At 60.5% G+C, this 456,882-nt stretch carries 432 protein-coding genes, 11 tRNA genes, 3 rRNA genes, 1 other RNA gene and 1 riboswitch (2 of these 448 only partly in view); of the genes, 171 read left to right on the forward strand and 276 right to left on the reverse strand.

Going from position 1 to position 456,882, the window contains the following annotated elements; translation table 11 throughout:
• From V6607_RS27665 to rsmI, 15 genes are all read right to left on the reverse strand, one after another.
• Positions 1–572, reverse strand: the 5' portion of a protein-coding gene (locus V6607_RS27665; RefSeq protein WP_023659197.1) for a cell division protein FtsQ/DivIB. 295 nt of this gene lie to the left of the window's left edge; the window shows 572 of its 867 coding nt (coding positions 1–572); the start codon lies at positions 570–572; the stop codon falls past the left edge of the window.
• A gap of 4 nt (positions 573–576) precedes the next feature.
• The gene (locus tag V6607_RS27670) at positions 577–1,533 is read right to left on the reverse strand and encodes a D-alanine--D-alanine ligase (RefSeq protein ID WP_003216220.1); all 957 of its coding nucleotides are present in this window, start codon (positions 1,531–1,533) and stop codon (positions 577–579) included.
• The gene (gene murC, locus V6607_RS27675; RefSeq protein ID WP_003216219.1) at positions 1,530–2,975 is read right to left on the reverse strand and encodes a UDP-N-acetylmuramate--L-alanine ligase; all 1,446 of its coding nucleotides are present in this window, start codon (positions 2,973–2,975) and stop codon (positions 1,530–1,532) included. The genes V6607_RS27670 and murC overlap by 4 nt, the downstream gene beginning before the upstream one ends.
• Positions 2,968–4,038: an undecaprenyldiphospho-muramoylpentapeptide beta-N-acetylglucosaminyltransferase gene (gene murG, locus V6607_RS27680; RefSeq protein ID WP_134327307.1), complete on the reverse strand. Its 1,071-nt coding sequence runs from the start codon at positions 4,036–4,038 to the stop codon at positions 2,968–2,970. Before murG ends, murC begins: the two co-directional genes overlap by 8 nt.
• Entirely contained in the window at positions 4,028–5,251 is a 1,224-nt protein-coding gene (gene ftsW / locus V6607_RS27685) for a putative lipid II flippase FtsW (protein ID WP_003216215.1), read from the reverse strand. The genes murG and ftsW overlap by 11 nt, the downstream gene beginning before the upstream one ends.
• The gene (gene murD / locus V6607_RS27690; protein WP_076014386.1) at positions 5,248–6,594 is read right to left on the reverse strand and encodes a UDP-N-acetylmuramoyl-L-alanine--D-glutamate ligase; all 1,347 of its coding nucleotides are present in this window, start codon (positions 6,592–6,594) and stop codon (positions 5,248–5,250) included. The genes ftsW and murD overlap by 4 nt, the downstream gene beginning before the upstream one ends.
• A gap of 6 nt (positions 6,595–6,600) precedes the next feature.
• Positions 6,601–7,683: a phospho-N-acetylmuramoyl-pentapeptide-transferase gene (gene mraY, locus V6607_RS27695; RefSeq protein ID WP_008434230.1), complete on the reverse strand. Its 1,083-nt coding sequence runs from the start codon at positions 7,681–7,683 to the stop codon at positions 6,601–6,603.
• Positions 7,683–9,053: a UDP-N-acetylmuramoyl-tripeptide--D-alanyl-D-alanine ligase gene (murF, locus tag V6607_RS27700; protein ID WP_134327308.1), complete on the reverse strand. Its 1,371-nt coding sequence runs from the start codon at positions 9,051–9,053 to the stop codon at positions 7,683–7,685. The genes mraY and murF overlap by 1 nt, the downstream gene beginning before the upstream one ends.
• A complete protein-coding gene (locus tag V6607_RS27705) occupies positions 9,046–10,509 on the reverse strand; it encodes a UDP-N-acetylmuramoyl-L-alanyl-D-glutamate--2,6-diaminopimelate ligase (protein WP_003216207.1) in 1,464 nt (487 codons plus the stop codon). The genes murF and V6607_RS27705 overlap by 8 nt, the downstream gene beginning before the upstream one ends.
• The gene (locus V6607_RS27710; protein WP_166742205.1) at positions 10,509–12,251 is read right to left on the reverse strand and encodes a penicillin-binding protein 2; all 1,743 of its coding nucleotides are present in this window, start codon (positions 12,249–12,251) and stop codon (positions 10,509–10,511) included. Before V6607_RS27710 ends, V6607_RS27705 begins: the two co-directional genes overlap by 1 nt.
• Complete coding sequence (ftsL, locus tag V6607_RS27715; RefSeq protein WP_003216203.1) at positions 12,251–12,544, reverse strand: cell division protein FtsL; 294 nt, start codon at positions 12,542–12,544, stop codon at positions 12,251–12,253. The genes V6607_RS27710 and ftsL overlap by 1 nt, the downstream gene beginning before the upstream one ends.
• A complete protein-coding gene (rsmH, locus tag V6607_RS27720) occupies positions 12,541–13,482 on the reverse strand; it encodes a 16S rRNA (cytosine(1402)-N(4))-methyltransferase RsmH (RefSeq protein WP_085984641.1) in 942 nt (313 codons plus the stop codon). The genes ftsL and rsmH overlap by 4 nt, the downstream gene beginning before the upstream one ends.
• Positions 13,483–13,484: 2 nt before the next feature.
• Positions 13,485–13,940 carry a division/cell wall cluster transcriptional repressor MraZ gene (mraZ, locus tag V6607_RS27725; RefSeq protein WP_003171868.1) on the reverse strand — a complete coding sequence of 152 codons (456 nt, stop codon included), beginning with the start codon at positions 13,938–13,940 and terminating at the stop codon, positions 13,485–13,487.
• A 355-nt stretch (positions 13,941–14,295) separates the two neighbouring features.
• An RNA gene (gene rnpB / locus V6607_RS27730) (RNase P RNA component class A) lies at positions 14,296–14,649 on the reverse strand.
• 95 nt (positions 14,650–14,744) lie between these two features.
• Positions 14,745–15,650: a 16S rRNA (cytidine(1402)-2'-O)-methyltransferase gene (gene rsmI / locus V6607_RS27735; RefSeq protein ID WP_161635740.1), complete on the reverse strand. Its 906-nt coding sequence runs from the start codon at positions 15,648–15,650 to the stop codon at positions 14,745–14,747.
• A gap of 176 nt (positions 15,651–15,826) precedes the next feature.
• On the opposite strand from rsmI, the gene V6607_RS27740 reads away from it, so the two are divergent.
• The 4 genes from V6607_RS27740 (at position 15,827) to V6607_RS27755 (ending at position 19,273) form a co-directional block, all read left to right on the forward strand.
• Positions 15,827–17,638 (forward strand): penicillin-binding protein activator, encoded by a 1,812-nt coding sequence (locus V6607_RS27740; RefSeq protein ID WP_017477693.1) that lies wholly within the window; start codon positions 15,827–15,829, stop codon positions 17,636–17,638.
• On the forward strand, positions 17,638–18,009 hold the full coding sequence (locus V6607_RS27745; RefSeq protein ID WP_076014393.1) for a YraN family protein: 372 nt from the start codon (positions 17,638–17,640) through the stop codon (positions 18,007–18,009). Before V6607_RS27740 ends, V6607_RS27745 begins: the two co-directional genes overlap by 1 nt.
• Positions 18,010–18,101: 92 nt before the next feature.
• Entirely contained in the window at positions 18,102–18,695 is a 594-nt protein-coding gene (locus tag V6607_RS27750) for a phosphoheptose isomerase (RefSeq protein ID WP_003216190.1), read from the forward strand.
• On the forward strand, positions 18,692–19,273 hold the full coding sequence (locus tag V6607_RS27755) for a BON domain-containing protein (RefSeq protein ID WP_087692852.1): 582 nt from the start codon (positions 18,692–18,694) through the stop codon (positions 19,271–19,273). The genes V6607_RS27750 and V6607_RS27755 overlap by 4 nt, the downstream gene beginning before the upstream one ends.
• Before the next feature lie 67 nt (positions 19,274–19,340).
• Here the strand turns inward: V6607_RS27755 and V6607_RS27760 are convergent, their stop codons facing one another.
• The gene (locus V6607_RS27760; protein ID WP_032899265.1) at positions 19,341–20,111 is read right to left on the reverse strand and encodes an OmpA family protein; all 771 of its coding nucleotides are present in this window, start codon (positions 20,109–20,111) and stop codon (positions 19,341–19,343) included.
• Positions 20,112–20,329: 218 nt separating this feature from the next.
• Positions 20,330–20,974, reverse strand: coding sequence for an MBL fold metallo-hydrolase (locus tag V6607_RS27765; RefSeq protein WP_003216184.1), 645 nt, complete (start codon positions 20,972–20,974; stop codon positions 20,330–20,332).
• Between the two features lie 179 nt (positions 20,975–21,153).
• On the opposite strand from V6607_RS27765, the gene V6607_RS27770 reads away from it, so the two are divergent.
• From V6607_RS27770 to V6607_RS27785, 4 genes are read left to right on the forward strand one after another with little or no spacing between them, the layout of a single operon-like run.
• On the forward strand, positions 21,154–21,750 hold the full coding sequence (locus tag V6607_RS27770) for a paraquat-inducible protein A (RefSeq protein ID WP_008434242.1): 597 nt from the start codon (positions 21,154–21,156) through the stop codon (positions 21,748–21,750).
• Complete coding sequence (locus V6607_RS27775; protein WP_003216181.1) at positions 21,747–22,391, forward strand: paraquat-inducible protein A; 645 nt, start codon at positions 21,747–21,749, stop codon at positions 22,389–22,391. The genes V6607_RS27770 and V6607_RS27775 overlap by 4 nt, the downstream gene beginning before the upstream one ends.
• A complete protein-coding gene (locus V6607_RS27780) occupies positions 22,372–24,027 on the forward strand; it encodes an MlaD family protein (RefSeq protein WP_003216179.1) in 1,656 nt (551 codons plus the stop codon). Before V6607_RS27775 ends, V6607_RS27780 begins: the two co-directional genes overlap by 20 nt.
• Before the next feature lie 17 nt (positions 24,028–24,044).
• The gene (locus tag V6607_RS27785) at positions 24,045–24,605 is read left to right on the forward strand and encodes a PqiC family protein (RefSeq protein ID WP_134327309.1); all 561 of its coding nucleotides are present in this window, start codon (positions 24,045–24,047) and stop codon (positions 24,603–24,605) included.
• Here V6607_RS27785 and V6607_RS27790 read toward each other — a convergent pair.
• From V6607_RS27790 to V6607_RS27810, 5 genes are all read right to left on the reverse strand, one after another.
• Positions 24,597–27,326 carry a LuxR C-terminal-related transcriptional regulator gene (locus tag V6607_RS27790; RefSeq protein WP_134327310.1) on the reverse strand — a complete coding sequence of 910 codons (2,730 nt, stop codon included), beginning with the start codon at positions 27,324–27,326 and terminating at the stop codon, positions 24,597–24,599. The genes V6607_RS27785 and V6607_RS27790 overlap by 9 nt on opposite strands.
• Positions 27,327–27,635: 309 nt before the next feature.
• Positions 27,636–29,000 (reverse strand): DUF1329 domain-containing protein, encoded by a 1,365-nt coding sequence (locus V6607_RS27795; protein ID WP_008434250.1) that lies wholly within the window; start codon positions 28,998–29,000, stop codon positions 27,636–27,638.
• Positions 29,001–29,043: 43 nt separating this feature from the next.
• The gene (locus tag V6607_RS27800; protein WP_008434252.1) at positions 29,044–30,903 is read right to left on the reverse strand and encodes a DUF1302 domain-containing protein; all 1,860 of its coding nucleotides are present in this window, start codon (positions 30,901–30,903) and stop codon (positions 29,044–29,046) included.
• A gap of 331 nt (positions 30,904–31,234) precedes the next feature.
• Positions 31,235–32,917, reverse strand: a complete 1,683-nt coding sequence (locus tag V6607_RS27805; protein WP_338742036.1) for a fatty acid--CoA ligase — start codon at positions 32,915–32,917, stop codon at positions 31,235–31,237.
• 131 nt (positions 32,918–33,048) lie between these two features.
• The gene (locus V6607_RS27810; protein ID WP_003216169.1) at positions 33,049–33,681 is read right to left on the reverse strand and encodes a LysE family transporter; all 633 of its coding nucleotides are present in this window, start codon (positions 33,679–33,681) and stop codon (positions 33,049–33,051) included.
• Positions 33,682–33,765: 84 nt separating this feature from the next.
• Here V6607_RS27810 and V6607_RS27815 point away from each other — a divergent pair, with 84 nt between their 5' ends.
• The 3 genes from V6607_RS27815 (at position 33,766) to V6607_RS27825 (ending at position 36,604) form a co-directional block, all read left to right on the forward strand.
• The gene (locus V6607_RS27815; protein ID WP_102604708.1) at positions 33,766–34,731 is read left to right on the forward strand and encodes a 2-hydroxyacid dehydrogenase; all 966 of its coding nucleotides are present in this window, start codon (positions 33,766–33,768) and stop codon (positions 34,729–34,731) included.
• Between the two features lie 30 nt (positions 34,732–34,761).
• A complete protein-coding gene (locus V6607_RS27820; RefSeq protein WP_008434258.1) occupies positions 34,762–35,760 on the forward strand; it encodes a class I SAM-dependent methyltransferase in 999 nt (332 codons plus the stop codon).
• Positions 35,761–35,811: 51 nt separating this feature from the next.
• Positions 35,812–35,931: riboswitch (yybP-ykoY riboswitch) on the forward strand.
• An 88-nt stretch (positions 35,932–36,019) separates the two neighbouring features.
• A complete protein-coding gene (locus V6607_RS27825) occupies positions 36,020–36,604 on the forward strand; it encodes a TMEM165/GDT1 family protein (protein ID WP_003216166.1) in 585 nt (194 codons plus the stop codon).
• Positions 36,605–36,764: 160 nt separating this feature from the next.
• Here the strand turns inward: V6607_RS27825 and V6607_RS27830 are convergent, their stop codons facing one another.
• On the reverse strand, positions 36,765–37,583 hold the full coding sequence (locus V6607_RS27830; RefSeq protein ID WP_003216165.1) for a M48 family metallopeptidase: 819 nt from the start codon (positions 37,581–37,583) through the stop codon (positions 36,765–36,767).
• Between the two features lie 252 nt (positions 37,584–37,835).
• On the opposite strand from V6607_RS27830, the gene V6607_RS27835 reads away from it, so the two are divergent.
• Positions 37,836–39,974 (forward strand): methyl-accepting chemotaxis protein, encoded by a 2,139-nt coding sequence (locus V6607_RS27835; RefSeq protein WP_008434262.1) that lies wholly within the window; start codon positions 37,836–37,838, stop codon positions 39,972–39,974.
• Between the two features lie 133 nt (positions 39,975–40,107).
• Here V6607_RS27835 and V6607_RS27840 read toward each other — a convergent pair whose 3' ends face one another.
• From V6607_RS27840 to V6607_RS27850, 3 genes are read right to left on the reverse strand one after another with little or no spacing between them, the layout of a single operon-like run.
• Complete coding sequence (locus V6607_RS27840) at positions 40,108–40,728, reverse strand: SOS response-associated peptidase (RefSeq protein ID WP_010170537.1); 621 nt, start codon at positions 40,726–40,728, stop codon at positions 40,108–40,110.
• Between the two features lie 36 nt (positions 40,729–40,764).
• Positions 40,765–41,025: a DUF2007 domain-containing protein gene (locus tag V6607_RS27845; RefSeq protein WP_017477710.1), complete on the reverse strand. Its 261-nt coding sequence runs from the start codon at positions 41,023–41,025 to the stop codon at positions 40,765–40,767.
• A 10-nt stretch (positions 41,026–41,035) separates the two neighbouring features.
• Positions 41,036–41,215: a CPXCG motif-containing cysteine-rich protein gene (locus V6607_RS27850; protein WP_102369897.1), complete on the reverse strand. Its 180-nt coding sequence runs from the start codon at positions 41,213–41,215 to the stop codon at positions 41,036–41,038.
• A gap of 144 nt (positions 41,216–41,359) precedes the next feature.
• Here V6607_RS27850 and V6607_RS27855 point away from each other — a divergent pair, with 144 nt between their 5' ends.
• On the forward strand, positions 41,360–42,523 hold the full coding sequence (locus V6607_RS27855) for a 1-acyl-sn-glycerol-3-phosphate acyltransferase (protein WP_029615884.1): 1,164 nt from the start codon (positions 41,360–41,362) through the stop codon (positions 42,521–42,523).
• Between the two features lie 135 nt (positions 42,524–42,658).
• On the opposite strand, the gene V6607_RS27860 is transcribed toward V6607_RS27855, so the two are convergent.
• Positions 42,659–42,916 (reverse strand): hypothetical protein, encoded by a 258-nt coding sequence (locus V6607_RS27860; protein ID WP_003216159.1) that lies wholly within the window; start codon positions 42,914–42,916, stop codon positions 42,659–42,661.
• Between the two features lie 181 nt (positions 42,917–43,097).
• On the opposite strand from V6607_RS27860, the gene V6607_RS27865 reads away from it, so the two are divergent.
• The gene (locus V6607_RS27865; RefSeq protein ID WP_008434269.1) at positions 43,098–43,307 is read left to right on the forward strand and encodes a hypothetical protein; all 210 of its coding nucleotides are present in this window, start codon (positions 43,098–43,100) and stop codon (positions 43,305–43,307) included.
• A gap of 107 nt (positions 43,308–43,414) precedes the next feature.
• Here V6607_RS27865 and V6607_RS27870 read toward each other — a convergent pair whose 3' ends face one another.
• Positions 43,415–43,999, reverse strand: coding sequence for a YajG family lipoprotein (locus V6607_RS27870; RefSeq protein ID WP_003216157.1), 585 nt, complete (start codon positions 43,997–43,999; stop codon positions 43,415–43,417).
• Between the two features lie 184 nt (positions 44,000–44,183).
• Between V6607_RS27870 and V6607_RS27875 the strand changes: the two genes are divergently transcribed.
• A complete protein-coding gene (locus tag V6607_RS27875) occupies positions 44,184–44,417 on the forward strand; it encodes a hypothetical protein (protein WP_003216156.1) in 234 nt (77 codons plus the stop codon).
• 727 nt (positions 44,418–45,144) lie between these two features.
• Positions 45,145–46,653 carry a malate dehydrogenase (quinone) gene (gene mqo, locus V6607_RS27880; protein ID WP_003216154.1) on the forward strand — a complete coding sequence of 503 codons (1,509 nt, stop codon included), beginning with the start codon at positions 45,145–45,147 and terminating at the stop codon, positions 46,651–46,653.
• 93 nt (positions 46,654–46,746) lie between these two features.
• Here mqo and V6607_RS27885 read toward each other — a convergent pair whose 3' ends face one another.
• The 4 genes from V6607_RS27885 to V6607_RS27900 all read right to left on the reverse strand — a co-directional run bounded on the left by V6607_RS27885 (position 46,747) and on the right by V6607_RS27900 (position 48,792).
• Entirely contained in the window at positions 46,747–47,034 is a 288-nt protein-coding gene (locus tag V6607_RS27885; protein ID WP_003216153.1) for a PA4642 family protein, read from the reverse strand.
• Positions 47,035–47,242: 208 nt separating this feature from the next.
• Entirely contained in the window at positions 47,243–47,728 is a 486-nt protein-coding gene (locus V6607_RS27890) for a hypothetical protein (RefSeq protein ID WP_134327312.1), read from the reverse strand.
• A gap of 35 nt (positions 47,729–47,763) precedes the next feature.
• Entirely contained in the window at positions 47,764–48,231 is a 468-nt protein-coding gene (locus V6607_RS27895; RefSeq protein WP_102604701.1) for a WbuC family cupin fold metalloprotein, read from the reverse strand.
• A 3-nt stretch (positions 48,232–48,234) separates the two neighbouring features.
• Positions 48,235–48,792, reverse strand: a complete 558-nt coding sequence (locus tag V6607_RS27900; RefSeq protein ID WP_003216150.1) for a hypoxanthine-guanine phosphoribosyltransferase — start codon at positions 48,790–48,792, stop codon at positions 48,235–48,237.
• A gap of 165 nt (positions 48,793–48,957) precedes the next feature.
• Between V6607_RS27900 and upp the strand changes: the two genes are divergently transcribed.
• The gene (upp, locus tag V6607_RS27905; RefSeq protein ID WP_003216149.1) at positions 48,958–49,596 is read left to right on the forward strand and encodes a uracil phosphoribosyltransferase; all 639 of its coding nucleotides are present in this window, start codon (positions 48,958–48,960) and stop codon (positions 49,594–49,596) included.
• A gap of 2 nt (positions 49,597–49,598) precedes the next feature.
• Positions 49,599–50,873, forward strand: coding sequence for a uracil-xanthine permease family protein (locus tag V6607_RS27910; protein WP_087692860.1), 1,275 nt, complete (start codon positions 49,599–49,601; stop codon positions 50,871–50,873).
• A gap of 128 nt (positions 50,874–51,001) precedes the next feature.
• On the opposite strand, the gene hisC is transcribed toward V6607_RS27910, so the two are convergent.
• From hisC to V6607_RS27960, 10 genes are all read right to left on the reverse strand, one after another.
• Positions 51,002–52,054 carry a histidinol-phosphate transaminase gene (hisC, locus tag V6607_RS27915; RefSeq protein ID WP_134327313.1) on the reverse strand — a complete coding sequence of 351 codons (1,053 nt, stop codon included), beginning with the start codon at positions 52,052–52,054 and terminating at the stop codon, positions 51,002–51,004.
• 3 nt (positions 52,055–52,057) lie between these two features.
• Complete coding sequence (gene hisD, locus V6607_RS27920; protein WP_008434283.1) at positions 52,058–53,383, reverse strand: histidinol dehydrogenase; 1,326 nt, start codon at positions 53,381–53,383, stop codon at positions 52,058–52,060.
• 127 nt (positions 53,384–53,510) lie between these two features.
• Entirely contained in the window at positions 53,511–54,146 is a 636-nt protein-coding gene (gene hisG, locus V6607_RS27925; protein ID WP_003188599.1) for an ATP phosphoribosyltransferase, read from the reverse strand.
• 247 nt (positions 54,147–54,393) lie between these two features.
• The gene (gene murA / locus V6607_RS27930; RefSeq protein WP_003216140.1) at positions 54,394–55,659 is read right to left on the reverse strand and encodes a UDP-N-acetylglucosamine 1-carboxyvinyltransferase; all 1,266 of its coding nucleotides are present in this window, start codon (positions 55,657–55,659) and stop codon (positions 54,394–54,396) included.
• Positions 55,660–55,682: 23 nt separating this feature from the next.
• Positions 55,683–55,922 carry a BolA family protein gene (locus tag V6607_RS27935; RefSeq protein WP_008434291.1) on the reverse strand — a complete coding sequence of 80 codons (240 nt, stop codon included), beginning with the start codon at positions 55,920–55,922 and terminating at the stop codon, positions 55,683–55,685.
• Positions 55,923–56,036: 114 nt separating this feature from the next.
• Positions 56,037–56,342 (reverse strand): STAS domain-containing protein, encoded by a 306-nt coding sequence (locus V6607_RS27940; protein ID WP_003216137.1) that lies wholly within the window; start codon positions 56,340–56,342, stop codon positions 56,037–56,039.
• Positions 56,339–56,992, reverse strand: coding sequence for an ABC transporter substrate-binding protein (locus V6607_RS27945; protein ID WP_003216135.1), 654 nt, complete (start codon positions 56,990–56,992; stop codon positions 56,339–56,341). The genes V6607_RS27940 and V6607_RS27945 overlap by 4 nt, the downstream gene beginning before the upstream one ends.
• 11 nt (positions 56,993–57,003) lie before the next feature.
• Positions 57,004–57,471, reverse strand: a complete 468-nt coding sequence (gene mlaD, locus V6607_RS27950) for an outer membrane lipid asymmetry maintenance protein MlaD (RefSeq protein ID WP_003216133.1) — start codon at positions 57,469–57,471, stop codon at positions 57,004–57,006.
• Complete coding sequence (gene mlaE, locus V6607_RS27955; protein ID WP_003216131.1) at positions 57,471–58,268, reverse strand: lipid asymmetry maintenance ABC transporter permease subunit MlaE; 798 nt, start codon at positions 58,266–58,268, stop codon at positions 57,471–57,473. The genes mlaD and mlaE overlap by 1 nt, the downstream gene beginning before the upstream one ends.
• Complete coding sequence (locus tag V6607_RS27960) at positions 58,268–59,077, reverse strand: ATP-binding cassette domain-containing protein (protein ID WP_003216128.1); 810 nt, start codon at positions 59,075–59,077, stop codon at positions 58,268–58,270. Before V6607_RS27960 ends, mlaE begins: the two co-directional genes overlap by 1 nt.
• Positions 59,078–59,369: 292 nt before the next feature.
• Here V6607_RS27960 and V6607_RS27965 point away from each other — a divergent pair, with 292 nt between their 5' ends.
• From V6607_RS27965 to V6607_RS28010, 10 genes are all read left to right on the forward strand, one after another.
• Complete coding sequence (locus V6607_RS27965; RefSeq protein WP_003216126.1) at positions 59,370–60,344, forward strand: KpsF/GutQ family sugar-phosphate isomerase; 975 nt, start codon at positions 59,370–59,372, stop codon at positions 60,342–60,344.
• Positions 60,345–60,869 (forward strand): HAD family hydrolase, encoded by a 525-nt coding sequence (locus V6607_RS27970; RefSeq protein ID WP_087692862.1) that lies wholly within the window; start codon positions 60,345–60,347, stop codon positions 60,867–60,869.
• Between the two features lie 8 nt (positions 60,870–60,877).
• On the forward strand, positions 60,878–61,450 hold the full coding sequence (gene lptC / locus V6607_RS27975) for an LPS export ABC transporter periplasmic protein LptC (protein ID WP_003216122.1): 573 nt from the start codon (positions 60,878–60,880) through the stop codon (positions 61,448–61,450).
• Entirely contained in the window at positions 61,437–62,009 is a 573-nt protein-coding gene (gene lptA / locus V6607_RS27980; RefSeq protein WP_134327314.1) for a lipopolysaccharide transport periplasmic protein LptA, read from the forward strand. Before lptC ends, lptA begins: the two co-directional genes overlap by 14 nt.
• Complete coding sequence (gene lptB, locus V6607_RS27985; protein WP_003216119.1) at positions 62,009–62,734, forward strand: LPS export ABC transporter ATP-binding protein; 726 nt, start codon at positions 62,009–62,011, stop codon at positions 62,732–62,734. The genes lptA and lptB overlap by 1 nt, the downstream gene beginning before the upstream one ends.
• A gap of 184 nt (positions 62,735–62,918) precedes the next feature.
• Positions 62,919–64,412, forward strand: coding sequence for an RNA polymerase factor sigma-54 (locus V6607_RS27990; protein ID WP_003216117.1), 1,494 nt, complete (start codon positions 62,919–62,921; stop codon positions 64,410–64,412).
• 75 nt (positions 64,413–64,487) lie between these two features.
• On the forward strand, positions 64,488–64,793 hold the full coding sequence (gene raiA / locus V6607_RS27995) for a ribosome-associated translation inhibitor RaiA (RefSeq protein ID WP_003216115.1): 306 nt from the start codon (positions 64,488–64,490) through the stop codon (positions 64,791–64,793).
• Between the two features lie 12 nt (positions 64,794–64,805).
• Positions 64,806–65,270, forward strand: a complete 465-nt coding sequence (gene ptsN / locus V6607_RS28000) for a PTS IIA-like nitrogen regulatory protein PtsN (RefSeq protein WP_003216114.1) — start codon at positions 64,806–64,808, stop codon at positions 65,268–65,270.
• Positions 65,271–65,272: 2 nt separating this feature from the next.
• Positions 65,273–66,130, forward strand: coding sequence for an RNase adapter RapZ (gene rapZ / locus V6607_RS28005; RefSeq protein WP_003216111.1), 858 nt, complete (start codon positions 65,273–65,275; stop codon positions 66,128–66,130).
• Between the two features lie 16 nt (positions 66,131–66,146).
• The gene (locus tag V6607_RS28010) at positions 66,147–66,419 is read left to right on the forward strand and encodes an HPr family phosphocarrier protein (RefSeq protein WP_003216108.1); all 273 of its coding nucleotides are present in this window, start codon (positions 66,147–66,149) and stop codon (positions 66,417–66,419) included.
• A 20-nt stretch (positions 66,420–66,439) separates the two neighbouring features.
• Here V6607_RS28010 and V6607_RS28015 read toward each other — a convergent pair whose 3' ends face one another.
• Positions 66,440–67,441, reverse strand: a complete 1,002-nt coding sequence (locus V6607_RS28015) for an SLAC1 anion channel family protein (protein WP_087692864.1) — start codon at positions 67,439–67,441, stop codon at positions 66,440–66,442.
• 114 nt (positions 67,442–67,555) lie between these two features.
• On the opposite strand from V6607_RS28015, the gene V6607_RS28020 reads away from it, so the two are divergent.
• A complete protein-coding gene (locus tag V6607_RS28020) occupies positions 67,556–68,506 on the forward strand; it encodes a DJ-1/PfpI family protein (protein WP_087692865.1) in 951 nt (316 codons plus the stop codon).
• Between the two features lie 13 nt (positions 68,507–68,519).
• On the opposite strand, the gene V6607_RS28025 is transcribed toward V6607_RS28020, so the two are convergent.
• The 6 genes from V6607_RS28025 to pmbA form a co-directional block, all read right to left on the reverse strand.
• Positions 68,520–69,413, reverse strand: coding sequence for a ZIP family metal transporter (locus V6607_RS28025; protein ID WP_134327315.1), 894 nt, complete (start codon positions 69,411–69,413; stop codon positions 68,520–68,522).
• Between the two features lie 31 nt (positions 69,414–69,444).
• Positions 69,445–70,056, reverse strand: a complete 612-nt coding sequence (locus V6607_RS28030; protein WP_008434313.1) for a superoxide dismutase — start codon at positions 70,054–70,056, stop codon at positions 69,445–69,447.
• A gap of 1 nt (position 70,057) precedes the next feature.
• Positions 70,058–70,501: a hypothetical protein gene (locus tag V6607_RS28035; RefSeq protein ID WP_003216099.1), complete on the reverse strand. Its 444-nt coding sequence runs from the start codon at positions 70,499–70,501 to the stop codon at positions 70,058–70,060.
• A 27-nt stretch (positions 70,502–70,528) separates the two neighbouring features.
• Positions 70,529–71,905, reverse strand: a complete 1,377-nt coding sequence (locus V6607_RS28040; RefSeq protein ID WP_008434316.1) for a class II fumarate hydratase — start codon at positions 71,903–71,905, stop codon at positions 70,529–70,531.
• Positions 71,898–72,293 (reverse strand): hypothetical protein, encoded by a 396-nt coding sequence (locus tag V6607_RS28045; RefSeq protein WP_008434319.1) that lies wholly within the window; start codon positions 72,291–72,293, stop codon positions 71,898–71,900. The genes V6607_RS28040 and V6607_RS28045 overlap by 8 nt, the downstream gene beginning before the upstream one ends.
• 149 nt (positions 72,294–72,442) lie before the next feature.
• Positions 72,443–73,789: a metalloprotease PmbA gene (gene pmbA / locus V6607_RS28050; RefSeq protein WP_003216094.1), complete on the reverse strand. Its 1,347-nt coding sequence runs from the start codon at positions 73,787–73,789 to the stop codon at positions 72,443–72,445.
• A 108-nt stretch (positions 73,790–73,897) separates the two neighbouring features.
• On the opposite strand from pmbA, the gene yjgA reads away from it, so the two are divergent.
• Complete coding sequence (yjgA, locus tag V6607_RS28055) at positions 73,898–74,419, forward strand: ribosome biogenesis factor YjgA (protein ID WP_003216092.1); 522 nt, start codon at positions 73,898–73,900, stop codon at positions 74,417–74,419.
• 45 nt (positions 74,420–74,464) lie between these two features.
• Here the strand turns inward: yjgA and tldD are convergent, their stop codons facing one another.
• From tldD to mreB, 8 genes are all read right to left on the reverse strand, one after another.
• Positions 74,465–75,907 carry a metalloprotease TldD gene (tldD, locus tag V6607_RS28060; protein ID WP_010170608.1) on the reverse strand — a complete coding sequence of 481 codons (1,443 nt, stop codon included), beginning with the start codon at positions 75,905–75,907 and terminating at the stop codon, positions 74,465–74,467.
• Between the two features lie 16 nt (positions 75,908–75,923).
• On the reverse strand, positions 75,924–76,772 hold the full coding sequence (locus V6607_RS28065; RefSeq protein ID WP_008437218.1) for a carbon-nitrogen hydrolase family protein: 849 nt from the start codon (positions 76,770–76,772) through the stop codon (positions 75,924–75,926).
• Positions 76,773–76,820: 48 nt separating this feature from the next.
• Complete coding sequence (locus V6607_RS28070) at positions 76,821–80,636, reverse strand: YhdP family protein (protein WP_134327316.1); 3,816 nt, start codon at positions 80,634–80,636, stop codon at positions 76,821–76,823.
• Between the two features lie 76 nt (positions 80,637–80,712).
• Positions 80,713–82,170: a ribonuclease G gene (gene rng / locus V6607_RS28075; RefSeq protein WP_003216085.1), complete on the reverse strand. Its 1,458-nt coding sequence runs from the start codon at positions 82,168–82,170 to the stop codon at positions 80,713–80,715.
• Between the two features lie 70 nt (positions 82,171–82,240).
• Positions 82,241–82,837: a nucleoside triphosphate pyrophosphatase gene (locus tag V6607_RS28080; protein WP_338742105.1), complete on the reverse strand. Its 597-nt coding sequence runs from the start codon at positions 82,835–82,837 to the stop codon at positions 82,241–82,243.
• Between the two features lie 50 nt (positions 82,838–82,887).
• Positions 82,888–83,376, reverse strand: a complete 489-nt coding sequence (gene mreD, locus V6607_RS28085; RefSeq protein ID WP_003216081.1) for a rod shape-determining protein MreD — start codon at positions 83,374–83,376, stop codon at positions 82,888–82,890.
• Positions 83,376–84,485 (reverse strand): rod shape-determining protein MreC, encoded by a 1,110-nt coding sequence (gene mreC / locus V6607_RS28090; RefSeq protein WP_080673268.1) that lies wholly within the window; start codon positions 84,483–84,485, stop codon positions 83,376–83,378. The genes mreD and mreC overlap by 1 nt, the downstream gene beginning before the upstream one ends.
• Before the next feature lie 140 nt (positions 84,486–84,625).
• Positions 84,626–85,663, reverse strand: coding sequence for a rod shape-determining protein MreB (mreB, locus tag V6607_RS28095; protein WP_002555108.1), 1,038 nt, complete (start codon positions 85,661–85,663; stop codon positions 84,626–84,628).
• 210 nt (positions 85,664–85,873) lie between these two features.
• Here mreB and gatC point away from each other — a divergent pair, with 210 nt between their 5' ends.
• The 6 genes from gatC to V6607_RS28125 all read left to right on the forward strand — a co-directional run bounded on the left by gatC (position 85,874) and on the right by V6607_RS28125 (position 91,133).
• A complete protein-coding gene (gene gatC, locus V6607_RS28100; RefSeq protein WP_003216077.1) occupies positions 85,874–86,161 on the forward strand; it encodes an Asp-tRNA(Asn)/Glu-tRNA(Gln) amidotransferase subunit GatC in 288 nt (95 codons plus the stop codon).
• Between the two features lie 16 nt (positions 86,162–86,177).
• The gene (gene gatA, locus V6607_RS28105) at positions 86,178–87,629 is read left to right on the forward strand and encodes an Asp-tRNA(Asn)/Glu-tRNA(Gln) amidotransferase subunit GatA (RefSeq protein WP_008437245.1); all 1,452 of its coding nucleotides are present in this window, start codon (positions 86,178–86,180) and stop codon (positions 87,627–87,629) included.
• A gap of 10 nt (positions 87,630–87,639) precedes the next feature.
• Complete coding sequence (gatB, locus tag V6607_RS28110) at positions 87,640–89,085, forward strand: Asp-tRNA(Asn)/Glu-tRNA(Gln) amidotransferase subunit GatB (RefSeq protein ID WP_003216073.1); 1,446 nt, start codon at positions 87,640–87,642, stop codon at positions 89,083–89,085.
• Between the two features lie 193 nt (positions 89,086–89,278).
• Positions 89,279–89,650 (forward strand): septal ring lytic transglycosylase RlpA family protein, encoded by a 372-nt coding sequence (locus tag V6607_RS28115; protein WP_003216071.1) that lies wholly within the window; start codon positions 89,279–89,281, stop codon positions 89,648–89,650.
• A gap of 59 nt (positions 89,651–89,709) precedes the next feature.
• A complete protein-coding gene (locus tag V6607_RS28120) occupies positions 89,710–90,756 on the forward strand; it encodes a calcium/sodium antiporter (protein WP_256662433.1) in 1,047 nt (348 codons plus the stop codon).
• Positions 90,753–91,133, forward strand: a complete 381-nt coding sequence (locus V6607_RS28125) for a carboxymuconolactone decarboxylase family protein (RefSeq protein ID WP_003216068.1) — start codon at positions 90,753–90,755, stop codon at positions 91,131–91,133. The genes V6607_RS28120 and V6607_RS28125 overlap by 4 nt, the downstream gene beginning before the upstream one ends.
• Here V6607_RS28125 and V6607_RS28130 read toward each other — a convergent pair.
• The 5 genes from V6607_RS28130 to kdgD form a co-directional block, all read right to left on the reverse strand.
• Complete coding sequence (locus tag V6607_RS28130) at positions 91,130–92,071, reverse strand: AEC family transporter (protein ID WP_134327319.1); 942 nt, start codon at positions 92,069–92,071, stop codon at positions 91,130–91,132. The two genes, V6607_RS28125 and V6607_RS28130, sit on opposite strands and share 4 nt — an antisense overlap.
• Before the next feature lie 189 nt (positions 92,072–92,260).
• Entirely contained in the window at positions 92,261–93,814 is a 1,554-nt protein-coding gene (gene garD / locus V6607_RS28135) for a galactarate dehydratase (RefSeq protein ID WP_088422717.1), read from the reverse strand.
• Positions 93,815–93,827: 13 nt separating this feature from the next.
• Positions 93,828–95,192 (reverse strand): MFS transporter, encoded by a 1,365-nt coding sequence (locus V6607_RS28140; protein WP_008437249.1) that lies wholly within the window; start codon positions 95,190–95,192, stop codon positions 93,828–93,830.
• An 87-nt stretch (positions 95,193–95,279) separates the two neighbouring features.
• Complete coding sequence (locus tag V6607_RS28145) at positions 95,280–96,725, reverse strand: aldehyde dehydrogenase family protein (protein ID WP_003216060.1); 1,446 nt, start codon at positions 96,723–96,725, stop codon at positions 95,280–95,282.
• A 54-nt stretch (positions 96,726–96,779) separates the two neighbouring features.
• Positions 96,780–97,691 carry a 5-dehydro-4-deoxyglucarate dehydratase gene (gene kdgD / locus V6607_RS28150; protein WP_003216058.1) on the reverse strand — a complete coding sequence of 304 codons (912 nt, stop codon included), beginning with the start codon at positions 97,689–97,691 and terminating at the stop codon, positions 96,780–96,782.
• A 224-nt stretch (positions 97,692–97,915) separates the two neighbouring features.
• On the opposite strand from kdgD, the gene V6607_RS28155 reads away from it, so the two are divergent.
• Positions 97,916–99,070, forward strand: a complete 1,155-nt coding sequence (locus tag V6607_RS28155) for a hypothetical protein (protein WP_003216055.1) — start codon at positions 97,916–97,918, stop codon at positions 99,068–99,070.
• A gap of 202 nt (positions 99,071–99,272) precedes the next feature.
• Here V6607_RS28155 and V6607_RS28160 read toward each other — a convergent pair whose 3' ends face one another.
• The 8 genes from V6607_RS28160 to rplM form a co-directional block, all read right to left on the reverse strand.
• The gene (locus V6607_RS28160) at positions 99,273–100,022 is read right to left on the reverse strand and encodes a FadR/GntR family transcriptional regulator (protein ID WP_008437251.1); all 750 of its coding nucleotides are present in this window, start codon (positions 100,020–100,022) and stop codon (positions 99,273–99,275) included.
• 170 nt (positions 100,023–100,192) lie between these two features.
• Positions 100,193–100,612: a ClpXP protease specificity-enhancing factor gene (locus tag V6607_RS28165; protein WP_003216051.1), complete on the reverse strand. Its 420-nt coding sequence runs from the start codon at positions 100,610–100,612 to the stop codon at positions 100,193–100,195.
• A gap of 17 nt (positions 100,613–100,629) precedes the next feature.
• Positions 100,630–101,247 (reverse strand): glutathione S-transferase N-terminal domain-containing protein, encoded by a 618-nt coding sequence (locus tag V6607_RS28170; protein WP_003216049.1) that lies wholly within the window; start codon positions 101,245–101,247, stop codon positions 100,630–100,632.
• Positions 101,248–101,392: 145 nt separating this feature from the next.
• Positions 101,393–102,172, reverse strand: a complete 780-nt coding sequence (locus tag V6607_RS28175) for a cytochrome c1 (RefSeq protein WP_003216044.1) — start codon at positions 102,170–102,172, stop codon at positions 101,393–101,395.
• A complete protein-coding gene (locus V6607_RS28180; RefSeq protein WP_003216042.1) occupies positions 102,172–103,383 on the reverse strand; it encodes a cytochrome bc complex cytochrome b subunit in 1,212 nt (403 codons plus the stop codon). Before V6607_RS28180 ends, V6607_RS28175 begins: the two co-directional genes overlap by 1 nt.
• Positions 103,383–103,979 (reverse strand): ubiquinol-cytochrome c reductase iron-sulfur subunit, encoded by a 597-nt coding sequence (gene petA, locus V6607_RS28185; protein WP_003216040.1) that lies wholly within the window; start codon positions 103,977–103,979, stop codon positions 103,383–103,385. Before petA ends, V6607_RS28180 begins: the two co-directional genes overlap by 1 nt.
• Positions 103,980–104,245: 266 nt before the next feature.
• Positions 104,246–104,638 (reverse strand): 30S ribosomal protein S9, encoded by a 393-nt coding sequence (gene rpsI / locus V6607_RS28190; RefSeq protein WP_003216038.1) that lies wholly within the window; start codon positions 104,636–104,638, stop codon positions 104,246–104,248.
• Between the two features lie 14 nt (positions 104,639–104,652).
• Positions 104,653–105,081 carry a 50S ribosomal protein L13 gene (rplM, locus tag V6607_RS28195; protein ID WP_003216032.1) on the reverse strand — a complete coding sequence of 143 codons (429 nt, stop codon included), beginning with the start codon at positions 105,079–105,081 and terminating at the stop codon, positions 104,653–104,655.
• 248 nt (positions 105,082–105,329) lie between these two features.
• Between rplM and V6607_RS28200 the strand changes: the two genes are divergently transcribed.
• Positions 105,330–106,370: an NADP(H)-dependent aldo-keto reductase gene (locus V6607_RS28200; RefSeq protein ID WP_008437253.1), complete on the forward strand. Its 1,041-nt coding sequence runs from the start codon at positions 105,330–105,332 to the stop codon at positions 106,368–106,370.
• 123 nt (positions 106,371–106,493) lie between these two features.
• Here the strand turns inward: V6607_RS28200 and V6607_RS28205 are convergent, their stop codons facing one another.
• Positions 106,494–107,630 (reverse strand): acyl-CoA dehydrogenase family protein, encoded by a 1,137-nt coding sequence (locus V6607_RS28205; protein ID WP_063027116.1) that lies wholly within the window; start codon positions 107,628–107,630, stop codon positions 106,494–106,496.
• 220 nt (positions 107,631–107,850) lie between these two features.
• Between V6607_RS28205 and V6607_RS28210 the strand changes: the two genes are divergently transcribed.
• A complete protein-coding gene (locus V6607_RS28210; RefSeq protein WP_173406101.1) occupies positions 107,851–108,771 on the forward strand; it encodes a GlxA family transcriptional regulator in 921 nt (306 codons plus the stop codon).
• Positions 108,772–108,964: 193 nt separating this feature from the next.
• On the opposite strand, the gene zapE is transcribed toward V6607_RS28210, so the two are convergent.
• The 3 genes from zapE to V6607_RS28225 all read right to left on the reverse strand — a co-directional run bounded on the left by zapE (position 108,965) and on the right by V6607_RS28225 (position 112,139).
• The gene (zapE, locus tag V6607_RS28215; protein WP_003216025.1) at positions 108,965–110,059 is read right to left on the reverse strand and encodes a cell division protein ZapE; all 1,095 of its coding nucleotides are present in this window, start codon (positions 110,057–110,059) and stop codon (positions 108,965–108,967) included.
• Positions 110,060–110,137: 78 nt separating this feature from the next.
• Positions 110,138–111,493, reverse strand: a complete 1,356-nt coding sequence (locus tag V6607_RS28220) for a tryptophan--tRNA ligase (protein ID WP_102604564.1) — start codon at positions 111,491–111,493, stop codon at positions 110,138–110,140.
• A gap of 16 nt (positions 111,494–111,509) precedes the next feature.
• Complete coding sequence (locus V6607_RS28225) at positions 111,510–112,139, reverse strand: alpha/beta fold hydrolase (protein ID WP_023659190.1); 630 nt, start codon at positions 112,137–112,139, stop codon at positions 111,510–111,512.
• A gap of 147 nt (positions 112,140–112,286) precedes the next feature.
• Between V6607_RS28225 and V6607_RS28230 the strand changes: the two genes are divergently transcribed.
• The gene (locus tag V6607_RS28230) at positions 112,287–112,724 is read left to right on the forward strand and encodes a DUF1043 family protein (protein WP_003216019.1); all 438 of its coding nucleotides are present in this window, start codon (positions 112,287–112,289) and stop codon (positions 112,722–112,724) included.
• A 198-nt stretch (positions 112,725–112,922) separates the two neighbouring features.
• On the opposite strand, the gene V6607_RS28235 is transcribed toward V6607_RS28230, so the two are convergent.
• The 3 genes from V6607_RS28235 to V6607_RS28245 all read right to left on the reverse strand — a co-directional run bounded on the left by V6607_RS28235 (position 112,923) and on the right by V6607_RS28245 (position 116,563).
• Positions 112,923–114,647, reverse strand: coding sequence for an ABC transporter ATP-binding protein/permease (locus tag V6607_RS28235; protein WP_338742155.1), 1,725 nt, complete (start codon positions 114,645–114,647; stop codon positions 112,923–112,925).
• 100 nt (positions 114,648–114,747) lie between these two features.
• Positions 114,748–115,308: a response regulator transcription factor gene (locus tag V6607_RS28240; RefSeq protein WP_003216016.1), complete on the reverse strand. Its 561-nt coding sequence runs from the start codon at positions 115,306–115,308 to the stop codon at positions 114,748–114,750.
• On the reverse strand, positions 115,301–116,563 hold the full coding sequence (locus tag V6607_RS28245) for an ATP-binding protein (RefSeq protein ID WP_003216013.1): 1,263 nt from the start codon (positions 116,561–116,563) through the stop codon (positions 115,301–115,303). Before V6607_RS28245 ends, V6607_RS28240 begins: the two co-directional genes overlap by 8 nt.
• 206 nt (positions 116,564–116,769) lie before the next feature.
• On the opposite strand from V6607_RS28245, the gene V6607_RS28250 reads away from it, so the two are divergent.
• The 13 genes from V6607_RS28250 (at position 116,770) to V6607_RS28310 (ending at position 136,670) form a co-directional block, all read left to right on the forward strand.
• A complete protein-coding gene (locus tag V6607_RS28250; RefSeq protein WP_003216012.1) occupies positions 116,770–117,483 on the forward strand; it encodes an SIMPL domain-containing protein in 714 nt (237 codons plus the stop codon).
• A 300-nt stretch (positions 117,484–117,783) separates the two neighbouring features.
• Complete coding sequence (locus V6607_RS28255; RefSeq protein ID WP_023659189.1) at positions 117,784–121,131, forward strand: DUF6543 domain-containing protein; 3,348 nt, start codon at positions 117,784–117,786, stop codon at positions 121,129–121,131.
• 119 nt (positions 121,132–121,250) lie between these two features.
• Positions 121,251–121,562 carry a hypothetical protein gene (locus V6607_RS28260; protein WP_134327322.1) on the forward strand — a complete coding sequence of 104 codons (312 nt, stop codon included), beginning with the start codon at positions 121,251–121,253 and terminating at the stop codon, positions 121,560–121,562.
• Positions 121,559–123,931, forward strand: coding sequence for a hypothetical protein (locus V6607_RS28265; RefSeq protein ID WP_256662374.1), 2,373 nt, complete (start codon positions 121,559–121,561; stop codon positions 123,929–123,931). Before V6607_RS28260 ends, V6607_RS28265 begins: the two co-directional genes overlap by 4 nt.
• A 135-nt stretch (positions 123,932–124,066) precedes the next feature.
• Positions 124,067–125,668, forward strand: a complete 1,602-nt coding sequence (locus V6607_RS28270) for an ABC transporter substrate-binding protein (RefSeq protein WP_134327323.1) — start codon at positions 124,067–124,069, stop codon at positions 125,666–125,668.
• Between the two features lie 258 nt (positions 125,669–125,926).
• Positions 125,927–127,555: an ABC transporter substrate-binding protein gene (locus V6607_RS28275; protein ID WP_003216000.1), complete on the forward strand. Its 1,629-nt coding sequence runs from the start codon at positions 125,927–125,929 to the stop codon at positions 127,553–127,555.
• Positions 127,556–127,859: 304 nt separating this feature from the next.
• Positions 127,860–129,464 (forward strand): ABC transporter substrate-binding protein, encoded by a 1,605-nt coding sequence (locus V6607_RS28280; protein ID WP_087694611.1) that lies wholly within the window; start codon positions 127,860–127,862, stop codon positions 129,462–129,464.
• Between the two features lie 171 nt (positions 129,465–129,635).
• Complete coding sequence (locus V6607_RS28285) at positions 129,636–131,033, forward strand: OprD family porin (protein WP_003215995.1); 1,398 nt, start codon at positions 129,636–129,638, stop codon at positions 131,031–131,033.
• An 81-nt stretch (positions 131,034–131,114) separates the two neighbouring features.
• A complete protein-coding gene (locus tag V6607_RS28290; RefSeq protein WP_087694613.1) occupies positions 131,115–132,713 on the forward strand; it encodes an ABC transporter substrate-binding protein in 1,599 nt (532 codons plus the stop codon).
• A gap of 74 nt (positions 132,714–132,787) precedes the next feature.
• The gene (locus V6607_RS28295) at positions 132,788–133,798 is read left to right on the forward strand and encodes an ABC transporter permease subunit (protein WP_003215992.1); all 1,011 of its coding nucleotides are present in this window, start codon (positions 132,788–132,790) and stop codon (positions 133,796–133,798) included.
• A gap of 10 nt (positions 133,799–133,808) precedes the next feature.
• Positions 133,809–134,720, forward strand: a complete 912-nt coding sequence (locus V6607_RS28300; RefSeq protein ID WP_003215991.1) for an ABC transporter permease subunit — start codon at positions 133,809–133,811, stop codon at positions 134,718–134,720.
• Between the two features lie 10 nt (positions 134,721–134,730).
• Complete coding sequence (locus tag V6607_RS28305; RefSeq protein WP_008437263.1) at positions 134,731–135,699, forward strand: ABC transporter ATP-binding protein; 969 nt, start codon at positions 134,731–134,733, stop codon at positions 135,697–135,699.
• A complete protein-coding gene (locus V6607_RS28310; RefSeq protein ID WP_003215987.1) occupies positions 135,699–136,670 on the forward strand; it encodes a peptide ABC transporter ATP-binding protein in 972 nt (323 codons plus the stop codon). Before V6607_RS28305 ends, V6607_RS28310 begins: the two co-directional genes overlap by 1 nt.
• A 113-nt stretch (positions 136,671–136,783) precedes the next feature.
• On the opposite strand, the gene V6607_RS28315 is transcribed toward V6607_RS28310, so the two are convergent.
• Together V6607_RS28315 and V6607_RS28320 are read right to left on the reverse strand one after the other, a co-directional pair.
• Positions 136,784–137,059, reverse strand: a complete 276-nt coding sequence (locus tag V6607_RS28315; RefSeq protein WP_003215984.1) for a hypothetical protein — start codon at positions 137,057–137,059, stop codon at positions 136,784–136,786.
• A 168-nt stretch (positions 137,060–137,227) separates the two neighbouring features.
• Complete coding sequence (locus V6607_RS28320) at positions 137,228–138,811, reverse strand: peptide chain release factor 3 (RefSeq protein ID WP_003215978.1); 1,584 nt, start codon at positions 138,809–138,811, stop codon at positions 137,228–137,230.
• Between the two features lie 331 nt (positions 138,812–139,142).
• Between V6607_RS28320 and V6607_RS28325 the strand changes: the two genes are divergently transcribed.
• The 5 genes from V6607_RS28325 to V6607_RS28345 all read left to right on the forward strand — a co-directional run bounded on the left by V6607_RS28325 (position 139,143) and on the right by V6607_RS28345 (position 144,248).
• On the forward strand, positions 139,143–139,859 hold the full coding sequence (locus V6607_RS28325) for an ABC transporter permease (protein ID WP_003215977.1): 717 nt from the start codon (positions 139,143–139,145) through the stop codon (positions 139,857–139,859).
• Positions 139,860–139,897: 38 nt separating this feature from the next.
• Positions 139,898–140,791, forward strand: a complete 894-nt coding sequence (locus V6607_RS28330) for a glycine betaine ABC transporter substrate-binding protein (protein ID WP_003215975.1) — start codon at positions 139,898–139,900, stop codon at positions 140,789–140,791.
• Positions 140,792–140,802: 11 nt separating this feature from the next.
• Positions 140,803–141,456: an ABC transporter permease gene (locus V6607_RS28335; RefSeq protein ID WP_003215973.1), complete on the forward strand. Its 654-nt coding sequence runs from the start codon at positions 140,803–140,805 to the stop codon at positions 141,454–141,456.
• A complete protein-coding gene (locus tag V6607_RS28340; RefSeq protein WP_008437274.1) occupies positions 141,453–142,610 on the forward strand; it encodes an ABC transporter ATP-binding protein in 1,158 nt (385 codons plus the stop codon). The genes V6607_RS28335 and V6607_RS28340 overlap by 4 nt, the downstream gene beginning before the upstream one ends.
• Positions 142,611–143,084: 474 nt before the next feature.
• The gene (locus V6607_RS28345; RefSeq protein ID WP_003215969.1) at positions 143,085–144,248 is read left to right on the forward strand and encodes a type III PLP-dependent enzyme; all 1,164 of its coding nucleotides are present in this window, start codon (positions 143,085–143,087) and stop codon (positions 144,246–144,248) included.
• 66 nt (positions 144,249–144,314) lie between these two features.
• On the opposite strand, the gene V6607_RS28350 is transcribed toward V6607_RS28345, so the two are convergent.
• Positions 144,315–145,115, reverse strand: a complete 801-nt coding sequence (locus V6607_RS28350) for a tetratricopeptide repeat protein (protein ID WP_134327324.1) — start codon at positions 145,113–145,115, stop codon at positions 144,315–144,317.
• Between the two features lie 2 nt (positions 145,116–145,117).
• Positions 145,118–145,798, reverse strand: coding sequence for a Fe2+-dependent dioxygenase (locus V6607_RS28355; protein ID WP_003215964.1), 681 nt, complete (start codon positions 145,796–145,798; stop codon positions 145,118–145,120).
• Between the two features lie 219 nt (positions 145,799–146,017).
• Between V6607_RS28355 and V6607_RS28360 the strand changes: the two genes are divergently transcribed.
• Positions 146,018–148,312 carry a TonB-dependent siderophore receptor gene (locus V6607_RS28360; RefSeq protein WP_134327325.1) on the forward strand — a complete coding sequence of 765 codons (2,295 nt, stop codon included), beginning with the start codon at positions 146,018–146,020 and terminating at the stop codon, positions 148,310–148,312.
• Positions 148,313–148,447: 135 nt separating this feature from the next.
• The gene (locus V6607_RS28365) at positions 148,448–150,973 is read left to right on the forward strand and encodes a sulfite reductase flavoprotein subunit alpha (RefSeq protein ID WP_134327702.1); all 2,526 of its coding nucleotides are present in this window, start codon (positions 148,448–148,450) and stop codon (positions 150,971–150,973) included.
• A 149-nt stretch (positions 150,974–151,122) separates the two neighbouring features.
• Here V6607_RS28365 and V6607_RS28370 read toward each other — a convergent pair whose 3' ends face one another.
• The 4 genes from V6607_RS28370 to ptsP form a co-directional block, all read right to left on the reverse strand.
• A complete protein-coding gene (locus V6607_RS28370; protein WP_008437279.1) occupies positions 151,123–152,664 on the reverse strand; it encodes an alkaline phosphatase D family protein in 1,542 nt (513 codons plus the stop codon).
• A gap of 186 nt (positions 152,665–152,850) precedes the next feature.
• Entirely contained in the window at positions 152,851–154,563 is a 1,713-nt protein-coding gene (locus tag V6607_RS28375) for a PTS fructose-like transporter subunit IIB (protein ID WP_008437280.1), read from the reverse strand.
• A gap of 11 nt (positions 154,564–154,574) precedes the next feature.
• Positions 154,575–155,495, reverse strand: coding sequence for a 1-phosphofructokinase (gene pfkB, locus V6607_RS28380; RefSeq protein ID WP_003215949.1), 921 nt, complete (start codon positions 155,493–155,495; stop codon positions 154,575–154,577).
• Complete coding sequence (ptsP, locus tag V6607_RS28385; protein ID WP_134327327.1) at positions 155,496–158,354, reverse strand: phosphoenolpyruvate--protein phosphotransferase; 2,859 nt, start codon at positions 158,352–158,354, stop codon at positions 155,496–155,498.
• A 294-nt stretch (positions 158,355–158,648) separates the two neighbouring features.
• Here ptsP and cra point away from each other — a divergent pair, with 294 nt between their 5' ends.
• Positions 158,649–159,644, forward strand: coding sequence for a catabolite repressor/activator (gene cra / locus V6607_RS28390; protein ID WP_003215943.1), 996 nt, complete (start codon positions 158,649–158,651; stop codon positions 159,642–159,644).
• Positions 159,645–159,649: 5 nt separating this feature from the next.
• The gene (locus V6607_RS28395) at positions 159,650–160,426 is read left to right on the forward strand and encodes a TatD family hydrolase (RefSeq protein ID WP_134327328.1); all 777 of its coding nucleotides are present in this window, start codon (positions 159,650–159,652) and stop codon (positions 160,424–160,426) included.
• Positions 160,427–160,458: 32 nt separating this feature from the next.
• Here the strand turns inward: V6607_RS28395 and V6607_RS28400 are convergent, their stop codons facing one another.
• From V6607_RS28400 to V6607_RS28415, 4 genes are all read right to left on the reverse strand, one after another.
• A complete protein-coding gene (locus tag V6607_RS28400; RefSeq protein ID WP_134327329.1) occupies positions 160,459–162,489 on the reverse strand; it encodes a methyl-accepting chemotaxis protein in 2,031 nt (676 codons plus the stop codon).
• 160 nt (positions 162,490–162,649) lie between these two features.
• A complete protein-coding gene (gene ampE / locus V6607_RS28405) occupies positions 162,650–163,486 on the reverse strand; it encodes a regulatory signaling modulator protein AmpE (protein WP_003215936.1) in 837 nt (278 codons plus the stop codon).
• Positions 163,483–164,046 (reverse strand): 1,6-anhydro-N-acetylmuramyl-L-alanine amidase AmpD, encoded by a 564-nt coding sequence (gene ampD / locus V6607_RS28410; RefSeq protein ID WP_003215934.1) that lies wholly within the window; start codon positions 164,044–164,046, stop codon positions 163,483–163,485. The genes ampE and ampD overlap by 4 nt, the downstream gene beginning before the upstream one ends.
• Positions 164,047–164,107: 61 nt before the next feature.
• Positions 164,108–166,267: a DUF1631 domain-containing protein gene (locus tag V6607_RS28415; protein WP_134327330.1), complete on the reverse strand. Its 2,160-nt coding sequence runs from the start codon at positions 166,265–166,267 to the stop codon at positions 164,108–164,110.
• A gap of 282 nt (positions 166,268–166,549) precedes the next feature.
• On the opposite strand from V6607_RS28415, the gene nadC reads away from it, so the two are divergent.
• On the forward strand, positions 166,550–167,398 hold the full coding sequence (gene nadC / locus V6607_RS28420; RefSeq protein WP_008437288.1) for a carboxylating nicotinate-nucleotide diphosphorylase: 849 nt from the start codon (positions 166,550–166,552) through the stop codon (positions 167,396–167,398).
• 134 nt (positions 167,399–167,532) lie between these two features.
• Here the strand turns inward: nadC and V6607_RS28425 are convergent, their stop codons facing one another.
• The 4 genes from V6607_RS28425 to V6607_RS28440 all read right to left on the reverse strand — a co-directional run bounded on the left by V6607_RS28425 (position 167,533) and on the right by V6607_RS28440 (position 169,996).
• Positions 167,533–167,838 (reverse strand): DUF6388 family protein, encoded by a 306-nt coding sequence (locus V6607_RS28425; protein ID WP_008437299.1) that lies wholly within the window; start codon positions 167,836–167,838, stop codon positions 167,533–167,535.
• 136 nt (positions 167,839–167,974) lie between these two features.
• Positions 167,975–168,047 (reverse strand) — tRNA-Thr (locus V6607_RS28430).
• A gap of 39 nt (positions 168,048–168,086) precedes the next feature.
• The gene (locus V6607_RS28435; protein WP_134327331.1) at positions 168,087–169,496 is read right to left on the reverse strand and encodes an O-antigen ligase family protein; all 1,410 of its coding nucleotides are present in this window, start codon (positions 169,494–169,496) and stop codon (positions 168,087–168,089) included.
• Between the two features lie 86 nt (positions 169,497–169,582).
• Positions 169,583–169,996, reverse strand: a complete 414-nt coding sequence (locus V6607_RS28440) for a pilin (protein WP_087694624.1) — start codon at positions 169,994–169,996, stop codon at positions 169,583–169,585.
• Between the two features lie 201 nt (positions 169,997–170,197).
• Between V6607_RS28440 and V6607_RS28445 the strand changes: the two genes are divergently transcribed.
• The 4 genes from V6607_RS28445 to yacG are packed head-to-tail and all read left to right on the forward strand — an operon-like array spanning position 170,198 to position 173,098.
• Positions 170,198–171,406, forward strand: coding sequence for a type II secretion system F family protein (locus V6607_RS28445; RefSeq protein WP_134327332.1), 1,209 nt, complete (start codon positions 170,198–170,200; stop codon positions 171,404–171,406).
• Between the two features lie 8 nt (positions 171,407–171,414).
• Entirely contained in the window at positions 171,415–172,281 is an 867-nt protein-coding gene (locus tag V6607_RS28450; RefSeq protein WP_134327703.1) for an A24 family peptidase, read from the forward strand.
• Positions 172,278–172,901: a dephospho-CoA kinase gene (gene coaE / locus V6607_RS28455; protein WP_008437307.1), complete on the forward strand. Its 624-nt coding sequence runs from the start codon at positions 172,278–172,280 to the stop codon at positions 172,899–172,901. The genes V6607_RS28450 and coaE overlap by 4 nt, the downstream gene beginning before the upstream one ends.
• A complete protein-coding gene (gene yacG, locus V6607_RS28460) occupies positions 172,898–173,098 on the forward strand; it encodes a DNA gyrase inhibitor YacG (RefSeq protein ID WP_003215918.1) in 201 nt (66 codons plus the stop codon). The genes coaE and yacG overlap by 4 nt, the downstream gene beginning before the upstream one ends.
• Here the strand turns inward: yacG and V6607_RS28465 are convergent.
• The 3 genes from V6607_RS28465 to V6607_RS28475 all read right to left on the reverse strand — a co-directional run bounded on the left by V6607_RS28465 (position 173,095) and on the right by V6607_RS28475 (position 174,529).
• Positions 173,095–173,310 carry a hypothetical protein gene (locus V6607_RS28465; RefSeq protein WP_003215917.1) on the reverse strand — a complete coding sequence of 72 codons (216 nt, stop codon included), beginning with the start codon at positions 173,308–173,310 and terminating at the stop codon, positions 173,095–173,097. The two genes, yacG and V6607_RS28465, sit on opposite strands and share 4 nt — an antisense overlap.
• A 65-nt stretch (positions 173,311–173,375) precedes the next feature.
• Positions 173,376–174,065 carry an energy-coupling factor ABC transporter permease gene (locus tag V6607_RS28470; RefSeq protein ID WP_003215915.1) on the reverse strand — a complete coding sequence of 230 codons (690 nt, stop codon included), beginning with the start codon at positions 174,063–174,065 and terminating at the stop codon, positions 173,376–173,378.
• Positions 174,062–174,529 (reverse strand): FAD/FMN-containing dehydrogenase, encoded by a 468-nt coding sequence (locus tag V6607_RS28475; RefSeq protein WP_134327333.1) that lies wholly within the window; start codon positions 174,527–174,529, stop codon positions 174,062–174,064. Before V6607_RS28475 ends, V6607_RS28470 begins: the two co-directional genes overlap by 4 nt.
• 102 nt (positions 174,530–174,631) lie before the next feature.
• Here V6607_RS28475 and V6607_RS28480 point away from each other — a divergent pair, with 102 nt between their 5' ends.
• The 3 genes from V6607_RS28480 to V6607_RS28490 all read left to right on the forward strand — a co-directional run bounded on the left by V6607_RS28480 (position 174,632) and on the right by V6607_RS28490 (position 176,883).
• A complete protein-coding gene (locus tag V6607_RS28480; protein WP_008437312.1) occupies positions 174,632–175,261 on the forward strand; it encodes a DUF1780 domain-containing protein in 630 nt (209 codons plus the stop codon).
• An 89-nt stretch (positions 175,262–175,350) separates the two neighbouring features.
• On the forward strand, positions 175,351–175,524 hold the full coding sequence (locus V6607_RS28485; protein WP_010174986.1) for a DUF3094 family protein: 174 nt from the start codon (positions 175,351–175,353) through the stop codon (positions 175,522–175,524).
• Between the two features lie 60 nt (positions 175,525–175,584).
• A complete protein-coding gene (locus V6607_RS28490; protein ID WP_134327334.1) occupies positions 175,585–176,883 on the forward strand; it encodes an NAD(P)/FAD-dependent oxidoreductase in 1,299 nt (432 codons plus the stop codon).
• A 192-nt stretch (positions 176,884–177,075) separates the two neighbouring features.
• Here the strand turns inward: V6607_RS28490 and V6607_RS28495 are convergent.
• The 7 genes from V6607_RS28495 to rluD all read right to left on the reverse strand — a co-directional run bounded on the left by V6607_RS28495 (position 177,076) and on the right by rluD (position 182,191).
• Positions 177,076–177,152: transfer RNA gene (locus V6607_RS28495), tRNA-Pro, on the reverse strand.
• A gap of 94 nt (positions 177,153–177,246) precedes the next feature.
• Positions 177,247–177,322 (reverse strand) — tRNA-Lys (locus V6607_RS28500).
• 5 nt (positions 177,323–177,327) lie between these two features.
• Positions 177,328–177,404 (reverse strand) — tRNA-Pro (locus V6607_RS28505).
• 10 nt (positions 177,405–177,414) lie between these two features.
• A tRNA-Asn gene (locus V6607_RS28510) sits at positions 177,415–177,490 on the reverse strand.
• A gap of 300 nt (positions 177,491–177,790) precedes the next feature.
• Entirely contained in the window at positions 177,791–180,355 is a 2,565-nt protein-coding gene (gene clpB / locus V6607_RS28515; protein WP_003215904.1) for an ATP-dependent chaperone ClpB, read from the reverse strand.
• Between the two features lie 151 nt (positions 180,356–180,506).
• Positions 180,507–181,232 carry a peptidoglycan editing factor PgeF gene (gene pgeF, locus V6607_RS28520; protein WP_134327335.1) on the reverse strand — a complete coding sequence of 242 codons (726 nt, stop codon included), beginning with the start codon at positions 181,230–181,232 and terminating at the stop codon, positions 180,507–180,509.
• Positions 181,229–182,191 carry a 23S rRNA pseudouridine(1911/1915/1917) synthase RluD gene (rluD, locus tag V6607_RS28525; RefSeq protein WP_003215899.1) on the reverse strand — a complete coding sequence of 321 codons (963 nt, stop codon included), beginning with the start codon at positions 182,189–182,191 and terminating at the stop codon, positions 181,229–181,231. Before rluD ends, pgeF begins: the two co-directional genes overlap by 4 nt.
• Before the next feature lie 149 nt (positions 182,192–182,340).
• Here rluD and V6607_RS28530 point away from each other — a divergent pair, with 149 nt between their 5' ends.
• Together V6607_RS28530 and V6607_RS28535 are read left to right on the forward strand one after the other, a co-directional pair.
• On the forward strand, positions 182,341–183,366 hold the full coding sequence (locus V6607_RS28530; protein WP_008432851.1) for an outer membrane protein assembly factor BamD: 1,026 nt from the start codon (positions 182,341–182,343) through the stop codon (positions 183,364–183,366).
• 126 nt (positions 183,367–183,492) lie between these two features.
• Positions 183,493–183,726: a PP0621 family protein gene (locus tag V6607_RS28535; RefSeq protein ID WP_026078011.1), complete on the forward strand. Its 234-nt coding sequence runs from the start codon at positions 183,493–183,495 to the stop codon at positions 183,724–183,726.
• Here the strand turns inward: V6607_RS28535 and thiO are convergent.
• From thiO to pilV, 5 genes are all read right to left on the reverse strand, one after another.
• A complete protein-coding gene (gene thiO / locus V6607_RS28540; RefSeq protein WP_134327336.1) occupies positions 183,713–184,822 on the reverse strand; it encodes a glycine oxidase ThiO in 1,110 nt (369 codons plus the stop codon). The genes V6607_RS28535 and thiO overlap by 14 nt on opposite strands.
• Positions 184,823–184,884: 62 nt before the next feature.
• The gene (locus V6607_RS28545) at positions 184,885–185,286 is read right to left on the reverse strand and encodes a type IV pilin protein (protein ID WP_003215892.1); all 402 of its coding nucleotides are present in this window, start codon (positions 185,284–185,286) and stop codon (positions 184,885–184,887) included.
• 12 nt (positions 185,287–185,298) lie between these two features.
• Positions 185,299–185,826 carry a PilX N-terminal domain-containing pilus assembly protein gene (locus V6607_RS28550; protein WP_134327337.1) on the reverse strand — a complete coding sequence of 176 codons (528 nt, stop codon included), beginning with the start codon at positions 185,824–185,826 and terminating at the stop codon, positions 185,299–185,301.
• 7 nt (positions 185,827–185,833) lie between these two features.
• Complete coding sequence (locus V6607_RS28555) at positions 185,834–186,541, reverse strand: prepilin-type N-terminal cleavage/methylation domain-containing protein (protein ID WP_134327338.1); 708 nt, start codon at positions 186,539–186,541, stop codon at positions 185,834–185,836.
• Entirely contained in the window at positions 186,538–187,014 is a 477-nt protein-coding gene (gene pilV, locus V6607_RS28560; RefSeq protein ID WP_003215885.1) for a type IV pilus modification protein PilV, read from the reverse strand. The genes V6607_RS28555 and pilV overlap by 4 nt, the downstream gene beginning before the upstream one ends.
• Before the next feature lie 217 nt (positions 187,015–187,231).
• On the opposite strand from pilV, the gene V6607_RS28565 reads away from it, so the two are divergent.
• Positions 187,232–187,813 carry a GspH/FimT family pseudopilin gene (locus V6607_RS28565; RefSeq protein ID WP_134327339.1) on the forward strand — a complete coding sequence of 194 codons (582 nt, stop codon included), beginning with the start codon at positions 187,232–187,234 and terminating at the stop codon, positions 187,811–187,813.
• On the opposite strand, the gene ispH is transcribed toward V6607_RS28565, so the two are convergent.
• The 6 genes from ispH to murJ all read right to left on the reverse strand — a co-directional run bounded on the left by ispH (position 187,767) and on the right by murJ (position 195,218).
• Positions 187,767–188,714 (reverse strand): 4-hydroxy-3-methylbut-2-enyl diphosphate reductase, encoded by a 948-nt coding sequence (gene ispH / locus V6607_RS28570; RefSeq protein WP_003215881.1) that lies wholly within the window; start codon positions 188,712–188,714, stop codon positions 187,767–187,769. The genes V6607_RS28565 and ispH overlap by 47 nt on opposite strands.
• Positions 188,715–188,830: 116 nt before the next feature.
• Positions 188,831–189,268 (reverse strand): FKBP-type peptidyl-prolyl cis-trans isomerase, encoded by a 438-nt coding sequence (gene fkpB, locus V6607_RS28575; RefSeq protein WP_003215879.1) that lies wholly within the window; start codon positions 189,266–189,268, stop codon positions 188,831–188,833.
• A 7-nt stretch (positions 189,269–189,275) separates the two neighbouring features.
• Positions 189,276–189,785 carry a signal peptidase II gene (lspA, locus tag V6607_RS28580; protein WP_003215877.1) on the reverse strand — a complete coding sequence of 170 codons (510 nt, stop codon included), beginning with the start codon at positions 189,783–189,785 and terminating at the stop codon, positions 189,276–189,278.
• On the reverse strand, positions 189,778–192,609 hold the full coding sequence (gene ileS, locus V6607_RS28585; RefSeq protein ID WP_008432838.1) for an isoleucine--tRNA ligase: 2,832 nt from the start codon (positions 192,607–192,609) through the stop codon (positions 189,778–189,780). The genes lspA and ileS overlap by 8 nt, the downstream gene beginning before the upstream one ends.
• A 13-nt stretch (positions 192,610–192,622) precedes the next feature.
• Entirely contained in the window at positions 192,623–193,561 is a 939-nt protein-coding gene (gene ribF / locus V6607_RS28590) for a bifunctional riboflavin kinase/FAD synthetase (RefSeq protein WP_003215874.1), read from the reverse strand.
• 118 nt (positions 193,562–193,679) lie between these two features.
• Positions 193,680–195,218, reverse strand: a complete 1,539-nt coding sequence (gene murJ / locus V6607_RS28595; protein WP_008432837.1) for a murein biosynthesis integral membrane protein MurJ — start codon at positions 195,216–195,218, stop codon at positions 193,680–193,682.
• 254 nt (positions 195,219–195,472) lie between these two features.
• Here murJ and rpsT point away from each other — a divergent pair, with 254 nt between their 5' ends.
• Positions 195,473–195,751, forward strand: a complete 279-nt coding sequence (gene rpsT, locus V6607_RS28600) for a 30S ribosomal protein S20 (RefSeq protein WP_003215870.1) — start codon at positions 195,473–195,475, stop codon at positions 195,749–195,751.
• 100 nt (positions 195,752–195,851) lie between these two features.
• Here rpsT and V6607_RS28605 read toward each other — a convergent pair whose 3' ends face one another.
• The 5 genes from V6607_RS28605 to rplU all read right to left on the reverse strand — a co-directional run bounded on the left by V6607_RS28605 (position 195,852) and on the right by rplU (position 199,618).
• On the reverse strand, positions 195,852–196,316 hold the full coding sequence (locus V6607_RS28605) for a CreA family protein (RefSeq protein ID WP_008432835.1): 465 nt from the start codon (positions 196,314–196,316) through the stop codon (positions 195,852–195,854).
• Between the two features lie 18 nt (positions 196,317–196,334).
• Positions 196,335–197,453 (reverse strand): glutamate 5-kinase, encoded by a 1,119-nt coding sequence (gene proB / locus V6607_RS28610; protein WP_003215866.1) that lies wholly within the window; start codon positions 197,451–197,453, stop codon positions 196,335–196,337.
• Positions 197,454–197,576: 123 nt separating this feature from the next.
• Complete coding sequence (gene cgtA, locus V6607_RS28615; RefSeq protein ID WP_003215864.1) at positions 197,577–198,800, reverse strand: Obg family GTPase CgtA; 1,224 nt, start codon at positions 198,798–198,800, stop codon at positions 197,577–197,579.
• Between the two features lie 193 nt (positions 198,801–198,993).
• Entirely contained in the window at positions 198,994–199,269 is a 276-nt protein-coding gene (rpmA, locus tag V6607_RS28620) for a 50S ribosomal protein L27 (RefSeq protein WP_003215862.1), read from the reverse strand.
• A gap of 34 nt (positions 199,270–199,303) precedes the next feature.
• Positions 199,304–199,618 carry a 50S ribosomal protein L21 gene (gene rplU, locus V6607_RS28625; RefSeq protein ID WP_003176051.1) on the reverse strand — a complete coding sequence of 105 codons (315 nt, stop codon included), beginning with the start codon at positions 199,616–199,618 and terminating at the stop codon, positions 199,304–199,306.
• Between the two features lie 239 nt (positions 199,619–199,857).
• Between rplU and V6607_RS28630 the strand changes: the two genes are divergently transcribed.
• The 3 genes from V6607_RS28630 (at position 199,858) to V6607_RS28640 (ending at position 201,810) form a co-directional block, all read left to right on the forward strand.
• On the forward strand, positions 199,858–200,826 hold the full coding sequence (locus V6607_RS28630; protein WP_003215860.1) for a polyprenyl synthetase family protein: 969 nt from the start codon (positions 199,858–199,860) through the stop codon (positions 200,824–200,826).
• Positions 200,827–201,013: 187 nt separating this feature from the next.
• Positions 201,014–201,355: a zinc ribbon domain-containing protein YjdM gene (locus V6607_RS28635; RefSeq protein WP_003215858.1), complete on the forward strand. Its 342-nt coding sequence runs from the start codon at positions 201,014–201,016 to the stop codon at positions 201,353–201,355.
• A 197-nt stretch (positions 201,356–201,552) separates the two neighbouring features.
• The gene (locus V6607_RS28640) at positions 201,553–201,810 is read left to right on the forward strand and encodes a hypothetical protein (RefSeq protein ID WP_003215856.1); all 258 of its coding nucleotides are present in this window, start codon (positions 201,553–201,555) and stop codon (positions 201,808–201,810) included.
• A gap of 54 nt (positions 201,811–201,864) precedes the next feature.
• Here V6607_RS28640 and V6607_RS28645 read toward each other — a convergent pair whose 3' ends face one another.
• On the reverse strand, positions 201,865–202,482 hold the full coding sequence (locus tag V6607_RS28645) for an FKBP-type peptidyl-prolyl cis-trans isomerase (RefSeq protein WP_003215854.1): 618 nt from the start codon (positions 202,480–202,482) through the stop codon (positions 201,865–201,867).
• A gap of 113 nt (positions 202,483–202,595) precedes the next feature.
• Entirely contained in the window at positions 202,596–203,084 is a 489-nt protein-coding gene (locus V6607_RS28650) for a TIGR00645 family protein (RefSeq protein ID WP_003215853.1), read from the reverse strand.
• Between the two features lie 166 nt (positions 203,085–203,250).
• On the opposite strand from V6607_RS28650, the gene V6607_RS28655 reads away from it, so the two are divergent.
• Positions 203,251–205,086 (forward strand): hypothetical protein, encoded by a 1,836-nt coding sequence (locus V6607_RS28655; protein ID WP_134327340.1) that lies wholly within the window; start codon positions 203,251–203,253, stop codon positions 205,084–205,086.
• A 57-nt stretch (positions 205,087–205,143) separates the two neighbouring features.
• On the opposite strand, the gene V6607_RS28660 is transcribed toward V6607_RS28655, so the two are convergent.
• Both V6607_RS28660 and V6607_RS28665 read right to left on the reverse strand, forming a co-directional pair.
• Complete coding sequence (locus V6607_RS28660; RefSeq protein WP_003215849.1) at positions 205,144–205,470, reverse strand: hypothetical protein; 327 nt, start codon at positions 205,468–205,470, stop codon at positions 205,144–205,146.
• Between the two features lie 200 nt (positions 205,471–205,670).
• The gene (locus tag V6607_RS28665; RefSeq protein WP_003215847.1) at positions 205,671–208,109 is read right to left on the reverse strand and encodes an AAA family ATPase; all 2,439 of its coding nucleotides are present in this window, start codon (positions 208,107–208,109) and stop codon (positions 205,671–205,673) included.
• Between the two features lie 267 nt (positions 208,110–208,376).
• Here V6607_RS28665 and V6607_RS28670 point away from each other — a divergent pair, with 267 nt between their 5' ends.
• From V6607_RS28670 to V6607_RS28685, 4 genes are all read left to right on the forward strand, one after another.
• Entirely contained in the window at positions 208,377–208,865 is a 489-nt protein-coding gene (locus tag V6607_RS28670; RefSeq protein ID WP_003215845.1) for a DUF3015 domain-containing protein, read from the forward strand.
• 93 nt (positions 208,866–208,958) lie between these two features.
• Positions 208,959–210,812 carry a DUF4105 domain-containing protein gene (locus V6607_RS28675; RefSeq protein WP_134327341.1) on the forward strand — a complete coding sequence of 618 codons (1,854 nt, stop codon included), beginning with the start codon at positions 208,959–208,961 and terminating at the stop codon, positions 210,810–210,812.
• Between the two features lie 389 nt (positions 210,813–211,201).
• Positions 211,202–211,558: a hypothetical protein gene (locus tag V6607_RS28680; RefSeq protein ID WP_003215838.1), complete on the forward strand. Its 357-nt coding sequence runs from the start codon at positions 211,202–211,204 to the stop codon at positions 211,556–211,558.
• A gap of 70 nt (positions 211,559–211,628) precedes the next feature.
• Positions 211,629–212,126 (forward strand): GreA/GreB family elongation factor, encoded by a 498-nt coding sequence (locus tag V6607_RS28685; RefSeq protein WP_102606010.1) that lies wholly within the window; start codon positions 211,629–211,631, stop codon positions 212,124–212,126.
• Here V6607_RS28685 and gdhA read toward each other — a convergent pair.
• Positions 212,123–213,460 carry an NADP-specific glutamate dehydrogenase gene (gene gdhA / locus V6607_RS28690; protein WP_338742248.1) on the reverse strand — a complete coding sequence of 446 codons (1,338 nt, stop codon included), beginning with the start codon at positions 213,458–213,460 and terminating at the stop codon, positions 212,123–212,125. The genes V6607_RS28685 and gdhA overlap by 4 nt on opposite strands.
• A 350-nt stretch (positions 213,461–213,810) precedes the next feature.
• Positions 213,811–215,475 (reverse strand): energy-dependent translational throttle protein EttA, encoded by a 1,665-nt coding sequence (ettA, locus tag V6607_RS28695; protein ID WP_003215833.1) that lies wholly within the window; start codon positions 215,473–215,475, stop codon positions 213,811–213,813.
• A 285-nt stretch (positions 215,476–215,760) separates the two neighbouring features.
• Between ettA and V6607_RS28700 the strand changes: the two genes are divergently transcribed.
• A complete protein-coding gene (locus V6607_RS28700) occupies positions 215,761–219,612 on the forward strand; it encodes a bifunctional diguanylate cyclase/phosphodiesterase (RefSeq protein WP_023659180.1) in 3,852 nt (1,283 codons plus the stop codon).
• Between the two features lie 241 nt (positions 219,613–219,853).
• The gene (gene glyA, locus V6607_RS28705) at positions 219,854–221,107 is read left to right on the forward strand and encodes a serine hydroxymethyltransferase (protein ID WP_134327344.1); all 1,254 of its coding nucleotides are present in this window, start codon (positions 219,854–219,856) and stop codon (positions 221,105–221,107) included.
• 197 nt (positions 221,108–221,304) lie between these two features.
• Here the strand turns inward: glyA and yjiA are convergent, their stop codons facing one another.
• The 3 genes from yjiA to V6607_RS28720 all read right to left on the reverse strand — a co-directional run bounded on the left by yjiA (position 221,305) and on the right by V6607_RS28720 (position 224,691).
• A complete protein-coding gene (yjiA, locus tag V6607_RS28710; RefSeq protein ID WP_003215828.1) occupies positions 221,305–222,264 on the reverse strand; it encodes a GTPase in 960 nt (319 codons plus the stop codon).
• A gap of 147 nt (positions 222,265–222,411) precedes the next feature.
• Positions 222,412–222,609 carry a YbdD/YjiX family protein gene (locus tag V6607_RS28715; RefSeq protein WP_003176208.1) on the reverse strand — a complete coding sequence of 66 codons (198 nt, stop codon included), beginning with the start codon at positions 222,607–222,609 and terminating at the stop codon, positions 222,412–222,414.
• A 15-nt stretch (positions 222,610–222,624) separates the two neighbouring features.
• A complete protein-coding gene (locus tag V6607_RS28720; RefSeq protein WP_003215826.1) occupies positions 222,625–224,691 on the reverse strand; it encodes a carbon starvation CstA family protein in 2,067 nt (688 codons plus the stop codon).
• A gap of 173 nt (positions 224,692–224,864) precedes the next feature.
• On the opposite strand from V6607_RS28720, the gene V6607_RS28725 reads away from it, so the two are divergent.
• Positions 224,865–225,233 carry a PilZ domain-containing protein gene (locus V6607_RS28725; protein WP_087695251.1) on the forward strand — a complete coding sequence of 123 codons (369 nt, stop codon included), beginning with the start codon at positions 224,865–224,867 and terminating at the stop codon, positions 225,231–225,233.
• A 115-nt stretch (positions 225,234–225,348) separates the two neighbouring features.
• Here the strand turns inward: V6607_RS28725 and radA are convergent, their stop codons facing one another.
• From radA to katB, 3 genes are all read right to left on the reverse strand, one after another.
• Positions 225,349–226,716: a DNA repair protein RadA gene (gene radA, locus V6607_RS28730; protein ID WP_003215821.1), complete on the reverse strand. Its 1,368-nt coding sequence runs from the start codon at positions 226,714–226,716 to the stop codon at positions 225,349–225,351.
• A 35-nt stretch (positions 226,717–226,751) separates the two neighbouring features.
• Positions 226,752–227,291, reverse strand: a complete 540-nt coding sequence (locus tag V6607_RS28735; RefSeq protein WP_023659179.1) for an ankyrin repeat domain-containing protein — start codon at positions 227,289–227,291, stop codon at positions 226,752–226,754.
• A gap of 105 nt (positions 227,292–227,396) precedes the next feature.
• Positions 227,397–228,938, reverse strand: a complete 1,542-nt coding sequence (gene katB / locus V6607_RS28740) for a catalase KatB (protein ID WP_003215817.1) — start codon at positions 228,936–228,938, stop codon at positions 227,397–227,399.
• Between the two features lie 286 nt (positions 228,939–229,224).
• Between katB and mscL the strand changes: the two genes are divergently transcribed.
• Complete coding sequence (gene mscL / locus V6607_RS28745) at positions 229,225–229,641, forward strand: large-conductance mechanosensitive channel protein MscL (protein ID WP_003215816.1); 417 nt, start codon at positions 229,225–229,227, stop codon at positions 229,639–229,641.
• A 40-nt stretch (positions 229,642–229,681) separates the two neighbouring features.
• Here the strand turns inward: mscL and V6607_RS28750 are convergent, their stop codons facing one another.
• A complete protein-coding gene (locus V6607_RS28750; protein ID WP_087695254.1) occupies positions 229,682–230,458 on the reverse strand; it encodes a ferredoxin--NADP reductase in 777 nt (258 codons plus the stop codon).
• 405 nt (positions 230,459–230,863) lie between these two features.
• Between V6607_RS28750 and V6607_RS28755 the strand changes: the two genes are divergently transcribed.
• Both V6607_RS28755 and V6607_RS28760 read left to right on the forward strand, forming a co-directional pair.
• Positions 230,864–231,574 (forward strand): LuxR family transcriptional regulator, encoded by a 711-nt coding sequence (locus tag V6607_RS28755; RefSeq protein WP_003215813.1) that lies wholly within the window; start codon positions 230,864–230,866, stop codon positions 231,572–231,574.
• A 128-nt stretch (positions 231,575–231,702) separates the two neighbouring features.
• Positions 231,703–232,827 carry a methyltransferase gene (locus tag V6607_RS28760; RefSeq protein ID WP_338742267.1) on the forward strand — a complete coding sequence of 375 codons (1,125 nt, stop codon included), beginning with the start codon at positions 231,703–231,705 and terminating at the stop codon, positions 232,825–232,827.
• A 41-nt stretch (positions 232,828–232,868) separates the two neighbouring features.
• Here the strand turns inward: V6607_RS28760 and V6607_RS28765 are convergent, their stop codons facing one another.
• From V6607_RS28765 to V6607_RS28775, 3 genes are read right to left on the reverse strand one after another with little or no spacing between them, the layout of a single operon-like run.
• Positions 232,869–233,036, reverse strand: a complete 168-nt coding sequence (locus tag V6607_RS28765; RefSeq protein ID WP_003215809.1) for a DUF2474 domain-containing protein — start codon at positions 233,034–233,036, stop codon at positions 232,869–232,871.
• 12 nt (positions 233,037–233,048) lie between these two features.
• Positions 233,049–234,056 (reverse strand): cytochrome d ubiquinol oxidase subunit II, encoded by a 1,008-nt coding sequence (cydB, locus tag V6607_RS28770; RefSeq protein WP_008432810.1) that lies wholly within the window; start codon positions 234,054–234,056, stop codon positions 233,049–233,051.
• A 3-nt stretch (positions 234,057–234,059) separates the two neighbouring features.
• Positions 234,060–235,499, reverse strand: a complete 1,440-nt coding sequence (locus tag V6607_RS28775; RefSeq protein ID WP_008432808.1) for a cytochrome ubiquinol oxidase subunit I — start codon at positions 235,497–235,499, stop codon at positions 234,060–234,062.
• A 1,217-nt stretch (positions 235,500–236,716) separates the two neighbouring features.
• Between V6607_RS28775 and V6607_RS28780 the strand changes: the two genes are divergently transcribed.
• Positions 236,717–237,958: an MFS transporter gene (locus tag V6607_RS28780; protein ID WP_063026986.1), complete on the forward strand. Its 1,242-nt coding sequence runs from the start codon at positions 236,717–236,719 to the stop codon at positions 237,956–237,958.
• Here V6607_RS28780 and V6607_RS28785 read toward each other — a convergent pair.
• The 4 genes from V6607_RS28785 to V6607_RS28800 form a co-directional block, all read right to left on the reverse strand.
• Complete coding sequence (locus V6607_RS28785) at positions 237,955–240,138, reverse strand: xanthine dehydrogenase family protein molybdopterin-binding subunit (protein ID WP_008436635.1); 2,184 nt, start codon at positions 240,136–240,138, stop codon at positions 237,955–237,957. The genes V6607_RS28780 and V6607_RS28785 overlap by 4 nt on opposite strands.
• Positions 240,135–241,124 (reverse strand): xanthine dehydrogenase family protein subunit M, encoded by a 990-nt coding sequence (locus V6607_RS28790; RefSeq protein WP_003215563.1) that lies wholly within the window; start codon positions 241,122–241,124, stop codon positions 240,135–240,137. The genes V6607_RS28785 and V6607_RS28790 overlap by 4 nt, the downstream gene beginning before the upstream one ends.
• On the reverse strand, positions 241,121–241,645 hold the full coding sequence (locus V6607_RS28795; RefSeq protein WP_003215562.1) for a (2Fe-2S)-binding protein: 525 nt from the start codon (positions 241,643–241,645) through the stop codon (positions 241,121–241,123). Before V6607_RS28795 ends, V6607_RS28790 begins: the two co-directional genes overlap by 4 nt.
• 106 nt (positions 241,646–241,751) lie before the next feature.
• Positions 241,752–242,198, reverse strand: coding sequence for a DUF4879 domain-containing protein (locus V6607_RS28800; RefSeq protein WP_003215559.1), 447 nt, complete (start codon positions 242,196–242,198; stop codon positions 241,752–241,754).
• Between the two features lie 200 nt (positions 242,199–242,398).
• Here V6607_RS28800 and V6607_RS28805 point away from each other — a divergent pair, with 200 nt between their 5' ends.
• Together V6607_RS28805 and trmA are read left to right on the forward strand one after the other, a co-directional pair.
• Entirely contained in the window at positions 242,399–243,694 is a 1,296-nt protein-coding gene (locus V6607_RS28805) for an NCS2 family permease (protein ID WP_003215557.1), read from the forward strand.
• Positions 243,691–244,770, forward strand: coding sequence for a tRNA (uridine(54)-C5)-methyltransferase TrmA (gene trmA, locus V6607_RS28810; protein WP_102605483.1), 1,080 nt, complete (start codon positions 243,691–243,693; stop codon positions 244,768–244,770). Before V6607_RS28805 ends, trmA begins: the two co-directional genes overlap by 4 nt.
• 163 nt (positions 244,771–244,933) lie before the next feature.
• Here trmA and V6607_RS28815 read toward each other — a convergent pair whose 3' ends face one another.
• The 7 genes from V6607_RS28815 to V6607_RS28845 all read right to left on the reverse strand — a co-directional run bounded on the left by V6607_RS28815 (position 244,934) and on the right by V6607_RS28845 (position 254,694).
• Complete coding sequence (locus V6607_RS28815) at positions 244,934–246,262, reverse strand: TolC family outer membrane protein (RefSeq protein WP_214499390.1); 1,329 nt, start codon at positions 246,260–246,262, stop codon at positions 244,934–244,936.
• Positions 246,259–247,590, reverse strand: a complete 1,332-nt coding sequence (locus V6607_RS28820; RefSeq protein ID WP_338742281.1) for an HlyD family type I secretion periplasmic adaptor subunit — start codon at positions 247,588–247,590, stop codon at positions 246,259–246,261. Before V6607_RS28820 ends, V6607_RS28815 begins: the two co-directional genes overlap by 4 nt.
• On the reverse strand, positions 247,587–249,329 hold the full coding sequence (locus V6607_RS28825) for a type I secretion system permease/ATPase (RefSeq protein WP_102369947.1): 1,743 nt from the start codon (positions 249,327–249,329) through the stop codon (positions 247,587–247,589). Before V6607_RS28825 ends, V6607_RS28820 begins: the two co-directional genes overlap by 4 nt.
• A 176-nt stretch (positions 249,330–249,505) precedes the next feature.
• Entirely contained in the window at positions 249,506–250,126 is a 621-nt protein-coding gene (locus V6607_RS28830; protein ID WP_134327347.1) for a heme acquisition protein HasA, read from the reverse strand.
• 108 nt (positions 250,127–250,234) lie between these two features.
• Positions 250,235–252,985 carry a TonB-dependent receptor gene (locus V6607_RS28835; protein ID WP_134327348.1) on the reverse strand — a complete coding sequence of 917 codons (2,751 nt, stop codon included), beginning with the start codon at positions 252,983–252,985 and terminating at the stop codon, positions 250,235–250,237.
• A gap of 134 nt (positions 252,986–253,119) precedes the next feature.
• Positions 253,120–254,109 (reverse strand): FecR family protein, encoded by a 990-nt coding sequence (locus V6607_RS28840; RefSeq protein WP_134327349.1) that lies wholly within the window; start codon positions 254,107–254,109, stop codon positions 253,120–253,122.
• Positions 254,110–254,172: 63 nt separating this feature from the next.
• Positions 254,173–254,694, reverse strand: a complete 522-nt coding sequence (locus V6607_RS28845) for an RNA polymerase sigma factor (protein ID WP_003215543.1) — start codon at positions 254,692–254,694, stop codon at positions 254,173–254,175.
• A 205-nt stretch (positions 254,695–254,899) separates the two neighbouring features.
• On the opposite strand from V6607_RS28845, the gene aroQ reads away from it, so the two are divergent.
• A complete protein-coding gene (aroQ, locus tag V6607_RS28850) occupies positions 254,900–255,340 on the forward strand; it encodes a type II 3-dehydroquinate dehydratase (RefSeq protein WP_087693554.1) in 441 nt (146 codons plus the stop codon).
• Positions 255,337–256,203 (forward strand): shikimate dehydrogenase, encoded by an 867-nt coding sequence (locus V6607_RS28855; RefSeq protein WP_166742179.1) that lies wholly within the window; start codon positions 255,337–255,339, stop codon positions 256,201–256,203. The genes aroQ and V6607_RS28855 overlap by 4 nt, the downstream gene beginning before the upstream one ends.
• A gap of 122 nt (positions 256,204–256,325) precedes the next feature.
• Here the strand turns inward: V6607_RS28855 and V6607_RS28860 are convergent, their stop codons facing one another.
• Both V6607_RS28860 and quiC read right to left on the reverse strand, forming a co-directional pair.
• Entirely contained in the window at positions 256,326–256,991 is a 666-nt protein-coding gene (locus V6607_RS28860) for a TetR/AcrR family transcriptional regulator (RefSeq protein WP_134327351.1), read from the reverse strand.
• Positions 256,992–257,062: 71 nt separating this feature from the next.
• Entirely contained in the window at positions 257,063–258,961 is a 1,899-nt protein-coding gene (quiC, locus tag V6607_RS28865) for a 3-dehydroshikimate dehydratase QuiC (RefSeq protein WP_003215536.1), read from the reverse strand.
• A 254-nt stretch (positions 258,962–259,215) separates the two neighbouring features.
• Here quiC and V6607_RS28870 point away from each other — a divergent pair, with 254 nt between their 5' ends.
• Complete coding sequence (locus tag V6607_RS28870; protein ID WP_134327352.1) at positions 259,216–260,550, forward strand: MFS transporter; 1,335 nt, start codon at positions 259,216–259,218, stop codon at positions 260,548–260,550.
• 5 nt (positions 260,551–260,555) lie between these two features.
• Here V6607_RS28870 and V6607_RS28875 read toward each other — a convergent pair whose 3' ends face one another.
• A complete protein-coding gene (locus V6607_RS28875) occupies positions 260,556–261,434 on the reverse strand; it encodes a DMT family transporter (protein WP_003215531.1) in 879 nt (292 codons plus the stop codon).
• A gap of 186 nt (positions 261,435–261,620) precedes the next feature.
• Between V6607_RS28875 and V6607_RS28880 the strand changes: the two genes are divergently transcribed.
• The 3 genes from V6607_RS28880 to V6607_RS28890 all read left to right on the forward strand — a co-directional run bounded on the left by V6607_RS28880 (position 261,621) and on the right by V6607_RS28890 (position 264,015).
• Positions 261,621–262,037 carry a hypothetical protein gene (locus tag V6607_RS28880; protein WP_008436613.1) on the forward strand — a complete coding sequence of 139 codons (417 nt, stop codon included), beginning with the start codon at positions 261,621–261,623 and terminating at the stop codon, positions 262,035–262,037.
• A gap of 115 nt (positions 262,038–262,152) precedes the next feature.
• Positions 262,153–263,037, forward strand: a complete 885-nt coding sequence (locus V6607_RS28885; protein ID WP_102369952.1) for a neutral zinc metallopeptidase — start codon at positions 262,153–262,155, stop codon at positions 263,035–263,037.
• Positions 263,038–264,015, forward strand: a complete 978-nt coding sequence (locus V6607_RS28890) for a hypothetical protein (protein ID WP_003215523.1) — start codon at positions 263,038–263,040, stop codon at positions 264,013–264,015.
• Between the two features lie 134 nt (positions 264,016–264,149).
• Here the strand turns inward: V6607_RS28890 and V6607_RS28895 are convergent, their stop codons facing one another.
• From V6607_RS28895 to V6607_RS28905, 3 genes are read right to left on the reverse strand one after another with little or no spacing between them, the layout of a single operon-like run.
• Positions 264,150–264,737, reverse strand: coding sequence for an HAD family hydrolase (locus tag V6607_RS28895; protein WP_087693557.1), 588 nt, complete (start codon positions 264,735–264,737; stop codon positions 264,150–264,152).
• Positions 264,734–265,603 (reverse strand): acyl-CoA thioesterase II, encoded by an 870-nt coding sequence (gene tesB / locus V6607_RS28900; RefSeq protein ID WP_010174840.1) that lies wholly within the window; start codon positions 265,601–265,603, stop codon positions 264,734–264,736. Before tesB ends, V6607_RS28895 begins: the two co-directional genes overlap by 4 nt.
• A 41-nt stretch (positions 265,604–265,644) precedes the next feature.
• A complete protein-coding gene (locus tag V6607_RS28905) occupies positions 265,645–266,214 on the reverse strand; it encodes a GNAT family N-acetyltransferase (RefSeq protein ID WP_134327353.1) in 570 nt (189 codons plus the stop codon).
• A 76-nt stretch (positions 266,215–266,290) separates the two neighbouring features.
• Here V6607_RS28905 and V6607_RS28910 point away from each other — a divergent pair, with 76 nt between their 5' ends.
• The gene (locus tag V6607_RS28910) at positions 266,291–267,211 is read left to right on the forward strand and encodes a histone deacetylase (protein WP_134327354.1); all 921 of its coding nucleotides are present in this window, start codon (positions 266,291–266,293) and stop codon (positions 267,209–267,211) included.
• Positions 267,212–267,383: 172 nt separating this feature from the next.
• Positions 267,384–268,631 carry a TIGR03862 family flavoprotein gene (locus tag V6607_RS28915; protein ID WP_338742308.1) on the forward strand — a complete coding sequence of 416 codons (1,248 nt, stop codon included), beginning with the start codon at positions 267,384–267,386 and terminating at the stop codon, positions 268,629–268,631.
• Between the two features lie 43 nt (positions 268,632–268,674).
• Here V6607_RS28915 and V6607_RS28920 read toward each other — a convergent pair whose 3' ends face one another.
• From V6607_RS28920 to yedA, 3 genes are all read right to left on the reverse strand, one after another.
• Complete coding sequence (locus V6607_RS28920) at positions 268,675–269,202, reverse strand: hypothetical protein (RefSeq protein WP_256662375.1); 528 nt, start codon at positions 269,200–269,202, stop codon at positions 268,675–268,677.
• Between the two features lie 195 nt (positions 269,203–269,397).
• Complete coding sequence (locus tag V6607_RS28925; RefSeq protein WP_003215511.1) at positions 269,398–270,735, reverse strand: DEAD/DEAH box helicase; 1,338 nt, start codon at positions 270,733–270,735, stop codon at positions 269,398–269,400.
• Positions 270,736–270,783: 48 nt separating this feature from the next.
• Positions 270,784–271,680, reverse strand: coding sequence for a drug/metabolite exporter YedA (yedA, locus tag V6607_RS28930; protein WP_087693559.1), 897 nt, complete (start codon positions 271,678–271,680; stop codon positions 270,784–270,786).
• 160 nt (positions 271,681–271,840) lie between these two features.
• Here yedA and V6607_RS28935 point away from each other — a divergent pair, with 160 nt between their 5' ends.
• Together V6607_RS28935 and V6607_RS28940 are read left to right on the forward strand one after the other, a co-directional pair.
• Positions 271,841–272,302, forward strand: a complete 462-nt coding sequence (locus V6607_RS28935) for an Lrp/AsnC family transcriptional regulator (RefSeq protein ID WP_003215506.1) — start codon at positions 271,841–271,843, stop codon at positions 272,300–272,302.
• Positions 272,303–272,766: 464 nt separating this feature from the next.
• Positions 272,767–273,060, forward strand: coding sequence for a DUF3077 domain-containing protein (locus tag V6607_RS28940; RefSeq protein ID WP_134327356.1), 294 nt, complete (start codon positions 272,767–272,769; stop codon positions 273,058–273,060).
• Positions 273,061–273,190: 130 nt separating this feature from the next.
• Here V6607_RS28940 and V6607_RS28945 read toward each other — a convergent pair whose 3' ends face one another.
• The 3 genes from V6607_RS28945 to V6607_RS28955 all read right to left on the reverse strand — a co-directional run bounded on the left by V6607_RS28945 (position 273,191) and on the right by V6607_RS28955 (position 275,203).
• Complete coding sequence (locus tag V6607_RS28945; protein ID WP_003215504.1) at positions 273,191–273,802, reverse strand: 3'-5' exonuclease; 612 nt, start codon at positions 273,800–273,802, stop codon at positions 273,191–273,193.
• A 24-nt stretch (positions 273,803–273,826) separates the two neighbouring features.
• The gene (locus tag V6607_RS28950) at positions 273,827–274,303 is read right to left on the reverse strand and encodes an NYN domain-containing protein (RefSeq protein ID WP_003215502.1); all 477 of its coding nucleotides are present in this window, start codon (positions 274,301–274,303) and stop codon (positions 273,827–273,829) included.
• A 129-nt stretch (positions 274,304–274,432) separates the two neighbouring features.
• On the reverse strand, positions 274,433–275,203 hold the full coding sequence (locus tag V6607_RS28955; protein WP_008436594.1) for a DUF2076 domain-containing protein: 771 nt from the start codon (positions 275,201–275,203) through the stop codon (positions 274,433–274,435).
• Positions 275,204–275,382: 179 nt separating this feature from the next.
• On the opposite strand from V6607_RS28955, the gene V6607_RS28960 reads away from it, so the two are divergent.
• Together V6607_RS28960 and V6607_RS28965 are read left to right on the forward strand one after the other, a co-directional pair.
• Entirely contained in the window at positions 275,383–276,042 is a 660-nt protein-coding gene (locus V6607_RS28960) for a YciC family protein (protein WP_003215498.1), read from the forward strand.
• Positions 276,043–276,082: 40 nt separating this feature from the next.
• Positions 276,083–277,171, forward strand: coding sequence for an endonuclease/exonuclease/phosphatase family protein (locus V6607_RS28965; protein ID WP_134327357.1), 1,089 nt, complete (start codon positions 276,083–276,085; stop codon positions 277,169–277,171).
• 138 nt (positions 277,172–277,309) lie between these two features.
• Here V6607_RS28965 and hrpB read toward each other — a convergent pair whose 3' ends face one another.
• Positions 277,310–279,817, reverse strand: coding sequence for an ATP-dependent helicase HrpB (gene hrpB / locus V6607_RS28970; RefSeq protein ID WP_134327358.1), 2,508 nt, complete (start codon positions 279,815–279,817; stop codon positions 277,310–277,312).
• A gap of 250 nt (positions 279,818–280,067) precedes the next feature.
• On the opposite strand from hrpB, the gene V6607_RS28975 reads away from it, so the two are divergent.
• Together V6607_RS28975 and V6607_RS28980 are read left to right on the forward strand one after the other, a co-directional pair.
• Positions 280,068–280,487 carry a hypothetical protein gene (locus tag V6607_RS28975; RefSeq protein ID WP_017476229.1) on the forward strand — a complete coding sequence of 140 codons (420 nt, stop codon included), beginning with the start codon at positions 280,068–280,070 and terminating at the stop codon, positions 280,485–280,487.
• Positions 280,488–280,502: 15 nt separating this feature from the next.
• Positions 280,503–281,396: a cation diffusion facilitator family transporter gene (locus V6607_RS28980; protein ID WP_087693591.1), complete on the forward strand. Its 894-nt coding sequence runs from the start codon at positions 280,503–280,505 to the stop codon at positions 281,394–281,396.
• Here V6607_RS28980 and V6607_RS28985 read toward each other — a convergent pair.
• Positions 281,393–282,520: a DUF6515 family protein gene (locus V6607_RS28985; protein ID WP_102604764.1), complete on the reverse strand. Its 1,128-nt coding sequence runs from the start codon at positions 282,518–282,520 to the stop codon at positions 281,393–281,395. The two genes, V6607_RS28980 and V6607_RS28985, sit on opposite strands and share 4 nt — an antisense overlap.
• Positions 282,521–282,934: 414 nt before the next feature.
• Here V6607_RS28985 and V6607_RS28990 point away from each other — a divergent pair, with 414 nt between their 5' ends.
• Together V6607_RS28990 and V6607_RS28995 are read left to right on the forward strand one after the other, a co-directional pair.
• A complete protein-coding gene (locus tag V6607_RS28990; protein WP_003194418.1) occupies positions 282,935–283,414 on the forward strand; it encodes an Lrp/AsnC family transcriptional regulator in 480 nt (159 codons plus the stop codon).
• A gap of 228 nt (positions 283,415–283,642) precedes the next feature.
• Positions 283,643–283,852 (forward strand): DUF2788 domain-containing protein, encoded by a 210-nt coding sequence (locus V6607_RS28995; RefSeq protein ID WP_026077819.1) that lies wholly within the window; start codon positions 283,643–283,645, stop codon positions 283,850–283,852.
• Here the strand turns inward: V6607_RS28995 and V6607_RS29000 are convergent.
• The 4 genes from V6607_RS29000 to V6607_RS29015 form a co-directional block, all read right to left on the reverse strand.
• A complete protein-coding gene (locus V6607_RS29000; protein ID WP_029616066.1) occupies positions 283,847–284,488 on the reverse strand; it encodes a pseudouridine synthase in 642 nt (213 codons plus the stop codon). The two genes, V6607_RS28995 and V6607_RS29000, sit on opposite strands and share 6 nt — an antisense overlap.
• A gap of 71 nt (positions 284,489–284,559) precedes the next feature.
• On the reverse strand, positions 284,560–286,059 hold the full coding sequence (amn, locus tag V6607_RS29005; RefSeq protein ID WP_172834544.1) for an AMP nucleosidase: 1,500 nt from the start codon (positions 286,057–286,059) through the stop codon (positions 284,560–284,562).
• Between the two features lie 174 nt (positions 286,060–286,233).
• Positions 286,234–287,886: an acyl-CoA dehydrogenase family protein gene (locus V6607_RS29010; RefSeq protein ID WP_087693593.1), complete on the reverse strand. Its 1,653-nt coding sequence runs from the start codon at positions 287,884–287,886 to the stop codon at positions 286,234–286,236.
• 88 nt (positions 287,887–287,974) lie between these two features.
• The gene (locus tag V6607_RS29015; RefSeq protein ID WP_134327359.1) at positions 287,975–290,353 is read right to left on the reverse strand and encodes a hybrid sensor histidine kinase/response regulator; all 2,379 of its coding nucleotides are present in this window, start codon (positions 290,351–290,353) and stop codon (positions 287,975–287,977) included.
• A 286-nt stretch (positions 290,354–290,639) separates the two neighbouring features.
• Between V6607_RS29015 and V6607_RS29020 the strand changes: the two genes are divergently transcribed.
• The 4 genes from V6607_RS29020 to V6607_RS29035 all read left to right on the forward strand — a co-directional run bounded on the left by V6607_RS29020 (position 290,640) and on the right by V6607_RS29035 (position 294,160).
• Complete coding sequence (locus V6607_RS29020) at positions 290,640–291,437, forward strand: hydroxymethylpyrimidine/phosphomethylpyrimidine kinase (protein ID WP_003215474.1); 798 nt, start codon at positions 290,640–290,642, stop codon at positions 291,435–291,437.
• Positions 291,438–291,455: 18 nt separating this feature from the next.
• Entirely contained in the window at positions 291,456–292,079 is a 624-nt protein-coding gene (gene thiE / locus V6607_RS29025) for a thiamine phosphate synthase (RefSeq protein ID WP_134327360.1), read from the forward strand.
• A gap of 17 nt (positions 292,080–292,096) precedes the next feature.
• Positions 292,097–293,380: a glutamate-1-semialdehyde 2,1-aminomutase gene (gene hemL, locus V6607_RS29030; RefSeq protein WP_003215470.1), complete on the forward strand. Its 1,284-nt coding sequence runs from the start codon at positions 292,097–292,099 to the stop codon at positions 293,378–293,380.
• Positions 293,381–293,605: 225 nt separating this feature from the next.
• Positions 293,606–294,160: a tetratricopeptide repeat protein gene (locus V6607_RS29035; protein WP_134327361.1), complete on the forward strand. Its 555-nt coding sequence runs from the start codon at positions 293,606–293,608 to the stop codon at positions 294,158–294,160.
• A gap of 129 nt (positions 294,161–294,289) precedes the next feature.
• Here the strand turns inward: V6607_RS29035 and V6607_RS29040 are convergent, their stop codons facing one another.
• Entirely contained in the window at positions 294,290–294,616 is a 327-nt protein-coding gene (locus tag V6607_RS29040; protein WP_003215457.1) for a DUF1820 family protein, read from the reverse strand.
• Positions 294,617–294,748: 132 nt separating this feature from the next.
• Here V6607_RS29040 and miaB point away from each other — a divergent pair, with 132 nt between their 5' ends.
• The 5 genes from miaB (at position 294,749) to lnt (ending at position 300,159) form a co-directional block, all read left to right on the forward strand.
• Complete coding sequence (miaB, locus tag V6607_RS29045) at positions 294,749–296,074, forward strand: tRNA (N6-isopentenyl adenosine(37)-C2)-methylthiotransferase MiaB (RefSeq protein ID WP_008436584.1); 1,326 nt, start codon at positions 294,749–294,751, stop codon at positions 296,072–296,074.
• A 218-nt stretch (positions 296,075–296,292) separates the two neighbouring features.
• Entirely contained in the window at positions 296,293–297,294 is a 1,002-nt protein-coding gene (locus tag V6607_RS29050) for a PhoH family protein (protein ID WP_003215453.1), read from the forward strand.
• Positions 297,287–297,760: an rRNA maturation RNase YbeY gene (gene ybeY / locus V6607_RS29055; RefSeq protein ID WP_003215452.1), complete on the forward strand. Its 474-nt coding sequence runs from the start codon at positions 297,287–297,289 to the stop codon at positions 297,758–297,760. Before V6607_RS29050 ends, ybeY begins: the two co-directional genes overlap by 8 nt.
• 27 nt (positions 297,761–297,787) lie before the next feature.
• Positions 297,788–298,627 carry an HlyC/CorC family transporter gene (locus tag V6607_RS29060; RefSeq protein WP_003215451.1) on the forward strand — a complete coding sequence of 280 codons (840 nt, stop codon included), beginning with the start codon at positions 297,788–297,790 and terminating at the stop codon, positions 298,625–298,627.
• 8 nt (positions 298,628–298,635) lie between these two features.
• On the forward strand, positions 298,636–300,159 hold the full coding sequence (gene lnt, locus V6607_RS29065) for an apolipoprotein N-acyltransferase (RefSeq protein WP_008436579.1): 1,524 nt from the start codon (positions 298,636–298,638) through the stop codon (positions 300,157–300,159).
• A 123-nt stretch (positions 300,160–300,282) separates the two neighbouring features.
• On the opposite strand, the gene V6607_RS29070 is transcribed toward lnt, so the two are convergent.
• Positions 300,283–301,044, reverse strand: coding sequence for a YdcF family protein (locus tag V6607_RS29070; protein WP_134327362.1), 762 nt, complete (start codon positions 301,042–301,044; stop codon positions 300,283–300,285).
• A gap of 103 nt (positions 301,045–301,147) precedes the next feature.
• Positions 301,148–301,465 carry a hypothetical protein gene (locus V6607_RS29075; protein ID WP_008436575.1) on the reverse strand — a complete coding sequence of 106 codons (318 nt, stop codon included), beginning with the start codon at positions 301,463–301,465 and terminating at the stop codon, positions 301,148–301,150.
• 261 nt (positions 301,466–301,726) lie between these two features.
• Between V6607_RS29075 and leuS the strand changes: the two genes are divergently transcribed.
• From leuS to V6607_RS29100, 5 genes are all read left to right on the forward strand, one after another.
• Positions 301,727–304,333, forward strand: a complete 2,607-nt coding sequence (gene leuS, locus V6607_RS29080) for a leucine--tRNA ligase (RefSeq protein ID WP_008436573.1) — start codon at positions 301,727–301,729, stop codon at positions 304,331–304,333.
• Between the two features lie 90 nt (positions 304,334–304,423).
• The gene (gene lptE, locus V6607_RS29085) at positions 304,424–305,029 is read left to right on the forward strand and encodes an LPS assembly lipoprotein LptE (protein WP_008436571.1); all 606 of its coding nucleotides are present in this window, start codon (positions 304,424–304,426) and stop codon (positions 305,027–305,029) included.
• A gap of 39 nt (positions 305,030–305,068) precedes the next feature.
• Complete coding sequence (gene holA / locus V6607_RS29090) at positions 305,069–306,106, forward strand: DNA polymerase III subunit delta (protein WP_008436560.1); 1,038 nt, start codon at positions 305,069–305,071, stop codon at positions 306,104–306,106.
• 84 nt (positions 306,107–306,190) lie between these two features.
• Positions 306,191–306,355 (forward strand): alternative ribosome rescue factor ArfA, encoded by a 165-nt coding sequence (gene arfA / locus V6607_RS29095; RefSeq protein ID WP_003176285.1) that lies wholly within the window; start codon positions 306,191–306,193, stop codon positions 306,353–306,355.
• A 61-nt stretch (positions 306,356–306,416) separates the two neighbouring features.
• Positions 306,417–307,742, forward strand: coding sequence for a lytic murein transglycosylase (locus tag V6607_RS29100; protein WP_003215443.1), 1,326 nt, complete (start codon positions 306,417–306,419; stop codon positions 307,740–307,742).
• Positions 307,743–307,875: 133 nt separating this feature from the next.
• Here the strand turns inward: V6607_RS29100 and V6607_RS29105 are convergent, their stop codons facing one another.
• The 13 genes from V6607_RS29105 to V6607_RS29165 all read right to left on the reverse strand — a co-directional run bounded on the left by V6607_RS29105 (position 307,876) and on the right by V6607_RS29165 (position 320,445).
• Positions 307,876–308,811 (reverse strand): LD-carboxypeptidase, encoded by a 936-nt coding sequence (locus V6607_RS29105; protein ID WP_134327363.1) that lies wholly within the window; start codon positions 308,809–308,811, stop codon positions 307,876–307,878.
• Positions 308,812–309,044: 233 nt separating this feature from the next.
• Positions 309,045–310,040, reverse strand: a complete 996-nt coding sequence (gene lipA, locus V6607_RS29110) for a lipoyl synthase (RefSeq protein ID WP_017476250.1) — start codon at positions 310,038–310,040, stop codon at positions 309,045–309,047.
• A 26-nt stretch (positions 310,041–310,066) separates the two neighbouring features.
• The gene (gene lipB / locus V6607_RS29115) at positions 310,067–310,714 is read right to left on the reverse strand and encodes a lipoyl(octanoyl) transferase LipB (protein WP_003215439.1); all 648 of its coding nucleotides are present in this window, start codon (positions 310,712–310,714) and stop codon (positions 310,067–310,069) included.
• A complete protein-coding gene (locus tag V6607_RS29120) occupies positions 310,714–310,989 on the reverse strand; it encodes a DUF493 domain-containing protein (protein WP_003215438.1) in 276 nt (91 codons plus the stop codon). The genes lipB and V6607_RS29120 overlap by 1 nt, the downstream gene beginning before the upstream one ends.
• A gap of 84 nt (positions 310,990–311,073) precedes the next feature.
• The gene (locus V6607_RS29125; protein ID WP_003215437.1) at positions 311,074–312,231 is read right to left on the reverse strand and encodes a D-alanyl-D-alanine carboxypeptidase family protein; all 1,158 of its coding nucleotides are present in this window, start codon (positions 312,229–312,231) and stop codon (positions 311,074–311,076) included.
• A 185-nt stretch (positions 312,232–312,416) separates the two neighbouring features.
• Positions 312,417–313,415: a septal ring lytic transglycosylase RlpA family protein gene (locus V6607_RS29130; protein ID WP_003215436.1), complete on the reverse strand. Its 999-nt coding sequence runs from the start codon at positions 313,413–313,415 to the stop codon at positions 312,417–312,419.
• Positions 313,415–314,428 carry a lytic murein transglycosylase B gene (gene mltB, locus V6607_RS29135; RefSeq protein ID WP_003215435.1) on the reverse strand — a complete coding sequence of 338 codons (1,014 nt, stop codon included), beginning with the start codon at positions 314,426–314,428 and terminating at the stop codon, positions 313,415–313,417. Before mltB ends, V6607_RS29130 begins: the two co-directional genes overlap by 1 nt.
• A gap of 17 nt (positions 314,429–314,445) precedes the next feature.
• The gene (gene rodA / locus V6607_RS29140; protein ID WP_050442794.1) at positions 314,446–315,549 is read right to left on the reverse strand and encodes a rod shape-determining protein RodA; all 1,104 of its coding nucleotides are present in this window, start codon (positions 315,547–315,549) and stop codon (positions 314,446–314,448) included.
• Between the two features lie 31 nt (positions 315,550–315,580).
• A complete protein-coding gene (mrdA, locus tag V6607_RS29145) occupies positions 315,581–317,479 on the reverse strand; it encodes a penicillin-binding protein 2 (RefSeq protein WP_134327364.1) in 1,899 nt (632 codons plus the stop codon).
• Positions 317,480–317,494: 15 nt separating this feature from the next.
• Entirely contained in the window at positions 317,495–317,962 is a 468-nt protein-coding gene (rlmH, locus tag V6607_RS29150; RefSeq protein ID WP_003185785.1) for a 23S rRNA (pseudouridine(1915)-N(3))-methyltransferase RlmH, read from the reverse strand.
• 9 nt (positions 317,963–317,971) lie between these two features.
• Positions 317,972–318,466 carry a ribosome silencing factor gene (gene rsfS, locus V6607_RS29155; RefSeq protein WP_003215432.1) on the reverse strand — a complete coding sequence of 165 codons (495 nt, stop codon included), beginning with the start codon at positions 318,464–318,466 and terminating at the stop codon, positions 317,972–317,974.
• A 69-nt stretch (positions 318,467–318,535) separates the two neighbouring features.
• A complete protein-coding gene (gene nadD, locus V6607_RS29160) occupies positions 318,536–319,180 on the reverse strand; it encodes a nicotinate-nucleotide adenylyltransferase (RefSeq protein ID WP_003215431.1) in 645 nt (214 codons plus the stop codon).
• Positions 319,180–320,445 (reverse strand): glutamate-5-semialdehyde dehydrogenase, encoded by a 1,266-nt coding sequence (locus tag V6607_RS29165; protein WP_134327365.1) that lies wholly within the window; start codon positions 320,443–320,445, stop codon positions 319,180–319,182. The genes nadD and V6607_RS29165 overlap by 1 nt, the downstream gene beginning before the upstream one ends.
• Before the next feature lie 176 nt (positions 320,446–320,621).
• On the opposite strand from V6607_RS29165, the gene V6607_RS29170 reads away from it, so the two are divergent.
• Together V6607_RS29170 and V6607_RS29175 are read left to right on the forward strand one after the other, a co-directional pair.
• Positions 320,622–321,305, forward strand: a complete 684-nt coding sequence (locus V6607_RS29170; RefSeq protein WP_134327366.1) for a DNA-3-methyladenine glycosylase — start codon at positions 320,622–320,624, stop codon at positions 321,303–321,305.
• Positions 321,306–321,418: 113 nt separating this feature from the next.
• Positions 321,419–322,735 (forward strand): bifunctional DedA family/phosphatase PAP2 family protein, encoded by a 1,317-nt coding sequence (locus tag V6607_RS29175; protein ID WP_003215428.1) that lies wholly within the window; start codon positions 321,419–321,421, stop codon positions 322,733–322,735.
• Here V6607_RS29175 and V6607_RS29180 read toward each other — a convergent pair.
• The 4 genes from V6607_RS29180 to V6607_RS29195 all read right to left on the reverse strand — a co-directional run bounded on the left by V6607_RS29180 (position 322,732) and on the right by V6607_RS29195 (position 324,738).
• The gene (locus V6607_RS29180) at positions 322,732–322,938 is read right to left on the reverse strand and encodes a hypothetical protein (protein ID WP_087694439.1); all 207 of its coding nucleotides are present in this window, start codon (positions 322,936–322,938) and stop codon (positions 322,732–322,734) included. The two genes, V6607_RS29175 and V6607_RS29180, sit on opposite strands and share 4 nt — an antisense overlap.
• A 112-nt stretch (positions 322,939–323,050) precedes the next feature.
• Positions 323,051–323,641 carry an LON peptidase substrate-binding domain-containing protein gene (locus V6607_RS29185; RefSeq protein WP_003215426.1) on the reverse strand — a complete coding sequence of 197 codons (591 nt, stop codon included), beginning with the start codon at positions 323,639–323,641 and terminating at the stop codon, positions 323,051–323,053.
• A 21-nt stretch (positions 323,642–323,662) separates the two neighbouring features.
• A complete protein-coding gene (locus V6607_RS29190) occupies positions 323,663–324,379 on the reverse strand; it encodes an LrgB family protein (RefSeq protein ID WP_242295450.1) in 717 nt (238 codons plus the stop codon).
• Positions 324,376–324,738, reverse strand: a complete 363-nt coding sequence (locus V6607_RS29195; protein ID WP_003215424.1) for a CidA/LrgA family protein — start codon at positions 324,736–324,738, stop codon at positions 324,376–324,378. The genes V6607_RS29190 and V6607_RS29195 overlap by 4 nt, the downstream gene beginning before the upstream one ends.
• Before the next feature lie 179 nt (positions 324,739–324,917).
• On the opposite strand from V6607_RS29195, the gene V6607_RS29200 reads away from it, so the two are divergent.
• From V6607_RS29200 to V6607_RS29210, 3 genes are all read left to right on the forward strand, one after another.
• Positions 324,918–325,373, forward strand: a complete 456-nt coding sequence (locus V6607_RS29200) for a MaoC family dehydratase (protein WP_003215423.1) — start codon at positions 324,918–324,920, stop codon at positions 325,371–325,373.
• A gap of 103 nt (positions 325,374–325,476) precedes the next feature.
• Positions 325,477–327,195 carry a C13 family peptidase gene (locus tag V6607_RS29205; RefSeq protein ID WP_008436527.1) on the forward strand — a complete coding sequence of 573 codons (1,719 nt, stop codon included), beginning with the start codon at positions 325,477–325,479 and terminating at the stop codon, positions 327,193–327,195.
• A gap of 28 nt (positions 327,196–327,223) precedes the next feature.
• Entirely contained in the window at positions 327,224–327,865 is a 642-nt protein-coding gene (locus tag V6607_RS29210) for an oxidoreductase (RefSeq protein WP_003215421.1), read from the forward strand.
• Positions 327,866–328,013: 148 nt separating this feature from the next.
• On the opposite strand, the gene V6607_RS29215 is transcribed toward V6607_RS29210, so the two are convergent.
• The 5 genes from V6607_RS29215 to V6607_RS29235 all read right to left on the reverse strand — a co-directional run bounded on the left by V6607_RS29215 (position 328,014) and on the right by V6607_RS29235 (position 333,615).
• Positions 328,014–328,298 carry a YceK/YidQ family lipoprotein gene (locus V6607_RS29215; RefSeq protein ID WP_023659172.1) on the reverse strand — a complete coding sequence of 95 codons (285 nt, stop codon included), beginning with the start codon at positions 328,296–328,298 and terminating at the stop codon, positions 328,014–328,016.
• The gene (gene ubiX / locus V6607_RS29220) at positions 328,291–328,920 is read right to left on the reverse strand and encodes a flavin prenyltransferase UbiX (RefSeq protein WP_003219402.1); all 630 of its coding nucleotides are present in this window, start codon (positions 328,918–328,920) and stop codon (positions 328,291–328,293) included. The genes V6607_RS29215 and ubiX overlap by 8 nt, the downstream gene beginning before the upstream one ends.
• Positions 328,917–330,266, reverse strand: coding sequence for a UDP-N-acetylmuramate:L-alanyl-gamma-D-glutamyl-meso-diaminopimelate ligase (mpl, locus tag V6607_RS29225; RefSeq protein WP_003219401.1), 1,350 nt, complete (start codon positions 330,264–330,266; stop codon positions 328,917–328,919). The genes ubiX and mpl overlap by 4 nt, the downstream gene beginning before the upstream one ends.
• Before the next feature lie 218 nt (positions 330,267–330,484).
• On the reverse strand, positions 330,485–331,471 hold the full coding sequence (locus V6607_RS29230; protein ID WP_256349582.1) for a hypothetical protein: 987 nt from the start codon (positions 331,469–331,471) through the stop codon (positions 330,485–330,487).
• Positions 331,472–331,704: 233 nt separating this feature from the next.
• Positions 331,705–333,615: a sigma-54-dependent Fis family transcriptional regulator gene (locus V6607_RS29235; RefSeq protein WP_134327367.1), complete on the reverse strand. Its 1,911-nt coding sequence runs from the start codon at positions 333,613–333,615 to the stop codon at positions 331,705–331,707.
• A gap of 286 nt (positions 333,616–333,901) precedes the next feature.
• Here V6607_RS29235 and V6607_RS29240 point away from each other — a divergent pair, with 286 nt between their 5' ends.
• From V6607_RS29240 to V6607_RS29285, 10 genes are all read left to right on the forward strand, one after another.
• Entirely contained in the window at positions 333,902–335,422 is a 1,521-nt protein-coding gene (locus V6607_RS29240) for an aldehyde dehydrogenase family protein (protein WP_003219398.1), read from the forward strand.
• Between the two features lie 204 nt (positions 335,423–335,626).
• Complete coding sequence (eat, locus tag V6607_RS29245; protein WP_008436523.1) at positions 335,627–337,075, forward strand: ethanolamine permease; 1,449 nt, start codon at positions 335,627–335,629, stop codon at positions 337,073–337,075.
• 64 nt (positions 337,076–337,139) lie between these two features.
• Complete coding sequence (locus V6607_RS29250) at positions 337,140–338,534, forward strand: ethanolamine ammonia-lyase subunit EutB (RefSeq protein ID WP_003219393.1); 1,395 nt, start codon at positions 337,140–337,142, stop codon at positions 338,532–338,534.
• Positions 338,531–339,379, forward strand: coding sequence for an ethanolamine ammonia-lyase subunit EutC (gene eutC, locus V6607_RS29255; RefSeq protein WP_134327368.1), 849 nt, complete (start codon positions 338,531–338,533; stop codon positions 339,377–339,379). Before V6607_RS29250 ends, eutC begins: the two co-directional genes overlap by 4 nt.
• A gap of 92 nt (positions 339,380–339,471) precedes the next feature.
• Positions 339,472–339,930, forward strand: a complete 459-nt coding sequence (locus tag V6607_RS29260) for a GNAT family N-acetyltransferase (protein ID WP_003219389.1) — start codon at positions 339,472–339,474, stop codon at positions 339,928–339,930.
• Between the two features lie 240 nt (positions 339,931–340,170).
• Positions 340,171–340,827: a DedA family protein gene (locus V6607_RS29265; protein WP_008436520.1), complete on the forward strand. Its 657-nt coding sequence runs from the start codon at positions 340,171–340,173 to the stop codon at positions 340,825–340,827.
• Between the two features lie 6 nt (positions 340,828–340,833).
• Entirely contained in the window at positions 340,834–341,664 is an 831-nt protein-coding gene (locus V6607_RS29270; protein ID WP_134327369.1) for a zinc-dependent peptidase, read from the forward strand.
• Positions 341,665–341,757: 93 nt separating this feature from the next.
• Positions 341,758–342,285 (forward strand): inorganic diphosphatase, encoded by a 528-nt coding sequence (ppa, locus tag V6607_RS29275; protein ID WP_003219382.1) that lies wholly within the window; start codon positions 341,758–341,760, stop codon positions 342,283–342,285.
• Between the two features lie 214 nt (positions 342,286–342,499).
• The gene (locus tag V6607_RS29280; RefSeq protein ID WP_087692357.1) at positions 342,500–343,276 is read left to right on the forward strand and encodes an XRE family transcriptional regulator; all 777 of its coding nucleotides are present in this window, start codon (positions 342,500–342,502) and stop codon (positions 343,274–343,276) included.
• A 506-nt stretch (positions 343,277–343,782) separates the two neighbouring features.
• On the forward strand, positions 343,783–344,904 hold the full coding sequence (locus V6607_RS29285) for a Fic family protein (protein WP_134327384.1): 1,122 nt from the start codon (positions 343,783–343,785) through the stop codon (positions 344,902–344,904).
• Between the two features lie 123 nt (positions 344,905–345,027).
• On the opposite strand, the gene V6607_RS29290 is transcribed toward V6607_RS29285, so the two are convergent.
• Entirely contained in the window at positions 345,028–345,339 is a 312-nt protein-coding gene (locus V6607_RS29290) for a DUF3077 domain-containing protein (RefSeq protein WP_003219377.1), read from the reverse strand.
• 399 nt (positions 345,340–345,738) lie between these two features.
• On the opposite strand from V6607_RS29290, the gene V6607_RS29295 reads away from it, so the two are divergent.
• From V6607_RS29295 to V6607_RS29325, 7 genes are all read left to right on the forward strand, one after another.
• Complete coding sequence (locus V6607_RS29295) at positions 345,739–346,383, forward strand: NAD(P)H-dependent oxidoreductase (protein WP_134327385.1); 645 nt, start codon at positions 345,739–345,741, stop codon at positions 346,381–346,383.
• Positions 346,322–346,714: a MerR family transcriptional regulator gene (locus V6607_RS29300; protein WP_087692355.1), complete on the forward strand. Its 393-nt coding sequence runs from the start codon at positions 346,322–346,324 to the stop codon at positions 346,712–346,714. The genes V6607_RS29295 and V6607_RS29300 overlap by 62 nt, the downstream gene beginning before the upstream one ends.
• A 415-nt stretch (positions 346,715–347,129) precedes the next feature.
• On the forward strand, positions 347,130–348,269 hold the full coding sequence (locus V6607_RS29305) for a Fic family protein (RefSeq protein WP_134327386.1): 1,140 nt from the start codon (positions 347,130–347,132) through the stop codon (positions 348,267–348,269).
• An 88-nt stretch (positions 348,270–348,357) separates the two neighbouring features.
• Positions 348,358–348,600 (forward strand): exodeoxyribonuclease VII small subunit, encoded by a 243-nt coding sequence (locus V6607_RS29310; protein ID WP_003209964.1) that lies wholly within the window; start codon positions 348,358–348,360, stop codon positions 348,598–348,600.
• A complete protein-coding gene (gene ispA / locus V6607_RS29315; protein WP_003209966.1) occupies positions 348,597–349,484 on the forward strand; it encodes a (2E,6E)-farnesyl diphosphate synthase in 888 nt (295 codons plus the stop codon). The genes V6607_RS29310 and ispA overlap by 4 nt, the downstream gene beginning before the upstream one ends.
• Before the next feature lie 110 nt (positions 349,485–349,594).
• Positions 349,595–351,493 (forward strand): 1-deoxy-D-xylulose-5-phosphate synthase, encoded by a 1,899-nt coding sequence (gene dxs, locus V6607_RS29320; RefSeq protein ID WP_008436502.1) that lies wholly within the window; start codon positions 349,595–349,597, stop codon positions 351,491–351,493.
• Positions 351,494–351,635: 142 nt separating this feature from the next.
• On the forward strand, positions 351,636–353,531 hold the full coding sequence (locus V6607_RS29325) for a TonB-dependent receptor (RefSeq protein ID WP_134327387.1): 1,896 nt from the start codon (positions 351,636–351,638) through the stop codon (positions 353,529–353,531).
• Positions 353,532–353,638: 107 nt separating this feature from the next.
• Here the strand turns inward: V6607_RS29325 and V6607_RS29330 are convergent, their stop codons facing one another.
• The 10 genes from V6607_RS29330 to nrdR form a co-directional block, all read right to left on the reverse strand.
• Positions 353,639–354,436, reverse strand: a complete 798-nt coding sequence (locus tag V6607_RS29330; protein WP_134327388.1) for a cobalamin-binding protein — start codon at positions 354,434–354,436, stop codon at positions 353,639–353,641.
• Positions 354,436–354,855 (reverse strand): nuclear FMR1 interacting 1 family protein, encoded by a 420-nt coding sequence (locus tag V6607_RS29335; RefSeq protein WP_003209980.1) that lies wholly within the window; start codon positions 354,853–354,855, stop codon positions 354,436–354,438. Before V6607_RS29335 ends, V6607_RS29330 begins: the two co-directional genes overlap by 1 nt.
• Entirely contained in the window at positions 354,852–355,469 is a 618-nt protein-coding gene (ribA, locus tag V6607_RS29340) for a GTP cyclohydrolase II (RefSeq protein ID WP_003209983.1), read from the reverse strand. The genes V6607_RS29335 and ribA overlap by 4 nt, the downstream gene beginning before the upstream one ends.
• A gap of 128 nt (positions 355,470–355,597) precedes the next feature.
• Positions 355,598–356,551: a thiamine-phosphate kinase gene (thiL, locus tag V6607_RS29345; RefSeq protein ID WP_087692351.1), complete on the reverse strand. Its 954-nt coding sequence runs from the start codon at positions 356,549–356,551 to the stop codon at positions 355,598–355,600.
• Between the two features lie 18 nt (positions 356,552–356,569).
• A complete protein-coding gene (gene nusB / locus V6607_RS29350) occupies positions 356,570–357,070 on the reverse strand; it encodes a transcription antitermination factor NusB (RefSeq protein ID WP_003209985.1) in 501 nt (166 codons plus the stop codon).
• Positions 357,067–357,543 (reverse strand): 6,7-dimethyl-8-ribityllumazine synthase, encoded by a 477-nt coding sequence (gene ribE / locus V6607_RS29355; RefSeq protein WP_003209986.1) that lies wholly within the window; start codon positions 357,541–357,543, stop codon positions 357,067–357,069. Before ribE ends, nusB begins: the two co-directional genes overlap by 4 nt.
• A 90-nt stretch (positions 357,544–357,633) precedes the next feature.
• Positions 357,634–358,725 (reverse strand): bifunctional 3,4-dihydroxy-2-butanone-4-phosphate synthase/GTP cyclohydrolase II, encoded by a 1,092-nt coding sequence (gene ribBA / locus V6607_RS29360; protein WP_338742413.1) that lies wholly within the window; start codon positions 358,723–358,725, stop codon positions 357,634–357,636.
• A 16-nt stretch (positions 358,726–358,741) separates the two neighbouring features.
• A complete protein-coding gene (locus tag V6607_RS29365) occupies positions 358,742–359,419 on the reverse strand; it encodes a riboflavin synthase (RefSeq protein WP_003209988.1) in 678 nt (225 codons plus the stop codon).
• A gap of 34 nt (positions 359,420–359,453) precedes the next feature.
• On the reverse strand, positions 359,454–360,590 hold the full coding sequence (gene ribD / locus V6607_RS29370) for a bifunctional diaminohydroxyphosphoribosylaminopyrimidine deaminase/5-amino-6-(5-phosphoribosylamino)uracil reductase RibD (protein ID WP_003209989.1): 1,137 nt from the start codon (positions 360,588–360,590) through the stop codon (positions 359,454–359,456).
• A complete protein-coding gene (gene nrdR, locus V6607_RS29375) occupies positions 360,587–361,057 on the reverse strand; it encodes a transcriptional regulator NrdR (protein ID WP_003209990.1) in 471 nt (156 codons plus the stop codon). The genes ribD and nrdR overlap by 4 nt, the downstream gene beginning before the upstream one ends.
• Before the next feature lie 139 nt (positions 361,058–361,196).
• Here nrdR and V6607_RS29380 point away from each other — a divergent pair, with 139 nt between their 5' ends.
• The 4 genes from V6607_RS29380 (at position 361,197) to trxA (ending at position 364,521) form a co-directional block, all read left to right on the forward strand.
• Positions 361,197–361,655 (forward strand): YbaY family lipoprotein, encoded by a 459-nt coding sequence (locus V6607_RS29380; RefSeq protein ID WP_003209991.1) that lies wholly within the window; start codon positions 361,197–361,199, stop codon positions 361,653–361,655.
• The gene (locus V6607_RS29385) at positions 361,652–362,305 is read left to right on the forward strand and encodes a 50S ribosomal protein L11 methyltransferase (RefSeq protein WP_134327389.1); all 654 of its coding nucleotides are present in this window, start codon (positions 361,652–361,654) and stop codon (positions 362,303–362,305) included. The genes V6607_RS29380 and V6607_RS29385 overlap by 4 nt, the downstream gene beginning before the upstream one ends.
• Before the next feature lie 269 nt (positions 362,306–362,574).
• Positions 362,575–363,576: an Abi family protein gene (locus V6607_RS29390; protein WP_102369988.1), complete on the forward strand. Its 1,002-nt coding sequence runs from the start codon at positions 362,575–362,577 to the stop codon at positions 363,574–363,576.
• A 72-nt stretch (positions 363,577–363,648) separates the two neighbouring features.
• Entirely contained in the window at positions 363,649–364,521 is an 873-nt protein-coding gene (gene trxA, locus V6607_RS29395; protein ID WP_003209995.1) for a thioredoxin, read from the forward strand.
• 3 nt (positions 364,522–364,524) lie between these two features.
• On the opposite strand, the gene V6607_RS29400 is transcribed toward trxA, so the two are convergent.
• Positions 364,525–364,872, reverse strand: a complete 348-nt coding sequence (locus tag V6607_RS29400; RefSeq protein WP_008436481.1) for a hypothetical protein — start codon at positions 364,870–364,872, stop codon at positions 364,525–364,527.
• Between the two features lie 135 nt (positions 364,873–365,007).
• On the opposite strand from V6607_RS29400, the gene V6607_RS29405 reads away from it, so the two are divergent.
• From V6607_RS29405 to V6607_RS29425, 5 genes are all read left to right on the forward strand, one after another.
• Positions 365,008–365,619, forward strand: a complete 612-nt coding sequence (locus V6607_RS29405) for a DUF2796 domain-containing protein (protein WP_102369990.1) — start codon at positions 365,008–365,010, stop codon at positions 365,617–365,619.
• Between the two features lie 148 nt (positions 365,620–365,767).
• Entirely contained in the window at positions 365,768–366,478 is a 711-nt protein-coding gene (locus V6607_RS29410; RefSeq protein WP_003210001.1) for an ABC transporter ATP-binding protein, read from the forward strand.
• Between the two features lies 1 nt (position 366,479).
• On the forward strand, positions 366,480–367,745 hold the full coding sequence (locus V6607_RS29415) for an ABC transporter permease (protein ID WP_003210004.1): 1,266 nt from the start codon (positions 366,480–366,482) through the stop codon (positions 367,743–367,745).
• A gap of 11 nt (positions 367,746–367,756) precedes the next feature.
• The gene (locus V6607_RS29420; RefSeq protein ID WP_102369991.1) at positions 367,757–368,278 is read left to right on the forward strand and encodes a DUF3299 domain-containing protein; all 522 of its coding nucleotides are present in this window, start codon (positions 367,757–367,759) and stop codon (positions 368,276–368,278) included.
• A gap of 96 nt (positions 368,279–368,374) precedes the next feature.
• Entirely contained in the window at positions 368,375–369,073 is a 699-nt protein-coding gene (locus tag V6607_RS29425; protein ID WP_102369992.1) for an OmpW family outer membrane protein, read from the forward strand.
• A gap of 98 nt (positions 369,074–369,171) precedes the next feature.
• Here V6607_RS29425 and V6607_RS29430 read toward each other — a convergent pair whose 3' ends face one another.
• The 4 genes from V6607_RS29430 to V6607_RS29445 all read right to left on the reverse strand — a co-directional run bounded on the left by V6607_RS29430 (position 369,172) and on the right by V6607_RS29445 (position 373,350).
• Entirely contained in the window at positions 369,172–369,534 is a 363-nt protein-coding gene (locus V6607_RS29430; RefSeq protein ID WP_102605740.1) for a response regulator, read from the reverse strand.
• A gap of 24 nt (positions 369,535–369,558) precedes the next feature.
• Complete coding sequence (locus tag V6607_RS29435) at positions 369,559–371,001, reverse strand: ATPase domain-containing protein (RefSeq protein ID WP_102605741.1); 1,443 nt, start codon at positions 370,999–371,001, stop codon at positions 369,559–369,561.
• Positions 371,002–371,091: 90 nt separating this feature from the next.
• Positions 371,092–372,216, reverse strand: coding sequence for an ATP-binding protein (locus V6607_RS29440; RefSeq protein ID WP_134327390.1), 1,125 nt, complete (start codon positions 372,214–372,216; stop codon positions 371,092–371,094).
• Between the two features lie 243 nt (positions 372,217–372,459).
• Positions 372,460–373,350 carry a sugar nucleotide-binding protein gene (locus V6607_RS29445; protein WP_008436463.1) on the reverse strand — a complete coding sequence of 297 codons (891 nt, stop codon included), beginning with the start codon at positions 373,348–373,350 and terminating at the stop codon, positions 372,460–372,462.
• Positions 373,351–373,796: 446 nt separating this feature from the next.
• On the opposite strand from V6607_RS29445, the gene V6607_RS29450 reads away from it, so the two are divergent.
• Entirely contained in the window at positions 373,797–378,077 is a 4,281-nt protein-coding gene (locus V6607_RS29450; RefSeq protein WP_134327392.1) for a DEAD/DEAH box helicase, read from the forward strand.
• 131 nt (positions 378,078–378,208) lie between these two features.
• Here V6607_RS29450 and V6607_RS29455 read toward each other — a convergent pair whose 3' ends face one another.
• On the reverse strand, positions 378,209–380,323 hold the full coding sequence (locus V6607_RS29455; protein WP_134327393.1) for a mechanosensitive ion channel domain-containing protein: 2,115 nt from the start codon (positions 380,321–380,323) through the stop codon (positions 378,209–378,211).
• Positions 380,324–380,500: 177 nt separating this feature from the next.
• Here V6607_RS29455 and V6607_RS29460 point away from each other — a divergent pair, with 177 nt between their 5' ends.
• The 5 genes from V6607_RS29460 to V6607_RS29480 all read left to right on the forward strand — a co-directional run bounded on the left by V6607_RS29460 (position 380,501) and on the right by V6607_RS29480 (position 385,869).
• Positions 380,501–381,703, forward strand: a complete 1,203-nt coding sequence (locus tag V6607_RS29460) for an MFS transporter (RefSeq protein WP_008436460.1) — start codon at positions 380,501–380,503, stop codon at positions 381,701–381,703.
• Positions 381,704–381,916: 213 nt separating this feature from the next.
• Complete coding sequence (locus V6607_RS29465) at positions 381,917–382,843, forward strand: DUF72 domain-containing protein (protein WP_134327394.1); 927 nt, start codon at positions 381,917–381,919, stop codon at positions 382,841–382,843.
• A complete protein-coding gene (locus V6607_RS29470) occupies positions 382,840–383,616 on the forward strand; it encodes an endonuclease/exonuclease/phosphatase family protein (RefSeq protein ID WP_003210026.1) in 777 nt (258 codons plus the stop codon). Before V6607_RS29465 ends, V6607_RS29470 begins: the two co-directional genes overlap by 4 nt.
• Positions 383,613–384,911 carry a cardiolipin synthase ClsB gene (clsB, locus tag V6607_RS29475; RefSeq protein WP_134327395.1) on the forward strand — a complete coding sequence of 433 codons (1,299 nt, stop codon included), beginning with the start codon at positions 383,613–383,615 and terminating at the stop codon, positions 384,909–384,911. The genes V6607_RS29470 and clsB overlap by 4 nt, the downstream gene beginning before the upstream one ends.
• Entirely contained in the window at positions 384,889–385,869 is a 981-nt protein-coding gene (locus V6607_RS29480) for a lysylphosphatidylglycerol synthase domain-containing protein (protein WP_134327396.1), read from the forward strand. The genes clsB and V6607_RS29480 overlap by 23 nt, the downstream gene beginning before the upstream one ends.
• Here the strand turns inward: V6607_RS29480 and V6607_RS29485 are convergent.
• The 3 genes from V6607_RS29485 to V6607_RS29495 all read right to left on the reverse strand — a co-directional run bounded on the left by V6607_RS29485 (position 385,856) and on the right by V6607_RS29495 (position 388,859).
• Entirely contained in the window at positions 385,856–386,608 is a 753-nt protein-coding gene (locus V6607_RS29485; RefSeq protein WP_003210032.1) for an alpha/beta fold hydrolase, read from the reverse strand. The two genes, V6607_RS29480 and V6607_RS29485, sit on opposite strands and share 14 nt — an antisense overlap.
• The gene (locus tag V6607_RS29490; RefSeq protein WP_134327397.1) at positions 386,598–387,707 is read right to left on the reverse strand and encodes a DUF3182 family protein; all 1,110 of its coding nucleotides are present in this window, start codon (positions 387,705–387,707) and stop codon (positions 386,598–386,600) included. The genes V6607_RS29485 and V6607_RS29490 overlap by 11 nt, the downstream gene beginning before the upstream one ends.
• A gap of 171 nt (positions 387,708–387,878) precedes the next feature.
• Entirely contained in the window at positions 387,879–388,859 is a 981-nt protein-coding gene (locus V6607_RS29495; RefSeq protein ID WP_134327398.1) for a GlxA family transcriptional regulator, read from the reverse strand.
• Positions 388,860–388,954: 95 nt separating this feature from the next.
• Here V6607_RS29495 and V6607_RS29500 point away from each other — a divergent pair, with 95 nt between their 5' ends.
• On the forward strand, positions 388,955–389,506 hold the full coding sequence (locus V6607_RS29500) for a cysteine hydrolase family protein (protein ID WP_008436449.1): 552 nt from the start codon (positions 388,955–388,957) through the stop codon (positions 389,504–389,506).
• Positions 389,507–389,518: 12 nt separating this feature from the next.
• Here the strand turns inward: V6607_RS29500 and tam are convergent, their stop codons facing one another.
• Positions 389,519–390,280, reverse strand: a complete 762-nt coding sequence (tam, locus tag V6607_RS29505; protein WP_134327399.1) for a trans-aconitate 2-methyltransferase — start codon at positions 390,278–390,280, stop codon at positions 389,519–389,521.
• 103 nt (positions 390,281–390,383) lie between these two features.
• Between tam and V6607_RS29510 the strand changes: the two genes are divergently transcribed.
• Positions 390,384–391,292, forward strand: coding sequence for a LysR family transcriptional regulator (locus tag V6607_RS29510; RefSeq protein ID WP_177008886.1), 909 nt, complete (start codon positions 390,384–390,386; stop codon positions 391,290–391,292).
• 91 nt (positions 391,293–391,383) lie between these two features.
• On the opposite strand, the gene V6607_RS29515 is transcribed toward V6607_RS29510, so the two are convergent.
• Together V6607_RS29515 and V6607_RS29520 are read right to left on the reverse strand one after the other, a co-directional pair.
• Positions 391,384–391,902 carry a single-stranded DNA-binding protein gene (locus V6607_RS29515; RefSeq protein WP_003210042.1) on the reverse strand — a complete coding sequence of 173 codons (519 nt, stop codon included), beginning with the start codon at positions 391,900–391,902 and terminating at the stop codon, positions 391,384–391,386.
• Positions 391,903–391,911: 9 nt separating this feature from the next.
• Positions 391,912–393,306, reverse strand: a complete 1,395-nt coding sequence (locus V6607_RS29520) for an MFS transporter (RefSeq protein ID WP_003210044.1) — start codon at positions 393,304–393,306, stop codon at positions 391,912–391,914.
• Positions 393,307–393,484: 178 nt separating this feature from the next.
• Between V6607_RS29520 and uvrA the strand changes: the two genes are divergently transcribed.
• Complete coding sequence (uvrA, locus tag V6607_RS29525; RefSeq protein ID WP_003210046.1) at positions 393,485–396,319, forward strand: excinuclease ABC subunit UvrA; 2,835 nt, start codon at positions 393,485–393,487, stop codon at positions 396,317–396,319.
• A gap of 68 nt (positions 396,320–396,387) precedes the next feature.
• On the opposite strand, the gene bfr is transcribed toward uvrA, so the two are convergent.
• From bfr to tyrS, 55 genes are all read right to left on the reverse strand, one after another.
• Positions 396,388–396,852: a bacterioferritin gene (gene bfr / locus V6607_RS29530; RefSeq protein WP_003210048.1), complete on the reverse strand. Its 465-nt coding sequence runs from the start codon at positions 396,850–396,852 to the stop codon at positions 396,388–396,390.
• A gap of 155 nt (positions 396,853–397,007) precedes the next feature.
• Complete coding sequence (locus V6607_RS29535) at positions 397,008–398,456, reverse strand: catalase (protein WP_008436430.1); 1,449 nt, start codon at positions 398,454–398,456, stop codon at positions 397,008–397,010.
• A gap of 247 nt (positions 398,457–398,703) precedes the next feature.
• Positions 398,704–399,090, reverse strand: coding sequence for a 50S ribosomal protein L17 (gene rplQ / locus V6607_RS29540; RefSeq protein ID WP_003210053.1), 387 nt, complete (start codon positions 399,088–399,090; stop codon positions 398,704–398,706).
• Positions 399,091–399,131: 41 nt separating this feature from the next.
• Positions 399,132–400,133, reverse strand: coding sequence for a DNA-directed RNA polymerase subunit alpha (rpoA, locus tag V6607_RS29545; RefSeq protein WP_003176403.1), 1,002 nt, complete (start codon positions 400,131–400,133; stop codon positions 399,132–399,134).
• Between the two features lie 22 nt (positions 400,134–400,155).
• Positions 400,156–400,776 (reverse strand): 30S ribosomal protein S4, encoded by a 621-nt coding sequence (gene rpsD / locus V6607_RS29550; RefSeq protein ID WP_003210056.1) that lies wholly within the window; start codon positions 400,774–400,776, stop codon positions 400,156–400,158.
• Between the two features lie 18 nt (positions 400,777–400,794).
• Positions 400,795–401,184 carry a 30S ribosomal protein S11 gene (rpsK, locus tag V6607_RS29555; protein WP_002555466.1) on the reverse strand — a complete coding sequence of 130 codons (390 nt, stop codon included), beginning with the start codon at positions 401,182–401,184 and terminating at the stop codon, positions 400,795–400,797.
• Positions 401,185–401,214: 30 nt separating this feature from the next.
• Complete coding sequence (gene rpsM, locus V6607_RS29560) at positions 401,215–401,571, reverse strand: 30S ribosomal protein S13 (RefSeq protein WP_003210063.1); 357 nt, start codon at positions 401,569–401,571, stop codon at positions 401,215–401,217.
• Between the two features lie 129 nt (positions 401,572–401,700).
• The gene (gene rpmJ, locus V6607_RS29565; protein ID WP_002555468.1) at positions 401,701–401,817 is read right to left on the reverse strand and encodes a 50S ribosomal protein L36; all 117 of its coding nucleotides are present in this window, start codon (positions 401,815–401,817) and stop codon (positions 401,701–401,703) included.
• A 27-nt stretch (positions 401,818–401,844) separates the two neighbouring features.
• Positions 401,845–403,173: a preprotein translocase subunit SecY gene (gene secY / locus V6607_RS29570; protein ID WP_003210064.1), complete on the reverse strand. Its 1,329-nt coding sequence runs from the start codon at positions 403,171–403,173 to the stop codon at positions 401,845–401,847.
• Positions 403,174–403,611: a 50S ribosomal protein L15 gene (gene rplO / locus V6607_RS29575; RefSeq protein WP_003210066.1), complete on the reverse strand. Its 438-nt coding sequence runs from the start codon at positions 403,609–403,611 to the stop codon at positions 403,174–403,176.
• 4 nt (positions 403,612–403,615) lie between these two features.
• Positions 403,616–403,792, reverse strand: a complete 177-nt coding sequence (gene rpmD / locus V6607_RS29580) for a 50S ribosomal protein L30 (RefSeq protein ID WP_003186033.1) — start codon at positions 403,790–403,792, stop codon at positions 403,616–403,618.
• Positions 403,793–403,794: 2 nt separating this feature from the next.
• Positions 403,795–404,295: a 30S ribosomal protein S5 gene (gene rpsE, locus V6607_RS29585; protein WP_003186035.1), complete on the reverse strand. Its 501-nt coding sequence runs from the start codon at positions 404,293–404,295 to the stop codon at positions 403,795–403,797.
• 3 nt (positions 404,296–404,298) lie between these two features.
• Positions 404,299–404,649 (reverse strand): 50S ribosomal protein L18, encoded by a 351-nt coding sequence (gene rplR / locus V6607_RS29590; RefSeq protein ID WP_003186037.1) that lies wholly within the window; start codon positions 404,647–404,649, stop codon positions 404,299–404,301.
• A gap of 10 nt (positions 404,650–404,659) precedes the next feature.
• Positions 404,660–405,193 (reverse strand): 50S ribosomal protein L6, encoded by a 534-nt coding sequence (rplF, locus tag V6607_RS29595; RefSeq protein ID WP_003176412.1) that lies wholly within the window; start codon positions 405,191–405,193, stop codon positions 404,660–404,662.
• Positions 405,194–405,205: 12 nt separating this feature from the next.
• Positions 405,206–405,598: a 30S ribosomal protein S8 gene (rpsH, locus tag V6607_RS29600; protein WP_003186040.1), complete on the reverse strand. Its 393-nt coding sequence runs from the start codon at positions 405,596–405,598 to the stop codon at positions 405,206–405,208.
• A 208-nt stretch (positions 405,599–405,806) separates the two neighbouring features.
• Entirely contained in the window at positions 405,807–406,112 is a 306-nt protein-coding gene (rpsN, locus tag V6607_RS29605) for a 30S ribosomal protein S14 (RefSeq protein WP_003176414.1), read from the reverse strand.
• Between the two features lie 13 nt (positions 406,113–406,125).
• On the reverse strand, positions 406,126–406,665 hold the full coding sequence (gene rplE, locus V6607_RS29610) for a 50S ribosomal protein L5 (protein ID WP_003210069.1): 540 nt from the start codon (positions 406,663–406,665) through the stop codon (positions 406,126–406,128).
• 20 nt (positions 406,666–406,685) lie between these two features.
• Complete coding sequence (rplX, locus tag V6607_RS29615; RefSeq protein ID WP_003210072.1) at positions 406,686–407,000, reverse strand: 50S ribosomal protein L24; 315 nt, start codon at positions 406,998–407,000, stop codon at positions 406,686–406,688.
• Positions 407,001–407,011: 11 nt separating this feature from the next.
• Entirely contained in the window at positions 407,012–407,380 is a 369-nt protein-coding gene (gene rplN / locus V6607_RS29620; protein WP_002555479.1) for a 50S ribosomal protein L14, read from the reverse strand.
• A gap of 23 nt (positions 407,381–407,403) precedes the next feature.
• Complete coding sequence (rpsQ, locus tag V6607_RS29625) at positions 407,404–407,670, reverse strand: 30S ribosomal protein S17 (RefSeq protein WP_003176419.1); 267 nt, start codon at positions 407,668–407,670, stop codon at positions 407,404–407,406.
• Positions 407,671–407,672: 2 nt separating this feature from the next.
• On the reverse strand, positions 407,673–407,864 hold the full coding sequence (gene rpmC, locus V6607_RS29630) for a 50S ribosomal protein L29 (protein ID WP_002555481.1): 192 nt from the start codon (positions 407,862–407,864) through the stop codon (positions 407,673–407,675).
• Complete coding sequence (rplP, locus tag V6607_RS29635) at positions 407,864–408,277, reverse strand: 50S ribosomal protein L16 (RefSeq protein WP_003210075.1); 414 nt, start codon at positions 408,275–408,277, stop codon at positions 407,864–407,866. The genes rpmC and rplP overlap by 1 nt, the downstream gene beginning before the upstream one ends.
• 12 nt (positions 408,278–408,289) lie before the next feature.
• On the reverse strand, positions 408,290–408,976 hold the full coding sequence (rpsC, locus tag V6607_RS29640; protein WP_003176422.1) for a 30S ribosomal protein S3: 687 nt from the start codon (positions 408,974–408,976) through the stop codon (positions 408,290–408,292).
• A 13-nt stretch (positions 408,977–408,989) separates the two neighbouring features.
• Positions 408,990–409,322 carry a 50S ribosomal protein L22 gene (gene rplV / locus V6607_RS29645; RefSeq protein WP_003210077.1) on the reverse strand — a complete coding sequence of 111 codons (333 nt, stop codon included), beginning with the start codon at positions 409,320–409,322 and terminating at the stop codon, positions 408,990–408,992.
• A gap of 13 nt (positions 409,323–409,335) precedes the next feature.
• A complete protein-coding gene (gene rpsS / locus V6607_RS29650) occupies positions 409,336–409,611 on the reverse strand; it encodes a 30S ribosomal protein S19 (protein ID WP_002555486.1) in 276 nt (91 codons plus the stop codon).
• Between the two features lie 16 nt (positions 409,612–409,627).
• A complete protein-coding gene (rplB, locus tag V6607_RS29655; RefSeq protein ID WP_003210080.1) occupies positions 409,628–410,452 on the reverse strand; it encodes a 50S ribosomal protein L2 in 825 nt (274 codons plus the stop codon).
• A gap of 14 nt (positions 410,453–410,466) precedes the next feature.
• Complete coding sequence (rplW, locus tag V6607_RS29660) at positions 410,467–410,766, reverse strand: 50S ribosomal protein L23 (RefSeq protein WP_002555488.1); 300 nt, start codon at positions 410,764–410,766, stop codon at positions 410,467–410,469.
• Entirely contained in the window at positions 410,763–411,365 is a 603-nt protein-coding gene (gene rplD, locus V6607_RS29665; RefSeq protein WP_003210082.1) for a 50S ribosomal protein L4, read from the reverse strand. Before rplD ends, rplW begins: the two co-directional genes overlap by 4 nt.
• A 12-nt stretch (positions 411,366–411,377) precedes the next feature.
• Complete coding sequence (gene rplC / locus V6607_RS29670) at positions 411,378–412,013, reverse strand: 50S ribosomal protein L3 (RefSeq protein ID WP_003194649.1); 636 nt, start codon at positions 412,011–412,013, stop codon at positions 411,378–411,380.
• Positions 412,014–412,094: 81 nt separating this feature from the next.
• Entirely contained in the window at positions 412,095–412,406 is a 312-nt protein-coding gene (gene rpsJ, locus V6607_RS29675) for a 30S ribosomal protein S10 (RefSeq protein ID WP_003210084.1), read from the reverse strand.
• Between the two features lie 141 nt (positions 412,407–412,547).
• Complete coding sequence (tuf, locus tag V6607_RS29680) at positions 412,548–413,741, reverse strand: elongation factor Tu (RefSeq protein ID WP_003210085.1); 1,194 nt, start codon at positions 413,739–413,741, stop codon at positions 412,548–412,550.
• A gap of 30 nt (positions 413,742–413,771) precedes the next feature.
• The gene (gene fusA, locus V6607_RS29685) at positions 413,772–415,877 is read right to left on the reverse strand and encodes an elongation factor G (RefSeq protein WP_003210087.1); all 2,106 of its coding nucleotides are present in this window, start codon (positions 415,875–415,877) and stop codon (positions 413,772–413,774) included.
• A 30-nt stretch (positions 415,878–415,907) separates the two neighbouring features.
• Positions 415,908–416,378, reverse strand: a complete 471-nt coding sequence (gene rpsG, locus V6607_RS29690; protein ID WP_002555493.1) for a 30S ribosomal protein S7 — start codon at positions 416,376–416,378, stop codon at positions 415,908–415,910.
• 118 nt (positions 416,379–416,496) lie between these two features.
• Positions 416,497–416,868: a 30S ribosomal protein S12 gene (rpsL, locus tag V6607_RS29695; RefSeq protein WP_002555494.1), complete on the reverse strand. Its 372-nt coding sequence runs from the start codon at positions 416,866–416,868 to the stop codon at positions 416,497–416,499.
• Positions 416,869–417,084: 216 nt separating this feature from the next.
• The gene (rpoC, locus tag V6607_RS29700; protein WP_003210090.1) at positions 417,085–421,284 is read right to left on the reverse strand and encodes a DNA-directed RNA polymerase subunit beta'; all 4,200 of its coding nucleotides are present in this window, start codon (positions 421,282–421,284) and stop codon (positions 417,085–417,087) included.
• 64 nt (positions 421,285–421,348) lie between these two features.
• Positions 421,349–425,422: a DNA-directed RNA polymerase subunit beta gene (gene rpoB / locus V6607_RS29705; protein WP_008436421.1), complete on the reverse strand. Its 4,074-nt coding sequence runs from the start codon at positions 425,420–425,422 to the stop codon at positions 421,349–421,351.
• Between the two features lie 220 nt (positions 425,423–425,642).
• Positions 425,643–426,008 carry a 50S ribosomal protein L7/L12 gene (rplL, locus tag V6607_RS29710; protein ID WP_003210093.1) on the reverse strand — a complete coding sequence of 122 codons (366 nt, stop codon included), beginning with the start codon at positions 426,006–426,008 and terminating at the stop codon, positions 425,643–425,645.
• Between the two features lie 78 nt (positions 426,009–426,086).
• Positions 426,087–426,587, reverse strand: a complete 501-nt coding sequence (gene rplJ / locus V6607_RS29715) for a 50S ribosomal protein L10 (protein ID WP_003210095.1) — start codon at positions 426,585–426,587, stop codon at positions 426,087–426,089.
• A gap of 198 nt (positions 426,588–426,785) precedes the next feature.
• Entirely contained in the window at positions 426,786–427,481 is a 696-nt protein-coding gene (gene rplA, locus V6607_RS29720; protein WP_003176434.1) for a 50S ribosomal protein L1, read from the reverse strand.
• Positions 427,481–427,912 (reverse strand): 50S ribosomal protein L11, encoded by a 432-nt coding sequence (rplK, locus tag V6607_RS29725; RefSeq protein WP_003210097.1) that lies wholly within the window; start codon positions 427,910–427,912, stop codon positions 427,481–427,483. The genes rplA and rplK overlap by 1 nt, the downstream gene beginning before the upstream one ends.
• A 117-nt stretch (positions 427,913–428,029) precedes the next feature.
• Positions 428,030–428,563 carry a transcription termination/antitermination protein NusG gene (gene nusG, locus V6607_RS29730; protein ID WP_003176436.1) on the reverse strand — a complete coding sequence of 178 codons (534 nt, stop codon included), beginning with the start codon at positions 428,561–428,563 and terminating at the stop codon, positions 428,030–428,032.
• Between the two features lie 9 nt (positions 428,564–428,572).
• Complete coding sequence (gene secE / locus V6607_RS29735) at positions 428,573–428,941, reverse strand: preprotein translocase subunit SecE (RefSeq protein WP_003210099.1); 369 nt, start codon at positions 428,939–428,941, stop codon at positions 428,573–428,575.
• A gap of 45 nt (positions 428,942–428,986) precedes the next feature.
• A tRNA-Trp gene (locus V6607_RS29740) sits at positions 428,987–429,062 on the reverse strand.
• A gap of 163 nt (positions 429,063–429,225) precedes the next feature.
• Positions 429,226–429,301, reverse strand: a tRNA-Thr gene (locus V6607_RS29745).
• Between the two features lie 26 nt (positions 429,302–429,327).
• Positions 429,328–429,401 (reverse strand) — tRNA-Gly (locus tag V6607_RS29750).
• 23 nt (positions 429,402–429,424) lie between these two features.
• Positions 429,425–429,509 (reverse strand) — tRNA-Tyr (locus V6607_RS29755).
• A 143-nt stretch (positions 429,510–429,652) separates the two neighbouring features.
• Positions 429,653–430,099 (reverse strand): hypothetical protein, encoded by a 447-nt coding sequence (locus tag V6607_RS29760; protein ID WP_087692334.1) that lies wholly within the window; start codon positions 430,097–430,099, stop codon positions 429,653–429,655.
• 7 nt (positions 430,100–430,106) lie between these two features.
• The gene (locus tag V6607_RS29765) at positions 430,107–430,856 is read right to left on the reverse strand and encodes a pantothenate kinase (RefSeq protein ID WP_338742488.1); all 750 of its coding nucleotides are present in this window, start codon (positions 430,854–430,856) and stop codon (positions 430,107–430,109) included.
• Positions 430,846–431,805, reverse strand: a complete 960-nt coding sequence (gene birA / locus V6607_RS29770; RefSeq protein ID WP_177055545.1) for a bifunctional biotin--[acetyl-CoA-carboxylase] ligase/biotin operon repressor BirA — start codon at positions 431,803–431,805, stop codon at positions 430,846–430,848. The genes V6607_RS29765 and birA overlap by 11 nt, the downstream gene beginning before the upstream one ends.
• Before the next feature lie 168 nt (positions 431,806–431,973).
• Positions 431,974–432,089: ribosomal RNA gene (gene rrf / locus V6607_RS29775) — 5S ribosomal RNA — on the reverse strand.
• Between the two features lie 150 nt (positions 432,090–432,239).
• Positions 432,240–435,133, reverse strand: a 23S ribosomal RNA gene (locus V6607_RS29780).
• Positions 435,134–435,357: 224 nt separating this feature from the next.
• Positions 435,358–435,433 (reverse strand) — tRNA-Ala (locus V6607_RS29785).
• A gap of 30 nt (positions 435,434–435,463) precedes the next feature.
• A tRNA-Ile gene (locus V6607_RS29790) sits at positions 435,464–435,540 on the reverse strand.
• Positions 435,541–435,623: 83 nt separating this feature from the next.
• Positions 435,624–437,160 (reverse strand): 16S ribosomal RNA (locus V6607_RS29795).
• Together the 16S, 23S and 5S rRNA genes with 2 tRNA genes alongside form the textbook arrangement of a ribosomal RNA operon.
• Positions 437,161–437,711: 551 nt before the next feature.
• A complete protein-coding gene (gene tyrS, locus V6607_RS29800) occupies positions 437,712–438,911 on the reverse strand; it encodes a tyrosine--tRNA ligase (protein ID WP_003210928.1) in 1,200 nt (399 codons plus the stop codon).
• Between the two features lie 211 nt (positions 438,912–439,122).
• Here tyrS and V6607_RS29805 point away from each other — a divergent pair, with 211 nt between their 5' ends.
• Positions 439,123–440,538 carry a peptidoglycan DD-metalloendopeptidase family protein gene (locus V6607_RS29805; RefSeq protein ID WP_003210931.1) on the forward strand — a complete coding sequence of 472 codons (1,416 nt, stop codon included), beginning with the start codon at positions 439,123–439,125 and terminating at the stop codon, positions 440,536–440,538.
• 3 nt (positions 440,539–440,541) lie between these two features.
• Positions 440,542–441,633: an anhydro-N-acetylmuramic acid kinase gene (locus V6607_RS29810; protein ID WP_134327402.1), complete on the forward strand. Its 1,092-nt coding sequence runs from the start codon at positions 440,542–440,544 to the stop codon at positions 441,631–441,633.
• A gap of 66 nt (positions 441,634–441,699) precedes the next feature.
• On the opposite strand, the gene erpA is transcribed toward V6607_RS29810, so the two are convergent.
• On the reverse strand, positions 441,700–442,050 hold the full coding sequence (gene erpA / locus V6607_RS29815) for an iron-sulfur cluster insertion protein ErpA (protein ID WP_003176443.1): 351 nt from the start codon (positions 442,048–442,050) through the stop codon (positions 441,700–441,702).
• Between the two features lie 162 nt (positions 442,051–442,212).
• Complete coding sequence (gene argC / locus V6607_RS29820) at positions 442,213–443,247, reverse strand: N-acetyl-gamma-glutamyl-phosphate reductase (protein WP_003210935.1); 1,035 nt, start codon at positions 443,245–443,247, stop codon at positions 442,213–442,215.
• 136 nt (positions 443,248–443,383) lie between these two features.
• Between argC and hemJ the strand changes: the two genes are divergently transcribed.
• From hemJ to coq7, 6 genes are all read left to right on the forward strand, one after another.
• The gene (hemJ, locus tag V6607_RS29825) at positions 443,384–443,812 is read left to right on the forward strand and encodes a protoporphyrinogen oxidase HemJ (RefSeq protein ID WP_003210937.1); all 429 of its coding nucleotides are present in this window, start codon (positions 443,384–443,386) and stop codon (positions 443,810–443,812) included.
• 24 nt (positions 443,813–443,836) lie between these two features.
• Positions 443,837–444,805 carry a nitronate monooxygenase family protein gene (locus V6607_RS29830; RefSeq protein ID WP_008434459.1) on the forward strand — a complete coding sequence of 323 codons (969 nt, stop codon included), beginning with the start codon at positions 443,837–443,839 and terminating at the stop codon, positions 444,803–444,805.
• 63 nt (positions 444,806–444,868) lie between these two features.
• Positions 444,869–445,834 (forward strand): DUF805 domain-containing protein, encoded by a 966-nt coding sequence (locus tag V6607_RS29835; protein WP_003210940.1) that lies wholly within the window; start codon positions 444,869–444,871, stop codon positions 445,832–445,834.
• A 62-nt stretch (positions 445,835–445,896) separates the two neighbouring features.
• On the forward strand, positions 445,897–446,685 hold the full coding sequence (locus V6607_RS29840) for an SDR family oxidoreductase (protein WP_003210941.1): 789 nt from the start codon (positions 445,897–445,899) through the stop codon (positions 446,683–446,685).
• Positions 446,686–446,731: 46 nt separating this feature from the next.
• Positions 446,732–447,070 (forward strand): histidine triad nucleotide-binding protein, encoded by a 339-nt coding sequence (locus V6607_RS29845; protein ID WP_003210943.1) that lies wholly within the window; start codon positions 446,732–446,734, stop codon positions 447,068–447,070.
• A gap of 196 nt (positions 447,071–447,266) precedes the next feature.
• Positions 447,267–447,914: a 2-polyprenyl-3-methyl-6-methoxy-1,4-benzoquinone monooxygenase gene (gene coq7 / locus V6607_RS29850; protein WP_003210945.1), complete on the forward strand. Its 648-nt coding sequence runs from the start codon at positions 447,267–447,269 to the stop codon at positions 447,912–447,914.
• 64 nt (positions 447,915–447,978) lie between these two features.
• Here the strand turns inward: coq7 and V6607_RS29855 are convergent, their stop codons facing one another.
• Positions 447,979–448,401, reverse strand: coding sequence for an OsmC family protein (locus tag V6607_RS29855; protein ID WP_003210947.1), 423 nt, complete (start codon positions 448,399–448,401; stop codon positions 447,979–447,981).
• A gap of 250 nt (positions 448,402–448,651) precedes the next feature.
• On the opposite strand from V6607_RS29855, the gene crp reads away from it, so the two are divergent.
• A complete protein-coding gene (gene crp, locus V6607_RS29860) occupies positions 448,652–449,296 on the forward strand; it encodes a cAMP-activated global transcriptional regulator CRP (protein ID WP_003210949.1) in 645 nt (214 codons plus the stop codon).
• Here the strand turns inward: crp and V6607_RS29865 are convergent.
• The 4 genes from V6607_RS29865 to V6607_RS29880 are packed head-to-tail and all read right to left on the reverse strand — an operon-like array spanning position 449,293 to position 452,476.
• Positions 449,293–449,988: a lipoate--protein ligase family protein gene (locus V6607_RS29865; RefSeq protein WP_043226257.1), complete on the reverse strand. Its 696-nt coding sequence runs from the start codon at positions 449,986–449,988 to the stop codon at positions 449,293–449,295. The two genes, crp and V6607_RS29865, sit on opposite strands and share 4 nt — an antisense overlap.
• Before the next feature lie 2 nt (positions 449,989–449,990).
• The gene (gene trpC, locus V6607_RS29870) at positions 449,991–450,827 is read right to left on the reverse strand and encodes an indole-3-glycerol phosphate synthase TrpC (RefSeq protein WP_003210953.1); all 837 of its coding nucleotides are present in this window, start codon (positions 450,825–450,827) and stop codon (positions 449,991–449,993) included.
• A complete protein-coding gene (gene trpD / locus V6607_RS29875) occupies positions 450,824–451,873 on the reverse strand; it encodes an anthranilate phosphoribosyltransferase (protein WP_003210955.1) in 1,050 nt (349 codons plus the stop codon). Before trpD ends, trpC begins: the two co-directional genes overlap by 4 nt.
• A 9-nt stretch (positions 451,874–451,882) precedes the next feature.
• Positions 451,883–452,476: an aminodeoxychorismate/anthranilate synthase component II gene (locus V6607_RS29880; protein ID WP_134327403.1), complete on the reverse strand. Its 594-nt coding sequence runs from the start codon at positions 452,474–452,476 to the stop codon at positions 451,883–451,885.
• Between the two features lie 412 nt (positions 452,477–452,888).
• On the opposite strand from V6607_RS29880, the gene estP reads away from it, so the two are divergent.
• A complete protein-coding gene (gene estP / locus V6607_RS29885; protein WP_102606386.1) occupies positions 452,889–454,811 on the forward strand; it encodes an esterase EstP in 1,923 nt (640 codons plus the stop codon).
• 138 nt (positions 454,812–454,949) lie between these two features.
• On the opposite strand, the gene trpE is transcribed toward estP, so the two are convergent.
• On the reverse strand, positions 454,950–456,431 hold the full coding sequence (trpE, locus tag V6607_RS29890; protein ID WP_003210962.1) for an anthranilate synthase component I: 1,482 nt from the start codon (positions 456,429–456,431) through the stop codon (positions 454,950–454,952).
• A 68-nt stretch (positions 456,432–456,499) separates the two neighbouring features.
• Positions 456,500–456,882, reverse strand: partial view of a phosphoglycolate phosphatase gene (locus tag V6607_RS29895; RefSeq protein WP_003210964.1) — the final stretch only. 436 nt of this gene lie beyond the right edge of the window; the window shows 383 of its 819 coding nt (coding positions 437–819); its start codon lies beyond the right edge, outside the window; the stop codon is at positions 456,500–456,502.

Genomic DNA, 456,882 nt, shown 5'->3' on the forward strand with positions numbered 1-456,882 from the left:
AACGCCTGGTACTGCTGCATCACTTGCTGCTGCGCCCGCTGCGGCCCGAACAACTGCGGCAGGTGCTCGTAATTCGCCACTTCGCGAGGTGCAAACGCCTGGCCCTGGTTGTTCAACAGCGCACCATCACCCCAACGGGCCACGGGCAGTTGTTCTTCCAGGCGGATCGTCACTTGATCCGGCCACACGCGACGTACTTCGGCGTGGGCAATCCATGGCATCTGTTCCAGCTCGGAGCGCATGCCTGCCAGGTCGATGGTGAAGAAGCTCGACGCCACAAACGGGGCGATTCGCTGCTGCACGGCTTGCTGGCTGATGTAGCTCAAGTCACCCTGCACGCTGATCTTGGTGATCGGCCGGTCGGCATACGGCAGCAGGCGCTGGGCGCCTTCATACGTACCAAACCCCAGGGCCACCAGGATCACCGGCCAGAACAGCGCCTTGAGAAAACCAAAGTTGGCTTTCGGCATGCGCGCCGACATCGGCTCTTTAGCCACCATTCGGCTGGCACCACGCGGCACCGGCTTGCGGCCGGGAGCGGGTTGCTGATGACGAAGCGATGCGCCGTTCATGGTCTTAGCCTCGTGGCTCTATGCTTGCTGCCAGGATCGCCAGCACCAACTGCTGGAAATCCAGGCCGGCGGCACGAGCGGCCATGGGTACCAGGCTGTGGTCGGTCATCCCGGGTGCAGTGTTGACTTCCAGGAACCAGAAGTTCCCCTGGTCATCCTGCATCACGTCTGCCCGCGCCCAACCGGCGATACCCAGCGCCTCACAGGCTTTCGCCGTGAGGTCCATCAATTCCTGTTCCTTGGCTGCGTCGAGGCCGCACGGGATCCGGTACTGGGTATCGGAGGCCACATACTTGGCGTCGTAGTCGTAAAAGGTGTGGGGCGTGCCCAATGCGATGGGCGGCAATACCTGGCCACGCAGAGTAGCGATGGTGAACTCGGGACCTTGAATCCACTGTTCCACCAACACTTGCGAATCGTAGGTACTGGCCGCTTTCCATGCGTCAATCAATTCGGCGGCTGAGTTCACTTTAGCCATGCCGATACTGGAGCCTTCATGGGCTGGTTTGACGATCAAAGGCAGGCCCAGTTCCTTGGCTGCAGAAATACAATCGTCTTCGCTGCACAGCACGCTGTGACGCGGGGTCGGAATACCCAGGCTGTGCCACACCTGCTTGGTCCGCAACTTGTCCATGGCCAGGGCCGAAGCGAGGATGCCGCTGCCGGTATACGGAATGCCCAGGCACTCCAGCAGGCCCTGCATGCTGCCGTCTTCACCGCCACGGCCGTGAAGAATGATGAAGGCGCGGTCGATCTTCTCGGCCTGCAGGCGCGACAGGAAGTCATCACCCACGTCGATGCCGAACGCATTCACACCGGCACTTTGCAGCGCTTCCAGCACGGCATTGCCGGACTTCAGCGACACTTCACGCTCAGCGCTCTTGCCACCGAACAGCACCGCAACCCGGCCGAAGTCGGCAGGTTGAATGGTCGAGAACAGGGAGCCGTAGTCAGTGGTCATTTCGACTTCCCCTGTGCGGCGGCAAACAGCGGGCTTGCCAGCAATTTAGGGGCGAGGCCACCGATGTCACCGGCACCCTGGCACAGCAGGATGTCGCCGGCACGCAGCAGCGGCTTGACGATCGGCGCCAGGTCCACACCACGCTCGATGTAGATCGGGTCCAACTGGCCGCGTTGACGGATGCTGTTGCACAGCTTGCGGCTGTCGGCACCCGGGATCGGTTCTTCACCGGCCGGGTAGACTTCCATCAGCAGCAACACGTTGGCATCCGCCAGTACATTGACGAAATCGTCGTACAGGTCGCGGGTACGGCTGTAGCGGTGCGGCTGGTACACCATCACCAGGCGGCGTTCCGGCCAGCCACCGCGTACGGCCTTGATCACCGCTGCCACTTCGGTCGGGTGGTGACCGTAGTCGTCCACCAGCATCACGTTGCCGCCGTCCACCGGCAGTTCGCCGTAGACCTGGAAGCGACGACCCACGCCGGCAAAACCCGACAGGCCTTCGACGATGGCTTCATCGCTGACGCCTTCGTCGGAGGCGATGCAGATGGTCGCCAGGGAGTTGAGTACGTTGTGGTTGCCCGGCATGTTCACCGAGACATCCAGCGGCTCGCGGTCAGGACGCAGCACGGTGAAGAAAGTCTGCATGCCTTGCTGGCGCACATTGATCGCGCGCACGTCGCAGTCTTCGCTGAAGCCGTAGGTCACGGTCGGACGCTTCACCAGCGGCAGGATTTCGCGCACCACCGGATCGTCCAGGCACACCACGGCCAGACCGTAGAACGGCAGGTTGTGCAGGAACTCGACGAAGGTTTTCTTCAGTTTGTTGAAGTCACCGTCGTAGGTCGCCATGTGGTCGGCGTCGATGTTGGTCACCACGGCCACCAGCGGTTGCAGGTGCAGGAAGCTGGCGTCGCTTTCATCGGCTTCGGCGATCAGGTAACGGCTGGTCCCCAGTTGTGCATTGGTGCCGGCTGCATTCAGGCGGCCACCGATGACGAACGTCGGGTCCAGGCCACCGGCGGCGAACACCGAGGCGATCAGGCTGGTGGTGGTGGTCTTGCCGTGGGTACCGGCGACGGCGATGCCGTGGCGGTAGCGCATCAGCTCAGCCAGCATTTCGGCACGCGGCACTACGGGAATGCGGCGTTCAAGGGCGGTGGCCACTTCCGGGTTGGAGGTGTTCACGGCACTGGAGACCACCAGCACATCGGCTTCGGCGGCGTTCTCGGCGCGGTGGCCGATAAAGATTTTTGCGCCAAACGATTCCAGGCGCTCGGTGACCGGCGACATTTTCAGGTCGGAGCCGGACACCTGATAACCCAGGTTCAGCAACACTTCGGCGATCCCGCACATGCCCACGCCGCCGATACCGACGAAGTGGATGCGACGGATGCGGCGCATTTCCGGTTGCGGCATGGCTTTCTGATTCTCAACCATGGGCCACCTCCAGGCAGATATCGACCACGGTGCGGGTTGCGTCAGGTTTGGCCAGGCGGCTTGCGGTGCTCGCCATGCTGTTCAGTCGTTCCGGTTGCATCAAAACCTCGGTCAGGCGTGCGGCCAAATCGGCGGCGCCAGTCGTTCTTTGCGGCAGCAGGAAGGCAGCGCCCTCCCCAGCCAAATATTCGGCGTTGCGGGTCTGGTGATCGTCGATCGCGTGGGGCAAAGGCACCAGCAAGGACGGCAGACCGGCGGCAGCCAGTTCACTGACGGTCAACGCACCTGCGCGACAGACCACCAGGTCGGCCCAGCCATAGGCTTGGGCCATGTCTTTGATGAAGGGCTGCACATTCGCCTCCACACCCGCATCGCGATAACGCGTGGCGGTCACTTCATCGTGGTTCTTGCCGGCCTGATGGAAGATCTCCGGGCGCAGCTCCACGGGGAGTTGCGACACCGCTTCAGGCAGCAATTTGTTCAACGGTTCGGCGCCCAGGCTTCCGCCCAGGATCAACAGGTGCGCCTTGCGACCGGCCAATGGCTGGCGGGCGATGTCCATGAACAGTTCGGTACGCACCGGGTTGCCGGTGGTACGCAACTTGTCCGCGGCACCAAAGGTCTTCGGAAACGCCTCGCATACCCGTGCAGCCAAGGGCACCAGCAAGCGGTTGGCAGTGCCGGCCACGGCATTCTGCTCGTGGACGATCACTGGCACGCCGGCGAGTCTTGCCGCAACACCGCCCGGGCCGGTCACGTAGCCACCAAAGCCCAGCACGCATACCGGCTTCACTTCACGGATCACCTTGCGCGCCTGCCACACGGCCTTGAGCAACACGAACGGCGCCTTCAGCAGGGACAATTTGCCCTTGCCACGCAAGCCGGTGACGTTGATCAAATGCAGCGGCAAGCCGGCATTCGGTACCAGATCATTTTCGATGCCGCGCGGCGTACCGAGCCAATGCACGCTGTAGCCGCGGTTCTGGAATTCGCGGGCACAGGCCAGCGCCGGGAACACGTGGCCACCGGTGCCGCCTGCCATGATCAGCACGTTAGCGCCCATGGTTCGGCTCCTCGGCGAAGTCGCTTTCGCTGAACTCCATCTCTTCGCTGCCCAGGTGGGTCCGACTCTCCCACTCGATACGCAGCAACAACCCGAGACAGGCGCAGCAAATCACCAACGAACTGCCGCCGTAACTGAGGAACGGCAAGGTCAGGCCCTTGGTCGGCAGCAGGCCGACGTTCACCCCGATGTTGATCAGGAACTGGCCGATCCACAGGAACGACAAGCCGTACGCCACGTAGGCGGCGAAATATTGCTTGGCCTTTTCGGCCCACAAGCCGATGTACATGCCGCGAACACACACGAACACGAACAGCGCGACGGTGCACAGCGAACCGACCACGCCCAGCTCTTCGGCGAGTACCGAGAACACGAAGTCGGTGTGGGCTTCCGGCAGGTAGAACTGCTTCTGCACGCTATTGCCCAGGCCCACGCCCAGCCACTCACCGCGACCGAAGGCGATCAACGCCTGGGTCAACTGGTAGCCGGAACCGAACTGATCGGACCACGGGTCGGTAAAGGTAATCAGACGGGCCATCCGGTAGGGTTGCGCCTGCACCAGAATGGTCACGGCGGCCACCGCCAGCACCACCATCAAGGTGAAGCGGAACAGGCCGACGCCGCCGAGGAACAGCATCGCCGCCGCCGCCCCCATCATTACGACGGTGGCACCGAAGTCCGGCTCCATCAGCAACAGGCCGGCCATGGGCAGCAGCACGATGAATGGCTTGAAGAAGCCCATCCAGCTTTCGCGTACTTCTTTCTGGCGCCGCACCAGGTAGCCGGCGAGGTAGATCACCACGAACACCTTGGCGATTTCCGAGGGCTGCACGTTGAACGCACCGAAGCCGATCCAGCGCATCGAACCGTTCACCTCACGCCCGATGCCGGGCAGGATCACCATCACCAACAGGCCGAAGGCGCCCACCAGCATCAGCCAACCCAGGCGCTGCCAGGTGGCGATCGGGATCATCATGGTGACGATGCATGCGCCAAGGCCAATCACCAGGTACACCAGGTGACGGATCATCATGTACAGGGTGTTGCCCGATTGCACCGCAGCCACTTCCGAGGAGGCCGAGGTGATCATCACCAGGCCCAGGCCCAGCAGCGCGAGGCAACCGGCAAGCATCGGGAAGTCCAGGTCGATACCGCGCCCGGTAATGATCGGCGACGGGTACGGCTTGATGATGTTACGGAAATTGATACTCATGCCAAGGCCTCCACGGCGCGGGCGAACAGCTGGCCGCGCTCTTCGTAGTTCTTGAACATGTCGAAACTGGCGCAGGCAGGCGACAGCAGCACCACGTCGCCCGGCTGAGCCAAGGCTTTGGATTGGGCGATGGCATCGTCCAGGGACTGCGCGCGCACCTGCGGTACGGCGTCGCCTAGGGCATCGGCGATCAGGCCGGAATCACGGCCCATCAGCACCACGGCGCGGCAGTTGGCGGCGACCGGGCCTTTAAGGTCCTTGAAGTCGGCACCCTTGCCGTCGCCACCGGCAATCAGCACGACCTTGCCTTGAATGTCGGCACCCAAGCCTTCGATGGCAGCGAGTGCCGCACCGACGTTGGTGGCCTTGGAATCGTTGTAATAGCCAACGCCATCCAGCTCGCGAACCCATTGGCAGCGATGCTCAAGGCCGGCAAAGCTGCGCAGGGCAGAGAGCATGGCGTCGAACGGCAAGCCAACTGCGTGACCGAGCGCCAGCGCCGCCAGGGCGTTGGCCTGGTTGTGGGCACCACGGATTTTCAGTTCGCGCACCGGCATCAGGTTCTGGAATTCGAAGGCCAGGTATTTCTCGCCGTTCTCTTCCCGAAGGCCGAAGGCCTTGAAGTCAGGCTTGTTCAGGCCGAAGGTCCAGCACGGCAGACCTTCGCCGATCAGCGGACGGCTCAGGGCATCCTGACGGTTCACCACCACTTGCCGCGCGCCACGGAAGATCCGGTGCTTGGCCAGGTGATACGCCGGCAGGCCGCTGTAGCGGTCCATGTGGTCTTCGCTGACGTTGAGCACGGTGGCCACTTCGGCGTTGAGCTGGTCAGTGGTTTCCAGCTGGAAGCTCGACAGCTCCATCACGTACAGCTCGACGTCGTCGTTGAGCAGGTCCAGCGCCGGCGTGCCGAGGTTGCCGCCCACGGCCACGCGCTTGCCGGCCGCAGCCGCCATCTCGCCCACCAGGGTGGTGACGGTGCTTTTGGCGTTGGAACCACTGATAGCCACGATCGGCGCCTTCGCGTTACGCGCGAACAGCTCGATATCGCCGGACAACTTCACGCCACGGGCCGCCGCCGCTTGCAGGGCCGGTGTCGCCAGGGCCAGGCCGGGGCTCACGTAGAGCTCATCGGCACGGCACAGAAACTCGACATCCAGCTCGCCACAACGCACTTCCACGTGCGGGTAGTCACGGCGCAGCGTGACCAGCTCCGGTGGATTTTCCCGCGTATCGGCCACGGCAAACGACGTGCCCCGGTTCGCCAGGAAGCGAACCAGGGACATGCCGCTCTTGCCGAGGCCGACAACGATGCGGAAGTGGTCTGAAGCGATCAGGGACACTCGTTTCTACCTCAGTTTCAGGGTGGCAAGGCCGAACAGAACCAGAATCACGGTGATAATCCAGAAACGGACAATCACCCGCGGCTCAGGCCAGCCCTTGAGTTCAAAGTGGTGGTGAATCGGCGCCATGCGGAACACGCGGCGCCCGGTCAATTTGAAGGAGGCAACCTGGATCACCACCGACAGGGTTTCCATCACGAACACACCGCCCATGATGAACAGGACGATTTCCTGGCGGACGATCACCGCGATGGTGCCCAGGGCGGCGCCCAGCGCCAGTGCGCCGACGTCGCCCATGAAGACTTGTGCGGGGTAGGTGTTGAACCACAGGAAGCCCAGGCCCGCACCGATCAACGCGCCGCAGAACACGATCAGTTCACCCGCGCCCGGTACATACGGGATCAGCAGGTATTCAGCGAATTTCACGTTACCCGACAGGTAGCAGAAGATGCCGAGGGCGCCGCCCACCATCACCGTCGGCATGATCGCCAGGCCGTCGAGGCCGTCAGTCAGGTTGACCGCGTTGCTCGAGCCGACGATCACGAAGTAAGTCAGTACCACGAAGCCGACACCCAGCGGGATGCTGGCGTCCTTGAGCATCGGGATGATCAGGGTGGTCTCGACCGCGCTTGGCGCAGTCATGAACAGGAAGATCGCCGCGCCGAGGCCGAACACCGACTGCCAGAAATACTTCCAGCGGCTAGGCAGCCCCTTGGAGTTCTTCTCGATCACCTTGCGGTAGTCATCTACCCAACCGATGGCGCCGAACAGCAGGGTCACCAGCAGCACGGTCCAGACATAACGGTTATGCAGGTCAGCCCACAGCAGCGTACTGATGCCGATGGACGACAGGATCAACGCACCGCCCATGGTCGGGGTGCCGGATTTGGACAGGTGCGACTGCGGGCCGTCGTTGCGTACCGACTGGCCAATCTGCAGGTTTTGCAGGGTACGGATCATCCATGGCCCGAGGAACAGCGACAACGACAGCGCGGTCAGCACACCCAGGATCCCGCGCAGGGTCAGGTACTGAAAGACCGCGAAGCCTTTGTGGAACTGTTGCAGATACTCAGCCAGCAGCAGCAGCATTAATGTTTCTCCGTACTTGAGCCACACAAGGCCGCGACGACGTTTTCCATCACCGCGCTGCGCGATCCCTTGATCAAAATAGTGGTGTGTTTGTCTTGTTCAGCCGCACTCAGTGCCTGGATCAGTTCGGCCTGGCTGGCGAAATGCCTGGCGCCCGGCCCGAAGGTGTCCACGGCGTGCAGCATGTTCGGGCCAACGGCGTAAAGGGCATCGACCTTGCCGGCGGCGTACGCGCCGACTTCACGGTGAGACTGTTCGGCCCACTCGCCCAGCTCGGCGATATCTCCCAGCACCAGCACCTTGCGACCGTCGAAGCTGGTCAGCAGGTCGATGGCGGCACAGATCGAGGACTGGTTGGCGTTGTAGGTGTCATCAATCACGCGCATGCCGTTGCTGGCCAGTTGCGCGACGGTGCGGCCCTTGACCGGTTGCACGGCGCCAAGGCCGGTGGCGATGCCAAACAACGACACGCCCAGCACGTGGGCGGCGGCGGCGGCAGCCAGGGCATTGGCGACGTTGTGGTTGCCCAGCAGGTTCAGTTGTACGTGCTCGTCACCTTGCGGGGTATGCAGGGTGAAGGACGGGCAGCCACGGGCGTCGGCCTTGATATTCGAGGCATGGAAATCGGCAGCGGCGTTGTGCACCGCGAAGCTCAACACCTTGCGACCGGCGGCACGTACACGCCAGGTTTCGAAGGCCTTGTCATCGAGGTTCAGCACGGCAGTGCCGGATGCGTCGAGGCCTTCGATGATTTCGCCCTTGGCTTCAACGATCTTTTCAGGGCCGCCAAACTCGCCGACGTGGGCAGTACCGGCGTTGCTGATCACCGCGACATGAGGCTTGGTCATGGCCACGGTGTAGGCGATTTCGCCGATGCGCGAAGCACCCAGCTCAATGACGGCCGCCGTGTGTTCCGGGGCCAGTTCGAGCAGGGTCAGCGGAGCGCCGAAGTCATTGTTCAGGTTGCCACGGGTCGCCAGGACCGGGCCGCGCGTGCGCAGGATGCCGGCCAGCAGCTCCTTGACCGTGGTCTTGCCGCTGGAACCGGTGATCGCCGCAACAGGCTTGGTGAAGGCGGCACGGTTCAGCGCCCCCAGTTGGCCGAGGGCCAGGCGGGTGTCGGCGACCAGCAATTGTGGCAGCGTAGAGTCAGAGACTTCGCGCTGCACCAGAGCGCCGACAGCGCCTTTGGCAGCGACGTCATTCAGGTAGTCATGGCCATCGAAGCTCGGGCCGGCCAAGGCGACAAACAGTTGCCCGGGCTTGATCGTCCGGCTGTCGATGCTGACGCCATCAAAGCTGCAATCAGCCGACAGCACGCGGGCCGACAAGGCCTGGGTCAGTTCGCTGAATGTGAGCGCCTTAAGCATGGGCCACCTCCCATGCGGTCAAGGCATGATCGGCCTCGACCAGATCAGAGAAGGCGTGACGTTCGCCGTTGATTTCCTGATAGTCCTCGTGGCCTTTACCGGCCAGCACCACCACATCGTCAGCACTTGCGCCGGCGATCAATTGGGCGATGGCTGCACCGCGACCGGCAACGAATGTCGCCTTGGACGCATCTTTAAAGCCGACACGAATATCATCGAAAATCTGGCTTGGGTCTTCGCTGCGCGGGTTGTCGTCAGTGACGAGCACACCGTCGGCCAGTCGCTCGACGATTTCCGCCATCAGCGGGCGCTTGCCGCGATCGCGGTCACCGCCACAGCCGAACAGGCACAGCAATTTACCCTTGGCATGGGGGCGCAGGGCCTGCAGGATTTTTTCCAGGGCGTCCGGCGTGTGGGCGTAATCGACCACCACCAGCGGCTGGGTGCCGCCGCCGAGGCGCTGCATGCGACCGGCCGGGCCTTCGAGCTTCGGCAGCACCCGCAGGATTTCGTCGAGGGCGTAATCCAGGCCGAGCAAGGCACCCACAGCGGCCAACACGTTGCTCAGGTTGAAACGCCCGAGCAAGGTGCTGCGCAAATGGTGCTCGCCCTGTGGCGTAACCAGCGTGGCGCGCACGCCTTCGTCATCAAAGGTGGCTTCACGGCAATACAGGTAGGCGCTGGAGTCTTCCAGGCTGTAGCTGATCAGGCGACCGTCGCCTTGGGCGGCGGCCAGTTGGCGACCGAATTCGTCGTCCAGGTTGACCACCCGGCACTTCAGGTCATTCCAGGCAAACAGCCGGGCCTTGGTGGCGGCGTAGGCCTCCATGGTCCCGTGGTAATCCAGGTGATCGCGGGACAGGTTGGTCATCACCGCCACGTCGAACGCCAGGGCAGTCACGCGCCCCTGGTCCAGACCGTGGGACGAGACTTCCATGGCAACCGCCTTGGCACCGGCCTTTTTCAGGTCGGCCAGGGTCGCTTGCACGGCAATCGGGTTAGGCGTGGTGTGCAGCCCGCTTTGCAGCGCGCCGTAGAAACCGGTGCCCAGGGTGCCGACGATGCCGCAATGCTGACCCAGCAGGTCAAGCGCCTGGGCAACCAATTGGGTCACGCTGGTCTTGCCGTTGGTACCGGTCACGCCCACCAGGTTCAGGGTGCGGCTCGGGTCGCCATAAAAGCGCCCGGCGATGTCCGACAATTGCGCAGCCAGGCCCTTGACCGGAATCAAAGGCACGTCGGTGATCGGCAGCACGGTGGCGCCTTCCACTTCATAGGCTACTGCCGCAGCGCCGCGTTGCAGCGCGTCGGCGATATGGTCACGGCCGTCGAACTTGCCACCCGGCACTGCCAGGAACAGGTCGCCGGCACGCACATTACGGCTGTCCAGGGTCAACTCGCGAATCAGCAGATCGCGGCCGGCGTGGGCAAAAATCTTGTTCAGGCTCAGAGACATCAGCCGCGCCCTCCATTGGCTTTTACAGCAGCGGCCGGCGGGCCGGCGTTCGCTTGTTGGGTAGCCGGCAGGTTGTCCGGCGTGATGTTCATCAGGCGCAACGTCCCGGACATCACCTTGCTGAACACCGGCGCCGATACCAGGCCACCGAAGTAACCGGCTTTGCTCGGCTCATCGATCACCACGACGATGGCGTAGCGCGGATCGCTCATCGGGCCGAAGCCTGCGAACAGCGAGCGGTAGGAGTTTTCGGCGTAGCCCTTGGTACCCACGGCGGTTTTACGCGCGGTACCGGACTTGCCTGCCACGTGATACGCCGGCACCTGGGCACGGAACACGCCACGTGGTGCTTCGATCACTTGTTGCAGCATGCCTTGCATGGTCTTCGCGACGTTTTCCGGGATCACCTGGGTCGCAGGCGGCGCCTCGTCCAGGTGGATCAGGCTCAGCGGCACCATGCGGCCGTTGTTGGCCAGCACCGAGAAGGCGTGGGCCAGTTGGATGGCTGTTACCGACAGGCCATAACCGTAGGAAAGCGTGGCGGTCTCGGCTTTTTTCCAGTCACGGTAGTTCGGCAGGTTGCCCACACGTTCGCCCGGGAAGTCCAGGCCGGTGGGTTGCCCCAGGCCGACTTTCTGCGCGAGGTGGTAGATGGCTTCGCCGCCGATATCGAAGGCGACTTTACTCATGCCCACGTTACTGGAGTTGATCAGGATACCTGTCAAATCCAGCACCGGACCTTCGGTGCGCGACACGTCACGAATGGTGTATTTGCCCAGCTGCAATGTGCCCGGGTAAACCTCGACCTTATCGGCCGGTTTCCAGCGCCCGGTTTCCAGGGCGGCACTCATGGAAATGGCTTTCATGGTCGAACCCGGCTCGAACACGTCGATCATGGCGCGGTTGCGCATCATCGCCGGCTGCAGGTTGCGACGGTTATTCGGGTTGTAGGTCGGCTGGTTGACCATGGCGAGAATCTCGCCGGTCTTCACGTCCATGATCACCAGGCTGCCGGCTTTCGCACCGTTCTCGATGATCGCGTTACGCAGCTCACGGTTGGCCAGGTATTGCAGGCGCAGGTCAATCGACAACGCCAAGGGCTTACCGGCCTTGGCGTTTTTGGTGACCTGGACATCCTTGATCAGTCTGCCGCGCCGATCCTTGATGACCTGTCGTTTGCCGGGAACCCCGGCCAGCCATTCGTCGTAGGCGAGTTCCACGCCTTCGCGACCGTGATCATCAATGTCGGTGAAACCCACCATATGGGCAGTGGTTTCGCCGGCCGGGTAGAAACGCCGAAATTCCTCGATGCCATAGACACCGGGGACTTTAAGGTCGAGTACTTGCTGGCCTTGTTCGGGGGTGAGCCCGCGAACCAGGTAGATGAATTCTTTATTGGCCTGGGCTTCGAGGCGTTCGCTCAGGGCTTTCGGGTCCTGGCCCAGGGCGGCAGCCAGTTCCGGCCATTTGTCCTTGGCGGTCTGCATTTCCTTGGCGTTGGCCCACAGGGTGGTCACCGGGGTACTGACGGCCAGGGGCTCGCCGTTACGGTCGGTGATCAGGCCGCGGTGTGCAGGAATCGGGATATGCCGCAGGCTACGGGCATCGCCCTGGCCGATCAGGAAGTCACGGTCCACCACTTGCAGGTCGATAATCCGCCAGGCAATCGCGCCCACCATCAGTGCCAGCAACCCCAGCACTACGCGGAAACGCCACGGGTAGAGTGCGCCCTCGAGTTTCATCATGGCGCCACCATGCGAACTTCTGCAGCGCCCGGGATGTGCATCTTCAGTTGTTCAGTGGCCAGCACTTCGATGCGGCTGTGGGCCGTCCAGGTACTTTGCTCGAGGATCAATCGGCCCCACTCCGCCTGCGCCTTGTCGCGCACGCTCAATTCCCCGTACAGGGTATTGAGCAGTTGACGGTTGTAGTGGGCGCTGTAGGACACCGCAATCGCGGACACCAGCACGCCAACAAATAGCAGCAACATAAAGAAGCTGCCGCCCGGAAGGGGCTTGGCGAAAAGCTTGCTCACCGCAACTTCTCCGCAACGCGCATGACAGCGCTACGGGCACGTGGGTTGGCCTTGAGTTCGGCTTCGGAAGCGAACTGCGCTTTGCCATGGATTTTGATTTTCGGCACAAAAGCTTCGTAACGCACCGGCAGGTTGCGCGGCAGGTTGTCGGACTCGCCCTTGACCAGGCGACGCATGAACAATTTGACGATACGGTCTTCCAGGGAGTGGAAGCTGATCACCACCAGGCGACCGCCCACTTCCAGGGCTTCCAGGGCGGCTTCGAGGCCGGCTTCCAGGTCGCCCAATTCGTTGTTGACGTGAATACGCAGACCCTGGAACGCACGGGTTGCCGGGTTCTTGCCCTTTTCCCATGCAGGGTTGGCGACTTTCAGCACCTCAGCCAGGTCGGCCGTGCGCTCGAACGGCTGGATTTCCCGGCGTTCGACCACGGCACGCGCCATGCGGCCAGCGAAGCGCTCTTCGCCGTATTCCTTGAACACACGGGTGATTTCTTCGTGGGGAGCGGTAGCGATGAACTGCGCGGCGCTGATGCCACGGCTTGGGTCCATGCGCATGTCCAGCGGGCCGTCGTTCATGAAACTGAAGCCGCGCTCAGGGTCGTCCAGCTGTGGGGAAGACACGCCCAGGTCCAGCAGAACCCCGGCCACCTTGCCCGCCATGCCACGTTCGGCGACTTCTGCACCGAGCTCGGCAAAGCTGCGCTGCACAACGACAAAGCGGCCGTCTTCGGCCGCTAGCGCTTGCCCGGTGGCAATCGCTTGAGGGTCTTTGTCGAACCCGAGGAGCTTACCGTCCGGACCCAGCTGGCTGAGGATCAGCCGACTGTGCCCGCCCCTGCCGAAGGTGCCATCCAAATAGCAGCCATCCGCGCGTACGGCGAGAGCCTCAACGGCTTCGTCAAGCAGTACGGTGATGTGGTTAAAGCCGCTATCAATAGTCACAGGATCAAATCACGCAGTTCATCAGGCATGGCGCCCGGTTGTTGAATAGCAGCCAGGTCAGCTGCAGAAACAGCATCCCAGGCATCTTCGTCCCACAATTGGAACTTGTTCAGTTGGCCTACCAGCATCGCGCGCTTGTCCAATTTGGCGTATTCGCGCAGACGCGGTGGAACCAGGAAACGACCACTGCCATCGAGTTCGAGGTCGACGGCATTACCAATCAGCAAGCGTTGCAGGCGGCGGTTCTCTTCACGCAGTGAAGGCAGTGCACGCAACTTGGTTTCAATCAGCTCCCACTCATCGAGCGGGTACACACATAAACAGGGATCAACGGCATCGATGGTGATGATTAATTGCCCGGAACTTCGCGAAATGAGCTCGTCACGATACCGGCTCGGCATGGCGAGACGGCCTTTTGCATCGAGACTGATAGCGTTAGCTCCGCGAAACACAGATGCGTTTCTCCAAATTTTAGCGTTTTACGTTCAAAAAACCCACTTTGTGCCACTTTCCGCCACTTGCGCACACTATAGGAATGCGCCCACCACACCGTCAAGGCGCGGATTCAAGGAAAAGCCTTACAGAACGGAGATTTAGGAAGGTAAAGGGAGGAGAAACGAGAGTTTGACGGCGATTTTGACTCAACAACACCAAATAGCTCAAAGAGCTAAGGCTTAAAGTTAAAGTAATTTATTAAGAGTAAGATTTTTTCGGTATTACGAAGACGCATCTGCTGACGATTCAGCAGGGAGGGATTCTCGCGTTACTACCAGGTTCCTGCCCGAGATTCGGACAGAAGGAAAAAAGGTGGAGAGTCGATCTGTAAGCCGGGTTCTGTCTTGAACAGTCATTCGTCTACGATGGCCATCACTGGACATCTTTAGCAACCTACCCGGTCCCAGCGCGGGCCACGCCTTGGGACCCTATTTGGTCTTGCTCCAAGTGGGGTTTACCTAGCCACGAACTGTTGCCAGTCGTGCGGTGCGCTCTTACCGCACCTTTTCACCCTTACCGGTACCGAAGTACTTAGGCGGTTATTTTCTGTGGCACTTTCCGTAGGCTCACGCCTCCCAGGCATTACCTGGCACTTCGCCCTATGGAGCCCGGACTTTCCTCCCCCCTCTAATTTTCATAGAAGGCAGCGACTGTCCAATCGACTCTCCGCCGCGCAGGTTAACGGCACGGCGGCGTTAGAACAAGTATTAAAAGACACTAATGCCATCATGTTCAGACGGAGTGCAGGTTAGAACCCGGAACTATTCGCCCTTTTGTTTATCCAGCGCCACTTGATACAGGACGTTCTTGCGTACGCCGGTTATTTCCGCGGCCAATGCAGCGGCGCGCTTCAATGGCATCTCCTTGAGCAGCAGGTCAAGAATGCGCATTGCCTCGCTGCCCACGGCATCTTCGCTTTCCGGCGCCGACCAGCCGGCTACCAGCACTACGCACTCTCCGCGCTGCTGATTGCTGTCGCCCTCGACAAATTCGCGCAGTTCCTGCAGCGGCAAGCCCTTGAGGGTTTCGAAGGTCTTGGTGATTTCCCGCGCCAGCAGTGCCAGGCGATCGCCGCCGAACACCAGCTCCATATCTTGCAGGCACTCAAGGATGCGGTGCGGGGCTTCGTAGAAGATCAGCGTGCGTGGCTCTTCCTTTACCAGTTCCAGGCGCGCCCGGCGCCCGACGGCCTTGGCGGGCAGGAAGCCTTCGAAGATAAACCGGTCCGACGGCAAGCCGGCAGCAGACAATGCAGCAATCAGCGCGCACGCTCCCGGAACAGGCACTACATTGATACCAGCCGCCCGCGCCTGGCGAACCAGATGATAGCCAGGGTCGGAAATCAGCGGCGTACCCGCATCCGAGATCAACGCCACGTCATCACCCGCCAGCAAACGAGTGATAAAACGACTGCCTTCTTCACGTTCGTTGTGTTCGTGACAGGCGGCCAAGGGGGTCGGAATACCGAAATGTTGCATCAACCGCTGGGAGTGCCGAGTGTCTTCAGCCGCGATCAGTTTTACGTCGCGCAACACTTTCAGCGCACGGGCACTGATGTCGTCCAGGTTGCCAATGGGCGTCGCCACGACAAAAAGCGAGCCTGCAGTGGAATTCAAAGGACCTGGAGCAGTCAAAACGCACACCTCGATGGTTGGCAAAAGCCACATTGTAGCGCGTAGACGCCTTGAATATATGCCCTCGGGGCGGGTTCGATTTCAGCCGCCTATTGGGTCCTGCAACATTTACACGACCTAAATAGACGGTTTCACGCCAGTAACATCGCGCCCCGGCCAGTGCTTGGGTACAATTCCACGCTAATTTGATCGGTATCAGGAACACTTACATGATCGCTTGCCTGCGGCTGTTCTCTGCCCTCTGCCTCGCTGCCCTGTTGGCGGCTTGCGCCAGCTCGCCCTCGTCCAGCCTTGGCGACCTCCCCCGGACTCCGGATGCCAGCATCGAGCAACTGCTCGAACAGGCGACTTCGGCCAAGACTCCGGAAAAAGCCGCGCTGTTGCGCTTGAGTGCGGCTGACCTGGCGTTCCACCAAAACAATCCGGGACGCTCGGCGCAGATTCTTGCCCAGGTGCCACTGGACGTCCTGAAACCGGCGGCGCAGGTATTTGCCAGCACCCTGTCGGCGGAACTGGCGATGGCCCGCAACCAGCCCAAGGCAGCGTTGACGGCCTTGAATCACCCGAGCCTGCAAAGCCTCAAGGAACTGCCGCCTGAACAGCAGATCCGCACGGGCACCGTGCATGCCCGCGCCTATGAGGCCGACGGCCAGACCCTGGCCGCCGCCCGCGAGCGCGTCGCCATGGCCCCGCTGCTGACGGGCGATGCCTACAACAGCAACCACGAAGCCATCTGGGCACTGATTGCCGCCTTGCCTGCCGATCAACTGCAAGCCAGCGGCAACCCGACGCTGGACGGCTGGATCAGCCTGGCCCAGGCAGTCAAGGGCGCCGGTACTCTGGAGCAACAGCAGGCGGCCATCGACACCTGGCGCGCCCAGAACCCTGGCCACCCGGCAGCCTCGCAATTGCCGCAGCCGCTGACCAAGCTCAAGGAACTGGCCAGCCAGCCGCTGAACAAGATCGCCCTGCTGCTGCCGCAGGAAGGTCCGCTGGCCGGCGTTGCCAAGGCGCTGCGCGAAGGCTTCATGGCCGCGCACTACCAGGCTGAACAAGCCGGGCAGAAGCCGCCGGTGATCGAGTTCTACGACAGCTCGCGCCTGACCTCCATCGACGACTTCTACGCCAAGGCCCAGGCCGCCGGCGTACAACTGGTGGTCGGCCCGCTGGAGAAACCGCTGGTCAAGCAACTCAGCGCACGCCCGCAATTGCCGATCACCACCCTGGCCCTGAACTACAGCGAAGCCGACCAGAACCCGGCGCAACTGTTCCAGTTTGGCCTGGCCGCTGAAGACGAAGCCCGTGAAGTGTCCCGTCGTGCTCGCGCCGATGGCCTGCACCGCGCCGCCGCCATGGTGCCGAAAGGCGAATGGGGCGAGCGCGTCTACAAGGCATTCCGTCAGGATTGGGAAGCCAATGGCGGCACCGTGGTGGGCGTCGAGTACGTTGACCAGCCGGTAGCCCTGGCCCAGCAGATTGCCGACCTGTTCCAGCTGCGCAAGAGCGAAGGCCGCGCCAAGAGCCTGCAAAGCACGGTAGGTTCGGATGTTTCCGCCCAGCCATCGCGCCGCCAGGACATCGAGTTCATCTTCCTGGCCGTGACTCCGCAACTGGCCCAGCAGATCAAGCCGACCCTGAACTTCCAATACGCTGGCGACGTGCCGGTGTATGCGACGTCCCACGTGTTCAGCGCCAGTGGCGACAAGAACCAGTACCTGGACATGACCAACGTGATGTTCTGCGAAACCCCTTGGCTGCTGAACACCACCGACCCGCTGCGCAACCAGGTCGCTGCCCAATGGCCACAAGCCAACGGCAGCCTTGGCCGCCTGTACGCGATGGGTGTGGATGCCTACCGCCTGGCGCCGCGCCTGGGGCAGCTCAAGGCACTGCCGGACACTCGTGTCGACGGCCTGTCGGGCAACCTGGGTGTCAGCGCCAATCAGCGTGTCGACCGCCAGATGCCATGGGCGAAGTTCGTCGGTGGCGAGATCCAGCGCCTGCCTGATACCCCGCGCTGATGCCCGAGCGGTCAAGCGCACAAAGCGGCAAGGACGCCGAACTTCAAGCTCTCGAGTACCTGCAACAACAAGGTCTGCGCCTTCTGGCGCAGAACTGGTTATGCAAACGCGGCGAGCTTGATCTGGTCATGCTTGACGGCGATACAGTAGTATTTGTCGAAGTCCGCTACAGAAAACACGCACAATGGGGTGGCGCGCTCGCCAGTATCGACGGGCGCAAGCGCCAGAAGTTGATACTCGCCGCGCAGTTTTTCCTGCTCAAGGAGCGTCGCTGGGCCGATCATCCCTGCCGTTTCGATGTGGTTGCCATAGAAAGCACTCCCCGGGGAACAGCCGATCTGAACTGGCTGCAAGATGCCTTTGACAGCTGATTCGCCGGACATCTACACCGCACACTTTTGCTCTTTGCTTTGCGGGCTGCACATTCCTGTGCCAAACAGCCGCGCTACTTAAGGTCACACAGATGGACATGCAATCCCGAATTCGCCAGCTTTTCCAGGCCAGTATCGATACCAAGCAACAGGCGATGGACGTACTTGCACCGCACATCGAGCAAGCCAGTCAGGTCATGGTCAACGCCTTGCTCAACGAGGGCAAAATGCTTTCGTGCGGCAACGGCGGTTCGGCCGGCGATGCCCAGCATTTCTCCTCCGAGCTGCTCAACCGCTTCGAGCGTGAGCGCCCGAGCCTGCCGGCCATCGCCCTGACCACCGACACCTCGACGATCACCTCGATCGCCAACGACTACAGCTACAACGAAATCTTCTCCAAACAGATCCGCGCCCTTGGTCAGCCGGGGGACGTCCTGCTGGCGATCTCCACCAGCGGTAACTCGGCGAATATTATTCAAGCGATCCAGGCCGCACATGATCGTGAAATGATTGTCGTAGCATTGACCGGACGCGACGGCGGCGGCATGGCCTCGCTGCTGTTGCCCGAAGACGTGGAAATCCGCGTCCCGGCCAATGTCACCGCACGTATCCAGGAAGTCCACCTGCTGGCGATCCACTGCCTGTGCGATCTGATCGACAGCCAACTGTTCGGGAGTGAAGAATGACCGTTAAACGCCTTAGCCTATTGGCAATCACGCTGTGCCTAGGCATCAGCGGCTGCAGCTCGGTAATCGAAGCGAGCCGCGACACGCCCATCCAGGACGATAAAGGCACCCGCACTTTCGGCAGCAAAATCGATGACTCACTGATCGAGACCAAGGTTTCCGTCAACGTATCCAAGGCCGCTCCAGACCTGGGCAACGGCGCATCGCGCATCGTGGTCGTCAGCTTCAACGGCGTGGTGCTGCTCACCGGCCAAACCCCGCGCGCCGACTTGAAGGCCCAGGCTGAACAAGCTGCCGCCACTGTGCAGCGGGTCAAGAAGGTTCACAACGAACTGCAGGTGATGGAGCCGATCACCCTGCTGGCAATCAGCAACGACGCCCTGCTGACCACCAAGATCAAGACCCAGATGCTGACCGACAGCGCCATTCCCGGCTCTCGGATCAAGATCGTCACCGACAACGGCATCGTCTACATGATGGGCCTGCTGACCCAGGCAGAAGCCACCCGCGCCGCCAACCTGGTACAAAGTGTGTCCGGCGTACAGAAGATCGTGAAGCTGTTCGAATACATCGACTGATCTATCGTCAGCCACAAAAAAGGGCGCCGTGCATTGATTGCACGGCGCCCTTTTTATTGACTACAGGTTACTGGTACTGCTGGTACGGGTTGCCCTGGAACTGGTTGTTCTGTTGTGGCGCCTGTTGCTGCTGGGCGGCCGGCTGACCGTACTGCTGGCCTGGGATCGGACCCAGGTTGACCTCTACACGACGGTTCTGGGCACGACCATTGACGTCGGCGTTGCTGGCGATCGGGTTATCCGGGCCGGCACCGCGGGCACTCAGGTTGGTCGGGCTGACACCTTGGGAGGTCAGGTAATTGGCCACGCTCTGCGCACGACGCTGGGACAGGTCCATGTTGAGCTGACGGCTGCCGGTGCTGTCGGTGTAGCCAACGATCTGGATGGTGTTCTGGTTGAACTGCTTCAGCGAGTTCGCCAGGTTGTTCAGCGGCGTGTAGAAGCTGCTGGAAATCGCATCCGAGTTGGTGGCGAAGGTGATGTTACCCGGCATGATCAGCTTGATCTGGTCGCCCTGGCGCTGCACTTCGACACCGGTGTTGGCCATGCTGGCACGCAGTTTCTTTTCCTGCTGGTCGGCGTAGTAGCCGTAGCCCGCACCACCGATACCGGCGACGGCAGCGCCGATCAACGCACCCTTGCCGCGGTTGTTGTGGTCGATGGCTGCACCCGCCAACGCACCAGCCAGGGCGCCCAGGCCACCATACTTGGCGGTGTTGCTCACACCGGAAGAGCCACCACCCTGTGCCTGGCTGCCGTCATAAGGATTAGGTGAAGCGCAGCCCGACAACAGGGCTACGGCAGTAGCAACAACAAGCAGACGACGAGAAGTGAACATGAAGGAAGCTCCTACTTTTGCATTCGGTGATGCAGAGGACATTGGCATTGGACCTGTGCCGAGCTTGGAACACGACAAACGGTAAAAATTCCATCTCCACACAAGCCCGGCCACACTCAAACCCTAGCAGAGACTTCCTGAACGGTGATTGTCATTTTCTCTATATGTTTCGTCTGATAGTTGCCACTTGGTATCCGAAAAACTACCCACATTTTGCTTCACGCGCGGACAAACGGATTCTCACGCATTTCATCTCCCAGGCGCGTGTCCGGACCGTGCCCTGTCACCACCACCGCCGCCTCATCCAGGGTGTAGAGCCGTTGCTTGATCGAGCGCACGATGGTCGCCTGGTCACCGCCCCACAAATCCGTACGGCCCACGCCGCGCCGAAACAGGGTGTCGCCGGCAATCAGCAACTTCGCATCGGCGAACCAGAAACTCATCGAGCCGGGTGTGTGTCCAGGTGTATGCAAGGCAACCCCGCAACCACAGGCCAGCTCTTCTTCATCCTCCAGCCAACGATCCGGCGACGGCACTGGCGTGTAAGGCACGCGGAACATCTGGCACTGCATTTCCAGGTTGTCCCACAGAAACTGGTCTTCCTTGTGCAGGTGCAGGGTAGCGCCGGTTTTTTCCTTCAACTGCCCGGAGGCCAGGAAGTGATCGAGATGGGCGTGGGTGTGAATAATGCTGACCACTTTCAGGCCCAGCGCATCGAGGCGCGCCAGGATCAGCTCATGGTTGCCGCCCGGGTCGACGACGATGGCTTTTTTGGTGACGGGGTCGCCGATGATCGTGCAGTTGCACTGCAACGGGCCTACCGGGAACGTTTCGCGGATCAGCGCGGGAGACTGAATATTCATGGGTATTCCTGCAAATTCAAAGGCAAACTCTTTTGTACTGCATTCCGGCGCACAGTATGTTCGACCCTGCACCCGATCCGAAAGCGCTCGCGAGCGCACGGCTGTCAAACCCGGCAACTGCTAAGCTACTCTGGCGCCAGTCATACAACGCGCAACGTATAGCGCATGGAGTGGGACTTATGGCGACCCTCAGCCCATTGATCATCTGCGAACACTGCGATTGCGTGTACGAAAAAGTCGCGCTCGCCAAACATCAGAAGACCCTTTGCACCCGCTGCGCAGGCGTACTCCAGCGTTATAACGGGCTGTCGGTGGAACAACGCCTGGCCCTGACCCTGACCGCCACCGTGCTGTGGATTTTCGCCAACTTCTACCCGGTGATGAGCATCAGCCTGCAAGGCCTGAAAAGCAGCGCCACGTTATGGGATTCGGTGGTCGCACTGGCCCAGGGCCCGATCACCTTCATCGCGCTGGTGGCGGCGATTTCCATCATCATCGCGCCGGTGTTCCAGTTGCTGCTGTTGATCTGGGTGCTGGGCTTTGCGATGAAGGGCCAACGCTCGCCGGCGTTCAAGCTGTGCATGCGCTGGCTCGAAGCGCTTCGGCCCTGGAGCATGCTCGAAGTCTGCCTGCTGGGCGCCATGGTGGCGGTGTTCAAACTCGCCGGCATGCTGGATGTGTTGCCCGGCACCGGCCTGTTTGCCCTGGCCGCTCTCAGCCTGTTGCTGATCCGCATTGCCGGGCGTGATATTCGCGACCTGTGGGACATTTTATGAGCCGTCCACCGACCGCCAGCGAACTGAACCTGTGCCTGTGCCACAGCTGCGGCCAGGCTTGCGACGTCAGCACCGCGCCCGACGAATGCGAGCGTTGCGGCGCGCCGCTGCACCGGCGCAAGGTCCATTCGCTGACCCGTACCTGGGCCTATATGCTGACGGCGCTGGCGTTTTACGTGCCCGCCAACTTACTGCCGGTGATGAACACCTCGATGCTCGGCTCGGGCGCCGACAGCACCATCATGAGCGGCGTGCTGGAGTTCTGGCAGCACGGCGCCTGGGACATCGCCCTGATCATTTTCATCGCCAGCATCGCGGTGCCGGGTATCAAGTTCGTCGCATTGACGTTGCTGCTGGTCACCGTGCAGCGCAATAACCAGTGGGCGCGCAAGGAGCGCTCGAAGCTGTTTCGCTTCGTCGAAGTGATTGGCTACTGGTCGATGCTGGATGTGATCGTGGTGGCCTTGGTGGCCGCCCTGGTGCGGTTCCAGGCCCTGGGCACCATCGAGCCGCGCCTGGGCATTCTGTTCTTTGGCCTGGTGGTGGTTTTCACCATGCTCTCGGCAATGAGTTTCGACCCGCGCCTGATCTGGGAAAACCCACACAACGAGGAGATGCCGGATGGCGTCGCAAACCACTGACAAACCGCAGCCTGCGGGCTCGCCTGCGATCAAGACGCGGCGCTTCAGCGTCTCGCTGGTGTGGATCGTGCCGATTGTCGCGGTGCTGGTGGGCATTTCGCTGGTGGTGCACAGCATCCTTCAGCAAGGGCCGAGCATTACCATTACCTTCAAGACCGGCAGCGGCCTGACCGCCAACAAGACCGACGTGAAATACCGCAACGTGGTGATCGGCCAGGTGACTGATGTGGAGTTGAGCGACGATCAGAAAAGCGTCAACGCCACGATCAAACTGTCCAAACAGGCTGAAAGCTTCACCCGTGAAGACTCGCAGTTCTGGGTGGTGCGCCCACGTATCGGCGCCGGTGGCGTTTCCGGTATCGACACGCTGCTCTCCGGGGATTACATCGGCGCCGATATCGGCCAGTCCGATACCCGCGCCAACCGGTTCACCGGCCTGGAAAACCCGCCGCCCATTACCTATGGCGAACCGGGCAAGCGCTTCACGCTGCACACCCAGGATCTGGGTTCGCTGGATATCGGCTCCCCCGTGTACTACCGCAAGATTCCCGTTGGCCAGGTGGTGGCCTATGCCCTGGACGCTGATGGCAAGGGCGTGAACATCGACGTGTTCGTGCATGCACCCAATGACGCCTACGTCACCGAGAACACCCGGTTCTGGAACGCCAGCGGGATTGATGTGAGTGTCGGCGCCAACGGGTTTGCGCTGAAAACCGAATCCTTGTCGTCCATGCTGGTGGGCGGCATCGCCTTCCTCGCCCCGCCCTACAGCCCCAACGACAAGCCGGCCGACGAAGAACACTCCTATGAACTGTTCGCCGACCAGCAAACCGCGCTGGCCCCGCCCAATGGCAAGGCGCAATACCTGAACCTGCGGTTCGACCAGGCCTTGCGCGGGCTTACGGTGGGTGCGCCAGTGGAGTTCCTGGGTATCGAATTCGGCAAAGTGGTGTCGATCAACCTGGATTTCGACGAGAAAAAACGCAGCTTCCCGGTCAACGTCGGCATCGTGATCTACCCGCAGCGTCTCGGCGAAGCCAACACCAAAATGCTCACGGTCTTGAAGCATGACCCCAACGACGAAGCTGGCGGTGTGCGCCTGATAGGCAGCTTCATCGAACACGGCCTGCGCGCCCAGGCCCGCAGCGGCAACCTGCTCACTGGCCAGCTCTATATCGCCCTGGACTTCTTCCCCAAGGCCGACAAAGTCGTGTTTGACCCGAACCTGCGCCCCGTCAGTATTCCGACCATCCCCGGCAACCTGGAACAACTGCAGGAAAAACTCGAAGGCATCGTCAACAAGATCAACCAGCTGCCGATCGAGCGAATTGCCGGCAACCTCGACGGCAGCCTGGTGGAACTGCGCAAGGGTCTCGGCCAGTTCAACGCCAAGACACTGCCGGGGGTGCAAAACACGCTGGCCGACGTGAGTAAAACCCTGCAATCCGCCAGTTCGACCCTGGCCGAGGATTCGCCGCAACGGGAACAGTTGACCCAGACCCTGGACGAACTGAGCCGCATGTCGCGCTCCCTGCGAGAGCTGTCGGACTACCTGGCACGCCATCCCGAATCGCTGATTCGCGGTCGCCCCGACAACGCCGCGCCCTCCGACCTGCAAGGGCCACCGCGCAAATGACCACAGGAGCAACCACCATGGCTTTGCCGCTGAAGATCACGCTGCTCACCGGGTTGCTGCTGCTGACGGCGTGCCGCAGTGAGCCCATTCAATTTCATACCCTGACGCCGGTGCAGCGCAGCAATGCGTCATTGGCCGCGGGGGGCGAGATCCGGATTGAAAGCATCACGGTCCCGCCACAGGTCGACCGGCCGCAGATTGTCATCCGCCAGGGTGACAGCGGCGTGGCCATTCTCGAGACGCAATGGTGGGCTGCCAGCCTGGTGGATGAGTTGCGCAGCGCGCTGGTGGATCAACTCGCCAGCAGCCGGAAAAACCTGGCGGTGCGCATTGAGGTCCAGCGCTTTGACTCGATCCCCGGGCAGTACGCCCTGCTCGACGTCAAATGGCGGCTTCGCCAGACGGGCACGGACGAACGCACGCCGCTGACGTGTCGCACGGTGGTGCAGTCGCCATCCGGCCCGACCATTGATGACCTGGTGATCGCGCAGCAAAACAACGTCAAGCGGTTTGCCGCGCTGCTCAGCCAGGCCGCCGACAAGTCACCGAGTGAATGCCCGCCCGCGAATCTACCCTAACAACCCCATCTCCTGAGCGCGCGCCACCGCCTGGGTGCGTCGCTCCACTCCCAACTTGCTGTTGATATGGCTGGCGTGGGTTTTCACGGTGTGCAGGGAGATAAACAGCTGATTGCTGATTTCCTGGTTCGAGCAACCCTGGGCGATCAAGTGCAGCACTGCCAGCTCGCGGGTGCTCAGGGTTTCAAGGGTGTGTGGGGCTTCCACCACCGCAACATTCGGCAAGCGTGCCAGCAGGCTTTGGTTCAGCAGGCCATGGGGATCCCGCGACAGCTGCTCCCGCGTCCAGTCGGGGTAACGCTCCAGCAAGCGCTGGAAAGGTTGCATCGCGCCACCGGCAGCCGCTTCGAGTGCGCGGGCAAACACCGGGCGGGCCTGGGCTTCCTGGCCACCGTCCAGCAGTAACAGTGCCTGCTGGGTCAGCGCCATCAGGCTGATCATCTGCCGGCCGCTGTTATGGGCCTGGCGTGCCAGTTCATCGAGCCGTTGCAGTGAAGCCGCCGGCTGATGACGGATGGCGTCGAGTGCCGCCTGTTGCAACTCGATATGTTGCGGCAGGTGCGGGTGGAACTCCGGTGCGGCAGCGGCCTGCTCACCGTTGTAGGTTTGCCCCAGCCGCGTCAGCCAGGCATCGGCCAGGTCGGTGCGGCCCTGAGCCAGCCAAAGCTCGCATTTGACCAGGGTGATCATCGCCAGATAGAAAATCGGCGGCACGTCCCAGATATGCATCAAGCGCTCGGCCTCGGCCAGTTCGGCAAAGGCCACGGAGAAGTCGCCACGGCGACCTTCGAAGCTGGCGATCACACAGTGGCCGATCAACACGCTGATATCCCGACAGGCTCGCGCCTCCGTCAATCCGGCACGCAGCCGAGCGAGCCCGGCTTCAGGCTGGCAGCGCATCAGCAGCAAATAGCCTTCGTACAACGCCAGGCGCGCGCGCACTGCGTACAGGCGTTGCGGCGCCAGGCCTTGCAAACGTTGCAGGCCCTGGCGCACCTCATCCAGCGACCGCAGGATCTCGCCACGGGCCTGCAGTACACGGGCTCGGTCGTAATGGGCCAGCGCTTCAAACAATGGATTGCCGACCCGCTGCGCCAACTCCAGGGATTCGCGGTTCAGGCCGCGGGCGCGCCACAGGTCGGCGTCGACAATGGCCAGGTTGGACAGGGTCGACAGGCACATCAACCGCTGGCCATAGCGTTTGTGCGGCAGGCTTTCCAGGGCCTCGCTGCAATACGACTGGGTCAGCTCACGATCACCACGGCCCCGGGCAATAATCCCGCTGAGGGCCAGCCATTGCGCCAGCATCGACTTTTGCGCGGTGGCCGACGGGGCCGGTAAAAAACGGCTGAGGTGGCTGGCCAGTTCCTGCGCCGCATCCAGCTGGCAGGCCAGGCCCAACGCCCAGCTGTAGAGCACGATCAGGCGTGGCGTACTCATCAGCAAACTGTCGGGCAAGTCCATTTTCCAGCGCAGCAGCATGCCGACATTCTGCTCCGCCAGCAGTTGCTCTTCGGACAGGTTCTGCACCAGGTTTGCCGCCACATCCAGGTGGCCCGCACGCAGCGCCTGCTCCACTGCCTCGTCGATCAAGCCCTGGGCATTGAACCAGCGGCAGGCCCGCAGGTGCAGGCTGGCTGCCGGCAACACGGCATTGCTCGCGCGCCGGGTGCGCAGCAGGTCGGAAAACAGATGGTGATAACGGTACCAGTGGCCCTGTTCGTCCAGCGGCACCAGGAATACCTGGTGGGCTTGCAGGTAGCGCAGGATTTCCGTGCTGTCGTGGGCCTCGCGCACGGCGTCGCACAGCTCGCTGCAAAAGCGCTCCTGGGACGCGGTGTCGTAGAGGAACGCCTGGACTTCCGAGGGCAGGCAGTCGATGACCTCTTCGAGCAGGTAATCGCGGATCAGCCCTTCCCCGCCGTGCAAACCCTGGGGCAGCGTACCTTCGCTGCCGGCCTCGGAAGCCGCCAGCAGCCAGAAACGCAGGCCGGCCACCCAGCCTTCGCTGCGCCGGATCAGGTTATCCAGGGCTTCACCACGCAATGAACTGCTGTGGCGATCCAGCAGCGCCAGGGATTCGCCGTGAGTCAGGCGCAGGTCCTGCTCGTGCAGTTCCAGCAAATGCCGGGACAGGCGCAGTCGGGCCAGGTGCCAGTCGGGACGCTGGCGGCTGGTGACCAGCACCAGCAGGCCGTCGGGCAGGTGATTGAGGAAAAATTGCAGGCAGCGGTCGAGTACCGGGCCCTGGGCCAGATGGTAGTCATCCAGCACCAGCAACAGCGGCGCCTGGGTCGACAGGTGCACCGTCAGTTCATCCAGCAGGCCGTCGAGCCATTCTTCAAAGGCGAAGGGTTGGTGACGCTGGCGCATTTTCAGCAGGCCCAGGGATTGGGCGCCCAACTGCGGGAAGTATTGCTGCAAGCCATCGAGCAGGCGTTCAAGAAAACGTCCCGGGTCGTTGTCCCGGGGACTTAGCCCCAACCACAAGCTTTGCCAGTGGGCCGGCAGGCTCTGGCAGAACTCCACCGCCAGCGAACTCTTGCCGAACCCGGCCGGGGCGCTGACCAGCAACAGACGCCCGGCCAACCCTTCGCTCAGCCGTTCGCACAGGCGCGGTCGCAACACATAGCCGTCAGGCAGTGGGGGTCGATAGAAGCGCCCTTCCAGGGTCGGAATCACCGCACTGGCAGGCCCTTGAATTCGGGACAGATCAGTCATCGCCGGGCTCTTGTAGAAGGCTGTTGTCGGCATTGCAGATGTCCGCAGACTAGCGGTAAAAGCGGCAGCTTTGTAGATCTTTGCAACATTTGTCTGAAAAAGACTACAACAAAAAATATCCGGACTTCTTCTGTAACGACCGACACTCTGTGGCGAGGGAGCTTGCTCCCGCCGGAGTGCGCAGCGCTCCCGTTTTTGGGGCTGCTACGCATCCCTGCGGGAGCAAGCTCCCTCGCCACAGTGGTCGCGCAAAAAAAAGCCCCGAACCAGTCGGGGCTTCTTCGAGGATGCGGCCTCGTTTACAGCAAGTTAGCGAACACCATCCTGGCGCAGGGCCGCCGGGGTGAAGTCGCTGGTGGTGGCGGTGAAGCCGAAGTCATAGGCCTGTTTCTCTTCGTTCTTCATGCCCAGGGCCAGGTAGCGGCCGGACTGCAGGTCGTAGAGGGTTTCGAGGGCGTACCACGGCACTTGCTTGTCGTAGTAGTTCTCGGCATGGGCTTCAGCCACGCGCCACAGCTGGCCACGACCGTCGTAGTGGTCGATGACCGCGGCTTGCCAGGTGTCTTCGTCGATGAAGAAATCACGCTTGGCGTAAATGTGGCGCTGGCCTTCCTTCAGGGTTGCAACCACATGCCACACACGGCGCAGCTCGTAGCGCGCCAGGTCCTGATTGATGTGGCCGGCCTTGATGATGTCGACATACTTGAGCTTCGGATCGTCAAGCTTGTAGCTGTTTTCGGCGATGTACAGTTCCTTCTTGCCTTCCAGTTTCCAGTCGTAGCGGTCCGGTGCACCGTTGAACATGTCGAGGTTGTCGGAGGTACGCAGGCCGTCCGCGGCGGTACCCGGGCCGTCATACGACACTTGCGGTGCCCGGCGCACACGACGCTGGCCGGCGTTGTAGACCCACGCCGAACGCGGCTCTTTCACCTGGTCGAGGGTTTCGTGCACCAGCAGCACACCACCGGCCAGACGTGCCGGCGCAGTCACTTGCTGCTTGAAGTAGAACAGGATGTTGCCCGGGTTTTTCGGGTCGTAGTCCTTCATCTTGTCGCGGAACACGAACTGATCACGGAAATACACCAGGCTGAACGAGCCGTTGGTTTGCGGCGTGGCCTGGGTCACCAGGCGGGTCACGCTGCCGCCGCGATAGCGGGTGATGTGGTTCCAGATCACTTCAACGCCGCTTTTCGGAATCGGGAACGGTACGGCGGTTTCAAAGTTTTCCAGGCCGTTGCCGCCGGACACCAGGTTGGTGCTGGTGGCGTTTTTCTTGATGGCGGCGAACACATCAGCCGGCACCGTGGCGCCGCGATGGGTCGGGTAGACCGGCATCTTGAAGGTGTCGGGGTAGCGCTTGAACATCGCGTACTGCCCCGGCGCCAGCTTGTCCTTGTACTGCTCGACGTTCTGCGCGGTGATGGTGAATTGCGGTTGTTCGCTGGCGTACGGGTTGGCCAGGAAGCCACGGGCATCCACGGCACCGGCGTTGGTGGGCAGCGGCGACCATTTAGGGATGGTGCCGGCCGCGTTACCGGCCATTTCAGCGCCCATCGGGGTCAGGGTCGTGCCGAGCTTGGCGGCTTCATCCGCCGAGACCGCCGCCATGACGCTACCCGCCATGATCGACAGCCCCAGCACACCCACCTGCAACAGATTTTTAGTTATTTTCATGTTCTGGTTCTTCCTTAAAACATACTGCTTAAAGAGAGTGTGCTTAGAAGTTCACGCCAGCGCTCAAGGCGATAAAGTCACGGTCATCCACCGTGGTGAATTTGCCGCCAAAGAAGTTGGTGTAGTTGAGGCTGACGGTGTAGGTGTTCTGGTACTCGGCATCGACACCCAGGCTGACGGCCTTGCGCCCCTCTTCAAAGTTGCCGCCAGGACCTGGCGAGTAGCCTTTGACGTCATGGGACCACGCCACGTTGGGCTTGAGGTTTACACCGGCGAAGACGTCCGGGTACTCCCAGATGGCACGAGCGCGATAGCCCCAGGAGGTGGCCGTGGTGTAGCCGTCGTTGTTGCAGTTGGTGTTCAGGCCAGCGGCGTTCGGCAGACCGGCGCCGTTGGCCGTCGAGTTGTTAAGGGCGTTACAGAACCCGCCTGGCAGCGTGCCAGGACCGAAGACCGGATCTCGGCCATAACGTGCGTCGGATTTGCTTTCCAGGCCACCGACGTGGGTCACGCCAATTTCACCGACCGTGGTCAAACGACTGGCGCCCATGACCTGATCAAAGAAGTGCGTAAAGGTGGTCTGGAACTGCGTCACTTCCTTGCGATTGTAGCCATGCAGATCCTGGCCTGGCGTGCCCTTCAGCACCGAGGCATTCCCGTAGCCCGGAATCGGCGTGACACCCGCATAAAGAATGTCGGTGGTGCTGAGCTGTACTGGGGCATTTGGCCGATAGCTCAACTCACCGCTCCAGGCAGTACCGGTAGGCAGCGTGGTGGAGAAGCTCAAGCCGTAAAGACGAATGTCTTCAGGGTATTCGATGAAGTAATTGGAACTGCCCGCAACAATCAACGGCCGCAGTGCACCCAAAGGCCCCAGAGGCCGCGTGTAGGCCGAGGCTGGAGCGCCTTGAGCACTGAAGATCGGCGCACGGCTGTGGTAGTTCATGAAGTAGGCGCCGAATTCGGTATCCAGCGGCTCGAAGTTGTAGTGCATCGCCACGCCGAACTGGCCGCTGTCGCGGGCGTCACGGTCCGGCCCACGGCGCACCAGCACACCTTCGTTGTTCACATCCACGCCCAGGGCGTTGAGGGTAGGCAGTGCAGCGCCTGGAATGGTCGAGCGCTTGTTCAGCACCCGCAGGTTGTTGTTACAACCATCGGAAACCACATCCGGCTGCGAGAAGAACGTCCCGCAGTTGTCGGTCACCGTCTGGTCCCACTCCAACTGATAGAACGCTTCTGCCGACAAGTTATCGGTCAGCGTCTGCGACACATAGAACATGTTGACCGGGATCAGGCCTTCCTTGATCTCGGCCCCGGGACGACGGAATGCGGACACGTCGATCGGGTTGATGGAGTTGATACCGCCACCAATAAAGGTACTTTCACCCCAACTCACCACCTGCTTGCCGAACCGCACGTTACCTGGCAGATCAGCAATGGTGTAGTTGTGATAGATGAATGCATCGAGAATCTGCCCGCCAGAAGACTTGGCGCCCTCTTTGCGGTTGTTGTTGCTGACATTCTTGAAGTCCAGGTCTTCGTTTTGCAGCGCGAAGTCATACCAGTACTTGCCCCGGACAAACACGCCGGTGTCGCCGTATTTCAACTCAAGGTCATGAATGCCTTTGAAGATCTTCGAGAAGGAATCACCTTTGTCGAAGTTCAGGTGACCGTCATCCGAGGTTTGCGACAACCCCCTGCCACCGTTGTTGGCACCGATCAGGTCTTTATTGCGACCCGCCGTCGACCAACTGGCCCCGACCGACAGGGACGAGTCAAAGCTGCCTTCGATTTCACCGATGTTGAAACTGACGCCGAATGCAGGCCCGGCGAGCGTAGAGGCGAGGCTGACGGCCAAGGGCAGTTTTGCCCGGCGCCAGAACTGGTGTGCTGAGATCATCGACGCTACTCCATGTGCATTATTGTTATGGCAGTGAGTCGTTTCCAAGGGCTTGTAACGGCCGGAATACAACGATTCCAATGCCGGGCGAACACATGAACCCGCCGGGCTCACAGCACCGCACCTTGAAAAACTCTGGGATGAACTATAGCCAGCAGGGGGTACCGCTTGATCCCTCTAAAGTGTGATTTGCATCACCAACCCGTCTGCCACAGTCCTTTTCGCCATGCTGACGAAGGTCAGCGACGGAAGGATGGCTGAAAATTGGCAAATCACAAGTGAAGGCTTGGACTAGAGCGCTGCCGTGCCCGCGAGGGCACGGCAAGCAGCGTCAGAGGGTAGAGAGGAAGGTGCTGTTGTTGGCCTGCCATTCGATGATGTCGATACGGATACGTTTTTTGTCGAGCTTGCCGACACTGGTCTTGGGAATTTCCGTAACAACGGCGATCTGGCTTGGAATCGCCCACTTGCTCAGGTGGCCCAATTCCACGAATGGCTTGAGATGTTCCTTGAGCTCCTTGGCCCCTATCACATGGCCATCACGCACCACCAGCAACGCAAACGGGCGCTCACCCCACTGCGGGTCGGCAATCCCCACCACCGCTACTTCGCGTACCGCCGGGTGGCGGCTGACCAGGTCCTCAAGGGCCAGCGAGGAGATCCACTCGCCGCCGGTCTTGATCACGTCCTTGATGCGGTCGCGAATATCGATCACGCCGAAGGCATCGAGGGTGGCCACATCGCCGGTGTGCATCCAGCCGCCGGCCCACAGCTCGGCGCCCGTCTGCGGCTCGTTGAAATAGCCTTCGCTGAGCCATGGCGCGCGCAGCACCAGCTCGCCCTGGGATTCACCGTCGGCGGGCAGGAAGTTGCCCTCGCCATCGATGATCGCCGCTTCCACCAATGGCCCGGGCACGCCGGCCTTGATGCGGTAGGTGGTGCGCTCGTCTTCGGTGCCGGCCATCAGTTCTTCATTGAGATGGGCGCAGGACACCAGCGGCCCGGTCTCGGACATGCCGTACGCCGCTGTCAGTTGGATCCCGCGGGCCTTGGAGGCTTCATACAGTGAGCGATTGAGGGCGCTGCCACCGATGACGATTTTCCAGCCGCCGAAATCCACGCCCTGGCCGGCCTTGGCGTTGAGCACCATTTGCAGGATGGTCGGCACACAATGGGAGAAGGTGACCTTCTCCTTGCGCCACAGCTCCACCAGGTATTCGGGGTCGTAGCGGCCTGGATAAACCTGCTTCAGGCCGAGCATGGTCGCCACATACGGCAGGCCCCAGGCGTGCACGTGGAACATCGGAGTGATCGGCATGTAGACGTCGTTGGTGCCCAACAGACGCACGCTGTCGACGCTGCCCATGATGGTCGCCACGCCCATGGTGTGCAGCACCAGTTGACGGTGGGTGAAGTACACGCCCTTGGGATTGCCCGTGGTGCCCGTGGTGTAGAAGGTGGTGGCGACGGAGTTTTCGTCGAAATCCTCGAAGTCGTAGCGGGGGCTCGCCGCCGCCAGTAATGTTTCGTACTCACCCACGAGGTTGGGCAGCTCGGCGGTTTTGTCCGCGCCGTCGGTGAGCAGCAGGGTTTTGTCGACGGTGGTGAGGTGGCCGGCGATGGCCTGGTAGAGCCCCACGAACTCGCTGTTGACCAGCACAAAGCGGTCCTCGGCGTGGTTCATGGTGTACAGAATCTGTTCCGGGGACAGGCGCACGTTGATGGTGTGGATCACCGCACCAATCATCGGAATGGCAAACATGCATTCCAGGTAGCGGTGGCTGTCCCAGTCCATCACGGCCACGGTATCACCGGCCTTGACCCCGGCCTCGGTCAGCACATTGGCCAGGCGGGCGACGCGCTCGATCAGCGTCGGATAGGTGTAGCGCAACTGGTCGCGGTAGACGATTTCCCGGGTCTTCTCGTAGCGTGTCCCGGACATCAACAGGCGTTTGATCAACAGCGGGTATTGGTAGGCGCCTTCGGCGGGCGGGATAACACGAGTCTGCAACATACGAATCCCTTATCTGACTGCACGGTCTTGGCTGAAACATCTGCACTTTAGAGCGCTTATGTTTCAGCCAAATCAGCCAAAGGAATGATTTGCAGAACCCAATGAATGCTAGCTTTGAGCCAGCATCCGGCTTATTTCATGCTGGTAAAGGCCAGCTTCACACCGATGGCAATCAGCACCGCGCCCATGGTGCGGTCGAACCAGTGGCCCATGCGTGCAAAACCGGCGCGTACGCGTTGCTGGCTGAACAGCATGGCCACCAGGCAAAACCAGATCGCGGTCGCCACGGCCAGGTACACGCCGTAACCGGCCTGGACCGCCAACGGCGTGTGGGGATTGATCACCACGGTGAACAGCGACAGGAAGAACAGCGTGGCCTTGGGGTTCAAGCCATTGGTGACAAAACCCGAGGTAAACGCACCACGGGCAGTGCGCTCGCCCGCTTCCAGGTGCAGGTCTTCTTCACTGGCAGGCTTGGCCGGCTGGGCGCGCAGGGCCTTGAAGCCGATGTACAGCAGGTAGGCCGCCGCCGCCCATTTCAGCGCATTGAACAGCACGATGGACTGGGACACGATCAAGCCGATGCCCAGCAGCGAATACCCCACGTGCAGGAAAATCGCCGAACCGACGCCCAACGCCGTCCAGGTGCCGGCCCGTCGGCCATGGGTCACGCTTTCACGTACCACCACGGCGAAATCCGGGCCAGGGCTGGCCACCGCCAACAGGTGAATCAGTGCCACGGTCAAGAACTCGGTGAGGTACATGCACACTCCAGGAAGTAACTGATTATTTCATCTGATAGGCTCGGCAGATTACGCCTTCGAATCCCGCCGCAAAAGGTACAGTTGATGACGAACAATCGCCGCGCCGTCTTCCTTGATCACCCTTCCCTGGACCTCGGGGACCTGGACCTCAGCGGGTTGCAGGCACTCTTCAGCGAACTGAGCCTGCACCAGCAGACCACACCCGAAAACATTATCGAACGCCTGCAAGGCGCGCAGGTGGCCATCAGCAACAAGATCGCGCTGAATGCCGAGACCCTGGCGGCCTGCCCCGAGCTGAAGCTGATCCTGGTGACCGCCACCGGCACCAACAACGTCGACCTCGCCGCCGCCCGCGCCCACGGCGTTACCGTGAGCAATTGCCAGGGTTACGGCACGCCATCGGTGGCGCAGCATACGATCATGCTGCTGCTGAACCTGGCGACGCGCCTGAACGACTATCAACGGGATGTGCAGGCGGGGCACTGGCAACAAGCCAAGCAGTTCTGCCTGCTGGACTACCCGATCGTCGAACTGGAAGGCAAAACCCTCGGGCTGCTGGGCCATGGTGAATTGGGCGGTGCCGTTGCGCGCCTGGCTGAAGCCTTTGGCATGCGCGTGATCCTGGGCGCCATTCCAGGCCGCCCGGCCCGTGCCGATCGCGTGCCGCTGGACGAGTTGCTGGCGCAGGTCGACGCACTGACCCTGCACTGCCCGCTCAACGAACACACCCGCGACTTTATCGGTGCCCGCGAACTGGCGCTGCTCAAGCCCGGCGCATTTATCGTCAACACGGCCCGTGGTGGCTTGATCAACGAACAGGCCCTGGCCGATGCCTTGCGCAGTGGGCACCTGGGCGGCGCGGCGACCGATGTATTGAGCGTGGAACCGCCGGTGAACGGCAACCCATTGCTGGCCGGCGACATCCCGCGCTTGATCGTCACCCCGCACAACGCCTGGGGCAGCCGCGAAGCCCGGCAGCGGATCGTCGGCCAATTGATCGAAAACACTCAGGGCTTTTTCAGCGGCGCCCCGCTGCGTGTCGTCAGTTGATAAACTGCGCCCCTTTTCAAGGAGCAGACCATGGATCCGCGCAGTGAAGTACTGCTTCGCCAGGCCGAACTTTTTCAAGGCGACGTGCTGCTGGTGGGCTTGCCCGCCGACGACCTGCTGGGCCGCCTGCCCAATGCCCATGGCTGGAGCTGGCACGCCGGCGACCAGGCCGCACTGGACGCACGTTTTGCCGAGCGCAGCCAGTTCGGTGTGAACGTGCCCGAGCGTTCGTTCGAGACCGCGGTGGTGTTCCTGCCCAAGTCCAAGGACCTCACCGACTACCTGCTCAATGCCGTGGCGGCGCGTTTGCCCGGCAAGGAGTTGTACCTGGTGGGGGAGAAGAAAGGCGGCATCGAAAGCGCGGCCAAGCAACTGAATCCGTTCGGCAAGCCGCGCAAGCTCGACAACGCGCGGCACTGCCAGTTGTGGCTGGTGACGGTGGCCAACGCCCCCGAGCCGGTAGAACTGGAGAGCCTGGCGCAGGTGTTCGAGGTGCCGCTGGCTGAGGGCCCGCTCAAGGTGGTGAGCCTGCCGGGCGTGTTCAGCCACGGTCGGCTGGATCGCGGTACCGCATTGCTGCTGGAGCATCTGGACAAGTTGCCGAGCGGTCACTTGCTGGATTTCGGTTGTGGCGCGGGTGTGCTCGGGGCAGCGGTCAAGCGTCGCTACCCGCATAACACGGTGACAATGCTCGACGTGGATGCCTTTGCCGCTGCCAGCAGTCGCCTGACATTGGCGGCCAATGGCCTGGAAGCCGAGGTGTTGACCGGTGATGGCATCGACGCTGCTCCGATGAATCTGAACGCGATTCTGAGCAACCCGCCGTTCCACGTCGGGGTGCACACCGATTATTTCGCCACCGAGAACCTGCTGCGAAAAGCGGCCAAACATCTGGCAAAAGGCGGCGAACTTCGCTTGGTCGCGAACAGCTTCCTGAAGTATCAGCCGCTGATTGAAGAGCATCTTGGGGTGTGCGCAATCAAGGCAGAAGGCCAGGGTTTTCGCATTTACCGTGCCAAGCGCGGCTGAGGTCTTTTTCCAAAAGAAGGCTTGCCGAATGGATTTTGCCTAGGCAGAATCCGCTCCGTCCTAGGGGAGTAGTCTCCCACGAGCGCCACGCTCGTCCGGCATACGTCAACATACTTGGTCAACAGGCCATGGCGTATGCGACCCAGGAGTCCGCACAGACGGACCGGGGTTTGACAAGACCTATGACACGAACACCTTACCCGGGGCGGGAAGGCTGTACGTGTCATAGCCGTGTCGACCCGCCCCTGGAACTTACCTGATGCTGGATTCTCTGCTCGTCCCTACCGCAATCGTTGCCTTGGCCGAAATTGGCGACAAGACGCAACTGCTCGCGCTCATTCTCGCTGCACGCTTTCGCAAACCCTGGCCGATCATCGCCGGCATCGTTGCCGCGACCCTGGCCAACCATGCGGCCGCCGGTGCCGTGGGGGCCTGGTTCGGGAGTTTCTTCTCGGATGCGGTGCTGCACTGGATCCTCGCGGCGAGCTTCTGCGCCACGGCGCTGTGGACCCTCGTGCCCGACAAGCTCGACGATGACGAAGCCAGCACTTCCCGCAAGTTCGGGCCCTTCCTGACCACGCTGATCGCGTTCTTCCTCGCGGAAATCGGCGACAAGACCCAGATCGCTACCGTGATGCTCGCGGCGCAATACCCGGAACTGTGGCTGGTAATTATCGGCACCACCCTGGGCATGTTGATTGCCAACGTGCCGGTGGTGCTGGCGGGTAATTTTGCCGCGGACAAATTGCCGCTGACGCTGATTCGTCGACTGGCGGCTACGGCATTCTTCATCCTGGCCATTGTTGCGGTGTACAAGGCCATGCAGAGCAGTGGCTGGATCTAAACGTAACCCCATATGGGAGCTGGGCTTTTTTGGGAGCTGGCTTGCCTGCGATAGCATCACCTCGGTGCAACTGACACACCGAGGTGCCTGCATCGCGGGCAAGCCCGACTCCCACACAAGCCGGGCCCCCACATTCAGATTTGCATTTCAGCCTTATAAATCAGGATTTTTTCGCCTGCTGATACAACGGCATCACCTTCGGAATCGCCGCCTGCAACGAGGCGATCCGGCTGTCGGAGGCAGGGTGGGTGCTCATGAATTCAGGTGGCGAGCCTTCCGAAGCCTTGGCCATTTTGTTCCACAGGGTAATCGCCGCGTTCGGGTTGTAACCGGCACGCGCCGACAACTCCAGGCCGATCAGGTCCGCTTCGTTTTCATTGCTGCGGCTGTTGGGCAAGGTCATGCCGTAGTTGGCCACGGTATCGGCCAGCGCCAAGCTGTCCTGACCGAGGCCGAACAACGCACCGGCCCCCTGCTTCGCCATTTCGATACCGTAGGCCTTGGACATGGCTTCGCGGCCGTGTTCACGCAAGGCGTGGGCAATTTCATGGCCCATCACGGCGGCGAGTTCGTCGTCGGTCAACTTGAGATTGTCGATCAACGCGCTGTAGACAAAGATCTTGCCGCCAGGCCCGCAGTTGGCGTTCATCTCGTCACTTTTGATCAGGTTCACTTCCCACTTCCACTGCGCCGCATCCGGGCGGAAGGTGGGCGCCTGGGCGATCAGGCGGTTGGCAATCGCCTGCACGCGCTTGGCGTTGGCGCTGGTCTTGTCCACCAGGCCCTTGCCGCTGGCTTCACCCAGGGTCTGCTGGTAGGACTGCGCATACATCTGGTCGACTTCCTGGCTCGACAACATGCTGAACATGTACTGCTTGCGCTCAACGCCCACGGCGCCGCCGCTGGTGGTGTTGACCGACTGACAACCGGCGAGCAACAAAGCCGCGCCCAACGCACATACCGCCACTGTCTTTTTCATCAACCTGCTCCCTGAAAACATGGCGCGTATCGTAGTCGGCCAATTGTATCGACGCCAGATACAACAGACGTATAGCCACCTGATTTCAGATACATCCCACACTGCCGCAAAAAATTCACAAACGCTGGCAACCATTCCATTTACGACATTCGCCCATCCGGCACAGCCATTTTGAGGTAATGGCCCTCATGTCTCCCCCGCCCGCGGCCGATATACACAAGCAGCCAATCTCCCCCTGCGTTCGGAGCCGTCATGAAGTTCAAGTCGATTCAATTTTCTGTCGCGGCACTGGCCGGGGCCATTGTCCTGAGCGTGGTGGCGGTGTTGGTGCTGTATGCCTTGTTCGCCGGGGCGCGCACCCAGGAGATGGTGCAGGAACGCACCCAGGGTCAATTCGAACAAATCATCGAGCAGCGCCTGACCGCCCTGGCGCAAACCCAGGCGACGCTGATCCAGCGCGAACTCGAAGCGCCGCTGGTGACGGCCAAGGGCCTGGCCACCGCCAACGCCCTGATGGGCATGAAAGACGCCAACGGCAACCCGCAACTGGCGGTCTCCCGCGAACAGCTGATCAACCTGATCCACGAAACCGTGGTGCGTAACCCGAAGATTCTCGGCGCCTATATAGGCTGGGAAGCCAACGCCATCGACCACAACGATGCTGCCTACGTCAACAGCCCGGTGGTCGGCATCGAAACCAACGGCCGCTTCCTGCCGTGGTGGTTCCGCAATGCCGACGGCAGCCTGGGCCTGGATAAACTGGCTGACGTGGCCGACCAGACCATCCTGTCCACCGGCGTGCGCGCCAGTGAGTACTACCTGTGTTCCAAGGAAAGCAAAAAGCCCTGCGCCATCGATCCGGCCCCTTATAAAGTCGGGAATGCGATGGTGATGCTCGCCTCGTTTATCGAACCAATCATGATCGACGGCACCTTCCAGGGCATCGTCGGCGCCGACCTGTCGGTGAACTTCATCCAGGAAATGCTCACCAAGGCTGATCAGAATTTGTACAACGGTGCTGGCGAACTGGCGCTGATTTCCAGCAACGGTCGCCTGGTGGCCTATACCAAGGACGCCAGCAAGCTCGGGGAAAAAGCCAGCGACCTGCTGGACAGCAACGAACTGGCCAACCTCGGCCAACTGAAAATCGGCGAGGTGCGCTATGACGTGGACAAGCAACACGGGCATATCGAGCTGTTCCTGCCGTTCAACATCGGCCAGACCGACGCCCGCTGGACCCTGCTCCTGCAACTGCCCCTGAGTGCGGTAATGGCCGACCTGCAGGCGATGCAGCACGACCTCGACGCCCAGCGCAAAACCGATATTTTCGGCATGGCCGTGGCCGGGCTGCTGATCGCCGGCATCGGCTTGCTGGTGATCTGGCTGGTGGGCCACGGCATTGCCCGGCCGCTCAAGCAAATGGTGGCGATGCTCAATGACATCGCCCAGGGCGAAGGCGACCTGACCCGGCGCCTGACCAGTGATCGCGCCGACGAACTGGGGGCGATTGCCAGCGGCTTCAATACATTCCTGGCCAAGTTGCAGGGGATGATTACCCAGGTGGTGAGTTCGGTGCAGAAGGTCAGCGACTCGTCGGAGCACACCGCCGACATCGCGATTCGCACCAACCAGGGCGTGCACAAGCAAATGGTCGAGATCGACCAGGTGGCTACCGCCGTGCACGAGATGACCGCGACCGCACAGGACGTGGCGCGCAACGCCACCCAGGCCGCACAGGCCGCCAGCCACGCTGATCAAGCGGCGAGCCAGGGCATGCAGATTGTGCGCGACACCTCCACCTCCATCGGCGCCCTCGCCGAGGAAATCGGCAAGGCGGTCGGTGTGGTGCAGGCGCTGGCCAAGGACAGCGAGAACATCAATGCCATCCTCACGGCGATTCGCGGGATTGCCGAGCAGACCAACCTGCTGGCGCTCAACGCGGCAATCGAAGCCGCACGGGCCGGTGAGCAAGGGCGCGGGTTTGCGGTGGTGGCCGACGAGGTGCGCAACCTGGCGCAGAAGACCCAGAAGGCTACCGAAGAAATCCAGGCCATGATCCAGCAACTGCAGCAGGGCACCCGCGACGTGGTGCGAGTGATGGAAGACAGCCAGAACCGCACCGATGAAAGCGTGCAGCACGCGGCCAAGGCGGCCCAGGCGCTGGAGACCATTACCCGGGCGGTGTCGGTGATCAACGACATGAACACCCAGATCGCCAGCGCCGCCGAGGAACAGAGCGCGGTGGCCGAGGACATTAACCGTAACGTGATCAATATCGGACAGGTGGCCAATGAAGTGGCCGGCGGAGCGGATGAGTCGAGCGCGGCCAGCGCAGACCTGACCAAGCTGGCGGAGCAGCAGCGGCGGTTGATCAATCAGTTCAAGGTTTGAGTCAAGCGGCGCCCTTTCGGGCGCCTTCGCGAGCAAGCCCGCTCCCACATTCGATCGCATTCCTTCAGTTGAAATGCAATCAAATGTGGGAGCGGGCTTGCTCGCGAAGAGGCCGGCCGATTCAACACAACGCTCAACCCGGCGTCAGGCACTCCGGTCCATTCAGCTTCGGATCGTTGACCATATTGGCCAGCACCCGCTCGCGCAACGCGGTGGGTTCACTGGCCAACAAGGCCTGCAAGGTGTGCAGCGGGGTCTCGGGGTTCAGCCAGGCTGCCTGCCCCGCCGCATCCAGAATCAACGGTCGGCGTTGACTCTGCGCCGCCTGGGTCACCACCGCCGTACTCAACCAAACCTGCTCCTGCACCGGATACGCCTCCCAGATCGCGGCAAAGAACAGTGTGCTGCCCTCCCCCGGCGTCAGCCAGTACGGGCGCTTGCGCTGGGTGCCGCGCCATTCGTAGAAACCATTGGCCGGCAGCAGGCAGCGGCGCTGGCGAAACGCTTCGCGAAACATCGGCTGTTCGGCAAGGGTTTCCGCCCGGGCATGGGCTGGTGTACGAGAGAGATCGGTCAGCCAGGGCGGCGTCAGGCCCCAGCGCGCCCGCGCCAGGGTGTGCTGGCCGTCGCTCAGGCGCTGGATCAGCACCGAGTCATTGGGAGAGATGTTCCACTGGGCCTGCTGGTCGGCCGGGAAGCCCGGCAAGGCAGCAAACGTGGGGTTCCAGCGAAACAGGGCATAACGTCCACACATGGGGCAACACGACTCTTGGAGAAACTGGCCGACAGCCTAACAGACCAGCACGTCGGGAAAGCTGTCGGGTTCATCACCGGGCAGTGGTTGCGCACCGTTGTAGGCGGTGATCAGCTCGCGGGCGTAGGCGGCCTGGTCGTTCTCCACCGCCAGCGCCAGCAGGCCATAGATCGGCAGTTCGCCGGTACCCCCGAGCAAATCGCGCCCCACCAGGTGCGCGGTGATGCCCTCGCTTTCGAGCATGCCTTGCAGCAGCTCGCCTTCCATCAGGTTTTCCGGCTCGTAGATTCGCTGCATGGGCGTACCTTTATTCGTTCTCGCTGCGCACGTTGAGCATCCATTCGTCGTCATGAACCTGCAGCTCGAAAACAATGGGCCGGCAGCACACCGGGCAGTCCTCAATATATTCCTGATCGCCCGCCGACAGGTCCAGTAGCGCCGTGACTACCTCTCCACAATAAGGACATTCGTACGACTCCTCTTCCATCGCGGTCTCCAAGGTGACTTGTGCGTATAATCGCCGGTCTATTTACAGGGCTATTTTTCGTCCCGGCCAATTGCCCGGACCACGCCCTGATATTTATTGTTCCAAACCTTTACTTACCCTAGCCGTTTCTAACAAGAGAGCATGATGGGCGAATTCGATACCATCCGACCTTACAACGACAGCGAAGTCCCGGCAGTGCTGGCCCGACTGTTCAGTGACAAGGCCTTTCTGGACATCCTGACCCACTTTCGCTTCCCGCGCTTTGCCGGCGCCTTCGGCTGGCTGCTCAAGCCGATGATCGCTCATAAACTGCGCCGTGAGTTCGCCGGCGTCACTACCGTGGCCACGCTGCAGGACAAAGTCGAGTTTTACGTCGACCACACCATCGAGCGGGCAACCGACGGCGTGACCTATACCGGCGTGGAGCAGTTCAAGTCCGGCAGCGCCTACCTGTTCCTGGCCAACCACCGCGACATCGTGATGGACCCGGCCTTCGTCAACTACGCCGTGTATCACGCCGGCCTGCCGACGCCACGCATCGCCATCGGCGACAACCTGCTGCAAAAGCCGTTTGTCAGCGACCTGATGCGCCTGAACAAGAGTTTCATCGTGCACCGCTCGATCACCGGGCGCAAAGAGAAGATGGCGGCCTACCAGTTGCTGTCGGCCTACATCAACCATTCGATTCGCAACGACTGCCAGTCGATCTGGATCGCCCAGGCCGAAGGCCGCGCCAAGGATGGGGATGATCGCACCGAGTCGGCGATCCTCAAGATGTTCCACATGAGCCGCAAGGACGAGCCGTTCGCCGAAGTCATCCAGTCACTGAACCTGACGCCGGTGTCCATCAGCTACGAATACGACCCGTGCGACGCAGCCAAGGCCCGCGAGCTGTACATCCGCGCCACCACCGGCACCTACAGCAAGGCGCCGGGGGAAGATGACGTGAGCATTGCCCTGGGCATCACCGGCTACAAGGGCCGGGTACACGTCAACTTCGCGCCGCCGATCACCGAGGCGTTCGAAGACACCAAGCTGTTGGCGATCGAAATGGACCGGCAGATCCTGGGTGGGTATCGGTTGTTCCCGGTGCATTACCTGGCGTACGCCCAATGGAGCGATGCCGATCCGCAATTGCAGGTACCGACCGCAGCCGAGGTATTCCCGGCGGACGAGTTGGCCAAGGCAAAGGCAGAGTGGGAGCGGCGCTTGAATGCGTGCCCGGCCGAGCATCGGCCGTATCTGGTATTGCAATACGCGACGCCGGTGAGGAATCAGTACCGGGTCAAGGCCGGGATTGCCCTGTAACCCGGTACCAGCAACAGCGCAAACCCAATGTGGGAGCGGGCTTGCTCGCGAAGGCGGTGGATCAGCCAATCATGTATTGACTGACACCGCGCTTTCGCGAGCGAGCCCGCTCCCACAGTTGTTTTTAGGGTGTTCCTACAATCGGGTACTAAGAAAGGACACCAGCAACGCCAGCCCCAGACAGGCAAACCCCAACCGGTAGAACAGGCGATAGGTACGCTGCGTCAACACGTCCAGATACAGCATCGGCTGATCAATGGCACGCAGTTCGCTTTGCGCGGCAAGGCGGGCCATCGCGCGCTGTTCATGCAGGCGCGTGACAAACAGCAGCCATGCCGCCGGGCAGGCCAGTAACAGGGCAAGGGAATTGAGCAGTAGTGCGGTCAGCGACATCGCAAACCTCGATGTATCAGTGTCTTGGTATCAATCCAGATACAAACCTGAATGATATGCGCCGCCTGCGCGTCATTACTCCTTCCCCATTGACGGCTAATGTATCCAGTAATTTACAGCGTCACCTGAACGTCACCTTAACAAGCCACTCTGTTGCCCTTCGAAAGCCCGGGAGCTTGTCATGTTGCACGCGCAGAACCAGGATCGGCTGTATCTGATTGCCCCAAGTGATGAGCAAGAGGCCCTGGTGGGCGGCCTCGCGTTCAATGTGCAGGACCGCCACTGGCTGGTGTATTGCGCCCTCGGCGGGCATCAACATGCCGACCTGCCGGAGCTGGACTTGCTCACTGGCGTGAGTGTGCTGGACTTTTATGTCGAAACGGCTGCATGAAAACGGCAGGCGTAAAAAAACCGGGCTCAGTGATGAGCCCGGTTTTTTGATCGTTCCCACGCGCCGCAAAGGAATGCCGACTGGGGCGCTCCGCGCCCGCCTGACGGTTACTGCGAGCTGAGCAGCGAACCGATGCTCGGGTCCTTGAACAGGCGCGTCAGGGCATCGCTCAACACGTCGCTGACCAGCTTGGTGTTGGTTTCCTGGTTCGGCGCCATGCCGAAGCGCTGGTCCAGGGATGCGCCGTAACGGCCGCTGTAGCGACGGGTACCGGCAGTCACGTCGGACTTGAAGGTCGCGCCGATGGTGGCTTCAGTCACGTACAGGCCTTCCTTGGGCGACTGATACTTCAGCTCGGCCAGGGTGATGGTCAGTTGTGGCGCACCTGGCGAGTTGGAAGGGGTGAAGCCCAACAGGCGCACGGCCGCTTCGGCCTGGGCTTGCAGCTTGGGCAGCACGTCCGCACCGGTCACCGTAATGGCGCTGGTTTCCGGGTACAGGCCGCCACGGGTGCCGAGGGTCGGCGACGGACGACCGTCAACCACACGCACCGACACCGGCTGGCCATGGCCGACAGGCGCCAGCTGGGTGGTGATTTTCGGTTGCGGGCTGAGTTGTTGCGGGCTGTGGGCGCAGCCAACCAGGGTCAAACTGGTCACAGTGATCAAACCGAACAACAGGCGTTGCAACATACTCATTTCTCCAGGACTAGATGCAAACAGGGCGCCAGTATAACGGTGAGCGCGCGCCACTCACCAGAATTCCTGAACGGCGCCTGAACTGTCGGCGAAATTACAATTTTCACACAGAACCGTCACCTCAATGTCATGCCAGACTGCCAACCTTCGCAGCATGTAACGAACCGGGTACACAGCCATGCGCCTTCTCAAATCTTTGTTCTTTTCCCACGCCAGCCATCGCCACTTCGCCCTGCTCGACGCCCAAGGCTGCTGCCAGGCTTTCAAGCAGTGCAGCCTGCCGCCCGTCGGTGAAGGCTGGGTCGAAGTCGAAGAGACCCGCCTGAGCTGGATGCACCGTCCGCTGCCCGCCAGCGCGCGCGTCAGCCCCCGGGTTTCGCAGCCACAGGCACGGCACGCGTTGGCCTCCTGACCAGACTGCTAATAAAAGTCATTAAACACGTCCATTTGCGCGCATTTCTTCGCTACAATCTCCCCCCGATTATAAGGACGTCTCCTGATCGGGCCTCGCAGCATCGCTAATGCACTTGTATTAGCTCCCCCGCACCGCCCACAGAGAGCCGCCCACACAGATCGTGTGAAGCTGGCGAGCTTGCTGTTTTCTCTGCAAACCATCGTCTTTACCCGAATCTGCCAGAGCTGCCATGCGCTCGGCCACTTGAGTTGTTTGCCCGTTTTGCCGCTTGCCGGCAGTGATTTCGGGCCAGGTGCCAGGCTGGGGCAGCCCTTTTTTGAGGTTCACGTCTTCAAAAGAGCGTGAAAAAAACGGGTTTTCACAACTTCACAAGAGTGTGGCGAGCAAATGAATAGTTTTGCGTTTGTACAAGCACCATCAGCGTCTGGAACAGCCCCACCACACAGGACCGAGCACTCCTCAAGAACCGGAGCTTGAAGCCTGTCCGCTACGGATTTGGTTGCACGATCGGACGAGCTTGACCATAAGTCGAATTGCCACAGGCGCCCTTAAATGCGTTCATACGCAGATCAGGCCCGGTCGGCAGCGTCCGCTTGCGATAAATTGCGAAGAATCGGACATGGCGATCCTGGCCATGGGTAACCTGGGGCATCACGTGAACCGCCCCGTCACTCCTGGCAGCCATGCCGTCAATTTGGTGCTGCAGATTTTGGAGACGCGTTAAATGGCGCATAACGAAGCAGTCGACGTAGTACTGGTAGGTGCGGGCATCATGAGTGCCACCCTCGCCGTACTGCTCAAAGAGCTCGACCCCGGCCTCAAGCTGGAAGTCGTTGAGCTGATGGATTCGGGTGCCGCGGAAAGTTCCAACCCGTGGAACAACGCCGGTACCGGCCACGCCGGGCTGTGTGAGCTGAACTACACACCGCAGGCCGCCGACGGCTCCATCGACATCAAGAAAGCCGTGCACATCAACACCCAATTCGAGGTGTCGAAGCAGTTCTGGGCCTACCTGACCAAGAAAGGCACCTTTGGCTCGTCCAAATCCTTTATCAGCCCCGTGCCGCACCTGAGCTTCGTACAGGGCGAGAAAGGCGTGTCGTTCCTCAAGAAGCGCTTTGAAACCCTCAGCCAGCACCACGCGTTCTCGGACATGCACTACACCGAAGACCGCAGCGAGATGGCCGAGTGGATGCCGCTGATGATGCCCGGCCGCCCACTGGACGAAAAAATCGCCGCCACCCGCGTGATGAACGGCACCGACGTCAACTTCGGCGCCCTGACCAACCAGTTGCTCTCGCACCTGACCAGCGCCCCGGATGCCCAGGTCAAGTACAGCAAGCGCGTCACCGGCCTCAAGCGCAACGGCGCCGGCTGGACCGTGAGCATCAAGGACGTCAACAGCGGCAATTCCCGTGATGTGGACGCCAAGTTCGTGTTCCTCGGCGCCGGTGGCGCGGCCCTACCGCTGTTGCAAGCCTCGGGCATCGAGGAAAGCAAGGGCTTCGGCGGCTTCCCGGTCAGCGGCCAGTGGCTGCGTTGCGACAACCCGGAAGTGGTCAAGCACCACCAGGCCAAGGTCTACAGCCAGGCAGCCGTGGGTTCGCCACCGATGTCGGTGCCGCACCTCGACACCCGCGTGGTCGACGGCAAGAAATCCCTGCTGTTCGGGCCATACGCCGGTTTCACCACCAAGTTCCTCAAGCACGGCTCGTTCCTTGACCTGCCCATGTCGATTCGTGCCGGCAACATCGGCCCGATGCTGGCCGTGGCCCGGGACAACATGGACCTGACCAAGTACCTGGTCAGCGAGGTGCGCCAGTCCATGGAGCAGCGCCTGGAATCCCTGCGTCGCTTCTACCCTGAGGCAAAAGCCGAAGACTGGCGCCTGGAAGTGGCCGGCCAACGGGTGCAGATCATCAAGAAAGACCCGAAGAAAGGCGGCGTGCTGCAATTCGGTACCGAACTGGTTGCGGCCAAGGACGGTTCGCTGGCCGCCCTGCTCGGCGCGTCTCCAGGTGCTTCGGTGACCGTGTCGATCATGCTGGAACTGATCGAACGCTGCTTCCCGACGAAAGCGGCCGGTGAGTGGGCGGCCAAACTGCACGAGATCTTCCCGGCTCGGGAAAAGGTCCTGGAGACCGATGCCGAGCTGTATCGCAAGATCAACACGCAGAACAACATCAGCCTGGAACTGGTTGAGCAGAGCAGCGAGACCGAAAGCTACGCTTGAGCGTCGTGACGCAGAGTGTCAGTTGATGCATTCCCACGCAGAGCGTGGGAACGAAAAACGCCCCAATGGGGCGTTTTTTTTCGTCCGCAACAATCAGCCGCGGGCTTGTTCGATCAGCTCGATGTACTCGGCGGCGTTGCGCTGGTCCTTGATCACTTCAACGAAGGTCAGGCCATGCTCGTCCTTGCCATCGAGGTCCAGGCCGGCTTCCTTGAAGAAAACCAGGAAGCGTTCGAAGTCGTCGATACGCAGGCCGCGGTAGGCCTTGATCAGTTTGTGCAGGGACGGCGAAGTGGCGTCTACCGGCTCGAAATCCAGGAACAGCTTGATTTGCTCGTCGCCGATTTCATCACCAATCACCTGTTTCTTATCTTTACGCATTACCGACTCCAGCCTGCAGACATTTACACGGGAAAAGCAGTTTACCTGCGGCACCGCGGCTTCGAAAGCTACGCGAACCAATGTGGGAGCCGGCTTGCCTGCGATAGCGGTGCATCAGTGCCAGATGGGCCAACGGACCCACCGCTATCGCAGGCAAGCCAGCTCCCACATTGACTGTATTTACACCGCCGAATGCGCGTCGGCTGGATTATTTGGCGCGCACCGCCCCGGTGTGCAAATCGGCCCAGATATGGCCGTTGGCGTAAGTGAGGAATTGCACATAGACCGTGTCATTGCGCAACAAGTCGACGATCACCCGATACTGGGTCATCGGGTACGACAAGGTCAGGGTTTTGCTTTTGTCGTCGAACACCGGCTTTTTCAGGCTTTTGCTTTCAGCATCAAAGTTGAGGATCACCTGGGCGATGGTCGCGCCTTTGTTCAGGGACTTGCCCTTGAGGCGGATCATCAACGGCGAGGTCACCGGGATCGGCTGCTGGGTGGATTGGCGCTGGTTACCCACCACCACCGAATACTCGGTGACTTGCAGCAATTGCTGCTGGTCCGGGGTTTCGGCGCGCAGGGTCAGGTCGTCGGGCGGCAGGAATTGGCTGTGCAGCGGCGCCGGAGCAGCCGCCAGGGGCAAACTGAGGGTCAGCGCCAGGGCGGCGCAACTGCGGATCAAAAGGCGCATGGGCCGCTCCGTGGAAGATGGCCCAGCACTTTAGCTCAATCGAACTGGGCAAGCATCCAGCGCTGATACTCAGCCACTTCAGCGTCGCCTTCACGGGGAGCCCAACTGGCCAGCTCACCCTCTCCCACCGGTCGATACGGTCCGGCTTTGCATTCGAACATCAAAGTATCTGGCTCCAGCACCACCAGGCCGTGAAACACCCCGGGCGGCAAATCGACGCCCTGGCACTCACCGCCCGCCTGCATCACGCGCTTGGCCAGCACCTCGCCGGTCTCGCTGAAGATCAACAAGCCCAGGCTGCCCTTCAGCACCAGCAAGGTTTCCGCCTTATCGGCACTCAAATGACAATGAGGCGGCACATAGGTGCTGGGCTGCATGCCGACAGCCATGCGATGGCATGGCTCTTCCATCTGATGAAAGTTGTGGTGATGCCGGCCACGAGGGCTGCCAGCCGCTTTCTCGGCCAGCTCCGCAAACAGCGTTTGATCAAGAAAGCTGGCCATTGATTACATCCCCTTAACGGCGTAAATCCCATTGGCGTTGCGCCAGTAGCCTTTGTAGTCCATGCCGTAACCGAAGATGTAACGGTCAATGCACGGCAGGCCCACGTAATCGGCTTTCAGGTCCGGACGGGCCTTGCGGTCGTGGTCCTTGTCGATCAGCACGGCAGTGTGCACCTTGCGCGCGCCGGCGTGTTTGCAGAAGTCGATGATCGCGCCCAGGGTGTGACCTTCGTCGAGGATGTCGTCGATGATCAGCACGTCGCGGTCGATGAACGAGACTTCCGGCTTGGCTTTCCAGAACAGGTCGCCGCCACTGGTTTCATTGCGATAGCGAGTGGCGTGCAGGTAGGACGCTTCCAGCGGGAATTGCAGGTGGGTGAGCAATTTACCGGCGAAAATCAGGCCACCGTTCATCACGCAAAAGACCACCGGGTTGGTGTCGGCCATTTCACGGGAGATGTGCGCGCCGACCTTGGCGATGGCCTCTTCGACTTGCGCTTCGGTGTACAGGCAGTCAGCCTCGCGCATGATTTGACGGATATGCTCGAGATCAGCGGACATGGCGCTCTCCAAGGGGGTGCTGTGGCAAGAAAAGCGGGCAAAGGTACGCATGTGAGGCCCAACGTTCAAGCCTTAATGGACTAACGTACTAGATGTCTATAGGACAACACCCTCGGATAGATTAATCTAGGCCGGTTTTTTTGCCCGCCGCCGGAGCCTTTCCCCATGCCCATCCGTGAGATCCGCCATCCGCTGATCCGACATAAACTCGGCCTTATGCGCCGCGCCGACATTAGCACGAAGAACTTCCGTGAGCTTGCTCAGGAAGTCGGAGCGCTGCTCACCTACGAGGCGACCAAAGACCTGCCCCTGGAAAACTACGAGATCGCCGGTTGGTGTGGTCCCGTCCAGGTCGAGAAAATCGCCGGCAAGAAGATTACCGTGGTGCCGATCCTGCGTGCCGGTATCGGCATGCTCGAAGGCGTGCTCAGCCTGATCCCGGGTGCCAAGGTCAGCGCCGTAGGCGTGGCCCGCAACGAAGAGACGCTGCAGGCCCACACCTACTTGGAAAAACTGGTACCGGAAATCGACGAGCGCCTGGCGATGATCATCGACCCGATGCTCGCCACCGGCAGCTCCATGGTTGCCACCATCGACCTGCTGAAAAAAGCCGGTTGCAAGGACATCCGCGCCATGGTGCTGGTGGCCGCTCCCGAAGGCATCGCCGCCGTCGAGAAAGCCCACCCGGACGTGTTGATCTACACCGCATCCATCGATGAACGCCTGAATGAACATGGCTACATCATCCCGGGCCTGGGCGATGCCGGCGACAAGATCTTCGGTACCAAGCAGAAGGACGCGTGACCATGCAGGATGAGTTCAACGACCCGCTTTGGCGCCAGATCCTGTCTGGCGCACAGATGCTCTTCGTAGCATTTGGCGCGCTGGTGTTGATGCCGCTGATCACCGGTCTCGATCCAAACGTCGCCCTGTTTACCGCAGGCTTGGGCACATTGTTGTTCCAGGTGGTTACCGGGCGCCAGGTACCGGTGTTCCTGGCGTCGAGCTTTGCGTTTATCACCCCGATCATTCTCGCCAAGGGCCAGTTCGGCCTCGCGGCGACCATGGGTGGCGTGATGGCGGCCGGCTTCGTTTACACCTTCCTGGGCCTGGCCGTGAAGATCAAGGGCACCGGTTTCATCGACCGGCTGCTGCCGCCGGTGGTGATCGGGCCGGTGATCATTTCCATTGGCCTGGCCATGGCGCCGATTGCGGCCAATATGGCGATGGGCAAGGCCGGTGACGGCAGCGAGTTGATCCACTACCAGACCGCCATGCTGATCTCGATGCCGGCGCTGCTGACCACGTTGATCGTGGCGGTGTTCGGCAAAGGCATTTTCCGCCTGGTGCCGATCATCTCCGGCGTGCTGGTGGGTTTCGCTATGTCGTTCTACTTCGGCGTAGTCGACACCGCGAAGATCGCCGCCGCACCGTGGTTCGCCCTGCCCCACTTCACCGCGCCGGAATTCAACTGGCAGGCGATCCTGTTTATCGTCCCGGTGGCCCTGGCCCCGGCGATCGAACACATCGGTGGTGTGATTGCGGTGGGCAGCGTGACCGGTCGCGACTACCTGAAGAAGCCTGGCCTGCACCGCACCCTGCTGGGTGACGGGATCGCCACCACCGCTGCCGGCCTGTTCGGCGGCCCGCCCAACACGACCTACGCGGAAGTGACGGGCGCGGTGATGCTGACCAAGAACTACAACCCGAAGATCATGACCTGGGCGGCGGTATTTGCCATCAGCCTGGCGTTTATCGGCAAGTTCGGCGCGCTGCTGCAAAGCATTCCAGTCCCGGTGATGGGCGGTATTCTGTGCCTGCTGTTCGGCTCGATTGCCGCAGTGGGGATGAACACCCTGATCCGCCACAAGATCGACCTTGGCGAAGCGCGCAACCTGGTGATTGTGTCGGTGACCCTGGTGTTCGGGATTGGCGGTGTGTTGGTAGGCACCGGCACTGGCCCGGATGACTTTGGCCTGAAGGGCATCGCCCTGTGTGCGGTGGTAGCGATTGCGTTGAATCTGCTGCTGCCGGGCAATGACGGCTGGAAGAACAGGAAGCCGGATGAGCCGCTGATCTAACTGCCAACGCAAAACCAGTGTGGGAGCGGGCTTGCTCGCGAATGCAGTGTGTCATTCAGCACATCAGTGACTGAACCACCGCATTCGCGAGCAAGCCCGCTCCCACATTTTTTGAGTTTCAGTGTGGCTTACAGCTCACCCAACGCATCGATCAGCGCCTGGTTCTGCTCAGGCGTGCCAATACTGATCCGCAGGAACTGGGCAATCCGCTCCTGCTTGAAGTGCCGCACAATCACCCCCTGCTCCCGCACCTTGGCCGCCAGCCCGGCAGCGTCGTGCCCTGGATGCCGGGCAAAGATGAAGTTGGCCGCCGACGGCAGTACTTCAAACCCCTTGGCCTGCAGTTGCGCCACCAGCTTTTCACGGCTATCGATCACCAACTTGCAGGTGTTCCGGAAGTATTCGCGGTCTTCAAAAGCGGCGGCCGCGCCGACAATCGCCAGACGGTCCAGCGGGTAGGAGTTGAAGCTGTTCTTGACCCGCTCCAGCGCCTCGATCAGGTCCGGGTGGCCCACGGCCAGGCCCACCCGCAAACCGGCCAGGGAGCGCGACTTGGAGAGGGTCTGGGTCACCAGCAGGTTCGGGTAACGGTCCACCAGGCTGATGGCGGTCTCGCCGCCGAAGTCGATATAGGCTTCATCGACCACCACCACCGAGTCCGGGCTGGCCTTGAGGATTTGCTCCACGGCGTCCAGCGCCATCAAGCAACCGGTCGGCGCGTTCGGGTTCGGGAAGATGATCCCGCCGTTGGGCCTGGCGTAGTCCGACACGCGGATCTGGAACTGTTCATCCAGCGGCACTGCGTCGAAGGCAATGCGGTACAGGCCGCAGTACACCGGGTAGAAGCTGTAGCTGATGTCCGGGAACAGCAGCGGCAGGTCGTGCTGGAACAAACCGTGGAAGATGTGCGCCAGGACTTCATCGGAGCCGTTGCCGAGGAACACCTTGCCCGCGTCGATCCCGTAGTACTTGGCCACCGCCTGCTTGAGCAGGTCGCTGTTGGGGTCCGGGTACAAACGCAGATTGTCGTTCAGCTCGGCCTGCATGGCAGCCAGCGCCTTGGGCGATGGGCCGTAGGGGTTTTCATTGGTGTTGAGTTTTACCAGCTTGGTCAGCTTCGGTTGCTCACCGGGCACGTAAGGCACGAGATCCTTGACGAGCGGGCTCCAGAATTTGCTCATGTTTCAGTTCCCCTGCTTATCGTCAACGATGCGGTATTCGGCGCTGCGGGCGTGGGCGGTCAGCGACTCGCCACGGGCCAGCACGGAAGCGGTCTTGCCCAACTCCGACGCGCCCTCTGGCGAGCAGAAGATGATCGACGAGCGCTTCTGGAAGTCATATACGCCCAGCGGCGAGGAGAACCGCGCAGTGCCCGACGTGGGCAGCACGTGATTGGGACCTGCGCAGTAGTCGCCCAGGGCTTCGCTGGTGTGGCGGCCCATGAAGATCGCGCCGGCGTGGCGAATCAGCGGCAGCCAGGCTTGTGGGTCGGCGACGGACAACTCCAGGTGTTCCGGGGCGATACGGTTGGCCACTTCGATGGCCTGCTCCATGTCGCGGACCAGGATCAGGGCGCCACGGCCATTGATCGACTTCTCGATGATCTCGGCGCGCTCCATGGTCGGCAGCAGCTTGGCGATGCTGGCGGCGACCTTGTCCAGGAATTCGGCATCCGGGCTGACGAGGATCGCCTGGGCGTCTTCGTCGTGCTCGGCCTGGGAGAACAGGTCCATGGCGATCCAGTCCGGGTCGGTCTGGCCGTCACACACCACGAGGATTTCCGAAGGGCCGGCGATCATGTCGATGCCGACCTGGCCAAATACATGGCGCTTGGCCGTGGCCACGTAGATGTTGCCCGGGCCAACCACCTTGTCGACCTTCGGCACGCTTTCGGTGCCGTAGGCCAGGGCCGCTACCGCTTGGGCGCCACCGATGGTGAACACGCGATCAACGCCCGCGATGCAGGCCGCTGCCAGCACCAGTTCGTTGATTTCGCCGCGCGGGGTAGGCACCACCATGACCACTTCGGTCACGCCGGCCACCTTGGCCGGAATCGCGTTCATCAGTACCGAGGACGGGTACGACGCTTTGCCGCCCGGCACGTACAGGCCGGCACGGTCCAGCGGCGTGACCTTCTGGCCCAGTACGGTGCCGTCGGCCTCGGTGTAGCTCCAGGAATCCTGTTTCTGTTTCTCGTGGTAGCTGCGCACCCGCGCGGCCGCCACTTCCAGGGCTTCGCGCTGGGGCGCGGTGATGCGGGTCAAGGCCAGTTCCAGGCGTTCGCGGGGCAGGATCAGGTCGGCCATGGAGGCGACATCCAGGCCATCGAACTGCCGGGTAAAATCAACCAGCGCCGCGTCACCGCGCTCGCGCACGGCCTTGATGATGTCGAGCACCCGCTGGTTGACCGAATCGTCGGACACGCTTTCCCAGCTCAGCAGATGATCCAGATGATGGGCGAAATCCGGGTCGGCAGCGTTGAGTCGGGCAATTGCAGTGGACGTGGTCATAGCGAGGGCCTCATAGGAATGGCAAAAATGCTCAGGCGCCGAAAGTTAGCAGTCGATCCGCTTGGGCACCTGAGAATTCTGGCTATGAGGCGGATAGACGGGCGCGGCTTGAGGCCGCGCGGGTGAGTCAACCGCGGTGTCGAGACTCCACTGCCTTGCGCAGGGTGTCGATCAACGCCTGGATACGGGCGTGCTGCATTTTCATCGAAGCTTTGTTGACGATCAGCCGGGAGCTGATGTCGGCGATAAAGTCCTGGGGCTCCAGGCCGTTGGCGCGCAGGGTGTTGCCGGTGTCGACCACGTCGATGATCTTGTCGGCCAGGCCGATCAGCGGTGCCAGCTCCATCGAGCCGTAAAGCTTGATGATGTCGACCTGGCGGCCTTGCTCGGCGTAGTAACGCTTGGCAACGTTGACGAACTTGGTCGCCACCCGCAGGCGGCCTTTAGGCTCGACGTCACCGACACGGCCGGCGGTCATCAGCTTGCACAGGGCGATACGCAGGTCCAGCGGCTCGTACAGGCCCTGGCCACCGTATTCCATCAACACGTCTTTGCCCGCGACGCCGAGGTCTGCCGCGCCATGTTCAACGTAAGTTGGCACATCGGTGGCACGCACGATCAGCAGGCGAACGTCGTCCTGGGTCGTGGGGATGATCAGCTTGCGGCTCTTGTCCGGATTCTCGGTCGGCACGATGCCCGCTTCAGCCAGAAGCGGCAAAGTGTCGTCAAGGATGCGGCCCTTGGACAGTGCGATGGTCAACATGGGAAACGTCAGTCCTTCATCAGGCTATTGCTGTCCGGTCGCAATCGGCGCCAGACACAGATCGAGGCCATTACAGCCTCGACTTGAAACAAATCAGCTAACAGCATACATCGTCATGTGGCGAGGGAGCTTGCTCCGGCTGGGGCGCGAAGCGGCCCTGATCTTTGTTTAAAAAGACTGGGACTGCTGCGCAGTCCAGCAGGAGCAAGCTCCCTCGCCACAATGAACGTGTTTGCAGTTCCTGGAACTAGCCCGGTACGCGGCGGATTTTCGCGCCGAGCATCTGCAGCTTCTCTTCGATGCACTCGTAACCACGGTCTATGTGGTAGATGCGGTCGATGAGGGTGTCGCCGTCAGCGCACAACGCCGAGATCACCAGGCTGGCGGAGGCACGCAGGTCGGTAGCCATCACTGGCGCGCCCTTGAGCTTCTCGATGCCGGTCACGATGGCGGTGTTGCCTTCGACCTGGATCTTGGCGCCCATGCGGTGCAGCTCGTACACGTGCATGAAGCGGTTTTCGAAGATGGTCTCGATCACGGCACCGGTGCCTTCGGCAATCGCGTTCAGGGAAATGAACTGCGCCTGCATGTCGGTCGGGAACGCCGGGTACGGAGCGGTACGCACGTTAACGGCTTTTGGCCGCTTGCCATGCATGTTCAGCTCGATCCAGTCTTCACCGGTGGTGATCTCGGCGCCGGCTTCCTTGAGTTTTTCCAGGACGGCTTCGAGGATGGTCGGATCAGTGTCCTTGACCTTGACACGGCCACCGGTGACGGCAGCCGCGACCAGGTAGGTACCGGTCTCGATGCGGTCCGGCATCACCTTGTAGGTAGCCGAATGCAGGCGTTTCACGCCATCAATGGTGATGGTGTCGGTGCCGGCGCCGGTGATGTTGGCACCCATGGCGATCAGGAAGTTGGCCAGGTCGACCACTTCCGGCTCGCGCGCGGCGTTTTGCAGCACGCTGCGGCCATTGGCCAGGGCAGCGGCCATCATGATGTTCTCGGTACCGGTCACACTGACGGTATCAAAGAAGAAGTTTGCGCCACGCAGGCCGCCTTCCGGCGCCTTGGCCTTGATGTAGCCGCCTTCGACGTCAATGGTTGCACCCATGGCTTCGAGGCCACGGATGTGCAGGTCCACCGGACGCGAACCGATGGCGCAACCGCCAGGCAGTGCGACTTCGGCTTCGCCGAACCGGGCAACCATCGGGCCCAGTACCAGGATCGAGGCGCGCATGGTTTTCACCAGCTCGTACGGTGCGATCAGGGTCTTGATGGTGCGCGGGTCGATTTCGACGCTGAGTTTCTCGTCGATCACCGGCTCGATGCCCATGCGACCGAACAACTCGATCATGGTGGTGATGTCATGCAGGTGCGGCAGGTTGGCCACGGTAACCGGGCCATCGCACAGCAAGGTCGCTGCCAGGATCGGCAGGGCGGAGTTCTTCGCCCCGGAAATACGGATCTCGCCATCAAGACGAGCACCGCCGGTAATAATCAATTTATCCATAAGAATCTCGACGCCTTGGGGGCTCAGGTGCGCTCGGCCCAGGCCGCGCGGCTGAAAAATTTCATAGTGACCGCATGGATGCTGCCATCGGTGATCCACGGGTTCAAATGGGCATAGATCTGCTGCTGACGCTTGACCGGGCTCAATGCCGCCAGTTCATCGCTAATCACGTTCAGCTGGAAATTGCAGCCTTCGCCCTCAACTTCAACATTAGTTTCGGGCAGCTTTCCTTCAAGGAAGCTTTTAACTTCTAGGGCCTGCATGATCAACCTCTATGGGCGCCCAGTGCGCGCGGGTCGCACATCATACAAAAAAGCCCCGCGCCTGCGAACCCCGCATAGCAGGACTCTGACGGGGGGCTTCTTTAATAATGTGTATTAAGGATGCGCCAACAGCTCGGTCAGACCGGAAACCTCAGCGATTTCACGCATGTCTTCGGGCAATGCACGAATGCTCACCGGCTTTTTGACGGCCTGCGCATCGCGCATGAAACACAGCAGCAACGACAAGCCGACGCTGCTGGACTTCACCACCGCCGAGCAATCCAGCACCAGCGCAGGAGCGGTACTGGCATTGATCAGCGCCTGGCCCTGCTTGCGCAGGGCGGGCCCAGTGCTGTAATCCAGCACGCCGCTGAGCAACAGCTCACCGGACTCGCCAAGGCGAATGGCCGACTCGGTCATTGGGCAGGCTTCCCGGCAGCTTTGTCGGTTTCTTCCTTGGCCTTGGCCACTTCACCGGCCCAACCGTTGATGGTTTTGTCCAGGTCGTTGCCATTGCGCTGCATGGCATCCGCGAACTGGTCACGGAACAGCTTGCCAATGTTGATGCCGTTGATGATCACGTTACGCAGTTTCCACTCGCCATTGACCTTCTCGAGCGTGTACTGCACAGGGTAGACCGCGCCGTTGTTGCCCTTGACGCTCATGTTGACGCTGGTGCGGTCACCCGACTCATCCCCGGCAGGGGCGACGGTAATCCCCTGGTTGTTGTACTCCAGCAGGGCGTTGCCGTAGAACTGGAACAAGCCCTTCTTGAAGTTTTCCTGGAATGTCTGCATCTGCGCAGGCGTAGCCTTGCGCGAATACTTGACAGTCATGATGCTTTTGGAAATACCTTCAGCATCAACAACAGGCCCGACAATCGTATTCAGCGCGTTATAGAACTGACTCGGGTCCTGCTTGTACTTTTCCTTGTTGGCACTCAGGTCAGCCAACATCTTGTTGGTGGTGTCCTGCACCAGGTCATGCGCAGAACCGCCGGCAGCGGCGTTAGCCATCAACGGCAGTGCCGCGAGCAGTACCAACAGGCCACGTCGCAAAGTAGAGATCATGAACACATTCCTCATTTGGCGTCTTTATTGACGGTATTGAGCAGGAATTTACCGATCAAGTCCTCCAGCACCAACGACGACTGTGTGTCATGAATGGTCGAACCATCCTTGAGCAGGGCAGATTCCCCGCCGACGCTGATGCCGATGTACTTCTCGCCCAGCAGGCCAGCGGTGAGGATAGACGCAGTGGAGTCAGTCGGCAGGTTATCTACCTTCTTGTCCACCTGCATGGTCACACGGCCGGTGAAGCTGTCGCGGTCCAGATCGATTGCCGTGACCTTGCCGATGGTTACACCCGCCATGGTCACTTTAGCTCTGACAGTCAAACCGGCGATATTGTCGAAGTAGGCGTAAAGTTTATAAGTATCGGCGGTGGGGCTGGCCGATAGGCCGCTGACTCGCAGGGCGAGCAACAGTAAAGCCAGGATGCCAGCCAGCAAGAAAAGGCCGACACCGATTTCCACAGTGCGGTTTTGCATCAGAAATCTCCAAACATCAAGGCGGTCAAAATGAAGTCAAGGCCCAGTACCGCCAGCGAGGCGTACACAACGGTCTTGGTGGTGGCGCGACTGATCCCTTCTGAGGTGGGCTCACAGTCATAGCCTTGGAATACGGCGATCCAGGTCACTACAAAGGCGAAGACGATGCTTTTAATGATGCCGTTGAGCACGTCGCCGCTGAAGGTCACGCTGTTTTGCATGTTGCCCCAGTAGGAGCCGTCGTAGACCCCCAGCCAGTCAACCGCGACCCAGGAACCGCCCCAGATTCCCACCACGCTGAACACCATCGCCAGCAGTGGCAGGGAAATGAAGCCGGCCCACAGGCGCGGGGCAACAATGTACTTGAGCGGATCGACACCGATCATTTCCAGGCTGGACAGCTGTTCGGTGGCCTTCATGTTGCCGATTTCGGCCGTCAGCGCCGAACCGGCACGCCCGGCAAACAGGAGAGCGGTCACCACCGGGCCCAACTCACGCAACAGCGTCAGGGCAACCATCTGCCCAACAGCCTGCTCGGACCCGTAGCTGGAGAGGATATTGAAGCCTTGCAGCGCCAGCACCATGCCGATGAACACCCCGGAGACCACGATGATCACCAGGGACATCACGCCCACGGAGTGCAGTTGCTTGATCAGCAGGCCGAAACCGCCGCCAATACCGCCGCGGCCGAGCAAGGCATGAAACAGGAAAATCGTCGAACGCCCCAGCACACCGATGATATCGATGCCGGAGCGACCGAAAAGGCGAACCTTTTCGAGTAATGATGTCTTGCGCATCAGCGCTTCCCCAGAAGATCTGAGCGGTAGTCCGCTGCCGGAAAGTGAAAAGGCACCGGGCCATCGGGATCGCCGGTCATGAATTGGCGAATGCGCGGGTTGTCTGCGTTCATCAGTTCTTCAGGCGTGCCCTGCCCCAGCACCTGGCCATCGCCCACTACATATAGGTAGTCGGCAATGCTCGCGGTCTCGGCCAGGTCGTGGGAAACCACGATACTGGTGATACCCAACGCATCATTGAGCAGGCGGATCAGGCGTACCAGCACCCCCATGGCAATCGGGTCCTGGCCAACGAAAGGCTCGTCGTACATGAGAATCTGCGGGTCGAGGGCGATGGCACGCGCCAGGGCGACACGACGCTTCATGCCTCCGGACAACTCGTCGGGCATCAAATCGATAGCACCGCGCAGCCCGACGGCCTGCAATTTCAGCAACACAATGTCACGAATCATTTCATCGGACAGCTGTGTATGCACCCGCAGCGGGAACGCCACGTTTTCGAAAACATCGAGATCGGTAAACAACGCGCCGCTCTGGAACAGGACGCCCATGTGTTTGCGGGCATCGAACAGGTCACTGCGCGAAAGGGTCGGCAGGTTCTGGCCATTGACCCAGACTTCACCGGCGGAGGGGCGCAATTGCATGCCCATCAGGCGCAGCAGCGTAGTCTTGCCGCAGCCGGAAGGCCCCATGATGCCCGTGACTTTGCCGCGGGGAATGCGAATATCCACATTATTGAAGATGCTGCGCGTACCGCGCTTGAAGGAAAGGCCCTTCAGCTCGACCGCGTAGGCGTTATCGGCACTCATCTAAACTCCTTGGGATGCAGCCTTTCACTCAGACACTTTGTTTTCGACAAATGCTTGCGCCGAATAGACAAAAAGGCCGTGCGGACCGAACTGGCCGCGAACTATATCACTGCTGGTACAGCGCCCCCAAGGCCGGAACAGAGCTTGTTCAGAAACAGGACAGCTAAAAAATCCTGGCTGAGGTTCAATCTCAACCACAGGTGGATTGAATAAAGCCTGACGAACTTGTGTGAGGGAATTGATCATTACCGTTATAATCGCCGACTTTTCGTCAGGCTATACGATTTCAGACATGAGCCAATCCAGCGACCTTATTCAATCCGCACAACGCACCATCCGCCTCGAGCTTGAAGCCGTAGAAGGCTTGCTGGCCCATATCGACGCGGATTTCGTACGCGCCTGCGAGATGATTCTGGCCAGCAAGGGCCGCGTAGTGGTGGTCGGCATGGGCAAATCCGGGCATGTCGGCAACAAGATCGCCGCCACCCTGGCGAGCACCGGGACCACCGCGTTCTTCGTGCATCCGGCCGAAGCCAGCCACGGCGACATGGGCATGATCACCCGGGACGACATCATCCTGGCACTGTCCAACTCCGGCACCACCAACGAAATCGTGACCCTGCTGCCGCTGATCAAGCGCCTGGGTATCCAGCTGATCAGCGTGACCGGCAACCCGGACTCGACGCTGGCTAAAGCCGCCGAAGTGAATTTGAACGTGCACGTTGCCCACGAGGCCTGCCCGCTGAACCTGGCACCGACCTCCTCCACCACCGCCGCCCTGGTCATGGGCGATGCGCTGGCCGTGGCATTGCTGGAAGCCCGCGGGTTTACCGCCGAAGACTTCGCGTTTTCCCACCCGGGCGGCGCCCTTGGCCGTCGCCTGCTGCTGAAAGTGGAAAACGTCATGCACGCCGGCGACGAGCTGCCACAGGTGCCACGCGGCACCTTGCTGAAAGATGCCTTGATGGAAATGACCCTCAAGCGCCTGGGCATGACCGTAATCCTGGAGTCCGACGGGCGGCTGGCCGGGGTCTTCACCGACGGCGACCTGCGCCGCACCCTGGACCGCAACCTCGACATCCAGACCGCCACCATCGACGAAGTCATGACGCCTCACGGCAAGACCGCACGCCCTGACATGCTCGCGGCCGAAGCACTGAAGATCATGGAAGACCACAAGATCCTGGCGCTGGTGGTGGTCGACAGCGACGACCGTCCGGTTGGCGCCCTGAACATGCACGACTTGCTGCGTGCGGGAGTGATGTAAATGACCACCGACCTGTTGCAACGGGGCAAGCACATCAAGCTGGCGATTTTCGACGTCGACGGCGTGCTGACGGATGGCCGCCTGTACTTTCTGGAAGACGGCAGCGAATTCAAGACGTTCAACACCCTCGACGGCCAGGGCATCAAGATGCTGATGGCGGCGGGCGTGCAAACCGGCATCATCAGCGGTCGCAAGACCCCGGTTGTGGAACGCCGCGCACAAAACCTGGGTATTCCTCACCTGTATCAGGGCCGCGAGGATAAACTGGTGGTTCTGGACGAGCTTCTTGGCCAACTCAACCTAAGCTATGAGCAGGTTGCGTACCTGGGTGACGATTTACCCGACCTGCCGGTGATTCGCCGGGTCGGCCTGGGCATGGCCGTGGCCAATGCGGCGGCGTTCGTTCGCGAACACGCCCATGGTGTAACCACCGCCCGCGGCGGCGAAGGCGCCGCCCGCGAGTTCTGCGAGTTGATTCTGCGCGCCCAAGGCAGCCTTGAAGCGGCCCACGCCGCCTACCTATAGAGCGTTTTATGCTGAGTAAAAAGATTCGCAATTTCCTGATACTTGCAGTCATCGCCGCGGTTTTCCTCGCGGTCGGCTACTGGAATATCAGCCCGGAGCGCTTCCTCGACAAGCCGGTTGCACAGGTTGACGAGAGTGCTATCGACTATTACGCCATCAACGCCCACAGCATCCAGTACCTGCCCGATGGCAAGGTCCAGTATGAAATGACCTCCGACAAGGTCGAACACTTGAAGGCATCCGAGGTCACTTTGCTGACCAAGCCGGACATGAACCTGTACCGCGGCGCCGAATTTCCGTGGCACGTCACCAGCGAGCGTGGCGAGGTCAACCCGGACGGCACCCAAGTGGAACTGATTGACTCGGTGCGGGTAGCCCGCACTGACGCCAAGAACCGCGACACCATTATTACCAGCAGTCGCATGACCGTATTCCCACAGAAGCAATATGCGCAGACCGAGCAAGACGTTAGAATTGACGGCGCTGGCGGTGTATCGACTGGCAAGGGAATGAAAGCGTATTTGAAAGAAAGCAGGATACACCTGCTATCGAACGTAAGAGGACAGTATGAGGCTCGTTAAAACCCTCCCTATTTTGCTCGGCCTGGGCGCAGCACTGGGAAGCGTGAGCGCCTGGGCTCTGCCGAACGATAGCCAGCAACCGATCCACATTCAGGCTGACGATGCGCAGCTGGATGACAAGCAAGGTATCGCGACCTACACGGGCAGCGTGATCATCACCCAGGGCTCGATGAAAGTGACGGGTAACACCGTGACACTGACTCGTACCCCGGCGGGCGATATCGACGTGGTCACTTCGGTGGGCAACCTGGCGTATTTCGAACAACTGCAGAAAGTGGGCGACCCTACGCCGGTCAAAGGCTATGGCAAGACGATCCAGTACCACGCCCAGCAAAACCGCATCGTGCTGATCGACCAGGCCCGGGTCATCAATGACGGCAACACCACCGACGGCGAAAAAATCGTCTACGACACGGTGAAGCAGATCGCCCAGGCCGGCCGTGCTACCGGCTCGAAAATCAGCACGCCGAAGCCGCGTATCGACATGGTTATCCAGCCGAAGCAGAAACCGGGCGCAGCCCAGTCGGCGCCGAAACCCGACGCGAAGAAGGCGAATTAATGGCAACCCTGAAAGCCCAGCATCTGGCCAAGGCTTATAAAAGCCGTCAGGTCGTGCGTGACGTCAGCCTGTCGATCGACAGCGGCCAGATCGTCGGTTTGCTCGGCCCCAACGGTGCCGGCAAGACCACCTGCTTCTACATGATCGTCGGCCTGGTGCAGGCCGATCAAGGCCGCGTCCTGATCGACGACCTGGACGTGAGCCACCAGCCTATGCACGGCCGTGCGCAAGCGGGTATCGGCTATCTTCCCCAGGAAGCATCGATCTTCCGCAAACTGTCGGTTTCCGACAACATCATGGCCATCCTCGAGACCCGCAAGGAACTCGACCGCGCCGGGCGCAAGAAAGAGCTGGAAAGCCTGCTGCAGGAATTCCACATCAACCACATTCGCGACAACCTCGGCATGAGCCTTTCCGGCGGCGAGCGTCGTCGTGTGGAAATCGCCCGTGCGCTGGCCACGGCGCCCAAGTTCATCCTGCTGGACGAACCTTTCGCCGGTGTCGACCCGATCTCGGTCGGCGACATCAAGCAGATCATCCATCATCTCAAGGCCAAGGGCATCGGTGTGTTGATCACCGACCACAACGTCCGTGAGACACTCGATATCTGCGAAACCGCCTACATCGTCAACGATGGACAGCTGATTGCCGAAGGTGACTCTGCCACTATCCTGGCCAACGAACTGGTCAAGGAAGTGTATCTGGGTCACGAGTTCCGCCTGTAAACACGGTGGTATCAGGCCATTCGCCATGGAGCGCGGTAGTCAATAAAAACCTCAGTATTTTTATTGTTACCGCGCTCTAGGCAAAGCCCCCGATATCAGGCATATAATTTGCTTATGTTTGGCGCTCACGCGCCCTGTCGTGGATGGCGCATTGCGCCGGCGAATAAGGTGTTAAGCCCCTGCCATGAAACCATCGCTAGTCCTGAGAATGGGCCAGCAGCTGACGATGACACCGCAGCTGCAACAGGCCATCCGCCTGCTCCAATTGTCGACCCTGGACCTGCAACAGGAAATCCAGGAGGCCCTGGAGTCCAATCCGATGCTCGAACGCCAGGAAGAAGGCGACGACTTCGATAATGCAGACCCGCTGGCCGACAACATCGAGCAAAAGCCCAACCCCGACGTACAGGAACCCTCCTACCAGGAAACCGCCCCCACGGTGGATAACCTTGAGGAAGGCGAATGGAACGAACGCATTCCCAACGAACTTCCCGTGGATACCGCCTGGGAAGACGTCTACCAGACCAGCGCCAGCAGCCTGCCCAGCAACGATGACGACGAGTGGGACTTCACCACCCGCACATCAGCCGGCGAGAGCCTGCAAAGCCATTTGCTCTGGCAGCTGAACCTGGCACCGATGTCCGATACCGATCGCCTGATCGCCGTGACCCTGATCGATTGCATCAACAACCAGGGCTACCTGGACGAGACCCTTGAAGAGATCCTCGAGGCGTTCGACCCGGAACTGGACATCGAACTGGACGAAATCGAAGCCGTCCTGCACCGCATCCAGCAATTCGAGCCGGCCGGCATCGGCGCCCGCAACCTCAGCGAGTGCCTGCTGCTGCAACTGCGCCAATTGCCGGCCAAGACGCCTTGGCTGAGCGAAGCGCAGCGCCTGGTCACCGACTACATCGACCTGCTGGGCAGCCGCGACTACAGCCAGCTGATGCGCCGCATGAAGCTCAAGGAAGATGACCTGCGCCAGATCATCGAGCTGGTGCAGAGCCTCAACCCGCGCCCGGGCTCGCAGATCGAGTCCAGCGAAGCCGAATATGTCGTGCCCGACGTGATTGTGCGCAAGGACAACGAACGCTGGCTGGTGGAGCTGAACCAGGAATCGGTGCCGCGCCTGCGGGTCAATCCGCAATACGCAGGTTTTGTGCGCCGCGCCGACACCAGCGCCGATAACACCTTCATGCGTAACCAACTGCAGGAAGCCCGCTGGTTCATCAAGAGCCTGCAGAGCCGCAACGAAACCCTGATGAAAGTCGCCACCCAGATCGTCGAGCACCAGCGCGGCTTCCTGGAATACGGCGATGAAGCAATGAAGCCGCTGGTACTGCACGACATCGCCGAGGCGGTGGGCATGCACGAATCAACGATTTCCCGGGTGACCACGCAAAAATTCATGCATACCCCACGGGGTATATATGAGCTGAAATACTTTTTCTCCAGCCACGTCAGCACCTCCGAAGGCGGTGAATGCTCGTCCACGGCGATCCGCGCGATCATCAAAAAACTGGTTGCCGCGGAAAATCAGAAAAAGCCGTTGAGTGACAGCAAGATCGCTGGTTTACTGGAGGCACAAGGCATTCAGGTCGCCCGTCGAACCGTCGCCAAGTACCGCGAGTCCCTAGGGATCGCGCCTTCCAGCGAGCGTAAGCGTTTGATGTGACGGGCGGGCCATAGCGTTCCAGTGGCGGGTATTCCTACCCGCCGCTTTATGCACTGGCAACGAAGGAGAAGCTGTATGCAAGTCAACATCAGTGGACACCATGTAGAAGTCACCCCTCCATTGCGCGAATACGTCGAGCTGAAGCTGAAGAAGCTTGAGGGCCATTTCGACAAGATCACCAACGTTCAGGTCATCATGAAGGTCGACAAGCTTCAGCAGAAAATCGAAGCGACACTTCAGATACCCGGTGGCGAAGTGGTCGCCAATGCCGAACATGAAGACATGTATGCATCAATCGACTTGCTCACAGACAAGCTTGACCGCCAACTTAAAAAGCATAAGGAAAAGCAGCAGAGCCTTCTTCAAGGCACTGGCCGCTAACACTCCCCACCCATGATCCGACTTGAAACCATCCTGACCCCCGGCCGTTCCCTCGTGAACGTGCCGGGCGGCAGTAAAAAGCGCGCCCTCGAACAAATTGCCAACCTGATCGGCCGCGAAGTGCCCGAACTGGATACGCAAGCTGTGTACGAGGCCCTGATCGCCCGTGAAAAGCTCGGCTCCACCGGCTTTGGCAACGGCATCGCCATTCCTCACTGCCGCCTGCAAGGCTGTGAGTCTCCAGTCAGCGCCCTGCTGCACCTGGACGCCCCTATCGATTTCGACGCCATCGACGGCGCGCCGGTCGACCTGCTGTTCGTGCTGCTGGTCCCGCAAGCTGCCACCGATGCGCACCTGGAACTGCTTCGGCAGATCGCCAGCATGCTCGACCGCAAGGACGTACGCGACAAACTGCGTAGTGCCTCAAGCAATGAGGCGCTCTACCAGGTTGTCCTGGATGAACAAAACGGGCATTAATCATGCGTTTGATCATCGTCAGCGGCCGTTCCGGCTCAGGTAAAAGCACGGCCCTCAATGTTCTTGAGGACAACGGCTTCTATTGCATCGACAACCTGCCCGCCGGCCTGCTACCGGAACTGGCGGAACGCGCGTTGATTCATACCGAGCTGGCGCAACCGCTGGTCGCCGTGTCGATCGACGCCCGCAACCTGCCCAGCCACCTCACACGCTTTCCTGAACTGCTCGAAGAAGTGCGGGCCAAGCATATCCATTGCGATGTGCTGTACCTGGACGCCGACGAAGAGACCCTGCTCAAGCGCTTCTCCGAAACCCGTCGCCGCCACCCGTTGAGCAGCCCTCATCGCTCCCTGGCCGAAGCCATCGAGGACGAGACCAAACTGCTGGGGCCGATCATTGACCTGGCCGACCTCAAGATCAACACCACCAGCCTGAACCTGTATCAACTGCGGGATGCGATCAAGCTGCGTCTGCTGAACCAGCCGGAGCCAGGCACGGCGTTCCTTGTCGAGTCGTTCGGTTTCAAGCGCGGCATGCCGGTGGATGCCGACCTGGTGTTCGATGTGCGCTGCCTGCCCAACCCGTACTGGAAGCCGGAACTGCGCGATCAGTCGGGGCTGGACCAACCTGTGGCCGAGTACCTGGCGGCGCAACCGGATGTCGAGGAAATGTACCAGGACATCTCCAGCTACCTGCTCAAATGGCTGCCGCGTTTTGCGGCCAGCAATCGGGCTTATGTCACCATCGCCATTGGCTGCACCGGCGGCCACCACCGATCCGTCTACCTGACCGAACGCCTGGGCAAGGTGCTGCAACAAACCCTCAAGAACGTCCAGGTTCGCCACCGCGACCTCAGCTGAAAGGAACACCCCCGCGATGCCCGCTCTGGAAATTGAAATCATCAACAAGCTGGGCCTGCACGCCCGGGCCTCGGCCAAGTTCGTCGGCGTCGCCGGGCAGTTCCCTTGCCAGATCCGCGCCGGGCGCACCCCGGAATCCATGGTCGACGGCAAAAGCATCATGGCCATGATGATGCTGGCTGCGGGCAAGGGCACGAAGATTCATTTGAAGACCGAAGGCGAGCAAGAGCAGGAAGCGATGGATGCCCTGGTAGCGTTGATCAATAATTTCTTTGATGAGGGCGAGTAGGTAATCACCCCTCCCCTGCGTCAGTTGGACAGCAGTTTGCCGTTGAACAGAATCTTCAACGTCTTGACCGTCAGTACGGCCAGGGCGATCGTCAGGAAAGCCAGGATCAGATAGGCAATCACCTCCAGGATCACGCCTCCTTTGGCATCGGCATATTTCAACGCAGCGTTGCTCAATGCCGCAATCGGAAAGCTGATTGCCCACCAGGCAGGAGAAAAAGGCGCGGCCTGACGGAATACTTTGAATGCCAGCACCCCAAACAGGAACAGGCCAAAGTAGAAGAGCACGCTGGCAAAATAGTCGACGCTGCCAAAGAAGTTGGTGTAAGCCAGAAAGCCGACTTCAAAGGGGGCGATAAGTATCATCAGCGAAGGTGTCATACCTTTGGCCATCACCGGCTCGTGAACCAGACGTGAAAAAATTCGCGTGAAGAACACCAGCGCAATCACACTCCCTACCGCCATCGCGAACAGATTGAACTCGTATGCCCACGCCATGGGCATGTGGGCACCTGTCACCGCGATGTCGAGCGCCGCCACCCCCGGGATCAGCCAGGCAGGCACCGCATATTGCGACTCCTGATTACCGGACAACAGTCGCGAGAGCACAATTGCCGCCAGGATCATGGTCAGCAGGCTACCCAACATCCAAAGCCCCTGGCTGATCAGGGTGCTAGCTGAACCTACGACTGCCGACAGCAGCAGCAACGCGATCGTCACCGTGCCAAAGAAATTTCCTGATATCGGGTGATTGAACTCGGCTTTGACCGCCGCAGGGTATTTAACCCATTTGGTGAGATACCCCGCCACCAGTGCGATAAACACCAGAATGGCAAACCCACCAATGACCGCTCCGATCATTTGCGCGTAAGCCACATATTCACTGGCGGACTGCCAGGCCAGGCTCAGGCCGGCCAACCCCATCACGGCGCCAAACAAATTGATGGGAAGGTTCTTGATGGACCCCGACCGCTCGCTCGATTCGACAGCGAAGGGGGGAAGTGGCGCGTTACAGATGCTCATGCGGGTCTCCGGTTGACGATAAAGCACGTGACGGACAGTGTCGCCTACCTCCCCTCTGTCCTATAGTGTCGTTTAACGACGATTTCAGCCATTTCCACTACGGAGACCGACACCATGCGAATTGCCCTCCTGGCATTTCCCCGCGTGCAAATGCTGGATGTCGTCGGCCCTGCCGATGTGTTCGCTGAAGCGGCCAGGCAATTGGGTAATTCCCGTGCATACCGGATCTCGGTCATCGGTACCGTCGCCGGGCAGATCAAGGGAACCAATGGGCTTCGCCTGGCCACGGATGACTCCATCGAGACGTTCAAGGGGGCTATCGATACGCTGCTGATCGCTGGAAGCCCCAGCGTGAATGACGTGGCACACGACGCCCACCTGCGGGACTGGGTACGCTACCAGGCCACGCGCGTGCGGCGGATAGGCTCGGTTTGCAGTGGCGCTTTTGTGCTGGGGGCTGCTGGTTTGCTGGTCGGGCGACGCGTCACCACGCACTGGAATTCCAGTGCATTGCTGGCCAGGCAATACCCCGATGCCGTGGTCGAACCGGACAGCATTTTTATCCGCGACGGTAACCTGTACACCTCCGCCGGTGTGACGGCCGGTATGGATCTGGCGCTCGCGTTAGTCGAGGAGGACCACGGCCGTGATTTGGCGCTCAGTGTGGCCAGGGAAATGGTGATGTACTTCAAACGGCCGGGCGGCCAGTCACAGTTCAGCGCCCAACTGGCGGCACAGACCGCAGAGCGCACGAACATTCGCCAGATACAGACCTATATCGTCGACAACCTGGCCGCAGACCTGAGCGTGGCATTGCTGGCCCAGCGCGCTGACATGAGCGAACGCAACTTTGCCCGGGTATTCAAGGCCGAGGGTGGATTCACCCCTGCCGAGTTCGTGGAGCTGGCACGTATCGACCAGGCACGGCGGCTGATCGAAGGCTCGAATGTCTCGCTCAAACGCCTGGCCGATCAGGTCGGCTATGCCAATGTTGATGGGTTCCGGCGCGCCTTCGTTCGCCGCCTGGGCGTTACCCCCAGCGACTACCGCAAGCGCTTCTTGTAGAAGCGCGACAGCCTCAGCCCAACGCCGTATCCATCACCATCATCAAGCAAAACCCGATACACAGCCCCAGGCTGGCGAGCTTGTCATGGCCATTGCGCCGCGACTCGGGAATGACTTCGTGAGTCACCACCAGCAGCATTGCCCCGGCCGCCAGCGCCAGCCCCAGCGGCAACAGCACCTGAGCCAGGCTCACCAGCCAGGCACACAGCACCGCAAACACCGGCTCCACCAGCCCTGACGCCGCGCCGATCAGGAACGCCTTGACCCGCGACATCCCTGCCCCGGCCAGCACCAACGCAATCACCAGTCCCTCCGGCACATCCTGCAAGGCAATACCCATGGCGAGGCTGTCGGCATCCGGCATGCCGCCGCCTGCCGAGACACCCACGGCCATGCCTTCGGGAATGTTGTGGGCAATGATGGCGAACACAAACAGCCAGATACGCGGCGGTATCACCGGATGATCCGGACTGCCCACCAGCATTTCCGGGCTCGCGCCGGAGACCTTGCGATCCACCAGATACAGCCCGAACGCGCCCAGCATGATGCCGAAACTGATCAATCCACTGGCAGCCCATGGCGTCAGCCCCAGGCTTTGGGCAGCCGCAATACCCGGCACGATCAGCGAAAACGCCGTAGCGGCCAACATCACCCCGGCACCGAAGCCGAGCAGCGTGTCGCTCACCGCCAATGGCATCCGGCGGATCACCAGTACCGGCACGGCACCCAGGGCGGTGCCGAGCGCGCAGATGGCCCCGCCCTGCAAGGCACGCAGGATGCGCGGTTCCAGGTCAAGCCAGGCCAGCCCTTGGGCCACCAGCAATGCAGTTCCTGCCAATAGCAGCAGCGAGCCAAACGCATAACGAAACATTCGCACGCTGCTGATCGCCAGTGTTTCAGTGCCCATAGTCGGCCTTAGATCTTGTTATAGAGGAGTTTCAGCCCAGCGCAGCCTGGTAGCGGCCGGCAACTTCCGGCCAGTTGATGACGCTGTAGAACGCATTGATGTATTCCGGACGACGGTTCTGGTACAGCAGGTAATAAGCGTGTTCCCAGACGTCCAGGCCGAGGATTGGCGTATTGCCGTTCATCAACGGGCTGTCCTGGTTGCCGCTGCTTTCCACCACCAGGGTCTTTTGCGGCGTCACGCTCAACCACGCCCAGCCGCTGCCGAAACGGGTCAAGGCAGCTTTGGTGAAGGCCTCCTTGAAGGCGTCGAAACCGCCCAACTGCTCGTCGATGGCGTCACCCAGCGCGCCGTCTGGCTTGCCGCCGCCCTTGGGCGACATGACAGCCCAGAACAACGAGTGGTTGGCGTGGCCGCCGCCCTGGTTGATCACCGCCGCCCGGAGTTTTTCCGGCAGTTGCTGGACGCTGGACACCAGTTTCTCCACCGGCCAAGCGGCAAACTCGGTGCCTTCGACGGCTGCGTTGAGGTTGTTGATGTAGGTCTGGTGGTGCTTGGTGTAGTGGATCTCCATGGTTTGCGCGTCGATATGCGGTTCAAGGGCATCGTAGGCGTAAGGCAAGGCCGGCAAGGTGTAGGACATATCAATGAGCTCCATAAAAAGGGCTGTTGCGGGTCGACGCATCCGATGGCGCCACGTTGCTGCCCAGCAGGCGGTGGGTACGTGGGTACTCACCGTGATCGCTGATGAAATTCAGCAGTTCGACGTAGGTCTTGCTGCTCTGGCGCAGGGCCGCTTCCCGCAATAGCGGGTTAAGACGGGTGTCTTGCATGGTCTGCAACAGGCGCTGGTGAATGGCGCAGAGGTATTCCGCGCTTTCTTCCGGCTGGTTCAGGCGCAAGTGCAGGTCGGCCAGGTTGTGATGGGAAATGACGCAAGCCGCCACCGCTTCGTCGGCATCCGCCCAGCGCTCAAACAACACTTGAGCCAGGGCCAGGGCTTGCAGGTAGGCCTCGCGGGCATCTACCAGCTCGCCCGCCATAAAGCAGCGATTGGCCCGTTCGATCGTGCGTTTCCAGTGCTCCATGGTGAGCCTCCAAAGCAGGGTCGGTGATTACACGCCGCCAGCCGTGAGCTTTTCCGGATCCAGCAGGATTTCCAGTTGGCTGCGGGGCAAGTCGGTATGTTCGAGCGCCACATCAATCACCGGACGGCCTTGTTGATAGGCCTTCTTGGCGATTTCGGCGGCCTTTTGGTAACCGATGATCGGGTTGAGTGCGGTCACCAGGATCGGATTGCGCGACAGCGCTTCCTTGAGCTTGGCTTCGTTGACCTTGAAGCTGGCGATGGCCTTGTCGGCCAGCAGGCGGCTGGAGTTGGCCAGCAACTCCAGGCTGCCGAGCAGGTTCTGGGCAATGATCGGCAGCATCACGTTGAGTTCGAAGTTGCCGGACTGGCCGGCGATGGTAATCACCGTGTCGTTGCCGATGACTTGTGCGGCAACCATGGCGGTGGCTTCCGGGATCACCGGGTTGACCTTGCCGGGCATGATCGAAGAGCCCGGCTGCAGGCCTTCCAGCTCGATTTCACCAAGGCCCGCCAATGGGCCGGAGTTCATCCAGCGCAGGTCGTTGGCGATTTTCATCAGGGACACGGCGGTGGTCTTGAGCTGCCCGGAGACCGCGACGGCCGTGTCCTGGGAGCCGATCAGCGCGAACAGGTTCTTGCCTGGGGTGAACTGGACGTGGGTCAGGCTGCTCAGTTGCTGGCTGAAGCGCGCTGCAAACTCCGGATGCGCATTGATCCCGGTGCCGACTGCAGTGCCACCCTGGGCCAGCGCCTGCAAGCTCGGCAGCAGGTCTTGCAGATGGCCGATATTGGCCTTGAGCTGCTGCGCCCAGCCATTGAGCACCTGGCTCATGCGCACCGGCATGGCGTCCATCAGATGCGTCCGACCGGTCTTGACGAAACGGTGCACCTCCTCGGCCTTGTGCTCGATCACCTGGACCAGGTGCAGCAGCGCCGGCAGGGTTTGCTCATGCAGCACCAGCGCCGCGCTGACGTGAATGGTGGTCGGGATGATGTCGTTGCTGCTCTGGCCGCAGTTGACGTGATCGTTAGGGTTGACCGGCTCGCCCAGCAAGCGGCTGGCGAGGGTCGCAATCACTTCGTTGGCGTTCATGTTGGAGCTGGTGCCGGAACCGGTCTGGAAGATATCCACCGGAAAATGCTGCATGAAATCGCCTTCCAGCAAGCCTTGGGCGGCATCAACGATGGCCTTGCCCTGGGCTTCGCTCAGTTGTTTCAGCTCGACGTTGGCTTTAGCGGCGGCAGCCTTGGCCAGGATCAACGCACGAATGAACTGCGCCGGCATGCGCTGGTGGCTGATGGGAAAGTTGTTCACCGCACGCTGGGTTTGCGCGCCATACAAGGCTTCGGCGGGCACTTGCAGTTCGCCCATGCTGTCGCGTTCGATACGGGTGTTACTCATCGGAAGATCCTTGCACCAGGTCGGAGTGAGAAATCGATGGCAGCAATTCGCAGGTCGCCAATTGCCAGGCAAAGGTCTGCCAGCGCTTGAGGCGGCAGGCACAGTGGGAAAGTTTTTCCAGGTCGCGCAACGGGCGCCAGGCCTGGTCCAGGCACATGGACCGCCAGTGCCAGGGCAAGGCGATGTCGGAGGCGGTGTCCAGCAGCAGGCGGAATGAGGTTTCGCCGATGGTCCACGGGTGGGTCGCAGTGCAACAGGCGAGGTACCGGCCTTCGGCCAGATAATGTTCGATCAGGCGGGGCTCGTCGGGAGCAAGGCCGCAACGAATCTGACGACTCATCCAACGCCAGCTTTCCAGGTAGGGATCCTCATGCAGGACAGAACTCATGATCCACACTCATTCGGTAATGATATTTATTATTAAATGATATTGAGAATCAAAACAAGAGCCTGAGGGAGTCACTCGGAATTCCAGGCACAAAAAAAGGCGCGCCACCCAATGGGTGGCGCGCCTTCTTTATGGCGCCTGTCGGCGGATTAGCTGCCGGCGACGGTCATCTTTTCGATCAACACCGAACCGGTGCGGATGTTGCTGCGCAGTTCCAGGTCATTACCCACCGCGACAATCTGCTTGAACATGTCACGCATGTTGCCCGCGATGGTCACTTCCTGCACGGCGAACTGGATTTCGCCGTTTTCCACCCAGAAACCCGCCGCACCACGGGAGTAATCACCCGTGACCATATTCAGGCCATGGCCCATCAACTCGGTGACCAGCAAGCCACGGCCCATGCGCCGCAACAGCGCCGCCTGGTCTTCATCGCCATGGGTGATGAACAGGTTGTGTACGCCACCGGAGTTGGCGGTGCTTGGCAGGCCGAGTTTGCGACCGGCGTAGGTGCCCAGCACATAGGACACCAGCTCACCGTTCTCGACGAACGGCTTGGCATAGGTGGCCAGGCCATCACCGTCAAACGACGAACTGCCCATGGCGCGCATCAGGTGCGGGCGCTCATCGATGGTCAGCCATTCCGGGAACAGCTTCTGGCCAATCGCACCTTCCAGGAACGACGACTTGCGGTACAGGTTGCCACCGGAAATCGCCCCAAGGAAACTGCCGAACAAACCACCGGCCAGTTCCGCCGAGAACAACACCGGCACTTCACAGGTCGGCACCGGGCGGGCGCCCAGGCGGCTGGCAGCACGCTGCGCGGCACGCTGGCCGATGAGTACCGGGTCCATCAGCAATTCGCCCTGGCGGTTCACGTCGTACCAGTAATCACGCTGCATCTGGCCGTTGGCTTCGGCGATCATCACGCAGCTCAGGCTGTGACGCGTCGAGGCATAACCGCCGATAAAACCGTGGCTGTTGCCGTATACGCGGCAACCCTGATGAGTACTCAAGGTGGTGCCATCGGCGTTCTTGATCCGGCTGTCGGCATCGAATGCCGCCGCTTCACAGGTCAAAGCCTGTTCAATAGCCTGTTCCGGGGTGATGTCCCAGGCATGGAACAGGTCAAAATCCTTCAAGTCCCGAGCCATCAGGGCTGCATCAGCCAGGCCGGAGCTTTCATCTTCGGAGGTGTGCTTGGCAATCGCCAGTGCTGCTGCAACGGTTTCGCGAATCGCTTCCGGGCCGCTGGCAGAAGTGCTGGCCGAGCCCTTGCGCTGGCCCACGTACAAGGTGATGCCAAACCCCTGGTCGCGGTTGAATTCGACGGTTTCCACTTCCCGCTGGCGCACCGAAGTCGACAACCCCTGCTCCAGGGACACCGCCACTTCACAGGCACTGGCCCCCTGGCGCTTGGCCTCGGCAATGATCTGCTCGACTTGTTCCTGCAGTGCCGGTAACGCTTGCGGACCGACGCTTTGGGCTGCACTCATGGTTTTCTCCACTCAAATTCTGCTTTCGGTTAAGGCCTTCTAGCGACCGGGCCGGACAAGCGGCCCCCGACTGGTTATCATGGCGGCGTTTCTTTGCGGACTGCCACCATGGTTGATTCTTACGACGACTCCCTCGATGGGGAGAAAAGCAAATCTCAGGTCAAACGCGAGCTGCATGCTCTGGTTGACCTCGGCGAGCGCCTTACAACACTCAAGCCTGACTTGTGTGCAAAACTGCCATTGACCGACGCCCTGCGCCGGGCTCTGAACGATGCGCCCAAGCACACCGCGAATATCGCGCGTAAACGGCACCTCATGTTCATCGGCAAACTGATGCGCGACCAGGACACTGACGCCATTCTGACGTTGCTCGATCAACTCGATGCCTCCACTCGCCAGTACAACGAGCGCTTCCATAACCTGGAACGCTGGCGTGATCGCCTGATCGCTGGCGATGACGCGGTACTGGAGAAGTTCGTCATCGAGTACCCGGATGCCGATCGCCAACAATTGCGCTCCCTGATCCGTCAGGCCCAGCACGAACTGGCGCAAAGCAAGCCACCGGCCTCCAGCCGAAAAATCTTCAAATACATCCGTGAGCTGGACGATAGTCAACGCGGCCTGCGCTGACCCTCTTCCCCGGGTGGCGGCCTTCGCCACCCGAAGCTCCCGTTCTTACGACCCCGTGCCACCCACGGTGATCGCATCGATTTTCAAGGTTGGCTGGCCGACACCCACCGGCACCGACTGACCATCCTTGCCGCACGTCCCCACACCGCTGTCCAGCGACAGGTCGTTACCGACCATCGACACCTTGCTCATGGCTTCCGGGCCGTTGCCAATCAACGTTGCACCCTTGACCGGCGCGGTGATCTTGCCGTCTTCGATCAAATACGCCTCGCTGGTGGAGAACACGAACTTGCCGCTGGTGATGTCCACCTGCCCACCACCGAGGTTGGCGCAGTAGATGCCGCGTTTCACCGAGGCGATGATTTCGGCCGGATCGCTTTCGCCGCCGAGCATGTAGGTGTTGGTCATGCGCGGCATCGGCAGGTGCGCGTAGGACTCGCGACGACCGTTACCGGTGCGGGCCACGCCCATCAGGCGTGCGTTGAGCTTGTCTTGCATGTAGCCCTTGAGCACACCGTTTTCGATCAGCGTGGTGCACTCGGTCGGGGTGCCTTCGTCATCGACGCTCAACGAACCGCGACGCCCGGCCAGGGTACCGTCATCGACGATGGTGCAGAGCTTGGACGCAACCATCTCGCCCATGCGCCCGCTGTAGGCGGAACTGCCCTTGCGGTTGAAATCACCTTCCAGGCCGTGGCCCACCGCTTCATGCAGCAGCACGCCGGACCAGCCAGAGCCCAATACCACCGGCAACGTACCCGCCGGGGCCGGAATTGCTTCCAGATTGACCAGGGCCTGGCGCAACGCTTCACGGGCATACCCCATGGCGCGGTCTTCGGTGAGGAAATAACGGTAGTCGGTACGCCCGCCGCCGCCGTGGCCACCGCGCTCGCGACGGCCATTCTGTTCGACGATCACGCTGACATTGAAGCGCACCAGCGGCCGCACATCCGCCGCCAGGCCGCCATCGGTGGAGGCCACGAGGATGCGTTCCCACACCCCGGCCATGCTTACGGTGACTTGCTGGATACGCGGATCCAGGGCGCGGGTCGCCGCGTCCACACGCTTGAGCAGCTCGACCTTTTCGGCGCGGCTGATCACTTCCAATGGGTTATCCGGGGCATACAGCTGGGCCACGTCCTGGGTGCTGAACGCCTGCACCGTGCCGTTTTGCCCGGCACGGGAGATCGAACGCGCTGCACGAGCCGCCAGCCCCAGGGCTTCCAGGGTGATGGCGTTGCTGTAGGCAAAGCCGGTTTTTTCACCGGACTGCGCACGCACACCCACGCCTTGGTCGAGATTGAAGCTGCCTTCCTTGACGATCCCGTCTTCCAGGGCCCAGGACTCGGAAATCTGCCCCTGGAAATACAGGTCGGCCGCGTCGATGCCTGGCCCGGCCAGATCGCCGAGGACCGTTTGCAAGCTTTCGATGGTCACGCCACCAGGCGCCAGGAGGTGTTCACTGACTGAGGACAACAACTCGCTCATAGGTTTGGCCTTAAATTCATCGTTCTGAAGCAGGTCGCTGTGCGCCCTGCGAGAAAAAGCGCCGGTGGCCCGCCACCGGCATGCGCGTCCGTATCGACGCCTGTTCGCTGCTATCGCGTTCGGCCAACAACACCGCCTCGCCTTGATCCTGTTGTGCCAGCACGCGCCCCCATGGGTCGATGATCGCTGCATGCCCGAAGGTTTCCCTGGGCCCCGGATGCACGCCACCCTGGGCGGCCGCCAGCAGGTAGCACTGGGTCTCGATGGCACGCGCACGGATCAGCACATCCCAGTGCGCGGCGCCGGTTACCGCTGTAAAGGCCGAGGGCGCGGTGATCAACTCGGCACCCGCAGCGCGCAATTCGCTGTATAGCTCCGGGAAGCGCAAGTCGTAACACACCGTCAGCCCCAGGCGGCCGACCGGCGTATCCGCCACGACCACCTGGCTACCATGAGCATAGTCATCGGATTCACGATAACGACCCCGGGCATCGGCCACATCGACATCGAACAGGTGCAGCTTGTCGTAGCGGGCAACGATTTCGCCCTGATCATCGATCAGCAGCGAGCAGGCATTGGACTTGGCGTTCGGCTGATCCTTTGGGGGCAGCGGCAAAGTGCCGGCCACTATCCATAAGGTGAGGTCGCGGGCGGTCTGTTTCAACCATGGCAGGATCGGACCTTCGCCCAAGGCCTCGGCGCGACCGATATCGGCCACATCGCGACGGCCCATGGCGGCGAAGTTTTCCGGGAGTACCGCAAGCCTTGCACCGCCCGCCGCCGCTTGCTCCAGCAGGCGCCGGGCCTGAGCCAGGTTGGCCAGCACATCGCTTTGGCTGACCATTTGAATTACCGCAAAGGACATGGGCCCACACTCCAGAAAAGGCATGCGGCCATGCTACTCCACAGGTACTCAGTTTGGCTTTTCAAATGGCTTGTCGAAGGTGATTTTCGGGTCCTTCCACGGGCCTTCTACCTTGTACTGTACGCTGGCGAAACGCGAAACACGGTCGCCAATCAGCTTGTCGATCAGGAACAGCGCCCCGCCAATGGCCGGCGCGCCGACGATCAATGCAGCAATCGGCAGGTTGTTGGTGACCGGCAGCGTCACCAGCAACTTGGCATCGACGCGATCAGCCACCAGGTCCAGGGTGCCGTTGATCTCCAGGTTACTCGACGGGCCGGTCATGGTGATCGGCTCACGGGTTACAAACACGCCGTCACTGGCGGCCAGCAAGCCCTTGACCCGGTCATAACTCAAGCCCTTGCCAAGCAAGTCCGAGAAGTCCAGGCGCAGCCGGCGACCGATGGAGTTGAAGTTCAGCAAGCCAAACACCCGCAGGGCCTGCGCACCGCCGTCCACTTCAACAAACTGGCCTTTGCGGAAACTGGCGTCCAGGCTGCCGGAGAAACGCTTGGGACCTACCCAGGCCGGCGAACCCGGCCAGCGGCCGTCCACGTCCACGTGAAAATCTTCGCTGGTCACGCTCGGCGCAAATCCCCAGCCCTTGAGCACGTCGCCAATGTTCTTGCCATCGAGGCGGCCCTTGTACCAACTGCTGCTGGCACCGGGTGCACCTTCCCAACCGCCGGCGCCCTGGAGCACCATGCCCTTGAGCCCCAGGTTCAGGCTGTTGAACGCCATGCCCCTGGTGGTCGGGCGAACTTTCAGAGACCAGGCACCTACCAGGTCCGGGCCCTGGAACAACTGGGCAATCGAGATATCCAGCGCGGGAATATCCTTGGGATCAACATCAGCCAATGGGTCCGGCGCATTTTCATCCGCCTGCACGGTCGGATCCACCGCAGGCAGCTTCACGTACTGCAGGTTGACTGCAATCGGCGCGCCCTTGGCGTCCGGCAACCCCACGGTACCCTTGGCCTGCTGGCTGTCGAACTGCAAGCCCCAGGCAGCGGGTTTGCGGTCCAGCTGCAAGCTGACCTGGTCAAACTGGGTGCCGAAACCGGTCAGCTTGCCGACCTTGAAATCGGCCCCGCTCAACAACTGCTTGGCACTGCCACCCGGGTCGTTGCCGGCGTAGCGGTCTACGAGCTTTTTCCAGGGGTCGATATCCAGCTCCGACAACACGCCGCGGATTCGCAAGCCCTTGCCGGCCGGCAACACCGCATCGCCATCTCCCAGGAACAGCTCACCCCGGCCGTCGGCGAAATTGTCCGCCGGGGCGGCGAAGGTGAAGCTGCCCAACTCGCCATAATCGAACCAGTAACGGCGCTCCTTACCCTGCAAGGTCATGCGGAACACACTGTCGCGGCCCTGGCTCGCCGGCATGCCGAACGGCGCCGGCAGGTCCACGGCCACGCCCTTGAGGTTGGAGCTGACCATCAACTGGCTGTCGGCGCCATCGAGGTTGAGCTGCAATTGGTAGGGGATATCGCCGGACACCGGCAACGGCTGGCTGACCTTCAGCCAGTCAGTCAGCCGCTTGACGGTCACCTGCCCTTTCGCGGTGACGCGGGTGTTGAGGTCGCCTGGCTTGCCATCGGCGAAAATCTGCGCGGTGATCGGTCGGTCGAAGGCCTGGGCGCTGATGTTCTGGCCACTCAGGCCCTTGGCGCTGTCGAAGCGGAAATCACCCTTGAGCTGGCTCAGGTCCAGCGTAGGCTCGGCCAGTTGCAGGCGGGACTTGTCGGTCTTGAAATCCACCACGATCTTGGGATCGGCGCCCTTGGCCAGGGGAATATCCAGGTCCAGCTTGCCTTGCAGGTCGCCCTCGCCTTTCCAGCCGGCGAAGGTCGAGGCGGTGCCGATCGGCGCTTCCTGAAGGATTTTCAGGCCATCGCCCAGGCCACCGGCAAAGTTGCCGGTGAGCAGCAGGTGGCTGTCCTTGCCTTCGGGAGCGTGGGGAATGTTGACGTAGATATCATTGACCTTGGTGTCGAGCAACTGGCCCTTGCTGGCCAGGATGCGCACGCCGCTTTCCTCGACAAACACTTCACCCTTGACCTTGCTCACGTGCGGCCAGCCCGGCTGGAATGCCAGCTCGGCATCATGCACCTTGAAGAACAGGCTGATATTGCGCGAGGCAGGCAGTGCGTCGTGGTTCAGCGAGCCTTGGTACTGGAAGAAGCCCTCGTCCACTGCACCCTTGAGAATCGCAGTGCGCAGCCACTCATCGAGTGCCGGGCTCAACACCGCCGGCAGGTATTTGGGGGTGAAGCGGCCATCGCCGTCGACCATACCGACCCGCAGGTCCATGTAGTCTTCCTGGCTATGGTCGAAATGCAGGCGAATCAGGAAGTCGGCGGCGACCTTGCCCTCCTCACCCAGCACCTTGATATACGGCGCGATCAGGGTGAAGCCTTCCTTGTCGAGCTTCCACGTCAGGCGAGCGTTGGCCTGGATGTACTGCCAGGGCTTGGCGAAGATCGGAAACAGGTGCAAGGAGAAATCCTTGCTGTCCATGCGCAGCTCACCCTTGCCCAGGTCACCGCTGATGCTGCCGCTGACATTGCGGGCTGCCGGTGCGCCGAAGTAAGCGTCGAAACCAATACGGTCGAGGTTGGCCGCGAAGCTCACGCGCTGGTCGGTGGTGTCTTGAGGCCGATAATCCAGCAACACGTTCCGCAGCGTGCCGGTGGCCTTCAGATGATCCAGGGTGGTGGCCACGGCTTCCGGCAAGGGTGCCAAGGCGTGCAGCAATGGCGTGATCGGCGTCAGGTCGAGGTGATCGGCCTGCAGGTTCCAGACTTCCTGGGCCTTGTCGGTGGCCAGGGTTTGCTGCAGTTGCAGGCGCGATTCCCAGCGGGTGTCGCCGAGGTTCATTGCGAGCGAGTCAAACAGCACCTTGAGGCCGCTGTCACTGCGTTGCAGGTACGCAGTGAGGGCCAGGTTCTCAATATGAGTCGGCTTGCGATCGGCATAGCTGCCCTTGAGCTGCGGGGCGTTGAGGCGCACGGCGGCGCTTTGCACGGTGCCCTTGGCCCAGGTCAGCCAGAATTCGCCGCCAGCCTTGAGTTCGGTAAGTTTCCATTGCTGGGTCAGTTTTGCCGGGATCCATTTTGCCCAGTCACTCTGGGGCAAGCTCAGGTAAGCCTCGGCTTCGCCGTCTTTCCACTGGCTGGCGCGGATTCGGGTGCGCAGGTTCAACGCCAGGGGCTGGCCGTCGGGCAGGGTCAGGCGCGCGTCCAGGCGCTGGCGGTTGGCGCCGGTCTGCAGGCTCACGCCGACATAGGTCAAGGTCAGCGGAGCCTGGTCGAACGGCTGCAGCGTCACCTGGCTGTCGAGCAATGAAACCTGCCCGACCATTTGCATGCGCGTCAGCAGTTGTTCGGGATCCAGCGGCTGGTCATCCTGCACCGGCAGGCCTTGCAGCGCCCAGTGGCCGTCCTGGTCTTCCTTCACGCTGACTTGCAGGCCGCTGACTTCCAGGTGGGCAATGCGCACTTCACGCGCCAGCAGGCTGGCCCAGATATCCGGCACCACTTGCACCTGGTCCAGGCGCAGGGCGCTGCTGCCCTCGCCGACCATCACGTCGTGAGCCAACAATACCGGCGCGAAGCCACTCCAGCGCCCTTCCAGGCTGCCGATGTTCACGGGCATATCCAGCGCAGTACGCGCCTTGGCCTCGATTTCGCCACGGTATTCCGCCACCAACGGCGTCAATTCACGGCCCAGGCTCACGTACACCGCCGCCAATACCAGCAGCAAGGCGCACAGGCCGAGGCCCCAGCGGGTCAATGCGGCAAAAAAGCGTATCAGACGCTCCATGTCAGGCGACCCTCAAAGGCAATAGTCGGACGGCAGATCAAGGCCTGCCCGTCTCGTTGATAAGAACTAACGCGAATCAGAGCAGCACCACGTCATATTGTTCCTGGGAATACATGGTTTCGACCTGGAAGCGAATGGTGCGCCCGATAAAACCCTCCAGCTCGGCTACGTTGCCGGATTCTTCATCCAGCAAACGGTCGACCACCTTCTGGTTAGCCAGGACTCTATAGCCCTCGGCCTGGTAGGCGCGTGCCTCCCGTAAGATTTCCCGGAAAATCTCGTAGCAAACCGTTTCCGGGGTCTTCAACTTACCGCGCCCCTGGCAACTGCTGCACGGCTCGCACAGCACTTGCTCGAGGCTTTCGCGGGTGCGCTTGCGGGTCATCTGCACCAGGCCCAGCTCGGTGATGCCGATGATGTTGGTCTTGGCGTGATCGCGCTCCAGTTGCTTCTCCAGGGTACGCAGCACCTGGCGCTGGTGCTCTTCGTCTTCCATGTCGATGAAGTCGATGATGATGATCCCGCCCAGGTTGCGCAGGCGCAGCTGGCGGGCGATCGCGGTGGCCGCTTCGAGGTTGGTCTTGAAGATGGTTTCTTCGAGATTGCGATGGCCCACAAAGGCACCGGTATTCACGTCGATAGTGCTCATGGCTTCCGCCGGGTCCACTACCAGGTAACCGCCGGACTTGAGCGGCACTTTGCGCTCAAGGGCTTTCTGGATTTCGTCTTCGACGCCATACAGGTCGAAAATCGGCCGCTCGCCCGGGTAATGCTCCAGGCGATCGGCGATTTCCGGCATCAGCTCGGCAACAAATTGCGTAGTGCGCTGGAAGGTTTCCCGCGAGTCGATGCGAATTTTCTCGATCTTCGGGCTGACCAGGTCGCGCAAGGTGCGCAGGGCCAGGCCGAGATCTTCGTAGATCACGCTGGGGGCGCCAATGGTCTTGATCTGCGCGCCGATCTGGTCCCAGAGGCGGCGCAGGTAGCGGATGTCCATGAGGATTTCATCGGCACCGGCACCTTCTGCGGCAGTACGCAGGATAAAGCCGCCGGCCTCCTTGATACCTTCCAGCGCCACGCAGTCACTGACCACCTTTTTCAGGCGCTCGCGCTCGGCTTCGTCTTCGATTTTCAGGGAAATACCGACGTGGGCCGTGCGCGGCATGTACACCAGGTAGCGCGAAGGAATCGACAGTTGCGTGGTCAGGCGTGCGCCCTTTGAGCCAATCGGATCCTTGGTGACTTGCACCACCAGGCTCTGCCCTTCGTGCACCAGGGCGCTGATGCTTTCGACCGCCGGGCCTTCGCGCAGGGAGATTTCCGAAGCATGGATAAACGCAGCGCGGTCCAGGCCGATGTCGACGAACGCCGCTTGCATCCCCGGTAACACACGCACGACCTTGCCTTTATAAATATTGCCGACGATCCCGCGCTTTTGGGTGCGCTCGACGTGCACTTCTTGCAGAACACCGTTCTCTACCACCGCCACGCGCGATTCCATCGGCGTGATATTGATCAGAATCTCTTCACTCATGGCTGGGTCTCGTTCAGGCGTTTTCACAATAGTGACCGATCGCTTAAGGCTTGGCGCTGGAATACGGCGTTTAGCGCACGGTAAGGTTTTGCCAACAGGGTATGCCGAATTGGCCCAGCAGTTCTGCGGTTTCGCAGACCGGCAGGCCAACGACGGCAGAGTAGCTGCCATTGAGTCCGGCGACGAACACTGCCGCCAAGCCTTGGATAGCATAGCCGCCCGCCTTGTCCTGGGGCTCGCCGCTGTGCCAATAAGTGGTGGCTTCGTCCGCTGAAATCCTGCGAAAGCGCACACGACTGCTGACCAGCTGCGTTTCGCAACGCTGGCCGTCAATCAGGGCAATGGCCGTCAAGACTTCGTGTTCACGCTCGGAAAGGGCCAGCAACATGGCCAGGGCGTCGGCTTGATCCACGGGTTTACCGAGGATCCGGCCGTCGAGGATCACGGCTGTGTCCGCGCCCAGCACACAGGCGCCGGTGGCATCGGCCAAGGTCGCTCGACCGGCCGCAGCCTTGCCGCGCGCCAGGCGTTCTACGTAGGACGCGGGCGATTCATTTGTAAGGGGAGTTTCATCAATGGAGGCGCTGACGACGGTGAACGGCACGCCGATCTGTGTCAGCAGCTCACGCCGCCTCGGGGAGCCCGAGGCCAGATAAAGCGAATTCATGCAGACTCTCCCTGTAGGGTTCGATAACCAGGCAGAGCCTCGCGATCCATTCAATTGATTTTATAGCGACGACGCAATCCACGCAGGCCAAAACTGACCCAGGGCCACAACAGCGCGCTGACCAGCGCGGGCAACACCAGCGCCAGGGTCGGTTGGCGGTTGCCGGTCAAGGCGCTAAGCCACAGCTGTACCAACTGCGCCAGGCCGAAGATCACCAGGATCACCAGGCACTGTTGCCACATCGGGAACATCCGCAGGCGCTGCTGCAATGACAGCACCAGGAAGGTAATCAGGGTCAGGATCAACGCGTTCTGCCCGAGCAGGGTGCCGTAGAGCACATCCTCCATCAGCCCCAGGCACATGGCCGTGACCATCCCGACCTTGTGCGGCAGCGCCAGGGCCCAGAACGCCAGCAGCAAGGCGAGCCACAGCGGGCGCAGGATCTCCATGAATTGCGGCAGCGGCGAAACGCTGAGCAGCAAGCCGATGGCAAAGGTCAGCCAGACGATCCAGCCGTTACGCGAATGAGTACCGGCCATTATTCTTCCCTCTGCCGAGTGGTTGCCGGGGCCGCGGCCGGTGGTTTGGCGGCGGCGGGCGGTTTGGCAGCGGCAGGTGTTGCAGCCGCAGGCTTGGCCGGACGCGCGCTATGGGCCACAGGCTTGACCGGTGTCGCAACCGGCGCGGCTGGCGTTGCCGGAGCGGCTGCCGGGGCAGCAGGTGCCGCCGGTTTTGGCACGGTGGCCGGAATGATCGGCGCGGTGCCGTTTTGCTTGTCTTCCGCTTCCTGGGCCTGGGCGGCTTCGTTGGCACGCTCTTCCGGGGTGCGGTTGTCACTGAACACCAGCAAGAGGTAACGGCTGCGGTTCAATGCGGCGGTCGGCACGGCACGCACAATGGCGAACGGCTGGCCGGAATCGTGGATCACTTCCTTGACCGTCGCGACCGGGTAGCCTGCCGGGAACCGCTGACCCAGGCCGGAGCTGACCAGCAGGTCGCCTTCCTTGATGTCGGCGGTGTCTGCGACGTGACGCAACTCCAGGCGTTCCGGGTTACCGGTACCGCTGGCAATCGCCCGCAGGCCGTTGCGGTTTACTTGCACCGGGATGCTGTGGGTGGTGTCGGTCAGCAACAGCACGCGGGAGGTATAAGGCATCAACTCCACCACCTGGCCCATCAAGCCACGGGCATCGAGCACCGGTTGGCCAAGGACTACGCCGTCACGCTCACCCTTGTTGATGATGATGCGATGGGTGAAGGGGTTCGGATCCATACCGATCAACTCGGCCACTTCGACCTTCTCATTGACCAGCGCAGAGGAATTGAGCAACTCGCGCAGCCGAACGTTCTGCTCGGTGAGGGCCGCGAGCTTTTGCATGCGCCCCTGCAGCAGCAGGTTTTCGGTCTTGAGTTTTTCGTTCTCCGCCACCAGTTCGGTGCGGCTGCCAAATTGACTGGCGACACCCTGATAGAGACGCTGCGGCAGGTCAGTGATCCAGTACGTCTGCATCAGGACCAGCGACATCTGGCTACGCACTGGCTTGAGCAGTGTGAAGCGGGCATCGACCACCATCAGCGCAACCGATAGCACGACCAGCACCAACAGGCGCACGCCCAATGAGGGGCCTTTGGAAAAAAGCGGTTTAATAAGCCGCTCCTCCCAGGCAAATGTTTTCTTTATTCATACGGCATCAAACCGGCCTGGATGCAGATTGAAGAAGATAAACGCCAACAGGCAGCACTGCAAAGTGCTGCCTGTGAGCGAAACATGGGCAAACCAGCAAATTCTTATTCGCTGGAGAGCAGGTCCATGGTGTGTTTATCCATCATTTCCAGTGCACGGCCACCGCCGCGGGCGACGCAGGTCAACGGGTCTTCAGCGACGATCACTGGCAAACCGGTTTCCTGGGCCAGCAACTTGTCGAGGTCGCGCAGCAAGGCGCCACCACCGGTCAGTACCAGGCCACGCTCGGCGATATCGGAAGCCAGTTCCGGAGGCGATTGCTCCAGGGCGCTCTTCACCGCCTGAACGATGGTGGCCAGGGACTCTTGCAGAGCTTCCAGCACTTCATTGGAGTTCAGGGTGAAGGCACGTGGAACGCCTTCGGCCAGGTTGCGACCGCGAACATCGACTTCGCGAACTTCGCCGCCCGGGTAAGCGGTACCGATTTCCTGCTTGATGCGCTCGGCGGTGGATTCGCCGATCAGGCTGCCGTAGTTGCGACGCACGTAGGTGATGATCGCTTCGTCGAAGCGGTCGCCGCCAACCCGTACGGATTCGGCATACACCACACCATTGAGGGAGATCAGGGCGATTTCAGTGGTACCACCACCGATATCCACCACCATCGAACCGCGCGCTTCTTCAACCGGCAGGCCGGCACCGATCGCAGCGGCCATTGGCTCTTCAATCAGGAACACTTCACGGGCACCGGCGCCAAGGGCCGACTCACGGATGGCACGACGTTCCACCTGGGTGGACTTGCACGGAACGCAGATCAGCACACGAGGGCTGGGCTGCAGGAAACTGTTTTCGTGAACCTTGTTGATGAAGTACTGCAGCATCTTTTCGCAGACACTGAAGTCAGCAATCACGCCATCCTTCATCGGACGAATGGCAGCAATGTTGCCCGGTGTTCGGCCCAACATGCGCTTGGCCTCGGTGCCAACGGCAACGACACTTTTCTGATTACCATGGGTCCGAATGGCCACAACCGATGGCTCATTCAGGACGATACCGCGCTCGCGCACGTAAATAAGGGTGTTGGCAGTGCCCAGGTCGATGGAAAGATCGCTGGAAAACATGCCACGCAGTTTCTTGAACATGGGAAAGGGACCCTAGGCAACGCGTGGGTAAAAAAGTGCGGCAAACTCTAACAACGACAGGGATTTTGGGCAAGGCGCCAATGTGCTAAATTGGCCGACTTTCTGTGCACCAACCCCCACAATCGCGGCCATATGACCGTAGAAATGCGGTAGTGTTCCTACAATCTAACACACGGATAGCTTCCGTTCTGTTTTCCACTGGAGAATCCCATGGCGCTTGAACGCTCCGACGTGGAAAAAATCGCTCATTTGGCCTGCCTGGGCCTCAATGAAGCCGATCTTCCACAGACCACCGCAGCCCTGAACAGCATTCTCGGGCTGGTCGACCAAATGCAAGCCGTGAATACCGACGGCATCGAGCCCCTGGCTCACCCGCTGGAAGCCAGCCAGCGCCTGCGCGCCGACGTCGTGACCGAGCGCAATAATCGCGAGGCTTACCAGTCCATCGCGCCAGCGGTCGAAAACGGCCTGTACCTGGTTCCGAAAGTCATCGACTAAAGGGAAAGAGCCTGCAATGCATCAATTGACTCTGGCCGAGATCGCCCGCGGTCTCGCCGACAAAAAGTTTTCTTCCGAAGAGCTGACCACGACCCTGCTGGCGCGTATCGCCGAGCTGGACCCTAAGGTCAACAGCTTCATCAGCATCACCGAAGAGCTGGCCCTGAGCCAGGCCAAGGCCGCCGACACACGTCGCGCCAACGGTGAGAACGGCGCCCTGTTGGGTGCGCCGATTGCCCACAAGGACCTGTTCTGCACCCAGGGCATTCGCACCAGTTGCGGCTCGAAGATGCTCGACAATTTCAAGGCGCCCTACGACGCCACTGTGGTCGCCAAGCTGGCCGCTGCCGGGGCCGTGACCCTGGGCAAGACCAACATGGACGAATTCGCCATGGGCTCGGCCAACGAGTCGAGCCACTACGGCGCGGTGAAAAACCCGTGGAACCTCGAGCACGTGCCCGGCGGTTCGTCCGGTGGTTCGGCGGCCGCGGTTGCCGCTCGTCTGTTACCTGCCGCCACGGCCACCGACACTGGCGGCTCGATCCGCCAACCGGCCGCTTTCACCAACCTCACCGGTCTGAAACCGACCTACGGTCGCGTTTCCCGCTGGGGCATGATTGCCTACGCCTCCAGTCTCGACCAGGGCGGCCCCCTGGCACGCACCGCTGAAGACTGCGCAATTTTGTTACAAGGCATGGCAGGCTTCGATCCGCAGGACTCCACCAGCATTGATGAACCCGTGCCGGACTACAGCGCCAGCCTGAATACCTCGATCAAAGGCCTGCGCATCGGCGTGCCGAAAGAGTATTTCAGCGCCGGCCTCGACCCGCGCATCGCCGAACTGGTGCACAACAGCGTCAAGGAGCTGGAAAAGCTCGGCGCCGTGATCAAGGAAATCAGCCTGCCGAACAACCAGCACGCGATTCCGGCCTACTACGTGATCGCCCCGGCAGAAGCGTCCTCCAACCTGTCGCGGTTCGACGGCGTGCGCTTCGGCTACCGCTGCGAAAACCCGAAAGACCTCACCGACCTGTACAAGCGCTCCCGTGGCGAAGGTTTCGGCGCGGAAGTACAACGCCGGATCATGGTCGGTGCCTACGCCCTGTCGGCCGGCTACTACGACGCGTACTACCTCAAGGCGCAAAAGATCCGTCGCCTGATCAAGAACGACTTCATGGCTGCCTTTAATGAAGTCGACGTGATCCTCGGCCCAACCACGCCGAACCCGGCCTGGAAGATCGGCGCCAAGACCGGCGACCCGATCGCCGAGTACCTGGAAGACCTGTACACCATCACCGCCAACCTCGCCGGTCTGCCGGGCTTGTCCATGCCTGCAGGTTTCGTCGATGGCTTGCCGGTGGGCGTGCAACTGCTCGCCCCGTATTTCCAGGAAGGCCGCCTGCTCAATGTGGCGCACCAGTACCAGTTGAACACTGACTGGCACACTCGCACCCCTACCGGCTTCTGAGGAGAACACTATGCAATGGGAAGTCGTGATCGGGCTGGAGATTCATACCCAGCTCGCCACCCAATCGAAGATTTTCTCCGGTAGCGCCACCACGTTCGGCGCAGAACCCAACACCCAGGCCAGCCTGGTAGACCTGGGCATGCCCGGCGTGCTGCCGGTGCTGAACCAGGAAGCGGTGCGCATGGCGGTGATGTTCGGCCTCGCCATCGATGCCGAGATCGGCCAGCACAACGTGTTCGCCCGCAAGAACTACTTCTACCCGGACCTGCCCAAGGGCTACCAGATCAGCCAGATGGAATTGCCGATCGTCGGCAAGGGCTACCTGGACATCCCGCTGGAAGACGGCACCATCAAACGTGTCGGCGTGACCCGTGCGCACCTGGAAGAAGATGCCGGCAAGAGCCTGCATGAAGAATTCAACGGCGCCACCGGCATCGACCTGAACCGCGCCGGCACCCCGCTGCTGGAGATCGTTTCCGAGCCGGACATGCGCAGCGCCAAGGAAGCCGTGGCCTACGTCAAGACGATCCACGCGCTGGTGCGTTACCTCGGGATCTGCGACGGCAACATGGCCGAAGGCTCCCTGCGTTGCGACTGCAACGTGTCGGTGCGGCCAAAAGGCCAGGCCGAGTACGGCACCCGCTGCGAGATCAAGAACGTCAACTCGTTCCGTTTCATCGAGAAGGCGATCAACACCGAAGTACGTCGCCAGATCGAGCTGATCGAAGACGGCGGCAAGGTGATCCAGCAGACCCGCCTGTACGACCCGAACAAAGACGAAACCCGCGCCATGCGCAGCAAGGAGGAAGCCAACGACTACCGTTACTTCCCCGATCCGGACCTGCTGCCGGTGGTCATCGAGGACTCGTTCCTGGCTGACGTGCGCGCCACGCTGCCGGAACTGCCACCGCAGAAACGCGAGCGTTTCCAGGCGCAGTTCGGGCTTTCGGTGTATGACGCAAGCGTGCTGGCGTCGAGCCGCGAGCAAGCCAACTACTTCGAAAAAGTCGTGAGCATTGCCGGCGACGCCAAACTGGCGGCCAACTGGGTGATGGTTGAGCTGGGCAGCCTGTTGAACAAACAGGGCCTGGAAATCGACGAAGCACCGGTGTCGGCAGAACAGTTGGGCGGCATGTTGCTGCGGATCAAGGACAACACCATCTCCGGCAAAATCGCCAAGACCGTGTTTGAAGCCATGGCCGCCGGCGAAGGCAACGCTGACGAGATCATCGAAAAGCGCGGCCTGAAGCAAGTCACCGACAGCGGCGCGATTTCGGCCGTGCTCGACGAGATGCTGGCAGCCAATGCCGAGCAGGTTGAACAATACCGTGCGGCGGATGAAGCCAAGCGGGGCAAGATGTTCGGCTTCTTTGTCGGCCAGGCGATGAAAGCCTCCAAAGGCAAGGCCAACCCGCAACAGGTCAACGAACTGCTGAAAAGCAAACTCGAAGGCTAAACGCGGTGAAATGGTCGGAGCAGGACCTCACGTCCAACTCTGACCCCTTGTGGGAGCGGGCTTGTGTGGGAGCGGGCTTGCTCGCGAAAGCGGTGGATCAGTCAGCCTATTCGTTGCCTGACACACTGCATTCGCGAGCAAGCCCGCTCCCACCCAAGCCCGCTCCCACATCTGTAAGGGGGAAACCTTGAAAATGAAGCGTCTACTCGGCCTGTTAGCCCTGTTCTCTCTGCTCGCCGGCTGCGCCAGCGGCCTCATCGACCCCAACGGCTATGACGAAACCGGCTCCGCGTCCTACTACGGCGCCAAACACCACGGCAACCGCACTGCCAGCGGTGAACCGTTCAACCAGAATGCCCTGACCGCCGCCCATCGTCGCCTGCCCTTCGGCACGCAGGTGAAGGTCACCAATCTCGACAACAACAAAAGCGTCGTTGTCCGCATCAATGATCGCGGCCCGCATACCCGTGGGCGCCTGATCGACCTTTCACGCAAGGCCGCCGAACAGATCGGTATGATCGGCAGCGGCACCGCGCGCGTTCGCGTGCAAGCCCTCAGCAACTGACCGACGGAGCCCAGGCCATTTCCGCATTAACCGCCCTCTCGCCCTTTAGCCTGATCGAACTGATCAGCGGCCTGCTGCTGTTGATCTTCGGCGCAGAAGTATTAGTACGCGCCGCCGTGCGCCTGGCGGCCAGCCTCAAGGTGCGCCCGCTGATCATCGGCCTGAGCATCGTCGCCTTCGGCAGCAGCGCGCCGCAGATAGCGATCAGCTTGCAAGCGACCCTGGCGGACAACACCGACATCGCCGTGGGCAGTGTGATCGGCAGCAGCATCTTCAACACCCTCGTGACCCTTGGCCTGGCAGCCCTGATCATTCCGCTGCGGGTCTCCCGGCAACTGGTACGCCTGGATATCCCGATGATGATCATCGCCAGCCTGCTGGTGTTTGTGCTAGCCGCCAATGAAGAACTCACGCCGATCGATGGCCTGTTACTGCTGGTGGCCCTGGTGGCCTACCTCGGCGTGCTGCTCTACCAGACCCGCCACTCCCGCCGCCCGCGCACCCGGGACACTGTGGTGCAGGCGCCGTGGCTGAGCAGCGTGCTGCTGATGCTCGGTGGACTGTTGATCCTCGTACTGGCCGGGCACCTGCTGCTGGGCGCGGCGGTGGACGTGGCCTCTGACCTGGGCCTGTCGGAACGCATCATCGGCCTGACGCTGATTGGCGTCGGCACTTCCCTGCCCTGCCTGGCCACCTCGCTGATCGCCGCCCTGCGCGGCCAGCGGGAAATTGCCGTGGGCAACGTGATCGGCAGCAACCTGTTCAACCTGCTTGGGGTGCTGGGCTTTACCGCCCTCGTGGCGCCCTCGCCGTTGTCGGTGTCGCCCAATGCCCTGGATTTCGACCTGCCGGTAATGCTCGGCGTGGTCGCCCTGTGCCTGCCGGTGTTTTATTCGGGCTACCGCGTCACCCGGGCCGAAGGCCTGGTGTTCCTGGGCCTGTACCTGGTGTACGGGCTGCACGTGGTGTCGTTCACCTTCGGCATGCCGCTGGCCAACAAGCTTGAACAACTGATGCTGTATTACGTCCTGCCAGCGCTGGTGGCTTTCCTGTTGTTCACCTCGCTGCAAGCCTGGCGCCGCCAACACAAGAGGGAATCGCAATGACCGAACAGAAAAAGCCCGGCGTTGAAATGCGCCGCCAGGTGATGGGTGATGTGTTTGTCGATCGGGCGCTGGGCAATGCCACGGAGTTCAGCCAGCCGCTGCAGGATTTCGTCAACGAGCATGCCTGGGGCAGCGTGTGGAATCGCGAAGGGTTGCCGCTGAAAACCCGCAGCCTGATCACCCTCGCCGCGTTGACCGCCCTCAAGTGCCCGCAGGAACTCAAGGGCCACGTGCGCGGCGCGCTGAACAACGGTTGCACCGTGGAGGAGATTCGCGAGGCGCTGCTGCATTGTGCGGTGTATGCCGGTGTGCCGGCGGCGATTGACGCCTTCCGCGCCGCGCAGGAAGTGATCGACAGCTACCAGAAAGACGCCTAGATCCAGCCACCCGCCTGCAACACGAAAATCCCGATATTCGTGGTCACCGCCGCCATCAGGGTGGTGATCACGATAATCGCGGCCGCCAGTTCATGATTGCCCTGCGCCGCCCGCGCCATGACAAAACTGGCCGCCGCCGTGGGCGCGCCGAAGTACAGGAACAGAATCCCCAACTCCGGCCCGCGAAACCCCAGCAGCCACGCCCCCAGGGTCGCGATCACCGGCAGCCAGACCATCTTCATCAGGCTGGCACTCAGGGCCATGTCGCCGCTTTTACGCAGCGCCGCCAACGACAACGTGCCACCGATACAGATCAACGCCAATGGCAAGGTCATGTCCGCCAGGTACTGCCCGGAGGATTCCAGCCAGCCAGGCAAGCCGATCTGGAAATACGCGAAGGGCGCCGCCGCGATCACGCTGATGATCAACGGGTTGGCCAGCACGCTTTTGAAAATGCTCCACGGGTCGGACTTGATCACCGGGCTGTACACCGCCAGCACAATGGTCGACAGGGTGTTGTAGAACAGGATCACCAGCGCCGCGAGCACCGCGCCAAGGGAAATCCCGTAGTCACCGTACATACTGGCGGCCAGGGCCAGGCCGATCACCCCGTTGTTACCGCGAAACGCGCCTTGGGCATAGATGCCGCGATCTTCCCGCGGGCACCGAAAGATCGCCCAGCCCCAGGCCAGGGCGAAGCTCAGCAGCGTAGCGACGGCGAAGTAGATCAGCAGGCCGGGCTTGAGGGCTGAATGCAGGTCGGCATGGAGAATCCCGAGGAACAGCAACGCTGGCATGGTGACGTTGAACACCAGGGCCGAAGCGATGTGGATAAAGTTGTCGTTGATCCAGTTGATGCGCTTGAGCAGGACGCCCAGGAACAGCATGGCAAACACCGGCGCGGTGATGTTCAGGGTTTGTAGGAAGATAGCCAGCATGCCGGGGAGAACCTTGGGTGGGCGTCGGTAGGTGGCTAATGATAAGCCACCTGGCGCGGGTTCGTCTGGAGCACACCGATCAAATGTGGGAGCTGGCTTGCCTGCGATGGCGTCGGTACAGCAAACATCATTGTTGACTGGCCCACCGCTATCGCAGGCAAGCCAGCTCCCACACAGTGCACATCTGTCTCAGGTAATAGGCGCCGGATTGAACAACGTGATGTCATTGTGCAGCTTGTGCTGCTCCGCCCATGTCTGCTTCTTGCCGCTGGCCACGTCCAGATAGAAGTGGAACAACTCCCAACCCAACTCCTCGATCGTTGCCCGGCCGGTGGCGATCCGCCCGGCGTCGATGTCAATCAGGTCAGGCCAACGCTGCGCCAGCTCCGTCCGGGTCGAGACCTTCACCACCGGCGCCATCGCCAGCCCATAGGGCGTGCCACGCCCGGTGGTGAACACATGCAAATTCATCCCCGCCGCCAACTGCAACGTGCCGCACACAAAATCACTCGCCGGCGTGGCGCAAAAGATCAGGCCCTTGCGATTGAACCGCTCGCCCGGGCCAAGCACGCCATTGATCGCACTACTGCCCGACTTGACGATGGAACCCAACGACTTCTCGACAATATTCGACAACCCACCCTTCTTGTTCCCCGGCGTAGTGTTGGCGCTGCGATCCGCCTCGCCCTTGGCCAGGTAGCGGTCGTACCAGTCCATTTCCCGCACCAGTTCCCGGGCCACGTCCTGGTTCTCGGCACGGGAAGTCAGCAGGTAGATCGCATCGCGCACTTCGGTCACTTCGGAAAACATCACCGTCGCGCCCGCCCGCAGCAGCAAATCCGAGGCATAACCCAGCGCCGGGTTCGCGGTAATCCCCGAGAACGCATCACTGCCGCCACACTGCATACCGAGGATCAACTCCGACGCCGGTACGGTTTCCCGCCGGCGCAGGTCGAGTTTCTTCAGGCGGGTTTCGGCCAGTTCCATGATCTGTTCGATCATTTCGGTAAAGCCGTGGCTGGAGTCCTGCAACCGATACAGCCATGGCTCGCTCAGGTCTACCGAGCTGTCGTTTTCATGCATCACCTGCCCGGCCTGCAACTTCTCGCAACCCAGGCTGATCACCAGGGCTTCACCGCCCAGGTTCGGATTGCGCGCCAGGTTACGCACGGTGCGGATCGGGATGTAGGCGTCGGTGGCCGTGATCGCCACGCCGCAGCCGTAGCTGTGGGTCAGCGCCACCACGTCATCGACGTTCGGGTACTTGGGCAGCAACTCGTCCTTGATGCGCTTCACCGCATGGTCCAGCACGCCCGTGACGCACTGCACCGTGGTGGTAATCCCGAGGATATTGCGCGTGCCCACGGTGCCGTCGGCATTGCGATAACCCTCGAAGGTAAAGCCTTCCAGCGGCGCCTGGGCCTCGGGCACTTCAGTGGACAGCGGCAAGCTGTCCAGCGGCGGCGCCGTGGGCATGCGCAGTTGATCTTCCTGCACCCAACTGCCGCGGGGAATCGGGCGCAGGGCATAACCGATGGTCTGGCCGTAGCGAATGATGCGGCCGCCTTCGGGGATGTCTTCCAGCGTCACCTTGTGGCTTTGGGGAATGAAATCCACCGTCACCAGGCCGTCGGGAAACTCGGTCCCCGCCGGTACGCCCTGGTCGTTGACCACAATCACCACGTTATCCAGCGCGTGCAAACGGATGGAGCGTGGCGAATCGGCATGTTCAATCAACTGCATGACGCGGGCCCCTTCAGGAATGCGCTTGGGAAAGTTTAGTCATCTCGGGGCCTTTGGCCGGCGGCTCTTTGAGCACTACACGCTTGATCGGGCCAACGATTACCAGGTAGCTGAACACCGCCAGCAATGCGTTGGCACCGACAAACACCAGCGCCCACTTGAAGGAGCCTGTGGTGCTGATGATGTAGCCGATCACGATCGGGGTGCTGATGGAGGCCAGGTTGCCGAACATGTTGAACAAACCGCCACTCAAGCCAGCGATTTGTTTCGGCGAGGTGTCGGACACAACCGCCCAGCCCAGTGCGCCAACGCCTTTACCGAAGAAGGCCAGGGCCATGAAGCCCACCACCATCCATTCGATGTCCACGTAGTTGCACGCGACAATGCTGCTGGAAATCAGCAAGCCACCAATGATCGGCGCCTTGCGGGCGAAGGTCAGCGAATGGCCCTTGCGCAGCAGGTAGTCGGAAATCACCCCGCCCAACACGCCGCCGATAAAGCCGCAGATCGCCGGCAAGGACGCGATGAAGCCGGCCTTGAGAATCGTCATGCCGCGTTCTTGAACCAGGTACACCGGGAACCACGTCAGGAAGAAATAGGTGATGCCATTGATGCAGTACTGGCCCAGGTACACGCCGAGCATCATGCGGTTGGTCAGCAACTGACGGATGTAATCCCACTTCGGGCCGTCGGTTTTCTTGCCTCTGCCCTTGTCCTGGTCCATGTCGACCATGGCCCCGTTGGCAGCGATGTGCTGGAACTCGGCCTCGTTGATCATCGGGTGCTGGCGCGGGCTGTGGATAACTTTCAGCCAGATCAGCGAGAACACGATACCGATGCCGCCCATCACCACGAACACATGCTGCCAGCCGAAGGTGTAGACGATCCAACCCATCAGCGGTGCGAACAACACAGTCGCGAAGTACTGCGCCGAGTTGAAGATCGCCGAGGCAGTCCCGCGTTCAGCCGTAGGAAACCATGCCGCCACGATGCGCGCATTTCCGGGGAAGGATGGCGCTTCAGCCAGGCCCACCAGGAAGCGCAACATGAACAGCGCAACGATGGCCGTGGAAACACCGAACTCACCGACATAGCCTTGCAGCACGGTGAACAGTGACCAGGTGAAGATACTCAGGGCGTAGACTTTTTTCGAACCGAAGCGGTCCAGCAGCCAGCCGCCGGGAATTTGCCCGGCCACGTAGGCCCAACCGAATGCGGAGAAGATATAGCCAAGGGTGACCGCGTCGATGCCGAGGTCTTTTTGCAGGCTGGAGCCGGCAATGGCGATGGTGGCCCGGTCGGCGTAGTTGATCGTGGTCACCAGGAACAGCATGAGCAGGATCAAATAGCGGACATGGGTCGGCTTGGTCGCTTGCATGAAGATGTACTCCCACTAATTATTTTTTTTGCGGGTAATCAAATTGTAAGCCTGTGGCGGGCACGGACCCGCCACAGGGTGCAGCCGTTACGAACCGATGTAGCTGGTTTTCACCACGGTGTAGAACTCTTGCGCATAGCGACCCTGCTCACGCGAACCGTAGGATGAACCCTTACGGCCGCCGAATGGAACGTGGTAATCCACACCGGCAGTCGGCAGATTGACCATCACCATCCCGGCCTGGGAATGACGCTTGAAGTGGTTGGCGTATTTCAGCGAGGTGGTGGCGATACCGGCCGAGAGGCCGAACTCGGTGTCGTTGGCCATCGCCAGCGCCGCCTCGTAATCCGCCACGCGCACCACGTTGGCCACCGGCCCGAAGATCTCTTCACGGCTGATGCGCATCGCGGCTTCGCTGTCGGCAAACAGCGTCGGCGCGAGGAAGTAGCCTTCGGTGTCGCAGGTCACCAGCTCACCGCCGCTGACCAGCCGGGCGCCTTCGCTCTGGCCGATGTCGATGTACTTCAAGTCCTGGTCCAGCTGGGCCTGGGAAACCACCGGGCCGATGTCGGTGCCGGTTTTCAGGGCGTGGCCGACCTTGATCGACTTCATCCGCTCGGCCATGGCCGCGACGAACTGGTCGTGAATCCCGGCGGTGACGATAAAGCGGCTGGACGCGGTGCAACGCTGGCCGGTGGAGTAGAACGCGCTCTGTACCGACAGCTCGACGGCTTGCTTGAGGTCGGCGTCGTCGAGAATGATCTGCGGGTTCTTGCCGCCCATTTCCAACTGCACCTTGGCCTGGCGCGACACGCAGCTGACGGCGATCTGACGACCCACGCCCACCGAGCCGGTGAAGCTGATGCCGTCGACTTTCGGGCTGTTGACCATGGCATCGCCGACCACACGGCCGCTGCCCATCACCAGGTTGAACACACCGGCAGGGAAGCCGGCGCGGGAGATGATTTCGGCCAGGGCCCAGGCGCAGCCCGGCACCAGCTCAGCCGGCTTGAGCACCACGCAGTTGCCATAGGCCAGGGCCGGGGCGATCTTCCAGGCCGGGATGGCAATCGGGAAGTTCCACGGCGTGATCAGGCCAACCACGCCCAACGCCTCACGGGTCACTTCAACGTTGACGCCCGGACGCACCGACGGCAGGTAGTCGCCGGACAGGCGCAGGCATTCACCGGCGAAGAATTTGAAGATGTTACCGGCGCGGGTCACTTCGCCGATGGCTTCCGGCAGGGTCTTGCCCTCTTCCCGGGCCAGCAGGGTGCCGAGTTCTTCGCGACGGGCGAGGATTTCGGTGCCGACTTTATCCAGCGAATCATGACGCGCCTGGATCCCGGAAGTGGACCACGCCGGAAAAGCAGCGCGCGCAGCGTCGATGGCCGCGTGGACCTGGGCGAGGTCAGCCTTGGCGTATTCGCCAATGACATCAGACAACTCCGACGGATTGATGTTGGCCGAGTAGTCGGCGCCGGCAACCCACTGGCCACCGATGTAGTTTTCAAAACGCTTGGCTTGGGACACGAATTCTCTCCTGACGCAAAAAGCCGCTGATTACTCAGCGGCCTTGGTGATGGGTTATTGCGCGCCTTGCTTGTCGATCAACGCGGCCAGGGCTTCGTATTCTTCCGGCAGCAGATCGGTCAGCGGCGTACGCACGGGGCCTGCGTCGTAACCGACGATTTTCGCCCCGGCCTTGACGATGCTCACCGCGTAACCGGCCTTGCGGTTACGGATGTCGAGGTACGGCAGGAAGAAGTCGTCGATGATCTTGCCGACGGTGGCGTGATCTTCCCGGGCAATGGCGTGGTAGAAGTCCATCGCGGTTTTTGGAATGAAGTTGAACACCGCCGAGGAGTACACCGGCACGCCCAGGGCCTTGTAGGCAGCGGCGTAAACCTCTGCAGTCGGCAAGCCGCCCAGGTAGCTGAAACGGTCACCGAGGCGACGACGGATCGACACCATCAATTCAATGTCACCCAGGCCGTCCTTGTAACCGATCAGGTTCGGGCAGCGCTCGGCCAGGCGTTCCAGCAGCGGCGCGGTCAGGCGGCAGACGTTGCGGTTGTAGACCACTACACCGATCTTGACCGACTTGCACACCGCTTCAACGTGGGCGGCAACCCCGTCCTGGCTGGCTTCGGTCAGGTAGTGCGGCAGCAGCAACAGGCCTTTGGCGCCCAGACGCTCGGCTTCCTGGGCGTACTCGATGGCCTGGCGGGTGGCACCGCCGACACCGGCAAGAATCGGCACGCTGGTGGCGCAGGTATCAACGGCGGTTTTCACCACTTGCGAATATTCGCTGGCCGCCAGGGAGAAAAACTCACCGGTGCCGCCAGCGGCGAACAAGGCGGTAGCGCCATAAGGGGCCAGCCATTCCAGACGCTTGATGTAGCCCGCCTGGTGGAAATCACCCTGGGCATTGAAATCGGTCACCGGGAAAGACAGCAGACCGTGAGAGAGGATGGACTTCAGTTCTTGTGGATTCATTATTCGAACACCCTGGGCGAAGACTTTCTGTTGTGAGATTACGGATGGTTATCTTGATGTCGTACGTCATCGTACAACTATAAAAATATTCGTCAACTGCAATTCATCGCCGCCCTTCTCGATTGCTGCTTTCTTGACGTAGGAAGTTTTTCCTCTATGCTCTGAATAACTGTATATACGTACAGTTATTACGGAAGATTCCTACGACATAGCAAGGAGCTAACATGTCAGATCTTGAACTCGCCACACCCGTGAAAACCCCGCCAACCCTGCGTTTTGAAGGCGGCGAACACACCGCCATCGGCGACGACACCCTGTTGCGTTTCGTCAAGGACGCCCCGCCGATTCCCGCCCGGCAGGTCGAATTGCACCTGCCCAATGGCCTGGCGCTGAGCTACGGCCAGATCATCGCCCTGGGCGGTGATTTCTATGGCATCCCCGGGCGCCCCATCAACGAAGGTACATCGCCCGCTGATCGTGTGCAGCGCTTTACCGATGCATTCAACTCGCTGGCGGTATTGCCAGCATCACGGGAAGAAGCGGGCAAGATCCTCGCGGTGATGCAAAAGGAGATCAATGCGGTCAACCAGGCGATCAAGGATGGCAAGCAACCCCATGAAGCCTATGACGCGCTGGGTGACACCTTGTCCGAGGAATGGAACCGCATCACCGGCGGCGGCAGTGCCGTCTCGGCGCTGATTCCACTGGGGCGCTACCTGAAACTGGCGGCAGACAATGCCGACCACTTTGGCGAATGGGCTTTGGCGGCCTATCTGGCGGGGCATACGGCAGCCTTGCAACAAGCCGTCGTGGCGCATCAGACCGGCACCGACCAGGCGCTGGAACTGGCCTATGCCATGAACAGCTTTGCTGATCACTTTTTGACCGATCTATTTTCCGCCGGGCACCTGCGGGTACCGCGCAAGCAACTGGCGGCAGTGGTGACACCGGGCGAACTGGGATCGCTGATCAGCCGCTTCATGCACGATGAAGACAGCAAGTTCGGGCTCAATGTGCGCAACGCCCTGGGCGAGCAGTGGCATGCCTACGGTGATAAACGCTATTTCGACAGCAACGATGCGGCCAACCGCGCCATGGTCAAACGCGCCGTGCAGGCCTCGGCCGATGAGATCTTCGAAACGTTTATCAGCGGCATGGCGCCCTCCCCGGCCAACTTCAAGGCACCGCTGTATGTGCCGGACCTGAACGCCGCGCAGAACCCGGCGAACAACTTCTCACCGCTGTTCAAGGCTGAAGGCGACAAGGTGCTGCGACGCAAGGACGTCAACAACCTGAACGACAAGCAGTGGACCAATGACTGGTGGGGTTGGAGCACGTATCTGCTGCTCAAGGACTACAAGCCGAATCAGCCGGCCTGAAAGACGTGAGTTAAGCCTCGCGCATTAACCTGTGGCGAGGGAGCTTGCTCCCGTTGGGCTGCGAAGCAGCCCCGGCAAGAACACGGGGTTCTTTCAGACAGAACTCGGGGCAATGGATTTTGGGGCCGCTGCGCGGCCCAACGGGAGCAAGCTCCCTCGCCACAATGAGCTTTCAAGCCACACGCTTACGTCCAGCCTGGAATCAACCGCGCTGCGCTTCCGCCTCTTCATGGGCATGGCGCAGCCGCTCACGGCTGTTGGTCAGGTGCAACCGCATGGCCGCCCGCGCCGCATCCGAATCCTGGCGCGCGATCGCCTCATAGATCTCTTCGTGTTCGCGGCTCAGGCGGCTCATGTAGTGCTGCTGGTCATCATGGGCCAGGCGTGCCGAGTTCAGCCGCGTGCGCGGAATGATGCTGGTGCCCAGGTGGGTCATGATGTCGGTGAAGTAGCGGTTGCCGGTGGACAGGGCAATCTGCAGGTGGAACTGGAAGTCCGACGCCACCGCATCACCGGCGTGGGCCGCACTTTCGTTCAGCGCATCGAGGGCAGCGCGCATGCCGGCCAATTGCTCGTCGCTACGGCGCTGGGCGGCGAGCCCGGCAGACTCCACTTCCAGGCTGATCCGCAGTTCAAGGATGGCCAGCACATCACGCAGGGTGACGACAGTGGCCGGATCAATCCGGAAACCGCTGGGGCTTGGCGTATCCAGTACAAAAGTGCCGATGCCATGGCGGGTTTCTACCTGCCCGGCGGCCTGCAATCGCGAGATGGCTTCACGCACCACGGTGCGGCTGACCCCATGGGCGTCCATGATCGCCGACTCGGTGGGCAGTTTGTCGCCACGTTTGAGTTGGCCGTCGCGGATCTGCTCGGACAACACCGTGACCAATTCCTGGGCAAGGCTGCGGCGCTTGCGGGGAAGACGAGGGGCGGCGCTGGAGTTTTCCATGATGAATCATCTATCTCGGCGATCTGAAGCACGCATGATAGCCCATGGCGGTTGTACGATCACCGTCCTGTCATGACTTTCATCTATAACCGCCGGGGTTTTCGCCAGGCAAAAAAATGCCCCGGCATCACCGAGGCATTTTCAACGCTGGCCCGAGGGCCCGCGCCTTGTTACTTCACCACTTTCAGACTCGGCCGACCGCTTGGACGCGGTGGCTCGGAATCCGGCGGCGGCACATCATCTTCGCCTTCGAGTTCGATCGCTTCGTCATCCTCAAGGGAAGACTCCAGATCAAACACCATGCCCTGGCCATTTTCCCGGGCGTAGATCCCGAGGATGGCACCGATGGGCACGAACAGCGTATGCGGCACACCGCCGAAACGCCCTTCAAAGCTGACCGCTTCATTGTCCATGTGCAGGTGTCGCACGGCACTGGGTGAAACGTTCAGGACGATTTGTCCGTCACTGGCAAAACCTTGCGGTACCTGAACCGCGGGAAACTCGGAATTGACCAGCATGTGCGGGGTGCAATCGTTGTCCACTATCCACTCATAGAGCGCGCGGACCAGGTAAGGTCGACTGGAGTTCATCAACGGCTCCTTAAGCCTTAGCGCATATCGCGTTCGACACCAGACAGACTCGCCTGGAAAGCCTCACGCGCAAACTGGCGCTCCATGTAGTCAAGCAGCGGCTTGGCAGGCCGCGGCAGTTCTATGCCCAAAATCGGCAAGCGCCAGAGTATGGGTAATAGGCAGCAATCCACCAGACTTTGTTCCTCGCTGAGGAAAAAAGGTTTGTCGGCAAACAACGGCGAAACACCGGTCAGGCTCTCGCGCAATTCCTTGCGCGCCTGAACCCGGGCCGCTTCCTTGCTGCGTGAATCCAGAATCAGGTCCACCAGGCCACACCAGTCACGCTGGATCCGATGGATCAGCAGGCGGCTGTTGGCACGCGCCACCGGATACACCGGCAGCAACGGTGGATGGGGATAACGCTCATCCAGGTATTCCATCACCACGGTTGACTCCCACAACGCCAGGTCACGATCGACCAGGGTGGGCAAGCTGCCGTAAGGGTTCACTTCGATCAGTTTCGGCGGGTGACGTCCCACCTCCACACTGATGATCTCTGCGCTGACACCCTTCTCTGCGAGCACGATGCGTACTCGGTGGGAATAGTGGTCGGCGGGGTCGGAGTAACAGGCCAACCGATTGGTCACGCCCATGGCGGTCCTCCTCGCTTGTTGAAATTATCGGAAGCTCAAAAACGAGCGCGCCCAGTGAGCATCTCCGTGACGCCTGGATAAACCAGACTTACCTTCAGAGATGCCGCTGGGCGCGCAAGATTAACAGCAATTACTTACGGTTGGATCAATGCACATCCTTCCAGTATTCGCGTTTCAGCAGATAGGCGAACACGAAGAAGAAGGCCAGGTACAGCAACACATAGGTACCAATGCGCTGATGCTGCAGCTTCACTGGGTTGGCCGAGTAGGCCAGGAAGGTCACCAGATTCTTGACCTTCTCGTCGAACTGCTCTTCGTTCAGCGTGCCGGTCTTCGGCACTATGGTCAGCTGATCGCACGCTTCATGAGTCAAAGGCGTACCGGTGAGCGGATCATACTGCTTCTTGCCGTCTTCGACGATTTGTACTTGCTTGCATCCTACCACTTGGCGACCTTGCAGGCCGACCAGAACGTTAGGCATACCGACGTTCGGGAACACTTTGTTGTTCACGCCGTAGGGACGCGTCGGGTCTTCATAGAAGGATTTCAGGTAGCCATAGAGCCAATCGGTGCCACGCACACGGGCCACCAGGGTCAGGTCGGGCGGTGCAGCCCCGAACCAGGTCTTGGCGTCGGCCGGTTGCATGCCGATGGTCATGTGGTCGCCGATCTTCGCCCCGGTGAACACCGAGTGGCTCAGCATCACGTCATGGGGAATGCCCAGGTCGTCGGCCACTCGCTCGTAACGCTGGAACTTGGCGCTGTGGCAGCCCATGCAGTAGTTGGTGAACGTACGCAGCCCGTCCTGCATTGCGGCTTTGTCCGACACGTCGATGTCGACTTTTTCCAGCTCTGGGCCGTGTTCAGCGGCGAAAGACAGCAGCGGCAGGGCCGCAAGAATGAATGCAACGAATAATTTTTTCATCAGCCAGTCACCCTTTCCGGTACCGGTTTGGTCTTCTCGAGCCGGGTATAGAACGGCATCAGAATGAAGTAGGCGAAGTACAGGAAGGTGCAGACCTGCGACAGCAACGTACGCTCCGGGGTCGGCGCCAGTACGCCCAGTACACCCAGGATCACGAACGCAATGCAGAACACCCACAGCCAGATCTTGCTCAGCCAGCCCTTGTAGCGCATGGACTTGACCGGGCTACGGTCGAGCCACGGCAGCACGAACAGCACTGCAATCGCTGCGCCCATGGCGATAACGCCCATGAGTTTGTCGGGAATCGCCCGCAAGATCGCGTAGAACGGAGTGAAGTACCAGACCGGGGCAATGTGTTCCGGGGTCTTGAAGGCGTTCGCCTGTTCGAAGTTCGGTTTCTCGAGGAAATAACCGCCCATCTCCGGGAAAAAGAACACGATCGAGCAGAAGATGAACAGGAACACCACCACACCGACGATATCTTTCACGGTGTAGTACGGGTGGAACGGAATGCCGTCCAGCGGTACGCCGTTTTCGTCCTTGTGCTTCTTGATATCCACGCCGTCGGGGTTGTTCGAACCCACTTCGTGCAACGCCAGGATGTGCAGCACTACCAGACCCAGGATCACGATCGGCAAGGCCACCACGTGCAAGGCGAAGAAGCGGTTCAGGGTGATCCCGGAGATCAGGTAGTCACCGCGAATCCACTGGGTCAGGTCGTTGCCGATGACCGGGATCGCACCGAACAGCGAGATGATCACCTGGGCGCCCCAATAGGACATCTGGCCCCACGGCAGCAGGTAGCCCATGAAGGCCTCGGCCATCAGTGCCAGGTAGATCAGCATGCCAAACACCCACACCAGCTCGCGGGGCTTCTGGTACGAACCGTAGAGCAGGCCACGGAACATGTGCATGTAGACGACGATGAAGAACGCCGAGGCGCCGGTGGAGTGCAGCAGACGCAGGATCGAGCCGTACTCGACGTCGCGCATGATGTATTCGACGGAGGCGAAGGCTTCTTCGGCCGACGGGGTGTAGCTCATCGTCAGCCAGACACCGGTAACGATCTGATTGACCAGTACCAGAAGTGCCAGGGAGCCAAAGAAATAGAAGAAGTTGAAATTCTTCGGTGCGTAGTACTTGCTGAGGTGGTCTTCCCACATCTTGGTCGCGGGGAAGCGCGCATCCACCCAATCCATGAACTTGCTCATCAGGCTTTCTCCCCCTCGTCGACGCCAATGACAATGACACTGTCAGTCTCGTAGTGATGTGGCGGAACTGGCAGGTTCAGTGGTGCGGGTTGTGACTTGTAGACGCGGCCAGCGAGGTCGTAGTGAGAACCGTGGCACGGGCAGAAATAGCCCCCGACCCAGTCCTTGCCCAGGTCCGCGGGCGCCACTTCCGGGCGGAAGGTGGGAGAGCAACCCAAGTGGGTGCAGATACCGATCAGCAGCAGAATTTCCGGCTTGATCGAGCGAATTTCCTTATCGACGTAAGCGGGTTGGTCGGAATTCTTCGAGTCGGGGTCGGACAGCTGGCCCTCGATCTTCTTCAGATTTCCCAGGATTTCCTCGGTACGACGAACGATGAACACTGGCTGACCGCGCCATTCAGCAATCATTTGCTGGCCTGGATCGATCTTGCTGACATTCACCTTCACCGGTGCACCTGCGGCTTTCGCCTTGGCACTGGGAAACCATGACCCCACGAACGGGACCGCAGCCCCCACCGCTCCTGCAGCACCCACCACGGATGTGGCTGCTACCAAGAAGCGACGCCGGCCTGCATTCACGCCGTCATTGCTCATTCAGTCCTCTCCCATCAGCTTTGTGGCCTGTTAAATCAGGCGTCTACTAAGTGTTAAATCTGAACTTATAAAAATTTTGCCGAATGGTAATGAAAAGCCCCACGTCTGACAAGGTAATTACCCCCGGCACTGGCTCCAAGCCTTTGAGTATAGGGGCTCTACGGATGTGGCAAGTTGTCACACAGATTTTTTTACATAAATAGCAGGCAATAAAAAACGCCCAGCTCCGTGAGGAGGCTGGGCGTTTTCTGGAACGTAAAAGCGAATTAACGCTTCGAGTACTGCGGACGCTTACGCGCTTTACGCAGACCAACTTTCTTACGTTCAACTTCACGAGCATCGCGAGTCACGAAGCCAGCTTTGCGCAGAGCGCCACGCAGGGTTTCGTCGTACTGCATCAGAGCGCGAGTGATACCGTGGCGGATTGCGCCAGCTTGACCACTTACACCGCCACCGATAACGGTGACGTAGATGTCGAACTTTTCAACGGTCTCGGTCAATTCCAGCGGCTGACGAACTACCATGCGGGCAGTTTCGCGACCGAAGAAATTTTCCAGAGTGCGGTTGTTGATCGAGATGTTACCAGTACCCGGACGCAGGAAAACGCGAGCGGTAGCGGTTTTGCGACGGCCAGTGCCGTAATTTTGAGTCGCCGACATAATGAACTATTCCGTTAAAACTTCAGTTCTTGGGGCTGCTGAGCAGCATGAGGGTGAGCAGCGCCCGCATAGACTTTCAGCTTGCGATACATGTCGCGACCCAGTGGGCCCTTCGGCAGCATACCTTTGACCGCGATTTCAATCGGGGCTTCAGGCTTTTTGGAGATCAGGCCTTCGAAGTTCGAAGACTTGATACCGCCTGGGAAACCGGAGTGACGGTAGTACATTTTGTCTTGCGCTTTGTTGCCGGTAACACGTACCTGCTCGGCGTTGATGATGACAATGTAGTCACCGGTATCAACGTGAGGGGTGTACTCAGGCTTGTGCTTGCCACGCAGACGGCTGGCGACTTCAGTGGCCAGACGACCCAGGGTCTGACCAGCGGCGTCGACGACAAACCAGTCGCGCTGAACTGTTTCTGGTTTTGCAGTAAAAGTTGTCATTCTTTAATAGCCTCAGGGGCCGCCCTGTAAATTAGACGGCGGATCTTACTGAATAGTGCGTACTTTGACAAGTCAAAGGCAGCCGGATACAGACGCTATCGGGGGCTCGGGTCGGCGCGTCCGTTCAACGGCAAGATTCTTCGGCAGGCGGCGCATCACTTCCACTGCAGAAAGAGGTGGGCAATTATGCAGATTGCCAAAAAAATTTCAACCTGCTTTTATGATTGTTTTCCCTGAAGGAGTACCCGATGGACTATCGACAGCTGGGCCGAACCGATCTGAACGTGAGCGCGATAGCCTTGGGCACCATGACCTGGGGCGAGCAGAACAGCGAGGCAGAGGCCTTCGCACAGATCGAACGGGCCAAGGCCGCGGGGATCAACTTCCTCGACACCGCGGAAATGTACCCGGTGCCGCCCAAGGCCGACACCTACGCCACCACCGAGCGCTACATCGGTAATTACTTCAAAAGCCGCGGCGACCGTGCCGACTGGATCCTCGCCAGCAAGATCGCCGGCCCCGGCAACACCATCGACTACATCCGCGATGGCAGCCTCAAGCACAACCGCAAGCACATCGCCGAAGCCCTGGACGCGAGCCTCAAGCGCCTGCAAACCGACTGGATCGACCTCTACCAGCTGCACTGGCCGGAACGCAGCACCAACTTTTTCGGCCAACTGGGCTACAAGCACAAGGCCGAAGAAGACCTGACGCCGCTGGAAGAAACCCTCGAAGCCCTGGATGAGCAGGTCAAGGCCGGCAAGATCCGCCACATCGGCCTGTCCAACGAAACCCCGTGGGGCACCATGAAGTTCCTGGCCCTGGCCGAAGCCCGTGGCTGGACCCGCGCGGTGTCGATCCAGAACCCCTACAACCTGCTCAACCGCAGCTTTGAAGTGGGCCTGGCGGAAATCGCCATCCGTGAACAGTGCGGTTTGCTGGCGTATTCACCGCTGGCGTTCGGCATGCTCAGCGGCAAGTACGAAGGTGGCGCACGCCCGGCCAAGGGCCGCCTGAGCCTCTATAGCCGCTTCAGCCGCTACTTCAACCCGCAGTCGGAAGCTGCATGCAGCCGTTACGTGGCACTGGCCCGTGAGCACGGCCTGGACCCGGCGCAGATGGCATTGGCGTTTGTAACCCAACAACCGTTCGTGACCAGCAACATCATTGGCGCCACGACCCTGGAGCAGCTGGACAGCAACATCGCCAGCGCTGATTTGAAACTGTCGGATGAGGTGCTGGCAGGGATTGAGGCGATTCAGAAGGATCATCCGAATCCTGCACCTTGATTGATCTCTAGACCGCCTTCGCGAGCAAGCCCGCTCCCACATTCGACCGAGTTCCACCTTTGGAATGCAGTCGAATGTGGGAGCGGGCTTGCTCGCGAAGCGGCCCTCAAAAACACCAAGAATTCAAAGCGCCCGCGCAATAATCTCCTTCATGATCTCATTCGTCCCCGCATAAATCCGCTGCACCCGCGCATCTGCCCACGCCCGCGCAATCGGGTATTCCCACATAAACCCATACCCGCCGTGCAGTTGCACACACTCATCCAGCACCTTGCACTGCAGGTCCGTGGCCCAGTATTTGGCCATCGCGGCCGTGGGCACATCGAGCTTGCCTTGCAGGTGCAGTTCCATGCACTTGTCGACAAACACCCGGCCGATCTGGGTTTCAGTGGCAATCTCCGCCAGTTTGAATCGGGTGTTCTGGAAGTCGATGATCGCCTTGCCGAACGCCTTGCGGTCCCGGGTGTATTCCAGCGTCCATTGCAACGCCGCCTCAGCTGACGACAACGCGCCAATCGCCACCGTCAAACGCTCCTGCGGCAACTCCTGCATCAGGTAGGCAAAGCCCATCCCCGCCTGGCCCAGCAGATTCTCCTTGGGCACCCGCACATCCTGGAAGAACAGCTCCGATGTATCCTGGGCCTTCATCCCGACCTTCTCCAGGCGCTTGCCCTTGTCGAAACCCGGCGTGTTGGCCTCCACCAGGAACAGGCTGGTGCCCTTGGCGCCGGCCTTGGGATCGGTCTTGGCCACGACGATCACCAGATCAGCCAGGAAGCCATTGGTGATGAACGTCTTGGAGCCGTTGATCACGTATTCATCGCCATCCAGCACCGCCGTGGTCTTGACCCCTTGCAGGTCGGACCCGGCACCCGGCTCGGTCATGGCAATCGCCGTGACCATTTCCCCGGAGATCAGCTTGGGCAGGTACTTGTGCTTCAGCGCCTCACTGCCGTAATGCAGGATGTAGGGCGCAACAATGTCCGAATGCAGGGAGAAACCAATCCCGGTCAATCCCAGCCGGCTGATCTCCTCGATCACCACCGCGCTGTAGAGAAAGTCCGCCCCGAGGCCGCCGTACTCTTCCGGCAAATGCGAGCAGAGCATCCCCGCCTCCCCCGCCTTGTTCCACAGGTTGCGGTCGATGTAGCCCTGCTTTTCCCATTGCCCGTGGAACGGCGCCGCGTCTTTTTCGAGGAAGGTGCGCACGCTCTGGCGGAAGAGTTCGTGCTCCGAGCTGAACAAGGTTCTGGGAATCATGGGTCACCTGTGTGAATTGTCGGACAAGACCGGGATCACAGAGCCTAAGCCGCGAAGGCGTCACGGGACACTGGACACATGCGACAAAAAATAAGACGATCCAGCCGTCTGGTGACCACTTTCCCCTATAAGAATAAATGAAATTATGTCTAACCAAATCTCCACGCCCTTGCGGCGCGTCAGCATTTTGGCCATTGATCGGGTATTCGCTTCAACCCTCATGCAAGCCAAGGATTTCTTCCACCTCGCGAGCCTGCGCTACGGCAAACAGCTGGGCCAGGGCCTCACCCCCGCCTTCGAAACCCGCCTGGTCAGCCCCGACGGGCAGTCGGTGCGCAGCTTCAGCGATGTGATCATGCCGGTGGACGGCGGCCTCGAAAACGCCGACATCATCGTGCTCCCGGCCTTCTGGGACGATTTCGACTCGTTGTGCCAACGCTACCCCCAAGTGCTGCCCTGGCTGCGTGAACAACACGCCCGTGGCGCGGTGCTGTGCGGCGAAGCCACCGGGGTGTTCTGGCTCGCCGAAGCCGGCCTGCTGGATGGCAAGGAAGCGACCACCTATTGGCGCTTCTTCAACGCTTTCACCGAACGCTTTCCCAAGGTGCAGCTGAACCAGGACAAGCACCTGACCGACGCCGACAACCTCTACTGCGCCGGCGGCACCACTTCAGCCTGCGACCTCTACATCTACCTGATCGAACGCTTCTGCGGCGCCAACATCGCCCAGGCCGTAGCCCGCGACATCCTCTACGAAGTGCAACGCAGCTACGCCCCCGGGCGCATCGGTTTTGGCGGGCAGAAGCTGCACCAGGACGTGATCATCCTGCAGATCCAGCATTGGCTCGAAGAGCACTTCGCCGACAAGTTCCGCTTCGAAGACGTGGCCCGGGAACACGGCATGAGCATCCGCAACTTCATGCGCCGCTTCCAGACCGCCACCGGTGACAAGCCGCTGCACTACCTGCAACGGTTGCGCATCGAGACAGCCAAGGGCCTGCTGTCCGGCAGCCGCAAAAGCATCAAGACCATCAGTTACGAGGTGGGCTACGACGACGCGAGCTTCTTTGCGAGGCTGTTCCGCCAGCATACCGAGCTGTCGCCCAACCAGTATCGCCAGCAGTTCCAGCAGGCCGCGTAACCAAAGGGTATACGCAGTAAAAATGTGGGAGCTGGCTTGCCTGCGATGGCGGCGTGCCAGGCACCAGCGGCATCAACCGACAGACCGCTATCGCGGGCAAGCCCGGCTCCCACAGTTGCTTTCTGTTGACCTGGAAATTTGCATAAAAAAAGGCCCGCATCGCTGCGGGCCTTTTTCATTTCAAGCACATCGCTTACGGCTTGTGCGCCCGCGACAGAAACTCGTGGGACTGCATTTCCAGCAAGCGGCTCAAGGTGCGCTGGAATTCGAAGTTCAAGCGGCCGCCGGTGTAGAGGTCCTTGAGCTCGACTTCCGCCGAGATGATCAGCTTGACGTTGCGGTCGTAGAATTCGTCGACCATGTTGATAAAGCGCCGCGCGATGTCGTCGGTGGTGACGCTCATCTGCTCGACACCGCTCAGGATCACCGCGTGGAAGATCTTGCCCAGTTCGATGTAGTCGTTCTGGCTGCGAGGGCCGTCGCACAGTTCTCGGAATTCGAACCAGGCCACGTCATCGCAGGTGCGCAGCGCGATAATTTCGCGGTTTTCGATGATCAGCTTGTCGTTTTCAATCGCCTGGGTGCATTCCGGCGTCAGCGCGCGGAAACTCTTGCGCAGGCTTTCCTGGGCCACTTCGTTGAGCGGGTAGTGGAACAGTTCGGCTTGTTCAAGGTGACGCAGGCGGTAGTCGACGCCGCTGTCGACGTTGACGATGTCGGTGTTCTGCTTGATCAGGGCGATGGCCGGCAGGAAACGCGCGCGTTGCAGGCCGTCCTTGTACAGGCCGTCGGGCACGATGTTCGAGGTGGCGACCAGGGTCACGCCGTTCTTGAACAGCTCTTCCATCAGGGTGCCGAGGATCATCGCGTCGGTGATGTCGGAGACGAAGAACTCATCGAAACAGATCACCCGGGCTTCTTCCGAGAAGCGCTTGGCGATGATGGTCAGCGGGTTCTTCTCGCCCGGCAGGGTCTTCATCTCTTCATGCACGCGCTTCATGAAGCGGTGGAAGTGGGTGCGGACCTTTTCCTTGAACGGCAGCGCTTCGAAGAAGGTGTCCACCAGGTAAGTCTTGCCCCGGCCAACACCACCCCAGAAATACAGGCCCTTGACCGGCGTGTGGTCTTTCTTGCCAAACAGCTTGCTGAACATGCCCGGCTTGTTCTGCGAGGCCTGGACCAGGTCGTCGTACAGGCGCTGCAAATGGCGCACCGCAGTTTCCTGGGCAGCGTCATGGAAGAATTCAGGGCGTTTCAGATCAGCTTGATATCGTTCTAGGGGCGTCATAATTCGTTAGCAAGGCAACAAAAACGGGCCGCCACTGTAACGACGGCCCTGAAGAATGGCAATCAACCCTTGGTCGGGTCAATCCTCGATTGGGGTCAACGCAACGCGCAAGGCTTCGATCGCCGCATCCCGCGAGGCGCTGTCGGCGAACGCCGGGCTATCGGCGACGACTTCACCGTCCAGCCACACGCTGAAGCTCGAGGCTTCACTGCGTACATCCAGCGCCTGACCCGATTGCAGCTGCTTGGTTACGGCGCCTGCGGTTTTACCGTCGGCAAAGTTGCGCGACAGCAGCAGTTGCTCGCCTTCGGCCGCCAGCAAACGGAAGCGGAAGCTGCCGTCGTCTTCGCGGAAGCTGACAAAGCGTGCGGCTTTCGCAGCTTTCTTCTTGGTGGTGGCAGCCACGGCGACCGGATTGACGAACGAGCGCAGGCCCACCGCTTCACGCAGTTCGGCCAGGAACGGTGCAGCCACGGCGCGGGCTTTGCGGGCGCCGACCAGCAGCAGGTCTTCCATGTCCGACGGGCGCGACATCAGTTGGTGATAACGCTCGCGCGCTTCACCCAACTGGCCGTCCAGCAGTTGGAACAGACGGTTCTTCGCCTCGCCCCAGCCCAGGCCTTGCAGCAGTTCACCGCGGAACTCTTCTTCCTGGGTCTGGGTGGCAAATGCCTGGTACAGGGTGAACAGGTGCGAGTTGTCCGGATCCTTGGCTTCGCCCGGCGCGCGGGAGTCGGTGACGATCCGCGAGATCGCGTCCTTCATGTCCTTGGCGCTGGTGAACAACGGGATGGTGTTGTCGTAGCTCTTCGACATCTTGCGGCCATCCAGGCCCGGCAAGGTGGCGACGCTTTCTTCGATCAGCGCTTCGGGCATGGTGAAGAATTCTTTACCCTTGCCGAACAGGTGGTTGAAGCGCTGGCCGATGTCGCGAGCCATTTCCACGTGCTGGATCTGGTCACGACCGACCGGCACCTTGTGGGCGTTGAACATCAGGATGTCCGCGGCCATCAGCACCGGGTAGCTGTACAGGCCCATGGTGATCCCCGCATCCGGGTCTTCGCCGTTCTCCAGGTTCTTGTCCACCGAGGCCTTGTAGGCGTGCGCACGGTTGAGCAAGCCCTTGGCCGCCACGCAGGTCAGCAGCCAGGTCAGCTCGGGGATTTCCGGGATGTCGGACTGGCGGTAGAAGGTTACCCGGTTCACATCCAGGCCACCGGCCAGCCAGGTCGCGGCGATTTCCATGCGCGAGCGCTGGATGCGCTGCGGGTCATCGCACTTGATCAGGGCGTGGTAGTCGGCCAGGAAGTAGAAGGAGTCGGCGTTGGCGTCCTGGCTGGCAAGGATCGCCGGGCGAATCGCGCCGGCGTAGTTGCCCAGGTGCGGCGTGCCGGTGGTGGTGATGCCGGTGAGGATGCGGGTACGGGTCGTCATGGGTGATCGCTTGTCATCAATTCGAAAGACGTGGCAGCACAAGATCCTTGAGATCGGTCAGCTTGCCATGAAAAAAGTGTCCGCATTCTGCCACTTTCAGCAGCTCATGGGGGCGATTCAGGGCCGCGGACCAGTCGTAGACGAGTTGCGGGTCGACCACTTCGTCGGTTTCCGGCTGGATCACGGTCAATGGGCAGCCTTGTGGCAACACGTCGTTATCCCGCAGGCGCATCACGGCCGCGGCCACCATGAACAGGTGCGCGAGTTTTTCGCCCTTGGCTTCCAGGCGGCCGCCGAGGGTGGCCGCGACAAACCCGCCGAAGGAAAAACCCAGCAGGGTGATCGGCAGGTCGGGATGCTTTTCACGCAGCCAGGTGGCTGCCGCTTCGGCGTCGTCGACTTCACCGGTGCCCATATCGTGCGTACCGGCACTGGTGCCGACACCGCGATAATTGAAACGTAACGTGATCAAGCCGGCATCGCGCGCGGTGCGTTGCAGGGTCGATACGACTTTGTTGAGCATGGTGCCGCCCTGCACCGGGTTCGGGTGACAGATCAGCGCCAGGCCACGTGGCTCGGGGTGATCCAGATACAGGGCTTCCAGTTGGCCTACCGGGCCATCGATCAAAACGGGGGTTTCACGCATCAGCAAGGAAGGAACTCCGTGACCTCTCAAGGGGTCGACTCGTCTAGCTAAAAGTCTGTGCATGGCATCATTGCGAGCTTAATCGCGGTATACAGCGCAGGTCCGAGCCGTTAACGTAAAGCAAAGCCGTTTATAGAGGAAGGACTCGTGGAACACTCGCTCTTAGTTTGGTTGTTGCCGACTCTCGCCTTGGTTGCCGGTGTCGCCATTGGATTCCTGGTTGCCCGCCTGCTGCCGAATGCCGCGCCTAACCGCACGCAGCGTCAGCTGGATGACATTCAGGAACGTTTTGACAGTTATCAGAACGAGGTTGTTACCCACTTCAACAGCACCGCGACCCTGGTGAAAAAGCTCACTCAGAGCTATCAGGAAGTACAGGATCATCTCGCCGAGGGTGCCAACCGCCTGGCCCTGGACGACATCACCCGCCAGCGCCTGCTGGCCGCGCTGCATTCCGATGCACCGCACGCTCCACGGGAACGCCTGACCCCTCCGCGGGAAAATCAGGAACCGCCACGGGATTACGCGCCAAAAACGCCAAATGCCCCGGGGATGCTGGATGAGCATTACGGCTTGAAGAAGTAATAGCTTTTCAAGCGGCATAAAAAAGCCCGGCTGATCGATGATCAGCCGGGCTTTTTTGTTGGCACCAGGTCGACCAGACGACACTGATCCAATGTGCGAGCGGGCTTGCTCGCGAATGCGGTCTATCAGTCACCCGATGTATTAACTGACCCACCGTATTCGCGAGCAAGCCCGCTCCCACATTGACCGAGTCCGACTTCAGGACACTGGCTGTTCTTGTAGCTGCCCGTCCTGTATCCGCACATGCCGCCCATGGAAACGCTTGAGGCTGCTGCGGTGCCCGACGCTGACGATGCTCAACCCCGGCAACTCATCGATCAACGCCTGATACAGCGCCGCCTCATCTTCCTCGTCCATCGCCGAGGTGGCCTCGTCCATGTACAGCCATTGCGGTTCAAACAACAACGCCCGCGCAAACGCCAGGCGCTGTTGCTCACCCGGCGACAGCATGCGCTGCCAGTGATTGGCCTCGTCCAAGCGTGGAATCAGGTGCGCCAGGCGGCAGGTTTCCAGGACCTGTGCATAACGTTGCGGCGGGTACGCGCCCTCCTCCTGTGGATAACTCAACACACCCCGCAAGGTACCAATCGACAGGTACGGCTTTTGCGGCAGGAACAGATAACGCTCGGCCGGCAAGCGGATGTTGCCGTGGCCGTTTGGCCAGAGATTGCCCATGGCCCGCAGCAAGGTTGACTTGCCGCTGCCGGAACGCCCGCTGAGCATCAATCGCTCACCCTCGGCAACCGTCAGGTTGGCGCCATCGAGCAGGTGACGACCATCCGCCAGATCGAGGCTGAGGTTGCTCATCTGCAAATTGCCGCCCTGGCGTTGCAACTCGATGCCCGTGTTGCGGCCTTCGTTTTCTTCCATCGCCTCGCCAAAGCTCAGCAGACGATCACAGGTCGCACGCCAGCTGGCCAACACGGTGTACGCGTCGACAAACCAGCTCAGGCTGCCCTGCACGCTGCCAAACGCACTGGCCACTTGCATCAGCACGCCCAGCTCTATCTGGCCGGAAAAGTAACGCGGCGCTGCCACCACAAACGGGAAGATGATCGCGATCTGCGAGTAACCACTGGTGAAAAAGTTCAGGCGCTTCTTGAGCTGCATGATGCTCCAGAAGTTGCTCCACACCCGCCCGAAACGTGCACTCAGTTGCTGGTGTTCATTCGGCTCGCCATTGAACAGCGCGATGCTTTCCGCGTTCTCGCGCACCCGCACCAGGCTGAAACGCAAGTCGGCCTCGAAGCGTTGCTGGCGGTTGCTCAAGCCGATCAGTTTTCGACCAATCAAGTGGGTCAACCAACTGCCCAGCACGGCATATACCAGTGCCGCCCAGAACATATAGCCGGGAATCGTGATGCCCCAAACCTCGATACTGCCGGACACGCCCCACAGGATCACCGAGAACGACACCAGGCTCACCAGGTTACTGATAAACCCCAGGCCCAGGCTCAGGGTGCTGCTGGTAAAGGCGTTGAGGTCTTCGGAGATACGTTGGTCGGGGTTATCGGTGTAGCCGCCATATTCCAGGTGGTAGTAGTTCTTCTCGCTCAGCCACTTGGCGAAGTAGGTTTCAGTCAGCCAGCGCCGCCAGCGGATGGTGAGCATTTGCTGCAAATAGGAAGTGAACACCCCGGTGACGATCGCCACCACGGCGATCACGCTGAAATACATCAGCAGGTGGGTGAAGGCGTCGTAGTCCTTCTTTTCCAGGGCGTTATAGAAGTCGCGGTTCCAGCTGTTGAACCACACCGACACGGCCACACTGAACAGCGAAAGCCCCAGCACCACCAGCAACAACAGCCAGGCCTTGAACTTCTCCTCACTGCGCCAGTAGGGGGTGATCAGCGCCCAGACTTTCCTTAAAAATTGCCCACGCACCGCGTCATTGACCGCGGAATACTCAGCGTTCTGATTCATTGTTCAGGCTCGGTAGGAAAAAAATAACAGGCGTTTGAACCGATCATAAACGATCGGTTCAGGGCTCCGTGCGGCCTGAAGCAGATTGTTCAGTCGCCGTTCAACGTCGAACCGGGCGTTTCTGCAACTTGCGCTGCAACGTTCGACGATGCATGCCCAGGGCGCGGGCCGTGGCGGAGATGTTGCCTTCGTGCTCGGTCAACACCCGCTGGATGTGTTCCCACTGCAGGCGGTCCACCGACATCGGGTTTTCCGGCACCAGGGTGTCGAGGTCGGCGTGCTCGGAGAGCAAGGCGGCCAGCACGTCGTCGGCATCTGCCGGCTTGCACAGGTAGTTGCAGGCGCCACGCTTGATCGCCTCGACGGCGGTGGCAATGCTGGAATAGCCGGTGAGGATCACCACGCGCATTTCCGGGTCCAGCTCCAGCAGCTTGGGCAGCAGCACCAGGCCGGAGTCGCCGTCCATTTTCAGGTCCAGGGCCGCGTATTCCGGCAGGTCGGCCGTGGCGATGGCCAGGCCTTCCTCGGCGGAACCTGCGGTGCTGACGCGAAAGCCACGACGGCTCATGGCGCGGGCCATCACGCGGGTAAAGGTGGCGTCGTCATCTACCAGCAGCAGGTGCGGCAGTTCTTCGCCTTCGACTTGGATCTCGTCACTCATCGATGTCTCCTCGTGCGACACGGGGCAGGCGCAGCTCGGTGAGCGTGCCGCCTTCCTCATGACTATAGAGTTTCACTGAGCCGCCCGCGCGGGTCACGCTGGCCTTGCTCAAAAACAGGCCCAGGCCGAAGCCTTTGCCCTTGGTGGTAAAGAAGGGCTTGCCGATCTGCTCGGCAATCGCCAGCGGCACACCGGCGCCGTGGTCGCGAATGCTGATGGTGAAATCTTCCGCATCCCAGTCCAGGGTCACTTCCAACCCTTCCGGGCAGGCATCGGCGGCGTTGTTCAGCAGGTTCAGCAGCGCCTGGGTCAGGTCCGGCGGCGGTGCCATGCGCGGCACCGTGCCCTGGCCCAGCAGGTGAAACCGGTAACTGGCTTCGGGACGCATCAGGTGCCAGCGGTTCAGGGCTTCGTCCAGCCACTGGGTGACGTCTTGCATCTCCACCGCCAGGCGGCGATTGGCCTCGGCGGCGCGCACCAGCTGCTGCAAGGTCAGCTTGCACTGCTTGACCTGTTCCTGCAGCACGCTCAGGTCGTCTTGCAGGGCCGGGTCGTGATGGTCCTGGGTCATTTCCTTGAGCAGTACGCTCATGGTCGCCAGCGGCGTCCCCAATTCGTGGGCCGCGCCGGCGGCCTGGGTGGCGACGGCCAGCAACTGCTGGTCCCGCAGGCCTTCTTCACGGCGAATGGCGCGCAGCTCTTCCTGGCGGCGCAGCTCTTCCGCCATTCGTGCGGCAAAAAAGGTGATGACCGCCGCCGACAGGGCAAAGCTCAGCCACATGCCGTAGATCTGCAGGTTTTCCCGGGCGATGGGGAAGGTCTGCAACGGGTAGAACTGTGCCAGCAGCAGGGTGTACAGGGTCAGGGCAATACCCGACAGCACCACCGAATAACGCCACGGCAAGGTCACCGCCGCGATGGTCAGTGGCACCAGGTAATAGGACACGAACGGGTTGGTGGAGCCGCCGGAGAAGTACAGCAACACGCTGTGGATAAACAGGTCGCAGGCCAGTTGCAGGGCGTATTCCAGCTCGGTCACAGGCCACGTGGTGCGCAGCCGGATGACGGTAAATACACACAGCACCGTGGAGAAGCCGAGGGTCACGGCCAACTGCAACCAGGGCAGCGGCAGCAGTTTGAACCAATAGGCGAGCCCCACCGAACCGGCCTGTGCGGCCAGCACCAGGGTGCGGATGAACGTCAGGCGCCAAAGGTTCTGGCGGGTGGCGGAAGTCAGTTTTACGGCGGCGAGCATGAGCTCTCCCGATGAGCGCTGCAGGCGGATCGCACGGAGTATAAACGAAGCGACAGCGCTGGCACGGCGTGTGTGGCTCTTTGACGCAGGGGTCAGGATCATGACCGTTCGTCGGCATCCGCCAACTTGTAGCGAATGTGTAAACCCGAAGAACTGAAACCTTGCGTCTACAGTCTTACCGAACACGAACATCTCAAGGAGCTTACATGTCTCGTTTCATTCGCAGTGCAGCCACCCTCACCCTCGGCGCCGCTACCCTCGCCAGCCTGCCGGCCATGGCCGCTGACGAACTGCATTACAACCAGATTTCCCTGCGTGCCGAAGTCAGCCAGGAAGTGGCGCGCGACCAGATGATCGTCACCCTGTACACCGAGTCGCAGAACACCGACCCGGCCAAGCTTGCCGCCGAAATCACCACCACCATGAACAAGGCGCTGGCCCAGGCCCGCGAAGTCAAAGGCGTGACCCTGCGCCAGGGTAGCCGCAACAGCTACCCGATCTACGACAACAAGAACCAGAAAATCACCGGCTGGCGTGAACGCGCTGAGCTGCGCATGGAAAGTGCCGACTTCGCCGCCCTGTCCAAGCTCACCGGCGACATGCTGACCAACCTGAAAATGGACAGCATGGACTTCGCCATCGCCAACCCGACCCGCAAGGCCAGCGAAGATGCCCTGCTTAAAGAAGCGGTCACCGCATTCAAGGCCCGTGCCCAACTGGCCACCGATGCGCTGGGCGGCAAGGGCTACAAGATCGTCAACCTGAACTTCAACACCAACGGTTATCCACAGCCGTATGCACGTGGCGGGATGATGATGAAAGCCGCAGCGATGGATTCGGCACCGACGCCGGAAGTCGAAGCCGGCACCAGCCAGGTCAACATGACCGCAGATGGCGTGATCGAAGTCCAGATGCCTTGATCGAGCGGTACCCCAGTTGCAATGACGCTGCCCACGGGCAGCGTTTTTTTTTGCCTGCGCACTTCATTCAAGAAGTATCAGCGGTAATAACCGGATATCAGCTTAAGAAAATACTCAATGGCTGAGAGTGTTCTGGTCCACACACCTTGAAGCGCACCGGCGATAAATCTTTTCAGCTTATAACCCGCGTAATGGCGAACTACATCTTCCCCATCAAAGAACGGAACACGCCTACACGCTGAACCACCTATGGCGGACATCACATCATTCCTGCACACCATGCACATCAGGATTTGTCATATGACCACCATAGGTTCCATCGCGGCAAACAACGGCTTCTTCCTTGATACCCCCTCCTCGGCAGGTATTGCCGAAGAACAGGGAAAACCCCGCCAAGGTACGGATACTTCACGGCAGACATATTCGCCAGGGCAGCCCGTAAAGGCAGCCGATCGGGCCACCGACACTCCCGCATCACGACCCCGCCGTCACACTCACGACGTGTTGATCCCGGGATTGCCATACAACAAGACAGTCGAAAACTACATTCGCAGTGCAACGACAGGGTTCGAGACGCCCCTGGAAAGCACCGCCAACCTTATCAAGGCCGAAATCAAGAAAAAGTGGGGCGAGGACGTTGATCCGGACAACACGTTTATTACTACCTTCAACTACGACCCGACACGGGGAAGGCCTCCTCGCAATGCAAAGGTACTGAACCGGATAACCTTGACCCAGGCGGCCCTGCAAGATGTGCAGAAAAAAAACAACACCGATGAACACCAGACGCCCGAGGAAAAAACACGCACGACCCTGCATACCTGGCTGGAACGGCTACTGACGTTTTCGCCGCTGGGCCAGGCGGGGCTTGCCATTGACTCTGCCGTCAATGCCCAGCAGACCTATGAGTTTATATACCGCGCCTCCCCGCCCGGCCAGCGCCAGCAATACAACGAGTCGATGCGGATCAAAAAGACCCCGGAGCAATTCAGGGAATTGGTGTGGAACACCGAACGCGCCGCGCCGTATAAAACATTCCTGGATACGTTCTGGCCCAGCCACGAAAGCAAATACACGGCATTGACCAAGGCCTCCTTCGTTGCCGCCATCCTGCTCCAGGAAAAGACCGGCAGCCTGAGCCCAAGCGACAAGGAACTGGCGCTACGCGCAGCGAACTTGACCACCGATAAAGACTGGTCGAACCTCCGCGTCGAGGACCTGAAAGCCTCTGCCGCCCAGGACCCAGGCCTGGAAATGGGTCTGCTCAGCATCAACGGTTTTCAATCTTCGGACCTGCTGTACATCACCGACAAAAACCCCAAGGTCACCGATGACGGCAAGATCATCAGCCCCACGCTTTTGTATATTCCCGGCAACTCGTCGCCTATTCATCGCTTTGACAGCCAGGCCCAGATGAAAAACTGGCTGGCTGAGCAAGCTGCCGACCCCACCAAGCGCGAAGCCCTTTCAACCCATTTCACGCTGCGTGACCAGGCCGACCGGACGTTCTCCGACGGCGTGAACCAGACACTGACCGGGCTGGGTGGCTGGCACCGCAAAGACGCGCCGGATGCCGATGTGTTGGAGCGCCTGAATGAATTCAACCCGCAGACTTTCATCACCACCGAACCCCTCGCCCAGGACCCATTCGAGGCCATTACTGCCCGCCAGAAAGATCGCTCGTACAAGGATGCCGAGACCCAAATCGTCACCGACAGCGACGTGACCAAAGCCAACATCCTCAAAGGCCTGGAAACCGCCACCAAGGTCGCGATGCTGATGACGCCGCTGGCACTGGTGATGCCCGAAGTCGCCGTGGCCCTCGAGGTGTTCTACGTCGCCTCCGGCGTAGCGGAGGCCGGTATCGGCATCGATGACGTCAAGCACGGCAAGAAAGGCGGGGCCGACCATATCGTGTTCGGAGTGCTCAATGCGCTGCCGACGGTGGCTTCGGGCGCAACTTCACTGGTGGAGAAAGGGATAGAGAGGGCCTCGAAAGCCCTTGAGTCCTCCACCCGCATCGCCCTCACGCGCGAAGTCGAGCCGGGAGCTGCAGGGGCAAGCGTGCTGGTACCTGAGGGCCTGTCCGCAGACCAGACCTTCCTGATCAAGCGTGCAACCCATACCGATGTAGTGGTCGGGGATGACGTTTACCGCTACGACCCCGCACAACCGGACGCCTTGACCAAGATGGGGCCTACCGAGCATGCCGAGCCGCTGGAGGATTTTGAAGCCGTTTGTGCGCCGGTTGGGCGCCGCGTAAAGCGCAACATTGACAGCTTGTGCTACACAAAAATGATCGAGGACGCCGATACATCGGTCGCTCAAGACGCCCAGGCACTTGAGCATCGGCGTCTCTTGCCGGGCGCCCCAACGCAGGAAGGCGCGCGGACCGTGGTGCATGAGCACAGGCTGTATAGAGTGAGCGACACATCCAGCCAGGAGCTGATGTCGGTGCCCGGGCACACGCCGGTTACCTACCGCAACCAAACCAGCGGGGTGGTGCTCAATGAGCCGGACTTCGGCTATGAAGATATCGGTCAACCACGGGCGCTCAACCAGGAAACCGTGGTTGTAAAGCTGGACCAGATCAGTGATCTCAGTGATGACCAGCGCGTCCTGAGGGGCATAAAAATACCCTACGCAGGAATAGATTATGTGGTGGTCGAGGGCGATACCGGCATTTACTACGTGGCCGAATACGACGGTTCGAACCCTGCGCTCAACTTTCAACGCATCGCCGCAAACACCGATCCGGCCAGCAGGGACATCATCAGGCTGCATGACGAGTACAAGGACCTCTATCGTGACATTTCCGGAAAAACCCACAATAACGATCTGGTGATACTGCCCTCCCTGGACTCACTGGCAAAAAAACTGAGCCTTGAATACAACTTCACACCCGATCAAGCCACCCAACTGGACCGAGTCCTGGCCGGACTGTCCGATGAAAAGAAACGTGAAGTTCTACTGGCAGTCTATGCCTGGGACAAGAAGGTAGAGGTGGCCGCCAAGACCATACAACTTGAGCCCCTTCAAAAGCCTCACTATTTCGGGCAGCTCACGGTCAACGAGCAAAACAAGGCCTACGCCCGTTGGGGCAAGAGAACGGTGGAGGAACAGTTCCAGACAACCGGTATACGGTCGGCCAACCAGAAAACCCTGGCCGATGCCGGTAACAGTCTGCGCAGCGACGTGGCCAATGAAATAGTGACCTGGCTATACACTCGAACCGGCGCGCCCAACTACTCGGAGGTCATCCTGAAAACGGGTGCTGGCAATTGCGACCAGATGGCCAGGGTCGCCACCGATACCGTTAACGCCAGTGGCGGCTTTGCCCGCATTGCACAAGTGCAGGGACACACCTTCAGCGTGGTCGGCGGCCCCGCAAGTCAGCCTAACCTCTTGACCGCTGGATTTGCCGAGCCCGAATGGGCTGATGCGTGGATAGTGGACCCATGGGCCGGTATCACTTGTCCGGCCAACGAGTACCACGGCCAATTCGCACAACGCATGCAGGAATGGAGCGACGAGGGCCGGCAAATCCTGATCGGAGATGGTGGTACGCCGCCTCGGCACGTCTGGAGCGATCCTATGGACCCGCGGTGGATACAGTCCACCGTTTATGGCGGCGCACAGGTGTTTTAAGGCGATCGCCGCGACGCAGGCGCTTGTCTCAACCTGGGTAACCCGAACGGCGGCAACCGTGGTGACCGCCGTTCTCGTTCGCGTAGCGTTCACCTGCCATTTCAGGGAGCAGGACTGCAATGCCGCTGCCTTCGGGCAGCATTTTTTTTGCCTGGCACTTAATTCAAGAAGTTTCAGCGGTAATAACCGGTTACCAGCTTCAGAAAATGCTTAATCGCCGGGCGTCTGCTGGTCCGGACACATTGAAGTGCGTTGGTGATAAATCTTTTCAACTTATAACCCGTGCAATGGACAACTACATCCTCACCCTCAACGAGCGGAACACGCCTGGACGCTGCACCACTCATGGCGTAGATCACCGTACTCCTCATCCACAGTTTATGGCGGCGCAGATGCGTGCAATCAACATCCAGCCAGGTAATCTGAAATGACAAGCTCAGTTCAACTTAACATTGTCCATTACCCAAAAACACCGCTACCCGGTACGACTCAAGAACAACGTACCGAGGCGCTGGAACGGATACCGCCAACGCCATTGAAGAGTACCGATATTTATGAAACGGACAACGTTGGCACTGCCGCCAGGAACGAGTCTGATATCTACAAGGCAACCATTTACGGACCCGACTTTGTTCACGCGCCAGGCGATGGGTATATCTACAATGAGCGAGAGGCTCATATCGATGCCTATGCCAATCGTGTAAAGACGCAGATCGAAAATATAGAAAGTGGCACTGAAGGCGAACGAAACGTCAAGTTCCAGAACGTGCGCCTGTTCATGGACCCCGCAGGATACTTCAGTGGGGGTTTATTGGCAGCCGGGTTCGACCCGCATGAAAAGTTCACGGTAACGTTCAATACCTATGTCGGTATGGGCACAGCACAAAATCTCTCTGATACCCAGACACACACTTATTTCGCATGGGAAATTGCAGCGGGTGCTCTAGCGCACGACAGACCCGCACGTGGTGGGGTTTTAAATTTTCCTGAAATGGAAATAGAAAAAAAAGACCGGACAAAAATCAATGATTTGGAAGCGTTCGGCCGACAACTTCAAGCTCGCTGGGAGAAAGACATAGCCGCGCCGATGCGCGAGGGCTCCGGAACAATAGCAGAGCGATCGGGAAAAGCAGACGCCTATGTAACACGGGGCACGTTGCTGAGCCTTCGTAGTGACACGGAAAATTTCGCAAGGTTAAGCCCTGCCGGCCAGGAAGCGGTGAATCGCACGCTGGACAAGAATGGGCAAGTGATTATCCCCAATATTTACGGCTACCCCATGAGCGGGTATGCCTTTATCCCCTACACGCCTTACGATGGCAATACCGCCAATCGCCCCAATCAGGGAGTCATGATCGACTTGAAGAACGGCGCTGTCCGCGAGATAAAAGGCGATGACGAATTTGCGAACTGGGCCAAAGACAATCGTGATGAATTGATGCGCCGTTTCAATACCGGTGATATGCAAGGGCGACACAATGCCCACTGGCCACCGGCCGGGGCGGTGCTCGACAGCCTGATCCAGGATAATCGGTCGCGATATCCGGGGTACGAACACTGGTACAAAGATAAATCCGTGCCGGTACGAGAGCTATTCAACTACACCGAATCGCGAAAAGCAGGTTATGGGCTGCAATTTGGCGATCTGAACAAAGGTATCGCCCCCCACTATCAGGAGCAGAACGCCAACAATGCGGTGTGGGCCGACCAGACGGATGTGTTTGGTGCCTCGCAGCAAGCCTGGAAGTCGGTGAAAGACACCTGGGGCAAAACCTTTGGTAATCTGCCCATTGTTGGCAATATAGGCAATATCGTGTTTGGCGTGCATGACAGCCTCTATGGCAAGACCGCAGGCGAGCGCACAGGGGGAACTGCTGCGGCCGTCATCTCAAGCCTGATGCTGGCACACGAAGTTGCACCCGGTTTGGTCGAGGCGAGCCTGGGTGAAACTCCGATCACGTTCAACTCCACCGTTACTGAAGACTACCGCTGGAACTATAATTCGCAGAAGAGCGAATTTGAGCTGACACGCGTTTCGAAAGTATCCGGCGATAGTCATCCGGACCCGTCTTTAAATGAAATTGAGTCGAGTGGACCAGAGGTCCCCCCGGCATCTATCAACGTAGACGGCATCGAACTGCCGCCCCTGAAAACGGTTAAAAATCTGCCGGTCGGCGAGGCCCTTTTTTCTACTGCTGAAAAAACCAGTATTCTCAGTGGAGAAATAGATAGCCTGAACACTATCAACGATAAACTTTACACGTTCGTGGATGTGAACAAACAAGGTTCGGCCCAGCGATTGAACATACTGGTACACGGTAAAGTCGATGAGACTACCGGGGTCGCAAAAGTTTCTTATGATGGAAAGCTCAATAGTCCGGAAGAATTGCTGGATACGCTTCACAGCAAAGGGATCCATCCGGAAGAGTTCGACAACGTGCGCCTGCTGTCATGTGATTCCGCAACCGGTGGGGATGCTTCGTTTGCCGCTCAATTCCAAAAGTTGATTGGCCGCCCTGTCAAAGGTTATAGCGGCACCTTGAGTGCCAACCTGGCCCCTGAAGAGATAAAAGCTGCCATTGACAAGGTAGAAAAAATCTACCTGGAGAACTTATCCGCACAAAATATTCAGATCACCGATAACGTCCGTACCGCAGTAAGAGCTGAGGCTGAACAGTATGTCAGCGAAGAAATGGCGCGGATCAAGAAATTCAAGCCGTCAAAGAGCAACCCGTACTGGAATCCGCTCAAGTGGTGGGCGTTCACTTATAAACCCGAACACTTTCCGGCTAAATCGTAGCGACCTGGAATAGCCGAATCCCGGAGACACTGGGGCCTCGCATGCTTATCTCTACCTGAGTGACAAGAACGGCGGTAACCTCGGTGACTGCCGTTTTCGTTCGGGCACTATTTGCCTGCCACTTCAGGGGTCTCCATGGAAAGAATCACCTTAAAACCGCTGCTCCTTGCTGCCGGCCTGCTGGCATTCATGCCCATGGCCCAGGCAGCCAGCACCCTGGTCTACTGCTCCGAAGCCAGCCCTGCCGGCTTCGACCCCAGCCAGTACACCAGCGGCACCGATTTCGATGCCTCCGCCGAAACCGTGTTCAACCGCCTGACCCAGTTCAAGCGTGGCGGCACTGAAGTCGAACCCGGCCTGGCAACCAATTGGGACGTGTCCAAAGACGGCCTGATGTATACCTTCCACCTGCGCGATGGCGTCAAGTTCCACACCACCGACTATTTCACCCCGACCCGTGATTTCAACGCCGACGACGTGCTCTTCACCTTCCAGCGCCTGCTGGATCCCGAGACCCCGTTCCGCAAGGCCTATCCATCGGAGTCGCCCTACTTCACCGACATGGGCTTGAACACCACGATCAAGAGCGTCGAAAAACTCGACGAGCACACCGTGCGCTTCAACCTGAACAACGTTGACGCCTCCTTCGTGCAGAACCTGGCCATGAGCTTCGCCTCGGTGCAGTCCGCCGAATATGCCGCGCAATTGCTCAAGGAAGGCAAGGCCGCGGACATCAATCAGAAGCCGGTGGGCACCGGGCCATTTGTGTTCAAGCGTTACCAGAAGGATTCGCAGATTCGCTACAGCGCCAATAAACAGTATTGGAAGCCCGAAGATGTGAAGCTCGACAACCTGGTGTTCTCGATCACCCCGGACGCCGCCGTGCGCCTGCAAAAGCTCAAGGCCGGCGAGTGCCAGGTCAGCGGTTACCCGCGCCCTTCCGACATCGAAGTGATGAAGCAAGACCCCAACCTGCGGGTTCTTCAGCAAGCCGGCTTCAACCTGGGCTTTCTCGCCTACAACGTGACCCACCCGCCCCTGGACCAGCTCAAGGTGCGCCAGGCGCTGGACATGGCCATCGACAAGCCGGCAATCATCAAGGCGGTGTACCAGAGCGCCGGACAATTGGCGCAGAACGCCCTGCCTCCGGCCCAGTGGTCTTATGACCCGACAATCAAGGACGCGCCCTACGATCCGGCCAAGGCGCGGGCGCTACTAAAAGAAGCAGGGGTTGCACCAGGTACCACCCTCAACCTGTGGGCGATGACCGTACAACGCGCTTCGAATCCCAATGCCCGGATGTCGGCGCAGATGATCCAGCAGGATTGGGAAAAGATTGGCATCAAGGCCAATATCGTCAGCTATGAGTGGGGCGAGTACATCAAACGCGCCAAAGCCGGCGAGCACGACGTGATGATCTACGGCTGGACCGGCGACAACGGCGACCCGGATAATTGGCTGGGCGTGCTCTACAGTTGTGCCGCGGTGAAGGGCAGCAACTATGCAAAATGGTGTAACCCGGCCTACGACAAACTGGTGCAGCAGGCCAAGGTCAGCAGCGACCGCGAGCAGCGCATCAAGTGGTATCAACAGGCACAAAAAATCCTTAAGGAACAAGTACCTATAACGCCTATCGCAAACTCGACGGTTTTCCAGCCCCTGCGAAAGGAAGTGCAGGACTTCAAGATCAGTCCTTTTGGACTCACTCCCTTCTACGGCGTCAGTCTGAATAAGTAACAGCCGCGCCCCAACCGAGTGCGCCAGACGCCTCGGCTGGGCATTCCTGGTGCAGCCCTCGCACCGAAAAAAACCCTCAAAAGTGCGTAAATGTGTCTGAACTTACACATATGCGACATTCGTGTACGTTCGTACCACTGTTTAGCCGTTGTAGGCTCTCAACATCTTGCATTGGGTATGGGCCCTGCATAAGTATCCGCAGGTCGACTCACGAGGTCGCCCTCACTACCAAAAATGACAACAAATCATGAGGCCAACATGCTTAAACACGCAGTCATTCCGTTATTAGTCAGCGCCGGTTTAATGGCTGCTGCACCTTTCGCCCAAGCGGCGAGCAACCTGGTGTTCTGCTCCGAAGGGAGCCCGGCCGGTTTTGATCCAGGCCAGTACACCACCGGAACAGACTTCGATGCTTCGGCCGAAACCATGTTCAACCGTCTGACCCAGTTCGAGCGCGGCGGCACCGCTGTTGTTCCTGGGCTCGCCACGACCTGGGACGTTTCCCCGGATGGCCTGACGTACACCTTCCACCTGCGTGAAGGCGTCAAGTTCCACACCACCCCGTACTTCAAGCCAACTCGTGAATTCACGGCTGACGACGTACTGTTCACCTTCAACCGGATGATCAATAAAGACGATCCGTTCCGTAAAGCCTACCCGACCGAGTTCCCGTACTTCACGGACATGGGTATGGACACCAACATCAAGAACATTGAGAAAGTCGATGACCACACCGTCAAGTTCACCCTTGGCACCGTGGACGCCGCCTTCATCCAGAACCTGGCAATGAGCTTCGCCTCCATCCAGTCGGCTGAATACGCCGCCCAGCTGTTGAAGGAAGGCAAGGCACAGGACATCAACCAGAAGCCAATCGGCACTGGTCCGTTCGTGTTCAAGAGCTACCAGAAAGACTCCAACATCCGTTACACCGGCAACAAGGATTACTGGAAACCTGAAGACGTGAAGATCGACAACCTGATCTTCGCCATCACTACCGACCCGTCGGTGCGTATCCAGAAGCTGAAGAAAAACGAATGCCAGGTGACCCTGTTCCCACGTCCGGCCGACCTCAAGGCGCTGGGTGAAGACAAGGACCTGAAACTGCCGCACCAGGCCGGTTTCAACCTGGGCTACATCGCCTACAACGTAATGCCGGTCCTCAAGGGCCAGACCGCGCCTAACCCGCTGTCCGACCTGCGCGTGCGTGAGGCCCTGGACATGTCGGTGAACAAGCAGCAGATCATCGACTCGGTGTACCAGGGCGCAGGCCAACTGGCTGTCAACGCCATGCCGCCAACCCAGTGGTCCTATGACACCACCATCAAGGATGCGCCGTTTGATGTGACCAAAGCCAAGGCTCTGCTCAAGGAAGCCGGCGTCAAGGAAGGCACCGAGATCACCCTGTGGGCGATGCCGGTCCAGCGTCCGTACAACCCGAACGCCAAGCTGATGGCCGAGATGCTGCAGAACGACTGGAAACAGATCGGCCTGAAAGTGAACATCGTCAGCTATGAGTGGGGCGAGTACATCAAGCGTTCCAAAGGCGGCGAGAACCAGGCCATGATCATTGGCTGGAGCGGCGACAATGGTGACCCGGACAACTGGCTGAACGTGCTGTTCGGCTGCGATTCCCTGGCCGGCAACAACTTCTCCAAGTGGTGCGACAAGAAATTCGACGGCATCGTGAAAGAAGCCAAGGCGACTTCCGACGTAGCCAAACGCACCGAGCTGTACAAGCAGGCGCAACATATCCTCAAAGATGCAGTCCCGATGACACCTATCGCGCACTCGACGGTGTATCAACCCATGCGCAACAACGTGCAGGACTTCAAGATCAGCCCATTTGGCTTGAACTCCTTCTACGGCGTGAGCGTAAGCGGCAAGTAAGGATCTCTGGCGGCGACGTTTCATAACGTCGCCGTTATTGCATCCGCCAAGACCGTAGGAAACAGACCACCTCCGCACACGCTGCCGTCCTACGGCAGCTAACTGCGAATCGCGGCTCCGTTACCTACAAGGTCTGTCAGATTCGTTGCATTTACTGCCCGGCTCCCGACCCATAACGTCGTGGTACGGCGGACGCATCGTCTCTGTAGGGCAACTGCCGTTGTGGGATCAGTGTTGTCGCAAGGTCGTGAATGACCTTGCGATTGCTCACTGACGAAAACAACAAACAAGGATCGGGATTGTTATGCGCCATACCACCGTTCTATCCGCGATATTTGGCACCAGCCTGCTGGCTGTGGCCTCGATGGGCCAGGCTGCCGAGAAAAAGAGCCTGGTGTTTTGCTCCGAAGGCAGCCCGGCGGGCTTCGACACCGCGCAATACACGACGGCCACCGATAACGACGCCGCCGAGCCTATCTACAACCGCTTGGCCGAGTTTGAAAAAGGCGCGACCAATGTCGTACCGGGCCTGGCAACCCGTTGGGATATTTCCGAAGACGGCCTGACCTATACCTTCCACCTGCGTGAAGGGGTGAAATTCCACGGCAACAAGGACTTCAAGCCGACGCGCGACTTCAACGCCGACGACGTGCTGTTCACCTTCAATCGCATGCTTGACCCCGAACACCCGTTCCGCAAGGCCTACCCCACCGAGTTTCCGTACTTCAACGGGATGAGCCTGAACAAGAATATCGCCAAGGTCGAGAAAACCGACCCGCACACCGTGGTGATGACCCTGAACACGGTCGACGCCGCGTTTATCCAGAACATCGCCATGAGCTTCGCCTCGATCCTGTCGGCTGAATACGCCGACCATTTGCTCAAGGTCGGCAAGCCCAGCGACATCAACCAGAAGCCGATCGGCACCGGGCCGTTCGTGTTCCAGCGCTACCAGAAAGACTCGCAGATTCGCTACACCGGCAACAAACAGTACTGGGACCCGAGCCGCGTGAAGCTCGACCAGCTGATTTTTGCGATCAACACCGACGCCTCGGTACGGGTGCAAAAGCTCAAGGCCGGCGAATGCCAGATCACCTTGCACCCGCGCCCGGCCGACGTCGAAGCCCTGAAGGCCGATCCGAATCTGCAACTGCTGACCAAGCCGGGTTTCAACCTGGGCTACATCGCCTATAACGTGCGGCACAAGCCCTTCGACCAGCTCGAAGTGCGCCAGGCCCTGGACATGGCGGTGAACAAGCAGAGCATCCTCAACGCCGTGTACCAGGGCGCGGGGCAACTGGCGGTCAACGCCATGCCGCCGACCCAGTGGTCTTACGACGACACCATCAAGGACGCCGCCTACAACCCGGAAAAAGCCAAGGAACTGCTCAAGGCTGCCGGCGTGAAGGAAGGTACCGAGATCACCCTGTGGGCGATGCCGGTACAACGGCCGTACAACCCCAACGCCAAGCTGATGGCCGAAATGCTGCAAAGCGATTGGGCGAAGATTGGTCTCAAGGTGAAGATCGTCAGCTATGAATGGGGCGAGTACATCAAGCGCACCAAGAATGGCGAGCATGACATCAGCCTGATCGGCTGGACCGGCGACAACGGTGACCCGGACAACTGGCTGGGCACCCTCTACAGCTGCGACGCCATCGGCGGGAACAACTACTCCATGTGGTGTGACCCGGCGTACGACAAGCTGATCAAGCAAGCCAAGGTCGTCACCGACCGCGAACAAAGGACTGTTCTATACAAACAGGCGCAGCAACTGCTCAAGCAGCAGGTGCCGATCACGCCAGTCGCCCACTCGACGGTCAACCAGCCGTTAAGCGCCAAAGTCGAAGGTTTCAAAGTGAGCCCCTTCGGCCGCAACGTGTTCTCGGGCGTCAGCATCAACCCATAAAAAGATAACCGGATTGCGCAGGGCGAGCATTCGCCTTGCTGCAAACGTGCAGCCTTATTTCGGGTTTTACCCATGGGCAAACGTTTGCAAAGGCTTGAACGAGTTACACACCCAATAGCCGGTTCACCTAAAAAGACCGGCATTAAAAAGAGAACCAAAGGAGCTTCACCCATGAAACTGAGCAGCACCGCGCTACTGGCCCTGGCCATCAGCAGCATCACGGCTAACGCCTACGCTGATCCTGCAAGCCAGGACTTCGTTCCAACCACACTGGCCGGCACCAGCGCCCAAAGCGAGGCCAAAGGCTTTATCGATGGCGCAAGCCTGGGCGGTACAACCCGTAACTGGTTCTCCAACGAACAACGCTTCCGTGGCAGCAAGTTCACTTACCAGAAGCACGGCGAAGCCCGTACTGACAACTACCGTACCAACTGGGTGCAAGGCACCATCCTCAACGCTACCTCGGGTTTCACCCAAGGCACCGTTGGCGTGAGCACTGAAGTGGCGGTCTACAACGCTCTGGTCCTGGACCGCAGCAAGCGCGACATCAAGGGCGGCTCCAACCGTACCCTGGCCGACTCCGACGGCGACGCTGTAGACCAGTGGAGCAAACTGGGCCTGGCCAACGTCAAGTTCCGTGTCTCGAACACCACCTTGACCGCCGGTCGCCAGAACTTCAGCAGCGGCATCATCGACACCATCGGTAACCGTGCGCTGCCTTCGAGCTTCGAAGGTGTGAGCTTCAACAGCGAAGAGTTCAGCAACCTGTCCTTCCAGGGCGGCGTGTTCGACCGCGTTTCGCCACGGACCGAGCAGAGCCTGTCGAAATTCCGTACTGAATACGGCAATGGTCGCCAGGAAACCGACAAGGTCAACACCCTGGGCGTCAACTACCAGCCGTTCAAGAGCCTGAAGACCAGCCTGTTCGCCGCTAACGTGGAAGACTTCTGGAACCAGTACTACTTCGGTGCTACCCACGAGCTGGGTGACAGCCAGACCCTGTCCCTGACCACGGGCCTGAACTACTACAAGACCGTCGACGAAGGCAAAAAGTTGATGGGCAAGATCGACAACGACACCTACTCGCTGTCGTTCGGCCTGACCCACCAGGCTCACAGCCTGACCTTCTCCTACCAGGCCGTGAACGGCGACGAGTACTTCGACTACCTGCACGAAACCAACGGCATCTACCTGGCCAACTCCCTGACGTCCGACTTCAACGGTCCGAACGAGAAGTCCTTCCAGATCGCCTACGGCATCAACATGGCCGAATACGGCGTGCCGGGCCTGAAGTTCAACGTCTACTCGGCACGTGGCTGGGGTATCGACGGTACTCACTACACCGGCGACGGCGGCCGCGCTGGCTTTGCCTACAACGGCATTCAGGCCCAGGACGGCGAGAAGCACCAGGAATACGGTGTAGGCGCGGCTTACGCGATCCAGAGCGGCGCACTCAAGGCCACCACCATTCGTGGTACCTACGTGACTCACCGTGCCAGCGCCAACCAGGCTGACGGCAACCTGCGTGAGTTCCGCCTGGTGACCACCATCCCGTTCAACATTCTTTAATCAGCGCCAGGTCGGCGGCGGGCTCAGGACGGGCCCGCCGCCTACGCTTGTCTGGTCCAATCGATTGCAGAGGGCTCTTAGATGAAAATGCTCCCGTTACAAGCCGCCATTGCCGCTGCGCTGTTGAGCGTTGCTGTCGGCATCTCGGCCAAACCGTTGGTCGTCTGCACCGAAGCCAGCCCGGAAGGCTTCGATCCGGTCCTGTACACCACGGCTGTCACCGCCGACGCCGCGGCCGAAACCATCTTCAACCGCCTGGTGGACTTCAAGCCCGGCACCACCGAAGTGATCCCGGCACTGGCCAAAGACCTGCCCGAGATCAGCGCCGATGGCCTGACCTACACCTTTCACCTGCGTGACGACATCAAGTTCCACACCACCGACTACTTCAAACCCACGCGCAACATGAACGCCGACGACGTGCTTTGGAGCTTCCAGCGCCAGCTGGACCCGAATCACCCGTGGCACAAAAAGTCCAACGTGGGCTACCCATACTTTGAAAGCATGGGCTTCAAGGAACTGCTCAAGAGCGTAGAGAAGACCGATGACCACACCGTGGTCTTCACCCTGACCCGCCCTGAAGCACCGTTCCTGGCCGACCTGGCCATGGCGTTTTCCTCGATTCACTCCGCCGAATACGCCGACCAGTTGCTCAAGTCCGGCAAGACCGATGACCTGAACGCCAAGCCCATCGGCACCGGCCCGTTCATCTTCACCCGCTACGCCAAAGACGCCCAAGTGCGCTTCAAGGCCAACCCGGACTACTTCCGTGGCAAGCCGCCGGCTGACCCGCTGATCCTGGCCATCACCACCGACAACAACGTGCGCCTGCAAAAGCTCAAGGCCAACGAATGCCAGATCGCGCTGTATCCGAAACCGGATGACGTGCCGAGCATGAAGGCCGACCCGAACCTGAAGGTGGCGGAACTGGCAGCGATGACCACCGCCTACACCGCGCTGAACACCACCCACAAATACATGAGCGACGCGCGGGTGCGTCACGCGATCAACATCGCGTTCGACAAGAAGGGCTACAACGAATCCCTGTACGGCAAAGGCAACGCCGTCGACGCCACCGGCCCGTACCCGCCAACCCTGCTGGGTTTCAGCGACAAGCTGAAAAACCCGCCCCGCGACCTCGACAAGGCCCGCGCCCTGCTCAAGGAAGCCGGCGTACCGGAAGGCACCGAGTTCACCCTGTTCACCCGCAACGGCGGCGGCCCGACCAACCCCAACCCAATGCTCGGCGCCCAGCGCATGCAGGCGGATTTGGCGCAGATCGGCCTGAAAGTGAACATCAAGGTCATGGAATGGGGCGAAATGCTCAAGCGCGCCAAGAATGGCGAACATGACATGGTCTCCGCCGGCTGGGCGGGGGATAACGGGGACCCGGATAACTTCCTCACCCCGAACTTGAGTTGCGATGCAGCGAAAAACGGCGAAAACTACGCCCGCTGGTGTAACAAGGAGTTTCAAGACTTGATCGACAAGGCGCGCGCCATCGCTGAACCCACCCAGCGCGCTGCACTCTATGAACAAGCAATGGACGTTTTCGACAAGGACCAACCATGGATTCCCATGGCTTACCCGAAAATGTTCACCGCCATGCGTAAAAACGTCGAGGGTTATACCCAAAGCCCTCTGACCACAAATAACTTCGCCACCACCCAGGTGAAGTAGATAAGAGACGCTCGGCACCGTCGACATTGACGGTGCCGAACCTGCCTAACCGGCTGATTGAGGTACACAACAAGATGTTTAGTTTTATTGCCCGCCGATTGGGGTTATTGATCCCCACGTTTTTCGGCATCACCTTGCTGACCTTCGCGTTGATTCGCATGATCCCTGGCGACCCCGTCGAAGTCATGATGGGCGAACGACGAGTCGACCCCGAGATGCACGCTCAGGCAATGGAACGCCTTGGTCTGAATAAACCGCTCTACGCGCAATACCTGGATTATGTCGGCAAGCTCGCCCACGGCGACCTCGGCGAATCCCTGCGCACCCGTACCAGCGTGTGGACTGAATTCACCGCCCTTTTCCCTGCGACCCTGGAACTGTCCATGGCCGCCCTGTTGTTCGCCGGCATCCTGGGGCTGTTAGCCGGGGTGATCGCGGCCTTGAAGCGAGGATCCCTGTTCGACCATGGGGTGATGGGCATCTCCCTGGCGGGATATTCGATGCCGATCTTCTGGTGGGGCCTGATCCTGATCATGTTCTTCTCCGTCAGCCTGGGCTGGACGCCAGTCTCCGGACGGATCGACCTGCTCTACGACATCGAGCCGCGCACCGGCTTCATGCTGATCGACACCCTGCTGGCCGACGAGCCGGACGCATTCTGGGACGCGTTGCACCACCTGATCCTGCCGGCCATCGTGCTCGGCACCATCCCGCTGGCCGTTATCGCGCGGATGACCCGTTCGTCGATGCTCGAAGTACTGCGCGAAGACTACATCCGCACCGCCAAGGCCAAGGGCCTGTCGCCGGCACGCGTGGTGTTCGTCCACGGCCTGCGTAACGCCTTGATCCCGGTACTCACCGTGGTCGGCCTGCAAGTCGGCACATTGCTGGCCGGGGCGGTCCTGACCGAAACCATCTTCTCGTGGCCCGGCATCGGCAAATGGCTGATCGAAGCCATTGGCGCACGGGATTATCCCGTGGTGCAAAACGGCATCCTGTTAATCGCCTGCCTGGTGATTCTGGTGAACTTCGTGGTGGATATCCTCTACGGCTTCGCCAACCCACGCATCCGTCACCAGCGCTGAGATCATGACCATGACCACACCTACTCCCGCGGTAGCAGTCGATCAAAGCCTGCTGTACCCGTCCCCGTACAAAGAATTCTGGCAAGCCTTTTCCAAGAACAAGGGCGCCGTTGCCGGCCTGCTGTTCATGTTGCTGGTGGTGTTTTGCGCGCTCTTTGCCCCTTGGGTGGCCCCGCATAACCCGAGCGAGCAATACCGTGACTTCCTGCTGACCCCTCCGGCCTGGCTGGAAGGTGGGCAGATCCAGTTCCTGCTGGGCACCGATGAACTCGGGCGTGACCTGCTGTCGCGCCTGATCCAGGGTTCGCGCCTGTCGTTGCTGATCGGCTTGTCGTCGGTGGTGATGTCGCTGATCCCGGGGATCCTGCTGGGCCTGTTCGCCGGTTTCTTCCCGCGCCTGCTCGGCCCGACCATCATGCGCCTGATGGACATCATGCTGGCCCTGCCGTCGCTGCTGCTGGCTGTGGCGATTGTCGCGATCCTCGGCCCTGGCCTGATCAACACCGTGATTGCGATCGCGATCGTGTCGCTGCCGTCCTATGTCCGTCTGACCCGCGCTGCGGTGATGGGCGAACTGAACCGTGACTACGTGACTGCCGCCCGCCTCGCCGGCGCCGGCCTGCCGCGCCTGATGTTCGTCACCGTGCTGCCGAACTGCATGGCGCCGCTGATCGTTCAGGCCACCCTGAGTTTCTCCTCGGCGATTCTCGATGCTGCCGCCCTGGGCTTCCTGGGCCTTGGCGTACAACCGCCAACCCCTGAGTGGGGCACCATGCTGGCTTCGGCCCGCGACTACATCGAACGCGCCTGGTGGGTCGTGAGCCTGCCTGGCTTGACCATTTTGCTCAGCGTGCTGGCAATCAACCTGATGGGCGACGGCCTGCGCGATGCGCTGGACCCGAAACTCAAGAACGCCGCCTGAGGAGATTCCCATGTCACTGCTAGAAATCAAGAATCTCAATGTCCGCTTCGGCGACAAGACCGCCGTGCCGGTGGTCGATGGCCTCGACATCTCCGTCGACAAAGGCGAAGTACTGGCGATCGTTGGCGAGTCGGGTTCGGGTAAATCCGTGACCATGATGGCGCTGATGGGCCTGATCGAGCACCCCGGCATCGTCACTGCCGACGCCCTGAACTTCGACGGCAAGGACATGCTCAAGCTGAGCAACCGCCAGCGTCGGCAGATCGTCGGCAAAGACCTGGCGATGGTGTTCCAGGACCCGATGACCGCCCTGAACCCCAGCTACACCGTGGGTTTCCAGATCGAAGAAGTGCTGCGCCTGCATTTGAAGATGTCCGGCAAGCAAGCGCGCAAGCGTGCCATCGAACTGCTCGAAAAGGTGGAAATCCCGGGCGCAGCCAGCCGTATGGATGCCTACCCGCACCAGCTGTCCGGTGGTATGAGCCAACGTGTGGCCATCGCCATGGCGATTGCCGGCGAGCCGAAACTGCTGATCGCCGATGAACCGACTACTGCGCTCGACGTGACCATCCAGGCCCAGATCATGGACCTGCTGCTGGCCTTGCAGAAAGAGCAGAACATGGGCCTGGTGCTGATCACCCACGACCTCGCGGTAGTGGCCGAAACCGCCCAGCGCGTGTGCGTGATGTACGCAGGCCAAGCCGTGGAAGTTGGCCAGGTGCCGCAGTTGTTCGACATCCCGGCGCACCCGTACAGCGAAGCGTTGCTCAAGGCGATCCCCGAGCACAGCCTCGGCGCCACGCGCCTGGCCACGCTGCCGGGTATCGTTCCCGGCCGTTATGACCGCCCGCAGGGTTGCCTGCTGTCGCCGCGGTGCCCGTATGTGCAGGAGTCCTGCCGCGCCCAACGCCCGGGCCTTGACCCGAAAAGCAACAGCCTTGCCCGCTGCTTCTACCCGCTGAACCAGGAGGTGGCGTAATGGCCGTCGTACTTACCGCCCGCGACCTGACCCGTCACTACGAAGTGTCCCGTGGCCTGTTCAAGGGCCATGCCCTGGTGCGCGCACTCAACGGTGTGTCGTTCGAGCTCGAAGCCGGCAAGACCCTCGCGGTCGTGGGCGAGTCCGGTTGCGGCAAATCCACCCTGGCCCGCGCCCTGACCTTGATTGAAGAGCCGTCTTCCGGCTCGCTGAAAATCGCCGGGCAAGAAGTCGCCGGTGCCGACAAGGCCCAGCGCAAGCAACTGCGCAAAGACGTGCAGATGGTGTTCCAGAGCCCTTACGCCTCGCTGAACCCGCGCCAGAAGGTCGGCGACCAACTGGGCGAGCCGCTGCTGATCAACACCAACCTGTCTGCCGCCGAGCGCCGGGAAAAGGTCCAGGCGATGATGAAGCAAGTGGGCCTGCGCCCTGAGCATTATCAGCGCTACCCGCACATGTTCTCCGGCGGCCAGCGCCAGCGAATCGCACTGGCGCGGGCGATGATGCTGCAACCCAAGGTGCTGGTGGCGGATGAACCGACCTCGGCGCTGGACGTATCGATCCAGGCCCAGGTGCTGAACCTGTTCATGGATTTGCAGCAGGAATTCAACACCGCCTACGTGTTCATCTCCCACAACCTCGCGGTGGTGCAGCACGTCGCCGACGACGTAATGGTGATGTACCTCGGCCGCCCGGTTGAAGTCGGTCCAAAGGAAGACATCTACGCACGCCCGCTGCACCCGTACACCCAGGCGCTGCTGTCGGCGACCCCGACCATTCATCCGGACCCGAACAAACCGAAGATCAAAATCGTCGGCGAGTTGCCCAACCCGTTGAACCCGCCATCCGGCTGCGCCTTCCACAAGCGCTGCCCGTACGCGACCCAGCTGTGCAGCACCGATGAACCGGTGCTGCGACCTCTGGACAACCGCCAGGTGGCTTGCCACTACGCGGAGCAATTTGTGGTCTGACGTGCAAAAAAAATGCTCTGGAGGGTGAGTCCAGAGCATTCCAGTGTTCTACAGCCCTGCTTGTCGGATAGCGCATCTGTTCGGCAAGCGGGGCTTTCTTTTGCCTGCGTTACTTATGTATCGCTGTCGCCATCGTTGTAGGTGTCGCTGTCTTCGCCATCATTGTCCGGGTTCTCGGCATCGTCATCGTCCTTGGAACCGCCCTGGTTTTCGTCACCGGGCTCGGATTCACTCTTGGCCAACTGCAAGCCACCCGCCTGCACCGTCTTCGCCGCCACAAACCCCGTGCCATGGCTTTGCACAGCCGTATTGGCCCACGCGGCAGACATGCCCAATGACATCATCACCAGCACTTTGAGCAACAGCACCACACGTTGAAAGATACTCATGGTCGAATTCCGCCCAGTCAGGAGTTGAACTGCGTACGACAGCTGTCCGCCGTCGCCTTGCTTCAAACTAGTCCCGAACTGAAGTTTTCGCCAATGAAACAACCTGAATAGCAGCCAAAGAAAAAGGCGAAGCCATCACAGCTTCGCCCTCTCTTATATCGCTAACCCTTAGTGATGCTCACGGGTCGCGCGGAATTTCACATCCGGCCAGCGCTCTTCCATCAGCGCCAGGTTGACCCGAGTCGGGGCCAGGTAGGTCAGGTGACCACCGCCGTCGATCGCGAGGTTTTCCACGGCCTTGATCTTGAACTCTTCCAGCTTCTTCTTATCGCTGCAGTCGATCCAGCGCGCGGAGTACACGGTGATCGGCTCATAGGAGCATTCCACCTTGTATTCCTCTTTCAGGCGACTGGCCACTACATCGAACTGCAGCACACCGACGGCGCCGAGGATGATGTCGTTGCTGCGTTCCGGGAAGAACACCTGGGTGGCACCCTCTTCCGCCAACTGCTGCAAACCTTGGCGCAGTTGCTTGGATTTCAGCGGGTCACGCAGGCGTACGCGGCGGAACAGTTCCGGGGCGAAGTGCGGGATACCGGTGAAGCCCAGCACTTCGCCTTCGGTGAAGGTGTCACCGATCTGGATGGTGCCGTGGTTGTGCAAGCCGATGATGTCGCCGGCATACGCTTCTTCCAGTTGCTCACGCTCGGAGGAGAAAAAGGTCAGGGCGTCGCCGATGCGCACGTCCTTGCCGGTACGCACGTGGCGCATCTTCATGCCTTTTTCGTATTTGCCGGAGCAGATACGCATGAAGGCGATACGGTCGCGGTGCTTGGGGTCCATGTTCGCCTGGATCTTGAACACGAAGCCGGCGAATTTCTCTTCCACAGGCTCCACGGTACGCTCGTTGGCAACCCGGGCCAGCGGCTTGGGTGCCCAATTGACCACGGCGTCCAGCACGTGATCGACACCAAAGTTGCCCAGGGCGGTACCGAAGAACACCGGCGTCAGCTGGCCGTCGAGGAATTCCTGCTGGTTGAACTCGTGGCAGGCGCCCTGCACCAGTTCCAGCTGGTCGACAAACCGGTCGTACTCGTCACCCAGGTGGGCGCGGGCTTCGTCGGAGTCGAGCTTCTCGATGATTTTCACATCGGTACGTTCGTGGCCGTGGCCGGCGGTGTACACAATGATGTAGTCGTCGGCCAGGTGGTACACGCCCTTGAAGTCGCGGTAGCAACCAATCGGCCAGGTGATCGGCGCGGCCTTGATCTTCAGGACGGCTTCGATTTCGTCCAGCAGTTCGATCGGGTCGCGGATGTCACGGTCGAGTTTGTTGATAAAGCTGACAATCGGCGTATCCCGCAGGCGGCACACGTCCATCAGCGCGATGGTGCGGGGCTCGACGCCTTTACCGCCGTCGAGGACCATCAGCGCCGAGTCCACCGCCGTCAGGGTGCGGTAGGTGTCTTCGGAGAAGTCTTCGTGGCCCGGGGTGTCGAGCAGGTTGATCATGTGGTCGCGATACGGGAACTGCATGACCGACGTGGTAATGGAAATACCACGCTGCTTTTCCATTTCCATCCAGTCGGAGGTGGCATGGCGGTCGGATTTACGGGATTTCACCGTGCCGGCCACCGCGATCGCCTTGCCCATCAGCAACAGCTTTTCGGTGATGGTGGTTTTACCGGCATCGGGGTGGGAAATAATGGCGAAAGTGCGGCGTTTCGCGACTTCGGCGGCCTGGTGGGTCATGGGAAATCGCCTGGCAGGTGAGTCAAAAAAGGGCGGCGAGTATAGCGCAAACCCGGGGTGACGGACCACCGTTCACCCCATTGGGGGTGGCTAATTGCTGCCAAGTATGGAACCTTTTAAAAGGTAGAGACGTCCACTCCCCTGCTATCGCACTCGTAACAGGGGCTGAAAAATCAGCAAGTTAGCCTGACGAGGCTGCGCTCATGGCTCGACCGCATACCGCGTTGCCGGTAGGGGCGAGCTGCTATTCGCGACCACATTCGCCGACAGCCAGGAATGGCATTGCCGCTCGGAAATGTGTTCGCCGACAAAAGAAAAAAGGAGTCCGCCTGTGGCTATTCGCTATGGCAAAGGGCTGATAGGAGGAGCGGTTGTCGTCGCTCTCCTGGCCCTGCTGGTCCACTGGATCGGCATCAACACGATCGAACTGTACCGCGACGATTTGTTGTTTTACCTGCAAGCTCACTTGATCCTCGTCCTTGTTTCGATGCTGGCCGCCCTGATCGTAGGGATTCCCGCCGGTATCCTGCTGAGCCGACCCAACATGGTCGGGCGCGCAGAACGCTTCATGCAGATCTTCAACATCGGCAATACCGTCCCTCCCCTGGCCGTACTGGCCATCGCCCTCGGTGTCCTTGGCATCGGCAGCGGCCCCGCGATCTTCGCGCTGTTCCTCGCCTCGTTGCTGCCCATCGTGCGCAACACCTATGAAGGCCTGAAAAACGTTCAAGGTTCCCTGAAAGAAGCCGCCGTCGGCATCGGCATGACGCCGCGCCAGGTGCTGTTTCGCGTGGAATTGCCCAACGCCGTGCCGATCATCATCGGCGGTGTGCGCGTGGCCCTGGCGATCAACGTCGGTACCGCGCCCCTGGCGTTCCTGATTGGCGCCAACAGCCTGGGCAGCCTGATCTTCCCCGGCATCGCCCTGAACAATCAGCCGCAACTGCTGCTCGGCGCCGCATGCACCGCGCTGCTGGCCTTGCTGCTCGACGGTCTGGTGACCATGGCCAGCCGCCTTTGGCTGGAACGCGGGTTGCGTCCGTCTTAAGGCTTTGGCCCCGTCTTGGGCCTGAAACAGGAATTCACATGAAAAAACTGACATTGATATTGAGCTGCGTCCTGCTGTTCGCAGGGTTTGCGCAAGCCGCTGAAAAACCGGTCATCCGCATCGGCGCCCGGGTGTTCACTGAACAGACCCTGCTCGCCGAAATCACCTCCCAGTACCTGCGCACCAAGGGTTACGACACCCGTGTGACCGGCGGCCTGGGCAGCAACCTGGCACGCAGTGCCCAGGAAAGCGGGCAACTGGACCTGATCTGGGAATACACCGGCGTGTCGCTGGTGGCCTACAACCACGTCGACGAGAAGCTCGACAGCGAACAGTCCTACGCCCGAGTGAAAGAACTCGACGCGAAAAAAGGCCTGGTCTGGCTCTCCCCGTCGAAATTCAGCAACACCTACGCCCTGGCCCTGCCAGAGAACGTGGCCAAGGAATTCCCGCAGATCAACAGCATCAGCGACCTGACCGCGGCACTGGCCGAGAAAACCAAGGAAAACCGCCTGGTGGCCCTGGACACCGAGTTCGCCAACCGTTCCGACGGCATGGCCGGCATGGTCAAGCTGTACGACATGAACCTGACCCGCAAGAACACCCGGCAGATGGACGCCGGCCTGGTGTACACCGCGCTGCGTAATGGCCAGGTGTTTGCCGGCTTGGTCTACACCACCGACGGTCGCCTGAACGCCTTCAAATTGAAGCTGCTGGAAGACGACAAGCACTACTTCCCGGACTACACCGCCGCGCCGGTGGTGCGTCAGGTTTACCTCGATGCCCATCCGCAACTGGCCGCTGATCTCAAGCCACTGGCTGCGCTGTTCGACGACGAAACCATGCGCCAGCTGAACGCGCGGGTCGACGTCGACCACGAAAGCCCGTCCGCCGTGGCCGCAGATTTCCTGCGCCAGCATCCGATCAACTAAGAGGAGAAGACATGGAATTCCTGAACGCCTTTTCCCATCTTGATTGGGCCCAAGTCCTGCACCTGACCTGGCAGCACATCACCCTGGTCGGCATTGCAGTGATCCTCGCAATCGTCGTCGGCGTGCCCCTGGGCGTGCTGATGACCCGCTTCCCGACGCTCGCCGGCCCATTGCAAGCCAGTGCCACGGTGTTGCTGACCGTGCCGTCGATCGCGCTGTTCGGCCTGCTGCTGCCGTTCTACTCCAAGTTCGGCCAGGGCCTGGGGCCGATGCCGGCGATCACCGCCGTGTTCCTCTATTCCCTGTTGCCCATCATGCGTAACACCTACCTCGCCCTCACCGGCGTTGAGCCAGGCATTCGCGAGGCCGCCAAAGGCATCGGCATGACCTTCGGCCAGCGCTTGCGCATGGTCGAGCTGCCGATTGCCGTACCGGTGATCCTCGCCGGTGTGCGCACCGCCGTCGTCATGAACATTGGTGTGATGACCATCGCCGCCACCATCGGCGCCGGTGGCCTGGGTGTACTTATTCTGGCTTCCATCAGCCGCAGCGACATGTCGATGCTGATCGTTGGCGCCGTGCTGGTCAGTCTCCTGGCCATCTTCGCCGACCTGCTTCTGCAATGGCTGCAACGCACGCTGACTCCAAAAGGACTGCTCAAATGATCGAACTTCAAAACCTGACCAAGACCTTCCAAAGCAACGGCAAGACCATCACCGCCGTTGATTCCGTAAGCCTGACCGTCAACGAAGGCGAAATTTGCGTATTCCTCGGCCCCTCGGGCTGCGGCAAGAGCACCACGCTGAAGATGATCAACCGCCTGATCAAGCCGACCTCCGGCAAGATCCTGATCAACGGCGAAGACACCACAGACCTCGACGAAGTGACCCTGCGTCGCAACATCGGCTACGTGATCCAGCAGATCGGTCTGTTCCCGAACATGACCATCGAAGAGAACATCGTGGTGGTGCCCAAGCTGCTGGGCTGGGACAAGCAGAAATGCCACGACCGCGCCCGCGAGTTGATGAGCATGATCAAGCTCGAACCCAAGCAGTACCTGCATCGCTACCCGCGTGAGCTGTCCGGCGGCCAGCAACAGCGGATCGGCGTGATCCGCGCCCTGGCGGCGGATGCACCGTTGCTGCTGATGGATGAGCCGTTCGGCGCGGTCGACCCGATCAACCGCGAGATGATCCAGAACGAGTTTTTCGAGATGCAGCGCGCGCTGAACAAGACCGTGATCATGGTCAGCCACGACATCGACGAAGCCATCAAGCTGGGTGACAAGATCGCGATCTTCCGCGCCGGCAAGCTGCTGCAGATCGACCACCCGGACACCCTGCTGGCCCACCCTGCCGACGAGTTCGTCAGCAACTTCGTTGGCCAGGACAGCACCCTCAAGCGCCTGCTGCTGGTGAAGGCTGAAGATGCGGCGGACAACGCGCCGTCGGTCAGCCCGGAAACCCCGGTGGCGGATGCCCTGGAGCAGATGGATGAGCTGGACCGTCGCTACGTGGTGGTCACCGATGCCGAGAACAAGGCCCTGGGTTATGTGCGACGTCGCGACCTGCATCGTCAGACCGGTACCTGCGGCCAGTACCTGCGGGAATTCAACGCCACGGCGGCGTACGACGAGCATTTGCGCATCCTGTTGTCGCGCATGTACGAGTTCAACCGCTCGTGGTTGCCGGTGATGGATGCGGAGCGGGTGTTCCTGGGGGAAGTGACCCAGGAGTCGATTGCCGAGTATCTGAGTTCCGGTAAGTCCCGTGGGGGCAAGACCAGCATTGTGTCGCCTGCCGAGACAGCACTGGCCTGACCTGACACACAGCGGTCAAAATGTGGGAGCGGGCTTGCTCGCGAAGGCGGAGTGTCAGTCACCGGATGCATTGGCTGATACACCGCATTCGCGAGCAAGCCCGCTCCCACATTGGATCTTCACTGTACCCGCAACACCTCAAATTGCCCCTACCGGGGAACATCAATCCGTCATACCGGTCGGTTACATAAGTAGCTGCACGCGGCCGCACGACGAACGCGTGCAAAAACGCGACATTTTTAGTTGATCTATAGCCCCTCACGTCCTAAAGTTCGCGCCGAACGTCCATGCTGGAAACGATCCATCCGGCTCAAGTACTGACGACGAGACAGCAAGGCCAAGGGAAGCGGTTGATCCCATGGCCTTTTTGCTTTCGGCGACATGCCTTGGGAAGTAGGCGAACCAAAGTGGGGATACGGAGGACGTTCATTTGCACCCATTGATCAATCTAGTTTGCCAGTAGGAGTTCCCAGCATGTCGATCCAGGTCGAAGACTATTTCGCGCGCGCCACTTTTGACAAAATGAAGGCGTTCGCCGACACCCAGGAAACCCCGTTCGTGGTGATCGACACCGCGATGATCAGCCAGGCCTACGATGACCTGCGCGCCGGTTTCGAATTCGCCAAGGTGTATTACGCCGTCAAGGCCAACCCGGCCGTCGAGATCATCGACCTGCTCAAGGACAAGGGTTCGAGCTTCGACATCGCGTCGATCTACGAGCTGGACAAGGTCATGGACCGCGGCGTCAGCCCCGACCGTATCAGCTACGGCAACACCATCAAGAAATCCAAGGACATCCGTTACTTCTACGAGAAGGGCGTGCGCCTGTTCTCCACCGACTCCGAAGCCGACCTGCGCAACATCGCCAAGGCCGCCCCGGGTTCGAAAGTGTATGTGCGTATCCTCACCGAAGGCTCGACCACGGCCGACTGGCCGCTGTCGCGCAAATTCGGCTGCCAGACCGACATGGCCATGGACCTGCTGATTCTCGCTCGCGACCTGGGCCTGGTGCCTTACGGCATCTCCTTCCACGTCGGCTCGCAGCAGCGTGACATCAGCGTGTGGGACGCGGCGATTGCCAAGGTCAAAGTGATCTTCGAGCGCCTGAAGGAAGAAGACGGCATCCACCTGAAGCTGATCAACATGGGCGGCGGCTTCCCGGCCAACTACATCACCCGCACCAACAGTCTGGAAACCTACGCCGAGGAAATCATCCGCTTCCTCAAGGAAGACTTCGGTGACGATCTGCCGGAAATCATCCTGGAGCCGGGCCGTTCGTTGATCGCCAACGCCGGGATCCTGGTCAGCGAAGTGGTACTGGTTGCGCGTAAATCCCGCACCGCCGTCGAGCGCTGGGTATACACCGACGTGGGCAAATTCTCCGGCCTGATCGAAACCATGGACGAAGCCATCAAGTTCCCGATCTGGACCGAGAAGAAAGGCGAGATGGAAGAAGTGGTCATCGCCGGCCCGACCTGCGACAGCGCCGACATCATGTACGAGAACTACAAGTACGGCCTGCCGCTGAACCTGGCGATTGGTGACCGGATGTACTGGTTGTCCACCGGTGCGTACACCACCAGCTACAGCGCAGTTGAATTCAATGGCTTCCCGCCATTGAAATCGTTCTACCTGTAAACGCACGCCCTGATCGTTCCCACGCTCTGCGTGGGAACGCATCCGGTGACGCTCTGCGTCACGCCGTTAGAGCGGACGCAGAGCGTCCAGGGCGGCATTTCCACGCAGCGCGTGGGAACGATCAAGTTCAATCGCATGCTCTTGATAGATCTCGGCCATTGCCCGTATCTGCGGCTCATTGGCGGCACACAACGCCTTGTGCGCCACCCGCAAGAACCTCAAATTCCCGCCCGCCAGTGCCTTGCGCAACCATTCCAGTGCCGTTTCTATCTCGCCCCGGTCCGCCAACACCGCCGCATAACTGAACTGCCCGCGAAAATCCCCGCCTTCTGCTGACTGGCGATACCACGCCACCGCCGCCTCCAGATCCCTCGGGCAGTACTGCCCTTCTTCCAGATAACGCCCCACCAGGTTCATCGACTTGGCATGGCCCAGTTCCGCCGCCTGTCGATAACACGCCAGCGCCTGGGCTTGATCCTCGGCAACCCCGCGCCCGGTCGCCAGCAGGTTGGCGTAGTTGTACAAGCCCCAATCCAGCCCGGCCTCGGCCGCCCGACGATATTCCCGGGCCGCCGCCACGGCATCCGCCTCGCAACCCCAGCCATGCTCCAGGCAACGCCCGAGCATATTGCGCGCCATCAAATGCCCGCCCTTGGCGGCGATGCGGAACCAGCGCATTGCCAGTGCTTCATCGCGCTCGATGCCGCGCCCTTCCAGCAGGATTTGCCCGAGCAGCGCCTGGGCATCCACCACGCCCTCTTTCGCGGCGATCAAAATCGCCTGGGCGGCGCGCACCGGGGAGTCGTCGAGCATGCTCTGCAATTGCTCAACGTTGAGTACTTCTTCACGGCGCAATAAAAAGCCCACGGTCAGACCTCAACCCAGCGGCGCAGCAGGTTGTGATAGGTGCCGGTGAGCTGGATCAGCGCGGGGTGGTCGGGCACGTCGCGGCTCAGTTGCTGGATCGCCCCGTCCATCTCGAACAGCAAGGTGCGCTGGCTGTCCTCGCGCACCAGGCTTTGGGTCCAGAAAAACGAGGCGTAGCGCGCGCCACGGGTAACGGCGTTGACCTTGTGCAGGCTGGAGCCGGGGTACAGCACCATGTCGCCCGCCGGCAACTTGACCCGCTGCAGGCCGAAGGTGTCCTGGATTTCCAGCTCGCCGCCGTCGTAGTCGTCGGGGTCGCTGAAAAATACGGTGGAGGAAAGGTCAGTGCGCACCCGCTCGTGGCTGCCCTTGGACTGGCGCACGGCGTTGTCGATATGGAAGTCGAAACTGCCGCCGGCGGTGTAACAGTTGACCAATGGCGGGAAGACCTTGTGCGGTAACGCCGCTGACATGAACAGCGGATTTTTCCACAGTCGATCGAGGATCGCCGCGCCGATTTCCTTTGCCAGCGGGTGGCCTTCCGGCAGTTGCAGGTTGTGTTTGGCCTTGGCCGATTGGTGCCCGGCAGTGATTTTGCCGTCGGCCCACTCGGTGTGCGCCAGGGCTTCGCGGATGCGCAGCACTTCCTCGCGAGAGAACAGGCCGGGAATGTGCAGCAACATGGAGGCATTACCTGAAAACAGTGAGGCGCCAATGATAGTGATTCTTATTGACTGTGTACAACCCTACTCCCGCCCAAAGGACGAACGAGATCGTCAAAACCGTAAGCAAAAAGTGTAAAGAACGTAAATTCAGTGCGAATAGTAATGTATCGCAATTGATATGAAGTCTTGTTCTCCCTATATTCCGCGGCCTCACCTCCTTGGGGAAAGGACACACTCATGCCGCGCACTTCGATAAAAACACCTGCCAGTTCACCACGTTTGCTGGCCTCGGCCATCGGCGTTGCCATCAGCGCCAGCGCTGCCGCCCAAATGGCGCAAGCTGCTGAAGACACCGAGCAGAAAGGCGAGCGCAACAGCATTTCCCTGGGAGCCACCAGCATCACCGGCCAGGAACAGGACAGCACGTCCTACCAGGTCGAAAAAGCCTCCTCGCAGAAGTACACCGCGCCGCTGGTAGATACTCCGCGCTCGGTCACCGTGGTGCCGCAGCAAGTGCTCAAGGACACCGCCGCCACTTCGTTGCAGGACGCCCTGCGCACCGTGCCGGGGATTACCTTCGGCGCCGGTGAAGGCGGCAACCCGCAGGGCGACCGCCCATTCATTCGCGGCTTTGACGCCCAGGGCGACACCTACCTCGACGGCGTACGCGACACCGGCGGCCAGAGCCGCGAGATCTTCGACATCGAATCCATCGAAGTCAGCAAAGGCCCCAACTCGTCATTCGGCGGCCGCGGCTCGGCCGGCGGCAGTCTCAACCTGGTGAGCAAGACGCCACAGGCGCGGGACTTCACCAACGGTGGCTTCACCTACGGCTCCGACCAGACCCGCCGCTATGTGCTCGACGTCAACCGTCAGTTCCTCGACAGCGCGGCCTTCCGCCTGAACCTGATGAGCCACGAACAGAACGTCGCCGGGCGTGATGCCGTCAACTACGACCGCTGGGGCGTGGCGCCGTCGCTGACCTTCGGCCTGGGCACCCCGACTCGGGTCAACCTCAGCTACTACCACATGGAAAGCAACGACCTGCCGGATTCGGGCATTCCGTATGGCTACAGCAACAGCGGCGCAAGAGCCGCCCACGTGCATGACAAGCCAACCGACGGCGGCGACAGCAACAACTTCTACGGCCTCAAGGATCGCGACTTCCGCAAGACCCGCGCCGACATCAGCACGTTCTCCATCGAGCACGACCTGAACGACAACATGACGCTGAAAAACACCCTGCGCCACGGCAACACCGGCCAGGACTATATCGTCACGCAACCCGACGACAGCCAGCACAACGTCAACCAGTTCGGCACCGTGTGGCGCCGCGCGAACACCCGCGTGTCCACCACCGAGACCACCACCAACCAGACCGATCTGTTTGGCAGCTTCCAGGCGCTGGGCTTCAAGAACACCTACTCCACCGGGCTGGAATTCACCGGCGAAGAAACCCGCTACAGCGGCTACACCGTCAGCCCGAACAGCAACCCCGGTTGCCCGGCGCCCGGCAAAGGCGGCCAGTGCACCTCGCTGGGCAACCCGAACCCGGACGATGCCTGGACCGGCAGCATTGCGCGCAACTACAACGGCACCAACACCAAGGCCACCAGCCGTGCCGCCTATGTGTTCGACACCATCGAGCTGGACCCGAAATGGCTGCTGAACGTCGGCCTGCGCTACGACACCTTCGACACCGTGGCCAACACCAATGCGGTGCCGACCGCCACCGTCAAGGCCCGCAGCAAGATCAAGAACGACAGCCAGTTCTTCAACTGGCAGGCGGGCCTGGTCTGGAAGCCGGTTGAAAACGGCAGCATCTATGCCTCCTACGCCACCTCAGCCTCACCGGCCGGCGGCCTGGTAGGTGAAGGCGCCGACGGCAACCCGCTGTCTGCCGGCGCCGCCACCAGCGACCTGAAACCGGAAGAGACCGTCAACTACGAGCTGGGCACCAAGTGGGACATGTTCCACGACCGCCTGTCCCTGACCGCCGCGGTGTTCCGCACCGAGAAGAAAAACACGCGGATCCTGGTGGACGCGCTGACCTATGAAAACGGTGGCGAATCCCGCGTCGACGGCCTGGAGCTTTCCGCCAGCGGCAAGCTGACCGATCAATGGCAAGTGTTCGCCGGCTACAGCTACCTGAAAAGCGAACTGGTGGACCCGGGCCTGAACGGTCGTAACGGTGTCGTCAGTGCCGGCTCGAACAAAGGCAACCAGATGCCCAACACGCCGAAGAACACCTTCAGCCTGTGGACGACGTATGACGTGACACCCAAGCTCACCATCGGCGGCGGCGCGTTCTATGTCGACGAGGTCTACGGCGATGCGGGCAACACCGTCTACGTGCCGTCCTACACCCGCTACGACGCCATGGCCAGCTACAAGCTGACCAAGAACGTCGACCTGCAGTTGAACGTGCAGAACCTCACCGACAAGACCTACTACGACAAGGCCTATGCCTCGCATTTTGCCAACCAGGCAGCCGGTCGTACGGCCCTGCTGACCACCAGTTTCCATTTCTAAACCGATACAAATGACTGCACGAAACCCCACGCATCGGATGCGTGGGGTTTTTGCGTGTAAAAAAGAATGTTTCTCGACAACTCGCGGCATAATGCGCGCCGTGAAACACCTAACCTGATGACGAGGCCGTACGACGTGTTGAAGAAAACCCTGTTCCAGTTGCATTGGTTCTTCGGCATTACCGCCGGGCTGGTGTTGGCCTTGATGGGGATCACCGGCGCAACGGTGTCGTTCCAGGATGAACTCATCGAGTTGCTGAACCCGACGGTGTTGACGGTGGAAAAGCGTCCGGCCGGGGTACTGCCGCCCGCTGAACTGGTGCACCTGCTGGAAGCCCGTGAAGGCAAAGTCGTGTCGATGCTCACGGTGCAGCCCGACAGCACCAACGCGGCCAAGGTCTGGTTCACCCCACCGCCCGGTGAACGTCGCGGGCAGATGCGCTACTTCGACCCGTACACCGGCGATTACCTGGGCGATGCCGTCGGCCAGGACTTCTTCGGCTTCGTGCTGCAACTGCACCGTTTCCTCGCCATCGGCGACACCGGCCGGCAAATCACCGGCGCCTGCACGCTGATCCTGGTGTTCTTCTGCCTCTCGGGCCTGTACCTGCGCTGGCCGCGCCAAGTGGCAAGCTGGCGTGCATGGCTGGCGGTGGACTGGCGCAAGAAAGGCCGTAGTTTCAACTGGGACCTGCACTCGGTGTTCGGCACCTGGTGCCTGCTGTTCTATCTTCTGGCGGCACTCACCGGACTGTTCTGGTCCTACGAGTGGTACAGCAACGGCATGACCAGACTGCTGTCCGACGCGCCGCAGAACGAACGCGTACGCAAGCGCGGCCCGGCCCCCGAAGGGCCTGCGCCGGTGGCCAATTACGCCGCGATCTGGAGCAGCATCTACAGCAACGCCGGCCCCGGCTTGAGCGGCTACAACATCCGCATGCCCGCGGTCGCCGGCCAACCCGCCACCGTCTACTACCTGCTGAAGACCTCGCCCCACGATCGCGCGCTGAACCAGATCAACCTCGACCCGGCCACCGGCGAAGTCAAATCCCATGACACCTACGCCGGCAAAAGCTTCAAGGCGCAGATCCTGACCAGTATCTATGCGCTGCACACCGGCAGCTACTTCGGCCTGCCCGGCCGGATCATCCTGACGTTCAGCGCGCTGCTGATGCCGCTGTTCTTCATCACCGGCTGGCTGTTGTACCTGGACCGCCGCCGCAAGAAACGCCAGGTGCGCGATGCCCGCAAAGGCCTGACCGGCAACCACAGCGACGCGCCGGCCTGGCTGATCGGCTTTGCCAGCCAGAGCGGCTTTGCCGAGCAACTGGCCTGGCAGACCGCCGGGCAGTTGCAGGCCGCCGGCGTGCCGGTGAACGTGCAGTCGCTGGGCAGCGTCAGCGAAGAGGATTTGCGCCAATCGAGCCATGCGCTGTTCGTGGTCAGCACCTTCGGCGACGGCGAGGCACCGGACAGCGCCCGCGGTTTCGAGCGCAGCGTGCTCGGCCAGGACCTGTCCCTCAAGGGCCTGAACTACTCGGTGTTGGCCCTGGGTGATCGCCAGTACCAACACTTCTGCGGCTTCGCCCGGCGCCTGCATTTCTGGCTGACCAACCAGGGTGGCAACCCGCTGTTCGCCCCGGTGGAAGTCGACAGCGGCGACACCGATGCGTTGCTGCACTGGCAACAACAACTGGGCCAACTGACCGGCCATGCACCCGCTGCGGCATGGGCCAGCGCGACCTATGAAAACTGGACCCTGAAGCAACGCACCCTGCTCAACCCGCACAGCAGTGGCTCCGGCGTCTATTTGCTCGGGCTCACCCCGCCAGCCCCCCGGGACTGGCTGGCCGGCGACCTGGTGGAAGTGCTGCCACGCAATTGCCCATGGGCCATCGAACACTTCCTGGAAGGCCTGGGACTGGCCGGCAGCGAAGGTGTGGTAGTCGACGGCCTTGCACACACCCTCGACCAGGCCATGGCCGGCCGCCAACTGCCGGACAATCGCGCACACCTGGTGGGCCTGCATGCCCAGGCGCTGGTCAATGCACTGGTGCCGCTGGGCATGCGCGAATACTCCATCGCCTCGATTGCCAGCGACGGTGTGCTGGAGCTGATCGTGCGCCAGGAGCGTCACCCCGATGGCAGCGTGGGCGTGGGTTCCGGCTGGTTGACCGAACATGCACCGCTGGGTTCGACCATCAGCCTGCGAGTGCGGCGCAACAGTGGTTTCCATCTGCCGACCGAGCCGCTCCCGATGATCCTGCTGGGCAACGGCACCGGCCTTGCCGGGTTGCGCAGCCTGCTCAAGGCGCGGGTTGCCGACGGCCAGCAGCGCAACTGGCTGCTGTTTGGCGAACGCAATATCGCCCATGACTACCACTGCCAGGACGAGCTGCAAGGCTGGCTGGCCAGCGGTGACCTGGCGCTACTGGACCTGGCCTTTTCCCGGGACCAGGCAGAGAAAATCTACGTGCAGGATCGCCTGCGCGAATCAGCGGATGTGCTGCGTAAATGGGTGGCCGATGGCGCCGCGATTTACGTCTGCGGCAGTTTGCAGGGGATGGCGGCGGGTGTGGATCAGGTGCTGCATGAGGTGCTGGGCAGTGAAGCCGTCGAACGTTTGATCGAGCAGGGCCGCTACCGCCGGGATGTTTACTGACCCCCTGAAGATACACCGATCAAAATGTGGGAGCGGGCTTGCTCGCGAAGGCAGTGGATCAGTCGATACATCTGTTGACTGACACACCGCCTTCGCGAGCAAGCCCGCTCCCACATTGGCTCTTCTTCAGTAGCTAGATTGCATTGCAATCACACTGGCGCCAGTTTCTGTTCAAACACCGAAACCCCATCCAGGTCCCGCAAAATCACCGTCAGCTCCGCCGTCTGCCCGTCAATCTGCACCTCGCCAAAAAACTGGAACCCGGCAAACGGCGAGCTGTTCTGCACCGTCGGCGCCTTCTCGAACACCACTTCCGGGCCAAAGGTTTTATCCAGCGGATTAGGCCCGAAACTCCCGGCATTCAACGGCCCGGCGACAAACTCCCAGAACGGCTCAAAATCCTGAAACGCCGCCCGATCCGGATGGTAATGATGGGCCGCGCAGTAATGCACATCCGCCGTCAGCCACACGTGATTACGCACCTGCTGCGCCCGCAGAAACGCGAGCAATTCGGCAATTTCCAACTCGCGCCCCTGGGCCGGGCCCGGGTCGCCGTTGGCGATCGCTTCCCAACGCGGCACGCCGGGGCTGACCTCACCGTCGGGCACTCCCAGGCCAATGGGCATGTCGGCGGCGATGACTTTCCACTGCGCCTGGGAGGCCTTCAATTCGCGCTTGAGCCAGTCCAGTTGCTCACGCCCAAGGAACGGTTTTTCACCGCCAAGGTTGTCATCGTTCGGCCCGCGATAGCTGCGCATGTCCAGCACAAACACATCCAGCAACGGGCCGTAGCCGAGCTTGCGATAAATCCGCCCGCCCTGGTCGGCGCTTTGCCGGCGCATCGGTGAATATTCCAGCCAGGCCTGGCGCGCACGGCCCACCAGGGTATTGATGTCGCGAGTCTTGTAGCGTTCATCCAGTTGCTTGCTCGGCGACCAGTTGTTGATCACCTCGTGGTCGTCCCACTGCCAGATCTGCGGCACTTCGGCGTTGAAGCGACGTACGTTCTCGTCCATCAGGTTGTAGCGGTAGTTGCCCCGGTATTCATTCAGGGTTTCAGCGACTTTGCTTTTGGCTTCGGTGGTGATGTTGCGCCAGATGCGTCCGTCCTCGGTGGTCAGTTGCGCGGGCACCGGGCCGTCGGCATAGATGGTGTCGCCGCTGTGAATGAAGAAGTCCGGCAGGCGCAGGCGCATGGCTTCGTAGATGCGCATGCCGCCGATGTCCGGGTTGATGCCGAAGCCCTGGCCGACGGTGTCGCCGCTCCACACAAAGCGGATATCCCGGCGCTGCTGCGGCACGCTGCGCAGGTGACCGAACCAGGGCTCGCTGGCCACGCCGGTCTGGGCATCTTCAAAGTGCACACGGTAGAAAATCGCCTGGTCGACGGGCAGGCCGGTGAGTTCGACACGGGCGGTGAAATCGGTGCGGCTGTCGGCCAGGGGCGAGACGAATTTGCGCGGGTTGCTGAATACGCTGCGGGTGTCCCACTCCACCACCATCCGGGCCGGGCGGTCGCTGCGGCTCCAGATCATCGCGCGGTCGCCCAGCAGGTCGCCGGACTGCACGCCGTCGGTGAGTTGCGGGCGATCCTTGACCGAGGCGATCACCGCAGGCGCGAGGCCCGGCAGCAACAGGCCGGCGCCGACGGCTTGCATCACGCGGCGGCGGCCGAGATTGAAGTGGCTCATGCGGGTTCCCTCTCGAACGGCAAAAGGGAAACTTAAGCATGACGGGATGAACGAGTTATGACACCGGCCTTATTGCTCACGGAGGTCAAATGTGGGAGCTGGCTTGCCTGCGATAGCCTCAACTCGGTTGCGCTGATACACCGAGGTGCCTGCATCGCAGGCAAGCCAGCTCCTACATGAACCGCGTTATGCCTGGGCGGGTGCGACAGAAAGTTCTACGGTCTCAGGGCGCTTGAGGAATGCATACACCACGGCAGTCAACAAACTGCCCGCCACGATCGCCAGCAGGTACAGCAGCGCATGGTTGATCGCATTCGGGATCAGCATCACAAACAATCCACCATGGGGCGCCATCAGCTTGCAGCCGAAATACATCGACAGCGCACCGGTCAGCGCACCGCCGGCGATGCTTGCCGGGATTACCCGCAGCGGGTCCTTGGCAGCAAACGGAATCGCGCCTTCAGAGATAAAGCACATGCCGAGGATCAGCGCGGCCTTGCCGGCTTCACGCTCGGTCTGGGCAAACTTGCGCCGCGCCAGGAAGGTGGCGATGCCCATGCCAATCGGCGGCACCATGCCGGCAGCCATGGTCGCGGCCATGGGTGCACCGCTTTGCGCTGCCAGCAGGCCGACGGAAAACGCGTAGGCTGCCTTGTTGATCGGGCCACCGAGATCGACGCACATCATGCCGCCCAGCAAGATGCCCAGCAGCACGGCGTTGGTGGTGCCCATGGTGCTGAGAAAATCCGTGAGGCCGGTGAGCATCTTCGCCACCGGCGGCCCTACCAGGTAAATCATCGCAAGACCCGTGAACAGGCTCGCCAGCAACGGGATGATCAGGATCGGCTTGAGGGCTTCCAGGCTCTGGGGCAAACGGATCGCGCGGCTGATGAATTTGACGCAGTAGCCGGCGAGAAAGCCGGCGAAGATCCCGCCGATAAACCCCGCGCCCAAGGTGCTGGCCAGCAGGCCACCGATCATGCCGGGGGCCAATCCAGGACGGTCGGCAATCGAGTAGGCGATGTAACCCGCCAGCAGCGGCACCATCAGCATGAACGCCTGGTCGCCGACGGTTTTCAGCGCTGCGGCAAGAGTGCCTTTTTCTTCAAAGGCATGAATGCCGAACACGAATGACAGGGCGATCAGCAGACCGCCCGCCACCACCATCGGCAGCATGAACGACACGCCGGTGAGCAAGTGTTTGTAGACACCGGTCTTCTCCGGTTTGGCAGCGGCACCACTGGCAGCGGATTCCTGCTTGCCTTCGGCCAGCGCCTTGTTGAGGGTCGCCTCGGATTGCTTGAGCGCGATCCCGGTGCCGCAGCGATAGATTTTCTTGCCGGCAAAGCGCTCGGTGGCGACTTCGATGTCGGCGGCGAGCAGCACAACGTCGGCGTCACGAATCGCCTCGGGACTCAGCGGCGTGCGGGCGCCCACGGAGCCCTGGGTTTCCACCTGCAAGTCATACCCGAGGCGCTTGGCGGTTTGCTGCAACGCTTCGGCAGCCATGAAGGTGTGGGCGACGCCGGTCGGGCACGCGGTGATCGCGACGATACGCGGCGTGCTTTTCGCCGGTGCCGCGTCAGCTACCTGCACCTGGGCCTCCTCGGCTCCGCGACGCAACACCGCGTCCACATCCTGCAACGCCTGGGCCGGCGTGCTGCGGAATACGCGTTTGCCGACAAAACGCTGCATGTCCACCGGCGTGCTGCTGACCAGCAATACCCACTCGGCGGCTTCAATGGTGGCCGCCGACAATTGGCGTTCCGGATGCTGCACGTCGACCACTTCGACGCTGGTGCTCCAGCCCTGGCGTTGCGCGGCGGCATCCAGCAAGCGGGCGCACAGCACACTGGTGACCATGCCGTTCGGGCAGGCAGTAACAATGGCTAACTTCATGACCAACCCTCTTATTGTTCTGTCAGCGGGCGCACGTGGACGCCGCTCTGCAAAGTCTCAAGCTGCGCTTCGTCGGTGATGCCAAAGCCGATCTGCGTGACCGCCATCGCGGCAATGGCGGTGGCGCGGCCCAGGGTCTGCTCCGGCGTGTCGCCACTGAGCAAACCGTGAAGCATCCCGGCCAGCAGCGAGTCGCCGGCACCTACGGTACTGGCCACGGTTACCTTGGGCGGGGTAGCGTGCAGCGCCGTTTCCGGGCTGTACCAGCTCACACCCGCGGCACCGTCGGAGACCACCACATGCTCAACGCCTTGCCGATGCAGTTGGCGGATGGCATCTGTGGAATGACCAAGGGCATCGGCCAGTTCTTCGGTATTGGGTTTGACCAACCACGGGCCGGCGTTCAATCCGGCGCGCAGCGCTTCGCCGCTGGTGTCCAGGGCGACTTTCAAGCCGAGGTTTTTCAGTTGCTGCAGCAGGCCCTGGAACCACTGAGGGGTGATGCCGCGTGGCAGGCTGCCGGCCACGACGACGGCGTCGTAGCCGGGAGCAATCCGCGCCAGTTGCTCAAGCAGTGCGTGTTGCGCCTGCTCGCTGACCAACGGGCCCGGCGCATTGACATCCGTGACCCGCCCGTCCTGCTCGGCGATCTTGATATTGCTGCGGGTTTCGCCCGGCACGCGAATAAAGGCATCGGTAAAACCGCGACGGGCAATCAGCATCTCGAATGCCTGGGGATTGTCCTCACCAAGAAAGCCGCCCACGGTCACCTGATGACCAAGGTCGGCCAGCACCTGGGCGACGTTCACGCCCTTGCCGGCAGCGTGGGTGATCATCGCTTCGCTGCGATTGACCTCGCCCGGTTCCAGGCGCGCCAGGCGCACCGTCAGGTCCAATGCCGGGTTCAGCGTCAGGCTTAAAATCCTTGCCATTTACACGGCCTCCACAAGCGCACGCACTTCGGCGGGAGAACCCACCGCCAGGGCTTTTTGTGCCAGGCCCTGGGCCTCGCTCAGACTGAATTCACGCACCCGTGCCTTGACCTCGGGAATGCTGCGCGCCGAGACGCTCAGCTCATCCACTCCCAGGCCGATCAGCACCGGAACTGCCAACGGGTCGGCTGCCAGCTCGCCGCACACGCCGACCCATTTGCCATGGGCATGGGCGGCGCGCACGGTGATGTCGATCAGTTGCAACACCGCCGGATGCAGGCCGTCAGCCTGGGCCGACAGCGTCGGATGGCCACGGTCGATGGCCAAGGTGTATTGGGTCAGGTCGTTGGTGCCGACGCTGAAGAAGTCCACTTCCTTGGCCAGTACCGGCGCCAGCAACGCGGCCGACGGCACTTCGATCATGATCCCCAGTTGCAGGTCGGCCACCGGGATTTCCAGGCGCAGGCGCTCGGTCATGTCCCGGGCCTGGCGCCACTCGTCAACACTGCCAACCATCGGGAACATGATGCGCAGTGGACGGTTGTCTGCCGAACGCAACAGTGCGCGCAATTGCGCTTCCATGATCTGCGGGCGTTGCAGGGTCAGGCGAATGCCGCGCACGCCGAGGAAGGGGTTTTCTTCCTTGGCGATCGGCCAGTACGGCAGCGGTTTGTCGCCGCCCACATCAAGGGTGCGCACCACCAGCGGCCGGCCGCCGAGGCCGTCGAGCACGCGGCGGTATTCGGCTTCCTGGGTGGCTTCGTCGGGCGCTTGTTTGTGGGCCATGAAAATCAGTTCGGTGCGCAGCAGACCGATGCCTTCGGCGCCCTGCTCCACCGCGCCGGCAACCCCGGCGCTTTCGCCGATATTGGCGAATACTTCGACGGCATGGCCATCGCGGGTCAGGGCCGGTTCATGGCGTTGCGCGGCGGCGGCTTGCAGACGTTGTTCGCGGGTGTCGCGTTCGACGGTGGCGCGCTGCAAGGTGGCGGCGTCGGCGTCCACATGCAGGCGACCGCGCTGGCCATCCAGCAACAACGGCGTGCCCGAAGCCAACAGCAATACAGCAGGGCCTGCACCCACCAGCGCGGGAATGCCCAACGCGCGGGCGACGATGGCGCTGTGGGCGGTGGCGCCGCCACGGGCAGTGAGGATGCCGGCGACACGCACCGGGTCCAGGCGCGCCACGTCCGAGGGACCCACTTCGTCCATCACCAGGATGTAGGGTTCGTCGGGCTCCTGGGCGGTTTCGACGCCGCACAGTTGCGCCAGCACGCGGCGGCCAATGTCACGCAGATCGGCAGCGCGCTCGGCGAGCAAGGCGTCCTGCAGCGACTCCTGCTGTTTGGCGGCGGCTTCGATCACGCTCATCCACGCGGCTTCGGCGCTTTCGCCCTGCTTGAGGCGCGTCTCGACTTCGTCGGTCAGTTCCGGGTCGTCGAGCATCTCCTGGTGGGTGATGAAGATCTCGCGGATGGCCTTGGACTTGCTGCGCTCGATCAGGCCCTGGATGTCCCGGCGCACGTCGGTCAACGCCGCGTGCAGGCGCTGGCGCTCGATCACCGGCGACTCGCCGCGCAGCGGGTATTCGAAAGGTTGCAGCACCTGGATATGCGCCGGGCCAATCGCAATGCCGGGGGCGGCGGCGATGGCCTGGATCAGGCTGCCGGACACTGGCGCGCTGATCACCGGTTCGATCTCGACCACGGCTTGTTGGGCGCTGACTGCCGGCAGCGGCTCGACTTCTTCGCCGAGGCCGTCTTCCACTGCCGCCAGCAAGGCGGGCAAGGCGTCACCGGCAATGGTTGGCTCGGCGACAAACTCCAGTACCTGGCCGCGACGCGCACCGAGGCTGAGCAACTTGCTCAGGCTTTTTACCGATACCGCGCCGACGTCTACATCGACGATGCGCACACGGATTTCACCGGCAAAACTTTTCGCCAATTGCGCGAGGATCTTCGCCGGGCGCGCATGCAGCCCGTGGGCGTTGGCCAGGGCAATGCGCACGCTTGGCCAGTCGGCTGGCAGTTCACCGCCGAGCACTTCCAGTACGGCGCGGCTGCTGGTGGCGCGGCCGAGTTCCTGGCCACGGCCTTCGATCAGCAAGGCACACAGGCGTTCGAGCAAGGTCTGGTGGGCCTCGCCGAGGCTGGCCAGGCAGAACAGGCCGCTCAAGGGCTGGCCCAGGTAACGCATGGGTTTGTCCGGGGTGACGAAGGCCAGGCCGGGACGCTTCACTGTCTGCTCGCTGTGCAGCCACCACAGGCCATCGCCCAGGGGCAGCGCGTCGACTTGTTGCAGCACGGCGGCAAAGCCATTGCTCACGCAATCGGCCTGGCGCAGCAGGCGTGCGCCTCTCCACACCAGTTCTTCGAAATCATCAGCCGACACGCCCAGGCCAATCATCTGTGCGTCCAGCGCCAGCTCCTGCGGCGCGCCTTGCAGCAGTTTCAGCAAGGCCTCGGCAGAACTGGCGCGGCGCAGGGCCTGGCCCAGGTCGGTCTCGCCAAGGGCACGGGTCAGCAGTTGCAGCAGGCGCAGGTGTTCGTCGGATTTGGCGGCAATGCCGATCGCCAGGTAAACGATCTGGCCATCGCCCCAATCCACGCCGTCGGGAAATTGCAGCAGGCGCACGCCGGTGGCGAACACCTGGTCGCGTGTTTCGGGGGTGCCGTGGGGGATGGCGATACCCTGGCCGAGAAAGGTCGAGCCTTGGGCTTCACGCGCTTGCAAGCCACTGAGGTAACCCTCGGCGACCAGGCCATCGGCCACCAGTTTTTCAGCGAGCAGTTGCAAGGCAGCAGACTTATCCACAGCCGTCTGGCCCATGGATATCTGCTCGTGGGTGAGCTCAAGCATGCCGTTCTCCTAGTTAGTGCGGCGGGCGCACTAGGTATTATTTTGAATAAATCAGTGCAAAAGCGTTCGAATAAAATTGACTGAGTGGTCAGTTGGCAGGACCACACTCGTCGCGATAATCGTAAAAATACGCTTGCTGAAACGTTTAATCTAGAATTTATGGCAGATTACGCGTTAATTTCCCATGATTGAAGAGCCACTCGGCTGTTGAGTTGCGACAATGGTCGCCTGCAGTAATCGGTTACGATTGGACAAAATGTCGGGGCAAGCTCTAAAAAACAAGGAAATCCCGGTTTGAAACTCAGTGATATCGCGCGCATTGCCGGTGTGTCTGTGACCACCGCCAGCTACGTCATCAATGGCAAGGCCGAACAGCAACGGATCAGCAGCGCAACCGTCGAACGGGTGCGCGCCGTGGTTGAAGAACATGGCTTTACGCCCAACCCCCAGGCCGCCGGGCTGCGCAGCCGGCACACCCGTACCCTGGGTTTTATCCTGCCGGACCTGGAAAACCCCAGTTACGCACGCATCGCCAAGCTGCTCGAACAAGGCGCCCGTGCCCGCGGCTATCAATTGCTGATCGCCAGCTCCGACGACGACGCCAACAGTGAGCGGCAACTGCTGCAACTGTTCCGCGCCCGCCGTTGCGATGCGCTGTTTGTCGCCAGCTGCCTGCCGGCCACCGACGACAGCTACCGCGAACTGCAAGCCAAGGGTTTGCCGGTGATCGCCATCGACCGGGTGATGGAGTCTACGCAGTTTTGCTCGGTGGTCAGCGATGATCGCCAGGCCTGCCAGCAATTGACCAGCAGCCTGCTGCACCCGCTGCCCAAGCAGATCGTGTTGATCGGCGCGCGGCCAGAGCTGAGCATCAGCCAGGAACGTACCGCCGGTTTCAAGCAAGCGCTGAAAGACTTCAGCGGCGAAGTGCTGATCGAACAAGGCGAGTCGTTCAGCCGCGACTGTGGCCGACAGCTGATGGAGCAGTTGCTGCAAAGCCTGGGGCATTTGCCTGACGCACTGGTAACTACGTCCTACGTCCTGCTGCAAGGGGTGTTTGACGCGCTGCATGACTTCCCGCTCAAATCCCGGCCACTGCGACTGGGGACGTTTGGCGACACCCAACTGCTGGATTTCCTGCCGCTGCCGGTGAATGCCATGGCCCAGCAGCATCAGTTGATTGCCGACACCGCGCTGCGCCTGGCGCTGGCGGCCATTGAAGAACAGCACTACGAACCCGGCGTGCATGCCATCGGCCGAACGTTCAAGCAGCGGATTCACTCGGAGTAAGCGGTGTGGAGCTGATCGACAGCCACACCCATCTGGATTTTCCGGACTTCGATACGGACCGCCGCGAAGTCCTGAGCCGCAGTCGCCGCCTGGGCGTGCGCAGGATGGTGGTGCTCGGGGTCTACCAGCAGAATTGGCAACGGTTGTGGGACCTGGTGCAAACCGACGCGGATTTATTCGCCGCCTTCGGCCTGCACCCGGTGTATCTCGACGACCATCGCCCCGCCGACCTGACGGAACTGGGCGACTGGCTGACCCGCCTGAACGGCCACCGGCAACTGTGCGCGGTGGGCGAAATCGGCCTGGATTATTTCCTCGAACAGCTGGACCGCGAACGCCAGCAAAGCCTGTTTGAAGCGCAACTGAAGCTGGCGGTGGACTTCCAACTGCCGGCGCTGCTGCATGTGCGCCGCAGCCACGCTGCCGTGATCGCCACTCTCAAGCGCATTCGGCTGCCACGGGGCGGAATCATCCACGCATTTGCCGGCAGCCAGGAAGAGGCCCGCGAGTACATCAAGCTCGGCTTCAAACTGGGCCTGGGCGGCGCGGCCACGTGGCCGCAAGCCCTGCGCATGCACAAGGTGATCGCCCGGCTGCCGCTGGAAAGCGTGGTACTGGAAACCGACTCACCGGACATGGCCCCCGTGATGTACCCCGGCCAGCGCAACAGCCCCGAACACCTGCCAGACATCTGCGCCGCCCTGGCGGAGCGTATGGGCATCAGCTCCTCAGCGCTGGCCGAGGCGAGCACCCGCAATGCCTGCGAGCTGTTCAACTGGTAGGCGCCCATCCCCGATGCATGCCTGGCCATGCCTCACACTCGAAAGGCCCCGATCAACTGCTTCAGCTCGATCACTTGCAAGGACAACTGCCGGCTGGCCTCTTCAGTCTGGTGCGCGCCCTGCGCTGCATGTTCACCGGCGCGATTGATCTCGACGATGTTCTGATCGATGTCATGGGCCACGGCAGTCTGCTGTTCGACGGCGGCGGCAATCTGCTGGTTCTGGTCGACGATCATGCCTACCGCGCCGAGGATGTTTTCGAGGGCCTGCTGGACTTTTTCCGACTGCCCCACCGTGCCATTGGCCATCTCGTGGCTGGTGCCCATGGCCTTCACCGCAGCGCCGACACCGCTGTGGAGCTTGGCAATCATCTGCTCGATCTCTTCGGTGGAGTGCTGGGTGCGCCGGGCCAAAGTGCGCACTTCATCGGCCACCACGGCGAAACCGCGTCCTTGCTCACCCGCGCGCGCGGCCTCGATGGCGGCATTCAACGCCAGCAGATTGGTCTGTTCGGCAATGCTCTTGATCACTTCCAGCACGCGACTGATGGATTGGCTGTCGATGGCCAATTGGTTGATGACCCGTACCGATTGATCGATCTCCGAAGCCAACGCCGCGATACTGCCTTGCTGGGACTGCACCAGGCCGCGTCCGCTGACGGTTTCATCGTTGACGCTGTGAGCGCTGCTGACCGCCGCCGCCGCGCTGCGCGCCACTTCCTGGGCAGTGGAGGACATCTGGTTCATGGCGGTCGCCACCTGCTCGATCTGGCTGCGTTGGCCGGACACGGCCTGGTTGCTGCTGGCCGAGACTGACTCCACTTGTCCGGCCTGGTGTTCGACCTGGTTGACGGTGTGCCCTACCCGCTCGATCAGGTCATGGATCTTGGCCACGGTAGCGTTGAACACCTGGCCCAAATCCCCCAGTTCGTCGCGGCTGTGGGCGATGAAGGTGACGGTCATGTCACCGGCCGCCACCTTGTCCATCGTCGCCCCCAGGCGGCGCAAGGTGGTGCGGGTGGAGGCGTAGAAACCGGCATACAAATAGAAGATCAGCAAAAACACCGACGCCAGTGCCGCCACCAATCCGATCATGTGCGTGCGGTTTTCTGACAGGCGTTGCTCCAGTTGCTGCTCGAGAAAGGTCAGGGTGGCTTCGTCGAGCTGATAGGTCTTGGCCATCAACGTGCTGACGTCGTCGTAGAAGTCTTGCCATGGGGCGTCGAGGGTTTCGGCCATGACGACCTGCTCTTCGAACAACTCACTGCCTTGCTTGAGGCTGGCCTTGCTCGCGTCCGCCAGGCTCGCCAATGCTGCGTGGGCTGGCTTGCTGGAGCCGAGGGCATCCTGCAGTTTCAGGCCGTATTCCGCCTGGAGCTTTTCCAGTTGCTGCAGCAACTCGTCAAAACGAGTGCTGGACGACGAATTGAGAAAACCCTGGCCCAACGAATAAGCCCCCATGGCCCGGCCTTCCCCCAGGGTCTGGGTGACTTGCGGGGTGACGCTGGTGATCAGCTCACTGAGTTGGCGCAGGTCGCCCTGGGGGTCACGGCTCAAACCCGACTGGCTGGCGATGATCTGGCTGAGCATCTGCGCCTTGTTGAGGAGTTTGCCGATCAGCGCGCTTTTGCTGAGCAGTGAAGTTTCCTGTTGCTGGGCCTTGAAGGCGGCGATCATTTCATCGCGCTTGGCTTCGAAGGCGGCGGCCTGTTCTGGGTCGGCGGACAGGGCGTGGAAGCTTTGCAGGCGCTGCAGCAGGCTGTCTTCGAGGGCGGTGATTTTGTTTTCGATATCACCGGCCTTGCCTGATTGGCCGAGGGTTGCGTTGATCTGTACCTGGTTGTTCAGGGTTTCCAGGTCGCGGCGCAGGGCCAGGCTGCTGCCCAGCAGGTCGAGGCTTTGCAGCTCGATGCGAGTGCCCTGGAATTCTCGCCAGGAATCGCGCACCAGGTAGTAGTTGGTGGCCAGCATCGGCAACAGGAACAGCACGCTGATAAGGCTGAACTTCATGCCGAAGGTCAGGCGGTTCATGAACGCGACGGCGGGATAGAGCAAGCTCTTCACAGGTGAACTCCCTTTTCTTTTATTTTTATTGAGGGCGCAGGGCGGCGGCAGATAGCCACTATTTGGCGCTCTGTCTGTATAGCTCAATTCGAAAAGGAGGTTTGTAACTTAAGGTTAACGAGGTAGGAGCGAGCTTGCCCGCTCCTACAGGGGGGGCAAATCAGGGCAGCACGGTCCAGATGGCAAAGCCGGCGTACCACAGCACGGCGGCACGCAGCAGCAACTCCCAGATACGATCAAGGCTGTTGATGCCCTCGGCGCCTACCACCGGTGGCGGGATCTCCGCGGCCACCAGGCCCACCTTCTCCACCAGTTGCGCAGCACTGATGTCCCAGCTCAGCAGCTCATGCAGCATCACCCGGCCGACCGCCACAAAGTTGCCGACCAGGGCGAAACTCGCCGCCAGCAAACGTACCGGCAACCAGTCGAAGGCATGGCGCAATTGCCCGGCACGCTCGGCCACCAGTGGGTTCTTGCTGTTCTCGGTCGCCAGCGCCAGCAGACGGTAGGCCAGGGCGGCCACCGGCCCGAGGAGGAAGTACCAGAAAATCACCGCGAAGAAGCTTTGGTAGGCCTGCCACAACAGATGGCCCTGGACCCGCTCCAGCAACTGCTCACCGCTGTCGGCGCTGATGCTCAAGTCACGTTCGGCCACATGTTCGGCCGCTTGCAGGTCACCCCGGCGCCAGGCATCACGGAACGGGCCCAATCCGGCCAGGAGATCGCCACGGCCCAGGCTGTAGATCACCACCAGCAGGTGCACCGGCAGCGCCAACAGGCCATAGGCCACTGGCTCCAGCACCAGCAACAACAACGCAAGCAAGGCCACCGGCAGCAGCACCAGCAATGTGAGGATCAGCCACGGCTGCTTGCCCAGGCTGGCGCTCGACTCCAGCTTGGCCAGTTCCCGCAACCAACCGCCATCACGTTGTATACGATGACGCAGGGCCGAGAACTTCTCGATCCATACCGCCAGCACCAACACCAGAAAACTCATTGTGCGTGTCCTCCATCCTGCAAGGCGCTGCGAAAGCGCGCCCAATCAAATTCGGGTCCGGGGTCGGTCTTGCGTCCCGGGGCGATATCGCTATGGCCACAAATGCGCTGGCGGGTAATGCCCGTGTACGCCGCCAGTAACTGGCGCGTCAGGGCGATCAGGGATTGATACTGGGCATCGGTGAAGGGCAGGTCATCAGTGCCCTCCAACTCGATCCCCAGGGAAAAGTCGTTACACGTCTCACGCCCCTCGAAGCTCGATACCCCGGCATGCCAGGCCCGGTCCCGGCACGAGACAAACTGCGTCACCGCGCCATCACGCTCAATCAGAAAATGCGCAGAAACCCGTAGGTCGGCAATACCTTCAAAGTAGGGATGTTCCGTGACATCCAGGCGATTCTGGAAAAACTCGTGCACCTTGCCGGTGGCGAATTGCGCCGGTGGCAGGCTGATGTTGTGCACCACCAACAGGGAAATCTCGCCACCGGGGCGCTCGTTGAAGTTGGGCGAGGGGCAATGGCGAATGCCCTGGCACCAACCGCTGGCGGGGTCCAACTGCATACTGGTTCCTTGAACGAGGCTGGGGTGACTCAGTATGCCGCGTTCCGCTGTCTGGTTGCGATCACTTGGCGCGATGAAGTTGGCGCAGGTTGCCAATCACCGAAGCCAGGGCGCGGTCGAACAACAGCGCATCATCCAGGGTTCGCACCGCGCCGCGCTTGAACTCCAGGGCCAGTTCAAGCGGATTTTTTTCCAATACCTTGAGGCCGGTTCGATTGACGAAAATACAGGTATTGCCCGGCGCAATAATCGCCGTCAGCTTGCAACGCAGGGTGTTTTCGGCGTCTTCCTGAAATTCCACCCAGCAACCGATCCGCAGTTGGCGAACCTTGAGCAGGTCGGGATCATCTTCCGGCAGGCTCGCCTCGATGGCCGGTGCCGCGGGACTGAGGACGAATGCCTCGCGCACCTCGACTTGCGACAGCGACGGTTGTTCCTCGGCACTGCCCCGGAACGATTGGACATGCAGGGTTTGCAAGCGGGTGAAAAATTCCCGGGTAATGAAGGGATCGAATGCCGCGCCGCTCAACCCATCGCGCAAGGCTTTCAGCAAGCCTGGCAACTGCTCCAGCAGGTGCCGGCCGGCTTCGGTGTCTTCGCTGAGGCCGACACTCCAGATCAACTCGTCCATGGTGCGCAACCCGGCCAGCCATTGTGGCGAGTGCTCGCCATGCTTCAGGCACGCCAGCAACAGCACCTGGCTCCAGGCCTGTTGCAGGAACTGCACCACGACCTCGGGCAGTACTTTGCCCAGCAACCGCAGATTGAGGGCTTCGGCTACACGCTGACGAGCGATTTCGGTACGGGCGCGCCCTTCTTCTGCATCGCGGGTACGTTGCTCCAGCAATTCGCTGCGGCGTCGCTCGTCATGGGTAAACGCGGTGAACTCGGTCAGTAACTGGGAAAAGATTGCCGGATCATCCACAAAATCATTCAACAACCGCTGCACCACCTGCTCGATGTGCAGGTACAGGCTGTCGCGCTGATAATCGTCGCGCTGGCTCCAGCCCATGGCCGCCGAAGCGATTTCATTGAGCAAGCGTCGCGCCGGGTGATTGGTGCGGCTGAAAAAACTCTTGTCCAGCACCGCCACTTTCAGCATCGGGATCTGCAGGCGGGCGATCAGCGCCTTGAGGGACTCGGGCACCGTACCGTCATTGAGGATGAACTCGAACAGCATGGCGATCAGGTTGATCACATCCTCGTCCGCATCCTCCACCACCCGAGACTTGCCGCTCTTGACGCTGACCCGGGTCAGCAATTGTTCAAGCTGGTTGCGCAGGTCGAAATCGTCCTCGACCTCAGGCTCAGGCACATATTGCTGCAAATGGGAGAGCAGGCGCAGCAGGTCACGGGTGGAGATGGGCTGGGTCTCGGCGCTGACTTCCAGCGTGGGTGCCACGCTGCCGCGCACTGCCGACAGCAATTCCTGCAACGCCGCGAAAACTTCCTGGCCGCTGTCGTCTGCCGGGTGGCCGGCAATCGGCGGGGTGTCTTCAGGCAACTCGGCCGTGGCGACGGCGCGCCGCGATGGCACGGCCTTGAGTTCGGGCAATACGCCGGTGGCGATCAGCAACTGATTGGCTTCGCCGTACAACAGATCAGCGTCACTGAGCACGTATTTCTCAAACAGCTTGAGAATGATCAGCTTGACCCGGATTTCCACGCCAAGGCTGCGTCCTGCTTGCAGAAAAAACGCGCACAGCATTGCCGGGCCCAGGGGGTTGTCCCGATCATCCAGGCGTTTGTCGAGCAAGGCATTGAGTCGGGCTGTCAATTGCCCAAGGGCGAGCCCGTCACGGCGCAGCACCTTGCCCAGCATGGCCTCGAGCGCGACGGCTTTTTCCAGCTCATCGCCCGAGACCCCGGGCGCCGCGGTGTAGGACACCACCGGAATCAGTTGCAGCTCACCGCGCTCCACGTTGCCAAGATTGGCAAACGCTTCGTAGAGTTGCTCCATGAAGCCACGCTCGAAATTCTTGCGCTTGAGGCGCAGGTCGCGCATGGCCTCAAAGAAAATACCGTGGTCGACGTTACTGCGGGTCTTGTCGGCCATTTCGAACAGGGTGTCGTCGGCGTTATCAAACAGCTCCTGCAGTCCCTGCCTGAGTTGCTGCGCCGCCTTGTCACGGACCTGGAGCAACACCACCGGCAGGCGGGCGAGCGGCGATGGCGTCGCCCGTGCCTTATTGATCGGCACCACCTTCCCGTCATTGTGCATCCTGGCCTCCTGAAACGGCGGTATTCGATTGTGTGAAGGATCGGTGCAGCAACGGCGCGAAGCACGCCGGGGCACTGCGAAAATCGGGCTATCACCGTGACGTCAAAGCTATGACGCCAATTGCAAGGCGCGAGATTATCTTGCAAATGAGGGTTGTTGCGCCAGCGAACTCTGTGATTGCCGTGTAAATGAACATCGCGCACCGCACCCGTGGTGCCAGTTGCCTTGGGTTCAGGCCCGCCCTGCCCCTATAATCCAGGCACTTTGTTTGTGGAGCCTGTTATGCCCAATCTTCGTCTAGCCGACCTGACCGCCGAAATCGAAGCCAATGTGCGTCGCGCATTGCTGGAAGACATCGGCAGCGGGGATATCACCGCACAACTGATCCCCGCCGAACGCCTGGCCAAGGCCACGATCATCACGCGCGACGCCGCCGTCATCAGCGGCACGGCCTGGGTGGAAGCGGTGTTTCGCCAATTGGACCCACGCGTCGCGGTGCATTGGCAGGTGCGCGACGGCGAACGTGTCAGCCCCAACCAGGCGCTGTTTCACCTCGAAGGCCCGGCCCGCTCGCTGCTCAGTGGCGAGCGTTGCGCGCTGAATTTCCTGCAACTGTTGTCAGGGGTTGCCACCCGCGCCCAATACCTGGCGGACTTTGTCGCGTCCACCCAGGTCAAGCTGCTGGATACTCGCAAGACCCTGCCCGGCCTGCGCCTGGCGCAAAAATATGCAGTGACCTGCGGTGGTTGCCACAACCACCGCATCGGCCTGTATGACGCGTTCCTGATCAAGGAAAACCATATCGCAGCCTGTGGTGGCATTGCCCAGGCGATCAGCGCCGCCCACAAGATCGCCCCGGGCAAGCCGGTGGAAATCGAAGTGGAAAGCCTGGAGGAACTGCGTGAGGCACTGGCGGCGGGCGCCGATATCATCATGCTGGATGAGCTGAGCCTGGATGACATGCGCGAAGCAGTGCGCCTGAACAACGGCAAAGCCAAGCTGGAGGCCAGTGGCGGGATCAACGAAAGCACCCTGCTGCCCATCGCTGAAACCGGCGTGGACTACATCTCCATCGGGGCGATGACCAAGGATGTGAAGGCGGTGGATTTGTCGATGCGGCTTAGTCTCTGAAACGCCCTTGAATGTAAGCGCATGCTTTTGTGGCGAGGGAGCTTGCTCCCGCTGGAGTGCGCAGCGCTCCAAAGGTTTTTGGGGTCGCTTGGCAACCCAGCGGGAGCAAGCCCCCTCGCCACATTAAACTTGTGTCAGATCGCGAGATTGTTCATCCCGCAATACTCGTTCCAGTCGACACCCAACACCTCGGCCGCTTCCTTGTGCAAAGCCAGGCGCGCCGCCTCGAACGCTTCGGGGGTGGAGGTGTACTTCAGGGTCAGTTCCCATGGCTGCAGGCCCTGGGCCTCGGCCTCATCCTCAAACGCCCATTGGATCTGGTCCCTTTGATCATCGGCGCTCAGGTCCTTGATCTCATCCAGCAGTTCCGGCGATTCCGCGACGTACTTTTTGAGGGCTGCTTCGTGCCGCGCTTCCTGGGTCATTTCTTGTGTGGTCATGTCGTTCTCTTAGATCGAGGAATGGGGATGCATCTGGGTCATCAAGGTCGCGCAGATACAAAAGAACAGGCATGAATACCGGTTCGTCTGGCCTTCAGAACCATTCTGGGATCATCTGAAAACTGTGTTGCCTTTGTGCCCGAGACAGGAATCGAACCTGCGACCTTCGCGTTACGAGTGCGCTGCTCTACCGGCTGAGCTACACGGGCGGTGGGCTAAAGCTAGCACTGCCTTGGACGTCCGGCAACTCACTGCATTTCGAGGGCAATCACACCTTGCACCCAAAAGCGTGGCTGCAGGTGACCGTTACTCAGGCCCATGTAGTGCTCGCTGCGCTCCGTGAGTCGGGGCACATCACGAATCGCGACGAACACCAGCAAGCCCACGGCCACGACGCTCGCGGCCATCCACACCCTGTACAACGCCGGTACCGGGGCGACCGATGGAACGCGCCACACATGCAATCCCATCAGCCAGCCAACCACCAGCGCCAGCCAGAGTTGCGACACCGGCATCACGATTACCCCATCCACCTGTGCCTGGGTCAGTGCACCGATCAGCGAGGCAAACAGGCACAGGCGCAGCAGGTCCACGGGCGCCAATGACAACGCACGCTCACGCAACACGCCCAAGGTTGACCAACCCGCCCACGCAACCAACGCGATCACGCACAGCGTCGACGGTACGCCCCATTCGCTGGCCCACTGCAGAATCGCCTGGTGAGGGTGAGCGGCAATGTCATTGGCGATGTCGGCAAAATGCATCGGCCCGAAACCCAGCCAAGGCCGCTCGATAATCATGCTCCAGGCCTGCAACCATATCGGCCCACGCCCCGAAAGGTTGGTGGTCAGTCGATCTACGGCACCATTGGAAATTACAATCCCCAAGTACCCTGCCAGCACCGTGAAGACCAACCAATACAACACTAACCCACAGGCCAGTGCCGCCAACTGCCAGGCCAGCCAGCGACGCCCCTGCGGCCCCAGGAACATCAGGACGCAGCCGGCAGCGCCCATACCGAGCCAGGTGCCGCGGGTACCGCCACCGATCGCGATCAACCACCAGACACACAGCAGGGCGAACACTGCGCCCCGCGCTGGACGAGCGACGTTTGAAACCAGCAAGGGAAGCGCCAGCAGCGGCAGGGTGAAGGTCTGGAACTGACCGTAGAAACGTTTATTGGAGAACCCGGACAACAGCAAATCGGTATTCACGATTGCTTCGCCGCTGGTGAAGGCGAGGACCCCGGCGTGCAGATATTGAATGCTTTTAACCATGCACAGCAGCAATACGAACAGGACCAATACACGATCCAGGGACTCATCCCCATTGCGCCTGGCCCGGCTGAAAGCCACAGCAGTGGCGCAACAACTGATGAGCAGCGCCAGCTCGGTCAACGCCCAGAGTGGCTGGTGGGCCAACAGGGCCGAAACCAGCCCCGCGCCCCCGATCAGCGACACCCCGAGCGCTGTCGACCTGTCTACGCATCGCTCTGCCCGTGGCAAGCACAGCCCATACACCACCGCACACAGCCCCACGGATATCTGCACCGCACGTTGCCAGTCATGACTACTGAACGGCGCGCAGATAGCCAGCATCAGCAGACACATAACCACGACGAGGAATATGTTCCCCCGCTGCTGGACAGACGACGTCATCGGCAACCTCTACTTCCTTGTGATGGGCGTAGAGCGGTTTACACACACGCTCTTCCTTGCTGCGTAAACAGTAGACGACCTGATGATCACGCGCCGCCGGAAGCACAACCTTTAGCGGCGTATTGGTCTTCTGCCGTGGTGGTGCACTTCCAGCCGGTTGTGGCGCTACGGGTCAAGGTGATGATCTTGCCCAGGACCGGCGCGGGTGCGTCGAGGATTTCACAGGCAATCGTGCCAGCACCGGTGGCGATGTCGCCGGTCACGTCAATCTTGCAGTTGGCCGTTGGGCTGGTCCCGCCAATCAACGCCAGGGTCGGTGGCGTCCCCTGGTTCAGCGTGTCTTCAAAGCCCGCCTTCAACGCGGAGACTTCGGCCAGCCCTGCGGTGAACTTGGCCTTGGCCTGGTGCTTGGTGTACATGGGCAGGCCGATGGTGGCCAAAATGCCGATGATTGCCACGACGATCAACAATTCGATCAAGGTAAAACCTTTCTGACGCATCACATTCACTCTCCAGAATAAAACCTTTCGCGAGGCGCATCCTGCACCCCGTCTCGGCAACCGCGCCAGTGTACTCACCCCCGCGCAACCAATGCTGAACAAGACGCACAAACTGACATTTTTTCGCTCACGGCGAGCCTGCCCGAATCCGTCACCTGACTAAGCTATAAATCTTCCACTGTCTGTGTGCGGAACCGTGAAATGAATGATGTTTCAGCGATCTATGCCTGGGAAGGCGTCAACCGCAAAGGGCGCAAGGTATCCGGAGAAACCCGCGGTCACAATCCCGCCCTGATCAAGGCACTGCTGCGCCAGCAAGGTATCAATCCTGGGCGCGTACGCAAGAAATTCGCCGGTTGGCCGAGCCTCGCCCTGCCGGTCAAACCGGCAGAGATCGCCCTCTTCACCCGCCAATTGGCGACGCTGCTGAAGGCTGGTATCGCACTTTTACAGGCGCTGGATATCATCGCCGAGGGCTTCGACAACCGGCATATGGGGGTGCTGGTACAAGGCTTGAAGCAGGAGATCGCCGCCGGCAGCAGCCTGGCTGTCGCCTTGCAGAAATACCCACGCTACTTCGATGATCTGTACTGCAACCTGGTTGCGGCGGGTGAACAGGCGGGCGCACTCGAAGCGCTGCTGGAAAGGGTGGCCATTCACCTGGAAAAAAGCGAACAGCTGAAAGCCAGAATCAAGAAGGCCATGACCTATCCCGTGACGGTACTGGCAGTCGCCACCGCTGTCAGCGCAATCCTGCTGATTCACGTGGTGCCGCAGTTTCAGGGGTTGTTTGCCGGCGTCGATGCACAACTGCCGGGCTTTACCCTGGGCGTCATCAGCCTGTCGGAGTTCATGCAGCAAAGCTGGTGGATGCTGACCCTGGCCGCGGGTGCCGGTTTCGCAGGACTGCGCAAAGCCTATCGCTCGTCCACAGGCTTTCGCCACTGGCTCGATGCCAGTTTGTTGAAAGCTCCCGTGGCAGGCACACTGCTGAAAAAATCGGCGGTCGCCCGCTATGCTCGCACGCTCTCGACCACCTTTGCGGCGGGCGTTCCATTGGTGCAGGCATTGGATTCCGTGGCCGGCGCCACGGGTAACGGGCAGTTCAAACAGGCAATCAATCGTATGCGGCACGACGTTGCAACCGGAATCCAGCTGAATGAATCCATGGCCATAAGCGGCCTGTTTCCAGGCATGGCGATCCAGATGACGGCTATCGGCGAGGAGTCGGGCACCCTCGATAACATGCTGGAAAAAGTCGCCTGCCACTACGAGGCTGACGTCGATAACCTGGTGGACAACCTTACCAGCCTCATGGAGCCGCTGATCATGGTGGTACTCGGCGGCATCGTCGGGGCATTGGTGCTGGCCATGTACCTGCCGATCTTTCAACTCGGTACAGCCTTTTGAGCACGCCACTGACTGAGATCCTCGTTTATCAGCCGTGGGTGTTTGTGTCAGGCGCGTTGCTGCTGGGCTTGATTGTCGGCAGTTTTATCAACGTGCTGGTATGGCGCCTGCCGAAGATGCTGGAACGTGAATGGCGAGCCCAGGCCCATGAAGTACTGGGCCTTCCCGCCGAGCCTGTCGCCGCGCCCTATAACCTGATGCACCCAAACTCCTGCTGCCCGCGTTGCAACCACCCGATTCGCCCCTGGGAGAATATTCCGCTGCTCAGTTATGTACTGCTCAAGGGACGTTGCTCAAGTTGCCATCAATCTATTGGCGCGCGTTATCCCATCACTGAACTGGCGTGCGGGCTGATCTCGGCGGTTGTCGCCTGGCATTTCGGTTTTGGCTGGGCAGCCGGAGCGGTGTCGTTGTTGAGTTGGGGCTTGCTGGCGATGAGCCTGATCGATGCAGACCACCAACTGCTGCCGGATGTGCTGGTGCTGCCGTTGCTCTGGCTGGGCCTGATCCTAAACAGCTTTGGCGTTTTTGTGTCATTGCACGATGCGCTGTGGGGCGCGGTAGCCGGTTACATGAGCCTGTGGTCGGTGTTCTGGGTGTTCAAGCTGATTACCGGCAAGGACGGGATGGGGCACGGGGATTTCAAGCTGCTGGCCATGCTCGGTGCCTGGGGCGGCTGGCAGATCCTGCCGATGACGCTGTTGCTGTCTTCCCTGGTGGGTGGGATGGGAGGCCTGATTCTATTGCGCCTGCGCAAAGCCCAGGCATCCACTCCAATGCCTTTTGGTCCGTATCTGGCAATTGCCGGCTGGATTGCATTGCTCTGGGGTGGTCAAATAACCGACTTCTATTTGCAGTCTGTCGGTTTCAGATGACCACTTCTGTCGCAACACCCTGGATTCTTGGCCTCACTGGCGGCATCGGCAGTGGCAAAAGCGCGGCCGCCGAACACTTCGTCCGGCTTGGCGTGGACTTGATTGACGCCGACCACGCCGCGCGCTGGGTAGTCGAACCCGGGCGCCCTGCCCTGGCGCAGATTGCCGGGCATTTCGGTGCGGGTGTGCTGCAGCCTGACGGGCAACTGGACCGCGGCGCGTTGCGCAAGCTGATCTTCGAAGTGCCCGACGAGCGCCGCTGGCTGGAGGCGTTGCTGCACCCGCTGATCGCCGAGGAGATTCGCAGCCACCTGGCGCGTGCACAATCGCCTTACGCGATCCTGGTGTCACCGCTGCTGATCGAGTCCGGCCAGTACACCATGACCCAGCGGGTGCTGGTGATCGACGTGCCGCAATCGTTGCAGATACAGCGTACCCTGCAACGCGATGGCATCAGCGAAGCGCAGGTGCAGGCGATTCTCAAGGCCCAGGCCACCCGTGAAGACCGCCTGCGCCATGCCGATGACGTGCTGGTCAATGACCAGGACCTGGCCCGGCTGCACGCCGAGGTCGAGCGACTGCACCACTTTTACCTTACTTTGCGTGGAGGCCGATCATGAGCCAACCCTTGAACGTCGAATGCCCAACCTGCGGCGCACCTGTGGAATGGAAAGCAGAAAACGTCAACCGTCCCTTCTGTTCGGACCGTTGCAAACTGATCGACCTGGGCGCCTGGGCGTCCGAGGAACACAAGATCCCGGTCAGTCCGGACGCCGAGGACGACCTGTTCTCCGAAGACTTTCAGCCCAAACACTAAGGCCGCATAAAGCCATAGTCCTGCTGGTCGTCGAGATTCTCTGCAAGGTACTGCAGCTCGTCGGCCAGGTCTTCAAAACTGCGCACGCCCTTGCTCTGCTGCACCACCGCACTGAGCATGGCGCGCAGGGTCAAGCCCGGGTCAAAGCCGATTTCCTGCGCCGCGTCCTGGCTTCTGCGTAACTCCTGCCGTGCCCACTCGTACACACTCATGATTCCGTGCTCCTGGAAATTTTGCAGAGCATGCGACCACTTGCGTTTGCGGCATTTGACCTGGATCAAGGCCGCGGATCGTCATCCTTCCAGGGCGCCGAGAGGTAGCGAGTGCGGTTGAATGTCTCCAGCCACTCGGGGCAGAACACCACCAGGGCGCTGATCACCATGCCGTTGATAAAGGCCTCGGGGAAAATGATCAGCCACAAGTAGCCGACAAAATCCTCGATCCATTCCGGCATCGCAAAACGGCCATCGAACCACAGCAGCCCCAGGCCTGCCAGCAGGCACAGCAAGGCCGACAGTGCGGCGGCGAAAAAGCCCGAACAGAAGATATACACAAAGGGATTGCGTGGCTTCGCCCGCTCCACCAGCAGCGCACATCCTTCGGTGACCAGCACCGGCAACAGGATCAGCAGCATGCCGTTGATCCCCACGGCGGCCAGGTCCTGGCGGCCGAGCAACACCAGGCCGATTTGCGCGGCAAAGCCTCCGACGATCGCCAGGGGCCAATCGAGCAACAAGGTCACGGCGGTCATGCCGATGAAGTGGTAGGACACCCCAGTGTCGAAATCCCGGCGCACCAACCACAACATGAACAGTGCGAATACGGTGCCGAACAGCAAGTGCTGGCGTCGGCGGTCGGCAAACAGCTCGACCCACGGCGAACGCAGGAGCGCCCACATCACCACCGGCGCATACAGCAGCCAGCCGATGCTGAGGGTTTCCGGCGCCAGCACCGCTGCACTGATCACGGCTGCACCTGCTCCAGGGCCTGGCGCAGTTCAGCGGCGGAGTCGTATTCGTGCTGCGCCACCAGCGTCCCGTGATCCAGTTGCAGCCACAGCACTTTATCCACAGGTGCGGGATAGCGCGGGGTAACACGAGCATCGCGGTCGAGCATGACGCGATAGTTGTAGGCCTGCATCGCCGGCACCGCGAACATCTTCGCGATCAGCCGGGGCATGCGCTGGATATCGGCGAGAAACACCGCATGCCGAGCCTCCAGGTAACCCTTGGGCTGGCCCTGCAGCGCCGCATCGACGATCTTGGCGGCGTCCATGCTGCGCGCTACGAGCAAGGTTTGCGCCTGGTCATCCAGGGTGTAGGCCTGGTCGAACTGATCAAGCAACGTCCAGGGTGCAACGCGCTCACCCACTTCGACGGCGTGGGCCCACACGGGCAAAAGACTCAAGAACAGCACCACAAAACCCTTCACTGCATACTCCTCATGCCACGGGAAACTGTCGAGTGGCCAGTCTACACCGACCTTTTGACGCAGGACTTCCTGCGGTCATCATTTGGACGCTAAGCTGGTGACATGGATGACTCAGATTATTTGCGCCTGCTCACCGTAGCGGCCGAACAAGCCAACGCGTTCCTGTCCAATGCCCGCAAATGGGAGCGTGAGCGTTGGGTCTGCCAGCGCCTGTTGCAAGGCTTGAACGTGCCCTATCGCGCCGAAGAATTCCACGCCGCCGGGCAAGAACCGCCGGACGTGCTGTTTCGCGACGCCAGTTTCGAAGTGTTTTTCGTACTCGATGAAGGCCGGCGCCTGAACGATGAATGGCGTGACGAACTGCTGCGGCGGCGCAGCGCGTTTTCCCTGAGCCAACTGGTTCGGCGAGAAGCCAAGCCCCGGCGCATTCCCGCCCACGAATTCCTGTTGCGCCTGGCGCCCACCCTGCGCAAGAAGGCCCACAACTATAAAGAGCGCGGGATGGACCTGGGGGAGCTGGACCTCATCGCCTTCGCCAGCCTCAAGCGCGAAGTACTGGACCTCAACAGTCACTTCCCTCCTCCCACCGAGTACCTGCGCCAGGGCTGGCGCTCGCTGTCCCTCGTGGGGCCGACCTTCGCCCGCGTACTGTTCGCGCACCCGGACGCACCGGACTTCTTGCGCAACAATCTGGGGCGCAGCATAGTGTTCGATGTGGGCATCAGCCTGTGATCGGGTTGGCGACTATGCTTCAGGCAATGCCGCCAATCACCCGACTGTAACGTGGCGCCCTTCAGCAACGTCTACCTGACGAGGCCTTTATGACCAGCCGCCTGAACCCCGACGACCAACAGCATGTCGAAGAGTACCTGCAACTGTCCCAGAACCAAGTCGAGCGCAAGCCTTTCCGGCCCTGGCTGCTCCTTGCCGTGGTGCTGGTTGCAGTGATCGGCCTGGGTTTGCTGAGCCGCCTTTTGAGTTACCTGACGCTATGAGCTGCCTGGCGCTCGTTCGGGTAACTGCACCGATTTCCTTTAGCCTTGCGAGATATCCCCATGACTCATCGTATTATTATCGTCGGCGGCGGCGCCGGCGGCCTGGAGTTGGCTACCCGCCTGGGTAAGACTCTGGGCAAGCGCGGCATCGCCAGCGTCACCCTGGTGGATGCCAACCTCACCCACATCTGGAAACCCTTGCTCCACGAGGTGGCGGCCGGCTCGCTGAACTCTTCGGAAGACGAACTCAATTATGTTGCCCAAGCAAAATGGAACCACTTCGAGTTCCAGCTGGGGCGCATGAGCGGGCTTGATCGCGAGCAGAAAAAAATCCAGCTGGCCGCCACCCTCGACGAGGAAGGCCGGGAACTGGTGCCCGCGCGCGTGCTGGGCTACGACAGCCTGGTGATCGCCGTCGGCAGCACCACCAATGACTTCGGCACCGAAGGCGCGGCACAACACTGCCTGTTCCTCGACACCCGCAAGCAGGCTGAGCGTTTCCACCAGCAATTGCTCAATCACTATCTGCGCGCCCATGCCGGGCAGACGGACGTGATAGAGCAGATCAGCGTCGCCATCGTCGGCGCCGGTGCCACCGGCGTCGAGCTGGCCGCCGAGCTGCATAACGCCGCACATGAACTGGCCGCCTATGGCCTGGACAAGATCAAGCCGGAAAACATGCACATCACCCTGATCGAAGCCGGCCCACGGGTGCTGCCTGCCCTGCCGGAGCGGATCGGCGGGCCTGTGCACAAAACCCTGGAGAAACTCGGGGTGACCGTCCTGACCAACTCCGCCGTGAGTGAGGTGACGGCCGACGCCCTGATCACCAGCAGCGGCCAGGTAATCCCGGCCAGCCTCAAGGTCTGGGCCGCCGGGATTCGCGCGCCGGGTTTCCTCAAGGACATCGACGGCCTGGAAACCAACCGTATCAACCAACTGCAGGTGCTGCCGACCCTGCAAACCACTCGCGACGAAAATATCTTCGCCTTCGGTGATTGCGCCGCTTGCCCGCAACCCGGCACCGATCGCAATGTGCCGCCACGGGCCCAGGCAGCTCACCAGCAGGCATCGTTGCTGGCCAAGTCGCTGAAACTGCGAATCGAGGGCAAGGACCTGCCGTCGTACAAGTACACCGACTACGGCTCGCTGATCTCGCTGTCGCGCTTCTCGGCGGTGGGTAACTTGATGGGCAACCTGACGGGCAGCGTGATGCTGGAAGGCTGGCTGGCGCGGATGTTCTATGTGTCGCTGTATCGCATGCACCAGATGGCGCTGTATGGCTTCTTCCGCACGGCGATGCTGATGCTGGGGAGCAAGATCGGGCGAGGGACCGAGCCGCGCCTGAAACTGCACTGACAGCACGTTCCGGGATAGGACTCGGTGAGTGTGGGAGCGGGCTTGCTCGCGAAAGCGGTGGTTCAGTGCCAGATGCACTGACTGACACACCGCTTTCGCGAGCAAGCCCGCTCCCACATTTGTTTTGTGGTGAGGCCAGGATTCCGCGCACAAAAAAAATCCCCGTATCTTTCGATACGAGGATTTTTAATATGGTCGGGGTAAGGGGATTCGAACTCCTGACATCCTGCTCCCAAAGCAGGCGCGCTACCGGACTGCGCTATACCCCGGTAAAAAAAAGGCGACCTCTCAGTCGCCTTCTTCGATCAGCGCTTTTGGCCTCTGATCTTAAGATTCGATTCCAGCGTTAACTGGTCTCAAAAATGGTGGGTCGTGTGGGATTCGAACCTACGACCAATTGGTTAAAAGCCAACTGCTCTACCAACTGAGCTAACGACCCAAATATGGTCGGGGTAAGGGGATTCGAACTCCTGACATCCTGCTCCCAAAGCAGGCGCGCTACCGGACTGCGCTATACCCCGGTTTTGAAATTGGCTCCGTGACCAGGACTCGAACCTGGGACCCAATGATTAACAGTCATTTGCTCTACCGACTGAGCTATCACGGAACTACGTATTTCAAAGTGTTACGTTGTTGCATGTTACCTTCTCTTCGACGCTTCCGTATCGCTACGTTAGTGTCTCTGAGGCGCGCTATTCTACAATCTTAAAAACCCCTGTCAACCCTTTAAATTGCTTTTAAGACAATGATTTGCGCTTCTTTCTGATTTCTCCTTGGGGAGAAGAAACCGTTGGGCTGACGTTGCTGCGGGGCGCACTTTACAAGCCTTTGCCTTACAGTTCAACGCCCTATCGAAAAAAAAGGCCCCGCAATGCGGGGCCTCTTCTTATAGCAGTACCGCTTGGGCTTAGTGGAAGACGATTTCGTCGTTCTCCACCGTTGCCTCGACGCTGGTGCCCGGCATAAAGCTGCCCGACAGGATCAGCTGCGCCAACGGGTTCTCGATCCAGCGCTGGATCGCACGTTTCAACGGCCGTGCGCCATAAACCGGGTCGTAACCAACCGCGATCAGCTTGTCCAACGCCTCGCGGCTCAGCACCAGGGACAACTCGCGCTCCGCCAGACGGCTGCGCAGGCGGCCCAACTGGATCTCGGTAATGCCCGCGATCTGATCCCGCGCCAGAGGTTCGAAGATCACCACTTCGTCGACCCGGTTGATGAACTCCGGCCGGAAGTGGCTGGTCAGCGCGTCCATTACGGCTGCACGCTGGGCCTCACGATCACCCACCAGCTCCTGAATCTGTACCGAGCCCAGGTTGGAGGTCATCACGATCACCGTATTGCGGAAGTCCACGGTGCGCCCGTGACTGTCCGTCAGGCGGCCATCTTCCAGCACTTGCAGCAACACGTTGAACACATCCGGGTGGGCCTTCTCGACCTCGTCCAGAAGGATCACCGAGTAAGGCTTGCGCCGTACCGCTTCGGTCAGGTAACCGCCTTCCTCGTACCCTACATAGCCTGGTGGCGCCCCGATCAGGCGAGCCACGGAATGTTTCTCCATGAACTCGGACATATCGATCCGCACCATCGCCTCCTCGGTATCAAAGAGGAATTCGGCCAGGGCCTTGCACAACTCGGTCTTGCCCACGCCGGTCGGGCCGAGGAACATGAACGAGCCGCTCGGACGGTTCGGGTCGGACAACCCGGCCCGCGAACGCCGCACCGCGTTGGACACCGCGACCACCGCCTCTTCCTGGCCGATGACGCGCTGGTGCAACAGGCTTTCCATCTTCAGCAGCTTGTCGCGCTCGCCTTCGAGCATTTTCGACACCGGGATACCGGTCCACTTCGAGACGACTTCGGCGATTTCTTCCTCGGTCACCTTACTGCGCAGCAGCTGGTTCTCGGGCTTGCCGTGCTGGTCGACCATCTGCAGGCTACGCTCCAGGTCCGGGATCACCCCGTACTGCAACTCGGCCATGCGGTTCAGGTCGCCTTTACGGCGGGCTGCTTCCAGTTCCTGACGGGACTGCTCGATCTTTTGCTGGATCTGCGCAGAACCCTGCACTTCGGCTTTTTCCGAGGTCCAGATTTCTTCGAGGTCCGAATACTCGCGTTCCAGGCGAACAATTTCTTCCTGAAGTTTTTCCAGGCGTTTCTTCGCCGGCTCGTCTTCTTCTTTCTTCAGGGCCTGGGATTCAACTTTCAGCTGAATCAGGCGCCGATCCAGACGGTCCAGCACTTCGGGCTTCGAATCGATCTCCATCCGAATGCGGCTGGCCGCTTCGTCGATCAAGTCGATGGCCTTGTCCGGCAACTGCCGATCAGTGATGTAGCGATGGCTCAGTTTCGCCGCCGCGATGATCGCACCGTCGGTGATCGCGACTTTATGGTGGACCTCATACCGCTCTTTCAAGCCACGCAGGATCGCGATGGTGTCTTCTTCGCTCGGTTCTTCCACCAATACTTTCTGGAAGCGACGCTCAAGGGCCGCGTCCTTCTCGATGTACTGACGGTATTCGTTCAACGTGGTCGCACCCACGCAATGCAACTCGCCCCGCGCCAGTGCCGGCTTGAGCATGTTGCCCGCGTCCATCGAGCCTTCGCCTTTACCGGCGCCGACCATGGTGTGCAGTTCGTCGATAAACAGAATGATCTGCCCTTCCTGCTTCGACAGTTCGTTCAGCAGGGATTTGAGGCGCTCTTCGAACTCGCCACGGAACTTGGCGCCGGCAATCAGCGACCCCATGTCCAGGGACAGCAGGCGCTTGCCTTTAAGGCCGTCCGGCACTTCACCATTGATGATGCGCTGGGCCAGGCCTTCGGCAATCGCGGTTTTACCCACGCCAGGTTCGCCGATCAGCACCGGGTTGTTCTTGGTGCGACGCTGCAGGACCTGGATGGTGCGACGAATTTCGTCGTCACGACCGATCACCGGGTCAAGCTTGCCTTCTTCGGCGCGCTTGGTCAGGTCGACGGTGTATTTGTCCAGGGCCTGGCGGGACTCCTCGTGGTTAGGGTCATTTACCGCCTCGCCGCCGCGCAGGTTGTTGATGGCGTTTTCCAGGGCTTTTTTGCTCACGCCCTGGCCCAGCAACAATTTTCCGAGTTTGCTGTTGTCGTCCATCGCGGCGAGCAGCACCACTTCACTGGAGATGAACTGGTCACCCTTTTGCTGCGCCAGTCGATCCGCCTGGTTAAGCAGACGCGCCAGATCCTGGGACATGTTCACGTCGCCAGTCGGGTTTTGGATTTTCGGCAGTTGGTCGAGCTCTTTGCTCAACTCCTTGCGCAGGCTGTTGACGTCGAAGCCCACCTGCATCAGCAAGGGTTTGATGGAACCGCCTTGCTGCTCCAGGAGCGCTTGCATCAAGTGCGCAGGCTCGATGGCCGGATGATCCAGGCCAACCGCCAGAGATTGGGCATCGGATAAAGCCAACTGCAATTTGCTGGTTAAACGATCAATACGCATTAGTCACCTTCCTTTTGAGCAGGCCGGAGCTATGAACAAACACATCCTGAATGAAGAAACCTGCCAGATACCCTTATAGATGGGGTGGATTCTGGAAGATTCAAGCGGGCGACCGCTGACTTGCGTCAGGATTGACCCAAGTCAAAGGAGTCTAGCGTTCAAGCCAGACAAGGGAGGCAAACCGACCGGTGCGCGGGCTGCGACGGTAGGAATAGAAGCGGGGATCCGTCACGGTGCACAAGCCACCACCGTACACGGCAGTGACGCCGCGGGCGGCAAGCCGCAGGCGAGCCAGTTGGTAAATGTCGGCCATGAACTTGCCCGGGTTCTGACTGGGCACGAACGCCTCAATCGTTTCCGGAAGTTGCTGCATAAAGGCTTCACGCACTTCCGGGCCGACTTCAAAGGCTTGCGGACCGATGGCCGGCCCCAGCCACACCAGTACGTCGGCAGGCTCGGTATCCAGGCTTTCAACGGTCGCTTCCAATACGCCAGCGGCCAGGCCACGCCAGCCGGCATGGGCTGCCGCGACGCGGGTACCGGCGCGATTGCAAAACAAGGCAGGCAGGCAATCAGCCGTCATCGAAGTGCAGGCGATGCCCGGAGTGCTGGTCCAACTGCCATCGGCTTCGGCAGTCCGGCCGGGATCCGCCTCGACGACAACCACACCGTGAACCTGGCGCAACCAGGCGGGCTGGATATTGAAGGCAGCGCAGAGACGACGGCGATTTTCGAGCACGGCTTCGAGGCTGTCCTCGACATGATCGCCGAGATTTAGGCTGTCGAACGGCGCCACGCTGACGCCGCCCGCACGGGTGGTAACGCAGGCTTTCACCCCGGCCGGCGCGGGCCAGTCAGGAATCAGCCAGTCACTCATCCGATAAACGCCTCGCGATCCTGCTTGAGCAGCGACAACAACCAGACAAAATCGTCTGGGAGTGGCGATTCCCAGCTCATCCGTTTACCGCTCGTCGGATGATCCAGCTCCAGGAAGCGTGCATGCAGCGCCTGGCGCGGGAAGGTTTTCAGCGAATCAACCATGGTTGCACTGGCCGCCGGCGGAATGCGGAAGCGGCCACCGTAGGCCGGATCTCCGACCAACGGGAAGTTGATGTGCGCCATGTGCACCCGAATCTGGTGGGTACGACCGGTTTCCAGCTTTACCCGCACGTGAGTGTGGGAGCGGAAACGCTCAAGCACGCGGTAGTGGCTGACGGCTTGCTTGCCGCCTTCCATCACCGCCATGCGCTGGCGCTGCTGGCCGTGGCGGCCGATCGGGGCATTGATTTTGCCACCGGCGGTTACCACGCCGATCACGATGCATTCGTAGATCCGGCTGACGCTGCGGCTCTGCAGTTGTGTGACCAGCTGCGTCTGCGCCTGAATGGTCTTGGCTACCACCATGAGGCCGGTGGTGTCCTTGTCCAGGCGGTGCACGATGCCGCAGCGCGGGACATTGATGATGTCCGGCACGTGGTGCAACAAGGCATTGAGCAGCGTGCCATCAGCGTGCCCGGCGGCCGGGTGAACCACCAGGCCGGCAGGTTTGTTGATCACCAGGATGTCGTCGTCTTCATAGACGATGTCCAGTTCAATGTCCTGGGCGATCCATTCTCCCTGGGCTTCCTGCTCGGCAGTCAGCTCAAGAATCGCACCACCATGGACTATGTCTCGCGGGCGGATAACCGCTCCATCCACAGTCAGGCGGCCGTCTTTGATCCAGGCGGAAAGGCGCGAGCGCGAGTGCTCAGCGAATAATTGTGCGGCGACTTGATCGAGGCGTTGGCCGCCCAATTCGGACGGCACCTCTGCGCGAAGTTCAATTTTATCGGACATGCTCAGACTAGGCGTGGCACAGCCTTTGGTTTCGGCTGCGCGCTTGTGGTTAAATACGGCGTCTTTTGCCCCGAGGCTTTCCAAGGGGCGCTCATCATAACAGGACGGCCCCGCCCAAGACAGCGGCCGTCATAGGGACGCAAGCCGCCATGCAAGTGAAACACCTGCTGCTGATCGCCATCCTCGCCATGACTGCTGCTTGCTCGTCAACAAAGGAAGTCGTCGACGAAAACCTGAGCGAGGTCGAGCTGTACCAACAAGCTCAGACCGACCTGAACAACCACAGCTACACCAGCGCCACGGCAAAACTGAAGGCACTGGAGTCGCGGTATCCGTTCGGGCGTTACGCCGACCAGGCCCAGCTCGAGCTGATTTACGCCAACTACAAGAACGCCGAGCCGGAAGCTGCCAAGTCCGCCGCCGAGCGTTTTATCCGCCTGCACCCGCAGCATCCGAACGTGGACTACGCCTACTACCTCAAGGGCCTGACCTCGTTTGACCAGGACGTTGGCCTGCTGGCGCGCTTCCTGCCGCTGGACATGACCAAGCGTGACCCGGGCGCTGCCCGCGACTCCTACAACGAGTTCGCCCAGCTCACCAGCCGCTACCCCAACAGCCGCTACGCGCCGGACGCCAAGCAGCGCATGATCTACCTGCGCAACCTGCTGGCTTCCTACGAAATCCACGTAGCCCACTACTACCTGACCCGTCAGGCGTACGTTGCTGCCGCGAACCGTGGCCGTTACGTAGTGGAAAACTTCCAGGAAACCCCATCGGTGGGTGACGGCCTGGCCGTGATGACCGAGGCTTACCAGCGCCTGCACCTGGACGCCCTGGCGGCCACCAGCCTGGAAACCCTGAAGCTCAACTACCCGGACCACCCAAGCCTGAAGGACGGCCAGTTCGTACCGCAGGTTGCCGAAGCCGACAACCGCTCGTGGTTGAGCAAGTACACCCTGGGCCTGATCGAGTCCCGTCCACCGCTGCCGCCGGGCGAAACCCGCGCCAACCAGGACATCATCAAGCAATACCAGGACGCCAAGGATTCGATTCCATCGGACCTCAAGCCGCGTGACGAAAACGGCGACATCATCGAAGAGCAAGGGCCTCAAGCCCTGGGCAATAACGAAGATCGCTCGTGGTTCAGCTACATGACTTTCGGTATCTTTGACTGATTGTTCGCCGCGATGCAAAAAGGGAGCTCTTCGGAGCTCCCTTTTTTATTGCGCTGCATAATTGCGCTGTGCGCCCATCACGTCCTTGGCTAAACTGCGGGATTCCTTGTCGAGAAGCTGCCCACCATGGTTCGTCTACTGTTCTGGATCGCCGTTATTGCTGCCGCGGTATGGTTTTGGCGCAAATTCAAAAGTCCGGCCGCCAAACAGCAGCGGCCCAGCGAACAGGGCCCGATCCAGATGGTTCGTTGCGCCCACTGTGGCCTTCACCTGCCACAGGATCGAGCCTTGAGCCTGCGCCAGGAATGGTATTGCACCCAGGCGCATCTGGAGCAAGGGCCGAAATCTATCCAGCGTTGATTCGGCCTGCCGGCGCATACGGGGCCGGATCAATGATCGGCTCATGTCCCAGCAACAAATCGGTAAACAGTTGGCAGGACGCCGGCGCCAGCACCAGACCGTTGCGGTAATGCCCGCAGTTGAGCCACAGCCCGTCGAAACCTGGCACCTTGCCAATATACGGAATGCCCTCCGGCGACCCAGGTCGCAAGCCGGCCCAATGCCCCACCACTTCGGCATCGGCCAGGGCCGGAATCAACTCGACGGCAGAGGCTTTCAGGCTTTCCAGTGCAGAGTCGGTGGGCGTCTTGTCGAACCCCTCGTGCTCCAGCGTGCTACCAATCAGAATGTGCCCATCCCGCCGGGGAATCGCATAACGCCCCTTGGCCAGGACCATGCACGACAAGAAGTCCGACGCACACTTGTACAAGATCATCTGCCCCTTGACCGGCTCCACGGGCAACTCAAGCCCCAGGCGGCCCAGCAACTCACCGCTCCAGGCGCCGGCGGCCAGCACTACCTGATCGCCATGGATCGGCCCGAGCGCCGTATTCACCCCAACAACCTTGCCGCCCTGCTGAATAAACCCATCAACCGCACACTGCTCGTGAATCGTCACGCCCGGCAGGGCCAACAAGGCCGCCTTGAGGGATTTGACCAACCGCGGATTACGCACATTGGCCACATCCGCCATATAGATCGCCTGGGAAAACCCGGCACCCAGCACCAGCACAGCGTCATGGGCAGCTGAAACATCCACCTTGCTCAGCGGGCGCCCTTCGCGGGCTGCCCAGGCAAGCGCCTCGGTTTCATCATCCAGGTCCAGCCAATACAGGCCGGTGGTGTGAACTTCCGGGTCAATGCCAGTAGCCGCGAACAGACGCTCTGCCAGTTGCGGGTAAAAATCCTGGGACCAGTGCGCCAGGGCCGTCACGGCCGGGCTGTAGCGCCACGGGTAGAGCGGGGAGACAATGCCGCCGCCGGCCCAGGAAGACTCCTGACCGACCGCCGAACGATCCAGCAACACAACCGCTTGCCCTTGGGTCGCCAGGTTGAACGCCGTCAACAACCCGATTACCCCACCACCCACAACCACTACTTGCTGTTGCTTAGCCATTGTTCGATCCAGCCGATAAAAAGAAAAAGGCACGCCCGGCGCCCAATCGTCCAGCTTCCTCATCATTGCCCCCAGCACGCCTTGCGCGTCATATCAGGCGCGGCTCCCGGATTGCTTCGCGCACCGGTACTGCTCAGACTGAAGGCGGCACAGGGATCGCCCGCCATCACCGAGTCAATTGCCGGCGTGGCAAGCAGAACGAAATCCTGAGGGTTCAATGCAGGGGTGATTCTATAGCGATCATTGCCGGCGATGACGCCAGTCGCATCAATAAAAGTGCCGTTCCTCGCGTAATAGCGCTCAAGGTACTGTGCCTGCTCACTCAGCAACCCGGCAATTTCCGCGCGATAGACCTTTTTCATATGGCTGAGATACCCGGGATAGGCGACGCCCGCCAGGAGTCCGACGATCGCCACGGCGATCAGTAATTCGATCAGGGTGAAGCCTGTGCAATCCTTGCCCATCGTGCTGCTCACCTATTGAAGTTGTCGCCACATGATTCGTCGAAAACGCTCGCCGGGCCCACTGCCCACACGGGCATACACAGACTCCAGGACGGAGCGTGAGTGCCCACTGACGCCCACTGATGTCACGCGATAGACCGTGGCCTCGGCCTCTGCCGGGAGCTGAGCCAAACCCGTTCCCGGCCCCAGGTTTTGAATACCGTAGACGCCATCTTTCATCCCTATCCAGGTCACAGTCGATACGGGATTCGTCCCCGGCCCCACTACCGAAACCGATTCGGCAGGTGGCGCGCACGCAGCCGTCGAGTGGCAAGGGCGCAGGGCGAAACCTGACGCCTGCACCAAAGACTCGCCAAGCCTGAGGCCGCTTTCGGCCTGCTGAAACGACTGGTTGCGCTGCCGAAGGCTGCCGGTAATTTTTTCTTGCGAGATTGCTCCCTGCATCGAAGACACTCCGAGGAGTGCCAACAGCAGCAGGAATACCAGGCTGATCAGCAAAACCATGCCTGCCTGCCTCGAACGGGAGAGGTAATAACCCATGGGCACGCTACTCCAGGCGATTACGTAGTGCCGCGACCACGCTGTAGGCCTGGTCTTTCACCAACCCATTTGGATCCTGAAGTGTCAGCAGAATCCGCACGCTGCGGATGAGCGACTCATCGCCGGGGTTGGGGTCATATCGGCTGACAACCGTTGAGCCTGGCTTCTCGGCCACGCCGAAACTGATATCGAATGCCCCCACGTTATCCACCAGCACCGCTTTGCTCGGGGCCGCCAGCGTACTGAACTTCAGCTGCCCGCCCTCAAAGGTGTAGGTCAGCTTGCGCAGTGGGAAGTGGATTTGCCCGGGCGTCGCTGCCGGCGGGCTTCCAACATAGGCGTGGGCAGAGCCGGTGCAATCGGAAAGCACCGTCCAGTCCGGCTTGCTGCCACCCTCCCCGACGTCGGCGGTCACCAGCGTCAGGGACCGGGAACTGCCGGTGGTACTCCATCCAATGGGACGATCAAAACCTGCGGGAGCGTTGCTGATTGATGCAGCGGACAAGCAACCAAACATGCCCGCCTGGCGTATTTCCTGAATCAGCTTGCCAAGGGCGAACCGTGCATCATCCTGCAACAGCGAAGCCGCACTCTGGCTGGCATAAGTGGTTCGGGAGCTGAGTGCAATCTGGGTCACCCCCAGGATCAACATCAGGCCGAGGGCCAATGCCAGCAGCATCTCCACCAGGCTGAAACCGCACACTGGACCTCTCATGGCAACACCCTCGGGTCGACTGCAACCCGGCTGGTCAGGGTGAATGTTTCCCGGGTGCCTTGAGCCTTCGCTCCACGGGAGTCGTCCCAACTGATGCTGATGGTCACTTCTCGCTGATTGACCGCAACCGACCCCTTGGCGCTTTCCCCGGCGAACCCGACGATATTCGCTTCAAAGTCGTGCAGGTCCAGATCACGCACACTCGCGACCGAGGTGCTGGAGGGCGCGCGTTCACCCTGGCCCCAGGAGTAATCAGCACCCGAATTGGCGCGGATCCGGTCGAGCATGTCGTAGGCAATGAAACTGGCCTGACTGGTCATCCTGGAACTGTCGGTATATTTCAATGCATTGAGCTGAATGACTGCCGCCCCTAGCAGGCCGACAGCGAGGATCAGCACAGATACCAGGACCTCGATCAGCGTCATTCCGGCCTGGGTCGGTTGCGGGTGGGGCGTTACGGGGAAAGCGTTCATTACCATCGCCATCCATGTCGAAGGTCATCAGAAAGCAGCGCAAACCTGCTGTGCGACGCAAGACTAGCGCCGGTATTGCCTGAGCGCTGCCCCCCGGAACAAAGCGAAATACTTTGGACAGAATGGCCACCATTCGCCCCGCCGGACTGGGCGCTATAACTATGTCTGCCATCCGGCACCGACTGAAAAGCACACCGCGTCCACGGAGGGACGGCCCATGAAACAACGAGGTTTCTCGCTGATTGAACTGATACTCGGCCTGTTCCTGAGCGGCATCCTGGCCAATCTGGCAGTGCCGAGCCTCAAGGGGCTGCTCGAGTCGCAACGACGCAAGAGCGCCGCCGAATCCCTTGCCGGCGGACTGCGTTATGCCCGCACAGAAGCCATCGCACGCAATCGCACGGTGGTTATCCATGCATTGGACGATGACTGGAGCCGGGGTTGGAGGGTGATACTGGACCTGAACGGTCGCGGCCATCTGGACGACAAAAACCCGGTGCTGCTGGAGCGCCAGGACAGTGGGCAGATACCGATTGTGGGGAATACGCCGGTGAGAACCCAGATACGCTTCAGCAGCCTGGGTGAACCGCTGCTGTCAGCAGGGGCATTCAGCGCCGGCACCGTCCACGTGTGTGCGACCGACCAGCAACTGAGCCTGTATCAAATAGTGCTGGCCGCCAGCGGGCGTATCAGCCTGCGCAGTAACAAGACCGAGCAGGCTTTGTGCCGGGGCTATGCCGGCACTCTGGGCCTCAGAGCAGCGAACGAACCCGCAGCTCCTTGGGCATGGAGAAAGTGATGTTCTCTTCACGGCCAGCAAGTTCATCAGCGCCCGTGGCGCCCCAGGCCTGCAGTTGCTGAATAACGCCACGCACCAGGACTTCCGGGGCCGACGCCCCGGCAGTGATGCCAATGCGTTCGACACCGTCGAACCAGCTGCGCTGCATGTCTTCGGCACCATCGATCAGGTAGGCCGGGGTGGCCATGCGCTCGGCCAGTTCGCGCAGGCGGTTGGAGTTGGAGCTGTTGGGGCTCCCCACCACCAGCACAACATCGCATTCGTCGGCCAATTGCTTGACCGCATCCTGGCGGTTCTGGGTGGCGTAGCAGATGTCATCCTTGCGTGGACCGCCGATGGCCGGGAAGCGCGAGCGCAAGGCATCGATGACGCGGCTGGTGTCGTCCATGGACAAGGTGGTCTGGGTAACGAAAGCCAGCTTTTCAGGGTTGTGCACCTGCAATGCAGCGACGTCTTTTTCGTCTTCCACCAGGTAGATCGCCCCACCATTGCTGCCATCGTACTGGCCCATGGTGCCTTCGACTTCCGGGTGACCGGCGTGGCCGATCAGGATGCATTCACGACCATCACGGCTGTAGCGCGCGACCTCGATGTGCACCTTGGTCACCAGCGGGCAGGTGGCGTCGAACACTTTCAGGCCACGGCCTGCTGCTTCGGTGCGTACCGCCTGGGAAACGCCGTGAGCGCTGAAGATGACGATAACGTCGTCCGGCACCTGGTCCAGTTCCTCAACGAAGATGGCCCCGCGGCTGCGCAGGTCTTCGACCACAAACTTGTTGTGGACGACTTCATGGCGCACGTAAATCGGCGGCCCGAAAACTTCCAGGGCGCGGTTGACGATTTCAATCGCCCGGTCCACGCCGGCGCAGAAGCCACGGGGGTTGGCGAGTTTGATTTGCATGCTGTGCCTCGTGTCTTGCCCTGTAGGATCGAGCTTGTGTGGCGAGGGCGCTTGCTCCCGCTGGGCCGCGAAGCAGCCCCAACAAGCTCGCCCCTGCAGTAGGCCGATTTCGTTAGTTACAGCGCTTTAACGTCGATGATTTCAACATCAAAGGTCAAGGTTTTCCCGGCCAACGGGTGGTTGAAGTCGATGGTCACTTGCGCGTCATCAAAGGCTTTCACCACACCCGGCAGCTCGGTATTCGCCGCATCGTTGAAGATCACCAGCAAGCCTTCCGACAGCTCCATGTCCTGGAACTGCGAACGCGGGATGATCTGCACGTTTTGCGGGTTGGGCTGGCCAAAGGCGTTTTCCGGCAGGATCTGCAGGTTGCGCTTGTCGCCGGCCTTGAAACCGAACAGTGCCGCTTCGAAACCCGGCAGCAGGTTGCCGTCGCCGACCTTGAAGGTCGCCGGGGCCTTGTCGAACGTGCTGTCGACCGTGTCGCCATTCTCCAGGCGCAATGCGAAATGCAAGGTGACTTCCGTGTTCTGGCCAATGCGTTGCTCAGCCAATACCTGTTCAGTCATGAACGGTCTCTCCGGTTTTCTTGCTTTTGAACATATCCAACGCCAGCATGATTGCACCGACGGTGATGGCGCTGTCGGCAAAGTTGAACGCCGGGAAGTACCAGCGGTTCTGCCAATGCACCAGAATAAAGTCGATCACATGGCCCAGGGCAATGCGGTCGTACAGGTTGCCCAATGCGCCACCCAGCACCAGCGCCAACGCAACGGCCAGCCAGGTGTCGTTACGCCCCAGGCGCTTGAGCCAGACTACCAGCACGGCACTGACCACCACGGCGATCAGGGCAAACAGCCAGCGCTGCCAGCCGGAGCTGTCAGCCAGGAAGCTGAACGCAGCGCCGGTGTTGTAGGCCAGGGTCCAGCTGAAGTAGTCGGGAATCACCACGATCTGCTGGTACATCTCCAGGGCGCCTTCGAAGTGAGCCTTGCTGAGCTGGTCAATGACCAGCACCAGCACGCTCAACACGAGCAAGCCCAGGCGTCCAAAACGACTGGCTTCAGGCATAGTGACGAACCTCGCCAGCGCCAGAGATGTTGTCGACACAGCGACCGCAGATTTCCGGATGCTCGGGGTTCACGCCGACATCTTCACGGCAGTGCCAGCAACGGGCGCACTTGGCGAAGGACGACTTGACCACCTTGAGCTTGAGACCCGGGACTTCGGTCGCGACTGCGTCTGCAGGCGCCTGGGCAAACGGCGCCAGGCTGGCGGTCGAGGTGATCAGGACGAAGCGCAGTTCGTTGCTCAGCTTGGCCAGGTCGGCAGTCAGGCCTTCTTCGGCAAACAGCGTGACTTCGGCCTGCAGGTTGCCGCCAACGGCCTTCGCCGCGCGCTGCACTTCCAGCTCCTTGTTCACGGCAACCTTGACGGCCATTACGCCTTCCCAGTACTCGCGGCCCAGCTCGAAGTCGGCCGGCAATTCGGTCAGGCCTTCGTACCAGGTGTTGAGCATCACGGACTCGTTCCGCTCGCCCGGCAGGTATTCCCACAGTTCGTCGGCGGTGAATGCCAGGATCGGGGCGATCCAGCGCACCAGCGCTTCAGAGATGTGGTACAGCGCGGTCTGCGCCGAACGGCGGGCCTTGCTGTTGGCGCCGGTGGTGTACTGGCGGTCCTTGATGATGTCGAGGTAGAAACCACCCAGCTCCTGCACGCAGAAGTTGTGGATCTTCGAGTAGACGTTCCAGAAGCGGTATTCGCCGTAGTGCTCTTGCAGCTCGCGCTGCAGCAACAGGGTACGGTCCACGGCCCAACGGTCCAGGGCGAGCATTTCCTCGGCCGGCAGGATGTCGGTGGCCGGGTTGAAACCGGTCAGGTTCGACAGCATGAAGCGTGCGGTATTACGGATCCGGCGGTAGGCATCGGCGCTGCGCTGCAGGATCTGCTCGGAAACGGCCATCTCGCCCGAATAATCGGTAGAGGCAACCCACAGGCGCATGATGTCGGCGCCCAGGGTGTCGTTGACCTTTTGCGGCGCGATCACGTTGCCCAGGGACTTGGACATCTTGCGACCGTTCTCGTCGACGGTGAAACCGTGGGTCAGCAGCTCGCGGTACGGGGCGTGATCGTCGATCGCGCAACCGGTCAGCAACGAGGAGTGGAACCAGCCACGGTGTTGGTCCGAACCTTCCAGGTACAGGTCGGCACGCGGGCCGGTCTCGTGGCCCATCGGGTGCGAGCCGCGCAGTACGTGCCAGTGGGTGGTACCCGAGTCGAACCAGACGTCGAGGGTGTCGCTGATCTTGTCGTACAGCGGCGCTTCGTCGCCCAGCAGCTCGGCGGCGTCCAGCTTGAACCAGGCTTCGATGCCCTCTTGTTCAACGCGCTGGGCAACCTCTTCCATCAGCTCGACGGTACGTGGGTGCAACTCGCCGCTTTCCTTGTTCAGGAAGAACGGGATCGGCACGCCCCAGTTGCGCTGGCGGGAGATGCACCAGTCCGGACGGTTGGCGATCATCGAGTGCAGGCGCGCCTGGCCCCAGGCCGGAACGAACTTGGTGTCTTCGATCGCCTTGATCGCACGCTTGCGCAGGGTTTCGCCGCTGGTCGGCTCCTTGTCCATGCCGATAAACCACTGCGCAGTGGCGCGGTAGATCAGCGGGGTCTTGTGACGCCAGCAGTGCATGTAGCTGTGGGTGATGGTTTCGGTGTGCAGCAGCGCACCGACTTCCGCCAGCTTGTCGACGATCGCCGGGTTGGCCTTGAAGATGAACTGGCCACCGAAGAATTCCAGGGACGGCACGTACACGCCGTTGCTTTGCACGGGATTGATGATGTCGTCGTTGACCAGGCCGTACTGCTTGCAGATCACGAAGTCGTCTACGCCATAGGCAGGCGAGCAGTGAACCACGCCGGTGCCGGCGCCCAGCTCAACGTACTCGGCCAGGTAGATTGGCGACAGGCGGTCGTAGAACGGGTGACGGAAGTTGATCAGTTCCAGCGCGGACCCGGTAGTGGTCGCGATCACCGAGCCTTGCAGGTTGTAGCGGGCCAGGCACGCCTCCACCAGCTCTTCAGCCAGCACCAGCAGTTTGTCACCGACGTCCACCAGGGCGTAGGTGAATTCCGGGTGCACGTTCAGCGCCTGGTTGGCCGGGATGGTCCACGGGGTGGTGGTCCAGATCACAATGGAGGCTGGCTTGGCCAGGCTCGCCAGACCGAAGGCTTGCGCCAGTTTGGCTTCGTCGGCGATCGGGAAGGCCACGTCGATGGTCGAGGACTTCTTGTCTTCGTACTCGACTTCGGCTTCAGCCAAGGCCGAGCCGCAATCGAAGCACCAGTTCACGGGCTTGAGGCCCTTGAACACGAAACCGCCCTTGACGATTTCGGCCAAGGCACGGATTTCACCGGCCTCGTTCTTGAAGTTCATGGTCTTGTACGGGTTGGCCCAGTCGCCCAACACACCCAGGCGGATGAATTCGGACTTCTGCCCTTCGATCTGCTCGGTGGCGTAGGCACGGCACAGTTCGCGGGTTTTATCCGCGCCCAGGTTCTTGCCGTAGGTCACTTCGACCTTGTGTTCAATCGGCAGGCCGTGGCAGTCCCAGCCCGGGACATAAGGCGCGTCGAAACCCGAAAGGGTTTTCGAGCGGATGATCATGTCCTTGAGAATCTTGTTCAGCGCATGACCGATGTGAATCGTGCCGTTGGCATAAGGAGGGCCGTCGTGCAGGACGAATTTCGGACGATCCTTGCCAATCTCGCGCAACTTTCCGTACAGGCCAATACTGTCCCAGCGCTGCAGGATCTGCGGTTCGCGCTGTGGCAGGCCGGCCTTCATTGGGAAGGCGGTGTCCGGAAGGTTTAGCGTGGCTTTATAGTCGGTCATTTAAGGCTCTTCATTAGCGATGGGCGCTAGGTGCGGCTAGTGCACGGGCGGCGGCGACATCCGCATTGATCGCCGTTTTCAACGCCTCCAGGGAGGCGAAACGCTGCTCTTCACGCAGCTTTTGGTGGAAAGCCACCGTCAAACGCCGGTCATACAAATCACCGGCAAAATCCAAAAGGTGAACTTCCAGGTGGGCTTTGCCATCACCTGCAACCGTGGGCCTGACGCCTATGTTGGCGACTCCGGGCCACGATTGGCCGTCGATGTCGACACTCACCAGGTAAACCCCGGTCAGTGGCACACGACGGCGCTTGAGCTGCACGTTGGCGGTTGGCGTGCCCAGTTGGCGCGCCAGCTTCTGGCCGTGCAGCACCCGCCCGGCAATCCGGAACGGGCGACCGAGCAAACGCTCGGCCAAGGCGAAGTCGGCAGCGGCCAGGGCGTTACGCACCTGGGTACTGCTCACGCGCAGGCCGTCCAGTTCGACGGTTTGCGCGGCTTCGACGGTAAAACCCTGGGTGACGCCGGCCTGCTGCAGGAAATCGAAATCCCCTACCCGGTCGCAACCGAAACGGAAGTCGTCGCCGACCTCCAGATGCTGCACGCCGAGGCCGTCCACCAGGATACGGTCGACGAACTCGGCGGCGCTGAGGCTGCGCAAGCGCTGGTTGAAAGCCAGGCAGAGGACACGGTCCACACCTTCTTCAGCCAGCAGTTGCAGCTTGTCCCGCAGGCGGGCCAGACGCGCCGGCGCCGTCTGCGGGGTAAAGAATTCTCGCGGCTGTGGTTCAAAAATCACCACGCAGCTGGGCACGCCCAACTCAACCGCACGCTCACGCAGGCGGGCCAGGATAGCCTGGTGGCCACGGTGAACACCGTCAAAGTTGCCAATAGTGGCGACGCAGCCCCGATGCTGGGGGCGCAGGTTGTGGAGACCTCGAACCAGCTGCATAACGCGCTTCTTGCTCATAAAGTGGTCGATTATAACCACACCCGGCCCCGGACGACAGGCAACAGCGCAGGCCATTTGCGCGAATCGATAAAACAACCGTCTTATCGACGAAAAGTCTCTAGCTCAGCGACTTGCGATTGAAATCCCGCAAGCGGAAGCCCATCAGCAGCAACATGCCGAAGTACACCAGCACACCAGCCGCCACCAACGCTCCCAGGCGCATGAAGCGCTCGAGCATATGGCCCTGCTCCCAGGCCGGCATGAAGTGCATCAGGCCCAGCAGTACCGCGGCCATCGTCCCCACCGCCACCACCAACTTGAGCGCAAACGAGCCCCAGCCCGCCTGAGGCTGGAACATTTTCTGTTTACGCAGCTGATAAAACAGCAGCCCGGCGTTGATGCAGGCCCCCACACTGATCGCCAGCGCCAGCCCGGCATGCTTCAGCGGACCGATGAACGCCAGGTTAAGCAGCTGGGTAACCACCAGGGTGAAGATCGCGATCTTTACCGGGGTACGGATGTTTTGTTGAGCATAAAAGCCGGGAGCCAGCACCTTGATCACGATAATGCCCAGCAGCCCAACGGAATAGGCGATCAGCGCACGCTGGGTCATCGAGGCGTCAAACGCAGTGAACTGGCCGTACTGGAACAGCGCGACCGTCAGTGGCTCGGCGAGCAACCCCAGGGCCACGGCACACGGCAGCACCAGCACGAAGCACAGGCGCAGGCCCCAGTCGAGAATCCGCGAATATTCGTGGCGGTCTTTGCTGGCATAGGTACGCGACAGCGTTGGCAGCAGGATGGTGCCGAGTGCCACGCCGAGCACGCCGGACGGCAATTCCATCAGACGGTCGGCGTAGTACATCCACGACACCGAACCCGAGACTAGCAGCGAGGCGAAGGCGGTGTTGATGATCAGGGAAATCTGGCTGACGGAAACCCCGAGGATGGCCGGCAGCATGTTGCGCATCACCCGCCAGACGCCGGTGTCCTTGAGATTCAAACGCGGCAGCACGAGCATGCCGATTTTCTTCAGGTGCGGCAGCTGGTACAGCAGTTGTGCCAGGCCACCAGCCAGGACCGCCCAGCCGAGGGCCATCACAGGCGGATCGAAATACGGTGTCAGGAACAGCGCAAAAATAATCATGCTGACGTTAAGCAGGGTCGGCACGAAGGCCGGCACCGAGAAACGGTTCCAGGTATTGAGGATCGCCCCGGCCAGGGACGACAGGGAAATCAGCAATATATAAGGAAAGGTCACCCGCAACAGATCAGTGGTCAGGGCGAATTTTTCCGGTGTATTGGCAAAACCGGGGGCCGTGGCCCAGATCACCCAGGGCGCGGCGAGCATCCCGGCGATCGTCACCAGCGTCAGCACCAACGTCAGCAAACCCGAAACATAGGCAATGAAGGTGCGGGTCGCCTCCTCGCCTTGCTGGGCCTTGTACTCCGCCAGAATCGGCACGAATGCCTGGGAAAAAGCCCCCTCGGCGAAGATCCGCCGCAGCAGGTTGGGCAGTTTAAAGGCAATGAAGAAGGCATCCGTGGCCATGCTGGCGCCAAAAATACGTGCCAGCAGCGTGTCACGCACAAACCCCAGAACCCGGGAAATCATAGTGATAGAGCTGACAGCGGCCAACGATTTGAGCAGATTCATTGAAAGAGTTTTTGCCTATAGATAAAGAGCAGGCGAACAAACGGCCCACATATGCGATACTCCGCGCCTGCAACAAGCACAGAGCCAAAGCTCGCGAGTTTACAGGTCAAGCGCCGGAAATAAATCACCCGCCTCTTAAGATCGACCACTCAGCAGTTCGCATCACACGCCCTTGACAAGACTTCAACTCATCGGCATGATTCGCGGCCTATTTTGTTTGCTATTTCCTAAAAAGTCTTTCGAGGAGCTCGACGGTGGCCAACACACCTTCCGCCAAAAAACGTGCAAAACAGGCTGAGAAGCGTCGCAGCCACAACGCCAGCCTGCGTTCCATGGTTCGTACCTACATCAAGAATGTAGTTAAAGCCATTGACGCAAAAGACGCTGAAAAAGCTCAAGCTGCTTACGTTCTGGCTGTGCCAGTTATCGACCGTATGGCCGATAAAGGCATCATCCACAAGAACAAAGCTGCTCGCCATAAAGGTCGTCTGAATGGCCACATCAAGGCTCTGAACCTTGCTGCTGCAGCCTAAGCGATAAGCTTGTTAAAAAACCGACCCCAGGGTCGGTTTTTTATTGCCTGCGATTTGGGAAAGCCAAAAAAAGAGCCGGCATGCCGGCTCTGCTTCAGATTTATTGCGCTGTGGGCCACGGCAGGATCGGAATCGCCGTCACCGCATTCTGCGGGCTGCCTTCGATCAAGCGGTCGCTGTAGACCAGATACACCAGGGTATTGCGCTTCTTGTCGAGGAAACGCACCACCTGCATGGTCTTGAAGACCAGGGACGTGCGCTCCTTGAACACCTCATCCCCATCCTTCAGCTCGCCCTTGAAGCGAATCGCACCTACCTGGCGACAGGCAATCGACGCCTCGGCGCGATCCTCCGCCAGACCCAACCCACCCTTTACCCCGCCCGTCTTGGCGCGAGACAGGTAGCAGGTCACGCCATCCACCTTCGGGTCATCAAAGGCCTCGACCACGATCCGGTCATTGGGGCCGACAAACTTGAACACCGTCGACACCTGGCCAATCTCTTCGGCCGACGCCAGCAACGGCATCGCCAGCAGCAAACCGAGCAATCCCTTCATTACGCGCATCGAGAATTCCTTTTTTACTTAAACCAGAATCAGGTTATCCCGGTGAACCAGCTCCGGCTCAGCCATGTAACCCAACAGACCGACAATCGCCTCAGACGACTGCCCGATGATTTTCTGCGCCTCAAGGGCACTGTAGTTGGCAAGGCCACGGGCAATCTCACGACCGTCCGGCGCCACACACACCACCATTTCGCCACGGCGGAAGCTGCCCTGGACCAGTTTTACACCCACCGGCAACAAGCTTTTGTTGCCTTGGGACAACGCTGAAACCGCACCAGCATCCAACACCAGGGTACCGCGCGTCTGAAGATGCCCCGCCAGCCACTGCTTGCGCGCCGCCAGCATGCCGCGCTCAGGCGACAGCAGCGTACCGATGCGCTCGCCCGCCTTGAGACGATCCAGCACCCGCTCAATCCGACCGCCAACGATGATGGTATGCGCACCGGAACGCGCCGCCAGCCGTGCCGCACGCAGCTTGGTCTGCATGCCGCCACGCCCCAGGGCACCGCCGACACTGCCAGCCACCGCATCCAGCGCCGGATCATCGGCACGCGCTTCGTAAATCAGCTGGGCCTCAGGGTTATTGCGCGGGTCAGCGTCGAACATGCCGTCGCGATCAGTGAGGATCACCAGCAAATCAGCCTCAACCAGGTTGGCCACCAGCGCTGCCAGGGTGTCGTTGTCACCGAAGCGAATCTCGTCGGTCACCACGGTGTCATTCTCGTTGATCACCGGGATCACCTTGAGTTCAACCAGGGCACGCAGGGTGCTGCGGGCGTTCAGGTAGCGCTTGCGGTCGGACAAGTCGTCATGGGTCAGCAGAATCTGCGCCGTGTGGCGCCCGTGCTCGGCAAAGCTGGACTCCCAGGCCTGCACCAGGCCCATCTGACCAATGGCAGCAGCGGCTTGCAGCTCGTGCATCGCGCTGGGTCGCGCGGTCCAGCCAAGGCGGCTCATGCCGGCGGCAACCGCCCCGGACGACACCAACACCAACTCGACGCCGGCCTCATGCAAGGCCACCATCTGGTCCACCCAGACACTCATGGCCGCACGATCCAGCCCCTTGCCATCCGCCGTCAGCAGCGCGCTACCGATCTTAACGACCCAACGCTGCGCACCTGTCACCTTGCTCCGCATCATCTTCAACCTTAGATAGAGGGCCGCGCGACCCAGCGCCGCCCATAACGTTATTCGTGACTACCGATTTCCAGATACCAAAACGCCGCTCGATTGAGCGGCGCTTAAGTTTACTGCAACGAATCAGTCGCGCACGTAAATGATTTCCGGACCATCTTCATCATCCACGTCTTCCTCGTCCCAATCATCGTCACCGATATCATGGACCGACTTGACGCCACTGCGACGCAGGGCACGCTGATCATCCAGCGCCTGCAACTGGGCACGAGCCTCGTCTTCGATGCGCTGATCCAGTTCAGCCAGCTCGGCCTTGTAGACAGGGTCGGCGGCCAGGCGATCGGCACGGTCTTCGAGGTAACGCATGATGTCGCGAGTCAGGCGCTCAGTGCCTTCTTTGGCAATGGCCGAGATCACGTAGACCGGACCGGTCCATTCCAGGCGATCAACGATCTCCTTGACGCGCTCTTCGTGCTCTTCCTCGAGGATCTGGTCGCACTTGTTCAGCACCAACCAGCGATCACGCTCAGCCAGGGACGGGCTGAACTTGGTCAGCTCGCTGACGATCACTTCAGCAGCGTCCGGTGCACTGGTGTCATCCAGCGGCGCCATGTCGACGAGGTGCAGCAGCAAACGGGTGCGGGACAAGTGCTTGAGGAAACGGATCCCCAGGCCTGCGCCGTCGGAAGCGCCTTCGATCAGGCCCGGAATGTCCGCAACCACGAAGCTTTTCCAGCGGTCGACGCTGACCACACCCAGGTTCGGCACCAGGGTAGTGAACGGGTAATCGGCGACTTTCGGCTTGGCAGCAGACACCGAGCGAATGAACGTACTTTTGCCGGCGTTCGGCAAGCCCAGCAGGCCCACATCAGCCAGTACCTTCATTTCCAGCTTCAGGTCACGCTGCTCGCCTGGCTTGCCCGGCGTGGTCTGGCGTGGCGCACGGTTGGTACTGGACTTGAAACGGGTGTTACCCAGACCGTGCCAGCCGCCATGAGCCACCAGCAGGCGCTGACCGGCTTTGGTCAGGTCACCAATGACTTCCTGGGTTGCGGAGTCGATCACGGTGGTGCCGACCGGAACCCGCAGTACCAGCTCTTCGCCTTTTTTACCGGTGCAGTCGGTGCTGCCGCCGTTGGAGCCACGCTCGGCATCAAAGTGCCGGGTGTAACGGTAGTCCACCAGGGTGTTGAGGTTTTCGTCGGCGATCATGTAGACCGAGCCGCCATCACCACCATCACCACCGTTAGGACCACCGTTTTCGATGAATTTTTCCCGACGGAAACTCATGCAACCGTTACCGCCGTCGCCAGCTTTTACTCGGATCGAAACTTCATCAACGAACTTCATAACAAAACGCCTCTCGCCACACGGACGAGCTTAAGAAACCAAGACATAAGACTCTTGCAAAAATGAGCGCAGCGACCTCAAGCAACGACCGCAAATCCACTGCTTTCGCCCATCACAAACAGCTTTGCAAGAGACTCACCCCACAAACGAAAAAGCCCCGTCGCGAGACAGGGCTTTTCCAGCAACTACGTAATTATGCCGCGACGACTTCAGTCTTCGGGACAATGCTCACGTAACGGCGGTTGAAAGCGCCTTTTACTTCAAACTTGATCACGCCGTCGATTTTAGCGAACAGAGTGTGATCTTTACCCATGCCAACACCGTAACCGGCGTGGAATTGGGTGCCGCGCTGACGCACGATGATGTTGCCCGGAATGATAACCTGGCCGCCATACATCTTCACGCCAAGGCGTTTGGCTTCTGAGTCGCGACCGTTACGGGTACTACCACCAGCTTTTTTGTGTGCCATGAGTCAATTCTCCTAGTGAGGAATTAGGCTGAAATTAAGCCTGAATACCGGTGATTTTGATCTCGGTGTACCACTGGCGGTGGCCCATACGCTTCATGTGGTGCTTACGACGACGGAACTTGATGATGCGGACTTTATCGTGACGACCTTGGGAGATCACTTCAGCCACAACGGTAGCGCCTGCAACAACTGGAGCGCCGATGTTCACGTCATCGCCATTGGCGACCAACAGAACGCGATCAAAAGTAACGGATTCGCCAGTAGCGATTTCCAGCTTCTCGATCTTCAGGTATTCACCTGGGGCGACCTTGTATTGCTTGCCACCAGTAACAATTACTGCGTACGACATGGTATTTCTCCGATAATCCTGCTCACCCAGCGCTTTATAAGAAGAGGTATTGGCTGGCATGGCTGCATGGGATGGACGTCCCGAATGCAATTGCGTAAGGCAGGTGCTGCCCAGGAAGTTCAGGGTGCGCGATTGTACGCAAGCTATGGAGGTGTTGCAAGTAGCCGTCTATCGCGCCTTGACACTACGGGACGCGGGTCCTAGCATGCCGCGCAACCCTTCTGGAGCGACTGTCGCTGATGCAACCCCAAGCTTTCTACCGCGCGGTGGCGGACGATTTTAGCGCCGTCGACGGCATCATCAAGAAGCAGCTGACTTCTAAAGTGCCGCTGGTCTCCAAAATTGGCGACTACATTACGTCGGCCGGCGGTAAACGCCTGCGTCCTTTATTAGTGTTGCTGTGTGGCAAGGCCCTGGGCCGCGAAGGCGATGACCTGCGCCTGCTGGCCGCGACCATCGAGTTCCTGCACACCGCCACCCTGCTGCACGACGACGTGGTCGACATGTCCGGCATGCGCCGTGGTCGCGAGACGGCCAACGCGATGTGGGGCAATGCGCCGAGCGTACTGGTGGGCGACTTCCTGTACTCGCGCTCGTTCGAAATGATGGTCGAGCTGGGCTCGATGCCGGTGATGAAGATTCTTTCACAGGCCACGCGCATCATCGCCGAAGGCGAAGTGTTGCAGCTGTCGAAGGTTCGCGACGCCAGCACCACCGAAGAAACCTACATGGAAGTGATTCGCGGCAAAACCGCGATGCTCTTCGAAGCCTCGACCCACAGCGCCGCCGCCCTGTGCGAAGCGACGCCCGAGCAGAGCGAAGCCCTGCGCACGTTCGGCGATCACCTGGGCGTGGCCTTCCAGCTCGTGGACGACCTGCTGGACTATCGCGGCGACGCCGAAACCCTGGGCAAGAACGTCGGTGACGACCTGGCCGAGGGCAAGCCGACCTTGCCACTGATCTACACCATGCGCGAAGGCACGCCGGAACAGGCCGCCCTGGTGCGCAAGGCGATCCAGAAAGGCGGGATCGAAGACCTGGAAAGCATCCGCGAAGCCGTGGAAGCCTCGGGTTCCCTCGAATACACCGCGCAACTGGCCCGTGACTACGTGGCTCGCGCGATCCAATGCCTGGAAGCCCTTCCAGCCAGCGAATACCGGGACGCCCTGGTTGAGCTGAGTGAGTTCGCGGTCGCCCGTACTCACTGATTCTGCTCTGCTCCATGTAGGAGCTGGCTTGCCTGCGATTGCATCACTGCGGTGTAACAGACAAACCGAGGTGCCTGCATCGCAGGCAAGCCAGCTCCCACAGCGTTCTCTGGCGTTGCTGCCCCCTGCCCGGCTAAAACCCTATACAATGTGCGCTTTTTAGCCATCCTGAAACCAAGGAGCTTTAGTGAGCACGTTGCCACCCTGCCCGAAATGCAATTCCGAATACACCTACGAAGATGGCGCCCAGCTGATTTGCCCGGAATGCGCCCATGAGTGGGCCGTCGGCGGCGAAGCCGAGGCGGCCAGCGATGAATCCGTGAAGAAAGACTCTGTGGGCAACGTCCTGCAGGACGGCGACACCATCACCGTGATCAAGGACCTCAAGGTCAAGGGCACGTCCCTGGTGGTCAAGGTCGGCACCAAGGTCAAGAACATCCGCCTGTGCGATGGCGACCACGATATCGACTGCAAGATCGACGGTATCGGCCCGATGAAACTCAAGTCCGAGTTCGTCCGCAAGGTCTGAATATGCTGCCTCCATCCCGTGCCCTGCACGGGATGGCGCTTCACCCTCCCCGCGTCAGTTCCGCACTGGCGGCAAAAGGCCAGGCCTTTTGATCAAAAACAATATCCACACAGAAAAGTCCGGAAATGGCCAATAGGGACTTGCTATTCTACGAATAAGAATTATTCTCATTGAAACCCATCAAGGAGATACTTCCCATGACTTATTTGATCGATGCCTGGCTGGACCGTCCACACCCTTACCTGCGAATCCTCCATCGGGAAACCGGGGAAGTCTGCGCGGTGCTGGAAGAAGAGGCGTTAAGCGAACTGCAGGATCAGGGCGACCTGGACGTCAATGGCCTGAGTTCCAGTGAGCCCGGGGTGCTGAAGGAAGTGGTGAGAAATCTGTTTCTGTTCTGCTATGCCCGAGCGTTGCGCCCGGTGACGGATCTCAATGGCAAGTTTCATCCATGAGCAACCGCGCAAAACACTGCAGGAGCGAGCAGGCTCGCTCCTGCAGGTAAGGTCTTACAGAACGTCGAGCAGCTCGACGTCAAACACCAGAACGCTGTGCGGCGGGATGCTGCCAACGCCTTGAGCGCCGTAAGCCAGTTCGCTCGGCACGTACAGGCGCCATTTGCTGCCGGCATTCATCAGTTGCAGGGCTTCGGTCCAGCCGGCGATCACGCCGCCAACCGGGAATTCCGCAGGCTGGCCGCGCTCGTAGGAGCTGTCGAACACAGTGCCGTCGATCAGGGTGCCGTGGTAGTGAGTACGCACCTGGTCTTCACGGGTCGGCTTGGCGCCGCTACCTGCAGTCAGCACTTCAAATTGCAGGCCGGAAGCCAGGGTGGTGATGCCGTCACGCTTGGCGTTTTCAGCCAGGAAAGCCAGGCCTTCGCCAGCAGCAGCTTCAGCCTTTGCAGCGGCTTCGGCTTGCATGATTTCGCGGATGACCTTGAAGCTGGCGGCCATTTGCTCCTGGTCCACACGGCTAGGCTTGCCGGCAAAAGCGTCGGTCAGGCCAGCCAGGATCGCGTCCAGGCTCACGCCCGGTGGCGGGTTGTCGCGCAGCTGGTCGCCCAACTGACGGCCAATGCCGTAGCTCACGCGGGTTTCGTCGGTGGACAGATTAACTTCGGACATGGAAAGGCTCCGCTGTAGGACGACACAGGTGCCGTCCAAACTAAAAGGGCGAGCAGACTAGCACACAAGCCACACCCTTGATGAGCCCCGCGCAGGAGAGCGCCAGGGGCTGATTAATGCTTGGTAACCTTGTCCAGGTAGCCCATGGCAAACGCCGACACCACGAAGGTCATGTGAATGATCACGTACCATTTCAGGTGCTCGGGATCGACGTTCTTGGCGTCCATGAAGACCCGCAGCAGATGGATCGACGAAATCGCCACGATGGACGCCGCGACCTTCATCTTCAGCGACGAGGAGTCCATGGTCCCCAGCCAGTTGAGCTTCTCCTTGCTTTCGTCGATGTCCAGCTGGGAGACGAAGTTCTCGTAGCCGCTGATCATCACCATCACCAGCAGGCCGCCCACCAGGGCCATGTCGATCAACGACAGCAGCACCAGGATCACATCCGACTCGCTCATGGTGAACACGATGGGAATCACATGAAACACTTCCTGGAAGAACTTCAGGCCCAGCGCCAGCAGCCCCAGGGACAGCCCGAAATAGATCGGCGCCAACAGCCAGCGTGAGGCATACATTGCATTTTCGATAAAGCGTTCCATTGAATCTCACACAGCTTGGCTAAAAATGGCGGCGAGTATACCAGCCGCACCCAAACCCCAGAAACCGTCGAGAAAACTGATCTGTACGGCATCTGTTAAGGAATTTTTCTGCTAGTGTCGAGCTCATCAACTCGGCTCGATGATGTCGGACAGGAAAACTCAGATAATGGATGTGCGATCCCCTTTGGCCAGCCTTGGCCTGTGTGCGGCGTTGCTGATGGGCAGCGGTTGTTCCCCAAGCGATGAACACAAGCAAGCCAGTCTCGAAGAGAAAACCGCCAAGTTCGAACAATCCCTGGACGCCATCCAGGACCCCAAGCTCAAGGACGCCGTGTCCGAGCTTGGAGGCTCGCTGCTGTTGCTGGAACGGGCACGGGCCAAGCTCGCCACCAAGCCCATCGAGGCCGAGTACAGCGAAGACGCCCTGGCGCTGCTCAAGCATTACCCTACGCCGCAGGCCCTGGTCGATACCTACATCAATGGCCTGTTTGTCCTGCGCAAGGCGTCCCATTCGGACTACCTGACGGACCTGCAGCCGATCTTCCCGTTCAACTTCAACATGCCCGACCAGTTCCCCTTCCCTCACGGCCTGGAATGGCAGTCGGTGACCCTGAGTAACAACAAGGTCATCCCGTTCCAGCCGGAATGGTCGGAAACCGACCCGGGCATCCAGTTGAGCCCCACCAGTTCCAACCTGACCAACCCCGATGACCTGACGGTGACCTACCCGTTCGTCGAAGGCGTCGAGACGGAGAACAAAAGCCAGCCGCAGCCCGTCACCCTCAAGGGCAAGGTGGAAGTGATTGCCCCGCGTAAAGTCTTCACCTTCGACTTGTCGAAAAAGGACGTGGGCCGCAAGCGCACCGAAGAAAACGTCACCGTCACCCTGCTGGCCCTGGAAAAGAACTACGCCGAGATCGAACTGACCAACAGCGCCCCGCTGGCGCCGGAAGTCGCGGACGAATCGCCGAACCCGTTGCTGGTGCAGGCTCGTGACACCACCGGGCAATTTCTCTCGCGCTCGGGCTCGATCAACGAAAACGCCGCGCAACTGGCGTTCTACGAGAAGCAACTGGCCGAAATGCAGAAGCAGAAGGCCTGGTCCGACGCCTTCGAGAAACAGCTGGAAGACGAGCAGAAAGCCTTCGAGCTCAAGCAGAACAGCCACTACACCAAGGTGTACTTCAATGGCCTGATCGACAATGTGCAAGTCAGCGTACTCGACTTTTCCCAGGCCACGGTGACCCGCAAGGACCTGGACCTGCCCGTACGGCGCTTCGACAAGAACAGCCTGGAAAAAACCGTACAGCCGTTGCCGATGCCCGTCACGGTGTATGACGACCAGGCTGCGGATTGGCTCAAGGACGCCACCCTGTCCGAAGACCAACTGAAGAAAAGCGTCACCATCAACCAGTCGGTGGATGACGCCAGTGCGGCGCACGTTGAGTTCGATCACCCCTACACCTTCAACGACGACCTGCTGGGCGAGGACCGCGGCGGCGGCGATGCCCCGGTGACGTTCCTCACCGCCAACGACGAAGGCAAGCTTGGCGAGCCGATCGAACTGCCCGCCGAAGCCTACGAGGTCGACCCAGAGCGCGGCACCATCACCTATGACCTGAACCTGTTCCCTGAAAACCCGGGGTTTGCCGTCGGATCAATGCCGCTGTTCCTGGCGACCATCGAGAAAGGCAGCCTCACTGCCGGGCAACTGCCCAAGGGCCTGGAGCTGAAGGACAACGCGCTGATTGTCGACCAGAAGCTGTTCCCCTCTGACAGCTGGCGGTTCTATGCCAAGGACGCCAGCGGCAACTACCTGAAGGAAATTCTCGGCGTCAGCCACCGCGCCGAGGAATACGGCACGGCGCTGTTCGACGTGCATTACTTCTACGGCCAGCCGACGACATTGGAAACCTACCAGCGCACCGGCCTGGACACGGTGCAGTATGGGTTTGAGGTGAAGCTGGACAAACCCGAGGCGGCCCCTGCCCCCAAGCCATAGCCCCTCCCCCGCCCCCGTAGCAGCTGTCGAGCGCCAGCTGCTACGGGGGGAGTGCGGTCAGCGGATATCGCTTAGCACCGTCTGCCGCCCACCGTTGAGTTGTCGCAAGTGCGCCTGCAGGTGCAGGCACCAGATCTGCGGGTCGTCAGCCAGCTCGTACCCGTGCAGGGTCAGGCTTTCAACAATCGAATCGAGGATGGTTTGTGCCACGAAAGGTCCGTGGAACGGGCCTTGGGACTTGATGGTGGAGGGTTGTTCGCCGGTCATTCCGGCGGCAAACAACAAGGTCCACATCCCGGTATCCCCCGCGAGAGGGCGAATGGAACATTCGATACGGGTGACCAGGCCCAGGCACTGGCGGGTGAGGCAGAGGTTGCGCGACATGGCGGCGACCCTCGGTAGATCCGGTATTCAGCCTCGCAAGGCAAGACTGTTTCTATCCAGCGACTCCTGTGGCTATCCCTTGAGCTGAGAATAGAAGAAACCCGGTACAAACCAAGGCTGGGGGACCAACGGATGACTGCCGTCACGACGGCGTCAAAAATATGCCGAAGGGACCTGGAACCAGGCCCCTTCGGCATTGATTACACCGGCTTGGTCTCAGCCAGTGCTTCCTGCGCCAACTCCTTCTCGGCTTCCTTCAGGTCATCTTCACTGATCATCTCGGCGATTGCCCGCAGACGCTCCACCACCCGCGCATTGACGCTGCCTTCGGGGAATTGCCCCTCCTCGTCGGGCGAACCCGCAGGCTCACCCACCAGCAGGCTCAAGGCCTCGTCGGCCTGACGCACGGCATAGACGTGGAATTGCCCCTGCCGCACGGCCTGCAACACCTTCTCATCGAGCATCAGTGTCGCGACGTTGGCCTGGGGAATGATCGCCCCCTGCTCGCCGGTCAGCCCGCGGGCCTCGCAAAGACGGAAGAAACCTTCGATCTTCTCGTTGACCCCGCCGACCGCCTGCACCTCACCAAACTGGTTGATCGAGCCGGTGATGGCAAAGCACTGCTTGAGCGGCGTCTTCGACAGGGCCGAGATCAAGGTGCAGGCTTCGCCCAGGGACGCGCTGTCGCCGTCGACATAGCCGTAGGACTGCTCCAGGGCGATACTCGCCGAGATCGCCAACGGGAATTCCTGGGCATAACGGCTGCCCAGATAACCGGTGAGGATCATCACGCCCTTGGAGTGAATCGGCTGGCCGAGGTTAACTTCACGCTCGATATCGACGATACCGCTGCCGCCCGGGTACACCGTGGCAGAAATCCGCGCCGGCACACCAAACGCCGAGTCACCCACCTCCAGCACCGTCAGCCCGTTGCACTTGCCCACCGCCGCGCCGGCGGTGTCGATCAGGATCACCCCGGCGAGCATGTCGTCGAGAATCCGCGCCGACACCCGCCCGGTGCGCGTGGCCTTGGCCTTGAGTGCGCGCTCGATGTGCCCGGAGTCGGTGCGCTCATCACCGGCCAGGTGACGAATGAAGTCCGCTTCGCTGACCAGCTGGAACAAATCACCGATACGCGCCGACAAGCGGCCCTGGTTCTCCGCCAACCGCGCGCTGTAGGTCGCCAGCCGCGCCACCGCATCGGAGGTCAACGGCGCCATGCCTTCTTCCGAGGTGCGGGTTTTCAGCAACTGGGCGAACTGCTCCAGGCTTTCATCCACCATCGGGATGTCTTCGTCAAAATCCACCAGTACCCGGAACATCTCCTGGAAGTCCGGATCCGCGTCCTGCAACGCGTAGTACAACTGGCGGGAGCCGATGATGATCACCTTGAGCTGCAACGGGATCACTTGCGGGTTGAGGGTCACCGTGGCCAGGCGGCCCAGTTCGCCCAGCGGTGATTCCATCTTCAGCTTGCGCGATTGCAAGGCACGCTTGAGGGCGTCCCATACGAACGGCTCGCTGAGCATCTTCTCGGCTTCAAGGATCAGGAAACCACCGTTGGCACGGTGCAGCGCACCCGGACGCAATTGGCGATAGGTGGTGTAGAGCGCGCCCTGGTCGGTGCTGTATTCAATACGGCCGAACAGGTTGTCGTAGGTCGGATGCGGCTCGAAGACCACCGGCGCGCCACCGTTGATCGGATGCCCCACCACCAGGCTCGGGCAGTACTGTTCTTCCAGCAACTTGCGGGCCTGGGCGTCGGTTTTCGCGTCGTCCACCAACTGCTCGACCACGGTTTTCAGCAGGTAGACCTGCATCGCCTGCAAGTAGCCGCAGACGGCCGCGTTCTCCGCATATTTTTCGGACAACGGCGCCAGCAGTGGCTGCAAGGCCAGCGTGATGGTTTCTTCGTTGAACTGGCGCATCTGGTTATTGGACTCGCGCTTCCACTGGGGCAGGCTGGCGAGTTCTTCGTTGAGGCGTTCTTCCAGTTCGGAAATATCGGTGTGGAAACGCTCGCGGTCGGCTTCGGGCAACTGCGAGAACTCGGCCTCGTCCAGGGCCTTGCCGTCGAGCATCGGGGTAAACGCAATGTTGGTGCTGTCACGGTACAGCGCCACGTCTTTTTCCAGGGCCAGGCGCTCGATGACGTCCAGGGCACGGTCGTAACGCTGGTTGAAGGCACGGTCGATGGCGCTTTTGCGCTGTTGATACGTCGGGTGTTCAAACACCGCCGGGAAGGTCGCGACCAGGTTGTCGATCAGGCCGTTGATATCGGAGATGAACGCGGCAGCACCACCCGCAGGCAGTTCCAGCGCGCGGGGTTCGCGAGGCTCATCGAAATTATTGACGTAGACCCAGTCGGCCGGGGTCTGCAGGCGCTTGCCTTCGGCCTTGAGGTAGCGTTTGACGAACGAAAAGCGCCCGGTACCGGGCTCGCCCATCACAAATACGTTGTAACCGGGGCGTGGCATGGCCACACCAAACTGCAAGGCTTCGACCGCACGTTCCTGGCCAAGCACACCGCGAAAGGGCTCCAAATCATTGGTGGTCGAGAAGCTGAACTGTTCAGCGGAAAAAGGACGAGTCAGCGCTTCGGGCGCTAGACGCAAGCTGGCAGCAACAGGATCAGGCATCGGGCTTCCTTACATCAGGCGGGGCAGATGACGGCATTCTGGCGCCGGGTTGGGCCGGCTGGCAAGGACGGCTTGGGGAAAGCATAGACCCGTGTTCGGGGCTGTAAAAAAACCGAGTGTTTCCGGCTTGTTTCATAAAAAGTCACGGAACCCTTGGATCATGCCTAAACTCCAACCTGCTGCGGGTTGGACTAATAACCGACCCCTAGGGTGCTGTCAGGCACCTGAACCCTTGTCCATTGGTTTGCACACAAAGAGAACAAAGCTATGAAACGGATCCTTCTCGGTACTCTCTTCACCGTCGTCTCCCTCAATGCAATGGCAGAAGCGCCAGGTGGCCCGAACTGCGGTTGGGGCAACATGTTGTTCGAAGGCCAACGCGGCACTCCGGCTCACTTCCTGGCCTCCACCACCAACGGTACCTCGGGTAACGCCACGTTCGGCATGACCTCGGGCACCAACGGCTGCAGCACCAACAGCGCACTGACCTACGGTGGCAAATCGTGGATTGCCATGAATGGCATGATGAACGAGCTGTCCGAAGACATGGCCAAGGGTAACGGCGAAGCGCTGACTACCTACGCTGTAGTACTGGGCGTTGCTCCTGAAGACCGCGAGCACTTTGCCGCTGTGACTCACGAGCACTTCCAGCAAATCTTCAGCAAGGCTGACGTAACCGCTGATGACGTGCACAACAACACCCTGGCTGTACTGAAAAGCGACACCCGTCTGGCGAAATACGCTACCCAGGCTTAAGCTCGACCCGCCCGTGCCTTTCGAGGCACGGGTTTTATTATTTTTGGACCTGCCTCCCCTTTGGGTCTTTTTATCTCGACTTAAGTTGCCCACATGCTCAAACGCCTTGCCTACCTGGCACTCTTCGCCTGCGCCCCGCTGTATGCGGCGCCGCACCTTGATGATCAACGTTTGCAGCAACTGGCCAACGACCCGTTCTGGCTTTCGCTGGGGCACTACGAATCCGGCAAGTTCAAAGGCTGGCGCAGCTATGTCAGCGACAAGAAATTCTTCCTCGCCCCCGATGGCGCCCACCATCCGGACCAGGAGCTGAAGGCCACTGTCGAGGCGCTGTATGCCCCGGCCAGCCTCGGCGAAAAGCACGCCCAATGCGTTTACCCGGCACGTACACGCTGGCTCAAGGACCAGTTGCACCTGAGCGACTTGCCGGCGCTGGACTGCAAGGAGTTCAAGCAATGGTTCAAGGACGTCGCCCCCCACAGCGCGGTGATGATCTTCCCGGCGGCCTACCTCAACAGCCCGTCATCAATGTTCGGCCATACCCTGCTGCGCATCGACCAGGCTGACGTGCAGAGCAACAACACCGCCCTGCTCAGCTACGCGATCAACTTTGGCGCCTATATCGAAGGCTCGGACAACAGCATCCTCTACGCCTGGAAGGGCCTGATGGGCGGCTACCCGGGCCTGTTCGCGCTGGTGCCCTACCAGGAAAAACTCTCGGAATACCGAAGCCTGGAGAACCGCGACCTGTGGGAATACCGCCTGAACCTGACCCAGGTCGAGACCGAGCGCATGGTCGAGCACGTGTGGGAACTCAAGCAGATCCAGTTCGACTACTTCTTCTTCGACGAAAACTGCTCCTATCGCCTGCTGGAACTGCTGCAAGTGGCCCGCCCAAGCCTGCGGTTAACCGAACAATTCCCGCTGACCGCGATCCCTACCGACACGGTAAAAGCCGTGAAAGAAGCCGGTCTGGTGGAGAAAATCGATTACCGCCCTTCCCGTGAACGGGAGCTGCTGGAACGCGCCAAGCCGCTGGACAGCGACGAGCAGCAATGGGTGCTGAAGATCAGCGACGACCAGAAACAACTGCAGGACCCGGCGTTCAAGGCCATCGCCAAAGACCGCCAGGCCCTGATCATCGACGCCGCCTACCGCCTTGGCCGCTACCGCGCAAACGGCCTGGAGCGCGACACCGAACGCTCCCAGCGCAGCTTCGAACTGCTGCGGGCGATCAACCAGAACCCGGCGCCGGACCTGAAGATCGAACGCCCCGGCCTGCCCGAAGACGGCCACGAATCCCGCACCTGGCAAGCCGGCATCGGCACCCGGGGCGACAAGGCTTTCGGCGAATACGGCCTGCGCATGGCCTACCACGACCTGAACGACAACGCCGAAGGCTTCCCCTTGGGCGCGCAGATTGAAATCCTGCAAATGAAACTGCGCCAGTACGAAGGCAACCACTGGCAATTGCAGCAACTGGATCTGGCAACCATCCGCTCACTGACCCCACGCAACGAGCTGCTGCAGCCCTGGTCGTGGCAAGTCACCGGCGGCCTGGAGCGCGTACCGGGCACGCATGACGACGAGACACTCGTCAGCCACGTCAACGGTGGCGCGGGCGGCACCTGGCAACTGCGCGACGACATGCTTGGCTTCGCCCTTGGCACGGTGCGCGTGGAGCACAACAGCGACTTCGGTGAAGCCATCTCCCCGGCTGCCGGGTTCAATACAGGTGTGTTGTGGCGCAACCCGCTGGGCAACCTGAGCCTGGAAGCCAAGGGTGACTTCTTCACCAATGGCGAGGTGCGGCGCAGTATCAGCCTGAATCAACAGTGGGAATTGTCGCGCAACCTGGGGCTGAGACTGAGTGCGCAGCGGGAATACAGCCACCTCGCGACACCGGTGAACGAAGTGATGCTGGAAGTGAAGTGGTATCACTATTAATCCCTGAGCCGTAGATCGTTCCCACGCTCCGCGTGGGAATGCATCCTGTGACGCTCTGCGTCACGACCTTTAAAAGCGGACGCAGAGCGTCCAGAGCGGCATGCCCACGCAGAGCGTGGGAACGATCTCTAATTAGTCCATAAGGAGCTTGCTCCCGCTGGGCTGCGCAGCAGCCCCAAAACCAGACACCTCACCCTCTCTGGAATATCTCAATACCCTGAACAGGGGCCGCTTCGCGCCCCAGCGGGAGCAAGCTCCCTCGCCACAGGGGACGCGTGATCGCCCGAAGCAGCAGCGTCACACGGATTTCTCACATCCGTTTCACATACCCCGAACGAATCCACTCCTACACTTCCCCCATCAGCCGTTCAACGGCCAGGGAGCAAGCGATGTGGCGGTACGCTGTAGTGCTGGGCCTGTTGGCCCTGCTGTCGGGTTGCCAATCAACCCATGAGGATTTGCTGGCCAAGGGTTATCCACCCGCCTTCGCCGATGGCTATGACGACGGTTGCAGCAGCGGCCGCCAGGCTGCCGGGGTGATCACCGGGGAATTTCGCAAGAACGTCCCGCGCTACCTGAAAGACCGCACCTACGCCGAAGGCTGGGATGATGGCTTTCGCCAATGCAAGGCCATGCGCGAGAACGAAGACCTGAACGACTACAAGAATCGCCACTGGGACGACCGCGAACGCGCCTGGCAACAGGAAAAAGACCGCGACGCTGCCAGGGCCTTTCGCTCGCAATAGGTCGCTTCCAGACATCCAGCGAAACTTAACCCCTGCGACCATGGCCCAAACTCCATAGCAGGAGAACGTCATGAGTCGAGCTTTCGTCAACGAAGACAGCGCCGCTGCCCAGGCCAGCCAACCGGTGGAACGCCAGGTCAGCGCGCAACCCAATCACCTCACTGCCCGCGGACTTGCACAATTGCAGGCCAGGGTCGCGCAGTTGCAGCATGAGCACAGCGAAGAATCCGCCAAGGGCGAGCAGGCCGATAAACAGCGCCAGGCCGACCTTGAGCGGGATTTGCGTTACTTCAACCAGCGCCTGCAAAGCGCACAGGTGGTGGCGCCGGCAACCTCCACCGACAAGGTGCAAATCGGCAGCTGGGTGACCTTTGCCAACGAACAGGACGAAGCGCAGCGCATTCAGTTAGTGGGCGAAGACCAGGCCGACGCCACGGTGGGCCTGATCAACTGGGGTTCGCCACTGGGCCGCGCTCTGCTGGGTGCACAGGTGGGCGACGAGGTGCTGTGGAGGCGCCCCGTCGGTGATCAGTTGATCGAAATCCTGCGCATCGAACCCGAGGGTTAAACGATGCCCTGGGCCAGCATTGCATCCGCAACCTTCACGAAGCCTGCAATGTTGGCGCCCTTCACGTAGTTGACCCGGCCGTTCTCTTCGCCGTAGTGCACGCACGCATGGTGGATCGACTGCATGATGTTGTGCAGCTTGCTGTCCACTTCACCGGCGGTCCACAGCAGGCGCATGGCGTTCTGCGACATCTCCAGCCCGCTCACCGCCACCCCGCCGGCATTGGACGCCTTGCCTGGCGCGAACAGGATGCCGGCCTCGACAAAGATATCCACCGCCTCCAGGGTGGTCGGCATGTTGGCGCCTTCGGCCACGCAGACGCAGCCATTGCGCAACAGGGTGCGCGCCGCTTCGGCGTCCAGTTCATTCTGGGTGGCGCAGGGCAACGCGATGTCGCAGGCCAGTTCCCATGGTGCTTTGCCGGCGCGGAATTCCAGGCCGAAACGCGGTGCCAGCTCGCTGATGCGCCCGCGCTGTACGTTTTTCAGTTCAAGCAATGCCGACCATTGTTCTTCGGTCAAACCGCTTTCGCAGTACAGAGTGCCTTCGGAGTCGGACAAGGAAATCACCTTGCCGCCCAGGTCCATGACCTTGCGCGCCGCGTACTGGGCGACGTTGCCGGAGCCGGAGATGGCCACGCGCTTGCCTTCGACCCGCTCGCCGTTGCGCTTGAGCATTTCTTCAGCGAAGTACACGCAGCCAAAACCGGTGGCCTCCGGGCGAATCAGGCTGCCGCCGTAGCTCATGCCCTTGCCGGTCAGCACCGAGGTGAACTGGTTGCTCAGGCGCTTATACTGGCCGAACAGGAAGCCGATCTCCCGGGCGCCCACGCCAATATCACCGGCGGGCACGTCCACGTCCGAGCCGATATGGCGATACAGCTCGCTCATGAACGCCTGGCAGAAACGCATCACCTCGGCGTCGCTCTTGCCCTTGGGATCGAAGTCCGAGCCGCCCTTGCCGCCGCCCATGGGCAGCGAGGTCAGGGAGTTCTTGAAGGTTTGTTCGAAGGCGAGAAATTTCAGCACGCCCAGGTTCACCGACGGGTGGAAGCGCAGGCCGCCTTTGTAGGGGCCGATGGCGCTGTTCATCTGGATCCGGAACCCGCGGTTGACCCGTACTTTGCCTTGGTCATCTTCCCACGACACCCGGAACACAATCGCACGCTCCGGCTCGCAGATGCGCTCCAGGATGCCCGAGTTCAGGTAGTGGGGATTGGCTTCAAGAAACGGCCACAAACTGCGCAGGACTTCTTCCACGGCCTGGTGGAATTCCGGCTGGTCGGGGTCGCGTTTCTTGAGGCGGGCAAGGAAGGATTCAACGGATTCGATCATGAAAAGTCTCGGCAAATTTATTGTCGTTAAAGGAGATTTGTCCCGGACTTTATCAATTCATGTCGCACCGCGACAGGGCAAAATGTCGCTTTTGTGAATTTAAATGGTGCATTAGATATAAATACAGGCGTTTTTTTGCACCTTAATGAGGATTTCAATCCAGGCTTTGCACCAACAGTTAATCCGCTATCGCAGGCAAGCCAGCTCCTACATTTGATCCAGTACATCCATGACAATGCGGTCAACTGTGGGAGCTGGCTTGCCTGCGATGCAGACGACGCGGTCCACCTGAAAACACGCAAAAAAAAGCGGAACCCGAAGGCTCCGCTTGTTCAAACCACCAACCCGGATCAGGCCAGCTTCTTGTGCCGTACACGATGCGGCTGGGCAGCAGCTTCGCCGAGGCGTTTCTTGCGATCGGCTTCGTATTCGGTGTAGTTGCCTTCGAAGAACACCGCCTGGGAGTCGTCTTCGTACGCCAGGATGTGAGTGGCCACGCGGTCAAGGAACCACCGATCGTGAGAGATCACAATGGCGGCGCCCGGGAAGTCCAGCAGGGCTTCTTCCAGGGAACGCAGGGTTTCAACGTCGAGGTCGTTTGACGGTTCGTCGAGCAGCAATACGTTGCCGCCTTCTTTCAGGGTCAGGGCCAGGTGCAAGCGACCGCGCTCACCACCGGACAGGTCCTTGACGAACTTCTGCTGGTCGCCGCCCTTGAAGTTGAAGCGACCCACGTAGGTGCGCGACGGGATTTCGTAGTTGCCGATACGGATCTGGTCGGAACCGTCGGAAATCTGCTGGAACACCGTCTTGCTGCCGTCGAGGTCGTCGCGGCTCTGGTCAACGCAAGCCAGCTGCACGGTTTCGCCGACTTCGATGGTGCCCGAGTCCGGTTGTTCCTTGCCCATCAGCATGCGGAACAGTGTGGATTTACCCGCACCGTTACCGCCGATCACGCCAACGATGGCGCCTTTTGGCATGGAGAACGACAGGTTGTCGATCAACACGCGGTCGCCGTAGCCCTTGCAGACGTTCTTGAACTCGATGACCTTGTCACCCAGGCGCGGACCGGCCGGGATGTAGATTTCGTTGGTCTCGGAACGCTTCTGGAATTCCTGGGACTGCATCTCTTCGAAACGCGCCAGACGGGCCTTGGATTTCGACTGACGCGCCTTGGCGCCTTTACGCACCCATTCCAGCTCGTCTTTCATGGCCTTTTCATGGGCCGATTGCTGCTTGGATTCGGCGGCCAGACGGTCGGACTTGGCTTCCAGCCAACCGGAGTAGTTGCCCTCGTAAGGGATACCGGCGCCACGGTCGAGCTCGAGGATCCAGCCAGCAACGTTGTCCAGGAAGTACCGGTCGTGCGTGATCGCAACCACGGTGCCCGGGAAGTCGTGCAGGAAATGCTCCAGCCAGGCGACGGAATCGGCGTCCAGGTGGTTGGTCGGTTCGTCGAGCAGCAGCATGTCGGGGGCCGACAGCAGCAGGCGGCACAGGGCCACACGACGCTTTTCACCACCGGACAGGTGTTCAACCTTGGCGTCCCACGCCGGCAGGCGCAGCGCGTCGGCGGCGACTTCCAGCTGGCGGTCCAGGTTGTGACCGTCGGCGGCTTGCAGGATGGCTTCGAGCTTGGCCTGTTCTGCCGCCAGTTTGTCGAAGTCGGCGTCTTCTTCAGCGTAGGCCGCGTAGACCTCGTCCAGGCGGGCCTGGGCGTTCTTGATCACGCTGACCGCTTCCTCGACCACTTCACGCACGGTCTTGGTCGGGTCCAGGATAGGTTCCTGTGGCAGGTAGCCGATGTTCAGGTCGGGCATCGGGCGGGCTTCGCCGTCGAACTCGGTGTCGACGCCGGCCATGATTTTCAACAGGGTGGATTTACCCGAACCGTTGAGTCCGAGCACGCCGATCTTGGCCCCCGGGAAGAAGGACAGAGAAATGTTTTTCAGGATTTCCCGCTTCGGCGGAACAACTTTTCCCAGCCGATGCATGGTGAAGACGTATTGAGCCATGGTGAACCTAGCGTCAGTGACTGATGAATTAAGCGGGCGAAACCCGTGCCAGGCCATGCGCCGCGCGGGCCGTTGATGTCTATCAATGCCTGCGTGCGGTAGATGCCTGATTGTCTGGGGCTGGAACGCCCTCGCGTAACCGGCAAAGCTACCTGAATGCGGGTGGGCAGTCCAGCCAGGCGGGGCTGGCACTTTGCCACAACACAAGGCATGCTAGCCGCCCTCCGGGCGTCCGGCTTATAGTGCACGTCGCGCGCCAGTCCAGCCAAACCGCAGGATCACAGTTTGTCCAACGTAACGCCGCCAACTCCCCTGCGCGCCGCTCATATAGCGCCGGGAGCGCCCCTGCACGGAACCCTGAAGGGCGCATTGGCGACGCTGGTCCTGTTGCTGCTCGCATTATTGTTCTGGCAACTGCTGGACCAGTTGCAGCAGAACCAGAAGAACCAGCAGCAATACACCATCGACTACAGCGCCGACCTGGCCGAACAGATCAGCCTGAACATGGCCCTCAGTGCGCAGATCGCGCTGAACCTGCTCCCGATCGTCGAACCGCCGCGAGACGCCGAACAGCAACAAATCCTGATGCGCACCTTGCAACGCTCCTTGCCGGAGTTGCGCAGCGTCGCCCTGCTCGCCCCCAGCGGCGCGATGATCAGTGACAGCGCCAGCGACAGCCAGGACAGCGCCTGGCTCGAAGAACTGGTCAAGCGCAGCCACGCCCAGTCCTATTACCTGAGCAACAACAACGACGGCACCGTCATCTACCTGCTGCTGCACCAGCCCAGCGGCGGCACCAAGATGTACTGGGCCTTGCGCCTGGCCCCCAATTACCTGGCCAACCTGACCCGCCAGGACGGCCAGGGCCAGCGCCCGATGTGGGTCATCGAAAACCGCCTGAACCACCGAGTGGTCAGCCGTGACAGCGGGATGCCGGCCCAATGGGCCACCGCGTTGACCCCGGACGAATTGAACAAAAGTGTACTGGTCACGCCCCTGAGCAAGAGCGACTGGCAACTGCGCGGCCTGTTCGACCGCGCCGCCGTGCTGGAGCAACTGCTGCCAGCCTTTATCGGCAAATGCCTGTTGGGCCTGGCCTTCTCGCTGATCCCGGTGATCGTGCTGCTGAACATGCGCCGCCGCCAGCGCCAGGTGCACGAGGGGCGCCGGCGCTACCAGGATATTTTCGAAGGCACCGGCGTGGCGCTGTGCGTGCTCGACCTGTCGGGCCTGCGCGCGTTCTTCGATAGAGCCCGACTGCAAACCCGCGAGCAGTTGCAACAGTTGCTGCAAGACAACCCGGAACAGCGCCAGCAACTGCTCAAGGAACTGCGCATCACCGAGGTCAACCAGGTGGCGGTGCGCCTGCTGAATGTCGCTTCTTGCGAACAAGCCTGGGAGCGCCTGATCGACGCCTGTCCGTCGAGCCCGACCGCCATCGGCAACCAGGTGATCGACGCGGTGCTGACCCAGCAGAAGCAGCTTGAACTGGAAATCCAGCTCAGCGATATCGAAGGCAACGACCAATACCTGTGGCTGGTGATGCGCCTGCCGGAACAACAGGACGACTTCAAGGCCGTGATCCTGAGCATCAGCGACATCACCAGCCGCAAGCTGATCGAGTTGTCACTGGTGGAGCGCGAGAGTTTCTGGTCGGACGTGGTGCGCACCGTGCCCGATCACCTGTATGTGCAGGACGTGATCAGCCAGCGGATGATTTTCAGCAACCACCACCTGGGCCACACCCTGGGCTACAACAAGCCCGAGCTGCAGCAGATGGGCGAGTACTTCTGGGAGATCCTGCTGCACCCCGAAGACGCCGAGCGCTACCACGACCTGCGCCTGCAACAGCGACAGGCCGGCTACCTGAGCCAGTTGCAGTGCCAGTTGCGCTTTCGCCACCGCAACAACCAATGGCGGCGCTTCGACATCCGCGAACAGGCCCTGGCCCGTGACAAGACTGATCAGGTGACGCGCATCATCGGCGTGGCCAAGGACATCACCGACCAGATCGAAGCCAGTGAATCCCTGCGTGACAGCGAACAGCGCTACCGCATGCTGGCGGAAAGCATCAGCGACGTCATCTTCTCCACCGACAGCAAGCTGGCCCTCAACTACGTCAGCCCTTCGGTGAACGCGGTGCTGGGCTATGACGTCGACTGGATCTTCGAAAACGGCTGGCAATCGACCATCGCCAACCCGCAGCAACTGACCGGTATCTACTCCCTGGTGGAGCAAGTCAGCCGCGCCCTGGACCAACCCGAATCCCTCGCGGCCTTGCGCAACGACGTGCAGACCCAGCTGTTCCTGTTCGACTGCCTGCGGGCCGACGGGCGCAAGATCCCCATCGAACTGCGCCTGGTGCTGGTGTGGGACGAACACGGCGCGTTCGAGGGCATCCTTGGCGTGGGTCGCGATATCAGCCAGCAGCGCCGTGCGGAAAAAGACCTGCGCATGGCGGCCACGGTATTCGAACACTCCACCTCGGCGATCCTGATCACCGACCCGGCCGGCTACATCGTGCAGGCCAACGAGGCGTTCAGCCGGGTCAGCGGTTATGCGGTGGCGGACGTGCTCGACCAGTTGCCGAACATGCTCACCGTCGACGAACAGCAGGAAGCCCACCTGCGCTACGTGCTCAAGCAATTGCACCAGCACAGCACCTGGGAAGGCGAAGTGTGGCTCAAGCGCCGCAACGGCGAGCATTACCCGGCCTGGGTCGGAATTACTGCCGTGTTCGATGACGAAGGCGACCTGGCCAGCTACGTGTGCTTCTTCAGCGACATCAGCGAACGCAAGGCCAGCGAGCAGCGCATCCACCGCCTGGCCTACTACGACGCCCTGACCCACCTGCCCAACCGCACGCTGTTCCAGGACCGCCTGCACACCGCGCTGCAATCGGCGGAACGGCAGAAGTCGTGGGTGGTGTTGATGTTCCTTGACCTCGACCGCTTCAAGCCGATCAACGACTCCCTGGGCCACGCCGCCGGCGACCGCATGCTCAAGGAAATGGCCACCCGCCTGCTGGGCTGCGTCGCCGAAGACGACACCGTGGCGCGCATGGGTGGCGACGAGTTCACCTTGCTGCTGCAACCGCGGGTCAACCGTGAGATGGCGCTGAACCGGGCGATTCACGTGGCCGAGCAGATTCTGGCCAGCCTGGTGAAGCCGTTTGTGCTGGAGGGCCGCGAGTTCTTCGTCACCGCCAGTATCGGCATCGCCCTGAGCCCGCAGGACGGCAACGAACTCAGCCAGTTGATGAAAAACGCCGACACGGCGATGTACCACGCCAAGGAGCGGGGCAAGAACAACTTCCAGTTCTACCAGGCCGACATGAACGCCAGCGCCCTGGAACGCCTGGAGCTGGAAAGCGACCTGCGCCACGCCCTGGAACAGAACGAATTCGTGCTGTATTACCAGCCGCAGTTCAGCGGCGACGGCAAACGTTTGACCGGTGCCGAAGCCCTGCTGCGCTGGCGCCATCCGCGTCGCGGGCTGGTGCCGCCGGGGGACTTCATCCCGGTGTTGGAGGAGTTGGGGCTGGTGGTGGACGTGGGTGACTGGGTGATCAGCGAAGCCTGCCGCCAACTCAAGACCTGGCACCAGAACAAGGTGCGGGTACCCAAGGTCTCGGTCAACATTTCGGCCCGGCAGTTCTCCGACGGGCAACTGGGCGAGCGCATCGCCACCATCCTCAAGGACACCGGCCTGCCGCCGGCGTGCCTGGAGCTGGAGCTGACCGAAAGTATCCTGATGCGCGAGGTCAACGAAGCGATGCAGATCCTCGCCAGCCTGAAAAACCTCGGCCTGAGCATCGCGGTAGATGACTTCGGCACCGGTTATTCATCGTTGAACTACCTCAAGCAGTTCCCCATCGACGTGCTGAAGATCGACCGTACCTTTGTCGACGGCCTGCCGTCGGGTGAGCAGGATGCGCAGATTGCCCGGGCGATTATCGCCATGGCCCACAGCCTGAACCTGGCGGTGATCGCCGAGGGTGTGGAAACCCATGAGCAGCTGGACTTCCTGCGGGAGCACGGTTGCGATGAGGTGCAGGGCTACCTGTTCGGGCGACCGATGCCGGCGAACCGGTTTGAGGCGCAGTTCAGCAATGATGCGCTGTTCATGTTCGACTGAAATCCTCAGGTGATGCGGATGGCCTCTTCGCGAGCAAGCCCGCTCCCACATTCGACCGTATTCCACCTGAAGGAACCCGATTGAATGTGGGAGCGGGCTTGCTCGCGAAGGGGCCCGAACAAACACCACCTATCCCCAGATGAGCCCCGCTTGTCCGCGACATGATGTCCTTTCATATGCCATCTAAAACCCATTGGGTTAGAATGCGCTTCTTTTCTGCCCCCGATCCTTGAGGACCGCCATGTTCAGCCGTGATTTGACTATTGCCAAGTACGACGCCGATCTCTTTGCCGCCATGGAGCAAGAAGCTCAGCGCCAGGAAGAGCACATTGAGCTGATCGCTTCGGAAAACTACACCAGCCCCGCCGTGATGGAGGCTCAAGGTTCGGTTCTGACCAACAAGTACGCCGAAGGCTATCCGGGCAAGCGCTACTACGGCGGTTGCGAGTTCGTCGACATCGTTGAGCAACTGGCCATCGACCGCGCCAAGGAACTGTTCGGCGCCGATTACGCCAACGTCCAGCCACACGCCGGCTCCCAAGCCAACAGCGCCGTGTACCTGGCCCTGCTGCAAGCGGGCGACACCATCCTGGGCATGAGCCTGGCCCACGGCGGTCACCTGACCCACGGCGCCAGCGTTTCCTCCTCCGGCAAGCTGTACAACGCCGTTCAGTACGGCATCGACGGCAACGGCCTGATCGACTACGACGAAGTCGAGCGCCTGGCCATTGAGCACAAGCCAAAAATGATCGTGGCCGGTTTCTCTGCCTACTCGCAGATCCTGGATTTCCCACGCTTCCGCGAAATCGCTGACAAGGTCGGCGCCTACCTGTTCGTCGACATGGCCCACGTGGCCGGTCTGGTCGCCGCTGGCGTCTACCCGAACCCGGTGCCGTTCGCTGACGTCGTGACCACCACCACCCACAAGACCCTGCGCGGTCCACGTGGCGGCCTGATCCTGGCTCGCGCCAACGCCGAGATCGAGAAGAAGCTGAACTCCGCCGTATTCCCAGGCGGCCAGGGTGGCCCGCTGGAGCACGTGATCGCCGCCAAAGCAATCTGCTTCAAGGAAGCGCTGCAGCCTGAGTTCAAGACCTACCAGCAGCAAGTGGTGAAAAACGCCAAGGCCATGGCCGGCGTGTTCATCGAGCGCGGTTTTGACGTGGTGTCCGGCGGTACTGAGAACCACCTGTTCCTGCTGTCGCTGATCAAGCAGGACATCTCCGGTAAAGACGCTGACGCCGCTCTGGGCAAAGCCTTCATCACCGTGAACAAGAACTCGGTGCCGAACGACCCACGTTCGCCGTTCGTCACCTCCGGCCTGCGCTTCGGCACCCCGGCTGTGACCACTCGTGGCTTCAAGGAAGCAGAGTGCAAGGAACTGGCTGGCTGGATCTGCGACATCCTGGCTGACCTGAACAACGAAGCAGTGATTGACGCTGTGCGTGAGAAGGTCAAGGCCATCTGCAAGAAGCTGCCGGTATACGGCGCTTGATTGCAGTTGCTTGAATGAAAAGCCCGGCTCTTGAGCCGGGCTTTTTTATGCCTGAAAACGCTGCTTTCTCAATTTGAAATGACATCAAATGTGGGAGCGGGCTTGCTCGCGAAAGCGCTGTGTCAGTTGATGCATGGGCTGACTGATACACCGCTTTCGCGAGCAAGCCCGCTCCCACATTTTGACTGCGTTTCAAGTCAGGATTGGTAAACCCGCGCAAAGCCTTCGCGAATCTTCTCTTCCGGCAACTCGTCAGCAATAAACACAATCACACTTTCCCGCGCTTCGCCTTCGGCCCATTCGGTGTCCCAATCGAACCCGTAGAGCTTCAGCACGCCCTGGAACACCATGCGCCGGTCTTCCCCGGCAATGTTCAGCACGCCTTTGTAGCGCAGCAATTGCTTGCCGTGGTCTTCCAGCAGCTCGTTCATGAACTCGCTGAGTTTGTCGATATCCAGCGGCTGGTCAGTGCGCAGCACCAGGCTGGAAATACGGTCGATGGACGGCGCCTGGCTCACCGGGCGCAGGCTCATGCCGGCGTTGAGGTTGAAGCCGCGCACATCCAGCAGTTCGGCGAGGTCGATCTTGCCGTGTTCCACCACACGAATCGGCGCCCGGCGGTTGATACGAGTCAGGCGCTCGCTGAGGGCGTCGAAGGTGGCATCGTCCACCAGGTCGCGCTTGCTCACCAGCAGGCGGTCGGCAAACCCGATCTGCGCCTGGGCGATGGTCTGGGTCAGGTGGTGCTCGGCGTGGGCCGCGTCCACCAGGGTGATGATGCCGTCGAGGATGTAGCGCTCGCGCAGTTCTTCATCGATGAAAAAGGTCTGGGCCACAGGGGCCGGGTCGGCCAGGCCGGTGCACTCGATCACCAGGCGGTCGAAGGCGATCTCGCCGCTGTCCAGGCGCTCCAGCAACAGGTACAGGGCCTTGGTCAGGTCAGTGTGGATGGTGCAGCACACGCAGCCATTGGACAGGGTCATGACTTGCACCGGCTCGCTGCCCAACAGTTGGGTGTCGATACCGGCGTCGCTGAATTCATTTTCGATCACGGCGATTTTCAAGCCGTGCTCGGCCTTGAGCAGGTGACGCAACAAGGTGGTCTTGCCAGCGCCGAGGAAGCCGCTGAGGACGGTGACGGGGATGGGAGAGGACAAAGAATTCTCCTTGAAGAAACACAAAACAAATGTGGGAGCGGGCTTGCTCGCGAAGGCGGCGTGTCAGTCAGCACATGCATCACTGAAAGACCGCCTTCGCGAGCAAGCCCGCTCCCACAAGGGATCACCGCAGCCCGAACTACCGGGCTAGCAGCACTTGGGCCCACCCTTGCCGCCGTAACGGGCCTCCTGGCGTTCCCGGAAGAACGCCTTGTAGTCCATCATCGGTTTGTCCGGGTGTTTGGTTTGCATATGCTCGACGTAGGTGTCGTAGTCGGGCATGCCGACCATCAGGCGCGCGGCCTGACCGAGGTATTTACCGAGGCGACTGATGTCATTGAACATGATTGCAATCCTCTATCAAGCGTCCGGGATGGCCTGGTATGGCGCTTCTTTATCCGTACGTTCCTTTTTGCCCCAGGCAGCAATGCCGACCTTGAGCGCATAGAACAGGATGCTGAAGACCACGAACAGGAACAGCGCCGTCAGCGTTGCGTTGGTGTAGGCGTTCCAGATCACGTGTTGCATCTGGTCGATGCTCTTGGCCGGTGCGAGGATCTGGCCGCCGGCCAGGGCATCGCTGTATTTCTTGGCCAGCGACAGGAAGCCGATCGCCGGGTTGGCGTCGAACAGCTTGATGAAGCCTGCGGTCACGGTGCAGATCAGCAGCCATACGGCTGGCAGCATGGTCACCCAGATGTAGCGCTGGCGTTTCATTTTGATCAGCACAACGGTGGCGAGCATCAGCGCGATACCGGCCAGCATCTGGTTGGAGATACCGAACAGCGGCCACAAGGTGTTGATGCCGCCCAGTGGGTCGATCACGCCCTGGTACAGCAGGTAACCCCACATCGCCACACAACCTGCGGTAGCGATCAGGTTGGCCGTCCAGGACTCGGTACGCTTGAGCGCCGGCACGAAGGAGCCGAGCAAATCCTGCAGCATGAAGCGACCGGCACGGGTACCGGCGTCGACTGCGGTCAGGATGAACAGCGCTTCGAACAGGATCGCAAAGTGGTACCAGAACGCCATGGTGTTTTCACCCGGCAGGACGCTGTGCAGGATCTGCGCGATACCCACCGCCAGGGTTGGCGCACCGCCGGCACGGGCCAGGATGGTGGACTCACCAATGTCATGGGCCACCGCCTGCAACGCTTCCGGGGTAATTGCAAAACCCCAGCTGCTGACGGTTTGCGCCACAGCCACCACGTCACCGCCGACAATCGCGGCCGGGCTGTTCATGGCGAAGTACACCCCTGGCTCGATCACCGAAGCGGCAACCATCGCCATGATGGCCACGAACGACTCCATCAACATGCCGCCGTAGCCGATGTAACGGGCGTGCCCTTCACTGGCCAGCAACTTGGGCGTGGTGCCCGAGGAGATCAGTGCGTGGAAACCCGAGACCGCGCCACAGGCGATGGTGATGAACAGGAACGGGAACAGGCCGCCCTTCCACACCGGGCCGGTGCCATCGATGAACTGGGTCAGCGCCGGCATTTTCAGGTCGGGCATGGTCACCAGGATGCCAATCGCCAGGGCGATGATGGTGCCGATTTTCAGGAAAGTAGACAGGTAGTCCCGTGGTGCGAGGATCAGCCACACTGGCAACACGGCCGCCACGAAGCCATAACCCACCAGCATCCAGGTGATCTGGATGCCGGTGAAGCTGAAGGCCTTGGCCCACACCGGGTCAGCGGCAATCTGCCCGCCCAGCCAGATCGAACCCAGCAGCAACAGCACGCCGACAATCGAGATTTCACCGATGCGGCCCGGGCGGATGTAGCGCATGTAAATGCCCATGAACATCGCGATCGGAATGGTTGCCATCACCGTGAAGATGCCCCACGGGCTTTCGGCCAGGGCCTTGACCACGATCAGCGCCAGCACCGCGAGGATGATGATCATGATCAGGAAGCAGCCGAACAGCGCGATGGTCCCGGGCACACGGCCCATTTCTTCGCGGACCATGTCCCCCAGGGAACGGCCGTTGCGCCGGGTGGACAGGAACAGGACCATGAAGTCCTGCACCGCCCCGGCCAGCACCACGCCGGCGATCAGCCACAACGTGCCGGGCAGGTAGCCCATCTGCGCCGCCAGTACCGGGCCGACCAAAGGCCCTGCGCCGGCGATTGCCGCGAAGTGGTGACCAAAAAGGATGTGTTTGTTGGTCGGCACATAGTCCAGACCGTCGTTGTTCAGCACAGCGGGGGTAGCCCGCAGTGGATCGAGCTGCATCACATGGTTAGCGATGAACAGACTGTAGTAACGGTAAGCAACCAGATAAATGGCCACTGCTGCGACCACGATCCACAAGGCGTTGATCGCCTCGCCGCGGCGCAAGGCCACTACGCCCAGGGCGCACGCTCCTACGATTGCCAGCAGCAGCCAGGGTAGATGGCGTAGCAGGCTATTATTATTTTTCATTTTTATATTCCAGCCAGGGTGGACAGAAAGACAGCCATCCCGAGTTTAGCGCTACTGGCCTTAAAGGCCACCCCCCTACGTTGGTCTAGAGCCTTGCCGGGGCAAAAAAAGCAGAAAAAACCGCCCCATGATGGCGCACGGCTACAATTCCTTTATCCACAGAGGGTTTCACCATGAGCGAACAGCCTTCAGACCGACGCCGTTTCCGACGCATTGCCTTCGACGCCAGGACCGAGCTCACGCAAGACGGCCGTGTCTGGCCGGTGCAATTGGTAGATTTGTCGCTCAAGGGCTTGCTGGTGCAACGGCCGCAAGAATGGCACGGCCATCGCTACGAATCGTTCGATGTGGACATTCATCTCGACGCCGAGACCGACGTGAAGATGCAGGTGCGGCTGACCCACGACGATCATGGGCAGCTCGGCTTTGTGTGCGAACACATCGACCTCGACTCCATCAGCCACCTGCGGCGGGTAATCGAGCTGAACCTGGGCGATCAGGAAGAACTGGAGCGGGAATTCGCCGCCTTGCTGGAGATCTGAGCATGTGAGAGCTGGCTTGCCTGTGATGGCGGTGTGTCAGTTTGCATATCAATCAGCTGATACACCGCCATCGCGGGCAAGCCCGGCTCCCACAGGGGGGCTGTGTGGCTGGCGACTATTCGAACAGGGCATCCAGCGCCTGCTCCAGGCGCGTTACCCCGATCACTTGCAGCCCCGGTGGCATTTCTTTCGGCGCATTGCCCTTGGGCACGATGGCCCGCTTGAAGCCATGCTTGGCCGCTTCTTTCAAGCGCTCCTGGCCACTGGGCACCGGGCGCACTTCACCCGACAGGCCCACTTCGCCAAACACCAGCAAGTCATGGGGCAACGGCCGGTTGCGCAGGCTGGACATCACCGCCGCCATCAACGCCAGGTCAGACGCGGTTTCCAGCACCTTGACCCCGCCCACCACGTTGAGGAACACGTCCTGGTCATGGGTGGGAATGCCGCCGTGGCGGTGCAATACCGCCAGCAACATCGCCAGCCGGTTCTGGTCCAGGCCCAGGGTGACACGACGCGGGTTGGCCAAGTGGCTGTCGTCCACCAGCGCCTGGACTTCCACCAGCATCGGTCGGGTCCCTTCCCACGTTGCCATCACCACACTGCCCGGGACTTCTTCCTGGGCGCGGGTAAGAAAAATCGCTGACGGGTTGGAGACTTCTTTCAAGCCCCGGTCAGTCATGGCGAACACACCCAACTCGTTGACCGCGCCAAAACGGTTCTTCACCGCCCGCAACAAACGCAACCGCCCGTCGGACTCGCCTTCGAAATACAGCACGGTGTCGACCATGTGTTCCAGCACCCGCGGGCCGGCCAGTGCGCCTTCTTTCGTCACGTGGCCCACCAGGAAAATCGCCGTGCCGCTCTGTTTCGCATAGCGCACCAGCAGCGCGGCACTTTCCCGCACCTGGGACACGCCACCCGGTGCCGATTGCAGTTGCTCGGTGAAAATCGTCTGGATCGAATCGATCACCATCACCTTGGGCTTTTCCAGGCGCGCGGTGGCGATGATGCTTTCGATGCAGGTTTCGGTCATCACCCGCAGTTGGTCCTGAGGCAAGCCCAGGCGGCGCGCACGCATGGCCACCTGCTGCTGGGATTCTTCGCCGGTGACATACAGCGCCGGCATGCGGCTGGCGATGCTGCACAGGGTTTGCAGCAGGATCGTGGACTTACCGATGCCCGGGTCACCGCCGATCAGCACCACCGAGCCATCCACCAGGCCGCCGCCCAGCACCCGGTCCAGTTCACCGGAAGCGGTGGAGAAACGCGGGATTTCTTCGACGCTGACTTCGGCCAGGGTCTTGATCTGGGTTTGTTGCCCGGTCCAGCCGGAACGGCCACTGGGGGCCACGGCGCCGCCGCTTTCGATCATGGTTTCGGTCAGGGTGTTCCACGCACCGCATTCCGTGCACTGGCCGGCCCACTTGGGAAAGGTCGCGCCGCACTCCGTGCAGCCATACATGCGCTTGGCCTTTGCCATTTGAGAACCTCCAACCGAAAAACCGCGATGATAGCTCAGCGCGGCGCCGGGGTACGGATTTCACCGCTGGCCAAACGTGAAGCGCTGTTACCGATCGGGTCTTCGGCATTCAGATCGGCGCCCTTGGCTTTCAGTTCATCCAGCAGTTCCACGCGTTTGAACAGCCCGGCATACATGGCCGCCGTTTGTCCGGCGCCGTTGCGCTGGTCGGGGTTGCAGTCGGTGGCGAGCAGGCGCTGGGCGATTTTCAGCTCACCCTTGAAGATCGCGCCCATCAAGGCGGTGTTGCCGCGTTTGTCCTGCACGCAGGCATCGGCGCCGGCGGCGAGCAATCGGTCCACGTAGGCACTTTCACCGTGATAGGCGGCGAGAATCAGCGCCGTGTAGCCTTTTTCATCCTGGGTGTTCAGCGAATAGCCGGATTCGATGAAGGTGTTGAGCATGTCCACGTCGCCACGGCGGGCGGCGTCGAAGTAGTAATCCTGCAGTTGTGCCTTAAGCGCGGCCGGGTCAGCTTGTTCGGCCAATACGCTGAACGACAAACACGCAAGGACAGCGCCTATAAAGATTCGCATGGCAAATTCTCAGTGATGTGCCACCTGTAGGAGCCGGCTTGCCGGCGATGGCGTACTTGTGGGCGTTATCGCCGGCAAGCCAGCTCCTACAGGGAGCGTGGGCGGTTAGTCGGTCAGCTTTTCGGCCAGTGCTTTAACGCGGGCCAGGTCGCCCTTGGCCACTTTGGTCACGCCGGTGCCGTACTCCGGATCAGCCTTGTAGAGGAACGACAGGATGATGTGCTTGCTCTCGTCATCGGTGGTGGCCAGGGAGCCGCCGAAGTTGTCGATCAAGTCCTGGCGTTCTTTCTTGTTGAACGAGCGGTACAGGTCGCCGGCCTGCTTGAAGTTCTGCTCACGCTGGATCTTCGCTTGCTGGGTACTGCCCGACAGGGCCGACTGGCTGTACCGCGCGGTTTGCGGCTCTTCCCGTGGCAGCAGGCGGCTTGGCTGGTAGTTCACGCCAGTGGTGGTCTTGCCGAAATTCATCGCGCCGTCCTGGTTACCGTTGTTGACGGTCACCCGGGGTGCGTTGATCGGCAGTTGCAGGGCGTTTGGCCCCAGGCGGTACATTTGCGTATCGGCATAGGAGAACACCCGGCCTTGCAGCAGGCGGTCTTCCGACGGCTCGATGCCCGGCACCAGGTTGGCCGGCGCCATGGCGACTTGCTCGGTTTCCTGGAAGACGTTGGCCGGGTTGCGGTTCAGCACCATCTGCCCGACTTTGCGCTCCGGCACGTCCGGCCAGATCTTGGTGGCATCCAACGGGTCGAAATCAAACTTGGCCAGGTCTTCCGGTTTCAGCACTTGCACATACAGGTCCCACTTGGGGAAGTCGCCCTTATTGATGTGCGTGACCAAATCATTGGTCATATGGCTGTAGTCACGGCCCTGTACTTCAGTCACTTGTTTAGGATCGAGGTTCTTGATGCCTTGCAGGCTCTTCCAGTGGAACTTGACGTAGTGCACTTCGCCCTTGGCGTTAATCAACTTGTAGGCATGTACACCGTTACCGTCCATTTCCCGGTAACTGGCTGGAGTGCCGGAGTCCGAGTACAACTCGGTTAACGTACGAGTGGACTCCGGAACATGGGAGAAGAAGTCAAAGCGACGGGAGTCATCGTCCAGGTTAGTGCGCGGATCTGGTTTAAAGGCGTGAACCATGTCCGGAAACTTGATCGCATCGCGAATAAAGAATGTCGGGAAGTTATTACCGACCAGGTCCCAATTACCTTCGGCGGTGTAGAACTTGGTGGCGAAGCCGCGCGGGTCACGCAGGGTTTCCGGCGAATGGTTGCCGTGAACGACCGCAGAGAAGCGCACAAATACCGGCGTGGCTTCGCCGGCGGCAAACACCTTGGCCTTGGTCAGGTCGCTGAGGTTATCGGTGACGGTGAAAGTACCGTGAGCGCCGGTGCCACGGGCGTGCACAACGCGCTCCGGAATACGCTCGCGATCAAAGCGCTGCAACTTCTGGATCAGTTGCACGTCTTGCAACAGGACCGGGCCATTCGCACCGGCGGTTTGCGAGTTCTGATTGTCACCGACCGCCGCGCCATTATCGCGCGTGAGGTTGGCGGCGTGTACGGACAGCGAAAGAAGACTGGCGCTCACTGCAAACAGCACCTGTCGCGCAGAAATAGGCCCGCGGCTAATAGGGTTTTTCATCGAGGTATCCTCTGGTTTTTTTAGTGCACATTGAGTTGTGCTTGCCAGAGGCTAGTGACCCGCGAGTCAGAAGATAAATAGAAAAGCCGTACCACCCCGATAAAGAAAATAGTGTGGTAACCCACTGAAATAGCGGGTATTCCGCGCGCGATTGGTGGCACTTTGCAAACTATTTGCGATTTAATGTGTCGATAAAAACGGACACTGTTAGCAGTTGTGTCGAGCAAGCCTCGCCACACTGTCTTACACTGGCTTCTACCTCCTCATCTGTAACAAGGAATAACCTATGGGCGTGTTAAGTGAGTTCAAGGCCTTCGCGGTCAAAGGTAATGTGGTCGACATGGCGGTCGGTATTATCATCGGCGCCGCCTTCGGCAAAATTGTTTCATCCTTTGTAGGCGACGTGGTGATGCCACCTATCGGCCTGTTGATCGGGGGTGTCGACTTCGGCGACCTGGCCGTAACGCTTAAAGCCGCCCAGGGCGATGCGCCGGCCGTCGTACTGGCGTACGGCAAGTTCATCCAGAGCGTGATCGACTTTGTGATCGTTGCGTTTGCGATCTTCATGGGCGTGAAGGCCATCAACCGCCTGAAGCGTGAAGAGGCCGTGGCACCTAGCCTGCCGCCGGTCCCGACCAAGGAAGAAGTGCTGCTGGGGGAGATCCGCGATCTGCTCAAGGCACAGAACAGCAAGCCCGAGTAAGCTCGGCAAAAAGTAAAGGCGCCTGCAGGGCGCCTTTGTTTTACCAGTAGTTTTCTACCGCGACCTGCCCCGGACGGCGGGTCAGGCTCAGTTGCATGTCGCGCTGTTTCAGCAACTGACGCGTGTCGTCGATCATCTGCGGGTTACCGCAAATCATCACCCTGGAATGCTCGGGGGTCAGCTCGATGCCTGCGGCGCGCTCCAATTCGCCGTTCTCGATCAGGGTGGTAATCCGCCCATTCAGCGCGCCCGGATGTTGCTCGCGGGTGACAATGGGAATGTAGGTGAGCTTGTGGGCGTATTCTGCCAGGTACTCACGTTCGCCCAGTTCATGGATCAACGACTGGTAAGCCAGCTCCCTTGCTTCGCGGGCACTATAGACGAGGATAATCCGCTCGAATTTCTCCCACACTTCGAAGTCCTGCAGGATCGAGAGAAACGGCGCAATACCGGTCCCGGTGCCCAGCAGCCACAGATCGCGACCATCCACAAACCGGTCCAGGGTCAGAAAGCCCGTGGCCTGGCGTTCTACCAGCAGGGTATCGCCTTCCCGCAGGCGGCTCAGCTCACTGGTGAACTCACCGCCCGGCACCACGATGGAAAAGAAGTCCAGGTATTCATCAAAGGGCGAGGACACCACCGAATAAGCACGCCACACAATGCCGCCATCGGCCTTGGTCACCCCAAGACGCACGAATTGTCCGGCGCGAAAACGAAAACCAGGGTCTCGGGTAGTGCGCAGGGTAAACAGGCTGGGAGTCAGCGATTTCACGTCGAGCAGGGTCTGGCGGGTGTATTTTTCAGCACTGGCCGTCATGGGAAACTCCATTTGCAGAGGCCCCTAGTGTCCCCCAAAGCGCCGCCTGGAAACACCGATGGTTTGTGCTGGCATTGCCGCTGCCCATTGTGGCAACCGCTGGGCGGTACTAAATATTTGGCTATTAGTCGCCTTCCAACAAGCCATTAGATGAGGGAGTGCAACTAAATATTAACAAGGCGCATTTAGAGCAAGTTCTTAAAACTAATGGAAAAAAATCTTATCGAACGCCTGAAACCTGTACACCGTAGCCAGGTTGTACAAATGTTATTGGCCTAACGCCCGCTTGAACATAACCAAATTTTTATTTCGAGCTGTAGCCGTTGTCCTACACTATTTTTTCACGTTGTAACCGGGGGCCTTGGAAGTACCCCATGTAAAAACCGTTCGCATGGAGAGTTACCGATGGTCAACTGGCACAACACTCGCCTGCCCAAACTCGAAGGGGAAAGCGAAATAACCAGTATGTACGAAGCTGCCCTCAACCTTACCTACGAGCTTGGCTTCCAATACTGCGCATTCACCCTTAGTTCCCATCTACCCAACAACCAAACGAAAACTATCAACCTCAACAACTATTCCAATGAATGGAATACGCTGTACAGACAAGAGCACTACTTTGATCTCGACCCTGTGGTTGCGCATTGCAAACGCTCGGTTCTACCGATCGTATGGGACGAGAAAACCTTTTCTTCGGTACCGGACTTATGGGCCCATGCCCAGTCCAACGGACTGAATTTCGGATGGACCCAATCGGTTCATGACTTCCAGGGTGTTTTCAGCATGTTGAGCCTGGGGCGTGCCACCGGCCCAGTGGGCCCTGAAGAACTCTATGAAAAAGCCGGGCAAGTGCTCTGGATTTGCCACGCCATGCACGCGGTGGTGGCCAAAAAATACGCAGACAATCCCAGCCCGCAAGCGCCCAGCAAATTGACCCCGCGGGAAACCGAAATCCTGCAATGGTCGGCCTTGGGCAAGACCGCCTCGGACATCGCCACCATCCTGTGCCTGTCCGAACGCACGGTCGGCTTCCATATCAGCAGTGCGATGAAGAAACTGGGGGTCAGTAACAAGATTGCCGCAGTGATCACGGCAGTCAAATGCGGGTTGTTTTAAACACCGCATGTAATCCAGGGGAAAAAAACGTAACATTTGCGGCCAGTTCCGGGTGATGACGCGAGCCCCTGATGCGCCTCGCGTCGCCGCTCACCCCGATGGTTCGCTTACCCAGAGTCTCCCCCGCCATGCCCCTGCTCGACAGCCCCTTCGCCCAACTCGACCTGATCCGTCAGCCAGAACAGCACAACGACCCGCTGCAAGCGTTTGATGCAGCCGATGAGTATTTGCTCAGCTACCTAGCGGAACAACAGCTGACGACGCCGACCCGCGTACTCGTGCTCAACGACAGTTTCGGCGCGCTGGCGGCCAGCCTCGAAGGGCATGTGCAGGTCACCTCCAGTGGTGACTCGTTCCTCGGCGCCCTGGGCCTGGAGAAAAACCTGGCGCGCAACGGCAAGGCTTTCGACGCGGTAACGTTCCTGCCCGCCAGCCAGACACCTGCCGGGCCGTTCGACTGCGTACTGATCCGCGTGCCGAAAACCCTGGCCCTGCTCGAAGAACAATTGATTCGCCTGCAAGGTCAACTGGCACCCGGCGCCGAAGTGATTGCCGGGGCGATGGTCAAGCACCTGCCACGGGCTGCCGGCGAACTGCTGGAGCGCTATGTCGGCCCGATGCACGCCTCACTGGCGGTAAAAAAGGCCCGATTGCTGATCGCCACCCTGGCCGATCGGCCACACGCCGTATCGCCCTACCCTACGCGCTACAGCCTGGAAACCCCGGCCATCGAACTGCTCAACCACGCCAACGTGTTCTGCCGCGAAGGCCTGGATATCGGCACCCGGGCCTTCCTGCCGCACCTGCCACAAAACCTGGGCGGCGCCCGCGTAGCCGACCTGGGTTGCGGTAATGGCGTCCTGGCGATTGCCAGCGCGCTGCAAAACCCCGAGGCGCAGTACACGCTGGTCGACGAGTCTTATATGGCGGTGCAATCGGCGGCCGAGAACTGGCGTGCGGCGCTGGGCGAACGTGACGTGCTGATTCGCCCCGGCGACGGCCTGGCCGATCAGGAACCGCAATCACTGGACGTGGTGCTGTGCAACCCGCCGTTCCACCAGCAGCAAGTGGTGGGTGACTTCCTCGCCTGGCGCATGTTCCAGCAGGCGCGGGAAGCGTTGGTGGTGGGCGGCGCCCTGTACATCGTCGGTAACCGTCACTTGGGTTATCACACCAAGTTGGCGCGGTTGTTCCGTGGCGTCGAGCAAGTGGCGACCACGCCGAAGTTCGTGGTCCTCAAGGCGCGCAAATAAAAAAGCCCTCCATGAAGGAGGGCAATAGTTACAACGGGATGTCAGTGGGTGGTCAGGCCCGCGGCATTCATGAACATGCGCATCAGGCTGGCCACCACGAACAGGGCCAGGACGCTGCCGGTCCAGATCATCGCCAGCCAGCCCAGGCGCTGCCAGAGCGGCTTTTTCTCGGCCTGTTCGATGTCGTGCAACGAAGGTTTGCCGGACATGAGTCAATCCTCCTAGTGATAACCGTCTTCGTGGGTGACCTTGCCGCGGAACACGTAGTAGCTCCAGAAGGTGTAGCCCAGGATGAACGGAATGATGAACAAGGTGCCCACCAGCATGAAGCCCTGGCTTTGCGGCGGTGCGGCGGCGTCCCAGATCGAAACTGACGGCGGGATGATGTTCGGCCACAGGCTGATCCCCAAGCCACTGTAGCCAAGGAAGATCAGCACCAGTGTCAGCAGGAACGGCGTGTAGTGCGCATTGCGGGCCACGGCGCGAATCAGGCCGTACATGGTCACCAACACCAGGATCGGCACCGGCAGGAACCAGAACAGGTTCGGCAGGGTGAACCAGCGCGAGGCGATTTCCGGGTGGGCCAGCGGCGTCCAGAGGCTGACGATACCGATCACCGCCAGCACCACGAAGGCCAGGGGCCGGGCCAAGTTGTGCATCTTCTCCTGCAAGCTGCCTTCGGTCTTCATGATCAGCCAGGTGCAGCCCAGCAGCGCATACGCCACGATCAGGGCCACGCCGCAGAACATCGTGAACGGCGTCAGCCAGTCCAGGGAGCCACCGGCAAACTGCCGGTCGACCACCGGGATGCCATCAATGAACGCCCCCAGCGCCACGCCCTGGAAGAACGTCGCTGCCAGCGAGCCGCCGATGAAGGCCTTGTCCCACAGGTGACGCTTGTCGTCCTTGGCCTTGAAGCGGAACTCAAACGCCACGCCGCGAAAGATCAGCCCGATCAGCATCAGCATCAGTGGCAGGTACAGCGCCGAGAGCACTACCGAATAGGCCAGCGGGAACGCGCCAAACAACGCCGCGCCGCCGAGTACCAGCCAGGTTTCGTTGCCGTCCCACACGGGGGCGACGGTGTTCATCATCACGTCACGGTCGGTCTTGCCCGGGATGAACGGGAAGAGAATGCCGATCCCCAGGTCAAAGCCATCCATGACCACGTACATCATGATGCCGAAGATGATGATCACGGCCCAGATCAGCGGAAGATCAATACCCATGGCTCAGTTCCCCTTGTTCAAGGTGTCGCCGTGATCGGCATCGGCACTGTCATCAGCCGCCGACAACGGACGGGCCGGTGTGCGTTTCTGCCCAGGGCCACCGTGGGTGGGCTCGGTGCTTTCGTGGGTCACAGGCCCTTTGCGCACCAGGCGCATCATGTAGCCCAGGCCCGCGCCAAACAGCGCGAAGTACACCACCACAAACAACACCAACGTAATGCTCATCTGCGCAAAACTGTGGTTGGACGAGGCGTCTGCCGTGCGCATCAGCCCGTAGACCACCCACGGCTGACGGCCGATCTCGGTGGTGAACCAGCCGGCGAGAATCGCGATCAGGCCGGACGGGCCCATCCACAGCGCCAGGTACAGGAACGGCTTGGACGTGTACATCTTGTCGCCACGGCGCAGCCAGAGGCTGAACAGGCCGGTGAAGATCATCAGGAAGCCCAGGCCCACCATGACCCGGAACGACCAGAACACGATGGTCGAATTCGGACGATCCTCAGGCGGGAACTCCTTGAGGGCCGGCACCTGCTTGTCCAGGGAGTGGGTCAGGATCAGGCTGCCCAGGTATGGGATTTCCACCGCGAACTTGGTTTTTTCAGCCTTCATGTCCGGCCAGCCGAACAGGATCAGCGGCGTGGGCTCGTTGCCGATATTTTCCCAGTGGCCTTCAATCGCGGCGATCTTCGCCGGTTGATGCTTGAGGGTATTCAGGCCGTGGAAGTCACCGATGACCGCCTGGATCGGCGCAACGATCAGCGCCATCCACATTGCCATCGACAGCATGGTGCGGATCGCCGGGTTGTCCTTGCCGCGCAGCAAGTGCCAGGCCGCCGAGGAGCCGACGAAGAACGCGGTAGCGACGAACGCGGCCGTGGCCATGTGCATCAGGCGGTAGGGGAACGACGGGTTGAAGATCACGGCCAGCCAGTCGGTGGGAATCACCCGGCCATCAATGATTTCAAAGCCCTGTGGCGTCTGCATCCAGCTGTTGGAGGCAAGAATCCAGAAAGTCGAGATCAGCGTGCCGACGGCCACCATCACCGTGGCAAAGAAGTGCAGCTTGCGCCCGACCTTGTTCCAGCCGAACAGCATGACCCCAAGGAAGCCGGCTTCGAGGAAGAACGCCGTGAGCACCTCATAAGTCAGCAACGGCCCGGTGACGGCACCGGCGAAGTCCGAGAAGCGGCTCCAGTTGGTGCCGAACTGATAGGCCATGACCAGGCCGGAGACCACGCCCATGCCGAAGTTGACGGCAAAGATCTTCGACCAGAAATGGTAGAGGTCACGGTAGGTGTCGTTGTGGGTCTTGAGCCACAGGCCTTCCAGCACCGCAAGGTAACTGGCCAGGCCGATGGTGATGGCCGGGAACAGGATATGGAATGAGATGGTGAACGCGAATTGAATTCGGGCGAGATCTAGCGCCTCCAAACCGAACATAAGTCTTCCTCTGTCAGGTAATACCGAATGCTGGCTGGAGGCCTGCACCCACTGCCCCCACGGATATGGAGTGTGGCGAATTCAAATTCGTTTCTTTTTATAACCAACCACGCAGGGATTCTGGCCTTGCGACCGCCAGAGCAATCCCGGCGAAGGTTTTGATCTGGATCAAGCATTGCTGAAAGAGTAGTCCCATTTTCGCGAGAGCAAGGCGTGGTCTTTTGCCGCGTGACAGGTTGCCTCAGTGGTCACTGGGTGTTGTCTTTGGTGAGATTGGGCGTGTTTTGGGTGTATATCCGTTATTTGGGTGATGGCTGGTATTGGTTCCGCTCTTACAGCGGCTCACTTTTGAAAAGCGCAAAAGTAAGCAAAACGCTCTTGCCCCACCACTCGGCTCCTCGCCTAGGCTCGGAGTGCCCTCACGCAGGCTTTGGACCGTGGGCCGCCGTCATGGGCCATCCTTGGCCCAGGACGGCTAACCTGGCGTCCTGCCAGGTTACCCACGCTCCAAAGCCTGCGTTCGGCCAGCGTGGTTTAACGGGGCGCCTAAGATCAAAATCAAGATCAAAAGCAAAAGCACAGCGGCCTCCCGGCCGGCTTGAGTGTTGAAGAGCAGAATCAAAAGCTAAAGCGGGCACAGTCCAAATGTGGGAGCGGGCTTGCTCGCGAAGGTCGTTAACGATGACGTGGGCATTCTGGATGAACGCGGCGCCCTCAGGCTTTTCGCGAGCAAGCCCGCTCCCACAGAAAAGCAGCTCTGTTTTCGCTCTGGTCTTTGCTTTTGCTTTTAACACTCAAGCCGGCCGGTAGGCCGCTGTGCTCTGCTTTTGATCTGCTTTTGATTTTGATCTGCGGGCCCCGTCAACCACGATGGCCGCAAGTAGGCACGGTGGAGCGGGTAAATCGGCAAGGATGCCGATTTAGCCGCGCCGGGCCATGGATGGCCCGTCGCGGCGGCCCGCGGAATCGGGCCGGAGTGCGGGCATGCCGAGCCTAAGCGAGGCACCGAGTGGTGGGGCAAAGACCTTTTGGTTACTTTTGGGGCGTTTGCCAAAAGTGACCCGCTGTAAGAGCGGAACCATAAGTGGCCGTTACCGAAGAAACGGATATGTACTCAGCCAGACTGAACATATCTCATACCCCCCAACCCACCACGCAACTATTGGTTACAAGTTGGTGATAACCTCACCGTTCCCCCACCCAGACCCGTCTCCCCGATGCCCAGTGAACCCGCGCTGCTGTTACGTCACCACCGCCCTTTCATCGCGTTCTGGCTGGCGCGGATCTTCACCGCCAGCGGTTTCCAGATGCTCACCGTGGCCATCGGCTGGAACCTCTACCAACTGACCGGCAACGTGCTGGACCTGGGTTTGGTCGGCCTGGTGGAGTTCGTACCGCGGGTCCTGTTCATGCTGCACACCGGCCATGTGGCCGACCGCTATGAACGGCGCAAGGTCGCAGCCATCTGCCAGACCGTTCAAGCGTTGATCGCGCTATCCCTGGCAATCGGCGGACTGACCGGCAATGTCACCCGCGAGATGATTTTTATCCTGGCATTCCTGCTGGGCGCAGCCCGCTCGTTTGAAATGCCCACCACCCAGGCCCTGCTGCCGAGCATCGTGCCCACTGCACTGTTTCCCCGCGCCGTGGCGTCGTCGCAGTCGGCGCAGCAATTGGCCACCATCGTGGCGCCGGCGCTGGGCGGTCTGCTGTACGCCTTTGGCAGTGTCTGGGTCTACGGCCCCACGGTGGTGCTGTACCTGATCGCCTGCGTGCTGACCCTCAACCTGCCCGCGCGCCAGACGCCGCTGAACAAGGCCAAGGCGACCATGGATTCGTTGCTGGCCGGGATTCGTTTTATCCGCAGTCGGCCGGACATCCTCGGCGCGATTTCCCTGGACCTGTTCGCCGTATTGCTGGGCGGCGCCACGGCCTTGCTGCCGGTGTTCGCCAAGGACATTTTACTGACCGGGCCGTGGGGCCTTGGGCTGCTGCGCTCGGCGCCAGCGGTCGGGGCGTTGTTGATGTCGTTGTGGCTGGCGCGGTTTGCCGTCGACCGGCATGTGGGGCGGATCATGTTTACGGCGGTCGGGGTGTTTGGCGTAGCCACCATCGCGTTCGGCCTGTCTACCTCGTTCTGGTTCTCCCTGGCGGTGCTGGTGGTATTGGGCGCAGCGGACATGATCAGCATGGTGATCCGCGCCTCGTTCGTGCAACTGGAAACCCCGGACGAAATGCGCGGCCGGGTAAGCGCGGTCAACGGGCTGTTTATCGGCGCGTCGAATCAGTTGGGCGAGTTCGAGTCCGGGATCACCGCCCACTGGTTCGGCACCGTGCCCGCCGTGGTCATGGGCGGCATCGGCACGCTGGTGGTGACCGGGGTCTGGATCAAACTGTTCCCGACCCTGGCCAACCGCGACCGCATGCATGTGCCGGTGGAAGAACCCGCCAAGGTTTAGAAGACCTTGTCGAGGGTGACGGGAAAGTCCCGCACCCGCTTGCCGGTGGCGTGATACACCGCGTTGGCCACCGCCGCCGCAACCCCGACTATCCCGATCTCGCCGACGCCCTTGGAACCAAGGGCGTTGACGATCTCGTCGTGTTCTTCGACAAACAGCACATCAATCTCGCCGATATCCGCGTTTACCGGAATGTGGTATTCGGCCAGGCTGTGGTTCATGGAGCGACCCAATGCGTGATCGACCTGGGTCTCCTCATGCAACGCCATGCCGATGCCCCAGACCACACCGCCGAGAATCTGGCTACGGGCCATCTTCGGATTGACCACCCGCCCGGCCGCAATCGCACTGACCACCCGGCTGACCTTGATGGTGCCCAGGTCCTCATCCACCCGCACTTCGACAAACACCGCCGAATGCGTGGCAGAGGCATAGCCTTCGCGCTGTTTGCCCGGCTCGCAATCCACCTGCACTTCCAGCGCCTGCTCGCCGCTGTCTTGCACCAATTGCGCCAGGGAGATGCGCTGGTCACCGGCGTGCATCTGGCCGTTCTCAAACCGCGCCGACTCAGCGTCTTTGAACGCCGGGTACGTCTTGCGCGCAATGTCCAACAGCTTGGCGTTCAACGCTTCACAGGCCTGTTGCACCGCGCTGCCCACCGACGACACGGTAAACGAGCCGCCCTGCAACGGCGCCGTCGGCAGCGATGAATCCCCCAGCAGGAACGTCACATCGCCTACCGGCACGCCGCTGGCCTGGGCGGCGATCTGCGCCATGACCGTGTAAGTGCCGGTGCCGATATCGGTGGTGGCACTGCTGACCGTGAGCTTGCCGAGGTGGTCGATGCGTGCCTTGGCGCTCGCCTTCATTTGCAGGGCCTCCCACACGCCACCGGCCATGCCCCAACCGATCAGTTGGCGACCATCGCGCATGCTTCGCGGCTCCGGGTTGCGCTGGCTCCAGCCAAAACGCTCGGCACCTTCGCTGTAGCATTCGCGCAACGCTTTGCTGGACCAGGGCTTGTCTTCGTTCTGATTGCGCTCGGCATAGTTGATCAGCCGCAATTGCACCGGGTCGATGCCCAGGGCGCAGGCCAGTTCATCCATCGCGCATTCCAGGCCGATCACCCCCAGCGCTGCGCCGGGGGCGCGCATGTCCAGCGGTGTGAACACGTCCAGCGGCACCAGCTTGTAGGTCAGCAGCACGTTATCGCAGTGATAAAGCATGCCGCTCCATTCCACCACGTGTTCGCTGAAGTCCTCGAAGCGCGAGGTCTGGCCGATGGCGGTGTGGCCCAGGGCAAGCAAGCGGCCATTGGCGGCAGCACCCAGTTGCAGGCGCTGCAAGGTGCGCGGGCGATAACCGAAGGTGAACATCTGCTGGCGCGTGAGGGTGACGCGCACCGAACGCTTCAGGGCCAGCGATGCCATCACTGCCAGCGGCAACTGGTACTGCGGGCGCAGACCGGAACCAAAGGCGCCGCCGACGAACGCGGCGAAGATCCGCACCTGGCTTTTATCCAGGCCGAAGACTTTCTGCACATAGGCCTGGCAGTTCTGCGGCCCCTGGGTCTTGTCGTGGATATGCAGGGTGCCGTCCGGCTGATACAGCACGGTACTGGCGTGGGGTTCCATGGGGTTATGGTGTTCGATGGGCGTGCTGTAGTGCAGGTCCAGGCTCGTGGCGGCGCCGGTCCATTCGGCCTGGAAGTTGCCGCGCGGCTTGGGCGGTGTTTGCGGCGACGGGTGCGCCTGCTCCTGCAAGGCCAGCAGATCGGTCTCGGCAGGCTCGGCGGCGTATTCAATCTGCACCAGGGAACCGGCGTGGCGCGCCAGCTCCAGGTTGTCGGCAATCACCAATGCCAACGGCTGGCCGCTGTAGAGCACGCGGTCGTTGTACAGCGGGCGAAACGGCGAGCCGTCGGCAGCATCGGCATCGGCGTAGCTGTCGTCGTAGCTGGCCAGTTTCGGGCGGTTGAGGTGATCAAGCACCATCACCACACCGGGTAACGCCAGGGCTTGGGACGCATCAATGCGGATGACCCGGCCCTTGGCGATGTTGCTCGACACCACGCTGCCGTGCAGCAAGCCATCCTCGGGAAACTCACCGGCATAGCGCGCTTGCCCGGTGACCTTGAGCAGACCGTCGACCCGGTCCAACGGTTTGCCGATTGCGCTCATGACGTGGCTCCTGCAACAGCGGCATCGCTCAGGGCGCGAATGATCGCGCGGCGTGCCAGTTTGATCTTGAAACCGTTGTGCTCCAACGGCTCGGCGTCCAGCAGCAGGGTTTCAGCGGCAGTGCTGAAGGTTTCGCGGCTGACGGACTGGCCGATCAGCGCGGCTTCCACCGCGCGATCACGCCATGGCTTGTGGGCGACGCCGCCCAGGGCCAGGCGGGCGTCGACGATCACATCGCCATCCAGCTCCAGCGCCGCCGCGACGGATATCAGGGCGAAGGCGTAGGAAGCCCGGTCACGGATTTTAAGATAGTGACTGTGGGCAGCCAGGTGGTCGGCAGGCAACTCGATGGCGGTGATCAGTTCGTCGTCGGCCAACTGGTTATCCCGCTGGGGTGCATCGCCCGGCAGCCGGTGAAAGTCGGCGAACTCGATGACCCGCGCACCACCCCGGCCCTGCACATGCACCCGCGCATCCAGGGCGGCCAGGGCCACGCACATGTCCGAAGGATGGGTGGCGACGCACTGGTCGCTGGCGCCGAGGATCGCGTGGATGCGGTTCAAACCGACCCGCGCCGGGCAGCCACTGCCGGGCTCGCGTTTATTGCAGGGCACGGCGGCGTCATAGAAGTAGTAGCAACGGGTGCGTTGCAGCAGGTTGCCGCCGGTACTGGCCATATTGCGCAATTGCGGCGAGGCGCCGGCGAGGATGGCCTGGGACAGCAGCGGGTAACGTTCCTCGATCAGCGGGTGCCAGGCCAGGTCGGCGTTGCTCACCAGGGCACCGATCATCAAGCCGCCCTCGGGAGTTTCTTCCACGTCGCGAAGTGGCAGCCCGGTGATATCAATCAGGTGCTCCGGGCGGCTGATGTTCTCTTTCATCAGGTCCAGCAGGTTGGTGCCACCGGCGATAAACCGCGACGCCGGGCTGACCAGGTGCACCGCCTCCTGCACGTCGGCCGGCTTGCTGTAATGGAAGGGATTCATTGCTCACCTCCCTGCACGCGGCACGCCGGCAAGGCTTCTTCGATGGCATCGCGGATGTTGTTGTAGGCGCCGCAGCGGCAAAGGTTGCCGCTCATCAGTTCCTGGATCTGTGCGGTGTCGTGGGCGCGGCCTTCACGGGCCAGGCCCACCGCCGAGCAGATTTGCCCCGGCGTGCAGTAGCCACACTGGAAGGCATCGTGCTTGATAAAGGCCTGTTGCATCGGGTGCAGGTCGTCGCCCGAGGCCAGGCCTTCGATGGTGGTCAACTCGGCACCGTCGCACATCACCGCCAGGGTCAGGCAGGCGTTCACCCGCTTACCGTTGAGCAACACGGTGCAGGCACCGCACTGGCCGTGGTCGCAGCCCTTCTTGGTGCCCGTCAGGTCCAGTTGCTCGCGCAGCAGGTCCAGCAGGGTGGTCCAGGGCAATACATCCAGTTGAATGGGGTCCCGATTGAGGGTCAGGCGTATCGGATGACTGACGAACGGCTTGGCCGCCGCGCCATTGGGGGTTGCGCTCATAAACACCTCACGGATTGGTGTGCAATCGCGGCGTTCTGGGAAGTCGCCGTCTTAGCGGTACGACTTCCCGGGGTTATGAGCGTTCAAGGCAATTGATGGGTGGCGATCAGCGAATGCTGAGGGTGGTAACCAGTTGGTTGCGCGGCGGGTTGATCGAGGTGTTGCTGTACTGGAAGGTGCCGCCGGCGTCGATATCCAGCTGGAATGTATAGATGTAGCCCATCAAAGTGCCGGCGCCGCTGCACGGCTGGCTGATGGAACCCACTTGGCAGATGGCCATGCTGGTGCCGGACACCGGCGCTCCATCGAAAAACGCGTGGGAGCTGTTGCCCAGGCCGACTTCCATCACGTACACCAGGGTTTGCCCGCGGTGCGTGCACATCTGGGTGCTGTCGGCCCGCTCGGGAATGGTTTCAGTGCACTTGGCCGACTGAACCTTGAATACCCGCACCTCGCTCAACGCCGGTGCAGGCGCGCCCCACGCCGGTGCCGCACCGAGCCACAGGCCGATGCAACCGAACAGAGCTAGACTCCAGGCGCTGGCTTTTTTCATGCTGTCGATGACCCTGTAATAAACGTCGGCGCAGTATGCCTCAAGGCCATGATCAAGCCTATGCGCCACTGGCCCTCGGCTGCTGGTATGATGCGCCGCTTTTTCCGATCCTCTCTGGAACCACAGGCGCTTGGCGCAGTTTGTGCTTTGACTTAGAGGTCAACAAATAACGACGCAAGATAGCGTCACAGGGAGCAGGCATGCTGGAAAAGCTGTTTCAACTCAAGGCACACAACACGAATGTGCGCACCGAGATTCTCGCGGGCGTCACCACCTTCCTGGCCATGGCCTACATCCTGTTCGTCAACCCGAGCATTCTCGGCGAGACCGGCATGGACAAGGGCGCGGTCTTTGTTGCGACCTGCCTCGCGGCGGCCATCGGTTCCACCGTGATGGGCCTGATCGCCAACTACCCGATTGCCCTGGCACCGGGCATGGGCCTCAACGCATTCTTCACCTACACCGTGGTCCTGCACATGGGCCACACCTGGCAAGTGGCGCTGGGTGCGGTGTTCATCTCGGCAGTGCTGTTCTTCCTGCTGTCGATCTTCCGCATCCGCGAATGGATTATCAACAGCATCCCGCTGCCCCTGCGCTCGGCGATTGCGGCGGGTATCGGCCTGTTCCTGGCGCTGATCGCCCTGCACAACGCCGGCATCGTGGTCAGCAACCCGGCCACCATGGTAGGCCTGGGCGACCTGAAACAACCCGCGCCGATCCTCGCCACCCTCGGCTTCGCGCTGATCGTTGCGCTGGAAGCCCTGAAAGTGCGCGGCGCGGTATTGATCGGCATCCTGGTGGTGACCATCGCCTCCATCGTGCTGGGCTTCACCCCGTTCGGCGGCGTGATGTCGATGCCACCTTCGCTGGCCCCGACCTTCCTGCAACTGGACATCAAGGGCGCCCTGGACATCGGCCTGGTGAGCGTGATTTTCGCGTTCCTGTTCGTCGACCTGTTCGACAACTCCGGCACCCTGATCGGCGTCGCCAAGCGCGCGGGTCTCATGGGCAAGGACGGCCACATGCCGAAAATGGGCCGTGCGCTGATCGCTGACAGCACGGCGGCCATGGCCGGCTCGCTGCTGGGCACCTCGACCACCACCAGCTACATCGAATCGGCGGCGGGCGTGAGCGCCGGTGGCCGTACCGGTTTGACCGCCGTCGTGGTCGCGATCCTGTTCCTGCTGGCGCTGTTCTTCTCGCCACTGGCGGCCAGCGTTCCGGCCTTCGCCACCGCACCGGCGCTGCTGTTCGTCGCCGTGCTGATGACCTCGGGCCTGGCCGAAATCGACTGGGACGACATCACCGTCGCCGCACCGGTGGTGATCACCGCCCTGGCGATGCCATTCACTTATTCCATCGCCAACGGCATTGCCTTCGGTTTCATCGCCTGGACCGCCATCAAGCTGCTTTCGGGCCGCTACCGTGAGCTGAACCCGGCGCTGGTGATCCTGTCGATTCTGTTTGTGATCAAGCTGGGCTGGTTCAACGCATGACTTTTGACGCCGCAAGCTACACCGTTCAACTGGAAGAAAAGGTCACGCGCCTGCGTGACCTGCTGGCGCCGTTCGACGCGCCAGAGCCTCAGGTTTTCGACTCGCCGTTGCAGAACTTCCGCCTGCGGGCGGAGTTCCGCCTGTGGCGCGAAGAGGGTCAGCGCCACTACGCAATGTTCTCCCAGGAGGACAAGCGCACACCGATCCTCATTGAAGAGTTTCCGATTGCCAGCCTGCGCATCAACCAGTTGATGCCGCAACTCAAGGCCGCCTGGCAAGCCAGCGCCGCCCTGAGCCACAAGCTGTTCCAGGTGGAGTTCCTCACCACTCTGGCCGGCGACGCGATGATTACCCTGTGCTATCACCGCCCGCTGGATGAGCATTGGCATACGGCGGCGAACAAGCTGGCGGCGGACCTGAACGTCAGCATCATCGGCCGCTCCAAGGGCAAGCGCGATGTGATCGGCCGCGATTACGTGGTCGAGAAACTCGACGTCGGCGGTCGCACCTTCAGCTATCGCCAGCCTGAAGGCGCGTTCACCCAGCCCAACGGCACGGTGAACCAGAAGATGCTCAACTGGGCATTCGAAGCCCTGGGCGATCGCAGTGACGACTTGCTGGAGCTGTACTGCGGCAACGGCAACTTCACCCTGCCCCTGGCCACTCGCGTGCGCAAAGTGCTGGCCACCGAGATCAGCAAGACTTCGGTGAACGCGGCACTGAGCAACCTCGATGAAAACGCGGTGGATAACGTCACCCTGGTGCGTTTGTCTGCCGAAGAGCTGACCGAGGCCTTGAATGAAGTGCGGCCGTTCCGCCGCCTGCACGGCATCGACCTCAAGAGCTACGAGTTTGGCAGCGTGTTCGTCGACCCGCCGCGTGCCGGCATGGACCCGGACACCTGCGAGCTGACCCGGCGCTTCGAGAACATCCTGTACATCTCCTGCAACCCGGAGACGTTGGCGGCGAACATTGCGCAACTGCATGACACGCACCGGATTACCCAGTGCGCCATGTTTGACCAGTTTCCGTGGACGCACCACATGGAATCGGGTGTGTTGCTGACCCGGCGTTAAATCCCCAGCATTGCAAAAATCAAAATGTGGGAGCCGTCGAGCTTTAGCGAGGCCGCGATGGCGGTGGGTCAGACAGAAAAATGTCATCAGCCCCGCCGCCATCGCAGCCTCGCCAAGGCTCGACAGCTCCCACAGTGGATCGGTGTGTTAGCCGATATAGCCATCATGCCGATGGCTGGAAATACCCCGCCAACGCCCGCAGGTCCTGCTCGTTCAGCAACCCTGCAAAATACTTCAGTTGTATCCGCGCCAGCAGATACGCATGCCGCGCATCCGCCAGGTCGCGGCGTGCCGTGAACAGTTGCTGCTCGGCATCCAGCACATCGAGGTTGACGCGCTCGCCACCGGTCACGCTTTTCTTCGTCGCCGTCACCAGGGCGGTGGCCGAGCTGACCGCCATTTCATACGCCCGCACTTTGGCCGCGCCGCTGGTGTTGAGGTTGAATTGCTTGCGCAGTTCGATCAGCGTCCTGGCGGTCTGCGCGTCCAGTTCATATTGCGCCTGGGACAGTTGATTGGCGGCCTGGCGCGTCGACGCCGACACCGAGCCACCGGCGAACAGCGGCAGGCTGACCTGGATGCCGACGCTGTTGGTGTCGTACTTCTGGTTGTAGCTGCTTTCCGAATCCGAGCTGGTCTGGCGGCTGCTCGCATACAGGCTGACCTTGGGCATGTGCCCGGCGCGCTTGCGCTCCACTTCGTATTCGGCGACGTCCAGCGCGTGGTGCTGGGATTTGAGCTCCGGGTTGTTGGCCATCGCCATTTCCCGCCAGGTCTCGAAACGGTTGGGCGCCAGCGGCGGGATCTCGAACTGGCGAGTCAGCGGCGCCAACTCGTCTATCTGCAACGGCTGGCCCACAATCGCTTCCAGCTCGCGCAAGGCTGCGTCCTGGGTGTCCAGGGATTCGATCTCTTCGGCCTGGGCCAGGCTCAGGCGTGCCTGGGTTTCCAGCACATCGGTGCGGGTGCCCTCGCCGCCCTTGAGCAGCCGTTCATTGAGTTGCAGGCGCTCGGCATACGCGCGTTTCTGGGCGCGGCTCAGCTCGATCCGCTCCTGGGCCAGCAATGCCTGGCTGTAGGCGCTCAACACCCGCACGGCCAGTTCCTGGCTCTTGCTGCGAAAGCGTTCATCGGCAAACAGCGCCTGCGCTGCACCCTGGCGATAGCGCGCATAGGCTTCGTAATCGAGCAGCGGTTGTTGCAGGGTCAGGGTCGAGGCATAGCTGCGGTAATCGCGGTCGCTGGTGACGTTGCCCACCGCCGTCGACTGGGTGACTTCGGACTCATTGCGCGAGTTGTTGTAGCTCCAGGACAGGTTCGGCAACAGCCCGGCGCGGCCGATGATGCGGTTTTCCTCGCCGGCCTCGCGCTCCTGGATTGCCGCCTGAAACGTCGGATCGTTGCGCAGGGCCAAGTCATAGGCGTCGAGCAATCCCAGCGCCTGAACCGATCCACTGCAGGCACAACACAGACCGAATAACAGCGCCTTCATTCTTCCACCAACGCCATGTGAGTCCGATCCATCAAGGGTTTGAACAGGTAGTTGAGCATCGAGCGCTCACCGGTTTTGACGAACGCTTCCACCGGCATGCCCGGGCGAATCTGCAAGCCGTCGAGCTGGCGCATGCCAGCTGCACTGACCTGGGCGCGCAAGGTGTAATACGGCTCATCGGTGCGCTCGTCGACCTGGCGGTCGGCCGACACCAGCGTCACTTCACCGGCAATGCGTGGGGTGGTGCTCTGGTTGAACGCCGAGAACAGCAACTCCACCGGCAAGCCCGGGTGCACCTTGTCGACCATCTGCACCGGCACCCGCGCTTCCACCAGCAGTGGTTCGCCCTGGGGCACGATGTCCATCAGCGCCCGGCCGGGCTTGATCACGCCGCCTTCGGTGTACACCTCCAGCCCCACCACCACGCCAGTCGCCGGCGCGCGCACCAGGCTGTTGGCCAGTTCGAATTCGGCCGAGGCCAACCGGTTGCGCAAGTCGTCGCTGCGGGTGCGGGTTTCGGCCAGTTGGCCGCGCAGGTCTTTCTGGAAGTCTTCGCCGAGCTGGCGGATGCGCAGGCGCAGTTCAAGGACTTGCCGTTGCAACTGGCCGATGCGGCCGAAATCCTCGGCAATCGCACCGTCGAGCTGGGCATACAGCCGTTCATTTTCCAGCAGCCGATTGCGCGGAATGTAGCCGTCCCGCGCCAGCTCGCGCAGGCCTTGCAGTTGTTCATTCATCGCGGTGCGTTGCAGCACTTTGCTGGCCTGGGATTCCCGGGTGCCGCGCAATTGTGCCTCGGCCCCGGCGATGGTTTCCCGCAGGCCTTGCTGCTCCGTGGCCAGGGCCTGGGCGCGACTGCTGAACAGTTGCCGTTGCAGGCTCAAGGTGGCGGCGGCCTCAGGCTCGTTCAGCAGTTCGGGGCCGAAGACGATGGCCGACAAGCCTTCGCTCTCGGCACTCAAGCGCGCTTCGCTGGCCCGGGACGCAATGAACTGGCTGCGCAAAGACTGCATCTGCCCGCGCAACGGGGTTTCCTTCAGGCGGACCAATACCTGGCCGGCGCTCACCACCTCGCCATCGCGCACCTCGATCCGCTCGACGATCCCGCCCGCGGGGTGCTGCACCGTCTTGCGGTGCCCCGACACCATGACCTTGCCGGACACCGCCACACCCTTGTCCAACGGTGCCAGCGCGGCCCAGCCAAGGAACCCGGCAAACCCGCCGAGCACCAGCAACCAGCCCAGGCGCGCGTATTTTTTATCGTCCAGCGCCAGCACGTTGTTCACCGGCGGCACGCTGTTGTCCGTCACAAGCACAGGTCGGCTCATGCTTTTTTTCCTTCACCGAGGCGGTAGCTCATGCTCATCGCCGACACCGGTTTGGGCGGCGCGGCCGCCGGTTTCTGCGTGGCCTCCAGCACCCGCGCCGTGGGCCCGAACGCCTGCAACTGGCCGTCCCGCAGAATCAGTAATTGGTCCGTCAACGCCAGCACAGGGGTCTTGTGGGTGATCAGCACCAGCGTGCGACGCTGCGCCTTGAGCAAGGTGATGGCATGGAGCAAGGCCTGCTCGCCGGCCTCATCGAGATTGGAATTGGGCTCATCCAGTACGATCAGCGCAGGCACGCCGTACAGCGCTCGCGCCAGCGCGACACGTTGCTTCTGCCCGCCGGACAACCCGGCACCGCCCTCCCCCAGTTGGGTGTCGTAGCCTTGGGGCAACTGCAGGATCAGTTGATGCACGCCGGCCATTTGCGCGGCAGCGAGCACCTTGTCCGAATCCACGGTGTCGAAACGCGCGATGTTGTCGGCAATGCTGCCGGCGAACAGCTGGATGTCCTGGGGCAGATACCCAATGTGCGGGCCGAGTTGCTGCTTGTCCCATTGCGCCAGGTCCGCGCCGTCGAGCCGCACCTTGCCGGCCAAGGGCGCCCAGGCCCCCACCAGCAACCGCGCCAGGGTCGACTTGCCGCAACCGGAAGGCCCGATCACGCCCAGCACGTCACCGGCAGGCAGGCTGAACCCGAGGTTGGCCAATGCAGGCCGACGACTGCCAGGCGCACACGCGCTTACCTGCTCGACCGTCAACTGGCCGCTGGGCGCCGGCAAGCTCATGCGCTCGGTGCGCGCCGGGTTGGCCGCCAGCATCAGGGTCAAACGGTCATAAGCCAGGCGCGCCGAACTCCACTGTTTCCACACGCCGATCAGTTGGTCGATAGGGCTCAGTACCCGCCCCATCAGGATCGAGCCGGCGATCATCATGCCCGGCGTAATCGCCCCCTGCACCGCCAGCAATGCACCCAGACCGAGGACCAATGACTGCAACGCCAGGCGTACGCCCTTGGACCAGGCACTGATGGCAGCGGTCTTTTCACTGGCCAGGTTCTGCGCCGCCAGAAACGCCTGGTGCTGGGCAAACCAGCGCGCACGCAAGGTTGCCAGCATGCCCATGGCTTCGATGGCTTCGGCATTGCGCAGGTTGGCCGTGGCCTGCTGGCTGGCGCTGATCGACAGCTGATTGGCCTGAGTCAACGGTGCCTGGCAGATGTGCTGGTTGGCCCACGCCAGCGCCATCAGCATCAGCGCACCGGCCAGCGCCAGGACGCCGAGCCAGGGGTGGAACAGGAAGATCACCAGCAAGTACACCGGAAACCACGGCGCATCAAAAAATGCGAACAGCGCCTGGCCGGTGGCGAACTGGCGCAAGGTCGTCAGGTCGCTCAACGCCTGCCCGGCCGCCTGGGTGCCGCCCTTGAGTTGCGCCTCGAACGCGGCGTCGTACACCCGCTGGTTCAGGCGCATGTCCATCTGTGTGCCAAGACGGATCACCACCTGGCTGCGCACCCACTCCAGCGCGCCCATCAAGCCGAACAAGCCAAGGATCATCAGCGTCAGCATCAACAGGGTCATCGAGTTGCCGGAGGCCAGCACCCGGTCGTAGACCTGCAACATGTACAGCGCCGGGGCCAGCATCAACAGGTTGATCACTGCCGAAAACAGGCCAATGTTGAGGAAGCCACTTTTATAGGCCGTGAGAGCGGCCAGGGTTTCGTTGCCGGCATGGCGCATCGAGGGAGTCTCATGGGGGAAATCGGGAAGCGCCGCCCGCGTTTGACACGCCGCGCGCCGCTGCGCAGAATTTGTCACCGCCGTCGCCCTGGCCTTCGAAACTCACGGCGACGACGGGGTTTACGCAGCGAATGGGAGAGCGATCTTCCATTCGCTTTTTTCATTGCACAGCCACATCAGGCAGCGAGTGCCCAGTCCTGTGCAACGTCCTGCACGCCTACCAGGGCGACGTCGGTGATGGTTGCCGTAGCGTGTGCTGCCAGGCCGGCCGAGATCTCGTCGAAGGTGTTGGCGGTGGACAGGCCGAAGTCGTCCAGCAGGTTGTTGAGCACGGTTTCCAGTGCCGAGGTGTTGCCTTGCATCAGGCTGTAGATCACGTTCTGAACGTCATTGCCGACGCGGCCTGCACCTTGTGCCGCGCTCAAGTCGAGGCCGTTGAAAGCCACTTTGAACGCATCGAGGGTGAAGTCGCTGCCATTGCCGCCGCTTAGGCCGGTGCCCAGTTGAACGTTATCCAGGTTGCCCCACAGGTAGTGGTTTTCGTTGTGGCTGGCTGGCAGCGCCGGGTTGAATACGTAGTGCAGGCCGTTGCTGGTGTTGCTGTCGGCAATGAAGGCGTAGTCGGAATTGTTGGCGCCGTGGGTCGAATACTGGTCGCCGCTCAGGGAGCCGTTGCTGAAGCCGCCGGTGTTGCTGCTGCCGTGCCCCGCAGTGTTGAACCCCAGTGCCCAGTCGGTCAGGTAGTCCGAGACGGAGTAAGCACCGAGCGCAGCTTCGTAACTAACAGAAATAGTCATCACTTAACCTCGTTATAAACAACACGATTGATCAGCACGCTCATACAGCGCACTTTTTGCCCACCCTTGGGCAAAACCGTTGGTTGATAAAGTGCCGTGGCACCTTGATCAGAACTTGTATTCGAGCATCCCGCTCAACGTTCGCCCGCGCGCCAGGCTCAGGTTATTGGCGTCCCCCATGGCAACGAAGTAGGCCTCATCGGTGGCGTTTTCCAGCGCCAGGGCGATGTTCAATTGGTCGGTCATCCAGTAGCTGGCGTACAGGTCATAGAGGGTGTACTGGGGCCATAGCGCCTGGTCGATGAAGTCATAACCTTGTGAGTCGAGGTTCTCGCCATTGCCTGAGCTGTAGCGCACGCGGACGCCCATATCGAGTCGCTTTTCCAGGAAGCGCGCGCCCAGGGTCAGCGAGCCGCGATCAGCCGGCATATAGGTGGCGTTGCCCATGATCCGGCCACAGCTTTCCTTGTTGTTGGCGACATCGTCGTCCAGCACCTCATACGTGGTCACCGGGCGCAGGCCGGTCGTGCCGTTTGGCCGGGTGTAGCGTTCATAGCGTGTGGTGGACGGCCCGTTCTTCTTCGCCCCGCCCATGTAATAGTTCTTCGAGCAGAACTCATTACTGCCGATCATGTGGGTGTAACTAAGGTTGGCGTACGCCCGCCCCATGTCGTAGTTGAGCTGGTACTCCACCCCCCGAAAGCGCGTGGGGTTGGTGTTATTGACGTACGCCATCGTGCCGAGAAAACCGCCGACGGAGGTCTCCGGCAAACTGACGCTGTGATTGAGGAAAGAGAAGTTCTCGATCCGGGTATCGAAGTAAGCCACCTTCATGCCCAGGCGGTCGTCACCGAACAGCAGTCCCTCTTTGAATACGTTCACGCCCATTTCCCAGTCCCGCGACTCTTCGGGTTTCAGGAACGGGTTGGGAAACACCCGCTCTGATGAGCTGCCACCGTGAGGACGCCCGGTCATGAAGGTTTCCGTTACCGCCGGCGGGCGCCAGCCCTTGCCCCAGCGGGCGTAGAGTTGCATCCAGTCCAGCCCCGGCTTTATGCCGATACCGAACGAGGGAGAGAACTGGCCCTCTTCTCTATCAATGTCGAACACTTCCTCGACACGCTTGGCACCTACCGTGCTGCTGTAGAACCGATCGCGCCGGTAGAGCGTCATCCCGGTGACCCCTTCCAGCCGATAGCGGTCGTACCGCAAGCCCGCATCCAGCGTCAGCCAGTCGCCATATTCGTACTGCAGGTTGTTGAACAGGCTGGCGATGGTGCGTTTGCCACCGGGCGTCCCGCCTTCAACGTAAGGCAACAGGCCGGAAAGGTTGGTGGCCTCGACCTTGTTGGTACTGGGCTTGAACTTGTCTTGATACACCTCCACGCCGTAGTTCCAACTCACATGACCCAACGCATCGAAGTCGAACCGCGATGTGTTGTCGCCCTGTACACCCCAGGTATCGGTCTGAAAATGATCCGTGTAGCCCGCCACATAGTTGCCGGAGGTCAGCGACGCGGTGTTGGGCGCATTGTCCCGGTCCATCTGTGTGGTGACGTAGTAGACCTTGGCCTTGAAATCGATCAGCGGGTTATCCGGCGTGTAGCGATAATCCAGTCCGACGTTCCTGGCATTGAGGTTGTTCTTGCTGACGCGCTGGTAGTACACGCTCTGGTTATCCGGGGCGGTGTAGGCCCACGCGTCATTGCTGTCGCTGTCACTTTCCAGGTAGCTCAGTTGCACCCGTTGGTCATTGGGCAGGTTCAGGCCGAACTTGACGATTTGCGAGCGGGTCACGCTGCCGGTGTCACCGACCTCACTGTTCAGCCAATCGTCGAAGGCCGCAGGCTGGGAGTCACGAGCGCGCAAATGAGTACCCAGTTTCTGGTCGTTGTGAGTACCGGCGCGGTAGTCGCCAAAATGCCGTTCGCTGTACCCCAGCAGCACGTCGCCGCGCTCGTCGCCAAAGGCAAACACACCGCTGCCGTTGAAATAGGTGCCGTTACCCAGTTCACCAATCCCGCTACCGGCACGCAGACGCCCGCCATAGTCCTTGCCATCGGCCAGGAACTCACTGGCCTCGAGGGTCTTGAAGGATGCAATCCCGCCCAACACGGCAGCACCGCCCTGCCCGGACTGGCTGCCCTTGTCGATTTCGATGCTGGAGATGAATTCCGGGTCGATCAACATCGTGCCGTTGCGCTGCTGGTGGCCGTTGACGTTGAAGTTCTGGCGCATGCCGTCGATGTTCATGTTGACCCGGCCGTAGTCCTGCACGCCGCGGATGTTCACCGACAGGCCCGGGTCACGCTGGTTGACGGCGGTGTACACGCCGGCGGTTTCTTCGAGCATGTCGGCGGCGTGGCGTGGTGGGCGTTTGTCGATCTGCTCGCGACTGATCACGGCCACCGAGCGCGGTGTGTCGTACACCCAGTCGCTTGGCTTGCCGTTGGTGTTGCCGGTGATGGTGGTGGTGCCCACGGTCAGCGCACCGTCATGGTCGGCGCCGACGCGAGTCAGCGTCACCTGCCGGTCCCCGGTAAAGCGGTATTCCACCGGTGCACTGCCCACCAATCGGCCGAGGCCTTCCTGGGCGCTGTAACGGCCCTTGAGCGCGGTGCTGGTGAGGCCTTGCAGGCGCGCGCTGTCGAACAACACTTGCAACCCGGCCTGGTCGGCGAACGTCAGTACGGCAAGGCCCAAGGGTTGCGCCGCAATATCAAACGTCAACGTGACAGGCTGTGATTCACCGACTGGCGCCTCGGCGGCCTGCACCTGGCAGGCGGAGGCTAACAGCCCCAGGTGGATGGCAAGGGCCAACCGGCTACCGGTGTTGCGCCCCTTGGTGATTGCAGACATCGACGTTATCCCTTCGCTGACCATTCTTGTTTATGCGAATACTTCTCACTTAACAGGACGTGTCAGGCGTCGGAACTCAGTAAGGTTTTTTTGAAAGTTTTTTCAAAGGGCGTAAACGGGGCCCGGCGACCCCATCAATAGATCAGGCTCAGCCCCGCCAGATCAAAGCGCTGCACCTGTAATTCTTCGGTCAGGGTGCCGAGGGCCGTGTCGAGCATATCGAGGCGGAACACGCCGCTGACTTCACGGGTGCCGAGGTCGGCATTGGTCAGCACCACCTTGCCCGGCCGGTAGCGGTTGAGCTGCTCGATGACCTTGGCCAGCGGCAAGCGGTCGAAGATCAGCACACCGCGACGCCAACTGGTGGCGCGCTCCAGGTCGAAGTCGTCGAGGGCGACCACGCCGTTCTCCGGGCTGTAGCGCGCAGCCTGGCCTTCCTTGAGCACAGTTGCTTTCTGCGGCAGCGCCTGCAGCGTGACGGCCACACTGTGCTGCAACACTCCGACCCAGGCCTGCCGGTCGTCCTCACGCTCGACCACAAACCGCGTGCCCAGGGCACGGGTTTGCCCGCTGGCGCTGTGCACCACGAACGGCCTTTTTTCCTCACCGGCCATGGGCGCCACATCAAAGATCGCCGAGCCTTTGATCAGGCTGATGCGCCGCTGCACACCGTCAAAATCCAGCTTGATCGCACTCGCAGAATCCAGTTGCACGCTGCTGCCGTCCGCCAGGTGCACGGTGCGCACTTCGCCTTTTTGGGTGAGGTAATCGGCCTGCACCTGCAGCAGCGCCTCAGGCCCGCGCACCCAGCCGACGCCCGCCACCACCAGCAACAGCGCAACACTCGCCGCCATGCGCCACGGCCTGCGCCGACGAGGGCCGCGCACCGGCGCAGCGGTAGCGGGCGGCCGCTGGCGATGCACCGTCTCATCGCGATGCACCTCGCCCAGCGCCGCCCACGTCTGCTCGGCAAAACGCAGCGCCGCTTCATGGCGGCTGTCTCTGGCGATCCATTGGCGCAGCTCGGCCTGCTCCTGATCGGTCAGGGCGCCGGCGTGCAGGCGCACCGCCCAATCGGCAGCCGCCTCGGTAATGCTGTGCTGTTGCGGACCCGGGCTATTCACGTGTGAATCTCGAATTTTTCGTTATATAACGCTGTGACGTCTGACCCCAGGTTTGTCGGTAATTCATTCGTCGGACGGCCCCGCCTCACCTTCCTGCAAACGCTGCATGACATACGCCAGCGCCTTGGCCAGGTGCTTTTGCACTGAGCTGTCGGAAATTCCCAGGTGGCGCGCGACCTGGGCATGGGTCATGCCCTCGATCCGGTTGAGACGGAAAATCTGCCGGGTACGCTCCGGCAATTCCGCCAGTGCCTGCTTCAATGCCTGCCGCTGTTGCTGCGCCATCGCCTGAGCCTCCAACCCGGCCATTTCATCTTCAATCTCGGCCAGCGCCTCATGGGGCACGGAGTCGGTCTTGCGCCGCGCCTCCTGGCGGATATGGTCGATCAGCAGATTGCCGGCCGTGCGATAGAGATAGCCCTGGGAGTTGTCGATGCGCTCGCCGGCCGGCTTTTGCGCCAGGCGCAGGAAACTCTCCTGCACCAGGTCTGCGGCCAACTGCGGGTCCCGTACCTTGCGTGCGAGATACCCGCGCAGGGTATCGGCGTGCTTGAGAAACAGGCCTTTGAGATCCACGTCCGACAAACCGACTCCCTGGAATGTTAAGGAAACAGGCGGGCATCTTAAGCGTTGTCGAGAATGATTTTCAATTGATATCAACTCTGATCCACACAACGGTGGTTTTCATTCTGCGTTCGGTAATCGAACGGTTCCCACCCACGCGATTGACCAAATTAACCATTTAGTACATTTTATCGACATACATAAAAACAACAGTGGAGAACCCTCTATGCCGCCCATCGTGCTGGTGCTCAACGGCCCCAACCTCAACCTGCTCGGCACTCGCGAGCCCGCCACTTATGGCCATGAAACCCTGGCCGACCTTGCTGCCCTGTGTGGCCGCAGCGCCGAGCAACTGGGCCTGAAAGTCGAATTCCGCCAGACCAACCACGAAGGCGAATTGCTGGACTGGATCCACGGCGCCCGCGCCCGTTGCGCCGGCATCGTGATCAACCCGGCAGCCTGGACCCACACTTCGGTGGCGATCCGCGACGCGCTGGTGGCCAGTGAAGTACCGGTGATCGAGGTGCACTTGTCCAACGTGCATGCCCGGGAAGCGTTCCGTCATCACTCGTTCGTGTCGCCGATTGCCAAGGCGGTGCTGGCCGGGTTTGGCAGCCACGGTTATCACCTCGCCCTCGAACATTTCAGCAAGACCTTGAAGGGATGAGCGCGGTGTCCAAACGTCGAATTCTGGCCGGCCTGATAGGCGCCGGCATCCAGGCTTCCCGCACCCCGGCCCTGCATGAGCATGAAGGCGATGCCCAGGGCCTGCGTTACCTCTATCGCCTGATCGACCTCGACCGGCTACAGGTGGATACCCGCGCCCTGCCCGACCTGTTGATGGCGGCCGAACAGATGAACTTCACCGGCTTGAACATCACCTACCCGTGCAAGCAGGCGATCCTGCCGTTGCTGGATGACCTGTCACCCGAAGCACGGGGCATCGGCGCGGTGAACACCGTGGTGCTTTGCGACGGTAAACGCATCGGCCACAACACCGACTGCCTGGGCTTTGCCGAAGGCTTTCGCCGGGGCTTGAGTGATGTGGCTCGAAAGTTCGTGGTGCAGATGGGCGCGGGCGGCGCCGGGGCGGCAGTCGCCCATGCGCTGCTGGGTGAAGGCGTGGAACGCTTGAGTATTTTCGACATGGACGCCGAACGTGCCCGCAGCCTGGCGAACAACCTCAACCAGCATTTTGGTACCGGCCGGGCGCAGGCCGGCAATGACCTGGAAAGCGCCATGGCCGAGGCCGATGGCCTGGTGAATACCACGCCGATGGGCATGGCCAAGCTGCCGGGCATGCCCGTGCCGTTGGGCACCTTGCGCGCCGACTTGTGGGTAGCGGAGATCGTGTACTTCCCACTGGAAACCGAACTGCTGCGCAACGCCCGCGCCCTGGGTTGCCGCACCCTGGATGGCGGCAACATGGCGGTGTTTCAGGCGGTGAAGGCGTTTGAGTTGTTCACTGGCGAAGTGGCGGATGCAGAGCGCATGCTCGCGCACTTCCAGAGCATGACCACCCAACTGTAGAAACCGGATTAGAAATGTGGGAGCGGGCTTGCTCGCGAATGCGGTGGATCAGCCAAACATCCGGCGACTGACACTCCGCCTTCGCGAGCAAGCCCGCTCCCACATTTTGCTCGGTGTTGAACTCAAGCCTGCAGGTAGCGCAACACCGACTCGCAGATCATCGCCCGATGCCGCTGCCTGACCGCCTCATCCGACAACTCGATCTGAAAGATCTCGCTGAAGGTGTGGCGGTTCGACACCCGGTAGAAGCTGAACGAGTTGATCAGCAAGTGCACGTCCAGCGGCTCCAGCCCTTCCCGGAACAACCCCAACTCGGCGCCCCGGCGCAACGTGGTGCCAAGGGCTTCGAGGATGTTGCTGTTCATCGCCTTGATCGACGTCGACTGCTTTACATACTCGGCGTTGTGGATGTTCTCGATGCTCACGATGCGCACAAAATCCACGTTCTGATCGTGGTGATCAAAGGTGAATTCCACCAGCCGGCGGATCGCTTCCCGGGGCTCCAGGGCCGTCAGGTTCATCCGTGTCTCGGTGTTGCGAATGTCGCCGTAGAGTTTCTCCAGCACCTCGACGTAGAGCTGTTCCTTGCTGCCGAAGTAGTAATAGATCATGCGCTTGGAGGTCTGGATACGCTCCGCGATCGCGTCCACCCGGGCGCCGGAAAGGCCCTGGGTGACAAACTCGACGATGGCTTCCTGGAGAATGTTCTCGCGGGTCTTTTCCGGGTTGTTCTTGCGGCTCTTGCGCGGTGCGGTGGCCGCGGCGGGAAGCTCGGAGGTCAGGGTCATGGTGCGCTCACGGCCTTAGGTGCAGGCGCTGATTATGGGCCGCGCCGCACGCCGAAGGAAGCGCCGGCACCTTACAACCTGGCCTGGCGCACCGCACCGCTGCGGGACTTGGCCATGGCCGCCAGGCGCACCGCCACGTTGGCCGCACCGTAGCCGGCGTAACCGTTCTTGCGCTGGATGATCTCGAAGAAAAACCGGCCCTCGAACGGTTCGGTATAAACGTGAAACAGTTCACCGCCCTGGGCATCGCGGTCGTAGAGGACGTTGTAATACGCGAGCTGGCTGAGGAACTCGTCATCGAAATCAAACCGCGCCGCCAGGTCATCGTAATAGTTCAGCGGGATATCCAGCAGCGGCACGCCCGCATCCTTGGCCCGGCTGACCTCGGCGAAAATGTCCGCGCAGTCGAAGGCAATGTGGTGCACGCCCGAGCCGCGATAGCTCGACAACGCGTGGGAAATCGCGGTGTTGCGGTTCTCGGAAATATTCAGCGGCAGGCGAATCGAGCTGCAACGGCTGCGCAGTGCCCGGCTTTTCACCAGGCCATAGGGGTCCGGCAGCACCACTTCGTCGTCGGCTTCGAAATCCAGCAAGCTTTTGTAGAACAACACCCAACTGTCGAGGCTGTCGGCGGGCAAGGCCATGGCCATGTGGTCGATGCGCAGCAGGCCGCCGCTGGCGGCGTTCGCCGGTTGCAGGTTGAAGTCGGTGTCGTAGAGGCCGCCTTCGTGCTGGTCCACCAGGTAGATCAGGCTGCCATCCGGTGCGCGCACCGCTGCCAGCTCCAGCTCGTTGGGGCCGACCAGCCCACGATACGGCTGGCCCTTGTAGGCCACCGCCCGCTCCAGGGCCTTGGCGCTGTCCTTTACCCGGATCGCCGTGGCGCACAACGACGGGCCGTGGGCCTCGAAGAAGTTATGGGCGAAGGAATAGGGTTCGCAATTGAGGATCAGGTTGATATCGCCCTGGCGCAACAGGCTGACGCTCTTGGATCGATGCTGCCCGGCCTTGACGAAGCCCAGGCGCTCCAGCCATGAAGTGAGCTTGGCGCCGAGGTTTTCATCCACGGCAAATTCCAGGAATTCAATGCCGTCGTATTCGCTGGCGGCCGGGGTTTCAAACAGGATCTCGGGGACCGGCGTCGCTTCTTGCTCCAATCGCTGGCGGGTTTTCTCTTCGAGGTACAGCAGCGAGCGCAGGCCGTCGGCGGCATTCGCCCGGGTCGGCGCGGCGCGGAAGCCGTCGTTGAAGATTTCCAGGGACAACGGCCCGGTGTAGCCGCTCTTGATGATGGGGGCGAGAAAGCCCGCCAGGTCGAACTCGCCCTGGCCTGGGAAGCAGCGGAAATGCCGGCTCCATTCCAGTACATCCATGGCGAGGATCGGTGCATCGGCCATCTGCACAAAGAAAATCTTGTCGCCGGGAATCTCGGCAATCGCACTCGGGTCGCCCTTGAGAGACAGGGTGTGGAAGCTGTCGAGCAACACGCCCAGGCTCGGATGATCGATCTTGCGCACCAGGTTCCACACCTGCTGCCAGGTGTTGACGTGCCGGCCCCAGGCCAGCGCTTCATAGCCGATGCGCAAGCCCCGGCGGCCAGCGTGTTCGGCCAGCAGGCTCAAGTCATCCAGCAGAATGCTTTCATCGCCCACGGAATCGGCTGACGCGTTACTGCACACCAGCACCAGGTCGGTGCCCAACTCCTGCATCAAGTCGAACTTGCGCTCGGCCCGCTCCAGGTTGCGTGCCAGGCGGTCGCGGCGGCAGCCCTCAAAGTCCCGGAACGGCTGGAACAAGGTGATGGCAATGCCGAGGTCGGCGCACATTTGCCTGACTTCACGCGGACTGCCGTCGTAATACAGCAGATCGTTTTCGAAGATTTCCACGCCATCAAACCCGGCAGCCGCGATGGCTTCGAGTTTTTCCGGCAAGGTTCCGCTCAAGGAAACGGTGGCGATGGAGCGTTGCATGGGGCGACTCCCGGCATTGAGGCATGTCTTGTTTACGGCAAATTATTGGCCGCCAGGTTCATCACAGCAATTGAAATGTACGAACCGGTTAGTTTTATGGGCGATTATCGAACAGAATGGCAATCGGCGAATTGACGATTTTTTAGCCGCTGCGCACCATCGACAGCACATTGAGCCCCGCTTCCATTGAGCGGCCTCGGTTAACCAAGACCCTGAACACACCATAAAAATTTCAAAAAAACGGGTACTTCCTCATGCCTTCGCAAAATCCCGCCGTGGCCGTGGGCCACAGCAATCCCCATAGCGGCATCGGTGACAAAATCCGTGGCGCCATGGCTGTCGGTAAAACCCGCTGGGGCATGCTGGCCCTGGTGTTTTTTGCCACCACTCTGAACTACATCGACCGCGCCGCCCTCGGCGTGATGCAACCGATCCTGGCCAAGGAAATGAGCTGGACGGCGATGGACTACGCCAACATCAACTTCTGGTTCCAGGTGGGTTACGCCATCGGCTTTGTGCTGCAAGGCCGGTTGATCGACCGGGTCGGCGTCAAGCGCGTGTTCTTCTGCGCGGTGTTGCTGTGGAGCCTGGCCACCGGCGCCCATGGCCTGGCCACCTCGGCGGTGGGCTTTATGGTCTGCCGGTTCATTCTCGGGCTGACCGAAGCCGCCAACTACCCGGCCTGCGTCAAGACCACCCGCCTGTGGTTCCCCGCTGGCGAGCGTGCCGTGGCCACCGGGATCTTCAACGCCGGCACCAACGTCGGCGCGATGATGACGCCGATGCTGCTGCCGCTGATCCTCCACGTGTGGGGTTGGCAGGCGGCGTTCCTGTGCATGTCGGCACTGGGCGGGATCTGGCTGGTGCTCTGGGGCTTGAAGTACTACAACCCGGAAGACCATCCAAGCGTGAAGCAATCGGAACTGGACTACGTGCAACAGGAAGTCGAACCGGAACAACCCCGCGTACCGTTCAGCCGGATCCTGCGGATGCGCGGCACTTGGGCCTTCGCCCTCGCCTACTCGATGACCGCGCCGGTGTTCTGGTTCTACCTGTACTGGCTGCCGCCGTTCCTGAATCAGCAATACAACCTGGGCATCAACGTGACCCAGATGGGCATCCCGCTGATCATCATTTACCTGACGGCGGACTTCGGCAGCATCGGCGGCGGGATCCTGTCTTCGTTCCTGATCGGACGCGGGATGAACCCGATCAAGGCGCGGCTGCTGTCGATGTTGCTGTTTGCCTGCTGCATCGTCGGAGTGATCATGGCCGCCGGCTCCAGCCACCTGTGGGTCGCGGTGTTTGCGATTTCCCTGGCCATCGGCGCGCACCAGGCCTGGACCGCCAACATCTGGAGCCTGGTGATGGACTACACGCCCAAGCACATGATGAGTACGGTGTTTGGTTTTGGCGGCATGTGCGCGGCCATCGGCGGGATGTTCATGACCCAGATCGTCGGCCATATCCTGACCGTGACCAACAACAACTACACCGTGCTGTTCACCCTGATTCCGGCGATGTATTTCATCGCGCTGGTCTGGATGTACTTCATGGCGCCGCGCAAGATTCCGACCGTCGAGGTCTGAGTTTCCTACCTGCGCCGCTGCTGCCAGGCAGCGGCCAACCCGCTCAGGCAAATCACCCCGATCCCGACCACGGTGGTCAGGTCCGGGGTGTGGTTGAACACCAGCCAGCCCAACAACCCCGCAAACACGATCTGGCAATAGCCGAACGGCGCCAGCAGGGCCGGCGCTGCGAAGCGGAAGGCCTGGGTCAGCATCAAGTGTGCGGTCATCCCGCAAGTGCCCAGCGCCAGCATCAGCACCCCGTGCCACAGGCTCGGCACCTGCCAGAAGAACGGCACCAGCGCGCTCATCACCAAGGTATTGCACAACCCGGCGAAGAAGTTGCTGGTGGTGGGCGTGTCGTACTTGCTGAGGATGCGGGTGAGCAGTTGGTAGAAGCAGAAGAACAGCGCCGACGTCAGCGGCAACAACACCGCGGGGGTGAACAGCTCACCCCCCGGGTGCACAATGATCAGCACCCCGATAAACCCGCAAATCACCGCCAGCCATTGGCCGCGGGTCACGTGCTCACCCAACAGCGGCACCGACAACGCGGTGACCAGGATCGGCGCAAGAAAGTTGACCGCCGTGGCCTCGGCCAACGGGATAAAGTGCAGCGCCGCCGTAAAGAACAGGCTGGTGCCCAGCAGGCACAACGCCCGCGCCACTTGCAGTAAAGGGCGTTTGCTGCGCAGTACCCGCAGGCCCGATTGCGGCAGGAAGATCCCGGCCATCAACAGCGTGTGCACCAGGTAGCGGGCCCACACCACCATCACGATCGGGTAGAACCCGGCCAGGTATTTGGACAGCGCGTCGTGGCTGGAAAACAGAAAGGTCGCCACCACAATCAGCAAAATGCCTTTGAGCGGGTGGTTGACGCCGGAAAGTGGGGTACTGAGGGTCATTGCATTCTCTTGAGTGGCAGGCTGAAATGACCGCCGCATACCGCGGCATAATCTAGAACGGGTAAAGCGCCTCGCTCAAGAGCATAACCAAACACTGTTCGAACAGCGCACTAAATTGCGGTTTTCCAGTCCAACGCTTCACGCCGCCCCGCCCACTGCGCGTTTTTTAACCAAGGCTTTCTCACCATGAAAAAAACCCTGTTGATTCTTTCGACCCTGACGCTGCTCAGCGCCTGCGACAAGCAAGCCGAGACCGCCAAGGCGCCCGCCCCGCCGTCTGTCCAGGCAACGTTGGTACCGCAAGTGCTGCCCACCGACAAATGGGTCGGCAAGTGGATTGGCGTCGAAGGCCTGAACCTGACCATCGCCAAGGACGACAGCATCGGCCGCGGCCACTATGTACTGACCATGAAATACGGCCTGGATGACGACGATTCCGGCACCTTCAAGGGCCAGGCATCCGAAGACGGCATCACCTTTGAACGCCCGGACGGGCCGCAGATCCTGAGCGCTGGCGACGGCGAAGCCACTGGCCTGAAATGGCTGGCCGACAAGAAGGACTGCCTGATCGTCGACACCGGCGAAGGGTATTGCCGCGACTGACACAAGCTTCATACAGGTCGGACGACACAGCGTTTAGCATCGTCAGACAGCCGGACTGGCGCCAACCCTACACACCAACAACACTGAGCTGCAGGTTCACAAAGAGGATTGCCACATGCTATGGAAAAAAGGCCGACGCAGCGACAACGTGGTAGACGCCCGCGATGACAGCGGCGGCGGTGGCATGCGTTTTGGGGGCGGCAAGGGCCTGAGCCTGACGGCCATCGTGCTGATCGTCGGCATCGGCTGGCTGACCGGCCAGGACCCGATGCAGATCCTCGGGCAACTCAGCGGCCAGCTCACCGAGCAAGCGCCCTCCGTCAGCCCGCAAACCCGCCAGGCGCCGCCGGCCAATGATGAACAAGCCGACTTCGTGCGCGCCGTCCTCGGCGACACCGAAGACACCTGGGCCCAGGTGTTCCAGGAAAACGGCCTGACCTACAAGAACCCCAAACTGATCCTGTTCCGTGGCCGGGTGAACTCCGCCTGCGGTGGCGCCACGTCCGCCAGCGGGCCGTTCTATTGCCCGGCAGACCAACAGGTATACCTGGACCTGGATTTCTTCCGGGAAATGTCCCAGCGCTTCAAGGCCGCCGGCGACTTCGCCCAGGCCTACGTGATCGCTCATGAAGTCGGACATCACGTGCAGACGCTGCTGGGCATCTCGGCGAAGATTCAGGCAGCCCGCCAGCAAGGCCGGCAGATGCAAGGCGACGGCGGCCTGCTGGTGCGCCAGGAGCTGCAAGCCGACTGCTTCGCCGGGGTGTGGGCCAACCGCGCGCAAAAGCGCCTGAACTGGCTGGAGCCCGGCGACATTGAAGAAGCACTGAATGCGGCCAACGCGATTGGCGATGACCGCTTGCAGCAACAGGGCCAGGGCCGCGTGGTGCCTGACTCGTTTACCCACGGCACCTCGGCACAGCGGGTTCGCTGGTTCAAGACCGGCTTCGCCCAGGGCCAGATCACTCAATGCGACACCTTTACCGCCAAGAGCCTTTAAATGAATAAACGACTGGGTCTGCTGTTAGGTTTGTTGATCACCTGTTCCTCCTCCACCTGGGCTGCCGAACATGGCGTCAAGGTGGTCAGTCCCGATCGTTTTCACCTGGATGCCGGCGACCTGAGCGTCGGCTTGAGCCAGGACTGGCGCCAGCCGCTGCCTCAAGTTACCCGCGCGCTGATCATCGTGCATGGTCGCCTGCGCAACGCGATGACCTACCTGGACAGCGGCGAAAAAGCGGCCGAAGCCGCAGGACAAAACGCCAATACCCTGGTGATTGCGCCACAGTTCCTCAACCAGACCGACCTCAAGCGCAACCAGATCGACAGCCAGACCCTGCGCTGGAACAGTAACGACTGGATGGCCGGCGAGCCGTCCACAGGCCCGGGCCAGATCAGCTCCTACGGCGCGCTGGACCAGATCATCAAGCACCTGGGCAACCGCAAGCTGTTCCCGAACCTGAAGGAAATCGTGGTGGCCGGCCATTCCGGTGGCGGCCAGGTGGTGCAGCGTTTTGCGCTGACCGGGCATGATCACCCGCTGCTGCAAACCGAGGGCATCAGCCTGCGTTATGTGGTGGCCAACCCGTCGTCCTACGCGTACTTCAGCCCACAGCGTCCGGTGAAATTCGATGTTGCCAGTTGCCCGGGCTTCAACGACTGGAAGTACGGCATGCAAAACCTGCCGGCCTACGCCAAGGGGCAAAGTGCCGAGCAGCTGGAGCAGGCTTACGTTTCGCGTAATGTCACTTACTTGCTGGGCCAGCAGGATACCGACCCGAATCACCCGGCGCTGGACAAGAGCTGCGGCGCTGAAACCCAGGGCGCGTATCGCTTGATTCGCGGGCACAATTATTTTGACTACCTCAAGCAGCGGCACCCGCAGCTGGGCCACAAGCTGGTGGAAGTGCCGGGGGTTGGGCATAACGGGGACAAGATGTTTACGTCGCCTGAAGGGCAGAAAGTACTGTTCCAATAACCACTGAAGAAACCGGATCAAAAATGTGGGAGCGGGCTTGCTCGCGAATGCGGTGGATCAGTCAGCCTATGTATTGACTGACACACCGCATTCGCGAGCAAGCCCGCTCCCACATTGGATTTTCATCGACCGGACTAAATCATCCGGCGCAATACCGCGCAATCTTCAGCATGCCAATCCGCCAGCTCCGGCCACGGGTTTTCCGGCAGATTGACCAGCACAGTCTTCGTCCCCGCCGCCCGCCCGCAATCCAGATCAAACCGGTAATCACCGACCATCACCATCTCTTGCGGCGCCACTTCCCACGCTCGCGCCAGCTTCAACAAACCACCCGGGTCAGGCTTGGGCGGCGCATCATCACGCCCCAACACATCCTCGGCTGCAAAGCAGTCCTCCAGGCCGATCGCCTGCAATGTCACATGGGCCAGCTCCCGCGCATTGCGCGTCAGGATGCCCAGGCGATAACCCCGCCCGGCCAATTCCCGCACCAACTCCACGGCACCGGTAGCGGCTACCGAACCCAGCGCCAGCTCACGCTCATGCGCAAGCAACCACGCATGCTTGGCCGCTGCTTCATCGGCGGGCAACGCCGCCAGGTGCGTAAGAATGTCGTCAGTCGCCGGAATATCCAGGGCCACGCGGATCGCCGCAAAATCATGCACGGCCACCGTCAGGGTGCCATCCATGTCGAACACCCAGTGCTTCACATCACTGAGGCTCATGCCCAATCCTTGCGATGACGAATCAAGCCTTCCTGGGTAACCGATGCCACCAGTTGCCCGGCGCGGTTGTACACGCTGCCCCGGGAGAACCCACGGGAATTGCCGGCCCATGGGCTGTCCATGGCGTAGAGCAACCAGTCATCGGCACGCAGGTCGGCGTGGAACCACAGCGCGTGGTCGAGGCTGGCGACTTGCATGTCTTTCTGCCACACGGTCTTGCCGTGGGGCAGCAGCGAGGTGGTCAGCAGGCCGAAGTCCGAAGCGTAGGCCAGCAGGTATTTGTGCAGCGCCGGCGAGTCGGCCAGGGCGCCGTCCGCACGAAACCACACGTATTTGACCGGGTCGGACGGCTGCGGGTTGTACGGGTCTTTCTCGGTCACCGGCCTTACTTCGATTGGCTTGGGGCACAGCAGCTTTTCGCGCATGTGCTCGGGAATCAGGTGCGCGCGCTGCTGGGTCAGTTCCAGCTCCGACGGCAGGTTCTCCGGGCCGACCACCACGGGCATGGTGGTCTGGTGCTCGAAGCCTTCTTCGTCATACTGGAACGAAGCGCTGCAGGTGAAGATCGGGTTGCCCTTCTGGATCGCCGTCACCCGGCGCGTGCTGAAACTGCCGCCATCGCGCACCCGGTCAACCGAATACACCACCGGCAACGCCGCATCGCCGGGGCGCAGGAAGTAACCGTGCAACGAATGCACATGCCGCGTCTCTTCAACGGTCTGGCTGGCCGCCGACAGCGACTGGCCGAGCACCTGGCCGCCGAACAGCTGGCGAAAGCCCAGGTCCTGGCTGCGGCCGCGAAAGAGGTTTTCCTCGATCGGTTCCAGGGTCAGCAGGTCCACCAGATCTTCCAACACTTGGCTCATAGAGCATCTCCTACAACAATCTATTGGGCATTCCGGGCTGCTTATCCGTGCAGCGTGTCCAACCATTGGGCGCGGGTGATGCGATACAACACATGATGCCGCAAGGGGTCATCGGCTGCGACCTTGGGGTGTTCAAAATCTGACAGGGGATCGTAATGCATACCGATGGCCTGCATGACTTTTTGTGATGGCAGATTGGCTTCAGTGGTAAACGAAACGATTTCGTCCAGCTTCAGCCGGTCGAAACCACAGCGCAGGGCAGTCCAGGCGGCTTCGCTGGCGTAACCCAGGCCCCAGTGTTCCCTGGCCAGGCGCCAGCCGATCTCCACCGCCGGAGTGAACGGGGCCTCGAAGCTCACATTCAGCAAGCCGGTGAGGCCGATGAACTCGCCGCTGTCCTTGCGCTGCAAGGCCCACAGGCCAAAACCGTACTCGGCAAAATGGCCGCGAATACGTCCGATCAGCGCAGCACTTTCCAGGCGGCTCAAGGTGGCCGGGAAATACCGCATCACCTGCGGGTCGGCGCACATGCGCGCAAACTCCGGCAAGTCGGCATCGCTCCATTGGCGCAGCACCAGGCGTGCGCTTTCCAATTGCAGTATCGGCTCCATTGGTCCCCCTCCCTTGCCATGTGCGTGAGTGTAACGCGCTGTTAAGATCCGTCGCTGGTTCCCGTCAGAAATCGCCATGCCCTTGCCATTGATCTACCACGACGACTACAGCCCCGAGTTCCCGGCAGACCACCGCTTCCCCATGGATAAATTCCGCCTGTTGCGTGACCATCTGGTGGAGAGCGGCCTGACACGGGACAGCCAACTGCTGCGCCCGGAACTCTGCCCCGCCGAGATTCTGGCCCTGGCCCATGAACCTGGGTATATCGAACGCTACATGAGCGGCGAGTTGTCGCGCGAAGACCAACGGCGCCTTGGCCTGCCTTGGAGCGAAGCCCTGGCCCGGCGCACCGTGCGCGCGGTGGGCGGCTCGTTGCTGGCCGCCGAGCAGGCCCTGGAGCACGGCCTGGCCTGCCACCTGGCCGGCGGCACCCACCACGCCCACTACGATTACCCGGCGGGTTTCTGCATCTTCAATGACCTGGCCGTGATCAGCCATTACCTGCTGGCCAGCGGGCGGGTCAACCGGGTGCTGATCTTCGACTGCGACGTGCACCAGGGCGACGGCACCGCACGCATCCTCCACGACACCCCGGATGCAATCACCGTGTCCCTGCACTGCGAAAAGAACTTCCCCGCGCGCAAGGCGCAAAGCGACTGGGACATCCCGCTGCCGATGGGCATGGGCGACGCGGACTACCTCAAGGTGGTCGACGATGCCCTCAACTACCTGCTGCCGCTGTATCAGCCCGACCTGGTGCTGTATGACGCCGGCGTGGATGTGCACAAGGACGACGCCCTCGGCTACCTCAAGCTGACAGACCAAGGCGTCGCCGCCCGCGATGAAAGCGTGATGCGGCACTGCCTGGGCCGCAATATTCCGGTGGTCGGGGTGATCGGCGGCGGCTACAGCAAAGACCGCCCTGCCCTGGCCCGTCGCCACGGGATCCTGCACCACAGCGCGCAGCGCGTCTGGACTTCATCAGGCTGTCATTGAGTTATGCGCGTTACCCACAATCGCTGTGGAACTGCCTGTGGATAACCTGAGTGAAAGCCCCGGCAGGCCATAAGCCGCCTGGCCTGCAGAAGGCTGTATGTTTTTTGATCAGGCAGCATGAGCATCCTCGGGTAGAATGCTCGGCCTACTTTGCCGAACCGCAGTTATCCCTATGCCCCAGACTCAAACCCCATCTCAACACGTCATCATCATCATCGGCGGCGGCCCGGCCGGGCTGATGGCCGCCGAAGTGTTGAGCCAGGCCGGGATCCGGGTCGACCTCTACGACGGCATGCCCTCGGTAGGCCGCAAGTTCCTGCTGGCGGGCGTGGGCGGCATGAACATCACCCATTCCGAACCGTACCCGCAGTTTCTGGCGCGCTATGCCGAGCGGGCGCCGTGCATGGCGCCGTTGCTGCGTCAGTTCGGTGCCGAAGCGTTGTGCGAATGGATACACGGGTTGGGGATTGAAACCTTTATCGGCAGCTCCGGCCGGGTGTTTCCTACTGACATGAAAGCCGCCCCGCTGCTGCGGGCCTGGCTCAAGCGCCTGCGCGACCAGGGCGTAGTTATCCACACCCGCCATCGCTGGCTGGGTTGGAATGCCGATGGCAGCCTGCTTATCCACAGCCCCGAGGGCGACAAAAGCGTACGCGGTGATGCAGTGTTGCTGGCCTTGGGCGGCGGCAGTTGGTCGCGCTTGGGCTCGGATGGGGCGTGGCTGAAGTTGCTGGAAGACAAAGGCGTGCCTTACGCGGCGTTGCAACCGAGCAACTGTGGCTTCGAGGTGTCGGCCTGGAGCGAGTTGATGGTCAGCAAATTCGCCGGGGCACCGCTGAAAAACGTCGCCATTGGCCTGGCAGACGACAAGCCACGGCTGGGGGAATGTGTGGTCACCGCCACGGGCATCGAAGGCAGCCTGATCTATGCGTTGTCGGCACCGATTCGTGAGGCGATCAACCGGGATGGATCGGCCACGGTGCACATTGACCTGTTGCCGAGTAAGCCACTGGACAAGGTGATCGCAGCGCTGAGCAAGCCGCGCGGCTCACGCTCGATGAGCAAGCATTTGCACAGTCAGTTGGGATTGGATGGGGTGAAGGCGGCGCTTTTGCGCGAGCTGTCACCGGCGGAGCACTTCAATGATCCGGCGCAGCTGGCGGTGGATATCAAGGCGCTGCCGCTGACGCTGGTGAAAACCCGGCCAATGGATGAAGCCATCAGTACCGCAGGCGGCGTGCCGTTTGAGGCGCTGGATGAACGCTTGATGATCAAGCAATTGCCGGGCGTTTTTTGCGCAGGCGAGATGCTGGACTGGGAAGCGCCGACGGGCGGGTATTTGCTGACGGGGTGTTTTGCCAGCGGGCAGGCGGCAGGGCGCGGTGTTCTTGAGTGGTTGAGGCCGGCCACCCCGGCATGACCCACTCACCCCATCACCGCCCGGCAGCAAAGTTACCTCTGACTCAACTGGCTGTTAGATCGGGATAGGCACGTTTAAAAGCTGTTACTTGCTTCTGCAGGAAAGCATCCTCTTCAGGCAGTAAAATTTTCAGATTTTCTATATAACTTGAATACGCACTGAAGAGTCTGGAAGGATCGCCGTGTTTCAAATCGTTCCATTCCTGCTTGAAGGCGTAGCTGAGTTTCTGGCCCTCTTCCTGACTGGTATAAAGCATATCCTGTAGATACTTATCCAATGGCGCCCTTATCTCAGGACTGATCGAATAATTAGCCTCATACAACGACATCAACTCTCTGAACGAATGGATTGCCTGCCCATACTCGCCGCGCGCCGCATGGTCTTCAACCCGGGACCTTAATTCGGCCACACGCAACTCTACCTGCTTGAAAGCTTTCTCGTCAGCAGCCTTGCCTTTCTTGATTTCGCCGTCTACAACAACGCCGCCGATAATGCCCGCCGCCGCCAGGACCGGCAAAACAAAAGGTACTAAAAACACAGCCATATCTACATCTCCATCTAAGTTCGTCATTCAGAAATCAGTTTCTGACTCAACCTCAGTGGAAATGAAGCATTTTAAGTTCCAGCACTTAAACACGGCGACAATTACAAAAAATATCCAAATCACAAGCAATAACTCATCAAGGATGACGAGGCACAACTTGACGCGAGCGGAATTGCTCCGCTCACGGTAGTCACTATGCGTTTACTTGATAACCAACAAGCCCTACTTCTTTTTCCGCGGCCCGGTGTTAAACACGGGCACCTTACGCACTGGCTTGATCGAAGGCTCGACCGGCGTCGCCTCCCCGCTGTCCACCCACTTGCCCAGGTTGCGCTTGCCACCACCGCCGCCCGAAGCCTTGGGTTTCTTCGGCTTTTTCGGCTTCTTCACCACCTGACCAGTGGCATCGGTATCCGGCACACGGTGCTCCGGTTCGAAGTCCTGCTCCATCTTCCGGGTCAACGTCTGACGGGTCAGCATCTCGATGGCCGACAGCATGTTCACTTCATCGGCGCACACCAGGGAAATCGCCTCACCGGTGTTGCCCGCACGACCGGTACGGCCGATGCGGTGGATGTAGTCCTCGGCCACGATCGGCAGGTCAAAGTTGACCACCAGCGGCAAGTCTTCGATATCCAGGCCACGGGCCGCCACGTCGGTGGCCACCAGGATCTGCACGTCGCTGCTCTTGAAGCGATCCAGCGCACGCTGGCGCGTGGCTTGTGGCTTGTCGCCGTGAATCCCGTCGGCGTTGATGCCCAGGCCCTGGAGTTTTTCCACCAGCGCGTCCACACCGTTACGGGTCTTGGCGAACACCAGCACCTGCTTCCAGCGGCCCTTGCGCATCAGGTGCACAAACAGCTCGGCCTTGCGCTTCTTGTCCACCGGCACCACCCATTGCTTGACGGTGTTGGCGGCGACGTTGCGCGGGCTGACTTCGACGGTCAGCGGGTCGTTGAGCATCTGCCCGGCCAACTGGCGGATCTCGTCGGAGAAGGTTGCGGAGAACAGCAAGGTCTGGCGCTTTTTCGGCAGCATGCGGTAGATGTTCGCCAGTTCTTCGGAGAAGCCCAGGTCGAGCATGCGGTCGGCTTCATCCAGCACCAGGGTTTGCAGCTGGTTGAGCTTCAGCGCGTTCTGGCGGAACAGGTCGATCAGGCGGCCAGGGGTGGCGACCAGCACATCAACGCCTTTGCGCAGCTTCATCATCTGCGGGTTGATGCTCACGCCGCCGTACACGGCGTAAGTGGTCAGCGGCACGTTTTGGGCGTACTCGGCGACGCTCGCATGAACCTGCTCGGCCAGTTCGCGGGTCGGGCACAGGATCAGCGCGCGCACCGAGTTGGCGCTGACTTTCGGCCCTTCCATGGTCAGCAGTTGCAGCAGCGGCACGGCGAAACCGGCGGTCTTGCCGGTGCCGGTCTGGGCCGCAGCCATCAGGTCACGGCCTGCCAGCACCGCCGGAATGGCTTGCGCCTGCACCGGCGTCGGGGTCTGGTAGCCAAGCGTCTCAAGGGCGCGCAGCAAGGGTTCGATCAGGCCAAGTGTGGCGAAAGTCATGGAAATACCGTAGGAAAAAGTCAGCGCAAGGTCGCAATGCGCGGCAGTTTACCTTATTTCCGGTTTTGGCTTTCGCCACTGTGGCAGGCTGATCAGCAGCACCGCGCTGATAATCACCAACATTGCCAGGGCTTCTTCCATGCCGATGGTCTCACCGACAAACACAATCCCGAGCAACACCGCCACCGCCGGATTGACGTAGGCATAGCTGGTGGCCGCCGCCGGGCGTACGTGCTTGAGCAGGTACATATAGGCATTGAAGGCGATGATCGAGCCGAACACGGTCAAGTACGCCAGGGCCAGCCAGCCTTCCAGCGGCGGCATGGCTTGGAGGTGTTCGCCGCTGACGGCACTGAGCAACAGCAGCACGAAACCTGCGATCAGCATCTCCGCCGCACTGGCCATCGCGCCTTGAGGCAGCGGCAAATGCTTGCTCCACACCGAACCAAAGGCCCAGGCCGCCGCCGCAAAAATCAGCAAGGCCGCACCGGTGGGGCTCGATTGCAGGTTGGAGCCCATATTGAGCATGGCGATGCCGATAATCCCCAGCACCACCCCGGCCCATTCCAGACGGGTATTGCGCGCGCCCCAGAAATAACCACAGAGCAAGGTGAACAACGGCACCGTCGCCACCGCCAACGCGGCCACGCCGGAAGCCACGCCCGTATGTTCGGCCACACTGACCGCACCGTTGCCGAAGGTCAGCAGCAAAATGCCGATCTTCGCGGCAGCCTTCCACTGCACCCACGTCGGCGCCGGGGCCCCACGCCAGCGCAGGAAGGCATACATCAGCGCGCCCGCCGTCATAAAGCGAATCCCCGCCAGCAACAGCGGCGGCCAGTACTCCACACCAATGCGAATCACCAGGTAGGTAGACCCCCAGATCACATACAACGCAAAAAAGGCGGCGATCAACGGTAAGGGAAAGCGACGTGGGCCAGGCATTGGGCAGCTCTGTGGCAGGACAAGGGAGCGTTATTTTAGAAATCCCCGGCCGTAAACATAAGTTACAAAACCTGTTTAAAGCGCCAGTACACTTTTCAAAACATGGTTATCAAGGCTATAAACCGTGCTTTCGAAAGCTATGCATTCCCGGAGCCTTATCATGGACAAATACGACCGTATGCTTCTCAGCGCCCTGCTGGAAGACGGCCGCGCGTCCTACGCGCAACTGGCGCGCACCGTGAACCTGTCCGCACCCGCCGTGGCTGAGCGAGTGGCGAAACTGGAAGCCAGTGGTGTGATTACCGGGTATCAGGCCAAGGTCGACCTGTCGAAGGTGGGGTTGCCGATCCAGTGCGTGATTGAGTTGCGGTTGACCAATCATGGGAGCCAGAAGGTTTACGACGCGCTTTCGGAAATTCCCGAGTTGACTGAATGCCATCGGGTGACGGGCGATCCGTGCGTGATCATGCAGGCGGCGGTGGGCTCGATGCCGGAGCTGGAGAACCTGATCAATCGGGTGGCGAAATTCGGGTTCAGCAAGACCTCGATCATCTTGTCGAGCGCGATAGAGCGGCGGGTGCCGTTGGGGCAGTTGGAGGGGAATGGGAAGAGTGGCAACTGAACACGCCGCTCGGCAGCTCGTTCCCACGCTCTGCGTGGGAACGCATCCGGTGACGCTCTGCGTCACGACTTCAAGAGCGGACGCAGAGCGTCCAGGGCGGCATTCCCACGCGGAGCGTGGGAACGATCGCCACGGGCACACTTTTTAGGGCCAGCAAGACGGATCCCTTTCATTTGCAGGACCTTTCCTAGAAAATCCAACCGCCTTGTTTCGGCCGGATCAGGTAGCTAGTCTCGCTCGGTCATCGAACAATCGACGACCGGACGTGCAAGTCCGACTGGCAAGGATATACAGACGCCCTACTCCTCAACGTCCGACGTTATCTGTTATGGCGGCTGTGCGCGGGAGGTCCTCGGATCTGCCGGGTTTTCCTTTGCCCCGGTCTTGCACACCTGCGTACAGCTGCCACCTTCATTCGCGTGCAAGCGAACGGTGATAGCTTCTTACCTCAAAGGAGTTCCACCATGGTCAAAGTCACCCCCGATCCACCAGAATTTTGCAGCGACAGCCCACTCACCCGCCGCGCCATCGATTACTACCTCAAAGCCTGCGCACCGGACGGCGCACCCTTCGTGCTCAACGACAACATGAGTTTCGAAGACGCCCTGGCACGGGCGGCCGATTTGCTGCATTGCGCCGTGGCAACCGCACAGATACCCGGCGAGCCGATGAACGGGCAGCAGCGGGCGGTGATGCATTTGGTGGAGATGGCGAAGGTGGTGGTGGATCGGTCGCTGGACTGCTTACAGCCTCGATAACCACCGCAACTCGTTCCCACGCTCTGCGTGGGAATGCATCCGGTGACGCTCTGCGTCACGACTTCAAGAGCGGACGCGGAGCGTCCAGTGCGGCATTCCCACGCGAAGCGTGGGAACGATCATTGCCAGGTTAGAACCCGCGATGCTTCTTCAGATGATCATTGATCTTCGCCGCCGGAACCTTCTGCAAGCTGCACAGCAATTCGTGTGACAACTCCCGCAACCCGTGGGTGCGACGCAGTTCCTCGGCCAGGTGAGCGGTAAGGTTCGCCGCCATCTCCGCGTCCGCCATCGCCCGGTGAGCCTTGCCGGTGTGGGGCAGTTGGGCAAACGAGGTCAGGGTACCCAGCTTGTGGTTCGGCGCCGCCGGCATCAAGCGTCGCGCCAGCAATAGCGAACAGGCAAACTTCTGCAAACGCGTACGCCGGATCAACCCCAGCTCGAAATCCCAGAACTTCTGGTCAAACGCGGCGTTGTGGGCCAGCAGCGGCGTGGTGCCGACAAACTCGTTCACCTCGTTCATCACCCGCTCCGCCGACGGTGCGGTGCGCAGCATGGCGTTGCTGATGCCGGTCAGTTGCTCGATAAACCCCGGCACACGCACACCAGCGTTCATCAGGCTCTGGTAGCGGTCCACGATCTGGCCCTGCTCCAGGATGACCACGGCGATTTCCGTGGCCCGGCAGCTGCTGCTCGGCTGGATGCCGGTGGTTTCAAAGTCGATGACCGCTATACGTTCCAAACCTGTTCCAACTCCGTCAAAAATCTATTTAAGCAGCAACGCGCCTTCAATCGGCACGTAGCGGCTGGCGGCGCGTATCAATGAGTTGGCCGTCAGCCCCGGCACGCCGTAGGCCACGGCTTCGACGCCGTGCTTGCTGATGATGCGGTCCAGCAGCATGTCGAAATCACCGTCGCCGGAGGCCAGCACCACTTCGTCGACATGGGCGGCGGCGTCCATGATGTCGATGGTGATGCCCACGTCCCAGTCGCCCTTGGCCGAGCCGTCGCTGCGCTGGATGTAGGGCTTGAGCTTCACGGTAAAACCCAGGTTGCGCAGGATCTGCTGGAACTGCTGCTGTTTGCTGTCGCCACGGTCGATGGCATAGGCATACGCCTCGACAATCTGCCCGCGCTGGCTGATATCAGCCCACAGGGCGGCGTAGTTGAAGTGACAGCCGTACGCCTGGCGCACGGTGTAGTAGAGGTTTTGTACATCGGCGAACACGGCTATCTTTTTCACCGCAAATCCTCATGACACGCGCATGGACCCCGGACTCAAGGGCCCGGAAAGGTTGCCAGTATGCCAGCCACAAGGGAGTTTCCGAGAAAAATCAGCCCGGGGCGACGAAGCGCCCCGGTTGAGTGTGGGTCAGACGAAGGAATCGTCGTCGCCAAAGGAGGAGGAGTCGTCGGAATAGTCGTTGTCGGCGAAGCTGTCGGAGGCGTTATCGCTGCCCCAGCTGTCGTTACCGGCATATTTCTGGTCGTCGTTGCCCCAGTTGCCGTTGTCGCTTGCCGGGGCCGGCTCTTCGCGGATGATCTCTTCAACCACTTGCGGTTGTTGCGAGTTGTGGCTGAACAGGCTGCTGATGCCTTCTGCCAGCATCACACCACCGGCCACGCCAGCTGCGGTTTTCAGGGCGCCGCCGAGGAAACCGCTGCCAATCGGCGCTGCGGGTGCCTGTTGTGGCTGCTGATAGTTCTGCTGGGGAGCACCGTAGTTCTGCTGCGGCGCAGGTTGCCCGCCAAACGACGGACGCGCTGGTTCACGCCAGCCACCGCCCGACGACGCAGGTGCGCTCTGGGTCGGCTGCGGGTCACGGGAACCGCCGCCGAAAATGCTCGACAGGAAACCGCCACTGCTCGGTGCAGGCTGCGCCGCCTGGGACCTGGCCTGTTGCAGTTGGTCCTGCAACTCCTGGATCTGCTGGGCCTGCTGCTTGTTCTGCGCATCGAGGCTCTTGATCGCGTGCTCTTGCACCAGAATCGACTGGGTCATGTAGTACGCAGCGGCCGGTTGGCGAGTGACGTGTTCCTTGATCCGCGCTTCAGCCTGGGCGTCGCGGGGGGCTGAGTCCGTTTCGGCTTGCTGCAACCGTGAAAACAGTCCGTCGATCAGGGTTTGTTCTTCGCTGTTCATGGCGACCTCGTTAGATTGCCGGTAGAAATCTTCGCCTTGCGCACGATGTGCAAGGTACAACCCAGTTATGGGGCTGTTGCTGATTGTTTCAATGGTCTTTACGCAAGGTTTACGTTTGCTTGCATCTGCTCTTGATCGGTTAAAGTAACGCCCTTGCTTTTCGGCCTGTGAAGACCCTGATGAATCCGTTAGACGTATTGCGCGACTCCTTCTTCTTTTTCAAGCGCAACCTGGGCGCCATCGTGCAGTTGTGCCTGCCACTGGTGATCCTCGAAGCCCTGCTGCAACAGGTGCTCGACCACACGCTCGGCCCAGACGCGTTTCCCGGTTACAGCGTGGTGATCGGGCTGCTGGTGTACCCGCTGTACACCGGCGCACTGATCCTGTTCCTCGACGCCCGCACCCGGGGTGAATCGCCGCGCACCCTGGATGTGCTGGCCATGGCCCTGACCCTGTGGCCGCGCTTTGCCCTGCTGACGGCAATCAGCACGCTGCTGATCCTGCTGGGCCTGTCGCTGTATTTCCTGCCCGGCCTGTGGCTGATGGTGGTGCTGGCTTTCGCCGAATACCTGCTGGTGCTGCGGGGCATGTCGGCGCTGTCGGCCATGAAGGAAAGCCTGCGCCTGACCCGTGGGCATTTCTGGCGGATCCTGGTGTGCCTGCTGTGCGTGATGACCCCGCTGTGGTTGCTCAAGGGCGCCAGCGTGGCGGTCTATCCGGACCCGAACCCGCTGCTGGGCCTGCTGATCGACAGCGCACAGAGCTTCCTGCAACTGTTCACCAGCGTGGTGTTGTTCCGCCTGTTCATGTTGATTGGTGGCGACGCCGACGCGCGGTGATATGCTCCGGGCCTGTCCTGCAACGCCATAAGCCGAGCCGATGACCCGACTACTGCGCATTACCTTGCTGGGCCTGCTGATCCTCGCGGCCCTGCTGACCGGCTTGATCTACAGCCTGACCTGGCGCCCTGCCGACAAGGAAACCCTGCCCATCCGCTGCGTCGCGCCCCGTGCGCCGACCCTGCTGCCTGGGCAGGCGCTAAAGGTCATGACCTGGAACGTGCAGTACCTGGCGGGCAAGAACTACGTGTTCTGGTACGACACCCCGGACGGCAGCGGCCCGGACGACCGCCCGACCGTTGAAGACATGGCTTCAAGCCTCGACGAAGTGGCGCGGGTGATCCGCGACGAGCAGCCCGACATCCTGCTGTTGCAGGAAGTCGACGAAGGCGCCAAGCCTTCCAGCTACCAGGACCAACTGGCCTTGCTCCAGGAGCGCCTGGCCGACCTCTACCCGTGCAGCGCCCAGGCCTTCGACTGGAAAGCCGACTTCGTGCCCGACCTGCATATCTTCGGCAGCGTCGGCCGCAAGCTGGTGACCATGAGCCGCTACCAGATCGAACACGCCGAGCGCCTGCAATTGCCGGTGGCACGCGCCAACCTGATCAGCCGTCAGTTCCAGCCCAAGCCCGCGTTATTGCTGACCTACCTGCCGTTGAGCGATGGCGGCCAGTTGGCCGTGCTCAATACTCGCCTGGACGGCGCGGCCCCCGGGCACAACGCCGTGCTGGAACAGGTGCAGGCGACCGTCAAGCTGGTGGATAAATTCGAGAGCCGCGGCACGCCATGGCTGATGGGTGGGGATTTCAACCTGTTGCCGCTCGGGCAATTCCTGCGCCTGGACCCCGGCAAGCGCGGGCAATACTCGCCGGACAGTGAGCTGCACCTGCTGTGGGAAAAGTACCCGATGATCCCGAGCAACAGCCAATCCAGCGGGATTGACCGGGACCAGTGGCTGACGTATTTCCCGAATGACCCAACCGTAGAGGGGCCGGATCGTACGCTGGATTACCTGTTCCACAGCTCGCGCATCAAGAAGGTTGAGAGCAAGGTGCGCCAGAGCGATACGGTGCGTATCTCCAATCATTTGCCGGTGATTGCGCGGTTCCTGTTGCCCGCCGCGCAGTAAGCCACGCGGCGAAACAGTGTGGGAGCTGGCTTGTGTGGGAGCCGGGCTTGCCCGCGATGCAGGCACCTCGGTCTATCCGACAGACCGAGGTGATGCCATCGCAGGCAAGCCAGCTCCCACATTAGATCTGCGATGTACTTACTTTCTCGGCTTGATCCGGGCAGTCGGTTCAGCAATCAACGGATCATCCGGCCAGTAATGCTTGGGATATCGCCCCTTCAAATCCTTCTTCACCTCGGCGTAAGTACTGCGCCAGAAGTTCGCCAGGTCCTGCGTCACCTGCACGGGCCGTCTGGCCGGCGACAACAGGTGCAGCTTGACCACCTGCCGCCCGCCGGCAATCCGTGGGGTGTCCGCCAGCCCGAACAATTCCTGCAAGCGCACCGCCAGAATCGGCGGCTGCTCGCTGTAGTCCAGCCGCACCGACGAGCCCGACGGCACCTTCAGATGGTGCGGCGCCAGCTCGTCCAACCGCGCCGGCAACGGCCACGGCAGCAGGTTATGCAGGAAGCTGGAAATATCCAGATTGGCGAAATGGCTCAGGCGCGACACCTTGCCCAGGTACGGCATCAACCAGTGTTCCAGGCTGGCAAGCAAGGCGCTGTCGCTGACATCCGGCCATTCACTGGCCTTGCCGCTATCCAGACCACGCATCAGCATCACCCGCGCCTGCCATTGGCGCAGCTCCGGGGTCCAGGGCAGCAGTTCGAGACCTTTGCGCCGCACCAGGTTGACCAGCGCCTGGCTGCGGGCAGATTCGTCGAGGCCGGTCAGCGGCTCGCGGCTGAGCACCAGTTCGCCGACCTTGCGCTGGCGTTCGGCGCGCAGCACGCCCTCGCGTTCGTCCCAATCGAGTTGGTCGACATTGCGCACCTGTTCGGCCAATACCGAGTCGAACAACGCCGGATCAAAATCCGCCGCGAGGTAAATCCGTTCTTCACGCTGGCCCTGGCGGCTGCCCAGATCGGCAATCACCAGCCAGGGTTGTTTCATCAGGCTGTCGGCTTCGGCGAACAACGCGGCACGGCCGTTGGCGAGGCGGTATTCGGCACCGCCCGCCCGCCGTTGCTGGGCGACGCGGTCCGGGTAGGCCAGCGCCAGCAAGGCGCCGAGCCAGCGCGGATGATCGGGATCAGCCACCGGCTGCTCTGCCTTGCCTCTTAAATAGCCACGGTATTGCCGCGCCAGTTGCCGGGCACGCTGCACGCCGCCCTGGGTGCCACGGGCCTTTTCTTCACCGGATAACAGGGCCAGGCGGCTGTGCAAATCCGCACCGGCACCACGCAGGATATCGCGCTCACCCAACAGTGCCGCCACGTCACAGGCCATGCTCGCCAGGCCCAGATCCTGACCACGCAGCAGCAAATGAGCGATTCGCGGGTGCGCCGGCAACCCGGCCATTTTCTGGCCGTGGGCGGTCAGCTTGGTATCGCTCAACGCTCCGAGGCGCTCGAGCAAATCCTGGGCCTGTGCATAAGCCGCGGTGGGCGGAACGTCGAGCCATACCAACTGAGTAGGCGCCACGCCCCAGCGGCCCAATTGCAGGGCCAAACCGGAAAGATCCGCCGAGAGAATTTCCGCACTGGAATACGCCGCCAGCCCTTCATGCTGGTCCTCGGACCACAACCGATAACACACCCCCGGCTCCAGTCGCCCTGCCCGGCCGGCACGCTGGGTGGCGCTGGCGCGAGAGATGCGCTGGGTGTCGAGACGGGTCATGCCGCTGCCCGGGTCGAAACGCGGGACCCGCGCCAACCCGGCGTCGATCACCACGCGCACGCCGTTGATGGTCAGGCTGGTCTCGGCAATGTTGGTGGCCAGCACCACTTTGCGCTTGCCGGCGGGCGCCGGGTCGATGGCGGCGCGCTGGGCGGCCAGGTCCAGTTCGCCGTGCAGCGGGCATAGCAGCACATCGGGGTTATCGCCCAGCGCGTCAGCCAATTGCTGATTAACCCGACGAATCTCGGCCTGCCCCGGCAGGAACACCAGCACGCTGCCGCCTTCATCATGCAGGGCTTCAAGGATGGTCTGCACCAACCGCGGTTCGATAAATTCGCCGGGCTGGAATGGCCGGCCCCAGCGCATCTGCACCGGGTACATGCGCCCTTCGCTGCGCAGGATCGGCGCGTCGTCCAGCAAACCGGCCAGGCGTTCGCCTTCCAGGGTGGCGGACATCAGCAGGATCTTCAGTGGCTGCTCGTCGCGAAACAGGTCTCGACCATTAAGACTAAGGGCCAGCGCCAGATCGGCGTCCAGGCTGCGTTCGTGGAACTCGTCGAAGATCAACAAACCCACGCCGTCGAGTGCCGGGTCATCCTGCAGGCGCCGAGTGAGGATGCCTTCGGTGACTACTTCAATACGGGTGTTGGGGCCGACCTTACTGTCCAGGCGAATGCGGTAGCCAACGGTTTCGCCGACCTTTTCCCCCAGTTCGCTGGCCAGCCTTTCTGCCGCGGCGCGGGCGGCGAGGCGCCGGGGTTCGAGCATCAAGATGGTTTGCCCGGCCAGCCAGGGTTCATTCAACAGCGCCAATGGCACCCGTGTGGTTTTACCGGCGCCGGGCGGTGCTTCGAGCACGGCTTCATGGCGCGTTGCCAGGGCGTCACGCAGGGCGGGTAAAACATCATCGATTGGCAACGAATTCATACTGGCTCCAAAGCAGAGCGGCGAGTATAACGGCGAACTGCCGGGTGTCGGTGGTGGTCTCAACGACACGGCCCCGTACTGACTGGAATGCGGTCAAAGGTGGGAGCGGGCTTGCCTGCGATAGCGGAGTGTCAGCCAACACACCTGAAACTGAACCACCGCCATCGCAGGCAAGCCAGCTCCCACACTTGATCATCGTCGCCTTGTAGACTGGCTTATAGTCATTTTCATTATGTTCAAGGAGAGTCCCATGCGTGTTGCTTCCCGTGTCATCGGCGGTGTTCTGGCCGTCACCCTGCTGAGCCAGTTGACGGCCTGCGGCTCGATTTTCTACCCCGACCGCCGGGGCCAGATCGACGGCAAGATCGACCCGGCAATTGCCGTGCTCGATGCGGTAGGCCTGCTGTTCTACGTGATCCCGGGCCTGATCGCCTTTGGTGTCGACTTCGCCACCGGCGCGATTTACTTCGAGCCTGGCAAGACCGCCCAAGTGGCCCCGGAAAAACTCCAGCAAGCCATCGGCGCCGACGGCAAGGTCGATAACGCCAAGCTGCAAACCATCATCCAGAAAGAAACTGGGCATAACCTGCCGCTGGACGACCCGCGCATGATCCAGTTCAAGGGCAGCGTGCAACAACTCGCCACCCTGGGCCTGCAACCCGCCGCTTAAGGACTGACCCGCCCCATGACCACCAGTCCCGAACACGCCCGGCTGTTGCGCCTGGCCACCCGCGCTTCCGTCGGCGTGGCCTGTGTGCTGATTGTGACCAAGGCCATCGCCTGGTGGCTCAGCGGCTCGGTGAGCATGCTCGCCGGGTTGACCGACTCGCTGCTCGACGGCGTTACCTCGTTGCTCAACTTGCTGGCCGTGCACTACGCGTTGCGCCCGGCCGATGACGATCACCGGTATGGCCACGGCAAGGCGGAATCCCTGTCGGGCATGGCCCAGGCGCTGTTCATCGCCGGCAGTGCGGTGTTGATCGCCTTCCAGGCGTTCCAGCGTTTGCAGCATCCGGAACCTGTGGGCGCGCCATGGCTGAGTATTGGCGTGATCGTTCTGTCCCTGGCGTTGACGGCGGCGCTGCTGATCCTGCAATACCGGGTGATCCGCGAAACCGGCTCCAACGCCATCCGCGCCGACTCGCTGCACTATCGCTCAGACATGATGCTCAACGGCAGCATCCTGGTGGCGTTGGTGCTGGCGGCGTTTGGTTTTCATCAGGTGGACGCCTGGTTCGGCCTGGGCATCGCGGCCTACATTTTGTGGAGCGCCATCCAGATCGCCCGGGAAAGTTTTTCGGTGCTGATGGACGAGGAACTGCCGCCGGATGTCAGCCAGCACATGCTGGAACTGGCCTGCAGTGTGCCCGGTGTACTCGGTGCACATGACTTGCGCACGCGGATTTCCGGCAGCCACTGGTTTGTGCAGTTGCACCTGGAGTTACCGGGGGAATTGAGTCTGTCGGTGGCCCATGGCATCAGCGACCAGGCCGCCGATGCCATCCACAACGCCTACCCGCGAGCCGAAGTGCTGGTGCACGCCGACCCGCAGGAAGTGGTCAAGGGCGCGAAGGCCTAGTACTGCACCTGATACCCGCGACTGCTCAGGCAGTTGCCCTGGGCCTGGCGGTAGGTTTGCACCACGGCCGGGTCGGGGGCGTAGGTGACGGTCCTTGGGTCAAAGCCACTTTGTTGCACCGCCCAGCGATAGCAGTCGTAACCATCCTGCTGGACCTGCGCCGGTGACTGGCCGTTGGCCGGGTAAGCCACCACGTCATAACCATTGCCCTGGGGCACGGGCTGCGGCGCTGGCGCGGCGGGTGGCGGCTGCACCACAACGTACTGCTGGCTGCTTTCTTCGTAGGTGTAATAGGCACCGGCGGCGAGGAAGAACAGCGCACTGCCCACCCACACTTCCCGCGCGTAGTCGGGCAGGTATTGCACGCGAATCCCGTAAGGCGGCGTCACGACGACATAGCGCGGGCCTTGCGGGCGATACCAGTAGCCACCCGAGAAGAAGTAGTCCTGGCCGCGATACGGCACGCGGTAATTGCGGTCGGGGAAGCGATCGACGATATAACCCGGACGGTATTGCGGGCCGGGCCCCCAGCCATTGCCGTGCCCGTCGGGGCGACCTGGCCAGCGGTGATCGTTGGGGTGGTTATTGCCACCGCCGTTACCCCCGTTGAAGCCGGGCCGGCCCGGGCCACCCTGGCCGCCATTGCCGGCCTGCCAATGCTGGTTGCCGTCGTTGCGACGCGGGATGTCCTGGTAATTGCCCTGACGCGGTTCCTGGGTCTGGCGCACGGTATCCGGGCGACCCTGGATCGGCAGGTTATTGGCCGGCTGCGGCGCCGGGTGCGGCGGTTGCTGCTGGTTGCCTTGTGGACGACCTTGCCACTGGCCACCCCCATTCGGGCGCTCGACATTCTGGTTCTGCGGCCGTGGCTGATTGTTTTCGAAATGCTGATTCTGCGGACGCGGCTGATTGTTCTCGGGCCGAGGGGCTTCAGGACGCGGTTGATTATTTTGTGGTCGCGGTTGGTTGTTCTGCGGCCGAGGCTGATTATTGCCTGGATGCCCTTCCGGGCCTCTTTCATGCTGACCACCGCCTTCCTGGCGTGGCGGGTCGTCGGCCATCACTTGCGCACCAACGCTCATCATCAGCAAACCAACACCTGCCAAACGCCAGATGCGCTTCATGCTATTCCTCACTGCGGATTAGGGCCTACACGTAAGACTGGAAAACCGGGGCCCGGTTCTGCGAGAGGTTATCAGTCACGAGAACTATTTTCGCAGGCAATAAAAAGGGGCGACCCGTCGGTCGCCCCTTGAGAACTTCGTCCTGGCTCAACGCTTTTGACGTTGGCTCACCTCACGCCGTCTTGTGGACAGTGTGCAGCCCGGGGGCCGGGGCAACCCTGTGGGGTTGGCGGCCGCAGCCGGCCTTATTGGCGGGCTGCAGTGGACTGTATGTCCGGGCAGTGATTCTGTTGATAACTCTACGCCTCGGCCTCGGGCAGATGATTGCGAAGATTGCGTCAATAAACAGTGCTTGCGCAATTTTTAACCCTGGATAGATAATTCACCGCAATAGTTACGACAAAGGCCAGCCCCATGAGCAAACTTGACCGATACGACCTGAGTATTTTGGCGGAATTGCAGCGCGACGCGAGGATCTCCAACCAGGAGTTGGCCGAGCGCATCGGCCTGTCGCCTTCGCCGTGCTCACGCCGGGTCAAGCAACTCGAAGACGACGGCTACATCGCCCGCCAGGTCGCCTTGCTCGACCGCAAGATGCTCGGCCTGAGTCTCACGGCCTACGTGCTGATCGGCATGGACCGACACACCCCCGAACGTTTCGAGAACTTCGAAGCGGCCATCCGCACCTTGCCGCAAGTGCTGGAATGCAGCCTGGTGACCGGGATGGACGCCGACTATCAGCTGAAAGTGGTGGTGCCAGATATGGATCACTACCAGAAGCTGCTGCTGGGCCACCTGACCCGCATCGAAGGCGTCACCAGCGTGCGTTCAAGCTTTGTGCTGAACCAGGTGCTCAACAGCACCGAGCTGCCGCTGACCCACCTGCGCACTTAAGACCAGCGCGGAACAAATGTGGGAGCGGGCTTGCTCGCGAATGCGGTGTGCCAGGCACCGAATGTGCTGACTGATCCACCGCATTCGCGAGCAAGCCCGCTCCCACATTTTGACTGTGTTCCCGCAGGGTGGTAAGTCTGCGGCAGACCGACGCAGGTCAATGTCGCGCCGATTGCCCTGGCGTATAATCGGCGCCCTGCCCCAGCCGGAAACGACCCGATGAACTCGATTGATCCCGCCGTGTTTGAAGAATGGATGATGACCGGCCTGGTCAGCATCCTGATCATTTTCATGGGCTTTATCGTCTGGGACCTGGCGAAGAAATCCAAGGCCGGGCGCTTTGGCTCGATGATCCTGTTCTTCGTGCTGGGCCTGGGCGTTGCCGCGTTCATCATCAAGAGCGTGGTGATCGGCCTGATCGAGTCCGGCGCCTTATAAGCGCGCCGGCACTTCTTTCCATTGGCCTTGGTCCAGGCCGTCGATCGACCAGTCACCAATCCGCACCCGCACCAGACGCAGCGTCGGCAACCCCACCGCCGCCGTCATGCGCCGCACCTGGCGGTTACGCCCTTCACGAATCACCAGCTCCAGCCAATGGGTCGGCACGCTCTTGCGAAACCGCACCGGCGGGTTGCGTGGCCACAGTTGTGGCTCGTCCAGTTGCCGGGCTTCGGCGGGCAGGGTCATGCCGTCGTTGAGCTCCACACCGTCGCGCAGGCGTTGCAGCTGTTCCTCGGTCGGTTCGCCTTCCACCTGCACCCAATAGGTTTTCGCCAGCTTGTGCTTGGGGTCCGCGATACGCGCCTGCAATTGGCCGTCGTTGGTCAGCAGCAACAGGCCTTCACTGTCACGGTCCAGGCGCCCGGCCGGGTAAATGCCGGGGATGTCGATGAAATCCTTGAGGGTCGCCCGCCCGCCTTCATCGCTGAACTGGGTCAGCACATCGAAGGGTTTATTGAACAGGATCAACTTGGGCTCGGCCGGTGGCGCCTTGGCGACACGACGCGGGGCTGACGAGGTTTGCGGACTTTTCACACCGGGGCGGCGGGAAACAGGACGGGCAGGACGGGACATGGCAAAGGAACATCTAACGGTCAGGACCGACAATGCTAGTGGCCTGACCGTTAAATAACCATCCCAACCGTTTAGCGGAACGGCGGCTCGTCGAAGCTGCGCAGTTTGCGCGAGTGCAGCGAGTTGAGTTCGGTGCGCAACAGATCCACCGCCTCGATGCCGATCTTCAAGTGCTGGCTGACCGCACGCTCATAGAACGCGTTAGCCGATCCCGGCAGCTTGATCTCGCTGTGCAGCGGTTTATCCGACACACACAGCAACGTGCCGTACGGCACCCGCAGGCGGTAGCCCTGGGCGGCGATGGTGCCGCTTTCCATGTCCACGGCCACGGCGCGGGACAGGTTGATCAGCGGACGCTCCTGGGCCCAGCGCAGCTCCCAGTTGCGGTCGTCGTAGGTCAGCACGGTGCCGGTGCGCAGGCGCTTTTTCAGCTCCTCGCCCTTCTCGCCGGTGACGTTGGCCGCGGCTTGCTGCAAGGCCATCTGCACTTCGGCCAGGGCCGGGATCGGAATGTTCGGCGGCACTACCCGGTCGAGAATCCCGTCGCGACGCATGTAGGCGTGAGCCAGCACGTAGTCACCGATGGTCTGGGATTGGCGCAGCCCGCCGCAGTGACCAATCATCAGCCAGCAATGCGGACGCAATACGGCGAGGTGGTCGGTGATGTTCTTGGCATTGGACGGGCCGACGCCGATGTTCACCAGGGTCACACCATGGCCGTCGCTGGCTTGCAAGTGGTAGGCCGGCATCTGGTAGCGGTGCCAGACCACGCCTGCGGCGATGGCAGACGCTTCGCCGTGGTCCATGCTCTTGTCGATGATCACATTGCCCGGCAGCACCATGCGGATAAAGCGCGGGTCGCTGCGCAACTGTTCCAGGCCATGCACGATGAACTGGTCAACGTAGCGGTGGTAGTTGGTCAGCAAAATCCACGGCTGCACATGGCGCCAGTCGCTGCCGGTGTAGTGCACCAGGCGGCGCAGGGAGAAGTCGACGCGGGCGGCATCGAACAACGCCAATGGCAGCGGGTCGGTGTTTTCCCAGTCGTACAGCCCGTCGGCGATGCCATCGGTGGCGGCAGACAGGTCGGTACTCGGGAACACCCGCGCCAGCGTGGCGGCAGTCACACCGGAGCCGGCCAGTTCGTCACCCTGCTCCACCACGTACGGGTAGGGAATGTTCTGCTGGCTGACGCCCACTTCCACCGTCACGGTGAAGTCGTGCATCAACGGCACCAGTTGCTCCAGCAGGTATTTGCGGAAGGCCGACGGATGGGTGACGGTGACGCTGTAGGTCCCCGGCAACTGAACCTTGGCATACGCCCGGGTGGTCTGTGGGACTTCGCCCTGCACCAGGTAGGTCAGGCGAAGTTCCGGGTAGCGAAACATCGCACGTTGTTCAGCGTCGGGTTCGACGCGGTCTTTGAGGTAGCGCTTGAGGGCTTGATTGAGCGCGCCGGTAGCACGCTCATGGAGAGCCGCCAGCCGATCCACGGCTTCTTCGGCGGTTTGAACGACAACAAAAGCTTCGGTCACGGTAAGCATCCTGTGTTCTGACTTGCAGGCCTTCATCTTGCCTGTATCCCTGGCGCACTGGAACACCGGAATTGGAATGCGATCAATAATGTGGGAGCGGCGGTGCGACGATTCGACTTGCTCGCGAAAGCGCTAGGTCAGTCAGCACATGTATTGGCTGATCCACCGCCTTCGCGAGCAAGCCCGCTCCCACATTTTGACCGTGTTTGTTCAGGAAAAAGGAGGTGTCGAGCGCGCGACAATCGCTTCCACATTCACACCCCGCGGCAAGGTGCCATAGACCCGGCCCGACGACTCACCCAGTCGGCTGGCGATAAAACCGTCACTGACACTGGCATTACCCGCCTCCAGCAACAACTTGGCCTGCAGTGCCACGGCAATGTCCTCGGTCAGTTGTCGGGCACGGTACTGGATGTCCTGGGTGTCCATAAAGGCCGACTTCAACTGCTCGATGTGCCGCGCCAGGTGCTTGTGACCGTGGCCATCCCCCAGCTCGACAAACAGCGCCTCCAATACGCCCGGTTCTTTGGACAGGGCCCGCAGCACATCCAGGCACTGCACATTGCCGGAACCTTCCCACGTCGAGTTGACCGGCGCCTCACGGTACAAGCGTGGCAGGATACTGTCCTCGACATACCCCGCACCGCCCATGCACTCGGCGGCTTCGTTGATCATCGCGGGCGCGCGCTTGCAGATCCAGTACTTGCCCACCGCCGTCACCAGCCGGGCGAATTTGGCTTCCTGTTCGTTATCCAGATGGTCCAGCGCGCGCCCCATGCGCATGCTCAAGGCCAGGGACGCCTCGCTTTCCAGGGCCAGGTCGGCCAGTACGTTCTGCATCAACGGTTGCTCGCTGAGCACCCGGCCACCTACCAGGCGGTGAGCGCAATGATGGCTGGCCTGGGTCAGCGCCTGGCGCATCAGGGCGCTGGAGCCGACCATGCAATCGAAGCGGGTCATCGCCACCATCTCGATGATGGTCGGTACGCCGCGCCCTTCTTCGCCGATCATCCAGGCCAGCGCGCCACGAAACTCCACTTCGCTGGAAGCGTTGGAGCAGTTGCCGAGCTTGTTTTTCAGGCGCTGGATGTAGAACTCGTTGCGGGTGTCATCCGGGCGGTGCCGGGGCAGCAGGAAACAGGTCAGGCCCTTGTCGGTCTGGGCCAGGGTGAGGAAGCCATCGCACATCGGCGCGGAGCAGAACCACTTGTGCCCCACCAGCTCATACGCCTGGCCCGGGCCGCCGGCGCCCACCGGGTAAGCGCGGGTGGTGTTGGCGCGCACGTCGGTGCCACCCTGTTTCTCGGTCATGGCCATGCCGATGGTGGCGCCGGCCTTGTGGGCGATGCCGACGTTGCGCGGGTCGTATTCGGTGGCGAGGATTTTCGGCAGCCAGGTTTCAGCCAGGTCTGGCTGCAGGCGCAGGGCCGGGACGCAGGCGAACGTCATGGTCAGCGGGCAGCCGGTGCCGGCTTCGGCCTGGCTGTGCAGGTAGGTCATCGCCGCACGGGCCACATGGGCGCCGGATTGCGGATGGGCCCACGGCAACGACGGCAGGCCGTGTTCGACGGCGGTGCGCATCAGCTCGTGGTAGGCCGGATGAAACTCTACCAGGTCGATGCGATGGCCAAACCGGTCATGGCTGTTGAACACCGGTTTGTTCTGGTTGGCCAGGAACCCGGCTTCCATCAGCGGCCCGCCCGCCAGCGCACCATAGGTGTCGATGCGCTGCTCGGCCCAGCCGGCGCCGAAGCGCCGGGACCAGTCTTGCAGCGGCAAGTCGATACGGTACAGATTGGTGCCGTCCAGGGACGGTGGCTGGTTGGTGACGTCGTGGGTTTCGGCGAACTGGTGCAGGTGCATGACGGGCCTCCTGAAAAAAGGCCACGTTCATTGAGGCCTGAATTTCAGTTAAGCACCGTCACCCGGGTTAAAAAAGTGGCATAAACGCCTAATTGGCGGCGCTTTCACCCTCAACCATATGCAACAACCGCAGTTGCAGCACCCGTTGCAGGGCCTCGAAACGTACCGGCTTGGCCACTCGGTCGGTGATACCCACGCCGTGGCAGCGCTCGCGTTCCGGGGCTTGTAACGAGGTGCTCAAGGCGATCACCGGCAGCTCACCACAGCCGGGCAACGCACGGATCTGGCAGCACAGCGAAAAGCCGCCCTCGGGCACATCCAGCAACACTGCGTCGAAGGTTTGACTCTGCAGCAACGCCAGGGCGGCCGGCCCATTGTCGACGGTTTTCACCCGATAACCGAGCTTGAGCAACATGCCGCGCACCACCAGTTGCGCCACGCTGTTGTCGTCCACCAGCAGCACCGTGCACTCCTGCGGCGTGCGTTGCGCTTGCGGTACTCGCCGCACGGCAGCCGGTTCTGGCTGGACGGGGCTGACCGCAAGCTCCAGCTGGAAGCGACTGCCGCGCCGCGGCTCGGAATTGTGGGTGAGGCGCCCACCGAGCAACTCGATCAATTGCCGGCAGATCGCCAGGCCGATGCCCATGCCGCCGTATTGGCGAGTGGTCGAGCCATCGAGCTGGAAGAAGCGCTGATACAGGGTCGCCTCATCGAGGTAGGCGAAGCCGATGCCGGTGTCAGTGACAATGAAGGTCAGGCGCAGCGTTCCATCCGCCTGGGGTACACCGACCACCCGTACACGCACCGAGCCCTCGTGGGTGAACTTGAAGGCATTGTCCAACAGGCAATCCAGGCATTGCGCCAGCTTGCCAGGATCACCGTTGATGCGGTCCGGCAGGTCTTCTGCCAGATCAATGGAGAACGCCAACCCCTTGTTCTGGGCGCTGGCCGCGAACTGCTGGCGCAAGGTGTCGAGCAGCCCACGCAGGCTGAACACTTGGGGTTGCGGGCTGAGGCGCCCGGCCTGCAATTCGGTGAGGGTGAGGATGCCGTTGACCATGCGCATCATCTCGCGGGCCGCACCGGAGGCGGTTTGATGGTACTGCGCGAGGTCGCCTGGCAGCGGCTCGGTCTGCATCAATTCCAGGGAGCCGATCACACCGTTCATCGGCGTGCGCAGCTCGTGGGTCAAGGTGGCGAGGAATTCATCCTTGAGCTGGTTGCTGTGGGCCAGTTGCGTGTTGAGCACTTCGAGTTTCTGGCTGGCGTCGAGCAGGATTTGCGCCTGTTGCTCGCGCATCGAATTGATCCGGTCGGCCAGCGCCAGGGACAGCAAGGCCACTTCCAGTGCCGAGCCGATCTGGCTGGCGTACATCGTGAGGAACACATTGGGCAGGTAGCCCAGCACCATCATCGTATTGACTACACCGCCCAGCAGGAACGCGGTCCAGGCGATGATGAAGTAGCGCGCCATGCGCTGGCCGCAATACCAGGCCTTGATGGCCGCGACGAAGATGGTCACGGTAAAGACCAGCGCAAGGGCGGTGGCCAGGCGCAGCGCCAGCGCATAACTGGTGAACAATGCCAGCACCATCACCACCCCGCCGCTGACCGCCAGGGCCAGCAACAGCCGGTTGATCCAGCGACTGTAAAGCGCGGTGTGCAGGAAACTGCGGGCAAACAGGCTGCCGAACAGCGCCGCCGAGCCGATCAGGAAGGGCACCGCCGCGTTCGCCCACCACGGGTTATTCGGCCAGAAATACTGCACGGCCACGCCGTTCACCGACAGCTGATACAGGCCGAACGAGGCGATATAGAGGATGTAATAGAGGTAGCTGGTGTCGCGCACGCTCAGGTAGATGAACAGGTTGTAGATCAGCATGCCGAGCAACACGCCGTAGATCACACCCAGCACGTACAGGCGCAATGGCTGTTCTTCGAGGTACGCGGTGGTGGACCAGAGGGTCAGCGGTGCCTGGATCGAGCCCTGGCTTTGCAGGCGCAGGTACAGGGTTTCCTGCTGGCCAGGGACGAAGTCGAGCTTGAACAGGTAGTTGCTCTGGCGGATTTCGCGGCTGGAAAACGGCAGGATGCTGCCGGTGCGCGACACCAGTCGATAGTTGCCGACACTGTCAGGCTCGTACAGCTCCAGTTGGTTCAGCGGCGGGTAAGCCAGTTCCAGCAGCCAGCGGCGCGGGGCATCCGGGCGCTGTGCACGGTAATGCAAATCAACCTTGAGCCAGAACACCGAGCGCGAATAGCCGGCATTCAATGTGGCTTTGTCGTGGGTCTTGAAACGACTGGCGAGGACCGGCGAGCTGATATCGCCAATGGTCAGGGCGCCACTGGGGTCCTCAAGGACTTGCATCACTTGGCCCAGGGGCAACCGCGTGGTGGTCTCGTTGAACTCGACTGCGCCGGCCAGCATCGGCAGCCCGGTCAACAGTAACATCAGCAAATAGCGCATAGAGCCCCAGCGTGACCTGTCCGGTTATGTCAAAAGCCTCCATTCCTTTTGAGCAGACGTAAACCGGCGATACAGTTATTGGTTTGAATCCACTCTAGCATAGCCATTACAGGCCAAAAGACACCATTGAAATAATTTTTTGAAAGGCTCTAGAGCGGGCATTACAGGGCATTTGACCTGTATTTCACGATGATAGCAAACAGCCACTTCCGCCGTCCCCTCCGCTAAAAATTCAACCATCGCCCGACAGCCACCCAAAAAGCGTTTGGTGGTAAGCTCGCGCACCATGAATATCTACAGCTCTCGCCCCGTTGTCCTCTGTCTCTCCGGCCATGATCCCAGTGGTGGCGCCGGCTTGCAGGCAGATATCGAAGCCCTGCTCGCCCAGGGCTGTCATGCGGCCCCGGCCGTCACCGCGCTGACTGTGCAGAACACCGTCAACGTCAGCGATTTCCGCGTGCTGGATCGCGAGTGGGTGCTGGCCCAGGCCAACGCCGTGCTCGGTGACTCCGAAGTGGCCGCGGTGAAACTGGGCATGCTCGGTTCCCTGGAGATGGTCGACACCGTGGTCGAACTGCTCAAGGCGCACCCGCATTTGCCGGTGGTCTGCGACCCGGTGCTGCGTGCCGGCGGCGGCGGCAGCCTGGGCAAGGACGAGGTCGGCTACGCCATGCGCGAGCGGCTGTTGCCGCTGTCGCTGATCGCCACCCCCAACCTGCCTGAAGCACGCATCCTCGCCGAATTGCCCGAGGGCACGGCGGACGAATGCGCAGCGAAACTGCTGCCGTTCATCAAGCACCTGCTGATCACCGGCGGCCATGGCGACGAGCACGAAGTGCACAACCGCCTCTACAGCCGCGACGGCACGCACCAGACCTTTACCTGCCAGCGACTGCCCGGCAGTTATCACGGTTCGGGCTGCACCCTGGCCAGCGCGCTGGCCGGTCGGTTGGCACAAGGCGAAGGGTTGGTCAGCGCGGTGCAATCGGCCCTCAACTACACTTGGCGCACCCTGCGTGACGCTGAACAACTCGGCCAGGGGCAATTCGTGCCTCGTCGTCTGCCGTTGGATTTCTGCTCGTAACACCAAGAGGCCTGCCCGATGAAACTACGTGGCCTTTATGCCATTACCGACAGCCAACTGTTGGCCGGCAAGTTCCTGGCCTACGTCGAAGCGGCGTTGGACGGTGGCGTGACCCTGCTGCAATACCGCGATAAAAGCAGCGACGAAGCGCGCCGCCTGCGGGAAGCCGAAAAACTGCGGGAGCTGTGCTCGCGCTACAAGACCCAACTGATCATCAACGATGACGCCGAACTGGCCGCACGCCTCGGCGTCGGCGTGCATCTGGGCCAGACCGACGGCCCGCTGACCCCGGCCCGTGCGCTGCTCGGTTCCAAGGCGATCATCGGCTCCACCTGCCACAGCCAGATCGAACTGGCCGAGCAGGCTGCCCGCGAAGGTGCCAGTTATGTCGCCTTCGGCCGCTTCTTCAATTCCAACACCAAGCCCGGCGCGCCGGCAGCCACCGTTGAACTGCTGGCCCAGGCCCGCACGCGGTTGCACCTGCCGATCTGCGTGATCGGCGGCATCACCCTGGAAAATGCCAAGCCGCTGGTGGCCCACGGTGCCGACTTGCTGGCAGTGGTCCACGGCCTGTTTGGTGCCGAAAGCACCCAGGAAGTCACGCGCCGCGCCCGCGCTTTCAACGATCTTCTAAAATCTTGAATTCAGAGAACACGATCATGTCCCGTTCCGAAACCCTGTTTGCCAATGCCCAGAAACACATCCCCGGCGGTGTGAACTCTCCCGTGCGAGCGTTCAAGAGCGTTGGCGGAACCCCACTGTTCTTCAAGCATGCCGAAGGCGCCTACGTCACCGACGAAGATGACAAGCGCTACGTCGACTACGTGGGTTCGTGGGGCCCGATGATCCTCGGCCACAGCCATCCGGAAGTACTGGACGCGGTGCGCCAGCAGCTGCAACACGGCCTTTCCTATGGCGCACCGACCGCCATGGAAACCGAGATGGCTGACCTGGTGTGCTCCATCGTGCCCTCCATGGAGATGGTGCGGATGGTCAGCTCCGGCACCGAAGCCACCATGAGCGCGATTCGCCTGGCCCGTGGGTTTACCGGCCGCGACAGCATCATCAAGTTCGAAGGCTGCTACCACGGCCACTCCGACAGCCTGCTGGTCAAGGCCGGTTCCGGTGCGCTGACCCAGGGCGTACCGAGCTCCGCCGGGGTGCCGGCCGCGTTCGCCAAACACACCCTGACCCTGCCGTTCAACGACATCGCTGCCGTCGAGCAGATGCTCAGCGAAGTCGGCCAGGAAGTGGCGTGCATCATCGTCGAGCCGGTGGCCGGCAACATGAACTGCGTGCCGCCGGCGCCGGGCTTCCTGGAAGGCCTGCGGGAACAGTGCGACAAGCACGGCGTAGTGCTGATTTTTGATGAAGTGATGACCGGCTTCCGCGTTGCCCTCGGCGGCGCCCAGGCTTACTACGGCGTCACGCCGGACCTGAGCACCTTCGGCAAGATCATCGGTGGCGGCATGCCGGTGGGCTGCTTCGGCGGCAAGCGCGAAATCATGCAGCACATCGCGCCGCTGGGCCCGGTGTACCAGGCAGGCACCCTGTCGGGTAACCCGCTGGCCATGGCCGCCGGCCTGACCACCCTGCGCCTGATCAGCCGCCCGGGCTTCCACGCCGAGCTGACCGACTACACCACTCGCCTGCTGGACGGCCTGCAACAGCGCGCCGATGCCGCCGGCATTCCGTTCGTGACCACCCAGGCGGGCGGCATGTTCGGCCTGTACTTCAGCGGCGCCGACGACATCGTCACCTTCGACGATGTGATGGGCAGCGATGCCGACCTGTTCAAGCGCTTCTTCCATCTGATGCTGGAAGGTGGCGTGTACCTCGCCCCGAGCGCTTTTGAAGCCGGCTTCACCTCGATCGCCCATGGTGATGCCGAGCTGAAACTGACCCTCGATGCCGCCGAGCGCGCCTTCGCCGCCTTGAAATAAGCGGCGCAAAAATCCGACGTCGCCCCTGGCGGCGTCAGATTTGCTACTTTGCTTACAGGCATTTCCGTCTTTTTTCGAGAATTCACCTGCAATCCGGCAGATAACTTGCCCACGCAGCAGAAAAACGAGTAAAGACTTTGTAAGCAGGTGCCTGCTTATTTCATAATGCGCGCTTATTGGATCCCCCCGTGGGTCCCGCGCCCCGTCAGAGGTAAGTCGATTCCCATGAAACGCACCGGCCGCACCCTGGTTCTGGGCTGCCTGTTGCTCCTTCAGCCGCTGCTGGCGTATGCCCAGGCAGGCGGCAACTCGTTGTTAATCCCAGCGATGGGTCGTTGCACCCTCAATACCCAGCCGGAAAGCCAGGCCGAAGCCCTGAGCGCGTGCCAGAAACAGGCCGAAGGCGGGGATGCGCAGGCGCAATACGAGTTGGGCGAGTACTTCTACGACAGTAAAAACCCCGCACGCGACCTCAACAAAGCCTTGAGCTACTTCGAGAAAGCCTCGTTGCAGGGCCACGCGCAGGCGCAATTCCAGCTGGGCACCATGTTTTTCCACGGCGAAGGCGTACCGGCCAATAACGTCCAGGCGTACATCGTGCTGAAAATGGCGGCGGTGAACGGCGCCGAAGATGCACTGGACACGGCCGACGAAGTGGCCGAACACATGCAGCGCGACGAACTGGAAGTGGCTACCCAAGTGCTGGGACAGATTTTCCGCAACTACCTGCAGGAACTGCAGAGCGCAGATGGCAGCTCGCCGTTTTCCCCGCTGCCCTGAGTTTTGTAGCGCCTTTACTACCGCCTTCGCGAGCAAGCCCGCTCCCACATTCGACTGTATTCCAAAGGTGGAACTCGGTCGAATGTGAGAGCGGGCTTGCTCGCGAAGGGGTCGGCGCGGTGTTAAGCCTTACTTCTCAGGCATCGGCATCGGAAACGGCATGACATTGCTCATGCCCCGGGCCTCGCTGATTTTCGGCGTGCCCAGGCGCTCGACTTCGTCGATGCGCACGATCGAATGCATCGGCACAAAACTGCGCACCACGCCTTCGAACTGAGCCTTGAGTTTTTCCTCGCCCGGGTCGACGACCAGCTGCGTGCGCTCGCCAAAGACGAACTCTTCCACTTCCAGGAAGCCCCACAGATCACTTTGATAGATCTGCTTGGCGTACATTTCGAACACCTGGCCCTGGTTAAGGAAAATCACCTTGTAGATTGGAGCTTCACGTTTGGTCATGGTGGGCGGGTAACACATCGGGGGATTTAAAAGAGGGCGCGAACTATAGCATGGCGTCCGATGCACAGTGCTAGGAACCTATCGGCATGCCCCCTATAATGCGCGGTTCTTTACCACCAGTTGACGATCCCCATGGCCAAGAAGCTTTACATCGAAACCCACGGTTGCCAGATGAACGAGTACGACAGCTCGCGCATGGTCGATCTGCTGGGTGAACATCAGGCCCTGGAAGTCACCGCTCGCGCTGAAGACGCCGATGTGATCCTGCTCAATACCTGCTCGATCCGCGAGCGGGCCCAGGACCGGGTCTACTCGCAGCTGGGCCGCTGGCGTGAACTGAAACTGGCCAACCCGGACATGGTGATCGCCGTCGGCGGTTGCGTGGCCAGCCAGGAAGGCGCCGCCATTCGCGACCGCGCACCGTACGTCGACGTGGTCTTCGGCCCGCAGACCCTGCACCGCCTACCGGAAATGATCGACGCCGCGCGCATCACCAAGCTGCCGCAAGTCGACGTCTCGTTCCCGGAAATCGAAAAATTCGACCATTTGCCCGAGCCGCGCATCGACGGCCCAAGCGCTTATGTGTCGGTAATGGAAGGCTGCAGCAAGTACTGCACCTTCTGCGTGGTGCCCTACACTCGCGGTGAAGAAGTCAGCCGCCCGTTCGACGACGTACTGGCTGAGATCATTCACCTGGCCGAGAACGGCGTGCGTGAAGTGACGCTGCTAGGGCAGAACGTCAACGGCTATCGCGGCCAGACCCATGACGGGCGCCTGGCGGACCTCGCGGAGTTGATCCGCGTAGTCGCCGCCGTCGATGGGATCGAGCGGATTCGCTACACCACCTCGCACCCGCTGGAATTCTCCGACAGCCTGATCCAGGCCCACGCCGAAGTGCCGGAACTGGTCAAACACCTGCACTTGCCGGTGCAATCGGGCTCGGACCGCATTCTCTCGGCGATGAAACGCAACCACACCGCCCTGGAGTACAAATCCAAGCTGCGCAAATTGCGTGCGGCGGTACCGGGGATCTGCATCAGCTCGGACTTTATCGTCGGCTTCCCGGGCGAAACCGAGAAAGATTTCCAGCAGACCATGAAGCTGATTGAAGACGTCGGGTTCGACTTCTCCTACTCGTTCGTCTACAGCCAGCGCCCGGGCACCCCGGCGGCGGATCTGGCGGACGAGACTCCGGAAGCGTTGAAGAAGGAGCGTTTGAACGCCCTGCAGCATCGCCTCAATCAACAAGGCTTCGAGATCAGCCGACAGATGGTGGGCTCGACCCAGCGCATCCTGGTGACCGACTACTCGAAAAAAGACCCTGGCGAATTGCAGGGCCGGACCGAGAACAACCGGATCGTCAACTTCCGCTGCGATAATCCGACGCTGATCGGGCAGTTCGCCGACGTGCACATCGACGCGGCACAACCGCACTCGCTGCGCGGTTCGCTGGTGTAACAATAATTCGGCCACCGGGAACCAATGTGGGAGCGGGCTTGCTCGCGAAGGCGGTGTATCAGGCAACGAACAGGCTGACTGCCCCATCGCATTCGCGAGCAAGCCCGCTCCCACATTAGAACGGTACCAGCTTCGGGCTATATAAGTGCTTTCGCACGCAGCCTGCTGGCGTTATCCTTGATTTCATCTTAATTGCCCCAGGGCGGCTAAAAACGACCTTGAACGCACCCATAGAACCACATCGTTTTCTCCTCGAGCCCTTTGAGGCTCGCCGTTTCGCCAATCTGTGCGGACAGTTCGACGAGCACCTGCGCCTGATCGAACAACGCCTGAGCATCGAGATCCGCAACCGCGGCAATCAATTCGAGCTGATTGGTGAACCCCAGCACACCACCTCGGCAGAAAACCTTCTGCGCCGCCTCTACCGGGAAACCAAAGGTAGCGAGCTGTCGCCGGAAACGGTGCACCTGTACCTGCAGGAATCCGCCGTGGAGGACCTGGCCAATAACCCGGTAGCCGAAGCCAGCGTCGCGTTGCGCACCAAGAAAGGCATGATTCGCCCTCGCGGCTTGAACCAGCAGCGCTACGTCAAAGAGATCCTGGGCAACGACATCAACTTCGGCATCGGCCCTGCCGGTACCGGCAAGACCTACCTGGCCGTGGCCTGCGCGGTCGACGCCCTGGAGCGCGAGCAGGTACGACGCATCCTGCTGGTGCGTCCGGCGGTGGAAGCCGGCGAGAAGCTGGGCTTTTTGCCCGGCGACCTGGCCCAGAAGATCGACCCGTACCTGCGCCCGCTCTACGACGCGCTCTACGAGATGCTCGGCTTCGAATACGTGGCCAAGCTGATCGAGCGCCAGGTGATCGAGATCGCCCCGCTGGCCTACATGCGTGGCCGTACGCTGAACAACAGCTTCATCATTCTCGACGAAAGCCAGAACACCACCGTTGAACAGATGAAGATGTTCCTGACCCGGATCGGTTTCGGCTCCACCGCCGTGATCACCGGCGACGTCACCCAGGTCGACCTGCCCAAAGGCACCAAGTCGGGCCTGGCCCAGGTGATCGACGTACTCAAGGACGTGCCGGGGATCAGCTTCACGCACTTCATGCCCAAAGACGTGGTACGTCACCCGTTGGTGCAGCGCATTGTCGAAGCCTACGAGCGCTTCGAACACCGCGACGACCAACCGGCCAAGGACACTCGCCGCGATGCTTGAGCTTGACCTGCAGCTGGCCACCGAAGCGCCCGCCCCCAGCGAAGAACAGTTCCGCCAGTGGTGCACCCTGGCCCTGCGCCAGCGCACCGCCGACTCGGAGCTGACCATTCGCCTGGTGGACGAGCCCGAAGGCCGTGAACTGAATCACACCTGGCGACAAAAAGACTACGCGACCAACGTGCTGTCGTTTCCCGCCGACGTACCCGATGAGCTGCTGGATATCCCGTTGCTGGGCGACCTGGTGATCTGCGTCGAAGTGGTCGAGCGTGAAGCAAAGGAACAGGGCAAGGAACTTGAGGCCCATTGGGCCCATCTAGTCATCCACGGCTGCTTGCATCTCTTGGGTTACGACCATATAGACGATGACGAAGCCGAAGAAATGGAAGCACTGGAACGAACGTTGCTTGCAGAACTGGGTCATCGTGACCCGTATGCAGACGACGAAATTGCAACTACACCTAACTGAAACAATAAAGGATTTAGAGTAATCGCTATGAGCGAAGACCGATCGAGCAACGGGCAAAAGTCATGGCTGGGGAAACTCACCCAGGCCTTTGCCCACGAGCCGAAAAACCGCCAGGAGCTGCTGGAGCTGCTGCGCGAGGCGCATCAGAACAAGTTGCTGGACAGCGAAGCGCTGGCCATCGTCGAAGGCGCTATCCAGGTCGCTGACTTGCAAGTGCGGGACATCATGGTTCCGCGCTCACAGATGGTCAGCATCAAGGCGACCCAGACCCCACGGGAATTCCTCCCGGCCGTGATCGACTCGGCGCACTCGCGCTACCCGGTGATCGGCGAAAGCCATGACGACGTCATGGGCGTCCTGCTGGCCAAGGACCTGCTGCCGCTGATCCTCAAGGAGAACGGCGACAGCTTCAACATCAAGGACCTGCTGCGTCCTGCCACCTTCGTCCCTGAATCCAAGCGCCTGAATGTGCTGTTGCGCGAATTTCGTGCGAACCACAATCACATGGCCATCGTGATTGACGAATACGGCGGTGTGGCCGGCCTCGTGACCATCGAAGACGTGCTGGAACAGATCGTCGGTGACATCGAAGACGAACACGATGTGGAAGAAGACAGCTACATCAAGCCGCTGCCCAGCGGTGATTTCCTGGTCAAGGCCCTGACGCCGATCGAGAACTTCAACGAGTTCTTCGACAGCGAATTCTCCGACGATGAATTCGACACGGTTGGCGGCCTGGTGATGAGTGCGTTCGGGCACCTGCCCAAGCGTAACGAGACCACCGAGATCGGTGCCTATCGCTTCCGCATCCTGAATGCTGACAGCCGCCGTATTCACTTGATCCGTTTGACACCTATTGCCCGCTAAGGACTGACATGCGCCGTATGATTGCACCCGGCTGGCCCGGTAACTTGCTGGCCGTGGTGGCCGGCGCCATCACCACCCTGGCGCTGGCGCCGTTCGACCTCTGGCCGTTTGCGCTGGTGGCGGCCGGGTTCTTTTATGCGGGATTGCGTGAACTGACACCGCGCCAGGCCTTGTGGCGCGGCTGGTGTTTCGGTTTCGGCCTGTTTGGCGCCGGTACCAGCTGGATCTACTACAGCATTCACCACTTCGGCGGCGCTTCGGTGCTGCTGGCGGGCATGCTGATGCTGGCGTTTACGGCGGCCATTGCCTGGTTCTTTGCCCTGCCCGCCTGGCTGTGGGCGCGCTGGCTGCGCCGCAACGAAGCGCCACTGGCCGATGCCCTGGCCTTCGCGGCCTTGTGGGTTGGCCAGGAAGCGTTTCGCGGCTGGTTCCTCACCGGTTTTCCCTGGCTCTATTCCGGTTACAGCCAGCTCGACGGCCCTCTCACCGGCCTCGCGCCGCTGGGCGGGATGTGGCTGATATCCTTTGCCCTGGCGCTGACCGCCGCACTGATCTGCAACCTGCCGCGTCTGCTGGCGGCTAAGCGCAACCTGTTCATCGGTGCCGGCTTGCTGTTGTTGGTGGCGCCATGGGCCATCGGCCTGGCACTCAAGCATCATGCATGGACCACCCCCGCCGGCGCGCCGCTGACGGTGGCGGCTATCCAGGGCAACGTCGAACAAAGCATGAAGTGGGACCCGGAGCAGCTCAATGCGCAGCTCGCGCTGTACCGCGACATGAGCTTCAGCTCCAAGCCTGTCGACCTGCTGGTATGGCCGGAAACCGCCGTGCCGGTGCTCAAGGAATCCGTGGAGGGTTACCTGGGCATGATGGGCAAGTTCGCCGCTGACCGGCACACTGCGCTGATCACCGGTGTACCGATCCGCCAGGAAGTGCATCACCACAAGCGCTTCTTCAACGGCATCACGGTGGTGGGCGAAGGCGACGGCACCTACCTGAAGCAGAAGCTGGTGCCGTTTGGCGAGTACGTGCCGCTGCAGGACATGTTGCGCGGCTTGATCGCGTTCTTTGACCTGCCGATGTCGGACTTCGCCCGCGGGCCGTCCGACCAGGCTTTGCTGCAAGCCAAGGGCTATCAGATTGCGCCGTTCATTTGCTATGAAGTGGTGTACCCGGAGTTCGCCGCCGGCCTGTCGGCCCGCAGCGATTTGTTGCTGACCATCAGCAACGACACCTGGTTCGGCCGCTCCATCGGCCCGCTGCAACATTTGCAGATGGCCCAGATGCGCGCCCTGGAAGCCGGGCGCTGGATGATCCGCGCCACCAACAACGGCGTCACTGGCCTGATCAACCCGTACGGGCAGATCACCGTGCAGATCCCGCAGTTTGAACGCGGGATTCTCTACGGCGAGGTCGTGCCGATGCACAACCTCACGCCTTACCTGGAATGGCGTTCGTGGCCGTTGATCATCCTGTGCCTTGGCCTGTTTGGCTGGGCGCTGTTAGCGGGCCGGATGTCCAAAACGGTTTAACAGAAATACTCGGACGACAATGTGGGAGCGGGCTTGCTCGCGAATGCGATCTGTCAGTTAAAGCACCAGTGACTGACACACTGCATTCGCGAGCAAGCCCGCTGCCACATTTGCCCGGCGGTATTACCTGTAAAACATCCGGTAACCCACCTGCCCCACCGCTTCATTCAGCAACTGCCCGCTCTGCCATACCGACTTGAACTCCGGCATCCAGCCACCCAATGGCCGGGCATTGTCCAAACCAAGAAACCCCACTGGCGCCGGAACAACCGTGAACCCGGCCTTTTCGAAGCTCCAGCGCGAGCGCGGCATATGCCAGGCCTGAGTCACGACCACCACACGCTTGACTCCCTGCGGCAGCAGAATCTCGGCACTCATCTGCGCGTTTTCCCACGTGGTACGGCTGCGCTCTTCCTCCCAGCGCACGCTCACGCCAAAGTCATCCTGCATCGATACCGCCATCAACTCCGCCTCGCTGGGCGGTGTGCCGTAGTGCAAGCCGCCGGTGGTCAGCACCGGCAAGCCCGAAGCCTTGGCCAGGCGGGCTGCATAGCGCTGGCGCTCAAGGCCGATACCCGTCGGCTGATCGGAGCCCCACGCCGGATCCCCGCGCTCACGCCCCGAGCCCAACACTACGATGGCATCAGCCCGCTGCGCCAGGGTCGCCCATTCATCACGGGCCAGAGGCGGCTCGGTCTCCAGGGCCTTTGCGCCCCATTGAACCGCCACCGGCAGGCTCATCAGCCACATCCCGCCAAATCCCAGGGCAAAGCACACGGCCGCCAGCCGCGGTCGGCTGCGACGAAACCACCAGGCAAGGGCCAGCAACAGCAACAGGATGCCGGGCGGCAACAACAATTGTTTAATGAAATAGCGAATAGGCATCGGGCATCTCCAAAGATGCCCGAAGCCTAAGGTGTAACGGGGTTAAGCGACAATCTTTACAGGAACAGACGCTGAGAAGGCTACAGATCACTAACGCGGTACTTCACTTGAAACGCACGGACCGGAGTTTTTCCGGGCTGCGACCGGCCGAAAAATCCTTGAGCCATACCACCTTGGCCGATCGCGAAAACTCCTGGGCTGGCGGGGAGGCCATGCCATGGGACGCGCGATGCTCATTCAACTCCAGATACACCCTGATCACGTCCAGCTCTGCCTGGCTCAAGCCACGCAGTTCCAACTCCAGAGGCCGTTCATCACACAATCGGCCTGCGGTTTTTGCTGCATCCAGTGCTCGACCCAAACGGTCGATCAGTCCTTCGTACACCTGCGGTTTCGTTAAAGTTCGCTGCGAATCAACCATCCCTCACCTCATTGAAGATAAGACTCACTCCCCACTAAACAGCGTAGTCCTGCTTGCCCTGCCTGCCTGGCGCCGCGACCAACGGCCTCGGCGGCGCAATCAGGGTTTCCCTCGATAGAGTGGGGTCATGTATGCTACGGCGCTTCCTGTAACTCCACTTCCCGCAGGGTTTGGGCACGGACGCGCCGCTTTTTGGTGTCGATCAACCTGAACGTTGCACCGAAGAGGATTAGGCCACCCCTATTCAGTTCAAAAGTAGCCATGCACGAACAATATCAGCCCCGTGAAATAGAAAATGCCGCCCAGTCGTTCTGGGATGAGCAAAAGTCCTTTGAAGTCAGTGAACAGCCAGGCAAGGAGACTTTCTATTGCCTATCGATGTTCCCTTACCCCAGCGGCAAGCTACACATGGGGCATGTGCGCAACTACACCATCGGCGACGTCATCTCCCGCTACCAGCGCATGCTGGGCAAGAACGTCCTGCAACCCATGGGTTGGGACGCCTTCGGCATGCCGGCGGAAAACGCCGCGATGAAGAACAACGTAGCGCCTGCCAAGTGGACCTACGAAAACATCGCCTACATGAAGACCCAGCTGCGCAGCCTGGGCCTGGCGGTGGACTGGTCCCGCGAGGTGACCACCTGCAAGCCTGATTACTACCGCTGGGAACAATGGCTGTTCACTCGCCTGTTCGAAAAAGGCGTGATCTACAAGAAGAGCGGCACCGTGAACTGGGACCCGGTGGACCAGACCGTACTGGCCAACGAACAAGTGATCGACGGCCGCGGCTGGCGTTCCGGCGCGCTGATCGAAAAGCGCGAAATCCCGATGTACTACTTCAAGATCACCGCCTACGCGGATGAACTCTTGTCGAGCCTCGATGATTTGCCGGGCTGGCCCGAGCAGGTCAAGACCATGCAACGCAACTGGATCGGCAAGTCCCGTGGCATGGAAGTGCAGTTCCCCTACAACGTCGACTCCATCGGCGCAGAAGGTGTACTGAAAGTCTTCACCACCCGTCCGGACACCCTGATGGGCGCGACCTACGTCGCCGTGGCCGCCGAACACCCGCTGGCCACCCAGGCCGCACAGAACAACCCTGAGCTGCAGGCGTTCATCGCCGAATGCAAGGGCGGCAGCGTCGCCGAAGCCGACGTCGCCACCCAGGAGAAAAAAGGCCTGCCGACCTCGTTGTTCGTCGAGCACCCATTGACCGGCGAGAAGCTGCCGGTGTGGGTCGCCAACTACGTGCTGATGCACTACGGTGATGGCGCAGTAATGGCTGTGCCGGCCCACGACGAGCGCGATTTCGAATTCGCCGTCAAGTACAACCTGCCGATCAAGTCCGTGGTGCGCACCAGTTCGGGCGACACCAACCCGGCTCCGTGGCAGGACGCGTACAACGAACACGGCACACTGATCAATTCCGGCGAGTTCGACGGCCTGGATTTCGAAGGCGCCTTCGACGCCATCGAAGTCGCGCTGATCAAGAAAAACCTCGGTGCCTCGCGCACCCAGTTCCGCCTGCGTGACTGGGGCATCAGCCGCCAGCGCTACTGGGGCTGCCCGATCCCGATCATCCACTGCGAAACCTGCGGTGACGTGCCGGTACCGGAAGACCAACTGCCGGTTGTATTGCCCGAAGACGTGGTGCCGGACGGTGCTGGCTCGCCATTGGCGCGCATGCCCGAATTCTACGAGTGCACCTGCCCGAACTGCGGTGCCCCGGCCAAACGCGAAACCGACACCATGGACACCTTCGTGGAGTCTTCGTGGTACTACGCCCGCTACGCCTCGCCGCACTATGAAGGCGGCCTGGTGGAAAAATCCGCGGCCGACCACTGGCTGCCGGTAGACCAGTACATCGGCGGTATCGAACACGCCATCCTTCACCTGCTGTACGCGCGCTTCTTCCACAAGCTGATGCGTGATGAAGGCCTGGTGAGTTCCGACGAGCCGTTCAAGAACCTGCTGACCCAGGGCATGGTGATTGCGGAGACTTATTACCGCCGCGAAGCCAATGGCGCCTACACCTGGTTCAACCCGGCAGATGTCGAGCTGGAGCGTGACAGCAAGGCCAAGGTGATCAGCGCCAAGCTGAAATCCGACGGCCTGCCGGTGGAAATCGGCGGCACCGAGAAGATGGCCAAGTCGAAGAACAACGGCGTCGACCCACAGTCGATGATCGACCAGTTCGGCGCGGACACCTGCCGCCTGTTCATGATGTTCGCCTCGCCGCCTGATATGAGCGCGGAATGGTCGGACTCCGGCGTCGAAGGTTCGCATCGCTTCCTCAAGCGCGTCTGGCGCCTGGCGCACGCCCATGTCAGCCAAGGCTTGCCGGGCAAGCTGGACGTGGCGACCCTGAGCGATGAGCAAAAAGTCATTCGCCGCAGCACCCACCTGGCCATCAAGCACGCCAGCCAGGACGTGGGCCAGCACCACAAATTCAACACCGCCATCGCCCAGGTGATGACGCTGATGAACGTGCTGGAGAAAGCGCCGCAGGCTACCGAACAGGACCGCGCACTGGTACAGGAAGGCCTGGAAACGGTCACCCTGCTGCTGGCGCCGATCACGCCACACATCAGCCACGAACTGTGGAACCAGTTGGGCCACAGCGGTGCCGTCATCGATGCCGGCTGGCCGGTACAGGATGACAGCGCCCTGGTACAGGACACGCTGCAACTGGTGATTCAGGTCAACGGCAAGCTGCGTGGCCAGATCGACATGCCGGCCAGCGCCAGCCGTGAAGACGTCGAAGCCGCCGCCCGTATCAATGAGAACGTGCTGCGCTTCACCGAAGGCCTGACGATCCGCAAAGTGATCGTGGTGCCCGGCAAACTGGTCAATATCGTCGCTAGCTAATCGGATCGGGCGCCGAGGGAATAACCCTGGCGCCGAACAAAACCTCCAGGGCCTCGATAAGGCCCACATGGTTTCAAGGGGAGCATCAAAATGATCAAACGCAATCTGCTGGTTATGGGCCTTGCCGTGCTGCTGAGCGCTTGCGGCTTCCAGCTGCGCGGCACCGGCACCACCGAACTGGCGATCAAGGAACTGGACGTCACCGCCCGCAACTCCTACGGCGAGACCGTGCAACAGCTGCGCCAGGTCCTGGAAAACAGTGGCGTCAAAGTCTATTCAGGCGCGGCTTACAAACTGAACCTGGTGGATGAAAAAGAAGAGCAGCGCAGCCTCAGCTACGCCAGCGCCGGGCGTGCTTCGGACATTGAGCTGAGCACCACGCTCTTCTTCGAAATCCAGGGCCATGACCACCTGCCGCTGATGGGCGACAAGATCCAGATACAGAAAGTCGTGAGCCACGACGGCAACAACCTGGTGGGTTCGGACTCCGAAACCATCCAGGTGCGCAAGGAAATGCGTCGTGAACTGGTGCAGCGCATGGTCCTGCGCCTGCAACTGATCACGCCGGAGCAACTGGATAAGCTGCAGCAAACCGCGGATGCCAAGGCCAAGGCAGATGCCGATGCGCTGAAAGCTGCGCAAGAGTATGAAGACAGCCAACCTAAACAGTCGCCTGTCGAAGTTCCTGTCGAGTAAGCCAGACGGGGCGCCCCAGGCGCCCCGTTCGCACTGCCTATGAAACTCGCCCCCGCCCAACTCGCCAAGCACCTGCAAGGCAGCCTTGCGCCCGTCTACATCGTCAGCGGTGATGACCCGCTGCTGTGCCAGGAGGCTGCGGACGCAATTCGCACCGCCGCCCGCCAACAGGGCTTCGATGAACGCCAGGTATTCAGCGCCGACGCCAGTTTCGACTGGGGTACGCTGCTGCAAGCCGGGGCGAGCATGTCGCTGTTCGCCGAAAAACGCCTGCTGGAACTGCGCCTGCCTTCGGGCAAGCCCGGCGACAAAGGCGCGGCGGCTTTGATGGAATACTGCGCACGCCCTGCCGAAGACACGCTGCTGCTGATCAGCCTGCCCAAGCTTGATGGCAGTGCGCAGAAAACCAAGTGGGGCAAGGCGCTGGTGGAAGGCGGCCAGACTCAGTTCATACAGATCTGGCCGGTGGACAGCAGCCAACTGCCGCAGTGGATTCGTCAGCGCCTGTCGCAATCAGGGCTGAGTGCCAGCCAGGATGCGGTGGAGCTGATCGCGGCGCGGGTGGAAGGCAACCTGTTGGCCGCCGCCCAGGAAATCGAAAAGCTCAAGCTGATGGCCGAGGGTGGCCAGATCACCGTCGAAACCGTGCAAGGCGCCGTGGCGGACAGCGCGCGCTTTGACGTATTTGGCCTGGTGGATGCGATCCTCAACGGCGAACCCGCCCACGCCCTGCGCATGCTCGAAGGGCTGCGCGGCGAAGGCGTCGAGCCGCCGGTGATTCTCTGGGCCCTGGCGCGAGAATTACGGCTGCTGGCCAATATTGCCCTGCAGTACAGCCAGGGCATCCCACTGGACAAGGCCTTCAGCCAGGCGCGGCCACCGGTATGGGACAAGCGCAAACCACTGATCAGCAAAGCCCTGCAACGGCACTCGGCGCAACGCTGGGCGCAATTGCTGCTGGAAGCCCAACGCATTGACGCGCAGATCAAGGGGCAGGCGGCTGGATCGCCGTGGATGAGCCTGAGTCGTTTGTCACTTTTGATGTCAGGACAGCGCTTGGCGCTGCCTGCTGAATAGTCCTACGTATCGCTGGGCTGGACAGAATCCAAACTTCGGCAGATGATTCGCACCGCATCATCAACCTGCCAGAGAGTACCCATCATGAGCAAAAAGCCATCCAAGCATGGCCCCAACAAGGCCAAATCCATCATCGCCCAGCCGTTGTTCCGCAGTCGCCAGGAACGAGCCGGCAAAGGCAAAGGCAGCTACCGCCGCGAAGCCTTCCAGTCTAATAGCTGGGAGGCTTCTTACTTTCTGGCTGCCTGAAGGCAAGCGCCCCTCCGGCATGATAAGGTCTGTACCTGATTCGTATTCCCTGGACCTGTGCATGCCCTCTAGTCTTTCCCGTCGTTGGCACCTTCGCCAACTGATCGCTGCCTCCAGCCTCATTCTGTTAGTCGCCTGCGCGGAAAAACCCACCGCTGCCGATGCCCAACCCCTGCCCCCGCTCCAGACTGCACCGGTAGCTGCGCCTGCCGTCGTTGCGCCACTGGTGGCAGACAATCTTGATATCCAGCCGACCCAGACCTTTGCCGAATGGCAGGCGGGGTTTCGCGTGGAAGCCTTGAAGGCCGGTATCACGCCACAGGTTTTCGACACGGCCTTTGCCAATGTCGTACCCGACATGGCGGTGATCCGCGCCGACCGCAGCCAGCCGGAGTTCTCCCGCCCGGTATGGGAATACCTCGATGGCGCGCTGTCGCCGCTGCGGGTGCGCAATGGCCAGTCGCTGCTGGTGAAGTACGCCGACATTCTGCAACGCATTGAGGACCGTTACGGCGTCGACCGCCAGGCGCTGGTCTCGGTGTGGGGCATGGAGAGTAACTTCGGCCAATTCCAAGGCAACAACTCGGTGATCCGCTCACTGGCGACCCTGGCCTATGAAGGCCGTCGCCCGGCCTTCGCCCAGGCGCAGCTGCTGGCGGCGCTGCAAATCATCCAGCATGGCGATATCGCCGCCGACCAGATGAAAGGCTCCTGGGCCGGGGCCATGGGCCAGACCCAGTTCATCCCGACCACCTATAACACCCACGCCGTAGACTTCGATGGTGACGGCCGCCGCGATATCTGGAACAGCCCGGCCGACGCCCTCGCCTCCACCGCGCACTACCTGCAAAGCTCCGGCTGGCAGAAAGGCCAGCCCTGGGGCTTCGAGGTGCAGCAACTGCCGTTGAATTTTGATTACGCCCTGGCCGATGGCAGCGTACGCAAGACCGTTGGCGAGTGGCTGAAACTGGGAATCCAGGTGCCGCCGGGCGCCAGTGTCCCGGCCAACGTCGACCAGCTTTCCGCCGCCCTGTTGCTGCCGGCCGGCTATCGTGGCCCGGCGTTCCTGGTGCTGGATAACTTCCGCGCGATCCTCAAGTACAACAACTCGTCGTCCTACGCGTTGGCAGTTGGCTTGTTGTCGGAACGCTTCGGGGGCGGTGGCTTGATTCGTGGGAGCTGGCCGAAAGATGAACTGCCGTTGACTCGCTCGCAGCGAATTGACTTGCAGACGGTACTCAGTGCCAATGGTTACGACGCAGGCAACCCGGACGGGATCATCGGTGCAAATACCCGCAAGGCGATTCGTGCCGCGCAGCAGTCCCTGGGCTGGCCGGCGGATGGGTATCCGACGGTGAAGTTGCTGGAGTCGCTGCAAAGCCGATAGATCGGCGTATGGCTGCTACCGCATTCGCGAGCAAGCCCGCTCCCACATTTTGACCGTGCACTTCCTGAAGGAACGCGATCGAAATGTGGGAGCGGGCTTGCTCGCGAAGAGGCCTTTATCGGCGCTACAAAGTTCAGGCCTTAAACACCACATCCTGTTCCAACACCAACCGCTTCTCCCCCGCATCCAGCCGCACCCTGGCGCCCAACGGCAAGGTCAGGTTCGGATTGCAGTGCCCGCTGCGCCAGCCGGATAGCACAGGAATGCACAACGGCCCGAAGGTCTGCTTCAGCAAGCGCTCAAGCGCAAAGCTATCAACCCCAGCCACATCCCCCACCACCACGCCCGCCACCTGGGCCAGCTTGCCCGCAAGGCGCAAATGGGTGAGCAACCGGTCAATGCGGTACAACGGCTCGTTCACATCTTCGATAAACAGAATGATGCCCTCGGCGTCAATCTCGTAAGCCGTGCCCATCACTGCTGCGATCATCGATAGATTGCCGCCCAGCAGCCGCCCACAGGCGATGCCTGGCTCGACGGTGGTCAGCGGGTAGGCCACAGGGTGAGCCAGCTGGCTACCGGCTTTCACTTGCCCACGCAGCATGCTGAACAGCGACGACTCGGTAGGCTGTTGCTTTTCACCTAACAGGTCAGCGTTGAACATCGGACCATGGAAGGTGACGAAACCGGCATACCGGTTGATCGCCAGGTGCAGGGCGGTGATATCGCTGTAGCCTACGAATGGCTTGGGGTTGGCCCGGAGCAGGTCAAAGTCCAGGCGGTCCAGCAGGCGTGGCGTGCCGTAGCCGCCGCGCAGGCAGAAAATCGCGTCGATGGTCGAATCGGCGAACGCAGCGTGCAGGTCATCAAGGCGTACCTCATCACTGCCGGCCAGATAGCCATCACGCTGGCTCACGCCCGGAAAGATCCGCAGTGTGTAGCCCCGGGCGCGCATCCATTGCGTGGCCGTGTCGATATCCAGCTCGGCCGGCCCGGCAGGGGCAATCAGCCCGATCACGCCTTCGGCGCGCAGCGCAGGTACCGCACAAGTGGTCAATTGAGTCGTCATCCATGGTTCTCCTCGCGTGGATTGCCCAAGGCACTCTAAACAGCAATGGTTGCAAACAGAAGAGGAAGAGTCAGTAGCAAATGTGGGAGCGGGCCTGGGTGGGAGCGGGCTTGCTCGCGAAGACGGTCAGTCAGTCACCGGACAGGTCAACTGATCCAACGCATTCGCGAGCAAGCCCGCTCCCACTCAAGCCGGCTCCCACATGGGTCCTGCAGTGTCCGGCGTTCCGCGTATCAGGACACCAGGCTGGCCTTGACCAGTTTCGCCTGCTCGTCGGCGTGGTACGAGGAACGTACCAGCGGGCCGGAAGCGACGTTCTTGAAGCCCATCTTGTAGCCTTCTTCGGCAAACCAGGCGAACACATCCGGGTGCACGAAGCGCTGTACCGGCAAGTGGCTGCGGGACGGCTGCAGGTACTGGCCAAGGGTCAGCATGTCGATGTCGTGTTCGCGCATGCGCTTCATGACTTCGATGACTTCTTCGTCGGTTTCGCCCAGGCCCAGCATCAGGCCGGATTTGGTCGGAATGTGCGGCATCATCTGCTTGAATTTCTGCAGCAGGGTCAGCGACCACTGGTAGTCCGAACCCGGACGCGCAGCCTTGTACAGGCGCGGTACGGTTTCCAGGTTGTGGTTGAACACGTCAGGCGGCTCGGCGGCGGTGATTTCCAGCGCCACGTCCATACGGCCACGGTAGTCCGGCACCAGGGTCTCGAGCATCACGTTCGGCGACAGCTTGCGGATCTCGCGGATGCAGTCGGCAAAGTGCTGGGCACCGCCGTCACGCAGGTCGTCGCGGTCTACCGAGGTAATCACGACATACTTGAGTTTCAGGTCGGCGATAGCGATGGCCAGGCTTTCCGGCTCGTTGACGTCCAGTGGCTTCGGCCGGCCGTGGCCAACGTCGCAGAACGGGCAACGACGGGTGCAGATGTCACCCATGATCATGAAGGTCGCGGTGCCACCGGAGAAGCACTCGCCCAGGTTCGGGCAGGACGCCTCTTCGCACACGCTGTGCAGCTTGTGTTTGCGCAGCAGGGCCTTGATGCGGTCGACTTCCGGCGAAACCGGGATACGCACGCGAATCCAGTCAGGCTTTTTCGGCAGTTCGGTGGTCGGAATGATCTTCACCGGGATGCGTGCAACCTTCTCGGCGCCGCGCAGCTTGACGCCGGCTTCTACCTTGGCACGCGGGGCCGGACGCTCGGTAACATCCAGCGTCGGGATCATGGTTTGCACTGCATCAGTAGTCATAATCAGTCGATTCCGCCCGTTAGGGTCGTCTGCTCAGCATAGTCGAGGTGTTTGACGAGCTGCGCGCGCAGCCGGGCACTTACCTCGGCAAATTCTAGTGGTGTTGCGTGATCGCTCAACTGGGTCATCGCCAAACCGGCGTAGCCGCAGGGATTGATCCGTCGAAACGGCGCCAGGTCCATGTCCACATTCAAGGCCAGGCCATGAAAGGAACAACCGTGGCGAATCCGCAAGCCCAGGGAGGCGATTTTCGCGCCATCAACATAAACCCCCGGTGCATCCGGCTTGGCCGCGGCGGTCACACCGTAGCTGGCCAGCAGCTCGATCAGGCATGACTCCATGCGACTGACCAGCTCACGTACGCCAAAACCCAGCCTGCGCACGTCCAGCAACAGATAAGCCACCAATTGACCTGGGCCATGGTAAGTCACCTGCCCGCCGCGGTCGACCTGCACCACCGGGATTTCTCCCGGCAGCAGCAAATGCTCGGCCTTGCCGGCCTGGCCCTGGGTGAAAACCGGCGGGTGCTCCACCAGCCAGATTTCATCCGGGGCTTCAGTGCCGCGCTCGTTGGTGAACCGCTGCATGGCGTGCCACACCGGTTCGTAAGCCATTTGGCCGAGCTCGCGAAAGCCCAGGGTCTGTGACATCACAACACCATGTGCACGAAGCCGGTAGCCCGCAGTTCGCTGTTGATGTTGTAGAGCTGGTCCTGATCAGTCGCCACGATGTGCAACTGAATAGTGGTGTACTTGCCGTTGGTGCTTTGACGCTCATCCACACGGTCATGGTTGATCGTTGCGTGTTTCTTGACGATCTCGATGATCTTATCCTTGTTGCCCACGCCCGTATCGCTGATCACCTTGACGGGATAGTCCACGTTTGGGAATTCGATCTTTGGCGCCTTTACTTCGGTATCGGTCATGGCGTAACGGCCTCGTAAGCGTAAGCCGTGGCGACGGGCATAACCCCGCGCCGGATCAGCGCGGGGTCATGCAGGTGCACACTATCAGTTGAACAAGCTGTAGAAGAATAGACGGATGCTATCCCACACGCGTCGGAAGATACCACCTTCGTCGACGGCGTCCAGAGCGATCAGATCGGCGCTGTGCACCACCTTGTCGTCCAGCTTCACTTCGACTTTACCAATCACATCGCCCTTGGCGATCGGTGCGACCAGTTGCGGGTTCATGGTCATGCTGGCCACCAGCTTCTTGAGCTGGCCTTTAGGCATGGTCAGGGTCAGGTCTTCAGCCAGGCCAGCCTTGACTTGATGGGTCGCGCCTTTCCACACAGGGGCTTGAGCCAGCTCGGTGCCTTTCTGGTAGAAGGTCTGGGTTTCGAAGAAACGGAAGCCATAGGTCAGCAGCTTTTGCGTCTCGGCCGCACGGGCCTGCTCGCTGTTGGTACCGAATACCACGGCAATCAGGCGCTGGCCGTCACGGACAGCGGACGACACCATGCAGTAGCCGGCTTCTTCGGTGTGGCCGGTTTTCAAGCCATCGACAGTCTTGTCACGCCACAGCAACAGGTTGCGGTTAGGCTGCTTGATGTTGTTCCAGAAGAACTCTTTCTGGGAGTAGATCGCGTAGTGCACCGGGTCGACACGAATGATCGCGCGAGCCAGGATCGCCATGTCGTGAGCCGACGAGTAGTGCTCAGGGTTCGGCAGGCCGGTCGGGTTCATGAAGTGGCTGTTGGTCATGCCCAGGTCGGCCACGGTTTTGTTCATCATGTCGGCGAACGCATCTTCGCTGCCGGCGATGTGCTCGGACAGGGCTACGCTGGCGTCGTTACCCGACTGGATGATGATGCCGTGCAGCAGGTCGCTGACGGTCACTTGCGAGCCGACCTTGATGAACATCCGCGAACCGCCGGTGCGCCAGGCGTTTTCGCTGACGGTCACCGGATCGTTTTCGCCGATCTGGCCGCGACGGATTTCCAGGGTCGCGATGTAGGCGGTCATCAGCTTGGTCAGGCTGGCTGGGGGCAGGCGCTGGTCACCGTTGTTCTCCACCAGCACGTTGCCGCTGGCGGCGTCCATCAGGACCCAGGCCTTGGCAGCCAGTTGCGGGGAAGCTGGCACCATTTCAACCGCCCAGGCGGCCGGGGTGATGATCAGCGAAAGAAGCAGGCACGTGCGTTTGGCTAAGGTGGTGATGTTCATCCGTCTCTCGAAATTGCTTATGGAAACTTGCCCTCGCGGGCAAAACTATTCAGACAGCCCGTCGCCAGACTGTCGCGTGTTCGGTTGCATGCCCACCCCTTGCCCCTGGGTTTTTATTGTTCAACGAGCCAACAACCAGGGCTCAAACCCGCATGCGAGCCTGAGCCATCAATCCTTTGTACTGCTTACTCGGCGGTGACCACGCTGGGTTGCCCCAGGTTGGCCAGGCGCACGCTGTTCTGCACTTGCGCAACTTCACTCGGCGAGCCGATCGGCCCCATGCGCACACGGTGCAGGGTCTGCTGGTTACGCACAATAGAGCTGATAAAGACTGGCGCGCTGACCATCCCGCTGAGCTTGGACCTTAGCAGCTCTGCCGCGTCCGGGTTGGCGAAAGCGCCGACTTGCAGGTACTGGCCGCCCACGGTAGAGGCTCCCGGTGCTGCATGCGGAATGACCACCGTGTCCGGGGCGTGCTGCGCCGGCGGCGGGGTCCACTGTTCGATCTTGCCGGCCGAGGCCGTGACTTGCGGTTGCGGGGTTTGCGGTTCGTTGAGCATCAACGGCGCCGGCTTGCCGCGCTGGGCCCAGTACTGGGCCGGGTCGATACCTTCGACCTTCACCCGGGCGGTGCCGATTTCGGCATACCCGAGTTTCTTGGCGGCGGCGTAGGACAAGTCGATGATCCGGTCCGAATAGAACGGCCCACGGTCATTGACCCGCAGGATTACCGAGCGGTTGTTGTCCAGGTTGGTCACGCGTACATAGCTGGGCAGCGGCAGGGTCTTGTGCGCCGCGCTCATGCCGTACAGGTCATAGACTTCGCCGTTGGCGGTGTTCTGGCCGTGGAACTTGGTCCCGTACCAGGACGCCGTACCTGATTGCACGTAGGTCTTGGAGTCTTGCAGCGGGAAGTAGTTTTTGCCCAGCACGGTATAGGGGTTGGCCTTGTAAGGGCCGGTGTGCAGGGTCGGCGTGGCATCCGGGATCTTCGAAACATCCACATCCCACCACGGCGCGCCGTCTTTGTGGGCGCGGTTGATATCCAGCCCCGGCTGGGAGCGGATCGCCGTGCCAGCGGTTTTTTGCACCGGTGCACGACTGGTGGAGCAACTGACCACCAATAACGACAATGCGGCGTACGCCAACAGCTTCAGGGGTTTGTACATCGGTGATACCGGCATTACTTGACGCCCCGTGCTTGGACCAGCATGTCTGACAGTTGATGAACGGCCATGGCGTACATCACGCTGCGGTTATAACGCGTGATTGCGTAGAAATTCTTCAGGCCCATCCAGTATTCGGGGCCATTTTCGCCTTCGAGGCGGAACGCCGTCACCGGCATATCATCGCGTGGCGCATTCTGACTCGACCAGCCCAGCGCCCGCAACTCCCCGACCGTCTTGACCGGCTCGATACCCTGGGTCAGGCCTTCATCGGCGCGCTCACCGGTCACATCGGCTCGAATCACCACCGGCTCGCCGGCTACCCAGCCGTGGCGCTTGAAGTAGCTGGCGACGCTGCCGATAGCGTCATCGGGGTTGCTCCAGATATTGATATGGCCGTCGCCGTCAAAATCCACGGCGTAGGCGCGAAAGCTGCTCGGCATGAACTGCGGCAAGCCCATGGCCCCGGCGTAGGAGCCCTTGAGGGTCAACGGGTCGACCTGCTCTTCACGGGCCAACAACAGGAACTCGCGCAGCTCTTTGCGGAAGAATTCGGCGCGTGGCGGGTAGTCAAAACCCAGGGTCGACAAGGCGTCGATCACCCGGTAGCTGCCGGTGTTGCGGCCGTAGAAGGTTTCGATGCCGATGATTGCCACGATCACCTGGGCCGGTACGCCGTATTCCTGCTCGGCGCGGGCCAGCACCGCTTCGTGCTGGCGCCAGAAGTCCACGCCCCGCGCCACGCGGGCGTCGGTCAGGAACATCGGGCGATATTCCTTCCACTGCTTCACGCGCTCGGCGGGCCGGGAGATGGCGTCGAGGATCGCCTGCTTGCGCTGGGCCTCGCGGAACACGCCCATCAGCTGTTCACCGGCGAAACCATAGTCACGGGTCATCTCACCGACAAACTCGGCGACCTGGGGCGAACCGTCGTAGTCGCCGGCCTGCGCTTCCTGCACAGCGGCTCCCAGCAGGCCCAACAGGCCCATCCAGGACACGTGCCGGGCAGCCCAGCCGCGCATTACTTGCATTGACATCTTCACCTTATTCAAACCTGTGCGATCCACTTACGATGGGTATGGATCGACATCAAAACCCCAAACGCTGACAGCAATGTCACCAGCGAAGTTCCGCCGTAACTAATGAACGGCAACGGCACCCCAACCACCGGCAACAGGCCACTGACCATACCGATGTTGACGAAAACGTAAACAAAAAACGTCATGGTGAGGCTGCCGGCGAGCAATTTACCAAACAGGGTTTGCGCCTGGGCAGTAATCACCAGGCCGCGCCCGATCAGCAGCAAGTAAATCAGCAACAGTGCGCAGATGCCCACCAGGCCGAACTCCTCGCCCATCACCGCGATAATGAAGTCGGTGTGGCTTTCCGGCAAAAAGTCCAGGTGCGACTGGGTGCCCAGCAGCCAGCCCTTGCCGAATACGCCGCCGGAACCGATGGCCGCCTTGGACTGGATGATGTTCCAGCCGGTGCCCAGCGGATCGCTCTCCGGGTCGAGGAACGTGAGGATTCGCTGCTTCTGGTAGTCGTGCATAAAGAAGAACCACATGGCCACGGCCACCGGCACGGCGGCGGCCAGCACGCTGAGGATCCAGCGCCAGCGCAGCCCCCCCATGAACAGCACGAACGCGCCGCCCGCCAGGATCAGCAGCGAGGTGCCGAGGTCGGGCTGGCGCACGATCAGGATGAACGGCACGCCGATCAATATCAGGCTGATGCCCACGTGCTTGAGCTGCGGCGGCAGTGTGCGTTTTGACAGGTACCAGGCGATGGTCGCAGGCATCAAAATCTTCATGAATTCCGACGGCTGGAAGCGAATCACCCCCGGGATGTTGATCCAGCGCGTCGCGCCCATGGCGTTGTGACCCATGACATCCACCACCACCAGCAGCAACACGCCGGCGACATACCCCAGCGGCACCCAGCGCGCCATGAAGCGCGGCTCCAGCTGGGCGATCACCACCATCGACAACAGGCCCAGGCCAAACGACGACGCCTGTTTGATCAGCAAGTCCCAGTTCTTGCCACTGGCCGAATACAACACGAACAGGCTGCCGGCGGCCAGGGTCAGCAGCAGGATCAGCAACGGGCCATCAATGTGCATGCGCTGCAGCAAAGTGGCGCGGCGGCGCATCACATCCTCGCTGGAGAGGATGCGGTCAAAATTACTCTTCAAGGGCCGTAGCCTCCACACTGGATGGGGTGCCGCCATATTCGGGCTTGAGCTTGCCGTCTTCGGTCAACAGCCAGGCATCCATGATCTGACGCACCACGGGCGCTGCTACGCCGGAACCGGATTCACCGTTCTCGACCATCACCGCCACGGCGATCTTCGGGTTGTCGGCCGGAGCAAAGCCGACGAACAAGGCGTGGTCACGGTGGCGTTCCTGAACCTTGGAGCGGTCGTATTTCTCGCCCTGCTTGATCGCGACCACCTGAGCCGTACCGCTCTTGCCGGCAATCCGGTATTGCGCGCCGGCTGCCGCTTTACGAGCGGTACCCCGGGCGCCGTGCATCACTTGCTGCATGCCGTGGTTGACCTTGGTCCAGTCGGACGGGTCGCGCAGCACAATGTCGGGAATCGGGTTTTCGTCCACCGGGCGTTCACCCTCGATGGTCTTGGCCAGGTGCGGGCGGTTCCACACACCCTTGTTGGCCACCAGCGCGGTGGCCTGAGCCAGTTGCAGCGGCGTGGCCTGCATGTAGCCCTGGCCGATCCCCAGGATCAGGGTTTCGCCCGGGAACCACGCCTGGCGCCGGGTCGCACGCTTCCACTCGCGAGACGGCATCAGGCCCGGGGATTCTTCGAACATGTCCAGGGAGACTTTCTGACCAAGGCCGAACTTGCCCATGTAGGCCGACAGCCGATCAATCCCCAGCTTGTGGGCCAGGTCATAGAAGTAGGTGTCGTTGGAACGCATGATCGCCGTATCCAGGTCCACATAACCGTCGCCGGTGCGGTTCCAATTACGGTATTTGTGATCGTAGTTGGGCAGCATGTAGTAGCCGGGGTCGAACACCCGGCTCGATGCCGTGACCACGCCCGAGTCCAGGCCGGCAATCGCCACCGCCGGCTTGATGGTCGAGCCCGGCGGATACAGGCCGCGCAATACTCGGTTGAACAGCGGCCGGTCGATGGAATCACGCAGCTCGGCGTAGGCCTTGAAGCTGATCCCGGTGACAAACAGGTTCGGGTCAAAACTTGGCTGGCTGACCATCGCCAGCACTTCGCCAGTGCTCGGATCCAGTGCCACCACGGCACCCCGACGCCCGCCCAGGGCCATCTCCGCCGCTTCCTGCAACTTGATGTCCAGGCTCAGCACGATGTCCTTGCCGGGCACCGGGTCGGTACGCTTGAGCACCCGCAGCACGCGGCCACGGGCGTTGGTCTCGACTTCCTCGTAACCCACCTGGCCGTGCAGTTCCGGCTCGTAGAAACGCTCGATGCCGGTCTTGCCGATATGGTGGGTGCCGCTGTAGTTGACCGGGTCGAGGGTCTTCAGCTCTTTCTCGTTGATCCGGCCCATGTAGCCGACCGAATGCGCAAAGTGCGCCCCTTGCGGGTAGTGCCGCACCAACTGCGCCACCACTTCCACACCCGGCAGCCGGAACTGGTTCACCGCGATCCGGGCGATCTGCTCTTCGGTCAGCTCGAACAGGATCGGCACCGGCTCAAACGGCCGGCGCCCCTGTTTCATGCGCTTTTCGAAAATCACCCGGTCTTCCGGCGTCAGTTGCAGCACCTCGACGATCACATCGAGGATCTGCTGCCAGTCACCGGAGCGTTCGCGGGTCATGCTCAGGCTGAAGCTGGGCCGGTTATCCGCTACCACCACGCCATTGCGGTCGAAAATCAGCCCACGGGTCGGCGGAATCGGCTGCACGTGCACCCGGTTGTTTTCCGACAATGTGGAGTGATAGTCGTACTGGATCACCTGCAGGAAATACAGGCGCGCAATCAGCACCCCCAGCAATGCCACCACCAAAATCGCGCCAAAGACCACCCGCGCGCGTACAAGACGTGCGTCTTTCTCGTGGTCCTTGATGCGGATCGGCTGGGTCATCAGGCAGGGCGCAGATTATTTGTGGTAAGGGTGCCCGGACAGAACTGTCCAGGCGCGATACAGCTGTTCACCGATCAGAATTCTTACCAGCGGGTGCGGCAGTGTCAGGGGCGACAGCGACCAGCGCTGGTCCGCCCGCGCGCACACTTCCGGCGCCAGCCCCTCGGGGCCGCCGACCATGAAGTTGACCGTGCGCGAATCCAGGCGCCAGCGATCCAGTTCCACCGCCAACTGCTCGGTGCTCCAAGGCTTGCCGTGCACTTCGAGGGTCACGATCCGCTCGTTGGGTCCGACCTTGGCCAGCATGGCTTCGCCTTCCTGACGGATAAAGCGGGCCACGTCGGCGTTCTTGCCCCGGGTATTGAGCGGTATTTCCACCAGTTCCAGCGCCAATTCGGATGGCAGGCGCTTGGCATATTCATGCCAGCCTTCTTCCACCCACTTGGGCATGCGTGAACCGACAGCGATCAGACGCAGGCGCACAGCCGTTCCTTATTCCTGGTCTTTGTTGAGCTTGTCGAAGTGCGCGTGGCCGACTTCAGGGCTGTGGTGCTTGCCATCGGCGGCACGGCTCTGCTCGGCGCCTTTCCACAGACGCTCCAGGTCGTAGAACTGACGGGCGTTGCTGGTCATCATGTGAACGATCACGTCGTCCATGTCCAGCAGTACCCAGTCGCTGTCGCCCTTGCCTTCTTCACCCAATGGCTTGACGCCCTGGGCTTTGACCGCTTCGCGAACCTTGTCCAGCATCGCGCCGATCTGGCGGTTGGAGGTACCGGTGGCGATGATCATGAAGTCGGTGATGCTCTGCTTGTCGCGCACGTCCAGGACCTGGATGTCCTGGGCCTTCACGTCTTCCAGGGCAGCCACGGCAACCTTCACCAGCTCTTCTCCGGCCAGCTCAGGGCCGGTGTGGGCTTCTACTGGCAGAGGAGCGCTCTTGAACGTGCCTTTGCGCTTAACTTTGCTTACGTCTTTGTTCGTCATATAAAACTCGTTTTGCTCGTATGTTCGGGCGCTCGCTGCACGACTGTTCGTGCGTTCAAGCGCGCCTTTTCAGTTCGACGCACGGTAAAGCCCGTGCGCATCGATGTAGGCCAGGACCGCGTCAGGCACCAGGAAACGTACCGACTTCCCGCTGGCCAGCAGTTGACGGATCTGGGTGGCAGACACCGCAAGCGGGGTTTGCCAGACGAATGCAATATTCCCGCTCGGCCCGGTCAGGGCCAAAGGGTCACTTACCGACCGCGCCGCCAGCAGGTTGCGCAAGGCATCCGGCGATTCTGCGTCGGCATCCGGGCGTTGCAGCACCAGGATGTGGCAATGCTGGAGCAACTCTTCCCAGCGGTGCCAAGTGGGCAGGCCGCAAAACGCGTCCCAGCCCAAAAGTAGAAATAACTGGTCATCGGCGGCCAACTCGGCCCGCATCAGTTCCAGGGTGTCGACAGTGTAGGACGGTTTGTCGCGCTTGAGTTCGCGGTCGTCCACCACCAGCGGTGCAATGCCGGCCACAGCAAGGCGGACCATCTCCAGGCGCTGCTGCGCAGACACCTGCGGCGTATCGCGATGCGGCGGCCGGGCATTCGGTGCCAGGCGCAGTTCATCCAGCCCGAGGGCGTCCGCGACTTCCAGTGCACTGCGCAAATGGCCGATGTGCACGGGGTCGAAGGTGCCGCCGAGCAGCCCGATGCGTTTACCCATCAAGTGCGCACATGACCGTCACCGAACACCACGTACTTCTCGCTGGTCAGCCCTTCCAGGCCAACCGGGCCGCGTGCGTGGAGCTTGTCGGTGGAGATACCGATCTCCGCCCCCAGGCCATACTCGAAACCGTCGGCAAAACGCGTCGAGGCGTTGACCATCACCGAAGCGGAATCCACTTCGTTGAGGAAACGCCGGGCATCACTGAAATGCTCGGTGACAATGGCGTCGGTGTGCTTGGAGCCGTATTGATTGATGTGCTCGATGGCCTGGTCCAGGTCGTCGACGATGCGGATCGACAGGATCGGCGCCGTGTATTCGGTGTACCAGTCCTGCTCGGTGGCCTCGATCACGTCGCTGCCGAGGATCGCCCGGGTACGCTCGCAACCACGCAGTTCAACGCCCTTGTCGCGGTAGATGGCAGCCAGCGGCGGCAGCACGCGATCGGCAATGCCGACGTGCACCAGCAGGGTTTCCATGGTGTTGCACGGGGCGTAGCGGTGAGTCTTGGCGTTGTCGGCAATGCGGATCGCCTTGTCGAGGTCGGCGGCGATGTCGATGAACACGTGGCAGACGCCATCCAGGTGCTTGATAACTGGCACCTTGGCATCACGGCTCACGCGCTCAATCAGGCTCTTGCCGCCGCGCGGCACGATCACGTCAACGAATTCAGGCATGGTGATCAGCGCACCAACGGCAGCGCGGTCAGTGGTCTCGACCACTTGCACCACTTCGGCCGGCAGTTCGGCCACGGCCAGGCCCTGCTGAATGCACGCGGCGATGGCACGGTTGGAATTGATGGCCTCGGAACCGCCCCGCAGGATGGTGGCATTGCCGGACTTGAGGCACAGGCTTGCGGCGTCGATGGTCACGTTCGGGCGCGACTCATAGATGATGCCGATCACGCCCAGGGGCACGCGCATCTTGCCCACCTGGATACCCGATGGCAGGTAGCGCATGTCGCGGATTTCACCGATGGGGTCAGGCAGCTTGGCCACCTGACGCAAGCCTTCGATCATGTCGTCGATCCGCGCCGGCGTCAGCGCCAGGCGATCCAGCAATGCAGGCTCCAGGCCATTGGCGCGACCGTTGGCCAAATCCTGTTCATTGGCGGCGCTCAGCTCGGAGCGCGAAGCATCCAGAGCGTCGGCGGCTGCCAGCAAGGCGCGGTTCTTCTGCGTAGTGCTCGCACGGGCGATCAACCGCGAGGCCTGACGGGCAGCGCGACCCAGGCGGGTCATGTAGTCAAGAACGGACTCAGTCATGGTCTGGTGGGGTCTTGGCAAAGAGGAAAGCGGCAGATTATAGCTGTGACGCCGTCCTACGGACAGCGGTGAGGGGCGGATGGTCGAAATGAACTGTAAAAACCCGACGTTCAGCGGGAATTAAGGCTGGAGTTGTTATCATCCTGTCACATTTAGCCGTATTACCTTTGATCGCCATGTCCAGTTTCTCGCCGCTGATCCCCGCCAACGCCCTGCCCGACGGCTTTTTCGACCGTGACGCGCAACTGCTCGCGCGCGAATTGCTCGGAAAAGTCATTCGCCATCGTGTTGGTGATTTGTGGCTGTCGGCACGAATTATCGAAACCGAAGCGTATTACCTCGCCGAAAAAGGCAGCCACGCGTCCTTGGGCTACACAGAAAAGCGTAAGGCTTTGTTTCTGGATGGCGGGCACATCTATATGTACTACGCCCGCGGCGGTGATTCGCTGAACTTCAGCGCCCACGGTCCGGGCAATGCGGTGCTGATCAAATCAGCCTATCCGTGGGTCGACGAAGTCTCCGGCCCGGCCAGCCTGGCGCAGATGCTGCTGAATAACCCGGACGCCAGCGGCAGGCCACGGCCCTCGCAAAAGCTGTGCGCCGGCCAGACCTTGCTGTGCAAGGCGCTGGGTTTGAAGGTGCCGATGTGGGACGCCAAGCGCTTTGACCAGGAACTGCTCTACGTGGAAGACGTAGGGCTGGCGCCAGCGCAGATCATCCAGACCACCCGCCTGGGCATTCCCGGTGGGCGCGATGAACACCTGATGTACCGCTACGTCGATGCCGGTTATGCGCCGTATTGCACACGGAACCCGCTGCGCCGGGGCCAGGTCGAAGGCCGCGACTATTTTTTGATTTGAAAACATACATAAACCTGTAGGAGCCCGGCTTGCCCGGCGATAGCGGACTCAAGGACGCCATCGCCGGCAAGCCGGGCTCCCACAAGGACGATCTACAAAAGGGAGTTGATTGTATGGGCCCATGGCTCGATAGCATTACCGGCTGGCTGACCCTGAACCCGCAATGGCTGGCCGTGGCGGTGTTTATCGTGGCGTGCGTGGAGTGCCTGGCCATTGCCGGCCTGATCGTACCTGGCACGGTATTGCTGTTTGCCATCGCCGCCCTGGCCGGCAGCGGCGCACTGTCCCTGGGAGAAACCCTGTTGCTGGGCTTCCTCGGCGGCGTGCTGGGCGATGTTGTTTCCTACTTCCTCGGTCGCCATTTCCACCAGAACATCCGGCGCCTTCCCGGCCTGCGGCATCACCCGGAATGGATGAGCGGCGCCGAGGCTTACTTCCAGAAGTACGGCATCGCCAGCCTGTTGGTAGGCCGCTTCATTGGCCCGCTGCGGCCGATGTTGCCGATGGTTGCGGGCATGTGCGACATGCCCTTCCCGCGTTTTGCCGCCGTGAGCCTGCTGGCCGGTGCAGGCTGGTCGGTGGCGTATCTATTGCCGGGCTGGGCCACCGGCGCGGCCTTCCGCCTGCCATTGCCCGAAGGCTTCTGGCCAGAGGCCGGGATTGTCGCCGCCTGTCTCGCAGTGTTGATCGGCGTAAGCCTCAACAGCAGCCTGCGCGGCCATCGGCGCGCCACCCTATGGATTGGCTGCATCGGCGGCACACTGTTGATCGCGTTGTTTATCGGCTATCCCTACCTCAACGACTTTGACCAAGGCTTGATGGCACTGGTGCAGGAACACCGCGGCCCGGCGATCGACCGGGCGATGGTGATGGTGACCCAGCTCGGCGAGTTCAAGAAGATGTTTGTCGCCAGCGCGGTGCTGACCGGCCTGCTGGTGGTGGCGCGGCAATGGCGCCAGGCAATCTTTGTCGGCGCCACCCTGCTGGGCGCGGCGCTGATCAATACCGGGACCAAGCTGTTTTTTGCGCGGATGCGCCCCGAAGTGCTGACCGACCCACTCACCAGCTTCAGCATGCCCAGCGGCCATGCGTCCGGCTCGTTTGCATTCTTCCTGGCCTTGGCAGTGCTTGCCGGTCGCGGTCAACCGACACGACTGCGCCTGACCTGGCTGGTGCTTGGCTGCATTCCCGCCGCCACCATCGCGATTTCCCGGGTGTACCTGGGTGCACACTGGCCGACGGACATCCTGGCCGGCACCCTGCTGGCAATGACGGTGTGCGCCTTCAGCCTGACGTTAAGCCAGCACCGCAGCCTGTTGCCACCGATGCCGCCGAGAGTCTGGTGGCTGATCCTGCCGGTGTGTGGCGCGGTGCTCGGGTTCATTGCGTTTACCGGCACTTCCCACGCGCTGCTGAGGTATGCCTACTAGGCAGGCCCCAGCCAATCCAGGGGTGCAGCGCGGCGTTCGACGCTGCGCTCGCGCCGCTCCAGAAGCATTTCGTCAGCAATCTCCGCGGCGCGTTCGGCGATGTACTCCGCGCCGCGACCGTCGTTCATATGAAGAATTTGCGTGGTGACGGCCATAAAAAACGCATCCCACACGACTTGCTCCGATTGCGAAAGCCGAATCATCCTTTCCCCCTGATCATCGTTACGTGACTGCCAACTATTTCAGGCAACGGGATCAGGACAACCACGGAAAATCTGAAGACCGGGAAGGACAAGTCCGAGTGACACTCGCGGGTCAGGTGAACAGCTCGCCCTGCAACTCATCCAGCAGCAACTGGATCGCGTCCAGGCGCTGTTGCGGGTCATCGAGTTGCAACAGGTCGATCTTGTCGGCCTCGGTAAAGGGCAGCAGATAGGCCAACTGATTGCCCAGGGCTTGCTGTCCATCGGCGTGGGTGCCCATATCCAAAGACGCCACCATCGGATGCTCGGCCAGGGCATGAAGCAACGCCAGCAAGTCAGCGTCTTCCTCTTCCAGCGGTTGCTCGGGATGCTCGTGCAGCCATTGCACCTCGGCCACCAGCAACTGGTCCTTCTGCACACCGGCATCACGCACGCGGAAACGCCGGCCACCCTCGACCCGAATCCCCAGCAGGCCATTGTCCTGCTGCTTGAAGTCGCGGATCAGCGCCTCGCAGCCAATCAACGCATAGCCATCCGGCGCCAGCCCCACTTCCTTGCCGTCGAGGATGCACACCACGCCAAAGCTTTCGCCCTTTTTCATGCAGCGGCTGATCATGTCCAGGTAACGCGCCTCGAACAGCTGCAGGTCGAGGGTGCACCCGGGAAACAGCACGGTATTGAGCGGGAAAAGCGCCAGACTCATAAAGGTTTCCTTAAACCCGACTTAAATAACCAGCGACACGGCCAACGGCAGGAACACCGCCGTGGCCACGCCCATCAGACTCATGGCCAGCGCCGCAAAGGCGCCGGTCTCTTCGCTTTCCTGCAAGGCCACCGACGTACCTACGGCGTGGGCGATCATGCCCAGCGCCATACCGCGCGCTTCGGGGCTGTGCACGCCCAACCGTGACAGATACGCCGGACCGATCATCGCGCCGATCACCCCGGTGATCAGCACGAACACCGCCGCCAATGCCGCCACGCCGCCGATCTGCTCGGCCACCAGCATCGCAATCGGTGAGGTCACGGACTTGGGTGCCATGGTCATCAGCATCATGTGTTCGGCGCCAAACCACCAGCCCAACAGCACGCACAGGCCGGTGGCCAATACGCCTCCCACCACCAGCGTAGTAAAAATCGGCCAGAACAATTGGCGAATTCGTCGCAGATTCAGGTAAAGCGGCACCGCCAGGGCTACCGTCGCCGGGCCCAGCAGGATGCTCATGATCTCGGTGCTCTTGCGGTACTCGACGTACGTCAGGCCACAGCCGAGCAACACGCCGATCACCAACAGCATCGACACCAGCACCGGTTGCAGGAAAATCCAGCGGGTTTTCTCGAAACCGGCCAGCACCAGCTGATAGGCGCCGAGGGTGATGCCGATGCCGAACAACGGGTGATGAATCACGGCGGCCCAGGCGCCCTGCCAGTCCAGTGTCATTGGCCGTCCTCCCGCTGCGCCTGGCGCTTGACCAGTTTCTGCATCAGCACGCCGACAAAGCCCATGGCGATCACCAGCGACAGCACCAGCGCGCCGACGATGGCCCAGAAGTCGGCGGCAATGTCCTTGGCATACACCATCACACCGACCGCAGGCGGCACCAGCAGTAGCGGCAAATAACGCAGCAGACTGCTGGCCGCCAGGCTCAGGGGTTCACCGACTTCGCCGCGCCACACCAGGAAGGCCAGCATCAGCAGCAGCCCGATAATCGGCCCCGGCAGCACCGGGACAAACAAATGATTGATCGCCGTGCCGAGTAATTGAAACAGCACCAGCCATGTCAGACCGCGTAACAGCATCCGTTCTTCCCCCCAAAAGCGTGTCGGCATTATAAGCACGCTGCCTCTATGGAGCGGCATTCGCCAAAAGCATGGTGGGTTGACCGGGCCAAGTGCCCGTGATGATCTACATTGGTTCTCTGGACCTGTCCAAAACTACAAAAACGATGAAGCCAACCGAGCAAAGAAGGAGAGTCGCAATGCCCTCAGTACCCGTAGCGCAACTCAAAGAATATGTCGGCAAGGAACTGGGACGTTCTGCATGGCTCACCATCGACCAGGAACGTATCAACCTGTTCGCGGAAGCCACCGGCGATTTTCAGTTCATCCACGTCGACCCGGTGAAAGCCGCCCAGACCCCGTTTGGCGGCACCATCGCCCACGGTTTCCTGTCGCTGTCGCTGATACCCAAGCTGATCGAAGACATCCTGATCATGCCCGAAGGCCTGAAGATGGCGGTCAACTATGGCCTGGACAGCGTGCGCTTCATCCAGCCCGTGAAGGTCGACTCCAGGGTGCGCCTGGCCGTGACCCTGACCGACGCCACCGAGAAAAAACCTGGGCAATGGTTGCTTAAAGCCACCTGCACCCTGGAAATCGATGGCCAGGAAAAACCGGCCTACATTGCAGAATCGTTGTCACTCTGCTTCGTCTGAAGCCTGGCTGTGGTGAGCCCGTCCGCTCACCACAATTCATGTAAATTTATGTATAGATCTCGCAGCTGCGGCATACTCGGCGCTCAATTATCCGGATCCCGCTATGCGCCCACTCGCTCCCCTTGCTCTTGTCCTGTTGCTCACCGCGTGCGGCGACGGCGAATCGCTGTTGCCGCCCGATGCGCGGCTGCCCGATGGCGGTCGTTACCGTGGCGATGTGGTCAATGGCTTGCTGCAAGGCCAGGGCCGGGTGGATTACCCCAATGGCAGTTGGTACGCGGGCCAGTTCGATAAAGGCCAGTGGCACGGCCAGGGCGAATGGCATGGCAGCAACGGCGAGGTCTATAAAGGCCAGTTCCAGCAGGGCCTGTTCGACGGCCAGGGCAGCCTGACCACGTCGGGCAACAGCTACGTCGGCGGTTTCAAACAAGGTAAGCGCAACGGCGAAGGCACCCTCAAAGAGGGGCAGATGACCTATCGCGGCGAATTCAAGGACGACCAGTATTCCGGCCTCGGCCGCCTCGAGCTGGCCGACGGCAGCCAGTACCAGGGCCAGTTCGCCCACGGCAAGCCCAACGGCGAAGGCCAGCGCAACGACGACAGCGGCAACCAGTTCAGCGGCCGCTTCGTCGATGGCCAGCTGGAGGGCAACGGCACCTTCAACAGCGCCGACGGCGACATGTACATCGGCCATTTCAAACAAAACCAGCTCAACGGCAAGGGCCGCTACGAAAACGCCGACGGCGACGTATGGATCGGCGAATTCAAGGAAGGCGCCCTCAGCGGCAAGGGCGAACTGATCGGCGTCGATGGCAGCCACTACGTCGGCCAGTTCGTCGACTGGCGCTTCACAGGCACAGGCCGCCTGAACCTCACCGACGGCAGCTTCTATATTGGTGGCTTCGACAGCGACAGCTATCAAGGTCGTGGCACTTTGGTGCTCACCGACGGCACCGTGCAGGCCGGCACCTGGGTCAACGGCATGCGCGTGCGCGACGCCGAGGGCAAATTGTTGCCTGACCCGCTGGAAATCGGCCTGTTTGCCCAGGGCCACTTGCTGGATGCCGCCCTCGCCGCCGTGCCCGCGTCCAAATCGGGGGTGGAGCTGTACACCCTGGTGGTGGCCGGCGACGGCAAACAAAGTGTGTTCCTGCGCGAAGCCGACTACGTCAGCAACATGCTCGCCACACGCTTCGGCGCCTACGGCCAGATCCGCCTGGTGAACCATCGCGACCATATTGCCGACCGCCCGATGGCCACTCGCGAAAGCCTGCGCCGCGCAGTCCAGACCTTGGCCGAACGCAGTGGCCCGCAAGACCTGGTGTTTATCTACCTGACCAGCCACGGCACCCACGAGCACGAACTGGTGCTCGACCAGCCGCGCATGGAGCTGGCCGACCTGCCGGCCGATGAGCTGGCCGCCGTGCTGGCACCGCTGAAGAACCGCGACAAGATCATCGTGATTTCGGCCTGCTACTCCGGCGGGTTCATCCCGGCCCTGAAGGACGAACACACCCTGATCATGACCGCCTCGCGCGCCGATCGCGTGTCGTTCGGCTGCTCCGAAGAGGCCGACTTCACCTACTTCGGCGACGCCCTCTTTGCCCAGGCCTTCAACCAGACCGACGACTTGCAGCAAGCCTTCAAGCTGGCACAGACCCACGTGGCCGAACGCGAACAGGCGGACAACTTCGAAGCCTCCGAACCGCAGATCTGGGCCCCCAAAGGCGTAATCGCCCATTGGCAATTATTACGCAAACAGCAGGCACGAAAGGCGCTCGAAAGCGTCTCAATGAATAGCAAGGAAGCCAAGAGCAACTAAGCTGAATCTGTATCAAGGGGGAAACATCATGTACCTGACGCCTCAGCATATCTTGCTCGCCGGAGCCTCCGGCCTGACCGGGGAGCACCTGCTGGACCGCCTGCTCAACGAGCCGACCGTGACCCGCGTGCTGGCACCCAGCCGCAAGCCTCTGGCCGAGCATCCACACCTGGAAAACCCGGTGGGCGACCCGGCAGTATTCCTGCCGCAACTGAGCGGCCAGGTGGACATCGCCTTCTGCTGCCTGGGCACCACCATCAAGCAGGCCGGCTCCGAAGAAGCGTTCCGCGCCGTCGACCTGGACATGGTCGTGGCCTTTGCCAAGCGCGCCCGGGAAATGGGGGCGCGGCACCTGATCGTGATCAGCGCAATCGGTGCCGACCCGAAATCCTCGATCTTCTACAACCGCGTCAAGGGCGAGATGGAACAGGCGTTGAAAGCCCAGGATTGGCCGCAGTTGACCATCGTCCGACCTTCGCTGTTGTTGGGTGAGCGATTGGAACCGCGGCTGGCCGAGCAACTGGCCGGGCCATTGTCGCGGCTGATTCCGGGCAAGTACCACGGCATTGAAGTGTGCGAACTGGCGCGGGCGATGTGGCGACTGGCGCTGGAAGAGCAGGATGGGGTGCGGGTTATAGAGTCGGACGAGCTGCGCAAGCTCGGCAAATAACACGTAATTCCAGGCAGGACACCATCCAAATGTGGGAGCGGGCTTGCTCGCGAATGCGGTGGATCAGTCAATGATACAGTGACTGATCCACCGCATTCGCGAGCAAGCCCGCTCCCACATTGGATTTCTGTTAATACTGGGATAAGTACTAAAGCCCGCCCGTCGCATTGAACCCAACCCCCAGCACCGTCAGCACCGACAGCGGCAACAGCAGCGTGTCGAGCAAGGCACTGGCCGGCAGGTCGACATGGGGATAGCTCGGCGCCTCGGCCCCAAAACGGTCCATCGCGCAGCACCCGCCCTGAATCGCATACATGTCCAGCCGCGTGCCGGCATACACCACCGGCGCGCCGGGCTGGGCGGCGTCCAGGGTTCGCGCAGTCGCACACCCGGTCAGTTGCAGCGCCAGCAGCACCATCAATAGTTTATTCATCACTGCTCAAATGGTGCTCGCCCCAGCGCGGCAGCATGTCCTGGGGAATGTTCAGCAGGTTGAGAATCCGCGCCACCACAAAGTCCACCAGGTCATCGATGGTCTGCGGCTGGTGATAGAAGCCCGGCGACGCCGGCAAGATAGTCACGCCCATGTTCGACAGTTTGAGCATGTGCTCCAGATGGATGCTCGAATACGGCGCTTCGCGCGGCACCAGAATCAACTGGCGACGCTCCTTCAAGGTCACGTCCGCCGCGCGCTCGATCAGGTTGTTGCAGGCGCCCGTGGCAATCGCCGACAGGGTCCCGGTGGAACACGGCACCACCACCATCGCGGCCGGCGCACCGGAGCCCGACGCCACCGGTGACATCCAGTCTTCCTTGCCATAGACCTTGATCTGCCCCGCCGCCGCACCGGTGTACTCGGTGAGGAAGGCCTGCATCATCTGCACTTTGGGCGGCAACGCCACATCGGTCTCGGTGGCCAGCACCAGTTGCGCAGCCTTGGAGATCAGGAAGTGCACCTCGCGGTCTTCGCGCACCAGGCAGTCCAGCAGGCGCAAGCCATAGGGCGCGCCGGACGCGCCGGTCATCGCCAGGGTGACGCGTTCCGGGCCGCTCACTTCAGGGCCTCGGCGAGTTTGCCATGCAGGCCGCCAAAGCCGCCGTTGCTCATGATCACCACGTGAGTGCCGGGCCTGGCCTGGTGTTTCACGTGTTCGATAATGCCTTCCAGTGAGTCGCGGCAAATCGACGGCACCGTGCACAACGCGGCGATGGCAGGCAGGTCCCAACCGAGGTTGGCCGGCGCGTACCACACAACCTGGTCGGCATCGTTGACGCTTTCCGGCAAACCATCACGGTGGGCGCCCAGCTTCATGGAGTTGGAGCGCGGCTCGATAATCGCGATCACCTGGGCATCACCCACACGCTTGCGCAAGCCATCCAGGGTAGTGGCGATGGCCGTCGGGTGGTGGGCAAAGTCGTCATAGATGGTAATCCCATTCACTTCGGCGACCTTTTCCATCCGGCGCTTGACGCTTTTGAACGCGCTCAAGGCCGCAATGCCCATGGACGGCACCACGCCGACATGCCGCGCAGCCGCCAGGGTGACCAAGGCATTGGCGACGTTGTGCTGGCCGGTCATGTCCCAATCGACGATGCCTTGGGCGACGCCTTCGAACAGTACTTCAAATTTGGAGCCATCTTCGCTCAGCAGCTTGACCTGCCATTGGCCGCCAGCACCGGTGGTTTGTACCGGGGTCCAGCAGCCCATCTCGATAACTCGCTGCAGGGCAGGCTCGGTGGTGGGGTGAATCACCAGGCCTTCGCTGGGAATGGTGCGCACCAAGTGGTGGAACTGCCGCTCGATGGCCGCCAGATCAGGGAAGATGTCCGCGTGATCGAACTCCAGGTTGTTCAGGATCGCCGTACGCGGGCGGTAGTGAACGAACTTGGAGCGTTTGTCGAAGAACGCGCTGTCGTACTCATCGGCCTCGATGACAAAAAACGGGGTGTCGCCGAGGCGCGCCGACACCGAGAAATTCTGCGGCACGCCACCAATCAGGAAGCCCGGGCTCATGCCCGCATGCTCCAGCACCCAGGCCAGCATGCTGCTGGTAGTGGTCTTGCCATGGGTACCGGCAACGGCGAGTACCCAACGGCCTTGCAACACATGATCGGCCAGCCATTGCGGGCCAGACACGTACGGCAAACCTTTATTCAGTACATATTCGACTGCCGGGTTACCGCGCACCATGGCATTGCCGATCACGACAAGGTCCGGGACCGGGTCGAATTGCGCCGGGTCATAACCTTGGGTCAGCTCAATGCCCTGGGCCTGCAGTTGCGTGCTCATGGGTGGGTAAACGTTGGCATCGGAGCCAGTAACATGATGGCCCAGTTCTTTGGCGAGCACCGCCATGGAGCCCATGAACGTGCCGCAAATACCGAGAATATGAATGTGCATAGTCGACCTCGTAAAACATCGAGGCAGGTTAGCGCAGGGAAGGGAAAATCGCACTCTTTAGCTGTAGCACGCAGGCCTTGGGGGGTAGCCGCCATTGTTTGTCAGAGCGTAGGGGAATATTCGATAAGTCCGGTGCCACAGGATGCATGCATGGCATCGGACCCATCGCCAGTTTGACTGAGCATCATCCATGACTCGAAAGTTTACGCGGGGTTATGTCACACGACTTTTGTTTCGGCAGACTCTGCCGGTAATGACAGCGTTCCCATGTGCAACAACTTCCCTATGAACTTGTTTAATGCGTCGAATTTTTTATCAATAACATCCAGACGGCCTTTGTCATCGGTGCCGTCTGCGGGAGTGGCAATGTAAGGCCGGAATACCATGTCGTTTTCGTCCGCCAGTTTTTTAAGCTGTTCCTCCGCAGTTTTATACAAGGCCTCAAGCGTTTCCAGGCGCTCGCTTGGCGTACGCGACGAGGAGTCGCTCATTTTAAGTGCCGGAGCATTCGTTCCTTGACGCATTGCCATAATATTGTTGGCAATGACTTCCATGCGCAACTCGGCCAGGCCCAAGCGCGCGGTCGTGGCACCCGTGTCGGTGTCCTGCGTGGCGACGACCGATGTTGTCCCGTCGGTTTTCGCGGCAGGCACCTGCGTGCTTGGAGCCGGCTGGTGAGCCGGAGGGAGCAGTGGCGTATTGTTTGTAAACTGCGCCTTGATTGTCTCGCCAGACCAAACCGAGCCTGCGTAGGTACCAATACTCAGGGGAGCACTGACCAATCCGCTTACACCCGCACTGACAAAGGCGTCGCGGGCTACCGTCGCAGCCTGGGGCGAGGTGTCGAATACCTTAGCCTTGACCAGGCGATCAGCAACCATCAGGTTTTGAGTCACCTGTGCCATATCTTTAGGATCTGCGCTGGCCTGAGGCTTGAACGGCCGGTTGGCAGACCCTTGGTTCATCAATTTTTGTTGTGTCAGCGTTTGAAAGGTATTGGTTTTCTCGGGCTTGGGTTGGGGTGTGGGGGTTTCTGTGGCCGGATTTTTCCCTAACCGGGGTTTAGGTTGGGGAGCTTTTGGAGGGGTGTTGCCCTGGCCGCCGGGACGTACTACCGGAGGCGTTACACCGCCATTGCGCGTGACCGGTGGTGTATTCACTGGAGGTATATTGACCGTGGTGGGCCGAGATCTAGTAATGTTCATGGTTATTATCTCACTTGTTGTTACTATTTACGCATAAGCGCTATCAGCGAGTTATCGAGAAAATCGATAACCGCCAACTTAGTAACTAAACAGATAATGAACGTTCCAGAAGACAGTCACCTACGCACAAAAATACATGACAAAACATTAATACGGTGCGACGCCAATTATTTAACGCACAGTCGCTCACAACACAGATTGATCACTCACAGTCAGAACAGTTAACGTCATCATTAAACCTGACGCGCTATACCATACTTACGTAACTTTCTATAAAGCGTATTTCTACTGACTCCAAGCACGGTCGCCACGTGCGTCATATGCCAGCGTTGCTGCACCAATGTTGCCAGCAATGCCTGGCGCTCGGCAGCATCCAGCAATGAGTTTGCCGGTTCACTCACCACCACCGGCACGGTTTGCACGGCACGAATCTGTGCAGGCAGGTCATCAAGCCTCACCCGCCCGTCCTCACACAGTGCGGCGAGGGTGCGCAACACCGTGCGCAACTGCCGCACGTTGCCCGGCCACGCGAACGCCAACAGGGCCTGGCGGGCCTCGCCGTCAAGCTGCACCGCCTGATTTCCCGCTTCTTCGGCCAGCAGGAAGTCCAGCAGCTGCAATTTGTCACTGCGCTCGCGCAACGGCGGCAAGGCCACTTCCAGGCCATTGAGCCGGTAATACAGGTCTTCACGAAAACTACCGTCCTGCACCCGATCAAGCAGATTACGGTGGGTAGCGCTGATAATTCTGACGTCCACCGCTTGCGGTTCACCGCCGATGGGCACTACCAAGCGGTCTTCAAGCACCCTTAATAGCCGGGTTTGCAAAGCCAGCGGCATATCGCCGATTTCATCCAGAAACAACGTGCCACCATCTGCCTGCTGCAGCTTGCCGCGCATGCCTTCCTTGCGGGCGCCGGTAAAACTGCCGCCGCGATAACCGAACAGCTCGCTTTCGATGAGGCTTTCCGGGATGGCTGCGCAGTTGAGGGCCACAAAGGCTTTATCTGCGCGCAGGCTTGCATGGTGCACGGCCTTGGCAAACGCCTCTTTGCCAGACCCGGTTTCCCCCTGGATCAGCAAAGGCACATCACGCTCGAACACCCGCAAGGCTCTGCGGAAATCGTTTTGCAGCGCCGCGTCTCCAAGGCAAATGCCCGGCAATCGCGGCCGCTCCGGCAAGGCGTGGGCCACCGGCACCGGTACGCTGCGTGGCTGGCCGCGCAACACCGCGAACAAGCCACGGCCATCGCGGGTACGCAGGGGCCAACTGGCGCTGGCGTTCGCGCTGGCACGCCCGAGCAACTCATCGAGCGAACAATCGAAAAACGCCTCGACCGGCTGCCCCAACAACCCGCCACGGATTTGCCCGAGCAGGTTCAACGCACTCTGGTTAACCGCGCAAATGCGCCCTTCACCATCGAACGCCAGCAGCCCTTCGCTGAACAGGCCCACAGACTCGGCCTGCAAATGAAAGCGCAGCAACCAATGGTGCTCAAAATGGCGCAGGAAGTAACAGCTCTCGATCATCTTCGCCGAAAGATTGACCAGCGCCATGGTGTGGAACTGGCTCTGGCGCGACACAGCCTCCCGGGCCGAGGACACATCCAGCACCGCCAGCAGTTCGCCATGAGGGTCGAACACCGGGCTGGCCGAGCAGGTCAGGCCGGTATGTCGGCCACGAAAGTGTTCATCGCGATGAATCGTCAGGGACTGGCGCTCCACCAGGCAGGTGCCGATGCCGTTGGTGCCTTCGCAGGCCTCGCTCCAATCGGCACCCAGCCACAGCCCGGCACCCTCGAAGATCTTGCGCTCGCTGGGGGCGGTGACGCAGTTGAGGATCACCCCGCGGGCGTCGGTCAGCAGCACCGCATGGCCGGCGCCGGAGAGCTGTTGATGCAGGCTGTTCATTTCATTGCCGGCGATGCTCAGCACTTGTTGCAGGCGTTCGCGGCTTTCCAGCAGGCGGCCATGTTCGAGCACCGTGGGCGCGATGGTCAATGCGGGGTCGAGGTGATAGTCCTCAAGACAACGCAGCCAGGAGCGGGCGATGGACGGATCGCTGCCGGGGCCATGCAGCGGGTCCTGCCCACGGGTGACCGTCAGGACTTGTTGGGCATGGCGACTGAAATGATCGTTTTGCATGTTCTTATTATTCTCCCTGCGTGAAGTACACCGCGCGCGAGTGCCCAGCATCCTCCAGCCTCCCGACCAATGCAATCCCGGGCAGACCCACCGGTCACAGGCTGTACCGCTTATGGCACAAACTGTCACCCAGGCTGTACCAAGCTTGCCACAGCAACGGTTTGCAACAACCTCTAAACCCTTGATTTACAGGCTCTACGAGGCACTGGCCCGACCTTTGCTCTACGCTTTAACAAGCACAACCGTGCGTCCTCCAATAAACACAAAAAGCCAGGAGATACCCACCATGCGTTACGCACACCCCGGTACTGAAGGCGCGATCGTTTCGTTCAAGGCCAAGTACGGCAACTACATCGGCGGTGAGTTTGTCGCGCCGGTCGATGGCAACTATTTCACCAACACCTCGCCGGTCAACGGCAAGCCCATCGCCGAATTCCCGCGCTCCACTGCCAAGGATATCGACAAGGCCCTGGACGCCGCCCACGCCGCCGCTGACGCCTGGGGCAAGACCTCGGCCCAGGACCGCTCGCTGGTACTGCTGAAAATCGCCGACCGCATCGAACAGAACCTCGAACTGCTGGCCATCACCGAAACCTGGGACAACGGCAAGGCCGTGCGCGAAACCCTGAACGCCGACATCCCGCTGGCCGCGGATCACTTCCGCTACTTCGCCGGCTGCATCCGCGCCCAGGAAGGCAGCAGCGCCGAGATCAACGAACACACCGCCGCTTACCACTTCCACGAACCGCTGGGCGTGGTCGGCCAGATCATCCCGTGGAACTTCCCGCTGCTGATGGCCGCCTGGAAACTCGCGCCAGCCCTGGCCGCCGGTAACTGCGTGGTGCTCAAGCCTGCCGAGCAAACCCCGCTGGGCATCAACGTGCTGATGGAACTGATCGGCGACCTGCTGCCGCCGGGCGTGCTGAACGTGGTGCACGGCTACGGCAAAGAAGCCGGCGAAGCCCTGGCCACCAGCAAGCGCATCGCCAAGATTGCCTTCACCGGCTCCACGCCAGTGGGCTCGCACATCATGCACGCGGCCGCCGAGAACATCATTCCGTCCACCGTTGAGCTGGGCGGCAAGTCGCCGAACATCTTCTTCGCCGACATCATGAAAGCCGAACCGCAATTCATCGAGAAGGCCGCCGAAGGTTTGGTGCTGGCGTTCTTCAACCAGGGCGAAGTGTGCACCTGCCCTTCCCGCGCGCTGGTGGAAGAGTCGATCTACGACGACTTCATGAAAGTGGTGATGAAGAAGGTCGAGTCGATCAAACGTGGCGACCCGCTGGACACCGACACCATGGTCGGCGCCCAGGCGTCCGAGCAGCAGTTCGACAAGATTTTGTCCTACCTCGAAATCGCCAAAGGCGAAGGCGCCGAGCTGCTGACTGGCGGCAAGGTCGAGAAGCTGACCGGCGATCTGGCCACCGGCTATTACATCCAGCCAACCCTGCTCAAGGGCACCAACAAGATGCGGGTGTTCCAGGAAGAAATCTTTGGCCCTGTGGTGAGCATCACCACGTTCAAGGATGAAGCCGAAGCCCTGGCGATTGCCAACGACACCGAGTTCGGCCTGGGTGCCGGCCTGTGGACCCGCGACATCAACCGCGCGTACCGCATGGGCCGGGCGATCAAGGCCGGGCGTGTATGGACCAACTGCTATCACCTGTACCCGGCGCATGCCGCGTTCGGTGGTTACAAGAAGTCCGGTGTGGGCCGTGAGACTCACAAGATGATGCTTGATCACTATCAGCAGACCAAAAACCTGCTGGTGAGCTACGACATCAATCCGCTGGGCTTCTTCTAACTGACAACCCGCTCCCACATTTGAAATGCAATAAAAATGTGGGAGCGGGCTTGCTCGCGAATGCGGTGTATCAGTTACTGAGTTTTCAACTGACTACCGCATTCGCGAGCAAGCCCGCTCCCACACTTGATCTTCACAAGACCTTGCTACTCATTCGGCTTACTTAAGTAAGCCGGGATAAAACAATAAGAAAGGGATTCCATCATGCCCAGCGAACCGAATGGCGCTCCGGCGTCCGGGTCTTCCGTCGACTTTGAAAAGGTCGGCACCGAATACTTCCAACAACGGGAACTGAAAAAAGGCGCTGCCGGCTGGGTACTATTAGTCGGTCTCGGTGTTGCCTACGTCATCTCCGGCGACTACGCCGGCTGGAACTTCGGCCTGGCCCAGGGTGGCTGGGGCGGTATGTTCCTCGCCACACTGCTGATGGCCACCATGTACCTGTGCATGTGTTTCTCCCTGGCCGAACTGTCTTCCATGATCCCTACCGCCGGCGGCGGCTACGGTTTTGCCCGCAGCGCGTTCGGCCCCTGGGGCGGGTTCCTCACCGGCACCGCGATCCTTATCGAATACGCCATCGCCCCCGCCGCCATCGCGGTGTTTATCGGCGCCTATTGCGAGTCGCTGTTCGGCATTGGCGGCTGGATGATCTACCTGGCGTTCTACATCATCTTTATCGGCATCCACATCTTCGGCGTGGGTGAAGCGCTGAAGCTGATGTTTGTGATTACCGCCGTCGCCGCGATTGCCCTGGGTGTGTTCCTGGTGTCGATGGTGCCGCACTTCAGTGTCGCCAACCTGCTGGACATCCCGGTGACCGAGGCCAAGGGCGCCAGCACTTTCCTGCCCTTCGGTTATGTCGGCGTGTGGGCGGCGATTCCCTATGCGATCTGGTTTTTCCTGGCGGTCGAAGGTGTGCCACTGGCCGCTGAAGAAACCAAGAACCCCAAACGCGACCTGCCCCGCGGCCTGATCGGCGCCATTGTGGTGCTGACCAGCTTCGCCCTGCTGATTTTGGTGATCGCCCCCGGCGGTGCTGGCGCCTACGCGTTGATGGCATCGGGCAATCCGCTGGTGGAAGCCTTGTCCAAAGCCTACGGCGGCTCCACGTGGATGGGCCACTTCGTCAATCTGGTGGGCCTTGCCGGGCTGATCGCGAGCTTCTTCTCGATCATCTACGCCTACTCCCGGCAGATCTTCGCCCTCTCCCGCGCCGGATACCTGCCGCGCAAGCTGTCGCAGACCAACAAAAGCAAGGCACCGGTACTGGCCCTGGTGATCCCCGGCATCATCGGGTTCGGCCTGTCGCTGACCGGCCAAGGCGATTTGCTGATCCTGGTCGCCGTATTCGGCGCGACCATTTCCTACGTGCTGATGATGGCCGCGCACATCACCTTGCGCATCCGCCGCCCCAAAATGGACCGCCCTTACCGTACTCCGGGCGGCATCTTCACCTCGGGCGTCGCCCTGGTACTGGCCTGCATCGCTGTTGTGGCGGGCTTTCTGGTGGATCCGCGCGTGGTGATTGGCGCCGCGATCATCTATGGAGTATTAATTGCTTACTTTGCTTTCTACAGTCGGCATCACTTGGTAGCAGGCACGCCGGAAGAAGAATTTGCGGCGATCCAGGCCGCAGAGGCCGCCTTGCACTAACTGCCATAAACCTCGACGCGGGCGCTTTACTCACATTCAGCCCGCGTCGACAAGGAGACTCTGTATGGCAAGCTTTTCCCACGCGGTCGGTGCATTGACCTACCGCTTCGACAGCCTCAAGGACGTGATGGCCAAGGCCAGCCCGGCCCGCTCCGGGGATTTTTTGGCGGGTGTTGCCGCCCAGAACGATGGCGAGCGGGTCGCGGCGCAAATGGCCCTGGCCAACATTCCGTTGAAGCACTTTCTCGAAGAAGTGCTGATCCCGTACGAAAGCGACGAAGTCACCCGGCTGATTATCGATACCCACGATAAACAGGCGTTTTCCGTGGTCAGCCACCTGACCGTCGGGGGTTTGCGGGATTGGCTGCTCAGCGACGCGGCCGACGAACAGAGCCTGCGCGCCCTGGCGCCCGGGCTGACACCGGAAATGGCCGCCGCCGTATCGAAGATCATGCGTGTGCAGGACCTGGTACTGGTGGCGCAGAAGATCCGCGTCGTCACACAGTTCCGCGGCACGATGGGCCTGCGCGGGCGCCTGTCCACCCGCCTGCAGCCCAACCATCCCACCGATGAGCCGGCCGGTATCGCCGCGAGCATTCTTGACGGCCTGCTCTACGGCAACGGCGACGCCATGATCGGCATCAACCCGGCTACCGACAGCATCGCCTCGATCTGCGCGATGCTGGAAATGCTCGACGCGATCATCCAGCGTTATGAAATCCCGACCCAGGCCTGCGTGCTGACCCACGTCACCACCTCCATCGAAGCCATCAACCGTGGCGTGCCGCTGGACCTGGTGTTCCAGTCGATCGCCGGCACCGAGGCGGCCAATGCCAGCTTCGGCATCAGCCTGAGCGTGCTGCAGGAAGGCTACGACGCGGGCCTGAGCCTTAATCGCGGCACCCTCGGGCAAAACCTGATGTATTTCGAAACCGGCCAGGGCAGCGCCTTGTCGGCCAACGCACACTTTGGCGTCGACCAGCAAACCTGCGAAACCCGCGCCTATGCCGTTGCCCGGCATTTCAAGCCGTTTTTGGTGAACACGGTCGTAGGATTTATCGGCCCCGAGTACCTGTACAACGGCAAGCAGATCATCCGCGCCGGCCTCGAAGACCACTTCTGCGGCAAGCTGCTGGGCGTGCCGATGGGGTGCGACATCTGCTACACCAACCACGCCGAAGCCGACCAGGACGACATGGACACCCTGCTCACCCTGCTGGGCGTGGCCGGGATCAACTTCATCATGGGCATCCCGGGCTCCGACGACATCATGCTCAACTACCAGACCACCTCGTTCCACGACGCGCTCTACGCCCGCCAAACATTGGGTTTAAAGCCGGCACCGGAGTTTGAACAGTGGCTGGCGAAAATGGGCATCTTCACGCAAGCCGACGGCAAGGTGCACTTCGGCAACAGCCTGCCACCGGCATTCCGCCACGCCTTGGCGCAACTGGGATGAAGAAGGAACCGCCCGTGCACATCGACACCCCGGAAAACAACGTGGACAACCCGTGGCTTGAGCTGCGGCGCCTGACCCCGGCGCGGATTGCCCTGGGCCGCACCGGCACCAGCATGCCTACCGGCGCTCAGCTGGATTTCCAGTTCGCCCATGCCCAGGCCCGCGACGCGGTACACCTGCCGTTTGATCATGCAGGACTCAGCAGCCAACTGGCGGAGCGCGGCCGCGACAGCCTGTTGCTGCACAGCGCCGCCGTCGACCGCCACAGCTACCTGCAACGCCCGGACCTTGGGCGCCGCCTCAGTGATGAATCCGTCCAGGCCCTGCGGGACTATGCCGAAGCCAACCCCGGCGGCGTGGACCTGGCGGTGGTGGTGGCCGATGGCTTGTCGGCCCTGGCGGTGCATAAACATACGTTGCCTTTTCTTACACGCATGGAGGAACAAACCCACGCTGAAGGCTGGTCGCTGTCACCGGTGATTCTGGTGGAGCAGGGCCGTGTCGCCGTCGCGGATGAAGTCGGCCAGTTGCTCGGGGCAAAAATGGTGGTGATCCTGATCGGCGAGCGGCCGGGGCTCAGCTCGCCGGACAGCCTGGGGCTGTATTTCACCTACAACCCCAAGGTCGGTCTCACTGACGCCTACCGCAACTGCATCTCCAATGTGCGCCTGGAAGGCTTGAGCTACGGCATGGCCGCTCACCGCCTGCTTTACTTGATGCGGGAGGCCTGTCGCCGGCAGTTGTCGGGGGTCAACCTCAAGGATGAAGCGCAGGTACAAACCCTCGAGTCGGATGATCCCGACCTGATGAAAGGAAACTTCCTGCTCAGCCCACCGAAGGACTGATCCCTGCACGATTGCGCTTTTTCTCTGCTTTAGGCAGCATCGAGACACGGCCGCTTGTGTGGTCATACCCCATTTGGAAGTTGAGGCCTGGCATGCGGATTACTCAAGCGACCCTGGAACACCTGGACCTGTTGACCCCGCTTTTCGTCAAATACCGCGAGTTTTACGGCGCGCTGCCGTTTCCTGATTCGAGCCGCGCCTTCCTGGAAAAACGCCTGCGCCGCAAGGAGTCCGTGATCTACCTGGCGCTGGCCGACGATGACGACAAGAAACTGCTTGGCTTTTGCCAGCTGTATCCAAGCTTTTCATCGTTGTCCCTCAAGCGGGTGTGGATCCTCAACGACATCTACGTCGCCGAAGACGCACGCCGGCAGTTGGTGGCCGACAACCTGATGCGTACCGCGAAGAAGATGGCCAAGGAAACTCAAGCCGTGCGCCTGCGTGTGTCCACCAGCAGCGACAACCAGGTGGCGCAGAAAACCTATGAGTCCATCGGTTTTCGGGAAGACACCGAGTTCAAGAACTACGTGCTTGCGATCAGCGATGACTGACAACTATTAACCAAACCTCATACATCTGTTGTGGGAGCCCCCTCCCACACTGACGCTGTGTCTACAATCAGATCGAAGTCGCGACATTCCCCGCTACAAAACCAGCACGCTTTTCACAACTCTATCCGTATAATGCGGACCTTTCAGGGTCGTAAGAAATACGCCACAACCTTGTAGCCCTTATTACCCGAAGCCTCCGCACAGGCCCGCTGAGCCAGGCCATTCACACAGGTGCCCTCCATGGATTTCAACCCGCTCGACCTTATCCTGCATCTCGACGTGTACCTCGACATGCTGGTGAGAAACTACGGAGTGTGGATCTACGCCATTCTGTTCCTGGTTATCTTTTGCGAAACCGGCCTGGTGGTCATGCCGTTTCTGCCGGGTGATTCCTTACTGTTCATCGCCGGCGCTGTTGCAGCGGGCGGCGGCATGGACCCGATATTGCTGGGCGGCCTGCTTATGCTCGCGGCCATCCTGGGTGACAGTACCAACTACGTGATCGGACGAACGGCCGGGGAACGCTTGTTCAGCAACCCCAACTCGAAGATCTTCCGCCGCGACTACCTGCAAAAGACCCACGATTTCTACGACAAGCATGGCGGCAAAACCGTGACCCTGGCGCGCTTCCTGCCGATCCTGCGGACCTTCGCACCGTTCGTCGCCGGCATCGCCAAGATGCCTTACCCGCGCTTCTTCGGTTTCAGCGTGTTCGGCACCGTCCTCTGGGTCGGCGGCCTGGTAACCCTGGGCTACTTCTTCGGCAACGTGCCCTTCATCAAGAAAAACCTGTCGCTGCTGGTGGTGTTCATCATCCTGCTGTCGCTGGTACCGATGATCATCGGTGTGTTCCGCAGCCGCTTTGGCCGCAATTCCACCGAAGCCAAGCCGCAGTAACCTGCGATGTGGTCCCTCAGCGCCTGGCGTCGCCGGCGCCTGCTGGCCAAGCACCCGATTGCCGATGAAACGTGGCAGCGGGTGCGCCATCACCTGACGTTCCTCGACGGCATCACTGCCGAGCAAGACCAGTGGCTGCGGGAAGCCTGCGTGGTGTTCCTCGCCGAAAAACACCTCACCGCCCTGCCCGGCGTCGAACTGCACCAGGAACAGCGCCTGCTGCTCGCCGCCCAGGCACAGCTGCCGCTGATGAACCTTGGCGACCTCGACTGGTACCAGGGCTTCCACGAGATCGTGCTGTACCCCGACGACTTCCTCAGCCCGCAGCGCCATCGCGACGCCAGCGGCGTGGAGCACGAGTGGGACGGCGAGCACAGCGGCGAAGCCTGGCAACAGGGCCCGGTGATCCTTGCGTGGCCCGGCGTACTGGCCAGCGGCAACTGGGAAGGCTACAACCTGGTCATTCACGAACTGGCCCACAAGCTGGACATGCTCAACGGCGACGCCAACGGCCTGCCACCCCTGCACCACGACATGCGCGTGCAGGAATGGGCCAGCGTCATGCAAAGCGCCTTCGACGACCTCAACCGCCGGCTCGACCGCAACCCTGACGCCGAAACGGCCATCGACCCCTACGCCGCGGAAAACCCGGCCGAGTTCTTTGCCGTCACCAGCGAATATTTCTTCAGTGCCCCGGATTTACTGGTCAGCAGTTATCCACAGGTGTACGAGCAACTGAGCCACTTCTACCGTCAGGATCCCCTGGCGCGCCTGCACCAACTGCAGGCCGGCGACGTGCGGTATCAGACGGAACGCCAAGCGCACTACGACGTCTGACGCATGGCATCGGCGTCAGAATATGCCTATAATCGCCGCCACTTTTAGGCCAATCCGGCCATGTTCCATGGCCAACTACGGGGGCAACGCCCAATGAGCTACAGCAAGATTCCGGCTGGCAAAGACCTGCCGAACGACATCTACGTCGCCATCGAGATTCCGGCCAACCACGCGCCGATCAAATACGAAATCGACAAAGACAGCGACTGCCTGTTCGTTGACCGTTTCATGGCCACCCCGATGTTCTACCCGGCCAACTACGGTTTCATCCCCAACACCCTGGCAGACGACGGTGACCCCCTCGACGTGCTGGTCGTGACCCCTTACCCGGTTACCCCAGGCTCGGTTATCCGCGCCCGCCCGGTCGGCATCCTGAACATGACTGACGACGGCGGCGGCGATGCCAAAGTTATCGCAGTACCACACGACAAGCTGTCCCAGCTGTATGTCGACGTGAAGGAATACACCGATCTGCCGCCACTGCTGCTGGAACAGATCAAACACTTCTTCGAGAACTACAAAGACCTCGAAAAAGGCAAATGGGTGAAGATCGACGGTTGGGGCAATGCAGACGCCGCCCGCGCCGAGATCCTGAAGTCGGTCGCTGCCTACAAAGGCTGATACCGCTATTCGCTCTGAAAAAGCCCCGATTAATCGGGGCTTTTTTTGTGGGAAAAACATAAACATCCGGCTACTTTAATAAACATATTTACAGCAATTGTTTAACTAGCTTAATCAACTAGCAGAATAGTCCTGCGATAAGGAAACACCTACATACAGCAACTCAACGCATGGTTTATTTGATCTGATTTTACGGCCAGTAAACTCTGCGTTTATGAATACATCAGGTGATCGCTTAAGAGCGCTATTACGGGAAGTTCATCTTTCCGCTTCCGACTTCGCCAAGAACCGCGATGTTACGCCTCAACACGTAAACAACTGGTTCAAACGCGGCGTCCCCATGGGCCGGCTCAACGAGTTCGCAGAATTGTTGTGCGTCACCAGCCGTTGGCTGCGCACAGGCGAAGGCCCCAAACATCCACCCGCCAACTACCTGCTGGAAGGATCCGATGCAGACACCTCCCACCGTATCGCCCGCGAGACCAGCGGCAACTACATCACCCACCCGGTCTCGGGCCCGGTAAAAATCGACGTGGAGATCCCCCTCCACCCCACCTTCACCTCGACCGAAAGCATCCGCCTCTCCCTGCACACCCTTGAAGCCATCGGTGTAAGCCCGGAGCGGGCGCTCGGGGCCTACATGGTCGGCAACAGCATGATCGACATCATCCAGGACGGAAGTACCCTTGCCATCGACTGTGGTCGCAAACAGATCATCGATGGCGAAATCTACGCGGTAGAGCACGACGGAATGCTGCGGATCAAATACCTCTACAACCGTCCAGGAGGTGGCCTGCGGATGCGTAGCCACAACAGCGCCGAGCATCCGGACGAGTTTTTGACCTATGAGCAGCGGCATGAGCAGAACTTTGAGATTCTGGGTTGGGTGTTCTGGTGGGCGACACTGAATAACCGCCGCCCGCCGGTGCCGCTGGATGCGCATTTATTGGGCTACGAAGGCTCTAAATCGGATCCGGAGCTGGGAAATTGAGGCGAATATGGGTATTATCCGCCGCACATTTGGCAGGGGGTTGGCGTGAAGCCGGTCCGCCCTGCCTGGCGATGCGGAGGAGTTCCCGCTGATGCCCCTTATCATCAGGGTGCGAGCCTGGGTGAACGATTTGAAGGCTGGTGAGGTTTACCAAAAATAAGCTGAACCAGTCCCCGAGAAGCCGGCCACAAGCCGGCTTTTTAATGCCTGGAAGAAATGCGCTACACCTGCCAGGCATCGAGCTATTTGAGAACGCGCCAACCGCTCCAAGGCACGCAAGCCGTCTTTTCCATCCTCAGGACATTCGCCTGATACGTCGCTAAAAGCCCGTTCCAAGAACACGTTTCGCATACCTGTCGTTACCAACGACATGACATCAAGACGTGTCGCAGAAATCAAAATATAGCGACACGTAGTGCACGCATGTTTACACTGACGCCACGAAAGGGCGCCCTGATGAGCCCCTCTTACCTTTAGACGGATAAGTCAAAGACCGAGCCCCATCCATGACCGCATCCCACCTTCCCTGGCAGGCTGACAAGCCCTACAACCAGCTTCCCACTTTGCCACCGGCAACTGTTCTGGAAACCCATGCAGTGCTCAAACGCTGCATTGAGGCCCGCACAGCCCTGGCCGAATTGAAGCAAGCGGCTGAGCTGATCCCTAACCAGACAATGCTGATCAACACCATTCCATTGCTGGAGGCCAAGGACAGCTCAGAGATCGAAAGTATCGTCACCACCACGGATTTGCTCTTTCAGCATGCTCAGGATGGAGATAGCCACGCAGACCCAGCGACCAAGGAAGCACTGCGCTACCGCAAAGCCCTGCAGAAAGGTTATCAATCGTTGGCCGACCGCCCACTCTCCAGCGGTACTGCAGTCGAAATCTGCCGCACGCTTAAAGGCGTGAACATGGATATACGCCGGGTGCCAGGAGTCCAGCTAGCCAACGACCGAACCGGCGAGATCATCTATACCCCACCGGAAGGCGAAGATCGCTTACGTGACATGCTCGCCAACTGGGAGCGTTTCCTGCACAACGAGACCGACCTGGATCCATTAGTACGTATGGCGGTTAGTCACTATCAATTCGAAGCCATTCACCCATTCACCGACGGCAATGGCCGTACCGGGCGAGTGCTCAACACCCTGTACCTGATCCAGGAAGGCCTGCTGAATCTACCGATTCTCTACCTTAGCCGTTACATCATTGCCCATAGAGCCGATTACTACCGCCTGTTGCTTGATGTCACTCGCGAACAAGCCTGGGAGCCTTGGCTGCTGTACATGCTCAGCGCTGTGGAAGAAACAGCACGCTGGACTTGTGCAAAAATTGCCGCTATTCGCAGCCTGTCCGAGCACACCACCCAGTTTGTTCGTGAGCAGTTGCCGAAAACCTATTCCCGCGAGCTGGTAGACGTCATTTTCGAACAGCCCTACTGCCGCATCAGCAACGTCGTCGACAAACAGATTGCCCAGCGTCAAGCAGCCTCCCGTTACCTCAAAGAACTAGTCGCCATCGGCGTTCTGCAAGAGGTTCAGGTTGGCAAGGAAAAGCTCTTCATCCATCCCAAACTGATGCAGCTACTCACTCGCGACAGCAATGACTTCAAGCCATACGCCTGAGGAGACCGCTTTAATCCATGGCGATCGTCTGCCGGGATTTCCGCCCCTGAGCCAGGATGATGAGCATTTGGTCAGTAGATCGCTGACCAAATGCATCGCAACCTCAGCGTAGGCTTAAGGTCCTCACCTCGGCTGCAAACAGTCCAGCGCTCGATCCACCACCACCTTCGACATTTCCACCAAATGCATCACCGCCCGCTGTGCGCCATTCAGCGGCTCGGTCGACGCCTGGGCGGTTGCTACGGCGCAATGCAGCAACTCGGCAGCATGGGCCAGCGCATCTTCGAAACTCAGTTCGTCATCGACGGTAAACGGGTTGGGTGAAGGCTGCGCGTCCGGCGCTTTAAGGTAGTGATCGATCACTCGACGCGAGGCATCAGTGTCGCGGAGTAAGGCTTTATGGAATGCGGGTGGATCGGGGGTAACTTTGACCATGGTAAATCTCCAATCAAACATTTGGAGCCACCACTCCTCGCGACTAAACGAAGGCGGCAGCTGTACGCAGGTTAGTCGACCGGTCGATTGGAAACCCGGCGCGCCCGAGGGCGCCCTGCGCACAGCCACCATAAAAGTGCAGGCGAAAAACGGCCTGACTCATGAACTGATCGTGCGCCAATCGAATCCGGGCGACTAAACCCGATCACCGAATATGCAGTGACGGAACGCAGACTAGTCGCGGGATTTTGCTGGCGCAAGCGCTTGGAATTCTCTAGGAAACGTCCTGCAAATGAAAGGGATCAGTCTTCCTGGCCATTCCCAATCACTGCATCTTCTTGACTCTCCCCCTAAGGTCACACCTCACCCTGAAACCCCAGTTTTCAGGACCGCACCACCATGAGCCAACGCATCCTGGTCATCCTCGGCCACCCTTCCAGCACCAGCTTCTGCTCGGCCCTCACCGACACCTACATCACCAGCGCCAAAAACGCCGGCCACGAAGTACGCATCCTGCGTCTGGGTGAACTGGCCTTCGACCCTATCCTCCACAACGGCTACAACCAGGCCCAGCCTCTGGAACCCGACCTGCTCAACGCTCAATCCGACATCCTGTGGGCCAATCACCTGACGTTTGTTTTCCCCATCTGGTGGGGTGGAATCCCTGCGTTGATGAAAGGTTTTATCGACCGAATTTTCCTATCCGGTTTCGCCTTCAAATACCGCAAGGGAAAGGCCTTCCCCGACAAACTCCTGAAGGGCAGAACCGCGCACTTGCTGGTGACCCTGGACACGCCGCCGTGGTATTACAGGTGGTTCTACCGCATGCCCGCGCTGCATCAGATGCGCAAGACAACACTGGCGTTTTGTGGCATTCAGCCGATCAAGACGTTGCTGTTCGGGCCGGTGTTGGGCTCTACGCCAGCACAGCGGGAACAGTGGCTGAAACAGGCCGGCGCACTCTTTGGGAAAAGGATTTTTCATGTACATCGGCAAAGCCGCGCAACTGTCGGGCACAACCATCAAGGCGATTCGTCACTATGAGGCCATCGGCCTGTTGCCGCCGCCGCAGCGGGAAGGCCGTTATCGGATTTACTCTACGCAAAGTGTCGAGCTGCTGACGTTCATCAAGTGTGCCCAGCAGTTGGGTTTCAAGCTCAAGGAGTTGCAGGTGATTCTGGTCGGGCATCCTGGTGATGGGTTGCCCTGGGAGCTGGCGGACAAGGCAATCACCAACAAAAAGCAGGAACTGATGAAGCAAATCGAAGCGCTGCAGAAGATGCACGGGGGATTGGTCGAATTTGAGGCCAGTCTCAAGGACGCTCAGGGTCAATGCAACGCACCACCGAAAACGCCACGGCCGTCAATGAGCTGAACCGCTGTTTTACGTAGTACCGGGCAGCGGCTCGGAACAGAAAAAGCTTCGCAAGTAATGGAGTGGTTTCCGGCCGCACTGGGAAAGGTCCACTTCGAGCGCGATTGGCAATGGCGTGCTGGCGGGAAGTTGGACGGCGATTACCGGCGTGTGGGACGCCATCAAGCAAGCGCAGGAGATCTTCAAGGACGCCGGCAGCTGTTTGAAAGCCTGGGGGCGACAGCCAGCGAATCGATGGAGCTGGCGAGTACTGCGCCAAAGGTTATGGAACAGGCGATCCTGCTGGCCAATGATGAGGCGGCGCTGTGCCTGATGTGCGCATCTGACTGGACAGTGAGCCGAATCGCTCACACAATCGGCTCACCAAATGAGCCGAATAAGCCTTCTATTCGGCTCACATACCGAGCATGCCTCCATGGATCACCCGAACTGGATCTGGCAACAACCCGACTGGCCGCACTTTCACTGGCAACCAGAGCGACTCGCAGCGTTGTTGCGCGAGTGCACGCAGGCGCAAGGAAAGTTGCTGGGCATGCTCGGTTCGGTCAGCCAGGCACAGAGTTCGGAGAATGAACTGGATGCGTTGCTGCAAAACATTCTGACCTCCTCGGCAATCGAGGGTGAGCAACTGAATGTGGGCTCGGTACGTTCCTCTTTGGCCCGACGCCTGGGCCTGGAGCAATTGCAAGACGGCTCCGTGAGCCGACGCAGCGAGGGTCTGGCTGACTTGATGCTGGACGCCACGCAACAGGTTGCTCAACCGTTTACCCTCACCCGTCTATTTAACTGGCATCGGTGGTTGTTTCCCGCCGAGGAGGCCCGCTTTTCCACCCACGGCTTGAACGTAGGCGCGCTAAGGGGGGATGAGCCCATGCAGGTTGTGTCGGGACGACTGGACCGACCCACTGTGCATTTCGAGGCCCCACCCCGCCAAGGGCTAGAGCAGTCGCTGGACGATTTCATCGAATGGTTTGAAGCCAGTCGCCATCATGCGGCCCTTGACCCATTGCTGCGCGCAGGCCTGGCGCATTTCTGGTTCGTCACCCTGCATCCCTTCGATGATGGTAATGGTCGTCTGACGCGGGCGATTACCGACCTCGCGCTTGCCCAGGCAGAGCATCAAGCGATCCGCTTCTACGCGATGTCGGCGAGCATCCTTGAAGACCGGGCGGGCTATTACCGTGCACTGGAAACCAGTCAAAAGGCCACGCTGGATATCACCGATTGGCTTGAGTGGTTCCTGCAAACGCTGCTTCGTAGCTTGCAGCAGGCCATGATGCGGATTGACCGGGTGCTGGGCAAAACCCGCTTCTGGCAGCAGCATCGGGACCACGCACTCAGCGCCGAACAGACCAAAGTCTTGAATCGCCTGCTCGACGGTGGCGAAAAGGGCTTTGAGCACGGGATCAGCGCCGCCCAGTATCAGGCAGTGGCCAAAGTGTCCAAGGCCACGGCGACCCGACATCTGGCCGATCTTCTGGAAAAAAACTGCCTGGTTCGGCTACCCGGCGGCGGCCGCAGCACCCGCTATCAAATCAACACTCAAGGCGATTGATTTTCAAGGCAAATCCCCCCACTCATTTGCCCCAATCCCCCATGTCTGCTAGTGTCGCGCCGGTTTACCGTCTACCGGAATAGCCGCCATGGCCCGCAAAAAAGTTGCACTCGATTTCGAACAATCCCTCGCCGACCTGCAAACCCTGGTCGAGCGGATGGAGAACGGCGAGTTGTCGCTGGAAGACTCGTTGACCGCATTCGAGCAAGGCATCGGCCTGACCCGCGACTGCCAGAGCGCCCTGGCGCAGGCGGAGCAGAAGGTCCAGGTGTTGCTGGAACGCGATGGGGAGTTGGCCGAAGAACCTTTCGATGCGGAACAGCCTGAATGATCGACGCTTATCAGGCCGGCAGCCAGGCCCGGGTCAATGCTGCGCTGGAACCGCTGTTTGTCGCGCCCAGCCCTGAGCTGAACCGCCTGTATGAGGCCATGCGCTACAGCGTGATGAACGGTGGCAAGCGGGTTCGCCCGTTGCTCGCCTATGCGGCCTGTGAAGCCCTCGGCGCCCAGGCGGAGGAAGCCAACGGCGCCGCCTGTGCGGTGGAGTTGATCCACGCTTACTCCCTGGTACACGACGATTTGCCGGCAATGGACGACGACGATCTGCGTCGCGGCCAGCCCACTACCCATAAAGCCTTTGATGAAGCCTGCGCGATTCTCGCCGGTGACGGCCTGCAAAGCCTGGCGTTCAGCGCCTTGCTGGACCCGCGCCTGAGCAGCGTCAACGCCGAGATCCGTCTGCGCATGGTTACCGCGCTGGCGCTGGCCGCAGGGCCTGCCGGCATGGTCGGCGGCCAGGCGATTGACCTGGGCTCGGTCGGTTTGAAGCTCGATCAACAAGCCCTGGAATACATGCACCGCCACAAGACCGGCGCGCTGATCGAGGCCGCCGTGCACCTCGGCGCCCTGGCCAGTGGCCGTGCCGAAGCTGCGCAACTGGCGGCGCTGCAAACCTACGCGCGGGCCATCGGCCTGGCGTTCCAGGTGCAGGACGATATTCTCGACGTTGAAAGCGATACCGCGACCCTCGGCAAGCGCCAGGGTGCTGATATCGCACGGGACAAGCCGACTTATCCTTCGCTTCTTGGGCTGGAAGCCGCCAAGGCGTACGCCCTGGAGCTGCGGGACCAGGCCCTGGATGCCCTGCGACCTTTCGACGCGGCTGCCGAGCCACTGCGTGACCTGGCGCGGTATATCGTCGAACGTCGCCACTGACAACAGCGGCCTTTTCCACCGCATATCAGCCAAGTTCGGCGCTCTGCGTGGGCAGTTTGCGATGCTTGAGGTAAACTGCCGCCTCTTCTATACCTATAACGATTCGCCTGATGCCCACGACGTTTCAAGAGATTCCCCGCAAGCGCCCGGCCACGCCCCTGCTGGACCGTGCCAACACGCCAGCCGGCCTGCGCCGCCTGGGTGAAGCCGAGCTGGAAACCCTGGCCGATGAGTTGCGCCTGGAATTGCTCTACACGGTCGGCCAGACCGGTGGGCATTTCGGTGCCGGCCTGGGCGTCATCGAGCTGACCATTGCGCTGCATTACGTATTCGACACTCCGGACGACCGGCTGGTGTGGGACGTGGGTCATCAGGCCTATCCGCACAAGATTCTCACCGGACGCCGCGAGCGCATGGCCACGCTGCGCCAGAAGGATGGCATCGCCGCCTTCCCGCGCCGCTCCGAGAGCGAGTACGACACCTTTGGCGTCGGCCACTCCAGCACCTCTATCAGTGCAGCGCTGGGCATGGCCATTGCCGCCCGCCTGCAAAACAGCGATCGCAAGGCGATTGCGGTGATCGGTGATGGCGCGTTGACCGCCGGCATGGCCTTCGAGGCGCTGAACCACGCGCCGGAAGTGGACGCCAACATGCTGGTGATCCTCAACGACAACGACATGTCGATCTCGCGCAATGTCGGTGGCCTGTCGAATTACCTGGCAAAAATCCTCTCCAGCCGCACTTACGCAAGCATGCGTGAAGGCAGCAAGAAGGTGCTCTCGCGTCTGCCCGGCGCGTGGGAAATTGCCCGTCGTACCGAAGAATATGCCAAGGGGATGCTGGTTCCCGGCACCCTGTTCGAAGAGCTGGGCTGGAACTACATCGGCCCGATCGACGGCCATGACCTTCCAACCCTGATCGCCACCCTGCGCAACATGCGTGACCTTAAAGGCCCGCAGTTCCTGCATATCGTGACCAAGAAAGGCAAAGGCTTCGCCCCGGCGGAAGTCGACCCGATTGGTTACCACGCGATCACCAAGCTGGAACCGCTGAACGCCCCGGCCGCCGCGCCGAAGAAGCCCAGCGGGCCAAAGTATTCCGGTGTGTTCGGCGAATGGCTGTGTGACATGGCCGCCGCCGACCCGCGCCTGGTGGGCATCACCCCGGCGATGAAGGAAGGTTCCGACCTGGTGGCGTTCAGCGAGCGTTTCCCGCTGCGCTATTTCGACGTGGCCATCGCCGAGCAACACGCGGTGACCTTCGCCGCGGGCATGGCCTGTGAAGGCGCCAAGCCGGTGGTAGCGATCTACTCTACGTTCCTGCAACGCGGTTATGACCAGTTGATTCATGACGTCGCGGTGCAGAACCTCGACGTGCTGTTCGCCATCGACCGTGCGGGCCTGGTGGGCGAAGACGGCCCGACCCATGCCGGCAGCTTCGACCTCTCGTACCTGCGCTGCATCCCCGGCATGCTGGTGATGACCCCGAGCGACGAGAACGAACTGCGCAAGATGCTCAGCACCGGCCACCTGTACAACGGCCCGGCGGCTGTGCGCTATCCGCGGGGGAATGGTCCGAATGCAGTGATCGAAAAGGACCTTGAGCCTATCGAAATCGGCAAGGGTATCGTCCGCCGCCAGGGCAGCGGCGTTGCCTTGCTGGTGTTCGGCGTGCAATTGGCTGAAGCCTTGAAAGTGGCCGAGAAGATCGACGCCACGGTGGTAGACATGCGTTTCGTCAAGCCACTGGACGAGGCCTTGGTGCGCGAGATCGCCGGCAGCCATGAGCTGCTGGTGACCATCGAAGAAAACGCCATCATGGGCGGCGCCGGTGCGGCAGTCAGTGAGTTCCTGGCGCGGGAGAATATCCTCAAGTCGGTGCTGCACCTGGGCTTGCCAGATGTGTATGTCGAGCATGCCAAGCCGGCGCAGATGCTGGCCGAGTGCGGGCTGGATGAATCCGGGATTGAAGCTTCGGTTCGTCAGCGCATGGCCCTGCTGGGCCTGTAGAAACGCGATTAAAAATGTGGGAGCGGGCTTGCTCGCGAAAGCGCTGGGTCAGTCGACAGATGCATTGACTGACACTGCGCCTTCGCGAGCAAGCCCGCTCCCACATTTGTTTTATGCCAACTTCAAATGCTACGGACAGCCCATGAACCGCCTTCGCCTCGCCCTGCCCCTTCTGTTACTGCCCGCCACCGACCTGCTCGCCGACAGTTTCGAACGCGACCAAGCCCTCAAGCTGCCCGACATGGTGATCAGCGCCAACCGCCAGGTCCAGGCGCGCAACGACAGCAGCGCCGCCAACACCGTCTTCACCCGCGACGACATCGACCGCCTGCAACCCACCAGCGTGACCGACTTGCTCAGTCGCGTGCCCGGCGTGCAGGTTTCACAGGCCGGTGGCCGTGGCAGTCTGGCAAGCGTCTACATTCGTGGCACCAAGTCGGCCCAGAGCCTGGTGTTGGTCGACGGACAGCGCATCGGCAACTCGACTTCCGGCGACAGCAACCTGCAGCACCTGAACATCCAGCAGATCGAACGCGTGGAAGTCCTGCGTGGTTCGCGCTCGGTGATCTACGGCAGCGATGCGATTGGCGGGGTGATCCAGATTTTCACCCGGCGTGGTAACGAGTCCGGCCTGCAACCCCGCCTGCATGTGGGATTTGGCAGCAACCAGACGTGGGAACGCAGCCTGGGCTTGTCCGGCGGCGATGCGCAAACCCGCTTCAACCTCGGCGCCAGCCTGGATGACACGGCGGGAATCAATCGCACGTACGACTCCTATCCCAGCGACCGTGACCATGACGCCTATCGCAACCAGACCATCAGTTTCAGCCTGAGCCATGCCTTCAACGATGACCTCGAAGCGGGTGTGAACGTGCTGGATAACCGCGGCAAAAGCGAATTCGACAACCCGTTCGGTCGCTTCGATTCGACCACCTTCCAAAGCTTCCAGCAAAAGCCCTACACCCACTTCACCGTGAGCAGTGTCAGCACCTATGTTGACGCGCGTATCAATGACACGTGGAAGTCCCGGCTGGAAGCGGGCCACAGCGAAAACCGCGAAGAAACCCGGGACAAGCTCAGCACCGAACGCAGCGTGTTCAACACTTACCGCAACTCACTGAATTGGCAGAACGACCTGACCCTCAATGAGCAGAACAGCCTGATCCTGGGCGGCGACTGGTACGAGGACCAGGTCAACAGCAGCACAGCGTTCGCCGAAGACAGTCGCTGGAATCGAGCGGCGTTTATCCAGCACCGTTTTCAAGCCCAGTCCTTTTCCACTGAACTGGGCCTGCGTCGCGACGATAACCAACAGTTCGGCGGCCACAACAGTTGGAGCGGCACCTTCACCCTGCCGCTGAACCCGGACAATGATCTGTTGCTGAGCTACAGCGAAGGCTTCCGCGCGCCTACGTTCAACGACCTCTACTACCCGGACGAATTCGGCTTCAAAAACAGTAACCCGAACCTCAAGCCCGAGACATCGAAAAGCTACGAAGTGCAATGGCGCAGCCAGCTCAGCGACAGCAGCCGACTGGAAGCCTCGCTGTACCGCACCGATATTCAGGATGCGATCGTGTTTGCCAGCAACGGCCCGCAAAACGTCAGCGCCGCACGCATCAACGGCTTCGAGGCGGCGCTCAAGCAAGAACTGTTCGGCTGGCAAAGCAGCCTCGCCGTTGCATTGATCGACCCACGCGACCGCGACACCGGGCGCACACTGGCGCGTCGAGCCCGGCGCACCCTGAGCCTGGACCTGGATCGCCAATTCGATCAATTCGGCGTCGGCGCCAGCTGGCAAGCGGTGAGCAGCAGCTACGACGATGCGGCGAACCAGCAACGCCTGGGCGGGTATGGCTTGCTGGGGCTACAGGGCAGTTGGGCGGTGAACCATGAAGTCACGCTGGAAATGAAGCTCGATAACCTGCTGAACAAGGACTACAGCCGGGCGCTGTATCAGTATCAAGGCCAGCAATATGGCTATCGGGAAGAAGGCCGGGCACTGATGTTCGGGGTGACCTGGACGCCGGAACTCTAAGTCGCCTGCACCGGCCTCATCGCGGGCAAGCCCGGCTCCCACAGGGGACCGTGCTTATCCAGACGACTCAGTCAAATGTGGGAGCTGGCGTGCCTGCGATAGCGGTCTCACAGCCCCGGAGCAAGAACCTGACACAACCGCGCCACCGCCTGCAGCATCTGCCCGCTGGGCCGTTCCAGGCCCTTGTCAGGCACCACCAGCAAACGCCCGCCAGCTACCGCCGCCAGCTGGGGCCAGGCCTTCCAGGCATCCAACTGCGCTTGATCGCCCGCCAGAATCACCTCGGGATTACGCTGCAACACCGACTCAATGCTGACCTGCGGTGCCGGTAATTTCAGGTCATCGAACACATTGCGCGCGCCGCACACACTCAGCGCATCGCTGATGATCTGCCCGCCACCCACGGTGTACAGCGGCTGGTTCCACACCTGATAAAACACCCGCAACGGCTCGGCCCGGTGATAGCGCGAGCGCAACTCGGCCAAGCGCTGACGCAACTGCGCGGCCAATTGCCGGCCGGCGTCATCCCGCCCGAGTTGCCGGGCAATGGTTTCGACCTGTGAAGTGAGTTGTTCGAGGCTGTGGGGTTCGGCGACAAATACCGGGATGTTCAGGCGTTGCAGCTGTTCACGCGGGCCCGGGCCGACGCTGCCGGGCCAAAGCAGGATCAGGTCGGGCTTGAGGCTGAGCAGCCGCTCCATGTCCAACTGCCCGTAGTTGCCCACAGACGGCACGTTCGCCAACGCCTGTGGCCGCTCGCCGCCATCCAGCACGCCCACCAGCAAATCGGCGGCGCCCAGTTCAACGACGATTTCAGACAACGAAGGCGCAAGGCTGACCACCCGCTCAACCGCCGCAGCCTGGGCCGCGACTGCCAGCAACAACACCGCCAGCCAGCCGCGCATCAACCCAACTGGCGCGGGATGCGGTAGAGGTAGAACAGCACCAGGGTCGACAATGCCAACAGAAACAGCGGCACCGCTTCCAGCCCGACAAACACCGCCAGCGCGCCGACCCAGGCCGGCAGTGCAGCCACCAGCAACGCCACACGACGGCGGGCCGCGAGGGTGATCCAGGCAGCCGGCTCTTCAGGGGTATCGAGGGCTTTGCCGGTGGCGATCAGCGCGTGTTTATAGCCGTGGAAGTAACGCAGGCTGACAAACATCGAGGCTACGCCGGCGATAAAAAACGGCATCGCCAGCACCGGCAGCAAGGGCTCGGCCTTGCCAAACACCAGGTTGATCACAAACAACGGCACCAACGCCAACGCCAGGTATTGCCACCAGTTAAACGACAGCCGCCGCTTGACCTGGCCGCGCGTCACGCCCGATCGGCCTCGCCCTGGTGCTCGTTGCCCATCATGTGGTCGAGCTTGCTGGCCTTGGTGGCCAGGTACAGCTTGTTGTGCGGGTTGTGGCCGGTGTGCAGCGGCACGCGCTCGGCGACGGTGATGCCCATGTCGGTCAAGGCTTTGACCTTGCGCGGGTTGTTGGTCATCAGCCGCAGGGATTTAACGCCCAGGTGCTGGAGCATCGGCAGGCAGATTCCATAGTCGCGCTGGTCAGCGGCAAAACCGAGGCGCTCGTTGGCTTCCACAGTGTCGGCGCCGCCATCTTGCAGCTCATAGGCGCGGATCTTGTTCAGCAGGCCAATGCCACGGCCTTCCTGACGCAGGTACAGCAACACGCCACGGCCTTCACGGGCGATGGCCTGCAGGGCGGCTTCCAGTTGCGAGCCGCAGTCACAGCGCTGGCTGAACAGCGCATCACCGGTCAGGCACTCGGAGTGCACGCGACCGAGGACCGGGGCACCGTCCGCCACGTCACCGAGGCTGAGAACAACGTGTTCGCGCCCGGTGGCTTCTTCAAGAAAGCCATTCATGGTGAACGTGGCAAAAGGGGTTGGCAGCTTGGAAGCGGCGACGAAAACGACGGGCACCTTGTGCTCCTGATTTCAGATTTCACAGGGGAGGGATTGTAACAGTAGGTTCCTACAGACGCTTAAGCTGAATTATCGCTGATAAAGATCAATAGGTTCGATTGGCCTTCAGCTTGGTTCTATGCCTTTCAGAAATGTTGATAGCCACGAATGGCCGGCGTGACGTCCTGGCCAGACGCATCCAGCAGGGTAACGCCCTGCCCCGCCTCGACCCGGCCGATTACATGGACCGGTACACCGGCGGCCAACAGCGGCGCCAGTTCGGCGGGCGGCAAGGTGAACGCCAGTACGTAGTCGTCCCCCCCGCTCAACGCGGCCACCCGGGCATCCGCCTCACCGACGAACGCCAGCAAGGCGGCGGACAACGGCAGTTTTTGCTGCTCGATCAACAAGCTGACAGCCGACGCCTTGGCGATATGCCCGCAATCAGCCAAAAGGCCGTCGGAAATATCCATGGCAGACGTGGCCTTGCCCCGCAACGCCAAGCCCAGCGCCAACTGCGGTTGCGGCGACCAGTAATGGGCCAGCAGCGGCTCGGCGATAGCCGCCTCCGCCGTGCGCTGCCCCAGGACCAGCGGCAAGGCGCCCGCTGCGTTACCCAGCTCACCGCCCACACACAGCAAGTCGCCAGGCCGCGCGCCGCTGCGGGTCAAGGCCTGGCCCGCCGGCACCCGGCCAAACACGGTCATGGTCAGGCTCAGCGGCCCACGGGTGGTGTCGCCACCCACCAGAACCACGCCACAACCCTGGGCCATGGCGTTCAAGCCCTGGGCATAGCGTTGCAGCCAATCGGCATCAACCGTCGGGGTGGTGAGGGCAAGGGTAAACGCGAGGGGATTGGCGCCCATGGCCGCCAGATCGCTGACTGCCACGGCCAGCGAGCGCTGGCCGAGCAGAAACGGATCGCAGGGGTCGGCAAAATGCACGCCGGCCACCAGGGTATCGGTAGAAATCGCCAGCTGTTCCCCGGGAGGAACAGCCAGCAAGGCGCAGTCGTCGCCAATCCCCAGTGCAATGCCTTCGCCGCCCTGCGCACAGGGCGCGGCGGCGAAGTAGTTGCGGATCAGCTCAAACTCGCCCATTGCGTCAGCAAGCGCCAGTTAGCGCTTGTACGCCTTCACTTCGGCTTCACGCAGGCGCGGGGCCAGCTTGTCGAGCACGCCGTTGACGAACTTGTGACCGTCGGTGGAACCGTAGACTTTCGCCAGTTCGATCCCTTCGTTGATCACAACGCGGTAAGGCACGTCGACGCGCTTGAGCAGTTCCCAGGTGGACAGGCGCAGTACGGCCAGTTCAACCGGGTCCAGCTCTTCGATCGCCAGGTCCAGGCACGGCGTCAGTGCAGCGTCGATCTCCGCCAGGTTGGCCGGAACACCGTGCAGGATGTCGTGGAAGTAGCTGGCATCGGCCGCGCTGAAATCGTTGTCGACGCGAAACTGCGCCTCGATTTCGTTCAGCGAGGTTTTCGCCATGTGGCGCTGGTACAAAGCCTGGGTCGCGAGCTGGCGGGCCGAACGACGCTTTTCGCTTTTCGATGGCTTGCCGGCGTCTGCCGGGCGCGGGTCCTGGGGGTTGAACTGATCGCTGTCGTCGCTAATCACTTGGCCTCCAACTGCGCCAGCAGGCTGACCATTTCCAGGGCGGACAGGGCAGCTTCAGCACCTTTGTTGCCGGCCTTGGTGCCGGAACGCTCGATGGCTTGTTCGATGGAATCAACGGTCAGCACGCCAAAAGCGACCGGCACGCCGAACTCCATGGACACCTGGGCCAGGCCCTTGGTGCATTCGCCAGCCACGTATTCGAAGTGCGGAGTGCCGCCACGAATGACCGCGCCCAGGGCGATGATCGCCGCGTATTCACCCTGCTGTGCAACTTTCTGCGCAACCAGTGGAATTTCGAAGGCGCCAGGAGCGCGGATGATAGTGATGTCGCTTTCGCTCACACCGTGGCGAACCAGGGCATCCACGGCACCGCTTACCAGGCTTTCAACCACGAAGCTGTTGAAGCGGCCAACCACCAGGGCATAGCGGCCTTTGGGGGCGATGAAGGTACCTTCGATGGTCTTCAGGGTCATTCGACAAATCTCTTAAAGAGCCGGGACGCGCTTAGTGCGCGCCCCTCAGTGATATTTGAACCGCGAACAAGGGGCAAACAACGCCGGCCTTTATTCGGAGGGCACGTATTCTACTACTTCCAGGTCGAAACCGGATATGGCATTAAATTTCATTGGCGCACTCATCAGGCGCATTTTGCGCACGCCCAGGTCCCGCAGGATCTGCGAACCGGCCCCGACGATGCTGTAGGTGGTCGGTTTTTTCACCGGCGCGTGGTCGGCGGTTTCGCGGATATGCGCCAGCAGCACGTCGCCATCCAGCGGATGGCCCAGCAGCAATACAACACCGCTGCCGGCCTCGGACACCGCGGACATCGCGGCCCGCAGGCTCCAGCGCCCCGGTTGCTTGACCATCAGCAGGTCGCGCAGCGGGTCCATGTTGTGCACCCGCACCAGGGTCGGCTCTTCAGCGCAGATGGTGCCCAGGGTCAGGGCCATGTGCACGTCGCCTTCCACGGAATCGCGATAGGTCACCAGGTTGAACTGGCCCAGTTCGCTGTCCAGCGGCTGCTCGGCAATCCGCTGAACGGTACGTTCGTGGATCATCCGGTAGTGGATCAGGTCGGCAATGGTGCCGATCTTGATGTTGTGCAGCGCGGCAAATTCTTCCAGCTCGGCGCGACGGGACATGGTGCCGTCGTCGTTCATCACTTCGCAGATCACACCGCTCGGCTCGAAACCGGCCATGCGCGCCAGGTCGCAGGCCGCTTCGGTGTGGCCGGCGCGAGCCAGGGTGCCACCCGGTTGGGCCATCAGCGGGAAGATGTGGCCAGGGCTGACGATATCTTCGGCCTGGGCGTCTTTCGCGGCAGCGGCTTGTACGGTGCGGGCGCGGTCAGCAGCGGAGATACCGGTGGTGACACCGGTAGTGGCTTCGATGGACACGGTGAACTTGGTGCCAAACCCGGAACCATTGCGCGGCGCCATCAACGGCAGCTTCAGCAGCTCGCAGCGCTCGCGGCTCATCGGCATGCAGATCAGGCCACGGGCGTGCTTGGCCATGAAGTTGATGTGTTCCGGCTGGCAGCACTCGGCGGCCATGATCAGGTCGCCTTCATTCTCGCGGTCTTCGTCATCCATGAGGATGACCATCTTGCCTTGGCGGATGTCTTCAACCAGTTCTTCGATGCTGTTGAGCGCCACGCGGCACCCCCTTGGGTCAGGATTTAAGGTAGCCGTTAGCGGCTAAAAAACTTTCAGTGATGTTCCCGGCGGGCCCTTGAAGAGAGTCAGACTCTGCGGCCTTATCACCCAACAACAGGCGCTCCAGGTAACGGGCAAGCAAGTCCACTTCCAGGTTCACCCGGCGACCCGGCTGGTACGACGCCATGATGGTTTCGCTCAGGGTGTGGGGAATGATGGTCAGTTCAAATTCGGCGCCATTCACGGCGTTCACCGTCAGGCTCGTGCCGTCGACGGTGATCGAGCCTTTGTGGGCGATGTACTTGGCCAGCTCTTTCGGTGCGCGAATGCGAAATTCCACGGCACGCGCGTTTTCGCTGCGGGCAACCACTTCGCCGACCCCGTCGACGTGGCCGCTGACCAGGTGCCCACCGAGACGGGTGGTCGGGGTCAGGGCTTTTTCCAGGTTCACCGGGCTGCCGCTCTTGAGGTCGTTCATCGCGGTGCAGTCCAGGGTTTCCCGGCTGACATCGGCGGCAAAGCCGTTGCCAGGCAATTCGATGACGGTCAGGCATACACCGCTGACGGCGATGCTGTCGCCCAGTTTGACGTCGCTCAGGTCGAGCTTGCCGGTTTCAACCAGCAGGCGTACATCGCCGCCTTTTGGGGTCATTGCACGGATGCTGCCAATGGATTCGATAATGCCGGTGAACATGCCGTTCTCCTGAAGACGTGGCGCAGGCCGGAAATTATACGCTCGCTGATGGCAGAGGGATGGCAGTGACTCGCCAGTCATCGCCAACAGCGCGCATTTCAGTGATCTTGAGTTGGGGGGCGTCGGCCAGTTTCTCAAGCGGCCAGTCCAGCAAAGGCCGGGCGGCAGAGCCAAGAAACTTGCCGGCGACGAATATCACGTACTCGTCCACCAGCCCTTGCTGGGCGAAGGCACCCGCCAGGCTTGGGCCGGCTTCCACCAACACTTCGTTGACACCACGGGCCGCCAGGGCCACCAGCGCGGAACGCAGGTCGACCTGGCCGTCGACACCCGGCACCACCAGGCACTCGGGGCCTGTGGGGTACTGGTTGTCCGGCGTCACACAGGTGATGACCAGCGCGGGGCCAGCCTTGAAGAACGGCGCATTCAGCGGCACCCGCAGGCGGCCGTCGATCAGCACACGCAGCGGCGGACGGGACATCGCCAGGGCGGTGGTTTCTTCATCCAGACCCAGTTCGGCGGCGCGCACGGTCAGGCGAGCACCATCGGCCAGCACCGTGTCGGCGCCGGTCAGCACCACACTGGCCTGGGCACGCAGGCGCTGCACAGCGGCACGGGCGGCCGGGCCGGTGATCCATTGGCTTTCGCCGTTGGCCATCGCGGTGCGACCGTCCAGGCTCATGGCCAACTTGACCCGCACAAACGGCAGGCCATGCTCCATGCGCTTGAGAAAGCCCGGGTTAAGCGCCCGCGCTTCGTTTTCCAGCAAGCCGCTGTGGGTCTCGATCCCGGCCTGGGCCAGGCGGCGCATGCCACGCCCGGCGACTTCCGGATTCGGGTCCTGCATCGCTGCCACCACACGGGCCAGGCCGGCATTCACCAAGGCATCGGCGCACGGCGGTGTGTGCCCGTGGTGGCTGCACGGTTCAAGGGTCACGTAGGCCGTGGCGCCCCGGGCTTTGTCGCCCGCAGCCCGCAGGGCGTGGACTTCCGCATGGGGTTCGCCGGTGCGCACGTGCCAGCCTTCGCCGACAACCTGCCCGTCACGCACGATCACGCAGCCAACCCGGGGGTTGGGGTGGGTGGTGTACAGGCCCTTGCGCGCCAATTCCAGGGCACGGGCCATGTAATGGGCGTCGAGTACCGCTTGTTCTGCCGAAGGTGGGTTCATTCTTTTACCGGCTCACGGGCCAGGCGGTCGATCTCTTCGCGGAACTCGTTGAGGTCCTGGAAGCGTCGATACACCGAGGCGAAACGGATATAGGCGACTTCGTCGAGCTTTTGCAGCTCGCCCATCACCAGTTCTCCAACCACCAGGGATTTGACTTCGCGCTCGCCGGTGGCGCGCAGCTTGTGCTTGATGTGCACCAGCGCCGCTTCCAGCCGCTCGACACTCACCGGGCGTTTTTCCAGGGCGCGCTGCATTCCGGCGCGCAGTTTTTCTTCGTCGAAGGGCTGGCGACTGCCGTCGGTCTTGATCAGACGTGGCAATACCAGTTCGGCGGTTTCGAAGGTGGTGAAACGTTCACCGCAGCCAGAGGCCAGGCATTCACGCCGGCGACGCACCTGTTCGCCCTCGGCGACCAGACGCGAGTCAATGACCTTGGTGTCGTTGGCACCGCAGAAGGGACAGTGCATGGTGGCAGGCAACAAAAAATGGGAGGGCCATGGTAGCGCATCCCTGTGGCAAGACAAGCCATAGCCTTTACGGTATATAGGCTGACTATTATGTTTCATATTTTTTAAGCCACGGATTTTGTCCTTTCTGGAGCCGTACATGCAGTTACGACCACTTGTTTTGCTCACGTTGCTCGGTTTTCTGGTCGCCTGCAGCAGCCATGCCCCAAAACCTGCGGCGCCGGCTCCGGCACCGCAACAAGAGAAAAAACTGCCGGGTGTGGAAGAAGATCTCGGCCCGTTGCCCGCCTACCAGCGTGAAGTCAGCGGCCAATTGAACGGTATACCGGCGGGTGCCGAAGTCGAACTGGCGCTGCTGGTGATCGACGACCGTTCGCGCCCGCAACAACTGCTGGCCAGCAGCGTGCTGATCGGCAACAACAAGCCCCTGGCCTTCCGCCTGCGCTTCAACCCGCAAGCGTTCCCGGCGGGCGGGCGCGTTGAATTGCGTGGTCGCGCCAGCCAGTCCGGCCAGTTGATCCTGCACCTGCCGCCGGTGCGCATCACCCAGGCGATCACCCAGACCACCGGGCCGCTGCAACTCGTTCCCGCACCATGACGCCACCGCTGGACCTGCAACGCGCACTGAGCGAACTGATCGGCGACGCCCAACTGGTGCCCTGCCCGCTGCCGGGCACCGAGTTGTCGCTGTGGTTACTGGACGCCGACAACATGGACCGCGCCTTCAGCCCCGAAGAAACCCGGCGCATCCTGCATGAGCCGCCGTACTGGAGCTTTTGCTGGGCCAGTGGCCTGGCGCTGGCGCGATACCTGGCGGCCAACCCCGAGTGGGTCGCGGGTAAGCGGGTGCTGGATTTCGGCGCAGGTTCGGGTGTTGCCGGGATTGCCGCGGTAAAGGCCGGAGCGCTGGAAGTGGTGGCGTGCGACCTGGATCCGCTGGCCCTGGCTGCCTGCCGGGCGAATGCCGAACTCAACGGCGTAACGCTGGGCTATTCAGAAGACTTCTTCACCGAAGCCGACCGGTTTGACCTGATCCTGGTCGCCGATGTGCTATACGACCGGGCGAACCTGCCGCTGCTGGATCAATTCCTGACACGCGGCCTCGAAGCGCTGGTCGCCGATTCCCGGGTTCGGGACTTCCAGCACCCGGATTATCAGCGCCTGGGCATCCTCGACGCCCTGACACTGCCCGACCTGGCCGAGCCCTGGGAGTTTCGCAAGGTGAGCCTGTACCATTCGCGGCGATAGTCGCGCCTATCAAACCCGCAAATCTCCAGTAACAGATGGGCTAAGACAGTCTTCAGCGTAGCGTGGAAAATGGCCGCCTCTCGCACGCTACCTGGACGACCAAACGGTATGCCAAACCCCCGATTTGCATCCGTCGCCTCTTGCTCAAAAAGCTTGCAAACGTTACCGCTACTGCCTAATCTTTGCCGCAATACACCCGCCATGCCTCTGGTCGCGCAAGTGACTAAGCACAAATTGTGCGGGTTTTTTATGCCTGGCGTTTTTTGGGCATGAGAACGTTCGACAAACCTGCCATTGATGTCCCCTCCCAGATAGAACTGCTCAAACAACGTGGCTTGCTCATTCAAGATGAAGCTCGTGCGCAGTGTTTCTTGCAGTCCGTCAGTTTTTTCCGATTGAGCCCCTACATGCGCCCTTTTCAGCAATCGGGGGATGTCGATCATCGATTTCGCGATGGCACAGGTTTTCGTCAGTTAACTCGACTCTACGACTTTGACCGCAGGCTTCGATTGTTGAGCATGGATGCCATTGAACGCGTGGAAATAGCGACCCGCTCGATGATCAGTAACCATATGGGGCCCAACTATGGCAGCCATTGGTATACCGATATCGGAATGTTTCAACAGGCATTTGACCACCAACGCCTACTCGCAACATTGCAGTCCAAGCAATGTGCCGCTATCCGAGACTATGAGCGCGAATGCCTGCGAATAGATCGGTTGCAAGCCGAAAGCGGTCGCAAAGCCCATCTCAAACGCCAGAGAGCAAAAGAGAGTTACGCCCGACACTACCCCACCACCTACGACCAACCACCACTCATGCCCGGCTGGGCAATGCTGGAAGAACTCACACTCGGCGACCTGTCCCATCTCTACAAAGGCTTGGCCAGGGATTCAGACAAGAAGGCTATCGCCAGACGCCTGGAACTCCCCGCCCCTTTGATGCAGTCCTGGCTGCACACCTTGACCACTATTCGTAACATCTGCGCACACCATGCGCGAATGTGGAATCGAGAATTGGGCATTCGCCCAGAACTGCCCAAAAAAGCCAACTTTCCGTGGCCCAGGCACCTTATTCATCCGGGCACTCATGCCCGTATGTTCGCAGCACTCTGCATCCTTAATCACCTAATGCATAAAGTGTGTCCACACGCTCAGTGGGACCGGCGCCTGCGTCAACTGACTGAGGAATTTCCCGATGTCAGCCTCAAAGCGATGGGTTTTCCTCAAGACTGGTACCAGGACCCTTTCTGGCATCCTGTACGCGCTTAATCGCGGCATAGCTTCCGGTCGCCTCCTCCAGTCTTTATAGTTGCCCCATTCCTGCTTTCTTCGAGATTCCCCATGAGTGAGCCCACGCCGTACATCTTCGATGCCACCACCGCCACCTTCGATCAGGCGGTGATCCAGAACTCCTTCGAAAAACCCGTGCTGGTGGATTTCTGGGCCGAGTGGTGCGCGCCGTGCAAGGCGTTGATGCCGATGCTCGCGCAGATTGCCGAGAGTTATCAGGGTGAGTTGCTGCTGGCCAAGGTCGATTGCGATGCCGAGCCGGACGTGGTCTCGCGCTTTGGCATTCGCAGCCTGCCGACCGTGGTGCTGTTCAAGGATGGCCAGCCAGTGGATGGGTTTGCCGGTGCGCAGCCTGAATCCGCCGTGCGCGCGATGCTGGAGCCCCATGTGCAGATGCCACCACCGGCGGCTGCCGATCCACTGGAGCAGGCCCAGGCGTTGTTTGCCGAAGGCCGTATCACCGACGCCGAGGCCGTGCTGGTCACCCTGCTTGGCGAAGACAACACCAACGCCGCCGCGCTGATCCTGTACGCACGCTGCCTGGCCGAGCGCGGTGAACTGGGCGAAGCGCAAACCGTGCTCGACGCCGTCAAGAGCGATGATCACAAGGCCGCACTGGCCGGCGCCAAGGCGCAGATCACTTTCCTGCGCCAGGCCGCCGACCTGCCGGACGCCGCAGACCTGAAAGCCCGCCTGGCGCAAAACCCGCAGGATGACGAGGCGGTGTACCAACTGGCCGTGCAACAACTGGCGCGCCAGCAATACGACGCCGCGCTGGATGGCTTGCTCAAGCTGTTCATCCGCAACCGCAGCTACAGCGAAGGCCTGCCCCACAAGACGCTGTTGCAGGTATTCGAACTGCTCGGCAACGATCACCCGCTTGTCACGGTGTACCGCCGCAAGCTGTTCGCCGCGCTGTATTAAGCCTTACTCGATCCAACTGTACAGCGGCGTATCCCCGCCGCTGGCTACCTTGACCTTGGCGCTATGGCGCAGGCGCACCAGCAGGCGCTTGCCCGCCGAGGCGCTGCCGGCCAGGCCTTCCAACTGATCAAGCAATTCCAGGCCGTTGAGTTGCCCGGCCTTGCGCAGTAAATCCTGGGCGGCCTGCCACAGGCTCTCGTCCAGGTTACCCGCCGCCGGCGTCACTACCGGTTCCACACTCGGGGTTTTGCTGGCCTGCAACTGCGCGCCCAGCCGGGCCCAGTCGCCGTCATCCAGCTCCAGGGTCAAGTCCACCGGCAGGTCACCGACGGTTCCACGAATTCTCAACATCGCACTTACTCCCGCACTTTTCTGACGAGCATGCTCCCACGCGTCTTGCGCTACGCCAAGCAGGCGGTCAAACTCCTCGCAAAATTGTTATAAGATCACATAACAAAACTTTCATCTTTGTCCGGGAGCTTCACCATGCGCCGTTTGCTGCTCGCTTTGCCGTTTGCCCTGTTGCCACTGGCCATCGCCCAGGCTGCCGACGAGCACGACCATGATCACGAGCACGGCAGCCTCGGTGCCCACGAACACGGCGTGGGTCGCCTCAATGCGGTGCTCGACGGCCAGGCCCTGGAGCTGGAACTGGACAGCCCGGCGATGAACCTGGTGGGTTTTGAACACCTCGCCACCACCCCTGCCGACAAAGCCAAGGTCGCCGCCGCCCGCAAGCAACTGGAGCAACCTTTGGTGCTGTTCAGCCTGCCCAAGGCCGCCGGTTGCGTGATCAGCACCCAGGAACTGAACAGCCCGCTGTTCGGCGACAAGCCTGAAGCCGACCACGATGAAGACGATGACGACCACGCCACCGATGGCAAAGGCGCCGCCGCCCACGAACATCACCACGACCACAGCGAAATCCACGCTCACTACCAGTTCACTTGCGCCACGCCGACCGCCCTGAGCAACCTCGACCTGACCCAGGTGTTCAAGACCTTCCCCGCCACCCAGAAAATTCAGGTACAACTCATTGGCCCGAGCGGCCAGCAGGGTGTGGAAGCGACGGCCACAGCAGCCACCCTGAAATTCTGATGTAAACACCACACTGTAGGAGCTGGCTTGCCTGCGATGCAGACGCCGCGGTGCTCCAGAAACACTGCGGTGATGCCATCGCAGGCAAGCCAGCTCCTACAGTTGATCGGTGTCATCATCCAAATCGAGCCAGACCACTGACCTCCCTATGACCCAAGCACTTATCGAACTGTCTGACCTGGGCTTCAATTGGCCCGGTCACCCACAGTTGCTGGACATCCCCACGTTCCGCCTGGAGCCGGGGGAAACCCTGTTCCTCAAGGGCCCCAGCGGCAGTGGCAAGACCACCCTGCTCGGCCTGCTGGGCGGTGTGCAAAAGCCCAGCCGCGGCAGCATCCGCCTGCTGGGCCAGGAACTGACCGAACTCTCGGCCGGCGCCCGCGACCGTTTCCGGGTCGACCACACCGGCTACATCTTCCAGCAGTTCAACCTGTTGCCGTTTCTCTCGGTGCGCGAGAACGTCGAATTGCCCTGCCACTTTTCAACGTTACGGGCACAGCGGGCAATCCAGCGTCACGGCAGCGTCGACCAGGCTGCCGCGACCTTGCTCGCCCACCTGGGCCTGAAGGACAAGAGCCTGCTGGAGCGCCGCGCCGACTCCCTGTCCATCGGCCAACAACAACGGGTGGCCGCTGCCCGTGCGCTGATCGGCCAGCCGGAGCTGGTGATCGCCGACGAGCCGACCTCGGCCCTGGACTACGACGCCCGGGAAGCCTTCATTCAGTTGCTGTTCGCCGAATGCCGCGAAGCAGGCGCCAGCCTGTTGTTCGTCAGCCATGACCAGAGCCTGGCGCCGCTGTTCGACAGCAACCTGTCGCTGGCCGAACTCAATCGCGCCGCCACGCCCGCAGAGGTTTGAGATGTATTTGTTTCGACTAGCCATGGCCAGCCTGGCTAACCGCCGCTTTACCGCGATCCTCACCGCCTTCGCCATCGCCCTGTCGGTGTGCCTGTTGCTGGCGGTGGAACGGGTACGCACCGAAGCCCGCGCCAGCTTCGCCAGCACCATCAGCGGTACCGACCTGATCGTCGGCGCGCGCTCCGGCTCGGTGAATTTGCTGCTGTATTCAGTGTTCCGCATCGGCAACGCCACCAACAACATTCGCTGGGACAGCTACGAACACTTCGCGGCCAACCCGCAGGTAAAATGGGCGATCCCGATTTCCCTCGGCGACTCCCACCGTGGCTACCGCGTGATGGGCACCAACGAATCCTATTTCGAACACTATCAATACGGCCGCCGGCAGAACCTGGAACTGGCCAGCGGTCGCGCCTTCGCCACCGATCCATTCGAAGTGGTGCTCGGCGCCGAAGTGGCCGACGCGCTGCATTACAAGCTCGGCGACAAGCTGGTGCTGGCCCACGGCGTGGCGGTGGTCAGCCTGGTCAAGCACGATGACAAGCCGTTCACCGTGGTCGGCATTCTCAAGCGCACCGGCACTCCGGTGGACCGCACACTGCATATCAGCCTCGGCGGCATGGAAGCGATTCACATCGACTGGCACAACGGCGTACCGGCCCAGGGCAAAGGCCGGATCAGCGCCGACCAGGCTCGCAACATGGACCTGACGCCACAAGCCATCACCGCGTTCATGCTCGGTTTGAACAACAAGATTTCCACCTTCGCCCTGCAACGGGAGATCAACGAGTTCCGTGGCGAGCCGATGCTGGCGATCCTGCCGGGCGTGGCGCTGCAAGAGCTGTGGAGCATGATGGGCACGGCTGAAAAAGCGCTGTTCGTGATCTCGCTGTTCGTGGTACTGACCGGTTTGATCGGCATGCTCACCGCGATCCTCACCAGCCTCAACGAGCGCCGCCGGGAAATGGCAATCCTGCGTTCGGTGGGCGCACGGCCCTGGCATATTGCGACCTTGCTGATCTTCGAAGCCTTCGCCCTGGCATTGTCGGGCGTGATCGCCGGCGTCGGGCTGCTGTATGTGTGCATCGCCGCGTCGCGCGGGTATTTGCAGGCCAACTACGGCCTGGACCTGCCGCTGTCGTTGCCGAGCGAATATGAATGGACTTTGTTGGGCGGTATTCTCGTCGCAGCCCTGCTGATGGGCAGCGTGCCAGCCTGGCGCGCCTACCGGCAATCGTTGGCCGACGGCCTGTCGATACGTTTATGAGGAAGCTGTTGATGCGTCGCGCCGTGCTCGCACTGTTACTGCTGGTGGCCCTGCCCGTGTGGGCTGAAGACCAGCCCAAGGACCTGTCGTGGCAGGAGATGATCCCGCCGGACGCGCCGCCGGAAATCCCCAACATGAAACCGCTGCACGACTTGTCGGGCATGGCCGATGCGTTGTCGGTGGAGTCAGCGCCGGCCGCCAAGCAGGACCTGCCCAACGCGCCGGTCGTACAAAGCCTGGACGGCAAGCACATCCGCCTGCCGGGTTATATCGTGCCGCTGGAAGTCAGCGAAGAAGGTCGCACCACGGAGTTCCTGCTGGTGCCGTATTTCGGCGCGTGCATCCATGTACCGCCACCGCCGTCGAACCAGATCGTGCATGTGAAAAGCGAAGTCGGCGTGAAGCTCGACGAGTTGTATCAACCGTACTGGATCGAAGGCCAGATGCAGGTCAAACCGTCCAGCAGTGAACTGGCCGACGCCGGCTACCAGATGGATGCCGACAAGATCTATGTGTACGAGTTGCAGGAATAACCCGTGATTGCGCTTTCATTGAGCTGAGTCAAAAGCTCGAACGTTACGATCTTTACCATTGGACACAAGCAATTAATAACGTCCTTTGGAGCTCCCATGAACAAGTCCCTGCTCGGCGCGTCGCTTGTCGCGCTCGCCCTCGTCGCCCCTGTTGCCCACGCTCACGAAGCGGGTGACATCCTGATTCGCGCCGGTGCCATCACCGTCAACCCGAAAGCGGACAGCAGCAGTGTCAAGGTTGACCAGGGCCCGCTGGCCGGGACCAACCTGGGCGGCAAGGCGACCATGAGCAGCGACACTCAACTGGGTTTGAACTTCGCCTACATGTTCACCAGCCACTGGGGTATCGAACTGCTGGCGGCCACGCCGTTCGAACATGATGTGAAGATCAAGAACACCGCCCTGGGCGCTGCCAACGGCAAGCTCGGTACGCTGAAGCACCTGCCACCGACCCTGAGCGTCGTGTACTACCCGCTGGACAGCAAGTCGGTATTCCAACCGTACATCGGCGCCGGTATCAACTACACCTGGATCTACGACGAGCACGTCGGCAGCCGCGCCGAGCAGGCCGGCTTCAGCAACTTCAAGGCGGAAAACTCCTGGGGTTGGGCCGCGCAGATCGGTGCGGACTACATGATCAACGACAAGTGGATGATCAACGCCCAGGCGCGCTACATCGACATCAGCACCAAGGCCACCGTGGATAACAACGCCCTGGGCCAGGGCACTCGGGCCAAGGTCAATGTGGATGTTGACCCGATGGTGTACATGGTCGGTATTGGCTACAAGTTCTAGGTTCTACCCAAGGCCCTGTTGTACAGGGCCTTTTTTGTGAGGCTTCCCCTGGAGGCAAGCGCCAATCAGAGGCCAGGCACACGCCCGTGTGCTGCGAATCAGGCGTCAGCCAGGAGCTGGTGCACTTCAGCGATGACCAAGTCAATGTTGAACGGCTTTTTCAACACCGCATTGAACAAGTCCGACCGCTCCATACCAATATGTGCCTGGGCTCCGCTGATCAGAATGATGGGCAAGTGTTTGACTGCCGGCAGAGCACGAACCGCTTCGGCAAACTCCTGGCCATCCATGACCGGCATCATGAAGTCGGTGATGATCAACGCTGGCCGCTCGCGCTCCAGGACCTCGAGTGCTTTCTGGCCATTGCTCGCTTTTACGACCATGTACCCCTCATCCTCCAGCGCATAGCCGAGAATGTCAGCGATCAAATACTCGTCGTCGACGACCAGGATGGTGGTCATGTCAATTCAACCCGAATCAGAGACTTAGGACGTTGAGCCCGGCAGCGAAGAATCATTAGGGACAGCCAATGCATTTCTTGATGCCTTCTTCAGGTCAACGCCGTTTTCATGGATTACCACTTCAAGAAGCGAAGGATCGTAGAAGCTATCTCGTACCTTAAGAATCGAAAGCATTCTTCTTAGTTCAGATTGAATCTCGAAGAAACGCATCAGCAGCAGGTTATCGACAATACTGGACAGGTCCGGAGTCGGAGAACTGACCTCCGAACCAAAAACGTCACGCATCTCCCATGAGGCAAATACCGTTACGCCACGGGCACGAAGCTCGCTCATCAGGGCGCTGTAGAAATCAGTGATACGTGCCGGGTTTGTCGACACTCGGGTCATGCCGCTCAAGCTGTCGATGAACAGGCGCTTGATGCCCTTTTCCTCAACTATTTTCAGCAGACGTGCGCCGAGACCGTCGAGCAGGCCTTCTGTCGTGGGTTGCCAGGCAAGACTCAGCGCACCAATTTCTTCCATACCCTTGATATCAATACCCAGCGATTGGCCTTTGAGGCGTAACCGCTGCGGGCTTTCATAAAAACCGAAATGCAGGCCCGGCGCTTCCACTGTCGACTCAGCGAGGAACCGGAGCCCCAATGTGGTTTTCCCGACGCCGGAAGGCCCCATGACGAGGGTAACGGAGGAACTGTGCAGGCCACCGCCGATGATGGCGTCCAGCGAACCGATGCCGCTGGTGATACGCGTCAGATCAGCACTGTCAGGTAAAGACGGATGGCTGTAGAGGCTTTCCAGACGCGGATAAACCACCAGGCCATCGTCGGTGATTTCACACTCGTGCAATCCGGTCAGTGCACCACTGCCCCGAGTCTTGCGCAATTGAATACGGCGCACTGAACGGCTGCCGTGAAGCTCTTCACCCATCTCGATCACACCATCAACCATGGTGTGCTCAGGACTGCCGTCGTCCAACCGGGAACTGGTGAGAAACAGCACCGTACAACCGGCGAACGCAGCGTGCCCTTGCAGCTCGGAAATGAATTTCTTGGTGTCGATGGGCGAGTCAGCCTTGGAGCGTGCATTGAGCAAGCCGTCGACCACTAACACGGTGGCCTTCTGGCGACTGATCTCACGCCGAAGCAGCTTGACCACTTCATCGAGACCGTCGTTCTCAAGGGTGTCAAATGCACTGACGAACTGAATTTCGGCCCCCACCCGGGAAACATCAAAGAAGTTCAGGGTCGAGAGGAACTGAAATAAACGGTCGTGGGACTCGGCCAGCAACGTGGCCACCAGTACTCGGCCCCCGTTGCGCGCATGATTGAATCCCAGTTGATTGGCGAGGATGGTTTTACCCGATCCTGGGCGCCCCTGGATAATGTAGGAGGCACCTGCGACTAGCCCGCCCTTGAGCAGAGCATCCAGCCCTTCTATTCCGCTTTGAAGGCGATTTAGCTTTTCCACAATGCAACCCTGATGTGAACAACAGGCTCTTGAGCCGAAGGTTTACGATGCTAACTCCATTTGTGCAATCGGGCTATCCACTCATCCCGTTCAAGCGCGGGGCAAATAAAGCGTGAACGTACTTCCCTGCCCCAGACGACTCTCGACCCTGACCTCTCCCCCCGACTGTTTGGCAAAACCCAATACCTGACTGAGCCCCAGCCCACTTCTCTGGCCTTTGCCTTGGGTGGAGAAAAACGGTTCAAAGATTCTATCGAGGCTGAACGGAGCGATACCCGAGCCATTGTCTGTGATGGACACGGCAACAAAACGCCCCTTGATAAGGGGATAGCCATCGGACGCAGGGATAAGGTCCATCGACTCAACACGGATGACCAGCTCCCCCTTATCCATCATGGCGTCGCGGGCGTTCATGACCATATTGAGAATGGCCGCTTCAAACTGTCCTGGGTCGACGTGAACAACGCAGGGTAATTCTGCGGACTCGATGCGTACGTGGATGCCTGTGCCAACCCGCACAGCAATCGTATCGGCCATGGCCAACGTGCTTGAATTGACGTCCAGCGGTGCGGGATGCAGGGCTTGCCTGCCAGCGAAGGACAGCAATTGACTGGTGAAATGAGAACCACGCTCCACCGCCTCGGAAATGGCTTCTACCAGGCGCAGCCGCCGCTCTTCCGATACGGAAGGACGCTTCAAAAGATCCGCTGAAGAACGTATCACCGTCAGCAGATTATTAAAGTCATGAGCCACTCGGCCTGTTACCCGCCCCAGCGCGTCCATCTTCTGCGACTGAAGTGACTGCTCTTGGCTCACATCCTGAACGGTTCCCGTCATCGTGACGGGTAGACCATCATCGGCATAACGGGGTCTTGCGCACACGTGCAGCCAGCGAGTTTCACCGATTGGCGTGATGACACGGTAGCGAACGTCGTAGTCGCCACGTTGAGCGATTGAGCGATCCCACGCTTCGGCCACTCGACGCTTGTCTTCGGCGTGCACCAAGCGCTGCATGTGTTCATAGCTGAACGGTACGTGAGGTTCGAGTCCGAAGTTGAGGCGGCAAGTGGCCGAGGTCTTCAGCTCGCCCGTCGTCAAATCCAGGCGCCATATACCAAGCCCGGCGGCACTCAAAGCGAACTGCAGGTCGTGCGCTTCCTCATACACATCATCGTGAGGCGGCGGCGAACCATTCACCGGAGAATGTGTTGCCATGATGGGTGGGGCTCCTCTTTTAGGCTGCCCATGGCTGGATGGGCGAAGTCTTCTTCTGAATGCAGACTTTTGCTTTTGCTGAACGAGCCGTAAGCACAATCAATCCCTATTGGCATGGATGACCGGGCGCACCAAAGGTTTCAAATTTTTCGTATGCCGTGGCGCATCCGACTTGCCAACACATATCACTTTTAACCGTTCGCGCACCGCCACAAAAAAAGGCGCCTGTTTCAGGCGCCTTTTTTATGTTTGACCGTGTCGATAGAACCGGTCGAGCAACGCCGGCAGCCCGGCCCGCCATGCCCGTGGCTTGATGCCGAAGGTGTGGAGGATTTTCTTGCAGGCCAGCACCGCGTGTTGCGGCTCGTCGGCTGCATCCGGACGGGCGGCGTGGGCCTGGGCGGTCGGCGCTTCCACGGCCAGCGGGTGGAAGTTGCGCGCTTCGGTCAGGATCGCCTGCCCCAGCGCCAGCGGGGTAGTCGCTTCGTGGCCGGCGTAGTGGTAGGTGCCCCACAACGGCGCGGCGCAATCGAGTTGCTTGAGCACCGAAATGATCACCCGCGCGGCATCGTCCACCGGCGTCGGGTTGCCCCGGCGGTCGTCGGCCATCAGCAGTTCGTCAGGTTTTTCGGCACGGGCCAGGAAGCGCCCGAGGGTGCCGTCGACGCTGTCATCCAGCAGCCAGCCGAAACGCAACAGCACGTGCTGCGGGCAGGTGGCGCGTACGCTCTGCTCGATGCGCCACAACGCCTGGCCTCGAAGGCCCAAGGGCACGGGTTCGTCTTTTTCGCTGTAGGCGGTGGCGCGGGAGCCATCGAACACCCGGTAGCTGGACGGTTGCAGCAGGGTGATGCTGTGGTGCTGGCACAGTTCAGCCAGGCGCTCGATCGCATATTCCTGGGCGGCCAGACGTGTCTCGCTGACCGTCTCCGCCTGAAACCAGTCGAAGTAATAGGCGAGATTGATCAAGGCATCGGGACGGGTGTCGTCGAGCAGTTGCGTGAGGCTCGCGGCATCCCAGCCGTCTTGGGGCGGGCGCGGGGCGAGGAAACCGATGTCTTCCTCCGCACCGAGGCGAATCAGCGCCTGCCCGAGGGCATTCCCGCCGCCCAGTAACATAAGGCGCATTCGCATAGATTGAGCAGGCCCGGTCTGTTTGGAACGATGGTTATTATCGACAGGCTTGTGAGCCATGCCGTTGGCATTTGCCAGAATCGTTGCATTTTGCGGGTTTGTAGCGCAACCGTCACTTATAAAGTGCGCCGCCGATTGCGGCCGGGGGGGGGCTTTAAGTAGAGAGAGCCTTTTTATGGCTAGGGAGCATGCTGTGGCCAGGGGCCTTGCAGTGGTCAGGGAGCTTGCTGTGGCCAGGGAGCTTCTTGTGGCGAGGGAGCTTGCTCCCGCTGGGCTGCGTAGCGGCCCCAAAAAAGCGGGAGCGCTGCGCACTCCAGCGGGAGCAAGCTCCCTCGCCACTGCAAGCTCCCTCGCCACAACAAGCTCCCTTACCGCAGCAAGATCCCTCACCACAGGGAATGCATCCCGGGGTTGCAAGTTGCCGGGGCCGGCCGCATAAATTGGGGATGAACCTTCCTGAATCAACGGACACGGTCTTGAACGGTTTCCACCCCGCCGTCAGCACCTGGTTCCGCAGCACGTTCCCGTCGGTGACCGCCGCCCAGGCCCAGGCGTGGCCGCTGATCCGCCAGCGCCGCTCCACACTGATCGCCGCGCCCACCGGCTCCGGCAAGACCCTGACTGCTTTTCTCGCCGTGCTGGACGATCTCGTGCACCAAGGCCTGGCCAATGGCGGCCAACTGCCAGACCAAACGCTGGTGGTCTACGTCTCGCCACTCAAAGCCTTGTCCAACGACATCCAGATCAACCTGCAAAACCCGCTGGCCGGCATCACCGAGCACTTGCAGCGCCTCGACCTGCCACCGCTGGCGATCCGCACCGCCGTGCGTACCGGCGACACTCCACAGAAAGACCGCGCCCTGATGCGCAAGCACCCGCCGCACATCCTGGTCACCACCCCGGAATCGCTCTACGTGTTGCTCGGCTCGGATTCCGGCCGGCAGATGCTTGCCAGCACCCGCACGGTGATCGTCGATGAGATCCACGCCATCGCCGCCAGCAAGCGCGGCAGCCACATGGCCCTGACACTGGAGCGCCTGCAGGGTTTGTGCAGCGAACCGCTGACCCGCATCGGCCTGTCCGCCACGCAAAAGCCCATCGAGGCGGTGTCGCGCTTTCTGGTGGGCACCGGCCGGCCTTGCGAGATCGTCGATATCGGCCACGCACGCCCACGGGACCTGGATATCGAAGTGCCGCCGGTGCCGCTGTCGGCCGTCATGGCCAACGACGTGTGGGAGCTGGTCTACGACCGCCTCGCCGAACTGGCCAGGCAACACCGCACCACGCTGATTTTCGTCAACACCCGGCGCCTGGCCGAACGCCTGGCCCGGCACTTGAGCGAGCGCCTGGGCAAAACCGCCGTCGCCGCCCACCACGGCAGCCTCGCGAAGGAAATGCGCCTGGACGCCGAACAACGGCTCAAGGCCGGTGAGCTGCAGGTGTTGATCGCCACTGCGTCGCTGGAACTGGGGATCGATATCGGCGATGTCGACCTGGTGTGCCAGATCGGCTCGCCCGGCTCGATCAACGGTTTTCTGCAACGGGTCGGACGCTCCGGGCATCAGGTCGGCGGCACGCCCAAGGGCCGGTTGTTCGCCACCACCCGCGACGACCTGATCGAATGCGCCGCCCTGCTCGACTGCGTGCGCCGGGGCGAGCTGGACACCTTGCTGATTCCGGTTGCGCCGCTGGATGTGCTGGCCCAGCAGATCATCGCCGAAGTCAGCTGCCAGGAATGGCAGGAACAGGCCCTGCTCACGCTGATCCGCCGCGCCGCGCCCTACGCCGAGCTGGATGAGCGTCACTATCAGGCACTGCTGCAAATGCTCGCCGAAGGCTACAACGGGCGCCAGGGCCTGCGCAGCGCCTACCTGCACCGCGACGCCATCACCCGCACCCTGCGTGGCCGGCGGGGCGCCAAGCTCACCGCCGTGACCAGCGGCGGCACCATCCCCGACAACGCCGACTACAGCGTGCTGCTTGAGCCGCAAAGCCTGAACATCGGCAGCGTCAACGAAGACTTCGCGGTGGAAAGCATCGCCGGCGATATCTTCCAGCTGGGCAACACCTCCTACCGCATCCTGCGAGTGGAGCCCGGCAAGGTGCGGGTCGAGGATGCCCACGGCCAGCCGCCGACCATTCCGTTCTGGCTCGGCGAAGCACCGGGGCGCAGTGCCGAGTTGTCGTTTGCCGTGGCGCGTTTTCAGGGGCAACTGGACGCGCTGCTGGGCGCCACGCCGGGTAACCTGCAACCGGCGCTCGATTGGCTCACCGGTACCCTCGGCCTGAACCTGGCCAGCGCCGAACAACTGCTGGACTACCTGGCGCGGGCGCGGCTGGCGCTGAGCGCGCTGCCGTCCCAGGACACGTTGATCATGGAACGGTTTTTCGACGAGTCCGGCGGCACCCAATTGATCATCCACACGCCGTTCGGCAGTCGCATCAACCGCGCCTGGGGCCTGGCGCTGCGCAAGCGGTTTTGCCGCACCTTCAACTTCGAACTGCAAGCCGCCGCCAGCGAGGATGCGATCGTGTTGTCGCTGTCCACCAGTCACAGCTTTGAGCTGGATGAGGTATGGCGCTACCTGAACAGCAACACCGCCGAGCACATCCTGATTCAGGCGGTGCTGGATGCGCCGCTGTTCGGCGTGCGCTGGCGCTGGAATGCCGGGGTGGCCTTGGCATTGCCGCGTTATACCGGCGGGCGCAAAGTGGCGCCGCAGATCCAGCGCATGAAGAGTGAAGACCTGATCGCCAGTGTGTTCCCGGACCAGATCGCCTGCCTGGAAAACCTCGCCGGCGAGCGGGAAGTGCCGGCGCATCCGCTGGTGGAGCAAACCCTCGATGATTGCCTGCACGAAGCCATGGACAGCGAAGGCTGGCTGGCCCTGCTGCGGCGCATGGAGCGCGGAGAGATCCGTCTGATCAGCCGCGACCTGCCGGCGCCGTCACCCTTGGCGGCGGAGATTCTCAGCGCCCGCCCCTACACCTTTCTCGACGACGCTCCGCTGGAGGAGCGCCGCACCCAGGCCGTGCTCAACCGGCGCTGGAGCGACCCGCAAAGCACCGATGACCTTGGCGCGCTGGATGCCGAAGCGATTGCCGGTGTGTGCGAGGAAGCCTGGCCGGCGCCCAATGGCCTGGACGAGATGCATGAAGCGCTGATGAGTTTGGCGTGCATTGCCGAATCGGAGGTCACGGCGCAGTGGGCCGAATGGCTGCAAGCTCTGGCCGACGGTGGGCGCGCCAGCCGATTGCAGAGCGGTACCGACCAGGCCGTTTGGGTCGCCCTGGAGCGCTTGAGTTGTTTAACGGCGATCTACCCGAACGAGCTGCCGCTGTTGCCAGGTTTCGATGAGCCCTGGACCTTCGATGAAGCCTTGGTGGAAGTGCTGCGGGCGCGCCTGAGCGGCTTCGGCCCATTGACGCTGATCGAGATCGCCGCGCCCCTGGCCTTGCCGGTGGCCGACGTATCACAGGCACTCGCGCGGCTGGAGAGCGAAGGCTACGTGCTGCGCGGCCGTTTCAGCCCCGGCGCCAGCGCCGAACAATGGTGCGAACGCCACCTGCTGGCGCGCATTCACCGCTACACGGTCAAGCGCCTGCGCCGGGAAATCGAGCCGGTGGCGTTGCAGGATTTCATGCGTTTTCTGTTCGACTGGCAGCACCTGTCGAACGGTACCCGCGGCCAGGGCAGCGCCGTGTTGCCGCAGATCGTCGCGCAGCTGGAAGGGTACGCCGCAGCCACTTCGGCCTGGGACAGCGATTTGCTCAGCGCACGAATCAAGGATTACGCGCCCCACTGGCTGGACGATTTGTGCCGCAGCGGCAAAGTGGTGTGGACACGCCTGAGCAACAAGGCCGGCGCGACGGCCCTGCGCAGCACGCCAGTGGTGCTGTTGCCCCGCAGCCAGGTGCCATTGTGGAGTGGACTGACCGAAGCGCCGGACAGTACCGAGCTGTCGCCCAAGGCACAGAAAGTCCATCAGGCGCTGCGGGAAAACGGCGCGCTGTTTTTCGATGAATTGATCCACGAAGCCCATCTGCTGCGCAGCGAACTGGAAACCGCGTTGCAGGAACTGGTGGGCGCGGGGCTGGCGAACGCCGACAGTTTTGCCGGCCTGCGCGCCCTGACCACGCCGGCGAGCAAACGTCAGGCCCGCAGCAGTCGGCGCGGGCGTGGCGCGTTTGTCGGCGGAATGGACGATGCCGGGCGTTGGGCCCTGGTACGGCGGGCGCCGGTGGCGGACGGCACACGTCCGGGGGCTCACTCGGCCGAGACGCTGGAGCATGTGGCGATGACCTTGCTGCGCCGCTACGGGGTGGTGTTCTGGCGCCTCCTGGAGCGCGAGGCGGACTGGCTGCCCAGTTGGCGCGAATTGCTGCGTACGTTCCACCGGCTGGAGGCCCGGGGCGAGATTCGTGGCGGGCGGTTTGTGAGTGGTTTGGCGGGGGAACAGTTTGCGTTGCCGGAAGCGATTCCGCTGCTGCGGGAAGTTCGGCGACGGCCCCACGATGGAAGCTTGATTGCCGTGTGTGGGGCGGATCCGCTGAACCTGGTCGGTACGCTGCTGCCGGGTAGCAAGGTGCCGGCGTTGAGCGGCAATCGGTTGGTGTACCGGGATGGTTTGCCGGCGGCGGTGGAGATTGCCGGCAAGCAGCAGGTGTTGCTGGAGTTGGATCAGCAGGAGGCCGGGTTGGTGCGGGAAAAACTGATCAGACACTGACTTGTGCAGCGCCCGTAATGACGCCTTCGCGAGCAAGCCCGCTCCCACATTTGACCGCATTCCAAGGGTGGAACCGTATCGAATGTGGGAGCGGGCTTGCTCGCGAAGAGGCCGGCGGCCTCAACACAAAACTATTGGGTTCTAGGCTGCTCGGTAAGCACCACCGACGAAGGCACTTCTTCCTCCGGCTCATCCACCTGCTGCCCGACCCGCTGCGGCAGCATCACCTGCTGTGGATAAGTTTGCGCGAAGTGAACAAAGGCACAGTTATCCACAAGCTTTTTCAAGCGCTGGTTAAACGCGCGGCTCACCGCATATTGCCCACCCGACACCGTGCGGAACTGCGCCGTCAGCACCACGCCGTTGAGGTCCATCTTGTCGACGCCAAATACCTCCAGCGGCCCTTGCAGGTTGTACTTGAGGAACACGTCGTCGCGGATCGACTGTCCCGCCTCGCGAATCAGCTCCACGGCCTTGTCGACATCGGTGTCGTAGGTGAACTGCACCGAGAAGAACGCATAGGCGAATTGCCGCGATTGGTTGGTGACGGCCTTGATCTGCCCGAACGGCACCGAATGCACAAAGCCCTTGCCGTCCCGCAGGCGCAGGGTGCGGATGGTCAGCCCCTCGACGGTACCGGCGTGGCCGGAGTCGAGCACCACCCAATCGCCAATCGACAGGGTGTCTTCGATGATGATGAACAGCCCGGTGATTACATCCTGCACCAGTTGCTGGGAGCCAAAACCAATGGCCAGGCCCACCACCCCGGCGCCCGCCAGCAGCGGTGCGACGTTGATCCCCAGGTTGGCCATGGTGGTGATCGCGCAGATCACCACCAGGACGATTTTCACTGCGTTGCGCAGCAGCGGCAGGATGGTTTTCACCCGCGTGCTGGGCTGGCGGCTGGAGCGTTTGTTGACCGGGGGTTTCAATGCTTCCTGAATCGCCGTGTCGAGCACCACCCAGAACAGCCAGGTCACCAGCAGGATCAAACCGATGCTGCTCAGGGAATCACTGATGGCCCGGCCCACGGAGTTGCGCTGGGCAAACTCAAACAGCGAAACGCCCCAGATACGCCCGAGGATTTCGATAAAGGCGATGGCCATCACGATGCGCAACAGCGCGTGCAGCAGGCTTAGGAAACGCTCTTTGTAGGCGCTGCTGCGCTGCACCGCCATCGTGCTGCGGGACTGGAACAGGTGCTGCAACACTGTGCTGAGAAACACCGTGCCGATCAGCAGGATCGTGGTGAACAGCGCACAGCGCAGGGCTTTCTGGCTGTCGTCGCCGGCGCCGATCAGGTTGATCGCCGACACCAGCACCATCAGCAGGATCGGCCAATACCACAGGCCGGAAAACACCCGCAGTGATTGCTGCACCGCCGGGTGTTTCAAGCGCTGGGCCAGGGGCCGGTTGCGGATCAAATGCGCCACCGGACGGCGCAGGCGAATCACCAGCATGCCGAAGATCACCGAGGCAAACAGCCCGGTGAAGATCGCAACACTGGCGGTGATATTGCCCCCCAGTTGGCGGGCGATCTGTGGGCTGGTCAGCGCATCGCTGAGGGCGGCAAGGAAGCCGATCAGGAACAGCGGCTTGGGGCAGTAGTCCCGAATAATCTTCACCGCCGGGCGCTTGTGGCCGACGTTGAACATGACGATCACGCACAACAGGATCGAGGTGGAGAAAATGCCGCTGCTGGTGGCGTAGGCAAAACACAGCGCCAGCGCACGGCCCACCGAGGAGGGCAGGAAGTGGCTGACGTAGAGCGTCAATGGCAGGCAGATAAGCGCCGGTATCGTGTAGGGAATCAGGTAACCCAGCAACGCCTGGAGGCGCTGGCGAGGTGCGATATGCCGCTGCAGGCTCAGGCGCTTGACGATAAAGCGCCCCAGCAGGGTCAGCGCGGCGAACGCGCCGATCCACACCCCGGACAACAACAGGAAATCCCCGGCCACGCTCCACGAGGAACGTTCGGACGGCTGGTTGACCAGCTTGTCCACCTCATCTGCCGCCCGGTCGGCCCGCAGCCGCCAGGCGTCGACCAGGTTCTGGTTGAGGTCGAGTTTGTCCTGCACATCATCGATGCTGGAGCTGATGGCGCCGAGCAGACCGCCTTCTACCAACAGTTCCGGCTGGGCCGGGGCGGCAGGCGCTGGAGCCGCGGGGGCGGTGGCCGCTTGCAGCGCGCCGCTGCCGCAGAACAGCAGCGTGCCGAGCAGTAGCACAGTCTTTAAATTCAACAAAACACCGGGCTCCTTCAGAAGGGTCTGTAAGGAACTGACGGGTTTGAGGCCGGATCGTTCCCCCAGTACGTCGATCCGTGCGCTCCAGGCAAATATCAAATGCCAATACCTGTCTTTTTCCGCACAAGCCGAACCCCGAGACTGCGCTCCTGATTGAAACCCACCGGAGTTGCAGCCATGCCCATTGCCTTGCTCGCGCTGACCCTCAGCGCTTTTGCCATCGGGACGACCGAGTTCGTCATCGTTGGCCTGTTGCCCACCATCGGCGCCGACCTTGGCGTCAGCCTACCGTCCGCCGGCCTGCTGGTCAGCCTCTACGCCCTGGGCGTGGCCATCGGCGCGCCGGTACTCACCGCCCTCACCGGCAAAGTGCCACGCAAACTGCTGTTGTTGTCGCTGATGGTGCTGTTCACCCTCGGCAACCTGCTGGCCTGGCAAGCGCCGAGTTATGAGTCCCTGGTACTGGCACGGATCGTCACCGGCCTGGCCCACGGGGTGTTCTTCTCGATTGGCTCCACGATCGCCACAAGCCTGGTGCCCAAGGAAAAAGCCGCCAGCGCGATTGCCATCATGTTTACCGGCCTGACCGTCGCATTGGTGACCGGTGTGCCACTGGGGACGTTTATCGGCCAGCACTTCGGCTGGCGCGAAACCTTCCTCGCCGTCTCGGCCCTGGGCTTGATCGCGTTTATCGGCAGCCTGCTCTACGTACCGAAAAACATCGCCCACAGCAAACCCGCGTCGCTGTTGCAGCAACTGCAAGTGTTGAAACAACCACGGCTGCTGCTGGTGTACGCCATGACGGCGGTGGGTTACGGCGGCTCGTTCATCGCGTTCACCTACCTGGCGCCAATCCTTCAGGACATCTCCGGGTTCAGCGCCGGCACCGTCAGCCTGGTGTTGCTGGTGTATGGCATCTCGGTGGCCATCGGTAATATCTGGGGCGGCAAGCTGGCCGACAAACGCGGCCCGATCAGCGCCCTGAAAATCATCTTTGCCCTGCTCGCTGCCGTGTTGTTTGTACTGACCTTTACCGCAGGCAACCCATGGCTGGCCCTGGCCACTGTGCTGGTGTGGGGCGCGGTCGCTTTCGGCAACGTGCCGGGCTTGCAGGTGTATGTGGTGCGCCAGGCGGAACATCACACGCCGAATGCGGTGGACGTGGCCTCGGGCCTGAACATCGCGGCGTTCAACCTGGGGATTGCCGGTGGCGCGTGGGCCGGCGGCCTGATCGTTGCCCACATGGGCTTGATCCACACGGCGTGGATTGGCGGTTCGGTGGTGTTGGTGGCCTTGGCGCTGACGGCCTGGAGCGGGCGCCTTGACCGGCTGGGGCCGGTGTATGCCGAGAGCTCGACCCGGGTGGTTGGCGGGCACTGATCCCGCAGCGATAAAGAACCCAATGTGGGAGCGGGCTTGCTCGCGAAAGCGGTGTGTCAGTCAACAGAGATATCGACTGACCCACCGCTTTCGCGAGCAAGCCCGCTCCCACATTTTGAGAGGTGCCGTCTGTAGGACCGTCGAAACTTTCTCCCGATCATCACAGTCACCCTAAAACGGAGGTCACCACACAGTTAACCCACGGGAGTCATCATGGCCGCGATTCATATCGGCATTTCCGGCTGGCGCTACACGCCCTGGCGGGGGGATTTCTACCCCGAGGGCCTGACCCAGAAGCGCGAGCTGCAGTTTGCCTCACGGGCGGTCAACAGCATCGAGATCAACGGCTCGTTCTACGCGCTGCAAACACCCAAGCGCTACGCCGAGTGGTATGGCGACACGCCTGAAGGGTTTGTGTTCAGCGTCAAGGCGCCGCGCTATATCACGCATATCCTGCGGTTGCGGGAGGTGCACAAGCCGATGGCGAATTTCTTCGCCTCCGGGGTGCTGGAACTCAAGGAAAAGCTCGGGCCGATCCTCTGGCAGTTCCCGCCCAGTTTCAAATTCGACCCGCCGTTGTTTGAAGCCTTTCTCGCCGAATTACCCACTACTCCCCAGCAGGCCGCCGCCCTCGCCCGCGAGCATGAGCCGCGCCTGAACGGCAAGGCGAGCCTGCAAGCCCACGGTAAAAAGCCGCTGCGCCATGCGGTGGAGATTCGCCACAAGAGTTTCGCCGTGCCGGAGTTTGTCGAGATGCTCGACAAGCACGGCGTGGCCCTGGTGGTGGCCGACACAGCCGGCAAGTGGCCCTACCTGGAAGACGTCACGGCCAACTTTGTGTACCTGCGCCTGCATGGGGACAAAGCGCTGTATGCCAGCGGCTATACGCCCGAAGCGCTCAAGCGCTGGGGCGATCGCATCGAACGCTGGAGCCACGGCAAACAACCCGCCGATGCACAGTTGATCGACCCGAAGCACAAACCCCGCGCCCGCAAGCAGCGCGAGGTGTTTTGCTACTTCGATAACGACATCAAGGTGCGCGCGCCCTTCGACGCGCGCCAATTACTGCAGCGTTTCGGCCTGGACCAGGCACTGGCCACCGAACCCGGCAAGTTGCCGGACACGGGAGTGTTGCCATGACCCATCCGGAACTGATGCCAACCACGCCCACCGAAACCATCACCCGCTTCAGGGTGCTGACGGTCAATACCCACAAGGGCTTCACCGCGCTCAACCGGCGCTTCATATTGCCCGAGTTGCGCGAGGCGATTCGCAGTGTGGCCGCCGACGTGGTGTTCCTTCAGGAAATCCACGGCACCCATGAACGCCACCCCAAGCGCTACAGTAACTGGCCGAGCATGCCGCAATACGAGTTCCTCGCCGACAGTATCTGGCCGCAATACGCCTACGGTCGCAACGCGGTGTATCCCCATGGCGACCACGGTAATGCGTTGCTGTCGAAATTCCAGATCATCCGCTACGACAATCTCGACATCTCCCAGAGCGGCCACGAAAGCCGCGGGCTGCTGCATTGCGTGCTGCGCTTGCCGGGCAACGTGCAGGACGTGCATGCCATCTGCGTGCACCTGGGACTGCGGGAAGTCCATCGCCAGCAGCAACTGCGCCTGATCGCGCAGCGGGTCGCCGAGATTCCCGCCGACGCGCCGGTGATTGTCGCCGGTGATTTCAATGACTGGCGCCAGCGCGCCGATCTCGCCCACTGCGGGCTGCGGGAAGTGTTTATCGAAACCCACGGCAAGCCGGCCCGCACCTTCCCGGCGCGCCTGCCGCTGCTGCCGCTGGACCGCATCTACGTGCGCAACCTCAAGGTGCATCAGCCCCAAGTCCTGACCAGCCGCCCGTGGTCACACTTGTCGGACCATGCGCCGCTGTCGGTGGAGATCGAGTTATGAACAGCGCACCACTGGAAAAGGTCGCGGTCGAACACATCGCGACCGACCAACCGCCGGATGATGCCGTGGCCCGGGACCTGGATTACGGCTGGCAAAGCGGTAACCAGATCGAGTTGCTGGAGAACGGCGAGGCCTACTTTCCCAAAGTGTTCGAGGCGATGCGCCAGGCCCAGCGGGAGATCTTGCTGGAGACCTTTATCCTTTTCGAAGACAAGGTCGGCCACGAGCTCAAAGGCATTTTGATCGAGGCGGCGCAGCGTGGCGTCAAGGTCGTCGCCAGCCTCGATGGCTTTGGTTGTGGTGAGCTGACACCGGGGTTTCTCAGCGAATTGAGCCAGGCCGGCGTGACCGTGCAGATGTTCGACCCGGCGAGCAAGACATTTGGTTTTCGCACCAACTGGTTTCGCCGCCTGCACCGCAAGATTGTGGTGGTGGATGCCAGCGTGGCGTTTATCGGCGGGATCAATTTCTCGGCGGATCACCTGGGGGATTTCGGCCCCGAGGCCAAGCAGGATTATGCCGTGCAGGTGCAGGGCCCGGCAGTCGCCGACCTGCATCATTTCGCCCTCGCACAAAGTGGCCGGCGTGTGCGCAAGCGGCGCGGCTGGCGGCGCGAGCAACGCCCGTCGCCATGGGCTGCCGGCGAAGGCGATGGCCTGGTACGGCTGATCTACCGGGACAATCTGCAACACCGTACCGATATCGAAGAGGCCTACCTGCACGCCCTGCGCAAGGCCGAGCGGCGGGTGGTGATCGCCAACGCCTATTTCTTTCCCGGCTACCGCCTGCTGCGGGAAATTCGTAATGCCGCGCGGCGCGGCGTGCACGTGCAGTTGATCATGCAGGGCCAGCCGGATGTGCTGCTGGCCAAGCTGGCGGCACGCATGCTCTATGACTATTTGCTCAAGGAAGGCGTGGTGATCCACGAGTACTGCCAGCGTCCGTTGCACGGCAAGGTGGCGCTGGTGGATGAAGAGTGGAGCACGGTGGGTTCGAGCAATCTCGACCCGCTGAGCCTGTCGCTGAACCTGGAGGCGAATGTGCTGGTTCGTGATCGTGCCTTCAACCAGCAGTTGTTCGAGCGCCTGGAATATCTGAGCCAGAACCACTGCAAGACCATGCCGGAAAACCGCGCGCCTCGCGGCTGGTTCTGGCGGGTGACCGTGGGTTTCGTGGTGTTCCATGTGCTGCGGCATTTTCCGTCGTGGACCGGCTGGTTGCCGGCCCACAAGCCGAGGTTGAAACCCTTCGTTCTTGAGGAGCGTGCGGATCATGACCCAAGCTCGCATCGCTGAAGAAAGCGCTCGCCCCGGCTTCTTGAAACGCTGGAAAAAACCGCTGACGGTGGTGTTTTTCCTGGTGCTGATCGTGTTGTTCACCCTGCTCGCCCGGCGTATCGACTGGAGCGAAGTGCTCGACACCCTGGGCGACTTCAAGCTGCGCACGCTGCTCATCGCGGGTGCGCTGACCCTGTGCAGTTTCCTGGTGTATTCGTGCTTCGACCTGATCGGCCGCACCTACATCCGCCAGCCGTTGGGCTGGAAGCAGATTTTGCCGGTGGGCATCATCAGCTATGCGTTCAACCTCAACCTGAGCGCGTGGGTAGGTGGCATCGCCATGCGCTATCGGTTGTATTCCCGACTCGGGGTGAGCAGCGGGAACATCGCGAAGATCCTCGGCTTGAGCCTGGCCACCAACTGGTTCGGCTACATGGCGATTGCCGGCGCGGTATTCAGCAGCGGGCTGGTGACATTGCCGCCGGGGTGGAAGCTCAGCAGCGGTGCGTTGCAAAGCGTCGGCGTGCTGTTGGTACTGGCGAGCCTGGGTTACCTGCTGGCCTGTCGCTTGTCGAAAAAGCGCGCATGGTCGATACGCGGGATTGAAATCAGCCTGCCGTCGCTGCGCATGGCAGTGTTGCAGTTGGCGCTCGGCGCGCTGAACTGGTCGCTGATGGCGGCGGTGATCTTCACGCTGCTGCCCAAGCAGCTGGAGTACCCAGTAGTGCTTGGGGTGTTGCTGATCAGCAGCATTGCCGGAGTGGTCACACACATCCCGGCGGGGCTTGGTGTGCTGGAGGCTGTCTTCATTGCCTTGCTGCAGCACGAAGCGTCCCGCGGCAGTCTGCTCGCGGGGCTGATCGCCTACCGCGCAATCTACTTCATCCTGCCGCTGCTGGTGGCCCTGGTGATGTACCTCGCGGTCGAAGCCAAGGCCAAGGCATTGCGCGTGAAGAAAACGCCTACGACTGGATGATGCTCAAGCGCTCGCCCACCACCATCTCGGTAATCCAGTCCACCAGGATCGAGGTGTAGGCCTGCTGGGAAACCGGATCACTCAGGGAATGATCCGCACCGTCGATAATCCGGTGAGTCAGCGAATGCGTCTGCTGGCAGGCGGCGCGGTAGCTCATGATAGTGGCATGGGGCACGTGGTCGTCGGTCTCCGACTCCACGATCAACACATCACCGGTAAACGCCGCGCATGCATGCAGGGCGCGATTGGTTTCGGCGTGCACAAAGGTGCCGCGATAATCCATCAGGTCGGCCTTGTCCAGGTCGCGCTTGGGCTTGAGCCATTCCTGGTCGCGGTACAGCGCCGGCACCCGCAAAGCCAGCCAGCGCACGGGGCGCAGCGAAGTGAGGATGGCGGCCAAGTAACCGCCGTAGCTGGTGCCCACCACTGCCACCGCCGAGGTGTCGATGGCCGGGTGTGACAACAGGCGGTCGTAGGCCGCGAGCAGGTCGCGCAGGTTATCTTCGCGGGTGACGCGGGATAACGGAATGCCGTTGCCGGCATGGCCGCGCAGGTCGAATGTAAGGCATACACAACCGAGCCCGGCGATACCCTTGGCGCGTTCCAGGTCACGCTCCTGGCTCCCGCCCCAGCCGTGCACAAACAACACCCCCGGTACTTTCGATTTGGGACTGAGGAAGGTCCCGCTCATCTGTTCGTCATCGATATCAATGGCAATGGTTTCGCTTCTAGCCGTCATAGGATTTGACCGTCACGTACTTGAGAAGAAAGTCGCTGTTTTCTGCCGGGCCCCGGTACACCTCGATCGCGTCAGCGGGCAGTGGCTGGTCGACGTAGGTTTCTACCGACGAGACATAAATCGCCCGCAGCCCGGGATTGTTGACGAAGCTTTGCAGCGCCGCGACTTCCGCGCTGCTGGCCCCGCCCATGCGCCAGGATTGCTCGAGCACGCCGCTGCGGCGTTGGCCGTCGCTGTCCAGGCCCTGGGCGATGTCGTAATTGCGCCGCGAAGCGTAGAACCCGGGATAGGCCTCATCCGCCGCGTTATCGAAGACCTGCGCTTGCTGGATGGCCAGGCGCACTTCAGCGGGCAGGTCGAGCTTGAGCAGGTCTTCGTAGTAGCCCTGGACCACCAACAGGTTGGAACCACCATAGACCTCTTCGCCCTGCCCGTCCCGGGTCAGGTATTGATCGCCGCAGTAGCTGATGACGTGATCGCCGATAAAGCTCTGGCCGACACTGTGGGTGACCACGTCGCGCAGGTCCTGCTCCAGCACCACGCCGTCGCTGAACAATTGCGCCGCATCAGGGCGCGCGAGGATGGCGTCGAACTCGTCGAGGCTGCGGATCACTTCCTGGCCGCGACCGGCGCAGGCATGCACAGGCTTGAGACGGATCGGCCCGGTGTACAGTAAATGGGTCGCCGCCGGCCGCGCATCTTCCAGGGCGTGCACACTCAACCCATCCAGCACCACATTGCGGATGCGCTCGGAAAAAAGCGGCGACCAGCCTTCGGGCGCAACCGCGTTTTTATTCAGCAAACCGTGGCTGATGGCCTTGGTGCAGATGAAATCGTGATCGACGTAGCCGCCCCACAAATCCTCAGGGCCTTTGACGCCGAATTGCCGCGCCTGGGCCGCGCCGACCAGCGTCTGAGTGGGCAATAGATAGAGGTCGCGCCCACTGTGCTGCTCAGGGTTATAGCTGCCGCCATATTTGAGCCCGAGGACGTGCGCCAGCCAACGGGCCAGGGCGCGGTTGGTCTCCACTTCGTGCAATGGCGCTTGCGTACGGATTGAATGCGCCACCACGATTTTTTTGCGATTTGTCGGGGTCATGCGTCCCCCTTGGCTCTGCTGCCATGTGTGTAAGGAAACGGTAGCAGGGATCAAGCCAAGGCGGCGTTTGTTTAAACGCGCAGGGAATCAATCAGTTGCGGGAAAAGCGATAGCACTTGGCCTGTTTTATTCTGCACGAAGTGCTCAAGGTGTCGCGGCGTTCTGCACGATTCAGGCTTGCGCCTTGGTGGGCGTCACGCCGAAACGGCTGCGGTAATCACTTGGCGCCAGCCCGGTGATTTTCTTGAAGGTGGCGCGGAAGGCGCCGGGGTCCTGGTAACCCACGGTCCAGGCAATGTGATCAATGGTGCCGTTGGTGAACTCCAGCATCTGCCGCGCCTTACCCACTCGCAGGTGCTGGCAGTATTCGGTGGGTTTCAACCCCGTAGCGGCGCGGAACCGTCGCAGGAAGGTGCGTTCCTCAAGTCCCGCCTCCTGCGCCATGACAGCCAACGAAACATCCACCGCACCGCTGGCCTGCAGCCAATGTTGCACCTTGAGAATCGCAGCGTCGCCATGGGCAAGGATCGGCGCAAAATTACTGCCGCACTCACTGGCGCTGTCACTGTGTTCGATCACCAGGAAACGCGCGGTGCTGGCAGCGATGCTCGGGCCGAGCAAACGGTCCACCAGGCGCAGGCCCAATTCGGACCAGGCCATGAGGCCGGCGGTGGTGATCAAGTCGCCGTCGTCGACGATGGGTTTGTCGGCTTCCAGGCGAATCGCCGGATAACGGGCGGCGAAGGTTTTCGCCGACGTCCAGTGTGTGGTGGCGCTGCGACCGTCCAACAGGCCGCTTTCCGCCATCAGGATCGAACCTACGCACACCCCGCCCAGAATGGTCCCGGAGCGATGTTGCTGGCGCAGCCAATCCAGCAATTCGGCGGACGCCTGGCCCTCGGAAAAGCCGGCAATGGAGGGTGGAATCAGCAAGGCCGTCAACCTATCCCCGCTACCGGGCTCGCTATCGAATACACGGGTCGGCGCACCGCCTGTTTCAGCCTGCCAATGGCTGATGCGCAGGGACGGCAGTTGCTCGGACTGATGCTCGGTCGCAATCCGGTTGGCGACCGCGAACAGGTCGGTCAAGCCATGCACGGCAGCCATTTGCGCACCACTGTAGATCAGCACGCCGAGCTCGACGATCGCCATTGTCAGTTTTCCCTCTGTTATTGTCGGTGCGGCCAATCCCCAGGCGTCACGCCAGCCAGGATACTGGACGCATCAACCCTCACAAGGAAACCAACATGGCCAAGCAAGCGCTCATCCTAATCGATATCCAGAACGACTACTTCCCCCAGGGCAAGTGGCCGCTAGACGGAGTGGACGCGGCGGCAGACAAGGCGCAGCAAGTGCTACAGGCATTTCGCCAGGCAGGCGATACGGTGATTCACGTACGCCACGAATTCACCTCCGACGATGCCCCCTTCTTCACCCCGGGCTCGGAAGGTGCACACCTGCACCCCAAGGTGCTGAACCAGGCCGACGAGCCGGTGGTGCTCAAGCATTTCGTCAATGCGTTCCGCGAAACCAACCTGCGGGCCCTGCTGGAACAACGCAGCATCACCGAACTGGTGGTGGTGGGCAGCATGAGCCATATGTGCATCGACGGCGTGGTGCGCGCCGCGTCGGACCTGGGCTACACCGTGACGGTGATCCACGATGCCTGCGCCACGCGGGACCTGGAATTCAATGGCAGCGTCGTGCCGGCAGCCCAGGTGCATGCGGCGTTTATGTCGTCGCTGGGGTTTGCTTATGCGAGCGTGGTATCGGCGGAACAGTTCTTGTCCGCCGATTGACCTTCTCCGCGCTTACCGGGTAGCGATGATGAACAGGCGCGGAAACGGCAGCAACACAGTGCCATCGGCCAGCGCTGGATAAGCCTTGGTGATCCGCGCCAGGTACTCGTCGAGGAAGGCGTTCCTTTCTGACTCGGTCAGGGGCGCCAGGAACGGACGCAATGCCGACCCCTTGAACCACTCCACCACCGCGGCAGAACCTGCCAGCGGATGGTGGTAAGTGGTGCGCCATACATCCACGGTGGAACAGTGCTGGCTCAGCAACTCAAAGTAGTAGCTCGCGGTATGGCGTTCATTGTGTTTGACGCTGCCGATCTTTGCGGCCCACGGGCCGTCCGCCGCGACTTCCCGCGCCAGCTTGTGGGCCGGCTCGTCAAGATTGTCGGGCGTCTGCACCGCCAGGGTGCCGCCGGAGGTCAGTTGATTGACTAAATGCGGATACAGCGTGGCGTGATCAGGCAGCCATTGCAGCGATGCATTGGCGAGGATGACGTCGAATTTCTGCACAGGGTTCCAGGCGCCGATATCAGCCAATTCGAAAGTCAACGCGGGCAGGCGCTTGCGGGCGTCGACCAGCATGTCATCAGAGCTGTCCATGCCGGTGACCACTGCCTGCGGAAAGCGCTCAGCCAGGACTTCAGTCGAATTGCCCGGGCCGCAACCCAGGTCGACGGCGGTGCGCACATCACCCTCAGGGATGGCCGCTACCAGATCCCGGACGGGACGAGTGCGCTGTTGTTCGAACATCGAGTATTGCTTGGCTGACCAGGTCATTGCGGCATTCCTTCTTCTGTGAGGAGTGAGGACAGCCTAAATCTTGTGATCCATGAGAACAAATGCCAGGATTGATCATCTCCCATACCTGAAAAGTATTCCTATGCTGGAACTCAGGCAGCTCAGGGCCTTCGTCGCGATTGCCGAAGAAGGCTATATCACCCGCGCGGCAGAACGACTGGGCATGCAGCAACCGCCGCTGACCCGCCTGTTGCAAAGTCTTGAAGCCGAGTTGGGTGTGGTGCTGATGGAGCGCCTGCCACGAGGCGTGCGCCCGACCACTGCGGGGCTGGCCTTGCTGGAGGAGGCGCGGCATATCTTGGCCAGCGTCGATGGTGTGGCCGACATTGTGCGCCGCGCCGCCCGAGGTGAACGCGGACGCCTGGCGATTGGTTTCACCAGCTCTGCCGCCTTGCATCCGTTTGTGCCCAGCGTACTGCGCCTGTTTCGGGAAACCTTTGTCGGCGTTTCAGTGGTACTGGAAGAAGCCGGTACCGGTGAACTGCTGGACGCGTTGCTGCACGAAAAGCTCGACGCGGCGTTCATTCGCTCGCCGCTGAGCGGGACGCAGGCGTTGCAGGACCAGCCAATTCTGGTAGAGCCAATGTTGCTGGCGCTCCCTACCGATCATCCACTGGCTATCAACCCGTCGACGCCGCTGCCATTGGCGGCATTGGCCACCGAGGCGTTTGTGCTGTATCGGCGCCGGGTGGGGCTTGGGTTGTATGACGCGATTCTGGTGGCGTGTCGCGAAGCAGGTTTCAGCCCGCAGGTTGTGCAAGAGGCGCCGCGCATGACGGCGACATTGAGCCTGGTGGCTGCGGGGCTTGGGGTTTCGATTGTGCCTGCCTCAATGCAACGGTTGCGGGGCGACGGGATTGTTTATCGCGAGCTTTCGGAGTGCCGGAGCCTGGTGGCGCCGTTGCACCTGGCTACCCGGGTAGGTGATACGTCGTCGGTATTGGAGAGGTTTCGGGAGTTGGTGGTGAGCGCCGCTTCTACTGACGTTTAGCGGATTGCCGTGTCCGCAATGAAAAACCCCCGGGGCCAAGGCCACCGGGGGTTTTCTGGTGTTACGCGACAGTTCGGGGTCTCAAGCGACCTTAGAACGGAATATCGTCATCAAAGCTGTCGAAGTCGGCTGCCGGCTGAGGAGCGGCCTGCTGTGGCGCTGGACGCGACTCACGCTGTGGCTGCTGGGTTGGCTGCGGACGGGACTGCTGCTGTGGACGCGGCGCCGAGTTGGACATGCCGCCCTGGCCCTGTTGGTCGCCCTGTGGACGGCCGCCCAGCAGTTGCATGGTGCCTTGCATGTCGACCACGATTTCGGTGGTGTAACGCTTGATGCCGTCTTTTTCCCACTCGCGGGTTTGCAGCTTGCCTTCGATGTAGACCTGCGAACCTTTGCGCAGGTATTCACCGGCGATCTCTGCAACCTTGCCGAACATCGACACACGGTGCCATTCGGTTTTCTCGACCTTCTGGCCGGTTTGCTTGTCGGTCCACTGCTCGCTGGTCGCCAGACTCAGGTTGGTCACGGCATTACCGTTCGGCAAGTAGCGAACTTCGGGATCCTGGCCGCATGTACCGACCAATATGACTTTGTTAACCCCACGGGCCATAACGTTCTCCTAGGCTGGGCGCGCTGTCGGCACTGGGTTGACCAGTTGCTCGAGCGTCGCGCGATCCAATAATTCGGTGTCCAATTTGATGTAGATGGCGGCTTCTTCAGTAACAACCACAGCATCCGTAACCCCAACAACGGCCTTAAGGCGCTCGACCAGACCGGCTTCGCGGATCGCTTCGGGCGATAACGGCAAGCGCAGGCTCGTCACATAGGGAGGTTCGCGCATGGTAACAGCAAAGGCTAGCCAGAGGGCAGCCAGACCTGCGCATCCCAGGAACACAACCGACAAACCGCCATGCTGGAACATCCAGCCGCCCATGATCCCGCCCAGTGCAGAACCGAGGAACTGGCTGGTGGAATACACGCCCATCGCCGTGCCTTTGCCGCCGGCCGGTGAAACCTTACTGATCAGCGAAGGCAGTGAAGCCTCCAGCAGGTTGAACGCGGTGAAGAACACCACCGTGCCGATCACCAGCGCCCGCAGGCTGTCGCCGAACTGCCAGAAGAATAGCTCAGTGAGCATCAATGTCGCGACGGCGCCCAGCAGAACTCGTTTCATTTTGCGTTTCTTCTCGCCGTAGATGATGAACGGGATCATGGCGAAGAACGAAATCAGCAGCGCGGTCAGGTACACCCACCAGTGCTGCTCCTTGGGCAACCCGGCTTTTTGCACCAGGGCCAGGGGCAAGGCGACGAAGCTGCACATCAGCATCGCGTGTAATACGAAGATACCCAAATCCAGGCGCAACAGGTCCGGGTGCTTGAGTGTCGGCAGCAATGCCTGCTTGGCGACGCCCGACTCACGGTGCTGCAACGGCCCCGTGGAATGCGGAACCATGAAGGCGACAATCACGATGCCGAACAGCGCCATGCCACCGGTGGCCAGGAACAGACCGTGCAAGCCGAACGCGCGGGTCAGCAGCGGGCCGACTACCATCGCCACGGCGAACGAAAGACCGATGGTCATGCCGATCATCGCCATGGCCTTGGTACGGTGTTGTTCGCGGGTCAGGTCGGAGAGCAGTGCCATGACGGCGGCGGAAATCGCGCCGGCGCCTTGCAGGACGCGTCCGGCGATCACGCCCCAGATAGAGTCGGCATTGGCCGCAAGCACACTGCCCAGGGCGAAGACGATCAGGCCGAGGTAGATCACCGGCCGGCGGCCGATGCGGTCGGAAATGACGCCGAACGGAATCTGAAACAGCGCCTGGGTCAGGCCATAGGCGCCAATCGCCAGGCCGATCAGGGCCGGGGTCGCTCCTGCGAGATCCATTCCATAGGTTGCCAGCACCGGCAACACCATAAACATGCCAAGCATACGGAATGCGAACACCAGGGCCAGACCGCTTGCTGCGCGGGTCTCGCTGCCACTCATGCGTTCGCTGTGGGGATCGTGCATGGATAAACCTCGTGTGAACCGGCGGCGATTCTACCAGTCCCATCGATTGAGAGGGTATATGCGGCGCTTTGCCGCGCAGCTTTCATGTAAGGCTGCACCCGGCACTTTGACAGTGTATATTCATCCAGTCTTTAGCCGTATACTCCTGCATTATTTACGCCCGCCGTGCGAGGCCATCTTGGACAAGATCCTGATTCGTGGGGCTCGAACCCACAACCTGAAGAACATCGACCTGACCCTGCCACGGGACAAACTGATCGTCATCACCGGCTTGTCCGGGTCCGGCAAGTCGTCCCTGGCGTTTGACACGCTGTACGCCGAAGGCCAGCGCCGCTACGTGGAATCCCTGTCGGCCTATGCCCGCCAGTTCCTGTCGATGATGGAAAAGCCCGACGTCGACACCATTGAAGGCCTGTCGCCTGCGATTTCCATCGAACAGAAATCCACCTCCCACAACCCGCGTTCCACCGTGGGCACCATCACCGAGATCTACGACTACCTGCGCCTGCTGTATGCCCGCGTCGGTATTCCCCGCTGCCCGGACCACGACATTCCCCTGGAAGCCCAGACCGTCAGCCAGATGGTCGACCTGGTGCTGGCCCAGCCGGAGGGCGCCAAGCTGATGCTGCTGGCACCGGTGATTCGCGAGCGCAAGGGTGAACACCTTTCGGTCTTTGAAGAACTGCGTGCCCAGGGTTTCGTGCGTGCCCGCATCAACGGCAAGCTCTACGAGCTGGACGAAGCGCCGAAGCTGGATAAACAGAAAAAGCACTCGATTGATGTGGTCGTCGACCGCTTCAAGGTGCGTGCCGATTTGCAGCAGCGCCTGGCGGAGTCTTTCGAGACCGCGCTGAAGCTGGCAGACGGCATTGCCCTGGTGGCGCCGATGGACGATGAACCCGGGGAAGAAATCATCTTCTCCGCGCGCTTCGCCTGCCCGATCTGCGGCCATGCCATCAGCGAGCTGGAACCGAAGCTGTTTTCCTTCAACAACCCGGCCGGCGCTTGCCCGACCTGTGATGGCCTGGGGGTTAAGCAATTCTTCGACATCAAGCGCCTGGTCAACGGTGACCTCACACTGGCGGAGGGTGCGATACGTGGCTGGGACAGGCGTAACGTCTATTACTTCCAGATGCTGGGTTCGTTGGCTTCGCACTACAAGTTCAGCCTGGAAGTGCCGTTCAACGAACTGCCGGCCGAACAGCAGAAATTCATCCTGCATGGCAGCGGTTCACAGAACGTCGACTTCAAGTATTTGAACGACCGTGGCGATATCGTCAAACGCTCGCACCCGTTCGAAGGCATCGTGCCGAACCTGGAGCGGCGCTACCGCGAGACGGAGTCCGCCAGCGTGCGCGAGGAACTGGCCAAGTTCCTCAGCACCCAGCCTTGCCCGGATTGCCGTGGCACACGCCTGCGCCGTGAGGCACGGCATGTGTGGGTTGGCGAGAAGACCCTGCCGGCAGTGACCAACCTGCCGATTGGCGATGCCTGCGAATACTTCGGCACGCTGAAACTGACGGGCCGCCGCGGGGAAATTGCCGACAAGATCCTCAAGGAGATTCGTGAACGGCTGCAGTTCCTGGTCAACGTGGGCCTGGACTACCTGTCGCTGGACCGCAGTGCCGACACGCTTTCCGGCGGTGAAGCCCAGCGGATTCGCTTGGCCAGCCAGATCGGTGCCGGCCTGGTGGGCGTGTTGTACATCCTCGATGAACCGTCGATTGGATTGCATCAACGGGACAACGACCGCTTGCTGGGCACGCTGAAGCACCTGCGGGACATCGGCAATACGGTGATCGTGGTCGAGCACGATGAAGACGCGATTCGCCTGGCCGATTATGTGGTCGATATCGGCCCGGGAGCGGGTGTTCACGGTGGGCATATTGTCGCCGAGGGCACGCCGGCTGAAGTGATGGCGCATCCTGACTCGCTGACCGGTAAGTACCTGTCGGGTCGCGTGAAGATCGCCGTGCCGGCCAAACGCACCCCGCGCAACAAGAAGATGGCACTGCACCTCAAGGGCGCGCGTGGCAACAACCTGCGCAATGTCGACCTGGAGATCCCGCTGGGCCTGCTGACCTGTGTGACCGGTGTATCCGGTTCGGGCAAATCAACGCTGATCAACAACACGCTGTTCCCGTTGAGTGCCACTGCACTGAACGGCGCGACCACCCTGGAAGCCGCCGCTCACGACAGCATCAAGGGCCTGGAACACCTGGACAAGGTGGTCGATATCGACCAAAGCCCGATTGGCCGCACACCGCGCTCCAACCCGGCGACCTACACCGGGCTGTTCACGCCGATTCGCGAGCTGTTCGCCGGCGTGCCGGAATCGCGCTCCCGTGGCTACGGGCCTGGCCGGTTCTCGTTCAACGTCAAGGGCGGCCGCTGCGAAGCGTGCCAGGGCGATGGCTTGATCAAGGTGGAGATGCACTTCCTGCCGGACATCTACGTGCCGTGCGACGTGTGCAAGAGCAAGCGCTACAACCGCGAAACCCTGGAGATCAAGTACAAGGGCAAGAGCATTCACGAAACCCTCGAGATGACGATCGAGGAAGCGCGGGTGTTCTTCGACGCGGTACCGGCCCTGGCGCGCAAGCTGCAGACACTGATGGATGTTGGCCTGTCGTACATCAAGCTGGGTCAGTCGGCGACGACGCTGTCGGGTGGCGAGGCCCAGCGGGTCAAGCTGTCTCGCGAGCTGTCCAAGCGTGATACCGGCAAGACGCTGTACATCCTCGACGAGCCGACCACAGGCCTGCACTTCGCGGATATTCAGCAATTGCTGGATGTGCTGCATCGCCTGCGTGACCACGGCAACACGGTGGTAGTGATCGAGCACAATCTGGATGTGATCAAGACCGCCGACTGGCTGGTGGACCTGGGGCCGGAAGGCGGTTCCAAAGGTGGGCAGATCATTGCGGTCGGCACACCGGAGCAAGTCTCGGAGATGAAGCAGTCTCACACCGGCTTCTACCTCAAGCCTCTGCTGGCTCGCGACAAGGACTGATTGTTCAGCCCCACGAAAAAGCCCCTGTCACCGTGTAAGTGACAGGGGCTTTTTAGTAGCTGGAGGAATCAGAACTGCGATTGCAGGTAATTCTCCAGGCCAATCAGCTTGATCAGGCCCAACTGCTTTTCCAGCCAGTAGGTGTGATCCTCTTCGGTGTCATTCAACTGCACCCGCAGGATTTCCCGCGTGACGTAGTCGTTGTGCTGCTCGCAGAGCTCAATGCCCTTGCAGAGCGCGGCACGGACCTTGTACTCAAGGCGCAAGTCGCTGGCGAGCATCTCAGGCACCGTGGTGCCGGTATCCAGGTCGTCGGGACGCATACGGGGCGTGCCTTCGAGCATCAGGATACGGCGCATCAGTGCGTCGGCGTGCTGTGCCTCTTCTTCCATTTCATGGTTGATACGCTCGTAGAGCTCGGTAAAGCCCCAGTCTTCGTACATCCGCGAGTGAATGAAATATTGGTCACGAGCTGCCAGTTCGCCCGTCAGCAACGTGTTGAGGTAATCGATTACGTCGGGGTGACCTTGCATCGCCCTACATCTCCCTGCTTGAAAGTCTGTAGTTTGAACCATGATGACCCGGAGGTCACGGGACCAACGGCAGAAAAGTGAAGATTTCCGGTGAAAAGTAGCTTAAATAACGCAAAAACCGCCCAAATGAGGGCGGTTCTGCTTATCGTTTAGAGTCAGTTAAGCGATACACCCAGTGCAGATGCGATCCCTTCTCCATAAGCCGGGTCGGCCTTGAAGAAGTACTGCAACTGGCGCTGCACCACGTCGCTGGAAACACCCGCCATTGCGCCGGCGATATTGTTGATCAGCAGGGCTTTCTGCTCATCGTTCATCAGGCGGAACAGCGCACCGGCATGGCTGTAGTAGTCGGTATCTTCGCGGTGATCGTAACGATCAGCCGCACCGCTCAGGGCCAAGGCTGGCTCGGCGTACTGAGGAGCCTGCTTCGGCGCATCGGCGTAGCTGTTTGGCTCGTAATTGGGGGCCGCACCACCATTGGAGCCGAATGCCATCGAACCATCACGCTGGTAGCTGTTGACCGGGCTGCGTGGCGCATTCACCGGCAGTTGCTGGTGATTGGTACCTACGCGGTAGCGATGGGCATCGGCGTAAGCGAACACGCGCCCTTGCAGCATGCGGTCTGGCGACAGGCCAACACCCGGGACCATGTTGCTTGGACCGAAAGCCGCCTGTTCAACTTCAGCGAAGTAGTTCAGCGGGTTGCGGTTCAGTTCCAGCTCACCCACTTCGATCAGCGGGAACTCTTTCTGCGACCAGGTCTTGGTCACGTCGAACGGGTTTTCGTAGTGAGCGTTGGCCTGGGCCTCAGTCATGATCTGAATGCACACGCGCCATTTCGGGAAGTCACCACGCTCAATAGCACCGAACAGATCGCGCTGAGCGTAATCAGGGTCGGTACCGGCCAGGCGTGCAGCGTCAGCCGGCGCCAGGTTCTTGATACCTTGCTTGGTCTTGTAGTGCCACTTCACCCAGTGGCGCTCGCCTTTGGCGTTAATCAAGCTGTAGGTGTGACTGCCGAAGCCGTGCATGTGACGGTAGCCGTCCGGGATGCCACGGTCCGAAAACAGGATGGTGACCTGGTGCAGCGCCTCAGGGGAGTGCGACCAGAAGTCCCACATCATCTGTGCACTTTTCAGGTTGCTTTGCGGCAGGCGCTTTTGGGTGTGGATAAAGTCGGGAAACTTCAGCGGGTCGCGGATGAAGAACACCGGGGTGTTGTTACCAACGATGTCCCAGTTGCCTTCTTCGGTGTAGAACTTCAACGCGAAACCACGCGGGTCGCGCTCAGTATCAGCCGAACCACGCTCGCCACCCACCGTGGAGAAGCGCAGGAAAGTCGGAGTTTGCTTGCCCACAGAATCGAACAGCTTGGCGCTGGTGTACTGCGTGATGTCTTGAGTGACGGTGAAGGTACCGTAAGCGCCCGAGCCTTTGGCGTGTACACGACGCTCAGGAATGTTTTCACGGTTGAAGTGAGCGAGCTTCTCGATCAGGTGAAAGTCGTCGAGCAGCAGCGGGCCGCGTGGGCCGGCGGAACGGGAATTCTGGTTATCCGCGACAGGTGCGCCGCTGGCGGTAGTAAGGGTTTTATTCTGGCTCATGCTCAATCTTCCTCAGGTCAGTCTTGGAACTGCCGGCTAATCGGCTTGGAGCGATTATTGATCAGGAAGATGACACCATCAAATTTATTAAATCATACCCACCGATAGAAATTAACTAACGATCCATCCGAACGGATATCAGAAGTAGCTGCACGGGCTGAACGTGTATTCGCTCGAGGTAATTCCAGTTTTTAACGCGCACAAAAAACCGGGCACTAGGCCCGGTTCTTCGTTACAGACTGACGTCTTACTCAGCGGATACAGCTTCACCGCCAACTGGACGATCGATCAGCTCAACGTACGCCATAGGCGCGTTGTCACCAGCGCGGAAACCGCACTTGAGGATGCGCAGGTAGCCACCCTCACGGGTAGCGTAACGCTTGCCCAGGTCGTTGAAGAGCTTACCAACGATAGCTTTCGAACGAGTACGGTCGAAAGCCAGACGGCGGTTAGCCAGGCTGTCTGTCTTGGCCAAAGTAATCAGCGGCTCAGCAACGCGACGCAGTTCTTTAGCTTTCGGCAGTGTAGTTTTGATCAGCTCGTGCTCGAACAGCGACACCGCCATGTTCTGGAACATAGCCTTACGGTGCGAGCTGGTACGGCTCAGGTGACGACCACTTTTACGATGACGCATGGTTCATTCCTTACCAAACTCACGTTCGGTGATTACGACGATCAGGCAGTCGCCTTGTCGTCCTTCTTAAGACTTGCAGGCGGCCAGTTGTCGAGGCGCATGCCGAGGGACAGACCGCGGGAGGCCAGAACGTCCTTGATTTCAGTCAAGGATTTCTTGCCCAGGTTCGGAGTCTTCAACAGTTCTACTTCGGTGCGCTGAATCAGATCACCGATGTAGTAAATGTTTTCCGCCTTAAGGCAGTTAGCCGAACGTACAGTCAGTTCCAGATCGTCAACCGGGCGAAGCAGGATCGGATCGATCTCGTCTTCCTGCTCGATTACCACTGGTTCGCTGTCACCCTTGAGGTCGACGAACGCAGCCAACTGCTGTTGCAGAATGGTTGCAGCGCGGCGGATAGCCTCTTCAGGATCCAGAGTACCGTTGGTTTCCAGATCAATAACCAGCTTGTCCAGGTTAGTACGCTGTTCGACACGGGCGTTTTCCACCACGTATGCGATACGGCGAACCGGGCTGAACGAAGAGTCGAGCTGCAAGCGACCAATGCTGCGGCTTTCGTCTTCATCGCTCTGACGCGAGTCGGCCGGTTCATAACCACGACCACGAGCTACGGTGAGCTTCATGTTCAGGGCGCCGTTAGACGCCAGGTTAGCGATTACGTGATCGGGATTAACGATCTCGACATCATGATCCAGCTGAATATCGGCAGCGGTAACCACCCCCGAACCCTTCTTCGACAAGGTCAGCGTAACTTCGTCACGGCCGTGCAGCTTGATAGCCAGACCTTTAAGGTTCAACAGGATTTCAATTACGTCTTCCTGTACACCTTCGATGGCGCTGTACTCGTGGAGCACACCGTCAATCTCGGCCTCGACTACTGCACAGCCGGGCATTGAGGACAACAGGATGCGGCGCAGCGCGTTGCCCAGGGTGTGGCCAAAACCACGCTCGAGAGGCTCGAGAGTGATCTTGGCGCGGGTTGGACTGACAACCTGCACATCAATGTGACGGGGTGTCAGGAACTCATTTACCGAAATCTGCATGGATGCACCTATTTTCTAGCCCTTACTTGGAGTAGAGCTCGACAATCAGGCTTTCGTTGATGTCGGCGGACAGATCACTGCGAGCAGGAACGTTCTTGAAAACGCCCGACTTCTTCTCAGTGTCTACTTCTACCCATTCTACGCGGCCACGTTGGGCACACAGATCGAGAGCTTGGACAATGCGAAGTTGATTTTTTGCTTTCTCGCGAATCGCGACCACGTCACCAGCACGAACCTGGTACGACGGGACGTTAACGGTTTGGCCGTTTACGCTGACGGATTTGTGCGATACCAGCTGACGGGATTCGGCACGAGTCGAACCAAAGCCCATACGGTATACAACGTTGTCCAGACGGCATTCGAGCAGTTGCAGCAGGTTTTCACCGGTTGCACCTTTCTTGCCAGCAGCTTCTTTGTAGTAGCCGCTGAACTGACGCTCGAGAACGCCGTAGATACGACGGACCTTCTGCTTTTCACGCAGTTGGGTGCCGTAGTCGGACTGGCGACCGCGGCGTTGGCCGTGGATACCAGGTGCTGCTTCAATGTTGCACTTCGATTCGATCGCGCGCACGCCGCTCTTCAGAAAGAGATCGGTGCCTTCACGACGAGCGAGTTTGCATTTTGGACCAATGTAACGAGCCATTCTTTACAATCTCCTGGATTACACGCGGCGCTTCTTCGGCGGACGGCACCCGTTGTGCGGGATTGGCGTCACGTCGGTGATGCTGGCGATCTTATAGCCACAGCCGTTCAATGCACGGACAGCAGACTCACGACCTGGACCTGGACCTTTGACGTTGACGTCGAGGTTTTTCAGGCCATATTCCAGCGCAGCTTGACCAGCACGTTCAGCAGCTACTTGAGCAGCAAACGGGGTGGACTTGCGGGAACCGCGGAAACCCGAACCACCGGAGGTAGCCCAAGAAAGCGCGTTACCTTGACGGTCGGTGATGGTCACGATTGTGTTGTTAAAAGATGCATGGATGTGGGCGATGCCATCAACCACTGTCTTTTTAACTTTTTTACGAGGACGAGCAGCAGGTTTTGCCATGATTAATTTCCTGTCGATTCGCGTGGGCGATTACTTGCGGATCGGCTTACGCGGACCTTTACGGGTACGCGCGTTAGTCTTGGTACGCTGACCGCGTACTGGAAGACCACGACGATGACGCAGACCACGGTAGCAACCGAGGTCCATCAAACGCTTGATTTTCATGTTGATTTCGCGACGCAGGTCACCTTCAGTGGTGAACTTCGCCACTTCGCCACGCAACAGCTCAATCTGCTCGTCGCTCAGATCCTTGATCTTTGCGGCTGGGTTTACCCCAGTATCTGCGCAAATTTTCTGCGCAGTAGTGCGACCAACACCATAGATGTAGGTCAGCGAGATAACAGTGTGCTTGTTATCTGGAATGTTAACGCCTGCAATACGGGCCATTCAGTGGGACTCCAATTGACAGCTACCTACGCCCCGGAAGCCAAGAAATAGGGCGCGAGATAATATCGCTGTAATAACAAATAATCAACCCGGCAGCGCACTAGCTGCCGGGCTTCAAGCGGATCACACTCAGCCTTGGCGCTGTTTGTGACGCGGTTCCGCGCTGCAAATTACTCGAACAACACCTTCGCGGCGAATAATCTTGCAGTTACGGCACAGCTTTTTCACCGATGCACGAACTTTCATCACCAACTCCTCGAACCTTATGGGTACTCAGCGCAACATGCCGCTGCCGTAACCCTTCAGGTTGGCTTTCTTCATCAGGGATTCGTACTGGTGCGAAACGAGGTGCGATTGTACTTGGGACATGAAGTCCATCACAACCACGACGACGATCAGCAACGAGGTCCCGCCAAGGTAGAACGGAACGTTTGCTGCAACCACCAGGAACTGGGGCAACAGGCAGACGGCCGTCATATATAGAGCACCGAACATGGTCAAGCGAGTCAGAACGCCATCAATGTAGCGCGCAGACTGCTCACCTGGACGAATACCCGGAATAAAGGCACCGGACTTCTTCAGGTTTTCCGCTACGTCTTTCGGATTGAACATCAACGCCGTATAGAAGAAGCAGAAGAAAATAATCCCTGCACTAAACAGCAGAATATTCAACGGCTGACCAGGAGCGATCGACTGCGAGATGTCCTGCAACCAGCCCATACCTTCAGACTGACCGAACCAGGCACCCAACGAAGCCGGAAACAGCAAAATGCTGCTCGCGAAAATGGCAGGAATAACCCCGGCCATGTTCACTTTCAGCGGCAGGTGGCTGGTCTGCGCGGCAAAGACCTTGCGGCCCTGCTGACGCTTGGCGTAGTGAACAGCAATACGACGCTGGCCACGCTCAATGAACACCACAAAACCGATAATCGCTACTGCCAACAAACCGATGGCAACCAGGGCGAAGATATTGATATCACCCTGACGTGCAGACTCGAAAGACTGCCCAATCGCTCTCGGAAGACCGGCAACGATACCTGCGAAAATCAACATCGAGATACCGTTACCAACACCACGCTCAGTAATCTGCTCACCCAGCCACATCATGAACATCGCACCAGCCACAAATGTGGATACCGCGACGAAATGGAAGCCAAAGTCACCAGTGAACGCAACACCCTGCCCGGCCAGGCCAACGGACATGCCGATAGCCTGGACCAGGGCGAGGATGACAGTGCCGTAGCGGGTGTACTGGCTTATCTTGCGACGGCCAGCTTCACCTTCCTTCTTCAACTGCTCCAACTGCGGACTGACGGCGGTCATCAGTTGCATGATGATCGATGCCGAGATGTACGGCATGATCCCCAGTGCAAAGATGCTCATCCGTTCCAGCGCGCCGCCGGAAAACATGTTGAACAAGCTAAGAATGGTCCCCTCATTCTGTCGAAACAGGTCTGCGAGTCGGTCCGGGTTGATACCTGGAACCGGGATGTGTGCGCCTATTCGGTAGACGATAATCGCCAGGAACAGAAAACGCAGACGAGCCCAAAGTTCAGACATACCGCCTTTGCCGAGCGCTGAGAGAGCACCTTGCTTAGCCATTTATTCCTCGAACTTGCCGCCAGCTGCTTCGATAGCCGAACGCGCACCTTTGGTGGCGCCGATTCCCTTGCCGATAGTGACAGCGCGAGTCACTTCACCGGACAGCATGATTTTCACACGCTGTACGTTGACGTTGATCACGTTGGCATCTTTCAGGGTCTGCACGGTAACGATGTCGCCTTCCACTTTGGCCAGCTCGGACAGACGCACTTCTGCGCGGTCCATGGCTTTCAGGGAAACGAAACCGAACTTCGGCAGGCGACGATGCAGCGGCTGTTGACCGCCTTCAAAGCCTGGAGCGATGGTGCCACCGGAGCGGGAGGACTGACCTTTGTGGCCACGGCCACCGGTCTTGCCCAAACCACTACCGATACCACGGCCCGGACGATGCTTTTCGCGACGGGAACCCGGCGCTGGACTCAGATCATTGAGTTTCATCGAATTAACCCTCGACACGCAGCATGTAGTAAGCCTTGTTGATCATCCCGCGATTCTCGGGAGTATCAAGTACTTCTACAGTGTGACCGATGCGACGCAGACCCAAACCCTTAACGCACAATTTGTGGTTAGGGATGCGGCCGGTCATGCTTTTGATCAGCGTTACTTTAACGGTAGCCATGATCAGAAGATCTCCTTGACGCTTTTGCCACGCTTGGCGGCAATGGATTCAGGAGACTGCATTGCTTTCAAACCCTTGAAAGTGGCGTGAACCACGTTTACCGGGTTAGTCGAGCCGTAGCACTTGGCCAGAACGTTCTGAACGCCAGCAACTTCGAGGACAGCACGCATAGCGCCGCCAGCGATGATACCGGTACCTTCAGAGGCAGGCTGCATGTACACCTTCGAAGCGCCGTGAGCGGACTTCATTGCGTACTGCAGAGTGGTGCCGTTCAGATCAACTTGGATCATGTTGCGACGAGCAGCTTCCATTGCCTTCTGGATCGCAGCAGGCACTTCACGTGACTTGCCACGGCCGAAGCCAACGCGCCCTTTACCATCACCTACCACGGTCAACGCGGTGAAAGTGAAGATACGGCCGCCTTTAACGGTTTTGGCTACGCGGTTAACTTGAACCAGCTTCTCAATGTAGCCTTCGTCGCGCTTTTGGTCGTTATTTGACATAACTTAGAACTCCAGCCCAGCTTCACGAGCAGCATCAGCCAGCGCTTTCACGCGGCCGTGGTACTTGAAGCCAGAGCGGTCGAAAGCCACTTGCGAGACGCCGGCGGCCTTAGCACGCGTAGCGACCAGCTGGCCAACCTTAGTGGCCGCGTCGATGTTGCCAGTGGCACCATCACGCAGTTCTTTATCCAAAGTCGAGGCGCTTGCCAGGACTTTGTTGCCGTCGGCCGAGATGACCTGGGCGTAGATGTGCTGCGACGAGCGGAACACGCAGAGACGCACGACTTCGAGTTCGTGCATTTTCAGGCGTGCTTTGCGAGCGCGACGCAGTCGAGTAACTTTTTTGTCGGTCATTTGCTATGCCCTACTTCTTCTTGGCTTCTTTACGACGGACGACTTCGTCCGCGTAGCGCACACCTTTGCCTTTGTACGGCTCTGGTGGACGGAAGTCGCGGATCTCAGCGGCCACCTGACCTACCAGCTGCTTATCAATACCCTTGATCAGGATATCGGTTTGGCTAGGGGTCTCAGCGGTGATGCCTTCCGGCAGTTCGTAATCCACTGGGTGCGAGAAGCCAAGGGCCAGGTTCAGAACCGTGCCTTTTGCTTGCGCTTTGTAACCAACACCGACCAGCTGGAGCTTGCGCTCGAAGCCTTGGCTTACGCCTTGGACCATGTTGTTTACCAACGCACGAGTGGTACCGGCCATTGCGCGAGTTTGTTGATCGCCATTGCGAGCAGCGAAACGCAGCTCACCAGCTTCTTCAACGATCTCAACGGACGAATGGATGTTCAGTTCCAGAGTGCCCTTGGCACCCTTCACCGAAAGCTGTTGGCCTGCGAATTTTACTTCGACACCGGCTGGCAGCTTAACGGGGTTCTTAGCGACGCGTGACATGCTTATCCCCCCTTAGAACACAGTGCAAAGAACTTCGCCGCCGACACCGGCAGCGCGCGCAGCACGATCCGTCATCACACCTTTGTTGGTGGAGACGATAGACACACCGAGACCGCCACGAACTTTTGGCAGATCATCAACGGACTTGTACTGACGCAGGCCTGGACGGCTAACGCGCTTCACTTCTTCGATGACCGGACGGCCTTCGAAGTACTTCAGCTCGATGGACAGCAGTGGTTTGATTTCGCTGCTGATCTGATAACCCGCAATGTAGCCTTCGTCTTTCAGGACTTTGGCAACAGCAACCTTCAACGTGGAAGATGGCATGCTTACGACGGACTTTTCAGCCATCTGGGCATTACGGATACGAGTTAGCATGTCCGCTAACGGGTCCTGCATACTCATGGCTAGACGCTCCTAATACAAAAAAATTAGCCTTGCGGCCATTACGTGTCGCCGAGAATCTCCGAGCACAAAACACACGGGCTCAGGCGAGCCGCGTATTTTAGACACACTCCGGAAATGAAACAAGCCCCAAAAGGGGCTTGTTCCAGATTCTAGGCCACCGGTGGTCAGTATCTTGCGATCCTGGCCACCGAGACTTCGAACGTACTTACCAGCTGGCTTTAACCAGACCTGGTACGTCACCACGCATTGCCGCTTCACGCAGTTTGTTACGGCCGAGGCCGAACTTGCGGTAAACGCCGTGTGGACGACCGGTCAGGCGGCAGCGGTTACGCATGCGCGAAGCGCTTGCGTCACGTGGCTGCTTCTGCAGAGCAACTGTAGCTTCCCAACGCGCTTCTGGACTTGCGTTCAGATCAACGATGATTGCTTTCAGTGCTGCACGCTTCTTGGCGTACTTGGCAACCGTGAGCTGACGCTTCAGCTCGCGGTTTTTCATGCTCATCTTGGCCATGGTCCTACTCCAATCAGTTGCGGAACGGGAATTTGAACGCACGCAGCAGAGCGCGGCCTTCATCATCGTTCTTGGCAGTGGTGGTCAGGGTGATGTCCAGACCGCGGAGAGCATCGATCTTGTCGTAGTCGATTTCCGGGAAGATGATCTGCTCTTTAACGCCCATGCTGTAGTTACCACGACCATCGAAGGACTTGGCATTCAGGCCGCGGAAGTCGCGGACCCGAGGCAGGGAGATCGACAGCAGACGATCCAGGAATTCGTACATACGCTCACGGCGCAGAGTCACTTTGACGCCGATCGGCCATCCTTCACGGACTTTAAAGCCAGCGATGGATTTACGAGCGTAGGTCACAACGACTTTTTGGCCGGTGATCTTTTCCAGGTCAGCAACAGCGTGCTCGATGACTTTTTTGTCGCCGATCGCTTCGCCCAGACCCATGTTCAGGGTGATTTTGGTAACGCGCGGAACTTCCATCACGTTCGAAAGCTTAAGTTCTTCCTTAAGTTTCGGTGCGATTTCCTTCCGGTAAATCTCTTTTAGTCGTGCCATGGTCTTCTACCTAGCAGTGTTCAAGCATCAACCGCTTTTTGGGTCGACTTGAAGACACGAATTTTCTTACCTTCTTCTACTTTGAAACCAACGCGGTCAGCCTTGTTGGTTTCGCCGTTGAAGATGGCGACGTTAGAAGCGTGCAGTGGCGCTTCTTTCTCGACGATACCGCCTTGTACGCCCGACATCGGGTTAGGCTTGGTATGACGCTTGACCAGGTTCAGACCACTAACGACCAGACGGTCATCAGCAAGAACCTTCAGCACCTTACCGCGCTTACCTTTGTCTTTGCCGGCGATCACGATGATCTCGTCGTCACGACGAATCTTTTGCATGTCGGATCTCCTTACAGCACTTCTGGGGCGAGCGAGACGATCTTCATGAACTTCTCAGTACGAAGTTCACGGGTCACTGGCCCAAAGATACGGGTGCCGATCGGCTCTTGCTTGTTGTTCAGAAGAACAGCAGCGTTGCCATCAAAGCGGATAATGGAGCCATCTGCACGGCGTACGCCGTGACGAGTGCGGACTACAACAGCAGTCATCACTTGGCCTTTTTTCACTTTACCGCGAGGAATTGCTTCCTTCACGGTAACTTTGATGATGTCACCGATACCAGCGTAACGACGATGGGAGCCACCCAGCACCTTGATGCACATAACGCGGCGTGCGCCGCTGTTATCGGCCACATCGAGCATGGATTGAGTCTGAATCATATAATTTCTCCGACCCCTAGTCCTTAGACTTCCACAGCGCGTTCGAGAACATCAACCAGGGCCCAAGACTTGGTCTTGGCCAACGGACGAGTTTCACGAATAGTGACTTTGTCGCCGATGTGGCACTGGTTGGTTTCGTCGTGCGCGTGCAGCTTAGTCGAACGCTTAACGTATTTACCGTAGATCGGGTGCTTAACGCGACGCTCGATCAAAACGGTGATGGTTTTGTCCATCTTGTCGCTGACAACACGGCCAGTCAGCGTACGGACAGTCTTTTCGGCTTCAGCCATGATCACTTACCTGCCTGCTGGTTGAGCACAGTCTTCACGCGAGCAATGTCACGCTTAACTTGCGAGAGCAGATGAGACTGCCCCAACTGGCCAGTTGCTTTCTGCATACGCAGATTGAACTGGTCGCGCAGCAGGCCGAGCAGTTGCTCGTTCAGCTGCTGTGCGGATTTTTCACGAAGTTCATTCGCTTTCATCACATCACCGTCCGTTTAACAAAGGAGGTGGCGAGCGGCAGCTTTGCAGCAGCCAGGGCGAAAGCCTCACGCGCCAGCTCTTCAGTAACACCCTCGATTTCATACAGGACTTTGCCTGGCTGAATCTGGGCAACCCAATATTCCACGTTACCCTTACCTTTACCCATCCGAACTTCGAGGGGCTTTTTGGAGATAGGCTTGTCCGGGAATACACGGATCCAGATCTTGCCGCCACGTTTAACGTGACGGGTCAGTGCACGACGCGCTGACTCGATCTGACGAGCGGTGAGACGACCACGAGCTACAGACTTCAGCGCATATTCGCCGAAGCTGACTTTGCTACCGCGCTGAGCCAGACCACGGTTGTGGCCTGTCATCTGCTTGCGGAACTTCGTACGCTTTGGTTGCAACATTTGGCGTACCCCTTACTTAGCAGCTTTTTTACGAGGCGCTGGTGCTTGTGGTTTCAGTTCTTCTTGGCGACCACCAATTACTTCGCCTTTGAAGATCCAAACCTTTACACCGATCACACCGTAGGTGGTGTGAGCTTCGTAGTTGGCATAGTCGATGTCGGCACGCAGGGTGTGCAGTGGCACACGACCTTCGCGATACCATTCAGTACGTGCGATTTCAGCACCGCCGAGACGACCGCTCACTTGGATTTTGATGCCTTTGGCACCAATGCGCATGGCGTTCTGTACTGCGCGCTTCATAGCGCGACGGAACATAACGCGACGCTCCAGCTGCTGAGCTACGCTCTGCGCAACCAGCATACCGTCGAGCTCCGGCTTGCGGATCTCTTCGATATTGATGTGCACAGGCACACCCATTTGCTTGGTCAGGTCCTGACGCAGTTTCTCAACATCTTCACCTTTCTTCCCGATAACGATACCTGGACGAGCAGTGTGGATGGTGATACGTGCAGTTTGAGCAGGACGATGGATATCGATACGGCTCACGGACGCGCTTTTTAGTTTGTCTTGGAGATACTCACGCACCTTCAGATCAGCGAACAAGTAGTCCGCATAAGTCCGACCGTCTGCGTACCAGACGGAGGTGTGCTCCTTGACGATTCCCAGGCGAATGCCAATGGGATGTACTTTCTGACCCATCTCTTCGACTCCGTTACTTGTCAGCAACCTTGACAGTGATATGGCAAGACCGCTTGACGATGCGATCAGCTCGGCCTTTGGCACGAGGCATGATGCGCTTCAGCGAACGCCCTTCGTTGACGAAAACGGTGCTGACCTTCAGGTCATCAACGTCTGCGCCTTCGTTGTGCTCGGCGTTGGCTACGGCCGACTCCAGCACTTTCTTGATGATCTCGGCGGCTTTCTTACTGCTGAAAGCCAACAGGTTGAGCGCTTCGCCCACCTTCTTCCCGCGGATCTGGTCGGCGACCAAGCGGGCTTTCTGGGCGGAGATTCGAGCGCCCGACAACTTAGCGGCTACTTCCATCGTTCCTTACCCCTTAACGCTTGGCTTTCTTGTCTGCCACGTGCCCACGATATGTGCGGGTACCGGCAAACTCGCCTAGTTTGTGGCCGACCATGTCTTCGTTCACGAGAACTGGAACATGTTGACGACCGTTATGCACTGCAATGGTCAGACCGACCATTTGTGGCAGGATCATCGAACGACGCGACCAGGTTTTCACCGGTTTGCGATCGTTCTTTTCCGCCGCCACTTCGATCTTCTTCAGTAGGTGAAGATCAATAAAAGGACCTTTTTTCAGAGAACGTGGCACTGTCGTATCCCTCTATTTACTTGCGACGACGGACGATCATTTTGTCGGTACGCTTATTACCACGAGTCTTCGCGCCCTTAGTCGGGAAGCCCCATGGCGATACCGGATGACGACCACCAGAGGTACGACCTTCACCACCACCGTGTGGGTGGTCAACCGGGTTCATGGCAACACCACGAACGGTTGGGCGAACGCCACGCCAGCGTTTGGCACCAGCTTTACCCAGCGAACGCAGGCTGTGCTCGGAGTTCGAGACTTCGCCCAGGGTCGCACGGCATTCAGCCAATACTTTACGCATTTCACCAGAGCGCAGACGCAGGGTCACGTAGACACCTTCACGAGCGATCAGCTGAGCCGAAGCACCAGCGGAACGAGCGATTTGCGCGCCTTTACCCGGCTTCAATTCGATGCCGTGTACGGTGCTACCAACTGGAATGTTGCGCAGTTGCAGAGCGTTGCCCGGCTTGATCGGTGCCAAAGCACCTGCGATCAGCTGGTCACCAGCACTCACGCCTTTAGGGGCGATGATGTAGCGACGCTCGCCATCTGCGTACAGCAGCAGAGCGATGTGAGCAGTACGGTTTGGATCGTATTCGATACGCTCGACAGTGGCAGCGATGCCATCTTTGTCGTTGCGACGGAAGTCGACCAGACGATAATGCTGCTTATGGCCACCACCGATGTGACGAGTGGTAATACGACCATTGTTGTTACGACCACCAGTCTTCGATTTCTTCTCGAGCAGCGGTGCGTGAGGAGCGCCTTTATGCAGCTCCTGGTTGACCACCTTGACCACAAAACGGCGGCCAGGGGAAGTCGGTTTGCATTTAACGATTGCCATGATGCACCCCTTCCTTACTCAGCACTGCTGCTGAAATCGAGATCTTGGCCTGGCTGAAGGGAGATAACTGCCTTCTTCCAGTCATTACGCTTGCCCAGACCGCGAGCAGTGCGCTTGCTCTTACCCAGAACATTCAGGGTAGTAACACGCTCTACTTTCACGCTGAACAGGCTTTCGACGGCCTTCTTGATTTCCAGCTTGGTTGCGTCAGTTGCAACCTTGAAAACGAACTGGCCTTTCTTGTCAGCCAGAACCGTAGCCTTTTCGGAAACGTGCGGGCCAAGCAGAACTTTAAATACGCGTTCCTGGTTCATCCCAGCAGCTCCTCGAATTTCTTCACGGCCGACACGGTGATCAACACCTTGTCGTATGCGATCAGACTAACTGGATCGGAACCTTGCACGTCACGTACATCAACGTGTGGCAGGTTGCGAGCAGCCAGGTACAGGTTCTGATCAACAGCTTCAGACACGATCAGGACGTCAGTCAGGCCCATGCCGTTCAGCTTGTTCAGCAGATCTTTGGTTTTCGGCGCTTCAACAGCGAAGTCCTGAACCACGACCAGACGATCAGTACGCACGAGTTCAGCAAGGATGGAGCGCAGTGCTGCGCGATACATCTTCTTGTTGAGCTTCTGGGTGTGATCCTGTGGACGTGCTGCGAAAGTGGTACCGCCGCCACGCCAGATTGGGCTACGGATAGTACCGGCACGAGCGCGGCCAGTACCTTTCTGACGCCAAGGGCGCTTACCGCCACCACGAACGTCGGAACGGGTCTTTTGCTGCTTGCTACCTTGACGGCCGCCGGCCATGTAGGCCACGACTGCTTGGTGAACCAGCGTCTCGTTGAATTCGCCGCCAAATGTCAGTTCGGAAACTTCGATCGCTTGAGCGTCATTTACGTTTAATTGCATGTCAGCTTCCCCTTAACCGCGAGCCTTGGCCGCTGGACGTACAACCAGGTTGCCGCCAGTAGCGCCAGGAACAGCACCCTTGACCAACAACAGATTGCGTTCAGCGTCGACGCGCACTACTTCGAGGGACTGCACGGTCACGCGCTCAGCGCCCATATGACCGGACATTTTTTTGCCCTTGAATACACGACCAGGAGTCTGGCACTGGCCAATAGAGCCCGGGACGCGGTGGGAAACGGAGTTACCGTGAGTGTTGTCTTGGCCACGGAAATTCCAACGCTTGATCGTACCCTGGAAGCCTTTACCCTTGGACTGACCGGTTACATCAACCAGTTGACCAGCGGCGAAGATTTCAGCGTTGATCAGATCGCCAGCCTGGTAGTCGCCGTCTTCAAGACGGAACTCCATGACAGTACGACCAGCTGCAACGTTTGCTTTAGCGAAGTGACCTGCTTGAGCAGCAGTCACACGCGAAGCACGACGCTCGCCGACAGTGACTTGCACTGCACGATAGCCATCGGTTTCTTCAGTTTTAAACTGGGTGACGCGATTCGGTTCGATCTCAATGACCGTGACCGGAATGGAGACACCTTCTTCGGTGAAAATACGGGTCATACCGCATTTACGACCGACTACACCAATAGTCATGTTGTAAACCTCATGAGTGTACGGGGCTTTCACCCGCTATGGCCGCCCATTTCAGAGCGTTACACGACTAAGACCCAAGTCTTAGCCGAGGCTGATCTGTACTTCCACACCGGCCGCCAGATCAAGCTTCATAAGTGCATCAACGGTTTTATCCGTTGGCAGGACGATGTCCAGCACGCGCTTATGAGTACGGATCTCGTACTGGTCACGCGCGTCTTTGTTGACGTGCGGGGAGACCAGAACGGTGAACCGCTCTTTACGGGTAGGCAGTGGAATTGGACCACGCACTTGAGCACCAGTACGTTTCGCGGTTTCCACGATTTCCTGGGTGGATTGGTCGATCAGTTTGTGGTCAAAAGCCTTCAACCTGATACGAATTTGCTGATTTGCCATTGGATTTCAGACTCCGGCTGCTATTCCCAGCGAGCGCAACACGCCCGTTAAAAGGAGGCGCAATTCTATAGACGCCCCATATGGGTGTCAACTCAATAAAAAAGCCCCCGCTGAGCGGGGGCTTTTTCAAGTCATCACTTATTAAGCGATGATTTTGGCTACGACGCCAGCGCCGACGGTACGACCGCCTTCACGGATAGCGAAACGCAGACCATCTTCCATTGCGATGGTTTTGATCAGGGTGACAACCATTTTGATGTTGTCGCCTGGCATTACCATTTCAACGCCTTCCGGCAGTTCGCAGTTACCGGTCACGTCAGTGGTCCGGAAGTAGAACTGTGGACGGTAGCCTTTGAAGAACGGAGTGTGACGACCGCCTTCTTCTTTGCTCAACACGTACACTTCAGCTTCGAAGGTAGTGTGCGGCTTAACCGAACCTGGCTTGACCAGAACCTGGCCACGCTCAACGTCGTCACGCTTGGTACCACGCAGCAGAACGCCGCAGTTCTCGCCTGCACGACCTTCGTCGAGCAGTTTACGGAACATTTCAACACCGGTGCAGGTGGTGACAGTAGTGTCACGCAGACCAACGATTTCCAGTGGATCTTGAACCTTAACGATACCGCGCTCGATACGACCAGTCACAACAGTACCACGACCGGAGATCGAGAATACGTCTTCGATTGGCATCAGGAACGGCTTGTCGATAACACGAACTGGATCTGGGATGTAGCTGTCCAGAGTCTCAACCAGTTTACGAACGGCAGTGGTGCCCATTTCGTTGTCGTCAAGACCGTCCAGAGCCATACGAGCAGAACCGATGATGATCGGAGTGTCGTCGCCTGGGAAGTCGTAAGTGCTCAGCAGATCGCGCACTTCCATCTCAACCAGTTCCAGCAGCTCAGCGTCGTCTACCAGGTCAGCCTTGTTCAGGAAAACCACGATGTACGGAACGCCTACCTGACGGGACAGCAGGATGTGCTCACGGGTTTGTGGCATCGGACCATCAGCGGCCGAGCAAACCAGGATCGCGCCGTCCATCTGGGCAGCACCGGTGATCATGTTCTTCACATAGTCAGCGTGACCTGGGCAGTCAACGTGAGCGTAGTGACGGATCAGCGAGTTGTATTCAACGTGCGCGGTGTTGATGGTGATACCACGAGCTTTTTCTTCTGGTGCGCTGTCGATCTTGTCGAAGTCAACACGAGCCGAACCGAAAACTTCGGAGCAGACGCGAGTCAGAGCAGCGGTCAGAGTGGTTTTACCGTGGTCAACGTGGCCGATAGTGCCAACGTTTACGTGCGGTAGGGAACGATCAAATTTTTCTTTAGCCACGACAATTAACTCCTTGCCTAAAGGACTGAATCAGCCTTGTTTTTTGGATACAGTTTCAGCGATGTGCGCCGGAGCTGTGTTGTATTTTTTGAATTCCATAGAGTAGCTTGCGCGACCCTGAGACATGGAACGAACGTCGGTCGCATAACCGAACATCTCGCCCAACGGAACCTCGGCACGAATCACTTTGCCGGAAACCGTATCTTCCATACCCAAGATCATGCCGCGACGACGGTTAAGGTCGCCCATCACGTCACCCATGTAGTCTTCAGGCGTAACGACTTCTACTGCCATGATTGGCTCAAGCAACTCACCACCGCCCTTCTGGGCCAGTTGCTTGGTAGCCATGGAAGCAGCCACCTTAAACGCCATCTCGTTGGAGTCGACGTCGTGGTAAGAACCGTCAAAAACGGTCGCCTTCAGGCCGATGAGCGGATAGCCGGCAACAACACCGTTCTTCATCTGCTCTTCGATACCCTTCTGGATAGCCGGGATGTATTCCTTAGGAACAACACCGCCCACTACTTCGTTCACGAATTGCAGACCTTCCTGACCTTCATCAGCAGGAGCAAAACGGATCCAGCAATGGCCGAACTGGCCACGACCGCCGGACTGACGAACGAATTTGCCTTCGATTTCGCAGTTCTTCGTGATGCGCTCACGATAGGAAACCTGAGGCTTACCGATGTTGGCTTCGACGTTGAACTCACGGCGCATCCGGTCAACCAGGATGTCCAGGTGAAGCTCGCCCATGCCGGAGATGATCGTTTGACCAGTCTCTTCATCAGTCTTGACGCGGAAAGATGGATCTTCCTGAGCAAGCTTGCCCAGAGCGATACCCATTTTTTCCTGGTCATCCTTGGTCTTAGGCTCAACGGCAACCGAAATAACCGGCTCCGGGAAGTCCATGCGAACCAGGATGATTGGCTTGGCAGCGTCGCACAAGGTCTCACCAGTGGTGACATCCTTCATGCCGATCAGGGCCGCGATGTCACCAGCGCGTACTTCCTTGATCTCTTCACGGGCGTTTGCGTGCATTTGCACCATACGACCCACACGCTCTTTCTTGCCTTTAACCGAGTTGATCACGCCGTCGCCGGAGGCCAACACGCCCGAGTAAACGCGGACGAAGGTCAAAGTACCCACGAATGGGTCAGTAGCGATCTTGAACGCCAGAGCCGAGAACGGCTCGCTGTCATCGGCGTGACGCTCCATCTCTTCTTCCTCGTTATCAGGGTTGGTACCCTTGATAGCAGGAATGTCGGTTGGAGCAGGCAGGTAGTCGATAACGGCGTCGAGAACCAGGGGAACACCCTTGTTCTTGAAGGAAGAACCGCAAACAGCCAGAACGATCTCACCAGCGATAGTACGCTGACGCAGAGCGGCCTTGATTTCCACGTTGGTGAGTTCTTCACCTTCGAGGTACTTGTTCATCAGCTCTTCGCTGGCTTCGGCAGCAGCCTCAACCATGTTGTTACGCCACTCGTCAGCCAGCTCCTGCAGTTCTGCAGGGATAGGCTTACGAACAGGAACCATGCCTTTGTCAGCGTCATTCCAGTAAACAGCTTCCATGTTGATCAGATCGATCTGACCCTGGAAGTTGTCTTCGGAACCGATAGCCAACTGGATTGGCACCGGAGTGTGACCCAGACGCTGTTTGATCTGACCGATCACGCGCAGGAAGTTGGCACCAGCACGGTCCATCTTGTTTACGTAAACAAGACGTGGAACGCCGTACTTGTTGGCCTGACGCCATACGGTTTCCGACTGAGGCTCAACACCCGAAGTACCGCAGAACACAACGACAGCACCGTCGAGTACACGCAGGGAACGCTCAACTTCAATGGTGAAGTCTACGTGGCCCGGGGTATCGATTACGTTGAAGCGGTGCTCGTCCTTGTACTGCTTCTCGGAACCTTTCCAGAAGGCGGTAATAGCAGCAGAAGTAATGGTAATACCACGCTCCTGCTCCTGAACCATCCAGTCTGTGGTCGCGGCGCCGTCATGCACCTCGCCCATTTTGTGACTTTTGCCGGTGTAAAACAGTACGCGCTCGGTGGTGGTGGTTTTACCAGCATCCACGTGAGCAACGATACCGATGTTACGGTAGCGGCTAATCGGAGTAGTACGAGCCATAAAGCCCTCGCAAAATTAGTGAAGCTAGAATTAGAAGCGGTAGTGCGAGAAAGCTTTGTTGGCTTCAGCCATACGGTGCACGTCTTCACGCTTCTTAACAGCAGCACCTTTACCTTCAGCAGCGTCCAACAGTTCGCCAGCCAAACGCAGGGCCATAGACTTCTCGCCGCGCTTACGGGCGAAGTCTACCAACCAGCGCATTGCCAAAGCGTTACGACGGGACGGGCGAACTTCAACCGGAACCTGGTAAGTAGCACCGCCTACACGGCGCGACTTCACTTCGACCAGCGGAGCGATGGCGTCGAGAGCTTTCTCGAAGATTTCCAGGGGGTCGCTGTTCTTGCGTTCTTTAACCTTTTCCAGCGCGCCATAAACGATACGCTCGGCAACGGCTTTCTTGCCGCTTTCCATTACGTGGTTCATGAACTTGGCCAGGATTTGGCTTCCGTATTTTGGATCGTCAAGCACTTCGCGCTTGGCTGCTACGCGTCTTCTTGGCATGGATAAGCCCTCAAACGGTCTTCAGGTTCGCTCGGAATCGGTGCCCTTTCGGGACGCCTCCGACCTTACTCTTATCGACTCAGAAAATAAGATGATTCAGTTTTACAAAAAGCCGCTACTACTTAGGCTTCTTGGTACCGTACTTCGAACGACCCTGGTTACGACCTTTAACGCCGGAAGTATCCAAGGAGCCGCGTACGGTGTGGTAACGAACACCTGGCAAGTCTTTTACACGACCGCCGCGGATCAGTACCACGCTGTGCTCTTGCAGGTTGTGACCTTCACCGCCGATGTACGAGGAAACCTCGAAACCGTTGGTCAGGCGCACACGGCATACTTTACGCAGTGCCGAGTTAGGTTTTTTCGGCGTAGTGGTATACACGCGAGTGCATACGCCACGACGTTGCGGGCAGTTCTGCAGCGCAGGCACGTCGGATTTCTCGACGATACGCTTACGCGGCTGACGTACCAGCTGGTTGATAGTTGCCATCTACTAGCTCCACTGTTGTCTTGCGACGCTATTGTCTTGCAAGAAAAGCAAAATGGCAGGAACGAATTCCCGCCAAATTTAGGGGTACAAGAGTCTAAAGAGGATCTTGTCCCCAGTCAAGGCAAGGCCCCGACCTCCCCTTCCATCGAACCGGGACAAATCTGTCTCGATCCGACGAACGGGGCTGCCAGGGCCCGGTCTTATTTACCGCAGAACTCAGTTACCGCTTGAGTTCAGCGCTTCGGTCAGTGCAGCTTCCACTTCACTGGCGCTTACGCGCAACGGCTTGTCGAGTTCACGGCGACGCTTACGCTCGCTGTGGTAGGCCAAACCGGTACCGGCCGGGATCAGACGACCCACAACCACGTTTTCTTTCAGGCCGCGCAGGTAATCGCGCTTGCCGGTTACCGCTGCTTCGGTCAGTACGCGAGTGGTCTCCTGGAAGGAGGCCGCCGAGATGAACGACTCAGTGGACAACGACGCCTTGGTGATACCCAGCAACACACGAGTGAACTTGGAAACGAATTTCTCGTCGTTCGCCAGGCGCTCGTTCTCTACCAGTACGTGAGTCAGTTCCATCTGGTCGCCCTTGATGAAACTCGAATCGCCGGATTCAGCGATTTCAACTTTACGCAGCATCTGACGCAGGATGGTCTCGATGTGCTTATCGTTGATCTTCACGCCTTGCAGACGGTAAACGTCCTGGATCTCGTTAACGATGTACTTGGCCAGCGCACTCACACCCAGCAGACGCAGGATGTCGTGTGGATCGCTCGGGCCGTCGGAGATAACTTCGCCGCGGTTTACCTGTTCGCCTTCGAAGACGTTCAGGTGACGCCACTTCGGAATCAGCTCTTCGTACGGATCGCTACCGTCGTTCGGGGTGATAACCAGGCGGCGCTTGCCCTTGGTCTCTTTACCGAACGCGATGGTGCCGCTGACTTCAGCCAGAATCGACGCTTCTTTCGGACGACGAGCTTCGAACAAGTCGGCAACACGCGGCAGACCACCGGTGATGTCACGGGTCTTCGAAGTTTCTTGCGGGATACGAGCGATAACATCACCGATCGCGATCTTCGCACCATCCGCAACACCGACCAGGGCGTTGGCTGGCAGGAAGTACTGAGCGATAACGTCAGTGCCTGGCAGCAACAGATCCTTGCCGTTGTCATCAACCATCTTCACGGCAGGACGGATATCTTTGCCTGCAGCTGGACGGTCTTTGGCGTCGAGCACTTCAATGTTGGTCATACCGGTCAATTCGTCAGTCTGACGCTTGATCGTGATGCCTTCTTCCATGCCCACGTAGGTCACGGTACCTTTCATTTCGGTAACGATTGGGTGAGTGTGCGGATCCCACTTGGCCACGATTGCGCCAGCGTCGACCTTGTCACCTTCTTTAACCGAAATCACAGCACCGTACGGCAGCTTGTAACGCTCGCGCTCACGACCGTAGTCATCAGCGATTGCCAGCTCACCGGAACGGGACACAGCAACCAGGTGGCCATCCACTCGCTCAACGTGCTTCAGGTTGTGCAGACGGACGGTACCGCCATTCTTCACCTGAACGCTGTCGGCTGCGGAGGTCCGGCTTGCCGCACCACCGATGTGGAACGTACGCATGGTCAGCTGGGTACCCGGCTCACCGATGGACTGGGCAGCGATAACGCCGACCGCTTCACCGATGTTCACCTGGTGACCACGAGCCAAGTCACGGCCGTAGCACTTGGCGCAAATGCCATAGCGGGTTTCGCAGCTGATCGGCGAGCGAACAATCACTTCGTCGATGCTGTTGAGTTCGATGAACTCGACCCACTTCTCGTCTACCAGGGTGCCGGCAGGAACGATGACTTCCTCGGTACCTGGCTTGAATACGTCACGGGCGATTACTCGACCCAGTACGCGCTCACCCAACGGTTCTACAACGTCGCCGCCTTCGATGTGCGGAGTCATCAGCAGACCGTGTTCGGTGCCGCAGTCAACTTCAGTCACAACCAAGTCTTGCGCAACGTCTACCAGACGACGAGTCAGGTAACCGGAGTTAGCGGTTTTCAACGCGGTATCCGCCAGACCTTTACGAGCACCGTGAGTCGAGATGAAGTACTGAAGTACGCTCAAACCTTCACGGAAGTTCGCAGTAATCGGCGTTTCGATGATGGAACCGTCCGGCTTGGCCATCAGGCCACGCATACCGGCGAGCTGACGGATCTGCGCAGCAGAACCCCGTGCGCCCGAGTCGGCCATCATGTACATCGAGTTGAACGACTCTTGATCGACTTCCACGCCATGACGGTCGATAACACGCTCTTTCGAGAGGTTCGACATCATCGCCTTCGACACTTCGTCGTTGGCCTTGGACCAAAGGTCGATCACTTTGTTGTACTTCTCGCCCTGGGTTACCAGGCCGGAGGCGTACTGGCTTTCGATCTCTTTCACTTCATCGGTGGCAGCACCGATGATGGCGGCTTTCTCGTCCGGGATAACGAAGTCGTTAACACCGATGGAAACGCCGGAAATGGTCGAATAAGCAAAACCGGTGTACATCAACTGGTCAGCGAAGATAACGGTCTCTTTCAAACCAACCACGCGGTAGCACTGGTTGATCAGCTTGGAGATCGCCTTTTTCTTCATTGGCTGGTTGACCACGTCGTACGACAGGCCAGGTGGAACAACCTGGAACAGCAGCGCACGGCCGACAGTGGTGTCGACGATACGGGTGTTCTTGACGCTGCCACCGTCACGATCGTTGATGGTTTCGTGGATGCGGACTTTAACCTTGGCGTGCAGTGCGGCTTCGCCGGCACGGAACACACGGTCAACTTCCTGCAGATCCGCGAACACACGACCTTCGCCCTTGGCGTTGATCGCTTCACGAGTCATGTAGTACAGACCCAATACAACGTCCTGCGACGGAACGATGATTGGCTCACCGTTGGCTGGCGACAGAATGTTGTTGGTCGACATCATCAACGCACGCGCTTCCAGCTGGGCTTCCAGCGTCAGCGGTACGTGCACGGCCATTTGGTCGCCGTCGAAGTCGGCGTTGTACGCAGCACAGACCAGCGGGTGCAGCTGGATAGCCTTACCTTCGATCAGTACCGGTTCAAACGCCTGGATACCCAGACGGTGAAGGGTCGGTGCACGGTTGAGGAGAACCGGGTGTTCACGGATCACTTCAGCGAGAACGTCCCAAACCTCTGGCAGCTCGCGCTCGACCATTTTCTTGGCAGCTTTGATGGTGGTCGCGAGACCACGCATTTCCAGCTTGCCGAAAATGAACGGCTTGAACAGCTCGAGAGCCATCTTCTTCGGCAGACCGCACTGGTGCAGACGCAGGGTCGGGCCTACGGTAATTACCGAACGACCGGAGTAGTCAACACGCTTACCGAGCAAGTTCTGACGGAAACGACCCTGCTTACCCTTGATCATGTCAGCCAGGGATTTCAGAGGACGCTTGTTCGAACCGGTGATAGCGCGGCCACGACGACCGTTGTCGAGCAGGGCATCGACAGCTTCCTGCAACATACGCTTTTCGTTGCGCACGATGATGTCCGGAGCGGACAGGTCGAGCAGACGCTTCAAGCGGTTGTTACGGTTGATCACGCGACGGTACAGGTCGTTGAGGTCGGAAGTCGCGAAGCGACCACCATCCAACGGTACCAGCGGACGCAGGTCTGGCGGCAGAACCGGCAGAACGGTCAGCACCATCCACTCTGGCAAGTTGCCGGAACCCTGGAAGGCTTCCATCAACTTCAGACGCTTGGACAGTTTCTTGATCTTGGTTTCGGAGTTGGTTTGCGGAATTTCTTCACGCAGACGGCCAATCTCGTGTTCCAGGTCGATAGCGTGCAGCAGTTCGCGGACAGCTTCGGCACCCATGCGGGCATCGAAATCGTCGCCGAACTCTTCCAGCGCTTCGAAGTACTGCTCGTCGTTCAGCAGCTGACCCTTTTCAAGGGTGGTCATGCCTGGATCGATAACGACATAGCTCTCGAAGTAGAGAACGCGTTCGATATCACGCAGGGTCATGTCCATCAGCAAGCCGATACGGGACGGCAGTGATTTCAGGAACCAGATGTGGGCAACCGGCGAAGCCAGCTCGATGTGCGCCATGCGCTCACGACGAACCTTGGCCAGTGCAACTTCAACGCCGCACTTCTCGCAGATCACACCACGGTGCTTCAAGCGCTTGTACTTACCGCACAGGCACTCGTAATCCTTTACCGGGCCAAAGATCTTGGCGCAGAACAGGCCGTCACGCTCTGGTTTGAACGTACGGTAGTTGATGGTTTCCGGCTTTTTAACTTCACCGAACGACCACGAACGGATCATCTCAGGCGATGCCAACCCAATACGGATGGCGTCGAACTCTTCGACTTGACCCTGGTTTTTCAGCAAATTCAGTAGGTCTTTCAAGGCCTTTCCTCCTGGCGGAGCAGAGAGCGGGCTAAACAGCCCCGCTCTCGATTCGCGTCACGTGTTATTCGGTTTCCAGATCGATATCGATGCCGAGGGAACGAATTTCTTTGATCAACACGTTGAAAGACTCGGGCATGCCCGGCTCCATACGGTGATCGCCGTCCACGATGTTTTTGTACATCTTGGTCCGACCGTTCACATCGTCCGACTTCACTGTGAGCATTTCTTGCAGAGTGTAAGCAGCACCGTATGCTTCCAGTGCCCAGACCTCCATCTCCCCGAAACGCTGACCACCGAACTGAGCCTTACCACCCAGCGGCTGCTGGGTAACCAGGCTGTACGAACCGGTAGAACGAGCGTGCATCTTGTCGTCTACCAAGTGGTTCAGCTTCAGCATGTACATGTAGCCAACAGTAACCGGGCGCTCAAACTTGTTGCCGGTACGGCCGTCGAACAGCTGCATCTGGCCGCTTTCTGGCAGGTCTGCCAGTTTCAGCATGGCCTTGATTTCGCTTTCCTTGGCACCGTCGAACACCGGGGTAGCCATTGGAACGCCGCCGCGCAGGTTCTTCGCCAGATCCAGGATTTCCTGGTCGGAGAAGGTGTCCAGCTCTTCGTTGCGACCGCCGATCTCGTTGTAGATCTCGTGCAGGAACTTGCGCAGGTCTGCAACCTTGCGCTGCTCTTCGATCATACGGTTGATCTTCTCGCCCAGACCTTTGGCCGCGAGGCCCAGGTGGGTTTCAAGGATCTGACCAACGTTCATACGCGAAGGTACGCCCAACGGGTTGAGGACGACATCGACCGGGGTGCCATTGGCATCGTGCGGCATGTCTTCAACCGGCATGATCACGGAGACCACACCTTTGTTACCGTGACGACCGGCCATCTTGTCGCCCGGCTGGATGCGGCGACGGATTGCCAGGTAAACCTTGACGATTTTCAGCACGCCTGGAGCCAGGTCATCGCCCTGCTGCAGTTTGCGCTTCTTGTCTTCGAACTTGTCGTCCAGCAGACGGCGACGATCGACGATGTAGGCCTGGGCCTTCTCGAGCTGCTCGTTCAGAGCATCTTCAGCCATGCGCAGTTTGAACCACTGGCCGTGCTCAAGACCGTCGAGTACTTCGTCGGTGATGTCCTGACCTTTCTTCAGACCTGCGCCGCCTTCAGCCTTGTGGCCTACCAGGGCGGAACGCAGACGTTCGAAGGTCGCGCCTTCAACGATACGGAACTCTTCGTTCAGATCCTTGCGGATCTCGTCGAGTTGGGTCTTCTCGATGGACAGCGCACGAGCATCACGCTCAACGCCGTCACGGGTGAAGACCTGTACGTCGATGACAGTACCCTTGGTACCGGTAGGTACACGCAGGGAAGTGTCTTTAACGTCGCTGGCTTTTTCACCGAAGATGGCACGCAACAGCTTCTCTTCCGGAGTCAGTTGGGTCTCGCCTTTCGGAGTGACCTTACCTACCAGAATGTCGCCTGCGCCAACTTCAGCACCTACGTAAACGATACCGGCTTCGTCCAGCTTGTTCAGTGCAGCTTCACCCACGTTCGGGATGTCTGCAGTGATTTCCTCTGGCCCAAGCTTGGTGTCACGCGCCACACAGGTCAGTTCCTGAATGTGGATCGTGGTAAAGCGATCTTCCTGAACCACACGCTCGGACAGGCAGATGGAGTCTTCGAAGTTGTAACCGTTCCAGGCCATGAACGCGATGCGCATGTTCTGACCCAGTGCCAGCTCACCCATATCGGTGGACGGACCGTCTGCCATGATGTCGCTGCGCTGAACCCGATCACCCTTGCTGACCAGCGGACGCTGGTTGATGCAGGTGTTCTGGTTGGAGCGGGTGTATTTGGTCAGGTTGTAGATGTCGACACCGGCTTCGCCAGTTTCAACTTCGTCATCGGCAACACGAACCACGATACGGCTGGCATCAACGGAGTCGATCACGCCGCCACGACGAGCCACGACGCAAACGCCGGAGTCACGGGCTACGTTACGCTCCATGCCGGTACCTACCAGCGGCTTGTCGGCGCGCAGGGTCGGTACAGCTTGACGCTGCATGTTGGAACCCATCAACGCACGGTTGGCGTCATCGTGTTCCAGGAACGGGATCAGCGACGCTGCAACCGAAACTACCTGCTTCGGCGATACGTCCATCAAGGTGACGTCTTCCGGCGCCTTGACGGTGAACTCGTTCAAGTGACGAACCGCTACCAGCTCGTCGATCAGCATTTTCTTGTCGTTCATCGTGGCCGAAGCCTGAGCGATCACGTGATCAGCTTCTTCGATGGCGGACAGGAACACGATCTCGTCGGTGACCAGTGCGTCTTTCACCACGCGGTACGGGCTCTCGAGGAAGCCGTACTGGTTGGTGCGCGCATAGGCAGCCAGGGAGTTGATCAGGCCGATGTTCGGACCTTCCGGCGTTTCAATCGGGCATACACGACCGTAGTGAGTCGGGTGTACGTCACGAACTTCAAAGCCTGCACGCTCACGAGTCAGACCGCCCGGGCCCAGTGCGGAAACACGGCGCTTGTGGGTGATCTCAGAGAGCGGGTTGTTCTGGTCCATGAACTGCGAGAGCTGGCTGGAACCGAAGAACTCTTTCACCGCCGCAGCCACTGGCTTGGCGTTGATCAGGTCTTGCGGCATCAGGCCTTCGCTTTCGGCCATCGACAGACGCTCTTTGACCGCACGCTCAACACGTACCAGGCCAACGCGGAACTGGTTCTCGGCCATTTCGCCTACGCAGCGAACACGACGGTTACCCAGGTGGTCGATGTCATCGACGATGCCTTTGCCGTTACGGATGTCGACCAGGGTCTTCAGTACCGCGACGATGTCTTCCTTGCACAGCACGCCCGAACCTTCGATCTCGGTACGACCGATACGACGGTTGAACTTCATCCGGCCGACCGCAGACAGGTCATAGCGCTCAGGGCTGAAGAACAGGTTGTTGAACAGGGTCTCGGCAGCGTCTTTGGTTGGTGGCTCGCCAGGACGCATCATGCGATAGATCTCGACCAGCGCTTCCAATTGGTTGCTGGTGGAGTCGATCTTCAGGGTGTCGGAGACGAACGGGCCGCAGTCGATGTCGTTGGTGTACAGGGTCTCGATGCGAACAACCTGGGACTTGGCGATTTTCGCCAGGATCTCGGTGTTCAGCTCGGTGTTGCATTCAGCCAGGATTTCGCCGGTGGCCGGGTGCACGATGACCTTGGCGGTGGTGCGACCCAGGACGTAGTCCAGAGGCACTTCCAGCGTCTTGATACCGGCTTTTTCGATCTGGTTGATGTGGCGCGCGGTAATACGGCGGCCGGCTTCAACGATGACCTTGCCTTTGTCGTCCTGGATGTCCAGAACGGCAATCTCACCACGCAGGCGCTGAGGCACCAGTTCCAGGCTGAGGGTTTCGCCGCTCAGGTGGAATACGTTAGTGGTGTAGAAAGCGTCCAGCACTTGCTCAGTGGTATAGCCGAGCGCGCGCAGCAGTACCGAGGCCGGCAGCTTGCGACGACGGTCGATACGCACGAACACGCAGTCTTTCGGGTCGAACTCGAAGTCCAACCACGAACCGCGGTACGGAATGATCCGCGCGGAGTACAGGAGCTTGCCGGAGCTGTGCGTCTTGCCGCGGTCGTGGTCGAAGAACACGCCCGGGGAACGGTGCAGCTGGGAAACGATAACGCGCTCGGTACCGTTGATAACGAAGGTACCGTTCTCAGTCATCAGGGGGATTTCACCCATGTAGACTTCTTGCTCTTTGATGTCCTTGATCGCTTTGTTCGACGACTCTTTGTCGAAGATGATCAGACGGACTTTTACCCGCAAAGGTACGGCGTACGTAACACCGCGCAACACGCATTCTTTGACATCAAATGCCGGTTCGCCCAGGCGATAACCGACGTACTCCAGCGCAGCATTGCCGGAGTAGCTGATGATCGGGAAAACGGATTTGAAGGCCGCATGCAGGCCCACGTCGCGGAACTGATCTTTGGTCGCTCCCGCCTGCAAGAATTCACGATACGAATCCAGCTGGATAGCCAGAAGGTACGGGACATCCATGACGTCCGGCAACTTGCTAAAGTCCTTGCGGATACGTTTTTTCTCAGTATATGAGTAAGCCATCAGCGTTCCCCAGCTTGGTCACCTGCTTGTTTGGCCCCTCCCGACGGGAGCAGCCAGAAAATCTTGCAAACCCCATGGTTTGCGCCACCGCATCGGGTGGTTACAGCGCGTTATAGGCGACGACCGAGTCGATTGCCAATAACGGAAAAAGGCCGGTGGCAAGAGCCACCAGCCATCAGCCTTCAGCTTAACGCTTGGGCTGGAGACGCAAGGTCGATGCTTACTTCAGCTCGACTTTAGCGCCTGCTTCTTCCAGCACTGCTTTAGCTTTGTCAGCTGCGTCTTTCGACACTGCTTCCAGAACCTGGGCAGGGGCGCCGTCAACTACTGCCTTGGCTTCTTTCAGGCCCAGACCGGTCAGTTCACGTACTGCCTTGATCACGTTTACTTTCTTCTCGCCAGCTTCCAGCAGCATGACGTTGAATTCGGTTTGCTCTTCAGCAGCAACAGCGGCAACAGCTGGGCCAGCCGAAGCAGCGGCAGCGGAAACACCGAATTTTTCTTCGAAAGCTTTGATCAGCTCAACAACCTGCAGAACCGACATTTCAGCTACGGCGTTGAGGATATCGTCTTGGGAGATAGACATTGCTGTAATTCCTGAATTGGGGGACGGCCTACGCGGCCATCGAAATAAACAAAAATACGCGAGAGGAGATGCTCAGCCTTAGGCTGCGGCAGCTTCTTTTTGCTCGCGAACTGCGGCCAGAGTACGAGCCAACTTGCTGGTAGCGCCTTGAATCACGCTCATCAGCTGAGAAATAGCTTCGTTACGGGTCGGCAGTGTTGCCAGTACGTCGATTTGGTTAGCTGCGAGGAACTTGCCCTCGAACGCAGCTGCCTTGATCTCGAACTTATCCTGACCCTTGGCGAATTCCTTGAACAAACGGGCAGCAGCGCCAGGATGTTCCTTGGAGAACGCAATCAGGGTCGGGCCAGTGAACACGTCGTTGAGGACACTGTATTCAGTGTCAGCAACAGCGCGCTTGAGCAGGGTGTTACGTACAACACGTACGTATACGCCAGCTTCACGAGCCTCTTTACGGAGTCCGGTCATAGCGCTTACTGTCACACCACGGGCATCAGCCACGACAGCGGACAGAGCAGCTTTGGCAGCCTCGTTGACTTCAGCGACGATGGCCTTCTTGTCTTCGAGATTAATTGCCACGGGTTTAACTCCTGCTTGTTACCGTTTCATCTGGCCTGGGCCGGATGTCGTTTTGGTGTCTGATTCGGTAAGGAACCGGGAGCACCATCTGCGTAGGCTTGTGGTTTAAGACTTGCGTCGCCTACGGTCTTGGATAGCCCCCGCCAGGCAGGGACCCCAATCTTTCAATTGGCGCAATTACTTGCGCCAATTTGTGTCTTATACGTCCAGCGAGCCTTGGTCGATGACCAGACCTGGGCCCATAGTGGTGCTCAGGGTAACGCGCTTGACGTAGATACCTTTCGAGGAAGCTGGCTTGATACGCTTCAGATCAGCGATCAGGGCTTCAACGTTTTCCTTCAGCTTGACGGCATCAAAGCCGACTTTGCCAACGGAGGTGTGAATGATGCCGTTTTTGTCGGTGCGATAACGAACCTGACCAGCTTTGGCGTTTTTAACCGCGGTAGCTACGTCTGGAGTCACGGTGCCGACTTTAGGGTTAGGCATCAGGCCACGTGGACCGAGGATCTGACCCAACTGACCTACAACGCGCATTGCATCCGGGGAAGCAATTACGACGTCATAGTTCAGGTCGCCGCCTTTCATTTCGGCAGCCAGGTCGTCCATGCCAACGCGATCGGCGCCGGCGGCCAGAGCAGCTTCAGCTGCTGGGCCTTGGGTGAAGACAGCTACACGTACAGTCTTGCCAGTACCGTGTGGCAGCACAGTAGCGCTACGAACGACCTGGTCGGATTTACGTGGGTCAACGCCCAGGTTTACAGCAACGTCAACAGACTCGCTGAACTTGACAGTCGACAGCTCGGTCAGCAGAGCAGCAGCGTCTACAAAGTTGTAGGACTTGCCCGCTTCGATTTTGCCGGCGATAGCCTTTTGGCGCTTGGTCAGCTTAGCCATTACACACCCTCCACGTTAAGGCCCATGCTACGAGCAGAACCGGCGATGGTACGCACGGCTGCATCCATATCAGCTGCAGTCAGATCCGCGTTTTTGGTTTTCGCGATTTCTTCCAGCTGAGCACGGGTCACGGTGCCAACCTTAACGGTGTTAGGACGAGCGGAACCGCTAGTCAGACCAGCAGCTTTCTTCAACAGAACCGAAGCCGGGGTCGACTTGGTTTCGAAGGTGAAGCTACGGTCGCTGTATACAGTGATGATCACTGGAGTCGGCAGACCTGGCTCAATACCCTGAGTACGGGCGTTGAAGGCCTTGCAGAATTCCATGATGTTCACGCCGTGCTGACCCAGAGCTGGACCAACAGGTGGGCTTGGGTTGGCCTGAGCGGCCTTCACTTGCAGCTTGATGTAAGCGGTAATCTTCTTGGCCATGAGGCACTCCAATTACGGGTTCGAACGCCTCGAAAGGCTCCCCGGTTACTTGCGCGTTTATCCCAGTGACGACAAAACCCCACAGCCTAAGGCTGCGGGGTTGGGATGCTTGCTCAGCTAGACTTTTTCGACCTGGCTGAACTCTAGCTCTACCGGAGTAGAGCGACCGAAAATGAGCACTGCCACTTGGATCCGGCTCTTTTCGTAGTTAACTTCTTCGACGGTGCCGTTAAAATCAGCGAACGGACCATCTGTGACACGAACAACCTCACCCGGCTCGAACAACGTCTTCGGCTTGGGCTTGTCGCTACCATCAGCAACGCGACGCAGAATTGCTTCTGCTTCTTTGTCAGTGATCGGAGCAGGCTTATCAGCGGTACCGCCGATGAAACCCATGACGCGAGGAGTGTCCTTGACCAAGTGCCAAGTACCCTCATTCATGTCCATTTGAACCAGCACGTAGCCAGGGAAGAACTTACGTTCGCTTTTGCGTTTCTGGCCATTACGCATTTCAACCACTTCTTCAGTGGGAACCAGAATTTCGCCGAAGCCATCTTCCATGCCTGCCAGCTTTACGCGCTCTAGCAAAGAGCGCATGACATGCTTCTCGTAACCCGAGTAAGCATGCACAACGTACCAACGCTTAGCCACGGGACACCCTTAGCCAACAATCAAGGAAACAAGCCAGCCGAGCAGGGAATCAAGCCCCCACAACAGCAACGCCATAACCAGAACAACAGCTACCACGATCAACGTGGTCTGCGTGGTTTCTTGGCGAGTCGGCCAAACGACTTTACGGATCTCGGTACGAGCTTCCTTCACCAGGACCGCAAACGACTTGCCTTTTGCAGTCTGCAGGCCAACAAAGGCAGCAACAGCAGCAAGGGCGAGCAATGCGAGGACACGGTACAGGATTGGCGACCCAGAGTAGTACTGGTTGCCAACAACGCCTACAACCACAACAGCGACTACTACAAGCCACTTGAGCAGATCGAAGCGAGAGCCTTGAGCTTCAGCCTTAGGAGTCATCTATGAAGATCCTGTGAAAAGAAAGCCAGACACACCAAGTGAATCTGGCAGGTCAGGAGGGAATCGAACCCCCAACCTACGGTTTTGGAGACCGTCGCTCTGCCAATTGAGCTACTGACCTAAAACAAAATCAGGCCGACAATTATGCCGATCTGAAAAAGACTTTACAACAACAAACCCCTGCAGACCTGAAACCCACCCAAACAAAACAGCGAGAGAGGGCATATTCAACCGGAGGTAGCTGTTAAAACAAAGGCAGATATTTTCATATCTGCCTTGTTATATGGAGCTCTTGAGCGGATTTGAACCGCTGACCTCACCCTTACCAAGGGTGTGCTCTACCAACTGAGCTACAAGAGCGAAACAACTTGCACAACCTGCAAACTTGGAGCGGGTAGCGGGAATCGAACCCGCATCATCAGCTTGGAAGGCTGAGGTTCTACCACTAAACTATACCCGCGGAGCTTGCAGCTCACGCTAAAATGGTGGAGGGGGAAGGATTCGAACCTTCGAAGTCGTAGACGTCAGATTTACAGTCTGATCCCTTTGGCCGCTCGGGAACCCCTCCTAAGCGAGCCGGCATTCTACATCATGCCAGCCTTCTGTCAAGCATTTTCTCATTAAAAAATATGAGGTTAGCTGCGTTGACCTTCACTTCACCCTGTCGACCTAGAAGGTCTTCACTGCGAAGCGGGCGCCATTCTATGCAAACTATTCGAAGGTTGCAATGCCTTCGCACGGCATTATTTTATGTTTTAACTCATTGAATTCATTAGCAAGGTTTTCAAAGGGCAGATCATCGGCCAGACGCCTGCTTTCAGGGGCCACTCGCAGCCAGTATCCCGACGCATCAGGCAGGTTCAGAGACTGCAGCCTGACCTTGATATCCAGGCTGGTGAGGCGCTGCTCAACGGACTGAGCCTCTTTCTGATCAGGCAAACCGCCGATATACAAGCACGTCGCCTGCGCATCAGGCGCTTTTGCCCTGTCTCGCCGAACCATCGCATCAGCCGATTCGCTCAACAGGCGGATATCTTGCTGAGAACCACGATAGAGAGCCAAAGGCGTGACATCTTTAGCGCGCAGAGGGGCCTCCTGCTGATGCCAGATGTAATAGAAGACATTGAGGACCAGCAAAAGCAGAAACAGCCAACGCATAAAAACCTCAGGACAAAGGGCACGCCATCGCCAAGCCAACAAAAACCAGATCAGGGACAAGCCTACCGTGAGGCACAGCGTCAGCCACGAGCTCAGCGTCCCCACCGGTAAGGAAGACGGTAAAATCGCTCCCCCAATAGCTTCGAGCCAACTCCAGCTGGGTCAACACAAAGCTCCTCAGCATGAGCGTACAGCCGCGCTCTACCGCCTCCACAGTTGTGCGCCCTGGAGACAGCGCCTCAAGAGCCCGTTCAGCGGCGATATCGTCATAGCGTATTTTGCGGGTATGTGTTCGAAGCTGATTACGCATCAGCGGCATCCCCGGACAAATGAAACCGCCGAGATGCTCACCGTCTGCGGAAATGAAGTCTGCTGTTGCGGCGGTGCCAAAATCGAGCACCAGGCACGCGCCCGACGCCAGCTGAAACCCACCCAGCATCGCGAGCCAACGATCCAGTCCCAGGCGCTCGAAATCTTCGTACCCGTTCCGCACCCCACCCATCTGCCTCGCCGAAGCAGCACACAGCACCTTGACGCCAAATGCCTCGACCAGGGTAGCGACCAGTTGACTTGTCTCATCCGAAGCGCGAACACTCACCAGCCGGCAGTCTTTTAACGCGAGCCCCGTGAGCGCGAACAGGCTGTCGATCAGCGAGGCATCCGACCCAACGACACCTTCGGCAAAGATACGAGCCTTATCCGACTCAAGTACCCGCCATTTGATAAAGCTATTCCCACAGTCGAGCTCAAGAATCATCACGCAACCTCAGGCTTAGCTCACCACCGCTATATACTTTCTCAACACCATCCACGCTCAACCGCAATGCACCTTGCCCATCGACCCCCAGCACCACGCCGTCAATCCGGTTCACGCCCGCGATGAGCGATACAGGCCGGCCCTGCCATAAATGGCTTTGCTCCCACTCACCCTGGATTGCCGAAAAGCCAGATGCCTGGTGACGCTCAAGATAAGCCTGCAGCTGCACTCCAAGACGCGCTACCAGGTAGTTGCGATCAACAGCACTGCCGCTCTCCAACTGTACGGAGCTCCATTGCTGATCGACCTCATCCGCCTTCTGCATGTTCACGTTGATGCCGATACCAATAACGACGTGACAGACGTCAGCGGGATCCCCGACCAGTTCCAGGAGAATTCCGGCGATCTTTTTCTGCCCGACCAAAACGTCATTTGGCCACTTCAACCCTGCACCACGAACACCCGCGTCGCGCAGCGCCTGCATAACTGCAAGTCCGACCACCAGGCTTAGCCCTTCCAACTGACGCATGCCGCCTTCGATCCGCATCACAAGGCTGTAGTAGACGTTTTGAGCGAAAGGACTGACCCACTTTCGTCCGCGCCTTCCCCTGCCTGCAGTTTGCTGTTCTGAAAGCACAAGAAATGGCGCAGTGCGACCCGATTCAATCAGCCGCAATGCCTCGGCATTGGTAGAGTCAATGGAGTCAGAGATATGAACAGGCCATGCAGGAACAGGTACATGCCGAGCTATTTCATCGGCACTTAACAGTATCAGGGGCGCAGCCAGCTGATACCCCCTGCCGCGCACTTTATGGATAGGTAGACCCAATTCCGCCTCGAGATGCTGAAGCTGCTTCCATACAGCACTGCGACTGACACCCAAGGCAGCACCGAGCGCCTCCCCGGAGTGGAATCGGCCATCTTTTAGAAGTTTCAACAACGTCAGCATGCAGGTCTCGCCTCACAATGAGGCACGCATGATAGCCATGCATTAGGCCATTGCATAGAAAGGCAGGACGTTAGCATTGAAGATGCTTGAAATTCGACCGCCCAAATTTTCCGGCCGCCCAAAACAAAACCCCTGACTGCATAAGCAATCAGGGGTTCTGGAATTTAATCTTGACGATGACCTACTCTCACATGGGGAAACCCCACACTACCATCGGCGATGCATCGTTTCACTGCTGAGTTCGGGATGGGATCAGGTGGTTCCAATGCTCTATGGTCGTCAAGAAATTCGGGTACTGAGTCGTGGCCAGCTGGCCTCGCTTCAGCAAATTGGGTATGTGATAGCTAGGTGTTTGTAAGATCTCGAACTTTCGGTTCGTTTCGTCTTCACACACCGCAATCTGGTCTCTTCGACGCAAATTGCTTGGGTGTTATATGGTCAAGCCTCACGGGCAATTAGTATTGGTTAGCTCAACGCCTCACAGCGCTTACACACCCAACCTATCAACGTCGTAGTCTTCGACGGCCCTTCAGGGAACTCAAGGTTCCAGTGAGATCTCATCTTGAGGCTAGTTTCCCGCTTAGATGCTTTCAGCGGTTATCTATTCCGAACATAGCTACCCGGCAATGCCACTGGCGTGACAACCGGAACACCAGAGGTTCGTCCACTCCGGTCCTCTCGTACTAGGAGCAGCCCCTCTCAAATCTCAAACGTCCACGGCAGATAGGGACCGAACTGTCTCACGACGTTCTAAACCCAGCTCGCGTACCACTTTAAATGGCGAACAGCCATACCCTTGGGACCGGCTTCAGCCCCAGGATGTGATGAGCCGACATCGAGGTGCCAAACACCGCCGTCGATATGAACTCTTGGGCGGTATCAGCCTGTTATCCCCGGAGTACCTTTTATCCGTTGAGCGATGGCCCTTCCATACAGAACCACCGGATCACTAAGACCTACTTTCGTACCTGCTCGACGTGTCTGTCTCGCAGTCAAGCGCGCTTTTGCCTTTATACTCTACGACCGATTTCCGACCGGTCTGAGCGCACCTTCGTACTCCTCCGTTACTCTTTAGGAGGAGACCGCCCCAGTCAAACTACCCACCATACACTGTCCTCGATCCGGATAACGGACCTGAGTTAGAACCTCAAAGTTGCCAGGGTGGTATTTCAAGGTTGGCTCCACGCGAACTGGCGTCCACGCTTCAAAGCCTCCCACCTATCCTACACAAGCAAATTCAAAGTCCAGTGCAAAGCTATAGTAAAGGTTCACGGGGTCTTTCCGTCTAGCCGCGGATACACTGCATCTTCACAGCGATTTCAATTTCACTGAGTCTCGGGTGGAGACAGCGCCGCCATCGTTACGCCATTCGTGCAGGTCGGAACTTACCCGACAAGGAATTTCGCTACCTTAGGACCGTTATAGTTACGGCCGCCGTTTACCGGGGCTTCGATCAAGAGCTTCGCGTTAGCTAACCCCATCAATTAACCTTCCGGCACCGGGCAGGCGTCACACCCTATACGTCCACTTTCGTGTTTGCAGAGTGCTGTGTTTTTAATAAACAGTCGCAGCGGCCTGGTATCTTCGACCGGCATGAGCTCACGGAGCAAGTCCTTCACCCTCACCGGCGCACCTTCTCCCGAAGTTACGGTGCCATTTTGCCTAGTTCCTTCACCCGAGTTCTCTCAAGCGCCTTGGTATTCTCTACCCAACCACCTGTGTCGGTTTGGGGTACGGTTCCTGGTTACCTGAAGCTTAGAAGCTTTTCTTGGAAGCATGGCATCAACCACTTCGTCATCTAAAAGATAACTCGTCATCAGCTCTCGGCCTTAGAATCCCGGATTTACCTAAGATTCCAGCCTACCACCTTAAACTTGGACAACCAACGCCAAGCTGGCCTAGCCTTCTCCGTCCCTCCATCGCAATAACCAGAAGTACAGGAATATTAACCTGTTTTCCATCGACTACGCTTTTCAGCCTCGCCTTAGGGACCGACTAACCCTGCGTCGATTAACGTTGCGCAGGAAACCTTGGTCTTTCGGCGTGGGTGTTTTTCACACCCATTATCGTTACTCATGTCAGCATTCGCACTTCTGATACCTCCAGCAAGCTTCTCAACTCACCTTCACAGGCTTACAGAACGCTCCTCTACCGCATCATCCGAAGATGATACCCGTAGCTTCGGTGTATGGTTTGAGCCCCGTTACATCTTCCGCGCAGGCCGACTCGACTAGTGAGCTATTACGCTTTCTTTAAAGGGTGGCTGCTTCTAAGCCAACCTCCTAGCTGTCTAAGCCTTCCCACATCGTTTCCCACTTAACCATAACTTTGGGACCTTAGCTGACGGTCTGGGTTGTTTCCCTTTTCACGACGGACGTTAGCACCCGCCGTGTGTCTCCCATGCTCGGCACTTGTAGGTATTCGGAGTTTGCATCGGTTTGGTAAGTCGGGATGACCCCCTAGCCGAAACAGTGCTCTACCCCCTACAGTGATACATGAGGCGCTACCTAAATAGCTTTCGAGGAGAACCAGCTATCTCCGAGCTTGATTAGCCTTTCACTCCGATCCACAGGTCATCCGCTAACTTTTCAACGGTAGTCGGTTCGGTCCTCCAGTTAGTGTTACCCAACCTTCAACCTGCCCATGGATAGATCGCCCGGTTTCGGGTCTATTCCCAGCGACTAGACGCCCTATTAAGACTCGCTTTCGCTACGCCTCCCCTATTCGGTTAAGCTCGCCACTGAAAATAAGTCGCTGACCCATTATACAAAAGGTACGCAGTCACAGAACAAAGTCTGCTCCCACTGCTTGTACGCATACGGTTTCAGGATCTATTTCACTCCCCTCTCCGGGGTTCTTTTCGCCTTTCCCTCACGGTACTAGTTCACTATCGGTCAGTCAGTAGTATTTAGCCTTGGAGGATGGTCCCCCCATATTCAGACAAAGTTTCTCGTGCTCCGTCCTACTCGATTTCATGACTAAGAGATTTTCGCGTACAGGGCTATCACCCACTATGGCCGCACTTTCCAGAGCGTTCCGCTAATCTCAAAGCCACTTAAGGGCTAGTCCCCGTTCGCTCGCCACTACTAAGGGAATCTCGGTTGATTTCTTTTCCTCAGGGTACTTAGATGTTTCAGTTCCCCTGGTTCGCTCCATACACCTATGTATTCAGTGTAAGGTAACCATCTTATGATGGCTGGGTTCCCCCATTCAGACATCTCCGGATCAAAGTCTGTTTGCCGACTCCCCGAAGCTTTTCGCAGGCTACCACGTCTTTCATCGCCTCTGACTGCCAAGGCATCCACCGTATGCGCTTCTTCACTTGACCATATAACCCCAAGCAATCTGGTTATACTGTGAAGACGACATTCGCCGAAAATTCGCAATTACTTACAAATTTTACCTTAGCCTGATCCGTTACCAGTGAAAGTAACGTTCAGTCTATCTTTCTATCACATACCCAAATTTTTAAAGAACGATCTAATCAAAGACTAGAAATCAATATTCATTGGCGAATATTCATTTCTAAACTCTAACAGTAGAAACAGTTAATGGTGGAGCCAAACGGGATCGAACCGTTGACCTCCTGCGTGCAAGGCAGGCGCTCTCCCAGCTGAGCTATGGCCCCGTATTTCTACAGGCGTTTCCCACACAAAATTGGTGGGTCTGGGCAGATTCGAACTGCCGACCTCACCCTTATCAGGGGTGCGCTCTAACCAACTGAGCTACAGACCCAATTTCGGGCTGCTTCTTTATCGTCTTCTTCAATGAATCAAGCAATTCGTGTGGGAACTTATGGAGCAGCTGATGTCGTCGATTAAGGAGGTGATCCAGCCGCAGGTTCCCCTACGGCTACCTTGTTACGACTTCACCCCAGTCATGAATCACACCGTGGTAACCGTCCCCCCGAAGGTTAGACTAGCTACTTCTGGTGCAACCCACTCCCATGGTGTGACGGGCGGTGTGTACAAGGCCCGGGAACGTATTCACCGCGACATTCTGATTCGCGATTACTAGCGATTCCGACTTCACGCAGTCGAGTTGCAGACTGCGATCCGGACTACGATCGGTTTTCTGGGATTAGCTCCACCTCGCGGCTTGGCAACCCTCTGTACCGACCATTGTAGCACGTGTGTAGCCCAGGCCGTAAGGGCCATGATGACTTGACGTCATCCCCACCTTCCTCCGGTTTGTCACCGGCAGTCTCCTTAGAGTGCCCACCATTACGTGCTGGTAACTAAGGACAAGGGTTGCGCTCGTTACGGGACTTAACCCAACATCTCACGACACGAGCTGACGACAGCCATGCAGCACCTGTCTCAATGTTCCCGAAGGCACCAATCTATCTCTAGAAAGTTCATTGGATGTCAAGGCCTGGTAAGGTTCTTCGCGTTGCTTCGAATTAAACCACATGCTCCACCGCTTGTGCGGGCCCCCGTCAATTCATTTGAGTTTTAACCTTGCGGCCGTACTCCCCAGGCGGTCAACTTAATGCGTTAGCTGCGCCACTAAGAGCTCAAGGCTCCCAACGGCTAGTTGACATCGTTTACGGCGTGGACTACCAGGGTATCTAATCCTGTTTGCTCCCCACGCTTTCGCACCTCAGTGTCAGTATCAGTCCAGGTGGTCGCCTTCGCCACTGGTGTTCCTTCCTATATCTACGCATTTCACCGCTACACAGGAAATTCCACCACCCTCTACCATACTCTAGCTCGTCAGTTTTGAATGCAGTTCCCAGGTTGAGCCCGGGGATTTCACATCCAACTTAACGAACCACCTACGCGCGCTTTACGCCCAGTAATTCCGATTAACGCTTGCACCCTCTGTATTACCGCGGCTGCTGGCACAGAGTTAGCCGGTGCTTATTCTGTCGGTAACGTCAAAACAGCAAAGTATTAATTTACTGCCCTTCCTCCCAACTTAAAGTGCTTTACAATCCGAAGACCTTCTTCACACACGCGGCATGGCTGGATCAGGCTTTCGCCCATTGTCCAATATTCCCCACTGCTGCCTCCCGTAGGAGTCTGGACCGTGTCTCAGTTCCAGTGTGACTGATCATCCTCTCAGACCAGTTACGGATCGTCGCCTTGGTGAGCCATTACCCCACCAACTAGCTAATCCGACCTAGGCTCATCTGATAGCGCAAGGCCCGAAGGTCCCCTGCTTTCTCCCGTAGGACGTATGCGGTATTAGCGTCCGTTTCCGGACGTTATCCCCCACTACCAGGCAGATTCCTAGGCATTACTCACCCGTCCGCCGCTCTCAAGAGAAGCAAGCTTCTCTCTACCGCTCGACTTGCATGTGTTAGGCCTGCCGCCAGCGTTCAATCTGAGCCATGATCAAACTCTTCAGTTCAAACATCTTTGGGTTTTTAAGAAACCCTAAACTTGGCTCAGCAATCGTTGGTTACATCTTTGATTTCTCGCGGAGTAACTTGTGATGCTGATAATCTTGTTGACTATCAGTCTGACCCCACAAGCACCCACACGAATTGCTTGATTCAGTTGTTAAAGAGCGGTTGGTTAAGATCTTTCGTCTCAACCGAGGCGCGCATTCTACAGCAGCCTCATTTGCTGTCAAGTGATTATTTTCAGAAGTTTTCAAAGTTTCCTTTGTAACTTCAACCACTTGCGCTTCCGATCTCTCGTTAGCGGGAGGCGAATTCTACAGCGTTACACGCTGCTGTCAACACCTCTTTTTCTCCGCTTTCGACCGAGAGATCGAACCGTTAATAGGGCCAAACAACACCGCCTTACTAACTCCTTCTGGGCTTCGATAATCTGAAGCAACTCGCTGTCGAAACCTACATAACTCTTTGTTTACCAAGGAGTTTTCCGTTTCGACTGCGCCGGAAGTGGGGCGAATTATAGACAGATATAAAACGCCGTCAACAGTTAATTTCAGGTTTATTCGGATTTAAGCGTAATACGCGCAAATGCCTTCTTGCCGGCCTGGCAAACGTGGGTCGCGCCCAGTTCGTATATAAAGGTGCGATCGACAACCTCACCATCTATACGTACACCGCCAGACCCCAGAAGGTCGCGCGCCACCGCCGAGTTCTTCACCAGGCCCGCCTTATTAAGGACGGCAGCGATCGGCATTGCCTCGCCAGCAGTCAATTCAATCTCAGGCAGATCATCCGGCAGCTCGCCATCCTTCATACGGTTACCCGCAGCACGGTGAGCACTGGCCGCAGCCTCTTCACCATGGAAGCGCGCAACAATCTCTTCAGCCAGCTTGATCTTCACATCCCGCGGGTTAGCCCCAGCTTCCACTTCAGCACGCAATGCATTGATCTCATCCATCGAGCGGAAACTCAACAGTTCGAAGTAACGCCACATCAGCGCATCCGGAATCGAAACCAGCTTGCCGTACATCACACCCGGCGCTTCCTGGATACCGACATAGTTACCCAGGGACTTGGACATCTTCTTGACGCCATCCAGCCCTTCCAGCAACGGCATCGTCAGAATGCACTGAGCCTCTTGCCCATACGCACGCTGCAGCTCACGCCCCATCAGCAGGTTGAACTTCTGATCAGTACCGCCCAGCTCGACATCGGCACGCAACGCCACCGAGTCATACCCTTGAACCAATGGGTACAGGAACTCATGGATAGCGATCGGCTGATTAGTGGAGTAGCGCTTATCGAAGTCATCGCGCTCGAGCATGCGAGCAACGGTGTACTGGGACGTAAGACGAATGAAATCCGCCGGCCCCATCTGATCCATCCAGGTGGAGTTGAAGGCCACCTCGGTCTTGGCCGGATCAAGAATCTTGAAGACCTGGGTCTTGTAGGTCTCGGCGTTATCGAGAACCTGCTCACGGGTCAGCGGCGGACGCGTAGCGCTCTTGCCGCTCGGATCGCCGATCATCCCGGTGAAGTCACCTATAAGGAAGATCACCTGATGCCCCAGTTCCTGGAACTGGCGCAGCTTATTAATAAGCACCGTATGCCCAAGGTGCAGATCCGGCGCCGTCGGATCAAAGCCGGCCTTAATACGCAGGGGCTGGCCACGCTTGAGCTTTTCGATCAGCTCAGCTTCGACCAACAGTTCTTCCGCACCACGTTTGATCAGCGCTAGCTGCTCTTCAACCGACTTCATAACAGACCCGCAAGGCTCAGATTCAAAAGGGAACCAACCATACAAGATCAGGGACTAATTACAAGTTTTGCCCTGCGCACGGACACCGTTCAGCAAGCCCAGCGTTCGCAAGCTTGCACCACAGATGATTTGGTTATATTTTATACAGTTATTTCATCTTCATCATGTCATTCATCTTTTCCAATTCATCTTTTCAAAGTCAAAATTACTTATGACCACTGAACCGTCTAAAGCGCCGCCGCTTTACCCGAAGACCCACCTGCTCGCCGCAAGTGGGATCGCCGCCCTTCTGAGCCTGGCACTCCTGGTATTTCCTTCCAGCGACGTAGAAGCCAAACGAACGACCCTAAGCCTTGACCTTGAAAGTCCGGTTGAGCAACTGACACAAGATCAAGACGCTTCCGACGCACTTCAAGCCACAAATGGCGCAGCCGAATCGCCGTTTGCCCAGATCGAAAGCAGCGCCGAAGACACTAAGGAAACCGCGCAGGCCGAACCTGCGGTAGTAGAGGCACCCAAGAACCCGCTGCACCGGGAAGTCATTGTTGCCAAGGGCGACACCCTTTCGACCCTGTTCGAAAAGGTCGGCCTCCCCGCCGCGACGGTCAACGATGTACTGGCAAGCGACAAGCAGGCCAAGCAATTCACCCAACTCAAGCATGGCCAGAAGCTTGAATTCGAACTGGCGCCCGACGGCCAGTTGACCAACCTGCACAGCAACGTCAGCGACCTGGAAAGCATCACCCTGACCAAAGGCGCCAAGGGCTTTGCGTTCAACCGCATCACCACCAAGCCGGTCATGCGCTCCGCCTATGTACACGGCGTGATCAACAGCTCGCTGTCGCAGTCCGCCGCCCGCGCCGGCCTGTCCCACAGCATGACCATGGACATGGCCAGCGTGTTTGGCTACGACATCGACTTCGCCCAGGACATTCGCCAGGGCGACGAATTCGACGTGATCTACGAACAGAAGGTCGCCAACGGCAAGGTCGTCGGCACCGGTAACATCCTTTCTGCGCGGTTTACCAACCGTGGCAAGACCTACACCGCCGTGCGCTACACCAACAAACAAGGCAACAGCAGCTACTACACCGCCGACGGCAACAGCATGCGCAAGGCGTTCATCCGTACCCCGGTTGACTTCGCCCGTATTAGCTCGCGTTTCTCGATGGGTCGCAAGCATCCAATTCTGAACAAAATTCGCGCTCACAAAGGCGTCGACTACGCCGCCCCGCGTGGCACGCCGATCAAGGCTGCCGGTGACGGCAAGGTCTTGCTGGCTGGTCGCCGTGGCGGCTACGGCAACACCGTGATCATCCAGCACGGGGCCACCTACCGCACGCTGTATGGCCACATGCAAGGTTTCGCCAAGGGCATCCAGACCGGCGGCAACGTCAAGCAGGGCCAGGTGATCGGTTACATCGGCACTACCGGGCTGTCCACCGGCCCGCACTTGCACTACGAGTTCCAGGTCAACGGCGTGCACGTCGACCCACTGGGCCAGAAGCTGCCAATGGCCGACCCGATCGCCAAGGCCGAGCGCGCTCGCTTCCTGCAGCAGAGCCAGCCATTGATGGCCCGCATGGACCAGGAGCGCTCTACTCTCCTGGCTTCGGCGAAGCGCTAAGCCATGTCGCTCTATATAGGTGTGATGTCCGGGACCAGCCTTGATGGCCTGGACATTGCGCTGATCGAGCAAGGCTCGGCGATCAAGCTGATCGCCACCCACTACATCCCCATGCCTGAATCCCTGCGTTCCGAGCTGCTTGGCCTGTGCGCCAGCGGCCCGGACGAGATTGCCCGTTCGGCGCTCGCGCAGCAGAACTGGGTGACGCTTGCCGCCCAAGGTATTCACGCCCTACTCGATCAGCAGAACCTCAAGCCCCAGGACATTCGAGCGATTGGCAGCCACGGCCAAACCATTCGTCACGAACCTGCACGGGGTTTTACCGTGCAGATCGGCAACCCGGCGCTGCTCACCGAATTGACGGGAATCACCGTCGTCAGTGATTTCCGTAGCCGCGATGTCGCCGCCGGAGGCCAAGGCGCCCCGCTGGTGCCTGCATTTCATGAGGCACTGTTTGGCGAGCGTACGGGCAACCGCGCCGTACTGAATGTGGGCGGCTTCAGCAACCTCAGCCTGATCGAGACCGGCAAACCGGTCGCGGGCTTCGACTGCGGCCCGGGGAATGTCCTGCTGGATGCCTGGATTCACCAGCAACGCGGCGAGAACTTCGACCGCGATGGCCAGTGGGCTGCCAGCGGGAAGGTTGAACCCCAGCTACTCAAGGCATTGCTCAGCGATCCGTTCTTTGTGACCAAAGGGCCAAAAAGCACCGGTCGCGAAGTCTTCAACCTGGGATGGCTTGAGCATCACCTGGGACGATTGCCGCCATTCGCAGCCCAGGACGTGCAAGCCACATTGCTCGAGCTGACTGCCCTGACCATCGTCGAATCCCTGCAAACCGCCCAACCACAGACCGAAACCCTGCTGGTCTGCGGCGGCGGCGCCCACAACGCAACCTTGATGAGCCGCCTGAGCGCCCTGCTGCCGGCGACCCAGGTCAGCAGCACCGCCACCTGCGGCGTAGACCCTGACTGGGTCGAAGCCATGGCGTTCGCCTGGCTGGCCCATTGCTGCCTGGAAGGCATCGCCGCCAACCGCCCCAGCGTCACCGGCGCCCGCGGCCTTCGTGTACTCGGCGCGATCTACCCCGCCTGAATCCCACACAGCAAAACGCCGCTTGGCCCTATCAAGGCCAAGCGGCGTTTTTATATCCGCTGTCGATCAGATCGAGAACGAAGACCCGCAACCACAAGTGGTGGTGGCATTCGGGTTCTTGATCACGAAGCGCGAACCTTCCAGACCTTCCTGATAGTCCACCTCGGCTCCTGCCAGGTACTGGAAGCTCATCGGATCGACAACCAGGCTGACGCCCTCGCGCTCAACGATGGTGTCGTCATCGGCCACGTCTTCATCGAAGGTAAAACCGTACTGAAACCCTGAACAACCGCCGCCCGTAACAAATACGCGCAGCTTCAAGCGATCATTACCCTCTTCATCGACCAGGCTCTTCACCTTGTGCGCAGCACCGTGGGTGAATTGCAAAGCCGTGGGGGTGAAGGATTCAACGCTCATGCTGATAATCTCCCGGCGTAGCGCCGCCATATGCGTGATGGCGGGCATTATCCGCTTCTCCTAGAAAAGCGGTCAACTATTGTTACGGTATATCAATCTGCGCAGCGGCCATTAAAAACACGAAAGGCCCGATCAACGGGCCTTTGCGCAACAGCAGAAAATTTACGGCAGCATGCCCGCGTGGGACAGGCCCAGCTTCTCATCCAGGCCAAACAGGATGTTCATGTTCTGCACAGCCTGGCCCGAAGCGCCCTTGACCAGGTTGTCGATGACCGACAATACCACCACCAGGTCACCATCCTGTGGACGATGCACTGCGATACGGCACACGTTGGCACCGCGCACGCTGCGGGTCTCCGGGTGGCTGCCCGCCGGCATCACATCGACGAACGGCTCATTGGCATAGCGCTTTTCAAACAGCGCCTGCAGGTCTACCGAGCGATCAACGACCGTCGCATACAGTGTGGAGTGGATCCCGCGGATCATCGGTGTCAGGTGCGGCACAAACGTCAGGCCGACATCCTTGCCCGCAGCACGACGCAGCCCCTGGCGAATTTCCGGCAAGTGACGATGGCCTTTGACTGCATAGGCTTTCATGCTTTCCGACGTCTCGGAGTAAAGCGAACCTACAGCGGCCCCACGACCAGCACCACTGACGCCCGACTTGCAGTCAGCAATCAGCCGCGATGCATCCGCCAGCCCGGCTTCCAGCAATGGCAGGAAACCCAACTGCGTAGCTGTCGGATAGCAACCCGGCACGGCGATCAGGCGTGCTTGCTTGATCTGCTCACGATTGACTTCCGGCAGGCCGTACACCGCCTCTTCCAGCAACTGCGGTGCACCGTGAGGCTGGCCGTACCACTTGGCCCACTCATCGGCGTCCTGCAGGCGGAAGTCTGCCGACAAGTCGATCACCTTGGTACCGGCGGCCAGCAACTCGCCCGCCAGGGCATGGGCCACACCGTGAGGCGTGGCAAAGAACACCACATCACACGCGCCCAGGGTCTTGATATCCGGAACGCTGAACGCCAGGCCGTCATAGTGGCCTCGCAGGTTCGGGTACATATCGGCCACAGCCAGGCCGGCCTCGGATCGTGAAGTGATCACCACCACCTCAGCTTGCGGATGCTGAGCCAACAGACGCAGCAATTCGACACCGGTGTAACCCGTGCCGCCGACGATACCGACCTTGACCATAACCCTGCCCTCAACGAACCCACTGGAAAGCCGTCGATAATAGGGTTCGTATCGTCCTGCGACAACCTTCAACATGACGTGTAGACGCTAGAGCCACTACTATCTTCAGCTACCGTGAACCTGGGAATAACTAAAAATGCTTTATCTATGGGTCAAAGCCTTTCATATCGTCAGCATCGTCTGCTGGTTTGCCGCGCTGTTCTACCTTCCGCGCCTGTTCGTCTACCACGCCCAAAGCGAGGACACCATCAGCAAGGAACGCTTCAGCGTGATGGAGCGCAAGCTGTACCGCGGCATCATGGGCCCGGCGATGATCGCCAGCCTGGTGTTCGGCGGCTGGCTGATCTACCTCAACCCGGCCATCTTTCAATCCGGCGGGTGGATCCACGCCAAGTTGACCCTGGTAGTACTGCTCATCGGCTACCACCATATGTGCGGCGCGCAGGTAAAACGTTTCGCCCGTGGCGAAAACACCCGCAGCCATGTCTTTTATCGCTGGTTCAATGAAGTGCCAGTTCTGATATTGCTGGCTATCGTAATTTTGGTCGTGGTCAAACCGTTCTAATCTCTATTACTCGGGGTACTTCCAATGTCGCTGCCCGCTTCGCTCGAACAAAATCTGCGCCTGCCCGTCGTGGCTGCGCCGATGTTTCTGATCTCCAACCCGCAACTGGTGCTGGCCTGCTGCCGCAACGGGATCGTCGGCAGCTTCCCTGCCCTCAACCAGCGGGAAAGCAGCGGCTTCAAGGCGTGGCTGGAAGAAATCGAAGCGGGCCTGGCGCTGCTGGATAACCCGGCGCCCTATGCGGTCAACCTGATCGTGCACAACAGTAACCCGCGGGTGGAAGCTGACCTGGCGATCTGCGTCGAGCACAAGGTGCCGATCGTCATCACCAGCCTGGGCGCGGTGAAAGAATTGGTAGACGCGGTGCATAGCTACGGCGGCCTGGTATTCCACGATGTCACGACCCGGCGCCACGCCGAAAAGGCCGCTGAAGCCGGCGTCGATGGCCTGATCGCCGTTGCGGCGGGCGCAGGTGGCCACGCCGGCACCTGGAGCCCGTTCTCGCTGATCGCAGAAATCCGTCAGTTCTTCGACAAAACCCTGCTGCTCGCCGGTTGCCTGAACCACGGCCACGAAATCCTCGCCGCGCAACTGCTCGGCGCCGACCTGGCCTATTTCGGCACGCGTTTTATCGGCACCACCGAAAGCCATGCCCCGGATGCCTATAAAGAGATGCTGCTCACATCGCGCGCCGCCGACATCGTGCACACTCCAGCCGTCTCCGGTGTTCCCGCAAGCTTCATGCGCCAGAGCCTGGAAAATGCCGGTTTCGACCTCGCCGCGCTGCAAGGCAAGGGTGAAGTCAATTTTGGCTCCAAGCTCAAGCCACTCAACGACGAAGCCAAAGCCTGGAAGACCGTGTGGTCCGCCGGCCAGGGCGTCGGAGAGATTGATGATTTGCCCAGCGTCGATGAACTCGTGGCCCGCCTGGATGCCGAATACCGCAAGGCGCTCGAGCATGCGGCACAATTGCCTGAACGCTGGCCACGCTGATCCGCGATTCAAAGCCTGCTGATCAAGGCAGGCCTCCCCTATTCAAGTGACAAGGATGCCCGCATGAGCGACAACCGTTTCAAGATTGTGTTTGATGGCGCATTGCTCCCGGGTGTCGAAAGCACCACCGCCAAGCTGAACCTCGCCGAGTTGTTCAAAAGTGATGTCGACGCGATCGAAAAGCTTTTCACCGGCCGCCCGGTCGCGCTGAAACGCGACCTTTCCCGCGCCGATGCCGAGACCTATCTGCAAGCGCTGAAAAACGCCGGGGTGGATGCGCGGATAGAAGAAGAGCAGCCGGTCGCCTTCAGCCTTGCCGAAACCCATGAAACGGACTCCGGCAGCGCGACTGACTACACCCGCCCCGCCGCATCGCCTTACGCCCCGCCCCGGGCCGCGGTTGGCGAGAACCTGCCGGAGTTTTCCACCCTTAAGGTATTCACCGTCAACGGCCGGATCGGACGCCTGCGCTTCCTGGCGTGGACGCTGGTGCTGAGCGTGGTGATCCTCCTCGTCTCAAGCGTGTTCTTCACCGTCGGACTTGGTATCGCTGCGGTCTCTCCGACGATTGCCATGGTCATTGGCTTCCTGGTGGGGATTGCCATACTCGTGGCCGCTGTGTGGGTCAGCGTACAGATCACCGTGCAGCGCCTGCATGACCTGGGCTGGTCCGGCTGGCTGTGGTTCCTGCATCTGGTGCCCTTCGTTGGCAGCATCTTCCCGATCCTGCTGATGGTCCTCCCCGGTAACACGGGCGCAAACCAGTACGGCGCGCCACCACCGCGTAACTCCACTGCGGTGAAAATCCTCTCCGCATTGTGGCTCGCATTCATTCCGCTGGTATTTGCCGGCGCGGTGTTGGTGGGCATGAGCGGCTACCTGGATCAACTGGAAAGCGATGTAGGTGGCAGCTACGAAAGCAGCTCCATCAACTCCGATGACGACAGCGACCAGGCCACCACCGTCGATGAAGTCGATGTGCAAAGTGCTGACGACACAGCCGAACCTGTAGACTCTACGCAACAGTGAAAAACGCCCGACGCCTGTGACGCCTCTGTCACAGGCCCGGTAGCGTTGCGATGGAGAAACGCATGACCCGTTACGCTCTGATCACCGGTGCCTCCAGCGGCATCGGCCTGGCCTTGGCCGAAGCACTGGCCCGTCGCGGCCGCAGCTTGATTCTGGTGGCCCGCCAGCGTGATCAGTTGGAAAGCATTGCAATCGAATTGACTCAGCGCTTCGGCGTCGAGGTGCTGTTCCGTGCCTGTGACCTGGGCGAGCCCCTGCGGCTCTCCGGGTTCCTGCTGGAACTGGAAGAAGGCGAGCGGCAAATCGACCTGCTGGTCAACTGCGCCGGCATCGGTACCAGCGGCCCGTTCCTGGCGCAGGACTGGATGACCGAGCAGGACCTGATGGAGGTCAACATCCTCGCCCTGACCCGCATGTGCCATGCCCTCGGCAACGCCATGGCCCTGCACGGCGGCGGGCAGATTCTCAACGTCGCGTCGGTTGCCGCGTTCCAACCCGGCCCGTGGATGAGCACTTACTACGCCAGCAAGGCCTACGTGCTGCACTTTTCCGAAGGCTTGCGCGAGGAACTGAAGACCTGCGGCATCAAGGTTTCCGTCCTTTGCCCCGGCCCGACCCGCACCGCATTCTTCGGCACCGCCCAAATGGACACCGCCAAGCTGGATCGCAGCCAACAGTTGATGAGCCCGGAAGAAGTCGCGCTCTACACCGTGCGTGCGCTGGCCAGGAACAAAGCCATCATCATTCCCGGCCGGCGTAATCGCTGGCTGGCGTTCAGCCCGCGCCTGAGCCCGCGCTGGCTGACCCGCAAGATTGCCGGCGCGATCAACAAGGCCTATTGCCCGCGCTGATCGCCTGAGTACACTCACCCTGCACTTTCACAATGGAGAAACAGCTGTGGATACTCTGTTCACCAAGATCATCAACAGAGAAATACCCGCGAAGATCATCTACGAGGATGACCAGGTCCTGGCCTTTCACGACATCGCGCCAATGGCACCCGTGCATTTCCTGGTGATTCCGAAAAAGCCGATCCGCACCCTCAACGACCTCACCGAGGAAGACAAGGCGCTGGCCGGGCATATCCTGTTCACCGCCCAGCGCCTGGCGGTTGAGCAAGGCTGTGAAAAGGGCTTCCGTGTGGTGATGAACTGCAACGAAGATGGCGGACAGACCGTTTATCACATCCACATGCATGTTCTGGGTCAACGCCAGATGAACTGGCCGCCGGGCTGAGCACTACCTGTGGCGAGGCAGCTTGCTGTGGCGAGGGAGCTTGCTCCCGCTGGGCTGCGTAGCAGCCCCAAAAACGAGAGCGCTGCGCACTCCAACGCGAGCAAGCTCCCTCGCCACACAAGCAATTTGACCCAGCGCAAACGCTTCCCCCTCTCTTGCGGTAAACTGGCCGCCGAGATTCTTCCCGGAGGTCAGCATGACTACCCAACGTCACTACTCGCCGATTGATCGTCTGTTGCTGCAAGCCGATACGGCCATGCGCACGCTGCTGCCATTCAGCGGCCAACCGCACCGCCCGTCGCCCGCCATCGTGCGGCCCGAAGCGCAGATGAGCGAGACCGACACCCGCCACGTCGCCGGCCTGATGCGTATCAACCATACCGGCGAGGTCTGTGCCCAGGCGCTGTACCAGGGCCAGGCCCTGACCGCCAAGCTGCCGCAAGTGCGCGCCGCGATGGAACATGCCGCCGAAGAAGAAATCGATCACCTGGCCTGGTGCGAACAACGCATTCGCCAGTTGAACAGCCATCCGAGCGTGCTGAACCCGCTGTTCTACGGCTTATCGTTTGGCATTGGTGCGGTGGCCGGGCTGATCAGCGACAAAGTCAGCCTGGGTTTTGTGGCCGCCACCGAGCATCAGGTGTGCAAACACCTCAATGAACACCTCGAGCAACTGCCGGCTGAAGACGAAAAGTCCCGGGCGATTCTTGAGCAGATGCGCATTGATGAAGAACATCACGCCGAAAGCGCGCTGGACGCGGGCGGCTTCCGCTTCCCGGCACCGGTGAAATTTGGCATGAGCCTGCTGGCCAAGGTCATGACCAAAAGCACGTACCGCATCTAGTTTCAGCAGAAAACAAAAAAGGGCGCTATCAAGCGCCCTTTCTTTTTGCCTGCCGATTGAAGAATCAGCCCAACTCAATGATCTCGTAATCATGAGTGATGGCAACGCCCGCAGCGCCCAGCATGATCGAGGCCGAGCAGTACTTCTCCGCCGACAACTCGATGGCCCGCTTGACCTGGGCTTCTTTCAACGCCCGGCCCTTGACGACAAAGTGCATGTGGATCCTGGTAAACACCTTCGGGTCTTCGGTGGCACGCTCGGCTTCCAGGAATGCTTCGCAGCTTTCCACCGCCTGGCGGGACTTCTTCAGGATGCTCACCACATCGAAATTGCTGCAACCGCCTACACCGAGCAGGAGCATTTCCATCGGGCGTACGCCCAGGTTGCGGCCACCGGCCTCCGGCGGGCCGTCCATGACCACCACGTGGCCACTGCCCGACTCACCGAGGAACATGGCTTCGCCCGCCCATTGGATGCGTGCCTTCATCGCCCAGACTCCACTGCTAAAAAAGGGTCGCCAGCTTAGCACAGCACTTTGGGCCGGCAGCGTTTCCCATGAAAGCGATCAACAGCAGGGTTTGCTGGGTAAATTCCCTAATGAAGTCAGAATGTGTCTGTTAAGCTGGCGCCAAATCAATGGCGCATTGCCATCCATTGGATGATGTAGCTTAGCCGTTGATCGCGCTGGATAAAAAAACAAGCTCACCAACACCGTGCAGTCTTTTCGGGATACAACCATGGTTGCTATTACTCCCACACCCAAAATCAAGAACCTCGACAAACTGCTGATGCATTGTCAGCGCCGGCGTCATCCGGCCAAGCACAACATCATCTGCGCGGGCGAGCGCTCGGAATCCCTGTTCTTCATTATCAAAGGCTCGGTCACCATCCTGATCGAGGATGACGATGGTCGCGAAATGATCATCGCCTACCTCAATACCGGTGATTTCTTCGGTGAACTCGGGCTTTTCGAACAAGCCGGCAAGGAACAGCAACGCAGTGCCTGGGTGCGGGCCAAGGTCGAATGCGAAGTCGCCGAGATCAGCTATACGAAATTTCGCGAACTGGCCCAGCAGGATCCCGACATTCTGTACGCCCTGAGCGGCCAGATCGCACAGCGCCTGAGAGACACCACGCGCAAAGTCGGCGACCTGGCGTTCTTCGACGTCACCGGCCGGGTTGCCCGCTGCCTGCTGGAGTTGTGCAAGCAACCGGACGCCATGACCCATCCCGACGGGATGCAGATCAAGATCACCCGCCAGGAAATCGGGCGGATCGTCGGTTGCTCAAGGGAAATGGTTGGCCGTGTGCTCAAGGACCTGGAGGAACGCAACCTGGTGCATGTCAAAGGCAAGACCATGGTGGTCTTCGGTACGCGTTAAACCGGCAGGAAACTCGCAAGCATCTGACGGTACAAAGTATCAAGCCGGGCAATCGCATCTGGCGCCGCAAAGGCTTCGTGCAGGGCGATGTGGCTTTCGGCGCGCACCCGTTGTTCCAGGCCGCATGCTTCATTGAAGCGATTGACCGCGGCGATCAACTCGACGCGATCGTCATCCAGCAGCAACGCACCATGCACCAACCCCACCGGGCGCCCGCCACTCTGGCGCCAGCGCTGGGCGGTACCGACCATTTTGCGACCATCAAGGTTGACGTTGTAGCGACCGTCGCAAAACGCACCGTCGATCTCGCCCACCGACGCGTTGCCACCCAACTCGGTCAGCAGGTCGCAAATCGGCTGGCACAGACGCTGGTAGCCGGTTTCGATACGGCCCTGGTCACCTTCACTGCGTGGTGGCGCGTAGACCAACGCGATATTGACCGTGGCTGCCGATTGCGGAACCGGCTCGCCGCCCGTTTCCCGCAGCAGCACCGGCCAACCGGCATCTGCCGACACCTGGCTGGCGGTCTCGAATGCCGGAAGGCGGCTCAAACGACGAGGCATCACCAACGCCTGATCGCTGGGCTGCCAGAACAGCAGGCCGAACGGTTGCTCGCCGGCACAGACCGCGGCGAGCAAATCCTGCTCGGCCTTAAGGCCTGCCTCGACCGTCATCGCCACCGGCTGGGTCATGATCAATCCAGGGTCGAGCCACTGACGGCAACGCCACGCTCCGGGAAGAACAGGCGCTGCAATTCAGCCCCCGGGTTCTCGGCACGCATGAAGGTTTCGCCGACGAGGAACGAGTACACGCCGCTGATTTCCATCAGTTCCACATCGGCGCGATTGACGATGCCGCTTTCGGTGATCACCAACCGGTCGCGCGGGATGCGCGGCAACAGGTCGAGGGTGTTTTCCAGGCTGACTTCGAAGGTGTGCAGGTTGCGGTTGTTGACGCCCACCAACGGTGTGTCGAGGGTTTTCAGCGCGCGTTCCAGTTCATCACCGTCGTGCACTTCCACCAGCACGTCGAGGCCGACGCTCTTGGCCACGGCCGCCAGTTCAGCCATTTTCACGTCATCCAGTGCGGAGACGATCAACAGCACGCAATCGGCGCCCAAGGCACGGGCTTCGACGATCTGGTACGGGTCGACCATGAAATCCTTGCGGATCACCGGCAGCGAACACGCCGCACGCGCTTGCTGCAGGTACAGGTCGGCACCCTGGAAATAGTCGATATCGGTCAACACCGAGAGGCACGTCGCGCCGCCCTTCTCGTAGCTTTTGGCGATGTCTTCAGGGATGAAGATCTCGCGAATCACGCCCTTGCTCGGCGAAGCCTTCTTGATTTCAGCGATAACGGCCGGCTGTTTTTCCTTGGCCTGCTTGATCAGCGCATTGGCGAACCCACGCGGTGCATCGGCGGTTTTCGCCAGGCCTTCCAGCTCAGCCAGGCTGACCCGGGCACGGCGCTCGGCGACTTCTTCTGCCTTGCGGGCCAGGATTTTTTCCAGAACGGTCGGAACACTCATCCTTCATTCTCCACTTTGAACACCGCAGTAAACGCACCCAGTTCTTCGAGCTTTTCGCGCGCCAGCCCGGTATGCAATGCATCATGAGCGAGGGCAACACCCTCTTTAAGACTGTAGGCGTGATCCGCGGCGTACAGCGCCGCACCGGCGTTGAGCACAATCATTTCTGCGGCTTTCTGGCCGTTTTCGGTCTTGCGGCGTCCCAGGGCATCGCGAATCAGTTCAAGGGAGGCGGCCGGGCTTTCTACGGCCAGGCCGTGCAGGCTCTGGCTTTTCATGCCGAGGTCTTCTGGCTCGACCCAATACTCGGTGACCTGGTCGTTCTTCAACTCCGCCACGAAGGTCGGTGCCGCCAGGCTGAACTCGTCGAGGCCATCCTTGGAGTGCACCACCAGCACGTGCTTGCTGCCCAGGCGCTGCAGGACTTCAGCCAATGGCCGGCACAGCGCCTGGCTGAACACGCCCACTACCTGATGCTTCACACCGGCCGGATTCGTAAGCGGGCCGAGCATGTTGAACAGGGTACGCAGGCCCAAGTCCTTGCGCGGGCCGGCGGCGTGTTTCATCGCGCCGTGATGGGACTGGGCAAACATGAAGCCGATACCGACATGATCGATGCAGCGCGCCACTTGTACCGGGGTCAGGTTCAGGTAGATACCTGCTGCTTCCAGCAAATCGGCGCTGCCGCTTTTACCCGACACCGCGCGGTTACCATGCTTGGCCACGGTGCAGCCGGCAGCGGCCACCACAAAGGAAGAAGCCGTCGACACGTTGAAAATGTTCGCACCGTCGCCGCCGGTGCCGACCACGTCGACCACGCCGTCGAGGGTCTTGAGTTCAACCTTGTCGGCCAGCTCACGCATGACCGACACAGCGCCGACGATTTCGTCGATGCTCTCGCTCTTCATGCGCATGGCCATCATGAACGCGCCGATCTGCGCGTCGGTGCATTGACCGGTCATGATCTCGCGCATCACATCGCTCATTTCAGCGGTGCTCAGGTCCAGATGGCCGACGATACGGCTCAGGGCAGTCTTGATATCCATGAAAAGTCCTTAGCGCGTGCCGCCGCTCTGCTTGAGAAAGTTAGCGAACAGCTCGAAGCCCTGCTCGGTCAAAATCGATTCCGGGTGAAATTGCACCCCTTCGACGTTCAGTGTCTTGTGACGCAGGCCCATGATCTCGTCGACCGAGCCATCTTCCAGCTGGGTCCAGGCCGTCAGCTCAAGGCACTCGGGCAGGGTTTCACGCTTGACCACCAGCGAGTGGTAGCGGGTTACCGTTACCGGCAGGTTCAAACCCTGGAATACGCCCTGGTGCTTGTGAAATACCGGGCTGGTCTTGCCGTGCATTACCTGGCGGGCGCGGACGACGTCGCCACCGAAGGCCTGGCCGATGGACTGATGGCCCAGGCACACGCCCAGGATCGGCAGCTTGCCGGCAAAGTATTGGATGGCTTCGAGGGAGATGCCCGCTTCGGTCGGCGTACATGGGCCTGGGGAGACGACGATGCGTTCAGGGTTCAACGCGGCGATCTGGGCCACGGTCAATTCGTCGTTGCGCACCACCTTGACCTCGGCGCCGAGCTCGCCCAGGTACTGCACAACGTTGTAGGTAAAGGAGTCGTAGTTATCAATCATCAGCAACATGTGGGTTAAAACCTCTTGAATTCACTGACTTCTAATGACGGCCTTCCAAGGGAGTGACCCGCTGCCAGACGCACTTTCCGGTTGCCGGGGTTGGCCGGCAAGGGGCGTTTAACAGAGGGTGAAGAAGGCAAATCGGTACAGGTCCGGCGGGGCCGGTAGAGAAAAGTTAGGCGCGCCAACGCCAACGGGCGTGTGCCTTGACTACTCGCATCAAGAGTTTGCTGATGATCAACACGGGGAGGGTCTCATTCATACGTTCAGGCACAGTAACGTAGCCTCGCCAACGGTGCAATATCGAGCCGCAAATACGGGGGAAACTGCCCGACTGATAATTGGCGTCAAACTTTTCAGAACCCTTCCAAGGGCGCTACAGTCACAGTGCTGACAAAAAAACAAAATCATGGACGGACTCATGACCAAGATGCCCTATTTCACCCCCATCGTCGGCTGCCTCTTGGCGCTGGCATGCTCGCAAGCCTTCGCCGCGCCCTCGCCTTATTCGACGATGGTCGTTTTCGGTGACAGCCTGGCCGACGCCGGTACATTTGCCGACCCTGGCGCACCGGGCTCAACCTATCGCTTCACCAACCGCACCGGCCCGCAATACTTCGACGGCAGCGGCGAAAGCACATCGCTGATCTCCTCGACGTTATTGGGCGGCAAGCTGGGGGTTGCCCCGGGCGACCTGAATGCCTCGACCTCGCCGGAGCGCGCCGCGCTGGGCCAGCCAGACGGCAATAACTGGGCCGTCGGCGGCTACACCACCCAACAGATCTACGATGCCATCACCGGTAACTCCACCGTCACCGACAGCGACACCGGGCAGGTATTGCGTACACGTCCCGGATACCTGGCATCAACGGGGGGCCGAGCCGACCCCAACGCGTTGTACTTTCTCTCCGGCGGCGGCAATGACTTCCTCGACGGCCTGGTCCTCAGCCCCGACCAGGCCTCGGCCGCAGCCGGGCGCCTGGCCGACAGCGCCCAGGCGCTGCAACAGGCTGGCGCCCGTTATGTAATGGTATGGATGCTGCCGGACCTGGGCCTGACACCTGCCGTCAATGGCACCCCGCTCCAAGGGGCCGTCAGCACCCTGGCCGGCGCGTTCAACCAGACCCTGGTACAGCGCCTGTCGCAAATCGATGCGCAGATCATCCCGCTGAACATTCCGTTGCTGCTCAAGGAAACCTTTGCCGATCCCGGGCGTTTTGGTTTTGCCACCGACCAGAACCTCAACCAGACGTGCTTCAGCGGCACCACCTGCAGGAATCCGGTGTATGGCGTCGGCGGCACCAATCCGGACCCGACCAAGCTGATTTACAACGACACCGTGCACCCGACCGAGGCCGGCCAGGTACTGATCGCCGACTACGCGTATTCGCTGCTGGCAGCCCCCTGGGAAATCACCCTGCTTCCGGAAATGGCCCAAGGCACCTTGCGCGCCCATCAGGATTCATTGCGCAACCAATGGCAAGCCGACTCCCGTAGCTGGCAGGCCGTGGGCCAATGGCGGGCGATCGTCGACGCTGGCGGCCAGCACCTGGACTTCGATGATCAGAACAGCTCGGCCAGCGGTGACGGCAGCGGCTATAACCTGAACATCGGTGGCAGCTACAGGGTCAATGACGAGTGGCGCGTGGGTGTGGCAGCAGGCTTCTATCGCCAGAGTCTTGAGGCCGGCGCCAGCGATTCGGACTACAAGCTCAACAGCTACCTGGGCACCGCGTTCGCCCAATATCAGGAAGATCACTGGTGGGCCGACGCCGCATTGACCGGCGGCAAACTGGACTTCGACAACCTCAAGCGCAAGTTCGCCCTGGGCATCAGCGAAGGCACCGAGAAAGGCGACACCGACGGCTGGCTATGGGCATTGAGCGCACGGGTTGGGTATGACATCGCCGAGCCGAACAGCGAATGGCACTTCTCACCCTTTATCAGCGCTGACTATTCGCGGGTCGAGGTGAATGGTTATTCGGAGAAAGATGCCCGTTCCACCGCGCTGACCTTTGATGACCAACAGCGCGACTCCAAGCGTTTGGGAATCGGATTACAAGCCAACTACCGCTTCACCCCGCAAACCCTGGTGTTTGGCGAAGTGGCCCACGAGCACGAGTTTGAAAACGATACGCAGCGAGTGGGCATGTCCCTCAACAGCGTGCCGGGGATTGATTTCAAACTGGACGGCTACACGCCACGCAGCAATTCGGATCGCTTGAACCTGGGGATTACCCACAAGGTGACCAAGGACCTGGCGTTGAACGCGGCCTATAACGTGAGAAAGGATGACAACTTTACCCAGCAAGGGCTGAGTGTCGGGGTGAGTCTGGATTTCTGACTCGGACTTGAAACTGACAAATACCAAATGTGGGAGCGGGCTTGCTCGCGAAAGCGGTGCGACAGTCGCCTTATATATCGACTGATACACCGCCTTCGCGAGCAAGCCCGCTCCCACATTTTTGATCTACGTCTGACTTCAGTCCTGCGGGGTCTGCTCAGCCAACGCCACCGCGCGGAACATCGCCCGGCGCTTGTTCAGCGTCTCTTCCCATTCCAGGGCCGGTACCGAGTCGGCCACGATCCCGCCGCCCGCCTGCACATGCAGTTCGCCGTCCTTGATCACCGCCGTACGGATCGCGATCGCAGTGTCCATATTGCCGTTCCAGGCGAAATACCCCACCGCGCCGCCATACACACCCCGCTTCACCGGCTCCAGTTCGTCGATGATTTCCATCGCGCGAATCTTCGGTGCGCCGGACAAGGTGCCCGCCGGCAGGATCGCCCGCAGTGCATCCATCGCCGTCAACCCGGCCTTCAGCTCGCCGGTGACGTTGGACACGATGTGCATCACGTTGGAGTAACGCTCGATCACCATCTTCTCGGTGAGTTTCACCGAACCGATTTCCGAGACACGCCCGGTGTCATTGCGGCCCAGGTCGATCAGCATCAAGTGCTCGGCGATTTCCTTGTCGTCGCTCAACAGGTCCTGTTCCAGCGCCAGGTCCGCCTCTTCGGTCGCACCGCGAGGGCGCGTGCCGGCAATCGGGCGTACGGTGATCAGGTTGTCTTCGACCCGCACCAGCACTTCCGGCGAACTGCCCACGACGTGGAAGTCGCCAAAGTTGAAGAAGTACATGTACGGCGTCGGGTTGAAACAGCGCAGCGCCCGGTACAAATCAATCGGCGCGGCCTTGAAGTCGATGGACATGCGTTGCGACGGCACCACCTGCATGCAGTCACCGGCAAGGATGTATTCCTTGATGGTATCGACCGCACGCTCGTAGTCATCCTGGGTAAAGCTGGAGCGGAACACCGGGTCAGCCGCCGGTGGACGGCTGAGGTCCAGGCCGCGACGCGGGGTGATCGGCTGGCGCAGTTTTTCCAGCAGCGCTTCCAGGCTCGCCTGGCCTTGCTCGAACGCATCGGCCTGGGAAGGATCGGCCAACACGATCGCGTGCATCTTGCCCGCGAGGTTGTCGAACACCACCACCGCGTCGGAAACCATCAGCAGAATGTCCGGCACGCCCAACGGATCGGGGTTCGGGGATTTGCCCAGGCGTTTTTCCACGTAGCGCACGCAGTCGTAGCCGAAGTAACCCACCAGGCCGCCGTTGAAGCGCGGCAGACCGGCGATGGTCGGCACGTTGTAGCGCGCCTTGAATTCCTCGACGAAGGCCAGCGGGTCTTCCACGTCATGGCTTTCGATCTCGACGCCGTCCAGGGTGATGCTCACATGGTGATCATGTACCCGCAGCACCGTGCGGCACGGCAGGCCGATGATCGAATAACGGCCCCACTTCTCGCCGCCCTGCACCGACTCCAGCAGATAGGAGTTGGGCTCGTCGGCCAGTTTCAGGTAGATCGACAGCGGGGTGTCGAAGTCGGCCAGGGTTTCGCAGGCCATGGGGATACGGTTGTAGCCGGCAGCGGCCAAACGCAGGAATTCTTCGCGGATCATGAGGTGCCTCGTGGCTTGAGGGTCTAACGGTCAGGTGTGCAAACGTGCCGCAGCGCGGCGAGGATCAGTCAGGCGCGCCAACGCCAGCGGGCCAGGGCCTTGATGACTTTCATCCAGAGTTTGCGAGTGACCACCACGATGGGATTTCCAGAAGGGGATGGAACAGCGTCGGGCAACGTTATCTCAGCGCCCGTTCCCAAGCAACCGGGGATTAACAGGCGCAGGTCATCAATCACCAGCGCCGGGGATTCTTCGGCAATCGGCCGGCCATGGTTGTAGCCGTAACTCAAGGCCACACACTTGACCCCCGCCGCTTTCGCCGCCAGCACATCACTGCGCGAATCGCCGACAAACAGCGATTGGGACGCCGGGATATTGGCCATTTTCATCACGAAGAACAGCGCGGCCGGGTCGGGCTTCTTCTGCGGCAAGGTATCGCCGCCGATGATCC

The organism is Pseudomonas sp. KK18, assembly GCF_037094675.1.
Taxonomy (GTDB): domain Bacteria; phylum Pseudomonadota; class Gammaproteobacteria; order Pseudomonadales; family Pseudomonadaceae; genus Aquipseudomonas.

Bases quoted from the DNA above. Each gene is read 5' to 3' on its own strand.
- V6607_RS28985 (WP_102604764.1), bottom strand. From the start codon at position 282,520: ATGAAGCGCATCTGGCGTTTGGCAGGTGTTGGTTTGCTGATGATGAGC.
- V6607_RS29430 (WP_102605740.1), bottom strand. From the start codon at position 369,534: ATGACCACCATCCTGGTCGTCGACGACGAGTATTTGATCGCTGACATT.
- V6607_RS29215 (WP_023659172.1), bottom strand. From the start codon at position 328,298: ATGAATAAACTATTGATGGTGCTGCTGGCGCTGCAACTGACCGGGTGT.
- holA (WP_008436560.1), top strand. From the start codon at position 305,069: ATGAAACTCGCCCCCGCCCAACTCGCCAAGCACCTGCAAGGCAGCCTT.
- arfA (WP_003176285.1), top strand. From the start codon at position 306,191: ATGAGCAAAAAGCCATCCAAGCATGGCCCCAACAAGGCCAAATCCATC.
- V6607_RS27885 (WP_003216153.1), bottom strand. From the start codon at position 47,034: ATGCGTAAAGATAAGAAACAGGTGATTGGTGATGAAATCGGCGACGAG.
- V6607_RS28735 (WP_023659179.1), bottom strand. From the start codon at position 227,291: ATGCGAATCTTTATAGGCGCTGTCCTTGCGTGTTTGTCGTTCAGCGTA.
- thiO (WP_134327336.1), bottom strand. From the start codon at position 184,822: ATGGCTAAGCAACAGCAAGTAGTGGTTGTGGGTGGTGGGGTAATCGGG.
- V6607_RS28015 (WP_087692864.1), bottom strand. From the start codon at position 67,441: ATGAGCATCTGTAACGCGCCACTTCCCCCCTTCGCTGTCGAATCGAGC.
- V6607_RS29270 (WP_134327369.1), top strand. From the start codon at position 340,834: ATGTGGTCCCTCAGCGCCTGGCGTCGCCGGCGCCTGCTGGCCAAGCAC.
- V6607_RS29130 (WP_003215436.1), bottom strand. From the start codon at position 313,415: ATGCCGGTATCACCGATGTACAAACCCCTGAAGCTGTTGGCGTACGCC.
- V6607_RS29330 (WP_134327388.1), bottom strand. From the start codon at position 354,436: ATGCGCGGCTGGCTGGCGGTGTTGTTGCTGGCAGTCGCGGCCCAGGCT.
- V6607_RS29100 (WP_003215443.1), top strand. From the start codon at position 306,417: ATGCCCTCTAGTCTTTCCCGTCGTTGGCACCTTCGCCAACTGATCGCT.
- V6607_RS27870 (WP_003216157.1), bottom strand. From the start codon at position 43,999: ATGTTGCAACGCCTGTTGTTCGGTTTGATCACTGTGACCAGTTTGACC.
- V6607_RS28750 (WP_087695254.1), bottom strand. From the start codon at position 230,458: ATGACGGCCAGTGCTGAAAAATACACCCGCCAGACCCTGCTCGACGTG.
- rsfS (WP_003215432.1), bottom strand. From the start codon at position 318,466: ATGACGAACAAAGACGTAAGCAAAGTTAAGCGCAAAGGCACGTTCAAG.
- ettA (WP_003215833.1), bottom strand. From the start codon at position 215,475: ATGGCTCAATACGTCTTCACCATGCATCGGCTGGGAAAAGTTGTTCCG.
- bfr (WP_003210048.1), bottom strand. From the start codon at position 396,852: ATGCAAGGTCACCCCGACGTAATCGATTACCTCAACACGTTGCTGACG.
- V6607_RS29390 (WP_102369988.1), top strand. From the start codon at position 362,575: ATGAGAACGTTCGACAAACCTGCCATTGATGTCCCCTCCCAGATAGAA.
- V6607_RS28360 (WP_134327325.1), top strand. From the start codon at position 146,018: ATGCCGCGCACTTCGATAAAAACACCTGCCAGTTCACCACGTTTGCTG.
- nadC (WP_008437288.1), top strand. From the start codon at position 166,550: ATGCCCAATCTTCGTCTAGCCGACCTGACCGCCGAAATCGAAGCCAAT.
- V6607_RS27785 (WP_134327309.1), top strand. From the start codon at position 24,045: ATGGCTTTGCCGCTGAAGATCACGCTGCTCACCGGGTTGCTGCTGCTG.
- quiC (WP_003215536.1), bottom strand. From the start codon at position 258,961: ATGCAACGCTCCATCGCCACCGTTTCCTTGAGCGGAACCTTGCCGGAA.
- V6607_RS27935 (WP_008434291.1), bottom strand. From the start codon at position 55,922: ATGCAGGCCCTAGAAGTTAAAAGCTTCCTTGAAGGAAAGCTGCCCGAA.
- V6607_RS29195 (WP_003215424.1), bottom strand. From the start codon at position 324,738: ATGCTGTTACGCGGTCTGACATGGCTGGTGCTGTTTCAATTACTCGGC.
- V6607_RS29240 (WP_003219398.1), top strand. From the start codon at position 333,902: ATGCGTTACGCACACCCCGGTACTGAAGGCGCGATCGTTTCGTTCAAG.
- lptB (WP_003216119.1), top strand. From the start codon at position 62,009: ATGGCAACCCTGAAAGCCCAGCATCTGGCCAAGGCTTATAAAAGCCGT.
- aroQ (WP_087693554.1), top strand. From the start codon at position 254,900: ATGCCGCCCATCGTGCTGGTGCTCAACGGCCCCAACCTCAACCTGCTC.
- eutC (WP_134327368.1), top strand. From the start codon at position 338,531: ATGAAGAAGGAACCGCCCGTGCACATCGACACCCCGGAAAACAACGTG.
- V6607_RS28785 (WP_008436635.1), bottom strand. From the start codon at position 240,138: ATGAGCGCAATCGGCAAACCGTTGGACCGGGTCGACGGTCTGCTCAAG.
- V6607_RS27895 (WP_102604701.1), bottom strand. From the start codon at position 48,231: ATGGCCAGCTTTCTTGATCAAACGCTGTTTGCGGAGCTGGCCGAGAAA.
- V6607_RS29210 (WP_003215421.1), top strand. From the start codon at position 327,224: ATGTACCTGACGCCTCAGCATATCTTGCTCGCCGGAGCCTCCGGCCTG.
- rng (WP_003216085.1), bottom strand. From the start codon at position 82,170: ATGAGTGAAGAGATTCTGATCAATATCACGCCGATGGAATCGCGCGTG.
- V6607_RS28825 (WP_102369947.1), bottom strand. From the start codon at position 249,329: ATGCGCCATGCCGGCAACGAAACCCTGGCCGCTCTCACGGCCTATAAA.
- V6607_RS28910 (WP_134327354.1), top strand. From the start codon at position 266,291: ATGCCCTTGCCATTGATCTACCACGACGACTACAGCCCCGAGTTCCCG.
- V6607_RS29510 (WP_177008886.1), top strand. From the start codon at position 390,384: ATGCTGGAACTCAGGCAGCTCAGGGCCTTCGTCGCGATTGCCGAAGAA.
- V6607_RS28630 (WP_003215860.1), top strand. From the start codon at position 199,858: ATGCAACCCCAAGCTTTCTACCGCGCGGTGGCGGACGATTTTAGCGCC.
- V6607_RS29465 (WP_134327394.1), top strand. From the start codon at position 381,917: ATGGCCGCGATTCATATCGGCATTTCCGGCTGGCGCTACACGCCCTGG.
- secY (WP_003210064.1), bottom strand. From the start codon at position 403,173: ATGGCTAAGCAAGGTGCTCTCTCAGCGCTCGGCAAAGGCGGTATGTCT.
- rpsQ (WP_003176419.1), bottom strand. From the start codon at position 407,670: ATGGCTGAAGCCGAAAAGACTGTCCGTACGCTGACTGGCCGTGTTGTC.
- rplM (WP_003216032.1), bottom strand. From the start codon at position 105,081: ATGACAACTTTTACTGCAAAACCAGAAACAGTTCAGCGCGACTGGTTT.
- trpE (WP_003210962.1), bottom strand. From the start codon at position 456,431: ATGATCCGCGAAGAATTCCTGCGTTTGGCCGCTGCCGGCTACAACCGT.
- V6607_RS28965 (WP_134327357.1), top strand. From the start codon at position 276,083: ATGACCCGACTACTGCGCATTACCTTGCTGGGCCTGCTGATCCTCGCG.
- V6607_RS28140 (WP_008437249.1), bottom strand. From the start codon at position 95,192: ATGCAAGCGACCAAGCCGACCCATGTCCGCTATTTGATCCTGCTCATG.
- V6607_RS27750 (WP_003216190.1), top strand. From the start codon at position 18,102: ATGGACATGCAATCCCGAATTCGCCAGCTTTTCCAGGCCAGTATCGAT.
- V6607_RS28935 (WP_003215506.1), top strand. From the start codon at position 271,841: ATGGACAAATACGACCGTATGCTTCTCAGCGCCCTGCTGGAAGACGGC.
- V6607_RS28415 (WP_134327330.1), bottom strand. From the start codon at position 166,267: ATGCACAATGACGGGAAGGTGGTGCCGATCAATAAGGCACGGGCGACG.
- V6607_RS28780 (WP_063026986.1), top strand. From the start codon at position 236,717: ATGCCCAGTGAACCCGCGCTGCTGTTACGTCACCACCGCCCTTTCATC.
- V6607_RS28425 (WP_008437299.1), bottom strand. From the start codon at position 167,838: ATGACCACACAAGAAATGACCCAGGAAGCGCGGCACGAAGCAGCCCTC.
- rsmI (WP_161635740.1), bottom strand. From the start codon at position 15,650: ATGTGGCTTTTGCCAACCATCGAGGTGTGCGTTTTGACTGCTCCAGGT.
- rplQ (WP_003210053.1), bottom strand. From the start codon at position 399,090: ATGCGTCATCGTAAAAGTGGTCGTCACCTGAGCCGTACCAGCTCGCAC.
- cydB (WP_008432810.1), bottom strand. From the start codon at position 234,056: ATGGGTATTGATCTTCCGCTGATCTGGGCCGTGATCATCATCTTCGGC.
- rpsM (WP_003210063.1), bottom strand. From the start codon at position 401,571: ATGGCCCGTATTGCAGGCGTTAACATTCCAGATAACAAGCACACTGTT.
- V6607_RS28645 (WP_003215854.1), bottom strand. From the start codon at position 202,482: ATGTCCGAAGTTAATCTGTCCACCGACGAAACCCGCGTGAGCTACGGC.
- murF (WP_134327308.1), bottom strand. From the start codon at position 9,053: ATGCTTAAGGCGCTCACATTCAGCGAACTGACCCAGGCCTTGTCGGCC.
- V6607_RS28200 (WP_008437253.1), top strand. From the start codon at position 105,330: ATGGACTATCGACAGCTGGGCCGAACCGATCTGAACGTGAGCGCGATA.
- murG (WP_134327307.1), bottom strand. From the start codon at position 4,038: ATGGGCGCTAACGTGCTGATCATGGCAGGCGGCACCGGTGGCCACGTG.
- V6607_RS29835 (WP_003210940.1), top strand. From the start codon at position 444,869: ATGAGCGACAACCGTTTCAAGATTGTGTTTGATGGCGCATTGCTCCCG.
- V6607_RS28035 (WP_003216099.1), bottom strand. From the start codon at position 70,501: ATGGAGCACTGGAAACGCACGATCGAACGGGCCAATCGCTGCTTTATG.
- V6607_RS29280 (WP_087692357.1), top strand. From the start codon at position 342,500: ATGAATACATCAGGTGATCGCTTAAGAGCGCTATTACGGGAAGTTCAT.
- V6607_RS27855 (WP_029615884.1), top strand. From the start codon at position 41,360: ATGGGCGAATTCGATACCATCCGACCTTACAACGACAGCGAAGTCCCG.
- mlaD (WP_003216133.1), bottom strand. From the start codon at position 57,471: ATGCAAAACCGCACTGTGGAAATCGGTGTCGGCCTTTTCTTGCTGGCT.
- V6607_RS27825 (WP_003216166.1), top strand. From the start codon at position 36,020: ATGCTGGATTCTCTGCTCGTCCCTACCGCAATCGTTGCCTTGGCCGAA.
- V6607_RS28255 (WP_023659189.1), top strand. From the start codon at position 117,784: ATGACCACCATAGGTTCCATCGCGGCAAACAACGGCTTCTTCCTTGAT.
- V6607_RS28130 (WP_134327319.1), bottom strand. From the start codon at position 92,071: ATGCTGGCTATCTTCCTACAAACCCTGAACATCACCGCGCCGGTGTTT.
- V6607_RS29035 (WP_134327361.1), top strand. From the start codon at position 293,606: ATGAAACGCACCGGCCGCACCCTGGTTCTGGGCTGCCTGTTGCTCCTT.
- V6607_RS28315 (WP_003215984.1), bottom strand. From the start codon at position 137,059: ATGAGTATCTTTCAACGTGTGGTGCTGTTGCTCAAAGTGCTGGTGATG.
- rplA (WP_003176434.1), bottom strand. From the start codon at position 427,481: ATGGCTAAGCTGACCAAGCGCCAAAAGGCTATCGCCGGCAAAATCGAA.
- erpA (WP_003176443.1), bottom strand. From the start codon at position 442,050: ATGAGCGTTGAATCCTTCACCCCCACGGCTTTGCAATTCACCCACGGT.
- V6607_RS28790 (WP_003215563.1), bottom strand. From the start codon at position 241,124: ATGAATCCCTTCCATTACAGCAAGCCGGCCGACGTGCAGGAGGCGGTG.
- rpsG (WP_002555493.1), bottom strand. From the start codon at position 416,378: ATGCCAAGAAGACGCGTAGCAGCCAAGCGCGAAGTGCTTGACGATCCA.
- pgeF (WP_134327335.1), bottom strand. From the start codon at position 181,232: ATGAGTGACTGGCTGATTCCTGACTGGCCCGCGCCGGCCGGGGTGAAA.
- V6607_RS27990 (WP_003216117.1), top strand. From the start codon at position 62,919: ATGAAACCATCGCTAGTCCTGAGAATGGGCCAGCAGCTGACGATGACA.
- V6607_RS27745 (WP_076014393.1), top strand. From the start codon at position 17,638: ATGCCCGAGCGGTCAAGCGCACAAAGCGGCAAGGACGCCGAACTTCAA.
- V6607_RS29450 (WP_134327392.1), top strand. From the start codon at position 373,797: ATGAACCTTCCTGAATCAACGGACACGGTCTTGAACGGTTTCCACCCC.
- mreB (WP_002555108.1), bottom strand. From the start codon at position 85,663: ATGTTCAAGAAACTGCGTGGCATGTTTTCCAGCGATCTTTCCATCGAC.
- rplV (WP_003210077.1), bottom strand. From the start codon at position 409,322: ATGGAAGTAGCCGCTAAGTTGTCGGGCGCTCGAATCTCCGCCCAGAAA.
- zapE (WP_003216025.1), bottom strand. From the start codon at position 110,059: ATGACGCCCCTAGAACGATATCAAGCTGATCTGAAACGCCCTGAATTC.
- V6607_RS28530 (WP_008432851.1), top strand. From the start codon at position 182,341: ATGCAAGTGAAACACCTGCTGCTGATCGCCATCCTCGCCATGACTGCT.
- V6607_RS29400 (WP_008436481.1), bottom strand. From the start codon at position 364,872: ATGTTGAGAATTCGTGGAACCGTCGGTGACCTGCCGGTGGACTTGACC.
- kdgD (WP_003216058.1), bottom strand. From the start codon at position 97,691: ATGAATCCACAAGAACTGAAGTCCATCCTCTCTCACGGTCTGCTGTCT.
- V6607_RS28795 (WP_003215562.1), bottom strand. From the start codon at position 241,645: ATGAGCGCAACCCCCAATGGCGCGGCGGCCAAGCCGTTCGTCAGTCAT.
- lipB (WP_003215439.1), bottom strand. From the start codon at position 310,714: ATGTCACAGACCCTGGGCTTTCGCGAGCTCGGCCAAATGGCTTACGAA.
- V6607_RS29265 (WP_008436520.1), top strand. From the start codon at position 340,171: ATGGATTTCAACCCGCTCGACCTTATCCTGCATCTCGACGTGTACCTC.
- cgtA (WP_003215864.1), bottom strand. From the start codon at position 198,800: ATGAAGTTCGTTGATGAAGTTTCGATCCGAGTAAAAGCTGGCGACGGC.
- fusA (WP_003210087.1), bottom strand. From the start codon at position 415,877: ATGGCTCGTACTACTCCGATTAGCCGCTACCGTAACATCGGTATCGTT.
- rplO (WP_003210066.1), bottom strand. From the start codon at position 403,611: ATGAAACTCAATGATCTGAGTCCAGCGCCGGGTTCCCGTCGCGAAAAG.
- V6607_RS27890 (WP_134327312.1), bottom strand. From the start codon at position 47,728: ATGCGCCTTTTGATCCGCAGTTGCGCCGCCCTGGCGCTGACCCTCAGT.
- V6607_RS27900 (WP_003216150.1), bottom strand. From the start codon at position 48,792: ATGTCCGCTGATCTCGAGCATATCCGTCAAATCATGCGCGAGGCTGAC.
- rpsN (WP_003176414.1), bottom strand. From the start codon at position 406,112: ATGGCCAAGATGAGCATGAAAAACCGCGAGCTGAAGCGTCAGCTCACG.
- pilV (WP_003215885.1), bottom strand. From the start codon at position 187,014: ATGAACGCTTTCCCCGTAACGCCCCACCCGCAACCGACCCAGGCCGGA.
- V6607_RS29445 (WP_008436463.1), bottom strand. From the start codon at position 373,350: ATGCGAATGCGCCTTATGTTACTGGGCGGCGGGAATGCCCTCGGGCAG.
- V6607_RS29420 (WP_102369991.1), top strand. From the start codon at position 367,757: ATGCGTCGCGCCGTGCTCGCACTGTTACTGCTGGTGGCCCTGCCCGTG.
- hisD (WP_008434283.1), bottom strand. From the start codon at position 53,383: ATGACCACGTCCACTGCAATTGCCCGACTCAACGCTGCCGACCCGGAT.
- V6607_RS27790 (WP_134327310.1), bottom strand. From the start codon at position 27,326: ATGACTGATCTGTCCCGAATTCAAGGGCCTGCCAGTGCGGTGATTCCG.
- V6607_RS27845 (WP_017477710.1), bottom strand. From the start codon at position 41,025: ATGCAGCGAATCTACGAGCCGGAAAACCTGATGGAAGGCGAGCTGCTG.
- V6607_RS28440 (WP_087694624.1), bottom strand. From the start codon at position 169,996: ATGCGTCAGAAAGGTTTTACCTTGATCGAATTGTTGATCGTCGTGGCA.
- V6607_RS27970 (WP_087692862.1), top strand. From the start codon at position 60,345: ATGACCACCGACCTGTTGCAACGGGGCAAGCACATCAAGCTGGCGATT.
- V6607_RS28300 (WP_003215991.1), top strand. From the start codon at position 133,809: ATGACCACACCTACTCCCGCGGTAGCAGTCGATCAAAGCCTGCTGTAC.
- rpsL (WP_002555494.1), bottom strand. From the start codon at position 416,868: ATGGCAACTATCAACCAGCTGGTACGTCAGCCGCGTAAGCGTATCGTC.
- V6607_RS28175 (WP_003216044.1), bottom strand. From the start codon at position 102,172: ATGAAAAAATTATTCGTTGCATTCATTCTTGCGGCCCTGCCGCTGCTG.
- V6607_RS28800 (WP_003215559.1), bottom strand. From the start codon at position 242,198: ATGAAAAAAGCCAGCGCCTGGAGTCTAGCTCTGTTCGGTTGCATCGGC.
- trpC (WP_003210953.1), bottom strand. From the start codon at position 450,827: ATGAGTGTTCCGACCGTTCTGGAAAAAATCCTGGCCCGCAAGGCAGAA.
- V6607_RS28490 (WP_134327334.1), top strand. From the start codon at position 175,585: ATGACTCATCGTATTATTATCGTCGGCGGCGGCGCCGGCGGCCTGGAG.
- V6607_RS28830 (WP_134327347.1), bottom strand. From the start codon at position 250,126: ATGACTATTTCTGTTAGTTACGAAGCTGCGCTCGGTGCTTACTCCGTC.
- V6607_RS28045 (WP_008434319.1), bottom strand. From the start codon at position 72,293: ATGAGTTCTGTCCTGCATGAGGATCCCTACCTGGAAAGCTGGCGTTGG.
- V6607_RS28660 (WP_003215849.1), bottom strand. From the start codon at position 205,470: ATGTCGCGCAACCTCTGCCTCACCCGCCAGTGCCTGGGCCTGGTCACC.
- V6607_RS28025 (WP_134327315.1), bottom strand. From the start codon at position 69,413: ATGGGCACTGAAACACTGGCGATCAGCAGCGTGCGAATGTTTCGTTAT.
- rpmJ (WP_002555468.1), bottom strand. From the start codon at position 401,817: ATGAAAGTTCGTGCATCGGTGAAAAAGCTGTGCCGTAACTGCAAGATT.
- V6607_RS27965 (WP_003216126.1), top strand. From the start codon at position 59,370: ATGAGCCAATCCAGCGACCTTATTCAATCCGCACAACGCACCATCCGC.
- mscL (WP_003215816.1), top strand. From the start codon at position 229,225: ATGGGCGTGTTAAGTGAGTTCAAGGCCTTCGCGGTCAAAGGTAATGTG.
- V6607_RS28835 (WP_134327348.1), bottom strand. From the start codon at position 252,985: ATGTCTGCAATCACCAAGGGGCGCAACACCGGTAGCCGGTTGGCCCTT.
- V6607_RS28065 (WP_008437218.1), bottom strand. From the start codon at position 76,772: ATGTCCTTTGCGGTAATTCAAATGGTCAGCCAAAGCGATGTGCTGGCC.
- V6607_RS28355 (WP_003215964.1), bottom strand. From the start codon at position 145,798: ATGTTGCTGCACATTCCCGGCCTGTTCTCTCGCGAGGAAGTGCTGCGC.
- mlaE (WP_003216131.1), bottom strand. From the start codon at position 58,268: ATGCGCAAGACATCATTACTCGAAAAGGTTCGCCTTTTCGGTCGCTCC.
- V6607_RS28290 (WP_087694613.1), top strand. From the start codon at position 131,115: ATGAAAATGCTCCCGTTACAAGCCGCCATTGCCGCTGCGCTGTTGAGC.
- V6607_RS28125 (WP_003216068.1), top strand. From the start codon at position 90,753: ATGACCGAACAGAAAAAGCCCGGCGTTGAAATGCGCCGCCAGGTGATG.
- tyrS (WP_003210928.1), bottom strand. From the start codon at position 438,911: ATGAAGTCGGTTGAAGAGCAGCTAGCGCTGATCAAACGTGGTGCGGAA.
- V6607_RS28235 (WP_338742155.1), bottom strand. From the start codon at position 114,647: ATGAATCAGAACGCTGAGTATTCCGCGGTCAATGACGCGGTGCGTGGG.
- V6607_RS28070 (WP_134327316.1), bottom strand. From the start codon at position 80,636: ATGGAGCGTCTGATACGCTTTTTTGCCGCATTGACCCGCTGGGGCCTC.
- V6607_RS28670 (WP_003215845.1), top strand. From the start codon at position 208,377: ATGAAACGGATCCTTCTCGGTACTCTCTTCACCGTCGTCTCCCTCAAT.
- V6607_RS29200 (WP_003215423.1), top strand. From the start codon at position 324,918: ATGCCCTCAGTACCCGTAGCGCAACTCAAAGAATATGTCGGCAAGGAA.
- V6607_RS28220 (WP_102604564.1), bottom strand. From the start codon at position 111,493: ATGACGACCCGTACCCGCATCCTCACCGGCATCACCACCACCGGCACG.
- rluD (WP_003215899.1), bottom strand. From the start codon at position 182,191: ATGTCCGATAAAATTGAACTTCGCGCAGAGGTGCCGTCCGAATTGGGC.
- eat (WP_008436523.1), top strand. From the start codon at position 335,627: ATGCCCAGCGAACCGAATGGCGCTCCGGCGTCCGGGTCTTCCGTCGAC.
- V6607_RS29040 (WP_003215457.1), bottom strand. From the start codon at position 294,616: ATGACCAAACGTGAAGCTCCAATCTACAAGGTGATTTTCCTTAACCAG.
- V6607_RS29205 (WP_008436527.1), top strand. From the start codon at position 325,477: ATGCGCCCACTCGCTCCCCTTGCTCTTGTCCTGTTGCTCACCGCGTGC.
- dxs (WP_008436502.1), top strand. From the start codon at position 349,595: ATGCCCACGACGTTTCAAGAGATTCCCCGCAAGCGCCCGGCCACGCCC.
- lptA (WP_134327314.1), top strand. From the start codon at position 61,437: ATGAGGCTCGTTAAAACCCTCCCTATTTTGCTCGGCCTGGGCGCAGCA.
- V6607_RS28725 (WP_087695251.1), top strand. From the start codon at position 224,865: ATGAGCGAACAGCCTTCAGACCGACGCCGTTTCCGACGCATTGCCTTC.
- V6607_RS29125 (WP_003215437.1), bottom strand. From the start codon at position 312,231: ATGAACATCACCACCTTAGCCAAACGCACGTGCCTGCTTCTTTCGCTG.
- V6607_RS27875 (WP_003216156.1), top strand. From the start codon at position 44,184: ATGCGCCTTCTCAAATCTTTGTTCTTTTCCCACGCCAGCCATCGCCAC.
- V6607_RS27765 (WP_003216184.1), bottom strand. From the start codon at position 20,974: ATGAATATTCAGTCTCCCGCGCTGATCCGCGAAACGTTCCCGGTAGGC.
- V6607_RS27840 (WP_010170537.1), bottom strand. From the start codon at position 40,728: ATGTGTGGACGTTATGCCCTGTTTCGCTGGAACCCCACGTTTGCTGCC.
- V6607_RS27940 (WP_003216137.1), bottom strand. From the start codon at position 56,342: ATGACCGAGTCGGCCATTCGCCTTGGCGAGTCCGGTGAGCTGTTGCTC.
- V6607_RS29425 (WP_102369992.1), top strand. From the start codon at position 368,375: ATGAACAAGTCCCTGCTCGGCGCGTCGCTTGTCGCGCTCGCCCTCGTC.
- V6607_RS28720 (WP_003215826.1), bottom strand. From the start codon at position 224,691: ATGAAAAATAATAATAGCCTGCTACGCCATCTACCCTGGCTGCTGCTG.
- V6607_RS28210 (WP_173406101.1), top strand. From the start codon at position 107,851: ATGCAAGCCAAGGATTTCTTCCACCTCGCGAGCCTGCGCTACGGCAAA.
- V6607_RS29180 (WP_087694439.1), bottom strand. From the start codon at position 322,938: ATGATTCGGCTTTCGCAATCGGAGCAAGTCGTGTGGGATGCGTTTTTT.
- V6607_RS29410 (WP_003210001.1), top strand. From the start codon at position 365,768: ATGACCCAAGCACTTATCGAACTGTCTGACCTGGGCTTCAATTGGCCC.
- V6607_RS28640 (WP_003215856.1), top strand. From the start codon at position 201,553: ATGACTTATTTGATCGATGCCTGGCTGGACCGTCCACACCCTTACCTG.
- V6607_RS28895 (WP_087693557.1), bottom strand. From the start codon at position 264,737: ATGAGCCTCAGTGATGTGAAGCACTGGGTGTTCGACATGGATGGCACC.
- V6607_RS29285 (WP_134327384.1), top strand. From the start codon at position 343,783: ATGACCGCATCCCACCTTCCCTGGCAGGCTGACAAGCCCTACAACCAG.
- V6607_RS29310 (WP_003209964.1), top strand. From the start codon at position 348,358: ATGGCCCGCAAAAAAGTTGCACTCGATTTCGAACAATCCCTCGCCGAC.
- V6607_RS29290 (WP_003219377.1), bottom strand. From the start codon at position 345,339: ATGGTCAAAGTTACCCCCGATCCACCCGCATTCCATAAAGCCTTACTC.
- tam (WP_134327399.1), bottom strand. From the start codon at position 390,280: ATGACCTGGTCAGCCAAGCAATACTCGATGTTCGAACAACAGCGCACT.
- V6607_RS28955 (WP_008436594.1), bottom strand. From the start codon at position 275,203: ATGAACAGCGAAGAACAAACCCTGATCGACGGACTGTTTTCACGGTTG.
- V6607_RS28270 (WP_134327323.1), top strand. From the start codon at position 124,067: ATGGAAAGAATCACCTTAAAACCGCTGCTCCTTGCTGCCGGCCTGCTG.
- tldD (WP_010170608.1), bottom strand. From the start codon at position 75,907: ATGAGCGAGTTGTTGTCCTCAGTCAGTGAACACCTCCTGGCGCCTGGT.
- estP (WP_102606386.1), top strand. From the start codon at position 452,889: ATGACCAAGATGCCCTATTTCACCCCCATCGTCGGCTGCCTCTTGGCG.
- rplE (WP_003210069.1), bottom strand. From the start codon at position 406,665: ATGGCACGACTAAAAGAGATTTACCGGAAGGAAATCGCACCGAAACTT.
- V6607_RS29105 (WP_134327363.1), bottom strand. From the start codon at position 308,811: ATGACGACTCAATTGACCACTTGTGCGGTACCTGCGCTGCGCGCCGAA.
- V6607_RS28250 (WP_003216012.1), top strand. From the start codon at position 116,770: ATGTCTCGTTTCATTCGCAGTGCAGCCACCCTCACCCTCGGCGCCGCT.
- V6607_RS28240 (WP_003216016.1), bottom strand. From the start codon at position 115,308: ATGAGTGACGAGATCCAAGTCGAAGGCGAAGAACTGCCGCACCTGCTG.
- V6607_RS29010 (WP_087693593.1), bottom strand. From the start codon at position 287,886: ATGCACCTGCACCAGTTCGCCGAAACCCACGACGTCACCAACCAGCCA.
- V6607_RS28225 (WP_023659190.1), bottom strand. From the start codon at position 112,139: ATGCGTGAAACCCCCGTTTTGATCGATGGCCCGGTAGGCCAACTGGAA.
- V6607_RS28370 (WP_008437279.1), bottom strand. From the start codon at position 152,664: ATGAGCCACTTCAATCTCGGCCGCCGCCGCGTGATGCAAGCCGTCGGC.
- rplK (WP_003210097.1), bottom strand. From the start codon at position 427,912: ATGGCCAAGAAGATTACCGCTTACATCAAGCTGCAAGTGAAGGCCGCT.
- lptC (WP_003216122.1), top strand. From the start codon at position 60,878: ATGCTGAGTAAAAAGATTCGCAATTTCCTGATACTTGCAGTCATCGCC.
- hemJ (WP_003210937.1), top strand. From the start codon at position 443,384: ATGCTTTATCTATGGGTCAAAGCCTTTCATATCGTCAGCATCGTCTGC.
- V6607_RS28605 (WP_008432835.1), bottom strand. From the start codon at position 196,316: ATGCGCGTAATGAAGGGATTGCTCGGTTTGCTGCTGGCGATGCCGTTG.
- V6607_RS28295 (WP_003215992.1), top strand. From the start codon at position 132,788: ATGTTTAGTTTTATTGCCCGCCGATTGGGGTTATTGATCCCCACGTTT.
- V6607_RS28760 (WP_338742267.1), top strand. From the start codon at position 231,703: ATGCCCCTGCTCGACAGCCCCTTCGCCCAACTCGACCTGATCCGTCAG.
- V6607_RS29170 (WP_134327366.1), top strand. From the start codon at position 320,622: ATGTCCAGTTTCTCGCCGCTGATCCCCGCCAACGCCCTGCCCGACGGC.
- V6607_RS29535 (WP_008436430.1), bottom strand. From the start codon at position 398,456: ATGAGCCAGAATAAAACCCTTACTACCGCCAGCGGCGCACCTGTCGCG.
- V6607_RS28925 (WP_003215511.1), bottom strand. From the start codon at position 270,735: ATGACTTTCGCCACACTTGGCCTGATCGAACCCTTGCTGCGCGCCCTT.
- V6607_RS28975 (WP_017476229.1), top strand. From the start codon at position 280,068: ATGCGTGTTGCTTCCCGTGTCATCGGCGGTGTTCTGGCCGTCACCCTG.
- murA (WP_003216140.1), bottom strand. From the start codon at position 55,659: ATGGATAAATTGATTATTACCGGCGGTGCTCGTCTTGATGGCGAGATC.
- rpmD (WP_003186033.1), bottom strand. From the start codon at position 403,792: ATGGCTACCGTTAAAGTAACGCTGATCAAAAGCATGACCGGCCGCATC.
- V6607_RS29380 (WP_003209991.1), top strand. From the start codon at position 361,197: ATGCAGTTACGACCACTTGTTTTGCTCACGTTGCTCGGTTTTCTGGTC.
- V6607_RS29765 (WP_338742488.1), bottom strand. From the start codon at position 430,856: ATGATTCTTGAGCTCGACTGTGGGAATAGCTTTATCAAATGGCGGGTA.
- V6607_RS29440 (WP_134327390.1), bottom strand. From the start codon at position 372,216: ATGGCAACACATTCTCCGGTGAATGGTTCGCCGCCGCCTCACGATGAT.
- ptsN (WP_003216114.1), top strand. From the start codon at position 64,806: ATGATCCGACTTGAAACCATCCTGACCCCCGGCCGTTCCCTCGTGAAC.
- ribD (WP_003209989.1), bottom strand. From the start codon at position 360,590: ATGAACCCACCTTCGGCAGAACAAGCGGTACTCGACGCCCATTACATG.
- V6607_RS28960 (WP_003215498.1), top strand. From the start codon at position 275,383: ATGAATCCGTTAGACGTATTGCGCGACTCCTTCTTCTTTTTCAAGCGC.
- V6607_RS28940 (WP_134327356.1), top strand. From the start codon at position 272,767: ATGGTCAAAGTCACCCCCGATCCACCAGAATTTTGCAGCGACAGCCCA.
- ispA (WP_003209966.1), top strand. From the start codon at position 348,597: ATGATCGACGCTTATCAGGCCGGCAGCCAGGCCCGGGTCAATGCTGCG.
- rplC (WP_003194649.1), bottom strand. From the start codon at position 412,013: ATGACTATTGGTGTAGTCGGTCGTAAATGCGGTATGACCCGTATTTTC.
- coq7 (WP_003210945.1), top strand. From the start codon at position 447,267: ATGACTACCCAACGTCACTACTCGCCGATTGATCGTCTGTTGCTGCAA.
- pfkB (WP_003215949.1), bottom strand. From the start codon at position 155,495: ATGGCAAGGATTTTAAGCCTGACGCTGAACCCGGCATTGGACCTGACG.
- V6607_RS28115 (WP_003216071.1), top strand. From the start codon at position 89,279: ATGAAGCGTCTACTCGGCCTGTTAGCCCTGTTCTCTCTGCTCGCCGGC.
- V6607_RS28165 (WP_003216051.1), bottom strand. From the start codon at position 100,612: ATGAACTCCAGTCGACCTTACCTGGTCCGCGCGCTCTATGAGTGGATA.
- V6607_RS27945 (WP_003216135.1), bottom strand. From the start codon at position 56,992: ATGATCTCTACTTTGCGACGTGGCCTGTTGGTACTGCTCGCGGCACTG.
- V6607_RS29295 (WP_134327385.1), top strand. From the start codon at position 345,739: ATGAGCCAACGCATCCTGGTCATCCTCGGCCACCCTTCCAGCACCAGC.
- mraY (WP_008434230.1), bottom strand. From the start codon at position 7,683: ATGCTGCTGCTGCTGGCTGAGTATCTGCAACAGTTCCACAAAGGCTTC.
- V6607_RS29415 (WP_003210004.1), top strand. From the start codon at position 366,480: ATGTATTTGTTTCGACTAGCCATGGCCAGCCTGGCTAACCGCCGCTTT.
- V6607_RS27710 (WP_166742205.1), bottom strand. From the start codon at position 12,251: ATGAAACTCGAGGGCGCACTCTACCCGTGGCGTTTCCGCGTAGTGCTG.
- mreD (WP_003216081.1), bottom strand. From the start codon at position 83,376: ATGGCCGGTACTCATTCGCGTAACGGCTGGATCGTCTGGCTGACCTTT.
- trmA (WP_102605483.1), top strand. From the start codon at position 243,691: ATGACTTTTGACGCCGCAAGCTACACCGTTCAACTGGAAGAAAAGGTC.
- petA (WP_003216040.1), bottom strand. From the start codon at position 103,979: ATGAGCAATGACGGCGTGAATGCAGGCCGGCGTCGCTTCTTGGTAGCA.
- V6607_RS29495 (WP_134327398.1), bottom strand. From the start codon at position 388,859: ATGGCGATCGTCGAGCTCGGCGTGCTGATCTACAGTGGTGCGCAAATG.
- rplU (WP_003176051.1), bottom strand. From the start codon at position 199,618: ATGTCGTACGCAGTAATTGTTACTGGTGGCAAGCAATACAAGGTCGCC.
- V6607_RS29855 (WP_003210947.1), bottom strand. From the start codon at position 448,401: ATGAAGGCACGCATCCAATGGGCGGGCGAAGCCATGTTCCTCGGTGAG.
- V6607_RS28280 (WP_087694611.1), top strand. From the start codon at position 127,860: ATGCGCCATACCACCGTTCTATCCGCGATATTTGGCACCAGCCTGCTG.
- hemL (WP_003215470.1), top strand. From the start codon at position 292,097: ATGTCCCGTTCCGAAACCCTGTTTGCCAATGCCCAGAAACACATCCCC.
- V6607_RS29515 (WP_003210042.1), bottom strand. From the start codon at position 391,902: ATGGCCCGTGGGGTTAACAAAGTCATATTGGTCGGTACATGCGGCCAG.
- hisG (WP_003188599.1), bottom strand. From the start codon at position 54,146: ATGTTGACCATCGCACTGTCCAAGGGCCGCATCCTTGACGACACTTTG.
- miaB (WP_008436584.1), top strand. From the start codon at position 294,749: ATGGCCAAGAAGCTTTACATCGAAACCCACGGTTGCCAGATGAACGAG.
- gatC (WP_003216077.1), top strand. From the start codon at position 85,874: ATGGCGCTTGAACGCTCCGACGTGGAAAAAATCGCTCATTTGGCCTGC.
- V6607_RS28545 (WP_003215892.1), bottom strand. From the start codon at position 185,286: ATGGGCAAGGATTGCACAGGCTTCACCCTGATCGAATTACTGATCGCC.
- V6607_RS27755 (WP_087692852.1), top strand. From the start codon at position 18,692: ATGACCGTTAAACGCCTTAGCCTATTGGCAATCACGCTGTGCCTAGGC.
- rapZ (WP_003216111.1), top strand. From the start codon at position 65,273: ATGCGTTTGATCATCGTCAGCGGCCGTTCCGGCTCAGGTAAAAGCACG.
- mqo (WP_003216154.1), top strand. From the start codon at position 45,145: ATGGCGCATAACGAAGCAGTCGACGTAGTACTGGTAGGTGCGGGCATC.
- rplN (WP_002555479.1), bottom strand. From the start codon at position 407,380: ATGATTCAGACTCAATCCATGCTCGATGTGGCCGATAACAGCGGCGCA.
- lspA (WP_003215877.1), bottom strand. From the start codon at position 189,785: ATGCCTGAAGCCAGTCGTTTTGGACGCCTGGGCTTGCTCGTGTTGAGC.
- V6607_RS28990 (WP_003194418.1), top strand. From the start codon at position 282,935: ATGAGCAAACTTGACCGATACGACCTGAGTATTTTGGCGGAATTGCAG.
- V6607_RS27860 (WP_003216159.1), bottom strand. From the start codon at position 42,916: ATGTCGCTGACCGCACTACTGCTCAATTCCCTTGCCCTGTTACTGGCC.
- V6607_RS27810 (WP_003216169.1), bottom strand. From the start codon at position 33,681: ATGTACCTCACCGAGTTCTTGACCGTGGCACTGATTCACCTGTTGGCG.
- V6607_RS28765 (WP_003215809.1), bottom strand. From the start codon at position 233,036: ATGTCCGGCAAACCTTCGTTGCACGACATCGAACAGGCCGAGAAAAAG.
- V6607_RS28435 (WP_134327331.1), bottom strand. From the start codon at position 169,496: ATGACGTCGTCTGTCCAGCAGCGGGGGAACATATTCCTCGTCGTGGTT.
- V6607_RS29460 (WP_008436460.1), top strand. From the start codon at position 380,501: ATGCCCATTGCCTTGCTCGCGCTGACCCTCAGCGCTTTTGCCATCGGG.
- V6607_RS29190 (WP_242295450.1), bottom strand. From the start codon at position 324,379: ATGACACTGGACTGGCAGGGCGCCTGGGCCGCCGTGATTCATCACCCG.
- V6607_RS29070 (WP_134327362.1), bottom strand. From the start codon at position 301,044: ATGCCTATTCGCTATTTCATTAAACAATTGTTGTTGCCGCCCGGCATC.
- rpoB (WP_008436421.1), bottom strand. From the start codon at position 425,422: ATGGCTTACTCATATACTGAGAAAAAACGTATCCGCAAGGACTTTAGC.
- V6607_RS28980 (WP_087693591.1), top strand. From the start codon at position 280,503: ATGACCACCAGTCCCGAACACGCCCGGCTGTTGCGCCTGGCCACCCGC.
- V6607_RS28880 (WP_008436613.1), top strand. From the start codon at position 261,621: ATGAAAAAAACCCTGTTGATTCTTTCGACCCTGACGCTGCTCAGCGCC.
- V6607_RS29120 (WP_003215438.1), bottom strand. From the start codon at position 310,989: ATGACCGATACCGAAGTAAAGGCGCCAAAGATCGAATTCCCAAACGTG.
- V6607_RS28535 (WP_026078011.1), top strand. From the start codon at position 183,493: ATGGTTCGTCTACTGTTCTGGATCGCCGTTATTGCTGCCGCGGTATGG.
- V6607_RS28820 (WP_338742281.1), bottom strand. From the start codon at position 247,590: ATGAGCCGACCTGTGCTTGTGACGGACAACAGCGTGCCGCCGGTGAAC.
- V6607_RS28155 (WP_003216055.1), top strand. From the start codon at position 97,916: ATGTCAGATCTTGAACTCGCCACACCCGTGAAAACCCCGCCAACCCTG.
- V6607_RS27910 (WP_087692860.1), top strand. From the start codon at position 49,599: ATGCAGGATGAGTTCAACGACCCGCTTTGGCGCCAGATCCTGTCTGGC.
- nadD (WP_003215431.1), bottom strand. From the start codon at position 319,180: ATGGGTAAACGCATCGGGCTGCTCGGCGGCACCTTCGACCCCGTGCAC.
- rpsK (WP_002555466.1), bottom strand. From the start codon at position 401,184: ATGGCAAAACCTGCTGCTCGTCCTCGTAAAAAAGTTAAAAAGACAGTG.
- ispH (WP_003215881.1), bottom strand. From the start codon at position 188,714: ATGCAAATCAAACTCGCCAACCCCCGTGGCTTCTGCGCCGGCGTGGAC.
- rplL (WP_003210093.1), bottom strand. From the start codon at position 426,008: ATGTCTATCTCCCAAGACGATATCCTCAACGCCGTAGCTGAAATGTCG.
- gdhA (WP_338742248.1), bottom strand. From the start codon at position 213,460: ATGATCGAATCCGTTGAATCCTTCCTTGCCCGCCTCAAGAAACGCGAC.
- V6607_RS27805 (WP_338742036.1), bottom strand. From the start codon at position 32,917: ATGTTGCAGACTCGTGTTATCCCGCCCGCCGAAGGCGCCTACCAATAC.
- murC (WP_003216219.1), bottom strand. From the start codon at position 2,975: ATGGTTGAGAATCAGAAAGCCATGCCGCAACCGGAAATGCGCCGCATC.
- rplB (WP_003210080.1), bottom strand. From the start codon at position 410,452: ATGGCAATCGTTAAATGCAAACCGACTTCCCCTGGCCGCCGTTTTGTG.
- V6607_RS28275 (WP_003216000.1), top strand. From the start codon at position 125,927: ATGCTTAAACACGCAGTCATTCCGTTATTAGTCAGCGCCGGTTTAATG.
- V6607_RS27705 (WP_003216207.1), bottom strand. From the start codon at position 10,509: ATGTCTCTGAGCCTGAACAAGATTTTTGCCCACGCCGGCCGCGATCTG.
- V6607_RS28715 (WP_003176208.1), bottom strand. From the start codon at position 222,609: ATGTTCAATGACATCAGTCGCCTCGGTAAATACCTCGGTCAGGCCGCG.
- rpoA (WP_003176403.1), bottom strand. From the start codon at position 400,133: ATGCAGATTTCGGTAAATGAGTTCCTGACACCCCGTCACATTGATGTG.
- V6607_RS29015 (WP_134327359.1), bottom strand. From the start codon at position 290,353: ATGCGCTATTTGCTGATGTTACTGTTGACCGGGCTGCCGATGCTGGCC.
- V6607_RS29235 (WP_134327367.1), bottom strand. From the start codon at position 333,615: ATGCAAAACGATCATTTCAGTCGCCATGCCCAACAAGTCCTGACGGTC.
- V6607_RS27760 (WP_032899265.1), bottom strand. From the start codon at position 20,111: ATGTTCACTTCTCGTCGTCTGCTTGTTGTTGCTACTGCCGTAGCCCTG.
- V6607_RS28815 (WP_214499390.1), bottom strand. From the start codon at position 246,262: ATGAAGGCGCTGTTATTCGGTCTGTGTTGTGCCTGCAGTGGATCGGTT.
- V6607_RS29305 (WP_134327386.1), top strand. From the start codon at position 347,130: ATGGATCACCCGAACTGGATCTGGCAACAACCCGACTGGCCGCACTTT.
- hisC (WP_134327313.1), bottom strand. From the start codon at position 52,054: ATGAGCAAATTCTGGAGCCCGCTCGTCAAGGATCTCGTGCCTTACGTG.
- V6607_RS28855 (WP_166742179.1), top strand. From the start codon at position 255,337: ATGAGCGCGGTGTCCAAACGTCGAATTCTGGCCGGCCTGATAGGCGCC.
- V6607_RS29250 (WP_003219393.1), top strand. From the start codon at position 337,140: ATGGCAAGCTTTTCCCACGCGGTCGGTGCATTGACCTACCGCTTCGAC.
- V6607_RS28675 (WP_134327341.1), top strand. From the start codon at position 208,959: ATGCTCAAACGCCTTGCCTACCTGGCACTCTTCGCCTGCGCCCCGCTG.
- V6607_RS29300 (WP_087692355.1), top strand. From the start codon at position 346,322: ATGTACATCGGCAAAGCCGCGCAACTGTCGGGCACAACCATCAAGGCG.
- V6607_RS29830 (WP_008434459.1), top strand. From the start codon at position 443,837: ATGTCGCTGCCCGCTTCGCTCGAACAAAATCTGCGCCTGCCCGTCGTG.
- V6607_RS28320 (WP_003215978.1), bottom strand. From the start codon at position 138,811: ATGACCCACCAGGCCGCCGAAGTCGCGAAACGCCGCACTTTCGCCATT.
- raiA (WP_003216115.1), top strand. From the start codon at position 64,488: ATGCAAGTCAACATCAGTGGACACCATGTAGAAGTCACCCCTCCATTG.
- V6607_RS28860 (WP_134327351.1), bottom strand. From the start codon at position 256,991: ATGACCCTGACCTCCGAGCTTCCCGCCGCGGCCACCGCACCGCGCAAG.
- V6607_RS29175 (WP_003215428.1), top strand. From the start codon at position 321,419: ATGGGCCCATGGCTCGATAGCATTACCGGCTGGCTGACCCTGAACCCG.
- V6607_RS28920 (WP_256662375.1), bottom strand. From the start codon at position 269,202: ATGACGAACTTAGATGGAGATGTAGATATGGCTGTGTTTTTAGTACCT.
- V6607_RS27780 (WP_003216179.1), top strand. From the start codon at position 22,372: ATGGCGTCGCAAACCACTGACAAACCGCAGCCTGCGGGCTCGCCTGCG.
- V6607_RS29185 (WP_003215426.1), bottom strand. From the start codon at position 323,641: ATGAGTCTGGCGCTTTTCCCGCTCAATACCGTGCTGTTTCCCGGGTGC.
- yacG (WP_003215918.1), top strand. From the start codon at position 172,898: ATGAGCCAACCCTTGAACGTCGAATGCCCAACCTGCGGCGCACCTGTG.
- V6607_RS28340 (WP_008437274.1), top strand. From the start codon at position 141,453: ATGATCGAACTTCAAAACCTGACCAAGACCTTCCAAAGCAACGGCAAG.
- V6607_RS28665 (WP_003215847.1), bottom strand. From the start codon at position 208,109: ATGCCTGATCCTGTTGCTGCCAGCTTGCGTCTAGCGCCCGAAGCGCTG.
- V6607_RS27815 (WP_102604708.1), top strand. From the start codon at position 33,766: ATGACGAACAATCGCCGCGCCGTCTTCCTTGATCACCCTTCCCTGGAC.
- crp (WP_003210949.1), top strand. From the start codon at position 448,652: ATGGTTGCTATTACTCCCACACCCAAAATCAAGAACCTCGACAAACTG.
- V6607_RS28565 (WP_134327339.1), top strand. From the start codon at position 187,232: ATGAAACAACGAGGTTTCTCGCTGATTGAACTGATACTCGGCCTGTTC.
- ileS (WP_008432838.1), bottom strand. From the start codon at position 192,609: ATGACCGACTATAAAGCCACGCTAAACCTTCCGGACACCGCCTTCCCA.
- katB (WP_003215817.1), bottom strand. From the start codon at position 228,938: ATGAAAAACCCTATTAGCCGCGGGCCTATTTCTGCGCGACAGGTGCTG.
- V6607_RS29385 (WP_134327389.1), top strand. From the start codon at position 361,652: ATGACGCCACCGCTGGACCTGCAACGCGCACTGAGCGAACTGATCGGC.
- murJ (WP_008432837.1), bottom strand. From the start codon at position 195,218: ATGAATCTGCTCAAATCGTTGGCCGCTGTCAGCTCTATCACTATGATT.
- lnt (WP_008436579.1), top strand. From the start codon at position 298,636: ATGCGCCGTATGATTGCACCCGGCTGGCCCGGTAACTTGCTGGCCGTG.
- mrdA (WP_134327364.1), bottom strand. From the start codon at position 317,479: ATGACCCAGCCGATCCGCATCAAGGACCACGAGAAAGACGCACGTCTT.
- V6607_RS28345 (WP_003215969.1), top strand. From the start codon at position 143,085: ATGTCGATCCAGGTCGAAGACTATTTCGCGCGCGCCACTTTTGACAAA.
- V6607_RS29480 (WP_134327396.1), top strand. From the start codon at position 384,889: ATGACCCAAGCTCGCATCGCTGAAGAAAGCGCTCGCCCCGGCTTCTTG.
- V6607_RS27770 (WP_008434242.1), top strand. From the start codon at position 21,154: ATGGCGACCCTCAGCCCATTGATCATCTGCGAACACTGCGATTGCGTG.
- V6607_RS29230 (WP_256349582.1), bottom strand. From the start codon at position 331,471: ATGAACATTACTAGATCTCGGCCCACCACGGTCAATATACCTCCAGTG.
- V6607_RS28310 (WP_003215987.1), top strand. From the start codon at position 135,699: ATGGCCGTCGTACTTACCGCCCGCGACCTGACCCGTCACTACGAAGTG.
- trpD (WP_003210955.1), bottom strand. From the start codon at position 451,873: ATGGATATCAAGACTGCCCTGAGCCGTATCGTCGGCCATCTGGACCTG.
- ampE (WP_003215936.1), bottom strand. From the start codon at position 163,486: ATGAGTTTTCTGGTGTTGGTGCTGGCGGTATGGATCGAGAAGTTCTCG.
- V6607_RS28445 (WP_134327332.1), top strand. From the start codon at position 170,198: ATGAATGATGTTTCAGCGATCTATGCCTGGGAAGGCGTCAACCGCAAA.
- gatA (WP_008437245.1), top strand. From the start codon at position 86,178: ATGCATCAATTGACTCTGGCCGAGATCGCCCGCGGTCTCGCCGACAAA.
- V6607_RS27865 (WP_008434269.1), top strand. From the start codon at position 43,098: ATGTTGCACGCGCAGAACCAGGATCGGCTGTATCTGATTGCCCCAAGT.
- V6607_RS28480 (WP_008437312.1), top strand. From the start codon at position 174,632: ATGGATGACTCAGATTATTTGCGCCTGCTCACCGTAGCGGCCGAACAA.
- V6607_RS29060 (WP_003215451.1), top strand. From the start codon at position 297,788: ATGAGCGAAGACCGATCGAGCAACGGGCAAAAGTCATGGCTGGGGAAA.
- V6607_RS28160 (WP_008437251.1), bottom strand. From the start codon at position 100,022: ATGGAAAACTCCAGCGCCGCCCCTCGTCTTCCCCGCAAGCGCCGCAGC.
- upp (WP_003216149.1), top strand. From the start codon at position 48,958: ATGCCCATCCGTGAGATCCGCCATCCGCTGATCCGACATAAACTCGGC.
- tesB (WP_010174840.1), bottom strand. From the start codon at position 265,603: ATGAGCCAAGTGTTGGAAGATCTGGTGGACCTGCTGACCCTGGAACCG.
- V6607_RS29325 (WP_134327387.1), top strand. From the start codon at position 351,636: ATGAACCGCCTTCGCCTCGCCCTGCCCCTTCTGTTACTGCCCGCCACC.
- V6607_RS28170 (WP_003216049.1), bottom strand. From the start codon at position 101,247: ATGGGCGTGACCAATCGGTTGGCCTGTTACTCCGACCCCGCCGACCAC.
- thiL (WP_087692351.1), bottom strand. From the start codon at position 356,551: ATGGGCGAGTTTGAGCTGATCCGCAACTACTTCGCCGCCGCGCCCTGT.
- ybeY (WP_003215452.1), top strand. From the start codon at position 297,287: ATGCTTGAGCTTGACCTGCAGCTGGCCACCGAAGCGCCCGCCCCCAGC.
- V6607_RS29880 (WP_134327403.1), bottom strand. From the start codon at position 452,476: ATGTTGCTGATGATTGATAACTACGACTCCTTTACCTACAACGTTGTG.
- V6607_RS29760 (WP_087692334.1), bottom strand. From the start codon at position 430,099: ATGCGTTGGCTGTTTCTGCTTTTGCTGGTCCTCAATGTCTTCTATTAC.
- mpl (WP_003219401.1), bottom strand. From the start codon at position 330,266: ATGCACATTCATATTCTCGGTATTTGCGGCACGTTCATGGGCTCCATG.
- nrdR (WP_003209990.1), bottom strand. From the start codon at position 361,057: ATGCACTGTCCCTTCTGCGGTGCCAACGACACCAAGGTCATTGACTCG.
- V6607_RS27830 (WP_003216165.1), bottom strand. From the start codon at position 37,583: ATGAAAAAGACAGTGGCGGTATGTGCGTTGGGCGCGGCTTTGTTGCTC.
- V6607_RS27795 (WP_008434250.1), bottom strand. From the start codon at position 29,000: ATGAAAATAACTAAAAATCTGTTGCAGGTGGGTGTGCTGGGGCTGTCG.
- ppa (WP_003219382.1), top strand. From the start codon at position 341,758: ATGAGCTACAGCAAGATTCCGGCTGGCAAAGACCTGCCGAACGACATC.
- V6607_RS28020 (WP_087692865.1), top strand. From the start codon at position 67,556: ATGCGAATTGCCCTCCTGGCATTTCCCCGCGTGCAAATGCTGGATGTC.
- secE (WP_003210099.1), bottom strand. From the start codon at position 428,941: ATGACTCCTAAGGCTGAAGCTCAAGGCTCTCGCTTCGATCTGCTCAAG.
- gatB (WP_003216073.1), top strand. From the start codon at position 87,640: ATGCAATGGGAAGTCGTGATCGGGCTGGAGATTCATACCCAGCTCGCC.
- V6607_RS29490 (WP_134327397.1), bottom strand. From the start codon at position 387,707: ATGACCCCGACAAATCGCAAAAAAATCGTGGTGGCGCATTCAATCCGT.
- V6607_RS27820 (WP_008434258.1), top strand. From the start codon at position 34,762: ATGGATCCGCGCAGTGAAGTACTGCTTCGCCAGGCCGAACTTTTTCAA.
- rplF (WP_003176412.1), bottom strand. From the start codon at position 405,193: ATGTCACGCGTCGCTAAGAACCCCGTTAAGCTGCCAGCCGGTGTCGAA.
- V6607_RS29840 (WP_003210941.1), top strand. From the start codon at position 445,897: ATGACCCGTTACGCTCTGATCACCGGTGCCTCCAGCGGCATCGGCCTG.
- V6607_RS28465 (WP_003215917.1), bottom strand. From the start codon at position 173,310: ATGAGTGTGTACGAGTGGGCACGGCAGGAGTTACGCAGAAGCCAGGAC.
- yedA (WP_087693559.1), bottom strand. From the start codon at position 271,680: ATGCCTGGCCCACGTCGCTTTCCCTTACCGTTGATCGCCGCCTTTTTT.
- leuS (WP_008436573.1), top strand. From the start codon at position 301,727: ATGCACGAACAATATCAGCCCCGTGAAATAGAAAATGCCGCCCAGTCG.
- V6607_RS28555 (WP_134327338.1), bottom strand. From the start codon at position 186,541: ATGAGAGGTCCAGTGTGCGGTTTCAGCCTGGTGGAGATGCTGCTGGCA.
- ftsW (WP_003216215.1), bottom strand. From the start codon at position 5,251: ATGAGTATCAATTTCCGTAACATCATCAAGCCGTACCCGTCGCCGATC.
- rpsE (WP_003186035.1), bottom strand. From the start codon at position 404,295: ATGTCAAATAACGACCAAAAGCGCGACGAAGGCTACATTGAGAAGCTG.
- yjgA (WP_003216092.1), top strand. From the start codon at position 73,898: ATGGTTGATTCTTACGACGACTCCCTCGATGGGGAGAAAAGCAAATCT.
- rpsD (WP_003210056.1), bottom strand. From the start codon at position 400,776: ATGGCTCGTTACATTGGTCCAAAATGCAAACTCGCTCGTCGTGAAGGC.
- rplX (WP_003210072.1), bottom strand. From the start codon at position 407,000: ATGCAAAAGATTCGTCGTGACGACGAGATCATCGTGATCGCCGGCAAA.
- V6607_RS29500 (WP_008436449.1), top strand. From the start codon at position 388,955: ATGGCCAAGCAAGCGCTCATCCTAATCGATATCCAGAACGACTACTTC.
- V6607_RS29020 (WP_003215474.1), top strand. From the start codon at position 290,640: ATGAATATCTACAGCTCTCGCCCCGTTGTCCTCTGTCTCTCCGGCCAT.
- clsB (WP_134327395.1), top strand. From the start codon at position 383,613: ATGAACAGCGCACCACTGGAAAAGGTCGCGGTCGAACACATCGCGACC.
- rplW (WP_002555488.1), bottom strand. From the start codon at position 410,766: ATGAACCAGGAACGCGTATTTAAAGTTCTGCTTGGCCCGCACGTTTCC.
- coaE (WP_008437307.1), top strand. From the start codon at position 172,278: ATGACCACTTCTGTCGCAACACCCTGGATTCTTGGCCTCACTGGCGGC.
- V6607_RS28205 (WP_063027116.1), bottom strand. From the start codon at position 107,630: ATGATTCCCAGAACCTTGTTCAGCTCGGAGCACGAACTCTTCCGCCAG.
- rpsH (WP_003186040.1), bottom strand. From the start codon at position 405,598: ATGAGTATGCAGGACCCGTTAGCGGACATGCTAACTCGTATCCGTAAT.
- radA (WP_003215821.1), bottom strand. From the start codon at position 226,716: ATGGCAAAGGCCAAGCGCATGTATGGCTGCACGGAGTGCGGCGCGACC.
- thiE (WP_134327360.1), top strand. From the start codon at position 291,456: ATGAAACTACGTGGCCTTTATGCCATTACCGACAGCCAACTGTTGGCC.
- lptE (WP_008436571.1), top strand. From the start codon at position 304,424: ATGATCAAACGCAATCTGCTGGTTATGGGCCTTGCCGTGCTGCTGAGC.
- V6607_RS28375 (WP_008437280.1), bottom strand. From the start codon at position 154,563: ATGAAGTTAGCCATTGTTACTGCCTGCCCGAACGGCATGGTCACCAGT.
- V6607_RS28285 (WP_003215995.1), top strand. From the start codon at position 129,636: ATGAAACTGAGCAGCACCGCGCTACTGGCCCTGGCCATCAGCAGCATC.
- V6607_RS28655 (WP_134327340.1), top strand. From the start codon at position 203,251: ATGGATGTGCGATCCCCTTTGGCCAGCCTTGGCCTGTGTGCGGCGTTG.
- ribE (WP_003209986.1), bottom strand. From the start codon at position 357,543: ATGACCCTGAAGACCATCGAAGGTACCTTCATCGCCCCCAAAGGCCGC.
- rplP (WP_003210075.1), bottom strand. From the start codon at position 408,277: ATGTTGCAACCAAAGCGTACGAAGTTCCGCAAGCAGATGACAGGCCAC.
- V6607_RS29000 (WP_029616066.1), bottom strand. From the start codon at position 284,488: ATGTCCCGTCCTGCCCGTCCTGTTTCCCGCCGCCCCGGTGTGAAAAGT.
- argC (WP_003210935.1), bottom strand. From the start codon at position 443,247: ATGGTCAAGGTCGGTATCGTCGGCGGCACGGGTTACACCGGTGTCGAA.
- rpsJ (WP_003210084.1), bottom strand. From the start codon at position 412,406: ATGGCAAATCAGCAAATTCGTATCAGGTTGAAGGCTTTTGACCACAAA.
- V6607_RS29520 (WP_003210044.1), bottom strand. From the start codon at position 393,306: ATGCACGATCCCCACAGCGAACGCATGAGTGGCAGCGAGACCCGCGCA.
- amn (WP_172834544.1), bottom strand. From the start codon at position 286,059: ATGAAGGCCTGCAAGTCAGAACACAGGATGCTTACCGTGACCGAAGCT.
- V6607_RS29365 (WP_003209988.1), bottom strand. From the start codon at position 359,419: ATGTTCACCGGCATTATCGAATCCATTGGCAGCATCCGTGCAATGACC.
- V6607_RS29485 (WP_003210032.1), bottom strand. From the start codon at position 386,608: ATGACGGCTAGAAGCGAAACCATTGCCATTGATATCGATGACGAACAG.
- mltB (WP_003215435.1), bottom strand. From the start codon at position 314,428: ATGCAAGTAATGCGCGGCTGGGCTGCCCGGCACGTGTCCTGGATGGGC.
- rpsC (WP_003176422.1), bottom strand. From the start codon at position 408,976: ATGGGTCAGAAAGTACATCCCATTGGCATTCGCCTGGGAATCGTCAAG.
- V6607_RS27960 (WP_003216128.1), bottom strand. From the start codon at position 59,077: ATGAGTGCCGATAACGCCTACGCGGTCGAGCTGAAGGGCCTTTCCTTC.
- V6607_RS28650 (WP_003215853.1), bottom strand. From the start codon at position 203,084: ATGGAACGCTTTATCGAAAATGCAATGTATGCCTCACGCTGGCTGTTG.
- V6607_RS29165 (WP_134327365.1), bottom strand. From the start codon at position 320,445: ATGACTGAGTCCGTTCTTGACTACATGACCCGCCTGGGTCGCGCTGCC.
- V6607_RS28550 (WP_134327337.1), bottom strand. From the start codon at position 185,826: ATGGGTTATTACCTCTCCCGTTCGAGGCAGGCAGGCATGGTTTTGCTG.
- rplD (WP_003210082.1), bottom strand. From the start codon at position 411,365: ATGCAATTAAACGTAAATGACGCTCAAGCGATCGAAGTTTCCGAACTG.
- V6607_RS28265 (WP_256662374.1), top strand. From the start codon at position 121,559: ATGACAAGCTCAGTTCAACTTAACATTGTCCATTACCCAAAAACACCG.
- lipA (WP_017476250.1), bottom strand. From the start codon at position 310,040: ATGATCCCGACGCTGGATGTTACCGAGCGTCCGGCCCCGCGTGCCAAG.
- V6607_RS28915 (WP_338742308.1), top strand. From the start codon at position 267,384: ATGCCCCAGACTCAAACCCCATCTCAACACGTCATCATCATCATCGGC.
- V6607_RS28305 (WP_008437263.1), top strand. From the start codon at position 134,731: ATGTCACTGCTAGAAATCAAGAATCTCAATGTCCGCTTCGGCGACAAG.
- clpB (WP_003215904.1), bottom strand. From the start codon at position 180,355: ATGCGTATTGATCGTTTAACCAGCAAATTGCAGTTGGCTTTATCCGAT.
- V6607_RS27775 (WP_003216181.1), top strand. From the start codon at position 21,747: ATGAGCCGTCCACCGACCGCCAGCGAACTGAACCTGTGCCTGTGCCAC.
- V6607_RS29260 (WP_003219389.1), top strand. From the start codon at position 339,472: ATGCGGATTACTCAAGCGACCCTGGAACACCTGGACCTGTTGACCCCG.
- V6607_RS27850 (WP_102369897.1), bottom strand. From the start codon at position 41,215: ATGGAAGAGGAGTCGTACGAATGTCCTTATTGTGGAGAGGTAGTCACG.
- pmbA (WP_003216094.1), bottom strand. From the start codon at position 73,789: ATGAGTGCAGCCCAAAGCGTCGGTCCGCAAGCGTTACCGGCACTGCAG.
- rplR (WP_003186037.1), bottom strand. From the start codon at position 404,649: ATGACCGACAAAAAAGTTACTCGACTGCGTCGCGCTCGCAAAGCACGC.
- V6607_RS28485 (WP_010174986.1), top strand. From the start codon at position 175,351: ATGACCAGCCGCCTGAACCCCGACGACCAACAGCATGTCGAAGAGTAC.
- ampD (WP_003215934.1), bottom strand. From the start codon at position 164,046: ATGCAGTTGGACCCCGCCAGCGGTTGGTGCCAGGGCATTCGCCATTGC.
- V6607_RS28180 (WP_003216042.1), bottom strand. From the start codon at position 103,383: ATGAGCAAGTTCATGGATTGGGTGGATGCGCGCTTCCCCGCGACCAAG.
- V6607_RS28010 (WP_003216108.1), top strand. From the start codon at position 66,147: ATGCCCGCTCTGGAAATTGAAATCATCAACAAGCTGGGCCTGCACGCC.
- V6607_RS29865 (WP_043226257.1), bottom strand. From the start codon at position 449,988: ATGACCCAGCCGGTGGCGATGACGGTCGAGGCAGGCCTTAAGGCCGAG.
- garD (WP_088422717.1), bottom strand. From the start codon at position 93,814: ATGCAGTTGATTGAACATGCCGATTCGCCACGCTCCATCCGTTTGCAC.
- V6607_RS28080 (WP_338742105.1), bottom strand. From the start codon at position 82,837: ATGAATTCGCTTTATCTGGCCTCGGGCTCCCCGAGGCGGCGTGAGCTG.
- V6607_RS28755 (WP_003215813.1), top strand. From the start codon at position 230,864: ATGGTCAACTGGCACAACACTCGCCTGCCCAAACTCGAAGGGGAAAGC.
- ribF (WP_003215874.1), bottom strand. From the start codon at position 193,561: ATGCAGCTGGTTCGAGGTCTCCACAACCTGCGCCCCCAGCATCGGGGC.
- rpmC (WP_002555481.1), bottom strand. From the start codon at position 407,864: ATGAAAGCGAATGAACTTCGTGAAAAATCCGCACAGCAGCTGAACGAG.
- V6607_RS29075 (WP_008436575.1), bottom strand. From the start codon at position 301,465: ATGGTTGATTCGCAGCGAACTTTAACGAAACCGCAGGTGTACGAAGGA.
- rpsI (WP_003216038.1), bottom strand. From the start codon at position 104,638: ATGTCGGCGACTCAAAATTACGGCACTGGCCGTCGCAAAACCGCTACC.
- V6607_RS28890 (WP_003215523.1), top strand. From the start codon at position 263,038: ATGAATAAACGACTGGGTCTGCTGTTAGGTTTGTTGATCACCTGTTCC.
- V6607_RS28335 (WP_003215973.1), top strand. From the start codon at position 140,803: ATGGAATTCCTGAACGCCTTTTCCCATCTTGATTGGGCCCAAGTCCTG.
- V6607_RS28775 (WP_008432808.1), bottom strand. From the start codon at position 235,499: ATGTTCGGTTTGGAGGCGCTAGATCTCGCCCGAATTCAATTCGCGTTC.
- V6607_RS29810 (WP_134327402.1), top strand. From the start codon at position 440,542: ATGTCGCTCTATATAGGTGTGATGTCCGGGACCAGCCTTGATGGCCTG.
- V6607_RS27670 (WP_003216220.1), bottom strand. From the start codon at position 1,533: ATGACCACTGACTACGGCTCCCTGTTCTCGACCATTCAACCTGCCGAC.
- V6607_RS28260 (WP_134327322.1), top strand. From the start codon at position 121,251: ATGCCGCTGCCTTCGGGCAGCATTTTTTTTGCCTGGCACTTAATTCAA.
- proB (WP_003215866.1), bottom strand. From the start codon at position 197,453: ATGCGGAGCAAGGTGACAGGTGCGCAGCGTTGGGTCGTTAAGATCGGT.
- glyA (WP_134327344.1), top strand. From the start codon at position 219,854: ATGTTCAGCCGTGATTTGACTATTGCCAAGTACGACGCCGATCTCTTT.
- rpmA (WP_003215862.1), bottom strand. From the start codon at position 199,269: ATGGCACACAAAAAAGCTGGTGGTAGTACCCGTAACGGTCGCGACTCA.
- V6607_RS28905 (WP_134327353.1), bottom strand. From the start codon at position 266,214: ATGGAGCCGATACTGCAATTGGAAAGCGCACGCCTGGTGCTGCGCCAA.
- V6607_RS28805 (WP_003215557.1), top strand. From the start codon at position 242,399: ATGCTGGAAAAGCTGTTTCAACTCAAGGCACACAACACGAATGTGCGC.
- V6607_RS28040 (WP_008434316.1), bottom strand. From the start codon at position 71,905: ATGAGTAACACCCGTATCGAACGCGACAGCATGGGCGAACTGCAAGTG.
- V6607_RS28245 (WP_003216013.1), bottom strand. From the start codon at position 116,563: ATGCTCGCCGCCGTAAAACTGACTTCCGCCACCCGCCAGAACCTTTGG.
- trxA (WP_003209995.1), top strand. From the start codon at position 363,649: ATGAGTGAGCCCACGCCGTACATCTTCGATGCCACCACCGCCACCTTC.
- V6607_RS28680 (WP_003215838.1), top strand. From the start codon at position 211,202: ATGTGGCGGTACGCTGTAGTGCTGGGCCTGTTGGCCCTGCTGTCGGGT.
- V6607_RS28875 (WP_003215531.1), bottom strand. From the start codon at position 261,434: ATGACCCTCAGTACCCCACTTTCCGGCGTCAACCACCCGCTCAAAGGC.
- V6607_RS27740 (WP_017477693.1), top strand. From the start codon at position 15,827: ATGATCGCTTGCCTGCGGCTGTTCTCTGCCCTCTGCCTCGCTGCCCTG.
- birA (WP_177055545.1), bottom strand. From the start codon at position 431,805: ATGCTGACGTTGTTGAAACTTCTAAAAGATGGCCGATTCCACTCCGGG.
- V6607_RS27800 (WP_008434252.1), bottom strand. From the start codon at position 30,903: ATGATCTCAGCACACCAGTTCTGGCGCCGGGCAAAACTGCCCTTGGCC.
- V6607_RS29805 (WP_003210931.1), top strand. From the start codon at position 439,123: ATGACCACTGAACCGTCTAAAGCGCCGCCGCTTTACCCGAAGACCCAC.
- hrpB (WP_134327358.1), bottom strand. From the start codon at position 279,817: ATGAATTCGTTGCCAATCGATGATGTTTTACCCGCCCTGCGTGACGCC.
- V6607_RS27835 (WP_008434262.1), top strand. From the start codon at position 37,836: ATGAAGTTCAAGTCGATTCAATTTTCTGTCGCGGCACTGGCCGGGGCC.
- V6607_RS28330 (WP_003215975.1), top strand. From the start codon at position 139,898: ATGAAAAAACTGACATTGATATTGAGCTGCGTCCTGCTGTTCGCAGGG.
- V6607_RS29470 (WP_003210026.1), top strand. From the start codon at position 382,840: ATGACCCATCCGGAACTGATGCCAACCACGCCCACCGAAACCATCACC.
- V6607_RS29405 (WP_102369990.1), top strand. From the start codon at position 365,008: ATGCGCCGTTTGCTGCTCGCTTTGCCGTTTGCCCTGTTGCCACTGGCC.
- rodA (WP_050442794.1), bottom strand. From the start codon at position 315,549: ATGCGCCGCCGCGCCACTTTGCTGCAGCGCATGCACATTGATGGCCCG.
- V6607_RS28870 (WP_134327352.1), top strand. From the start codon at position 259,216: ATGCCTTCGCAAAATCCCGCCGTGGCCGTGGGCCACAGCAATCCCCAT.
- ptsP (WP_134327327.1), bottom strand. From the start codon at position 158,354: ATGCTTGAGCTCACCCACGAGCAGATATCCATGGGCCAGACGGCTGTG.
- V6607_RS28685 (WP_102606010.1), top strand. From the start codon at position 211,629: ATGAGTCGAGCTTTCGTCAACGAAGACAGCGCCGCTGCCCAGGCCAGC.
- V6607_RS28885 (WP_102369952.1), top strand. From the start codon at position 262,153: ATGCTATGGAAAAAAGGCCGACGCAGCGACAACGTGGTAGACGCCCGC.
- V6607_RS28030 (WP_008434313.1), bottom strand. From the start codon at position 70,056: ATGTCCTACACCTTGCCGGCCTTGCCTTACGCCTACGATGCCCTTGAA.